We start from the raw sequence: 461,373 nt of genomic DNA, 5'->3' as shown, positions 1-461,373 counted from the left end.
AGCTCGACCTCACCAGCAAACAGACCAAGAAGTTGAGTGATAAGGAACTGCTTGAGCGAGATGGCAGTAATGGCGTTTTAAGTCAGAATAAACTTTTAAAGGCATACAATCTCAATGGCGATCTTTATGTACGCTATCTGGAATCCGGTGAAGTTCGCCAACTGACAAAGACACTTGAAAATGAAGGGACTCCAATTTTTATTGGAAATCAAAGTGTTGCATATCGCCAGGGCAATAGTTTTTACAGTATCAACCTCAATGATGGCCTGATTAGCCATTTGGTGGATGTTCGTCTGGAAGAAAATCCTGATAAAGAACAGGAAAAGAGTTTCCTTGATGAGCAGCAAACGCGTTATTTTGACTACATTCGTCAGCAGCAGGAGCAGCGCGAGCATGATAAAAAGCGCAAGCAACAAATTGCCGAAAGCTCTGAGCGCGACGCACCACAACCCTGGTATTTGGGCAAAGATAAAGAAATTCGCACACTGAGTCTGTCGCCCAATGGTCGTTATGTGATTGTTGGTACCTATGACAAGTCTGATAAAACCGGTAAGTCTGACAACATGCCGCGCTTTGTGACAGAAGATGGCTATGTTGAAAATCAAGAGGTGCGAGCGTTAGTAGGTACTTATGAACCTCGCCATGAGACTCTACATTTATTGGATTTGCAAACCCGTGAGCAATTCGAGCTGAGTTACGAGGACCTACCTTACATAGAAGATGATCCACTAGCGGATATTAAGCGAGACACCGCGCGTAGACAGGACAAGAAATACGAGGCTCATGAGGGTATCCGTAATGTTTCCATCTTTAACTGGGGTTCAGACCGCGGACTTCAGTGGTCGCCAGACGGGAATAATGCATTGTTTATGCTGTTTTCAGCTGACAACAAAGATCGCTGGATTGCGACTATCGACTTTGATGATAAAGAGTTGGAAAACCAGCACCATATGCGTGATAAAGCCTGGATCAATGACTGGAATTTCAATGATTTTGGCTGGATTAACAACAAATCGATTTATTACACCTCTGAAGAATCCGGCTTTAGTCACCTCTATACCAAAACGCTGAATCGTAGTGCTGATGCTTTGACCAAAGGTCGTTATGTGGTTGATTCAGTTAACTTATCGCCGGACAATAAATTCTTCTACTATCGAGCCAATAAAAAGCATCCTGGAATTTTCGAGGTCTATCGAGTAGCGGTAGATGGTGGTGAATCACAAGCCGTGACTAATTTAGGCGGCTTAAATGACTATACCTTATCACCTGATGGCTCTCAGCTGATCATTGAGCACTCTGAGGCGACCAGACCCGCCGATCTTTACTTGGTTTCTGCTAAGGGTGGGGAAGCAACTCAGTTAACCGATACCGTTTCCGATGAGTTCAAGTCGGTCAACTGGACGCAGCCAGAGTATGTAGAAATCCCTTCGCGCGATGTTGATATGCCAATTCATGCGCGTTTGTATAAGCCAGCAGATTTTGATGCCGAGCGAGCGGAGCAATATCCTGCTGTAATTTTCATTCATGGTGCTGGTTATTTGCAGAATGCACACCAGGGCTGGTCACTGTATTTCCGTGAGTTTATGTTCCACAGCTTCCTGACTCAACAGGGTTATGTGGTGCTGGATATTGATTATCGCGGATCAGCCAATTACGGTCGTGACTGGCGCACAGCCATTTATCGCCGAATGGGTACACCGGAAGTAGTGGATCTGCAGGATGGCGCTAACTGGATGGCCAGTAATGTAAACGTTGATCGCAGAAAAGTGGGAATCTATGGCGGTTCCTACGGTGGCTTTCTGACCTTTATGGGATTATTCACGGCCCCCGATGAGTTTGCTGCTGGTGCTTCGCTACGACCAGTGACAGATTGGGCGCATTATAACCATGGCTATACCTCTAATATCTTGAATACCCCAGAGGTTGACCCAGTTGCTTATGAGCGCAGTTCACCCATTGAGTTTGCCGAAGGTTTGAATAAGCCGTTGCTGATTGCTCATGGCATGGTTGACGACAATGTGTTCTTCAAAGACACAGTTCGTCTGGTTCAACGATTAATTGAACTGGAAAAGACTGAATACTTTGAAACTGCAATTTATCCAATCGAGCCACATGGTTTTACAGAACCATCAAGCTGGCTGGATGAATATAAACGTATTTACTACTTGTTTGAACGCCACTTGAAATAAAGTGGATACAAAAAAGGCTTCCACTCGGAAGCCTTTTTTTATGCCTTGAAAAACTACAGGGTATTTTGAGATTTCTTCACATCACCCAGATAAATTTCCCGATAAGACATATAACCAACACCGACCATGACAGGCATAAGCACAGCTGTTAGCAATGTACTCAATAACAAGTCTGCAGCAAGAGGCGGCAATATTGCTGATACCAGAGCTCCAACAATCATGGATATCAGGCCAACAGCAATACCCAGTCCAATCAATACCAGTACTAGTACTATCATCGGTAAAATGTTTTTAATACCGCCGATGAAGCTGTTTAGTAGTGCGGATAGTGGATTCTGTTCGGCGAAAAGAATCAGATTTGGTGCAAACCAGTTGGCTAGTGAAATGGCAACAAATGCCAGAAAGATCCAAAGCATATAGGGGCCAAATATATCAGCTAAAGCTTTCAACTCGGCTTCTACCGCTACCTGATTGCCGCCAGACTGTAACAGTGTCCAGTTAATCGACTGCAGAGTTTCGGTACCAATGGAGTTAACGAATAAAAACACGATCACTGTACCAACAAGTGCAAACAGACCACAGTAAATTAACAGGCCGAATTTGCGCGCATGGCTAAAGCCCTCAAAGAATTGCTGTGGCGTTACGTCACCAGCTTTTTGCTGAACTTTGTTTGCGCCCAGATATCCACCAGCAAGAAACATCGGATTCAAAATCAGAACCAGCATGGCGATGGCTGCTCCCAACATAGGCAGCACCGTGGTTACGATGCTATAGATCAGGCCTGCCAGAAACCATTTACCAAAATGGGGAACAAAAATTTCAGAAAGAGAACGCTCAACCCAATGGTAACCACGGCCAGGCGAAACCACCTGTGCCTGGCCACTATTCGGTTGTGGAGTCTGCTCCTCATCTACATGAATAAATTCGTCATTCTTATCCATTGCTTTTCCTTGTTATTTAAAATGCTCTAATTGTTATAGAATTTTGTTGGCTTCATCAAAGTCCAGGCGTGGGCTGCGTGGGAAGAGGTTTTCTTCGGTGCCATAACCTAAATTACACAGGAAGTTGGCTTTGATACTTGTACCTTCAAAGAATGTCTCATTCACCATTTTCTGGTTAAAGCCAGACATTGGACCGCAATCCAGACCAAGTGCACGCGCAGCTAGAATGAAGTAACCACCTTGCAGTGAGCTATTACGGAACGCTGTGGACTCAATGAATTTTTCTTTGCCGACAAACCAGCTTTTGGCATCAGTGTGGGGGAACAGTTTAGGCAGTTTTTCGTAGAACTCCATGTCCATACCGATAATTGCACAGACTGGAGCTGACATGGTTTTGTCCTGATTTCCTTCGCTTAGGCATGGTTTCAGCTTTTCTTTTGCCTCATCACTTTTCACGAAGATGACGCGCATCGGACAGCAGTTTGCAGACGTAGGACCCATCTTTACCAGATCGTGAAGTTTATGCAGAAGTTCATCGGAAACCTCTTTGTCCTGCCAGGCATTGTAGGTGCGGGCTTCTAAAAATAATGTATCTAAGGCTTCCTGGGAAAGTGGTTCGGTAATATTTCGTGACATAAAATCCTCTTGTTTTACTGTGTTTAGGGTGCATTTTACGCATAGTTTAACGATAATACAGTCCCTATTGCTTGTTAGGTGCTGATTTAGCCCTTATTAGCGTTATGCGTTTTGTTAATACTGCTCTATTGAGCAACTGCTGTGCATTGTAAATGACCCTGATGAAAAAACTGTCAAACTCTTATCAACTTGGCCTACTTGTTGGCTTGCTTGGACTGTTCGCTTTAATGCTGGCAGCATGCGGCGCATCGCCTGAAGATGTGAAGCGCTGTGAGCAGCATTATCATGCAAAAAGTTACAAGATTGCTGCAAAGTACTGCAAGAAAGGTGCTAAGTCTGGTGATGAATCGGCTCAATATCATTACGCCATGATGTTGTACCGCGGACTCGGGGTTGAGGTTGATAGTCAGGAAGCTTCTAAGTGGATGAAACGTTCCGCGCGTCAAGGTTACCAGAAAGCAGAATTCCATAACGCCATTTATTTTCTAACCACCAAGGATGACTCAGTTAGCCTCCAGCAAAAGCAGGATGCGCTTAAGACTATGCAAAACTTTGCTGAGCAAGGTGACAAAGTCGCTCAATACTGGATGGGCAATACTTTTTATTTTGGCTATATCGAAGGCCGTAAAAGTTTCAATGAGGCGGTTTACTGGTATCAGCTGGCGGTAGAGCAGGGCAGTTATCAGGCAATGAATAACCTTGCCTGGCTTAAGGTAGTCAGTCAGGGGACTGAGTTATTTGATCCAGAGCAGGGACTAGCGCTTGCCTTGCAGGTTATTGAGAAATATCCAGAAAGTCATGGCTATCTCGATACACTGGCTGCCGCCTATGCAGCAAATGGACAATTTGATAAAGCTACCGCTACCCAGTTGAAGGTTATAGAGCTGGCTTCGCATGATGACTGTGAGAAATGCGACAAGCTGGTTGATTATTATCAGGTGCGTTTGCAACTGTACCTTAATAAAAAGCCAGTCATAAAATCCCTCGAAAACTAGTCTGCATTAGTTGCCGCTAGAGTTTTAGTCCTTTTCAGGTGTGGCTAACTGAGTTAGTCTTAACTCATTCCATTTGCAAACAAGGTACCGCAAGGATCGAAGCCATACCATCATGAATTTGAACACTTCCCTAAAATTGCGCCTCTCGGCCATAAGTCTTGCTCTTCTTGTTAGTTCCTGTGCCAGTACTCCTGATGGTGAAGGCGTAAAGTCGGATGGTGAAGATCAATACTGGTATTGTGCTCCAGGAGATAAGAAAAGCTGGCGTTGCGCGGAGAATAAAGAGGTTTTGGGGCTTAGTTATTATCGATTCTGGAAAACGATTCCTGATCCAGAGGCTGAGGGCACTGATGAGTTACAGCTTGATCCACAAAAGCAAGTTGATACACCAGTATTGGTGCAAGGAGCAAAGCTAGGCTTGCTTACTGAAGAGGATACGATTGAGAAAAAAACTGAACAAGAGGTTGAACTAGAACAGGAAGCAGGTTCTGAAGCTGTTAAACCCGCCATAACAAAAGAACAGCCATCCCAAAAGAAATACCCTAAAGTCCTTCAATTGGCGGCCTATAACTCACAAGCTCAGGCTCAATCTTTTGCTGATACTCTTAATCATACTTTGTCACATCGAGCCAGTGTGGTTCGGACAAAAGTAAAGGGACAGCTATTTTATACTGTAGTGTTTGATCAATTGAAATCTAAACAGCAAGCCGAGCAACTGATAGCAGGACTGGCAAAGTCATTTCCTGATATACAGCCTTGGCTAAGAAGTCGCTCAGGCTTTGAAGCGATACGATTAAATTAAAATAAAGAGATTTAATGATTGGTGGTGGATAGTATCTTCACCAGATCGCTTGCCAGATCCTGCTCAGGCTTTTCTATGATTCTTCCTAACTCTTCTTGGTTTTGATAAACCACGATAGTCGGCGTGTAAAGAACTTCATTGGCTTTCGCTCTGCCCTGTGGTTCCTGCTTTCTCTTATCCAAAGAAATCAACTGATAGCTGATATTGGGGTTATTGATCTCTTCCAATAGCTGCATCAACTGAGGAACCTCTCGAATACTGTCATGACACCAGACCCCAAAGTAAACCGTTAGATGGGTGGGCTCAGAAATTGACTTTAGTTGCTCAATAGAAGCTGGGGATGCTTTTAGGTTGGAATTAGCAGCCAGGAAATAGGGATAAGTTTTTATTACATCCGTGTAGCTGATATCGCCCACCAGAATAGTTGGTTTTTGATTAGATTCAGATGGTGCAGTCTGGCAGCCGCTGATTGCCAGAACCGTCAAGGCGCAGAAGATTAATAGTTGAATGGTACGTGTCATACTTTTCTCTTTAATGAAGTCTAAGTATTAATTGGCAGGCTCAAAGTCCAGGCTCACTGAGTTTACGCAATAGCGCTGACCTGTTTCAGTTGGCCCATCCTCGAAAACATGCCCAAGGTGCGAGCCGCACTGCGCGCAGAGAATTTCAACGCGTTGCATATTATGGCTGTTATCCACTCGGTAGGCGATGGCTTTATTATTCTGAGCACGATCGAAACTAGGCCAACCGCAACCTGACTCAAATTTACCCTTATCATCGAATAGCACTGAGCCACAGCACACACACTTATAGCTTCCTTGTTCATGGTGCATGTTGTATTGACCAGTAAAAGGCCGTTCGGTGCCATGCTCCTGAGTGACATGGTAGGTGAGCTGATCAAACTCTTTAGACTTTTCCTCTGCCTGGTGCTTTAAAGGCGGATACAAAACATGAAACTGACTCCATAAAGCCCAGTGATGCGGGGCATGGAATTGTTTGTTTTCCATCTGATCCAGCAAATAGCCATTAATGGCATCAATTTCAGTCGTTCTTTCTGCAACAACATCCTGATACATGGAAGAATAATTGTTTGCAGTTTGCTTTATGACATCGAGAATGATGGCTTTTATATCTTCTGCAAAGCCGAATTTCATTTCCTTTGCGAACCGGCGGGTTTCATCAATGAGTGCAAGCAACTGAGGCTGGTATTGCTCATTTATAAGTTCACCGTTTTTACAGCGATGGATAGCGGTTAAGGGGTTGATAACGGCATTGATCAGTAGCTTACGCCAAAGTATGGGCCTTATGTCATTGACCCATTCAAATTCTAATCCGCTGTTGACCTCACTCAATTGATTAAACCATTTAGGTGGAGACTGTTGATTTAAGGCTCCTACAATAATTTGTCCTGCACCTGCATAAACCAGGTTTTGACTAGACTCTCGATAAGCACCATGAGTATTGCTGGCAAAGAATATATTCTGCTCAGATACAAAATGCTTGGCGATGTCTTCATGACCCATACCATTTTGGAACAAAACCAGCTGGCTATGGTCACTTAAACGATGCTTGATGGAGTCCAGAGCTTCTCTTAGTTGAGGCGTCTTAACGCAGACAAAAACAATTTCTAAAAGGGATGTTTCACTGGCGGACGAGCTGCTAAGTTGATTAACTCTGATATTCTTGTCGAGATCACAGAACTGCCAGTTCTGTGAGGAGTATTTATCAGTATCGCTGACAATAAGCTGGCATTCGACTGAGGCATCAGTTAGTTTATGAGCTAGCAGCTGGCCGATGGCGCCGGCCCCGAGAATAGAAATCATGCTAAATAGTGAATTAACCAAATAAAAACCATCTTATAGTGAAAAATAACACAATAAAACTTCAATCTTATGTGAAAGGCTTCGTTTACTTCCATCCGGAAGTTATCCGCATGCTGCTGCTCGGTTTTTCTGCCGGTTTACCCTTTTTATTGGTGATGGGGACATTTTCACTGCTACTAAAAGATGCTGGAATCACACGCAGCGATATTGGCTATGCATCATGGATTGGTCTGGCGTATTCCATCAAAGTGCTATGGGCTCCATTAGTTGATAATTTAAAAATTCCATTTCTGGATAAGCTGTTTGGGAAACGACGCAGCTGGCTGTTTGTGGCTCAGGTCGGTATCACAGCCTGCCTGTCGGCGATAGCGATTACCGATGCAGCGGTCAATACGGCAATGATTCTCGGTTTTGCAATCGTTACTGCATTCTTGTCAGCAACTCAGGATATCGTAATCGATGCCTTCCGGGTTGAAAGTGTCGATGATAAGAAGCAGGGTGCAGCGTCAGCCATGTATATTATGGGTTACCGCCTGGCAATGATAGCCGCCGGTGCTGGTGCATTGATTCTTGCCGACGCAGAAATTGGCGGCAACTGGGAAGTAAGCTATAAAATTATGGCGCTGTGCATGAGTATCGGGCTTATTGGCTGGTTATTGTCGCCGGAACCACCTCATGTTGAAAAAGCTATTGGCCACTCAGAGCTGGATCACCGAGTAACTAATCGTTTACTAAATATCGTTCCCGCAACCAGCACACGATTGAAAGATTTCATTCAGCATAGTAGTGTTTCTCAGCATATCATCCGAGCCATTATTTCACCTTTTGTCGATTTTATTATCCGGTTCAGGTGGTGGGGGCTGGTCATCATTGCCTTTATCATGGCTTTTCGAGTAAGCGATCTAGTCATGGGGGTCATGACCAATGTCTTCTATGACGATATGGGCTTCAGCAAAACCGAGATTGCTGAGATTTCGAAAGTTTATGGCTTAATAATGACCATTGTTGGAGCTTTTATTGGCGGGATAGCCGTTAATAGGGTCAGTATATTAAGGTGTCTTTATACCGGTGCATTACTGGTTATGATGACTAATTTACTGTTTGCCCATATGGCTACTTTGCCTAAAAGTAATGAGCTACTGATTGCCGTAATTAGTGCGGACAACTTGGCAGGAGGTTTCGCTCAAGGTGTTTTGATGGCCTATTTCGCGACATTAGTGAATAAAGAGTTTACCGCTACTCAATATGCTCTCTATACGTCATTGATGACATTGGTCGGTAAGATTCTTGGCGGATTCAGTGGCGCAGATATCGATCGCTGGGGTTATGAGCTTTTCTTTATTTACACTGCTTTCTTAGGGATTCCAGCCGTAATCCTGGTGATGGCGTTGATGTATCGAGAGAAGTTATTAAAGTCTAATGAAGAAGAGTAGGGGCGAATATGCACTCGCCCCAAACAGACTAGAAATGGAAATTCAAGCTGGCGTAGTAACCGTCGAAAGTGAAGTCTGTTGATAAGTCATCAAAGTTATCAAATTCTACCGTGAAGTTGCGGTAACCTACTTCAAAACCAAAGCCTGTCTCACCTTCATATCCAAAATACAAAGTATAGTCATTGATTTTATCATCAGTAGTTTGGCCGATGTTCATGGTGCTGCCTACATTAAAGCCAGTTAATGGTAAGTCAAACTGTGCTTTGCCGTATAGCATTGGCACTGTGCCTTTAAAATCAACTCTTGAAACTATTGGGCCTCCAGTTGTTACCTCAACGCCAACGTCTACAAAACCATCAAATTGCTTTCCCGTAATACCAAGATCGAGATTTACCCAGTTATCAAGAATTTCATAGTATAGAGTGTAATCGGTATTGCTGAAGTCATAGTTAGAAACTGTTGGTGTTCCTGCTAAAAACGGAACAGAGCCAAACGTATAGTTCTGACTGGCGGTACCACGGCCTTGACCCTCAAGATTGTTCTGCTGGATTTTGATATTAGGCAGAACTGGAATTGGATGCTCTAAAGCTACAAAGTAACTATTGTCGTCGCTATCGTCATAGCCTAAGTCATCATTAAAATCGATATTTTCGGAGCCAGTTCTTACATAACCATCGATATCATAGTTCCACTTTTGTGCACCTGCATAGACACCAATGACATCAGCTGAAGCAATGCTTGAAGTCGCTAAAATGGTGGTTGCCAGGAATAATTTATTAAATTTCATAGTTTACCCTCTAAACCTATGGTTGTTAGTTGTCGCTATTCTAAGCATTTTATTGTTAAAAACCCACTGCTAAGTCCTTCAGTGTGTTAACTAATCGACGCATCGCTTGCTATAATCGTGACATCTTTCTTAAAGCAAACCTTCTTGTGAATATTCGATTTGGCGGAATTGCCCGACTTTATGGGCAGAAAGCATTGGACAATTTTCAGCAATCTCATGTCTGTGTCATTGGCGTTGGTGGTGTCGGGTCATGGGCTGTTGAGTCGTTGGCGCGTTCAGGTATTGGAAAAATCACCATGATTGATCCAGATGAAGTTAGCGAGTCCAATATCAATCGCCAACTGGTGGCGCTGGAAAACACCATTGGTCAAGGAAAGGCCGAAGTATTGAAGGAACGAATCGAACAGATTAACCCAGATTGTAAGGTCACTATCATTGAAGATTTGCTCAAGCCTGATAATGTCAGGGATTATATTTCTACTGAATTTGATTACGTTGTTGATGCTATTGACAGTGCGCGCAGCAAGGCCGCACTGATCCGATTCTGTAAGCGTAACAAGATCCGTATTGTTTGTGTCGGTGGTGCTGGTGGACAAATCGATCCAACCCAAATCACTATTGCCGATTTGACGCGAACCCACAATGACCCATTGCTGGCTAAAACACGCTCCATTCTGCGCTATGACTATGGCTTTTCCAGCAATCCCAAGCGCAAATATCAAGTCCCCTGTGTTTACTCTACTGAACAACTCTCGTATCCATTGCCAGGCGGCGGTATTACTCAAGCCAAACCTGATTCAGATAGAGCCTTAAGAATGGCCTGTGATGTTGGAATGGGATCTGCTACCCACATCACAGCGACCTTCGGTAATTTTGCGGTAGGTTTGGTGTTACAAAAACTGGCAGAAAAGAAAAAATAAAAAATCACCTTGGCAAAGAAATATCTCAGATTCTCTCAGTGGTTAGGCTTACTGCTACTTATAAATCAATAAACGACATAAACCAGCTTGATTTGATACAAAACCAAGCTATACAAATACATTGAATCACTTTATTGTGGACAGGTTTTTATAATTCGAACAATGGCTAGAGGAACGTCATGAAACAGCTTTTTAATTTATTAATTACTCTGGCAGCCGCACTTTTTATAACAGGCGCCGCCCACTCAAAAATAATTCCCATCGAGGATTTCGCTAAAAAATCTCAGTTCAAAAGTGCAAAAGTATCGCCGGATGGTGAACATATTGCCTTTACCTACGAAGATGGTTCTGAAGTTAAATTGGCAGTAATGAATATTGCCGATAATAAAATTTTAACTTCATTTGATGTTGGTGATGAACGACAAGTAGACTTCTTTTTTTGGGTAAATAACGAGCGCGTACTAATGCGTGCTAGTAATATCACTGGATTATGGGATGGTGCTGATAAAGATTATCGGCTGGTCGCTGGTAATATTGATGGCACTAAACGCGTCCAACTATGGGATTTTCAGCGTTCTGGCATCAGATACATCAGCCGTTTAAAAGATGATGATGACAAAATTTTAATTGGTAAGTCTCATTGGACTGAAAAAGGTGGCATGAAACTCCACAGAATGGATGTCTACACTGGGCAATTATTTTATAACAGTGACTCTCCTAAGCCAGTAGGCGGCTCAGATGCAGTTATCCGCTCTATTAATGTGGATCTAAATGAAGTGCCAAGAGTTGCTGTTGAGTATGACCCTGTAAACAAAGATGATATCACCGATGATGTATCACGACTCCATATTAAGGATTTGCAGGGTAACTGGACAACCTTAAAGCTTCCTGTAAAGCATGAGGGAATTCCTGTTGTAGGTGGTATTGGTTTTAACCTGAAAAACGATAAATTTTACTTTGTTTCCAACCATGATCTTGACCATGAAGGCGTCACAGGGTTGTTTGAACTTGATTTAAGATCACGAAAAATTAAGTTCCTGCATCGCCATCCGGATGTAGATATAGGTGGCGGTTTATATGGCGCTCAAGGAGAGGTAATAGGTGTTACTTACGAGCCGGGATATCCTGAATATTTTTACTTGAGTGATGACTCAGTAGCTGGAGAGGTTGCATTCCATAAATCTTTGCGTGCCAGCTTTCAGGGGCAAGATATTATTATGACAGGCTATAGTGATGATAATAAGTTAGCCATGGTTGCAGTTTATAGTGATAAAAACCCTGGCGATTTTTTCCTATTTAATCGAGAAAATAATAAAGCAAAATACATTGCAAGTTCTATGCCGCATATCAAGCCAGAGCAAATGGCCTCGGTTGAACCATTTATAATGACATCTCGTGATGGTTTAAAAATGTATGGGCAGATTACCATTCCAAATGGATTAGCTCCAAAAAAGCTTCCAATGGTGGTGTACCCGCACGGTGGACCTTATTGGGTCAAGGATAGTTGGGGTTATGATTGGCGAGCACAACTACTAGCTAACCGCGGCTATCTTGTTCTACAGTTGAACTTCCGTGGCTCAGGCGGCTATGGTAAGGATTTTAGAGATCTAGGGGATGCAGAGTGGGGTGGTAAGATGCAAGATGACTTAACCGATGCAACTCTCTGGGCGATTGAGAAAGGTCTAGCCGACAAAGACCGTATTTGTATTCATGGTGGAAGTTATGGAGGTTATGCCTCAATGCAAGCAGTGGTTAAGGAGCCAGACCTGTATCAGTGTTCAATTCCAGAAGCTGGTATCTATGAAATGGATCTTCAGTGGACAAAAGCAGATTCCTTTAGAGGCAACTCTAAAGCAAGAGATAACTACATTACTCAAGTTATTGGTGAAAATACTAAAGAAAAAATTCGTGAGCGCTCGCCTGCTTATCATGTGGATAAACTTAAAGCTTCACTTTTAATAGTGCATGGAGAGGACGATGTAAGGGTTCCATTTGATAATGCACAGTTCTTGGAAGAAAAACTGAAGGAAGCTGGTAAAGAGTATGATACTTTCTACCGTGAAGATGGCCACGGTTTCCAGAAAGTTGAGTACCGTGTTGAGTCTTTTGAGAAAATTTTAGATTTCCTCGAAGAGCATATCGGCGAGTAACTTTAACCATCAAAACTTGATAGCCATCTTCGGGTGGCTATTTTTTTGTCTAATATTTTTAGTTGGTATCTTGAAATAATATAAGGCTATCCCCAAATAGGATCGTGAGCGCTAAGTCTCTGAGAGATTAGGGCTCATAAACATTAACAATATATTGCTTCTATTGGAGGATATGATTATGAATAGAATTGACTTAAGTCCATTGTACCGTAGTAGTGTTGGCTTCGATCGTATGGCATCTTTACTGGATAGCACATTGCGAGGCGAACAATCTTCTAACGGTTACCCACCCTATGACATCGAAGTTCTTGATGAAAATAAATACGCCGTAACCATAGCTGTTGCTGGTTTCGGTCGCCATGAACTGGACATCCAGGTTGAGAAAGGTGTTCTAACAGTTCGTGGACGTAAAGAAAAAACCGAAGAAGAACGCAAGTTCTTGCATCAAGGCATAGCTTATCGTGCCTTTGAACGTAAATTTAATTTAGCTGATCACGTAGAAGTCGTATCAGCTGATCTGAACAACGGTTTATTAACCATTAACCTGAAGCAGGAAATCCCTGAAGCCATGAAACCTCGTACCATCGAGATTGGTACTTCAGAAGCCAGTTCAGACAAAAAGTCGGACAGAGTCCTTGAGCATAAAAAGGAGTCTGAACAGGCAGCGTAATCAAAACAGTTCGCTTGCTGTATTGGTAAGCAGCAAACAGAATCAATAAACCGTTAGTCATAAAAAAAGCAGTAGTCGTTGGCTACTGCTTTTTTATTGGCTGTTAGCAAAAGAAGTTTAGCTGAGTGCCAGTTTTCCGTCATCGGTTTCCTGGCATAACTCCAATAAAGTTGCTAACAATAAGTTAGAGCCTTGCTCGACATCCTGCCAATGCGACCATTCATCCGGTGCGTGACTGACGCCGCCAACGCTGGGAATAAAAATAAGTCCAGTTGGAGTAATGTCAGTAAAGAACTGGATATCATGACCGGCGCCACTGGGCATTCGTAAATGGCTATAGCCCAACTCTTTTGCCTTTTCCTCTATCAAATTCACCAGTTTGGGACTGAAATATTTTGGTTCCAGCCAGCTCATCTGCTCGTACTCAAAGCGTAACTTATGCTTGCGGGCGATAGAGGAGAGCACCTTGCCACAGCTGTTAGCAACTTGCTGCATGACTTCTTCACTCATGTCACGACCGACCAATGTAAAGTGCGCTTCACCGGGAATGGTGTGTGCATAACCGGGCTTTAAATCTACACGGCCAATGGTCAGGCGGGTTTTATCGGTGCCTTCCTCATCAATGATGCGGCTGATCTCATGGGCAAAATCGGCGACACCCATAAAGGCATCACTGCGCATATCCATCGGTGCAGTACCGGCATGGTCGGCTTTACCTTTAAGTTTGACCAGCCATTTAAATACGCCGGATATGCCGTCAACAACGCCTATGGTTTTCTGTTGTTTTTCGAGCACGGGTCCCTGCTCGATATGCAACTCGAGAAAGGCCTTGATACTGCCGGGGTCGCGTCGACAATGCAGCGCATCATGAATATCCAGTCCACACTGTTGCATCGCATCTTTTAGAAACTCACCTTTGGGATCGCGAGCAGACTCCAGCCATTGAAAATTGAGATTACCACTTAAGGCCTGGGCACCCAGCATGCCGCCAAAGCGACCTTCTTCTTCACTGGTGCCTATGATTTCGATGGGATGCTTGGGTTCGATATTATTTTCCCTAAGTACGCGAATGCACTCCAAGCCTGCCATAACGCCCAGAGTACCATCAAACATACCACCTGCTGGTACTGAGTCGAGGTGCGAGGCAATGATAATGGCGGGTTTGTCGGGGTCACCTAATCGGCCACAAACATTGCCGACACCATCCATATGAGTTGTCAGGCCGTTAGCCTCGAACTGTTGCATGACCCAGCGACGAGCCTGCATGTCCACCTCGGTAAGACCTTGGCGGTAGATGCCTTTATCTTTTGGATTAAAACCAAAGTTGGCTAGCTCATATAAGTCTTTTTCAATTCGTTCAATATTTACGGAATAGATAAGCCATCCTCCTTTTGAATTATTGCTTATACCCTAGCAAATTACTGTAGGTTATTGTAAGTGATTAATCTTTAGTCAGCCAATTTGATTTGAATACAAAGCTTTGCTAAAGTGGCTTGTCTTTGCAAAGACAGCATAACTTTTATGGCCTTACACCTGATTGCGGTCATTTTTTCCATTGTTACATTCAGTAGCGCAGCAATTTCTTCGGGTTGCGAAGGAAGTGCTTGCGAGTTTGAGCTGATGCCACAAGAGCAAAGTTCTAACGCCGGTTACTTTAGTGTTGAATGGAATAGTTTGACTACAAATCAAAGTGAAGACGAGCAAGTCTTGACTGACTCTGCTTACCAAGCTCCCAAATATCTTCAATTGGCAACCAACGAAGGCTTTTCGCCTGAGTTGCAACGTCTGGATATTACCTATCAGAACAAGATTCATCTGACGGGGTACGATGATGGAACCTACTTCCTTCGTCTGCTGGATGAACAGCAGAACGTCTTAAGTAATGTAGCCACAGTTACCGTAGAGCACCATCCCCTTGAGCGCGTATGGTTGGTTTTTGGTATTGGCGCGGTGATGTTCGCCATTCTCATTGGTTACATGATTTCTAGAGCCTTTCGCACAAAAGAAACTTCAACAGAAGACTAACTCATGGACTTTAATCCTATTTCAATAACGATGGCAGCAAGCCTGTTGGTGGCTTTTGGTGTGATCTGGATCTTTTTCGGTTGGTGGTTAGGCCGAAAAAATAAAGACCTGGATGACTTCATGCTGGCCGGACGTAATGTGGGTTTCGCTTTTGCTTCGGCAACGGCAATGGCCACCTGGATCACCAGTAATACGACTTTAGTAGCACCACAGTTGACCTATCAGTTTGGTATCTGGGGCATGGTCGGTTATTCAATGGCTGCTCTGGGCTTGATCCTATTCGCGCCGATGGCGAAACGTATTAAAGAGCTGATGCCGCAGGGCTACACCTGTGGTGACTTCATTCGGGTGCGTTACGGTAAAGTCGCCTGGATCATCTTTCTCATCGTATCCTTTTGTTATGCCCTTGGCTGGCTGGTCAGTCTTGGCATGGCCGGTGGTGTTTTGCTATCCACCTTGAGTGGTCTTAGCTATCACCTCGGTATGACAGCGATATTAATCATCTGTGTCGGATACACCTTGCTGGGTGGACTCAGAGCGGTTATTGCCACTGACTATGTGCAAACTCTGATCATCCTATTTGGTGTATTGATCATTGGTTATGTCTGCTACCAAACGGTTGGCCTGGATACTGTTTATGAGTCAGCGAAAGAGGAACATCCGCAACTGCTGAACTTATTATTCCCTGCGGCCATCATGTTTTTGTTTAACAATATCTTCTTTGGTATTGGTGAGATTTTCCATTCAAATGTCTGGTGGTCTCGAGCCTTGGCTTTCCGTCAAGGAATCGGTAAACGCGCTTATCTGTTGGCCGGTTTATTATGGTTGCCTATTCCGATTGTCACAGGCTTCATTGCTTTGGCAGCTCCTGCGCTAGGCATTTATCCAGCAGAAGCGGATATGGTTGGGCCAATGGTGGCAGCGAAACTACTAGGTTCAGTCGGTGCAATTTTCGTGTTCATTGTGGTCTTTTCTGCGCTAGCTTCGAGCCTTGATTCTTTATTGGCTGCAACCAGCGACTTGATCACCAAAGATATCTACAAAGGATTTATCAACAAGCAGGCCGATAATAAAAAACTGGAAAAAGTCGGTCGTCACGTAATTTTGATGCTGGGTTTTGCAACATGGCTCATCTGTTTGCCAAGAGCAGGGACTTTAGGTGAAGTTCTGAATCTGGCAGGTGCATTTGTGGCAAGTGCTATCTGGCCGATTGTGTTAGGACTTTATCAGCAAAGACTGTCTGGTAAATTTGCCGGAGCAGCCATGGCATTAGGCACAACTTGTGGACTGATTGGCTATTTCAGCATTGGCTTTTACGTCGGTGCATTAATCAGTTGCTGTGTGTCATTTATTGTTTGTATGCTGGGACTGATGCTCAAAGACGATCAGTTTGACTGGAACCGTTTAGCAAATATGGAGAAGTAACATGCTAATGTCTTTTGATGCGCTCCAATTTTTAATTCTCGCGGCGATGGCAGTGACCTGTCTGTCGCCAATCATCCTCATAGTGTTACTCGTAAGAGACTGGTTAAAGGACCAATTATGGTAGACCAATTGAAAGATGAAGATCTGGTATTTTCCAGAGCAAAACCTGATGTCTTTGGTGATGCACACCCCAAAGCATTATTGAAAACGATTCAAGAAGATGGTGATGCGCTTGTTAAGTTAGCGAATCAACACATCATTAGCTGCGACCAATTTGATCGCCAAACTATTCTGCAACTGTTTCGTTTGGCCAGTAAATATGAAAGCAACCCGAAGCGCTTTAATACGCCATTAAAAGGTAAGATTTTAATCAGTGCTTTTTATGAGCCCAGTACGCGTACGCGTTTGTCTTTTGAAAGTGCCTGGCATCGCTTGGGTGGTGACATTATGTCCATCACTGACCGCTCAACTACCGGTATCGCTAAAGGCGAATCACTGGCTGACATTGGTGAGATGTTTAACAACTATGGCGACTGTGTGGTGCTACGTGAGTCAAATGAAGACTCGGTAAAAGAAATGACATCGACTTTACGCATTCCGATTATCAATGCCGGTAACGGAACCGATGAGCACCCAACTCAGGCCATGGCGGATCTATATACTATATTTAAATGGCGTCCTGAATTGTTGAAAGACAACCCACAGAAAATTCGTGTTGGTATTGTCGGTTTACCAAATTACATGAGAACAGTTCGAAGCCTGTTAAAAATCTTTTCATTGTTCCCTGAAATCTTTGAAGAAGTTGTCATTATTCATGACAAGACCGATGATGATATTTTCACAGAAGGACAAAGAGAACAGCTTGAAGAAGCAGGTTTAAATCTACGTTTAACCAATCGTTTAAACAAGGAATTGCCTGAACTGGATGTGGTTTATATTAACGCGATTGCATGGGTCGGTGATGACTTTGAATCGCATGGTGATAAGTTTGTATTAAACGCTCAATCACCTTTAAAAGAAGATGGCATCATTTTGCACCCATTGGCGCGAGGTGATGAGCTATCAACTGATTTAGATGAAACGCCTCACAACTGGTACTTTTCACAGGCGCGCGGTGCGGTATTCCTGCGCATGGCCTTGCTAACCTGCATGGTGGAAAGAACCGAAATGGTGATGGATGTTATATAGGTTAAATAGTCTCTAGCCACAACCTCATTGACTCAAGAATGAGGTTGTCCCACTAGAAAAAGCGTTTAAACCTGATTTCAAAAATTTTTTAGATAAGATTCCAAGGAGAATTTTTATATGTGCGGTATTGCCGGTGTAATTCATCGTGACAAAGATCGAACTATTGATGCACAAACACTCGTCAACATGGCGGCCATTCAATATCACCGAGGGCCTGATAACTTCGGTTATTACAATCCAGAAGGTGTTGGTGTAGGCCTGAGTCATGCGCGGCTGACCATTATCGATCTGGATGAAGAACGCGGGCGACAGCCTCTTGTCAGTGATGACCAGCGTTACATGATGGTGCATAACGGTGAGTTTTATGACTTCCAGCGTATTCGTGCCGATATGACGGCGCAGGGCGCACGTTATCAGACCAAAAGCGACTCTGAAATTGTGCTGCAAATGTATCCGCACTATGGCATCGAAAAAACCGTTGAGAACTTGCGCGGTGAGTTTGCCTTCTCGATTTATGATCGCGAAGAAGAAACCATGTATCTGGTGCGTGATCGTTTTGGTATTAAACCTTTGTACTGGACAGAAACAGAACATGGCGTGGTGTTTGGTTCTGAGTTAAAGGTGCTATTCGCACATCCTGAAGTTAAGCGTGAGATTGACTCGCAGGGTCTATACCACCAACTGATTCAGGTGATGATTCCTGGTTCAACGGCGTTTAAAGGCGTTAATCAGGTACCTCCGGGTCATTGGATTAAAATTCAACGTCGCAATGGAAAGCTGGAAATTTCTCAGCATAAATACTGGGACATTGATTTCCCACAAGCCGAAGCGCATCTGGATGTAAAAGATGAACAGGAATACATCGATGGCGTGCGTGAGAACTTGCTTGAAGCGGTTCAACACCGTCTCAATGCTGACGTTCCCGTTGGAGCCTATCTTTCAGGCGGTATCGATTCATGTTCGATTATTGGCTTGTCTGCGTCAGTGCGTCAGGATCCAGTTAAAGCCTTTACCATTGGCTTTGATGATGCCGATTATGATGAAACACCGATTGCCCGCGAAATGGCAGAAATGGTGGGCGCAGAGCAAATTATTCTGCCGCTTTCAGCAGAACATCTGTATGACCATTTCGAGCGAACCATTTGGCACACAGAACGAACCATCTACAACACTCTGGGTGTCGCAAAACTATTGATGAGTCAGAAGGTTCGTGAGCAGGGTTACAAGGTGGTATTGACGGGCGAGGGTAGTGATGAATTATTTGCTGGCTATCCTGCATTCCGTAATGACATGTTCCTGTACGGGCTGGATGACCTGCCAGAAAATCTGCGCAAAGAAATGCAATCAACTCTGGCCGAATCAAACAAGCTGTTCAAGGGCGCCATGTTACCGAGAGAAGCATTCCGCTCCGATGCGATTGATGCCAAAGTAGGCTTTACACCAACCTGTATTCAAAACTGGATGGGCTGTGATGGATTCGCGCGTCAATTAATGAGCAAAGATCATCAGGCCAATATCAGTGATTATGATCCGGGCACAGCGATGGCTGAACAGTTTGATGAAACTCAGTTAGAAGGTCGTCATCCTCTGGATAAAGCGCAATATGTCTGGATTAAAACCATGTTAGAAGGTCAAATTCTGACCTGGGGCGGGGACCGTGTGGATATGGCTAACTCTATGGAAGCGCGTCCACCATTCCTTGATCATCATCTGGCGGCATACGCGGTAAATATTCCACCACAAATGCGAATCAAAGGCCCGGTAGAGAAATACGTCCTAAAAGAAGCCATGAAAGGCCTACTACCAGAAACTTTATACAAACGCCAGAAGTTCGCTTTTATGGCACCACCAGCGCATACCGATAAGAAAAAATGGAATGCCCTGATGGAACTGATGGAAGAGTTCGCCAGCGAAGAAAAAGTCGCTGAAGCAGGCCTAATTGATTATGGTGCGCTACAGGATATGATCAGGAAAAATGATGATCCAAGCGTACCACGAGAGGATAAAGTACAGATGGATGCCATCCTTAACCACGTGCTTGGCGTGCAACTTCTGCATCACCACTTCATCGAAAATGATGTGCCTAAAATGGCCGCTGCAAAAGCCCATGAGTTAGGCTGGGTTGCCTAAAGGCGAAAAGAAATTGGTGAAATTTGAAAAAGGTAGCTTCTAAGCTGCCTTTTTTATTTTCTAACGTAAAAATTAAAGTACAGGAGAAATGGTTGGTTCAGAATAAATAGCTATTGGTGATAACCATTGTCTGGTAATCTTTGCTAAAAGTTAGTGGGTGTCCAAAACTTGTTTTTTTTCAAATTCAGAGGGAGATAAATGAACAAGAAGTCATAAGAATAAGCCTAATTTCTCCGTGGAGGTATTGATTTGATAAATAAATTTTTAAGAGTCTCTTTTATCGTAGTAATGTGTAGCACCATTCCTTTGTGCGTTTCACTTATACTTACACTTAATTGGCCGATATATAGTTTTGGGCCACCAGGATTACATTTGTCTAACTTTGGTTTATCGCTTGTACTTATATTGGCTACGTTACTTTACTTAAATATTTTTTTAAAACAAAATAATGGAGTCAGAGGGTTTAGAAATATATTCAATCATGCTGACACAAAGATTGGAGCAGTTTTGGCGATTATTTTTGGCCCTGCAGTTATACTTTTTTCTGTTGGATTTATGAGCGTGACTATCGACCACTGGCAACTAAGACTATTTGCTGATAATGAATCTTTCATTGAGGTCAGAGTTAATAAACTAGATAATAATAAGTTCAACTGGTCAACTTGGAAAGTTAGAGTTGAAAATCTGGAGACTTCAAAAGGTAATACATTGTTCCTTTCAAAAAGAATGATTTCCGACTCTGATATTGGTAAGTGCTTGAGATTAAGTGGTCGGGAAAATGAATATGGTCTTTATATTGAACAAAAGACATATATAAGCTGTGATGGATGAAAGTTCTTTGGGAAAGTATTGTGGAAACTAATGGGGTCAGAGTAAATAAACTTTAATCAGCAATTCAACTATTGCTCTATATTTGTCTGTGGCTCAATTTCCTGTGCATTCATCATGCTGGCGACGCGTTGAAAGGCGGCCAATAGTTGAGTTTGCTCCCAGTCTTCCAATCTATTAAATCGTTCGATGAAATAATCCTGCATTGGTGGTGGGGCTGATTCTAATAATACTTCGCCTTTTTCCGTAAGAGATAAATTAAAACGACGCTTGTCGGTTTGGCTTCTTATCCGTGTGACCAGATCGCGGTCCTGCATCCGGTCAATAATGCTGGTGATAGTGCCTTGGCTTAAGTTCAGTGTTTCTGCCAGCTCTTTTGGTGAAATGACTTTGGTGCGACTGATTTGTTTGAGGATCAGAAGTTGTGGGCCAGTAACACCTGCTTTTTTAGCAAGCTCTTTGGAATAGAGATCATTGGAGCGAATGATTTTACGCAGGGAGACAAGAAGGTCTTCGTATTTTTCCATAGAGCTTTTAGCGAATTGAGCTGACTGATAATAGATCCAACTGTAACCAAATATTCATATAAAATCCATGCCATCGCTAATCATCCTTAATCACTTACATTTATTTCACAGGTCAATGGTAAATTATGCTTTTAGTTAATAGTTATTATTTATGACCGAGCATGCAGCTTTCATTGCAATTATTGAGTACTGTTGTAAGGTTTGCTAATCAAATTGATTCATGAAGGAAAGTCTTATGTCGAACGAAGTGATTAAGTGTAAAGCCGCTGTGGCCTGGGAGGCGGGTAAGCCACTGTCAATTGAAGAAGTTGAAGTCCAGCCACCGCAAAAAGGCGAGGCTCGGGTTAAGATTGTGGCGACAGGTGTTTGCCATACAGATGCTTTTACTTTGTCAGGTGATGATCCTGAGGGCGTATTCCCCAGTATTCTAGGACATGAAGGCGGTGGCATAGTTGAGTCGGTTGGTGAGGGTGTGACCAGCGTTAAGCCGGGTGACCATGTGATTCCTTTGTACACGCCAGAATGCGGTGAGTGTAAATTCTGTTTGTCTGGCAAAACTAATCTGTGCCAGCAAATTCGCGAAACTCAAGGTAAAGGGTTGATGCCAGATGGCACAACGCGATTCTCAATTAATGGCAAGCCCATTTATCATTACATGGGCACATCGACTTTCTCCGAATATACTGTTCTACCTGAAATCTCTCTGGCCAAAGTTAATCCAAAAGCACCGCTTGAAGAAGTTTGTCTGCTTGGCTGTGGCGTCACAACGGGCATGGGCGCGGTGATGAACACCGCTAAAGTCGAAGAGGGAGCGACTGTTGCAATTTTTGGATTGGGCGGTATTGGTTTATCGGCAGTGATTGGTTCTGTGATGGCAAAAGCCAGTCGCATCATTGCCATTGATATTAATGAATCTAAATTTGAACTTGCTAAAAAGCTTGGTGCAACTGATTGCGTCAATCCAAAAGATTATGACAAGCCTATTCAGGAAGTGATTGTTGAGATGACCGATGGTGGCGTTGATTACTCATTCGAGTGTATCGGCAATGTTAATGTTATGCGTTCAGCGCTAGAGTGTTGTCACAAAGGTTGGGGCGAGTCTGTAATTATAGGTGTCGCTGGCGCAGGGCAAGAAATCTGTACTCGTCCATTCCAACTGGTAACTGGTCGTGTGTGGAAAGGAACCGCTTTTGGTGGCGTTAAAGGTCGTTCTGAACTTCCTGATTATGTTGAACGTTATCTTGCTGGTGAGTTTAAGCTGGATGACTTTATTACCCACACCATGCCACTTGAAAACATAAACGAAGCCTTTGACCTGATGCATGAAGGCAAAAGTATTCGCAGCGTGATTCATTACTAAGGGAGTAGTTATGAGTATTAATGAAATTTCAGCTAATAAAAGCTTTGAAGGTTGGCATAAACAATTTACTCACTCTTCATCGGTATTGAATTGTGAGATGCGTTTTGCAGTGTACTTACCTCCGCAGATGGAGCAAGGAAAGAAGGTCCCAGTTTTATATTGGCTCTCAGGGCTGACTTGCACTGATGAAAACTTTATGCAGAAAGCTGGGGCGCACCGCATGGCTGCAGAACTTGGCATGATGATCGTTGCGCCAGATACCAGTCCGCGTGGCGATGATGTTGCTGATGATGATGGATATGACCTGGGAAAAGGCGCGGGCTTTTATGTCAACGCCACTCAGGAGCCGTGGTCAAAGCACTATCAGATGTATGATTATGTTACGCGTGAACTACCACAGATCATTGAAGGCAACTTTTCAGTGAGCGATAAGAAAGCGATTGCTGGACACTCGATGGGTGGACATGGTGCACTGATGATTGCTTTGCGTAATCCGGAAATGTTTGTTTCAGCTTCGGCATTTAGCCCTATCGTTAATCCCATGAATTGCCCCTGGGGACAAAAAGCCTTCACTGCCTATTTAGGCGATGACAAAGATGAGTGGCAACAATACGATAGCTGTTACCTGTTGCAGCAAGCCGAACAAAAAACTCCTATGCTGATATCACAAGGCCAAGCGGATCAGTTTTTAGTGGAGCAACTTAAAACAGAAGCTTTGGAAGCGATTGCTCACGAAAAGTCAGCGCCGGTGACTATCGAAAGACATGATGGCTATGATCACAGCTATTACTTTATTGCCAGTTTCATTGAGCAGCACTTAAAGTTTCACGCTGAGTATTTATCGTAACCATTTCTATTAAATCTTAAATAAAAAAAGAGGTGCCTTTCGGCACCTCAATCGTTTCGGGGCAATGTTATGGTTTGTAATTTTGATTAAGCACCTTCTTTAACAGGTACGCCGATTGGTTGAGTACCTTCAGCTGGTTCACGCAACCCTTTAATCACTTGCCAGGTTACTGCTAGAGCACCGACGATGAAGACCACGTCACCGATAGTTCTAACCCAACGTAAGGTGTAAAGGATGTCGCTCTGCATGACTGCTTCGCTACGTGCATACCAGAAGCCTTCGCTGGCACTTGCGTAGAACTGAATCAAACCGACTGGCAACAAGCTGGTTAATAACATCATGACCAGACCTATGTTGAGCCACCAGAAACCAGTTTTCATCAACTTCTCATCAAACACCATGTGTGGACGGATGTAGCGCAGAATCAAGAGGACAAACCCTATCGCCAGGAATCCGTAGACACCGAACAGTGCTGCGTGAGCGTGAGTTGGAGTCATGTTCAAACCTTGCACATAGTATAGTGATACTGGTGGGTTAATCATGAAACCAAGTACACCGGCACCAAACATGTTCCAGAAGGCAACAGCGACGAAGCACATTAATGGCCAACGGATTCTGTCCATCCAGGCAGCGCGGTTTTTCAGGCGGTAGTTTTCCCACGCTTCATAACCGAGCACAATCAAAGGTACTACTTCAAGTGCAGAGAAGGTCGCGCCCACCGCCATCACAGGAGTTGTTGTGCCTGAGAAGTACAAGTGGTGGAAAGTACCAGGTACGCCGCCAAGCAAGAACAATGAAGCTGATGCTAAGCTGGCTGCTGTTGCAGTTGAGCGGTTCACCAATCCCATGCTGTGGAAGATAAAGGCCAATGATACTGTGGCGAATACTTCAAAGAAGCCTTCTACCCACAGGTGAACAATCCACCAGCGCCAGAATTCCATCACAGAGATGTGAGTTCTCTCACCGTAGAAGAAGCCTGCACCGTAGAACAAACCAATGGCAACCACTGAAGCGGTTAGTAGAACTAACAGGTTTTTATCACCGGCTTTTTTCAATGCTGGAGCAATACCACGTAACATCAGGAACAGCCAGAGGACGATACCGATGAACTTACCCCACTGCCAGAGACGGCCGAGATCAACATACTCATAGCCCTGATGTCCTAACCAGAAGTTGAGGTTTTCAGGCATGATTTGTGCAATTGCAAGGTAGTTACCAATGAAGGTACCAGCCACCACAGCTACCAATGCCCAGAACAGTACATTGACACCGAGTTTCTGATATTTTGGATCTTTACCGCCGTTGATGATAGGCACCAGGAATAGACCTGCAGCCAGGAAGCCAGTGGCAATCCAGAACATTGCTGCCTGAATATGCCAGGTACGAGCCAATGAGTAAGGAATCCACTTGGAAGTTTCCAGACCATAGAAACCCTGACCTTCAACTGTATAGTGAGCTGTTAGGCCACCCATAAATACTTGCAGGGTGAACAAAGCAACTACGACGAACAAGTATTTACCTAATGCTTTTTGCGAAGGAGTTAACTTGAAGGTAGTGATTGGATCCTGTGCTGGAGCAGGTGGTTCTTCTTCATCATGTTTACGCATGAATGCCCAACCCCAAACCAGACCACCAACGCCGGCAATTAACAGAATCACACTGATGATAGACCAAACAATATTTTCAGAAGTTGGCTTGTTATCAATCAATGGTTCGTGTGGCCAGTTGTTAGTGTAGGTTGCTTCACTACCAGGACGATTTGTTGCAGCAGCCCATGCGGTCCAGAAGAAGAACTGGTTCATGACTTCGCGACGCTCTGCTTTGGGCAAAGTATTTTCTTTCATCGCATAGTTATTACGACGTTCTCTGTACTCAGGGGCATCACTGAACAACTTGTGATAGTAAGCACCAACCTCGGCAATAGCTTTGGCTCGACGTTCTGAAACAGTTACTGTATCAGTGTCTTTATCGTAGGTATTAGTACGGTAGTCCTGCTTTAAGCGATACTGCAACGTTTGTTGCTGTTCACCACTAAGTTCAGCATATGGCGCACCGAAATCTTCGACTGCAGCCATTTCCAACCAGGCTTCCAACTCGCGGTGTAGCCAGTCAGCGGTCCAGTCAGGAGCTTGGTAAGCACCATGACCCCATATCGATCCTAATTGCATGCCGCCTATTGATTGCCAGGCAGTCTGACCATCAAGAATAGAATCATGAGTCATTAAGACGCGCCCGTCAGTAGTGACAAATTGCTCTGGGATAGGGGGCGCTTCGCGATACACTTCACGACCAAAATAGCCAAGGATAGTGAAGGTAACCGCTAAGATACCTATCAGGGTAAACCAGAGTTTGCGATATTTACCCATAGTTAGTGTCCTCCAAGGTAGTTATCAATACGTTCAAATAAAATATTGTTTTCGAGGTGAATATGGTTCATCAGATCTTCCTTGAAGGCGGCAAGGCCGATATAAAGCGCTTGCCAGGTATTACAGGCTTCTGCCGGTAACTGGAAATGGTTTACAAGTTCTTCTAGACGCGCCAGTGATTCCCCATGATCATCATGCTCCATGCGCATAACTGCGACAGGACTTTTCGCCAGACCACCCATGCCACGCTGAATCATAGGAAATAGAATCTGTTCTTCCTTCTGCATGTGCGCTTCCATTTCCTGCTCAACCTCACTTAAGAAACTGGCAAGGCCGGTAGGGCATTCAGGGTGGTTGCCATGTACCGACTCAACGCGTTGCGCCAGACGAATCAACTCCGGCAATTGTTCACGATGAACTTCATGGTAACGTTCAAGAATGTGATTAATCAGTTCATCGTTGGGTACAAATTTTTCACTAAAATCAGCTGACTCGGCTGGTGTCAATTGATTCAATTGAGTAAGAATTTTCTCTACATCAAGGTTTTTCTCCTGGATACAGGTAGCCAGGGCTTGATGTCCCTTACAGCAGAAGTTCATTCCGTAATTGAAGAACACTCTGCTTGCGCCGGGGAGGTCACGAGCAATCTCACCGAGCGACTTGTCTAATAGGTTAATATCAAATGCTGTCATGGCATTGACCTCGTTTGCTTTGAGTAACCACTGAAGCCGCATTCTTGATGTTAGGCACAGCTGCACCTGTTGATGCTTTTTTCAGTGATGGCTTTTTTGTAAAAATGTTGGTTTGTGTAGAAAGCATGAAGATAGTCAGTGCAATATATGCCGCTGACCAGGAAAGGGCCGAGAGCCATAACAAGTTAGGTCCTGTTAGACCAGGAGAGGAGTCAACTATGGCTCCGGCCAAAACTCTAAATAGGGTTGCTAGAAAAAGTAGGCCCAGAATATTCATGATCATAATTTTGGGCTGTGGTAAATGTTTGAACTGATGCAAACGGGATTTAAGGATAACCGATGCTGAAAGTGTTCCCAGGGCGCCTACGGTAATAAAGTGCAGCAATACGTAGGTTGCCATCTCAAAGAAAATAGCAAAGCCCAATGCGAAAGTACCAATTGCCAGCCAGCCGTAACCTATGCCCAGTCCAATCAGGTCAGCGCGGTCGCCACAGCGCCAGATTTGCCAACGAATCAGACGAATCGCAATGACGATCGCCACAATCATTGATAATACTCCTGCTACCTGCGAGGCACCTGGGATCAGGGCAGATATGGCGCCCGCAGGTAGAAGCAGAAGTATTAAAGCTTCAAGCTGTGGTTGAACACGAGCTTGTTGAGTAATGCCATGTTTTTGCATTTCACCGGCAACTGCTGGAGCAATTATCCGCCCTCCGATGAACGCCATTAACATGACCAATAAAAGAATCATGGCCTGCGATAACTGGCCTGGCGCCACTGGCCAGCCCATCTCACGCAAAATCAGCCAGGCTAATGGGACGCTACAGATTGCCATCAATAACGGACTAATCATGCGGTTGCGCCATTTTTTTGCGGCAAAGAAGCGTGGTACGATTTTCCAGGCCAATACCAAAGCGAATAGTGGACTTGACCACTGGCCAATAGCGCCCGCCGGATCCACCCAGTAACCGATACGGGCAAACAACCATAAACCGAATAGTATCCACAACCAGCGTGCTTCAATCTGGCCGAGGGTGTAGCCTGCGATTAACGCCAGAGCAAAGCCAAATAGCATTTCGTGAGCATGGCCCAACCCAACAAATGCGATTAACCATTCGGAACTGAACTGATAGGCAAGCACAGTTAAAACCGCGGTTATCGCTGCATGAATGCAGGCCGCGGGAAAGAAAAGATTCTGTGCGCTAACTTTGTTCACTGATTTGCCCTGATCGTGATTATTCTTAAAGATGTATTTTAAGTACATATTAAGATTTAAAAAATAAGACGTCAACCAAAAAATATATTGCAAATGCATCTTTAGATGGTCTGGACGTCTTTCTTGTCAGCCATATTACGTAAAAATACCAACAAAACCATGATCTAGATCAATAGGCTTGATATTTATTAAAAGATGTATGACAAATGTGTATTATATGATCTAGAATAAGAATATAGGATGTTAATAGGGAGCATCGGATATGAAATTTAATTTCACAACGACCAAACCTTTAATGGTACGTCTGCTTAATCGTCAGCTGTTCTTTAGAGCTTTGGCGATTATGGCGACAGGACTGGGTATGGTTGGTGTGGTATTACCTTTGCTGCCGACAACGCCATTCCTTATTGTTGCGGTCTGGGCTGCGGGTAAAAGTTCGCCGCGCCTGGAGTTGTGGCTACTGGAGCATCCTCAGTTTGGCCCACTTTTAAAAGGCTGGCGCGATAAAGGAGCAATCCCGGTCTTTGCCAAATACCTTGCAGGGCTTATGTTAACGTCAAGCTGGCTGGTTTTATGGTTGCTCAACATGAAAACTGAGGTATTAATCTTTTTAGCAGTGTTTTTCTCAGCGCTAATGGCCTATATAATCAGCCGACCTAATGCTTAGGACATGAGTCCTGGCAGAATACGGAGACAATAGATGCATATTACCCGTTATACCGACTACTCATTACGCGTTCTAATATTTCTGGGGCTGGAAAAGGGCCGATTGTGCACCATTCAGGAAATTTCAGACAGTTACAACATCTCCAGTAACCATTTGATGAAAGTGGTCCACGCTTTAAATAAGAAAGGCTATATCGAAACTGTACGTGGTAAAAATGGTGGTATGCGACTTCGCATGGAGCCAAACGAAATCCGAATTGGTGTACTGGTTCGTGAAATGGAGCCTGATATGAGTCTGGTGGAATGCTTTTCCCCGGATAACAAATGTGTCATCACGCCCGTCTGTGGGCTGAAAGCCGTGCTTGGAGAAGCATTGAAAAATTTCCTCAATACTCTGGACAAGTACACACTGGGCGATATGTTACCGCAGGAATATAAGCCTCAGTTGGCCCGCTTGCTTAAAATCGCGGAAGTCTCATAATTTAATTCGCACTCATCTAGGAAAGAATAGGACAGTTTTTGTCCTATTTTGGGCATGTACAATCCTGGTGGAAATACACAAGCTCTTCTTGGCTAATAGATAGTTTTAAAATTGAAGTTTTCTTGATTCGTCTCTTATCACAGCCATTGTTTATACCAGAGAATGTTAATAGTCAACGGCGCATATTCCTTAAATATCAATAACCTAAATCTCTATATTAGAAAAGATTAAATTTAACTTGACGAAATCCCATAATTTAGAAAAGATAGTAATTGATTACTATCTTATTGGTTTGGAGTTTAGACATGAAAGCTTCTTCGAAAAATTTAAAGGCAGATGAGCGCCGTGAAGTCACAGTTGAAACAGTAGTTGAGTTAGCGGGAGAGCAAAACCCTAGCGAGATTACTACTGCAGCGATTGCTAAGCGAATGGGGGTAACGCAAGGTGCCTTATTTCGTCACTTCCCCAATAAAGAAGCCATTCTGGAATCAGTTATGGAGTGGGTATCAAAGCGGTTATTGGCTCGTATTGACAAGGCAATTAGTAAACAATCATCACCCGAGCTAGCTCTAGAGGCCATGTTTATGGCCCATGTTGATTTCGTCTGTAAGCATCCGGGTGTTCCTCGAATGCTGTTTGGTGAATTGCAGGCTGCTAACGATAGTGCACCAAAGCGAATGGTCCAGCTAATGATCAAAGGTTATAGCGTAAAGTTAAAAGCGCTGCTGGACGAAGGCGTTAAAGCAGGTGATTTTGATCCTGAACTCGATACAGAGTCAGCGTCATTGCTTTTTATCGGCACCATTCAGGGTTTGGTCATGCAGTCCTTGCTGGCTGGCGATGTTAAGAAAATGCGCAAGGATGCACCGGGAGTCTTTGCCATCTATCAGCGCGGTATACGAGGTCAACAATGAAGCAGACATTTCTTAAGAGTATTCGGCTTAGTAAGCTATTTGAACACAAGCGCACAATCGCATTGGTAGCAATTATGCTGCCGCTAGCACTGCTATTCTTCTATGTGATTCTGCGCTCAGGTCCCCTTTCTCCGATTTTAGTCACCGAAACGAAAGTGACTCAGGCAAGCATTTCGCCGGCCTTATTCGGCATTGGCACTGTTGAAGCACGCTACCGTTATAAAGTTGGGCCAACGGTGCCAGGAAGAGTAAAAATGCTCGAAGTTGATATTGGTGAACAGGTATCAAAAGGGCAATTACTGGGTGTTATGGACCCGGTGGATTTAGAACAGCGGATGCAAGCCCAGCAATCGGCCTTGATGCGTTCAAAAGCTCAGTTAGCCGAGGCGCAGAGCCGGTATCAATTTGCTAATAATCAGTTTGAGCGATACCAGAAATTGCTGGCAAGTGACTCCATTAGTGAAGAACAGTTTGCGCTAAAAGAGCAAGAATTTCGGGTTGCAGAAGCAGGCCTTGCTGCCGCTAAGCAGGAGTTGTTGCGACAAGAAGCCGAGCAGGAAGCGATGAAGGCGCAGCAATATAATCTGGAACTGATTAGTCCGGTGGATGGATTTATAGTTAGCAGAGGTGCTGAACCTGGCACAACGGTAGTTGCTGGGCAGCCGGTTTTAGAAATCATTAACCCTTCGGATATCTGGTTGAATGTACGCTTTGATCAAATTCACGCAACAGGACTGAATACAGGGTTAAAAGCTCATATCAAGTTGCGCTCCAAATCCAATCAGGAATTGCTCGGTGAAATTTATCGAGTTGAACCTATTGCTGATGTTGTAACGGAAGAGTTCTTGGCCAAGATAACTTTTGACGATTTACCTGAACCATTGCCCCCAATCGGAGAGTTGGCGGAAGTAACCATTGAGATGGAGGCATTGCCTGCCAATGCAGTGATACCTAATGCGGCATTAAAACGAATTGATGGTGAGCTGGGTGTCTGGAAGATTGTTGATGGTGATCTTGAGTATGCTCCTGTTTCTATTGGAGCCACAGGTTTAGACGGCCTGGTGGAGATTAAAAGCGGACTGTCGGTGGGTGATTCTGTGGTGCTTTATAGCGAAAAAGCGCTGGCTGCCAATAGCCGTATCAAAATGGTCGAACAACTGGCTGGTGAAGCAAAATGATCAGTCTGGCTGGTCGTGACATTCTGCATTCCTGGGGCAAGTTTGTGTTCACAGGCTTTGGTCTTGGTCTGTTAATAGGGGTGACTCTAATTATGGCAGGCGTATATCGCGGCATGGTCGATGATGCCAAAGTATTGCTGGATAACAGTGGCGCTGATCTTTGGGTGGTACAAAAAAATACGCTCGGGCCCTATGCAGAATCATCCAGCATCTATGACGACGAATGGCGTGGCATTCAGAGTATGCCCGGAGTCGCGCGTACTGCCAATGTCACTTACCTGACGATGCAGGTCAGGCATGGTGATCGAGATGTGCGTAGCATGATTTCAGGTATTGCTGCAGGGCAGCCCGGTCAACCAGGTTGGCCGCCATATTTAATTGATGGTAGACAAATTACCCGCGGCCACTATGAAGCTGTAGCTGATATAGCAACAGGTTTTAAAGTGGGCGATACGCTACAGATCCGTCGTAATCAATATAAGGTTGTAGGCTTGACTCGCAGGATGGTGTCATCAAACGGTGACCCTATGGTCTTTATTCCCCTTAAAGATGCACAGGAAGCCCAGTTCTTAAAGGACAATGATGCCATCCTCGAGCAACGCCGCCGTAATGCACAAAACCCAGAATTTTCTCAGCCGGGTACGCCGGGATTACTGGAGGCTCTAAATAAATCACAGACCAATAATCCATACGTTAACTCGGTTCTGGTGCAGGTTAAAAATGGCTATTCACCCGAAGAGGTTGCTCAGGCAATCGAAAGGTGGAAGCGATTGACGGTTTATACGCGCGAGGATATGGAAGGCATTCTGATTGGCAAGATGATTGCTACATCGTCAAAACAGATTGGAATGTTTCTTGCGATTTTAGCAGTAGTAAGTGCGGCAATTGTAGCATTTATTATTTACACACTGACATTAGGAAAGATTCGTGAAATTGCAGTGTTGAAATTAATTGGCACCCGCAACCGAACCATTGCCGGCATGATATTACAGCAGGCCATTGCACTAGGAGTCATCGGGTTTGTCGTTGGGAAGATTTCAGCGACCTTTGGTGCACCGGCTTTTCCAAAATATGTGTTGCTGGAACCCATGGACTCGGCAGCAGGGTTTGTTGCTGTGGTCATCATTTGTATTTTATCGAGCATTATTGCCATTCGGGCCGCACTGAAAGTTGATCCGGCAGAAGCGGTGGGAGGTTAGGATGAGCGGTAAAGGTATTCGTATCGAAGGATTAAGAAAGCGATATGGTTCGGGAGACACGGCTGTTGATGCGCTAAAAGAGGTCGACATGGTCGTTGCGCCTGGCGAGGTGGTTGGATTAATTGGTCCATCCGGTTCAGGAAAAAGCACCTTGCTTAAATGTTTGGGAGCCGTGATTGAGCCTTCGGCAGGAACAATGATTCTGGGCGATGAAGTCATTTACGATGACGAATGGAAAGTGAGAGATATTCGAGCTTTGCGACGAGACAAAATCGGCTTTGTTTTTCAGGCACCGTATCTGATTCCTTTTCTGGATGTGACCGATAACGTCGCACTGCCACCAATGTTGGCAGGAGTGGCAAATAAGCAAGCTCGAAGTAGTGCTTTAGCATTGTTAGAAGCACTTGATGTTCAACATAGAGCGAAGGCCATGCCCTCACAACTATCCGGTGGCGAGCAACAAAGGGTTGCCATAGCCAGAGGTCTAGTTAATCGGCCCCCTGTAATTTTGGCGGATGAACCAACAGCACCGCTGGACAGTGAGCGAGCATTGGCTGTGATAAAAATTCTGAATGACATGGCAAAGAAATTTGAAACAGCCATTATTGTTGTAACCCATGATGAAAAAATCATTCCAACTTTTAAACGAATCTATCACATTCGTGATGGAGTAACATACGAAGAAAAAGGCGAGGGCAGAGCCTTTGATATATAAACGAAGAGGACAGTAATATGAATAAACTAAATTTAGCAATGAGCGTAAAAACACTGCTTATCAGTGCGGCTATTGGCCTATGTAGTCTTCCCTCGCAGTTGAGTGCAGTAGAAAAACAGGCTGTTGAGCAAAGTGACTCGGAGCCAATGGCATTGCGCTTAATTATGCAGGATTTAGAGCTTAATATGCAGCGTATTGCCAGCGCGATTATTCGCGAAGACCTGGCGACAGTTGCTGAGATTGCTCCCTTGGTTGCTGATCATGATGAGCCGCCTATGACTGAAAAAATGCGTATCTTATCTTTCATGGGCTCGGATGCTGGAGCATTTAAGAGTCTGGATGGTGTAACGCACGATACTGCAATGATGTTAAAAAAAGTTGCAGAAAAAAATGATGGTGATGCAGTAATAAAAACCTATGCAGATTTGTTGCAGTCCTGCGTCGCCTGCCACCAAAAATTCAAACAGCCTTTTGTGGATCACTTTTATAGGTAGCCGCTGATGAATATCCGCTTTCCTTTTGCTTTATTGTTACTATCAACGGCAGCTTCCTGCGCTGTGACTCCAGACTTTAAAGAGCCTGAACCGCCATCAATCTCTCAATACATAGCTAGTGATGATTCCTTTGTGGTAGGAAGCAACAAAGAATTGGCCACTGGCCAAACTTTGCAGTGGGTTGATGCAACTGGGCAGCAGTGGTGGAGCCAGTTTAATTCAGATTCTCTCAATCTTTTAGTCGAAAAAGTTTTAGCTCAAAACCCAAGTTTATTAGCCGCCAGCGCACAATTACGCAGTGCCGAAGAATTGTATCAGGCACGTGTTGGCACTACCCGTTACCCTAAAGTTGATGCCAATATCAGCGCACAAAGACAAAGATTTAATCCCGGAGTTTTTGGACAGCAGGCTTCGCCACAGGAATTTAGTATTTACAACGCTGGTGTAAATGTTAGCTATCAACTGGATTTGGCGAGTGGCAACAGTCGCGCCCTGGAAGCGCTGGCTTCTCGAGTGGATTATCAGCGTTATGAGCTGGAAGCAACGCAGTTGGCTTTGGTAGCAACGGTAATTAATACCGCAGTTAATCAGGCTAAATTAAGAAGTCAGCTGGAAGTTACTGAGCAGCTGGTGGCAAAGCAGGAGCAGCAGCTTGATATCGTTAAGCAGCAACTTGAATTAGGTCAGGTTTCAAAACATGAAGTGTTGATGTTGCAGTCTGAAGTTGAACTGACGCGTGCCAATATTCCAGTATTGCGCAATCAAATTCAAAAGACCGAGCATCTGTTAGCCACTATGGCTGGTGAAAACCCGGGCTCTGAAATTGCTGCTGAATTTACTCTACAGGATTTTAAATTGCCGGAAGGCTTGCCACTGATTGTGCCTTCAGAGCTGGTTCGCCAACGGCCTGATATTCAGGCTGCTGAATCACTTATGCAGGCAGCCAATGCCGAGTATGGCGTAGCCATTGCCAATATGTACCCAAGCATTAATTTGAATGGACAAATAGGTTCGCAGGCACTATCAACTGGTTTGCTGTTCAGCAGTGAATCTGCGGTGTGGTCTTTGATAGGACAATTAACACAACCTCTTTTCAACCCTGTATTGCCAGCTGAAAAGCGGGCGGCTTTAGCTGAATTTAAGGCGGCCACCAGTAATTACCAATATGTGGTTCTGGAGGCGTTGCGTGAAGTTGCAGACACCTTACGTCAGCTTGAGAACGATGCGCAAAAGTTGCAAATGTTAGCTCATTCCAGCCAGAGCTCAGAAGAGGCCATGCAGATTACAGCAAGACGTCATGAGCTCGGAGCGGCCAGTTATATTGAGCTGCTGTTAGCGCAACAACAATACTTATCGACAAAAATGCAGTTGATCGATGCTCAATCACAACAATTAATCAATAGTGTTTCACTTTACCTGGCAATGGGTGCCGAACCTGGTCTGTCGCAATCCGATACTCAGTGAACTTACAGGAACACTGAGCGAATCAGATAGGCTGTGTAACCGACATAGGCTGCCAGCAGTATTGCGCCCTCAATTCTATTGATGCGGCCTTCGCCTCTGAATCCATATCCGACAATGAAAAGTGATAAGGTCAAAATACCCATAAACATGGCGTCACGCCAAAGAACTTCTGGTTCAACTGCCAGAGGATGAATAGCTCCGGCAATACCGACAACAGCCAGAGTGTTAAACAGGTTAGAGCCAATTACATTACCGAGAGCAAGGTCATGTTCGTTTTTTCGAATGGCAATAATCGAGGAGGCTAGCTCTGGTAGTGAAGTACCTACTGCAATGATGGTCAGGCCGATGATGATATCGCTCACGCCAAAGGCTTGCGCGATTTCGACGGCTCCCCAGACTAGCAGTCGTGAGCTGGCAACCAATATGACCAAGCCAACCACTAGCCAGAATATAGCGGTTTTAAGCGGCATGGTGTGTTGGCTGACTTCCAATTCGACTTCCTTTGCCAAGGTATCATGCTTTTTCTGCATGCCTTGCCAGATAGACCAACCCATAAAACCGGCAAAACCTAACAGTAAGATGATAGCGTCCCAGCGCGAGATGTCGAGATCCCAGAGCAGGCCAATAACCAGAATGGTCATCAGCATTAGCAATGGCATTTCTTTGCGCAGGATCTTTGAGTGGACAGCGATTGGACTGATGACGGCCGTTAAACCAAGAATAAGTGCAATGTTAGTGATGTTAGAACCAAATGCATTACCGAGCGCAATGCCGGGATTGCCTTGGCCGGCGGCTAGAGCTGAAACCACCATTTCTGGCGCCGAAGTACCAAAGCCAACAATAACCATACCGATTAGCAAGGAAGGCATTCCAAAGTGACGAGCTGTGGAGGCGGCTCCGTCAACAAAGCGATCGGCACTCCAGACTAATAAGGCTAATCCAGCAATAACGGCAAGTATGGCAACAAGCATAGTGGTCCTATCAATGAGTATTGTTTATTGGCTCAGTCTGTTCTGAGCATGTAAATGCCGGCTATTGTAACGATTTCATGAAAAAATTCACAAAAGTTATTGTAAGTGGTTGTTGTTTGGTAGATGCTAGACTTGCTCCATATCAATAAAATCAGTACCTTGGCATAGAAGTAAATAACAATTTACTAAAGTCGGGTTGAAGGAGTTGCTGTTGAATCAAGACCAAATCAAACACAATGCTGTGAAGTTGGTTGCTTCCGGGTATATACGACTGTTACTCACCACTTTGGCACTTCTGCCAATCCTGCTGATACTTTATATCGATTCCGAAATTGCTCCTGACGATGTTTTTATAGCGCATACCTTCCACGTGATTGCCATAACTATGGCGGTGCTGGTTAGCGCCTTTTTGAGTTACATAACATGGCGTTGTTATGTGGCGACGGGTGAAGTGCTATTAAAGTGGCTGGTGTTTGGCTTTTGGGGGTTCACCATTGTTTATGCTCCACACGGTTTTCTAACTCATCATGGGGCTGACAACGTCTGGTTGTTTGTCCTCTTTGGCCCAGCCTCAAGACTTGTTCTATCCTTCTGTTTCCTGGTAGCAATGCTAAAATTTGGCGAAATGATAAAGCCCGAGCAAACCACTAGTAAAGGCTTGTGGGTTGCTACAGCAATTTTTGTAGTAATTAGTGTAGCTATCTATTGGGTGGCTAAATCAACATCATTAGATTTGAATTGGTGGCTGTTGTTAGCTGAATACGTTTCGTTAAGCATGTTTATCGGAAGTGTTCTTTGGATGCTGGTGCAGAGAATCCGAGGCTATATCCCCTTGCTTTACTCTATAGCGATGGTCTGGTTTGCACTGTCCTGCTGGTCATTCTCAATTGCTACTGTTTGGGATCATCAATGGTGGTTAGCACATATTATATTTGCGGCAGGCTTTTTATTGCTAAGCTATGGAGTTGTCCAAGCTTTTCTTACTACGGGTTCTTTTAAAACAATTTACAGCCAAAGTGATCTCTTTAAGCAAATTATTCAAGAGAAGAAAAAGACCGAAAGAGCCTTGCAAGAGTTACAGCAGGTTAATCAAAAGCTCGAACAATTAGCTGCCACTGATTCATTAACAGGAATCGCCAATCGGCGTGAGTTTATGAACCGCGCAGAAGAGGAAATTTCTCGCGCCAATCGTAATGGTACTGATTTAAGCATGATGGTCATCGACTTTGACCAGTTTAAGAACGTTAATGATGAATACGGACATCAGGCCGGCGATAAGGTTTTGAAGGAGTTTGTACGGCTGAGTAAAGAAATTATGCGCCCCTCAGACCTGTTAGGAAGAATTGGCGGAGAAGAGTTTGCACTTTTATTACCTGAAACTGAACTATCATCATCAATAAAAGTTGCGGAGCGTTTGCGGGAATATATAGAAGACAGCCCTGTTACTTATAATAATCAGACAATAAATTTAACAATCAGTATCGGGCTTGCTCAATATCAACCCAAAGTAGACACAGTTAAGAAGTGGCTACATAGAGCAGACCAACTACTTTATCAAGCTAAGGATAAAGGCCGAAATAGAGTTGAGGTCGAGCGCTCTGAGGGGGACGGAGAATAGTATGATCTATAAAGTCGTAATTAGCGCGGTTTTTGTTTGTCTATTAACCATTGCCATGATATTCCAATTTCAGGGCTCTGGTTCTGATGGTGGGCGTGAGGTTCGTGTCGGACTTTATCAAAACTCTCCTAAGATTTATCGAAATGCGGAAGACGAACCTGACGGACTTTTTATCAAACTGATTGAAGCTATAGCAGAAGAAGAGTCCTGGCAATTGAGTTATGTTGACTGTGAGTGGAGTGATTGTTTACCCATGCTTTCTAACAATGGCATTGACCTGATGCCTGACGTTGCCATCACAGAAAAGAGAGACCAGAATTATGATTTCCATACCCTACCCGTGACACATAGCTGGTCTGGTATCTGGGCGCGTAAAGACATTGAAATACTGGGTATCCCCGATTTGAGAGGAGTGCGAATTGCGGTGTTAAAGGACTCAGTGCAGGAAGCTGCCCTACAGAAAATGATGATGGGTTATGGGGTTGGGTTTAAACCGGTCGAAGTGAACACTTTTGACGAAGGCTTCCAGGCAGTTGTAAACGGAAGAGCGGATGCCGTGATAGTCAACGTCCATTATGCCAATATGCATGCAAGAGAGCTGGGCTTGCATGAAACTCCAATTATGCTTAATCCCGCCAGCTTATTTTATGTAACAGCAGCTGGAACCAATCGGGATTTGCTAAACGCTATTGATAAACATATTGAACAGTGGCGCTCGGAACCCGACTCTCCCTATTACGAGGCTCTTAAAAGTGCAATGGTTCCTACTCAGGAGCCCAGAATTCCAAAGCTAGTTTTGTGGGCATTGATCATTGGTGGTGCCATTATCGTGATTATGTTCGGTGTGGCTTCATTGCTGCGCTGGCAAGTTCAGAAGAGAACAAAAACACTGAGTCGCACAAACATTCGCTTTAACCATCTATTGAAAGCCAGTCCGGTTGTACTTTATCAATTAGTCATGGAAGAAGGTGGCTTCAGACCGGTGTGGGTCAGCGGCAATATCAAAAGAATATTTGGATACGATCCCGAAGAGCTATATGAATTGAATTGGTGGCAGGATGTACTGCATCAAGATGACCGTACTAATACCATTGAGCAGTTTGGTGGGATTTTTGACAGTGGTCATTTAGTACATGAATATCGGGTACATGATAAGGAGGGTAAGGTTCGTTATATTCGTGATGAACTACAGTTGCTAGGTAACAATAAAGAAGGGAAGGTTGAAATTGTTGGTTCCTGGAGTGATTTAACCGATATTTACGAAAAAGAAGACCGTTTGGTGTTTTTATCTCAGTATGACCCATTTACTCATCTACCTAACCGCCAGAAATTACAGGAACGAGTTGAAGAGGCTATTGAGCGTAGCAAGCAATTTCATGAAAGCTTTGCGATTCTGAGCATTGATATTGACCACTTCAAAAAGATTAACGAAACGCTCAGTTATCAGGTTGGTGATGCGGTGATTCTCCGTGTTGCAGAGCGTCTTAAGCATATTCTCAAGTTGGAAGATACTTTGGCTCGAATAGGTGGTGATGATTTTGTGCTCGTCATTAATGAAGATGTTGATGTAGAGAAAGTATCAAAAATTGCACGGAAGGTCATACAGCGATTTTCAGCTCCTTTAAGAGTGGATGAACATGAATTAATGATTACCGCCAGTATTGGAGTTGCGATCTATCCTGAGGATGGACGTGATCCTGATACTTTACTCAAGAATGCAGAAATCGCCCGTTATTCTGCGAAAAAAGCTGGTCGAAACCGCTTTGAATTTTTCAATGACAGGCTTGCTGAAGGAATGCATGAGAACCTTATGTTGGAAAGTGCATTGAGGGTCGCAGTTGAGCGTGATGAACTGGTTCTTCATTACCAGCCCTTAGTTTGCTTTTCTGATATTGGAATGGTTGGAGTCGAAGCTCTGGTCCGTTGGCAACATCCAACTATGGGACTGATACCACCTTATAAATTCATTCCATTGGCAGAAGAAACCGGGTTAATTGGTGATATTGGATTGTGGGTGTTGCGAGAAGCCTGTCAACAGGTGGTCAAGTGGGATAAAGCAGGGCTGAATATAGGTTGTGTTTCCGTCAATATATCTGTGCAGCAAATAGAAACTGGCCTGTTACCTAAGCAGGCAAAAGAAGTGTTTCAGGAAACTGGGCTAGCACCAAGTCGACTATTTCTAGAGCTCACCGAATCAACTATTATGCAGGATCCTGAGAAAGCGGCTAATGCTATGGCTGAATTTAAGGAGATGGGCGTTAAGCTGGCCGTTGACGACTTTGGAACGGGATACTCCAGTATGGCTTACTTAAAACGTCTCCCTCTGGATAGGCTTAAGATTGATCGTTCGTTTATTAAGGATATCGGACAGGATGCTAATGATGAGGCTATCTGCAAGGCAATTATTCAGCTGGCTAAATCATTGGGACTAGAGACAGTTGCTGAAGGAGTTGAAGAAGAATCTCATGCAGAGTTTCTCAAAGCGCTTGGTTGCGATGTAGCTCAAGGGTATCTATACAGCAAACCAGTTCCTGCGCTGGAACTGGCTGCTAAATGGCAAAAGAAATAAGCCGATCTCATCATATAAGATATGCCTAATATATTGGTTTGCACTTCTGCTTAAATGATAAGTTCAGGTTATGCTTAGCCTAACTTCAATAATTCAGTCTAGTTTGCTCAATATAACCCTACATCTATTAGGGTTTATCCTCATCCAGTGAGTTTGTTCACAGTTTTATCTGTAATTTTTCGTTAAAACAATCAATAGCTTAGGTTGTATTAAGGGACAAATGTCTAGTATGTCATTTTGCTTATAGGCTATGGAGATTCAATTTTTAAAGCATCGCTAATTATACTGATCCAGATCAAATTGCTAAATATCAATTACTTCATACTAACCTCAAAATAAGTATCTTTCATATTGGTTTAAAAGCGTTTCTAGGAGATTATTCCATGTTAAAAAATAAAGTGTTTAAGAAAACCTTATTAGGCTTAGCAACTATCGGCTTGATGAGCGGTGCAATGGCAAAAGATTTACCAACTGAGCAGGCAATTTTAACTTCACCTCCTGAGGTTCCACCTGCGATTGAGCGTGATCATAATGCCAAAGTGGTCGTTGAGCTGGAAACAGTAGAAAAGGTTGGCACCATGGCTGATGGTGTTGAATACGTCTACTGGTCTTTTGGCGGCACTGTTCCAGGTAGTTTCATTCGCGTAAAAGAAGGGGATGAGATTGAGTTTCACCTTTCTAACCATCCATCTTCTAAAATGCCACACAACATTGATTTACATGCTGTAACTGGCCCAGGTGGTGGTGCTACTTCATCTTTCACTGCACCAGGTCATACTTCTACCTTTGCATTTAAAGCATTGAATCCGGGCTTATACGTTTATCACTGTGCAACAGCTCCAGTAGGCATGCATATTGCTAACGGTATGTATGGATTAATCTTAGTTGAGCCAAAAGAAGGTCTGCCAAAAGTTGATCGTGAATACTATGTGATGCAGGGCGATTTCTATACTAAAGGTAAGTATGGTGAGCCAGGCTTGCAACCATTCGATATGGAAAAGGCGATTAATGAACATGCTGACTATGTGGTATTCAACGGTGCGGTTGGCAGCTTAACTGGTGATAAATCACTAAAAGCAGAAGTTGGTGAAACCGTTCGTCTGTATGTGGGTAACGGTGGTCCTAACCTGGTGTCTTCATTCCATGTGATTGGTGAAATTTTTGATAAAGTTTATGTAGAAGGTGGCAATCTGGTTAACGAAAACATTCAAACCACATTGGTTCCAGCTGGTGGCTCTGCGATTGTTGAGTTTAAGGTAGAGGTTCCTGGTAACCTGATCCTGGTTGATCACTCAATCTTCCGTGCCTTTAACAAAGGTGCCTTGGGCATGTTAAGTGTGAAAGGTAAAGAGGATAAAACCATCTACTCAGGCAAAATTGACGACAGAATTTACCTTCCTGAAGGTTCAGCGGTACAAAGCGTTGATAAAAAAGTTGAAGTTGTTAAAGCCAGCAATAAGAAAGAGAAAATTGAGTTTGGTAAACGTATCTATGATGCAAACTGCATGGCCTGTCACCAGCCAAATGGTCAAGGTATCCCAGGTGCATTCCCTCCTGTGGCTAAATCTGACTATCTGAATGCAGACCCAATTCGCGCTGTTGAAGCGATTGTTCACGGTCTTGAAGGTCCTATCAAAGTGAATGGTGAATCTTTCAACAGTGTGATGCCTGCAATGGATTTAACTGATGAGCAGATAGCCAATGTGGTCACTTATCTCTTGAACAGCTGGGATAACAAAGGTGGTGAGATTACTGCTGAGCAAGTGAAAAAAGTACGTGCCAACAAACCTCACTAACCACTGAAATTAATAGATACGACTATGAACATCAGTCATCTTAAACTTGTAGCGCTATCACTGATTCTTATCGGAGTCAGTGGTAGCTCTTCGTTAATGGCAAAAGCAAGTGAAGTCTCTTCGCCTGAAGGTATGCAGCTGGTGAAAGGGGGGGAGTATCGTCCTCTCTATATGAGTAAAGATAGTCCCATACAATCGGTGAATGACTTCTATCTTGATCAATATCCGGTTACTAACAAGGATTTTCAGGAATTTGTTAAAGGCAATCCCGGTTGGGCAAAATCAGAGGCTCCCAAAGTGTTTGTAGAAAAACAGTATCTACAACATTGGAGCAATGATGGATATCCGAAAGCATTGACTAACAGTCCAGTAACCAACGTGTCGTGGTTCGCAGCGGATGCTTATTGTAAGGCGCAGGGAAAACGTTTACCACGAGTCAGCGAGTGGGAGCTGGCGGCTTTAGCCAGTGAAACTCAAGCGGATGGAAGTGTTGAAAAAGACTACAAGCAAAAGATATTGATGTGGTACAGCCGTCCAAGTCAGAAACAGCTGTCAGCTGTTGGTCAGAATGAGCCCAATTACTGGGGTATTTATGACATGCATGGCTTAATCTGGGAGTGGACTGAGGATTTTAACTCGGCACTGGTCACTGGCGAATCCCGTGGCGATAGTACTATTGATACAAAACTATTTTGTGCAGGCGGTGCCAGTGGGGCAGTGGATCCGGGTGATTATGCCGCCTTTATGCGATATGGATTTAGAAGTAGTTTGGAAGCGAAATTTACTTTACCGAATTTGGGCTTCCGTTGCGCCCAAGATGCTGAACAGAATCAGTAAGCGAGGCAATTATGAAAAAATGGTTTCAATTGAGTTTAGCTACACTTTTAACTGCGTTTATAAGCGCCGCTAGTGCTAGCGATAAAGTGGAGATGTTACCAGAGGATTCAATCTATCACTTAAATAATGAATGGGTTACTCAGGATGAGCAAACTATTAATATCAAATCATTTGCTGGCAAACGTCAGCTAATTAGCTTGATCTACACACACTGCATGCATACCTGCCCAACCATTGTGGCAACCATGCAGAATATCGAAAAGCAATTGCCCGAAGATGTGTTAGCAAATACCGAGTTTGTTTTGGTGTCACTGACACCGAACAGTGATACGCCAAAAGTGCTAAAAGAATTTGCTGAAAAAAGAAAGCTCGATCCGAAGCGATGGACTCTACTAACAGGTGATAAACAAGATGTTAGAAGTCTGGCAATGGCACTCAATGTTCGCTACAAGAAGAGTGAAGATAACGAAGTTGCTCACTCCAATGTTTTTACCCTGCTTGATGAAAAAGGCCGAATCCTGTTTCAGGAAGTCGGCGATATCAATAAAGTTGATGAAACAGTAGAGAAGATTGTGAGCCGCTAGAATGACTCATGTTTTGATAATAAAAGGTTAATTGATAGAGGCGAACTAAGTTCGCCTTTTTTATACTCTAAAAATAGCTACGGTAATAGCTGCTTCAACGATACTGTTTCTAAGTAGGATGGGGTTACTCAGGGGGGCAGAGCCACCGGGGTGTAAAACATCATAGGGATTGGAAAGACGGCGGGAATTGCTCGGCTCATCCTTGAGCCTCGTCTTCGCTACGCTCAGACCAGCTAAAGCTCTCAAAAATTGTTCCTGACAATTTTTTGAAGCCGCTCCGTGCCTTCTCACTCCGTGATCTATGACCAATAAAAAACCCCAACTCTTGCGAGTTGAGGTTTTGTATTGGTGGGACGGCGGAACTAGAACAGAGCATTTAATTAACTGATTAACAATGGATTTTGTAATTTCACAAAGTGTTAATGTTACAAACAGTGTTACATTTGGTTCATGCTGGGTTCCTTTAAATGACTGGATCTAAGCATAGAAAAGCTTAATTATATGTTTGAAGCATAAATTTATTGAACTATAACCTTAGTGTAACCTTAGTATAAATTCTAAGGGTTGAATTGTTGGGAAATTGATTTTCAACCTTGCCGTAAACTTGCCGTATTTTACTGTATGAATAGCTACGCGCGTATTTGTCCAAAAAGTCTGTATATCTCTTGCCTCATTAATAAAAAGTCCAGCATTGATCATGAGCTTTGAGCATTAAGACTTTCAAAAATCAACTAAGTAAATGGCTAGAGTAATATCTTGTAGTAAGGTAATACAAACCCTAACCAGGCTAGTTAATTAAGCTGTCATATTTCGTAGCACATCAAGATAAACAATACCTATAGCATGATAAAAAAATGAACTATATATGGTATATATAAGGAGTACAGAATTTGTACTGATAAAAGGGTTGTTATGTTACAGATACTGTACCAACTTGACCCATTTTCTGTACCTTAATCCATGATATTTGGCGTTATCGGTACAGCATATGGGCTATTTCGGTACAATATTTGTATCAGGCTTTTTAATTTCTCGATAACGCATGGATGGTGTATTAGTAGCTCTCGCATCAAGTTTCCCATTGCAATCATCAATCTTTAAGAATGTAACTGCATAAAGACTACATACACCTGTATACCCTTTACGAGTTTCTTCAATCCAGCCCTTTGTAAGTAGTCCCTGCTTTGCTTTAAATAGCGTTGCCTTTGAATTCCAGCCCTTTTTTTTCATTACACTCCAGGCGCATGAAAAGTCTCCATTATTCTTACCGTTGTACTGCATATAAAGCTGATCAAGTAATAAGCGTTCTTGCGCAGTAAGCTGATAGATTAGAGGGTCATTAAATATATGCCTATGGAAAGGTACATAGGAGCTTTTATTTTTTGGCATGCTTCCCCCTTATCAATCGACAAGGGGGATATGGCAAAGAATAGTCACTCGCTCAGGGTGGAGCTTATAGAGCCTTTCCGTTGCTTTAATGGCTTGGGCTTGGCTAAAGGCTACAAGTCTTATCTGGCGCGTTTGTAGGGCTTTATCGGTAATTAAGTAAATCGCCATTACGCCACCGCCCTGTATTTACCAGTGAGTAAAACGTAACGTGCTACCCTATGATTACCCCCATGCGGATTTGCTTCAATTGTCCACTCTGTCCGAATGTTTTTGCCTAAGTTATGTCGTAGTTCATACACTCTGGCGGGTGCATGGATTATATCGAGTTCATGCCTGGCCTGAATGCTTGTAATTCCTTTAACTCCAGCTTGTTCTAATGCAGATAGTAGCCGTTGCTGTTGCGCCTTGGTGTGAGTAGAATAGCTTTTAACCTTTTGATGCCCGTGTTTAGATTTCTGAGCAAGGGTGTTTTTTTTGTTCATCGCTTCCCCCTTACGCGCTTTCTTTACTAGTTGGCAGGTTTTCAATCCACTCCATCACATCCTTTTCGAGCCATCCAACGGCTCTAGCTCCTAGTGAGCGAGATTGCGGAAATGTGCCGTGATTCATCTTTGCGTAAATGCTGGCGCGGGATAAGCCTGTAATAGCTATGACTTGTGAAAGTCTGAGAACGTTGTGCTTCATCTAAATATCTCCATTTGTGCGTATTAAATGCTCATTGGAGTTATTATGATTGTTGCTATGTTGTATTTATATTCTAAAAGCTAGCTTGTGTTATAGAAGCTAGTTTTTATTATTTGCTAAATAATAATTTACCCAGTTTGAGACTGTGCTATATGATTTTACTGGAAGTCCAAATTTTTCCAAAAGGGTCTTCTGTACACTTTTTATGACCTCATCCTTAGTTTTTGGTTGGCTTTTAGAATAATAAATTTTAATTAACCTTAGTCCCTCTAATCTATGTTCTTCACCTTTTTTCTTGCCAGAGTTAGATGCTCTTGTTTTCTTATAACTATCTAGTATGTTTTCATAGTTTTTATATAGTTGTGTACAAAGCTCTGCAAAAATAAGATCTCCCCATAACTCGAAAATAATGTAAGTATTATCTTCTTCTTTTCTCAAAACTGAGGTCGCATAATCTATTGTCAATAATAATGGGTAGTTCATTAAACATAAGGTTTCTAGGTCATAATTTGTTGATAAATTAATGAGTTCTGTTGATTTTCTTTTGTCTTTCAAATTGGGGTGTTTAAATAACTTGTGTGATATTGTTAAAAATTGTTGTCCATATCTATTGGTTAGTTTTGTTATCATGTGCAAACAGGAATTAAAAAATAACTTGTATTCATTTGGGAAGTTCGAATTGGCTTTTAGATTTTTATAGAAGTTTTTAGAGTAATCATTTAAAAATAACATTCTTCTAAGTGGTACTGCTTCCTTAAACATTAACTCAAATTTATTTTGTGTAGTAGGGCAGGCGCTCTTTCCTGTAATTACTTCCTCATACAATTCTGTCAGATACAGGGTTAACAAATCTATTGCATCTATTGATGATAATAATTTATCGATTTCATTTTTTTCCATAAGATGATTACTTCTTAAATTTATATGTTTTTAATTGTGGGCTTGAAATTTATTCAAATATTCCAATTTAAAACCTTGTATTTCCACTAATCAAATCTACTAACCTGGTCATGCCCCCAAAATCCTTGTATTTCTTTATCAATCATTGCATAAGGAATTGTGTCATAAATGCACTGCCAGTTATGAGCATTTTTCACAACACAGTTTTTCAAGTTCTTAGAACCATTCTTATGCCAAATAGCTACAGTTTGATTGTCCTTATTTACAATGAACACATTGATATAATATTCCGATTGGCTAGAGTTTATAGATTTGTATATATGGTAGGTTTCAACTTCCACAGTTTCGCTAAATATATTAAATGGGGAACTAATTTCAAATAACCAATTAATAAAATACATTATCCCAAAAATCAGTATGAGCGGAAACAAACACCCAGAAGAGTTATCTTGATTGTTCATATTAGTTCCTTATTCACGTAACGACTTTAAGTCTTGACTTTTTTGTTGTTAATAAGTGGTTTTGTGAAGTACTTTCAATATGCTCAGACCACCAAGTCATAACTTTAATGCGTTGCTCTAGGTAGGTTGAACGGTTATAGGCTTTTCGGACTTCATTTTTGTCGATATGGGCTAAACATGCCTCGATAACGTCACTATTAAAGCCTTGCTCATTAAGGGTGGTGCTGGCTAGTGCACGTAAGCCGTGTGATACTAGCACGCCTCTAAAGCCCATGCGTTTTAATGCTACGTTAGCTGTAGCGCTGTTCATTGGCTTTTTCGGGTTGATTCTACTGCTGAACACGTGTTGACGGTTTCCGTTGATTGACTTCATTATGTCGAGCAGGGCTAAGGCTTGTTCTGATAACGGTATTATGTGTTCAATTCTACTTTTCATTCGCTCTGCTGGAATAGTCCAAGTCTTTTGCTTGAAGTCGATTTCTGACCATTTAGTTCCAGAGGCTTCACTGGGGCGCGTTATGGTGTGCAGTTGCCATTCAATTAAACATCGTGTTTGTAATTGAATACTGGCTGTATTGAGTGCCTTCATCAAGTCTGGTAATTGCTCAGGTTTCAACGTTGGATAGTGCTTCTTCTTTGGTTTCTTGAATACTTCGCCAATGGCTTGAGCTGGGTTTACTTCAATCAGTCCATAATTGACTGCGTAATTCATAATATTATTAATTCGCTGAGATAGACGCTTAACGGTTTCTAATGAGCCTTTAGCCTCAATAGAACGAAGTAGGGTAATAAAGGAAGTAGCTTTTAATGTACTAATTGGCTTTTTGCCCAGGCTTGGGAATAAGTCTTTTTCTAAGGAGCGTTTTACTTGTTGGAAATGACCGCTGGTTATTGTGTCGCGTTTGCTTTCTAGCCACAAATTAGCAACGTGTTCAAAGGTATTAGTTAGAGCTTCCTTAGCTTGTGCTTCTTGTTCCTGTTTATAGTCTTTTGGATCAACATCGTTGGCTAATAATTCACGATACTTTAATCGAGTTTGTCTTGCTTGCTTTAAGCTAACCTCTGGGTAACTACCAACGCTAAGAACTGCCCGTTTCTTGGTGTATGGCCTTTGATAATTGAACAGCCAGAGTTTCGAACCATTGGGTTTAATTCTTAGTAACAGTCCTTTGCCATCACCTAAGTTATATTCTTTTTCCTTGGCTTTGGCTTGCCTGATTTCCGTATCGGTTAGAGGTGCTGTTTTGTTCGCCATTGTAACATCGCTTTGTTCAAAAACTCGCCAGTGTTACATTCAGTGTTACATTAAAAGCTAGATTTCGCAAGACAGCAAAACACGTCAAAATACGAAAATGGATTGTAACATATTGATATTTATTTGTTTTAGGCAAGAAAAAAGACGCCCTAAGACGTCTTTATTCAAGGTTTTGGTGGAGACGGCGGGAATTGAACCCGCGTCCGCGAATCCTCTGCTCGAGGCTCTACATGCTTAGGTCCATCTTTAATTTAATCTTTGACGTGCCGATGGGCAGGCATTCAAAGACGGTCTCGAGGAAAGTTTAACAGTTGGCTGCCGAGCACAGTTACCTGCGAGTCCCTGTATTGACTGTCTAGCTCCTACCAAGGACGCTCAGAGTAGACAGTTAGCCTTAAGCGGCTAAAGCGTAGTTGTCTTCGTTTGCAACTATTAAGTTTCAGCTTTGATTTTACGAGATTCGCTGACATCTCGGCATGCACCTGGAGGTTCGTAATCCACGTCGAATCCAAATCGTCCCCAGATTCTTTTCCATTATAGTGCATTATTGGGCCAAGTACATTAATATCAAGGGTATAGCTCAAGATATTTTGTGGCTTGGTTAACATTCATTTTTTGAGCAAACAGCTACACTCCATTGGAATAAGAGGAGGGGCAATGAGTAGTTTACAAACGTCCAAGATACAGTTCGCCATGCTGTCACATAAGGGGATGTCGCGGCAGAATAATGATGACAAGGTTTTTGCATCACCTGATTTGGGGCTATGGCTTTTGTCAGATGGTGTCGGTGGTCTTAAGCAAGGCGAACAAGCAAGTCAATATGCTATTGACGAGATTTCAAAGTCGATAAAAAAAGGCTTTAATCTGCATAGCGCAGTTCATTCCGCTCACTCTGTAATCAAGGCACATAATAAGCATGAGCAGGAAGACCGGGGTGCGACTGTAGTTGCAGTACATTCCAATGGTGCCGACTATGAAATCGCCTGGGTTGGCGATAGTCGCGCCTATTTGTGGAATCAGGAAACTGGTGAGTTAACTCAGCTGACTGAGGATCACACTTTGGTCCAGAAGCTGGTGAACGCTGGTTTATTAGAGCAACAGGAAGTAAAAAACCATCCTAAACGCCACGTCATCACGCAATGCTTAGGTATTGAGAATGAAACTCCATTAAGCATTGGTTCGTTAAATCGTGAATGGGGTTATGGTGAGTCTCTATTATTGGCGAGCGATGGTCTTTATGAGGAGCTTTCGAGACAAGAAATTATTGCAGCTTTGAAGCTTCCTCGTGATAATCAGGCAAAGGTTGAGTATCTGGTCGAATTGGCATGTAAGAATGGGGGTAGCGATAATATTTCTTTACTGCTAATTTCATCACCTGTTACTGAACCACAGCCGAAGAAGAAAGAAACGCCGATTGAGAAGTTTATAACAAAAATCAAAACAATCCTTAAACTAGGTTAATGTGAGGTAGGTATGTCTTCTGAGAAAAATCCTTCACAACATAAGTCTGAATTTCGTGAAGATAAAGCGGGGCCACAAGGAACACTGGTCTTCGATTCGAGTCAAGTAGAAAGGATGATCAAAGAGGAAATTCAAAAGCTGGAAGATGATGGAACTAAGGTTCCTGCACTGCTTGCAACCACAAAGCCACACGCTGGCCAAGCATTTTTACTGGAATATGGTAAGAATGTCATCGGACGGGGTAAGGGTAACAGCGTGACTCTTTATGACCCTGCGGCGTCCTCAACTCATGCCCAGATTACCTTCTCTGAAGGGCAGTGGCGTATCTTAAATTTGTTGTCTTCTAACGGCACTATTGTCAATGGTGAGAAAGTTTCTGAGCGTATTTTATCGTTTGGTGATAGGATTCAGATTGGTCACACTGAGTTTTTATTTACACTGGTGGACAGCAGTGAAGCTCAGCCACAGGAAGAAAAAGAAGAAATGAACTGGATGTTGATTGGTTCATTAGGTGTGGCAGCATTGATTCTGTTGGGAGTTCTTGCCTGGTTATTCCTTTAATTCTCAATGTCTCAGGATAACGAACTGCGCATTGGGCGCTATAAACTTGTCAAAGAAATTGGCCGTGGAGCTATGTCTGTGGTGTATCAGGCAGAAGATCCGGAGATCGGCCGTTCACTCGCGATAAAACTCTTAAAACACGAACTGGTGGAAAAAGAGGAATATCGCGAGCTTTTCTTGCGTGAAGCCAAAGCAGCAGGGCGACTGGGTCATCCGGGTATTGTCACTATCTATGATGTAGGTATTTGGCAAGAACGGCCATTTATTGCCATGGAGCTGTTAGAAGGAGAAAACCTTGATGATTACCTTCAGCAAAATGGCACCTTGAGCTTGGAGCAGGCAGCGGATCTTGCGAAGCAGCTAACTCTAGCGCTCGATTATGCGCATCAAAACGGAGTTATTCACCGCGATCTAAAGCCGGATAACATTTTGGTTCTTGATGGTGGTCGTCGTTTTAAAATTACCGATTTCGGTATCGCCCACGTAGAGCATCTCTTTCTTGAAGATGAAGGCGGTAAAACCAATGAAAAAATCATGGGTACACCAGCCTACATGTCGCCTGAACAGATTACCGGCCATGGTGTTGATTTTAAAACCGACCTTTATTCGCTAGGAGTAATTCTGTACCAGGTGACTAAAGGCGAACTACCTTTCCAGGCACCGAATTACGCAGCAATGATGCAGGCTGTCCTGCACATGAATCCTCAGCCGATTAATATCGTGTCTGAACAGGGGTTCATGTGGCAGAGTATTATTTTCCGGCTTCTACAGAAAAATCCTGATCATCGCTATGATTCCAGTGATGAGCTCCTGATAGAAATCGAAACTCTGGCTAAAGAGCTGACACAGAATAAGGAAGGCTTAGCTGGTATTCGTTTTGTTTCCATGCGTGCAAGGTGGGCAATTAGTTTATCAGCGGTGGTTTTGGTGGTAATGATTCTGGGGATGGTCTGGGTTTACAACAAGCAGAATCAGCTTATGAACCAACTAGTTTTCGACTACGGAAACTCAATGGTGCAGATTATTTCTTCAGAAACTGCAGAGTTATTGTTGCTTGATGAAGATGTTGCACTACAGGCGATAACGGTTGATATTGCCGATAACTCGCAGATTCAGCATTTGTCGATAAGAAATGGTCAGGATATTGTTCAAAGCAGCAGTCAGCCGGATCAGATTAATAAGCCATTTGAACTACCGAAGGCAAGTGAATTACAGCAGCAAAATAACGATGCGAAAATTTATTCGAATTTAACCGATTATAATCAGGAAGTTGTGTTATTTGATTCTCCAATTACTTATCAAGACAAGCAGATTGGTCATGCCTTTATCGCGATCAGTCGTAGTAATCTAAAAAGCGCTACTCAATCATCCTTGTTAGCAATGGTTATCTGGATGTTCTTGATAATGCTAGCTGTATTTTCAGGAGTTTATTGGCTGGCAAATCGATTTATTCAAAGGGTGAACCAGACGCGTCATGTTATTCGAGAGCTAAGAAATCATGGGCAGGCGGACATTCTTAAAGTAGATACTCATGATGAGGTTGGTCGTCTACAACAGGAAGTAAATGATCTTTCTCAAAAGTTGGCTGGTTTGACGCAAACTCAGTATATCAGTACAAACCCAGATCCAAGTCTATTGGAAACCATAACCGACATGGATAAGACGCTTATTATCTCTCAGGATGAGGCAGAGACTCCCGAAGAGAAGTAATTCAAGAGTCACGGATAATATTTATGTTCTTACAAACAAAAAAGGCTATCTTAAGATAGCCTTTTTGTGACTGAGTTTGCTAGAAATTTTAGTTAGCAACGCTTTAGAATGATTCGAGCTTTTCCTTAAGTGCTTTTACTCGATCTTTGTAAACCAGAGCCAGGTCATCGGAAGGATTAATGGCCAGTACACGGTCCCAGTAAACTAGAGCATCATCTAACTTTTGATTACGGTAAAGCCTGAGTGCCTGCTGGTGATAATGCTCGCTAACTTTATTGCGCGCTCCTGTAAATAGAGCATTGGACTCAAGTTCGGTTCCTGAAACCTGCCAGGCGCTTAATAAAATATTGTAAGACTTATCGAACTCCTGGCTATCGGCCAACTGTTTAGCTTCAACTAGATCCTGCTCTACATTTAACGCTGCCAGATTGGATTGCAGGATTTGCTGACTCGATTCTGATAGGCGCTCATCATCGATTAACAATTGTAGTAACTCCTCAGCTTCTCCTACAGAACCTTGTTGACGCAACTGTCTCACTTGATTTTGCGCTGCAATGATCAGTTTTTCCTGCAATTGATTATTATCTGCTAAATCTTCTTGCGCTCGGGCATACTCTATTGCCTCATAATAGCGTTGCTCAGAAAGCAGAGTGTCTATTTCTGAAGTTGATACAGTTGGCTGTTCTGTCGATTGCTCTTTTTGGTTCCGCACTTGCTGATTGCTTCTGGGTTTTACCAGAATTAACCCCTTGCTAGGGAGCTGGAGTTGTTGACCAACATAGATCGGAGCTTGTGGTTCAATGTTATTTAGCTCTGCTATTTCCAGGTATCTCTGTGCGTTACCCAACATTTTTTTTGCGATAGAGCCCAGGGTATCTCCTGAACGGACAGTATACTGAATCGTGTCTGATTGGACTGATTTGCCGGAGATATAGGAGCGAGTGCCATCGCTGACATCAATAATTTCGACTGGTTCTTCGCTTCGGTCTTCGACAAATGAACAACCGGATAGCGCTAACGCTAGAAATAGTGTGCTGTAAGCTTTCAAGAGATAGTACCTTTTCCTTAAAATGGCAGTGCTAATGTTGATATTATAAAGCCTTATAAATCAAGACCCTACCGGATAAATTGGATTATAACAAACGGTTTCTCATGACAGTGTGGTTTAGACCACACTTGGCAAGAACATCACTTTACACTGTTTCGAACTGAGTATGTATAGCAAATATCTGAGGCTAATGACGCTTCATGATCCGTTCTTTAGCCTTATTCCACTCCCGTTCTTTTTCTGTTGCCCGTTTGTCATGCATTTTTTTACCTTTAGCCAGACCAATTTCTAATTTTACCCGGTGTTGTTTCCAGTACATGGCCAGGGCAACGACGGTGTAACCCTGTTGCTCAACACCGCGGAAGAGCTGAGCTATCTCGCGGTTATGTAAAAGCAGTTTTCGAGTGCGGGTCGGATCGGCTACTACGTGGGTTGAAGCTGAAATCAGTGGGGTGATATGGCAACCAAATAGAAAGGCCTCCCCATCTTTGAGCAACACGTAACTCTCGGCTAGGTTTACCTTGCCTGCACGTATGCTTTTAACTTCCCAGCCCTGTAATACAAGACCTGCTTCGAAAGTTTCTTCTATAAAGTAGTCATGACGTGCGCGCTTGTTGAGCGCAATGGTATTGCCTGACGGCTTACCTTTTTTCTTAGCCAAGGTATTTCCTGTTTGGAATTATTGCAAAGTTAGACCGCAATTATAGGTGCCTGAGTGCTATTGCTCAATAGTTGGTATTTAAGGCGTCTGCAGTGTTACAATTGCGGCACTTTAAAACCTGAATAACTAGCTTTTTGCAATGAAAATCATTCGGCGACAAGCGCTTTTACCTTTTTCGGCAAAACAGATGTTCGACTTAGTGGATGATATAGAGAAATACCCTGAGTTTTTGCCTGGTTGCAACAATGCTAAGGTTCTTGAAAGAACCGAGGACACGGTTACGGCCACTTTATCTGTTGCAAAAGGTGGTTTCGCAAAAGAATTTACCACTCGCAACACTAATCAGCCTTATGAAAACATTGCAATGGAGCTGGTCATGGGACCTTTTAAACATTTAACGGGCCAGTGGACGTTCGATGCACTAAGTGAATCAGCCTGCAAGATAGAGCTAGTCGTAAAGTTTGAGTTTTCCAACCCACTGACAAACCTTGCTTTTGGGGCCGTTTTTAACCAGATGGCGGAGTCATTTGTGGACGCCTTCTCAAAAAGGGCGAGACAGGTGTACGCCTGATGAGTGTTCAGGACAAAATTAAAGTAGAAGTCTGCTATGCTTTACCGGAAAAGCAGACCTTGCTTTCGCTTGAGGTCAATTCTGGCGATACAATTGAAAGTATTATTCAGCAGTCTGGTATTTTGGAGCTGTACCCCGAAATTGATCTTGCAGAGAATAAGGTTGGGATTTTCAGTAAGCTTGCTAAACTGACGGACACATTGCATGCTGGTGACAGAATTGAGATTTATCGTCCTTTAATTGGCGATCCAAAAGAAGTCAGAAAGCAGAGAGCGCAGAAAAATAAAACATAAATGTTCCAAGACTTAAGTCAATAAGGAAGACGATCCGTTGTTACGTTATCTTTACACATTCTTATACATATTGGCGGCACCATTACTGTGTGTGCGCTGGGTTTATAAAAGCTTTAAACCACCGCAATACCGAGAGCCTCTTAGGGAGCGTTTTGGGATCGTCAGTAAAGAATCAAATGAGAGCATCTGGTTTCATGCTGTGTCCATGGGAGAATCTAACGCTGCAATTGCAATTATAAAGCGCTTATTAGCCAAGTCTCCTGACTTAAATATTATTGTCACCACTACGACCCCAACCGGAGCTAAACAAATTCATAATGGGCTGGGTGACAAAGTTAAACATCATTATTCGCCCTGTGATTTGCCCGGCACCATAAAACGCTTTATCCATCGTGCGCGACCTAAGTTATTGGTAATCATGGAAACTGAGCTTTGGCCAAATTGGCTGCATCATTTAAAATCCAGCAAAATACCGGTAATCCTGGCCAATGGACGTCTTTCGGAGCGATCTGCTCAGAAATATCAAAAAATTTCTTCGCTTTCCAAAGAAATGATGGGTGCATTCGTTAAGGTCTTAGCCGTAAACAATCAAGATGCCGAAAGATTTCAGAGGATCGGTCTAACTAGTGATAAGTCGATTGTTACTGGCAATATTAAATTTGATATCGATATCCCACAGTTTAGCGACCATGAATATTATCCAGTATGGAAGGGTAGACCAGTATGGATTGCAGCCAGTACGCATAAGGGAGAAGATGAGTTGGTTCTTAAAGCACACCAGCTTGTTTGCGAACAAGTGCCGGATGCACGTTTGATTCTGGTACCTCGTCATCCTGAGCGATTTGAATCGGTAGCACGATTAATTTCAGACACAGGACTTAGTATGGCACGCCGTTCACAGCCTGATAGTTGGGGTGAAAATGCTCAAGTATTGCTAGGTGATACCATGGGTGAAATGATGAAAGCATTTAATATTTCAGATATTACCTGGGTTGGCGGAAGCTTTGCCGAAGTCGGAGGACATAACCCGATTGAGCCAGCGGTTCTTGCAAAGCCTGTACTCACCGGCCCTTACATATTCAACTTTAATGAAATCTTCGGCGATCTAATTGCTGCTGGTGGAGCTCAGATGGTTCAAAATGAGGTTGAGCTTGCAGATAGGATTGTAAAACTTATGCAAACTCGAGATACAGCTCATGACATGGGCCAAAAAGCTTTACAGGTGATTGAGAGAAACCGTGGGGCTTTAGATAAAACAGTCAGTGTCATTGAACAATATCTTTGAGTTCAAATATCAATAACACTGACAGTAGAGTTCTGGTTAAAACTTCTCCAGAAGACTGTTCACTGCTTCAATGTCTTTTTCAGTTAAGGTACCGGCAGCAGCTTTTAACTGTAGACTGCTAATCAGGTAGTCATACTTGGCTCTTATCATGTTGCGCTGTGCAGAATATGCGCTACGAGTGGCGATCAATACATCCACAATATTACGCGTACCTGCCTGATAGCCTTCCTGAGTAGACTCTAAAGAGTTGATGCTCGATTCGTAAGCTCTTTTATTTGCTTCAAAGGATTTGATAGCAGTTTGAAGGTTGGTATAGGCCATACGCGCATTTTTTTGAACTTGTCTATCACTTTGATCCAGTTCATGAGTACTTCTCAAGTAGTTCTGTTTGGCCTGTTCTGTTTGAGCTGAAGTTCTGAAACCTGAAAATAATGGAATTGTGACAGTGATTCCTGCCTGATAGCCATCCTGCATGTTCAAAGTATTCTGGTCGATATTCTGAATGGGGAAGAATCGATCAGTTTCAGTTTCCTGATCAGAGTAGGTAACGTTAAGATCTGCAGTAGGGTAGTGTCCACTTTTATTGCGCTTAACTTCTTCGCGAGCTACCCTCACGTCAAATTGTTTAGCTTTGAGACTTAGATTGGCTTCACGCGCTGCACGCATCCAATCATCAATATTTGCTGGAGTTGGTGGTGTTAAAGTTACTTCGTTTCCTGCAGCTTCAAGTTCGGAATAGTACTGACCAGTGATTTCTCGAAGCGCCTCTACGGCGTTGGTGTATTCATTTTCAGCAACCAATTCGCTGACCTGTGCTTGGTCAAAGTTGGCCTGAGCATCAAGGAAGTCTGTAGCTGTTGAAAGCCCTGACTCGAATTGTTCACGAGTTAAGTCAAGTTGCTTTTGTAGGGCTTCTTTCTCCGAACGTGTGGCTTCTAGTATTTCTTTACGACTGAGTGTCTGAAAATAGGCCTGAGCAGTTCGTGTCATTAAATCCTGCAAGCTTGCTGCATGGCTTAACTCTGCAGCGCGAACTCGTAATTCAGACTGCTCCAGAGCTACCCAGCGGCTCCAGTCAAATAGTGATTGACTTAATTGAACTCGATAAGTCGTTGAGTCAACTTCGTTGCTAAAGGGATCGGAAGGGCTACCATCCAGGCCTTGTCCTGAGTAGTCATAGTCGCTCATACCTTTTGTCGCAGAGGCGCTGACTTGAGGCAGCAAACTGGATCGACTTATGCGAACATCTTGCTCAGTCGCTCTTAAATTAGCTTCACTAATTTTATACTGTGGGTCATTTTTTAATGCATCTTGGTAGACATCTACAAGGTCTGTGTTTGCCTGAGAGGAAAATCCACTCAAAGAAAGAACTGCAAGTGTGACTAGTTTAATCGTTGTTGTTGGTTTCATACCATATTCCAAAGTGGTTATTTCTAAGCGTGTATTCTTACAGTGGCTATAGAGCTCTAAAATTCAAATTGTTCAGCGCGTTTTGCGTTGATTAAGTAAGGCAAAACGGTTTCATATAAAACTTCTTCATGCCATTCATCATCACCTGTACGAGTAATTAGCTTGGCTTTCATTGCTGGTTCTTGGCCAACAATACAGAACAGGCGGCCACCAATCGGCAAATGACGTTTGTAGGCTTTAGGAAGTTTATAAAAGCTACCTGTGATTGCGATTACATCGTAAGGTTTGTAGTGAGGCCAGCCAGACGCCGCATCTCCTTCTTCAAACTCAATGTTATCGAGACCTAATTGCTGAGTTCGCTCTTTTGCCTGCTCAATAAATTCGCCGATGATATCGACGCTATATACTTTGTATGCCAGCTGAGCCATCAATGCAGTGCAGTATCCAGTTCCGGTGCCAATTTCCAGTACAACATCGCTCGGCTGAATACGAAGAGCCTGCAACATGCGGGCCTCTTCGCGAGGAGGCATCATGCACTGGCTATGCCCAATTGGGATCTGTGTATCAGCGTAAGCCAGTGATCGGTATTCATCTGGTACAAATCTGTCACGGGGCAGTCCCGAAATCAGATCCAGTAATTGATTATCCAGCACATTCCATGGGCGGATTTGCTGTTCAACCATGTTATGACGAGCCTGTTCCAAATCAAGCAATGGCTGTTCCATGGATACCTCTCTTGGTTGGCTAAAGCATAGTAATTATTGGTATTTCAAACAATACAGTAAGTGTAACAGATTATGAAGTGTTAACATCCAGCAAGGCCTGTGGCACGATAGGTTGGATTATTTATTAGCGCTTAACTTTAAAGCCGCTTCTAAAGGTTATAGTTAAGCAGGGATAACGTGAATAAAAGGTGACTCTTTGAAGAAGCAATTTGGAACTGATGATGTGGAAATTATCAGTCATGAACCCTTATATGAAGGTTTTTTTAAAATGGAAAAATATCGCTACCGACATAAGCAATATCAAGGTGGTTGGAGTCCTGTTGTAGAACGTGAAATCTTCGAGAGAGGCAATGCCGTCGGAGTTTTACTTTATGATCCCAGGCTGGATAGATTTGTGATGATAGAGCAATGTCGACCAGGTGCACTCAAAGATAAGCACTCACCTTGGCTGCTGGAAATTATCGCAGGGATGGTTGAAGAAGGAGAATATCCTCATGAGGTCGCATACCGTGAAGCACTAGAGGAGTCACATTGCAAGGTTTATAAGCTTATAGAGATGCTTGGTTATTGGGTAAGTCCAGGTGGCACCACTGAATACATCGATCTGTTTCTTGGTTTGGTTGATAGCTCAAACTTGGTAGAATATGCCGGTTTGGATGATGAGCATGAAGATATCAAGGTGTTAGCGCTCTCACGACATGAAATGTTGCAACTTTTGGCGAATGGCGGTATTAGTAATGCTATGGCATTGATTGCCTTCCAATGGTTTTTATTGAATGAGCAGCAACTGGATCTTGCTGGAAAGCAGTAGCACGGATAGTTTTATATAGATGGGTAATTATGCCTACAGCAAGAAAGTATATTCCAGATTTGAAAGAGTTTATGGCTCTGTGCGCCAGCAATTATCTGAAGTTGAATAAACTGATAGGTAGTGCGGGTAAATCACTGAGCCATGAATCTGATGCCATTTTGTTGAGTGTCGACAAACAGCCAGATATTGTTATTACCCTTGAGCAGTTGAGCCGTTATACCGTTACCTATCGTCTGCGTCAGTACTGTGATAGTAAGGCTCCCTACGCATCAGCCATTAATCGTGAGTTTCTGGTTCGTGTATATCATGATGCGCAGATGGCGGAAGTGCTGTCTGGGCTTAATGAGGGAATGCTGCCACCTGTTTATCAATACCCCAATTCTGAAATGAAGCAGCCGGATGAAAAGCTCCAGTTGAACCGTTTCTTGGGTGAATGGCTTAACTTTTGTCTACAATTTGGTCAATCTCACACTGCGAATACGACCCACTTAGCGTTTTTGCAATAGCTTATAAGCGATAATAACACTAACAAAATAGGAGATTGATTTGACTTACGACTGCAAACGCCTATTTATTGGGCGACCTGAAATGACTGTCTTACACCTTTCAGATCCGCATTTGTTCGCTGATGGAAAGGGTAGCCTGCTGGGCGTTAATACACAGGAAAGTTTTTGCGCGGTACTGGATGATGTGCGTGCAAAAGGCGTCGATCCTGATGTTATTATAGTCACAGGGGATATTTCGCAGGACTATTCAAAAGCCTCCTATCAATTCTTTGCTGAACAGATGGCTCAATTCGGTAAACCGGTTTTCACACTTGCCGGAAATCACGATGAAGTAGAGCATCTTTCCAGCCACCTTTCGAAAGCTCCGCTGTTTCCCCATAAGCAGATTTTGACCGAGCACTGGCAAATCCTGATGGTGACCAGCCATATTGAAGGCGAGGTTCATGGTCGAGTGAGCAAAACGGAGCTAGACTGGTTACAGAGATGCCTTGAAGAGAATTCTGATCTGCCAACCATGCTTTACATGCATCACCATCCTGTTCCAGTAGGTTGCGATTGGCTAGATGAAATCGGAATCATTAATCAGGATGAGGTATTGGAGCTTATTACCCAATACCCTCAGGTTAAACTGTGTGGCTTTGGTCATGTGCATCAGTTTTCGGAACACAAAATTGACAATACCCTTTATTGTTCCGTGCCATCGACCTGCGTTCAGTTCAAACGACACTCTGCTGATTTTGCCGCCAGCTCAGAAACACCTGGTTACGCGGTTTACCAATGTCAGGCGGACGGCTCTATAAAGAAGCATAATTATCGAGTTGATCACTATTTGCCCAAGGTGAATTTTGCCATTTCTGGCTATTAATCAGTGCCTTAAAGAGCTCTCTAGAAAAGCGCACGAATCTGTCAATAATTTTACTTGCACTTGCTGATCGGCCTTTATAGGATAAGAGCCGAATAACAAGATATTGAGTCATTTTGGCTCTCCTAACACAAAATCAATAATTTACTTATGGCGAATAACCAATATACAGCTGAATCCATTGAGGTTCTCAGCGGTCTTGATCCAGTTAAAAAACGTCCCGGTATGTATACCGATACCAGTCGTCCGAATCACCTTGGACAAGAGGTGATCGATAACAGTGTGGACGAGGCATTAGCCGGGCACGCAAAAACAATTAAAGTAACATTACACAAAGATGGAGCCCTCGAAGTAGAAGACGATGGGCGTGGTATGCCAGTAGACATTCACCCCGAAGAAGGTATACCAGGTGTCGAGCTTATCATGAGTAAGTTGCATGCCGGGGGTAAATTCTCCAATAAAAACTACCAGTTTTCAGGTGGCTTACACGGCGTTGGTATTTCGGTGGTTAACGCCTTATCCAAGCGTGTTGAAGTCACCGTAAAGCGCGACGGTAATCAGTACTTCATGGCTTTTGAAGACGGCTTCAAGGTTAAGGATCTCGAAGTCGTTGGTGAAGTCGGTAAGCGCAATACCGGAACCAGTGTTAAGTTCTGGCCCGATGGTCAATATTTCGATAGCGAAAAGTTCTCTGTTTCACGTCTTAAACACCTGCTCAAAGCTAAAGCAATCTTGTGCCCTGGTCTCAAAGTAGTTTTTGACAATAAGGCTGCGGGTGAGCAGGACGAATGGTTATATGAAGATGGCCTCACTGCTTACCTTCTTGAGCAAGCAGGTGGTTTTGAAAAGTTGCCTGATGAGCCATTTACCGGTTCTCTTCAGGGTGAGGCAGAAGCCGTTGATTGGGCGTTCATGTGGCTTCCCGAGGGTGGTGAGTGTCTAGCTGAAAGCTATGTAAACCTGATTCCTACTCCACAGGGCGGTACCCACGTTAACGGATTGCGAAATGGCCTGTTGGAAGCCATGCGTGAGTTCTGCGAGTTCAGAAATTTATTACCGCGGGGCGTCAAGCTCAGCGCGGAAGATGTGTGGGATAGAATCAGCTATGTGCTGTCGGTAAAGCTTGATGACCCTCAATTCTCAGGCCAGACAAAAGAGCGTCTGTCGTCACGTCAATGTGCGACTTTTGTTGCTGGTGTAGTAAAAGATGCCTTCAGCCTTTGGCTGAATCAGAACCCAGTTATTGGTGATGCGCTTGCTGAGCGAGCCATCAGCAATGCGCATAAACGAATGCGCGCCAGTAAAAAAGTGGTTCGAAAGAAAGTGACGCAGGGTCCTGCATTGCCGGGCAAACTGGCAGACTGTGCGGGTACTGACTCAATGAGTAGTGAATTGTTCCTTGTTGAGGGTGATTCTGCAGGTGGCTCAGCCAAGCAGGCTCGTGATAAAGAATATCAAGCGATCATGCCTTTGCGCGGAAAAATCCTGAATACCTGGGAGGTTGATTCCAATCAGATTCTGGCCTCACAGGAAGTGCATGACATTTCAGTCGCTATTGGCCTTGACCCAAATTCGGATGACTTAAGCAAACTGCGTTACGGCAAAATCTGTATTCTGGCGGATGCGGATTCGGATGGTTTGCATATCGCAACCCTTTTGTGCGCTTTGTTCGTTCGTCACTTCAGACCGCTGGTCCGTGCCGGCCATGTGTTTGTGGCGATGCCACCTCTATATCGTATTGATGTGGGTAAAGAAGTATTTTACGCACTCGATGAAGACGAAAAGCAGGGCCTGCTGGATCGCATTAAAGCCGAGAACAAGCGTGGCAAAATTCAGGTGCAGCGCTTTAAAGGTCTAGGTGAAATGAACCCTAAACAGTTACGTGAAACCACTATGGCTCGCGAAACTCGCCGACTGGTGCAGCTGACGCTTGATGGCGAAGGGCAGGCTGAGCAGATTATGGATATGTTGTTGTCGAAGAAAAGAGCATCTGATCGTAAAGACTGGTTAGAGCAGAAAGGCAATAAAGCAGAAATTTAAAACGAGAAGTGAACTGTCGTGGAAGAAATGAATTACGAAGGTATTGAGAAAAAGTCGCTGGCGGAATTTACCGAACAGGCTTATTTGAACTACTCCATGTATGTGATCATGGATCGTGCATTACCGCATATCGGCGATGGCTTGAAGCCTGTGCAGCGCCGAATTGTCTATGCAATGAGTGAGCTGGGGCTGAAAGCTACTGCAAAGTATAAGAAATCAGCACGTACCGTTGGTGACGTACTGGGTAAGTTTCACCCACATGGCGACTCAGCCTGTTATGAAGCTATGGTATTGATGGCGCAGCCATTTTCCTATCGCTATCCACTGGTAGACGGGCAAGGTAACTGGGGGGCGCCGGATGATCCTAAGTCATTCGCTGCCATGCGTTATACCGAGTCACGCCTGGCAGCCTATTCAGAAGTTCTATTGAGTGAACTAGGACAGGGCACCGTAAACTGGATTCCTAACTTTGATGGAACCATGGATGAGCCAGAAGTATTACCTGCGCGTATTCCTAATCTGTTACTTAACGGTACGACTGGTATTGCCGTTGGTATGGCGACAGACATACCGCCGCACAATCTTTCTGAAGTTGGCAAAGCCTGTATTCATTTGCTGGAAAACCCTAAGTCCGAAGTTGAGGATTTACTGGAGTTCATTCAGGGGCCCGACTTCCCAACGGATGCCGAAATTATTACTCCACGAAGTGAAATTCTTGAGGTCTATGAAAAAGGCCGTGGTTCGATCCGTATGCGCGCTCGCTTCGAGAAAGAAGAAGGCGACATCGTCATTACCGCGCTGCCACATCAAGTTTCAGGTGCCAAAGTTTTGGAGCAGATTGCTGCTCAGATGCAGGCCAAGAAATTACCTATGGTCAGCGACCTGCGTGATGAATCGGATCATGAAAACCCCACTCGCTTGGTAATTGAACCTCGTTCCAATCGCGTCGATGTAGAAGAGCTGATGCGTCACCTGTTTGCCACTACCGACCTTGAGCGTACCTATCGCGTTAACATGAATATGATTGGTATTGACGGTCGTCCGCAGGTTAAGAACCTAAGAGTGATGCTCAAAGAGTGGCTTGAGTTCCGTCATGAAACCGTTCGTCGCCGTTTACAGCATCGTCTGGACAAGGTGATGGACCGCTTGCATATCCTGGATGGCTTGTTGATTGCTTATTTAAATATTGACGAGGTAATCCACATTATCCGTACTGAAGATAAGCCAAAGCTGAAATTAATGGAGCGCTTTGATTTATCGGATCGTCAGGCTGAAGCGATTCTTGAATTAAAGTTGCGCCACTTGGCCAAGCTAGAAGAGATGAAAATCAAAGGTGAGCAGGCAGAGCTGGAAGACGAAGCAGACTGGCTGCAGTTGACGCTTGGCTCCAAGCAACGCATGAAGACCTTAATCAAGAAAGAAATTGAGGAAGTGATTGAGCAATTCGGCGACGAACGTCGCTCACCGATTGTTGAACGTAAAGAAGCCAAAGCTTTATCAGAAACTGAGTTATTACCGACAGAGCCAGTTACCGTGATTTTGTCTGAGAAAGGCTGGGTGCGCTGCGCTAAAGGTCATGATGTCGACGCGGTTGGCATGAATTACCGCTCAGGAGACAAGTATCTGGACTCTGCCAAAGGTAAAAGCAATCAGTACGCTGTATTCCTCGACTCTACAGGGCGAACTTTCTCATTGCTAGCTAATACCCTGCCTTCAGCTCGCGGATTGGGAGAGCCGGTAACTGGGCGGGTAAACCCGATTGCTGGCGCTGAGTTCATGGCCACCCTTATGGGTGAGGATGATGATAAGTTCCTGTTTGCAACCGATGCAGGCTATGGCTTTGTTGCTAAGTTCAGTGATCTGGTGACCAAGACCCGGAACGGTAAGGCTTTTCTGAGCCTACCTTCAGGCTCTAAAGTGGTTAAGCCGTCTTCTGTTCAGGATCCAGAGAAGCAGTTCTGCGTGGCTGTTTCCAATGAAGGACGAATGTTAGTTTTCCCATTGGCTGATCTCCCTGAGCTGGCAAAAGGTAAAGGCAACAAGATCATCAGCATCCCAACAGCCAGGTTAAAGCTTCGTGAAGAGTTTATGGTTGCGGTAACAGCCATTAATGATGATGACAGTTTAATCATTCATTCTGGAAAGCGCCACTTGACCTTAAAGGCAAAAGATCTCGAGCACTATAGAGGTGAACGAGGCCGGCGTGGTCATAAGCTACCAAGAGGATTCCAGCGAGTTGATACTATTGAGGTAGAGAGTAAGAATTAAGTATTTACACTAAGAGTGTAGAAAAGTGAAAGGCCATCTTATGATGGCCTTTTTTATAGGATTATTCACCAACCAGGAAGCGTGCCTGACGTTCAATTCCGCTGCGCTGTGAGGCTTCAACTTCAGACAAACGAATAAGCTTAACTTCACCAACAGACTCTATATCAAATTCAATACTATTATTACTTTCTAGCTGACTGACCTTTTGGACATCTGACTCAAGCCAAATCCCAGGCTCAATGACTTCAAAAAATGTTTCGTAAACATTGCGATCAAATTCCTGGTTATGTACCAGAATTGTTGGTTCAAGCTTGAGCTGTCGCATTGCACTGACCAATACCTGTAGCTGGGTTAAGGTATTTGATTCAATGGAGTCTGAGTCTTTACCTAGAATCAACAGTGACTGCTTAAAACTTAAAAAGTAGGTACCGTTCTTGGGAAGCCATCGGTTAAAGACCTTAAGTAACTGATTAGTATTCTGCTCATTAAGACGTGCCCAGTTAGCTTTAATTACGAGCAAGGTGGCTTTAGAGTCAGATTGGTGCTTCTTACCATTACTATGCTTGAGGAGTTGGCGAAGCAATTGATTTTGGCTTGGGGATTCTTTACTAATAGAGGAAACATCATCTTTAATCGGACGATTTTTCCACCATGAGCGGATTTTTTTAAATGATATAACAAACAATAAAAGTGCCCAGCTGAAGCCACTAATAATCCATATCATAAATGGCTCAGCGATTACCTGAGATATTGAAGTGGCTTGAGCATCAGGACTGAAGTAGAGGGTTAAATAGCCGTTTTTCTTTTCCTGAAAATAGATATCAGCAACCATGGAGCGCAGGTCTGAAGGTAACTCATCAGCTTCCAGCCTGGCCATTTCAGTGCCGTCGCGCTGATAAATGACTACCTTGAATACGCTATCATTTTCGTAAAGGCCTTTAGCAACAGCTTCTATTGAGTCATTATCCTGGGCATAGATAAAACTTCCAAGTTGGCTAGCTGAGGCCGTTGTCAGCATCTGTGTATAGCTATCGATATAGCTACGCTGCTGCTCCTGCTGCTGCTTGGTCAGCCACAGCTGTAGCAGACTGCTGGCGAATGCAAGTACGAGCGCAGAGTAGATGAGTGCTTTTGTGTTAGCACTTTTGATGAATGACGATTTAATACTGATATCCCTTTTCTATAAATTAAAATGGGCTTTTATTTGGGCTTAATATACCATAGTTTGTTCTTATGAATAGAACCACACAATAGCGCAGCTACCTCACAAACCATGGTCGATTACTTTTTATATCTATTTAATCAACAGAATACTGAATCTAAACTTAATCTTTTGTCCCTGTCTGCTTTGGCTGATATCAATCAGTTAGTATCTGACTTAGGTTCGAAAATTGAGCTTTTCTCTATTAAAACTGACGATGAGCAGGCCTTAAAATCTGCACTTTATGAGCAAAGTCTGGCTCAAGGATTTGACTACTGCCTGCTCCCAAAGCAAGAAAAATTTGGGCCCTTTAAATTAGTAGTCTTTGATATGGATTCAACTTTGATTCCTATTGAAGTAATAGATCAATTAGCAGTCGAAGCTGGTGTTGGACAGCAGGTTGCCAAAATTACTGAAGCCGCCATGCGAGGTGAGCTCGACTTTAATCAAAGCCTGGAGCGAAGAGTAAAACAGCTGAAGGGCTTGTCTATGGACTCCATACAAGTGGTTAAAGAGCAGTTAATATTCAATATGGGAGTTGAGACTTTTTGTCAGTTTATTGTGCAACAAGGTGGAGAAATTGCTATTGCATCGGGTGGGTTTATGCCTTTTGCGGAAGAGTTAGCAACGAGACTTCCTTTTACCCGCGTTCGCGCCAATCGCTTACTGGACGATGGGAAGCATTTAACTGGGGAAGTGCAGCATCCGATTGTTAATGCACAGGTTAAAGCTACCAGTTTAAAAGAATGGGCTATAGATGCAGGCCTATCCGAGCAACAGTGCATTGCTGTTGGTGATGGTGCCAATGATTTAAAAATGTTGCATCAGGCTGGTATTGGTGTTGCTTTTAAAGCAAAGCCGACTTTGGGAAAGTCGGCTGATTGCGTTCTTAACTTCGGCTATCTGGATTCGCTGCTCGAACTACTGCCACTGGTTGAACAGCAGCACAGCTCGAACCGGGCCAAGCAGAATTAGACAACTTTAGAAATCGTTGTCCGTAAAGTCATAATTTAGCTTAGACATCGGTTTTGAGATGTAATTACCGGTTACGAAATCTACGCCTAATGGCCAAATTTGAGCTAATGAAGATGCTTCTTCAAGGTTAGTAATAATCGCCTTGGCTTCAACATTATGAGCTGCCTGAATTAATGGTACGATTTTGTCAGTTCCCTGTTGCTTGAGAACCTCAATCATTTGTCCATCAAAGGCTACATAGTTAGGGCGAATCGACTGAATCAATTCAAGCTCATCGGCTTGCACGCCTGATAAACAGAACCTTATACCATCTTTATTGAAAATATCTCGTAACTCGATGGCTTTTTTCAGGTAAGTCGCTGCGAAGTGACTTTTTAGAGTCAGTATCAGGCTATTGCTGTCAATGCCGGCCTTTGCGATGCTTTGACGAACCCAGCGGCTGGCATCTTCACGAAGTAATGTATTTGGGTGAAGTGTCAGGAACAGCTTGGTTTGCTTACCTTCGGCTTTTTCTTTAGCTAGCATTTTTAAGCTGTGAGTAAAGGTAATTTTGTCGATATCGGCATCGATACCTACCTTTTCAAAAATCGGGAATATATTTTTACCTAAGCCCCACTTACCATCTTGCATTTTGTAGCGGAAGTAGCAGATGTACTGTTGAGCGGGGCTACCCTGTAAGCTCATCATGGGCTGGTAGAAGAGGGTCATGTGACCTTCATCTCTGGCCTGAACAAACTCATCGTAAAGCACTTTTTCTTCTTCAGTTAATAAACTGTCAATTGATGGGTTGAATAGCTCAAATCCATTACCACCTGCATCTTGAACCTTGTGACTAACAGCTGTTGCATGCAGTACCAGCTTGTCAGGGTCAAGGTCATTGTCATGACAGGTTACACCGCCGATGCTAAAACCGATATGCAGGGTCTGCTCGGAAACCTCAAATAGGTGGGAACCAATTTCTGCTAGTAGTTTTTTTGGTAATTCACTGGAAGACAGTCCTTTTTCCGAGAGAATAATGCCGAAACTACTATCACTAATTCTTGCTAATATCGCAGCACTGCTAACGTGTGATTTCATCCAGTCAGCAATATCTTTCAGCAGGTCATCACAGGCAGCAATACCATATTCGGAGCGGTATTTAGAGAACTTATCTATTTCTACCAGGTAGAGTACCGTATCTGTTTTGGTATCGCGTGATTTTTCGGTGATGGTTTTCAATCTGCCCATGAAGGCTGGTCGATTAAAGAGGCCTGTTACCTGATCAATTTCACTAACTTCTTTGAGTTTCTTCAGTAATTCAGTTTGATCACTGACTTCACGAACGACAAGCTGAACACAATGTTCGTCATCGTAAATTGCTGACGAAACAATAAACTCGGCTTCAAAGATTTCACCATTGGCATTTTTGCCCTTGAGAACCTGTTTAACTTCTTCACCGCTTTTGGCTTGCTCTTTGAGCAGTGATTTGATTTTGTCGGTGTCCTCAGAGTCAATCAAATCCATGATGGTCATGACTATAATGTCATCTTCTTCATAACCGAAGCGATCAAGGTACGTTGGGTTGGTATAGATATGCATACCATCATGAATGTAGGCGATTGCATCCTTTGAGCTTTCAAGCAGTAACTGATTTCGTTTAGAGGTTTCAGAAACCATCTTAGTTGACTCGGCAACTTTTTCTTCGGCGTTGACCAATAGTTGCTCACGTTTTATTAACAATGTCAGCAAATCTTTGGCACTACTTGGGATGCAGTCTTTAACGCCTTTTGCAATTGCGTCAAATCGTTGCTCTTCAGAGTAATTACTGCTTAGTAGAATAGCTGGCACTGATTGCTTCTGAGTTTTCAACAAAGTGAGAGCCTGCTGAATCGGCAGGTTATCAAGCTCGTCAATGAATATAGCTTGTTGCCATTGTTTGTCGTCAATGGCAGCCTTTAGCTGCTCACTGTTGGCAACAACCTGATGGCGAATAGGAAGTCCCTGATTTTTCAAATGGCTTGCAAGCTGCTCACTCTCATTGGCTGAGCTAGAGAAAATCAGGGTGTTTATTGGTGAATTATTGCTCTGTTTTTTCATCACAAATCGAGTTACCTTGAGGATCCCTTATGGTATCCGCTTTTTTTAGAAAATGATTTAACTGCCCCACAAATTTAACATTAACCTGGTTTGTTTCCCAAGCCCCATGGAAATCTATTTTGGGATGTGTGTTAGCTAAAGTTTTTGTCGATAATGAAACTGGATAAAATTATCCGTTTCAATCACTTTGCGTGTTAGCTCTACCTTATACTCTTCTTCGGGAGTCATAATAGCGACTGTCTGGCCTGAGCGATAGCCAAGAGGTGGCAAAATCAGGCTTGAATCAATACCTGCGTTTGGCATTTCAGGAAGCAGTAATCCGTTATGATGGTATGCTGGTTTGGCGTAATCCCAGTCGAGGGTTGCTCGAACAGGCGTTGCTTCCGGTGAAATCAGCTCTACTCCAATCAGAAACACGTCATGGCCCTGCCAGCGATTCCAACGGATTAGGCCCAGATTATACATTTCCTTACCGTTTTTGAAGTTCTTTACCGTCACCAGCTCATTAGTTTCTGCATACTGCGATGGTGCTTTTTCAAATGCCACACAGAATCCCGCCGGACTGACATCTTTGACGACACCGTTGATCCACTCAAATTTGGCCCGTGTCTTTAATTCTTTATATGGGTGATCTTCTTTTTCGAGCTTGCGCTGATCAAATGTACGCGGCTTATAAATTGAGGCGAAGGCATCTTCAGTTGTGCGCTTGTCTTGAATATCCATGCCTCTGGGACGAGACTGCTTCCAGACAAAACCGTGCTGGCTTTCTTCCTGCTGAAGTTGAAGAGACTCAACCTGAAAGGCCTTGGTTTTTTTCGTCGTTCCATAGAAACGATCATGAAGTGCCTTGCCGTCTCTTTCTACTAGAAAATGATGAGAGCCCGCTAAACCAACTGCCACTTGAGTACTTTCGTTTGAATTAATGCGGATGAAATTACGTGTTTTTACAGTATTCCAGCTTTCTAGAACCTGAGCTTTTAAGTCCTCATCCAGCGATATTTCAGCGGTTTTTTTGAATCTAGACAGGAAACCGCTTCTTTTTTCCATCATGCTGTTTTCAAGCACGGCAATGGCCTGAGTTAAATCAATGCCAAATTTTTGTTGTGATTCATTCTCGATGGCGTTTGCTGGTTGTGGGGGAATTTCAGTTTCGGGTAAGTAGGCAAACAGGGTATTGCTGTTGGTACCTGAGATCAGTTCGATATAGCTAGCTAAAACTTTCAATGACTCATAAACTGCACTGGCCTCGCCATGTTTCATTTGATAAGGGTTGCAGATTGATAGTGTCAAATTGATGAGTAATTGTTTTTTAACGCTAACTAATGGCGTTGATAATTTTTTAAGCCTGTGTTCAAGGAAGTCATTAGCAGTGGCTAACTTAAAAATTATATTTTGTTGACGCCAAATCTTGCCCCCGACTGATTTATAAAGTTGATAGCGCTGCAGTTGTATTTCACCCAGATAATGCAAAGCATTAGCGCAAGCTGCCGGAAGAATGGTCTTGTTGTATTTTTCCAGCATTTGTGGGTTTAAGTTAATGTCTTCAATTACTGCGTTGAAGCCAAACACCAGTTCAGAGGCCAAAGCATGTACCAGCTCTGAGGCAGATTGTAATTTCTGTGAATATTTAAGTGGGCTGTGAACATATATCTCTGACAGGGAGTCAATTAAGGTTTCACAGGTTGGAACAACGGCTTCAAGTATTTGTAGGCGTTCTTTAGGGGCTAAAGGTGATTGATTGAGGTCATACAGATAATGGAAAATTTTGGAAGCTGTTTCGCCCATGTCAGCAATAGGCAGATTTTCCAACCAATGTTCTGCCGCCTTCACGCTGGCAGGGATATCCGCCACCATGGAATCGTTTCTGACTCGTACTGTGAGCCCCAATTGTCCTTGAGTTAAGGCCACTCCATTCTCCTTAGCCTGATACTAGGCAAACTAGTATTATTATCTTTTGAAGTTATGGCTTTTATATTAGCGAATAGGTGCAACAAGCGCCAGTTTTATTTGGTACTAAGTCTTTGATTATTTAAAGCTAAAAACCGAGATCCAGAGGGGTTTTGCTGTTCTTTCCGGCTTCCTCGCGAACCAGAGTTGGAACAAGAAAGCCGGCAATCTTTTGATGCAATTGTTGCATAATGGATTTTGCCTGCTGATCCGATACCAGAAAATGATGTGCGCCACTGACTTTATCCAGCAGATGTAGATAATAGGGCAATATATGGCTAGCAAACAATTTTTCGCTAAGTTCGGCTAAAATGCGACTATCGTCGTTAACATCTTTTAAAAGTACGCTTTGGTTGAGAAGGCTGACTCCTGCTCTATGTAGTCTGGACAACGACTTGGAAAAAAGCTCATCAATTTCATTCGGGTGATTAATGTGTAAGACCACAACAGTTTGCAGGCGACTTTGAGTTACGGCGTCAACAAAGCCCTGCGTCACTCGTTGCGGAATGACCACTGGTAGCCGTGTATGAATTCTCAATCTGATAACAGAAGGTATTGCACTTAGTTGCTGGATAAAATCATTGAGGTAGGCATCACTGACCGCCAGAGGATCGCCCCCACTTAGAATAACCTCATTGATTTCAGGGTGATCTCGCAGGTAATCAAAAATCGCAGACCATCCGTCGCGCCCAGTCTGATGTTCCTGATAGGGAAACTCGCGGCGGAAGCAGTAGCGACAGTTAATAGCACAGGCCGTAGACAGCATGACCAGAACGCGTGAACGATATTTGTGTAGCAGACCTGGAATTTCAGATTCCTGTTCTTGCAAAGGGTCGGAAACAAACCCCTCCACAGTATTGTTTTCCTCACTCAATGCCAACACCTGACGTAAAAGAGGATCATTGGGGTTTCCAATTTCCATCCTATCAATGAAAGGAGCAGGGACCTTTTGAATAAAGCGATGCTTATCTAGAATGGAGTAGGGTAGCTGATCGGGAGACAGATTCAGTCGTGACAAGAGCTCAAAAGGTGAAGAAATCGCTCCGGCGAGCAACTTTTTCCACTCTCGCTCCTGCCAATATGAGTCATTTCGCGGTAGAATCTGCAAGTTTTGAATCATAAACCTAATTGAAATCCAGAGGAACACATGGGAACAATTACCACTAACGACTTACGTAATGGTACAAAAATTATGCTAGACGGCGAACCCTGTACGGTGGTCGACAACCAGTTCGTTCGTCCCGGTAAAGGCCAGGCCTTCAGTAAAACCAAAGTATTATACTTGCTAACCGGCCGCACCGTCGAAAAAACTTTTAAATCAGGTGAATCCATCGAAACAGCCGATGTCATGGATACGGATATGGAATACCTCTACAACGATGGCGAGTTCTGGTACTTCATGGATCCAAACACCTTCGAGCAGGTTTCAGCCGATAAAAATGCAGTAGGCGACAAAGCCGTATATTTAATTGAACAGGATAAATGCCTGATCACGCTTTGGAACGGTAACCCAATCGACGTCACGCCACCAAACTTTGTGGTACTAGAAGTAACCGATACTGACCCAGGTCTGCGCGGTGATACATCAAGCGGTGGCTCAAAGCCAGCAACCATGCACACAGGCGCTGTGGTAAAAGTACCTCTATTTGTGAATATTGGTGATAAGCTTAAGATCGATACGCGTACTGGCGATTACGTTTCTCGCGCCTAGCTTGTTAAATTCTCGCTATACTGCGTTACGCTTATTTTTAAAGAAGGTCGTTTAGTGGAGCTAAACTCCCCCCATTTAAAAATAAGCAAGCCTTGTCTAGCAAGAATTTCCCTGTGCTAGGTGTACAGGTTGATTTTGCGAACAATATTGATTTGCCGATGAGCCTAACAATTTTATTTCCGCTAGGTAGTATAGGGCTAGAGCTTCATAACTCCGCGTCCTCACATGCCAGGTGTTTAGCCTAAGAATATTTTTTCTGCGCTAGAGGGTGTTTAGAACGGTAGGGGCAGACCTATGTGTCTGCCCTGTATTTTGTTAAACCAAATAGTGCATCTTCGAATCAAGCCTATGACCCACTGGAAACCCTCCGCATCACTACAAAACCTTAAGGCCCGTGCTGAGTTACTGGCGACAGTCAGAGCATTCTTTGCTGAACGAGAGGTACTAGAGGTCGATACTCCTTCCCTATCGCATTACGGAGTTACTGATCGTTATATGCGTTCAATGATCGCTCAAGTTAGCTCCCAGGAGCAGGGGATCTTGCAGACCTCTCCTGAGTACGCCATGAAGCGCTTGCTAGCAGCAGGTTCCGGTTCAATCTATCAAATATGCAAAGCATTTCGCCAGGATGAGGTGGGGAGCAGGCACAACCCTGAGTTCACTATGTTGGAATGGTATCGTTTAGATTTTGACCATTTGCAGTTGATGGATGAGGTCTATGAACTTGTGTCTAAGGTGCTTGGGCCGAAGCAGCGACAGGATCTGAGCTATCAGCAGTCCTTTATTGAATTCCTTGGTATAGACCCCTTATCCATCAATGATGAGGAGCTTGAACAGTTTGCCCGCTCTAATCTTGGCTTGCTTCCCGATGAGTTGGAGCGAGATGATTATTTGAGCTTACTGTTTGAAGATAAGATTGAACCTCAGCTTGGGTTGAATGACTCAGTCTGTTTTATCTACGATTATCCAGCGAGCCAGGCTGCTCTAGCTCGTATCTCAGAGACAGACTCAAGAGTTGCTCATCGCTTTGAGCTTTATATTGAAGGTATTGAGCTGGCAAATGGCTTTTATGAACTTGCCGATTGTGACCAACAGTTAAAGCGATTTGAGGCTGATAACAGGTGGCGGGTACAAAATAATCTGCCAGAAATGGCTATCGACCAACACTTTATTGAAGCATTGGAACATGGGTTACCGGAGTGTTCCGGGGTGGCTTTAGGGCTCGATCGCCTGTTGATGATTAAGCTTGCAACCAACGATATTAGCGATGTTATCGCTTTTCCCTGGGATCGAGCCTAATAGATTTATGCTGCTGAAGGAGCTTTGGTTAAAGCTTCACTTTTATTGCCTTCGATACGCCTTGCCTGAATCATTTTGTCGAAGGTTCGGCTATCCGTGAGTCCGACAAAACGTCTTTTATCTTTGAGGCGCGCCATAAATAGAACATGATCCTGAGTCAAGTCTTCCAACATTCGCTCAGTTCGTTCGCCTACCCCAAGCATGGTAACCATTTGTCTATTAACACGGTTGAATGACTCAAGTTGATTAATATTAACAGTCTCGCAGAGGTAATGATTGCTGTCGCCTGGGAGGGTGAAATTACGAAATGAAAAGTGACCATTGCCGCTTGGGAAGTCACCAGCGAGGATCGTGATCTTAGACATAAGAACTCCTTGTTTCCTAAATCTTGCTGACTCTGTGGATTGAAGCTAAAGAATCAGCGGTTTCCTAAACATCCTGTATCTCCTTAAGTACAACTGTTTTATAAGCAACAGTTATAAGGATTGCTATTATTTCTACTTGAGAAATGGGGAGTCGTCAACAATTGTTTAAAAAATACACAGAAAAGTGTGCTAATTTTTGCAATTTCAAGGACTTATTGGCTACGCCAGTTTTCAACCAAAGCTCTGGAGATCGAGTAGCGATAGGGAAGTATAAGCTCGCCATTTGCTATCAAATCAATCAGTTGTTGTCGTGAGAACCAGTCCGCGTGCTCCAGCTCCTGGTCCTTTAAACGGATATTAGAATGGGTGGCGTCTGCAGTAAATCCAGTCATCAGCGATTGTGGAAAAGGCCAGGGTTGTGAGCTGAAATATTGGATATTGGTAACTTCCAGTCCAACTTCTTCATCAGCTTCTCGTGCTACTGCCTGCTCAAGGCTTTCGCCAGGTTCGACAAAGCCTGCAATAACTGAGTAGCGTTTTTCTGGCCAGCTGGCCTGACGCCCCAACAGAATCTTATCCTGAAAACTGATGGCACAAATTACCGCGGCATCGGTGCGAGGAAAATGTTCTTTAGCGCAGTTAGGGTTGCTGCACTGACGGACAAAGCCAGCCAGCTTGGAATAAGTTGCGTGGCCGCAATAGCCACAAAACTGGTGTGTGTTGTGCCAGTGTTCAATTCCAATGGCGACATTGGCCAGATAGGACTGAGTTTCATTGAGATCAGGAAATAACTCACGCAACCCTTTCAATCCCGCCTCTGGGAATGCTTGGATAAACTCCTCTGGTTTAGTCAAACGGTAACTGAAGTAATGTTGAGGGCGTCCCTCAATAGTTACCTTTCCAATGTAAATCAGGTGCTTATCTTGAACGGTTGAAACCTTGTTTTGCAAATTGTTCCAGCTAAGCCAAATGAGACCATTATCACCTGATAGTAATTTTTGGTGATAGACAGGAAGGATCAAGCTGTTCTTCTGCTGAGCCAGCTCTCTTAACTCAGAAGGGTTGGCCCTTAATTCGGCCTGTCGGTCGAGCTGATCAAATTGAAGTGCGAACATTCTATTTTTTCACCTGATATTGCTCATGGGTACCATTGGGACACAACGTACAACGAGCTTATGGAGACCGCAAGCCAAAGAATGATTCCCAGTAACATGGAGCGAAGCGGGATCGACTTAATGGCTGCTCGGTTTAGACTGGTGCCCATCCATAACAGGCTGAGTGCAAACAGGTTTTTGGACGCAGGCTTGATGTAAGTGCCTACTTGCGCCATAAGCTCCGGACTTAGTAAGAAACTGCTAATGGCACTGGCCAGCAGGAAGAACACAATAAATAAGGGTAGGCTGAATTTGATCTTGCCAGAGTGCTGCGAGATTGACGCAACAATTGCCAAAGGAATAATCCATAAGGCGCGTGATAATTTAGTAGTGGTCGCTACTTCCAGGGCTTCTTCGCCATAAACCGCCGCAGCACCAACTACGCTGCTGGTGTCATGTATCCCCAGCGCTGCCCACAGGCCAAATTGACTCTGTGACAACTCTAACCAATGACCTACCGCAGGAAATATAAACAGAGCCACAGCATTTAAGATAAAAACGATGGCAAGGGAAATAACCATATTGTGGCTATTGGCTTTTATGGAAGAACCGACAGCAGCAATGGCGCTTCCCCCACAAATCGCTGTCCCGGAACTGATAAGCCAGCCCTGTTGAGCGTCAAGTTTGAGTAACCTGGCGATGAGTAGTCCAAGCAATAGTGCACCAGCGATAACACTGACGGTTAGAACAAAGCTATCTCTTGCCGTTCCCCAAAGTTCTGCTAATGGTAGGCTAAATCCAAGCAAAACAATCGCTATCTTCAGTAGCAGACTGGCCCAGCTGGACAGTGGTAAAGCCTGCTGATCAGCAAAGAACCAACCCCATAACAGGCCGGCTGCCAAGGCATAACTCGCAGGTAATAAACTGAATATGCAAGCCAGACTAAGCACAAGCAACAGTATGTTGGCTGGTGTGAAAGGGAATAATTTTGAGTTCTGCACGTTGATAATTAACTGAAAAACATAAGGCAAGAGTTTACAGGCCTTTGTAAGTCAGTTCATTAGCTTTCTTTAATATGATGAGCTTCTTAGGAGCTGATACACACTTTGTTACAGCCTTTTTATAAAAAAATTGCAAAAAGTGTTTTACAGAGTCGGTGTTATATCTTAGTATAACACCATGTCAGCGAGACACTTAAAGTAATAAAAGCCGTCTTGCCTAGCTAAGATGTTGATTTTGATGGTTTTTAACTCAAAACAACAAAGGGTAACTGCCAACAGGTAGCTAAATATGCAAATACATTGGGATGACACACAGCCAATTTACCTGCAACTCCGCGATAAGGTCCTCAATATGATCCTTGATGGAAGCTTGCAGGAAGGTGATGCCTTGCCCTCGGTTCGGAACATTTCAGCAGAGTATCAGTTGAATCCGATCACCGTATCCAAGGCTTATCAATTATTGGTTGAAAGTGAATTAGCAGAAAAACGAAGGGGATTAGGCATGTTCGTAACTGAAGGTGCGAAAGAGAAGTTATTAAAGCAGGAGCGCGAGCAATTCTTGACTGTAGAGTGGCCAGCACTGTTGAAAAAAATCGAACGCTTGCAGATTTCATTGGATGATCTCTTCAATCGTACTAAAGCTGAGGAGAGCAATCATGAGTAATATCATTGAAGCCAAAGGATTGAATAAAAAATATGGCAACTTCAAAGCTCTTGATAACGTTAGCTTTGAGTTAGAGTCAGGACGTATTTTGGGTCTTATTGGCCCGAATGGTGCGGGAAAAACAACATTACTAAAATCACTGTTAGGTTTAACACCTTTCGAAGGCGAGCTTAATATTTTCGGTCTGGATCCGCATAAACAACGCGATGAGCTGATGAAACGCGTCTGTTTTATTGCTGATGTGGCCGTGTTACCTCGCTGGATTAAAGTAAGTCAGGCAATCGACTTTGTAGAGGGGGTACATCCTCGTTTCAGTCGTGAGCTGTGTGAGAAGTACTTGGAACAAACAAAAATAAAAAGGAATAGCCGGGTTAAGTCCTTATCCAAAGGAATGGTGGTGCAACTGCACCTGGCCTTAATCATGGCAATTGATGCGGACTTGTTGATTCTGGATGAGCCAACATTAGGACTGGATATCCTGTTCCGCAAATCATTCTACGAGCAACTGCTAAACGATTATTTTGATGATAATCGAACCATAATAATAACTACGCATCAGGTTGAGGAAATTGAGCACATATTAAGTGATTTGATTTTTATCCAGGACGGAAAAATCGTGCTTGATGATTCAATGGATGCCATTGCAGACTCGTATTTTGAAGTAATGGTTGAGAAGGAGTTTGAGGAAGCTGCCTTAGCGATGAAACCACTGAATGTCAGGGAAGTGTTTGGGCAAAAGGTATGCCTGTTCAGTGGTATCGCTAAGGAGCAACTTCAAGAATTAGGTAAGGTTCGCAAACCGAGCGTAGCCGATCTGTTTGTTGCCAAAATGAAAGGAGAGGCCGCATGAAAACGTTTCTGACCTTATTAAAAAGAGAATACTGGGAAAATAAGACCGGTCTTCAGTGGGTACCTTTGATTATTGGTGGAATAGCAGTATTCGGTGTCTTCCTGGGCGTCTTTGTTTTCAGCACCAGCAATGTGCAAATCAATGGTGTGGGTAGTCATGATCTAACTAGCTTGTTTAAGTTATATGACGTCAGTGTAGACCCAAGAGCAAAAGCAATCGGTGTTCAAATGGGCATGTATAGCGGCATCTTTAGCTTTGGCTTTGTATTGGCAATCGTTGGCTTCTTCTATTGTTTAGGTGCGCTATACGATGATCGTAAAGATCGTAGCATTCTGTTTTGGAAATCAATGCCTATATCGGACACCATGACGGTGGTATCGAAAGTAGTCACAGCTATGGTATTAGCACCGCTGTTCTTCTGGGTCATATTACAGATAACGACTTTGGCAATAATGATGTTAGCTACTATTTTTGCTTGGGTATCGGATGCCAGCGCCTGGAGTAATATTTGGCAGCCATCTAACTTATTTGTGATTGCTTTCTATCAGTTGCAGGCTTTTTATGTAGCGACCTTGTGGGCTGCGCCAATAATTGGTTACTTGTTGTTGGTATCGAGCTGGACTAAAAAGGTGCCATTCCTAGTTGCAACAGTCCCGGTAGTACTGGTGATTATTGCAGAAAGTATCGTCACTAATACAGCTCACGTTGCCTCATACATTGGCGAGCGCTTTGTGATGATTTGGGCAGCTTATATTACTCCGGTTGCCAATATTGCTGGTGACTTTAGCGATGTGATTGAAAGTGATGCTGCTGACTTCATCGAAGAGGACTGGATTCCTTTAAGCTTTGGTAAGCATCTTATGGATATGGATTTATGGTTAGGGATTGTTGTCGGTGCCGCATTTGTGGTCGGCGCGATTATGATTAGACGTTACCGTGATGAGGCTCTTTAAGAGCCTATCACGCAAAAAAGGAGATAGATTATGGTTTACAACAAAAAAAGCACTCAATGGTTGAGTAGAGCCTGTCTTTATATAGGCATGGGAGCACTGATAACGATTGTAGCCATTCAATGGAATCAGTCGGTACCAGAGATAGAAGTTCTAAACTCGCTTGAGACAGTGAATAAAATACACTTGAGTATCAAGAATTTCTTCAAGTAAGCGATATAAACGGACTTTAATTGAGCCAACTGAATAAATAAACAGGAAGGACTAGCTTGCTATCCTTCCTGTCATTGGTCAGTCATCAAAAAACTCACCTGTTCAAAAGTTGTACAATATAGGCGAGTTCTTTCCTGCTTATTCCTATAACTTGCTTGTTTATTGTGCAAAATACTGCCTAGCTACTAACTTGCACCTGCAAAAATTGTTGACAAATTACCATCGTTATATTGCTTGCTTATAAGTAGAAATTATTGATAGTATGCGATTTATAAGTGGTATGACGTCTTACCGTCTTCCGTTTACTTTTGTTTACAGCGAACAGTTAATTCCTATCGATGGGGGAAGGAATTGTATGAAAAATACAGGGTTAAACCATAAAAGCTCTCCAATGACGCGCTTATCTCAAATTGCAGCAGGTGTTGCATTAGCCGTGTCAGCTGCCAGCAGTCAGGCGGTCAATTGGGACACAGAAAATTACGATGTTAACTTTGATACTACTTTATCGGTAGGTGTCGGTGTGCGGGTCGAAGAGCGAGACCGTAACTTAGTAGGTAAGTCAAATCTCTATCAAATTGAGAATGGACAACCAATTTCAAATGCTTACCTTTCTGGCACTGTCCCGCCGGGAGCATGGTCTAACAACTCCGACGATGGCAATCTAAATTTTGATAAGGGTGATTTCTTTTCACAAGTGATCAAAGGCGTTCATGAGTTAGACATTCGTCACAAGGATGGCGATCAGGGCTTATTTGCTCGCGGCCTTTGGTACTATGACCGTATTTTGATGGACACTGAGCTTCCCTTCCGTAATCTAGATAGCTATGGCGGGCAAGATGGCAGAAATACTGCAAGAGAAGAGCAGGGTTACGATGCTCGTATGCTTGATATGTATGTTTGGAAAACATTTGAGTTCGACAGTGGCAACGTGATGCAGGTTCGTTTAGGTGAGCAGGTTGTTAGCTGGGGTGAAAGTACTTTTATCCAGCACAGTTTATCTGAGGCAAATCCCGTAGACCTGAGAACCTTAAGAAATCCTGGTGCCGAGCTTAAAGAGGCCTTTATTCCGACCAGTATGATCTGGACGTCTTTCGACTTGAATGAAAGCTGGAATATGGAAGCTTTCTATCAGTTTGAATTTGAAGAAGTTAAGTTTGATGAGCCGGGTACTTATTTTTCTACACGTGACTTCTTAGGCCTGAAAGGTGAAGAGGTTCACTTAGGTTTTGCACAGTACCCAGAAGGTCAACCAGGAACCGTTGCATTACGCGATGAAACACGTTTTGCAGACGATCAAGGCCAGTTCGGTGTCAAAGTAGGTTATTTCACCGAATATGGTACAGAGTTTGGTTTCTACTACATGAATTACCACAACCGTCGTCCAATTATTTCTGCTAATGCAGCTAATGCTGAGGGCGTTGTTACTGGTTTTCTTGAGTATCCAGAAGATATTCAGATGTACGGCTTAAGTTTTAATACTGCAACTGACAGTGGTTTATCTGTAGCGGGTGAGATTTCTTACCGTGTTGATGAGCCTTTGCAGGTTGATGATGTTGAATTGTTATTCGCGACTCTTGAGCCAATTGGTCAAATACCAAGCGGCACCAGTCAGGTTGCTAATGGCGTTGGCTTGGGAGAAGAAATTTCAGGTTATAGATTACTTGATACTGTACAGGCACAAATGACTATAACTTCATTATTAGGGCCTGTCTTTGGTTCTGACCAGACGGCTTTCTTAGTTGAAGTGGGCGCTAACCAAATTTTGGATATGCCAAGTCAAGATGAGCTACGATTTGAGTCTGAAGGTACTTTCCGTTCCGGCAACCCAGATCGTGCCATTGACTACAATGGTAACGGAACAATTGATGGCTTATTTGGTTTTGACCCAACAGGCACTTCGCCCTGTGGCTTTACAAATCCTACAACAGGTCAACGTATCCGAACTGAATGTGAAGGCATGACTGAGAACGGTTTTGCTGATGAGTTTTCTTGGGGTTACCGTATGGCAATGCGCTGGGATTACAACAATGTATTCAGTGGTTGGAATATGTCTCCACGTATCGTATTCCAGCATGACGTGAGCGGTAACACACCTGCACCTATCTCGAACTTCCTGGAAGGTCGTAAGTCATTATCAGCAGGGGTAAGTTTAAGTACCTTAAGTGCATGGAAGTGGGATTTTGCATATAACAGCTACTTCGGTGGTGGTTCAGCAAATCTTATTTCTGACCGAGATCACGTCTCGCTAGCATTAAGTTATTCGTTTTAATAAAAGGGTTGTATAAGATATGACTAAAATGATGAATAAATGGTTATTGGCAGGTGCAGTCGTTTCGGCTATGTGTACGAGCGTTGCATCCGCTAAAGTATCAGAAGAAAAGGCTGCGCAATTAGGCGGAGAAATCTATACACCCATGGGTTCTATTCGCGCAGGTAATGAAGATGGCTCTATTCCAGCCTGGACTGGCGGTATTACTGAAGACATGATACCTGAAGGTTACCAGGAGGGTGATCACCATCCTGATCCTTTCGCAGATGATGAAAAACTCTTCACGATTGATGCATCTAATTATCAGCAATACGCAGAACATCTTACGGTAGGTCAAATTGCTTTATTCAAGGCTTATCCAGACCGTTTCAAAATGCACATATATCCAACTCGTCGTAGTGCCTCATATCCTCAGCATGTTTTGGATGCTATCAAAGCAAACGCTACCCGTGCTGAGTTAATCCAGGAAGGTAACGGTATCAAAGGCGCAGCCATTGGTATCCCATTCCCGTTCCCGGAAAATGGCTTACAGCTAATTTGGAACTCGATTACACGTTATCGCGGTGTTTCTGTAGAGCGTGAAGTAGGTCAGGCGGCACCATTACCTGATGGTGATTATGTATTGGTCAAGCTGAAAGATGAGCTGCACCATATTTACAATGAGCCAGACATGACTCCAGAAAAACTGGAAGAAGGTAACGTATTGTTCTTGTTCCGTCAAAACGTAACTGCTCCAGCACGTCTGGCAGGTACCGCATTATTGGTTCACGAAACTATGGACCAGGTTAAAGAGCCTCGTAAAGCTTGGACTTATAACACTGGTCAGCGTCGTGTGCGTCGTGCTCCAAACGTTGCTTATGATGCCCCGGGTACTGCTTCTGATGGTCTAAGAACCACTGACGATTTCGATATGTTTAATGGTGCTCCTGACCGCTATAACTGGACTATTACAGGCAAGAAAGAAATCTATATTCCATACAACACATACAAGTTGCATTCTGATGAAGTAACTTATGATGAAATTATCCAGCCGGGCGTGATTAACTCTGACCTGGTTCGTTATGAAAAACATCGAGTATGGGTTTTAGAAGCAAACTTGAAAGAAGATACGCGTCATCAATATAAGAAACGCGTGTTCTATATTGATGAAGACAGCTGGCAGATTGCTGCTGAAGAAATGTATGATGAGCGTGGTGAGTTGTGGCGTGTAGCTATGGCTTATCTAGTCAACTACTATGACGTACCAACTTTGTGGTCAACGCTTGAAGCATATTACGATCTTCCATCAGGTCGTTACTTGGTAATCGGTTTAGATAACCAGGAAAATATGTATAACTTCAAAGTTGAGTTTAGTGATTCTCACTTCACTCCTTCAGCATTACGTCGCGCAGGCATACGCTAGTTAGACAATGCAAGCGGCCGTTTCTTCGGCCGCTTTTTTTACACTTTAATAATAACCAGAGAATACTGTTCTGTATGAAAGCAATCATTAAGTATGCATTTCCTTTGGTGCTATTGTTCACCGGAATACAGGTTTCCTCGAGTGCAGAAACCGAACCTGCCTTAATCGCTGATAAAGCCGTAAAATCCTTGCTGTTAGATATTGAAATGTTAGAGTCAGGCCGATTGGTCACAGTCGGTGAGCGTGGACATATTCTGCTGTCTGATGATCAGGGGATTGAATGGCGCCAAGTTCCTGTACCGACACGGGAACAACTAACTGCAGTTGACTTTCTGGATGACAAGCGCGGCATAGCGGTCGGTTTCAGCCAGACTATTCTAATGACAAATGACGGTGGGGAGAGCTGGCAATTGACTCATAATGAAGAATCATTTGAGCAGCCTGCGTTATTTGATGTTCAATTTATCACCAACGAAAAAATTGTTGCGGTCGGTTCATATGGTTTATACCTGGAGTCGAATGATGGTGGTGAAAACTGGGAGTCGCGTGAAATAGAAGGGCTGGCAGATTACTACGGATTTTTCAGTCATTTTTATTCAATACAAAAAATTACTGATGATTACTGGGTGATGGCTGGTGAGAAGTTTATTGACGGTGTTGATGAAGATGGTTTTGAAACCAGTTCGGCATTAGCTGCTGAAACACGAGATGGTGGTGAAACCTGGCAAAAATTACCTACCCCTTATGACGGCTCATTTTTTGGCATTGAGGTAGATGATAAAGGTTATCTGTATGTCTATGGTCTAAGAGGTAACTTATATATCTCCAAGGACGCAGGGCAGTCGTGGCAGGGACAGTTTCTAAGTACCGCATCTGGTTTTCATGATATGGCTATATTAGATGAGAATCGTTGGGTATTAGTTGGAACGGGTGGCGCATTGGTTTACAAAACACTGACTTCAACCGATATCAAAAAGCGTAAAGACTTAAAAGGCCGTGCAGCAGTTGTGGCGGTAGATGAAGATACATTAGTTGTAGTGGGTGATGGCGGCATTGAACGCTTGAACCTTTCACAACAATAATTCGCCAAAGTATTCTTTAAAGGTTATATAGAATGACAAAGAATAAATTAGAATCAATCGTCTCAAAGGTCTTTTTCTCGAAAAGAGCTCTGTGGATAGCCCTCTTTGCAGTATTTACGGCCGTAATGGTCTACTTTGTGACTCAACTGCGTGTGGATGCGAGTTTTGAGAAGAATATTCCACTGAAGCATGAATATATGCAGACCTACATTGAGTATCAGGATCAGTTTGGTGGCGCTAACAGAGTGTTGGTTGCCCTTGAAGATACTAGTGGTAATATTTTTAACGCGACTTTCTTCGAAGCGTTAAAAGAAACAACCAATCGAGTGGCGGGTATAGCAGGGGTTAATCAGCCTCAGGTAGAATCTTTATTTACGCCTAACACCCGTTATATTGAGGCCAGTGAACAAGGTCTTGAAGGTGGTCCAGTTATTCCTGCGCGCTTCGACGGCTCGGATAGAGCATTAAAGCAGGTTGAAGAGAATATTCTCAAGGCTGGTATTGTTGGACGTCTGGTGTCAAACGAATTTGAGTCAGCAATGGTCTCTGCTCAATTACTCTCAGAGTACAACCCGACGGATGTTGAAGTTACTGGTGAAAATGGCGAGCAAATGGTGCAGACCGACTTCGTACGTGTCGCCCATGATCTTGAACAGATTAGAACTGACATCGAAGAAAAGTACCCAAATGTAGAAGTCCATATTATTGGTTTCTCTAAAATGATTGGTGATGTCAGTGATGCAGCAGGTGGAGTAATTGTCTTCTTCTTGATTGCATTGGCTATTACTGCCCTACTTGTATATTGGTACTCTCGTTCCATTAAGCTAACTGCATTACCAATTTTTACTTCCATTATTGCAGTTGTCTGGCAGCTCGGATTATTGACTGCGCTTGGTTATGGCATTGACCCAATGTCAATCCTGGTGCCGTTCTTGATTTTCGCCATTGGCGTCAGTCATGGCGTACAGATGATCAATGGTGTTCAGCATAACGTTGCCCATGGCATGAAAACCTATAATGCAGCAATAGCAGCCTGTGCAGCTTTGATTGTACCGGGTGGCATCGCATTGCTGAGTGATACTGTAGGTTTCCTGACTTTACAACTGATTGAAATTGATATCATTCGTGAGTTGGCGGTTACTGCCAGTATTGGTGTTGCCGTTCTGATTCTGACCAACTTATTGCTACTGCCACTATTACTTTCTTATACCCATTTCTCAGACAAGTTCGTTCAAGGTGTACGAGATCGTGAGCATGCCCGTGAGAAGTGGTGGAAGAAAATTGCTGGTTTTGCCCGTAAGCCTGCATCGACGATTATCATCGTTGTAAGTCTTTTATTGGGTATTATCGGTTACTGGCAGTCGCTTAACATGAAAGTCGGAGATCTCCAGGCTGGTGCACCTGCATTGAGACAGGATTCCACGTATAACCTTGATAACAAATATATTACTGATACCTATGCAATTGGTACTGATGTAATTTATGTGTTGGCAAAAACTAAATCTGATGGCTGTACCTATTATGACATCATGAATAACATTGATCAGTTCCAGTGGGAGATGAACAATGTAAAAGGAGTTCAATCAACTATCAGCCTCCCTCAGGTTGCCAAAGTTGTTAATGGAATGCTGAGTGAAGGCAATCTCAAGTGGAAAATGTTACCTAAGGATGAAGCTGTTCTGGTTCAGTCCATTAGCCGTGTAGAGACCAGTACAGGCCTACTGAACTCTGACTGTAGCGTCATGCCGGTAATGATTTTCCTTGATGATCATAAAGCAGAAACCATCGAGCGACTGGTTTCAGCCGTTAAAGATTTCCGTGCCAATAAAGCGCACGAGGAAGTTGAATACCTGCTGGCAACTGGCCCAGTCGGCGTTATGGCTGCCACTAATGAGGCAGTTTCAGAAGCACAAATCCCGATGATGCTGTGGGTTTATTTGGCAGTGACGCTCCTTTGTTTGATTAGCTTCCGTTCGGTGCGTGGCACAATCTGTGTGATTTTGCCTCTGGTGGTGGTATCCTTCCTGGCGCAGGCACTTATGAGCTGGTTACACATTGGTCTAACCGTAGCAACATTGCCAGTAATTGCACTAGGTGTTGGTATCGGTGTTGACTATGGCATTTACATATTCTCAAGAATGGTTGGCTTTATCCGTTCCGGTATGAGTGTGGCGGATGCCTATTATGAAACGCTCAAGTTAACCGGTAATGCGGTACTCTTTACTGGCTTGACTCTTGCAATCGGTGTTAGCACCTGGTTGATGTCGGCACTGCAATTCCAAGCAGATATGGGGATTATGCTGACCTTTATGTTCCTGGTGAACATGTTAGGTGCAATCATCCTGCTACCTTCCTCTATCGTCGCTGATAAAAAATTAGTATTCGCGCTAACAGCGCGTACCAGTTAGAAATAATGGCATCTAAAGTGAAATTTAGGTGCCATTTTGCTTTCAAATGGCCTAGAATTGACACAATTTATTTTTGATTTTCTTCACCCAATTAAGCGGTTTTGGAAAGGACAATGGTCGGTTCAAACACTTCTTCCAAGTTGCTAAATGATGTTAAGCAACTAATCGAACAAAAAGCATCAAAACGTCAATCTGAGCTCGTTAAACAATTCGCTGAAATCATCTACAGCAGTGTTGCTGAAGATGAATTTATCGAGCGTAGTCCTGAGCAAATCTTTAATTCAATATTCAGCCTGTGGCAGTTTATTCAAGATTTTGATGGGACTTGCAAGTTACGTGTGCATAACCCAACAAGCGACAAAAATGGCTGGAAAAATAAGCATACCATTATTGAGTTAAATCATGCGGATATGCCATTCCTGGTTGACTCAATTCGCATGGAGCTTAATCGTCATGGAATTGATGTGCATTTACACATCCATGTTCCCATACAGGTTGCTCGTGATAAAAATGGCAAGGTTAAATCTGTCAATTTATGTGTCGATGATGAGTGCGAAAAGAACAAGAACATTGAAACGCCAATGTATATTGAAATTGACAAGCAGCTCGACGAAGACACCATTAAGCAGATAGAAGCTGATTTGTTGCGTATTTTAGGCGACGTTAGAGCAACAGTACGTGACTGGCATCCGATGCGCGATAAGCTTGCCAGTATCATTAATGAGCTTGAATCGACTCCACCGCCTTTGCGTAAAGATAGAATAGAAGAGGCACTTGATTTCCTTCGCTGGGTAAAAGCTAATCACTTCGTATTCATGGGCTCCCTCACTTATGATTTGAAAAAATCAAAAGATGATTTGTTATTAAAACCGGTTAAAGGCAGTGGACTTGGTACTTTAGCGGAACCTGCCAAACAAAAAGCCTACAGTTTATCGGAGTCACCAAAAGGTGCTCAGAAGCTGGCACTATCTAATGAACATATATTAGTCCTTACTAAAACCAGCACGGTCTCTTCAGTACACCGTCCGAGCCATATTGATTACATCGGTGTTAAGCGCTTTAACAAAGACGGAGAAGTTATTGGCGAATATCGCTTCTTCGGCCTCTTTACTTCTGCAGCCTATAACATGGATCCGCAGTTTATTCCTGTGCTGCGTAAGAAGATTCATAACGTTCTAGCTGAGTCAGGGCTTAAGCAGGGCGGTCATGACTATAAAGCTTTGAAGAATATTCTGGAAACTTACCCAAGAGATGAGCTATTCCAGATCCCTACTTTGAAGTTGTTGAATGTTGCGATGGGTATCCTGCACATTCAGGAGCGCCGCCAGGTTAGAGCCTTTGTACGTCGCGATCCATTTGGCCGTTATTTCTCGGTGCTTTGCTTTGTTCCTAGAGACACCTACAACACCAAGGTTCGTTTGCGTATGACAGAGATTCTGTCAGAAACTTTTGGTAGTAAGGGTGAAATTGAATTTAATACTCACTTCTCAGAATCAAATCTAGTGCGCACTCATTTCCGTGTGCCTGTAGAAAATGCTGAAGCGATTGACTACGACCTAACAAAGCTGCAGGCAGATTTACAGGAAGCAGCCTTAAGTTGGGAAGATGTTCTAGTTGATACAATTGCGCATCTTTATGAACCAGCTGAGGCGACCAAGTTACAGAAAAAATATGCTAATGCCTTCTCACCTGGTTATCAGAATCAGCAGAGTGTGTTGTCAGCCATCGCGGATATTAAGCATATTGAGCGTCTAAGCGAAGAGCGCCCATTTGATATGCTGCTTTACAAAAAGCAGATTGAGGGTGGTCTATTACGCTTTAAATTATTTAATCGTGAGCAACCTATACCACTTTCAGAGGTCTTGCCTCTGCTAGAAAATATGGGGCTGACCGTAATTGATGAAACACCTTATAAAATATCGTCCGAAGCGCTTGGAACCATGTGGATTATGGATTTCAGTGTGCGTTATGACAATGATATTGATGTTGACTCAGTGCGTGATAAGTTCCAGGAAGCATTCGCCAAGGCCTGGACAAATCAGGCGGAAAAAGATGGCTTCAATCGTTTAATCATTGCAACTGGCCTGGATTGGCGTCAGGTTGCCATGCTTCGTGCGTATGCCAAGTATATGTGGCAGATTGGCTTCACCTTCAGCCAGACCTATATCGAACAGACATTGTCTCAATATTCTGAGATTGCTCATGGCCTGGTTGAATTATTCGAACACCGATTTAACCCTCAGCAAGAGTTTAATGAGCGCAAGTACAATGCTCTAAAACGTGATCTAAAGAAGAAATTCGAGCAGGTCAGTAATCTTGATCAGGACAAAATCGTCAATAAATATTTGCAAGTCATTGACGCAACATTGCGCACCAATTTTTATCAGAAAGCCGAAGATGGCAAAGATAAGAGCTATATTTCCTTCAAGTTAAAGCCATCTATGATTACCGGTATTCCAAAACCGGTTCCAATGTTTGAGATATTTGTTTATTCACCACGTGTTGAGGGTGTTCACTTGCGTGGTGGTAAAGTAGCTCGTGGTGGTTTGCGCTGGTCAGATCGACGTGAAGACTTCCGTACTGAGGTCTTGGGTCTGGTTAAAGCTCAGCAGGTGAAAAACTCTGTAATTGTCCCGGTAGGTGCTAAAGGTGGTTTTGTCTGTAAGCAATTGCCAACTACGGGTGGTCGTGATGCATTCTTTGCCGAAGGCGTAGAGTGTTATAAAACCTTTATTCGTGCATTGTTGGATATTACTGATAATTACGTGGCTGATAAGCTGGTTCATCCTAACGATGTTGTGATTCACGATGAGCCTGATCCGTATTTGGTTGTTGCAGCAGATAAAGGTACTGCAACTTTCTCGGATATCGCCAACGGCATTTCGCTAGAGTATGGTCATTGGTTAGGTGATGCCTTTGCTTCTGGTGGTAGCAATGGCTACGACCATAAAGCGATGGGTATTACTGCGAAAGGTGCCTGGGAGTCGGTCAAACGTCACTTCCGCGAAATGGGTATTAATTGCCAGAGCGAAGACTTTACGGTTGTGGGCTGTGGTGACATGTCCGGTGACGTATTTGGTAACGGTATGTTGCTGTCAAAGCACATCCGCCTGCAAGTTGCCTTCAACCATATGCATATATTCGTCGATCCAAATCCGGATTCGGCTGCTTCCTATAAAGAACGTGAGCGTTTGTTTAACTTGCCGCGTTCTGGCTGGAATGATTACAACGCATCATTAATTTCTAAAGGCGGTGGCGTATTTGAACGTAGTGCCAAGTCCATTACTTTAACGCCTGAAATTCAGGAAATGTTGGGCGTTAAGGCAAAATCGCTATCACCGAATGAATTTATCAATGCAGCCTTGAAAATGAAGGTTGATCTATTCTGGAATGGCGGTATTGGTACTTACGTTAAATCCTCTAAAGAAACTCACGCTGACGTGGGTGACCGCGCAAATGATAGTGTTCGTGTTAATGGTAATGAGGTAAAAGCTCGCGTCATAGGTGAGGGCGGTAACTTGGGCTGTACCCAGCTGGGTCGAATTGAGTATATGCTCAATGGCGGCCGTGCCAACACAGATTTTATTGATAATGCTGGTGGCGTGAACTGTTCAGACAATGAGGTCAACATTAAGATCTTGCTGAATGGCATCATGGCTGAGCACAATATGACCGAAAAGCAGCGTAATACGCTGTTGGCTAAAATGACTGATGAAGTTTCGCAAATTGTTATCGAAGATAACTATCGCCAAATCCAGTCTATCAGTATTACCGAGTCGCGTGCGCCGAGTATGGTTAAGGAGCATATGCGCTTTATCCATGGTCTGGAAAAAGATGTTCAGCTTGATCGTGAGCTTGAATATCTGCCAACCGATGAAGAAATGCTCGAGCGTGAATCCAAAGGGCAGGGTTTAACCCGCGCCGAGCTATCAGTGCTATTAGCTTATGGCAAAATGCAGCTTAAGGATTCATTACGAATTCCTGAAGTCACAGAAGAAAAATATTTTGAGCGCTATCTGGTCGAATATTTCCCGAAACCATTACGTGCCAAATACTCTGAAGTGATGGCCAAGCACCCACTACGCGATGAAATTATAGCGATGAGTGTGGCTAATGAAATGGTCAACCTGATGGGAACTAACTTTGCATTCCGAGTGATTGATGAGGTTGGTGCTAATATTGGCGAAGTGGCGCAATGTTATGCCATGGCCAAAGAAACTTTTGGTATGCAAGGACTCTGGGATAGTATCGAAGAGCTGGATAATAAAGTCCCGGCTAATGTACAGATTCAGATGATGTTCCAGGCGCGTCGTATTGTACGCCGTGCTACTCGCTGGTTCGTGCGTAATCGTCGCAAGGATCAGTCCATTGCTGAAGTCGTCAGTTATTTCCGTGATGGCGTGGTTGAATTGCAACGCAATGTTCATAAAACATTGGAAGCAAAAGAAGCTCAGGGCATTGAGAAAGATGCACAGCAATTGATTGCGCAGGGTGTACCAGAGAAGCTAGCTCGCCAGGTTTCATTGCTGAGCACTATGTTCTCAGCAATGGATATCATTGAGCTGGCCAAACAGTATGATCTGCCAATTCTGTTGGTAGCAGAGGTTTACTACAAACTGGGTGCGGAAATTAACCTCCATTGGTTCCTGACTCAAATCATCGCACAACCTGTTCTCAATCATTGGCAGGCATTTGCTCGTGCCGCATTCCGCGAAGAGCTGGATTACCAGCAACGAAACTTGATTGAAGCGGTATTGCCTTTGACCAATAAGTACAAGTCAGCAGATACACGGATCAAGCACTTCCTGGCCGATCATGATGATTTGCTATCACGTTGGCGTGAAATGGTTACTGACTTCAGACAAACCAGTACCCATGAGTTCTCCAAGTTCTCAGTGGCGCTACGAGAGTTGCAGATTCTGGTGCAACGCAGTCATCGTCTGATAAAGTGATAATTATAATATAAACCTTAAAATACCCAGCTCGGCTGGGTATTTTTTTACTCTGATTAGGAGTAATATCGTATTTCAATAAGTTAAGAGAGTCATTGCCATAATTCGCCATAATTGGATCATATGGCTTTCAGAATTGGGTGCTGTAATGGAATCGTCAAATAAACAAAGAGGAAAAAGCCATGTGTACATTAGTATTATCAGAAGAGCTTAAAGAACCAGCCCGTTTTGCCAAGGAATTTGAGGCCTTTTGGAATTATCAGTCAAAAGACAAAGAGACATATATTAAGCAGGAACCTATTGATCAGCAGGAAATCAATGATGTGCTGAAAGAGAAAGCTCAGCTTGACGATAGCTTAGTAATTGCTGAAAGACGTCAGGACAGAAGTTTTCTGGATATGGTGAAGTATCAGCACCAGCCATGATGGTTGCTTTGCTGGTGCTGATTCTAGCATTACTGTAGTCGCGCCGCTGCGTCCAGACGAATAGTTGAGCCGTTAAGGTATTGATTCTCAACAACTTGCTGCACGGTCAAAGCAAACTCTGAAGGCTTGCCAAAGCGAGAAGGGTTAGGGATGCCGGCAGCGATCTGTTCGCAGATTTCTGGAGTGATTTTTTCCATCATAGGAGTTTCAAATACACCAGGTGCGATTGCCATGACACGAACATTGATGCGGGCAAACTCTCGAGCTAATGGTAAAACCATGCCCACGATTGCTGATTTAGTCGCTGAATAAGCTGTTTGACCAATCTGACCTTCATAAGCTGCGATTGAAGCTGTATGAATAATGACACCACGTTCGCCATCTACTGGCTCATTGTTCTGCATATGGCGTGATGCAGCACGGGTCAGAAGGAAAGTACCGACTAGATTGATATTGACGACGTTCTGGAAGTATTCGGCTGGCATTGGCCCTTTTTTACTGTGAATAAGACCTGCGCCTAAAACACCTGCACAACCTACCGCAAGATTGATACCACCCATAAATTCAGCAGCTTTGTCGGCTGCTGACTCAACATCACTTTCATTGCTGATGTCTGTCTTGATGAATAGAGCGTTTTGACCAAGCTCGCTTGCTGCTTTTTGACCTTGTTCTTCATTGATATCTAACAATACGGCTTTGCCACCCTGTTCAATAATATTTTTTGCAGTGGCAAATCCTAAACCAGAAGCTCCGCCACTGATAATGGCTTTCGATTGATTGAGTTGCATAAATGTTATCTCATGACCAAAAGAAGGCATTGTAGCAACAGTCGACCGGAGTGCCAATGATGGCACTGAGCCGGTCAGTTAATTAGAGGAGAATGGAGTAACTGTTATGAATACAGTTTAGGTAATCCCTGTTCATCCTTATCCGAGGAGGGTTTTGGCAAATGTTGAAGTGCATTGGCCAGCTCTTGGCCTTGCCATGGGCGCTCACGACCTGGTGAATAAAGCGATGCCTGCAAGTGCTCCAGTTGATTTGCCAGTTCTGTATTCTTAGCCATTTGTTTAAGTTGGCCAAGGTTCTGAATATGGTTTAAATGTGGTTGACTGCGACACCACTGAAGCAGGAGTTGATGTGCGGTTTTGGCATCATTATTTTTACAGGCACGTTCAATGTCGCTTAGGCTGGCTTTGAAGTTCTGGTCAAGTTGGTTCGAAGAGGATGTCATGACATTGTTATCAGAGCCATATTGTTTGGGTTTAGTAAACCGCCAGAGTATAAGTGTGAGCAACCAAAGTGCGGCCAGAATGATGCTGATAATTTGCCAGATATTTAAAGTTTCCTCAGTGGTTTTCACATTGTCTGCCTGAGCAGCTCCAGTTTCGTTGATTTTCTGTTCATTGTTAGTTTTATTGGATATTACCGGTTGAGTAGATGCCTCTTGACTGGTTTGAGCTTGAGGTTTTACCTCGATTGTCATAGGTGGGAGTACCGCATAGTCCTGTTTGTCTGTCACTGTGTTCCACCAGGGTATACGAACTTCAGGTATGCTTACTTCGCCAGACTGACTGGGCACTATTGCTAATTTTTCTATATGATGACTGGTAACGCCAAGACGGTTAATCAGCTGTTGGAATTCGGGAGTATCCCGATAGATTTTGACGCCATCAACCTCAGGAAAAGTAATGTTAGGTAGTTGAGTTTGCAGCAGGCCTGTGCCTTTAATTTTGAACTCTAAGGTGGCAGGGGTGCCAACTTCAAAAGTTTGATTGGCTGGAAGCCAGTTAGCTTCCAGCTTCAAGTTGGTCGCTGGTAGCCATGGCTCTTCGGCTGAGACAGGCTTGGGTTTTACAGTAACCTTGTATTGTGGCGTGCTTAGCGAAATAGGCTTGGTGCGGCTAAGTCCCCATGGGTTCGACGACTGATTTTCATCCAGAATGGTTGCCGTGTATGTCATTGGTTCAATCAGTAGCTCGCCACTTTGCTGAGGGAATATGGCAAATTGACGTTCAACTACTCGATAACTGGTATTGCCCTGAACCATTTCAAAGGTTCTATCATCACCCAGTTGCTCAAGCACTGCTCCGGTTGCTTTTGGGAGCGTCAAACTTTCGTGGCGGGTAACCACCGAGCGATAAATTCGTACGGTCAGGATAAGTTGTTGCTGGACATAAACTTCTTCAAGATTAAGAGCCGCGCGAAGTTTAACTTTAGCTGGGCTGTTGTCCTCCTTGAGCTCATCTATTGCGGGTAAAATTCGAATGGTAAAAGAATCAGCAGTTTCACTGCCAAACTTTGTAGCAGGTACAGTATAGGTTCCAGCCTGTCTTGCCAGAAGTTTAACTTCCCAGCCCATTTCACTATGAAACTTACCATCAATCATGGTGCTATTGTTAAACTGTTGCAGGCTCAGTCGCTCCAGTTCTTCTGGTAAAAAATCAAGCGTCAGAGCATTGGCCAGGGTTGATGGACTTTGTACAACTATCTTGAGTCGAAAAGTTTCATTCTCGCGAATCTCTCCACGGTCCAGAAAATACTGAACCTTGGCTTCCAGGACTTGAGTGAAAAACAGCCCAATGATTAACAAGCCGTACATGGATATTTGTCTAAGTATTTGCATCGTACATAAACCCGTTCAGATTGTGATTACCATGTCTCATCAACATGTTGTTTATGACCACGTTCGCGATATTCCTGATACATTTTTCGACGTAGTAAACCGCCTGGATCATCTGGTAAGCGTTTCAACCACTGATCCAGTTCCTGATCCTTTTCCTCTTCTTTAAATTGTTGCTGCAACTCTTCTTCAGTCAACTCAGGCTTTTGTTGTTGTTGATCACTAGGCTGTTGCTGCTGCTCGCTGGATTCATCACTTTGAGAGTTCTGATCCTGTTGTTGCTCCTGCTGCTGATCATTTTGTTCTCGTTCGGATTGGGACTCATCCTGTTGTTGGCTTTGTTGATTTTCTTGCTGTTGTTGCTTTAACAGGTCTTCAACTATTTTCTTATTGTACAGGGCATCCTGGTGATCCGGATTGAGTTGTAACGCTTCTTTATAGCTCGATACCGCTGCCTCAAGTTCACCGGCCAGAGCCTGTGCATTGGCTTTATTATATAACTTGTCAGCAGGGGAGAGTTGCTGACCATTCTCAAAATTATTTTCTGCTATTTGATAGTCGCCATTGCGATAAGCAGCTACAGCCTTCCACTCAGGATCTTCGAATGTCTTATAAGCCTCTTGATACTGCTCCTCATTCAGAAGCTTTTTAGCCTGCTGATCCTTATTGAGGAAAAGACTTTCTAGCGGGTTGGCTTGAGCCTGAGGGCTCGCAAAACTGCCAACGCTAATTACAAGCACTATCGCGAACATTGAGCGGTGTTTGAAACCTAGTAATAAAATTGGCAGTACTAAAAATAATAACCAGAAGCCTGCATCTTCCCAGCGGTCTGCCATAATGTCCTGTTTTTCCAACCTTTCATCCACCGTTAACTGCGGGCGTTGCAGTAAAAGTTCTATGTCCTCATTACCGGCTGTCATAGGAGTGAGAGTTGCTCCGATATCATCTGCAAAATTTGCCAATTCATTGTAATTCAATTTAGGAATGACAATGTTGCCTTTGTTGTCTTTGACGAAGCCAGATCCATTCGACATCGGAATGGGTGCTCCTTCCGCGGTACCGATAGCAAGAATATTGAGGTCGTAGGAGGTTTTGCTAATTAGTTCTTTTATTCTTGACAACTCTTCCTCATCTCCGCCATCTGTAATCCAGATGATATCACCTTCACCAGCGGCACCATTGTCTAGCAGCTCTATCGCTTTTTCGATGCCTTTGTCAGGCTTACTGCCAACTAATGGCATAAGGTTGGTAGAGAGAACCTCAACCATGTTATCAATTGTATCGGTGTCGCTGGTTAAAGGGCTGAGTATGAATCCGTCACCAGCATAAACGACAAAGCCTGTTAGGCCGTCTTTAATAGCTTTTAAAATGTCGGTTAATTTGAACTTGGCTCGAGCCAGGCGACTGGGTTTGACATCTTGTGCATCCATTGAAGAAGACAAATCCAGGACTATCACTCGTGATGCCAAATTAGAAAAAACAGGTTGTGGCAGCTTCTTCCAGCTGGGCCCCGATAGGGCAATGACCAAAAGAATCCACATTGTGAGCAATAAGTTTTTTTGCCACTTAATACTTTTACCTAATTGCGAGTTTGGCATCATCCAGCCTAGCAGGTGCTGATCAATTAGTTTGGCCCAGCCGCTGGCTTGCTGACCTTTGGTTCTGTATAGCCACCACAATAGGATGACTGGAATCAGCAACAACCACGCCCAGGGGCGGATAAAATGGAGTTGCGTAATTTCAGGAAGAAAATCAAACATGAGTTTCCTCCGGTTTTGCTGGTGCTTGGCGAACTACAGCTGTTCTATTGACGCGCCAACTCACCATGGTACGGATGATTATGGATAACAATGAAACCAATAATGCTAGCGCCAGTGGAATATAAAATAGTGCCTTAATCGGGCGATAGCTTTGATAGTCATCTTCCACAGGCTCAAGCTCATCAATAATTTTATAAATCTGTTCCATCTCTTGAGTGTCACGCGCTCGGAAATAACGGCCACCGGTTTTCTCCGCTACGGCTATTAAGGTTTCTTCATCAAGTTCCAGTGATGGGTTGATGCGTCTATTACCGAAGAATCGATTTTTAACGATCATTTCGTCAGCACCGACACCAATGGTATAGATAGTAATTCCGGCGTGTTCAGCAAGCTCTGCTGCCTGGAGAGGGTTCAATACGCCCGTGTTGTTTTGCCCATCGGTTAATAAGATAAGAACACGATTATTAGCATCACGTTCACGAAGCCGCTTTACTGCAAGGCCTATCCCATCGCCTATTGCGGTTCGAGAAGAACCGGCAAGACCGATGGTGGTTTCATCCAGCATGATCTGTACTGTTTCCAGATCAAATGTCAGTGGTGTTTGCAGATAGGCCTGCTCACCGAAAAGGATCAGGCCAATTCGGTCACCTTTGCGACGAGCAATAAAGTCCGTCAATAATGCTTTAACGGCAACCAGCCGATCAACTTCTTTATTGTCTATCACCATATCTGGCATTTCCATTGAGCCAGAGATGTCAATGCTGAGCATCAAGTCGCGTCCTGTCGCTGGTAATTCCATAGCTTCGCCAACCCACTGGGGACGTGACAGCGCTCCGATTATTAAGGTCCAGAGCAGAAAGGTAAGCCAAGGGAATCGCTTACTTGATTTTCCTTCCTGTTCTTGAATACTGCGCCAATACAAAAAGAGTGGTGCTCTTAATGCTTGCTGTTTACGCTTGCGTTCACTCAGCCACCAGACAATTAAAGGTAAGGGTAGTAGCAGCCAGACCCAGGGCCAGACAAATTCAAACATCTTCTGGACCTCCTTGAGCTGGATTTGTTGCAGAAGGTTCAAGTGCTGGTAGCTGTTTAATGTCCGGCAGTTGTGCTAGCCATAAACTGGCTTCGTGTAGAAATTGATGCTGGTGAGACGAGTCAATGGTATCAGGGTTACGGTAGATTCCTTCTTCGAGTAACTTCAAACTCTGTTGGCTCCAGATGTCACTACCGGTCTGGTATAGCAAAGTAACCCAGTGCCGGTTATCCATAACCGCGACCTGCGATTTGGGGAAATAACATAGACTGGCGCGACGCATAATGTGATGCGTTTGCATCAGCCAGTCGTTATCGGTATTGCGCTTTACTTGATCGAGCTCTATTAAGGCATAGCGCGCAAAGCGTTGACGTCTTTTGCTGACAATTGCTTTTGCGATTAGCAGCACAATAACAGTAAGGATAATTGCAATGACGATCCACCAGCCAATTGCCAGTGGCCACCAGCTAACACCTTCTGGAAGATGAATATCCCGTAACTGTTCGAGTAATTGAGCTTGTTGTGGATTCGCCATAACTATCTCGACAGTGTTTTCTTCACTGAGGTTGAACGGTTGCGATAAGGATTGATAGCAAAATCGCTCAGTTCCTGTGCGGTGCTGTATTCAACAAAACTACACTGTGCCTCCTGGAATAACTGCTGGGTTTTAACCAGCTTTTCATGGAACATCTCCTGATACCGATTTTTAAAACCGGGCCTTGCTGAATTCAAAGCAATTGTTTTATCACCATCTGTAATCATAAACTCGCCAGCTACTGGAATCGACTGTTCAAGTGGATCTGTCATCATGACCGCATGAATATCGTTATGTTGAGCGAGGTGTATCAAGTCCTGCTTACAGGCATCAGATAAATTGCTGAAGTCACTGAATATATAGATCAAGCTTCCGCCTTTTACTAAATGACGTAAACGGGATAAAGCATCACGGAGTGAATTACTATTGATGGTAAAAGCTTCCTGCTCTCTGTAGACAGAGTTTAATCGATTGTTATGCAGTTCCAGCATGTGCTGTAAAAGACGTAAGCCATTTTGCCGACGATTTGATGGTTTTAACTCTACGTGTTCGGTTGCAGTGCTCAACAGAGCGCCAACTCGGTTACCCGAGTTATGAGCCGTCCAGAAAACTCTGGCAGCTTGCAAACAGGCGAGAGTGGATTTAAATCGCTTGGTTGAACCAAAAAACATGGAGTCCTGCAAATCCAGCAATAAGAAGACAGGTCTTTCTCTTTCTTCCTGAAAAATTTTGGTATGAACTTCACCAGTACGAGCTGTCACTTTCCAGTCAATTGTTCGAATATCATCACCGGGCTGATATTGCCTTACCTCTGAAAACTCCATGCCACGTCCTTTGTAGGGCGACAGATGTCCGCCAACCAGATGTGCTTTTGATTTTTTGTTGGGCAATGGAATGCTGTCACGCGCCCAATATTGACAGGCAATTAGCTGCTCTAGACTTAACTCGATAGAGTTTGAGCCTGCGTGCTGTGAGGTAATGGTTTTTTGTGTCATTAATGATTCAGCAATTATGGTGTTGGAACTTGCTTGATTAACTCATCAATAATGGCATCCGCAGTAACGCCTTCAGCTTCCGCCTGGTAGCTTAGGATGATGCGGTGACGCAAGATGTCAAATAATACCGTTTGCACATCCCCAGGCGTAACGTAATCACGATTGTTCAGCCACGCGTTCGCGCGAGCACAACGATCCAAAGCTATGGTGGCACGAGGGCTTGCGCCATACTCTATATAACTGGATATCGAACCACCAAGTTTTTCTGGCTGACGGGTACTGATTATCAACTGTACAAGATATTGCTCAATTTCAGGTGCCATATAAGTTGAGAGCACTTCTTTGCGAGCATCGAACAAATCCTGCTGGCTTAATGGATTTGCTGGAGTTGACTCACCAGTTAATGCTTCCTGACGATTCAGTGCCAGAATCTCTGCTTCTGCTTCAGCTTCAGGGTAGTCAACGATGACCTGCATCAGGAAACGATCCAGCTGTGCTTCTGGAAGAGGATAGGTTCCTTCCTGTTCAATCGGGTTTTGAGTCGCCATTACCAGGAATAGCTGAGGCAATGGAAAACTATGACTGCCCACGGTAATTTGTCGCTCTGCCATGGCTTCTAATAAAGCTGACTGGACCTTTGCAGGAGCACGGTTAATCTCATCCGCCAGAATCATATTATGGAATAGTGGGCCTTTCTGAAAGTGGAAGCTGCCATCTTGCGGTCGATAGATTTCAGTTCCCGTTAGATCCGCCGGTAGTAAGTCCGGGGTAAACTGGATACGGTGAAAATTACCTTCAACGGCAGTAGACAGTTCTTTGATGGCGCGAGTTTTTGCAAGACCTGGCGCTCCTTCGACTAGCAAATGACCATCTGCCAGCAGGGCAATTAGCATTTTGTGTACTAAATCATGCTGACCAATTATTCGTGACTTAAGGAATTGTTCTAATTCAATAAATTGTTGTTTGATACTCATATAATGGGGTATCCAATTGTGGTAATGCTTTGTAAGCCGAACTGATGAATAGTTCAATGTATTAAAAAAGCTCCCTGAGTTGTATCAAAAATCACTTTAAAAATGCAACTAATTGTTTCTTAGGGACAAACTCCTGCTATGAAAAGTACGAGTAACCCAAGCCATTCAAACGTTTGTTTGAAAACTTGAGTCGTTCAGGTACAATCGAAGGAATAATCATATAAAAGACTCTTGATCAGGAGACCGGCATGAGTGAAACAGCAGCAGGAAAACGGGCGCGGGCAAAGCAGGACCGCGTAGCTATTATTTCTGGCTTGAGAACCCCGTTTGCTAAACAGGCGACCCATTTCCGAGGCATCAATGCTATTGAACTGGGTAAAATGGTGGTTAATGAGCTGATGGTTCGCAGCGAGCTTGACCCTAAATTGATAGAACGCGTTATTTTTGGACAGGTAGTCATTCTGCCCGAGGCGCCCAATATTGCGCGTGAGATCGTACTGGGGACACCTATGAATGTGCACACTGATGCCTATTCAGTTTCGCGAGCCTGTGCTACCAGTTTTCAGACCGTTGCCAGCCTTGCCGACTCAATCAGCTTAGGCGATGTTTCGATCGGTATCGCCGGTGGCGCCGACTCATCATCAGTTGTTCCAATTGGCGTAAGCCGCAAATTACAGCTGGCGTTGGTCGATTTGCAAAAAGCCAAAACCGTGGGGCAAAAACTGTCCATCATCAAAAGCTTACGATTTAAAGACTTACTGCCAGTTCCGCCGGCCATTAAAGAATACTCTACCGGTATGACGATGGGCGAGAATGCAGAGCAAATGGCACGGGACCGAGGCATTACCCGCGAAGAACAGGATGCATTGGCGCATCGTTCGCATACCCTTGCCGCACTGGCCTGGGAAGAGGGCAAACTGGATGATGAAGTGATGACTGCTTACGCTGAGCCTTACACAAAAGAGCCGCTGCATCGCGATAACATTGTACGGTTTGATTCTAGCCTTGAGGGCTATGCCAAGTTACGCCCTGCCTTTGATCGAAAATATGGCACATTAACTGCAGCGAATTCCACGCCATTGAGTGATGGTGCTTCAGCAGTATTAATGATGAGAGAATCGCAAGCCAAAGCACTAGGCTATGAGCCGCTGGGCTATATCAAAAGTTATGCATTCGCAGCGATTGAGGCGACCCATGACATGCTGATGGGGCCCTCCTATGCAACTCCAATGGCACTGAAAAAAGCCAAAATGCAACTTAAGGATTTAGACTTAATTGACATGCATGAAGCCTTTGCCGCGCAGACTATTTCAAACATTCAGGCTTTTGGCTCCACTGAATTCGCAAAAGAAAAGCTCGGTCAGCGCACCAAGATTGGTGATATTGATATGGATAAGTTCAATGTGCTGGGCGGCTCGCTGGCTTATGGCCATCCGTTTGCCGCAACAGGTACACGTATGATTACGCAAACATTGAGAGAACTGAAACGCCGTGGCGGAGGGGTTGGTTTGACGACTGCTTGTGCCGCTGGTGGTCTTGGTGCAGCAATGATCCTGGAGGTTGAATAATGTCTGAGTCAATTTTTGAACTGAACATGCAAGATGATGGCATTGCCGTCATTACAATCGATCTGCCAGGCGAAGCTCAGAATGTTTTGAAACCTGAGTTCGGCGAGCAGGTTGGAGAGATTCTTGAGAAGCTATCTGATGATATCAGTGTTAAAGGTGTCATCATTCGCAGCGGAAAAGCGGGTAGTTTTATTGCCGGAGCTGATATCACAGTACTCAATAGTGTTAATACAGCTGAAGAGGCTGAAGAGATCGCTAAAACAGGCCAGAGACTATTTACCCAACTGGAAAAGTTCAAGGTGCCGATTGTTGCAGCGATTGATGGTGCCTGTCTGGGCGGTGGTCTTGAGCTTGCTCTTGCTTGTCACGGCCGTGTGGCAAGTGACAGTCCCAAAACGAAACTGGGGCTGCCGGAAGTTCAGTTAGGCTTACTGCCAGGAAGCGGCGGCACTCAGCGTTTACCAAGACTTGTGGGTATTCCATCAGCTTTGGACATGATGCTAACAGGTAAGCAGCTTTTCCCTAAACAGGCTAAGAAGTTAGGTCTGGTTGATGAGATTGTGCCCGCTGCAAATTTAATGAAGGCAGCCACCAAGCGACTTCATGATTTACGCAAAGACCGCTCCAAGAAAAAACCATGGACTTATTATCTTTCTTTGGCCGGTATTAAAGAGTTATTACTGGAAGCTAATCCTCTAGGTCGAAACCTGGTGTTCAATCAGGCACGTAAAACCGTGGATAGTAAAACTAAAGGTAATTATCCAGCCCCTCATAAAATTATAGAGTGCGTTGAAAAGGGTTATAGCCAAGGCTTTGATGCAGGGCTTGCTATTGAAGCCAAGAACTTTGGCCAGCTGGTGGTGACACCTGAAGCCAAAGCGCTAATCAGCATTTTCTTTGCAACCACTGAGCTCAAGAAAGACAAGGGCGTTGACGCTGATGTTGAGGCAGTACAGGTTGATAAAGTTGGTGTCTTAGGCGGTGGCTTAATGGGTTCAGGGATCGCCTATGTTTCCGTAGACAAAGCAGGCAAGCAAGTACGCGTTAAGGATGTTAGTTCAAAAGGCATTAATGGTGCCCTCAACTACAGCTGGAAAATCATCAGCAAGAAAATGAAGCGTCGTATTATTTCACCCAGCGATGCACGAAATACTATGTCGTACCTGACCGGTTCAACGGATTACAAAGGATTTAAAGATTGCGACATGGTGATCGAGGCGGTATTTGAAGATTTAGAACTGAAACATCAGATGGTAAAAGATGTTGAGGAGAACTGCTCTGAGAAAACGATCTTTGCCACCAATACTTCTTCAATTCCAATCAGTAAAATCGCTGAGGGTGCCAAGCGTCCTGAGCAGGTAGTGGGATTACATTATTTTTCACCTGTAGAAAAAATGCCGTTGCTTGAAATCATTAAGACAGAAAAGACCGCGGACTGGGTGATAGCAACCTGTGTTGCCTTAGGTAAAGAACAGGGCAAGACGCCAATAGTGGTTAATGATGGTGCTGGTTTTTATGTTAATCGTATTTTGGCGCCTTATGTTAATGAAGCAGGTATTCTTCTGAGTGAAGGCGTAGCTATTGAAACGCTTGATAAAGCGATGGTTAAAGCTGGCTTCCCAGTTGGCCCAATAACCTTGCTGGATGAAGTTGGAATTGATGTGGCGACTAAAGTAGCTCCGATTCTGCAGGATGCATTTGGTGACCGCATGGAGCCTCCAAAAGCCTTCAGCAAATTGCTTGATGATGATCGAAAAGGCCGTAAGAACAATCGTGGCTTTTATCAATATCCAGCCAAAGGCAAAAAGAAACAGGTCGACGAATCCGTTTATCATGTACTTGGTGTGGAGCCAGGTAAAGAAGTTAGTTCAGCTGAAATAGCCGAACGAGGAATCTTGCTAATGGCCAATGAGGCTGCCCGCTGTCTGAATGAGGGTATCATTCGCAGTGCAAGAGATGGCGATGTTGGAGCTATTTTTGGTATTGGTTTCCCTCCCTTCCATGGTGGACCATTCCGTTACATGGATAAGCGTGGCGTAGCAACCATCGTTGACCGTTTGAAGCATTATCAGAACTTATATGGTGAGCGCTTCAAGCCGGCAGACGTACTGGTCAAGATGAAGGAAAATCAGGAATCTTTTTATTAAGGAATACTGTATGAAAAAGCCGGGCAACCAAGCTCGGTTTTTTTATGCCTGTTTTTTATTCATGAAGAGATGTAAAGAATATACGGGAAAAATAAAAGGCGACCGAGGCCGCCTTGAAAAACTACAGGGAGGAGTTACTCAAAGATTTTCTTTAACAAGGGTTTAGAAGCTATAGTCAGGGCCAATGCAACAAACAGTTCTTTGTTTTCAGCAAATAGCTGAGCAAAGTACGGAGTGTCTGCCAAAAACTTGATACCTGCTAAAGCAGCTACAATAACAAGTATATATTTCATCTTAATTTCCTACACATATGGTTTGTTTACATCGTATGGTGTGTATTTTAGGGAGTTTTCAAAAATGATCTGTGTGCTGATTCTCACTGAGTCGTGAGCTAGTGTGAAACAGTTTGCAAAAAATGTCAGAAATCTTTACAGGCTTATAATTATTAGGAATATCAAGGGCTAGAAAAGAGCCAAAGGCCCAGTGGACCAATGGCTCTAGTCAAAGTTTGGTGCTTAAGGCGTAAACCTTAAGTTTAGTCCAGATGTAAGGCCTGTTGCCTCTTCAGAAACTGCAATACCTACGGACCACAACTTAGAGAAGTAATAGCGAGTTTCTAAACCATAGACTGAATCGTTATCATCTTCATGGTTAACTTCGTCAACATAAGGAGAAAAATCAATATCACGATATCCGGCAAAAACTGTATACTCCCAATTGGCAGCAAATCTACTACGAATACCAATGTTGGCTAAGTAGCCATCTTCATCATTACCGTAGGTATCGCCTGGTATTATTCCTTCAGCGTCTTGCTTGAGATAGCCAACTTCAGCAAAGAAGTCTGTACTTCTCCCCATTGGTGTATGCCAACCTAAAGCAACGGAATATTCTTTGGCTGTGACTTCTCCTGCGACATTGTCTGTCCAGATATCAGCCGTTTGTTCTTGGGCTATATATCGCAGGTATGTAGACTCATTGAAACTACCAACCAGATCAATCTTAAACCCGGTTTTATCGCTAGTAAGTTCACCTTCACTGTGAATATAGCCAAACTGCCAGTAATCATAGCTAAGTTTGTCGTTGGCTTGCGCAGATAAGCCAATAGTGCTCATAAGTGCTAAGAATAATGCTTTTTTCATCGTTATCATTCCATATTCAAAAAATTCACCGGCCATCATACTATAACCAATTCCGGATGAGGAAATAAAAAGCCACTTAAAAGTAAGTGGCTTTTTAGGTCTATCTGATGGGGTTAGAAGCTGTAACGGAAGTTTACGCCGATATGTTCGTCAAGCTCATCATCGTTACCAAACTCTAGCGCAACCGACATGTTGCGATCAAAGTGATAACGACCTTCTACAGTAATGTCCGTTGAGTCAAGAACGTCTGAGTGGGTAGCATAGGCGCCTACTTCCAGATCGTTAGTAAACATGCTTCTGAAGCCGGCCATGACGTTATAACCGTTATCATCAAAACCAAAGTCAGCATCAAAATCTTCGTATCCCAACTCGGCGACGAAGTCAGTATTGTTTGTGATTTCCATATTGAAACCTGCGTTTATACGAAGGATGCTAATATCGAAACCACCATTTTCTAAGTCACTGTAGTCCACTTTACCGTAGAAGTTATCGGTAAAGCTTTTTGAGAATTTAAAGTTAACACCGTCAACTTCATCATAATCAATAAGACCACCTTGAACATAGTCATAACTGACGTTGTTCGCCATGGCTAGACCTGATGTAAGAGCGATCGTAGTTGCAACGAACAATTTCTTTAATGACATTATTATCTCCTCATGTATTCTTGTTAAATAATGCGAGGTCAATTATCCTCGTCAGTATCTGAACGATAACTGAACCCTGATTAATGAAACATTAATAGGTTCACAGAACTTATATCCGGTATATTTATGCATAAAAAGTTGAATCCTGTCCTTGACCAGCTTAACAAAGTCGTTTTAGGCAAGCCTCATCAAGTCAAACTGGCCGTTGCCTGCTTATTAGCCAAGGGGCACCTGCTGATTGAAGATTTGCCCGGCATGGGTAAGACAACACTGGGGCAGGCGATAGCTAGAGTTTTTGGTCTGGAGTTTCAACGGGTTCAGTTCACCAGTGATATTTTGCCCGGAGATATCGTAGGTGCCAATATTTATGATCGTGAGAAAGGTAGCTTTGAGTTTCATCCTGGACCAGTTTTCTCGCAGCTGGTTCTGGCAGATGAAATTAACCGGGCAACTCCTAAAGCTCAGAGTGCTTTACTGGAGGCCATGGAAGAACAGCAGGTTACGATTGAAGGAAAAACTTACCCATTACCACAGCCTTTCTTTGTGATTGCTACTCAGAATCCTTCCTATCAGATTGGCACTTACTCTTTACCTGAGTCGCAGCTGGATCGTTTCCTGTTTCGTATTCAACTGGGTTATCCAGAAGCGGGCTTTGAAAAAGTCTTGCTTCGTGGAGAATCAGGGCGAGTACAAATGAATAAGATTGAGACTCTGCTTGAACTTAATGAGCTGATGGAGATTCAGAAATCTGTTCAAACCATAACAATCAGTGATCACTTATTAAGTTATGTGATGGAGCTGATAAATGCTACTCGGCAAAGTCCTGACTTTGCGCACGGTCTTTCGCCTCGTGGAGGGCTTGCGCTGATTGGAGCTGCAAAGGCCTGGGCTTTTCTTGATGAAAGGGATTATGTTCTACCTGAAGATATACAGAAAGTTTTTGTGCCTACCGTTGCTCATCGCCTGCAGTCAGTGAAAACTTCCAGCGAGAAAATTGAAGTACTGGTTGAGCAAATAATTCAAGATACACCAGTACCAGCATAATCGAAACTTGATGAAAATTGTCAGTGCCATAGAACAGAAATTCTTTAGCTGGGTGGATAAGAGAAGCCCTGAGCAGCAGGAAGTTCATCTTCGCCAAAGAAACATCTATATTTTACCTACCCGTTACGGTTGGCTGATGTTGATGATTCTGATTCTGATATTGGTCGCCTCAACAAATTATCAGAACAACATGGGGTTTATGGCAGGCTTTATTCTGTTGGCGATCGGTATGCTGTCGGTTTTCTATACCTATAGGAATGTACGAGGCCTCAAGATTAGAGCCTTAAAACCGCAGTCGGTATATGTTGGACAGGAGTGCTCATTTCCTTTTGAGTTTAATAATCCATCTGAGAGTTACCGCTCTTCAATAGGTATTGGCCTAAGCAAGAAACAGGTTGAGTACTTTGACGTTGAGTCTCGTGCCAAGGCTGTCTTTCACATCAAAATCAAGGCCAATAAACGTGGGCTGTTAAAACCACAGCGATTCGTCTGTACCAGTATTTTTCCATTTGGAATCTTTCAGGTCTGGTCCTGGTTTAAACCGAATCATGTTGCATTAATTTATCCTAAACCCATCGAATGTCCGCAGATCCTGGCACCACAGTCACATGGACAGGAAGAGGGTGCCTTTGCCCAAAAAGGATCAGAGGACTTTCATAGTCTACGGGATTATCAATCAGGCGATCCAATCAAGCAGGTAATGTGGAAGGCGTTCGCCCGTGAGCGTGGTTTATTAACGAAGGAATTCGAAGAGCTTGTCGGTGAGCAGCACCTTCTGACCTGGGAAAGTGTCAGTCAATACGATAAAGAGTTAGCAATATCATATTTGACCGATGCGGTTATTAAAGCCGAGCAGGCAGGGAATTTGTATGGCCTGGAATTACCCAAAGTTAGAATTGAAAAAGGACAAGGTGCTGAACATTTGCATCAATGTCTAAGTGCTCTGGCTTTGATGGAGTAGGGGCAAAAATTAATGAACACTCAATCGCTACCATTAACCCGTCCGGGCATTATTCCTATTTTAATTATCGTGCAGGCGATTGTTCTTTCCCCCTTATGGTTTCATCTCCCTGCATGGATCTCAGCGTCGACAATTGCACTACTATTAACCCGTTTTGTAGTTTATAGAAAGGCCTTTAAAATTCCTTCCTGGATGATTTTGATTCTGGCCATTTGCGCACTCGTCGGTGTATTTCTTTACTTCAGAACTATAAGTGGTCGCGAAGCGGGCGTAGGACTTATTAGTTTGATGTATACCTTCAAACTACTTGAAGCCAAAAATTATCGCGATGGCGCGTTAATTTTATTTATTTCTTTTTTCATCCTGGTAACCGCATTTTTATACGACGAATCGATTTTAATGGGCGTATATTTGCTGATTGCAATGATGTCAATATTGATGGGGCTAATCGCACTGAACAGTACACAGGGCGTTGCTGGAATTAAAAATCTCGGCAAAATTTCTGGAGTGACTTTACTGCAGGCGCTTCCTATCATGCTTATCCTTTTTTTCCTGTTTCCAAGATTATCAGGACCATTATGGGCCATGCCCTCTAATAGTGAGGCAGGTATGGGGATTGACGATGAAATGAGCCCCGGGGTTATAAGTTCATTATATGGTTTTGATGAAATTGCATTTCGAGTAGATTTTGAAGGAGAAGCTCCCCCTATCAACCAAATGTATTGGCGCGGTCTCGCGCTATCCGAGTTTGATGGGATAGCTTGGAAGATAGGCGTTGAGTCTCCACTTCGTAGAGATAGTTATCCAAAGGGCTCACCAACTTATCAATATAGAGTTCAGCTTGAACCGCATAATCGTCGCTGGATCTTTGGTCTGGAAGATCTGATTGATCCACCTAAAGAAAAAGTCTATCTATTTAACAATTATACTTGGCGACAGTCTCAGCGAGTTACTCAAAGATTACTTTATTCTGCCCAGGCTTATCAGATTGATTACTCAGATATTGAGCTGTCGCAATGGCAAAGACAGCTAAATACTCAGTTGCCTGACGATGGTAATGAGCAAACAAGAGAGTGGGCAATTGAGGAGTTTCAGAAAGTCAATGACCCTGAAGAATTTGTCAGGTATGTATTAAGTTATATTCGCCAGCAAAATTATCATTACACACTAATACCCGAGGTCATCGAGCAGAATGTCATTGATGGATTCTGGCTTGGTAGCCGCGAGGGTTATTGTGAACATTACTCCAGTGCTTTTGTGTTTATTATGCGTGCTGCTGGAATCCCTGCAAGAGTGGTTACAGGCTATCAGGGGGGCGAGTATAACCCCTACGGTGATTACTATATCATTCGCCAAAAAGATGCTCATGCCTGGACAGAAGTCTGGTTGGAAGGTGAGGGCTGGCGTCGAGTCGATCCCACTGCAGCGATCCATCCGTCACGAGTTGATGATTCATTGTTAAATCAAACAAGCTCAAGAGATGACTGGTTTACTGACTTTGACAGTTTAACAACCACTGATAGTGAATTGGCCAGAAGCCTCTGGCAGCAGATTAGCCTGCGCTGGGATGCGATGCAAAGCTTCTGGAATGAGAGCCTGATGGGTTATGACAAGGATATGCAGTTCAACTGGTTGTCAAAAGTGGGTATTAACAATAACCAATGGCGCTATCTCGGTTACGCTTTGCTGGCTACCATATTGCTGGCTGGCGCAGGCTTTGGTCTGTGGATTTTAAGTCAGGCTAAAAGTAAGGATAAGATTGAACGTGCTTTCAGGCGGTTCCAGCGAGTATTAGAAAAGCAGGGAGTGGATATCAGGCTTAATGAAGGTCCTAAAGATTTACTACACAGGATTAAGCAACAACATCCCGAGCTTTACCCAAAAGCAGAGCGAGTTATTAAGCGATATATCTCTATTCGATATCAGAAGAGTAGAATTTCCGAAGCCAATCAGCAAAGTTTTATTAAAACAGCCAGAAGCTACCATTAGTATAGTTTGCTTTCTTACAACATTAAGCACATGGCGGTAACACTGACAATGTGAGGGCAAGCGGGTATAATGCGCTCACATTTGGCTACCAACAATGATCCCATGGCTGACATCACGCCAATCCATAATTTCTTACATTGCAAAACCCCTGTTGCCTGGCTTGAGAGAGCCACTCAGGAAATCGAAATCTTGCTGATTGATCATGCACACTGTGAAAAAAAAGCTGCTGCAACTGCGGTTAAGCTAATGTTTCGCTATCCTGATCGCATTGACCTCTTGAAGAAGCTTTCGCAACTGACTCGTGAAGAAGTGTTGCACTTCGAGCAGGTACTGGAGTTTATGGAGCAACGCGATATTCGTTATCGAGCCATCAAACCATCACGGTATGCTGCTGGTTTGCATAAGTATGCTAGCAAGGATGAGCCACAGCGCTTGATCGATGGATTGATCATTGGAGCCATTATTGAAGCTCGCTCCTGTGAGCGCTTTCATGCTTTGGCACCTTATTTCAAGGATAGTGAGCCAGATCTGTCAAAGTATTACCGCTTCTTATTAAAATCAGAATCACGTCACTTTGCGGATTACCTGGAGCTGGCTGAGAGTTACGCCAAAGAGGCCATTGATGAGCGCGTGCAGTTTTTTCTTAAGAAAGAAAAAGAGCTGATAGAAAGCCCCGATAAGCAGTTCCGTTTTCACTCTGGGGTGCCCGTATAATCTAATTCCAAATTGATGGAGAGACCTAAATGTCACAGACATCACAACAGAAACTATTACTATTGAGTGCTTCTCGAGAAGGGCAGACAGACTATCTTGAGCATGTACTGCCAATGATGGATGTTTTTTTACCATCAGAAGTTAAAGAAATTTTATTTATTCCGTACGCAGGATTTGCCATGGGTTATGATGCCTATGAAGCAAAAGTCAGTCAGGCCTTGCAGCCGATTAAGCGAAAAGTGGTATCGATTCATCAGTTCGACGATCCGGTAAAAGCAGTAGAGAATGCGCAGGCAATCGCTATCGGTGGTGGCAACACCTTTTATCTTTTGAAACAGCTCTATGACAATGAGCTAATCGATGCGATTCGTAAGAAAGTGAATGCAGGAACACCTTACATGGGCTGGAGCGCTGGTTCCAATATGGCAGGCTTAACCATTTGTACGACGAATGACATGCCAATTGTTCAGCCAAGAAGCTTCAATGCTCTGGCTTTAGTGCCATTTCAAATTAACCCGCATTACACCGATTATCAGCCGCCGAATCACAATGGTGAGACGCGTGCTGAGCGCATTTATGAATACACTCGCGCAAACCCTCATCGCTACGTGGTTGGCATTCCAGAAGGAACGGCACTCGAACGACAAGGCAATCAGTTATTCCTGCGTGGAGCAAAAGACGGTTTGATTTTCCGTGATGGTGAAGGCATTAAATCCATCAAAGCTGATAGCAACATTAGCTGGTTGTTATAAGTAAGCAATCCACAATGCACTTTTAATGCACTTTTAATGCAAGATTGACCAGAAATGATGGTCTGGTAAGACCAAATAATCTTTTCATATCAATTGGTTATTGAATGCTATAGGATTGAAGTTAGCCAAGGAAGGGTAACTTTTTAGATAATCATAAATTAAAGAATCCTCCTTGGTGTTAACCATATAGCATTAAGGAGATCTAACTATGAACAACTGTTTAAAGTTGTGTTCCTGGTTAGGAGGAGTTGTTCTGGCCAGTTCCATGGCCGTGCAAGCTTCCCCTGCCACGCAAGCTTCAAAGAAGCAGTCCCACGCTGATGAGTTACAGGGCAAAGTTCCCTTTTTAACCTCCACGGCACAAAATCTCGATTTGGCTGACTCACCCATTCACCCCTTTATCAATTCAGCACTACCCAATCCTCCAGAAGAAGTTTATTCAGGACCATTATTCCAATTGCGTCATGACTACCCCGGTCAAGTTCCTTCCGGACAAACTTATCCGTGGAAGCAGGTGACCAATAATGGTCTGATAACGCCGCAGAATTCCATGGCTTATGTTGAAGCATTGAAAGCCTATGTTTCGGATGACATGCGTAAACTGCTTTACAGTTATGACCAATGGGATCCGCAAAGCGAACCTTGGTGGCAGTCAATCTGGTTGGGCACTGAGCGAGAGCCCATTCATGGCTTTTATGTCGGCTCGGGCTTTCCCGCAGGTACTATGCCTGAGCAAACGCTTGACTTAACGACATACGTTTTGACCCTTTATGATGAAACCGCTGCGGTAACCCTGGGCAATATCTGGGGAACAACCGAAGAGCAGGCTTATAAACCGAACCTGACCAACCCGGGGGCACAATATGCTGAAGGCAGCGTTATCGTCAAGTTTGCATTTGTCACACCCTGTGGCGCAGACTGGGCACCAATGGAGGGAACGGTAGCTTGGCCGATTTACTCGACCTTAAACGAAAGTAATGGCTCAGGTAATAATCCCAGTATTTCAAAATGTCCTAACAATGGCTCCAATGGCACAACTGCGGATCCTACCTTAACCAATGTCTATCTGATGCAGTTCGACATTATTGTTAAGGATAGTCAGGCAGCACCGCAAACTGGCTGGGTATTCTCAACACTGATCTATGATAAAAATGCACCGGGTAATGACGCCTGGGATAAGATGATTCCATTGGGTGCTACATGGGGTGGTGATCCAGATATCATTAACACCGCAAGTACCGCTTTAACGCCACCGGTAACGGTCAATACCAACCTGAAACAGAACTGGATTAATCCTCAAGCACCTGCTTATGCAACGGCTACGCTGGGCTGGGATGGTCGCTTATCAGGACCAAACGATGGTGCGGTAGTTACTCCTGCTTGGGCTGGTAGTCATTACTATCCGAAAGGTCTGGCTTCAGCGGGTTGTCTGGGTTGTCACAGTAATGCCCAGTACCCACAAAAGTCATTCCTATTGCCAAGCACTACCTATCCTCCGCAAGTTACTAATGCCCCAGGCTCAAGTACTAAACAGGCTCTTGTCCTACATGAACCGGGTTCAACAGGTTGGATGAAGTGGTTCCAAAGCCGCTCTGGCACTGAACCGATGGATCCGGGCGATGGTCGCGTAGGTTTAGATTATGATATGGTCACAGCATTTAAAGCCATTCCGATGTGGCAAGCAGCCCTTGAGGCAATTCAAAAAGAGAATGCTGCTAAACCGTCATTAAAACGAAAGTAGTAAAGGATGTAATGTTACTATGAACTTAGATGATTTAACACGCGACGTGTTGGACTTCTGGTTCGGCGCGCCTGACTCAGCTGAGTTGGGCGCTGACCGCGCCATCTGGTTTCAATCTGATTCAGAATTTGACCAGGAAGTTCGCGATCGCTTTGGTGAAGCCCATCAGCTTGCTGCCGAAGGTCAATTGGATGATTTAATGCAGAGTCAAAAAGGTGCTTTGGCCTTAATCATTATCCTCGATCAGTTTTCTCGTAATATCTATCGAAATCAGGGACAAGCTTTTGCCACAGATAAGCAAGCTCAACAGTATGCTTTAACTGCGCTAAATAATGGATTTAATCAAGGCTTGTTGACGGTCGAGAGAAAGTTCTTCTATATGCCCTTCATGCATGCAGAAGATTTGGAACTTCAAGAAAAAAGTATCGAACTGTTTATTAATCTCGGCGATCCCAACACGCTAAAATTTGCATTGTGTCATCGCGACCAGGTTGTGCGCTTTGGCAGATTTCCCGGTCGCAATGAAGCCTTGGGTAGGAAAAGCACGCCAGCAGAAGAAGCTTTTTTAAAGAATCCTTTCTGTTAATTGGCGGGAAAGCGTGAAACTAAGTCACTAGCATCTACTTTAACTCTTATAACGTGATGCTGTGGATGGTGCTTGCGCCATTCCCACGTCTCATCTAAAAGCACAATATTTTTAAGTCCAAACTTTTGCATGTCATCGATGGAGTAGTCGTACCCTATTGTGCCTTTGAAGTAATGGTACAAAAAATTCCAGAAGGTGAATTCTTTATGGCCGTACTCAGCTAACATCGGGTCAGTTGTAATTTTTTTATAGAATGCATTTTCTGCATGTCTGTACTTTAGTGCGGACTCATCGCCATCCTGAACCATTTGGTCAATATCTTCCTGGTGAGAATTTCCATGCCATATGAGTGCAGAGTGCTTATTAAGATATTTTATCTTCCCAGCGGGAAATACATAGTTAGCACAGGATGAGGCGCACACTTTATCAACTATGACGTCTAACTTGTTATCGAAAACCCAGTTGCCTAGTCGAAGCCCCTCCATGACATTTCCACCTGGACTCGAAATTTTGAGCTTAGTGGGTTTTACTTTTGATTGATTGTAAAAATTGAATAAGTGTAAATTTGCATCCTCATTGATGCTGCCAACATAATTTAAAGTATTGTCTTGATCGATAAAGACCTTGGTATTTGGTTTTGCATCTGCCGAGTCTGTGTCTAGGGTTGCACAGCCCGAAATTAATAGTGCAATGAGTAGTATTAGGCTCAATAGCTTTTTCATTGTATATCCCTATAAAAATAGTTAATTACTCGAAATAATGACTATCGATCTCATAACCATTGATAGTCAGGTAATGGCCTTTGTCGCCCCAGTCACTTAATACGATGCGCTGACAGTGTTTGCCATCAACTTCAATGTCATGAAAGTCGGGTCGATGAGTGTGGCCATGAATCAGGATATCGGCCTGATGTTTTTGCAGAACTTCTTTGACGGCATCAGGGTGTACGTCGGTAATGGCGCTGGCTTTGTTAGCCTGAGCTTCGCGGCTTTTTTGACGAAGGTCGGCTGCAATTCCTCGGCGCACGGCTAAGGGTTGAGATAGCAGCTGTTGTTGCCACTCATCGGAGCGGACCATCTGACGGAACTGCATATATTCCTTATCGTCCCAGCACAGACTATCACCGTGCATCAGGATGGCTTCTTTATCATCAATGGTGATGGGATGAACTTCGCCAACAATGACACCGCCCGTTGCCTTGGCAAATTCTTCACCTAATAAAAAGTCGCGATTGCCATGCTGAAAATACAGTGGCTTGCCTGAATCAGAATAGGTTTTGAACTTGGCTATTATACTTTTAACAAATTCCGAGTCATCATCGTCACCAATCCAACTTTCAAATAAATCCCCCAGCACATACAGAGCATCTGATTCTGGAGCAATCTCTTCCATGTACTGATTGAAAAGGGCGGTCAGATCAGGGCGTTCTTCGCAAAGGTGTAAATCGGAAATGATATGAATCATAGAATTATCTTTTGTTGGATGATGAGTGTAATTGAATTCAATAGCTGTATCAGCGTGATGCCAATACAGCTAATTGGTTGGTTATAGATATTAGTCCTGATGAACTACTGCTTTTTCAATAATCACAGGTTCAACTGGAACATCTTGGTGAACACTGTAGCTGCCAGTTTCCACTTCTTTAATGGCGTCAACCACGTCCATACCTTCAAACACTTTACCAAATACACAGTAGCCCCAGCCTTGCATGGATTCCTGAGAGAAGTTCAAAAAGTCATTGTCTTTAACATTGATGAAGAACTGGCAGGTCGCCGAATGAGGGTCCATGGTACGAGCCATGGCAATGGTTCCGCGTGCGTTTGCCAGGCCATTATTAGCTTCGTTCTCGATTGGACTATCGGTTGGAAGCTGTTCCATGTCAGCGGTAAAACCACCGCCCTGAATCATGAAATTCGAAATTACGCGATGGAAAATAGTGCCGTCATATTGGCCTTTTTCTGCATAATTAATGAAATTTTGAACAGTATTCGGTGCTTTTCTCGCGTTAAGTTCAATTACGATATCACCGTGATTAGTGGTTAAAGTGACTTTTGGATGTGCGTTGCTCATGATTTATTTCCTGATTTTTGCTTATCGCTGATCAAATCCCGTACTGTGATAGTTCAAGACCCTAGCCTGTAGGCCTGATGATGGTTACAATATCGGGCTTCTAAGTTTGCGCATATGATAATGTTTTTTATTGCTAAAAGCTAAATCCAAAACCGAGAAAAGATACCTATGTTACAGATCTACAACAATTTGACCCGTCAAAAAGAACCTTTTAAGCCCATGGTAGAAGGCAAGGTTTCCATGTATGTGTGTGGTGTGACGACTTATGATCTGTGCCATATTGGCCATGCTCGAACCTATGCTGCTTTTGATGTGATTAATCGTTATTTGAAGTTTCGTGGCTATGACGTGACTTATGTACGCAATATTACGGATATTGATGACAAGATCATTAATCGTGCTAATGAAAACGGCGAAGAATTCAGTGAGTTGACTGAGCGTTTCATTCAGGAAATGTATCATGACTTTGATGCTATCGGTTTGCAACGTCCCGATATCGAGCCACGCGCTACGCGAACCATGGATGAGATTATTGAAATGACTCATACCCTGATTGAGAAGGGCGCAGCCTATGCAGCCGATAATGGTGACGTTTATTTTCACGTACCGGCCTTCAAGGACTACGGCAAACTCAGCAAGCAGGATTTAACTCAGCTTAATGCCGGTGAGCGAGTCGATGTTAACGATATCAAAAAAGACCCGATGGATTTTGCCTTGTGGAAATCGTCAAAGCCGGGCGAGCCTGCCTGGGACTCACCGTGGGGCAAAGGACGTCCTGGTTGGCATATTGAATGTTCGGCCATGAGTAAAAAGTGTCTGGGTGATACTTTCGATATTCATGGTGGTGGTTCAGATTTGCAGTTCCCTCATCATGAAAATGAAATCGCACAATCAGAGTGCGCTAATGGCTGCACTTTTGCCAATACCTGGATTCATACCGGAATGGTGCAGGTGGATAAAGAAAAAATGTCTAAATCCCTGGGCAACTTCTTTACCATTCGCGACGTGCTAAAGCAGTACCGTCCTGAATCAGTGCGTTACTTCCTGATGAGTGGTCATTACCGCAGTCAGCTCAGTTACTCTCAGGCTAACCTTGAATCCGCTGATGCCAGTCTTGAGCGCTTATATAATGCGCTCAGATGGGTAGACTTAAATCAGGCAACTGAAGAAAGAATGGATATTCTGGAGAAGGCCCAATCACGCTTTACGGAAGCCATGGATGATGACTTCAATGTGCCAGAAGCCATGCCAGTGTTGTTTGATCTGGCAAAAGAAGTAAATCGTTTGAAAGCTACTGACATGGCGGCTGCAGCCACCATTGCTGTAAAGCTAAAAGAACTAGCAGGCGTTTTAAGCTTGTTGCAACAGGATCCTGAGGCTTTCTTGAAATCAGGAGCTGCCGACAGCGATGTTTCAGATGAAGAAATCGACTCTTTGATTCAGCAACGTCTGCAAGCGCGTGCCGATAAAAACTGGGCACTAGCCGATGAGATCCGCGATAAGCTTCATGCCATGAATATTGAGCTGGAAGATGCAGCGGGTGGTACCAGCTGGCGTAGGAAGTAGTAAAGAAGTCGTATCAACATGGAAATGTTTTACCGTAAAACATCATTAATTATTACTACCGTTGTAATGGTACTTGTAATGTTATTGATGATTAACGGATTTGAGTTTGGCGAAAGACAGTATTTTAAAGCTAAAGTAGAAAGAAGTGACATTGTTGGGATGAGTTATAAGCGTAGCAATTTATACCTGCGTATTATAAACACTAAGGGTAAAGCTTTTTATACCAATGTGACCGGACCAGTTTTAAGAAAAGGGGAAGAAGTTATAGTTTCTTGTACAAAAAGGATAATTTCGGGTGGTTTAATATGTAGGCTTGAAATCTTTGAGCCCAAGCAATAGATTACTACTTGCTACCGACCGCTTAAAGCGGCTTTCTTCTTAATTCATTAAACACCGAAAGTTCCCAATTCCTTAAACCGACCACCAGGCTGGTGCCTTTTTTCTCCGCCAGCTCAAGATTCTTGTCTTCCCGCAATTGCTGACGATAGGCTATGCCCAGCTCATCAATCAGTTCCTGAATCTTCTGATTGGATTTATCGCTTAACATGCCGGAAATAAACAACACCTTTTCATTCTTTTCGGTAAAGCTGGAGCGGAAAAATTCGCTTTGAATATGTTCTGCAAAAAAGCTTTGTACAGGGCCTTTGGGATGCCATTTGAAGTGCGGACTGACGCGTTTGCGAATTCGATTACCGGGCAGTAACTCAATAAAATCTATTCGGTCCAGCTGCACCAGATATTTGATCAGCTGTGGTTCGGTAAAACTATAGCGCTCCAGCATTTCATCAAACTTCCAATCTGATAAACATAATTGAGCGACAAGTAACAGCCGCTGATCGCTAATCAGTTGATTTTCCTGCTCAAGAGTGAGTTGGGAAATTTGCTTACGTTGCTGATGAGCTGATTGAGCTAGCTGCAAAATATCCAGATGCAGTAAATCACAGATCTTTTCCAGCCGGTCAAGGCTGATTTTATTTTGGGAAAACATGCGCTTGATATTCGCTTCACTCATGTCGAGAGCCTTGCTGAGCGCCTTATAGGTGATTCCCTGTTTTCTAAGCTCCTGCTTCAGAGCCTCAAGAATTTCCAGTGTCTGATTGCTCATAGTCTATTATTTATATACCAAAAAGCCATGCATGCACGACTTTAGCATTAAAAGTAGATTAAAGGTAGCGCCTATGACAACTTAGCACCATCAAAACAACGATTCACAAGGAAACATCATGATTTCGGTCTATCAACTTAAACCAAAGTTTCAACAGCTGCTCAGACCCTTGGTTAACGGTCTTGCAAAAAAAGGTATTACTGCTAACGAAATAACGGTACTAGCTATGCTTCTAAGTGTTATCACGGGTACTGCGGTTGTTATCAGTAACAGTTTGATTGCGCTACTGGCCTTACCGATTGTTTTATTCATCCGAATGGCTCTTAACGCCATTGACGGAATGTTAGCCAGAGAGCACAAGCAGCAGTCCAAGCTGGGTGCCTTTCTCAACGAAATCGGTGATGTGATTTCCGACCTTTTCCTAATCATCCCTTTAATCATTATTCCTGACATCAGTCAGTGGCTCTTGGCTGCATTTGCTTTTACAGCTCTGCTAACCGAGTTCGCGGGCATTCTAGGCGTCATGGCGGGGGCTGAACGTCAGTATCAGGGGCCGATGGGAAAAAGTGATCGGGCCTTAGTTTTGGGACTGATTGGTCTATTGGTGCCGTTGTTTGCTGTGTCGTCGACTTATTTAAACGCTGCACTGAGTGTGTTTATTGCTCTGTCAGTATGGACTGTGATTAACCGAATTCGCGCCGCGCTGTAAGCGGCCTAATAACAAGAGGATATGGATATGTTTTTCGATTTAAGTAGTTTACAACCGGTTACGCAAGTGTTTGGTAGTTTGTTTGTGCTGCTATTAGTGGCGACTTTAGTGTCATTTATGCTCAGTCGCTCAAAGCCACAAACGGATTACAGTGAACTAACCCAGCGCATCAATTCCTGGTGGATCATGATGGGTGTGTTTGCACTATCACTCTACATGGGGCCTATGGTGACTATTCTGATGTTCGCCATGTTGAGTTTTATCGCGCTCAAAGAATACTTCTCTATGACGCCAACTCGACTGGTTGATCGTAGGGTATTGTTCTGGGCTTATCTCACCATTCCGTTGCAGTATTACTTTATCTCCATTGGTTGGTACGGCATGTTCATTATTTTTATCCCGGTCTATGCCTTCCTGTTTATCCCTTTTCGCATGGTACTGGCCGGTGAAACAAAAAATTATCTGCGCGCGGTGGGGAACATTCATTGGGGCTTGATGCTGACGGTCTTTACCTTGAGTCATCTTGCTTATCTGGTGGTGTTGCCGAACGAAGCCGAAGTGAAAAACCTGATGGTATCAGGCTCGGGCGCAGCACTCCTGTTATATCTGGTCTTACTGACCCAGTTGAATGACGTCAGTCAATACGTCTGGGGTAAACTGTTTGGCAAAAATAAAATTGCCCCAGCGATTAGCCCGAACAAGACACGCGAAGGATTGATCGGTGGTGTGTTAACAACCGGCTTATTGGCAATGGCACTGGCTGAAACCCTGACACCAATGCTGTGGTGGCATGGTCTGTTGGTTGGACTTGGTATTGGTATGGCAGGCTTTATTGGTGATGTCTCACTATCAGCAATCAAGCGTGATATCGGTATTAAAGATTGTGGTCAGCTGATCCCCGGACATGGCGGCATTCTCGATCGCCTCGATAGCCTGACCTTTACCGCACCACTATTTTTCCACGTCATCCGTTACTGCTATTACTAAGCCGAACGGGAGCCAAACCATGAACATGATTAATAGAGCGTTACGCTGGTTTTTTTTCGCCATCATCATCAAACCAATAGTGAAGTTGGTCATAGGTCTTCGCTATCAGAATAAGCCCATTCTTCCTGAGGATGGGCCAGCTCTGATCATCGCAAACCATAACAGCCATCTGGATACCATGGTGCTGATATCGCTGTTGCCTCTGAAGGTATTACATAAAGTACAACCGGTCGCAGCTGCAGACTACTTCCTGAAGAATAAATTCATCGCCTGGTTTGCACTAAATATCATCGGTATTTTACCGATTGAGCGTCAGTCTGAGCGACAAACTCGCAGCCCGGTTGAGCAGTGTGCCGAAGCTTTGAAAAAGGGAAAAATCTTAATCTTTTTCCCCGAAGGATCACGTGGCCATCCTGAAACCATGTCTGAGTTGAAATATGGTGTAGTAAAGCTGGCTGAACAATGCCCCCAGGTACCCATTTATCCGATCTATATGCATGGTCTCGGAAAAAGCCTACCCAAAGGCGATGCGCTATTGGTGCCTTTCTTCTGTGACGTTGTTTTCTCAGAGCCTATGCACTTCCAACCGAACTTATTTGAGCAGGTAAAAGCACGATTCGAGCAGATGCAGTCATCGGTCAAGCTGCCTAAGTGGGATTAGGTTAGCTGTAATAGTCATTCATTGGGGTAGAAAACTATGAGACGTTCAATATTGGCAGGAGCTTGGGGTTTTGCTGAAGCGACATTGTTTTTTATTCTGCCCGATGTGTTATTGAGTTACTACGCGCTCGACAAGAAGGGGCAGTTGATTCGGCTTTGTAGCATTACTCTGATTGGCGCTTTTTGGGTGGAACGCTGATGTATTACTGGGGACAGTATAATTATGCAGTGGCCTATGAGTGGGTGGAATCAGTCCCAGCGATAAATGACGAGCTGATGGCAAAGGTGAAAGATAAGATGCAGTCGTCTGGTATATGGTCAATTATGACTGGCCCACTACAAGGCTTACCCTATAAAACCTTTGCTACCCAGGCTTATGCTGCCGGTATATCCATAGAAGCCTTCTTGTTAATAAGTATTCCTGCGCGATTGTTACGGTTTCTGGTGATTGCCTATATGGCGCGTTGGATTGTTAGAGGTTTATTGAACAATCTACAGAGGAAGTCATTAATTGCGGTGTGGTGTGGGGTTTGGATTCTGGTCTATGGGTTGTATTTCTATCACTTCCCTTCATAGATATCTTCGGTGCCAGTAAACAAAAGCCATGCGTTATGGCATGGCTTTTAAAGTAGGACACTACTATTAAGATCTAGTCGTGCAGATGCTCGCAGGCAAATAAGGTGTTGCTCATCAGCATGGCAACGGTCATAGGGCCAACGCCACCTGGAACTGGAGTAATCCATGAGGCCTTTTCTTTTGCCACGTCAAATTCTACGTCACCGACCAGCTTGCCGCTTTCTAAACGGTTAATACCTACATCGATGACTATGGCTCCTGGCTTAATCCAGTCACCTTTGACCATTTCGGGGATACCAACGCCGGCAACGACAATATCAGCCTCTGAGACTTTTTTCGGTAAGTCTTTGGTTTTGCTGTGGCAAAAGGTCACGGTGCAGCGTTCCATCAATAGCTCTAACCCCATTGGACGACCGACGATATTCGAAACACCGATGACTACCGCATCTTTGCCGATCAGGTCGATACCGGTTTCCTTTAGCATAACCATAACCCCATAAGGTGTACATGGGCGCATAGTGGGCATTTTCTGTGCTAGACGGCCCATATTATAGGGATGGAAGCCATCCACATCTTTATCGGCCTTAATTCGCTCGAGGATGACGTTTGAGTCCAAATGCTCCGGTAAAGGAAGTTGTACCAGAATACCATCAATTTCAGGGTCAGCATTTAATAGGTCGATATGCTTTAATAGCTCTTCTTGAGTGGTGGTTGCATCAAGTACTATTTTTCTGGAAATAAAGCCAACCTTTTCACAGGCTTCTACCTTTTTGTTAACGTAGATCTGTGATGCTGGATCAACACCAACCAATATAACCGCTAGACCAGGCGCACGTAGGCCTTTATCGAGGCGTGCTTTGACTTTTTCGGCCAGTTGTAACTTAACTTTTTCGGAAATGGCTTTGCCATCAAGAATTTGAGCAGACATAAGATTCAATAAATTCAAATGAGCGTTTGAAAGGCGCTATTGTCGCAATATTTGGCTATTGGCTCAATGGTTTTATCAGAAGCAACTTTTTGTAAAAAAACAAAAGAAAAAGTGTTGACGGTAATGGGGGAAATCAGTAATATGCGCGTCTCGCAGGGGCAAGCCCTTGTGAAGTTCGGAGATTAGCGCAGTCTGGTAGCGCGCCTGCTTTGGGTGCAGGATGTCGGGGGTTCAAATCCCTCATCTCCGACCAATTTTTTCTCGCCTCGTACGTCTGGATTCACATGCGTCCGTAGCTCAGCTGGATAGAGCAACGGCCTTCTAAGCCGTGGGTCGCAGGTTCGAATCCTGCCGGACGCGCCATTTTAACGAATGGGCGACATGAGGAGAGAGTAGCGGTTGATGGTGGGCGTAGCTCAGTTGGTAGAGCCCCGGATTGTGATTCCGGTTGTCGTGGGTTCAAGTCCCATCGTCCACCCCAGATTCTAACTGCATAAGTATTATGATTCTAAGAATCAAGCAGTTAGAAGAAACAATATGGTACGATGAGGGCTCAGGGCCCGCATTCAAAAATGCGAAAGTGGTGGAATTGGTAGACACGCTGGATTTAGGTTCCAGTGCCGCGAGGCGTGAGAGTTCGAGTCTCTCCTTTCGCACCATTTTAATCTCGGTGCTTAGTAAAACGTTACATAGTAAGCATATATCGATATAGAGATTAAATGGTATTCCCTTCAAGTCTTCATCCAAAAGCCTTATCATATTCATTTTATGTAAAGAATAGCTATTGCTAACGATAGCCTATTGGAGATCAGCGAATGCAAGTTTCAGTTGAAACCACCAACGGTTTAGAAAGAAAGCTAATTATTGATGTTCCTGCTGAGAACATTGATGGCGCGGTAGAAAAGCGCCTACAAGACTTGGCACGTAACGTTAAAATGAACGGCTTTCGTCCAGGTAAAGTTCCATTCAGCGTAGTCAAGAAACGCTATGGCGCTTCGGTACGTCAAGAAGTACTTGGTGACGTTATGCAACGTCACTACTTTGAGGCAGTACAACAAGAGAAGTTGATGCCTGCTGGTTATCCTCAATTAGAGCTTATCGAAAATAACGATGGGGCAAACCTTAAGTTCTCTGCAACTTTTGAAGTTTATCCTGAAGTTAAATTAGCTGATCTAGATTCGATTGAAATCGAAAAAGCCACTTCTGAAGTATCTGATGAAGATTTGACCAAAATGATGGACACCCTGCGCGGTCAGCGTGCTAGCTGGGTTGAAGTTAAGCGTAAATCTAAAGATGGCGACCAGGTAGTTATTGATTTTAAAGGTTTCATCGATGGTGAAGCATTTAAAGGCGGCGAAGCGAAAGAATTCCCATTGGAGCTTGGCGCTGGCAACATGATTCCAGGCTTTGAAGAGCAACTAGTTGGTGTTTCTGCTGGTGATGATGTTGAAGTCAAAGTTACTTTCCCAGAAGACTATCATGTTGATGACTTGAAAGGTAAAGAAGCAACTTTCGAGACACATGTTCATGTAGTGAATAAGAAAGAACTTCCAACAGTAACCGAATTAGCTGAACAGTTAGGTGCTGATGACATCAACAGCTTGAAAGCTGATGTTAAGAAGAATATGGAACGTGAACTACGTAATGCCATTAAGTCTCGTGTTAAAGGCCAGGTGATGAATCAGTTGGTTGAGAAACATGAGGTTGAAGTTCCTAAAGCAATGCTGGATCAAGAAATCGAGCGTATGCGTCAGGAAATGGCACAGCAGATGCGTGCTCCAAAAGATCAAACTCCAGATCTTCCTGCTTCGTTGTTTGAAGAACAGGCCACTCGTCGTGTTAAGCTTGGTTTGGTAGTTTCAGAAATTATCAAAGCTGAAGGCCTAAAAGCTGACGAAGAGAAGGTTCGTGCACAGGTTGAAGATTTAGCTGGTGTTTATGAAGAACCACAAGAAGTTATTGATTGGTACTATGGTGACCCAAATCGCTTACGCGAAGTTGAGTCATTGGTATTGGAAGATACAGTAGTTGACTTGGTGCTGGAAAAAGCTAAAGTAACTGAGAAATCAGTAAGCTTCGATGAGCTTTTAAATCCTAACAAGAATCAGGATTAAAAGTAGCACGATAAACTATCGTTTATTCTAGAAAAGAAGCGGACTTGTTCCGCTTCTTTTATTTTCAGGCAAGGAAAATACAACATGAGTAAAATTATAGAAACTCAGGCATCTGGCCTTATCCCAATGGTAGTTGAGCAGACCTCACGCGGTGAGCGCTCATATGACATATATTCCAGACTATTAAAAGAACGCGTTATTTTCTGTGTCGGTCAGGTAGAAGATTACATGGCCAATTCAATTGTCGCTCAAATGTTATTCCTGGAGTCTGATAATCCAGACAAAGATATTCATTTATATATCAATTCGCCAGGTGGTGTCGTAACTGCTGGTTTGGCTATCTATGACACTATGCAGTTTATACGTCCTGATGTTTCAACGGTTTGTGTAGGGCAAGCGGCAAGTATGGGTGCTTTATTGTTGGCTGGTGGTGCAAAGGGTAAGCGTCATACCTTGCCAAATTCACGTATGATGATTCATCAACCATTAGGCGGCTTCCAAGGCCAGGCCTCAGATATTGCAATTCATGCCCAGGAAATTACTGAGTTGAAACATAGACTTAACTCCATCATGGCAGATCACTGCGGTAAAACAGTTGAAGAGGTTGAGAAGGATACTGATCGTGATAATTTCCTGACCGCTGATGAAGCCGTGAAATACGGTCTGGTAGACTCCATTATCAGTTCAAGAAAACAAAGTTAATGTTTCTAAGTTCGCTTATGCAAAAAAGCTCTTTCCTTTGGTAAGAGCTTTTTTATATCTTTTAATACTCCGCATAATAATCCAAATTTCATTTAATTCATTGCAGCTTTTAGTCGTTTTTATTGTCTAACCCTGATAGGTTGGGAAAAGTAGGTTGTCAGTCTGGCGTCAAGCTTGACTCAGTCATTAGGGAATCCCATAAACTGGGGCTTTTATGGATAACAAACAACAGGAATTCAGCTGGTTAGAGTCTCAACTCTCTAAAATTGTCACAATCCGTGCAGGAGAAGGCAAAAGCACAGCACTGCATTTTCTGACTCTTTTCATACTCATGTTTTCCTATTATCTGCTTAAAGTCATAAGGGATCCGCTGATCCTTTCCGAAAGTACTGCGGAAGTAAAAAGCTATTCAACTTCAATACAAGCTGGACTTTTGCTTTTACTGGCGCCTCTCTTCAGTAAATTTTATTTTGCCTATTCGAGAAATAATGACCATTCACGATTTATTAAAGCCGTGATGCTTTTTTTTAGTATGAACATCATTATCTTCGCTTCATTGAGTTATATAGGAGCTGCGATAGGCGTTATTTTTTATATCTGGTTAGGTGTATTCAGCGTGGTTGTGATCGCTCTTTATTGGGCATTTTGCGCTGATTGCTACAGCACTGAAGCGGGTAGTCGTTTATTTATTTTGATTGCAGTCGGTGGGGCTATCGGAGCATGGGTAGGATCCCGGTGTGCAGGTTGGAGCTATCAATTGATTGGGGTCACTGGTTTGATGGTGCTTTCAGCATTATTGTTGGTTATTGCAGCTCTTCTAACCACTTATTGTTTTAAAGCAGTACCTTCAGATTCCAGGTCTATGTCATCGGCAGAGCCGATACAGTCCCAGAAGTGGTATCTTGCAATTGTAAAACTTTTAAAAAAACCATACCTGGCTCTTATCGCAGCCTTTATTGTGCTGATTAATTTTATAAACTCTATGGGGGAATACATTTTAGCCAAGTTTGTTGTCGAATTTGCCTCAGGCCTTGAGCTGGTAGGTGATGACAGGCAGTTATATATGACAGAATTTTATGCTGGATATATTGCATGGATTACACTTTTTGGACTTCTGCTGCAGATTTTTCTCGTTGCGAAGATTTTCAAGTGGATTGGCGTAGGCGCATCTATATTAATCTTACCCACCTTGATGATGTTTAATTACACTTTGGTGTTATACCTACCGATATTTGCTTTGATTAAATGGACTCTAATCGTAGAAAACAGCGCCAATTATTCAATCCAGAATACCACCCGTCATGCCCTTTTTCTGCCCATATCGAGAGAAGATAAATATATTGGAAAGAACGTCATTGAAGGATTCTTCTATCGTTTTGGTGACTTATTGTATGGTGCAGTGGTTGCCATCGGCGTCACATTTTATGATGTAAATAAAATTGGTTTTATTATGCTTAATGCTTTACTAGCATTTTGCTGTTTCCTCATCGCTTTCAGGATTCGTAACCGTTATAGAGACATGGAAGACGAGATCGCATGGTCGGCAAAAAAACAGTAACAGCTAGTGATCGTACTTTTGCATAACTATTAATAATTATGGCCATAAAGCTGCAATATTTTATCTCTTCTTTTGAGCAGTGCCACTATCTGTTTATCATTCAACAGGATTCCTAATTCAGCTTTGAGCTTATCCTTAGATAGGGACTTTAACTGTTGCTCTAACTGAACAGATAGTTTTCTTACCGGAGGGAGATCGTATTCTGGTAATGTGTATAGATTACGGAAGCTTCTGGTATGGTCGATGAGCCATAAATAACCGGTATCTATGCTATAAAGTTTATTACCTGTATTTCTGTCGTCATTATGAATTAGCAAATCGAATATTTGCATTAACTCTTCTTCATCATCAGCAGAGCAGTAACCCTCAAGCTTTTGCTTACTTTGTATAAGTTCAGTTTTACTGATGGAGACTTCAATCCAATATTGAATGATGCCATCTTGATCTTTGTAGGAATAGGCTGCTGTATACGGAACCATGTATAAATTTAAGAGCCTATCCAGTTTGTAGGCTACTAAATCATATAAAAAACGATCGGCAAAATTATCCTGACGAGCATGCCTTTTTTTGCTTTCTAGTTTTGGATCACTATCCATATATTTGAATATTGCATTATGCTGTTGCCCCTGATGCTCAAAAGTTAGCTTTAAGGGTTTACTGTAAAAGTCTGACAACGGTTTTTCAGAGATTACTTCTGCCTTTGCGAAAAATTGTGATAAGTACTCATCACTCAATTGATTTGGGTACAAAGGCTTTCTCACTGGATCAGGTTGTGGCTCAGTGTTGCTTGGATCCTTCAGGTTGATTAAACGGAGTTGGTTATTTTCTATTACTGCAGCAGTGGGCTGGCCTTTATAATATGCCTGCAGCATGCCTGTATCTAGAAGAACCAGTTTTCCATCAAAACGAGATCGTGCAACCCGGCTATCATCCGGGGTATGGCCAACAAGAATTTGCTTAACTCCAAAGTGTTTTAATGCTTTTTCTATGGTGTGGCTTTCCATATATTCATGACAATAAATATTACCGCGATACCAAACTGGTCCCTGTGTGGTAATTAACAGGGACTGGGAGAGTTCTATAAACTCTTCAGCTTTCTTGAGTACGCTCCGCTTTGTAAATCTATCCTGTTTAATCTGACCAGCTAATAGTGCCTCCAGAACTTCGATTCTTTCACGTTTATTGAAATAATGTTTAAACAATCCCAGCTCTATAAATTCGTGATAGAGCTCAGCATAGGACTTAACAGTCTGGCGAATTTGACTATTCATCTGCTGCTCAGTTAAACCAAGGTCGAGCAGCTCTTCAGAGATACCAGCGTGTAGATAAAGTCGATCCCGATAAACTTTGACCGTATCCTTCTCAAGTAACCATTTGCCATATTTGCCTGAAGGGGAATAGGCCTTGACCAGACCAAAATAACCGGGTGGATATAGCTGATTAAAGCTTTTCAGACTTTCATCAGAATGTTCAAGCTTAGAATAATTGAGATAGTCCTCGTAGACTGATTCTCTGTAGCTGGCCGATTCTTCTGGTTTGAAAGCAAGAAACTCCTGATCAGAGACATAACGAAGATCAGCAATGATGTTCATAATTTCATGATTGCCAAGAAGAACTATGACATTGCCACCACTATTAGCGGCCTTATCTTCAAGTCTCATAAACAAGTCGATGACTTTGCGTGATTCTGCTCCTCGGTCCAGATTATCCCCCAGGCTTATCAAGGTAGCCGTACCACCACTCCATTCCAGTTCGTCGTTTACTATATCTGTAGTCTTAAGCAGACTGACCAACGAGGTATAGTCGCCATGCACATCTGTTAATACTACGGTTTTATTTTGAACCGGGTTTGCATTGAGCAATCCACTGGTTATCAAAGTGAATATCAGGAATACCTTAAATAGTGATGATTTGATACGGTCCATAAGTCTGTCTCTATGAAGTTCCTTGGTTCTGGTACTGAGCTCTATAATGTTAAGCATATTAACATAAGTAAATGTTGGTACTAACCTGGCTACAGCTGTTCTGGTTACTGTAGATTAGACAGTAAGTGAAGGGATTTGTGCTTTTGTTAGAGTAATTATTTTGATACTGTAATTAGTAGCGACAAATAAAATGAGTGCCAGACCTTGAGTTTCGGAGGTTTAGCCTCAATAAAGCGTGATAGAAACGCCTTTTGGCGGTGGAAATGTCTAACGGACTGTAATGACAGTCTTATGAGGTAACGATGAGTAGCGATAACTCAGACAACAAAACGTTATATTGCTCTTTCTGCGGCAAAAGCCAGCATGAAGTAAAGAAGCTCATTGCCGGTCCAAGAGTTTTTATATGCAATGAATGCGTAGATTTATGTAACGATATAATTATTGAAGAGATTCAGGAGGTTGCCGCAAAAGAATCGCGTAGCCACCTGCCTAAGCCAAAAGAAATAGCCGATTTTTTAGAGCAGTATGTTATTGGCCAGGAACGTGCCAAAAAGGTATTGTCTGTAGCTGTTTACAATCACTACAAACGATTAGAGAGTGAGCCTGCTTCCAGCGAACATAAAGATGTTGAACTGGGTAAAAGTAACATCCTTTTAATTGGTCCAACCGGTAGTGGTAAAACCCTGCTTGCTGAGACTTTGGCTCGCATGCTCGATGTGCCTTTTACTATGGCAGATGCGACAACCTTGACCGAAGCCGGTTATGTGGGTGAAGACGTCGAGAATATCATTCAGAAGTTGTTGCAGAAGTGTGATTATGATGTTGAGAAAGCTCAGCGCGGAATCGTTTACATTGACGAGATTGATAAGATTTCTCGTAAGTCCGATAACCCATCTATTACACGTGACGTTTCAGGTGAAGGTGTTCAGCAGGCTTTGCTTAAATTGATTGAAGGTACTGTTGCATCCGTACCACCGCAAGGCGGTCGCAAGCACCCGCAGCAGGAGTTCCTGCAGGTTGATACTGGAAATATCCTATTTGTTTGTGGTGGTGCTTTTGCCGGTCTTGAGAAGATCATTCAGGAACGCACCGAAAAAGGCGGTATTGGTTTCGGCGCTGACGTTAAGCAGGTCAAAGAAGGCAAGGCTATTGGCGAAATGCTCAAAGCTGTCGAGCCTGATGACTTAGTGAAGTTTGGACTAATCCCTGAGTTTATTGGCCGTTTACCAATTGTTACAACTTTGCAGGAGCTTGATGAAGATGCCTTAATCAGAATCCTGACAGAGCCCAAGAACGCACTAACTAAGCAGTATAGTAAATTGTTTTCATTGGAAAATGTGGATCTTGAGTTCCGCAAAGATGCGTTGTCTGCAATTGCTCATAAAGCTATGCAGCGTCGTACGGGGGCTCGTGGTTTACGCTCTATCCTTGAAGAAATTTTATTAGACACCATGTATAACTTACCTTCCCTCGAAGGCGTCAGCAAAGTATGCATTGATGCGGCTGTGGTAAAGGGTGAGGCTGAGCCTCTACTGATTTATGACAACCAACAACAAGCTGCTGCTGAGTAGCCTTCGTTATCAAGCTTAATAATGAGCTTGATGGTGAACATAGACTTAAGTAAAGGGGAGGAGGTTAACTTCGCCCCTTTTTTATTACTTATTCAGGATTAATGATTCATGCAAACAGAAACTACTACCAAACAACTTCCTCTGCTACCACTGCGAGATGTCGTAGTGTTCCCACATATGGTGATTCCACTGTTTGTTGGTCGCGAGAAGTCAATCCTGGCGCTTGAAGAGGCTACCAATGGCGACAAACAGGTCATGTTGGTTGCGCAACGTGAAGCCACTGAAGATATGCCAGATATAGAGCAGATCTATGATTATGGCTGTGTTGCAACTATTCTGCAGATGCTTAAATTGCCCGATGGTAATGTGAAAGTGTTAGTGGAAGGTGTACAACGAGCTAAAGTTAAAAAGTATGTCGATACCGATCCTATGTTTGTTGCTGAAGTTGAGCTTATTCCATCAGAAAGTGAGCACAACGATGAGGCTGACTCATTAGCTCGTGCGGCTTTAAGCAGCTTTGACAAATATGTGAAATTAAACAAGAAAGTTCCGGGTGAGATTCTGACAACCTTATCTGGTATTGAGAACCCAAGCCGTCTGGCTGATAGCATTGCTGCTCACATGTCTTTAAAAATTGAAGACAAACAGCAAATTCTGGAAATGGAAAGTGTTGCTGAGCGTCTTGAGCAGCTGATGGCAAAGATGGAAAGCGAGATGGATTTGCTTGAAGTCGAGAAGCGTATTCGTGGTCGTGTCAAAAACCAGATGGAAAAGAACCAGCGCGAATACTACCTGAATGAGCAGATTAAGGCGATTCAAAAAGAGCTTGGTGAAGGTGAAGAGACTGTATCCGAGCACGAAGAGCTGGCTCGCAAAATTGAAGAGTCAGGCATGACTAAAGAAGCTAAGGAGAAAGCTGAAGCTGAATTGAAAAAGCTTAAGATGATGTCTCCAATGTCTGCAGAAGCTACGGTTGTGCGAGGCTATATCGATTGGCTGTTGGGCATGCCCTGGAGCAAGCGAAGCCGCGTCAAGCATAATCTGAAGAACGCTGAAGAGACTTTGGATGCTGACCATTACGGACTAGAAAAAATTAAAGATCGTATTCTTGAATATCTGGCAGTACAACAGCGAGTGAAGAAACTCAAAGGGCCTGTATTATGTTTGGTAGGCCCTCCTGGTGTTGGTAAAACCTCTCTGGGACAATCTATCGCTAAGGCAACCGGTCGTAAGTATGTCCGTATGGCTTTGGGTGGGGTACGTGATGAGGCTGAAATTAGAGGCCATCGTCGGACTTATATTGGTGCAATGCCCGGTAAGCTAATGCAGAAGATGAGTAAGGTTGGTGTTAAAAATCCGCTATTCCTGCTTGATGAGATCGATAAAATGTCGATGGACATGCGCGGTGATCCGTCTTCAGCCTTATTAGAAGTCCTTGATCCTGAACAGAATCATACCTTCAATGATCACTATCTTGAAGTCGATTATGATTTGTCAGAGGTTATGTTTGTGGCAACCTCAAACTCTATGAATATTCCAGCTCCACTGTTAGACCGGATGGAAGTAATTAGAATTCCTGGCTACACCGAAGCTGAAAAACTAGAGATTGCAAAGCGCTACCTGGTGCCTAAACAGATGAAAAATGCTGGCCTGAAAAAAGGTGAGTTAGCACTTGAGGACTCCGCTATATTAGGAATTATTCGCTACTATACTCGTGAAGCTGGAGTGCGGAATCTAGAGAGGGAAATCTCGAAGATTTGTCGTAAAACAGTTAAGCAACAGCTGTTAGCTGATAAACCAGAAAAAACGGTAAAAGTTGATGATCAAAACTTGGATAATTATCTAGGAGTCAAGGTTTTCGATTATGGACGCGCTGGTGAGTCTAACAAAGTTGGCCAGGTCACAGGCCTTGCCTGGACATCAGTTGGTGGTGAATTGCTTACGATCGAGTCAGTAGTTGTAGATGGTAAAGGGAAAACTACCTATACCGGCCAGCTGGGCGATGTGATGAAAGAGTCCATTCAAGCAGCAATGACAGTGGTTAGAAGCCGTAGTCTTGCCCTTGGGATTGAAGCAGACTTCTACGAGAAGAAGGATATTCATATTCATGTCCCTGAAGGAGCAACTCCAAAAGATGGTCCAAGTGCGGGTATTGGTATGTGTACCGCACTCATTTCCAGTTTGACCGATATACCTGTCAGAAAGGATGTTGCCATGACCGGTGAAATTACACTTAGAGGTGAAGTATTACCCATCGGAGGCTTAAAAGAGAAGCTTCTGGCGGCACACCGTGGCGGCATTAAAACAGTCATTATTCCGAAGGAAAACGAAAGGAATTTAGCTGATATACCGGATAACATTAAAAAGGATTTAAAGATAGTTTGCGTAAAATGGATTGATGAAGTGATTGATATCGCACTGGAGAGACCTCCTGAGCCAATCACTAAACCAGTCGCTGAAGCGCCCGAGAGTGAAACAGGAAAAGTGGACGAGCAAGATAAGATACATGCTCATTAATGCACAAAAAGCCTGCAATTAGCAGGCTTTTTGTCTGTTTATCGGAAATTTTCTTGACACATAAAAGGCTCAGTTGATATAACAGCAGACCTTGAGTTGTGCAGTAGAACGCTAATAATTACTGCTTATTTTTTGTACTTCAGATTACTCTAAATAAAAGGGGAAAGTGAGTGAATAAATCAGAACTAATCGACGCTATCGCAGCTGGCGCGGATATCTCTAAAGCAGCTGCAGGTCGTGCACTAGACTCTATGTTAGGCGCAATTACAGATTCATTACAAAAAGGCGAACAAGTATCTCTAGTTGGTTTCGGTACTTTCGCAGTTAAAGAGCGTGCTGCTCGTACAGGTCGTAACCCAAAAACTGGTGAAACTATTCAGATCAAGGCTGCAAAAGTTCCTGGTTTTAAAGCTGGTAAAGCTCTTAAAGACGCGGTAAACTAGCCGCCGTTTTTACGGGTGGTTAGCTCAGTTGGGAGAGCATCGCCCTTACAAGGCGAGGGTCACTGGTTCGAGCCCAGTACCACCCACCATGCTTCTTAATTGCATGGCGTCCGTAAAACGACAATTTAGGAGCGGTAGTTCAGCTGGTTAGAATACCGGCCTGTCACGCCGGGGGTCGCGGGTTCGAGTCCCGTCCGCTCCGCCAGAAACTAAACGCGCCTACCAAGGCGCGTTTTTTTTATCCAGTAACCAAGTCTGCGTCCTGAGCTTTCAGGTTATCCTTTATATCGACTAAGTGATTAATAGTGAATTAATGCTGAGTAACTGGGTAGATTGAATTATAATTTAAAGTTTAATGTTCGGACTGAATAATTAACAAATAGGTAGTTTCAGCCATGATGTTGGAAAGAATACAGCAAAGCATGCAAGGACCAATAATGAAGGTGATTTTGTTTGTCATCATTATCTTCTTTATCTTTGCAGGCTATTTCACGGGTACCCTGTTTAGTGGTAACCCAGATAAAGTTGCAGAGGTTGAAGGCGCAGAGATTACAAATGCGCAGATTCAACAGAGGCTTGACCGTGTACGTCAACAGATGGGTCAACAGTTTGACCAGCAGTATGCAACTGAAGCCAGTCAAAAGTTGTTGCGTGAACAAATTAAGCAACAACTTATCAATGAGCAGGTAATTAAGGCTAACCTTAACAAAGCGGGCCTAACTGCTTCTGAAGAGCAAATCAAAACCTGGATCAGAGAATTTCCCCAATTCCAGATTGGCGGTGTCTATTCACCAGAACAGGCCAAGATGATTCTAGCTCAGATGGGTTGGTCAGAAGAGCAGCTTCGTCAGTACGCTCGCCAACAAATTGCCGAAGAGCAACTTAATCAAGGCATTGGCGCAACAAATTTTGCGTTAGGTTACGAAGTTGAGTCTTATTATCGTTTACAGGAGCAATCCCGTGATGTTCGATATGTTCGCATTACACAGGAGGACTTCGCTGACTCGATTGATGTGACTGAAGCCGAAATTGAAGATTATTATCAGCAGAACCAAGCTCAATTCGAGCAACCTGAAAAAGTGAATTTGCGTTATGTTCGCTTATCAACTGAGCAATTGGCAGAGAAGTTCAAAGATCAAATTGACGCTGCTCAAATCCAAGAGCTCTATGAAGCGAATAAAGCAAACTACCAGGACCCTGCAGAAATATTAGTAGCACATATCTTAATTGATAATTCCATTGAGGATGCTGAGTCAAAGGCTAGTGACCTATTAAATCAGCTTAAAGACGGTGCTGATTTTGCTGAATTAGCAAAGGAGCACTCAAGCGACACTTTTAGTGGTGAAAATGGTGGGCAGCTTGACTGGGTAGATGCAATTCCGGCGTCTGATGAGAACCCTTCAGGTACCGGCTGGGTGCCTGAGTTTGAAGCTGCAGCATTGGCTTTGAATAATGTGGGTGATATGACTGATGTTGTCGAAACTCAATATGGTTATCACATAATCAAACTGGTTGATAAAAAAGAAAGCCAAACGACACCTTTGGCTGAGGTTGAGAGTGATATTCGAGATACTCTTGCTAACGAAAAAGCCCAGGAAGAATTTTTCGCCAAACAATCAAAGTTGAATGAAAACTTATTTGAGTTTGGTGATGACCTTGATAAATTTGCTGAAGAGGTAGACCTCGAAGTTCAGGAAACCGGTTTGTTTAGCAAAAATTCTGCTACCGGCCTTACAGCAAATCCTGTATTCCTTGAGAAAGCTTTCTCAGCATCCGTTCTTGAGTCTACAGAAGTTAGTGACATGATCGAGCTGACCAACAATGACATCGTTTATGTAACGGTTAAAGAGTATCTGCCTGCTCAAGTACAGCCTCTGGATGAAGTTAAAGAAACAGTTGTTGCAACTTTGAAAGAAGAGAAAGTTCGCACAGCTGCTAAAGACTTTGCTGAACAGGTATTGGCCCGTCTTGGAGAAGGCGAAGATGCTGAATCTTTATTGAGTTTAGAAGGTTTAAGCTGGAGCGAAACCACAGACCTGAAGCGACGTGATACAGCTATTGGTTTTGATCTGACTAATGCAATATTTAAAGTTAAGGCTCCGGCTGAAGGTCAGGCAAGTCGTTCAGTAGAACAGCTGTTCAATGGTGACTATGTTGTAGTTGAAGTTAATGCTGTCAACTACCCTGATCCTGACACTATGGATGATGCGACGCGTCAGCAAATTGAGCAGAGGTTAGCTAATGCTAATGCTCAGGCAGAAATGCAAAGTCTGATGCAGAACTTTAGGGAGAAGTCAGAGGTTGCGCAATAATCTCTGATTAGAACCTGAATCGCATCAGGTGATTGAAGTTATTTAAAAAGCCACTCATTCATTGGGTGGCTTTTTTATTTCTCGATTGCTTTACGGTAGCTTGCTGAAGCGTTTAACAGTTCCAGAGTATATCTTGACTGGGGTTGGCTAAAGACCTCGCCAACACGGCCATATTCTTTCTGTTCGCCGTTATGCATGACTAGTACCTTGTCACTGAAGTGCTGTACTAATCCCAGATCATGTGAAATGAAGACATAGGCTAAGTCTAGCCTGTCCTGTAAATCGAGTAATAGATTAATAATTTGTGCCTGAACTGAAACATCCAGTGCGGAAACTGGCTCATCTGCGACAATGACCTTGGGATTAAGCATAAGTGCTCTTGCAATCGCAATACGCTGACGCTGGCCTCCAGAGAATGTATGTGGATAGCGATCAGCATATTCCGGCCTTAATCCTACTAGATCAAGCACCTCAGCGATTCTATCTTTGCGACTTTGACTATTGCCTGCTTTGGCATTGATCAGGGGTTCTTCCAGGCTCTGTCTAATGGTTGCTCTAGGGTTTAGTGAGGCCGAGGGATTCTGAAATATCATGCGGATATTACGATACCAGCTAAATGAGCTGCTTTTGATAATATTGCTGCCTTCAAATAAAAGCTCTCCACTGTCAGGCTGTTCTGCACCAACCAGAATTCTGGCAAGTGTAGACTTACCTGAGCCAGACTCACCAACAACCGCCAAGGTTTGTCCTGCATTTAAGCTAAAGCTTATGCCTTTAACCACTTCAAGATAGCGTTGCTTGAAAGGGTTGTTGGAAACCTTGTATGACTTACGGATCAGCTTGGCTGATAAGAGACTTGGCATCAGGAATCCTCCTCTTCAATCAGAGGGAAGTGGCAGCGAACTCTACGGCCTTTAATATTGAAAAGTTCCGGTGACTGAACACACTTTTTGGCTGCATAGGGACAACGAGGTCCAAGATAACAGCCGACAGGTAAGTGACTGATCGGTGGTGTTGTGCCGGGCAGATTAAATAAGCGGCGCCCCTTTTTATAGCGCATACCAAAGTGCGGAACGCTATCCAGCAAAGCTTTTGTATAGGGATGATATGGCTGGCTTAATAAATTATAGGTTCTGCCTGATTCAACAATTTGTCCGCAATACATGACATGTACTTTGGAAGTTGTTTCGGCCAGAATCGAAAAGTCATGAGTGATAAGCATCAGAGCCATGTCATGCTCTTCTTTCACTTTTAAGAGCAGATCAAGAATTTGGGACTGGACTGTAACATCAAGTGCTGTTGTAGGTTCGTCTGCAATCAACAGCTTGGGTTGGCAAGCCAGTGCTATAGCAATCATAACCCTTTGATTCAGCCCACCAGAAAGTTGGTGTGGATATTCTTTATAGCGTCTTTTGGCGTCCATGATGCCTACCTGTGACAAAAGCTCCAGTGCACGCTCTTTGCGCTGTTTTGGGGTACCACCCTCATGAAATCTTATGGTTTCATCCAGCTGATAGCCTATGGTTAGAGCTGGATTTAAGCTCGATGTTGGCTCTTGAAATATGATTGAGATATTGCTGGTGATGTGATTCTGTCTTTCTGCAGGACTCATTCGAGTGAGGTCATGACCATCCAGATTAAACAGATCCGCCTGCATTCTTGCCGCAGGAGAGAGTAGTCCTGCAATTGCCAGCGCCATTACGCTCTTACCTGACCCGGATTCGCCAATGACTCCAATCACCTGGCCGCTTTCTATGTTGAGTTTAACCTTGTCGACAGCTCTAACCAGACCATCGTCTGTCATAAAGTCCACATTCAGGTTTTCAATTTGCAGCAAACTCATACCATTACCTGTTCAAGCGCGGGTCAAAGGCATCTCGCAGCCCATCACCGACCAGATTAATAGACAGCACAGTTAAGAATATAGCCAATCCCGGCAAAGTCATAGTCCATGGCGCAAATTGGATAAAAGCGCGCGCTTCAGAAAGCATGGTTCCCCATTCTGCCATTGGCGGCTGAGCACCAAGCCCCAGGAACCCTAGCGCTGCGATATCCAATAGTGCGGTAGAAAAACTGAAGGTCAGCTGGACAATCAGTGCTGGAATGATGTTGGGCCAGACATGATGCAGCAGTAATCTTATATGGCCAGCTCCATCAAGCCTTGCAGCCATGACATAATCTTTGCCTAATTCTTCAGAAATGGCGCTTTGCGTCACTTTGACGAATTGAGGGATAAGGACAATCACCACCGCATAGACCGCATTCGGCAGTCCCGGCCCAATAATGGCAACGATCGCTATGGCTAGTAATAATGATGGCAGAGAGAGCAATAAGTCCATGAATCGCATGAGCAATGAGCGAAGGCCTGCATTCAGAAAAGCGGCTGCTGCACCAAGAAGAATGCCAATAAATGCCGCTGCAAAAACAACCATCAAAGTTAATTTCAATGATAATCGTGCGCCATGCAGAAGACGGGACAACATATCCCTTCCCAAGTCATCGGTTCCAAAGGGTGTCACAAAGTCACCGTTGTCGTACCAGAGTGGGGGGGTCAATATTTTATCGCTGAATTGTTGCGCCGGGTCATGAGGTGCAAACCATGGACCAACCAGACTCATTAGCAAAATTACTAACAGAATCAGACTGCCCGTCATGGCACTTTTATTATGGCTGAACACCTGCCAAGCTAACTTGGTGTTAGACAGTGTCATGACGGCCTCCTAAGTCGAGGGTTCATGTAACTTGCCAGTAAATCCAGCGCCAAGTTGAATGCTATCACCAGCAACGAAAGGGCAAGAATACCAGCTTGGATACTGGCAAAATCACGTCTAGAAACCGCCTCTAGCAGCCATTTACCCACTCCGGGCCACGCGAAAATGTATTCTGTGATAATCACCCCTGACATGATAATGCTGACCTGAACGCCACTGATAGTCAAAATAGGAATCAAAGCATTACGAAGCGCGTGAACCCAGATGATCCTCTGCTGACTAAGACCTTTAGAGCGAGCTGTTCTAATATATTCGGCCTTGAGAACGCCCAATAACGACGAGCGAGTCATCCTGGCTATGATAGCCATCGGAATGGTGCTAAGAGTTATTGCTGGCAGTATTAAATGGAGCAAGGCATTAAAAAATGCATCAAAGCCATACTGGTCCTGACTCAGTAAAGAGTCAATCAGCATAAATCGAGTGACTGGCGGGACGTCATATATGTAGTCAATCCTCCCGGCAACTGGCGTCCAGCCAAGCGTCAGAGAGAAGAGAAGGACTAACAACATTCCCCACCAATAGATTGGCATGGAGTAACCCGCAAGGGTAACTCCCATCAGGGTATTGTCGAGCCATTTACCCCGACGGTTGGCAGCCATAATGCCTAGCGTGAGGCCAAAAATAATGGCGAACAACAGGGCCAGCATCACCAGTTCAATGGTGGCCGGGAAGTGCTGTAGAAAGTCATAGAGTACAGGCCGATTATGAATGCTGGAATAACCCCAGTCACCCGCTAACAGATACTCCAGGTACTCGAGGTATTGCCCCATAAAGTGCTGGCTCTGATAAATATGAAGTGCACTGTCGCCTCGTTGACTAAGCACAAAGGTCAGTAAGGTCAAACCAAACAGGCTGATCAGCAAAGTGGTGCCATGTCTGATAAGTAACTTTAACATCAGTTTGTGTCCTCATCAGGGGTTGCTTTTCCTTTGTCGAACGAGACCTTATCAAATTCCACATTACCAACCGGAGAAATGACAAGGCCAGTCACATCTGGTTGCGTTAACAGGCTTTTGTTAGCGTGCGCAATTGTGAGCCATGGAGCCTGATCTTTAAAGAGAGCCTGAGCTTGAAGATAATACTCTTTTCGCTTCTCAATATCGGAAGATTGGCTAGCATTTAGAATTAGCTGGTCAAACGTTGGGTGACACCATTTTGCATAATTATTTCCGCTTCGTGCTGAAGCGCAACTGAGCAAAGGATTCAGGAAGTTGCTAGGGTCCCCGTTATCGGCATTCCACCCAAGAAGTACGCTATGGTGCAACCCCTGTGCAACGCGCGATAGAAACGTTCCCCATTCATAGCTGATGATTCTGGCTTTGACCCCAATTTTTTCCAAATCCTGCTGCATCATTTCAGCCATCTTGCGCGCGTTTGGATTATAGGTTCTCTGGATTGGCATGGCCCAGATATCAATGGTAAAGCCATTTTCATAGCCTGCTTCCGTTAATAACTGTTTTGCCTGCTGAGTATTATACCGAACACGAGAAACTTGCTTGTTATAGGCCCAGGAGGAAGGTGGAATGGGGCTGGTTGCTATCTGTGCCTGCCTGTCATAAACCGCTTTTAAAATAGCTTCCCGGTTAATCGCCATGGATAGTGCCTGTCGCACTTTGACATCGTGAAATGGTGGCTTTTCAACATTGAATGCCCAGTAAGCAACGTTAAAACCGGGTACTTCCAGTATGTTCAATTTGTTCTGGCGGGCAATCCGAAGATGGACTGGTAGAGGGTTACTCATGATGTCGCATTCACCAGCACTAAAACGTGCAAAGCGCATAGCTGCGTCTGGTGTAATAGAGTAAACCAGATCCTTTATCTTGGGGGCACCACCGAAGTAATTGGCAAATGCCTCGTAGCGTATATAAGAATCCGGCTCGTAGCGCTTGAACCGAAATGGGCCTGTACCAATGGGCTTGCTGTCTAACCACTCTAATTTATTGAGCGCCTGTAACACTTCTGCATACTCGGCGGAGAGTATTGAAGCGAATGGGGTCGCAAGAATGGCCAGAAAAGGACTCTCAGGTCGTGATAGGACAAATTCTACTTCTTTATCACTGATTTTGTTGATATCAAGAATAAGCTGATCGAGACCCTGGGAATAAAAATAAGGATACCGGCCGCCTGAAACTTCATGAAATGGGTGTGAGCTGAGCCTTTGGCGATTAAAGCTAAAGATAACATCATCAGCATTTAATGTACGAGTTGGGGTAAAGTCCTGATTGCCATGAAAATTGACGCCTTCTTTTAGCTTGAAGCGATAACGTGTGCCATCGTCGCTAATTTGCCAGGATTCGGCCAAAGCTGGGGCAATGTCTGTGGTTCCTGGATTATAGGTGACCAGCTGATTATAAATAGTATGGGCCGTTGCGTCGTAGGATGTGCCTGAACTGACTAATTGAGGGTTGAATGCATCTGGACTTCCTTCAGAACAGTAAACCAGCAGACTATCTCTCTGGTTTGATTCCATATCACCTTGGGGCTGACAAGACCAGCAAGCAAGGCCGCTCAGAAGTGCCGTAAGCAAGGTTCTAGTCAAAGGTTGTGAGCTCATTCAGCAAAATTGTTTTTATAAGAAGTCATCATCATACCAATGTTAATTTGGCATGAATAGCCGAGTCTGGGGATAAAGCCACAAAATACAGGCAGTTAGCATGGAAACTTGTGAGTTTTACCTAATTTTACAACTCTTATCATTGAAAGAAATCAGGCGTTTACCTATACTGAATGAATGCTAAAAGGGTTTGGTTCAGGAACTGTATTGGTTTCTAACTTCTTGAAAATCTGGGAAAAATCAACCCTTTTAAAAAATTACAAAGTGAATGTTCATTTATTAAGAGTCGTGCAGTGATGATAAAACCAATCTCAAAGCCATTCCGTGTGCCTGCAATCAGGGCGCTACTATTGGCATCGATGAGCTCAATAGCGCTTAGCAGCTATGCTGAGAGCATGGAGCAGGGTGGTTCATTCATGAATGATGAGTTGTTTATAATGGAGAGTCTTCCCGGAACACAGTTCTCGGGCTTTAATCCATTTGTAATCGATGATTCGAGTGTGCGAGTCACTGCCAATGATATAAGTGTAAGCTTATTGGCTAATAATCAGCTAAAAGACTTCGGCAGAGAACGTCTGAAAAGTGACCCCCTGTCTTTTAACATCAAAGATGAAGATCAGGGTGAGTGGTTGGTTTCGTTGGATTTGTCCGACTCTGGCAGCAAGAGACCAAATGCTAATTTATTCGCCGGCTACCAGATGCCTAATCAAAGTTCCCAGTTTTTCATAAACTATGGTAAACAGAGCCTACCTGTTTCGGTCAGCTTTGATGATTCAGTAAATAACCTACTTGAAGAGAAACACCTGAGGCAAAATGCTATGGCTTTAGGGTTTAATCAGGAAATAAGTGAAGGGTGGGATGTGACGATTAGTTATATGAAGTCTGATCTAGACCTTGTCACCACTGAGTCAACGCTAGCTGAAATGGGCAAGCAGGAAGCCGGGTATCGCTTTTATTATGATTTTGATATGGACGGTTCCCCTGAGGCCATTAACCTTAAATCAAATCTGGCTGGTATTGAGGGATTTCAGCAAAATCTAGAAGGTATTGAAATAAAGATTAGCCGGCAAGTCAGTGATGATCTAACGATAGGGGCTTCGGTTGAAACAGCCAAAGGTTTATATCACGAACAGTTTTTAGGTATTAGAGAGCAAGAAACACCCTTTGAGGCAAACGCTATTTCTCTGTATGGCGGAATGCGTTTTGCTGAAGACTGGACTTTTGCTGCTAATGTTAATAAGCAGGATAGTAAGCTAGCCCTTGATAGGGGGGAAGCGAGACTGCTTGAGTTTGAAGACACAACCCTAGATATTGGTCTTCAGTATCAGACCAAATGGAACAAAACCGGATTAGTTATACGAATTGATTTGATGAATCTGCTGGGTGCTGCGCACTTGAATGATTCGATGTCACAGTCAATGGATTTAGATGCCAGAGGCTTGGTTCCTTATACATTCCAAAGCCCAAAGTATATAAAGTTAAGCGGTAGCATCAACTTCTGATAACACACAGTTTTATAAGCAATTCGGACGCTTTACTGAGTTATAAGATAAAGTTATGTATTGCATAAAGAATTGTTAATTCCCCCGATACATTTGTTGACCCATACCGCCTTTCTCTTTATAGTTGGCCTCTTTGTCCACAAGTTTAGGCCGTAAGGCTGGCGTTAATGCTTTTAAAATTAAGGCTTTTTGCTGGACGATAAATCACTTGATTTTTTTGTCTGAAAGCTCTAGTTTTCAAAAGCATTGGCAATCAAAAGCAAAGATTTCTGAACAGAAATTTGGGTAAGTTTATGAAAAAACAACTATTTTTGAAAAAAACAGCTGCTGCCGTTCTGGCAACTGCTGTCATGGGCAGTTCATTTGCAGCTGGCCAATTTGAATCATCAATGAATATCGAGAAGCGGATTGACCGTGCTGCTGCCAGCACGCAAACCACGGTAAATAAGTTAGCTGAAGAAGCAACTGATTTATCTCTTGAATATCGAAATACTCTACAAAGAGTAGACAGCCTTCGTATCTATAATGCTCAACTTGAAAAGCAGATTGCTAGTCAGGAAAAGCAGATTGTTGATAGTGTCCAGGAAATGGAGAGTATCGATGAAACTGAGAAGGGTGTTTTACCTTTAATGGACGAAATGATCACAACTCTTGATGAGTTCGTTGAGTTGGATATCCCTTTCAACTTGGACGCACGTCAAACTCGTGTTCAAAATCTTTATGCTTTAATGGATGATGCGAACGTTTCAGTTTCAGAAAAGTATCGTAAAATTCTAGAAGCTTACCAAATTGAAATGCAATACGGTAACGCGGTATCTGTGGATACTGGTAGCATTGATGCTAACGGTGAGCCGCTTGAAGTTGAATTCTTACGTGTCGGCCGTTTGACTTACGTTTATTTGACGCTGGACGGTAAGCGTGGTGCCTACTGGAACAAGTTAGAGCGTAAGTGGGAAACACTACCTGAAGAGTATCTAGACTCTGTTAATAACGCGATTAAATTCTCTCGTGGTATTTCATCACCAGTTCTATTCAAAGTCCCAGTTCCTGTAGCGGAGGCAGCACAATGAGAAATATCCTAGCTATTACATTAGCTGGCGTCTTCGCGCTGGCATCTGTTGCTACTAATGCGGCAGAGAGTTTGTCACATGCAGATCTTTTGAAAAAAGTTCGTGACAAAGAACGCATTCAAGAACAGGTTAACGAGCAGCGTGTTCAACAGTTCAGATCACAGCGTAATCGTCAACAACAACTTTTAGCTGACGCAAAAGCACGTTTGGCTGCAGAAGAAGCTAAGAGTGAGCGATTAAAAGCACAGTTTGATGAAAACGAAAAACAGTTAACTCAGATTGCTGAAGACCTTCGAATCAAGCAAGGTAACTTGGGTGAGTTATTCGGTGTAGTTCGTCAGGCAGCAAATAGCATGACAGGCGATATCGGTACATCATTAGTAAGTGCTCAGTATCCAGGTCGTCAAGGCTTGTTGAATACTCTTACTGAAGCTGATGCTTTACCTAAGATGGAACAATTGCGTGCATTCTGGGTATTAATGCTTCAAGAGATGTCAGAGCAAGGCGAAACAACAACATTTACTGCAGATGTAGTGAATGAAGGTGGCCGTTCAGAACAGCAAACAGTTACACGTGTTGGTACATTCAATCTTATTTCTGGTGGCGAGTATTTGTTCTTTGATAAAGGTGTTATCAAAACATTGCAAGTACAACCTGACTCTCGTGTACTTAATCAAGTGGAAGAGTTCCAGTCTACTAACTCAGGTTACGCAGGCTTATTCCTGGATCCAAGTAAAGGCGCAATTCTTCAGCTAGAAAAGCAGAAAATGAGCCTTGTTGACCGTTTGTGGGAGTTTAGTGGCTTTGCTGGTAAAACAGTAATGGTACTTCTTGTAATTGGTCTATTGATCGCACTTGAAAGAATCTTCACTCTATACTTCGTTACTGGACCAAAAGTTCAATCTCAAAAGAAGTCTTCTACACCAGGAAACAACCCTCTTGGGCGTATCATGAAGGTTTACCAAGCGAATCGTAATGAGGACGTAGAGAACTTGGAACTTAAGTTGGACGAAGCTGTTCTTAAAGAAACGCCTAAAATTGAGCGTGGTATTAACTTAATTAAAGTTATTGCAGCACTTGGTCCTCTTCTAGGTCTATTGGGTACAGTTGTAGGTATGATTGAAGTGTTCCAGTCAATCACCCTATACGGTACAGGTGACCCGAAAACTATGGCTGACGGTATTTCTCAGGCGTTGGTAACAACAGTTTGGGGTCTATTAGCTGCGATTCCTTTGACTTTCTTACACGCTGTAGTTGCTGGCAAGAGCAAAAGTATTATTCATGTTCTTGAAGAGCAAAGCACTGGCTTAATGGCTCAGCACGAAGAAAGTAACGGATAGGTAATTCTTATGGAATTAATCTATACGATATTAGATTTTATTGATAAAGGTGGATGGGTCCTATGGTGGATAGGACTCGTTCTCTTCTTGATGTGGACATTTATTATCGAAAGGTATTGGTACATTTACAGCCAGTTCCCTAAAGAAGCCAGAATGATGGTTGCTCAATGGAACGCTCGTGAAGATACCAAGTCATGGCATGCACACAGAATTAGAGAAGCATGGGTATCCATTGCCCGAGAAGCACTCAACCAGAGAATGCTTCTAATAAAGACTCTAATTGCAATTTGTCCATTACTTGGCCTGTTAGGTACCGTGACCGGTATGATTGATGTGTTTGAGAGTATGTCTGGGCAAGGTTCCGGTAGTGCTCGTCAAATGGCTGGTGGTATTTTTAAAGCTACAATCCCAACAATGGCTGGTATGGTTTCAGCTCTGTCTGGTATTTTCTTTAGCAGCCGCCTTGAGCAAACAGCTTATATTAAGTCGCATCAGTTAGCTGATAATCTTCCACATCACTAGAATTTGGTGAACCTTAATGGCTATTGAGACTCAAAGAAAACAGGAAGATGTAGAAATTGATATGACACCGATGCTAGACATCGTGTTTATCATGCTTATCTTCTTTATCGTTACGACTGTATTTGTGAAACAGGCTGGCGTTGATGTAAGTAAACCTACTGCTGATTCAGCAGAAGAAAGAAAGAATGCTTATATTTTCGTAGCAATTGACGATAAGAATCAGATTTTTATCGACAAAGATATGCTGCAGCCTGCTGAAATCAAAGCTAAGATTCAGTCGCTAAGAACCGAGAACCTTGAAGGTGAAGTAGTGATCCAGGCCGATAAAAAGGCTCGAGCTGGGTTGGTGCTTGAGGTTTTAGATATTGCAAAGAGTTCCGGGGCTACTGTATCTGTTGCAACGGAAAAGGTTGAATAACATGGCAAGAGTATTACTAAGCGCATTACTGGCTATAGGTATCGTACTTGGCATTTTCTTATTGATGAATGCATTGATTGACACTGCAGGTAATCAAGAAAAAGAACGAGAAAATGTGAATGTGGATATTGGCTTTATTGAAGAGGAAAAGGATGTACAACGTAAAGAGCGTACACCTCCTAAAAAGCCGCCACCACCAAAAGAGCCACCTCCACCTCAGCAACAAGATGTTCCTGAGCAAAAGCAGGTTGTAACAGCATTAGTTGATATCAAAATTGATAATATTGACGCTACTATGGATGGCGGTGGAATATTTATCGGTGGATTGGGTACAACTGATTTCTCAGGTATGGGTGATGGTGAAGCTATTCCTTTGGTAACTGTTCCGCCAGAATACCCGCAGAAGGCTGCTCTTGAAGGAATTGAAGGGTATGTAATGTTTCAATTCGACATTGCTCCAGATGGTTCACCGTCAAACATTCGGGTAATTGACGAAAACCCTAGAGGTATGTTCCGAAGAGAGGCTCTAAGAGCAATTCGCAAATGGAAGTTTAAACCGCGTATTGTTAACGGCCAGCCAATCCATCAGCGTGATATGAAGTATAAATTAGACTTCCAGCTGGATAACTAACTCTGAGTAAAGTAAGAATTATGACTAAAATTTCATACATTGTTGGAGTCATTTCTTTGGCGTTTGGTTCTGTGGCAAATGCATTGCCAGAGACCAAATACACAAGTAGCTGTAGATTGCTTGCGCCAAAAGAAGGTGAGTATGACGAGGAAAAGGTTCCAACTATAACTTCTGAGTCTGCATACAAGAAAATTACTGCTGCTAACGAAGCTTATGCTGATGCGAAATACGCTGAGTCGATCGCGATTTTACAAGAATTGATTGCAAACTCTGGCGATAAAGCTGCAGTTGGCCGAGCAATATACTTACTCGGTTTAAACTATCGTGAGCAATCTCAATATGCAGCCGCAAAAAGAGAATTTATCCGAGCAATGGAAACAGGCGTTCTGGGTAAGCAAAACGAAGTCAATTTAAGGTTGGGGCTCGCTCAGATTGATGCATCACAAGACAATTATGATGCTGCATTGCGCTGGATGAAAGAGTATTTTGAAGAGGTTATAAACCCGCCTGCTACTTCTTATGCAACTTATGCGAGTTTGTTTTACCAAAACCAAGACTTTAGATCTGCTATATGTCCAGCCTACCTAGCAATTAAAGAGGGCAGTAAGTCTACAAAGCCTCTTTACAGCATGCTATTCGCTGCGCACATCGAATTGAAAGATTTGGCAGGAGCTGAGGTGATTGGTCGCGAAATGGTTGAATTGTTCCCTGCTGAAAAATCTATGTACAACAACCTTTTTGCTGTTTTAAGTCAGCGAGGCAAGTCAGCTGATATGCTTGCATTAGCTGAGCTTGCATATATGAACGGCATGTGGGATTCAGAGACAAATTACAAGCAACTCTCTGCACTGTACTCAAATAATCAAGTACCTTTGTTAGCTGCTGACCGACTTGAAGAAGGCGTTAATAAAGGTATTGTTGAAGCAGACGAAGATATTTGGCGTAATATTGCTAATAGCTACAAATATGCTAAGGCAAGTGCAAAAGCAATCAATGCATATAAGAAAGCTTCAAGCTTCACCAGTAGTGGTAAATACGACTATGAGATCGCTACCATTTACTTCGATGACGAAGAATATGCAAAGGCAATTGAATCTTTCAGGACTGCCATTAGAAAAGGTAACCTAAGAGATGGTGATGCAGGATACGCTTATTTACAAATGGGTGTTGCACATCAAAGAATGGGTCAACCGGATCAAGCAATAGCAGCGCTCGAAAGGGCAAAAAACTATAAGAATGTATCTAAGAATGCAAACGCTTACATTTCTTACATACAACAAATTGAAAGTATGAAGAAAGAGTTGGCATTAAACGATTAATGTTTTATAAAGGCCTCTACTGAGGCCTTTTTTCTATGCGTAAATTATTACTAATTACCTTCCTTATTCTATGCTTTCCTTTAAAAGCAGAAGACTTTTATACCTCTATTAAATCAAGTTTATCAGAGGGAATAGCAGATGGTTTTCAGATTCAGTTAATTGATGCAAATATTTCAAGCCACTATATATTATTACAAGCTAGCAGCTCAAATGAGTTAGTAGCGACTTTTTCATCGATAAAAAATGAATTATCTAACAGTGGGCTTAAAGTCAGTTATATCAATAGTAATGTTCATCAAAGCTTGATTGTAAAGCTTCCAAAAGAGCAATTAGACTCACAACTTGAAAATCTGTTGCAAAGGTTGTCATCTACTAAATTATCGTCAGTAGAGTTAATAGTCTTTGGTGGAATCAATCAACAGAGGCTTCTAGGGGTAATTAATCGTCAGTTTAATGCTAGCAACTTTGAGATTAATACTGATAATGCTGAAGTAGTGTTAAAGAATTTAATTGCTTTGCCATTATTTTCAGAAGATCCACTCAAGCCACAACAAAATGATTGGTTAATTGGCCTAACAGCAGGACTTTTTAACTGCTCTTATATAGAAAATGATCGTATTAATTTTTACTATTTCCAACAACAGTTCTGGTGTAAAGATTATTCGCCAAACCACTCTTTAACCGATAAGGAAGTTGCAGATCTTAAAGATAAACTTTATTCAGATATACAGTTAAGTCTAGATACTCCAGAGGGCTTTCTGAATTATATTGGTTCATTCAAATCGGAACGTAGAATAGAATTATCTCAATTATTTTTTAACCGGTTACCTTCTATATCGATTGATAATATTCTTAAATATCATTACAAAAAAATTCTTAATGTTCCGACAGTGTCTGATTCTTCGAGTGCGGGACTTGAACCTGCTTCAGTATATCAATTGCCCGCTAGTTATAAGGTAAAGACACAACTAGCATCCAATAACTCCAAAGTAGTTGAATTCGCTCTTGCAATTGATAATAACTTTACGTGCGTTCAGCTTAACTGTGCAAGTCTTGCTGGCCTTCCTTATATAAAATATTCGGTTTCTGACAATCTCCACTTATTCTCCATGCGATATCCTTCAGCTCACGAAACGACAGTTATTAATGAACTCAATAAAGTTTTGTTTATTCCTTTATCGACATCTAACAGGGTTGCCCAGGAAAACCTTCTAGTTTCATTGCAGGGAGGCTTTCTGTTGGAAGCATATGACGATAGTTTCAAGCTGATGTCTAAGTTACCTTTAGTTAACGTTGCCATGGAATCTCATGCCATTAAAACCTCAGAGAAAACTGCTTTAAGATTTAAGAGCAGTACTGATAATAAAAGTCGTATTTCTGTATATTTGAGTTCAGTACCAGGAGGGCAATACTGGGAAGAGTCAGAGCTAATGTATTTCATTCTTCTTAGTTGGAGCAAGGGAATAGATCATGAGTTTCTTGTGAACAAATCGAATACTCTTGTTAATACAGACCTTTACGATATTGTATATCTTGAGGTCGATAATTCACCGCTATTTATCGAGGTTGATAATAGCGACCCTGAGCAAACTGAACAGATTATACAGGAAGTAATTTATTTTCTCGGTGATTTCCCAAAGAAGCTATCACGTAACGACTTTGTAGAGTTTAAGAAAAGCATTATTACTAATCTTAGTTTGCTAGAAGCGGATAACAAGGCTTTACGGCACATATCTCACTTATTTGACTTGGAAAATCCAAGTGATTTGCTCATTCAGCGGTTAGAAAATCTTAGTTACGAGCAGTTTAAGGCATATCTAGCTCAAAATGCCGTATTCAATAAGATTCTAATTTCTACAACTTTTGAATTGAATGAGTCTTATAAACAGTTTATTGAACAGTTAGCGAACGATTTGTAGCTAAGCTTTTTCAGTGCCAAGCCTGCGCCACTAACTGCTACAGTTTTTGCCTGTTTTCTCCTAAGTAGCCAGAAATATCTGTTTACGATTCGATATAATGCCTAATCGTTTAGTGTTTTATAATGACTAAAAGTTAAATATGGTTAATGTATGAGTGACAAAAGCTCCATTAAAAGGCTGCTTTCTAAAGCTGAGCAACTTGTAGAGCGCGGAGTTGATAAAAGAATCAGGATAGCTGTCACCGGTTTAAGCGGTGCTGGTAAGACTGCATTTATCACTTCCTTCATGAATCAGCTCTTGCATATAGTGGACAATGATCAGCTACCTTTCCTTCGTGCTGCCAAAGAAGGGCGCATATTAGCGACAAAAGTTAGTTCCTATGATGAGCTTCATATCCCTGAGTTTAAATATAAGCAGTCTCTAGACGCTATTTTCGGAGCGCAACCAAAATGGCCGGCCTCAACTACAGGCGTATCACAGGCGCAACTTGATATTCGATACACCATAAAAAATGAATGGTTGCAGAAACTTCAGAAACACAGCCATTTAACAATAGACATTATCGACTATCCCGGTGAATGGCTATTAGACTTACCACTTTTAAGGCTATCTTTTAAAGACTGGTCTATGCAATGTCGTGAGCTACTGGAACAAAGTGGTGATGTCCTTGAAAGCAGTTGGAGAGAGCAATCGGCTCAGATGATTTATCAAAAGCCTCTACCCGATGAGGAGGTGGCCGAAGTATCGTCTGCATATAAATCCTTTATCAAGCAGCATTTTAGCCAGCAACAGACTTATAATTTATTACAACCTGGGCGGTTTATTCTTCCAGGCGAGCTTTCGGGAGCCCCGGTATTAGACTTTTTCCCAGTACTTGATATTGATATCTTAAGTTCTGACTGGAGTTCATTATCAGAAGAGAGTTTGATTCGAACGCTAGAGAAACGATTTAACTATTACAAAAAGCAAATTGTTGAGCCTTTCTTCAAAGAGTATTTTGAAAAAGTTGATCGTCAGATTTTATTGGTTGATTGTCTTGAAGTTCTGAATAACGGTTATCAAAATTACCGTAATATGCAGTTTACATTAAGTGAGCTATTAAAGAGTTTCCACTATGGTCACTCAAACTGGCTTAAAAGAATGTTCAGTCCTTCTATCGACAAACTACTTATTGCAGCAACCAAAGCTGATCATGTACCGCCAGAGCAGCATAGGGATTTGGAATCATTCCTCCAGAAAATGCTGCAAGACTCTCGAAACGATATTCAATACGAAGGTATTGAGCTGGAAACCTTAGCGATTAGTGCAATAAAAGTCACTGAGGCAGTAATGGCTGAACATCAGGGACAAAAACTGATGTGTGTAAAAGGGGTAGAGCTTTCATCAGGCGAAGAAATTATCAATTATCCCGGTAAGCTTTCATCGCAAGCATTATCAAAGGATGCATGGCAGGAGCAACAGTATGACTTTGTTGATTTTGCGATTCCAGGCAATTTAACAAGCAGTATTCTTCCGCATATCCGGATGGATAAAGTCTTGCAGTTTTTGATAGGAGACAAGTTTCGATGAAGGATAAGCCAGTAAAAATTAAAAGCAGGAACGCAGATATATCGGTTGAAAAAGTTAATGAAAAACTATTTGATGAAATTGCTGAGAAATCTTTGACTGATTCAAGTCAGCTTGGTAGACGCTCATTATCGACCACTATTAAACCAAAACTTTTGGATAAAAAATCAAATAAAGGAATTAGAAAACTATTTTGGCCAGCACTATTTACCTTTGTTGCTGGTGCGGCTGTCTATGAATCTTATTTATTTATTCAAAACCTTTTTTCCTTTAACAAAGTTTTGGGTATCGCTGCTACCGTTGTTGCTGGACTTGCAGTTGTTAGTGGGGCAATTGGTCTAGTAAAAGGCTGGTTAAGCAGGAGAAAACTCAGAAATAGAAAAAACAAGCAGGAGGCTTTCTCACAACTAATTTCTGAAAATACCTATGGTGAGAGCCAGAAGTTGATAGATGATGTTAATACCGAAATTGGCCAGCACCTTGATCTATCAGGTCCAATATCAATATATACTGGCCAAAAACAACAGGTTCATAATGACCGGGAACTCATTCAGCTCTACTCGCAAACTGTGCTCGAAGGCTTAGATGAGATTGCACTTGAAACCATTACAAAGCATGCAACTGAGTCGGCGATTATGGTTGCATTAAGCCCATTAGCAGCAGCGGATATGGCATTAGTTGCCTGGCGTAGCAGTAAAATGCTACAGGAGGTATCCCGTATTTATGGCTGCCCGCAAACAACACTGGGACGAATAGGACTTACCAGGCAGGTAATGACTAACATGATGTTGGCTGGTGCAAGTGATATGCTTGCTGATGCTGGAGCAGAGTTGTTAGGTAAAAGTTTAACTGCAACTGTCTCCACAAAAGTGGCGCAGGGTATTGGAGTAGGCCTACTTATAGCTCGCATGGGCATTCAGACCATGAAACTTTGTAGACCAGTAGAGTTTACAGATGACAACAAACCAAAACTTAGCTACATTCGAAAATCTTTGTATAACAAGATTACGACTATCTTAAAGAAAAGCGAACCATCAAAGGACGCTGTTAAAGTAAAAGGGGAGCAAGATGATAGAGATTAAAGATCTCGCAAAAACATTTGCCTACGATAAAAAGGAAGCAAAAAAGAAGAAAGGTAAGACGGTTAGTGACCCTCGAGAGGGTGAGGGTGTTTTCCACGCTGTAAAAAATGTGTCTTTCAGCTGCAACGCAGGAGAGGTTCTTGGTTTGTTAGGGCCTAATGGAGCTGGAAAGACAACAACATTACGTATGCTTTCAACTGCATTGGAGCCAACTGCAGGTCAGATTCTGATTAACGGGCATGATGTGACCAAAGAGCCTCGCTATGCACAAAAGCAAATTGGGTTCCTATCAGGTAAAACTGGACTCTACCACCGTTTGAGTGTTCGTGAAAATGTTGCCTATTTTGGTCGTATGCATGGGCTTTCACGCCAACAAATCGATGAGCGTATTGAGAAGATTTTTACGATGCTGGATATGCATTCATTTGCAGGGAAGCGTGCGGATGACCTTTCAACGGGTATGATGCAAAGAGCATCCATTGCTCGGGCGGTAATTCACGAGCCAAAAGTGTTGGTTTTTGATGAGCCAACCACAGGTCTTGATGTGATTTCAGCCAAGACGGTTCTCGATTTTATCCAAAGTTACAAAGGCAGTGAAATGTCGGTTATCTTTTCAACTCACCATTTGCATGAAGTTGAAAAGCTCTGTGATAGAGTCTGCCTGATTGACTTGGGAGAAACGAAATTCTTTGGGCCTACAGATGAGTTTGCAGCAAGCACTGCATCAGGCTCACTGTATGATGCTTTCCTTGCCAGTGTAAATAATAAGAAAGAGGTAGCTTAACATGTGGTTAGTTTACAAAAAGGAATTACTGGAAATTCTACGCGATAAAAAAACGCTAATATTTTCTATTTTGTTACCAACGCTTATTTTCCCCGTTTTGTTTTTTGCAATTGGTAAGTTTACCGCAAGCAAAACCGAAGAAGCAGAGAATAAAGAAATTAAAGTGGCATTCGTTAACAGCGTGATGCTACCTGGCTTTGAGGATTTGTTTACTCGGGAGAAAGGTTTTATTAACGTCGAACTTGAATCGGATGATTATAAAACTGCAATCATGGATAAAAAGGTCGATTATATTTTCGAAGTTCCCGATGGCGTTAGCTTACCTGCAGAGTCAAGAAAGCAGGAAGTCTTAAAAGTATATTCTAAAGAATCAACCAGACTGGATAATATTTTAGGTAAGCGGGTTGATGATGTGGTGGATGCTTTTAATAATACACAGAGAATGGAGTTGGGCCGCAACTTTAATTTAACCACCGACAACGTTAAAGCCTTTAATAAGCCTATCCTGATTGAAGAAAATAACTTCGCCTCTCAGCGTGAAAAAACGGGTGAGTTTGCAGGTCCATTGCTTGCCTATTTATTGATTGCATTGGCAGTTTCCGGAGCCATGTATCCAGCACTTGAATTAGGCGTCGGTGAAAAAGAACGTGGAACGCTGGAGACATTATTGCTGACACCTATGTCTAAAGGACAAATCGTAATGGCCAAGTTCGGCGTTATCTTTACTGCGAGTTTCTTTACGGTGGTGGTGACGTTGCTCAGTTACCTGTTCTGGGTTTGGATATTTAGCTTCTTTGCCATGGACTCATCAGTAGCTGCTGATCCTGATAGTTTGACAGGAAAGCAGTCCGGGGGAGGTCTGGATTTCCTTTCGAATATCTCGAGTCTTGATCTGTTGTTAGTTGCAGTTTTATTGGTGCCGTTAACCAGCATATTTGCCTCCATCATGCTTAGCGCATCAATTTATGCCAAGAACATGAAAGAGGCTCAGGCCTATATGTCGCCTATCTTTATGATTGGCTTTATGCCAGTAATTGTGGCATTTGTTCCGGGTATGGAGCTCAATGTTAAAACTGCCATGATTCCGGTAACCAATGTTGCACTGGCAATGAAAGACTTGATTAAGGGTACGGTTGATTACGGTTTGATTACCATTCTGTTGATATCAACTGCGGTATTAGCTGGTGGTTTGCTTTACTGGACAACGGTATTCTTCAAGAAGGAAAAGGTTCTATTTAGAAGTTAATAGAAACTGTTTCGGTGGATAATAAAAAAGGGGCTAGTAAGCCCCTTTTTTATATCTACCAGTCAATCTGTAATAACTCTTCTATAAGACTGCTTAACTATTTGCTGTAAATTGTCAGCGTCTGTCCTGGTTTGATTAATGATGCATTTTTTAAGCCATTCCACTTGGTTAAATCACTGACCTTGACGTTGAAGCGTCGAGCAATGGTGTATAACGAATCTCCACTTTTGACCTGGTATGAGCTTTTGTTTGATGCATAGTTGGCATAACCGCGAGGCCATACTTTTAACTTCTGCCCGATACGAATGGTGCTGTTTTGAGCAATACCATTCCAGTTAGCAAGTTGCCGGGTGCTAACGCCAAACTTTTTGGCAATAGTCCACAGACTATCACCGGAGCGGACGTTGTATACCTGGTAGCGACGACGCTGCTGGTTTTTGCTTAATGTTGCAAAGAAGTTTTTCTCATACTCAGTAGCATTGATAATGCCAGGCATTTTTAATTCTTGACCGATTTTAAGAAAATCCGACTTTAGGCCGTTCAGCTGCTTGATGGTTTTAACCGAAGTATTATGCCTCTTGGCAATGACGCTCAAGTTATCACCGGATTTGACCTTGTAGCTGACAGAAGCCATCAACTGTTTGGGATCTATCTCTAAAAGTCCCTGATTGAAATGATCGACCGTCTCAACCGGAACCAGAATAGTTGCCTTTTTATGGTGCTCAGGAACAAATAGACGGTTGTAGGCAGGGTTCAGACGATAAAAAGTATCTTTGTCTATTTGTGCAATTTTTGCCAGCTCCATTAAGTTTGCAGGAGCATCAACTTCTACCTCTACAAAGGCCGGCTGATTATCGATTAAGGGTAAATCTACCTGATATTTAGGTGCATTCAGGAAAATATCCGACAATGCCAACCACTTTGGTATATGGCGCATGGTTTCTTTTGGTAGTTTAAGAGACCAGTAGTCGGTTGGCTTGCCTTGGCGCTTATTGGCACGTATGGCTTTCATCACATTACCCGGGCCTACGTTGTAGGCGGCAACAGTCAGTAACCAGTCGCCATCAAACATTTTGTTTAGGTACTGATAGTAATCTAGTGCGGCATGGGTAGAGGCTACAATGTCACGGCGGCCGTCGTACCATTCATCGATTGTGATACCAAAGCCCTTCGCCGTTTTAGGCATAAACTGCCACATTCCAGCAGCCTGAACGACCGAGTGTGCCAGAGGATCGAAATTGCTTTCTACCATAGGGGTAAAAGCTAGCTCGACCGGCATATTTCGGTTTTCAAGCTCGGTAATGATGTAGTAGAGGTACGGCGCAGCTTTATCTGCGCGCTTCAGCAGCAGATGCGGGCTCTTAAGGTATTGTTCTCTAAAGGCATCAATTCGTGGGTGCTGGACATTGGCAAAACTTTGTTCGCCGGCCAGGTGTTCCCATAAGTTGGGAACAAAAGGTGGAACCTCTGAATCTGACAGTATTAATGGATTGTCGTTATCCAGCTCAGGAGCGGGCAACGGACTTCCATCCTCGGCCGTTTGAGGATTATTAAAACGAGGGTCATTGACTGTATCTTCTTGTTTTACAAGGGTACTACAGGCTGTTAAACCCAAACAACTTATCAATAGCAAGCGCTTCATAGGCATTTATATTTATTAAAAATTATCTTTTAGTTGTCTGATTGTAGCAAAAGTTTCCACAGGATCAGAGAGACTTTTAAGGGTTGCCTTTTCTGCGGCCTGTATCACAGTCGCTTGCGAGCAACGTAAAAAGGGGTTGGTATTCAGTTCACTTTCAATGGTAGACGGCAAGGTTTCCAGATTCTTTTCCCTTAATTGCACGCACTTTTCTTCAAGATTTAACAGCTCAGTGTTGTTTGGCTCCACGGTTTTGGCGAATGCAATATTGGCCAAAGTATATTCATGGGTACAGTAAACCAGAGTATTGGCAGGAAGCTTCGCCAGTTTCTGAAGAGTGTGGTAAAAAATCTCGGGAGTTCCCTCAAACATTCGGCCACAACCTGCTCTAAATAGAGTATCGCCACAAAATATCAGGTTCTGACCATCAAGATTTTGTCCATAGTAGCCGATATGCCCCATGGTATGGCCGGGTAGACGAAGGATGGAAAACTGATACGCATCACCAAACAAGCTGATATGGTCGCCTTCATCAAGCTCCGTATCGGTAAAGCTTAAATTATCATGTGTAGAGGCATATACATGGCAGTGATAGCGGTCTTTAAGTTTTTGAACACCGCCAATATGGTCATTATGATAGTGAGTGATGAGAATACTGTTGAGTTTGAGGTCGTTCTCTTCAAGAAACTCTATAACTGGGTGGCTATCTCCAGGGTCAACGACTGATACCTGTTTACCATCGGGAGAAAATATCACCCAGATATAGTTATCACTGAAGGCTTTCAAAGGAATAATACGCACTGGCTTGCTTGAGTCCATTTGTCGGGTTAGCATGACCTCTAATGTACATAACCGACCAGTGACTGGCAACTTGCCTTGTCCAGTCCTCATTAAAGATGAAATAACTATGACGATAAAACTGTCTGAACTCAGTTGGCCAGAATTACCTGCTGGTAATCGGATTCGTTACATCTGGCAGGAGTGGTTACAAAGTCATCTGGAAGAATATCATGGCGGTTATTTGTTAACCCTTGACAGTCTGACTCAATGCCTAAGTCTTCCTGATAATGTCTTTGAGCAGGAAATTAGACTGGGCAAAAGCCTTGAACATTGTGTCGAGGCTGACCCAGAACAATTGCCGTTTATGACTGACTCCCTGCAAAGTGTGGTTATCAGTCATGCGCTTGAGTACACCGAAAATCCAAGCGTTTTACTTGGGGAGATACATCGCAGCCTGGCTCCCCAAGGGTATTTATATGCTCTAATTTACGCTCCGGATAATCCTTGGTACTGGCAGGGTAGATTGCGACTGGCACATAAGCGACGTAACTTGCCGCTTCATCGATATACACTGAGTCGTTATACGGATTGGTTCAATTTGCTGGGTTTTAAAACAATAGAAGTCGAAACCATTGGCTGCCCATGGTGGAGAGGCTTTAAAAGTTTCCAACGCAAAAGCCAGATGAGTAAGGCCTGGATGTCCGCACCGATAGCTTATATGGTAAAGGTGCAGAAAAAGGTCTCTACAATGACACCTATCAGGCCGCTGGAAGAAAATCTGTCGGTAGCAATGGCTGGCAAATTGGCAAACATATCAACGAAACAACTTGATCAAGTAAACAACTAGAAGAACGAATTTGTGAAAAAAGTAGAAATTTATACAGACGGTGCCTGTAAGGGCAATCCCGGCCCTGGCGGATGGGGCGCCCTGTTGCGCTATGGTAAGCATGAGAAGCATCTGTTTGGTGGTGAGTTAAATACGACCAATAATCGAATGGAGCTGATGGCTGCAATTGAGGCTTTGAAGGCTTTAAAAGGTAAATGTCAGGTTGAACTGACTACCGACTCGGTCTATGTCAAAAATGGTATTAACCAGTGGCTGGAAAACTGGAAAGCCAAAGGTTGGAAGACTGCTAACAAAAAGCCGGTCAAGAATCAGGATTTATGGCAGGAACTGGATCAGCAGGTGGCACGACATCAGGTCAGCTGGCACTGGGTCAAAGGGCACAGTGGTCATGCAGAAAATGAAATTGCCGATGAGCTGGCCAATAAAGGCGTCGAAAAAGTACTGCGAACAGCAGGCGTATAATCGAGAAAATTACCGATATGAGACAGATCGTATTAGATACAGAAACAACGGGTCTTGAACCCTCAGATGGCCATCGAATTATTGAGATTGGTTGTGTCGAACTTGTTAACCGAAAATTTACTGGTAATCACTATCATCAATATCTACAGCCTGATCGAGAGATTGATGAAGGCGCCATTGAGGTTCATGGCATCACTAACGAATTCCTGGCTGATAAACCAAGGTTTGTTGATGTTGTTGATGAGTTTCTCGAGTTTATCGAAGGCGCTGAGCTGGTTATTCACAACGCTCCCTTTGACGTCGGTTTTTTGGATCATGAGCTAAATTTGCTTGATAGCAGCAAAGGGAAACTTTCCGATTATTGTACGGTGCTGGATACGTTGGTTTTAGCTAGACAAATGCATCCGGGCCAGCGAAACAGCCTGGATGCTCTGTGTAAGCGCTATGATATTGATAATAGTCATCGTGAGCTACACGGCGCATTGCTGGATTCTGAAATTCTGGCCGATGTTTATTTGAGAATGACCGGCGGTCAAACTAGCCTAACCTTGGGACGTCAGAGCGCAGCAAATCAACAAGCCACAGAAACAACCATTCGACGTATTTCCAGCAACCGACAGCCACTGAAAGTCATAAAAGCCAGCGAACAAGAAGCTGAGGCGCACTTGAAGAAACTGGAGTCACTTAATAATGCCATCTGGAATCAACAGGAAGGATAGAATGTCAGAATTTGTATCAAGCCATATTGAAAATAAAGTATTGCATATCGAGTTGAGCAGAACCGATAAAAAGAACGCCTTAACGTCAGATATGTATACGGCATTAACTAAAGAGTTTGCTGAAGCAAAGTCCAATTCAGATATCCATGTAGTGCTATTTAAAGGGGCTAAGGATTGTTTCTGTGCTGGTAATGACATTGCGGACTTCCTTGAACAACCGGTCCTCGATAGCGGCAGTCCGGTATTGTCGTTTCTAAAAGAACTTTACAGTTTTAACAAACCTATTGTAGCTGCAGTTTCTGGACCCGCAGTTGGCATTGGCACCACTTTCTTACTGCATTGTGATTTGGTCTATGCCACTGAACAGACGTATTTCAGTTTACCTTTTGTTGACCTAGGTCTGTGTCCTGAAGCTGGTTCCAGTTATTTGTTGCCACGTCAAATTGGTTATGTCAGAGCAGCGGAGTTACTATTACTCGCCGAACCGTTTGATGCTGCAAAAGCAAAAGAATTAGGTGTTATTAACGATATTGTCGAAGCAGAGAACTATTGGCAGTTTGCGCAGGAAAAAGCTGAAAAACTGGCAAGAAAACCAGCACATGCATTACAGGTCAGTCGCCAACTCATTCGTTCAAATGCTAGCATGGTAGGACAGGCCATTGAGCGAGAAGCCAGAAGTTTTTCTGAGTTATTGAAAAGTGACGAGGCCAAGGCTATTTTCAAAAAGTTTTTAGAGAAGTAGTTGCAAGGCGCGCATAAAAAAAACGGACTGCAAGTCCGTTTTTTTTTTGTGAATGACTAATGACCGACCAGGAAATAAACCACAAGGGTAATGATCCCTGCGCCAATCAGATTCAAAATAAAACCATTTCTAACCATCAGTTCGACACTGAGTTTGTTGCTGGAAAATATTACAGCATTGGGGCCTGTGGCAACGGGCAGCATAAAGGCACAACTGGCGCTAATTGCTGCTGGGAACATCAGGATTGCAGGGTCCATATCCGCTGCAACGCCTGCTGCGGCCAGTATCGGCATCAGTAATGCTGCAGTTGCTGTGTTGCTGGTCAGCTCGGTAATAAAGGTAACGATCAGGCAAATTGAGACTATCAATAAAAGAGGCGGTAAATTCGTCAGGAAGCCCATTGAGTTACCTATAATTTCGCTCAGTCCTGATGCAGTAAACGCGGATGCGATGGCAATTCCACCAGCAAATAGTAACAGCACTCCCCACGGAATCCTGTTGGCTGTCTCCCAGTCCAGAAGCTTGCAGCCTTTTCCATTAGGGATCATAAACATGGCTATAACCCCAAGCAGAGCAACTGAGGCATCGTTTGCGTGTTCAAGCCCAAGCAATTCGCTCCAACCACCAAATGGGCCGGTCCGTAAAATCCAAAGTAGGGCGACCACTGTAAACACTGCCATGGTACGCTTTTCTTCGGGACGCCACTTACCTACTGGTGGCAGATCATAGCTCTGATGTGCCTTTAGTTTACGAGTTAGCCATAACCACATAAGAGGCACAAACAAAATTACAATGGGCAGAGCCCACATCATCCAGTCGATAAAGCTGATGACTTCCCCGGTCGCTTGCGCGTAGAAGTTCATAAATAGCAGATTCGGTGGTGTGCCAATCGGAGTTCCAACACCGCCAATATTGGCGGCATAACCAAGACCGAGTAACAGGGCTATGGCAAATTTTCGGGTGTTCTCATTGTCAGGCCCACACTGGATGATGGCCATTGCAACGGGTAGTAGCATTAATGTGGTGGCGGTGTTTGAAATCCACATGCTTAAAGCAGCGCTGGCAACCATAAAGCCAAACACAATCCGTTTTTCCGAATGTGAGCCTACTAATCGGATCATGCCCAGCGCAAGCCTTTTATGAGTTCCGCTCTTTTCCAGAGCCGTTGATAAGATAAAACCACCCATCAATAACAGAATGAGCCAATGTCCATAGGCTTCAGCAACCTGTTTGGCACTGAGGACATCGAATGCGGGAAAGGCAGCGATAGGGATTAAGGACGTTGCCGGAATGGGGATAGGCTCAAAAATCCACCAGATTGCGCAGAGTGAAGCAATTGCTGCAGTAATTGAAGCTGGATGGGTAAAGCCAGAGCTACTCATTAAAAAGTAAACCAGAGCAGCGAGTGCCGGCCCGAAAAATAAAGCAATAGGTCGTAACTGTTGTTGCATTGCTTAACGCCCCCATTAAGTTAAGCGAGTTGACTGAGGTTTATTCTTTGTATTTTGTTTCAGTATTCTGTTCGTTGTTTGATGTTTTGGATTGATCAGTTAACTGAGGTGTTTCTTTTTGGTCGTCATTGCTTGAATCATCCTCATTCTTTTTGTCATCATTTTCCTGGCGGTCATTATCGTATGGCTGTGGTTTAACACCTTTCGGAACCTTCCAGTGACTGGCTGAGCGTTTCAGAGCTATGATGCCAGAAAACAGTATGGCAAAAATGATAAAGGTTACCGCTAATGCTTTTAACATCCTGTACCTCGCTTGGTTAGTTTTTTCTATACCTACTCGGCCTTGCAGATTTTCATAACATATTTACGCACCAGAGCATCAAGCTTGGGCATAATGAACTGTTTTCCACCTATGTCAGATTGTTCTAATGTCTGTCTTAAAAGCTCTAGGGGAAATTCTTCCAGTGCTTTATCAGCAATCGGCTGATAACTGATATGCCAAGGCTCGCAGGCTACACCGCCAATATCCTGTGCGTAAGGTTTGAAAAACTGGTACTCACTTAAATGGTCTTCGAGCCAATCGTTGAGACTCGCGCATGGCCCTTGCTTAGCAAACTCCTGTTCAGTAAGTTCGACGTCATGTCCCATGTCAATGGCACTTGCGTCAAACACATCAAAGTCAGTTCCCCAATGGTGTCGGCTGGCTCCAGGTAATGCTGAATAGTGAAGTATGGCGTTGACTCTTTCCTGCCCATCAAGATCCTGAGAGTTGACAGTGGAACCGTCGCGCAGATTCAGTGTTACTTCCTGATAATATTTTTTATTCCAGATAGTTAGCTGATGTTCGAACGAGCGATAGCTGCTAATGATACGCATAGGAATGCCATCCTGTTCGGAACGTCGAATGAGCTTTGCAATAGGCACTAAGGCTTCGTGATGACATTGAAACTTTTGGCCCAGCAATTCACTGTTGTCAGCGATATGCAGCAGATGATCCTGATTCAGACCGATAATCTGTTCTGCTGTCATCATAGAAGAGTGCATAAAGAACCTTGGTTTTGTTGATTATAAAGTCTTTGGCGTTGCCAATAACTCTACCAGAATTTGATAATAGACTTCAGTGAGTTTATCGAGGTCTTCAATCTTAACGCACTCGTTGATTTGATGAATGGTTTTATTGACCGGACCAATTTCTACAATTTCTGCACCGGTTTTGGCGATAAAGCGGCCATCAGAAGTGCCACCAGTTGTAAGTGGTGCGGTGTTGATTTGGCAAACTGCCCTGATAGCATTACGGGCTGCTGTTAGTAAATGGCCATGGTCAGTCAAAAAAGGTTCGCCATTGAGTTTCCAGGTAAGGTCGTACTCAAGGTTGTATTTATCCAGAAGAGCAGTGACTTTCTGTTGCAATTCTTGGTGAGTGGTTTCTGTAGAATAGCGGAAATTAAATTCGACGTATTTTTCGCCTGGAATCACATTACCAGCAGTACCGGCTTTTATAATGGCAATCTGGAAACTGGTTGCTGGGAAGAATTCGTTACCCTGATCCCACTCGGTATGTGCCAACTCATCCAGTGCCTTAAGCGACTTATGAATAGCATTATCTGCCAGATGGGGATAGGCCACATGACCTTGCGTGCCCTTGATGGTTAAGAATCCAGTTAATGAGCCACGCCGCCCGTTCTTTATGACATCACCAAACTGTTCGCTGCTGGACGGTTCACCCACCACGCAATAATCAAGCGGTTGATTGCGCTTCATCAGTTCTTCAATCACTCGAACCGTGCCATTAATAAAAGGGCCTTCTTCGTCACTGGTAATCAGAAAACCAATCGAACCATTGTGTTCTGGGTAATCCTTAACGAAACGTTTAGTTGCAACCAGCATGGCAGCCAAACTGGATTTCATATCAGAAGCACCACGCCCATACAGATAGCCTTCCTTTTCTGTGGCTTTAAAGGGAGGAGTGTGCCAGTTTTCTAATGGTCCAGCAGGAACTACATCGGTGTGACCAGCGAAAACAAAAACTGGGCCTTCTGTTTTGCCCTGTCGTAATGACCAGAAGTTACTGGTATCTTCAAAGTTCATAATTTCATTATTGAAATCGAGAGCTTCAAGATATTGCATCATCATTTGCTGACAACCAGCATCTTCCGGAGTCACCGAAGGTCGATTGATAAGATCTTTACTGAGTGTCAGCGTTTCGCTCATAAGACAATCTCTTTAGTTGAAAATCGCTTGATATTGTTCGGGTTTAAAACCCAGATGAACATCAAGTTTGTTACCATCTTTTAAGACCAGAACAGGACGCTTGATAAGAGTAACTTTATCCAGCATTAGCTCCAGAGCTGAGTCACGATCGATATTATCTTTCACTGGCTGCTCAAGAGGTTTCCAAGCGGTACTTCTCTTATTCAAAAAAGTCTCCCAACCAATGGCCTTATCCCAGCTCTCAATTTCTTTCCTCGGTAAAGGATTCTTACGATAGTCGATAAACTCATGGTTAATATCGTTAGCTTCAAGCCATTTAACCGCCTTACGCACAGTATCACAATTTGGGATGCCATAGATTTTGATTGTCTGACTCATAAGCTGGCCCCTTAAAATTTATCCATGCGTAAAAGGTCATTGATGCTGGTTTTAGCTCGAGTTTTGGCATCAACTTGCTTCACGATAACCGCGCAATTCAGATTATATTTTCCACAATCTGACGGTAGGCTGCCCGGTACAACAACAGAGCCAGCTGGAACGCGACCGTAAGTTACTTCATCGGTCAGGCGGTTATAGATTTTTGTACTTTGACCCAGGAAAACGCCCATAGAAAGTACAGAGCCTTCTTCAACAATAACGCCTTCGACAACTTCAGAGCGTGCGCCGATAAAGCAGTTATCTTCAATAATGGTAGGCCCAGCTTGCAATGGCTCTAAGACACCACCGATGCCAGCGCCTCCGGAAAGGTGTACGTTTTTACCAATTTGCGCGCAAGAACCTACTGTCGCCCAGGTGTCAATCATGGCGCCTTCATCGATGTAAGCACCAATGTTAGTATAGCTTGGCATCAAGACAACATTTTTAGCAATAAAAGAGCCATGACGTGCAATGGCATGCGGAACAACTCGCGTACCGCCGGCCTTGAATTCTTCTTCAGTCATATTCTGATATTTCATCGGAACCTTGTCATAGAACTGAGCAAGACCAGTATCAATCACTTTATTGTCATTCAAACGAAATGATAGGAGTACAGCTTTTTTTAGCCATTGATGAACAACCCAGTCGCCGTCAATCTTTTCAGCAACTCGAGCTTTACCTGAGTCGAGCAGGTTTAGTGCTTCGCCTACTGCATCTTTAATTTCATGTGGTGCTGAAGCTGGCGATAATTGATCGCGATTTTCAAAAGCTTGTTCAATAGTAGTTTGTAATGACATAGGATTTCTCTTTTACAATCTGAAGGTTTTAATCAATTAGCCGGCAATGGCTTCTAATATTTTTTGCTTAACTTGTTTGAGTTCAGCCTTATCTTTTAGAGGCTGATTATTACGACGACTCAAGGTAAAGGTATCTTCAACTCGTTCACCGAGGGTCACAATCTTGGCCGAGTGGACTTTTAACTCGCAGTCCATAAAGGCCTGCCCCAATTTTGCCAAAAGTGCAGGGCGATCCAAAGCGGTAATTTCCAATGTGGTCAAATTGGATTTTTCGTCATAACTAAAAGCTATACGAGTTTTGACATTGAAATGTTTCAGGCGGCTTGGAACAGCGCGAGTAACGTCGAGTTTACGGTGTTCGAGATCGGACAGACCATCAATTAGATTGTCTCGAATTTCCTGAATACGTCGCTCATAAGAAAGAGGATGACCTTGCTCATCAAGCACAATGAAAGTATCCAGGCATAACCCCTTGGGCGACGTGTATAAGGTTGCAGCTTGAATATTCAGGTGATTCTGACTAAGTAGGGCGGTAATTGCGGCAAACAGGTCTCGTTGATCCTCAATCGCGATAAATACTTCGGTGCCAGCCTGTGAACGGTGATTCTTAATTGCAACGTAAGGAAGTTCAGGTTGCGACATCAACTGTTCGGTTTGCCAGATAATTTGCTCAGGGTGGTAACGCAACAAATATTCATCACCAAGCTCTTCAAGCAACTCTCGAATTGGCTCAATGGAGTCGCCAACCTTACCAAACTGTTCCAGCACCTGCTGGCGAGTATCCTGTACCATTTCGCTTTGGTTGGCGCGAGGTGTGGATTGAGTCAGATACTGCTTGGTGGCTAAAAACAATTCTTTCAGCAATGACTCTTTCCAAGAGTTCCATAGTGTTGGGTTGGTTGCACGAATATCGGAAACCGTTAATACATAAAGCAATTCAAGATGCAGAATGGATGGTATCTGCTTGGCAAAGGTTTCGATAATGTTCGGATCGCTAATATCTTTGCGTTGAGCAACCAGTGACATAATTAGATGGTTTTTGACCAGCCATGACACCAGTTCGCAGATATGAGGCTCAAGGCCGATACTTTGTGTGTATTCGAGCGCATCAATGGCCCCAAGTTCAGAGTGATCGCCACCTCGACCTTTGCCAATATCATGAAAAATGGCGGCCAGATAAAGCGGTGTAGGATCGACCAAGGTTTTCATAATCTTACTGCACAGAGGAAATTCCTGCTGAAACTCTGGCTTGTTGTAGCGAATAATGTGGCGAAGTAGAAATAAAGTGTGCTCATCAACCGTGTAGGCATGAAACAGATCAAACTGCATCTGTCCTTCAATCTTGGCAAAAAGAGGAATCAGGGAGCCAAGAATATTGGTGCGCTTCATTAAAGCAAAACCACGACTGGTTAATTGCTTGGTTGATAAAAACTCTTTGAAGAAGCTGATGTTTATCGGATCGTTACGATATTGCTCATTAACGATTTGCTGACTGGAGCGAATGATCCGCAACGTACGAGCTTCGATTTCATGAATCTCAGGATGCAGTGAAATATGACGGAAAATTTTGATCAGGCAGTGAGGCTTCTTATAAAACAGGTCGGGATCGTTGGCCCCAATGCGACCTTTGTAGATATAAAAATCATCATCAAGATCAATGACTTTCTGACGCTCGTCTGGGCGCAAGTGTTCCTGTTCAAAAACCTGAATGAATAGTTCGTTCAAATTTCGAATCGACATAACAGCGCGATAATAACGCTGCATCATATGCTCAACCGCAAGCTTATGGTCATCATCTTCGTAACCAAGCCACTCTGCGACTTTTTTCTGATGCTCAAATAAAAGCCGATCTTCCCGCTTGTCACACAGTACGTGTAATGCAAATCGAACACGGTTTAAGTACTGCTGGTGATTAATCAGACTTTTATATTCGCGACGAGTGAAAATGCCATGTGCAATCAGGTCATGCAAACTGCTAGTTTTAAAATGTTTGAGCGTAATCCACTGCATCACCTGTAAATCACGCAGTCCACCCGGATTAGATTTGATATTCGGCTCAAGGTTAAAGGAAGTGTCCTTGAACTTAGCATGGCGAGCACGCTGCTCGCTGACCTTGGCTCTGAAAAATTGCTCCGAGGGCCAGAAAGTGTCTGATTTAACGACTCTTAGCAAATCTTTGAACAGATTATTTTCACCGCACAGGAATCGTGATTCAATCAAATTGGTTGCTACTGAGATATCGGTACGTGCAAGCTCTTCGCATTGGCTGACCGTTCTAACACTGTGACCCACTTCCAGGCCAATATCCCATAGAAACGCAAGCCATGACTCCAGTTCCTGAGTGTGTTCAGAATTAGAGTCTTCGCTTAATAGAACCAGGATGTCGAGATCCGAGTAGGGCTGTAATTCTTCTCGACCATAGCCACCTACCGCAACTAAAGCCGAATGGCCATTGACCTGAAACTGTTGCCAACTGGAAATCAGGATGTGATCGAGCAGAGCACTGCGAGCTTTCAAAAGCTGGTTAATACTGGTGCCTTTCTGGAATTGCCTAACCAGCGCATCAAGACCAGCCTGTAAGTAGCCTTTATAGCTTTTAAGGCGTGCTACTGGATCGCTGGCATCGCTTCCTTTAAATAGCTCTGCTGCTTTCGGTAGGTAATTGTATTTATCAGGACTGGCCACGATTTATTTGAAAGGCTCTTCGCTACGGCGAGTTAATACCTCAACTCCGTCAGCAGTAACCAATAAAGTATGTTCCCATTGCGCTGACAATGACTTGTCTTTGGTCATTACTGTCCAGCCATCTTTTTTATGGTGTTTAACGAATCGTTTGCCAGCATTTACCATTGGCTCAATGGTGAAGGTCATGCCTTCTTTTAGCTCAACGCCGGTACCAGGACGGCCGTAATGCGTGACCTGTGGTTCTTCATGGAAGGTAGCGCCAATGCCGTGTCCGCAATATTCTCGCACGATAGAATAGCCTTTTCCTTCGGCATACTTCTGAATCGCTGCACCTATATCGCCCAGTTTTACGCCAGGCTTGACCATGTCAATAGCCAGATAAAGAGCTTCCTGGGTGGTGTCGATTAATTTTTTTGCCTGCGGCGTAGGCTCGCCAACTACGAACATCTTGCTGGTATCGCCGTGGTAGCCATCTTTAATCACGGTCACGTCAATATTGACGATATCGCCATTACGCAGAGGTTTCTTACTCGGAATACCGTGGCAGACCACATCATTAACCGAAGTACAGACTGATTTAGGGAAACCACCATTGCGCACAGGAGCCGTTGGCTGGCCGTTTTCATCTAAAGTAACAGGGTAGGGTGAGCCACCGTAGTATAGGGGCGCAGGGTAACAGCCCTGCACCTTAACGATATGCTCATGACAGATGTCATTGAGTTCTTCGGTAGTCACGCCTTTCTTGACGTGCTCACCGATCATTTCCAGTACTTCCGCTGCCAGACGCCCGGCAACGCGCATTTTTTCAATTTCTTCAGGAGTTTTAATAGTAATCGTCATCTTCTGCCCAAATGATGCTCTCACAAAGCCTTACTATTCAAGGGGTTAGTGAAAGCTGAAACGGTAACTCGTAATTTGCGCTCTATTCTAACGAATTGTAGGAAACAAGGGAAACTGGATAGTAAAAACCGCCAGTTAATATTGGCGGTTTCTGCGGTGTGTCAAGTATAGAGAGGCCGAGACTTATCTTCAGATTCTACAGCTCCAGCAATACATCAAACCCACCGTAGATCATTCTTTTGCCATCAAATGGCATTGGGCTTTTTTCAGGGTCGAGGCGCGGGTCTTTCATTATAGCTTCCCAGCCTTTATCTCGAACTTCTTTCGAAGGCCAGGTAACCCAAGAAAAAATAACTCTTTCATCATCCTTGCATTTGACCGCCATTGGAAACGAAGTGATTTTGCCTTCAGGAACATCATCCGCCCAACACTCAACAATTTTCAACGCGCCATATTCTTTAAAAATGTTACCTGCGTATTCAGCATGCTCCTTGTAGGCCAGTCGATTGGCCTCCGGTACTGCTGCTACAAATCCATCTACGTACATCCTAGTCTCCTTAGAAAATTAAACTTAAGTATATGACAATAAGAACATTTAACCTTTTTTCTTCTTATCTATGGCAAGACCAACAACAAGACCAATTGCAATGCCAATCGGAATGCCAAGTGCAATATTGTCTAAGGCTACACCTAATGCTGCGCCAACACCGACCCCAACAGCCATAAAGGCACCAACGTAAGTTTGCGGTTCTTTCTTTTGATCATTCTGATCTGGTTGTTTGTTATCCATAGTGTTCTCTTATTAAGTTATGTGTTGAGTATTTACAGGTATATCAAATCAGCTTGAAGATGTCACAAATTCCTGTTTGTAGGATGCAAAAATAAGGCTACCGAATACAAGCTCAATTGCGCCGCCAGCAAATGCTCCGAACATAACAGGAGGGTTGAGGTAATACAGTCCGAAAGCTGCAGCAATTAACACGCCACCTAGAAACCAAAAGACTTTCATGCCGTAAAGCGTAGAAAAGGTCAAGTAACGGCCACCAATGACTAACAACATAGCAGGGAAGAACCACTCAACTTTATATAACGATGCCGCAAACGCAATCGGTATCGACAGTAACATCCAGAAAGTACCTTCCATCGCTAATGGTCCCAAGGGATTATTTTTATCGTGTTTGCCAGAAGCACCGAAAAGCTTACAAATCAGGATGGAGAGCGGGAAAATAAACATGCCGCCAATAATCAACGCAGCAATTCCGTATTTAGGTGTGCTATAAACTGTGACCGCTCCAGCTATTAGCCAAATCAAACCAGAAGACACCACACCTGGCGCACCGCCGTAGTATGAACGTCGCATGTTTTGTTGTGCATCAGTAAGCGTCATCATTTTTTTTCCTTCTTAGAGATTATATTGTGGCCTGTTACTTAATTGATGGCTCTTTGAACGATACCATAAATAATAAATACCGATAGCTGTTCCAATAGGGAACGTGATTAGCAGGCTTATTGCAGCTATAAGACTTAAATTGTGTTGGGTTGTTTTTTGTATGAATGAATAAACACCTGCAAAAAAAACGATAAGCGCATGAGAAATTATGGCTGATAGGAGTATAAGCTGGAACGGGCTTAACACCTCTTTTGAGTAAAGTGCAGTGTTTGTTTCAGCAAATCGCTCCATGATATGGGGTAACCCAAAAGTCAGTACGGCAACTGCAATAACCCCATAAAGTAAAAAAAGCCAAGTTAATCTATATTCGTGTTTGTTCATGTGTTGTTCTTTTCATTTATTCATAAGACGGGTTCCATCATGCGACTTTAATTCTAAAGTAATTTTTAGGGGCGTCATGGCTACCCCAGGATTTACTATACTTTTCTATTCTAGTGCATTACTCAGTTTCAGGGCAGTCGCCTAGACGTTTTGACTTCCAATGCATGCTCATTGTCATTTCCTGCCCCATTCCACTTAGTGCCAGTTCCATTTTACCGTTACCTTTGTCGCCATTAACTTCATATTCACCGTCTATAGAAGAAGTCATGCCAGCATCCTCACAGCGCATACCAAATGTGAGTTTGTTGCCACTTAATGCATTTTCAGTCAACTGGCAGCCTTGCATGTCCTTAGTCAGCTCCTCAGGGTCAAAATACCTTTCCTTGATGCATTCTTTTTGAGTGTCAGTGGTTTCCTGACCACTGAATGGGTCAGTTCGAGTCATAGTGGTTTCCCACAATCCTGGTTCTACTTCCAAACCTTTTGCAAGAGCTAGGGCAGGAAGAAGCAAAGAGCCGATTAAAAGTGCCTTGTATTTCATGATATGTATTCCTTTAAGTTAATTGCAGTACCTTACTTTAGTCGATTTGAAAGGCTATGTCAGGAATCAACGTCAAAGTTCAAATAGGTGTATATTAATACAAACCTGTTTGGCGTAACTCATGCATGTTCTCAAAATGCCTCAGACAGGTTTAGTCACCAAGCATGTATTTACGAAAGGCGTTTCAAGCTAATCAAGGCCCATAAGCCCTTCTAATTCTTATGCAAGGCCAATTAAGAAGATAAGCCAAAAGCGACAATATTAATTGCTTCAAACCCTTAAAAATGGTATAAAGCGCGCCGTGGCTGGCAAGTGCGTCTATTTTTGATGGATTTCTAGTCACTAAACTTAAACTACACACGCAAATCGGCACATTTGCCGGGGTGCTCAGCCAGAAATAGCTGGTCTGGGTCGGGAAATGGGATTTGCGGAGGCTTAACCCGAAATTCGGAGAATTTATTATGTCTAAAGTTAGTATGCGTGACATGCTACAGGCGGGCGTGCATTTTGGTCACAAAACCCGTTTCTGGAACCCTCAAATGCGTCCATATATCTTTGGTGCGCGTAACAAGATCCACATCATCAACCTTGAAGAAACAGTACCTATGTTCAACGATGCGTTGAATTACCTGGGTAAAATTGCTTCTAACAAAGGTAAAATTCTGTTTGTTGGCACTAAGCGTGCAGCTAGCGATATCGTAAAAGAAGAAGCGACTCGTTGTGGTCAGTTCTTCGTTGATAAGCGCTGGTTGGGCGGTATGTTGACTAACTACAAAACTATTCGTGGCTCTATTAACCGTTTGAAAGACTTAGAAAAACAGTCTGAAGACGGTACTTTCGAGCGTTTGACTAAGAAAGAAGCTTTGATGCGTCGTCGTGAGATGGAAAAATTAGAAGCTTCAATCGGTGGTATCAAGAACATGGGCGGTTTGCCTGACGTATTGTTCGTGATCGACGCTGACCACGAAAACATTGCTATCGCAGAAGCTAACAAAATGGGTATCCCAGTTGTTTCTGTTGTTGATACCAACTCAAGCCCTAAAGGCGTTGATTACATCATTCCTGGTAACGATGATGCGATTCGTGCCATTCGTCTATACTGCGCAGCGGTTGCTGATGCGGTTCTTGACGGCAAACAAAGCAGCGCGACTACTGCCGATCAAAGCGACGAGTTTGTTGAGGCTGAAGAAGCTTAATCAACGGGCTGACAATGCTTTTCTAAGGGGGCGATGCCCCCTTTTTTGAATTATTTACTGATATTCGTTGCAGGATTTAAGCAACGAAAGATATGCGGAGAGAAATCATGGCTATTACTGCAGCATTAGTTAAAGAATTACGTGAGCGCACTGGCGCTGGCATGATGGAGTGTAAAAAAGCTCTAGTTGAAGCTGACGGCGACATCGAGTTAGCGATTGATAACATGCGTAAATCAGGTCAGGCGAAAGCGGCTAAAAAAGCAGGCCGTATCGCTGCTGAAGGCGTTATCATGGCGAAATCAAACGGCGGTGTTGGTGTGTTGGTTGAAATCAACTCAGAAACTGACTTCGTTGCTCGTGATGAAAACTTCTTGAAGTTTGCTAACGCGGTTACTGATTTAGCACTAGAAAAAGGTATCGGCGATATCGAGACTCTAAACAGCACTGCAATGGAATCAGGCGAAACTGTTGAAGAAGCTCGCGCTAACCTGGTTGCTAAAATTGGTGAAAACATCACTGTTCGTCGTGTAACTAAAGTTGAAGGCGACAACCTGGGTGCTTATATCCACGGTGGTCGTATCGGCGTATTGGTTTCTGTAAACGGTGGTGACGAAGACTTAGCTAAAGACGTGGCTATGCACGTTGCAGCAAGTAACCCTCAGTTCAACAAAGCTGATGACGTTGCTCCAGAAGTTATTGAAAAAGAGAAAGAAATCATCAAAGCTCAACCTGATATGGAAGGCAAACCTGAAGAGATCGTTGAGAAAATGATGGTTGGCCGTATCAAGAAATTCGTTGGTGAAATCACTCTTGAAGGTCAAAACTTCGTTAAAGATCCATCAACAACTGTTGGTGCTTTAGTAAAATCTAAAGGCGCTGAAGTTGTTTCATTCACTCGTTTCGAAGTGGGTGAAGGTATCGAGAAGAAATCAGAAGATTTTGCTTCTGAAGTTGCCGCTCAAATGGGCAAAAAGTAAGCTAGGCTTAGCTTAAGGTAACCATTCTCGATAGACGCGATAGTTAAAGAGGAACCGCGCATGACAAACCCGGCTTACAAACGAATCTTGTTAAAATTAAGTGGTGAAGCACTGATGGGGCAGGAGGCGTTTGGAATCGACCCTTCGATTCTGGAGCGTATGGCAAAAGAAATTAAAGGGTTGAGTGAGCAGGGTATCCAAGTTGGCGTAGTTCTGGGAGGCGGTAATATTTACCGTGGCCAGAAGCTATCCGAAGCTGGCATGAACCGTGTGACAGGTGATCACATGGGCATGCTGGCTACTGTAATGAATTCGCTGGCTCTGCAAGATGCTTTTGAGCGTGTTGGACAGCCAGCGAAAGTTTTATCGGCAATGCCTATCGATGGGGTTTGCCAAGGCTTTTCACGTCGCGGAGCTATCAATGCTCTTGAGAAAGGCCGTGTTGTCATCTTCTGTGCCGGTACAGGCAACCCATTCTTTACTACAGATACAGCTGCCTGTTTGCGCGGTATTGAGATTGATGCTGATTTAATCTTGAAAGCGACCAAGGTTGATGGAGTTTATTCCGCAGACCCAGCTAAAGATAAGAATGCTGTTCGATATGAACAGTTAAGCTATAAAGAAGCTCTTGATAAAGAGCTCGCTGTTATGGATTTAACCGCATTCTGTCTAGCTCGTGACCATAATAAAAATATTCGTGTATTTGATATGACTAAAGCCGGCGCTTTAGAAAAAGCAGTTTTTGGTCATAATGAAGGGACATTGATTCATCCCTGATAGAACCATACGTCCGGAGAACTAACCGGCCGTTGATCCCAGCCCGAATTTGGGCATAATAGCCCTTGCTAATAAGAAACAAGCAAAATAGGAGAATATTCTGTGATTAACGACATTCAAAAAGACGCTGACCAGCGTATGGATAAGACCATTGACTCTTTTAAGAGTGACTTGGCAAAGGTTCGTACCGGTCGTGCCCACCCTAGTTTGCTTGAGCACATTATGGTGCCATATTATGGTGTTGATACACCGATCAATCAGGTCGCCAGCATCAGTGTGCAGGAAGGTCGTACTCTGTTATTGCAAATCTTTGATAAGGGTGCCATTGAAGCTACTGAAAAAGCGATTCTGAAATCAGATTTAGGCTTAACGCCAAGTGTAGCAGGGCAGGTACTTCGCATCACGCTTCCACCACTGACAGAAGAGCGTCGTAAAGAGTTTATTAAAGTGGTTAAAGGCGAAGCTGAAAACGCTAAAGTTGCTGTTCGCAATATTCGTCGTGATGCGAATAACTCATTGAAAGAATTAGAAAAAGAAAAGGAAATCTCTGAGGACGAATTGCGTCGTGCAGAGGACCTTATCCAGAAGTTGACAGACGCCAAGGTAGCGCGTATTGATGATATTTTGGCGGAGAAAGAAAAAGAATTGATGGAGATTTAATTTCCACAATGCTATTTCATGAACGCCGTGGGCTTATGCTTCGCGGCGTTCTTGTATTTAAGTCTTTGAAATTTAGGGTTGAACAGGGTGTCAGATAAGCAAAAAGCTACAACCGATAAGCTTCCCCAGCATATTGCCATTATAATGGATGGTAATGGACGCTGGGCACAGGCACGTGGCAAAAAACGCGTATTTGGCCATAAAGCTGGCATGGAAAGGGCACGCGAAATGGCTGAAGCCTGTGGTGAGTTAGGGGTTAAGTACCTCACGCTATTTGCTTTTAGTAGTGAAAATTGGAACCGCCCACCTGAAGAAGTCAGTTTTCTGATGGATTTATTTGCAACCAGTCTTAAGAACGAATCAAAAAAACTGAATAAAAATAATGTCCAGCTGAAAGTTATTGGCGACAAGGACGGTTTTGATAAAGGGTTGCAGAAAGCGATTGATAAGGCCGAAGCTCTGACTGCTGACAATGACGGGTTGGTTCTTAATATTGCCGCGAACTATGGTGGTCGTTGGGATATATTGCAGGCTGTTCAGAAGCTATTGAACAGCGGTCAAGAGGTCACCGAAGAAAACTTGAGCAAGTTATTGGCGACAGGTGACGCCCCGGAACCTGATTTGCTTATAAGAACCGGTGGTGAAAAGCGAATCAGCAACTTTTTATTATGGCAGGCTGCCTATTCCGAGCTCTACTTCAGTGATGCTCTGTGGCCTGATTTTGATAGTGAACACTTAAAGTTAGCATTAGCTGACTATGCACAAAGACAAAGACGCTTTGGCAAAACCGGTGAACAGGTAACAGGGTAAATTATGTTGAAACAAAGAATTATTACTGCGCTAGTGCTTCTACCATTGGCGATTGCACTGCTTTTCTACCCTGGGCTTAAGGTCTTTTCACTAATCCTCATCCCAATCTTCGGTATCATTGCCTGGGAATGGAGCCGCCTGTTACAAACAAATACTTTTGTTAAGACGCTATTTATAGTGATAGTTCTGGCGGCTCTTGGCGGGATTTATTATTGGTTAACTCAACGTGAGTTTTTTGAATACCCCACAATCCCCAACAACTGGACCGAAGTCCATCCTTTTAAACTGTTAATGGTTTCGATCATGGCCTGGGTCGTAGCGTTTGTGTTAATTCTTCTTTACCCAAAAGCCGGTCGAACGTGGTTGCGCGGACCATGGATACGTGCGCTATTTGGGGTGGTATTTTTAGCGGCAGCCTGGCTGGCTATCGTGCTGATTCGTAGCACCGACATACTGCAAAATCACTTCTATGGTGGTTGGTTACTGCTGTTGATGTTTGTCGTTATCTGGGGCGCTGACGTCGGTGCATATTTCTTCGGCAAAACAATGGGAAGACATAAACTGGCGCCGGTTGTCAGCCCGAATAAAACCTGGGAAGGTGCCATTGGCGGTCTGGTAACCGCAACGGTTCTGTCAACAATTGCTGCCTTCTTTATAGGCTTATCCTTTTCGTTGAGTTGGTTCGTCCTATTGGCAGTTATTTTGGTGGTGGTCTCAGTAATTGGTGATCTGTTTGAAAGCATGCTCAAACGACAGGCAGGTATTAAAGACAGCAGTCAGATCTTACCGGGACACGGCGGCTTACTGGACAGACTCGATAGCACTTTATCGGTAGCACCATTCTTTATTGTTGCGTTACTTATTTTTCAACACGGCTTTAGCCTTAGTTTGTGATTATGACTGTTCAACGTGAATCTATCTGCATACTTGGTGCGACTGGCTCCATTGGAACCAATACGCTCGATGTCATTAGACGCCATCCTGAGCGCTATCGGGTCTTTGCACTGACAGCAAATCAAAACATTGATTTGTTGTTTAAACAGTGTGTTGAGTTTGAGCCTGAGTATGCCGTGCTAACAAGTTCAGAGTATGCAGAGTCACTTCAAGTCAGGCTAGCCGAGCATAATGTTTCTAGCAAAGTTTTGGTCGGCAACGAGCAGCTTGCCTGGGTCGCAGGGCATGACAGCGTAGATACAGTAATGGCGGCAATCGTCGGTGCTGCAGGCCTGTTACCAACTTTGGCAGCGGTTAAAGCTGCTAAGAAAGTTTTATTGGCCAACAAAGAAGCACTGGTTATGTCCGGTGCTATTTTTATGCAGGCAGTAAAAGAGAGTGGGGCGACGTTATTGCCGATAGACAGTGAGCATAATGCGATATTTCAATGTCTACCGGAACATTTTGTTGCACGTGGTATCCAATCCTGCGGTATTCACAACATCGTTTTGACAGGCTCGGGTGGCCCGTTCTTAACGAAACCATTGGCTGAATTCTCTGTAATTAGTCCGGAAGAAGCCTGCGCGCATCCAAACTGGACTATGGGACGAAAAATCTCGGTGGATTCAGCCACCATGATGAATAAAGGGTTGGAATTAATAGAAGCCTGCTGGTTATTTGATGTCCAGCCTCAGCAGATAGAAGTGGTATTGCACCCGCAAAGTATTATTCATTCAATGGTTCGTTATCAGGATGGCTCTGTGTTAGCACAGATGGGCAATCCAGATATGCGTACGCCAATCGCCCATGCGCTGGCTTTCCCTGAAAGAATTAGCGCAGGTGTTGAGCCCCTTGATTTCATGCAGATAAGCCAGTTGACCTTTGAACAACCCAGTTATGAACGGTATCCCTGCTTGAAGCTAGCTAAAGAAGCTATGGAGCTTGGTGGCAATACTCCTGCTCGATTAAATGCAGCGAATGAGGTCGCGGTCGCCGCTTTTTTAGATGAAAAAATTAACTTTGACCAGATTGCGGTGGTCATTCAGCAGACATTAACAGAAACAGCGTATGCTGAAGTGATTGATTTAGAGTCAGTGCTGGCAGCAGATAAGCAGGCGAGAGAACGTGCACAGAATATTGCCGATGGGCTGGGTAAAAATTAAGGTGCTCGCATTGATTGGCAAAAGATTGAGAACTTATTACTAATGACGGATTTTTTATACAGTATTTTTGGTTTGTTGATCCTGCTTGGTGTTCTGGTCACTTTTCACGAGTGGGGTCACTATTGGGTTGCGAAAAAGCTTGGCGTAAAAGCGCTAAGGTTCTCAGTAGGATTTGGCAAACCAATTTGGGGGCGTACCAATAAACATGGTACTGAGTTTGTTGTTGCCCCCATTCCTTTAGGCGGTTATGTAAGATTTGTCGATGAGCGTGAAGGCGATGTAGCCGAAGAAGACTTGCCTTACGCATTTAACCGCCAGCCAGTCTGGAAACGAATCTTGATTGTTTTGGCAGGACCAATGGCCAATTTCCTATTAGCTATATTGGTTTATGCCGCTGTGTATATGATGGGCATAGCGGTTGGAAAGCCCTTTGTGACGGACGTTTTACCTAATACGGTTGCTGCTCAGGCAAACTTTCCGGAAAACAGTGAAATTCTCTCGGTTGATGGCGTACCAGTAAAAAGTCTGGAAGATGCGGTTTTTGCTTTTGTAGACCATATTGCTGATGACAAGACCATTGATGTAGAAGTGAAGCCACTCGGACAGGATCCTACAGTAGTTACTTTAGATGTGAGTCAATGGCAGGAACCTGATGAAGGTACAATCTTTGATAGCCTGGGGCTCGATTTTGGTCCCGTAAATGGTCCTCCTAAATTAGGCACAGTTGTGCAAAATTTGCCAGCCGATAAGGGTGGGTTAAAAGCACAGGATCAGATCCTGTCGGTCAATGGCCAAAACATCAGTCTGTGGAGTGAGCTCGTTGAGTTTATTGAGAATAACCCCAATAAAGCGCTGGAACTGGTGGTGTTAAGGAATGGAGTCCAGCAGGAGTTAACCGTTACTCCACAGCCAAATGAGCGAGATCCCAATATTGGGTTTGTAGGAATTAGCCCAGCTTTCCAAGGCTATAACGTTATCAACTATGGCTTTTTTGAGTCTATAGGCAAGGGCACCGAGCAGACCTGGGTGATGATCGAGCGGATAGGTAGTTTTCTCGGCAAGTTGGTGACCGGAAAACTCTCAATCAAAAATCTGGGTGGGCCCGTTGGTATTGCGCAGGGTGCAGGGCAGACTGCACAGGCTGGAATGGTTGCATTCTTGCTTTATCTCGCTATGATAAGCGTCAATTTAGGCTTCGTGAACCTTTTGCCAATCCCAATGTTGGATGGTGGTCATTTAATGTACTATCTCGTCGAACTTGTTCGTGGCAAGCCTGTCTCTGAAAAAATTATGGAACTTGGTATGAGAGTTGGCATCATACTAGTGCTGACAATCATGGCGATTGCGCTATTTTTCGATATAAACCGAATAAACCAATAGAGAACAATCAATGCGTTTGATAACAAAAACAGTTACGGCTTTAGTATTATCTGCACTTTTTTCCAAAGCAGGCGCAATCGAGCCCTTCGTTGTAGAAGACATTCAGGTTGAGGGATTACAAAGGGTAGAGTTAGGCTCATTCTTTACAGAGCTACCTATTCGTGTAGGTGAAACCCTTGATGATGCTCGTGCCCCTGGCATTATTCGAGCTATTCATCAGACCGGCAACTTTGATTTTGTAAAGCTAGAGAAAGAAGGCAATACACTTAAAATCATAGTAGTAGAACGTCCTGTTATCACAGATATTATTCTTAAAGGCAATAAGGTCTTAAAAACCGAGCAGTTGCTTGAGGGAATGGAAGGCGCTGGCATCTCTAAAGGTGAAGTACTCAACAGCTTTGTTCTAGAAAAAATTGAGCAGGAAATTGCTAACCAATATTATTCGAACGGACATTACCATATCAGCGTAGAAAAGAAGCTGGCAGAGTTATCTCGTAATCGTGTTCAACTTCATATCACAATCAAAGAAGGTGGCTCTGCTAAAATTAAAGAGTTCAATATTGTTGGGAATGATATTTTCCCAGATGAAAAGCTGCTATCACAATTTGAGCTAACAACAGGTGGTTTGTTTACTTTTATTACAGACGACAATAAATACAATAGTTTAACTTTGGAAAAGGATCTTGAGACACTAACATCTTATTATAAAGATCGCGGTTATCTAGAGTTCAAAATCACATCTACAGAAATTTCCCTTGCCAATAATGAAGAAGATATTTACATCACAATGGTTGTAGATGAAGGTGAAGTTTATACCGTTTCAGGTATTGATGTGATCGGTGACTTTAACTTTGATGTAGAAACAATCAAAAGCATGATTCCTCTGAGTGAGGGTGATACTTATTCAGCTGCCGCAATGACGTTTGCTGAAGAGCAAATTAAACAGTTTTTGGGGATTTATGGTTATGCCTTTGCGCAGGTCAGAACAATCCCTGAGGTTTCTAAAGACACACCCGAAGCAAAGTTAATTGTACTGGTTGAGCCGGGCGAAAGGCATTATGTTGATCGCATTAATTTTGAAGGTAATACATCAACAGACGAAAACGTCCTGCGCCGTGAAATTCGACTACAGGAAGGTGGCTCTCTTTCTTCAACATTAGTTGAGCGTTCTAAAATCCGTCTACAGAGACTTCCATACATAGAAGAAGTTAAAGTCGATACTGTAAAGAAAGAAGGAACTGCCGATCGTGCGGATGTAATGTTCACCGTGAAAGAACGTAGTGCCGCTCAAATCAGTGGCGGTCTTGGTTATAATGACTTTTATGGTATGTCCATCAACGGCGAGTTATCACACAGTAACTTCATGGGTACTGGTAACTCTGTTGGTTTGGCACTTAATACTAATAAGGCCATTAAAAGTGTTCGCTTAAATTATACTGACAACTACTTTACACAAGACGGCGTGGGTCTTTCTTCTAACATTGTGTATAGTGAAACTGATTACGGGAAATTAAATCTTATTGCGCAAAGCCTTGATACATTGGGTTTTGGCTCTACTGTTTATATCCCAACTGGTGAGTACTCAACTTTTAATATTGGTTTTAACGCTTCCCAAAATCAGCTGACTTCACCAATTACCAATTCTCAACGTGTTATCGATTTCTTTGATTTGCTAGGCTACGATGCAACTGTTGATTCGGAAGTTGAGTTTGATATTTTTTCTGTAAATTTTGGCTATAGTATTAACTCCTTGAATCGTGCCATTTTCCCCTCTAAAGGTACTCGTCACCGTTATGGTTTAGACGTCGGTACAGCCGTAGGTGATTTAGAATTTTACAAAGCCACTTATGATTATGACTATTATTTCCCAATTTCTAATGATGGATGGATTTTCTCTATCCGTGGTGGATTAGCGTTTGGTGATGGTTATGGCGATACAGAAGATTTACCATACTTCCAAAACTTTTATGGAGGTGGTAGTTCTTCACTAAGAGGGTTTGAAACCAATACTATCGGCCCAAGAGATATCCAAAGGGTTAGGACAACTCAAAGTGTTCCAAGCCCAATCCCTGGTGGTGGAAGTACCACGGTTATTTTACCTAGTGAGTACGATAGCTTATATATAGGTAGATACTCCGTAGGCGGTAATGCTCGATTCTTAAATTCATTTGAATTAATATTCCCAACTCCTTTCATTGAGGATACTTCTAATGTTAGAACAAGTTTCTTTGTTGATGTTGGAAACGTATGGGATACCAAATTTGACGCAGAGCGTTTTGAAGGTTTAAATATTGAGCCAAACAGTATTTTGTCCTTTGTGCCAGACTATAGTGATTACAAAGACTATAGGGCTTCATATGGGATTTCATTGCAATGGTATTCAGCTATGGGGCCGTTGCAGTTTAGCTTATCAAGACCACTGAAGAGTGAACCTTATGATGATACGGAAACTTTCACCTTCTCAATTGGTCGAACATTTTAATTAAAAGTTATTGGAGAAATATTTTGAAAAAACTATTAGCTGTATTTTTATTCGTTGTTTTGAGTGTGCCGATGTTGGCAAATGCAGAAACTAAAATTGGTATTATTAACTTTGGCGAAGTTATGGCTAAAGTCCCACAGAAAGATGCAATCAATCAAAAGTTGAAAAAAGAGTTTTCTGGACGTGAGAATGAATTGAAACGTTTGGGTGAAGAAATAGAAACTGCTCGTACTGAATATATAAACAACGTAGCAACTATGTCTGAGTCTCAAGCTACTGAAAAAAAACGTGCGATTCAGCAAAAAATGTCTGATTTCCAGTTAAAAGAAGCTGCTTTTAAGGAAGACGTTGAGAAGCGTAGCCGTGAAGAACAGATTAAATTGGGCAATCAAATCAGAGCTGCTGTTGAGTCTGTCGCTAAAAAAGGTGGTTTTAACATTTTATTAGATCGTCAATCAGCACCATACATTGATAGTTCTGTACCAGAAGTAACCGATCAGGTTCTTGCTGAGTTATCAAAATAAGCCAATAAAGCTTTAAAAATATTGCAACCTGTTGATAAGTGAGTAGTATTATTCTTTATAAAGGTCTATTCAGGTAGTCAAAGGTTTGCAAAAGACACTTCAAGAAATCGCTGAGCACATTGGCGCTGAGCTTAAAGGTGAACCGCAGTTAGCAATAACTGCGGTTTCGCCGTTAAATAAGGCGCAAAAAGGTGAGCTGAGCTTCATCAGCGACAAAAAATATTTAAATCATGTAGAGAGTAGCAATGCTTCGGCACTGATAGTTAATTCTGCTATTGCTGAGCAGTTAAGTGGTAATTTGCTAGTCATGAAAGATCCCTATCTTGGTTATGCAAAAGTCGCCCAGCTCTTTGATACAACCCCTCGTCCCAAGCAGGGGGTATCATCAAGTGCTACCATCGCCGAATCAGCTCAACTGGGTGCTAATGTGACCGTTGATGCTAATGCAGTGATTAAGGATGGAGCTCAGATTGGTGATAATGCCATTATCGGTGCTGGTGTGGTAGTGGGTGAAAAGGTCAAGATTGGAGCCAACACTTTAATCTATCCTAATACGGTTATTTATCATGCGGTTGAGATAGGTAAGGATTGTATTATTCACGCTAATGCAGTTATTGGGTCTGATGGTTTCGGATATGCCAATGACAAAGGCGTGTGGGTAAAGATTCCTCAGGTCGGTAGCGTCATCGTTGGCGACTCAGTCGAAATCGGTGCTCATACAGCCATTGATCGAGGTGCCCTTGAAAACACCATAATCGGAACAGGGGTTAAGCTCGATAACCATATTCATATTGCTCACAATGTTGTCATTGGTGACTACACAGCCATAGCTGGCTGTACTGCAATTGCTGGTAGTACAACTATTGGAAAGCACTGCACAATAGCTGGCAGAGTGAGTATAATTGGTCATCTCGAGATATGTGATAAAGCACATATCACAGCTACAACATTTGTGAATAAATCAATTACGGAGCCTGGAGCCTACTCTTCAGGTACAACATTCCAGTCTAACAAGGAATGGCATAAAAGCGCCGTACGGTTCAGGCAATTGGATGAGATGTGGCGTAAACTAAAACAGCTGGAAAAAGAGTTAGGACAGCTAAAAGACTCAAGAGAAGATAAAGATGAGTGATAATAATTTTACAGAAATGAATTCGATGGATATCTATGAAGTAATGAAGCATTTGCCTCATCGTTATCCTTTTTTGTTGGTTGACCGAGTGGTTGACTACAAAGCAGGGGAGTATTTGAAAGCGATCAAGAACGTTACGGTTAACGAGCCATTCTTTCCTGGACACTTCCCACACCGTCCAGTATTTCCAGGGGTTTTAATGCTTGAGGCAATGGCGCAGGCAAGTGGTATATTGGCATTTAAGACTACCGAAGATTTGCCAACAGATGACTCTTTGTTTTATTTTGTTGGTATTGATGACGCTCGCTTCAAAAAACCTGTTGAGCCAGGCGATCAGTTGGTGATGGAGGTTACTGTCTTGAAGCGCAAGCGCGATATGTGGAAATTCGCTGCAACCGCAACCGTTGACGGTAAAGTAGTGTGTTCCGCTGAACTCATGTGTGCAAAGAAGGATATTGTGTGATCCATCCAACCGCCATTATTGACCCATCAGCAAATATTGCTGAAGACGTAGAAATTGGCCCATACTCAATCATTGGTAAAGAGGTTTCAATTGATTCGGGGACTGTAGTTGGTCCTCATGTTGTTATTGGAAGCTATACCACGATTGGTAAAAATAACCGCTTCTTCCAGTTTTCCTCTATTGGTGAGGAAAATCAGGATAAGAAGTATGCGGGCGAGCCCACTCGAACCATTATTGGTGATGGAAATGTATTCCGTGAGTGCTGTACTGTGCATCGAGGTACAGTACAGGATAATTCTGAAACGCGTATCGGTAATAATGGCTGGTTTATGGCCTATACCCACATAGCACACGATTGTGTGCTGGGTGACAATATCATAATGTCTAATAACGCAACTCTGGCTGGTCATGTTCATGTCGGTGATCATGTGATTCTTTCCGGATTTGCCAAGATTCATCAGTTCTGTAAGATTGGCGCCCATGCCTTTATTGGTATGGACTGTGCAATCAGTAAAGATATCCCACCTTTTGTGCTGGTTGCCGAAAATGCACCCTATGGCCTTAATTCAGAAGGCCTTAAGCGTCGTGGCTTCTCTGCGGATAGTATCAGCGAGCTCAAGCGCGCCTATAGAACCATTTACCGTAAGTCCCTGAAGACCGAAGAAGCAATTGCTGAAATGTCGGAAAGTTCCGATCCGCATGTGCAACAAATGATAGAATTTTTGCAGAATGCGAACCGAGGTATTTTGCGTTAAGTTTTAAAAGCAAAGCTGTCGTAGATATCTGGTCTGCTTAAGTTAAAAATAATAAAGGGGTATAGCGATGCAAACATCGCCTTTTGCTGATAATACCGTAGCAGAATCAGTGACCAAGATTGCCATAATCGCCGGAGAATCATCTGGCGATATATTGGGTGCAGGCTTAATCAAACAGTTAAAAAAACACTTCCCTCATGCCGAGTTTGAAGGCATTGCCGGTGATTTGATGCAGGCCGAAGGCTGCAAATCCCTATATCCCATGGAATCTCTTGCAGTGATGGGGATTGTTCCAATCCTTAAAAGACTTCCAGAATTACTTAAAATGCGTCGTGAATTGGCTAAACGCTGGATAGAGTCTCCACCGGATATGTTTATCGGCATCGATGCGCCCGAGTTTAATATCGGGCTGGAAAAGAAGTTAAAAGCCAATAATATAAAAACCATTCATTATGTCAGCCCGTCGGTCTGGGCCTGGCGTCCTAAACGAATTTTTAAAATTCGAAAAGCTACTGATCTGATGTTATGCCTGTTTCCTTTTGAGCAGGATATTTATCAGCGGCATGCGATTGATAATTTCTGTGTGGGTCATCCATTGGCCGATCAGATCCCAATGGAGATGAATAAGTCAGAAGCCAGACAACGTCTAGGACTATCTTATTCGGCTGACAAGCGTGTTATCTGCATTATGCCGGGAAGTCGTGGCTCAGAAATGAAATTCCTTGGGCAGGACTTTATCGACACAGCTAAGTTGATTCAGGATTATTATCCAGGTACCCAATTTATCGCACCGATGGCTAATCAGGCTCGCCGACAACAATTTGAAGCTTTGTTGCAAGAAACTCGAGATGCGCCTGATATTCAATTATTTGATGGGCAATCGAGAGATTGTATGGCAGCAAGTGACTTGGTTGTAATGGCTTCAGGAACTGCAACGCTTGAAGCTATGCTGATAAAGCGTCCCACTGTAGTGGCATACAAAGTTGGTGGTTTCAGTTATCAGATATTTAAACGTTTACTGATCATTGATACATTCGCCATTCCAAACTTATTGGCTAAAAAACCTTTGATTCCGGAGTTAATACAGGAAGAATGTACTGCGGACAATATTTTTGCAGAAGTTCGGGCGTGGCTTGAAGATGATGGTCAACGCTGGCAGGAAACTAAGGTCGTATTTGAAGAATGGCACACCAAATTGCGTAAAGATGCAGATGTTTACGCTGCTAATTCGATTGCTCAGTGGTGGCTGAATAACGCACGCTAACCCTAATTCATAAATAAAAATTAATCTATGGAACAAACAATTCTAGTTGCAGGTGTTGATGAGGTAGGGCGAGGTCCTTTAGCGGGACCGGTAGTCGCGGCAGCGGTGATCCTTGATCCCGAAAACCCTATTGAAGGACTGGCTGATTCTAAAAAATTAACTGAGAAGCGTCGCGAAGCTCTTGTAGTTGAGATAAAAGAAAAGGCTCTGGCCTGGTCTATAGCTCGTGCGGAAGTTGAAGAAATTGATCGGATTAATATTTTACAGGCCAGCCTGCTGGCGATGAAGAGAGCAGTTGAAACGTTAAGCCATTCGCCTGAGTTGGCTCTGATTGATGGAAATCACTGCCCCGATCTGGACTGTCGAATGGAAGCTATCATTAAGGGTGACAGTAAGGAACCGGCAATCAGTGCCGCATCTATTTTGGCAAAGGTTGCACGAGACACTGAGATGGCTGAAATGGAACAGGTTTATCCGGGTTATGGATTTGCCAAGCATAAAGGCTACCCTACTAAGCAGCATCGTGACGCGATTTTAAAATTAGGTATCACTCCAATTCATCGTCGTTCCTATGCGCCAGTCCAGAAAATGCTCGAATTTTAGAATTCGACACTAACAATTTGAAATTATTAATAAAAATAACAAAGTAATTAAAACACTGGAAACAATTTCACTGGCTTTTATAATAAGTCAGTTCATATCAATAATTAATATCTTATAACGACAAGAGCCAACAGACGGAAGACTATGACGCCACGCTTTATTCACCTCAAAATGCATACCGAGTACTCTATGGTGGATAGTGTGGTGCGGGTTAAGCCACTGATTGCGCACTGCAAGGAACACAATATTCCGGCAATCGCCATGACCGATCAGATGAACATGTGTGGCCTGGTCAAATTCTATTCTCAGTCAGTATCCGCGGGCATAAAGCCGATAGCAGGCGCTGACTTATTAATTCAGAACCCCAATGATGAGGATGACTACTTTCGTGTCACTGCGTTGTGCATGAATAATACCGGTTACCTCAATCTCAAGTATCTTATTTCCCGCGCTTACCTTAAGAATCAGCACCGTGGCCTACCATTAGCCAAAAAAGAGTGGCTGCCAGAGTTTGCCGAAGGATTAATTATTCTGTCGGGTGGACGCCAAGGGGATGTGGGTAAGGCCTTGCTGGCTGGCAATATGGATCATGCGGCATCGAACCTGGGTTTCTGGAATCATCATTTTAAAGATCGCTTCTATCTTGAGCTGCAGCGAACTGGCCGCCCGCAAGAAAACGAATATATCCATCAGGTTATTGGGTTGGCACAGGGTGCCAGCACACCTGTTGTCGCTACTAACGATGTACGTTTCCTGCATAAAGAAGACTTTGATGCACACGAAGCTCGGGTTTGCATTAATCAGGGGCGAGTTCTTGCTGATCCGCGTCGTCCCCGAGATTACAGTGAGCAACAGTATTTGCGCAGCGAAGCCGAAATGGTGGAGCTGTTTCAGGATATCCCTGAAGCACTGGAAAACAGTGTGGAAATTGCTAAGCGCTGTAATCTGGATATGCGTCTTGGCGAGTATTTCTTGCCGGAGTTCCCGATTCCTGAAGGCATGACTATTGAACAGTACTTTGAGAAAGTCTCAAAAGACGGCCTTGAAGAACGACTTGATCAATTGTATGACCGTAATGCTGAGAACTTTGCCGAAATCCGCAAAGAGTATGATGAGCGTTTGCAGATCGAACTAGACGTTATCAACCAGATGGGTTTCCCGGGCTACTTCCTGATCGTTGCCGACTTTATTCAGTGGTCGAAAAACAACGGTGTTCCCGTTGGCCCTGGTCGTGGTTCTGGTGCCGGTTCTTTGGTGGCCTATGCCATGAAAATTACCGATCTGGACCCTCTTGAATATGACCTGCTTTTCGAGCGATTCCTCAATCCTGAGCGTGTTTCGATGCCTGACTTTGACGTCGACTTCTGTATGGAAGGGCGCGACCGCGTGATTGATTATGTTGCCGAACGTTATGGTCGTAACAGTGTGTCGCAGATTATTACCTTCGGTACCATGGCTGCAAAGGCTGTGATACGTGATGTTGGTCGTGTGCTGAGTCATCCCTATGGTTTCGTAGATAAGCTGGCCAAATTGATCCCTTTCGAAGTGGGAATGACGCTGGAAAAGGCGTTTGAGCAGGAGCCAGAATTACCTCGCTTATACGAGGAAGACGAAGATGTCCGTGAGATGTGGGACTTGGCCCGTAAACTGGAAGGTGTCACTCGAAATGCCGGTAAGCACGCCGGTGGTGTGGTAATAGCACCGAATGATCTTGAAGAGTTTGCACCGCTGTATTGTGATGAAACTGGCCACAATATTGTTACTCAATTTGATAAAGATGATGTGGAAAGTGCCGGTCTGGTGAAGTTTGACTTCTTGGGTTTGCGAACACTGACCATTATTGACTGGGCATTGGAAACAGCCAACGCCATTATCGCCAAGAAAGGCGAAGAACCTATTGATATTGCAACTATTGATACCGAAGATCCGCAGGTGTTCGATTTGCTGCAACGCGCTGATACTACTGCTGTATTTCAGCTCGAATCGCGAGGTATGAAGGATCTGATCAAGCGTCTTAAGCCAAACCGTTTTGAAGACATTATCGCACTGGTTGCGCTGTTCCGTCCGGGGCCATTGCAGTCAGGCATGGTTGATAACTTCATCAATCGTAAACACGGACGTGAGAAAGTTTCTTATCCTGATCCTCATTACCAACATGAATCTTTAAAAGAAATTCTTGAGCCAACCTACGGCATCATTCTCTATCAGGAGCAGGTGATGCAGATCGCTCAGGTGCTGGCAGGCTATACGCTTGGCGGCGCGGATATTTTGCGTCGTGCTATGGGTAAGAAGAAACCTGAGGAGATGGAGAAGCAGCGTAGTATCTTTAAAGAAGGCTCAATCAAGAATGGTGTAGATGGCGATCTGGCCATGAAGATTTTCGACTTGGTAGAGAAATTCGCTGGTTATGGTTTCAACAAGTCGCACTCGGCTGCCTATGCTCTGGTTGCCTACCAGACGGCATGGCTGAAAACACATCATCCAGCAGCCTTTATGGCCGCCGTGATGTCTTCCGATATGGATAATACCGACAAGGTTGTTACCTATGTTGAAGATGCGCAGAACAGCGGACTAACCATTACTCCGCCTGATGTGAACAAAGGTCAGTACCGCTTCTCGGTAGATGAAGAAGGTCGTATCGTCTATGGCATTGGTGCCATTAAAGGGGTGGGTGAAGGCGCGATTGAAAGTATCGTTAAAGAGCGAGAAGCCAATGGCCCGTACAAAGATCTATTCGACTTCTGTAGTCGTGTTGATTTAAAGAAAGCCAATCGTCGCACTTTGGAAGCCTTAATACGTGCTGGCGCTATGGACCGTATCGGTCCAAATCGAGCGACTCTCATGGCATCGCTTGATGAAGCCGTCAAGGCTGCTGAACAGTTCAATAAAAGCCAGGCTGCGGGGCAGGACGATTTATTTGGTAGCGTGGTTACAGCCACCGCCACTGAACAGCATCAGTATATTCGAGTGAAACCTTGGACCGATGAGCAGGTGCTTCAGGGCGAAAAAGAAACACTCGGTTTGTATCTGACGGGACATCCAATCGATCGTTATATACCCGAAATTAAGCAGATGAGCATCACTCGACTGCGCGATCTGCAACCGACTGGTCGTGGTAACTCAGCTCGAGTGGTTGGTTTGATTGTCGGCATGCGTGTCATGAACACCAAGCGTGGCGACAAGATGGCTATTTTGACGCTGGATGATAAATCTGGTCGTTGTGATGTTACTGTCTATGCTGAAACCTTTGAAACATACCGTCACCTTCTTAGCCGAGACAACGTGATTGTAGTCGACGGCGAAGCGCGCCATGACGATTATTCTGGCGGTACGAGTATAAGCGCCAACAGTGTGATGTCGTTTGAACAGGCGCGTGAGCAATATTGCAAAAAAATTGTTATCACCATATCGGACTCCATCATTGGGCCGGATACCCTGGTTGAACTAGAAGAGAAGATTAGCCACAACCGCGATGGTGCCTGTCCAGTTGTTATTAACTTCCAATACCAACAGGCTCAGGTAGCAGGTGATTTTGTCATGAGCGAAGACTGGTGTGTACAGCCAGTTGACGCTTTGGTCTTTAGCTTGAAGCATATTCCTGGCTGTGTTGATGCCAGAGTAGAGTACTAGATTTCATCTGCTGGGCTCACCCCAATACACCATAAATCAAAATACTCCCGAGCATTAAACAGCCAATCGCATACAAAGGAAGTAAACGTATCACCCAGGGATTAACCTTGTCTGCAAACTTTTTGTGCCATCGCCAGGGAATACCCAATAATCCTAAACTGGTTATAACGATAAGCCAGCCAAGTACAAGGTGAAAGTTCATTAGCTGCATCTGAGAAGCGTTAAGAACCAAAGAAATGCCAATAACAATGCGGATCAGCTGTTCGATGTAATGAGCTTTTGCGGAAGAGGCAAATTGTCGTAAGAAGTGTTTAGTTGCTTCTGGCTTAATAAAAGACACAAAGCAGAAGCCAATCAGGAAGTGACCGGTCAGAAGAATGATGAAGCTTAAAATCCAATTCATCTAAAGTGACCTTTAAAGTGGAGCAGACCTAGAGTCTGCTCAATTCCATGGCTAATTACAACTTTTTCTTTAAGCGCTTTTCCACCATCTTCTTTTCCCAGTTTATTTTGAAAAGATTGATAATTTCAAAGGCCTGCAATCCATGAATGGTAAGACCCAATGCCCAGGCTCCCCAAGGGATTAACATCTCAGAAATTTTCCCCGTAAAAATAAAAATAACAGTAAAAGTGACGAAGAAAAATAAGTGTCCATAAAAGTCCTTAATCCCTTTAACGTATTCCATGGCTTCTGCCTCTTCATTGCTCACTGTTTCAACAGCTGGTTTCGGTTTTGTAACTTGTTCAGCTTCTTGGGTTGTTTCATTGGAATTGGTGGTGTTCATATCAGGCTCTCCTGTGCTGTCCATAGCTATGGACGGTTCAAATGTTGCTATATCAACCTCAAACACAGCGGCTAATGACTTTTGAGTTTCAAGACTGGGCTTGGTCTGGCCACGTTCAATGCGCTGAATCGTACGAGTGCTAACACCCATCAACTCGGCTAAATGCTCTTGTGACCAACCTCTTTTCAATCTCAATTTTCTAACAATCATAATCAATCCGTTTGTGTGTTTAGTAAAAACGCTGGCTGATTCAGCGGTGAGCCTGAATTATGAAAACTCAATGCAAAGTATAACACGACATCTTCGCGAAGGATGAGCGACATTTAGGTGACATACAGGCGACAGGCCATTAATAATCAGTGGGTTAGGTAACAAATTGTCATTCTGAACAGTGACGACGGTAGAGCTCCCGAGAAATTCAGAATTTGTTCTAAAACATTTCACTAATACCAATGGTGGAAAATTGGTGAATATGCATGCTACCGAGTGGAATCGATACTTGTATAAAGAGAATAATGATAATAGAGTCTTACGAACTAATTCGGGTATTCAACTGCTATATTTTAAATGGAGGCGTTGTGCTTATAGATAAGTTGCAAATTATCCGAAGCCACCCATCGCATCTCGGTGTTGATGGTTGGTACTATAGATTGAAAGAGCTAACAAATTGTCACTAGCAATTTAAGGCTGCTAGTTTGTTTGGACTAACTCTAAGTTATGATGATTCTGATGAATTAGAGTTAATTGAAAGATGTAAAATTGACGTCATCGAATATAATCAAAAGCTTAGCTACCCATCAAAAAAACAATCGAAATTAAAAGCGAACTTGTATTTTTAAATTAGGACTTTTGTATTATGACTGAACTTGATAACAAGGATAATCTGCATGATGAAGCTCTTCGAAAAATTGGTCGGAACGTGGTCAACTTCCAAAAGATAGAAGCTTTATTAAAAGTTCTTGTTTTATACAGTAGTGTCGATTTTCAAACTAGAGATAATGAAGTTACTCATTCGCTTAATGAGAAGTCTATTCGGAATAGGTCGTTAGGTGAAGCTGCTTCTAAGTTTTTAAAAAATCTATTTAAAAATAGAGTTGCTGAAAATGAAGAGCTAGACTGTTCTGAGCTTCACATATCGATTCGATTTTATCTGGATATGGATGCTGAGGATGTGGCTAAAGAAAAAGTAGAGTTAGAAAGATTAGTGAGTGAGCGAAACCAACTAATTCACAAAGATCTAGCGAGTATTGATTTCAACTGTGTAAATAGCTGCCGCAAGCTGATTTTGAAGCTAGATGAACAGAACAGTAGAGTGTTAGATAAACTTAACCAGCTTAAAGATATATGGGAGACCTTTAATCAAATGCAAAAGGAATTGCTCACTTACTTCCAATCAGATGAGTTACTAGCTGCATTAATAGAGGCAAAAATTGGCACATAACAAATACATGCAGTCGGACACAGCAAACCTGTGCTTATACTTTTGCTGTCATATCAATTAATTTAAAGGATGACCTATGTCGAACTCAAACAACAGACAGATCTTATTAGCTTCGCGCCCTAAGGGTGCCCCTACAGATGATAATTTCCGTCTAGTGGAATCGGCTAAGCCAGAGCCAAAAGAGGGCGAAGTATTGCTAAAAACTATTTATTTGTCCTTAGACCCATACATGCGCGGTCGCATGAATGATGCCAAGTCATATGCCGATCCGGTCGAGTTAGACCAGGTGATGGTTGGCGGTACGGTGGCTCAGGTTGAAGCTTCCCACAATGATAAGTTTGAGGTGGGCGATTGGGTCTTGAGCCAGAATGGTTGGCAGGATTACAGCGTTTCGGATGGTAAAGACGTTATGTTACTGGGCAAGAAATTTTCTAAACCGTCTTATGCCTTAGGAATTATGGGAATGCCTGGGTTCACGGGGTATATGGGGCTGTTAGACATTGGTCAGCCTAAGAAGGGTGAGACTGTGGTGGTGGCAGCGGCTACTGGGCCTGTTGGCGCAACGGTTGGCCAAATTGCAAGGATTAAAGGCTGTAAGGCGATTGGTGTTGCCGGTGGTGAAGAAAAATGTCGCTTTGCGGTTGAGACATTAGGTTTTGATGCCTGTATTGATCATAAGGCCGATGATTTTGCCGAGCAATTAGCGAAGGCATGTTCCGATGGCATTGATGTTTATTATGAAAACGTTGGCGGAAAAGTGTTTGATGCGGTGTTGCCACTTCTAAACACCAAGGCAAGGGTTCCGCTGTGCGGTTTAGTTTCCCAGTATAACGCCACTGAACTACCTAGTGGGCCAGACAGAATGGGTATGTTGATGGGTACCTTGTTAGTCAAGCGTATCAAGATGCAGGGCTTTATTATTTTCGACGATTATGGAGACCGTTATCCTGAATTTGCTCAAGACATGGGGCAGTGGTTGAAGGAAGGAAAAATTCATTATCGTGAGCAGATGGTTGAAGGACTGGACAAGGCACCGCAAGCGTTCATGGGAATGCTCGAAGGCAAAAACTTTGGCAAGCTAGTGGTTAAAGTGAATGAGCCAATAAGCTAAAGACTGAATAAGGGCAATCATTCTATGAGGTCGAATATGACACACCAACTGCTTCTCTACCCAGTGGCTGCCCATATCGCATGGACGGCTTTTCTCTATGTTTTGCTGACGATTGCTCGTGCTCCGGCGGTTTGGGGTGTTATTAAGAGTAAAAAAGAAAACTGGGCGTCAATCGAACCGCGAATTAGTGCAAACCTCTCGAATCAATTCGAGTGGCCTTTATTTTTCCATATTACCTGTGTGCTATTAATCGTATTGGGTAATACTGATTCTCTTCAACTTTGGTTGGCCTGGATATTTGTGGCAGGCCGATTAATTCATAGTGCAGTGCAAATACTAATGAACAATATCCGCTTAAGAGGCCTGGTATTTACCATAAACTTTTTGGCGGTATTATTTATGTGGGTATTCTTACTGTAGAAGAATAAACCCAATTAAAATTTAATCAATAACACATAGTAAATAATAATGAGATAGGGACATGACAGATAATAACTCTCATACATTTAACCCATCAACTTCGGGTTTAAACATCATACCTTTTGCCTTTATGGCTGCAGGTTGGTTAGCACCGATGATTATGTTTTGGCTTTATGTTTTGGGGCCGATGAGGCCATATGACTATCCCCAAGGAAGCTTTCTGCCAGATTTATGGTTCGGATTGGTGATCATCGGGTGCATTTCACTCTGGTGGTTAATACCGGCGAGCTATTTTCGTGTTTTTAATTTTGAAAAAGATGGCAGAGTTTATCGATACTTTGGCGCTAAAGTTTTTCGTCAGTTTGTGCCTGATGGCGACTTGGCTAATCGATGGGAACGTCGTAAAAATCCCTCTCATAAAATGATTCGTAATAAATATTCGATAGAAGCCTTTATTGTGCGTACCGAGCAGAGTGAGAGCGGTCATATTGTTTTGCTTATGATAGGTATTGCTACTGCGGTACATGCCTGGAATATTGGTTGGCAGGGATGGGCTATTTTTCTCAGCGTCGGCAATGTAATTGTTAACTTTTATCCCATTTTGCTACAGCGATATACCAGAAGCCGACTGTATTCTGTATTGAAGCGATTCGGTGAATAATTTAGGAGTAATCATCAAAGGAACTATTGTGATTAGGGGGAAAGCCCCTTGATCACGACCGAAGGAGGTCCCCGAAGAGGAAAGCTATGCATTTTTGTTCGCTTAGGCTAACAGAGATACAAAACTAATTAGTAATACTCATTTTTTCCTTAAAGTCCAGGGTCAATTGTATGCATATCTTTTCTGCTTTATGCCTGTTAGGCAAAAATTAAATTTTACATTTTGAAATCACACGGCTGTATCTATGACTTATTTATATGAGTAGATTGAAATAATAACGAAGCTTAAAAAGCATAATAAGGAATTTTCAGTGAATAAATTACGGTTTATAGCGGGTTTATGCGTGGTATTGGTTTTGCTTTCAGGCTGTGGAATTACAAAGAACACAGCGCAGGGACAGAATAATCAAGAAAAAAAAACATTTGCTCTATACAACGTAAATGTCATACCAATGACCGTCGGTAATGAGGTCATCGAGAACACGACGGTTGTTATTGTCGACAACAAAATCTCAGCCATTGGTGGAAAAATACCAAACGATGTCATGATTATTGATGGTGAAGGAAAGTGGCTTATCCCTGGTCTGATAGACATGCACGTTCATAATCTAGTAGATGGCAGCCCTGGAAATAACTACCCAACCAAGGGTGCATCAATCTTCTTTGATAACCAGGACATTATGCTGCTTTACGTTGCTAATGGTGTTACCACCACATTTGAACTTAGCGGTAGAGTTGAGCACTTTGGGCAAAGAAACGAAATCATTAAAGGCGATATCATTGGTCCCAGGATTGCATTGGCAGCGTTAATTGGTGGAAGCAATGCGAGTAGGGTGGCAACTACTCCGTCGGAGGGGCGGCAGGCTGTTCGCATCGCAAAAGGAGATGGCTATGAATTTATCAAGGTTTACTCAAGGCTTAACATTGAAACCTATAAAGCCATTGTGGACGAAGCTTACAAACAAGAAATGAAGGTGGTGGGGCATATACCCAGTGCCTTTGAAGGTAAGACAGAAGAAGCCTTCGTTCCTCACTTTAGCTTAGTCGCTCATGCAGAGGAATTTTCAAAGCAAGCCAATGAGTTTACTGAAGAAGAAGCTTATAGGCTTGCAAGCTTGGCTAAAGAGAATGGCAGCTGGGTCACTCCTAATTTATCGAACCTGGTACGGATTGCAGCTCAGGCACGCTCATTGGATGCCGTAAGAGATTTACCTAGCTTTAAGTATGTTCATCCATTGATGCAAGACAAATGGATTACAGCTAATCAGTATAATCAGGGAACCAACCCCAAAACAATTACTTACTATGATGAGCTGGTTGAATTTCATGTATTGCTGGTTAAAGCATTAAAAGAGCTTGGCGTTCCCATGGTGGCGGGTACCGATGCAGGCACTTCGGGGATAGTTTGGGGTTATTCATTACATGACGAGTTGAACTTGTTGGTTGATGCTGGCTTAACCACAGAGGAAACCTTGGCCGCTGCGACAAGGTTGGCAGCTACATGGTTAGGAATTGATGATAGAGTCGGAACTGTTGAAGTTGGTAAGTTTGCCGACCTTGTTTTGCTTGATGAAAACCCTTTGTTAGATATTAATAACACCAGAAAGATATCAGGAGTTTTCTTTAATGGACGTTGGGTGGATAAAAATCAGATTGATATCATGCTTGAAAATCTAGCAAAGAAAAACTCGGAAAATATCGGTAAAGATGATTTTCTTTGGAGCAAGATAAGAGAGCGATGATTGTGGTAAATAGTAGCTTATCTATTAATTCTAAACTGAAACTCGAATCCACTTCGTTTCCACATCATCGCCGTTAAACCAAAAAAGAACGACATGTATAGAGCGAAGTGCCACTCGATTATGTTCTCTGATTGATCAACCCAGCTGACGCCAGTGGCTTTTATCACCACGTTGGCGATGCCCAATACCCAATAGATGGCAATCAAAACAAATTGAATTGAAAGGTAGCGTTTAATCTTTCGGTCTAAGGTGCCCTTTACTTTTTTCAGACTACGAATGCTTAGCATCTGCGCGAGAATTGTCATCGCGAAATAAAAAGTGATTCCATAGCGGCGCATAAATTCATAAAAGTCACCTTCAGTGCCGAGAAAGTCTGCATAGAGGACTAAAAAGACAGCACCAATATTTCCCAGTATGAACACTACCGGATGTGGCTTTTGTGTCATCTGTTTAAGCCAGATGCTTTGCAGATACCAGAAAATGATAAGGAAAGCGGCTGTTGGCATCATCAATCCACGAAATAAGAAAATAGCATCACCATTACGGGCAGCGCGGCTGATTGATGTGCATCCTTCAAAGTAGGGTACACACTCATTAGCAACTCCTTGCCAAAGGCCAATAAAAAACGCCCCATGCGCTGCAATGATAGGGATAAGACAAACTAGCCAGGCGATATGATGTGGACGCACAAAACCTCCTATGAATAAAGTCTGTTCTTAAACTTTATTTAATCAGATAATATATTATTGCGTTTAAGTTGTGTTAACTAATTACAAATAAGGCATTCTATGAAAAAAATAATATTTTTACTGATTACTTTATGTCTAATTATTGGGTGTACAGACTCACATAGACTTAATATTTCTGAAAGCGACAGCTCCGCTAAATTTCTCAGTACTGATACAGTACTAATTTCACTCTCAAAGGATGGTGGTTATGGTTCTACACAGTACACGGGATCTGCTGATGAATTAAGTAGAATTATTAAGGCAGCATTGATGTACAGATTAGTTAATGTAGAAATAGATACTAAACATAGGGATTTTCAGAGTTCTATTGAGTATGCAAGTAAAGGAAATTTTGATTATTTAGTTTATCCAGTTATTTTGCACTGGGAGGATAGGGCTACTGAATGGTCTGTTAAACCTGATAAAGTTAAAGTAAAGATTATTGTAGTTAGGCTTGAAGATAAAAAAATTATAAAGTCTGGAGTTATCGATGGAAAGAGCGGAATAGCTACTCTTGGAGGTGATAAACCTCAAGATTTGCTTCCAGAGCCGATAGAGCAGTTTATGAAAGGGCTTTATTAGTTTATTTAAATGGGCGATTTAATCGCCCTATACACATCTAAAAGTAATATTAAGCTATCGAATACTCACTATTGAGTATCCTCATTTGTTTTTCACACACTGCTCTGTATGATTATTTTATATCTTTAAATATAAACCCTAAGGAGCGATCAAATGAAAGTACTTTTTGTATTAACCTCGCATGATCAATTGGGTGATACGGGTGAAAAAACAGGTTTCTGGCTGGAGGAGTTTGCCAGCCCTTATTATCGTCTTAAAGATGCAGGCGCTGATATTACGCTTGCTTCGCCTCGTGGTGGTCAGCCACCACTCGATCCAAAAAGTCACGAGCCAGATGCACAAACAGAAGATACTAAGCGCTTTGAGAATGACCAGGAAGCTCGTAATCAATTAGCTAACACTGTCCGTTTGAGTGACGTGAATGCCGATGGTTATGATGCAGTTTTCTATCCGGGTGGTCATGGCCCATTATGGGATCTGCATAAGGATGAGCATTCAATAAAACTGATTGAAAACTTTATCAAAGCCGGCAAGCCTGTGGCAGCTGTTTGCCATGCTCCAGCAGTGTTACTGAAGGCTAAAAATGCTAGCGGTGAGCCATTGGTTAAAGGTAAAAAAGTCACTGGCTTTAGCAACTCCGAAGAATCTGCAGTTGGCCTCAAAGATGTTGTTCCATATCTCTTAGAGGATCAGCTTGTAGAAAAAGGCGGTGTCTATGAAAGAGTAGACGACTGGGGTTCATTAGCGGTTGTAGATGGTCAGTTGATAACCGGACAAAATCCTGCATCCTCTACGGCTGTTGCGGATAAGCTGATAAAAGCGCTAAGTTAATCCTGTGATGAGTTTGTCATTCAATTAATATAAAAAAGGTGCCTTATGGCACCTTTTTTTGATTGGTACTTATTATCGGCAGCTTGAAGAGATAAACCCATCTCCGTCGACGTCGAGATCACCAACTGTCGTTGCATCACAATCTTCATCTATCCCTTTTGAGTCACAAATCTCTTTGTTTCCTGGGTAGCGATTAGGATTATTGTCGTCACAATCATTACCACCACAGTGTATGGCTTCAAAACCGTCGCCGTCTTTATCCTCACAGGTTTTTTCGCACATCTTCTCACGCTCATAGCATCTTACGCCGTCACATGGACTGGTGCCGGGTCTACACTGGCCCGAGCGGCACATTTCTTTACCATTGCAGAATACCCCATCATCACAATCGGAATCACGACGACACTGGATTTCTGGCTCGGCATTGGCTGCGGCCTTAAGGTCAGCTTTCGATACACAGGCACAAACAGAGAGTCTTAAACCACCTCTGTCCCAACGTTCAACTTCCTTGGTGGTTCTACCGCATGGACATCGTTGCTGTTCGCAACGCACACCGGTTCGTCGCTCATACTCATTACAAAATTTAATCGCGTCTGAAACTGCATCTGCATAAACTGGAGAGGAACCTAGGATTGATGCTAAAAATAACGTAATCGAAGCTAATATTAGTGTCACTATCTTATTCATGTTCCCTCTCCTTATTGTTGTCCATCACAGTTTTCATCAATGCCATTATTGGGGGTGTCGCTTGCTCCGGGATAGATTTGTCTGCTTCTATCATTGCAGTCATTACCTCTTGTGGAGTAGCCGGGTTGTTGCCTGCAAGCTAGCCATGGCTGGTTGCTATCACCCCATCCGTCACCATCTGCATCAAGAAAATAGGTTCCTGTTACGCCTTCATCAACATCTCCATCACAATCATTATCGATACCATCGCACGCTTCTACCGCTCCCGGTCTGACCGAAGGATTTTTGTCATCACAGTCATATTGACCACGAAAGCGATTGTTTTGGCTAGCTATCCGAGTATTGGCCTGTGCCTGCGGTTTTACTGCGGTCGATTGAACCTTTATTTTGTGGGCTTTAAGCTTCTTTTGATATTCGGTATCACTTAACATTTTTACCTTTTGAATATCTTTTATAGCGTTGGTATTTATGGTCGTTGATGGCTTGATGGGTTTGATTGAAGTCTTTTTGATTTGCGTAGCACTTGCCGTGTTAATTGCCAGCGCAAAAAGGAGAGTCATGAACACTCCTATCCCCTTAGAAAAGTTAATAGTCATAGTTATATTCCTTCTTTATCCCTGTTTTAGTGTTTAAAACACTAAGAAACCTATCATATTCGTGTATATGCGGCTCGTATGGGCGTCACAATTACTAATTATCGACAACTTTCTTATTTCGGCGACAACGCTCGGAACAATATACAACTTCATCCCAGCAGTTTTGCCATTTTTTCCGCCAGGCAAAAGGCCTATTACATACAGGGCAGGTTTTGGTGGGTAGGTGGGGTTTCTTGTGCATGACTAATTAATAAGAATGGCGACGGGTTAAATAATAGATAAGTTAAGTCTGATGTTACTCTATTACCCCTTCATGTTTCAGTAACCATTCTTTAATCTTTAATCCTCCCGCATATCCGGTGAGGGTGCCGTTTGCTCCAATAACACGATGGCAGGGTATTATAATTGATATAGGGTTTTTACCATTGGCAGCGCCAACTGCTCGGCTGGCGTTTTTGTTGCCGATGGCCTGAGCCAGTTGGCCATAGTTCCAGGTTTTTCCAAAAGGGATTTTGCAAAGAGTCTTCCAGACGGTTTGTTGGAACTTTGTACCATCTGCATCAACAGGCAAATCAAATTCTTTTCTTTGGCCTTCAAAGTATTCATCAAGTTGCTGCTGAGTTTTCTCTATTACGGCATTACCTTTTACTTGTAGAGTATTACTCGAAATTTTTTCCCATGGTTCGAATAGAACTGCTTTTAGATGATGCTCGTCGGCATAAATGTGCAGTGTTCCAAATGGGCATGGGGATTGTTGATAATAGAGTGTGCTGGTCATAGAGTATTTCCATTAATTTTCAGAGACTGTGCCAAAGTTGTAAGGTTGCATAACTGCGCCAGGGTTGCCATGACTCACTGCTAGTGAGTTGATATTTTTCCATCGCTTTAATGACGCCTAAATCTTTATCTGGAAAGGCGTCGCTATCCATACCACTTCTTAATTTGATGTATTCATAAGTCCAGGAGCCTATGCCTTTAATGCTAAGAATTGACGATAAATCCTCGCCTTGGGTTTCTAGATACCACTGTGCAAAGTTATGCAGTGTCTGTTTGCGACTATTAGGCATTTTCAAAAAGCTTAAATCGCCATCAACGATTTGCTGTGCGGTTGGAAACACTTTGTACTGGTGATTGTAGTCGCTGCCCAATTGCTCAATGACGCTAGCAGTGTGTGTATAAGCCGCTTTGACTGAAACCTGCTGCCCTAGGATGGCTTTGACACCTGCTTCAAAGGTATCCCAGCAGGCAGGAAGCCGCAGACCTGATTTAATTAGAGGCTTTAACTTCTTATCTTGTGACAATGAGGTTTCAATAACTTCAAGGTCGCTGTTCAGATCCAGTACCCGACGAATATGATGTGTTACTTCTAAAAGTTTAGTCATGTCGTCCAACTCAATGGCAACCTGGAAGCAGGAATTATCAGAGTCGTGTTTTGCTGAAAAGAAACCACGAGCATTATCAATATTAAAGCTACGGCTGTATGTGGTCGTAGTAATCGTTTCTATTGCAGACAGTTCGCGCTGCTTCAAGAAATCGTGCATCAGTGACCAGTCATAAGGGGGCCTGTAATGAAGTTTAAGCTGAATGGCTTGTTGGTCTCTGTCCGTATTTTTACTGCTTAAGGATTTACGCAACTGGCTAGGACTGAGTTTCATGGTTGCCTTAAAACTATCGTTGAAGCGGCGTACACTGTTAAATCCTGCTATGAAGGCTATATCAGTAATAGGTAGCTGTGTTTGATGGAGCAATTGCTTGGCGAACATCAGGCGTAAATGATTGGCATAGGTGATCGGTGAGACGCCCAAGTGTTCCTGAAACAGTTTACGTAAATACCGATCAGTAATTCCCATTGATTCGCTGAAGTCCTGCAATGAGCACTGATTTAAGGCACCAGCCTGTATACGGGAGACGGCTTTTTTTAGGACTGCTTGATTTCCCAGCCAAGCAGATGACTGTGGCGCTGTTTCCGGGCGGCATCGTAAGCATGGGCGGTAACCTGCTTCCTGTGCTTGAACGGCGTTTTGAAAGTAGGTCACATTCTGCTCTTTCGGAGTTGGGGCAGGGCAGACGGGGCGACAATAGATTCCTGTGCTTTTAACAGCAACAAAGAAAGTTCCATCATAGCGTCGATCGCGCGCCAGACGTGCTTGTTGATAGGTTTTGATGGTTGCCGCTTTCAGCATTTAGAGTACTTAATGGTTCAATGTGCCACTATCTTAGCAGGATATTATGCACTGAATAGCCATATTCGGAACTGAATCATATTTAGGAATAGTTGGTCTATTTATGCTTTGATTGAGCAAAAATGCCTAATTATTAATGTTTTGCGTTAATAAAGGCTGACAGTTTAGACCAGTCAAGTTACCATTCATTATCAAAGCAAATAAGGGTAGAATATTGCCCCTTATACGCCACTAACTAACAGTTTTATAAGGCATGAGTTTGAATTTTCTAGACTTTGAGCGTCCTATCGCTGAATTAGAAGCGCAAATTGACGAATTGCGCATGATGGGCGAAGACAGCGAGATTAATATTAGCGAAGAGATTGAGCGCTTAAAAAAGAAGTCAAAAGACCTGACTAAGCAAATCTTTTCTGATCTTACGCCATGGCAGGTTGCGCAATTGGCGCGTCACCCGCAGCGTCCATATACCCGCGATTATATTGAGAACATTTTCACTGACTTTGATGAGTTGGCAGGCGACCGTGCCTATGCTGATGATGCATCGATTGTCGGTGGTGTTGCTCGTTTAAACGATAAGCCTGTGGTGGTTATTGGCCATCAGAAAGGACGTGATACCAAAGAGAAAATCAGACACAACTTTGGTATGTCCCGTCCGGAAGGCTATCGTAAAGCCAAGCGTATTATGGAGCTTGCTGAGCGCTTCTCACTGCCAGTATTCACATTTATCGATACTCCTGGGGCTTTCCCGGGCGTTGGCGCCGAAGAACGTGGTCAGAGTGAAGCGATTGCGCGTAATCTAAAGGTGATGTCCCGTCTTGAAGTACCGATCATCGCTACCGTTATTGGTGAAGGTGGTTCTGGCGGTGCATTGGCGATTGGTGTCGGTGATCGCGTTAACATGCTTCAGTACTCAACCTATTCTGTAATTTCGCCTGAAGGATGTGCTTCGATTCTTTGGAAGAGTGCCGAAAAAGCTGAAGAAGCGGCGCAAGCAATGGGTATCACTGCTGAACGTATCAAGAGTTTGGGCCTGATCGACAATATTGTTGCTGAGCCACTTGGTGGTGCGCACCGTGATTACTTAATGATGGGCAAAAGCCTAAAAGAGCGTCTGGTTAAAGACCTGGACGAGCTTGAAAAGTTAAGCGTTGAGCAGTTGTTGGCTAAGCGTTACAACAAGCTGATGTCGTTCGGTACAGTCAGCGAAGAATAATTATTCCGCATGTCAAAATTAGAGCCAGTTTCTCAAGCAATTGATGAGTTCCTGGCTCTTTGCATTTCTAAGTCTGTTAATTCTGTAGTGGTTGCACTCAGCGGTGGGGTGGATTCCTTATCATTGCTACATAGTTTGCATCACCGCATTAAACAATCTTCCCATACCATTTCTCTATCTGCCGTCTATATTGATCATCAGTTGCAGGCAGGTTCCGAACAATGGGCGGAACAAAACCGACAATTTTGTGAATCTCTGGAAGTAGCGTTTGAAGCTGTAAAGGTTGACGTCGATAAAAGCACTGCGAGTCTTGAGAAAGCTGCTCGTACAGCGCGTTATCAGGCCCTTTCTCATTTTATAGCTGACGAGTATACTTGCTTAGTGACTGGTCAGCATTTGAATGATCAGGCCGAGACGTTTTTATTGCAGTTGTTACGTGGAGCTGGGAGTAAAGGCTTGTCTGCCATGCCTGGCTGGACTGAGTTTTCAAAAGGGTTTCTGGCTAGGCCATTAATTGATATTCCCAGAGCTACACTTGAAGCCTATTGCCAATCTCATGGTCTTGAACCGATTGAAGATCCTACCAATTCTGATACCGATATTCGTCGTAATTTTATTCGCCATCAAGTATTGCCATTGATTGAAGAAAAATGGCCTCAGGCAGTTAAAACTATAGCTGCAGCCAGCGACATTCAGGCCGAGAATCAACAACTCCTTAATGAATTGGCGGCAATTGATTTTGAGAATTGTTTTGATGCTCGAATGGATGCTCTTTTATTGGATCCGATCAAGCAGTTAAGCCCAGGGCGAGTACGCAACCTGTTGCGCTATTGGCTAGATGCCTGTGGAGCAGACATGCCTAGTCAGGCTGTGTTAGAGCAAATCCAACTGCAAATGTTGGATGCAAAGGAAGATGCTAACCCAAAGATTGAATTAGCCAACGGCTCAATCAGGCGTTTTCGAGATGCTTTGTATTGGGTCAAAGACACTGTACAGGATTACTCAGAACTTAAATTGAAATGGCCAGCTAATTCGGATTTAACACTAAACAGCCAGCTGCTAATTCCTTTGCAGTGGTTAAAACAAAATTATCCACATTTGGTGGGTAAGGAATTAATGGTTAGAGGTCGTCAGGGAGGCGAGCGGATCAGGTTTGAAAAGAGTCAGCAAAGTATCTCATTAAAGAATTATCTTCAGGAGCAGGCTGTTCCACCCTGGTTTCGTGCTCAGGTTTTATTGCTAGAAGATGGTAATGAAATTTGTGCAGTCTACTGCGGGTCGTTTAAGTAAAGACTTTGATACCAATCTTTAGTTAAGTATTTTTTACTAACGAAATAGTCACATAATACTTCAAAGTTACTTGTTTCCTCTGGAATAATATAGCGACTTTTTACTTTTTCTAATTCAATAACAAGTTCGATTTGTTCATAGATGATTCCTTCCCTTTTTCTTGGTTTCACAGATTTTAATTGGTTCAGTTCTATTTCTTTTATTATGCGATTATTCTTTTTAATAACTAAAAGTCGCGAATATAAATTTATACTATATTTATCTCCTCCATGACGGAGTCGATACTTTATATCACTTAAGTAATTTCTAACTTTTGTTAGGACACTCATAATAGCTAAAAAATTGAGTTCAGTTTTTCTAGCGTCCAGCAATGATGCTTTGCCCAATCAGTTACTATGGCTTCATCTGTTGTCTTATCTAGTGCTCTAAATCCGGTTTTTTTATTATTCAAGGCATCATCAATGGCAATATTGTGGGCATAAAAAATTGGGTCAAGAAACTCCATCAGCGTCGGTTCCTTTAGAATAAAATTAACCGGTTTTTTGTCAGCAAGAACTTCGCTTGTTTCAAAAGCAAAACCGAACTCATCTTCAGCGCCTGCGTTGGCTAGTAGTTTGCTTTTGAATGCCTGAGGATGATAGTTATTACTGATGATATCTTTGAGCCCAGTAGCCGTTACAATCAGGTCACTTTTCTCGGCTGCTTTCTCAACTTCTTGAGAGTTCCTGGCGTTGACACTTTGATAACCCCGTTGCTCAATTAGCTTCAGCCTTTCATTATCCGCTTCAGCAACAATAATATTGGGTGTGATTTTTGAAAAGTAATAAGCTATGCCAATGCCAACTTTACCAAAGCCGAAAATAAGCACATTTCTGTTGGTTAAATCTGTATCAGCAATCTGCGTGATGGCACGATACACACCTTCTCCTGTTCCAAGACAGGTTTCCAGACACTTCAAACGAGTGTCATCGACGGACACAATAGGCACATGAAACTCTGTGTGTTGCTGGTAGCGCATGGCACCCGTTCGGGTCAGCTCCACTATGCCTTTGGTCGCATGGCAGTTTTCCACCAGCTCGGCACCACAATCAAGCAAGAAATCAAACTCACCTTTGACCAGCTCCAAGGGAACGTACGGGATCTGCTCATATTCTAGTACTTTGATAGTGTTCGAATCTTCCTGCATAAAGCTCGGGTTTGTTACCACGAGCTCGGCTCCTGCAGCTTTGAGGCAGGCAATTTTCATCAGGGTGGTTTGAGTTAGTGGGACATTATGAACAATTGAGAAACCTTTATAGGGCTGAGTTTCCTGATAATAAGCAAGCATCTTATGCATGAAAGGAGCCACGTCAGGAGTGTAGTGTCGAAATACATCGGCAAAGCTGTTCATTGGAGATTAGTCTTCCTGTGAAGATGGCTCGTAATCAAAAAAGTCCAGAATGTTGTGTTTCTGTTTCATGGCGTCTTCATAACCCATTTTGATCAAATGGCTGGTAAAGGACTTATCAAACAGCAGATAGCTCAAAATGCTTTCACCGTTTTGATCGTCAACGCCGATACGTTTGAAGAAGAATCGTAAACCGCGTGGAAGGTTTTTAAAATACTGTCCTGCTAACTCCATCGGATCAATGCTTGGAGAAATAATGAAGGTATCTACCTGCTTTAAAGTTAATTGCTCTCGCACAATGTCGCGCTCAGGGATATGCGCTAATAACTCATTAACCCGCATCATCCGTTCGATATCACTTTCTAGACTATCGATAAAAATACTGTCCAGAAGATGACCGCTGATATCGCCAATTGATGGGATTTTTATTTTATGATCAACTTCTCCACGTAATGGCTCAACGGTCACCACAAATAATTTGTTGGCGCCTAAATGTAGAGCTGGGCTTAGCGGTGTCAGAAAGCGCATTGAGCCATCGCCAAAGTGGGTGTCGTTAATTGGCTCAGATGGAAACACCATAGGGATAGCGATAGAGCCCATGAGATGTGACATGGTTAAGTCTTCCGCTCTGCCAAAACGTCGAAAGCGTTGCCATTCCACTAAATCTGGCAGTCCCTGAAAGAAGCTGACTGAATCACCAGTATTATAGTTATAGGCTGTAATACAGGCAGCATCCAGGTAGCCATTATTGATATTGTCACGGATATCATCGAAACGTATGGCCTTGGTTAATAATCCCCGTAAAGGTTCATTATCGAGAAGCGCCAGAGGCTTTTTAATCTGGCTGGCAGGTCGTAGGATATTCCATAGCCAGCGACATGCATTGCCGAGCAACTGAGATAATTTAGTGTGGTAAACCTGATCGGGAGTCAGGTTTACCCAGATTTGTTCTAGCCGCTTCAGGCCTTCATCAAAACGATGACTATGCTCTGCAACAGCACAGGAGTTGATGGCTCCAGCGGAAGTTCCGCTGACAATTCGAAAAGGGGATTGCTCGGGTTGCTCAAGAATTTCTGAAACAGCTTTAAGAACGCCAACCTGATAGGCAGCACGCGAACCACCGCCGCTTAGAATCAGTCCTGGAATTGAGATTTTATCAGTCATTGAATTTAGAGTGCCCAGCGATTGCGAAGAGCTGCGTACACCTTGTTCGGATATTTTGCACGACCTCTGGAGCCATTGTAGCGGCCTAAAGCATAGGTCAGATTGCCTTTCTCCATATCCAGATAGAGTTTTAGGATATAGCAGCCGTACCTGACATTCGTTTCCATATCAAACAGGGAGTCTTCAGGATGGCCTATTTCATCTTTCCAGAAGGGCATTATCTGCATTAAGCCACGAGCATTAGCTACTGATAGCGCATAGCGATCAAAATTACTTTCCACTTCCATGATGGCAAGAACTAATTGTGGATCGACGCCAGATGCATTGGCATAGCGATGGACGAGTGTGAGAATCTTTAGGCGCTCTTCTTCGGGTATATGGGGCGCACGACGTTTTAAGCGGCCCGACATATCCTTCATCCAGACCTCGGCATCATAACGATCAACAAAATGGTTTTCAGCTTCCATCAAGGCTTTTAATTCATCATAAAAAGCCTGATTGGGACGTTCCTGCGCCTGACTGATTTGAGTGAAACCAGCCAGCGCTACGAAACCCATAATAATGAAAACCCTTTTGAGTGTCATACTGCCTAATGCCATAGTACTTATTGTTGTAACAATCCCTGAATATAATCTACAACATTTTCCACACTGACGTCATCTTTGGCGGTATTCTGACGGTTCTTATATTCAATGGTGCCATTTTCCAGTCCGCGGTCACTGACCACCAGACGGTGTGGAATGCCAATTAACTCCATATCAGCAAACATCACGCCAGGGCGCTCTTTACGATCATCAAAAATCACATCGATACCAAGATTCTGCAGATCCTGATAAAGCTTTTCTGCGACCTGCTGAACCTGCTCTGAGCGATGCATGTTCATCGGAATTATGGCTATCTGGAACGGAGCGATAGACTGTGGCCAGATAATGCCATTGTCGTCATAATTTTGTTCAATGGCTGCGGCAACTATTCTCGAAACACCAACACCGTAGCAACCCATGGCCAGAGTTACTGCTTTGCCATTCTGATCAAGAACCTTGCAGTTCATTGCTTCAGAATATTTAGTGCCAAGCTGGAATATATGGCCCACTTCGATGCCTCGTTTGATTTCCAGTACGCCTTTGCCGTCTGGGCTTGCATCACCAGCGACTACATTACGTATATCCATCACTTCCGTTATTTGTGCATCACGGCCCCAGTTGAAACCAGTAAGGTGATAGCCTTCTTCGTTGGCACCACAGGCGAAGTCGCTCATAACCGCTGCATCTCGATCAACAATCACTGGAATATTCAAACCTTGTGGGCCACACGAGCCTGGTGTGCTTCCTGTAGTAGCGAGTACAACTTCATCACTCACTAACATGAGAGGCTCTGCGATTAATGGATGCTTACTTGCCTTGATTTCATTGAGCTCATGGTCACCGCGTAAACAAAGAGCTATTACTGGCTGTTCTTCGGTTTCACCTTGAACAAATAAAGTTTTTAAGACCTGGCTGGTTTCAATACCCATAGATTCCGCTGCCTGTTTAACTGTTCGGCAGTCAGGTGTTGCCACTTTTTGCAATTCTTGAGTTGGTGCGGCAGCCTCGAGTTTTGGCGCAAGGCTTTGTGCCTTTTCAATATTGGCTGCGTAATCACTTTCAGTACTGAAGGCAATCGCATCTTCACCGGATTCTGCAAGAACATGGAATTCATGTGAGTTGCTACCACCAATAGCACCGGTGTCGGCTAATACAGGACGGTAATCAAGACCAATTCTTTCGAAAATATTGCAGTAAGCCTGATGCATGACTTTATAAGTTTCGCCTAAAGACTCTTCATCAATATGAAAAGAGTAGGCGTCTTTCATCAAAAACTCGCGCGCACGCATCACGCCAAAACGTGGACGTACTTCATCGCGGAATTTGGTTTGAATCTGGTAGAAGTTGGCTGGTAGCTGTTTGTAGCTATTAATTTCATCACGAATAAGCGCAGTGATGATTTCTTCATGGGTTGGACCCAAACAGAAATCACGACCATGACGATCCTGAAAGCGTAATAATTCTGGGCCAAATTGATCCCAGCGCCCCGATTCCTCCCACAGCTCGGCAGGTTGGACACCGGGCATTAATACCTCAATGGCGCCGGCCTTATTCATCTCTTCGCGTACGATAGCTTCAACTTTACGCAGTACTCGTAAGCCGGTCGGCAACCAGGTGTACATGCCCGAAGCTATTTTGCGGATCATGCCCGCTCGAAGCATCAATTTGTGGCTAATTAGCTCGGCGTCGCTTGGGTCTTCTCTTTGTGTGGATAGTAAGTATTGGCTACTACGCATCAGTTACTCGTTGTTGTGATTATCAAAGTCATAGAGGGCGCCTATTGTAGCAAGCTTTAAAGTGCCTCAAAAGCGCCTTTGATAGATAAAGTGAATTGCGAATTGGTTAAAAAACGTACTATTATGGTGGTGAGTCTTTTACTTGGAGGCTTTTATGAAAATACTACCTTTAGCTCTAGCCGCGACTGCTTTTGCAGTATTGGCTACAGGGTGCAATTCTACCTCTTCTCGCTACGCTGCATCTTCCGATGATGATGAGTATGTCTATGTTATCGACTGGGAGAGGGTGTATCTGGTTGAAAAGGCTGCGCGCGAAGGCAATGCTAATGTGGATACTGTTTGGATTAACTATCCAAAGAAACGCGTTAAGAAGAGTGAGTTAGCCAGTAATTAAACATTTCTGGCTTGGTTAAATATCAATTGCGTGAGCTTCCTGCTCACGCAAGGTGTTATTTTACGCAAATTTATTATTTAGTTGAGGCGTTTACCGCCAACCCAGGTTTGCAGAACCTGCACATCATCAAGCTGTACAGCTTCAACACTAAAAATATCCTTATCAACAATAATAAAATCTGCTTTCTTTCCTGCTTCAAGACTGCCAATGTCATTTTCCCAGAAGCCAGAATAGGCTGCATCAATAGTAAAGGCTTTGAGGGTTTCAGCTCGATTGAGTTTTTCTCCAGGTAGCCAGCCGCCCTCAGGTTGATTATCGCTGTTCTGACGAGTCACGGCTGCGTGAATACCTAAGAAAGGGTTGGCCAGCTCAACCGGGAAGTCTGAACCCGCTGCAATCAGCACATTATGTTCGCGCATCTTGCGCCATGCATAGGCACCTTTTAATCTTTCATCTCCAAGACGGTCACCGGCCATATTCATATCACTGGTGGCATGAGTAGGCTGCATAGAAGCGATAATATTTAATTCAGCAAAGCGTGGAATATCTTCGAGTGAAACTACCTGAGCATGTTCAATACGATGGCGTAGCACATCAGCAGATTGCTCTTCAGGTAGCTTAGCGAAAGCATCCAGCACTAAACGATTTGCTGCATCGCCAATGGCATGCACGTTGGCCTGAAAACCGTATTCTGTAATCAGCTTCAAATCTTCAGAAAGCTTTTTTTCTGTGGTTAGTAATAATCCTTTGTTATCGGGATCATCGGAATAGGGTGCTAGCAGAGCGGCACCACGACTACCAAGAGCACCGTCGCTGTATAGTTTAACTGAGCGGAATTTTAAATAAGGAAGTTCAATCTTGCCCAATTTCAGCATGGTTTCAAGGCGAGGGTCGCTGCCGCTTAGCATGCCGTATAGGCGAACTGGAATTTGCTGTTGCTTTGCCATTTCCAGCATCAGTTTATAGGTGTCAAAATCAACACCTGCATCGTGTACGGAGGTGATGCCGAGTTTGAGCATGTGATCAAAAGCAAGCTCCAGTGCTGTGCGTCGTTCCATCTGATTAAGCTCTGGAATTTGGCTTTCCACCAGGTCCATAGCTGCATCAATCAAAACGCCTGTTGGTTCACCTTGTTCATCCCGAATGATTTTGCCACCGGCAGGATCAGTAGTGTCTTTAGTAATGCCAGCAAGTTCTAACGCTCTGCTGTTTGCCCAACCCGCATGACCATCAATACGGCTTAGCCACACTGGACGGTCACTGATAAAGCGATCCAGCATTTGCTTGGTCGGGAATTCTTTTTTGGCCCAAAGCACCTGATTCCAGCCACGCCCCTGAATCCAGCGTAATTCGGAATTGGCTTTGGCATATTCTTCGATGGTTTGCAGAGTTTGCTTTAGTGAATCAATACCGCGCAAATCAACACGCATTAAATTCAGACCAAGCCCTAGCACATGACCGTGGGCATCGGTGAGACCGGGCAACAGTGTTGCACCTTTCCCATCAATCGAGATGCTGGCCTTTGCCTGCTTTGCTAGCTCATCGTGAGAGCCGTAAGCGATAACCGTATCGTTTTCGAATAACAGGCTGTCGAACTCGATCAGCTCGCCATCAGCAAAGGTATAGCCCTTAACGTTATGGATAAGTGTTGGCAAAGCCTTAGCTTGAAGAGATAACAGGGCAAGGCAAATGGTAAGAATGATTTTTTTCACTGTGAGACTCCAAAGTTTTTTCATAATGTAACGGAAGTCAGTTTGAAGGGAAAGTTTCCATAGTGTTAATGGTTTTTTTAGAGTATCAATACGTCATGATTTTAATGCAGGAATGACTTGTAAGATTATGATTTCAATGCGTTTTTGCATTAATTCGGATATTGAAATGTAATATTTTAATTGGGTGTTCGTTAAGTTGTTGATACTGAGTTTGTGGCATTTGATTTTTTGCAAAAATGAAGAATATAGTGAAAGGCTAGCTCATGTAAATGCTATAGGAATTAGCCATTGAGCCGATGGAGTTCATACAAATTAGGGAGAAGTATTATGGAAAATCCTATCAATTTACCCTCACGTCTAAATAGACTCGATATTAAGTACCCCCGAACGTTCACAATCAAGGACGTTGTGTTAAACCCAAAAGATACTGGTAAGCCACGTGAAGAATCTTTTAGTGGCTTTGTCATCGTCCGATTATCTAAAGATTTTGCAGTCGCTGACGACAGCCAATGCGACTTGATGAAGTTTGCCAAAAGTCACAATGCCAAGGGACTTTTGAAAATATTGGACAGTTATAATCTGGAAAGTAGTGTGCCAGTGATTAAAGGTACCAAGCGCAGTCGAATTCTAGAGATGGAAAAGGCTGCAATGAAATCTGAACTACCTCCGATTAACAGTCTGACTCAATATTGGCGACTGGATCTACGTGACCAACCAGAGCTTGTCAGAGAATTAATTGGCAGGCTCAATGAATTGCCGGAAGTTGATTTGGCTTATCGTGAGCTTTCGGTCAGCGACCCATTGGTTGATGCTTCCGACGACCCATACAACGGTACCCAGAATTATCAGGATGCTGCACCAGATGGTATTGATGCACGCTGGGCATGGACACAGGCAAATGGTGAAGGAGCGGGTGTTGGGTTCGTTGATTTAGAGCAGGGGTGGTTTTTAGCCCATGAAGATTATGCCGTTAAGTTGCCAACATTACTGTACGGTGATAATAGAGATGGAATTGGTGGTTATGTAGGTAACCACGGGACTGCGGTATTGGGAGAAGTTGTTGCTGAAGACAACGCACTGGGGGTAGTTGGAATAGCCCCATCCTGCACCTCGGTTAATGTAACCAGTCACTATGATGACGCAACCAGCACCGCGCTACACGTTGCTGATGCGATCATTGGGGCTTTACCTAGTATGGATGCTGGGGATGTGTTACTGCTTGAGGTTCAGCGGGGTGGTGCTATCGCAACAGAGGTTGATGATGCAGACTTTGATGCGATTCGTTTGGCGACTGCAACAGGTGTCATCGTGGTGGAGGCCGCCGGTAATGGTAGCAATAACCTCGATACTTATACTAACGGTAGTGGCGATAATATTTTGAATCGCACCAGTCCAGATTTTAGAGAGTCTGGAGCCATTATTGTTGGCGCTGCTTCTTCGGCAGTGCCACATGAGCGGTTAAACTTTTCCAGCTTTGGTACACGCGTGGATTGTTTTGCCTGGGGGCAAAATGTAACAACCTGCGGCTATGGTGCGTTGGATGATGGTGGTGGTGATAATGATAAAACCTATACCAATGCTTTCAATGGGACTAGTAGTGCTTCGCCAATTGTCGCTGGTGCGGCAGTCGTTTTGCAGGGTATGTATGAGGCTAATAGTGGAACTCGACTGTCACCTTTGCAGATGCGTGCTCTTCTTTCGGACCCGGCAACCAATACTCCACAGGGCGTTGTCACGCCAGGTAATATCGGAGTGATGCCCGACCTGAGAGGCATTATTGAGAATACGTTAGGCATTGTGCCGGATGTGTATGTACGTGATGCGGTGACAGATGATGGCTCAATACCTTTTGCAGGAGGTATCAGCGCAAGTCCTGATATTATTACCCGTAAAGCAACGGTAGCTGATCCTAACGCCAGTTTTGGTCAGGGTAGCGGTAATGAAAACAGTAATACTCTTGGCTACGAAGTGGAAAGTGGTCAGGATAATTTCATTTACGTCAGAATGAAAAATCGTGGTGGAGGGGATGCAAATAATGTCACTGCGACCATCTACTGGAGTGAAGTATCAACGCTTGTAACGCCAGACATGTGGAACCTTATAGGAACTACCAGTCCGATAAATGTACCTGCAGGTGACGTACTTCGTGTAGCCGACCCATTAACCTGGGCAAGTGCTGATATCCCGGCCACAGGCCATTATTGTTACGTGGGCATTCTGGAACACGCACAAGATCCTGCACCACCATTGCCACCTGCGACCGACTGGAATGGTTTCCGTGACTTTATTCGTAACCACAACAATGTGACCTGGCGGAACTTTAACGTTGTCGATCTTGATCCGTCAGTAGGAGCTGATCCAGAGGTATTACCGTTTATGATTGCAGGAGCTCCGGATAAAGCACGCATTTTTAACCTGGAGATTTTGCAGTCATTAGCAAAAGGTAACCAAGTGTGGCTGGAAGTGCCTATGGAGCTTGGAAAAGCATTCCTTGAAGGTCGTCAGTTAAAGTATGAGATTGATCGTGAGAAAAAAGTGGTACGGATGTTATTGCCATCTATTCCGCGATTATTGATCCCTGAGGTGAGATTGAACCAACGTGGCCGCTATCGTTGCCACTTTATTATCAAAGGGGTTAAAAAGAACGTTGAAGAAGGAAATAAGTTAGCAATTCGTCAAATCTATGATGAGCAGGAAATGGGTCGAGTGTCCTGGGTATTCCATGATCGTAGACTTGATGAAAAACCTTGTGATTAAGAGTATTTACCTTTGCAAGCGGCAACCCGTCAGGTTGCCGTTTTTTTTAGCCCGATTTGCCCTACGAATATTAACAGCAAACTTGGATTAGCAAATAGTTCATAAAAATGACCCCATCCTGTCAACTTCATAGGATAAAAATGGGAGTGATAAAAAAGAGGTGAATTATGCTAAAGCAAGCAACAGTTATAAAAGATCCAGTGACCAATGAACACAGTAAGATCGAACTCAATTACCAGTCCATCATGCTGGAGCTAGCGCAAAATCTTATTCGTAAGCCATCGATTACTCCTTCTGATCAAGGATGTTGTGATCTGATTGGTGAGCGCTTGCAGGCTATTGGTTTCAAGTTGGAGTTCATGAACAAGAACCAGGTATCGAATCTCTGGGCAAAAAAAGGCGATGGCCATCCGGTGGTGGTATTTGCAGGGCATACCGATGTGGTTCCACCAGGGCAAAATGCCAAGTGGGAGACTCCAGCATTTATTCCGGTTATAAATGACGGCTTTTTGTATGGTCGAGGTGCGTCTGATATGAAAGGTAGTCTGGCCGCCATGGTGATGGCTGTTGAGCAGTTTGTTGCGCTGTACCCAGAACATCAGGGCTCCATTGGCTTTATGCTGACAAGTGACGAAGAAGGTATCGCCCTTGAAGGAACCAAGCATATTGTTGATAACTTACTGGCCCGCAATGAGTTGATAGACTGTGCGATTGTTGGCGAACCAACTACTGAGAAACTGCTGGGGGATGCGATTCGGATCGGACGTCGAGGTTCAATAAATTGCAAAATCACCCTGCACGGAAAACAAGGACATGTTGGCTATCCAGAGCAATTGATCAACCCGATTCATAAATCCTCTCGTTTGATTCATAAGCTTTCCAGCAAGCGTTGGGATATGCCCAGTCGCTATTTTCCATCAACCAGTTGTCAGTTGGTCAAAGTGCATTCGGAAAGTGGTGCCATGAATGTGACGCCTACGGATTTGGCTCTATGGTTTAATTTTCGCTATTCGCCCAGAAACAGTTTTTCGAGAATTAAAGCTTATGTTGAAAAGAAAATTATCAAGTATGGATTGAAAGCGGATATTGAGTGGGATCATGAAGCTGAGCCATATCTAACCAAGCGAGGTTCATTGCGAAAATGTGTTCAGTCAGTGATTCAAAAGCAGTGTGGAGTGAAACCTAAACTAACCACTGGTGGTGGCATTTCCGATGGTCGTTTTATTAAGCAAATTGCCAGGCAGGTCATAGAGCTCGGACCCAGTAATAAAACCATTCATCAGGCCAACGAAAGAGTCTGTATTGCAGAGCTTGATCAGTTGCGTCAGTTGTACTTCAAACTATTAGAAAACCTGCTGCTTAAATAGCAGCAGGAAGAGCTGGGTTACTGAACTAAGCGAACTGGATTAATCAATATAGCGTCTACGTTTCTTATCTTTCAATTTAAGCAAGTCAATCCAGACCACACTATCAATACAGTCTCCAAAAGCAGGGTCTGAACCAAAGTCATGAAACTCGACCCCGCCATCAATACAAAGGTCACTGTACTGCTTAAAGAGTGTTGGTACACTGCATCCTAGTTTTGCCAGTTCTGCTTTTAAAACCGTGAAGGACTCCTTTTCGTCTAGATGATTAAACAGCTTTTCTAGTTTTGCTTTCTGGACTGGCTTAATGCGGTAGGCATTAAAGGAGCGCGCCAACAATAATGGTGCACCATAAAATTTCTGATAAAAATAGAGGATCAGATCTTTGGCGGGAGTCGGATAATCATTGCTCAGGCTAATTGGGCCAAAAAGATATCGCACATGAGGGTTCTCACGTAAATAGGCGCCAATGCCAAACCACAAATAATCGAGACTTCGTTTGCCCCAGTAGCGGGGTTGTACAAAGCTTCTACCAAGCTCCATGGCCATTGGAAACTTCTGTCGCAGTTGATCTTCGTAACCAAACAAGGTTTCAGAATAAAGCTCCTGATCTTCTTCGAACTGGTTGATATCAGCGATTCGATAGCTTCCGACAATTTCTAAATCCTGCTCATCCCACAGCACGATGTGCTTGTAGTAATAATCAAATTTATCGATATCACGACGATTTCCCGTGCCTTCGCCAACTGCACGGAAAGCGACTTCTCTGAGCCTGCCAATTTCACGCAATAATACTGAATCGATAGTATTTTCAAGCAGATATATTTTTTTATTATCGTGAGTCTGGCCAATCAGACGACACCGGTTGAGTTCTTCTTTAAGGAGCTGTTTCTTCTCTGGGTGCGCGATTGATTGTTCTGTCTCAAACAGTTCGCTTTTGTTTTTTTTCAATCCATAAAGATGTTCCTTGAACCGCAAAATACTATCCTTACTGGCAGGTGACATGCCACTGAATGAGGCATAAGGAATCAGCTTGCCAACTTTGATGGGTAGCGTCAGCGAGACATTTTTGAACATTTCACGAACCAGCAGCAGAGCACTGACCGGTTTGGCTATCAGCGACAAACCGTAAAAGAACTTGGAATTTTTGCCACCTACATGAACGGGTAGAACTGGTGCTTTTGCATGCTTTGCTATGCGCAGAAAGCCAGAGTGCCACTTACCATCGCGCACACCTTTGAATGAAAGGCGCGAAACTTCACCCGCCGGAAAGAAAATTACTGCCTGCTCATCGTCCAGAGCCTGGTGAATCTGTTGGATTTTGTTTCGGCTGTTCTGGCCGGTAAGGTTGTTGACGCCTAAGAAGAAGGGGCGCAGTGGTATCATTGAACCTAACAGTTCGTTAACCACGATTTTCACATCCTTGCGAACCGAATGTACTAAAGCGAGTAACGCGAGCCCGTCCAATGAGCCCAACGGGTGGTTGGCAATGATCACCACGCGCCCGGACACGGGGATATTTTCTAATGATGAATTACTGACGGAATAACTTAGTCCCAGGTGTTCATTAACCTTTTCGAGGAAGTCGCTGTGGGACAGGTGTTGGTGTTGCTCAATGAAGCGATTGATTTCCTGTTGATGAAATAATTTAGCAATCAGGTTTGATATCCCCGACTTGATACGCGGAGATTTGTCCAGTTGGGGTAGCAATTGTTCGACCAGGTTTTTGCTGTCAATCATAAGTGTTCACTCCAGGATGACTTACTTGTGATGATGGTGCTGTTTGTATGTACTTTTTCATGTTGTCTATTTTTTCAGCATAAAGTGACAGCGGCATGGCAGAGATTAGAAACTTTTATGACAGACCAGTCCTTAGTCAGATGTCGCTAACTGGGTTAAAATTGAGTAATTCAGGGGCTTCCAGCTTGCTACTCGGCAAGCTGTGGCGTACCATACTGCGTTTTTTCGGGGTTTTTCCCTTCTTCAATAATTCAGGTTTCAGGCAGAAATACCTATGACAAGCAAAATGCGAAGCCATTACTGTGGCGAACTATCAAAAAACGAAGTAAATCAATCGGTTACATTGTCAGGCTGGGTGCATCGCCGTCGTGATCTTGGAGGGCTCATTTTCCTTCAGGTGCGTGACCGCAGCGGTTTGATACAGGTAGTGATTGATCCTGACTTTAAAGAGTTGTTTGCTACCGCAGAGCAGCTTCGTAATGAGTTTGTGATTCAGGTGAAAGGGCAGGTGCGTGCTCGTCCTGAGGAAATGGTCAACAGCAACATGACCACTGGCGAGATTGAGGTGTTAGCGCAGGAGCTAACCATCCTGAATAAGGCTCAACCACCAGCAATTCCAATTGATGAGAATCTGGAAGCCTCCGAAGAACAACGCCTGAAATACCGTTACCTTGATTTGCGTCGTCCTGAAATGGCGCAGAATCTAATCTTCCGTCACAAAGTGACCAGTGCAATGCGCCGCTACATGGATGAACATGGTTTCATAGATGTAGAAACACCGATCTTGACCAAAGCCACACCAGAAGGTGCGCGTGACTACCTAGTTCCAAGCCGTGTCCATAAAGGATCATTCTACGCATTACCGCAGTCGCCACAGCTGTTTAAACAGTTGTTGATGATGTCTGGCTTTGATCGTTACTACCAAATCGTTAAATGCTTCCGTGATGAAGACTTACGCGCTGACCGTCAGCCTGAGTTCACACAGCTGGATATCGAAACTTCGTTCCTCGATCAGGAAGAAGTGATGGAGTTGATGGAAGGCCTTATCCGTCACTTATTTAAAGAGCTCAAAAATATTGAGCTACCGACTTTCCCTCGTATGAGCTATGCCGAAGCGATGGAACGTTATGGTTCGGATAAGCCAGATCTACGTACTGATATGGAACTGGTCACAGTTGATGAGCTGGTTAAAGACGTAGAGTTTAAAGTGTTCGCGGGTCCTGCCAACGACGAGCAAAGCCGTGTCGCAGCATTAAGAGTACCAGGTGGCGCACAGCTGAGCCGTAAACAGATTGACGAATACACCAATTACGTGGGCATTTATGGCGCTAAAGGTTTGGCCTGGATGAAAGTCAATGGTCAAGGTGCTGAAAACCTGCAAAGCCCTATTCTGAAATTCCTGGGCGATGAAAAAGCAATGACCATCGTTGAAAAGGTTGGAGCGCAGGAAGGTGACATTATCTTCTTTGGCTCAGACAACAAGCGTGTGGTTGCTGACGCTATGGGTGCGTTGCGACTGAAAGTTGCCGCTGACCTTGAACTGATTCGTGACGAATGGAAACCACTATGGGTTGTGGACTTCCCAATGTTTGAAGAAATTGATGGTGAAATTCATGCCTTGCACCATCCGTTTACTGCTCCAAAAGAGAACGACGCTGCAGCGGTTAAAGCTAACCCAACAGAAACCTTGTCAAAAGCTTATGACATGGTTCTAAACGGTAGCGAAGTCGGCGGTGGTTCGATTCGTATTCACAACCAGGATATGCAGGAAACCGTTTTCGATATTCTAGGTATTGACGAGACCGAACAGAAAGAAAAATTCGGCTTCTTATTGGATGCACTGAAATTTGGCTGTCCTCCACATGGTGGTTTGGCCTTCGGTCTGGATCGTTTGGTTATGTTGATGGTTGGCGCAGACTCCATTCGCGATGTCATCGCCTTCCCGAAAACAACTACAGCAAGTTGTCCGTTAACCCAGGCGCCAAGCATCGTTGAAGAAAAACAGCTGGATGAGCTGGGTATCCAAGTTAAGAAGAAAGAACAGTAATTATTATAGTTTAGCTCAAGGTTGAGAACGCTTTGAGCTAAGCAATTTCAAGAAGTTTGTAAAAGATTAAAATTTGTAAAAGAAGGATTATACCCAAGGGGCAGACCCGACAAAGCTCAAATACGGCAAATTGAAATTTTATAGCGGAGCATTAAATTAGCTCTGAAGTTACAGAAAGATAAAGTATAGGCTTGAAGATAAGAGAACGCTTTGAGCTAAACAATTTCGCGGCATAAAGTTTGAAAGAGTGAGGCGTTTATACTTTATAAATAACGAACTCGATCAAACGTAAGAAAAAATTAAAGTTTAAATGTGTAAAAGAAGGATTATACCCAAGGGGGCAGACCCGACAAAGCTCTAACGCGGCAAATTGAAATTTTATAGCGGAGCGTAAAATTTTTGCTCCAAAGTTACAGAAATATAAAGTATAGGCTTGAAGATAAGAGAACGCTTTGAGCTAAACAATTTCGCGGCATAAAGTTTGAAAGAGTGAGGCGTTTATATTTCATAAATAACGAACTCGATCAAACTTTATAACAAAGAAATTGTGACGATCAAAAGTTCGAGAGGAGTGCATAATGGCTGGTCACAGTAAATGGGCAAACATCAAACACCGCAAAGCAGCACAAGATGCTAAGCGCGGCAAAATCTTTACCAAACTGATTCGTGAGCTGGTAGTAGCTGCGAAAGAAGGTGGTGGCGATCCCAATGATAACCCAAGACTGAGAACAGCTATTGATAAAGCGCTTGGCGCTAACATGAAAAAAGATACCATCGAGAAAGCGATTGATCGGGGTACTGGTAACGCTGAGGGCGATAACTACGAAGAGCTGACTTACGAAGGTTATGGTCCAGGTGGTGTTGCGATTCTTGTTGAGTGTATGACCGACAACAAAAATCGTACCGTTGGCGAAGTACGGCATGCCTTTACCAAGCATGGTGGCAACTTGGGTACCAATGGTTCGGTAGCCTACCTGTTTGAGAAAAAAGGTCAGTTCGTTTTTGGCGATAATGTAGAAGAAGAAGCTCTTATGGAAGCCGCGCTGGAAGCAGGCGCTGAAGACTTTATTGCACACGATGATGGCTCTTTTGAAATCCTGACGACTCCTGAAGATTTTATGGATATAAAAGACACACTAGTGAAAGCAGGCTTTGAGCCAGAAAGTGCAGAAGTATCCATGCTCCCATCAACTCAGGCCGAGCTTACCGTTGATGATGGTGCCAAAGTGATTCGTCTGGTGGATCGTTTGGAAGAATTAGACGATACCCAAAACGTTTATACGAATGCGGATATACCTTCTGAGTCCTACGACCTCGTCTAGAAATGTTTATACTTGGTGAGGCTTTGTTGAAAGCACATTAAAAGCTCGTTAGGGCCTACCCCATTGGGTATTCACTTTATGTGAACGCCTCACTTTTAGTGTGCTTTCGCCACGCCTCACCTGCATCTAAATCATTTCTTATTTTTTGCTCTTTCCTACGACTTCTAGTTTGTCAGAGCCTATGGGCGCATCCCCCATTCGTAAACCATGTCACTTTCCTATCGCCTTGACCATTGCCACCAGAAAAAGTCTAATAGGCGATTGAGTATAAGAATCTATTTATCGGTTTGGAGCATTAATGCCTATTATCCTTGGAATTGACCCGGGCTCACGCCTGACTGGCTTCGGTATTATCGAAGTGGGTGGTCAGATTCCTGCCAATCGCCCTCGATACATCACGAGTGGCTGTATTCGGATAAAGGATGAAACGCTCGATTTAAAGCTTAAGCAGATTTTTGATAGTGTGTGTGAGTTGATTCAGGAGTTTAAGCCTGATGAGTTCGCCATTGAGTCTGTCTTCCTATCCAAAAATGCTGATTCTGCATTAAAGCTTGGTCAGGCTCGTGGAGCTGCTATTGTGGCTGCCAGTCATTATGCCTTGCCAGTTTCCGAGTACCCAGCCAGAAAAGTCAAACAATCGGTGGTGGGCACGGGTGGCGCTGATAAAACTCAGGTTCAGCACATGGTCAAAACATTATTAAAACTCCCAACCAGCCCACAGGCCGATGCGGCCGATGCTTTGGCGGTGGCATTATGTCATGCCAACACCACTCAGGGGCTGGCTCAGTTGAAGGGGGTTAAAACGATAACCAGAGGACGTTTACGTTGATCGGTAGAATACGCGGTACATTAATCGAAAAAATCCCTCCTTTTGTCATCATCGAAACCAGTGCCGGTGTCGGTTATGAAATTCAGGTTCCAATGACAACCTTTTATCAGCTACCAGAAGAGGGCGAGCAGGTCATCCTTTCAACTCACATGTCGATCTCAGAAAATCTACATGCGCTTTATGGTTTCATCAGTACCAAAGACCGAGCATTATTTCGTGAGCTGATTAAAGTGAATGGTGTTGGACCAAAACTGGCCCTTGGCATTCTTTCTGGCATGGAAACTGACGAATTTGTGATGACGGTGCATGATGGCAATGTGGATAGGCTTGTTAAACTGCCTGGCGTGGGTAAGAAAACCGCTGAACGTCTTTTAATCGAAATGTCTGACCGCCTAAAAGATTGGTCAATCAGCTCAGGCCTTTCAAGCAGCAAACCATCTGAAACTAGCGCTCCTGTTGGCGCAAAGACCGATGCTTCTCAAGAAGCAGTCAGTGCTTTGATTGCGTTAGGTTATAAACCTCAAATCGCCAGCAAGGCTGTAGCCCAGGTAGCCCACGATGATGCCAAGAGCGAAGAGCTAATTCGCCTGGCACTGAGACAATTAGCGGGTTAGTGCTGATGCTATTGAGATTGCTTTTAGTTTCTTTCAGTCTTTTATTATCTGCAGTGATTGCTGCCGCAGAAGAAGACATGGTTCGGCTAAAAGTCGAACAACGCTATGAGCAATTTCAAGTAAGCGACTGGTTTGCAGACTCTGGCTTAGATTCCATGCTGTCACCATTGATGGAGGTCATCGGCCAGCAAAATATTCTCGAAGATGAGCAACAGTATTATCATGCCGCGGATCTATATGATGCGGGTCATAAACAGTTAGCGTTTTACTATATGCACCATTTAGCTCACCTTGGATACAGTGTGCCGCAATTTTATCTGGGCTATATGTATAACGTTGGTGAAGTGGTTGAGCAGAATTATGAAGAGGCTGCTTATTGGTATCTGCTGGCTTCTATGAACGGTGATGCAGATGCTCAGCGTAATTTGGGCTACATGTTCTACTATGGAGAAGGGCTTGCCGTTGATTATGACGAGGCCATTTATTGGCTTAGCCAGGCGTCTTTCAATGCCGATCCTGATGCACAGTTTGAACTGGCCTATATTTACGATATGGGTGAAGTGGTTGCTGAAGACAAATTCAAAGCCATCGAACTTTATAAAATGGCATCGCGCGCAGACCATGCTAAAGCAACACATTTCCTTGGATTGTCCTATCGAGATGGTGATGGTGTTGAAACCGATTATGCTACTGCTTTTCAGTATTTTAGTCAGGCTGCAGAGTTAGGCCATACAGCAGCCATGTCGGAGCTTGGGTATTTTTATCTCAATGGCTTTGGCACTGAAGAGAATTTCGATAAAGCATTTGAATGGTTTGAAAAAGCCAAAGCACAAAATGATATCAATGCTTACTACAATATCGCCTGGATGTATGAAAATGGTGTTGGCGTGCAGCAAGATTATGAAAAAGCATTGGAGCATTATTTAGTTGCCGCCAAAGCCAGCGATCCAGATGCATTGTTTCAGGTCGGTTATTTTTATGCAGAAGGCAAAGGAACTAAACAAGATATCCGCCAGGCTGTATATTGGTATGAAAGGGCGATTAGCCATAACAGTTTGTCTGCCATGAATAATCTGGCCAATATCAACTACAACGATACAGGCCAATGGAGAGATCACGCTCAAGCACTTGAGTTATGGGAAAAGGCTGCTAATGGAGGTCATCTACTGGCACAATATAACCTTGGGGCCTATTATGAAACAGTAGAGAATCCATCTAGAGATGCGCAGAAAGCTTTCGAGTGGTACTTAAAAGCTGCCAAACAGAATGACGGAGAGTCACAGTACAAAATTGCCCAAATGTACCTATCTGGGAATGGTACTGACCCTAATTTTGAACAGTATCAGTATTGGCTGAAACAGGCTTCTGATAATAACTATCAACCAGCAAAAGATGAGCTTGGAGATGAAGGCGAGACTCTTGACCCTTCAATCTTGGAGCAAATTCGAAAGATTATGGAAGAAGCAAACAAATAATTTATTAAGTGTTATTGCCTTTCTTTTTTGCGTTCACGTTTATTGGCAAACATTCGCTTATCTGCCAGCTCAAGTAATTCATCAACTGTATTTACATCATCAGGAAATATAGAGATACCAAAACTTGCCCCAAGGTGGAATTCCTGGCCATCATCTTTCATTGGTAAGTCCAGAGATTGAATTAAGTTTTGTACAACAGCTTTGGCTGAGTCCATCCCGTTTACAGGAGATAAGGTAATCGCAAATTCATCACCCCCGAAGCGTGAAACGGTATCAGAACTTCTGATAGTTTCTGAGAACCTATTAGCCAGTGTCTTTAACGCCTTGTCGCCGATATGATGACCGTGTGTATCATTCAGGACTTTAAGGTTATCCATATCAATGGCGATAAGCGCAACTTTACTGCCATCGCGCTTGGCGTGGGCAATATTTTGATGAAGGTGGTCCATGAATAGCGCGCGATTTGGAATACCGGTTAGCTCATCACGAGTTGCTCGGCGGAATAACTCATCCTGCGCGTAGTATTGGGCATGAAACATGGTGCTTGCTACCAGCTCTGACATGTAGGCAATGATCTTTAATTCCAGGATGGAAAAGAAATTGGGTTTGTTCGATAGTACTTTTAGCACGCCGACAACTTTTTTCTGATGAAATAACGGAAAAACCACCATAGAGCGATGACCAATAGCCGCTCTTGAGATCTGATCGACTCTTTCATCATTTTCGGTATCGTTGGCAATGAGTGCCTGCTGAGTTCTAATGGCAATCGCAGACATATTGTTGGCGCTATCTCTTCTCACGCCTAGATAATGTGAGGCAATACCTGTAGCAGCCCTGATGACCATCTCACTATCCTCAATCAACTCAATCACTGCACCAGCTGCATTGGTGAGTTTTTGCGACTGTTGACAGGCTTCATTGAGAATAGCTCCAAAGTTAATGCCTAGGCGAGCGATTGAAGTTTGCGCCTGGATAATTTCTTCAAGTTTTTTATGCGAGAGCAACGTATTCTCTATCGTCGCATCATTACATTGGAACTGCATCCCTGATCCTCTGAGTAATTACACAATCGACACTTAACACTATTAAACTAAGAGAGTACCAGTGTCAAATTAGCATCTTTTAATACAAAAACAGCCTACTAATTGCATAGTAACCCATGCCACTTTAGAATTTACGATTATTGACTTCATCAAAGGAAACATAGAGTGAAATACTTCGAAAAACAACTAATTATGCCTAAAAAACTCATGTTGGCGGTGACTATCCTGCTGGTGTTTTTATCGGCATTGTTTGGTTATTCTTTCTACGAACAGGAGTTTCTCGGTAAACCTGTTCCTGAAACAGGTATCGCCGGGCATTGGGCTTTACTTATTTGTGCTGTAACTGCCTTCGTAGCTTGGTATGTTTCTAAAATTGCGATCATAACCAAGGTCGAAGAAGGTACGCTTTATGTCAGTTTGGGGAAGTTTGGCAAAACTAGAGTTGAGCTTAAAGATATAGAGTCAGTAGAAGATAAAAAAGGCAATCCTGCTGCTGAATTCCTGGGTTATGGATACAGAGTAAAGCTTAAACAGCTGGGATATGTTGGCCGCGGGAAAGAGGCTATTGAGATTAAGATTAAAGGGCAGAAACGCTCCCTTGTCATAACAACTGACAATGCCTCTTCACTAAAAGAGGCACTCCAATCGTATGTAGAGACTACTGAAAGTCTTTAGCTTCTATTTTGCCCATCTGAACAATTCCGGATGGGCCATTTTTTATGCTCCATGTGCCATAGAGCACTCTTGAAGGTAAATCTGCTTCAAGGGAGTATTCGATAGTGGTTCCGCTGTTATATTTTTTGGTGAAGGTGAATTTCTTGCCGTTCACTTTCGGGTTGATGACTTCAGCAATCTGGGCATAAAACTGCGGGTTGAGGTCAGGCTCTAAAATAATCCCCGCGACACTTTGAGGAGTCTTTTCCATCACCATTGTAAAAGTATTCGCTGGTGGCGTATCAGCAGTACGGTTGTCATAGTCATACATACCAATCCAATGACCTGTCAGAAAATCATCTGGAATACCTGAGGATGCTTGTGGCTTGGAATTACCATCCAGCATCTGCTTGAGTTTATCCTTATTGGAATCAGCCGCTGTAGCCAATCCACACATCAGTAGCAAATAGCCAAGGAAAGCCAGCTTTATTGAGCTTTTATTTAAAACCATACAACCCCCAAATAGAATCTTTAATATTTAAGATATTTTGACTCAGTCTAGCACTGGATTGGGCATAGGGAAATAATCAGTTATAGTCAGAACTTATCGCTAACTGCGATAAGCTTAGACTTGGCTTACTCGGTTTCTTTCTTATCTTCTGCTTTTTTAACACGAATTTTATTGCCATCAACATTGCGACCATTCAGGTTCTTAACTGCTGCTTTAGCTTCACCAGGTTTAGGCATTTCAACAAAGCCAAATCCTTTGGAGCCACCAGTGGCTTTATCCATAATCAAATTGCACCACTGAACGGTACCGTACTCTTCAAATAGTGCTTTAACCTGGTCTTCGGTGGTGGTGCGGGCGAGATTTCGAACTAATAATTTCATGGGATGGCAATATTGGTGTGAATGTGCTGCATCATACCATTGCAAGCCTTAGGTTTACTATAACTATAGGTTGGCATCACCTAGACGCAGGCCCAGTAAAGTGTAACTCCAGCATAACTTAACCAAACGGAAATGATATTACTTAATGGAAAATTCCGACCGCTAACTCGGCCCAAACTAATAAGAATGCAACGACAACGGTGCCGATAAGTCCTAATCGATATCTTGGATTATGGGCAAAATGAAGCACCAGCTCAATCGCCAAGCCAGCAGCAAGCAACATAATGCCAAATACCAAAAAATCGAATTTAGTCCAGATAAATTGATTACTGAATTGATTGGCGGTCGCCGCGCTCAGCATCAGAAGGGCAGCGATAATCCAGTAGGTAGTTCTTATAGTATTGGTTTTCATGTCGTAACCTATTTCATGGGGTGTTTTGGAGGGTGGCTTTATTCATCGCTTTCTTTTCGCATCATAATTGTATTAACCTCAGGATCCGTGGAGAAAGCAAGGAGTGCATGACTTTCACTTGAACTTATTGCGAGAGCATTAATCGGTAAATCCTTCGACTGGAGACTCTGAGAGTACTCAATAACTTGCTCTTTTTTTACCCCCTCAATTTTTGCCAGACACATTTTAGGAGAGCACTGCAAATTATTGAGCTGTGCTTTGCCCTGAAGATGAAACGGACTGGTGTTAAAGAAATGTTGATACTTGACCTTGGTTTCATAACTGTACTCTGGCTCATAGTAAGACTCTTCCAATTTATATAGAGCCTGGTCGAAGGCTTTAGGAGCAGACATTAATTTAAATATTTCATTCGAATCAAGGGCTCCGTTTTTTTCGAGCGAGTCTATTAATTTAACAATGTCTTGGTCGGTATTTTGAGTAGGCTCTGAATTGGTAGTCTCAACCGTTGAGTCCTTTTTAGGGGCTTCTTCTGATTCCCTGGCTGAAGGTTCAGTCGTTTCGATATCATTTTGTAATACAGATTCTTTGATTTGGCTTTGTGTAACTTCAGCTTTAATTAACACCGTATCCTTTGGGTAGGTGTAAAAATAAGCGGCTGCAAGGGTAGTAATTATTAATATTATCCAAATTTTGGTTTTCATGTATTTATCCTTATCAAAACTCATTAACTCATCCTGACATAGTCACAACTAAATGAACTATAAGTTATTTTTAGAGTGCATTTTTATCAGTTATTGGGGTTGCATCTTTGCTTCCGTCTTCTACTCTTTGCAGGATCTCTCTTGCTTCAAGAATATATTTCTCTGGTATGTCTTTTTGTGATGCATTATCTATCGTTACAGTAGTCATTGTATTCCATTCGGGTATTCTAGAATCAGTTGACTCTGCCACTCCTAAATGCACGCCTCCTCCCCAGGGCATATTAAATTTTAGGTAGTAAGTTTTACCAGGTTTTAATTGACCTTTAGCAGCTCCCCAAGAACCTTGAACGTATACCATGAAGGTATGCTCACCGGGTTCTGCCTGATATTGCAAAAGATTACTAGCACTTAGGGTTCCAATAAACTTGTCTCCGTCCCATACTTCAACTTTGGCCCCATCCCCTAAAAAAACAGCCCTTCTAACAATGTTAACAGTAGATTTATCTGGACTTGAAGTTGTTTGGAACTCAACTTCCTTCATGCTCCCTAACCCAGCACATCCAATCAAACTGATCGAAACGAAGAAGATACTAATAACTCGGAATATTGGGTTCATTTCTTACCTCTAATATACAAAATAGTAATGAATGGGTTTCTTTAGGTTGCTTTGTTTTTTCGACAAGTTTTAACGCGCCGATAGCCCTATTGTCGGCTCTGCCTAAGAGATACTGGCCGGTATTATTCGACTGTACCGATACTAGCAAAACCTTTGCATCAAAGGAAATCAAAGCTTGAGCCGATATTGGTATCTTCGCCAATTCTGATTGTACTGCTTTTGCGAACCGATATAATGGCTGCACTTTTGACCAATCACTATTTCCATGCTGTTTTTCGAGAACATGGCGCTGCGCCGTGGCAAAAAAGTCTTATTTGAGAATGCCAGTTTCATCATTAATCCTCGCGACAAGGTGGGGGTGACGGGGGCTAACGGTACGGGTAAGTCGTCGCTGTTTGCTTTGATTCGTGGTGAGCTTGAGGAAGACGCCGGGAATTTCTCGATGGCGGGTGGCATTACCATTTCTAGCGTGCGCCAGGAAACACCGTCAGTGGAAACGCCTGCATTAGAATATGTGTTGCAGGGTGATGAGGAATTGTGCGCGATTGAAGCGGAGCTGACTCGTTTGGAAGAGAAGGCTGCCAAGGGTGACCATAATGATGCTGATGGCCAGCGTGTGGCAAAACTACATCAAAAGCTAGATGAGATTAATGGTTATTCGGCACGAGCTCGTGCCGGCGCTTTAATGCATGGTCTGGGTTTTAATGCCGAGCAGGAGCAATTGCCGGTGTCGAGCTTTTCTGGTGGCTGGCGGATGCGACTTAATTTGGCTCAGGCGCTGATGTGTCGCTCAAACCTGTTGTTGCTGGATGAGCCAACGAACCACCTGGACATGGAAGCGGTAATCTGGCTGGAAAACTGGCTCAAGGCCTATCAGGGCGCAGTCTTGCTGATTTCTCATGACCGTGACTTTCTTGACCGCACCATTAATCGAATTGCCCATATCGAGCAGGAAAAAGTCACTCTATACAGTGGTAATTACTCTGACTTTGAAATTCAACGTGCTGAGCAGCTGGCTCAACAGCAGGCGCAATTCGAACGTCAACAGAAAGAAATTTCACACATGCAATCCTTCGTTGATCGTTTTAAAGCTAAGGCCTCGAAGGCCAAGCAGGCGCAGAGCCGCTTAAAGGCTTTAGAACGAATGGAGAAGATTGCTCCAGCACATGTTGATTCACCGTTTCATTTTGAGTTCCCTGAGCTGGGTCATTTGCCGAGCCCTTTGCTACAACTGAAATCTGCCGACGCGGGTTATCAGATGGAAGAGGGCGTCAAAAAGGTGCTGTCCGGTGTTGGCTTTTCTTTGATGCCGGGCGATCGGATTGGTCTGCTGGGTAAAAATGGTGCCGGTAAATCGACTCTGATTAAAGTACTCGCTGGAGAGCTGGCGTTGCTGGCGGGTGAAAAGGTTTTGGCTAAGACGCTCAAGATAGGTTACTTCGCACAGCATCAGTTGGAGCAGTTGCATCCACAAATGTCACCTTTGCAACATTTGCAACGTGATTATCCTGATGCTACTGAACAGGAATTGCGTAACTTCCTCGGTGGATTTGACTTTAATGGAGACAAGGCGCTGGAGCCGGTGGCACCATTTTCAGGTGGTGAGAAAGCACGGCTGGTATTGGCCATGCTGGTTTATTCAAAACCCAATCTCTTGCTTCTGGATGAGCCGACCAACCATTTGGATCTCGAAATGCGTCTGGCAATGACCATGGCATTCCAGAGTTTTGAGGGAGCTATGGTGCTGGTTTCACACGATCGCCACATGCTTAGAACCGTCTGTGATGACCTCTATCTGGTAGCTGATGGCAAAGTTGAGCCTTTCAAAGGTGATCTGGATGATTATGCGCGCTGGTCTCTGGAAGATACTTTGCAACAGAAAAAAGCAGGGCAAGCTCAAACTATTCAGCAAGAAGTTGCTAGCTCTGATAGCTCAGACAACGAGCTATCGCGAAAAGAACAGCGCCGCATTGACGCTGAAAAACGTAAACAGTTACAACCTCTGAAGAACAAGTTGAAAAAACTGGAACAGCAGTTAGACGACCTACAAAAGCGCAAAGCTGAGCTGGATGACGTTATGGCTGACCAGAGTCTGTATGACGAAAGCAACAAATCAAAACTGGTAGAGTTGACTGCCGAATATTCGGAAGTGACAGCCAAGTTAGAGCAAACCGAAGAAGAGTGGCTGGAGCTGCAAGATCAGCTGGAGCAGGCGATTTAATTGAATTATGACCAATTATGGAAATCGCTTATGGCGTGGTTCCATAAATTACAGACACTTGGTAGACTAGCTTCACGTTATATATCCCTAGTGCCTTTGCACGAAATGCCATGATTGAGCATGACCGCATTATTACACCATCCGAGTTTGCTGACGAAGATCAGTTTGATCGTGCTATTCGTCCGACGACCTTAGACGAATACGTTGGACAGGAAAAAGTCCGCGAACAGATGGAAATTTTTCTTGGCGCTGCCAAAAAGCGTCAGGAAGCTTTGGACCATGTGCTCATCTTTGGCCCCCCCGGTTTAGGTAAAACAACGCTTTCCAATATTATCGCCAATGAAATGGGTGTGGGTATTAAACACACTTCTGGCCCCGTTTTGGAAAAAGCCGGTGATCTGGCAGCTATGCTGACCAATCTTGAGCCCAATGATGTGCTCTTCATTGATGAGATTCATCGCTTAAGTCCACACGTTGAAGAAGTGCTCTATCCGGCGATGGAAGACTATCAGCTGGATATTATGATTGGCGAAGGTCCTGCGGCACGCTCGATAAAGATTGATTTACCACCTTTTACTCTGGTTGGAGCTACCACTCGTGCAGGCCTTCTGACCTCGCCGCTGCGTGATCGTTTTGGCATTGTACAAAGGCTGGAATTTTATAACTTAAAAGATTTAACCCATATTGTGATGCGCTCTGCGCGCATTCTGGAATTGCCGATTGAAGAGAAGGGCGCGCTTGAAATTGCCCGTCGCTCTCGCGGTACGCCAAGGATTGCCAATCGTCTGTTAAGACGGGTTCGAGATTATGCAGAAATTAAATCCGATGGCGTGATTACCCAGCAGATTTCTGATCGCGCGCTGGATATGCTCGATGTTGACCATAAAGGTTTCGATATGATGGATCGTAAGTTATTACTAACCATCATCGAAAAGTTTGCCGGAGGTCCTGTTGGGTTGGATACGCTGGCTGCAGCCATTGGCGAAGAGCGTGATACGATTGATGAGGTGCTGGAGCCATTTTTGATTCAGCAGGGCTTTATTCAGCGAACACCTCGTGGCCGAATTGCCACCAAGCTTGCTTATCAGCATTTTGAGATTATCCCGCAAGATCCCGACTTGTTTGATTAATTTACCCAATAAATAAGGCAAACTTGCCAATGAGCCTGCAACTTTTTCGAGATCCTATTAACACTTTTTACAAATTCAATCGTTATAATACAGAGTCGCAAAACTGATGAGTGTGCGTGAATTTATTTGGCCCGTTAGAGTCTACTACGAAGACACTGATGTGGCGGGCGTAGTGTTTTACGCCAATTATTTAAGGTTTTATGAGCGTGGTCGTACTGAATGGCTTCGTTCTTTGGGGTGGGAACAGGATATCTTAATCGACAAGGGCTTAGCTTTTGCAGTTGCTCATGTGGATGCCAAATACCTCCTACCTGCACGTTTTAATGACAAGCTTCTGATCAAAACCAGAATCGCCAGTGTTCGCAGAACCAGTGTGATTTTTGAACAGGAAATTGTCACTGACGATGAACAACAATTATTAGTGAATAAAGCAACTATACGCGTGGCTTGCGTTGATATGAAAACCATGAAACCTGCTGCCATGCCTGACTATTTAAAAGAGGAGATAGCTCGTGACTGGTGCTGAAACAACGACTGCAGTTCTATCAACATCTGACGACCCGATGTCGATTGCTAATCTGTTTTTACATGCCAGTATTCCGGTACAGGCCATTATGGTTCTGTTGTTATTAATATCGGTTATTTCCTGGGCAATGATTTTCCAGCGCTCAAGCGTCCTGAATAGCGCCGCCCGAGAAAGTAAAAAATTCGAAGATCGTTTCTGGTCTGGCATTGATCTCAGCAAGCTATCCACTGACTTATCACAGCGTCAAAAGCCGGTATCCGGTCTGGAATCGTTATTTCAGGCGGGTTACCGTGAGTTTATGCGCTTGCGCCAGCAAAGTGGCGTCAGCCCAGAAGCTGTGATGGACGGAACTCATAGAGCCATGCGCGTAGCTCATAGCCGTGAGGTTGAAAAGCTTGAGCGCAACTTGGCGTTTTTGGCAACCGTTGGTTCGGTTACACCTTATATCGGTCTATTTGGTACTGTGTGGGGCATCATGAACTCTTTTATCGCCTTGGGTTCGGTCAAGCAGGCCACGTTGGCAATGGTTGCGCCAGGTATTGCGGAAGCTTTGATTGCAACGGCAATGGGCTTGTTTGCAGCAATTCCTGCGGTTATTGCTTACAACCGTTTTACTAACCGTTTGCAGCGTATTGAAACTCAGTATGAGAACTTCCTTGAGGAATTCTCGGGCGTATTACACCGTAAAGCGCACAGCTAGGAGTCATTATGAGTCAATTGGTTCGAAGAGAACGTCGACGTCCTAATGCTGAAATTAACGTCGTACCTTATATTGATGTAATGCTGGTGTTGTTGGTTATTTTCATGATTACTGCACCCCTGATAACAGCAGGTATTGATGTTGAGTTACCTAGTGCTCATGCAGAGCCAATTTCGCCAGATGAAACAACGCCATTTGTAGTTGGAGTCAAGGCAGACGAATCTTTTCACATGGATATTGGCTCAAGACAGTTTCGTGACATGACTCTTGAGGAGTTGATGAGTGTAATTGCCAAAGAACAGCAAAACTATCCTAACTCACCGATCATGATAAAAGGTGATAGGAATGTGCCTTACGGAACTATTGTTGAGCTTATGGATCAATTAAGACAACAGTTTGGTGTCGAGAATGTTGGCTTAATGACCAATCCACTTTAATGTCGAACAGGTATTGATTCGTGTCAGACAAAAAAAACATAGTACCAATAGTACTTTCCATTGCGGTTCATGTAATCGTCATTGGATTGTTGTTATTTAATTTTGCCTGGGATGATGAGGTCGACGTCAAGCATGAATATGTGGATGCGCCTATTAATGCACAGCTGGTAACTGCACCTGAGCGTCCAAAACCGGATGCCAACGCTATCAAGAAACAGCAGGAAGCTGAAAAAAAACGCAAGGAAGAAGAGCGTAAAAAACAGCTTGAAAAAGAGCAGGAACAAAAGCGACTTGAAGCTGAAAAACAGCGTCAAGAGCAGGGAAAGCTTGAACAACAAAAACAACAGAAGCTAGAAGAAGAAAAACAGAAGCAGCTAGCACTTGAACAACAGAAAAAGCTTGAGGAAGAAAAGAAGCAGAAAGAATTAGAAGAAAAGGAGCGTCAAGAAGCTGAAGAGAAGAAGCGCCTGGAAGAAGAAAAGCGCAAGAAAGAAGAAGCTGAGCGTAAGCGCAAAGAAGAAGAGGAGCGTAAACGTAAAGAAGCTGAAGCTGAGAGAAAGCGTCAGGAAGAGCTCAAAAAGCTTGAAGAAGAGATGGCTGCTCTTGATGATGAGTTCTTTGAAGCGCAGCGTGACACCGTGCGGCAAGGACAGATAATGTCTGAAGTTGAGAAGTTGACCGCATTAATTACCGCAAAAATTAAGCGTAATTGGTATCCTCCTAAGGCACCAGGTGCTTGTTCTATTCGAATTTCGATGGGGCCAGGTGGCGTAGTGCTACAAACGGAAGCTTTAGGCGGTGATTATGATTACTGTGAAACCGGTAAAGCCGCGATTACGCGTTCGTCACCTCTGCCATCATCAGATGATCCGGAAGTGATGAATGAGTTACGTGAAATGACCATTGTATTTGACCCAAGCTTTAAAGAATGAAGCTTAAGAGTAAAAGACATTAAAAAATTAAAGATTAAGGCTAAAGCATGAAACATATTTTAAAGTCGATAGTTATTATCAGCATCAGCCTTATGGCTTTGGCCAGCAAGGCTGAAATTCAGATTTACATCACCGAGGGCCGCTCCGATGCGCGCCCTGTTGCAGTTGTCCCATTCAAGTTTGAGTCAGAATCACAAGTTCAGGCTCAGCCTCCTTTTGACTTTGCAAGAATTATTGCAAGTGATTTGGAGCGAAGCGGCAAATTTAAGCCTGTTGAAGTATCAAAGCTACCGCAACATCCTTATTCAATAGAGGATGTAAAGCTTGAGCAGTGGCGTGAGCTGGGAGTTGACGGTGTTGTATACGGAACTGTGACGCAGACAGCTTCAGGTAACTACATGGTGTCTTATGATCTGATTGACCCGTTCAACGATAAGGCAATTTTTTCATCTGATATTGAAGCTGGAAGCTACCCGATTATTCCAACATCATCACACTTGATGGTTCTTAAAACCAAGATTGTAGATAATGACAATTTTCGTTGGGGAGCGCATATTGCTGCCGACGAAATTTATGAAGCATTGACCGGAGAGCGTGGCGCTTTTGCGACACAAATTGCCTATGTTGAAGTCAATCGTGCAGACCCAAGACCGCACCAGTTATTTGTTGCCGACAGTGATGGCTTTAATGCGAAACGTATTTTTGCATCAAGAAGCCCAATCATGTCACCAACCTGGTCACCCGATGCCACTCAATTAAGTTATGTAACTTTTGAGAATGGTCGCTCTGAAATTGTGGTGCAGGATATCGCTTCTGGACAACGTGAAATAGTAGCCAGTTATAAAGGCTTCAACAGTGCACCAGCCTGGTCACCAGATGGCTCAAAAATGGTGGTGGTTCTTTCAAAAGACGGTAATCCAGAACTTTATTTGCTCGATTTAACAACCAAAAGATTACAAAGACTTACCCGACATTACTCGATTGATACCGAGCCATCATGGGCTCCAGACGGAAAAAGTTTGATCTTTACCTCAGATCGAGGAGGTAGACCACAAATTTATCGTATTACACTTGCAGATAATAAGGTAGAAAGGGTAACCTTTGAGGGTATACATAACGCAGGTGCGGAGTTTGCACCAGATGGTAAGACTATTGTTATGGTTCATCAAAACAATGGTGCTTTCCATATCGCGGCTCAGGATTTAGCGACAGGTCAGCTGACAGTTTTAACTAAAACTACTCTTGACGAATCGCTATCACTTGCACCCAATGGCAGTATGATTATTTTCTCTACTGTTGATGGTGGGCAAAAAGTTCTCAGCGCGGTTTCAATGGATGGGCGTTTTAAAGCAAGGCTACCGGCTACTGTTGGGGAAGTTAAAGCACCAGCATGGTCGCCTTTTATTTTATAAAGTTAATAACAGTGACAACAATCCCGGAGGATAACAATGAAACGTTCGGTTCAATTACTACTAGCTCTTACAGCTGCTTTGACGTTGGCTGCTTGTAGCACTACTAAGCCAGAAGAAGAGCAAGTTGACACAAGCGCACAAGATGCAGCTGCACAAGCTGAAGCTGAAGCCTTGGCACGTCAACGCGCTGCTGAAGAAGCTGAAAGACAACGTATTGCTGCTTTGTTAGAAAACAATGTCGTTTACTTCGACTTTGATGATGACTCAATCCGCAGCGAGTATGTTGAACTTCTAGAAGCTCACGCTAAATACATCCAAAGCAGTGGTAAAAGTGTTGTACTAGAAGGCCATGCTGATGAGCGCGGTACTCCAGAGTACAACTTGGCATTGGGTGAGCGTCGTGCAAAATCAGTAGCTCAGTTAATGAGAACTTATGGTGTTTCTGATTCAAGCATTGAAGTGATCAGCTTTGGTGAAGAAGCTCCAGCTAACCCAGCTCATAACGAAGAAGCATGGCAAGAAAACCGCCGAGTAGAGATTAAATATCAGTAATGAAAAAAGTTGTATTTAATCTTATGAGTGCAACATTACTCACAGCTTCGGCTGTGAGTAATGCCGCTGCACCAGTTGTTGATGCCAGAGACATTACAGCAGTCCAACAACAGCAAACAAGTCAACAAAGTCAAATTATGGCTGAGTTGATCCTACAAGTGAATCAACTCCAGCAAGAAGTCCGCCAGTTACGTGGACAGGTTGAAGAGCAGGATTACCGAATTAAGCAGCTTACTAAACAGCAACGGGAACTCTATCTTGATCTTGACCGTCGTCTGCAAGGTGGCGCAGCGCTTTCCACTTCCGAAACTGACGAGCTAAGTTCTGGCTCGACTGAAAGTTCAGGAACTAACTCTAGTGAAAGGGCTCAACAGGCCTACAACCAGGCTTTTACCTTATTTAACGAAAAGAAGTATCCGCAAGCTAAAAGTGCGTTTAAATCTTTCGTTGCCGATTACTCAACAGACCCTCTTGCTTCGAATGCTCATTACCTATTGGGGCAATTACATTTTAGCGACAAAGAATACCCTGAGGCTGAAAAGCAATTTAAGTCTGTCTATGAGAAGTTTCCTGAAACCAGTATTAAAGATAAGGCAATGTTAAAGCTTGCCCAGGTTCAGGAGCTAAAAGGCGATAAAGCAGCAGCTAAAGCAACTTATCAGCAAGTCAGTAAGTTATTCCCAAATACTACTGCTGGCCGTTTAGCTAAAGCCAAACTGGATACTCTATAAAGTCCTAAATCAAAGCTAAAAGCTGTCTTTATAGGCAGCTTTTGCTACAATCCGCGCATATTTTCACCATTTCTATCCTCTAGCCAGAATTTTGAGCTGACTCCATGAGTAAATTACGCATTACCGAGATTTTCCACTCGTTACAGGGTGAGAGCCTAACCGTTGGCGTGCCGACAGTATTCGTTCGCCTGACAGGCTGCCCATTGCGTTGCGTCTATTGTGATACGGATTACGCCTTTGGTGGCGGGAAGTGGATGACTTTTGAGGAAATCCTGGCAGAGGTTAAACAATATGGTTGTGAGCATGTCTGTGTTACCGGTGGCGAACCGTTAGCTCAAAAAAGAGTGTTCGAATTTTTCAAGTTACTCTGTGATGAAGGGTTCAAAGTCTCAACAGAAACAGGTGGTGCGCATGACATCAGTGAACTCGACTCCCGAGTGATGATTGTCATGGATCTTAAAACCCCTGACTCACAAGAAATGGCACGTAACCTCTATTCCAACATAGAGCATCTAAAGCCCACTGACCAGGTTAAATTTGTCATTTGCAGCAGAAAGGATTATGAATGGTGCAAAATGACGGTCGAACAGTACGATATTACCAGTAAATGTGAAGTTCTATTCTCGCCCAGTTATGGGCAGGTTGAGTATGCTGACCTGGCTGAGTGGATATTGAAAGACCGTTTAAAGGTTCGGATGCAGGTTCAATTACATAAGCTTATCTGGGGTGAACGCACCGGCGTCTGATTGGAAGGACTAAAATACTTATCTGCTTTGTTATCCAATCTGTAAAAAGAAGTCACTTAGCTAAAGTAAGCTCCTTCTTTTTACAGATTAAATGCCGCGCATAGTGAGCATTTTCCCTCCTTCCAATCGGCATATGGGAAGGTAGAAATCTCGTAAGATTAATATGTGCTTAGTGGCTTCTTGATATGATAAGTTTTTAAATGGCTAACAGCGGGCACCAAAAGTCCCCTTTTGATTGAGCTGAGTAGTAGCCAAGACATAGCAATTCAAAACAGGATGTTTTGAATAGTAAAATTCGGGCCAGGGATGGAACGTATTTTACGGTGCGTTAAGTGGCTTGGCGGAGACGAAGGGAGTTGAGCGAAGCGAAACCTCAATCACGGGGTGGTCTTCTTTTGGTTACTTTTCTTGACCACTCAAGAAAAGTAACTCGCCGCGTGGCGAAACACAAACTATGAAACGAAATTTCGCCATATTAGATTTCAGTATTAGTTGATAAATAATTATGAACAAACGAGCAGTAGTATTACTTTCAGGTGGCTTAGATTCCACAACAGCGTTAGCGATTGCTAAATCGCAAGGCTATGACTGTTATGCGATGAGTTTTAATTATGGCCAACGCAGTTTGGCTGAGCTCAATGCTGCCAAGAAAGTTGCTGAATCAATGGATGCTAAAGAGCATATCGTTGTAAATCTCGATATGAGCCAAATTGGTGGCTCTGCTCTAACTGATCATTCTATTGACGTACCCACTGAAGGATTGGAAGAGGGGATTCCTGTAACCTATGTTCCAGCTCGTAATACTGTATTTTTATCAATTGCCTTGGGTTGGGCAGAAGTCCTAAAAGCTGATCATATCTTTATCGGAGTTAATGCGGTGGATTATTCCGGCTATCCCGATTGTCGCCCTGAGTTTATCAAGGCATTTGAGGCCATGGCTAATCTCGCCACTAAAGCTGGTGTTGAGGGACAGAAGCTCACCATAGAAGCTCCGCTTATCAATCTCACCAAAGCTCAAATCATTGCTGAAGGTATGAAGTTAGGTGTTGATTACAGTCAGACAGTTTCCTGCTACAAGGCCACCGATGATGGAAAGGCCTGTGGTGTTTGTGACTCCTGCCGTCTGCGCAAGCAGGGTTTTGTAGGGCAGGGGTTCGCAGATCCAACGCGATACGTCTAAGTAAAACTGGTGTCGACTTCATCATCCGGTAACCAAACTGAAAAAAGCTTATCAAATAAAATTCATCGCAGTTTCACACCATAAGTCACATCTGATTTGTCACAAATTATTCATTATTTTACAGCCGTATGACAAGCCTTTCTAACGTTTTGAAACTTAATAACTAATTGATATCTATTAAAAATATTGATTTGAAACTGTAGTTTTATTCATTTGTTGCTGTTCGTGTTTTGCTCAGAATGGAGTTGTTTTCAACCACCATTTAATTGTTAAAGGAGTAATATTATGAACACACAAAACAACATCATTAATGTATTTTTCGCAACTTCAATCATGGCTGTCAGCATGGCTAAAGCTACTGAACTGGATAGCTTTAATGATTATAAAGAATTCACTTCCAATCATGGTAAAAGCCAAACAATCGCGCTGTCGGAGCGTTTTAGCTCGCAGTGGAAGCAATTAAGTAATTATCTAGGAAAAGAGATGATGTGGCTTAAAACTACTGACACCTTCATTTCAGCACTTTCTGAACAGAGCCGTTCTGTGAAGTTGGTTAATTTTAATGATCCTGTTGGCACAAGGTACAGTGTGAATCTTGATTCATGTACTCAGTCCGCAATAGTAGCTGAAAAAAGTCAGTCGATGACCACTTTGGCTGCAACTTTTGGTTCGGTAGTACGAGTTGACTTCGATGGCTTCTGTAATGACGCAGGCTTGATATCGGCATGGTTCTCACAAGAGGCAGGTCTGATTAAGTGGTCGGAGCTAACCATTGCCGGTGAGGTGGACTATGAACTTGAGTATGCTAAGCTGGCTGGCATGAATTATCCTGCACATGAAGGCATTGAAGTTTCAGCGACTTTTCCGGCTGAAACAGTCATGCTTAACGAAGTTGATAGTGTCGAAGCATATATTACTTTGACCAATCAGACCTCAGAGCCAGTTGAACTGACTTTTAACAGTGGCCAGTTGTTCGATATTTATATTTATGACCGTAATGACCAGCTTGTGAGTCAGTGGTCGAGTGGCCGTATGTTCACTCAGGCATTTCGGACTATAAACCTGCAACCTGGTCAGAAGGAGCGTTTTGGTGGCAGTCTTGAGCTCAAGGACTTATCTGGCAGCCCACTGGATATAGGTACCTATAAAATAAAGATTGAAGTAAAAACTTCCACGAAAGCGTCAGACGAGCTGTTTCAGTTAATTCCATTTGAAGCAGAAGGCCAATTGCATATTGATGACATGATGCACCACCATTAGGCCCAAAAGCTCGACAAATCAAGCCTTGCGCATTGCCCAAATAATAGACATTCAGTATAATGCGCGCGATTTTAAGGGGTTAGTCAAAAGCCAAGTTGGCAAAGTGCTAGCCCCTTAACCTTTATTATGAATCCTTATTGTAATGCTGACTTATAGCTGAGGAAGCATTTGACTGAATATTTATGGAGTCCGAAATGGCTATCGAACGTACTTTTTCTATCGTAAAACCAGACGCAGTTGCAAAAAATGTTATTGGCGAAATCTACAGCCGTTTCGAGCGCGCTGGTCTTCGCATCGTTGCAGCAAAAATGATCCACCTTTCACGCGAGAAAGCTGAAGGCTTCTACGCAGAACACAAAGAGCGTCCTTTCTTTGGTGCTTTGGTTGACTTCATGACTTCTGGCCCAGTAATGGTTCAAGTTCTAGAAGGCGAGAACGCTATCAAAGCAAACCGTGAAATCATGGGTGCAACTAATCCTGCTGAAGCATTACGCGGTACCATTCGTGCAGATTACGCAGTATCTGTAGATGAAAACGCTGCCCACGGTTCAGATAGCCCAGAGTCTGCTGAGCGTGAAATCAACTATTTCTTCAGTGCTGACGAGATTTGCCCTCGCACTCGTTAAAAATTGCTATTTTGGTTCATTTCTTTGTTAAAGCCTTTCGCTCGAGTTTCATTAACGATTTGTTAACTCCAAGTCTCGCGAAAGGCTTCGCCGCGAACTGAATCAAAATATCTAATTTTTAATAGTTAGTAGCTTTTTTAATTTCTTTGTTGGCTGAGTGATTTTTTTCTTAACGATAAAGAGATTAGTAAGACAAATAGAAAAGGGATGATAATGTCATCCCTTTTTTAATAAGAGCTTTTGTTTAAAGGCGTGTCTTTGCTATTCATAGCAATTGCGCATAAAATGTACAAAATTTTGATTGTAGCTAGTCCCTTCTAGTTATTAATCGTGTAAAGGTGTCCTGTAATGAGTAATGAAAAAACCAATCTACTCAACCTGACGCGCGATGAAATGGTCGAGTTCTTCGTTGAACTTGGTGAAAAGCCATTCCGTGCCCAGCAGGTGATGAAGTGGGTTCATCAGTTCGGTGTCGAAGATTTCGATGAAATGACTAATATCAGCAAGGTGTGCCGTGAGCGCCTGAAAGAAGTTGCTGAAATCAAAGGTCCTGAAGTCCTTAGCGTACAAGAATCTAAAGACGGTACGGTCAAATGGGCTTTGAAAATACCTGGCGGCCAGGCTGTGGAAATGGTCTTTATTCCAGAGCGCCATCGTGGAACTTTGTGCGTTTCCTCTCAAGTCGGCTGCGCATTGGAGTGTACTTTCTGTTCTACAGGTTACCAGGGCTTCAACCGGAACCTTACTACCGCAGAAATCATTGGACAGGTCTGGCTGGCTGCCCGCTACCTGCATGGCAAGCATAAAAGCGATGACCGGGTAGTGACAAACGTCGTTATGATGGGGATGGGTGAGCCATTGGCAAACTTTGATCCTGTCGTTAAATCCATGCAAATCATGATGGATGATCTGGCTTATGGGCTATCCAAACGTCGCGTAACTCTAAGTACTTCAGGGATGGTACCGCAACTGGACCGCTTGATCGATGAAGTGGATGTAGCCTTGGCTATTTCACTGCATGCTCCTAATGACCCATTACGTGATGTGCTGGTGCCTATTAATAAGAAGTACCCGATTTCAGAGCTTATGGCCAGTGTCCATCGTTATCTGGAACGCTCCAATGCCGCACGCAAGGTGACGATTGAGTATGTGATGTTGAAAGATGTCAATGATACCTTGAAGCATGCTAAAGAATTGGCTGAGCTATTGAAGAATACGCCGTGTAAAATTAACCTGATTCCATTTAACCCATTCCCACAAGCCAATTATCAGACCTCGACGCAGGAAGCTATTGATTTATTTAGTGATTATTTAATCAAGAAAGGGTATGTTGTAGTGACTCGACGGACTCGGGGCGATGATATTGATGCAGCATGCGGTCAGTTGGCTGGCAAGATCAATGACAAAACCAAACGTCAGCAACGTCGTCAGCAATACCAAAAGGACATTGTTGTTGAAAATCTGGCTAATTAATTGTTAAAGGCGCTGAACTAAAGCGCCTTATACTGTGTCCAACTTCCTGATTTATTGAATAAATCAGCTCATAACGTGAAATTACCGAGTAAAACTTTTATTATAAATAGCAATAAAAAATTGATAGGAAGTAAGCAATGACAAAGCATGCCAAGTGGGTGATGGTTATTCTAGTAGTCATGTTGGCTGGGTGTCAGACTACAACCAGAGAAACAACTAGCGTGGCGACAAAGGATGGAGCTGAGCAACGTACTAAATATGAGCCAAAAGAGGCTGCAGCTAAGCGTTTATCTTTGGGCCTACAGTATTTGCAGGCTGGGCATATGGAATGGGCCAAACATAATCTGCTAAAAGCATACGAACATGCACCCGATATGCCGGATGTTTTATATGGCTTAGCTTATTACTATCAAACTGTTTATGAGTATGACAGAGCGGAAGAGTACTACAAAAAGGCAATTAAAGAATCTCCAAGAAATGCGGACTACCTCAATGCTTATGGCGTCTTTTTGTGTGATTCTCGCAAGAAGTACGATGAAGGAATTCGTTACTTTTTAAGAGCGGTTGAGCAGCCAAACTATACTTCAGTAGGGGCTGCCTATGAAAATGCAGGGTTCTGCGCTATACGTGCCGAGAAATTTGAGCCTGCCAAACAGTACTTTGAAAAAGCATTGTCATATAACCCTAATTTGGCTCGTTCATTATATGGCATGGCAGAAGTCAATTATGTTACTGAGAATCACCGCTTAGCAGAAGCCTATTTGTATCGTTTTGAGGCGAAGACAAAACCAACTGCGAAGTCTCTATTGTTGGGTTATAAGATAGCAAAAAGCCTGGATGCACGTGGCAACATGCGTGGGTATGGAGAGAAATTAATGGAGCTTTATCCGACTTCTGATGAAGCTCAAGAATATATTAGTATAAGATAATTAATGTCAGAAACTGATCAAACTCCAGACAACGAAATTCAATTTAGTCCTGGTAGCCTGTTAAAGCAGGCTAGAGAAGCTGCAGGAATTTCTATTGAAGAAGTTATGCAGCAGTTAAAACTGACCCGACAGACCGTCATTGCTATAGAAAGCGATGATTATTCTTCTGATCTTCCTGCAACCTTCTATCGCGGTTACTTACGTAACTATGCAGAGTTATTGAAGATGGACGACGATGATATTGTCGAAAACTTTGATAACTTCTGTAAGCGCAACAATTTGTTCACAAAAGCTGAGCAGTCGCTTGCGACTATAGAGCTTGAGAAACCAATCAACTCAAGCAACTGGCTGGTTAAAAGCTTTACCGCACTAATTGTTCTTATATTACTTTTCGGTGCTTACTATTTATTAGTTGAGAAAAAGGTGTGGCAGCAGCTCACCTCCTCTTTAAATAGCTCAGAAGGTCAGGTTGAATCAATATCGGAGGCTGGCGATAGCGAACTTTTATTACCTATTTCCGAGAATACTTCTGACTCAGCAGACGATAGCACGCAACCTATTGGTGAGCAGACCTCTGAGCTAATTAATGTTCAAGAAGATCAGAAGGTAAGCTTATCCGATAATGAATTGTCATCTGAAAGTTTAAATCTTAAGGAAGATGCTTCCAATGAAGCTCTTGCCAAAGATAGTGCTCAGCCTGAAATGGTGGCTTCCAATGGAAAGTTGGTGCTGGTATTTACAGATGACTGCTGGGTAAGAATTACTGATGCTAATGGTAAAGTACTTGCTCTTGGCATTAAAAAAGGTGGTACATCGATGACTTTGTCTGGTCCAACACCTTATGAACTAACACTTGGTAAGCCTTCTGCTGTACAATTGTCCTATCAAAATGAACCAGTTGATTTATCGAGCTATCCGGATACTCGTGCTGCTCGATTGACGCTGGGGAACTAATCTTTCGGTGTTTTGCCAGTAGATTCAACAACCTGTATGTGAAATATTATGAATGGTCGATCATGGATTAAGCGACGCAAATCGCGTCAAATAATGGTTGGTAATGTGCCAGTTGGTGGCGATGCCCCCATTGCTGTACAAAGTATGACCAATACCGATACCTGTGATGTAGATGCCACGGTAGCGCAAATTCGTGCTTTGGCAGATACGGGTGCAGATATCGTGCGGGTTTCGGTGCCCACCATGAAGGCTGCCGAGGCTTTCAAGCTGATCAAACAACAATCTCCAGTTCCATTGGTGGCGGATATTCATTTTGACTATCGCATCGCCCTCAAAGTAGCGGAGTATGGTGTTGATTGCTTAAGAATTAATCCAGGTAATATTGGCTCCGAAGAAAGAGTAAAAGCGGTAGTGGATGCGGCAAAAGCTCGTAATATCCCTATTCGTATCGGTGTTAACGCTGGCTCTCTTGAGAAAGATTTGCAGGAGAAATACGGTGAGCCGACCCCGGAAGCATTAGTTGAGTCAGCGTACCGTCATATTGATATTCTGGAACGTCATAATTTCAAGGACTATAAAATAAGCCTCAAAGCTTCTGATGTCTTTATGACTGTATCCGCTTACAGAATTCTGGCAAAAGAAATCGATAATCCATTACATTTAGGCATTACTGAAGCCGGTAGTTTCCGCTCAGGTGCAGTAAAGTCCGCTGTTGGACTGGGTATGCTACTGGCAGAAGGTATCGGTGACACCATACGGGTTTCTTTAGCCGCTGACCCAGTTGAAGAAGTCAAAGTTGGCTATGACATTTTAAAGAGTCTTGGCCTGCGTCAACGAGGAATTAACCTTATCGCCTGCCCATCTTGTTCTCGCCAGCAGTTTGATGTGATCAAGACAGTCAATGAGCTGGAGCAACGATTGGAAGACGTTAATGAGCACATTGATGTTGCAGTCATTGGATGTGTAGTTAATGGGCCAGGCGAAGCTAAGGAAGTTACTATCGGATTAACCGGAGGCTTCAAGAAAAGTATGCTTTATGAGAATGGCGAAAAAAGTCATAAAGTGGAAAATGAAGCACTGGTTGACGAGCTGGAGGCGCAGATTCGTCGCAAGTTGGCCGAAAAGCGCGAAAAGACCGAAGAAATCACCAAAGGTGCTGAACAGGTTCCTGTCACACAAGTTCGTTAAAATCACATTTCCATTAGAAGAGTTTGGCGGAAAAAGCTACTGTTTTTCGCCAAATTCGCTATAATCTCGCACTTTAATCCAATTTTTCAATTGACGGAACCAGGTTAGTTTTGGCGGAAAAAATACAAGCAGTCCGAGGCATGAATGATATCCTGCCTGACTCAACACCTCACTGGCAAAAATTAGAATCGGTATTAAGACAACTGATGGCTAGCTATGGCTACAGCGAAATTCGCATGCCAGTTGTTGAAAAGACTCATCTATTCAAACGATCAATCGGCGAAGTTACTGATATCGTTGAAAAAGAGATGTATACCTTTGAAGATCGCAATGGCGAAAGCCTGACTTTGCGTCCTGAGGGTACAGCCAGTTGTGTCCGCGCCGGTATTGAGCATGGTCTGCTTTATAATCAGGAGCAACGCCTATGGTACATGGGCCCCATGTTTCGCCACGAGAGACCACAAAAAGGCCGCTACCGTCAGTTTTATCAACTCGGGGTTGAAACCTTTGGTGTAGGAACTGCCGATGTAGATGCTGAATTAATTTTAATGACAGCTCGTCTATGGAAAAAAATTGGCATACATGATTCGGTGCGTCTCGAAATTAACTCTTTGGGCTCCAATGAAGCCCGAGCTAATTACAGAGATAAACTGGTTGAGTTTCTGTTACCAATAAAAGACCAGCTTGACGAAGATAGCCTGCGTCGTTTGCAAAGTAATCCTTTACGCATTCTGGATAGCAAAAATCCTGATGTGCAAAAACTGGTTAAAAATGCTCCAAAGTTGAGTGACCATCTGGATGATGAATCTAAACAACACTTTGAGCGTCTTTGTCAGATCTTGGATACTAATAATATACCTTATACTATTAATACCAACCTGGTTCGTGGCCTGGATTATTATAACCGTACCGTATTTGAGTGGATAACAGATAAGCTTGGCGCGCAAGGTACCATATGTGCTGGTGGGCGCTACGATGGTCTGACTGAACAGCTGGGTGGTCATGCTACACCAGCCAGTGGGTTTGCCATGGGCCTTGAAAGAATCGTTGCCTTGATTGAGGAAATGGAATCAGATGAAATTCCATTGGCTGATGTCTATATGGTAGCCCTGGGTGACCAAGCAGAACTAACTGCAACGCAACTAGCCGAACAGCTACGAGATCAATGGCCAGATATTAAAGTGCGCATGAACTGTGGTGCTGGTAATTTCAAAAAGCAATTTAAACGTGCTGATAAAAGTGGCGCAAAAATCGCACTTGTGATTGGTGAGCAGGAAGTTCAGGATGGCACCGTCGGTGTTAAATATCTACGTGAACATAAAGAGCAGTTGGTGATATCACAGCGTGATGTCTGTCAGCTACTTGACCAGTATCTTATATAAAAGAACGGGTCTAAACAGTTAATCTAAATTAGAGCAATTATTGAGGAGGCCGACAGTGGCTTACGAAACAGAAGAACAACAGGTCGAAGCGATCAAACAGTTTTGGAAGGAAAACGGCACAGCGATTATTTTAGGTGCCGTTATCGGTTTTGGTGTTTTGTTTGGATGGAACTATTATCAGGAACATCAAGCAAGGCAAGGCGAGCTGGCCTCCTTGGCTTATTCTGAAATTTTAACTCTAAGTGAGCAGGGCTCGTCAGATAACTCTGAGTTAGTCAGCAAAGTTGAAACTATCAGAGCTGAACATGCAGCCTCTAGTTATGCTTCATTGGCGGCTATGAAACTTGCAGAAACTTTTGCCAACGATAATAAATTTGAAGAAGCTGCGGAACAATTACAGTGGGTTGTTGACCAAAGTAACGATACTTTTGAGTCTATTGCACAGTTGCGATTAGCGCGAGTTCAGCTTCAATTAGAAAAGTTCAACGATGCGATTGCAACAGCAGACAGTATTGATGAGCCTGCTTTTAAAGCTAACGCCTTACTAGTCAAGGCTGAAGCTCTGATTGCCCAAGGTAAAAATGATGAAGCTAAAAGTGTCTTAATCGCAGCTCGTGATGCGGGTAATGGCGCAGTTAGTCCATTACTTCAGATGCGCATTAGCGAGTTTGGCATTGATAACTAATTGATACTAATAACGGGATAACTATATGATTTCTGGTTGGACACAACGAATAGTCACTTTATTGATTGCTATCAGTTTTTTGGTGGCTTGCTCCGATGAAGTGGTCAATCCACCTAAAGAGCTGGACGATATTGAAGAAAAGTTCTCAATTGAGTCAGCGTGGGTTGAAGTTATTGGAGATGGTGATGACGGTAAGTTCAACAGCTTAGTACCAGCAATCTGGGAAGATAAAGTTATTACGGCTGATGTTAAAGGTTTGATTTCAGCTTTTGATCTTAAAACTGGTGACCTGGTCTGGGAAACGCAACTAAAAGAACCTTTAGCCGGTGGTGTAACGGCAAATGCTGGCCTTGTAGCAGTTGGTACCAAAGATGCCAAGGTTCATGTATTAGATGTTAATGATGGCAAAAAGTTGTGGCACGTGGATGTGACTACTGAGGTGCTAGCAAAACCTGCCATTGATGATGGTCGTTTAGTGGTTCGCACGCCCGATGGCAGAATTTTTGCTTACTCGCTAGCCACCCAGAAACAAGAGTGGTTCTACGATCGTATTATCCCTAACTTAACCTTGCGAGGAACATCAGCACCTGTTGCAACCAGTGGCATTGTTATTAGCGGATTTGCCAATGGCAAAATGGCGGCCTTTAACATTCGCACTGGAGATCTATTATGGGAACAGCGTATTTCTGCACCTCGCGGCAGCTCTGAGATTTCTCGAATTGTTGATGTAGACTCAAGTCCAGTTATTTATTCCAGTTATCTTTATGCTGCTGGCTTTAATGGTTATGCAATCGCAATGGACTTAACTAATGGTCGCTACTTATGGCGCGAGGAAACTTCAGTTACTCAGGAGCTATTAGTAGATGCAACACGCGTTTATCTTGTAGAAACAACAGGTAAAATTGTTGCTCGTGATCGCATCAGCGGTGAACAGGTTTGGAGTCAGGAAGGGTTGCTATATCGCAAGCCAACAGGTGCCGCAGACAACGAAGATTATATTGTTGTTGGTGACTTTGAGGGTTATCTGCACTGGCTAGATAAAAGTACGGGTGAGTTTGTTGCCCGGACTCATCTGGATCGATATGGAATAGCTCACGCTCCAATCGTTACAGATGAACATATTATTGCTACAACTCGCTATGGTTATCTCCACGCACTGGAAAACCCTCTAGCTTCATCCTCTGAAGAGTAAAATTCATGCTACCAGTTATCGCTCTCGTTGGTCGCCCCAACGTTGGTAAATCTACATTATTCAATAGACTGACAAAGTCTCGCGATGCACTGGTAGCAAACCTGCCCGGCCTTACTCGTGACCGTCAATATGGCCAAGCCACTTTAAAAGGCCAGAAATTTATTGTCGTCGATACTGGTGGTATCGCAGGTGATGAAGAGGGTATTGATGGTTTGATGGCTGGCCAGTCATTACAGGCTATTAATGAAGCAAACATAGTTCTTTTCCTGGTAGATGCACGAACAGGCATGACTGCCGCAGATGAATTTGTTGCAAGCCACCTGAGACGCCAGAATAAACCGATCATTGTGCTGGTTAATAAAGTTGATGGTATTCATGCCGAGGCAGCTCTTTCAGATTATTATAGTTTAGGTTATCAAACTGTATTGCCGCTGGCCGCAGCCCATGGGCGAGGGGTTAATACGTTAGTTGATACCATCTTTGATGAACTGCATCTAGAATCTACAGACGATGAAGAGCTGATAGGCTACGAAAAAGCACAGGGCATGAAGCTTGCTATCGTAGGTCGTCCAAATGTTGGCAAGTCTACACTGGTAAACCGATTTCTGGGTGAAGAGAGAGTGGTTGTTTACGACATGCCCGGCACAACTCGCGACAGTATCTATATTGAAATGGAGCGTCGTGATAAAAAATACACTCTTATTGATACTGCGGGTGTCAGACGTCGTGGCAAAGTCAAAGAAACCGTAGAAAAATTCTCTGTTCTGAAAACCTTACAGGCAATTGATGACTCCAACGTGACCATCATGGTGATGGACGCTCGTGAGCCTATTACAGATCAGGATCTCAGCTTAATCAGTTACATTATCGATGCTGGTCGCTCAATGGTTATTGCAATTAATAAATGGGATGGCATGACCGAGGAGCAACGCGATAATGTTAAGCACGAAATTGATCGTCGCTTAGGCTTTATTGATTTCGCTCGTATACATTTTATTTCAGCGCTACATGGTTCAAACGTTGGCCACCTTTGGGAGTCAGTTGACGAAGCTTGGGCTAGTGCACAAGTGGAGATGAGTGCTTCGAAATTGACTCGACTGCTTGAAGAAGCTGCCGAAAAACATCAGCCACCAACAGTCCGTGGTCGTCGTATTAAACTGAGGTATGCTCACCCTGGCGGCCATAACCCGCCACTGATCGTCATTCACGGCAATCAGGTCAGTAAACTACCCGAAAGCTATAAACGTTTTCTGGTGAATTTCTTCCGCGATAAATTAAAGCTTATTGGTACGCCAATTCGTCTTGAGATGAAAGAAGGCGACAATCCATTTAAGGGCAAGAAAAACGAAATCACAAGACGTCAACGCTTAAAGCGCAAACGTGCGATTAAAAAATGGGGCGGTAGATAGAAATAAATGGCCAAGTTTTTAACTGCAACTTCTAGAAGATTTTATATTTTTGTTCTTTTATTTATGACTGGTTGCGCTGCAAGCGGCCCAGCATTTCAGCAGCAGACAGCAACAGATGGTAATCAAGGTACAGTATACTTTTACAGAATCTACAGCGCCTTAGGTTCCGCTGCTTCTCCATATATTTATATCGATGGGAAATACAAAGGAAAATTAAAACCCGGTGGGTATCTATATTTCCACTTGCCTGAGGGGAGCTATGAAATAACACTTGGCAGTATTGATGGTCCTGATAGCAATTGGAATTGGGCACCAGAGCCCTACGTGTTTAGTCTTAGTATTGTAGCTGGCGAGTCACAATTTTATAAGTTCATGATGCATACTGATGGTAGTGAAGCAACTGTTCAAGTCGTTGGTAATATTGCAGTTCCAGTCAAGACGGGAACTGCTGGTGTTAAATTAGAAGAAGTAGAAAGGACTCGAGCTTTAGAGGAAATAAAACATACAAAGCTTAGTCATTAGTTATTGATAACTTTGCTCTTAACCTCACCATCAGCAAAGCGGGTAGTGAGGTACTTGGCTTTATTGGCTTTTGCAGCCGATGTTATTGCCTTTCCTGTTTCATCTTCCGTTATCGTATAACCACGCTCAAGTGTTGCCAGTGGACTGATGTTATTCAATTTCTGCGCTTTGAGTGCCAGCGATTGTTGTTTCTGTTTAAGCAGATAATTCCATGATTGTTTGAGGTTTTTATTGGCCTGCTGCAATGATGTTTTGGCCTGATTGAGTTGTAACTTTGGGTTGTAACTGTGCAGTCGAGACTGCAAGTCCTTAAACTCACCTTGTTTGGTTTGCATCAGGTATTTCTGTGCATTAATCAGGCTTTTATTCAAGGAGTGCAATTCGATCTTATAATGATTAAGTTGCTGTTTTGGATGCACAATACGTGCGATCAGTGTATCGAGCTTAGATTGGGCAACTTGTATTTTATGTTCAAACTCCCCAATCAGGCGCCTCTCAAGTTGTATGAGTTTATGGCGTAAGTCGGCCTGATCGGGTACCAGTAACTCAGCAGCAGCCGATGGTGTCGGTGCACGTAAATCGGCAACCCAGTCACTAATAGAGGTATCAACTTCGTGGCCTACCGCTGAAACGACCGGTATTTTACTTTCACGAATTTTTCGAGCTAATGTTTCGTCATTGAAGCACCACATGTCTTCCAGTGAACCGCCACCTCGAGTAATCAGCAGCACATCACACTCAGCATGTTGGTTGGCAGCTTCTAGTTGCTCTATCAAGGTTTTGGCAGCTTTTTCGCCCTGAACCTGGCTTGGGTAGATAATGACAGGAATCTGTGGCATGCGTCTTTTTAGGACACTGAGAACATCCTTAATGGCCGCCCCGCTTGGTGAGGTAATTATCCCTATTTTTTTGGGGTATTTGGGAATGGGGCGCTTTAATTCTGGTGCGAATAAACCCTCTGCCTGTAGCTTTTCTTTCAGGCGGTTAAATGCAATTTGCAGGGCTCCTTCGCCAGCTGGCTCGACATACTCACCAATCAGCTGAATGTCGCCTCTAGGTTCATATAGACTGAGTTTAGCTCTAAGGAGTACCTGCTGACCGTCTTCTGGGGTAAAACGAGCACTACGGTTACGATTTTTGAAAATGGCGCAACGTAACTGGGCACCATTGTCTTTTAGAGTAAAGTACCAGTGGCCTGAAGCGGGGAGGGCGAGGTTTGAGATTTCCCCGGTGATCCAGATTTGTCCGATGACATCTTCAAGCTGTTTCCGAACCTTGAATGCCAATTCGCTCACAGAATAAATCTTACGTGTTTCGCCGGATTGTTGTGGTTCAAGAATTGGCTTAATCATAGACAAATCGAATCAAATAGTTATTTACCTTGCAAGGGGGAAGACGTTATAATAACGCGCTTCATCGAGCCAGCGCCTTTTGCGTTGGCGTAATAATACGTGGTACACAATATGCGCATTATAGAGGAAGCTCTTACCTTTGACGACGTTTTATTAGTGCCGGCACACTCCAAAGTATTGCCTGCTGACGCAGACCTGCGCACTAAGATTACCCGCGAATATAGCCTCAATATCCCACTTGTTTCTGCTGCAATGGACACGGTCACAGAATCGCGTTTAGCTATTGCATTAGCTCAAGAAGGCGGTATGGGATTTGTTCATAAGAACATGACTATTGAGCAACAGGCTGAGCATGTTCGTCGCGTTAAAAAGTTTGAGAGCGGAATTGTCAGTGATCCAATCACAATCACTCCTGATACTACCATTGGTCAAGTCAAACAAATGACTCGTGAGCATGGTATTTCAGGAATGCCTGTCGTTGATGGAAATCAACTTGTGGGTATTGTGACCAACCGTGACATTCGATTTGAAACTAGTCTTGATAAGCCTGTCTCTAAAGTCATGACGCCAAAAGAGCGTTTGGTGACGGTAAAAGAAGATGCCAGTCAGGAAGAAATCTACGACAAGTTGCATGAGTTTCGTATCGAAAAGCTATTAGTCGTTAACGATAATTTTGAACTTAAAGGTCTGATTACCGTTAAAGATATTAACAATGCAGAAACTATGCCAAACGCCTGTAAAGACCGTTATGGTCACCTGCGTGTTGGTGCAGCTGTCGGTACGGGTCCAGAAACTCCGGATCGCGTTGCAGCTATTGTTGCAGCGGGTGTTGATATTATTCTTGTCGATACTTCACACGGCCATTCGCAAGGCGTATTAGATCGTATCAAGTGGATTAAGCAGAATTACCCTGAAAAGCAGGTGATTGGTGGTAACGTTGCTACTGCTGCTGGTGCTCGTGCATTAGTAGATGCTGGAGCTGATGGCGTTAAGGTAGGTATTGGGCCTGGCTCAATCTGTACCACCCGTATCGTAACTGGTGTGGGTGTTCCGCAAATTTCTGCGGTATCTAGCGTAGCCAAAGAACTTGCGGGAACCGGCGTTCCATTTATTGCTGACGGTGGAATTCGCTTCTCAGGCGATATTTGCAAAGCGTTGGCAGCCGGTGCATACAGCGTTATGGTTGGCTCAATGCTTGCAGGAACCGAAGAAGCTCCAGGTGAAGTTGAGTTATATCAGGGCCGTTCATACAAGTCGTATCGTGGAATGGGTTCTTTAGGCGCCATGTCACAAAAGCAAGGCTCAAGTGATCGTTACTTCCAGAGCTCAAACGCTGCGGATAAATTGGTTCCAGAAGGTATCGAAGGTCGAGTACCTTATAAAGGTCCGGTGACGCAAATTATTCATCAAATGATGGGTGGCATTCGTTCCAGTATGGGACTGACTGGCTGCGCAACTATTGAAGAAATGCGCACCAAGGCAGAATTTGTGAGAGTAACCAATGCAGGCATGAATGAAAGCCATGTTCATGATGTTGCCATCACAAAAGAAGCTCCTAACTATCGTGTTAAGTAACTTATGCGCCAGTATCTAATACTGGCGTTAGAGCGAACAAGAAGACGGGTTATTTCGAAGCCGCAGTATCAGCCTGCGGCTTTTTGATTTTTTTAGATTTGTACCTAACTTGATAAAAGGTAATAGCAATGCAAGCAAACATTCATGAACATCGAATTCTGATACTGGATTTTGGTTCACAATACACTCAGTTGATTGCTCGTCGTGTACGCGAAATTGGCGTTTATTGTGAGTTGGTGCCATTCGATGTCGAAGAGGAATTCATTCGTGAGTTTAATCCAAAGGGTATTATTTTGTCCGGTGGGCCGGAATCGGTAACTGGCGAAAATACGCCACGGGCACCGCAGCTTGTGTTCGAGTTAGGAATTCCAGTATTGGGTATTTGCTATGGCATGCAGACCATGGCCCATCAATTCGGTGGCCGTGTTGGCGGTTCTGAAAAGCGTGAGTTTGGTTATGCAGAAGTTTTCACCAAGTCGCACAGTGCACTGTTCGAAGGCATTGAAGACCGCTTCAACACTGAGGGTCATCCGGTTCTAGATGTGTGGATGAGTCATGGCGACAAAGTACTATCGGTTCCAGAAGACTTTGTGGTTATCGCTTCCAGTGATAACGCGCCGATTGCAGCAATTGCTCATAAAGAAAAGCCTCTATACGGTATTCAATTTCACGCAGAAGTAACGCACACTAAGCAAGGTGGTCGAATTCTTGAGCGCTTTGTTGATGAAATCTGTGGTTGCGAAAAATTATGGACTGCCGAAAACATCATTGATGATGCAATTGAGCAGATTAAGCAACAGGTCGGTGATGATGAAGTAGTACTTGGCCTTTCAGGTGGTGTTGACTCATCAGTAACCGCAATGTTGTTACACCGCGCAATTGGCAAGCAGCTGACCTGCGTATTCGTTGACAATGGTCTGTTACGCTTGAATGAAGCTGACCAGGTGATGGCCATGTTTGGTGATAACTTTGGTCTAAACATCATTCGTATCGACGCAGAGGATCGATTCCTTTCTGAGTTGAAAGGAATTGATGAGCCAGAAGCTAAGCGTAAAATTATCGGTAAAGTATTCGTCGATATTTTTGACGAAGAATCGAAAAAGTTAGTCAATGCAAAATGGTTAGCTCAAGGTACCATTTATCCAGACGTCATTGAGTCTGCTGGTGCCAAAACGGGCAAAGCTCATGTGATTAAATCACACCATAATGTTGGTGGCTTGCCTGAAAAAATGGACCTGAAATTAGTAGAACCGCTACGTGAACTATTCAAAGATGAAGTTCGTAAAATCGGTTTAGAGCTTGGCCTTCCATACGACATGCTGTTCCGTCATCCTTTCCCAGGTCCGGGTTTAGGTGTTCGCATTTTAGGTGAAGTTAAGAAAGAGTATGCCGATCTACTTCGTCGCGCTGATGCCATCTTTATCGAAGAGTTGTATAAGCATGACCTATACGATAAAACCAGTCAGGCATTTACCGTATTCTTACCCGTTCGTTCCGTAGGTGTCATGGGCGATGGCCGTAAATATGATTACGTGGTGGCGCTACGAGCGGTAGAAACTATCGACTTTATGACAGCCCGTTGGGCACACTTGCCGTACGAATTTCTGGAACATGTGTCAGGTCGTATTATTAATGAAGTAGATGGGATTTCAAGGGTTACTTATGATATTTCAAGTAAGCCCCCAGCCACTATTGAATGGGAATAAATTTATCTTTTTGCTGATATGCTTTGTTAAAAAAGTGCTCGCTCGGTTATTTACTTGTTGTAAACTCCCGTCGCTGTGCGCTTTTTTGCCTCGCCTAACAGCAAAAATCTTAAATTTATGTTTAGCGGAATAAATAAGCCTCCTCCTTCTTGCAAATTTGAAAACAAGTAATTGTATGACTCTATAGGATGGGTTAGCTTGTAAAGCGTAACCCATCACTGTTAACGCCGCATGACTTCATAATCACTATCTATGACTGACTTTACCGATTTTGACCAACAATGTATGCATAGAGCTTTTGAATTGGCAGCTATAGCCGAGGAGAAGGGCGAAGTTCCTGTGGGTGCGGTATTGGCTAAAGACGGAGAGGTTATTGCTGAAGGCTTTAATCAACCCATATTAAGCCATGACCCAACGGCACATGCTGAGGTGGTTGCGTTACGGGCTGCTGGGGAGAAGATTGAGAATTATCGGCTGGTTAATACAACCCTATATGTAACATTAGAGCCGTGTGCTATGTGCGCTATGGCGATGGTCCATGCGCGTGTATCAAGGGTGGTATTTGCTACTTCGGATCCAAGAACAGGAGCGGCAGGCTCAGTTCTGAATATATTGCAAAATCCAAGTTTCAATCATCAGTGTGTTACTGAATCTGGCTTAATGCAGGAACAGTGTAGCGAACAGCTTAAAAGTTTCTTTCGCAATAAAAGAAATAGCTCGGACAAAAAATAACCATTTATTATTTGACTTTATTGTGAAATAACTTATATTCCGCAGTTATGAATATGACTATGACTTTCAAGAAACACAGCAAGAAGGCACTTAAAAAACGTGTCTCGATAGGTTGTGGGTGAAAGAATAGTTAAGAATTGATCAGTATTTCAAACCCGCACAGGACAACCTCTGCGGGTTTTTTTATGGCCTGAATATAAATTAAAGTAAACATTCGTGTTCTTTTGAAAGACGAAGGGAGAAAATGATGACAACAAATAATACTGCCTGGCATGTGATAAAGTTTGGCGGAACTAGCGTTTCAACGCGAAGTAACTGGGATACTATTGCTAAAATCGTCAAACGAAAACGTGCGAAGGGCTTCAATGTATTTGTTGTTCATTCAGCGGTCAGTACGGTCTCTAATCGCCTTGAGCAACTGATTCAGCTTGCTATCGCAGGCGAGCATGAGGTTGCTTTTAAGGAGCTGGTAGAGCTTCATCAACAACTGATAGAGCAGTTAGAGGTCAGTCAGAGTTTGTTAGATGACGAGTATCGTTATCTGAAGCGCCTTCTTGATGGCATCAATTTGCTGGGCGAAGTCAGTGACCGAATCCGCGCATTGATAATGGCGCAGGGAGAGTTATGGGCCACTAAAATTGGTGCGCAGTATTTATCCAGTCAGTTAGAAGATAAACTCCTCTGGGTCGATGCCAGAGAATATTTGTCTGCAAATCGCCAAAGTCAGAATGACTATCTGGCTGCCGGTTGTGACTGTGATCTGGATGAAAGCTTGTTACAGCATATTGGTAACAATCCCGTCATTATTACTCAAGGTTTTATTGCCAGTAATCAGGAAGGAGATACCGTATTACTAGGGCGTGGTGGTTCAGACACGTCTGCCGCATATTTCGCGGCAAAGACTGGTGCAGACCGGCTCGAAATTTGGACAGATGTTCCGGGTATTTTCACCGCCAATCCAAACCAGGTACAAAATGCCCGCCTGCTAAACCATCTTAATTATGATGAAGCTCAGGAAATGGCATCGGCTGGGGCAAAAGTACTTCATCCTCGCGCCATACGTCCAGCCCAATTATCTAACATCCCAATTTATATCCGTTCGACAATAGACTCTGAACTGGCCGGTACACAAATTCATCACTTCGATAATCGTTGGGGTATGGTTAAAGCGATTACTGCTAAGAATGGTATCACTTTAATATCTATGGAAAGTCAGGGAATGTGGCAACAAGCAGGTTTCTTGGCAGATATGTTCGCTGTTTTCAAAAAGCACCAAGTTTCCGTCGACCTGGTCTCAACATCTGAAACCAATGTTACAGTGAGTCTAGACAGTCTGACTCAGGTAGTCAGCGAACGCAGGCTTAAAAATCTGGTGGATGAGTTGTCGACCATTTGCCGAGTCAATGTCATGAAAAACTGTTCGGCCGTTTCTATTGTGGGTCAAAATGTGCGTGCCATTTTGCACAAGATTGCGCCAGCATTTTCTATTTTTGAAACCTATAAAGTGTATTTATTATCGCAGGCTGCTTCTGACCTGAATCTTACTTTTGTGATTGATGATGAGCACTGCGATAAAGTGATAGCTGCTCTTCATGAATTGTTGATTAGCAACAACCCTAACAGTGAAATTTTAGGACCAACTGCGAAAGAGCTTAAGAAGCCTCTAGAAAGAGAAGTCCTTAGTGAAAAGTGGTGGCAGAAACGCCGAGCTGATATTGAGCTTTGTCTTGAGAGTCGTGAAAACGCCTATATTTATAACCTGTCGGCAGTTAAAGATAACATCAGTGCATTAAAGTCGATAAGTGCTGTTGACCAGATATTTTTTGCCGTAAAAGCTAACAACCACCCACAAGTATTAACCACAGCTTTTCAGCAAGGAATTGGATTTGAAACTGTTTCTATTTATGAAGTAGAAACAGTTTTAGAAATGTTTCCCGACATCAGTAAAGAGCGAATCTTTTTTACACCAAATTTTGCCAGTCGAATTGAGTATGAAAAGGCTTTGGACTATGGGGTCATGCTTTCGCTTGATAGCAGTTACCCTCTTAAAAAATGGTCGGAAACTTTTGCTAACAAAAGTATATTCTTACGAGTTGACCCCAATATCGGTAAAGGTCATCACGAGAATGTACGAACTGCTGGTGCTACTTCTAAATTCGGAATTCCTATTCAGGAAATTGAGCAATTACTACCCATCATTAAAGAGAATAATATTAAGGTCGTGGGACTGCACGCGCATGCAGGAAGTGGAATTTTAACTAATGAACATTGGGCAGAACATGCAAAATTACTGGCTGAAGTGGCGAGTCAATTTTCTGAAGTTAAATTCCTAAACCTTGGTGGCGGATTCGGTATTAAGGAGCGAGCTCAGCAAACTGAACTTACCATGGAGCAAATAAACCAAAGCTTGCAGGCGGTAAAAGCTCAGTATCCACAGTATCAACTTTGGATTGAACCGGGCCGCTACATAGTCGCTAATACTGGTGTTCTGGTAGCTAAGGCCACTCAGGTTAAGCAAAAGCAGAATTACTACTATGTAGGAATCAACACAGGCATGAATTCGTTGATGCGTCCTGCTTTGTATGGTTCCTATCATCCGATTGTTAATTTTTCGCGGCTTTCTGAAACCAAGAAGCATCTGGCAACTGTGGTCGGGCCTATCTGTGAGAGTACTGACAAACTTGGAATCGAAATACCGTTTCCTGATACTTTCGAGGGCGATTTGATTCTTATTGAAAATGCAGGAGCTTACGGTCATGTAATGTCTACTCATTACAACATGAGAGCTCCAGCCGAGGAGGTTTGTATACCTTAAGGTAGGAGCTTGAAGTAACTCACTTTAAATTATTCGACTGAGGAGTATGATAAGTATATGTCATGAGAATAAGGAGGTGCATATGGCTCATTCTAAAGTAGGTATTTGGCTTGATCATAGAGAAGCAGCTTTAGTCGAAATAAGTGACAAAGGAATCAGTACGCGATTTATTCAATCTGGTGTCGAAGAGCATATTGATGAAAAGCGTGGCTCCCGATCAAAGACCCCATATGGTCCTCAAGGCGTCTTTGCAGAGGACAAGGCTGATCGTAGAAGCCAAAACCTGTTAAATCAGTATTACTCAGAAGTGGCTTCGGGGGTTAATAATGCTGAAAGACTTTATATATTTGGGCCTGCTGAAGCCAAGCAGGAATTTGCAAAGTATCTTGACCAGCACCAGAACCATAAGCCTGAAAAGGTCGAAGTAGAAAGTGCCGATAAAATGACGGAAACTCAGATTATCGAAACAGTCAAAAAACACTTTCGCTATAAACCGGATTTATTCTGATGCGAATGCAAGGCCACAACAAAAAAGGCGCTGATAATCAGTGCCTTTTTATTTTAGAAACTTCACTTCTAATGAATAAAGTATTCCATCTCAACAGCTGAATCGTTTTCCAGCCCGGTCCACATTAAGCAGTAGGTCTGATCAATTGGAGCTGTAAATGTTTTAGTAATTGCTTTTGTTTCATGCTCTTCTACCGGGTAAGTCACTTCACTTTCCTGATGGTAGTGAAAGTTAAACATAATCGGCTTATTACTTTTGATACTATAAGTCAGCTTTTGCCCCTCTTTTAATTCAGGACAAGCCTCACCAATTTGACCTTTAGAAAACTTAAAATAGCCATAGTGTTTCTGGGATTCATTGGCAACTGCCGTCAACCCTATAAAAAAGCCCATAATAATAATTAATAACTTCATAGTGCCTCCAGTTGCTTAATTTGCTCAGCGACTTTACCCAACGTTGACTCAACTTCTTCAAGCTTTTCCTTTTCTTTATTGACGACCGCTTCAGGAGCTTTATCAGTAAAGTTCTTGTTAGACAGTTTGCCGCTGATACGCTGTTGCTCTTTCTCAAGCTTTTCCTTTTCTTTGATTAAACGAGCCATCTCCTGTTCTACGTCTATAAGACCAGCCATTGGAATCAGGATTTCCATTTTTCCAGCTAAAGCAGTTGCAGACATTGGAGCTTCCTGACCTGCTTCCAGCCACTCAATAGATTCCAGTTTAGCCAGTTTGCTCAAGAAGGTGCGGTAGCTGTCGAGACGAGTCTTGTCTTGCTCGGAGCCATTGCGGAACAATACGTTAAGTGGCTTGCCTGGTGCGATATTCATTTCGCCACGAATGTTACGAACTCCAACAATAATAGTTTTTAACCATTCGATATCCTGCTCAGCCTGATCATCAATCAGTTCAACCTTAGAAATCGGGAAGGGTTGTAGCATGATGCTTGCATGCTTTTTTGTATTGATCCCGGTTAATGGTGCAACACGTTGCCAGATTTCTTCGGTGATAAACGGCATGAACGGATGCAGCAAACGCATTAGACTTTCGAGTACAGATACTAACGTATGACGAGTGCCACGCTTTTCAGCTTCACTATACTCGTCGCCATACAATATAGGTTTAGATAGCTCAAGGTACCAGTCACAGTAAGTATTCCAGGTGAACTCATAGAGTGCATTGGATGCTAAGTCAAAACGGTAATTGGCGACGGCTTTTTCGAACTCAGTAATGGTTTTCTGAAGTTCACTTTTGATCCAGCGGTCGGCAACACTCAATGTCATCTCGCCACCATTGATACCAGTATCCTGCTCTTCAGTGTTCATCAGCACGTAGCGCGCCGCATTCCAGATTTTATTACAGAAGTTGCGGTAACCTTCGACACGGTTCAGGTCAAAATTAATATCGCGGGAGGTTGAGGCCATTGCGCAGAAAGTAAAGCGCATAGCGTCAGTACCATAAGGTGCGATGCCTTCTGGGAATTCTTTACGAGTACGCTTGGAAATTTTTTCCGCATCTTTGGGGTTCATCATGCCGGTGGTACGCTTTTCCACCAGAGAATCTAAATCAATGCCGTCGATAATATCGATTGGATCCAGTACGTTACCTTTGGACTTCGACATTTTCTGGCCATGTTCATCGCGAATAAGGCCTGTGATGTAAATTTCCTTGAAAGGAACCTTGCCGGTGAACTTAAGCCCCATCATGATCATACGGGCAACCCAGAAGAAAATAATATCGAAACCAGTTACCAGTACACTGGTAGGCAGGAAGGTTTCTAACTCAGGCGTTTCTTCAGGCCAGCCAAGCGTTGCGAAGGGCCACAAGGCAGAGGAGAACCAGGTGTCCAGTACATCTTCATCCCGGCGCAGTTCAATATCGCCAAGATTATGCTTCTGGCGAACCTCTTCTTCACTGCGACCAACGTAGACATTACCATCATTGTCGTACCAGGCGGGGATTTGATGGCCCCACCAAAGCTGACGACTGATACACCAGTCCTGGATATTTTCCATCCAGTGATAGTAGGTGTTTGACCAGTTTTCGGGTACGAATTTAATATCACCATCTTTAACTGCTTTCAACGCTGGCTCTGCCAGTGGCGCGATTTTGACGTACCACTGATCAGTCAAATAAGGCTCAATGACGACGCCGCTACGATCGCCACGAGGAACTTTCAATTTATGCGGCTCAATTTTTTCCAACAGGCCTAACTGTTCAAAATCTTCAACGATCTTCTTACGGGCTTCGTAACGGTCTAAACCGCGGTAAGCCTCGGGTGCTTGATCGCTGATATGAGCTGTTGGAGTTAGGATGTTGATCATTTCAAGGTTGTGGCGCTGACCCATTTCATAATCGTTGAAGTCGTGAGCCGGAGTAATCTTCACGCAACCGGAACCAAAGTCTTTTTCCACATAATCATCGGCAATAATTGGAATTTCGCGATCAGTTAATGGCAGCTTGATGGTCTTACCAATCAGGTGCTGGTAACGCTCGTCATCAGGATGAACCGCTACCGCAGTATCGCCGAGCATGGTTTCTGGACGAGTAGTGGCGACCACTAAATGACCTGAACCATCAGCCAGAGGGTATTTAAGATGCCACAGATGACCATTTTCTTCGTGAGATTCAACTTCCAGATCAGATACGGCAGTTAACAGCTTGGGATCCCAGTTAACCAGGCGCTGACCACGGTAAATCAGACCTTCTTCGTAGAGGCGAACAAAAACTTCAAGCACTGCATCGGATAGATCATCATCCATGGTAAAGGCTTCGCGTGACCAGTCACAGGAGTCACCCAAACGACGCATTTGGCGGGTGATGGTTCCACCTGAGTGTTCTTTCCATTCCCAGACTTTATCAATAAAGGCATCACGGCCAAGGTCATGGCGGCTTTTACCTTCTTTATCCAGCAAACGTTCAACCACCATCTGAGTTGCAATACCGGCGTGATCAGAACCTGGTTGCCATAAGGTATTGTCACCTTTCATGCGGTGATAACGGGTGAGCGCGTCCATAATCGTGTGCTGGAAAGCGTGGCCCATGTGCAGACTGCCCGTGACATTGGGCGGAGGGATCATGATGCAGTAGCTATCATCACCGCCTTTTGGCGAGAAATAGTCATTATCTTCCCAGGTCTTGTACAAGTTTTGTTCTATCGATTTCGGGTCGTATGCTTTTTCCATGATTAGGTCTTAGCCAGTTGAACGTTATTCGTAGTGAAGCCCTGAATTATAGCGCCTATGGCTTAGATATCTAGGATTTGTTGAACTTTCATGCTGCTTTTGTGCTAACAAATCCTAGGCTTGAGAGGTTATTTTGCTGGTTTTGCGATATAGATGAACGAAGGAGGAATATTCAGTGCAATCCATTTGGATTTGGTTTCTGGAAAGTACTCCATGATCAGTCTACGATCCTTTGGTAAGTACTGGTATTGAACAAATAAACCATTCGGTGATAGAACCTGGTGAATTTGCTGTAATAGATCGCGTTTCATCTTTTCATCGAACAGGGCAATCGGCAAACAAGACAGTAAAAAATCAACACTACCAGGTTCAAAGTCGTTGGTAAGTTCTAATGCGGAGTGATTATTGATGCTGAAGCCTGGGTGCTTGATGCCCTCTAGTAGAGGCAGAAGCTGGTCGGAAAGCTCGTAAGCTGTCAATTTGGCATCATCATTCATAGTTGCAAGTAGATGGCGTGTGATCACACCATCTCCAGCGCCTAATTCAATTAAGGTTTTAGCTGTTGGTGGTATAGTTTTCGCTATCTTCTTAGCCAGAAAGCGTGAGCTTGGGGCAATGCTTCCTGTGCTCTTAAGGTTTTTAAGGGCGTATCGGGTAAACCCATTCATACAAAATGTCTCGTCTAAGCAATTAAAATTATTATAAGTTTTAGTTATATGTCTTGATATAAAAAAAGTTAATGTTTTTTATGTTGCAAAGGATAGCCGTGCCCTCGATAGAACTTATAGCGTTCACGAGCACTTTCTTTATGGTCTTCCTGATTTGGCACTATCTCATAGCATTTGAGAAAATAACTGAAAAAAGGTTGCACGTCACGCGAAAGATTGATCAGGCAGTCATGCTGCTCTTCAGGAGGTTGAGTAAAACCAATCTGCACAGGCGGGGCTTTTGCTGGACCTTCGCCAACCAGGTTATGAGGAATAAATTCGTTCAAATCTAATGCCCACAGGTACTCATCAACTGCATGAGCCTGTTCTTGATCATGTGCGTGTATATAGACTTTTCGCCCTTGTTTATAAAGGCTTTTTACACATTGGCCAATCAAGCGAAGATAAGCATCTTCGCCTGGCTGGCTTTCCAGAATGTGGAACTCGACCTGGGTCATAGTTACTTGATTCGGTTAAGAACAATTTGTGACAATAAAGGTACTGGTCTGCCTGTTGCACCCTTTTTGGCACCGCTGTTCCAAGCTGTGCCTGCGATATCAAGGTGAGCCCAACGGTACTTCTTGGTGAATTTAGCCAGGAAGCAAGCTGCAGTAATGGACCCTGCTGCACGACCACCGAGGTTAGTAAAGTCGGCTACATTACTCTTAAGCTGCTGATGATATTCTTCCCAGATTGGCAAGCGCCACACGCGATCATTGGTAATATCACTGGCAGATTCGATTTCATTAGCAAGACCGTTATGATTACTCATCATGCCTGATGCTTCGTGACCCAAGGCGATAATGATGGCGCCTGTTAAAGTGGCTATGTCGATAACGATATCCGGATCATAACGCTCGATATAGGTTAACGCGTCACACAACACCAAACGGCCTTCGGCATCAGTGTTCAAAATTTCGATTGTCTGGCCAGACAGAGATGTCACTACATCGCCCGGGCGAGTTGCGCGACCACTTGGCATATTTTCAGCTGCGGCAACCACACCAACCACATTGACTGGAAGGTTCATTTCGGCAATAGACTGCATCACACCGAATACAGATGCCGCACCACCCATATCAAATTTCATTTCATCCATCGATGCAGATGGCTTAATTGAAATGCCGCCGGTATCGAAAGTAATGCCTTTACCAACGAATACCACTGGCTTTTCATCTTTGCCGCCAGCCATGTATTCCATGCAGATTAACTTGCCCGGTTCATCGGAGCCCTGAGAAACGGAAACAAACGCGCCTGCGCCCATGTCGGCTAACTCTGACTCATCCAGAATGGTTGTCTTCATTGCGTCATAGTGCTTGGCTAACTCTTCAGCACGCTTGGCAAGATAGGTTGGATTACAGATATTGCCAGGCAGGTTTGCGAGATCTTTGGTTAATGATTGACCTTTACTGATTGCCTGGGCATGTAGAATGGCTTTTTCGCCTTCAGATAAATCCGCACGCGACTCAACGAATAAAGTCATTTTTTTCAGAGGACGTCGGGTTTCGGACTTTTTGCTCTTTAGCTCTTCGAACTGATAGAGGCTTTCATTGGCTGCTTCAACTGCGAAACGAACTTTCCAGTAGAGATCCTGTCCTTTAACATTAAGAAGAGGTAGGCAACTGATGGCATCAGTTGTGCCTGTTTCATGTAGAAACTTAATAATCTTGCTACAAAGTTTTTTGTACTGAGAGCCATCAAATTCGCGCTCTTTGCCACAGCCAACTAGCAATACACGCTCACAACTGGTATGCGGAACATTATGTAATAAAAGTGTTTGTCCAAATTTGCCTTCCATGTCGCCACGACGAACGATGGCACTAATATAGCCCTCGCTGATTTCGTCAATATGTTGAGCCTGAGCGGAAAGTTTACGTGACTCAAATACAGCAACAATCAGACAACCGGTTTTTTGTTTTTCCGGACTGCCACTTTTTACAAAGAATTCCATAGATCACCTGCAAATCGTTGATTTTGGTTTATAATGCGCCATAGTTTAACCGATATGAGAATTAATACCAGCACAGCAACTCGCTGTTTGACAGGGTATTAAAGCTTTGGCATAGCCAGTAAAACCAAGGAATTCCTTTGATTTTAAGTCGTTATTTAAATCGCGAAGTGTTAACCAGCACCACTGCAATTCTCGGGGTGCTCTTTGCTATTTTTATGAGTCAGCGCATTGTTAAATATCTGGCGCAGGCGGCGGCTGGAGATATTTCCGGGACTATGGTCTGGCAAATGGTTGGTTTATATAGCCCAGTTCTCATTGGATTCTTGCTTCCGCTGGCTTTCTTTCTAGGCTGTCTCTTAGCTTTTAGTCGTCTGTATGTTGATAGCGAGATGGCGGTATTGCGCTCAGTTGGTGTCAGTGAACGGTTCCTGATCAAAATGTTGATGCCTGCGGCATTGATTATTGCCTTAGTGGGCGGAGCCGTAACTTTATGGTTATCACCACAGGCCAATGAGTTGACCTATCAAATTCGAGATGAGCATGCCAGCAAGCTTGAACTTAGTATGCTGACTCCTGGCCACTTCCAGATGTTCCAGGAAGGCGAGGGCGTTGTCTATGCTGATTCCTCCGAACGTCCCACTCAGTTAGGTAACTTTTTCCTTGCGGAAATGCCTAGTGAGACCAATCCTAATACTCGCATTATCACAGCTGAGAGTGCTGAACGTTTTTATGACGAATCAATTGATAAGAACTTTTTGCAACTGAATGATGGCCATGTTTACGAGCTGGATGAAAATCAGCAGATTAGTAAGATCACACGCTTCGAGAGCTACTTTGCGCGACTTGATGCAGAGCGCAGCATCGTATCTCGTCGTAAAATTAGTGCCACATCAACTCCTGAACTTTGGAATACCGCAGATGGTGCCAGTTGGGCTGAGCTGCATTGGCGTCTGGCCGTTCCGATTTCGGTTCCATTATTTATGTTCTTGGCTATCCCGTTGAGTCGAGTGCGTCCCCGTGAAGGTAAGTTCGCTAAAATGCTGCCTGCGCTGATGGTTTATATTGGTTATATCGTTCTTATCGTTGTTTTCAGGCGTGCCCTGGAATCCGAGCAGATTCCTGGCTGGATAGGCTTCATACCGATTTATCTGGTGATGTCACTGTTAGTCGCTAGGCTTCTTTATTTGCATGGTCGAGCCAACACGGTAAAAAACAAAAAGCAGGCTACCGATAATGAGGAGGCTGGCTCATGAATATCCTTCGCTTCTATATTGGTAAAACCATCCTCGCTACTTCCATCATGACCTTGATTGTGTTGGCAGTCATTCGAGTACTGTTTACTTTAATAGATGAAAGCGGTGATTTTGGAAAAGGTAGCTATCAGTTTGTGGATGGCCTGTCTTATTCGCTGTTGCTTGCTCCTCAATACATCTACGAATTTTTCCCCATGGCAATCCTTATTGGATCGATTGCTGGCCTCGGTTTATTGGCTTCACGCAGTGAACTTACCGTTATGAGAGCTGCGGGCAAGACAACTATGCAGATTGTCGGCTCTGCATTGAGCTATGGTCTGATTTTAATCGCTTTTGCTATTTTCCTCGGTGAGTATGTGTCACCCAAAACCACCAGAATGGCTGAGGATATTCGTAACCGTGCAATCTTGGGCGACCAGCTGGTTAAGGGGGAGCAGGGTGTCTGGGTTAAAGATGGTGGCAAGATGGTGCATGTTAAGGACGTGATTGGTAACGAGCGTATGGAAGGTGTCTCAATCTACCAATTTGACCAAAGCCAAACCCTGGAGTCAGTTATTCATGCCTCTAGTGCCTTGCTGGATAATAACGTCTGGCAGCTTAAAAACGGTTATAAATCGATTATTACTCAGGATGGAATTGAGCGACAGCGCTTTGACGCTCTGGAGTGGCAAACCAATATCGAAATGGAGAATCTATCAGTACTGAGTGATGATCCTGAAACTCTGGATATCGTCAGTCTCTACAATTATCGACAGTATCTGGCTAATAATGGACTGGAAACCCAAAGTTATGATCTAGCATTCTGGCGCAAACTTATTCAGCCTATCAGTACCGCGATAATGATTATTCTGGCTGCTTCTTTTGTTTTTGGTCCTATGCGCAGTGTATCCATGGGGGCCAGAGTGTTGGTAGGTGTTCTAACTGGAATGGCTTATTTCTTTGCGGTACGGACTTTCGGGCCTGTCAGTCTGGTGTTTGGGATGCCTGCCATTTTTGGTGCCATTCTACCGCCAGCCATTTTTGCTGCTGGAGCATGGTATTTGTTGCGCAGAGCAGGCTAATCCTTCAAATTGATAAATTGAATAAACCACACTTTTTGTCGTTATTGTGCCTTTGATCGGTTAAAGTAAAGACTTTGGCACTGCCAGATCGGGTTAAGTTGTTAGCACAAGACTCCTTGTCGCAATGCTATGACGACTACCGAGACTCTCCTTTACTATGTCTTCCTTACGATTTCGTTACCAGACCATTGAATTTGGTGATACTGGTAATATGGATATCCATGTCCGCACACTGCGCGATAAGCAACAGTTTTCCGATACAAATCAAACAGCAGAGAATCTTGGTATCAGTTCTGCATCATGGCCGATTTTTGGAGTAGTCTGGGATTCGAGTCGAATTCTAGCCGATCTGATGCATGACTTTGATATAAAAGGTAAACGTATATTGGAAGTGGGCTGTGGTATAGGCTTGGCCAGCCTGGTGCTCAACAAGCGTCAAGCTGATATTACAGCAACCGACTATCATCCCGAAGTTGAAAAATTTCTTAACATCAATGCCTTATTAAATAATGACCAGGTGATTCCATTTGTTCGAACTGGTTGGGCTGATGATGATTGTGGTATCGGTGAGTTTGATCTCATCATTGGCAGCGATCTCTTGTATGAGTCGGAGCATGTTGAACTATTATCTGACTTTATTGATCAACATGCCAAACCGCAGTGTGAGGTGATTTTAATTGATCCGGGTCGTGGTCATCATGCCAAGTTCAGCCGAAAGATGATTGGACTCGGCTACGAGCATGCTCAAACTGCTGCAATTCCCAATGAAGCCATGGCTAAAGGCTATAAAGGACAAGTATTACGCTACGAAAGGACTTAATCGTCTTTTTGGTCGGGCAGAGCAACCACTCGTGTACCGCTTATCATGTCGTGCCAGCCCAGCTTCTTACTGTTGAACAGGCTGAATAACATACCTATGCCCAAAACGGCTGTTATGTCTCTAACCAAAGCCTGTCCCAAAGTTACAGGCTTACCGTTATTTTGTACCAGCATCAATTTCCATGAGCTCATACCGACGGTTTGACCGAAGCGGACGTGAGAGCCAACAAAGTAAAACAGTATTAGTAACGTGGGTAGAATCGAGTAAATTTTATAAGTAAGCGTGTCCTGCCAGCCGGTGTCCACTTGCATGTCTTCAACACCTAATAACCATCGAATCAATGGAAAAGTGAAGAGTCCCCACAAAAACCAGATGGCAATGCAGATTAGTGCATCGTAAAGCCATGCACCTAGCTTTTTAGCCAGTGGTGCAGGGGTGGTGACCAGTGGTTTAGGGGAAGTCGGTTTGGACATTGGCATTTATGTACTGGTGTTAAAGTGGCGCTAGTCTACCAAAAGCGCCACCATGACTCCATATGAAACATTCGGTAACAGCATATCAGCTGTTCAATTCCGTCTTAGCTTTATCAAGTTGTTAAATCTTGCTATAAAAGGCTCACGAACATTTCTTTGGTGATAATAATGAACTTTATCAAGACACTCTTTATTTCAAGCGTAATTTCCAGCGGCTTATTGATTGGTAGCCTGTCAGCTCAGGCCGGTGAAGATTACACCCAATGGCTACATGAGTTTTTTGACAAGGTTGAAGAGTACAACCTTAAACAGAACCCTATGTGGGCTGCCAGTCGTGGTGATGAATCAGCTAAAGGCAAGTTGCGCGATGTTAGTCCAGAGGCTTATCAGGCCCGCAAAGCAGAATTACAGAAGCTTATTAAGGAGCTGAAGTCGATCCAGAGAGAGGATCTTTCAGCGGAAGATCAGATTAGCTATGACATGATGAAGTCGCAGTTGGAACAGCAAGTAGCGGAGATCGATTTCAAGACCTATGAAATGCCACTTAACTCAGAGTGGGGTTTTCATGTTGAAGCGGCCGGTTTGGCGCAACGAGTCAGTTTCCGGACTGTAGAGGATTACGAAAATTACCTCACCTTGTTAACGCAAATTCCAGGATTCTTCCAGCAGAATATTAGTAATATGAAATCGGGCATGGCACGCGGATTCAGTGTACCGAAAGCTGTTCTAGAAGGTTATAGCGATGGTATCAAGGCCTATATCAAAGATAATGCCAGCGAAACTGCCTGGTTTGCGCCCTTTAATAATTTCCCAAAGCACTTTACTGAAGAGCAAAAAAATGACCTGGTGAAACGAGCTAAAACTATCATCGGCCAGGTAGTTATTCCAGAGTATCAGAACTACCTCAGGTTCTTTGAAGAGGAATACTATCCAAACTCCAAGGAAACCATTGCTGCTTATGACTTCCCGGACGGTAAGGCTTATTACCAGAATCAACTAAAGCTCTACACAACACTGGATATGTCGCCAGATGAGATTCATGAAATCGGCCTGTCTGAAGTTAAACGTATTCGTGCAGAAATGGAGCAGGTCATCAAAGACAGTGGCTTTGAGGGTAGTTTTGCCGAGTTTCTAGAGTTCCTGCGTACTGACCCTCAGTTTTACGCCAAAACACCTGAAGAGCTGATAAAAGAAGCATCCTATATTGCGAAGCGAATGGACCATAAGCTACCGCAATTCTTCGGAAAGCTGCCGCGCCAGCCCTATGGAGTTGTACCTGTACCAGAAGCAATTGCGCCAAAATACACTACTGGTCGATACTCAGGAGCGCCTTTGGACAGCACACGAGCAGGTGAATATTGGGTAAACACTTACGCACTGGATAAGCGCCCGCTTTACAATCTGGAAGCGCTCACTTTGCATGAAGCTGTGCCCGGCCATCACCTGCAAACAGCGTTAGCCAAAGAGTTAGAGCACTTACCTAACTTCCGCCAAAATACCTACATTTCAGCTTTCGGTGAAGGGTGGGGGCTATATAGTGAAAAGTTGGGCTTGGAAGCCGGTTTTTATCAGGATCCTTACAGCAACTTTGGCCGACTAACTTATGAAATGTGGCGAGCAATCCGCCTGGTTGTCGATACCGGTATGCATACCAAAGGGTGGACTCGTGAGCAGGCTATAAAAATGATGGAAGAGAATACAGCGCTTTCTACTCATAATGTGCGAACTGAAATTGATCGCTACATCAGCTGGCCGGCACAAGCCCTGTCATACAAACTCGGAGAGTTAAAAATACTTGAGTTAAGAGCAAAAGCCGAGAAAGAATTGGGACCAGATTTTGATATCCGTAAATTCCATGATGCAATATTAGCCAATGGTTCAATTCCACTAAGCGTACTCGAAGACCAGATTGAGCAGTTTATTAGTCAGGAAAAACAAAGGCTAGCAGACGAAAGCTAGTCTAAGCTATCCACTAAAAATGGCTCTGTAAACTCTTGCAAAAGCAGGTTATTGGTTTATAATGCGCCTCACTTTTGGGGCGTAGCGCCTCATAAAAAGTTTAAAGCCAGAGTGGTATTGGTATGACGACTAACAGGATGCTAGGAGTGCCCTCGGTACACACGGGAGTAGCGCGAAGCGCTACAAAGTGATTTAGGTTAACTCCTAAACTACAATCAGGTTTAATGCCAGAGTGGTGAAATTGGTAGACACACGGGATTCAAAATCCCGCGCCCTTAAAAGCGTGCCGGTTCGAGTCCGGCCTCTGGTACCAAATCAAAGCCGTTGTTATTACAACGGCTTTTTTTTGTTCAAAATTTAGTGACATCAATCACAAAATCATCAAATTACCAAGTCATAACTGACTTGAGTTTATACCTTTTTTCATGCCTAGCTCTACTAATGACTGCTTTTCTGTTTTCCGGCGTTTGATTTTTGCTTTGTGGGTTTTAAAGGTATGTTTGAAATGTCTCATAAAGTATTTTTTTATCAATGAGTTATCTTGGTATTTTTGTATGATTTTAGCGTTTGTTAATTGGCTTTACCGTTTAAAACTAGTGTTTTTTACAATTAGAAAAACTGATGCTATAACCTTCTTGCCTTATAAAAACTAATCAAGGCGATGAAGGAATGCTTGCAGGGTGATATCAAAATAACAACTTGCAAGTGAAGCATCAGCTTATAAAACCTAGGGGGTAAAAATGCTGAAGAAATCTTTCCTAAACAAGTTGTTGTTGGGGGCCTCGTTAATTGGTGGTTCCTTAATGGCAGCCACTGCGAGCGCTAATGTTGGTGTTGCATTTGTACATGGCACAGGCCAGCAAAGCGACGCCTACAATGATTACTGGACCGGCTCAATGATTCAGTCAGTAATTAAAGGCCTACCAAACACAAGTAACTATACCGTAATCAACTGTGATTTTACTCAGTACATGTGGGATAGTCGCGCGTCAGGTTGCCTTGCAGGGCAGTTGACCAACTTCATTAATAATAAAGGTATCACCCAGATGACCCTGATTACCCACTCAAACGGAGGTAATGTGGTGCGCTGGATCCTGTCAAATCCAACCTGGGACAGTCGTTTCCCAAATATCATCAATAAAACCAAAGAAGTGATTGCGTTGGCACCTTCAAGTGGCGGTACGCCATTAGCTGAAGCCGTGTTAAGCGGTAATGTTTTTGAGCAATCTCTAGGCTGGTTACTGGGTTATCAAAATGATGCAGTACGTCAACAGCAGGAGTCATGGATGGCGAGTTATAACGCTAACTGGCTGTATGGAACTTCTGGGCGTCCTAGTTTGCCGAAACCTTTTGTTAACGTGGTTGGTACCGATGTAGAGTCAGCAATTTGGGACGGTGACAGTTACTGTGGCGGTTATTCGCAGAATGTTGGTCTTGAGTTTACTCAAAACTGGTTAGACAGTTGTTCTGACGGTTTCCTGAATTGTAGTTCGCAAAGTGCAGCGGGATCTGTGTGGTTCTATGATAAATGGTACACCAAAGGTGGTGAGCCGCTCAGTCACGCACAAAGCCGTCGCAACTGTTTCTACCTAGACTCATACCTTCGTAACCGTATTTAAGGAGCCCATCATGAAGAATATCGTATTAATTACTTCTACTACGCTGGCTCTAGTTTTGAGTACAGCGGTTAACGCTAAAAACACTGATACTTCCAGTTATAGTTTCGCAATTCAGACAGATAATAAATTTGTTACCAGTCAAAGCGAGTTTGTTCCTGCAACGCAAAGCAGAGAATACAGCCTTGATGTTAATGGCCAGTCATTGCAACGCGGTGTGTCGCTAACCACAACGGAACCGGGAGCTTTGGTTCGCATTTCTGCAGCCGATGGTCGCTCAGCCGTTGAGCCACAAATGATGAACATCAGCCAGCAAGGCGGCAAAAGTTTCGCCAAAGGTAGTGGATTCGACATGCTGGTTGATAGCAACTCCATGCAGGCGCAGGGCATTGGCTTCCAGCGTGGAACTACTGGTTTTAAGATTGCCGATGAGTTGGGTAAAGGTGAATTCACTCTACAAACCAACCAAAAGATCAATCCGAATGGAAAGTATCGTATTAACGTATTTGAAAAAAATAGTGATACGGCCTTGTACTTGAAATCCCAGCGTGCAGGTTACTTTAAAGGTGATACTTTAAGCGTTGACGCACACGTATTTGATCAGGGACAGGCGCAAACTATCCGTAATATTAAAGGACAGCTAGTGTCGCCAACTGGTCAAAGTTATCCGGTGATTTTCAAAAAATCAGGTGATGGTTATCAAGTCAAAATGCCGATGAAAATGGCTACTGATAATACGCCAGGAGCTTTATGGGAACTTCATACTGAAGTTAAAGCCCATGTAAACGGCAAACTGGTTCAGCGTAATGGTCGTGTACCATTCTCTTATGATGAAATGACTGCATCAATGGGCGGCAATGTTCAGATTGTCGGTGGCGATAAAAACTTGAAAGCCATGGTTCCTGTAAACGTCAGTCAGGACAGTCGCTTCGAAGTTCGTGGTGTTTTGTATGGCACAGATCAGGCTGGCAACATGAAACCAATCATGATGACGCACACAGCGCAAAACCTTGGTCGAGGCGCGGGTCAAATCATGATGGAGTTTGATGCAAAAATCTTAGCCGACAGCGGACTTAGTGCTCCGTATGAGCTTAGGAATGTTGAGCTTCGTGACCAAAGCCAGATGGCAATCCTAAAATAATAACGTATTTTTTGATTAATTCAGGCAGCTTCGGCTGCCTTTTTTTATTTTTAAAAGAAAATCTGTATCACCGATACTGTTGTAGTAACAAACTGTCGGTAGATTTCGAGTATTGAATCAGATTATGTTTGCTGTTTTTTGGCACATTGCACCAGAGCTTTAAAGATTGATCTATGAGACTTCATATAAAGTAAAAACTCTGGGTGCCACTGTACTCCCAGCACAAAAGGCAGAGCTGGATCCTCAATGGTCTGAACAATTTCGTCAGCATCTCTGCCAGTCACTATTAGATCATCACCGACCCTGTCAATGCCTTGGTTGTGCAGACTGTTAATTTTAGTCGTTTTATTTCCTGTTAAAGAAACTAACAAGCTGTTACTTGCCTCTGACACTTTTGATTTATACAGAGTTTTCAATGGAAGGAACGTCCATCTATTAGAGGTTTTTTTTCGATGCAGACGAAGCTGTTGAAAAAGCGAGCCGCCTCGACAGACATTAAGTAATTGTGCTCCCCGACATATTCCCAACAAGGGTAGCTTTCTTTGAAGTGAATGATTAATTATTTTCATTTCAAAAGCGTCACGCGCACTATCATATTTTGGCTCGACTTCCGGCTCGGCGGCGTAGAGAACTGGCTCGACATCATGTCCGCCCGAGATAATGACACCATCATAATCGTATCCTTGATGCTCATCACCTGGGCGCAATTGCAATGGTTTCCCACCATAGAATCGAACTGCCCAGGAAATCAGCAATCGCGGACCAAAGGCACCCTTTGTAGGTCCCGTTATCGCAATTACGGGCTTATCCATTGTTCCTCCACCGCCTTATACCAATCACTGAATAATCGATTAAGAGGATTGTTTAAAAACTCTTCGTAAGCCTGACAACAAGCTTCCAACCGGCTTTCATCAGCAGCCAGTCGTTCAACTTCGACCCAATCATTCCAGGCAATGTATATACCCCAACTAGGGTTATCAATATCACAGTCGGGAAGTCGATAATGGAAAGTAGGTCGTGACTTAATCAGCTCATCATCAGTTGTATTTAACACGCGCTTTTCATCGAGAAATTTAAACAAAGGAAGCATATCGAGGGCACGATTACGGGTAGGGTTATCCTGAAGGTAGTCGTCAATTAACTCATCCAGCTCTGGCCAGTAATCCGTTTTGATGATCTTCCTGATATAGCTTGTGGGAAAAGGATCGACGTAGCTAGTGAAACGGCGAGTTAAATTGATGTCTGCGCGATGATATAGCCAGTCATACAGACACATAAACGCTTTTAAACAACAAAGAATGTGGTGAGCCTTGTGACTCGCTAATTCAGGATTAAGCTGCATGCCAAAAGCATTAACTGCGCTATCTGCTGTGCCTTTTGCGCCTTTGGTTCGCAAAAACTGAATCAGTTCCTCTACTTCATTCAATCTTTCCAGAGGCAAAGGCGGACTAATGATTTCTACCGGAACCAGCGCCTTGGCTGCCCAGGCTAGTAGCTCTTCTGATGATCGATTGACCTTGTCAGCAAAGGTTTTGTCGCCCAGTTCTTCCCGCCCCAGTTTTTTAATAAGGTCATAGTCCAGTTCAACAGTCCAATCTCCGGCATCATCACCTTTTAAAGTTCTAACATAGCGACCATCCTGAGAGATAGTCAGATCCAGTTGGCTAGCGACCAGAGATGCGAATCTATCGAGTTCGAGACCACTCATTTCAAGCTCGATACCCACGCGACGAGTATTGCCGTTGGCATTTTCAAGCCACGGTGGCTCCTTCAGTTTTGAGTCGGTATTGAGCATAAAACTACCTTTATCTAATATAAGTAATTGAAACAAAACAAATGAAATACCTATCAGCTGACTTTATACATATCATAAAGTGACAGGTATTCACAAACCGAAAGCTGATAATAACGCTTGAGTAAATGAAATCATTTAGCTATGTTGTAACGCTGTACGATATTACCTTGATGTACTAAACAATCGTTTAACGTTTAAGGAACATGGATGTGAATTACTTAATTGGGGCCTTAGTAGGCATATTGTTAGTGTTAGTTGTGCTTGGCGGCTTTACCTATCTGCATTACTTGGAAGTCGATTCAATAAAGCAGGAAATAGAGCATAACAGACAGCGTCAAAAGTCCAAGGCAATAGAAGAGCCTACTCAAAATACAGTTAGCCCTGTCAGTCAAAAAGCTATTGATAACAATCAACAAAGTCCTTCTATTCATAATCAAAAGCCTCTTACTCAACAAAAGCCAGTGATTTACACATGGACGGATACTAGCGGCAATAAAAGATTTTCGGAAACACCACCATCATCAGGCAATTATCAAATACAGGAATTATCAGGTGATGGATTCAGTGTCATTCCAATGGAGCGAGTTAAGCCCATTCAAAGAAGCACAACCACCGAACGCCAAACCAATAGCAGTTACCAAAATCCAACCATGATCAAGCAACAGCTCTTATCGAAAAACCATACTCACTGCCGCTGGGTCGTTGGTCGTGCCTATGAAACCTACCTGAAAATAGAACAGCACACAGGCCCGAATCGAAGCATTTACTGTGATGAATATCAAGAGCGATTGATTGAAATGCGGAAATTGGCTAGAGAAGGGGAAGCTTGTTATTACCCTTATGGGTATACGTCAAAGTGTTAAATAATCAGTGTGAGTCCGCTGCAAAATATGCCTACTCAGTGGTAATAAAAACGGGACAAAGGCGATTAATCGAATACTTTTTATCGCCAATCTTACGGCATAAACAAGAAAGTATAAAAGAGAGGTAGCATTTGTGAACGATAAGAAAAAAATATTCTATATGAGTTGGTGGGTGGTTGTCGGCTTATATTATTGTGCATCAGTAATATTTATTTCTCCTGAATCATTAAATAAAATGATTGACTTAATAGTTAAATTCATTCCATTTATTGCTGAATATTATAAAAGCTCCCCCTTTCCAGAGTATACAAAAGGAATTTTATTGATCAGTTTTGCTTTTATGATCATTTCTTTGTATATGACTTTTTTTACTAAAAAAAGAGTTATAAATTATAGAGGAACTTTTGATCAATATAAAACAGATATTATGAGAGCAAAGTTTGTGTTGCTATTGTATATCTTTGTATTTGTGTCTTTAGGGTATTCAGAGTTAATTTCACAAAAATATGAACAGCATTGGTTTGGAAGTGCTATTTCCGGAATTTCCAAAAACAAACTTTATCACTCCATATTATATACACTTTGTTTTATAGCATTTTGCTATATAGTCGATCTGGTTTATTACAATAAGACCCAATATGAGGACTGAATGATATGACGGAAAAATGTAGAGATGAAACTAATAAATATTTAGCACAAATTAGAAATAATTGGACACCCTCAAACTTCTCAATACTCCATAAAAAAAGGCCATCAGTGATGGCCTTCGGACTTTACAGGTTCGATTAAATCCCCCAGCGGGCTTTGGTGCCTCTGACGTCAACATGCACAAATGGGCCGCGCACGGCGTTTGGTTTATAAACGCCAATACCACCAACCAGATCATCACGATGATCGTGTGTCTCTGGGTTGTTAGCTAATTCATACAGGCGAAGGGCATCTTTTTCATTCACTTTGCCATCACCATTGATGTCGTCCATACGACCATTAGCTAAGGTATCAATAAAAATGTCTGATGCATCGCCGTAAACATGACGGCTGTTGGCGACGTTGCCAATAGCTTTGTTATATGCCGGAGTTCGATAGCCACTCATGATGACAAAGCTATCTGCACGAATACCTTTACGATTCACATCGGTTAGTAGGTTCTCTAAATTTTCCAGTAGATTTTGCTGAAGCACCATGTACTTTGGGAATCCGCTAGGTTGTTTGCATAGAAATTGACCCAGCGTAAAGTGTGGGGTGATTTTGGTATCCATGTTCTCTTTGGTCACTTCAATAAAGCCCTTTGGCGCGGCATAGCTTGGCAGGCCCTTTAACGGTTTAGGGTACTCGCCAATCTTGTAACCGTTGAGAACACCATTTTTCATTTCGGTAGCAGGGCGTAGGACGAATACCGATACTGAAATCTGATGACCAGTTTCTACATCAGTCGTTTCTAGCGTATATAGGCCCGGAGCTTTAGGTGCTTTCCATTTTAAACCGCCTTTGTTCCAGCTCAGTGTTTGCCACTGCTCATTAATCTGGATTCGACTGGATAATTGTTGTCGGCTTGATTTCAAATGTAACGATTGCTCCGGCATTACAGAATGAAAAAATATGTTGTAGGGAATACTTTTGCTGTTAATGGATAGATCAAACTGGGCCTTACCGCTTTGATAGTCCTTAACCTGGGTAACTGCCTGGCTTAGATTGGGGATTAAGATGCTAAGGGTAGCAATTAGTAATAGCGCTAACATCAATCGCCCTTTGTACAAGTCATTCAGTATAATCTTTGGCACATAAACTCCTTCACTGGTTACAGTGAACTAAAATTAAAACAAAATTATGCCCTGGACCGTCCTGTTGACCCTGAGAAGTTAAATCCTTTTGAGGTTAGCGCAAGAGGCTTCTTGCCGCTGGTTGTTGAAGTGCTTGATACAGCTTTGTATCTCTTTGATAAATGTCTGCTCTGAACTGAATCGTCTGATCCAGCCCCCAATAAGCGGTTCGATATTCCAGTCTTATTGGCACAGGCAGTTGTAAGCTTACCGTATTTGTATGTTTTTTGTTCAATTGATTTTCTATATCAGTATCGCTGAATCCATTAGCCCGCAAGATCCATTTTAGTAAATCCATGGGTTCCTGAACCCTGATACAACCTGAGCTGAAAGCCCTTATATCGTTTTTAAACAATGATTTAGCAGGTGTGTCATGGAGGTAGACTTCATAGGTGTTGGGGAACATGAATTTGACCTGGCCCAGCGCATTATCTGCTCCCGGTTCCTGTACCAATCGATATGGAAAACGTGATTTTGTGACTTGTTTCCAGTCAATTTGCATGGGATCTTCAATTTTAAAGTCGTTTAGATAGACGCTAAAACGGTTATCCAGCAAATACTGTGGGTTTTCCTGAATGAGAGGAAGCTTATCCTTGGTTGCCAGTTCCCAAGGTACGGTCCACGTGGGGTTCAGAACTAGGTATTGAATCCTATCTTCGAAAATCGGTGTCTTACGCTCGAGCTGACCTACGATAACAGGCATCCTCAGTCTATTTTCGCCGTTCTCGAAAGCTAATAACTCAAAGCTGGGGATATTCACCCTAATCAACCGGTTGGTTGGTTTAAGTTGATGCCAACGAATTTGTTCCAGATTAACTACCAATTGTTCGATGCGTTGTTGCGGGGTGATATTTAATGCCGCAATGGTCTTTTTGCCGAGAACCCCATCTGCTTCAAGACCATGTCGCAACTGAAATTGCTCAATGGCCTGAATTAAATCAGCTTCATAAACCATCGGTGAAGGAGCTAAATACGACCAGTCTGAAGGCAGATCTCCCCAGAACATCAGTCGTTCGGCAATGGCTTCAAGTCTAGGGTCGAGCATTTGAGGTTTTATGGAAGGCTGCAATTCAAGAGCTGGCCAGTCTGGTGGCTTTCTACTCCTGAGTTCAGTTAGGTATTTTCTAAGCTGGATGTAGTCCTGAGAGCTGGGCTCAATTTCTCTAAAGTATGCTAAAAGGCTGGGCATACTGGCTGCTCTGGAGAGCAGGTCAGAAAGACTAATGGTGGGTTTGCTGACTTCAGTATCTTTGAAAATAAGATTTGGATTCACTTTGCCAATTTGTAAGTGCTGAGACAGTGTTAGAATTGCATCACTTAGCAATAAATCGCACTCAGTTCTGGCCGCTGGAATAGGTAATTGGCAATGCTCTGCAAGAAGATGTTCGTGATAATCACTGGCTAACAGGCCATGTGACTTAACCTGACGAAGGTACTTCAACGATTCTTGTATTGGGTCTTGTTCCCGATAGAGGGGATTCCAAAGATGCCTGAAACCTCGTGCGCTATAAAACTCATAGAGAATGGAACTATTGGTGAGAGCAATTTCTAGATGAGGCAGATAACCATTTTGCTGATGGAATTCGAGATTGGCTTTTATCCCCATCTCTACACCGGAGTCGTCAAGCGCAGTAGTCTCAGGTTCTAATAATAGGTATGGAGGGACTTCAGCTGATAGCGTTTGGCAATAACTGGCGGCCACAAAAAGCACGGTTACTTTAAAGTAAAAGTAACAGCCTCTAATGCAATCCATCAGCCAAAACCACATAACAAAACTCCAGTGAACAATTAGCATCCTAGCTCAGATCAGTATAGATCCTTCCTGGTTGTTTTTCGAACGATCTGAGACAAAGCTTTGTAAATTTTCCATGTGGCTCTGATGGGAATTGGAAATGTAGAAAAATACCCACCATATTCCTATTGAAACCTTAATGACTCGTAGTTTGCTCAATAAAGGGCTAAACTGTGCGCCCAATGAACAAATCCCCCCTCCATGACCTTTTCCAAACTTAATTTAATACAGCCTTTGCTCAACGCTTTGCATAAAAGCGGCTATGAAACTCCGTCGCCGATACAGGAGAAGGTGATCCCTTTGATTCTAGTTGGTCGCGATGTTATGGCCGCTGCGCAAACTGGAACGGGTAAAACCGCAGGTTTTTCGTTACCGATGCTGCAAAGACTCTCTGAAGGGGACAGACCGTCTTCCAACTCTGCCCGTTGCCTGATTTTGACACCGACAAGGGAACTGGCGGAGCAGGTTCATCAAAGTGTACAAAAGTATGCGGCAAATCTGGCGTTAAATTCAGTGGTCGCTTACGGGGGCGTAAATATTAATCCACAGATGTTAAAACTGCGTCGTGGCACCGATGTTTTAGTAGCGACCCCCGGCAGGTTGTTAGATTTGTTCGAGAAAAACGCGGTGCGTTTCAACGAACTGGAGTTTCTTGTTTTGGATGAAGCCGACCGGATGCTGGATATGGGCTTTCTTCCGAGTATCAAACGCATCATCAGCAAGCTTCCCAAGCAACGTCAAACCCTGCTGTTTTCTGCAACTTTTTCAGACTCAATCAAAGCGTTAAGTCAGCAGTTTCTTTCCAATCCAATATTAGTCGAGACTGGGCCGACCAATAGGACAGCGACAACTATCGAGCAGTGGATTCATCCAGTAGACAAGAAACAGAAGCCAGCCTTACTGAGCTATCTTATTGGCCATAACCAATGGCAACAGCTGTTAATCTTCGTAAGAACGCGAAGAGGAGCCAATAAACTTAGCACTGAGCTTGAAAAAAGAGGCATAAAATCCACAGCCATACATGGTGGGAAAAGTCAGGGTGCGCGCAATAGAGCTCTTGCAGAATTTAAAGCAGGGCAAGTGACGACTTTAGTTGCTACCGACGTTGCTGCACGAGGACTGGATATTGAGCAGATGCCTTTGGTCATCAACTATGATTTGCCAGATGTTGCTGAAGATTATGTTCACCGTATTGGCCGAACAGGACGCGCAGGTGAAAAAGGTACGGCTATTTCTCTGGTTAGTGCAGATGAAGTCGATAACCTGAGTGCAATCCAGAACCTTATTCGGAAACAGCTGGAAAGGAAAGTTATAGACGATTTCGAGCCTCAGCATGCGTTACCACAAACCGCATTAAAACCGCTGAAAAAGAAAAAGCCGCATAAAAAGAAGTTGGCAAAAGCCAAACTCAAACAGCCTAAGTCTCAACCTAACTCTCAAGCTAGGGCTCAGGCGAATAAAGGTCAAAGTAAACCTAAATCTCGGAAAAAGAAGACCGGAGGTCGCAGTCCAAAACAGGATAAGACATAAATAACTTTGACCTCGCCACGATTGCGAAACTAGCGAGGTTTATATTGTGTGGGGCAATAAACTCGATCAATCTCGGGGTTACGCAGTTTTAAATGTTTGGTTTTTCGTCCAGATACACGTTTGCGCCAAAGTCTAAAACTGCTGGGTTTTAGTTCTTTTCTCATCAGTTCAATCACCTGTTGTTCAGATAATCCAAATAATTTATCTATCGCTTCAAACGGTGTGCGGTCTTCCCAGGCCATTTCGATGACACGTGAGGTATCGCTTTCATTCATGGTTTTGCCTTTGGCTCGAAGGATGTCGAGATAGGTTAGGGTGTAAAGCGTCAAGAAATGATGAAGAGGCGTGCCAATGAGAGGAAGGTATCCGTGGATTGATTAAGGCTGGGTATCAAGTCTCCCAGCCATCAATGAAGACAGTTATGACATGCCAATATAGTTGTCCAATGACTGTATTCGGTTGACCCAGGCCGAGATTGCAGGGTACTGGCCAAGATCGAAGCCGCCTTCATGGGCAACGTGTGTATAGCCATACAGGCTAATATCGGCGGTGGTTAATGAGTCACCAGTTAGATAAGGAGTGTCAGCCAGTTGTTTTTCCATAACCGATAAAGCTTTGTGACCGCCGGTCTGTTTCGCTTCATACTCCGCACGTCGATTGTCGGGTAAGCCCAAATACTTTGCGATAAAACGAGCAACTGCGATATAAGGCTCATGGCTGTATTGCTCGAAAAACTGCCACTGCTGTACTTTGGCCAGGGCAAATGTATCCGTAGGAAGAAGCTCGCTGCCAGCGGCCAGATAATTCAGAATGGCATTTGACTCAGATAAACAGCGCCCATCATCCAGCTCCAATAAAGGAATTTTGCCATTGGGGTTTTTTCCCAAAAACTCAGGGTTGGCTGTATCTCCTGCAAGAATATCCACGGGAACCCATTCATGCTTGATCTCTAGCAGAGAGCACAGCAGTTTGATTTTGTAGCAGTTTCCAGATTGTATATCGCCGTAGATTTTCATGGGTTTTCCTTCAGCTATTAATTTTAATATCAGTAGTTTGAGCTATTGCAAATCAGCGCCGATGAGTGTCGTACATTTTGAAAATTCAACATCATGCTCCCTTGCGATATTTCGTAAGGATTCAATTACAGTATCAATAGTGTCGTTTTCTCTAAGAGGCTGGTGTTTGTCTAATAAAAACTCTTTGTTACATCGCGGTTTAATATTGACCAGTGCTTTTTTCTCTAAAGTAGAAACTATGGTTTTGGCTTGGGTCTGTTCAAAGGAGCCCGCGAGGCGCAGGAGGTTGAAAGAAAACCTGTCTAAAATAGAGTTGTCTGAGTGAGAAGAAAGGTAATCCCAGTGCTCGTTGGCAAATCCAATACGGTTTTTACCAGTGACCACGCCTGTATCTTTGACGCGCTGTTCAGAATTATTGGCGAAGATGTCAATTAATGATCGCTGTAGATGAGGGTGGCTGACCTGTTTGAAAATGGTTTGCAGTTTTTTGGATGGGTTTTGCGATGCTCCAAATCCTACCCTGGAACCTCGAAGGGTAATGGTCTCAAGGTGTCTTAACCAGCGATCGGTAAGGATTTTCCCACCAATGGGTTGGTATTTACCTAAGTAAATCACTTCGTCATCAAATCGTATTAAGTATAGGCCAGGTCCTGATAGGTTCTGTTGTATATCTGAGGAAACTTTATGTAACCCAAACGAAAGATTGAGTGGCTCAGATAATGTGTTGACTGAGTTAACTTTGATGACTTCGTCAATGGGTACTGAAGTGACAATCATGACTTCCTCGAAAATATTAATGTATTTAGATTTGTGTTAAATGACCAAACGAATTATTGATCCTTACCGGATTTTGATTTTTTTTGAGCGCGCCATCTGGTTGAGCAAATCTTCAACCTGTTGTCTTGAACGACAAACATTCTCACAAGGAATGACGTCATTGTCACCATCTCTTTTTCCGAACTTGCCATCAGGATGATCGGCAATAACTTCCGCACATGAGCGGTAATACTTGCAATACTTGGCTTCACTTATTTCCGGTGTGAATAGCAGAACAATTACCAATAGAAGCATAAGGAGTTTTGTCATATTGTTCCTATTAACGTTAAATTTGAACTCAAGAATTCCGTGACTTTCTGAAGTAATTGGCTATTTTTAACGATTTCTACCTTCTAAAGTTGAGTATAGTACTGGTGTGTGTCTAAGGGTCACATTATGCGGTAAGTAAATAGTGAGACTCTTTATAACAAAGGCATGATGCATGAAAGTATATTCGTTGCTGATTAACTCTAATCTATTTCCTGATATGTCGTAATCGAAATTCAGTAATTCGTCAGCGATCTTCTTAGGCTTGGTTTGCTCACCATGGTAGCCCACGCTGTCCAATGTTGCCTCAACTTCAACCTTTATTTCTGTGACTTTGGTTCTTTTTGTTTTGATGTTATTCGAGCAGAAGCATGTAATGACAACTTCAGAAATCCCATTGGATGAAAACTTTTGAACAGATGAGCCGTCCACTGAATAGTCTTTGGCGTTCAAATCTTGACTGAGCATAAGAAATACTAAGATTATTAAAATTTTTTTCATGGGTTATCCTGTGAGTTTTACGCAAACCTTACTAGTTCTTGTTAGTGCCTCTAGCCCGCTTTGGTTTGCTACAAAATGAGCATAAAATTGTTATCCAATAATAAAGTCCGAATAAAAATACACTTGATATTATTATTAGCTCTAATGCATCTTTACCCAAGCTGGTTGGTAAAAACCATGCAGGCTTATCAATTAAGGCCCAGATAAGAACAATGCTGGTTACCAGAACGCCGCAACTTACAAGGGCAAAGTTTAATCTAGTTTTATAGTGTTCTTTGAATGAAATCAGCCAAAGTCCAATGGTACCCAAAATAGTGAACAATGAAATAGCTATGCCGAAAATACCTTCAATTGGGAATTGGTATGTACCAAACAACTTCTCTATACCAACAATCCCAAACGAAGCTGCAGGTACACATAGCATCGTAGCAGGTAATGCCGCAAAGATAACTGTAGCTATTTTTCTATACATGAACATTTAACGCTGTGGTTTGTACGCATGATTAGGGTACAAGCAAAATGAGTATTGTCATTTTTTTTCTCTGACCCCATCATTAATTTTTCTCATCTCACTATTTTCATTCAAAATAGGGCTCACCACTTGGGAAAAATATATCGTATTTTTTACTTATTCTCTTGAGCATTGGCTCGATATCTGATGCTAAATTCAGAGCTTGCAACGTATCTGCACCATAAGTTTCGCACACATTACTACCTTCGAATACATCATCTGGACTTGGGCCAATAATCTCAATGGTACAGCCTGCTGTTCCAGGTGAGAACTTGAAATCTACAATGCCGAGTTCTAATAGATAAGGAGCGCCAATTCTTACGACTAGATCACGAATCTCTTCTGATCCCTTGGGTACCGTGGTGGTTTGCAGTGGCTTGTGGAGTCAACCAGAAAAGACAAAGAGTTTAAAAGCCTAAGAGCAGATTCTGATTTTCATCAGAATGACATGCCTTGGGGATTTACTTTGGTGGTGGATTACAGGATAGGGTTTGAGGAACCGCTACGCTAATTCTGCCCTAAGGGTGCATCACCGACCTACAGATATATTAAATATAACGTATAATTGACAATATACATTTTAAAGCGTATAAAATGCTTTATGAGTACAAAAAATATACCAACAGTTGCGGTTATCACTGGTGACGTTATTAATTCCAGGGCCAAGAAGGACTCTAAGGATTGGCTTGAGCCTTTGAAAAAGGCGTTGGCCACGCTTGGAGAGTCGCCTCGTCAGTGGCAGATCTATCGTGGAGATAGTTTTCAGCTTCGACTGGATAAGCCTGAGTATGTGTTGGATATTGCAGTCTGGTTGAAGGCGGTGGTGCGTTCGACGAAGGGCTTGGATGTGCGTATGGCGGTTGGGATTGGCGATATGACGCATAAGGCGGATACGATTCTTGAGTCGAATGGTTCGGCCTTTGTGAATTCCGGTGATCTGTTCGACAGCCTTAAAAAACGGACCTTGGCGATTAAGACTCCTTGGGATGAGGTAGATGAGTTGTTAAATCTCAACCTCAAGCTGGCTTTATTGACGATGGATAGCTGGTCGGTGACTGTGGCTGAGGTGGTGCGGGCTAGTATGCAGATGCGGAAAGCGACGCAAACTGAAATTGCTGAAATGTTAGGTATTACTCAAAGTCGCGTGAGTGAGCGACAGAATCGGTCGGGGTTCGATGCTATTATGGAAATGTTGGCTTACAGCCAGAAGCTGATTAAGCGGCATCTATAATTACATCGATTCTAAGGATTTAGTGGGAAGCCTATGACATTACTTTTCTTAAAATTATTACTGGCACATCTGGTCGCTGATTTTGTCATTCAACCGTTAAAGTGGATAAAAGATAAGGAGCAGAGGGCGTTTGCTTCTACCGGCTTGATTTATCATGCCGGAGTCCATGCTCTGCTTTATGCCATCGCTTTTTCGTTTAATCCGGAATACTGGTTAGGCTTTGTTATTCTGGTGGTTTCTCATTACCTGATTGATGGGTTTAAGTGCATGGCAGGTCGCTATGCGGATAACTACAGCCGTCCTGACTCTTTGTTGAATCGGCGAACGTTCTTTGTGATTGATCAGGTTTTACATCTGGTGATTATTGCGTTTGTTGTATCGCTGTATTTCACAGGTCGCAGCGAGTGGGTCATTCCACAGGAAAAGGTCTTGGCGTTAGTCATTGCTGTGCTGCTTTTAACCCGTGTTTCTTCGATTATTATCAAAGTGGTTATTTCACGCTGGGCGCCATTGAATGTTTACGATGGTGATCATTCGCTAGCCAATGCTGGAAGTTTTATCGGAATGCTGGAGCGCTTGTTTATCTTTGTGTTTATTCTTTCAGGCAACTGGCATGGTATTGGCTTCCTGCTCGCCGCCAAATCGGTCTTCCGCTTTGGTGATTTAAAAGAAGCCCATGATCGCAAGCTGACAGAATATATTCTGATTGGTACTCTGATCAGTTTTGGTTTAGCGATTGCCGTTGGTTTGGGTTATATGATTTTTATTCAGTGAACCATTTAAAGTAATTCTAGTGTAGCGAATAGCAAAAGTATTGTGGGCGCACACATAGGTAGCGCCCCTACCTATAAGTATTAGTTTAGTGGTAACCGGACACTTTAATCATCAATCAAATCTTCAAAGTCTTCGCGGTAGTCTGCAATTTCTTCGAGCAAGTGGCGCTTCTGTTTAGCGCTTAGTGTTCGGAAGATTTTGAGTTGGTATTCTTTGTAGATTTCGCCATTGTGGTCTCTGATGGCATTCAGCTCTTCACCGCCAACCTGGTAGGGATCGAGGATCAGACTTTTGATCGCAGCTTGGCCAGATGATGTTTTACGCTCTGTTAGGGCGGTTCGGAAGGCGTCGCGCCATCTGGCTCTGTATTGGTAAGTCACTTCACCGGACGATTTTAATAGACCAGCCATTTCTTTAATAATCGATTTTTGTTCATCACTCAAACTGCCAATCCATTCACCAAAGCTTTCTTCTAGTCGTTCAAGGCGCTCTTCCTTTTTATCTTCTTCTTTGGTTTCTTTAAATTCTTCATATTGGTCTTTAGCTTCTTTATCAAGATTATCCATCAGCTGTTTGACCTGTTCATCGCTGAGGCTGGCAGTTTGTGCAACCAGATCATCACTCATCTCATTAAGCAGGGTGTTGTAGAAGCCGCGCATATCTCGGCGATAGCGGTCATAGGTTTGATGGATGGCTCCTGATTTGATATCGGCTTCCATGCGGTTGAGCATGGATACGTATTTAGGAAGTTCGTTGGAGCGGTGCCATTCTGTTTTCAGCTCGAGAAGCTTTTCCAGGGTGTCTTCCTGCTGGCTAGTCAGCTCAACATAATCATCAAGATACCAAGGCACGACCCAGTCAAGACGGTTATACCAGAATTTAATGCCGCACGCCTGAATAAAGAAAATACCTATCAATACGATGATAAATCGAGACTGTTTATTTTGGATGGTCATGCTTTTCCTTCGAGTTATTTTAACGACCATTTATACAATGGCGGTCATTGTTGTAATTACTATAAGCGATTCGAGTGAATAAACTGTCAATTAGTTCCCTGTTTCAGGACTTATACCAATGATATAGAATGTGCGGGTTTCAACATTTGGCTTTATCCAACAACATAACACAGATAACCAGAATATAGAGGGAATATCATGAAGCGTTTTCTTGGGGTTTTTATGGTAGCGAGTTCGCTACTTTTTATGAGTGCCTGTTCTGAGGACAAGCAGCAGACTGTAAAACCTGCGTCCAAGCCACTAGTTCAGGCCGCCTGGTTGCAGGCATCTCTTCCAGACAGTACTGTTGCCTATGTTCGCGTACCCACTGCTTGGTTCTTGTTCACAGGGCAGGACAATGGATTCAAATTAGCGCAAAACAACGAAGCGCATAATCAGCAAGTTCAAGCCATTCAAACTGCACTTAATCAAAATATCTTGAGTCATCTTGAAGCGCCGTCAGATGCTGTGGCGAAACTGTTTGTTGAGCATATGACATCACCGCTTGAGGTGGCTTTCATCCAGGAGTCAGCTGGCAAGCCAATGCCGATCATGGTTTATGCAACACGCTTTGATTTTGCTGATAATAAATCGTTTAACGATACGCTGGTAAGCTTAACTTCGGATTTAAAAGCTCAAGGTATTAACCATACGGCTAATGATGACGGTACTGGTTCTTTCGCGATGCCAGGGGCGATGGCGCGTTATCACTATGATGCAAATACTCAGCAATTTGTGATGGCTACTGGTTTTGCAACATCATTTACCGTACTTAGCAATGTCATGGACTCTTTGAAAGATAATTCAAAGCATGCCATGCATGATATTCAAAATCGTATTGATAGCAGCGGCAAGGGTTTATTTGCCTGGGTCAATACCAAACAGATTATGCCGATGTTGAGCATGAGTTTGCCACCTCAGCAGCTAAATGAACTTAAAGCTTTGGGGCTTGACCAGATGAATGCTGCTGGTTTTGGCTATGGTGTCAGCGACGGTAAAACACGCTTAACCATGCTGGTTGATATGCCGAAGGTTGGCATCCGTGATTTTATTCCTGCAGTTAATAATGACTTTGATATCAAAACGGTTGGTACGCCACGAACCATGGCGATGATATCGATTCCCACTTATGAAGAGCTGGTGCGTTTATTCAACAGCATTAATAAAGCCAAAGACGGTAGTGCAAGTCTGGAAGAACTGAACCAGCAAGTTGTTGAGAAACTGGGCTTTGACCTAGAGCAGTTGGCCAGTGTGTTTGGTCCTGAGTTGATTTATTTCAGAGATGATGTTGGTAGTTTTACCGCGACTAAAGTGAATGACCCAGAGTTGATGCAACAGATGATTGATAGCGTGATTAAAAATGCCGAAGGCAACTATCAGGTAGCCAAGCATCAGGGTAAAGAAATTCATGCCTTATCTTTCAAGGCCATGGCTAAAGAAGATCTGGCTGAGCTATCGTCTGCGACTCCTTTAAGCTTTGAGAAAACATTTTCTAAACTCAATACGCGCCTATATTGGACGATTGAAAATGGTTACTTGATCTACTCATCAGTGCCTCAGCCTCTGATTGAGAGAAGCAAGCGCAGACCAACCACATCCCTCGCAAAATGGGTAAATGATACCCAAGGCCAGGATGTTAGCCATTCAATCTTTTCGGCAACCACATCAGTGCGAGACCTGTCCCGTAATTCTTATCACTATTACTTGGAAGCTTTGTTGATGGTGGCTGATATCACCGAAGCTGACTTCGATATTATGGCGTTACCAACAGCTGATCAGATGGGCTTTTCTGAGTATGGAGCCGTGGGCTTTAAGTTGGACTCAAGCGATAAATACCTAGGTGTAGAGTTTACTTTTGAGCAAAGTGCCAGCGATATTCTATTTGCTGGTGGTGGCATGCAGGCCGTTGCAGTCACTGGTGTTCTTGCCGCTGTGGCAATTCCTGCTTATCAGGATTACACCAAGCGAGCCAAGCTGGCGCAGGCAACAGTTACAGCCAATACTCTTAAAAGTCAGGTTGCCTATGCGCAGGCGATGGGGGAGTCGTTTGAAGAGCTGGATTTAGGCAAGCACGGCATTGGAGCTGAGTTAACGACAACCGAAGTTATTGAGTATGTGGACGTTAATGATGGCGTGGTTACTGTTTATCTTGACCCTGCAACTTTCGGAAATGGTTATAGTGAAGTCTATGCTAAGTTTGAGCCAATTATAGAAGAAAAGGTTATCGTTGGCTGGAGTTGTACTTCGAATCTAGACTTCAAATTCCGCGAAAGAGTGTGTGGGTTTTGATGAACGGCTGTCATTGCGAGGAGCTGGGCGGATAACTCGCCCAGACGACGCGGCAATCTCTTGATGCTTGGTATTACTTCCTACTGATCGAGATTGCCACGAGTTCTGGGAACTCTCGCAATGACGAGCTATAAAAAAGCCCGCAGAACCTGATGGTCTTGCGGGCCTTTTTCTTTCTAGGAAGTATGAGCTTACAGTCGTTTATGAAACGATATCAAGTAACTCAATTTCGAATATCAATGCCTGGAATGGACCAATAGCACCACCGGCACCTTGTTCACCGTAGGCAAGGTTATATGGGATATATAGCTTCCACTTTGAACCAACAGGCATTAATTGTAGTGCTTCTGTCCAGCCTTTAATCACGCCGCCAACTGGGAATTCAGCCGGTTCACCACGCTTGTATGAACTGTCGAACTCCTGACCATTAACCAAAGTACCAGCGTAATGAGTACGAACAGTTGAGTCAGCTGTTGGCTTGTCGCCAGAACCTTCGGTGATAACTTCATACTGCAGACCACTTTCAAGAACAGTGACTTCGTCGCGCTTGGCGTTTTCAGCTAAGAATTCTTCGCCTTCTGCAGCATATTTTTTAGCCAGTTCAGCTTGCTGGGCCTGTAGGCGCTCCTGCATTTCCACAAATGCAGCATTAATGTCGTCGGCTGGAATCTGAGGGTTCTGACCAGCGAATGCATCTTGAATACCAGCAACAACTGCGTCGATTGAGATACCTTCGAAAGCACCTTTAACCTGCTGGCCCATTTGTAAGCCAATACCGTATGAGGCTTTGGCTTCGGTAGACGTGAAGTCTGGAGTAGACATATTAATTTCCTAAATAATGAATCAATTAGCTATGTGGGGATAGTTTGGCGAAATTAAAGGCTTTTCAGGGAATTTGTTGGACTACTTATTGATTTGAGGCAGTAATAGCTAAAATTTGGTCTGGTGAAGCTATGGCGGTTGAGCTGGAATTTCGCCATAATACGGACCCTAATTCTTACGCAGATATTGTCCTCATGTGGTTTCGTAATTGTCATATTTATCACCTCACAACACCATTTCAACACTCACCAGAAGAGCTTGCTGAATTACTGGAAAATCAACGATTTAGCTCAGTGGGTAGACAGGACACCGAAACCTTGGGCTGGATTTCACCGCTAAATCGTCAGTTTGAGCACCTGGTTCATGCAGCGAATGGCTGTATTTTACTGTGTATGCGAAAAGAGCAGAAAGTCATTCCAGCAAGCATGGTCAAAGAAACTCTGGAAGAGCGTGTTTCGACTATTGAAGCAGAAGAAGGTCGAAAAGTATTTGGCAAGGAAAAGTCCGCGCTTAAAGACGATATTCTAAGTCTGTTAAAACCTAAGGCCTTAAGTAAGTCGAGCCATACTTATGGCTATATCGATCCAAGAAACAATCTGCTGGTTATTAATGCCGGAAGTAATAGTGTTGCTGACAGTTTTATCCAGTTACTGATTGATAGCCTGGGAACTTTAGGGGCTATCCGACTGATGGGGGAAGAAAGCCCATCAGCGATCATGAACCGTTGGCTGAAAGACGGCTTGCCTCATGGATGGACCTTAACCGGCCAGTACGAATTTAAAGATCCACAGAATGACCGTGTAGCAAAATTCAAAGACAGCGAAGAATCCAATCCGCTGATTGATGATTTGTTGGAAGATGGATATTGGGTTGAAAAGCTGGGAATTCGTTTTAAAGATCAATTTAATGCAGTGATTCAGTCTGATATGCTGGTAAAAAGCATCAAGTTCGATGATGAATTGCTTAAAGAAAATGAAGATGTCGATGATGTTGAGCCCTATGCGCGACTGGATGCTGATCTGGTGTTGATGACTCAGACGTTTGCTGAGTTTATCGCAGAATTAAAAACCGAATTTAAAGTTATTACCGAGAAGGAATAAATTGTGGTTGAACACGATAAAACCTTAACGACCGAACAGAAAGCGCTGGCGGTTAATCTTAATCCTACTCAGTATGGAACAATTGTTGAAATTGGCGCCGGTCAAGAAGTGGCTCGCCAATTCTTCTCCGCAGGTGCTGCCGCAGGAACCATCGCCAAAACCATGTCTGCTTATGACATGCAGGTCAGTGATGATATTTATGGTAAGGCAGGGCGCTATGTAAGTCGTGAGCGGGTGGAGCAGATGCTGGTTCATGAATATGACCTACTCCATTCTCGACTTGATGAAGTTCGTTCTGAAGATACTCAATATTTTAGTTATGCAGCAACGGTAACTGCCCGCAGCTATACCCAGAAAAATGAGTGTCATGGTTGGATCGGCATTCGTATGCAGCTTGAACCCAAAGCGCCACCTAGCGAAATCGTTATGCACGTTCGGATGCTTGATGAAACCAATAAAGAGCAGTCGGAAGCGCTGGGTATTTTTGGCGTAAACGTGGTGTATGGTGCTTTTCATTACCATAAAGATCCTAAGGTTTTCATTGAGTCTTTACTGGATAATCTGGTCAATGATTTCGGGCAGAAGCGTATTGAAGTGGACTTGATTCATTTCGCTGGCCACACCTTTGAAAAAGTTGAAAATCGACTGATGAATTTACACCTGGTCCGCTCCTGGTGCTGTCGAGCAGTGATGTTTGATGCGCAGGGAGCTTCGGAAGTTCCGGGAACCATGTTGCGTAAAAAAGATGTGCTCGTTATTCGTGGTTCGTTCAAGCCGCCCACAAAAGTTCATGTGGACATGACCGAAGCTGCCATGAAGCAGTTTCTTGAAGAAGAGGGCGTACAGCGCGATAAAGTCTTTACCGTCGCTGAAATTACAATGGCGGAGCTTGCCAATGACGCCGAAACTGACGATGCAAGCTTCCTCGCGCGCGTCGACTTGCTGAATAAACTTGGTTACAACGTACTGATTTCCGATTACCTGCGTTTCTTCCGATTACGCTCATGGATGCGTCGCTACACTCAGAATCGGATAGGTATCGTGCTCAGCATTCTCGATTTTGATCAGTTATTTAATGAGTCTTATTACGATGGCCTCGAAGGTGGAATTCTTGAAGCTATGGGTAAATTATTCTCGGGCAACACCAACGTTTATGTTTATCCTACTCGCGTCGGCGAAAAGCTGGTCACTCTTGATAATGTCGAAGTGGCGGAGAACACCAAGTATTTATTAAAGCATTTGATCGAAAACAAACACCTCGTCGCTACCAAAACCTGGAACGACGAAAACCTGCACATATCCGCACGTAATATCGCCAAAGAAATTCCTCTGGGGCAGGGCGATTGGGAAAAGCAATTGCCGGACGCCATACGCGATGAAATTAAAGCGCGTTGTATGTTTGGTTACTGTGAGTTGCCGGAAGAGTAGGTGGGTTTACTGAAGCGAAAAGTTGCTTTATCGTAGGGTGCGTCGTGACGCACCTCTTTTAGTGCCAAATAGCTCAATGGTGCGTCACGACGCACCCTACGAAAAAGAAAGGAACTCCAATATTGTTATCTGAATTAAAATCCATAGTTGAGGAACATACCGGCACATTTAAATGCGTAGAAATTGGTAATGAAAACAATTGCAAAGAAGTACCTTTCAAACACTTAATCGGATCTTTAAAGGATTATAGTGACTTACCTAATGTTGGAGATATTCCTGACTTTTACCATACTTTTGGTAGTGCAACGCTTTACCATGATGAAGCCAGTGGTGACTCAGCGGTCTATATCGCAGAACCAGAATATTGGGCTGAACTTCATAACCATTTTTCTGATTGGGTTGAAGACTTAGATGATGATGAAAGGGCGGAGCTGGTGCCAAGATGGGTTGATAACTGTGTTGTCATTGGTGAAATACCGGCTTCGGGAAATTACATTTTGATACCAACAACTGGACAAAAAGCTGGTTATGTATTTTTGTTTGAACATGATGGATTTGAATTTATTGAATTAGCATCAAATATAGAGGCTTACATTCATAGGATGCTAAATTTAGATAGCAATATGCTGACTCAAATTGCTTCGCACATGAGGTTTGTCGAAAAAGATAGTTACAATCAGTGGTGGATAAAAGAACTGCGAGATAATAAAGGAAATCTAGTTAAAACTGATGATATCTAAATATAATGGAAATCTGCTTTGACCACTCTAAAAACACTCCTCGGCACAATCCGTCTTCCTTTCCTGCTTTTAACACCATCATGTGTTTCAGTAGGCATCGGTACTGCTTATTGGCAGTCAGGAACTCTTAACGGCTTTTATGTACTACTGATTATTATTGGAGCTTTGTCGGCTCACATTAGTGTCAATGTCTTCAATGAATATTATGATTCTAAAAGCGGTTTAGATTCTAAAACCAAGCGAACGCCTTTCAGTGGCGGTAGCGGTGCTTTGCAAGCTAATCCCAGTTTAGCGAAAGCGGCTTTAGGGCTTGCCTGGTCAACATTTGGGATCACTGCTTTAATCGGTATTTACTTTGTTACTGTTTTTGGCTGGCAGCTATTGCCTTTAGGTATTCTTGGTTTGCTTTTACTGGTTACTTATACGACATGGTGGGTATATAACACCTGGTTGTGTCTTGTTGCACCTGGTCTTGGTTTTGGCATTTTGATGATTATGGGAACGCATTTTGCTTTAACCGGCGAATACAGTATGACTGCATTTGTAGCATCTTTGCCTGCGACTTTTTTAGTGAGCGGTTTACTGCTACTCAATCAGTTTCCTGACGTAGAAGCGGATAAGTCTATTGGGCGAAAACATTTTCCCATAACCATTGGCTATGAAAAAAGTGCTTTAGTATTAGGTTGTTTCTATCTTTTGACTTATCTGGCTGTGATTTTTGGTGTGGCAGCGCAACAGCTGCCAATCTATGGCTTACTCGCATTAATAACAGTACCATTGGCGTTGAAAGCATTTCGTGCAGCTAAAGATTTCGACGGAGATGTTTCTCAATTAATTCCTGCAATGGGGATTAATGTTGCTGTGACGCTTTTAACACCTGTATTGCTGACTGTTGGCCTGTTTATTGGATAAATTTTATTTCACTGGTAAAGTGCTCTATTCTACTTTTTAGCTGAAACGGAATTTTGTATGCCCACGAAAACAACAGCCAATAAAAAAGTATCCGGTGGAGTGGTTCACGACATCCCAAAAGACTTATTGAGTGCTTTAGTGAATGATATTAAAGCACTTGAGTATTGGGAGGATATTACTGAACTTGCTCGAAATGAATGGATCTGCTGGGTGGAGGATGCTAAGAAGCCTGAAACTCGTCAGCGTAGAATAGAGCGGGTTGCAAGTGATCTTAAAAATGGCAAGCGTAGACCTTGCTGCTGGCCTGGCTGTCCACATCGTACAAAGACTGGTAAACCGTAAACTACCAAGAGTTTATATTTAGCATAACTTATGAATACTTGCCCCTGCCGCATTAAAGACAATATCAACCTTCTGGCTTACAGCGATTGCTGTGAGCCTTTCCATTTGGGCAATGCTTTGCCGGAAACTCCCGAGCAGTTAATGCGCTCTCGATACACTGCTTATTATCTGGGGCTGGGCCAATACATCTTTGATACTCACCACAGTAATTTCCGAGGAAACACCACTGTTGAAGAGTTTACTTATAGTGCACAAGCTACTCGTTGGTGTGGTCTTGAGGTGATACATGCCGAGCAGGATGGTGATAAAGGTCTGGTCGAATTTAAAGCTTATTTTCTGGATAAGGATAAGTTGCATTGTCTGCATGAGGCTTCTAACTTTGTTAGGGAGTCAGGCCGTTGGCTGTATACCGATGGTGAATTTAAGCCTAAATCTGTGGTTAAAATCTCAAGAAATGATCCATGCCCCTGTGGCAGTGGTAAAAAAGCAAAAAAATGTTGTCTAATGGATTAAACCTTTTTGGCTGTTTGTGCATCTAAAGGACGTTGCAACCATAATCAACAATAAAGTGATAATTAGGAGAAGGGATGATAGAAGTTAGGGGTATCTCTAAACGCTACGGCGATTTGCAGGCCGTAGACAATCTTTCGATTACCATCGAGAAAGGCCATATTTTTGGTTTGCTGGGGCCAAATGGCGCGGGCAAAAGTACCACTATTTCCATGATGTGTGGACTGATAAACCCTGACCAGGGGCAGGTTCTACTGAATGGCAATGCGCCAGGACTAAAAGAAACCAAACACAAAATTGGCCTTATTCCACAGTCGATTGCTCTATATGAAGAGTTGACTGCACTGGATAATTTAAGCTTTTTCGCAGACTTGTATGGCCTGCCTTCTGATCTGAAAGCTGAGCGTATGGAGTGGTCTTTACAGTTTGTAGGTTTGCAGGACCGCGCTAAAGATACGGTAGGCGAGTACTCTGGTGGTATGAAACGTCGCTTGAACTTAGCAGCTTCTTTATTGCATGACCCTGAATTTATTTTTATGGATGAACCTACAGCCGGTGTCGATCCTCAGTCGCGTAATAAACTTTTTGAAAGCGTATTTGAGTTAAAAGCTTTGGGCAAAACCATTATTTATACCACCCACTACATGGAAGAAGCCGAGAAATTGTGTGATCGCGTGGGAGTGGTTGATAAAGGACAATTATTGGCATTAGGAACTGTTGATGAATTGATAGAACAGCATGGTGGTGAATCCAGCGTTCATATACAGTCCGAGCAGGGTGCTGAAACTTTTATGACAGCTAATCCGGTTAATGATTTGATGACGCGTCTGAAAGGGCTGACAACAGTTGAGAACTTAAGTTTACAACGCCCCAATCTGGAAACCGTTTTCTTGAATCTAACTGGCAAGCAATTGAGGGATTAATCATGAAAGCCGTTATTGCATTAATGAAAAAAGATTTGAAGTTACTTTTTAAAGACAAAATGGCTGTCTTTTTTACCTTTATTTTCCCGCTTCTGTTTGCTTTCTTTTTTGGTTCAATCTTTTCCAGCAGCGGTGGCTCACAGGGCTTAAAAATAGCTGTTTCCGATCGAGACCAGACTGAAAAGTCACAGGCTTTTATTGAGCAACTCAAAGAAGCCAGCGAGTTTCGAGTAACAGAAACGAATGAAGCCAATGCCAAGGAGCTGGTACGTACTGGTAAACAGGTTGCGTTCATTATTTTGCCGGAAGGTTTTGGTGAAAATTATGGAGGTATTTTTAGTGGTCAGCCTCCAGAAATTCTGGTGGGAATTGACCCAGCCAGAAAAGCCGAAGCGGGCTATCTGGAAGGTTCATTGATGAAGCTTGGTATAAAGCGCTTCGAACTGGCTTTTTCTGACGCTAATGAAATGATAAAGCAGCTTGATTTTTCAATTGAGGATATTCAGCAAAGTGATGATATGCCTGCGGAGTGGAAATCGCTGCTTGGCGACTATCTGCCCAAGTTTAAGGAATTAACCGAGCAGGAAATTGCCAAACAGCCCGAAGGTTCGAGCTCTACAGGTCTCAGTTTTGGTTCTGATGGCGATAACCCTATGATGCCATTGAAAATTACCAAAGAGGAAATAACGGTTCAAAAAACAGGTCCTCGCAATTCATTTTCAATTACCATTCCACAGGGCGTTATCTGGGCCATCATGGGCTGTGTGATTGGTTTTGCTATCAGTCTGGTTCGTGAGAAAACACTGGGCACTTTGGACCGACTTGCTATTGCGCCTATCAGTCGTACTCAGATTTTGGCCGGAAAGGCTTTGGGTTGTTTTGCCGCACAAGCGATGGTGGTCACACTGTTATTTACCATTGCTTATTTTATGCTGGGTGTCCGATTTGATCCGATAAAGCTGGTGTTAGCAGTGTTGGCGGCGGGTGTCTGTTTTGTCGGCGTTATGATGTTCTTTGCATCAATTACCAAGACAGAACAGTCGGTAGCCGGTATGACTAATGCGTTTCTGATTATCATGGGTATGATTGGTGGTGCCATGATTCCTTTGTTTGCGATGCCAGGCTGGATGCAGTCAATTAGCCATATTAGTCCTGTGAAGTGGGCCATCTTGGCTTTTGAAGGTGCCATCTGGCGGGACTTCACTTACATAGAAATGATGATGCCGCTTACTATTTTAACCGCAATCGGTGTTGTCACCTTCTTTATCGGAACCCGTATGCTAAAATTGAAACAGGCGTAGCATTATTTAGTGGGGTGAACTTTGTTTTACCCCACAAAAACCTCCAGGTGTACTATGAGTTCCATCGAAGATTTACAAGAACAGATCCACGAGCTGCAATCCAAATTGGCATTTCAGGAAGACACTATAGAGCATTTAAACAAGATGGTGACCAAGCAAGATGACATCATTCGAATGCTAGAACGTCGCTTCATGCATCTTGGCGATAAGATTGATGATATTCGTTCACAGTTACCCGATAAACCTTTTAACCCTGCAGATGAAATCCCACCTCATTACTAATAACTCAAACTTAATTTGAGTTGAATCATCTGCCGGATGCCTGTTAAGTTGTAGTTATTATTGGATATAACAAAGAGGCAGTCATGGGTTTTCGAATTGAAAAAGACAGCATGGGTGAAGTTAAGGTTAAGGAAGATGCTTTATATGCCGCGCAAACGCAACGAGCTCTGGATAACTTCAAAATCAGTGATCTGAAAATGCCAATTGCTTTTATAGAAAGCATTTTGGATATCAAGCTGATTGCCGCAGAAACTAATCATGAATTAAAGCTTCTTCCTAGAAATAAATATCAGGCCATTACTAAAGCCATAAAAAAGATCCGTAAGGACAAATTAGTTAATCATCGAAATTTTCCTCTCGACGTTTTTCAAACAGGTTCCGGCACCAGCACTAACATGAATGTTAATGAAGTGGTCGCCCATCTAGCATCTAATTCGCGCGTGAAAGTTCATCCTAATGATGACGTTAATATGGGGCAAAGTAGTAATGATGTCATTCCTACTGCTGTTTCTGTTTCTGCAACACGTGCTTTAGTGCATGACCTAATTCCAGCATTATTGACGTTAAAGTCGACTATTGAAAATAAAGCAAAGTTACACAAAAAAGTCATTAAAACTGGGCGAACACATTTAATGGATGCCATGCCGCTGAGTTTGCAACAGGAATTGTCAGGGTGGGCTCAGCAAATCCAGATCAGTATTGATAACTGCCAAAAAATAATTCCAACTATTGCTCAATTGGCTCAGGGGGGAACAGCTATTGGTACTGGCATTAATAGCTCGGCAAAATTCCGAGGTCTGTTCGCACAAAAACTGAAAGCTCATAGCGGATTACCTTTTACTAAAAGCAAAAATACTTTTGCCAGTATTGCAGGGCAGGATGCCAGTGTTGCTCTTTCAGGTGTGTTGAACACGCTTGCGACAGCACTGATTAAAATCAGTAATGACTTACGCTGGATGAATAGTGGACCAGTCAGTGGTTTGGGCGAAATACAGCTCAAAGCCATTCAGCCGGGTAGCAGTATTATGCCGGGTAAAGTTAATCCAGTGATACCAGAAGCTGTGGCGATGGCTGCCGCACAGATAATTGGAAACCATTCAACCATCACTATAGGGGCTCAGTCTGGCAACTTTCAGCTCAATGTGATGTTGCCGGTCATTGCATACAATTTATTGCAATCCTTGCACCTTGCGACAACTTCGGCAGAACACTTGGCACGTACTATTGCTCACTTCGAAGTGAATAAAGAGTACTTAGAGTCGCAGCTGAGTAAAAATGCGATATTAGCGACAGCTCTGGCTCCAGAAATCGGATATGAAAAAGCTTCCGAAGTTGTTTACAAGGCTCGTAAAGAAGAGCGAAGTATATTAGAGGTTGCAGTTGAGCTCACCTCAATTTCTAAAGCCAAGTTAGAGAAAATTTTAGACCCTAAGAAGCTCACTTAAACTTGCCAGCACAATTGTGGTCTAACTCGGTAGTTGCTGTTGGTGCTTTGCTAGAGGTAGTGGTATGAGGTTTATAGCTAGAACATTTCTTGTAGGGGTAATTGCTCTATCCCTTTGTGCTGGAACAATAGCTGCTGAGCGAGGCCCCTTATTAATATCAGAGGTTCCCTCCAACCAGGTTTTTACTGAAGACGAAATCAGAACGGTTAAAAGCAAGGATATCAGCAGCTTAAAAAGCCAGCCAACGAATGCACTTGTCAGCGATTATATTTATTTTTTAACTGTAAGCGAAGTCAAGCCTGAAGTAGCAACACAAGCTGAACGTGATATTTTGCAGAGAGCTACTTCATATAAACCTAACGCCTATCGAGAACATTCAGAAGGGCCCATAGCAGTTCCTATCTTTGATATTGCTTCATTGGCAAAGCATAAACTAATGCAAATGGGTGCTTACGCCAAAAAGTCAGAGTTTTCATCTTTGCTGCAAGCCAATCCAGATCGGTTTGCCACATTGAGTACTAGTAATGGAGTTAATCTCCATTCAGCCAAGATGGCTCTTCATGATGCTGAAGGTCTCTCTCCAACAATTACAGACACTTTAATCGAAAAATATTCATCTCTGGGCGGGCACGAAAGTCTAGTTTTATTGAATGTGTTAGTTGGTACACAGAAAAGCTTTAAGGCAGCTGAGGCATTATTTGACTCTAATTTAAAGTCTCCACTAAAGCATCAATTGCTAAGAGCTCTCCCAAAACACTTTACTGATAGTCAGCAGGAAATGTTATTGGAGCGGTTGATTAAGAAGCGAGCAGAGCTAGCTTCTCAAGCTATTATCCAGTACAGCAGGCTACCCTCAAATAGAATTAACACAGATTTGTTCTATTCTTATTTGTCAGATGGAAAGCTGGGTGCCAGTAGCGCTTATGCATTATCTCGAGTTATCAACCGTGACGGCGATTACTCAAAACTGATCGATTATTTAAAGAGTAATCGTTCATCTCGCCTGGCCGTGGCCAATGGGATTTTAGCCTTGAAGTTTGTCGACACCCCAGAGTCGAAGGGGTATCTCAAAGAGCTCCTGGAAAATGATGAAATACTTTTTGAAGACATGAAAGCTGAGGTGGCATTATGGCTAAAATAAAAGCATGCATCCTGGCAACAGCTATTGTTTCTGCGGTGGGAATAACGCAGGCGGAAGTTCTGACCTATACAGAGAACACCAACTCCAGTAACCAATTAGCAATCGGTTACCCAGTTCCTATACCTGTGGACTCCCTCACTCCAGTTGATGGATTTAGAACTTACGATAGTCTTCATAGCCAACACCAATCCTTAGCTCTCACTCATCCTGAAATCAGAAGCAGTATTGTTGGTCAAACTCACAACAATCGAGATATCTACGCATACCGTTTTGGTGATACTGATAGCCAAACTATTGACGGTTTGCCTGAGCCTGCTTTTTTGATCAATGGCACTATCCATGCTCGGGAGTGGCAAAGCCCAGAAGTGGTTACTGAATTAATGGAGCAATTAGCAGAAGGTAAGAATGACCAAGGTGTTATTCAATATTTATTGGATAACACCAATGTTGTCATTCTTCCTGTCATGAATATTGATGGATTTTTACAGACACAACGTTTTCCCAATCAAGTGAATCAATCACCAGGAACCAACTCTAGTTCAACCCCCGCACAGAAATTTGCAGAGCCCCGCGATGGCAGAATGCGCCGTAAAAATATGCCCAATGTGGATGAACTGCTATCGACTGAGGCCGATCGTCTAAGAGGAGTTGACCTGAATAGAAATGGGCCTGTGTTCTTCGGTGTTCAGGCTGGAAATAATGATCCCAATAGTTTGATTTATGGGGGGGCTTCAGCACAGTCTGAAATTGAAACTCAAGCGTTATTATCTGCTGCAGCACTAGGGCCAAGAAATCGCCTCAGGTTCTACCAGGATACTCACTCTTTTTCCCGTGTTTTATTTATTCCGCAGCCAAACAATTCAAGACTGAATGACATAACCACCAGTTTAGCTAATAAGTTTCAAAGTGCCACTCAGGCCCAAGGTTCGAATTATTTCCCAATCTACAATCCGGTCGGAAGTGGTATACCGGCTACAGCAGAGTATTTTGCTTACACTGACCTGATTCCTGCCTGGACGTTGGAAATTGAACCACCACAGGGTTTTGATAATGAACCTGATGGTGGTGCATTTTATGGCGGAACAGGTGCTAGTCACTCTGGTTTTATTATGCCTGACAGCGAAATTGCACGCACTCGCGATGAGCTCGCTGTGGCACAGATTTTAATGCTCTATCACCAGGCCGGTCCCGCATATGTAAAATCAATTAGAGTGGTGAACAGTAACGGCAACGATGTATATTCCGCTAGCTGGTCGGGAGGGGCTAACAGAACACTTAATGTGACCGCGAACAATACTTTACTGGGAGGTGAAACCTATACACTGTATGTAAGTTTTAGTAAGCCCATGCGTGTTAGAAATTCTTCAGGTAATGTCATTCAATATACAGGTCAATCTATTGCTTTAAGTCCTTCCGTAACAATTACAGGAAACGGTGGTAGTGGTAACTTTACGCGTAATATAGGAGTTTCTCGATCTAACTGGTTAAATCAGGAGCTTGATGGCCTCAGCTTTAATCAATACATGGATGATGCTTTCAAAGTTTCTTTTCAGTTGCCGACGGATATACCCGTTAGCTCAACAACTGGAACTACAGACATTACTATTAACATTACTGCTGAAGATTTGGCGGGCATGGAACTCGATTCTAATCCTGCAACTGCGGTTGATTGGTCAAGAGGTGCCTGGACTAATTATGAAAGTTCAAATGGCCAGAGTGGTGATACAGGTGGTACAGATTCATCCTATAAACTGAGAGTGTCAAATCAAAATCTGACGCTCACTGAGCCTCAGTCTAGTGGTGGCGGTGGGGGTGCACTGCACTGGTTCTTATTGCTGTGGTTGGGTGTTTTTGGATTAGTACGAAGAACCAAAAAAGTAATATAAATGCAGCATCACTGATAAAGACTTAAAGGGCGGGTAATATCCGCCCTTAATACTATTACTGCTTTGCCCGGCACACTAATTTTGATCTGATTTTTAACTCACCCATCAGGGTTCTATGTACTGGGCATTTGTTGGCGATCTCGAGCATGCGCTCCTGTTGCTCACTATCTAAGTCACCGGTTACTTTTATCTGACGCTCAAAAATATCAACAAAGCCTTTTTCGGTTTCACAATCGTCGCAGTCTTCCGCTTTTATTTTCTTATGAATCATATCCACTTTGATCTGCTCAACCGGCCATTTTTTTCGAGTTGCGTACATATTCAGGGTCATGGCGGTGCAGGTGCCTAAGGCGGTGGCCAGATATAGATAAGGGTCGGGACCTTTATCATGGCCGCCAAGATCTTCAGGTTCATCAGCGACTAGCTTATGTCCCCCAGCATCAATATTGCAGAATAATCCATCCTCGAAATTATTGATGATGGTTGCTCTATGCACTTTGTCTTCAAGCATATTAGTTCCTTTATTTCTTCTTGATGTCTTCTCGGTTTATCACAAACACATTTCCCAGTCCAATGAGTAAAATGCCACCAGCGATAATCCAGGTCCAAACAAAGTCTTCGAAGAAGGTTGAGATAATTAACGCCACAGCAGGGAAAAGAACAACTGCGTAAGTCGCTTTATGTATACCAATGCGTCTGAGTAGGGTGAGGTAGGCACCAAAAGCCAATACTGAGCCAAATACCGAAAGGTAGATTAAGCTTATCGTATAACCAGCTGCCATGTCATAGACCAAAGCCTTGCCTTGCACCAGACCCACTAACAGGCTGAAAAGACTCCCATAACCCATGGCATAGGCATTCATCTGAATAACTGGCATATCGTACTTCTGAGTCTGAACTGAGACCATGTTACCGATTGAGGCGCAGAGAACGCCCAGTAAGGCAATGACCAGTCCATACAGCTTGGCATTTTCAAAGCTGAAGTCAGTCAGCTCATTCCAGAAAATCATGACCATGCCTAATAAACCCAATGCCGAACCTATAATGACTCTCGCGGTAATTTTGGTTTTAAAGAACAGCCATGAATTGAAAATGTTCACGATAAGAACCGCTGAGAAAATCACGGAGGCCATCGCTGAGGTCAGGTATTCTTGAGCCTCGTATACCATCAAATAATTCAGGCTGAAAAAGGTGATGCCCATTAATACCAGCCAGGCATGCTGTAATAGACCATAGCGCATTGGTAATTTTTTCAGCCAGCAATAGGCAAACAGTAGAATGGAAGCAAGACCAAAGCGGTAGAAAGAAGAGTATTCGTGGGGTACAACGCCAAGCTGGAATTCGATTGCAAACCAGGTGCTCCCCCAAATCAGTACGCACAGTGCATACAAAACCGGGGTGCTCATAATGAAAGCCATAACTATGTGTTACTTATCTGAAATTGATCCCGTGATCATGCCATAAGTGGTAAGATCCTGTCGCATGATTTTTGTAAATGCATATTATCGTTAGAATTCATAAGGCTGGGGAATGCAATCTAAAGACGTGATTATTATCGGCGCTGGCGCTGCCGGCTTGATGTGCGGTATTACCGCAGGTCAGCGTGGTCGTTCAGTAGCTATTCTGGATCATGCCAATAAAGTCGGTAAAAAAATTCTGATGTCAGGCGGTGGGCGTTGTAACTTCACCAATTATTATGCAGAGCCGACGAATTATTTATCGCATAACCCTCATTTCTGTAAGTCAGCTTTAAGTCGCTACACCCAGTGGGACTTTATTGCCTTGGTTGAAAAGCATGGCATTCCCTATCATGAGAAAAAGCTTGGACAGCTTTTTTGTGATAACAAGGCTAAAGATATCGTCAATATGTTACTTGATGAATGTGCCCAGGCTGGGGTGGATGTCCGCACCGATTGCTCGATTCAGCAGGTGGATAAAGTGGATGATGGCTTTATCATTCAGAGCAGCCAAGGCAAGTGGCACTGTCAGTCGCTAGTGATTGCTTCCGGTGGTTTGTCGATTCCAACCATGGGAGCGACAGGATTTGGCTATGACATTGCCAAGCAGTTTGGATTGAAGCTTTTTCCAACTTACGCTGCGCTGGTTCCTTTTACGCTTACCCCAAAGTTGTTGGAGCAGTTTGCAGGATTATCCGGCACTTCAGCCGATGCGTTAGTAAGCTGCAATGGCCAGTCATTCCGCGAAAACATATTATTTACGCACAGAGGTCTCAGCGGCCCATCCATTTTACAGATATCATCATACTGGCAACCGGGTGACGCTATATCAATCAATCTCTTTCCAGATTTGGATTTGTATGAACACTTAAAGCAATTGCAGCAGGAAAGACCAAAAGCTCACATTAATACGGTTCTGGCTGAACAGCTCACGAAAAAACTGGCTGATAGGTTGTGTGAGATTTGGTTCTCGGCTTATGTACAGAAGCCATTGACTGAATTATCCAATGAGGCATTGCAGACTATTGCTGAGCAATTGCAGAATTGGCAGCTTAAACCAACCGGCACCGAAGGCTACCGAACCGCTGAAGTCACCATGGGTGGCGTGGATACTGATGAGGTCTCCTCTAAAACCTTTGAAGCTAAGAAAGTACCGGGACTTTATTTTATTGGTGAAGTACTGGATGTCACTGGCCATTTAGGGGGCTTTAACTTCCAATGGGCCTGGGCTAGCGGATTTGCGGCTGGGCAATATGTTTAAAAAAAATAGTCCACATCAATAAGTCTATTCATGTGGACTATTTCTGCTGACTTTATTTACTGGCTTTTAGATCTTCAACCGGAATCATAATGTGAGCATAGGGAGTATCGCCCCACATCACATAGGGCCCACCCTCAGACGGATCATCAGTGATTCCTGACAGCATTTCTTTGGGAACGATGATCATCAAATGTGGACCAGTTTCCACATAGTCATCTGCATTTTTATGGTCATGGTGATGGGGATTGGAGTTGCTTACTCCAGAACCTTGATCACCCTGCAGCATATAAGAAATACCAACCTTATTGGCTGTGAAGTCCTCTTTTTTACCCATAGCCTGCATCATTTCCATCCAGACTGCATCAACGCAGATCGGTGCATTATCGCCCGGGAAGGTATCTGGCATGCATGTCCAGCCGTTATTTCCTTCGACCAGCACTTTATCACCATCAACAATGGTTGCGTCAGCGCTTACTGAAGGAGGTGCTGCAGAACGCGCTTGCTTGATGCGCTTCTGATCACTGGCTGTTGCTGCGTGACTGAGAATTAATAGAGTTGAACAGCATGTTAGGGTTAACGCTTTGTACATTCGAGATCGGATTTTCATAACATATCTCCCTGATATAAAAAGAAAAAAGTACCGATCTGGCAAGGAGGTGGTGAAGATTATAGAGGTTTCATTGACAGATTATAGGTACCTAATCTGTCAATTCTGTCGCGGGTAGAATTGTTGTACCGCAGGCAGGACCAGATCCTTGTCAGCCCAGCTTGCTAGTATAGCAAAATATTTAATATTTTGATTAAAAATTAACCAATCTGTTGATTGGTTACCATTCCGCAGGATCGAGGCAATAGTACTGTTTAAACTCTTGATAAAGCTCTGTGTGAAGCCTTTTCAGCTTCTGTGGCTTCTCAAAAAAGATTTCTGAAGCAACTGCGAAAAATTCAGCCGGGTTTGTTGCGCCATATTTATCCAGCAATGTTTCCTCGCCTGTAGATGCCTTACGTTGCAATTCCTTAAACTCATGGGACATGATTTTTGACCACTTATCATAACTTTGCTCACTGGAAAGTGGCGGTGCTCCATTCGTTACCCCGGACTCACCGTCCAGCTGATGTGCGAACTCATGAATCACCAGGTTGTGACCATCTTCAAAATCTGCGCCACCATTGGCTGAGTCAGTCCAGGATAATATAACCTGTCCACGGTTCCATGATTCACCTAGTAAAACTCGTGGTTCCTGACTTTGGATGCCTGACGCATCATAACGATTGTGACGGGTAATAAATGCTGCGGGGTAAACGATTATGCTCTTCAAAAATGGATAAAAATCGGTAGAACGGTTGAGCAAAAGCATGCAGGCCTGAGCGGCAATGGTGACTTTGACTTCATCAGTAATGTCTTGTCCTTTACGCCCGATAAAATCTTTTTCCGCTAGAAAGATCTGCATCTTGTCTTTGAGTTGGAGTTGCAAATCCGCGGGCATCTTATAGAAGAAGGGGAGATTGCTGCGAAGGATCTGGCGCCACTCTTTAGGGAAGGGCTGGCTCGCAATTTGCTGTCTCTTGCGCTTCTTTCGCTGGTTTGAGGTGAGTATCCATACGATGGCAAAAACTGAAATTGAGAGAACAATATAGAGGGCGGTCATAAGTCTTTATTCTTCATGGTGTTTTACCAAGATTGGGGTGATTGATTACTTTTCAAGCACAAGGTGGCCTTTTAAGACGCGGTGCGGGCTAAAACCGCTGATATGACCTGACTTTTCTTGAATATCCCTTGCTAGATAGGGTATAACTTTGCACTTGGCTTAATTTGAGGAAATGAGATGGATAATAATAACGGGGCTGCGCCAACTGGGGCTATTGCTCGATTTTTGAATGGTATCGAGCGAGTTGGTAACAAACTGCCCGATCCGGCAATGATTTTCTTATCAGCAATGCTGATAATTTGGGTACTTTCGTGGATGCTTTCCGGTATCAGCTTTGATGCTATCGACCCGCGTACTGGCGAAGCAATTATTGTTAACAACCTTTTAACAGGTGATGCTTTAGCGAGCTTCCTGTCGAATATGGTGGTGACCTTCACTAGTTTCGCACCCCTGGGTGTGGTGCTAGTAGCAATGCTTGGTGTCGGAGTGGCAGAGCATTCTGGCTATATCAATACCGGCATTAAGCTGATGTTGAAGAGAACACCGCAATTCCTGTTAACGCCTACCATCATATTAATCGCTATTGTAAGCCACACGGCAACCGATGCTGGTTATGTATTGGTAATTCCTTTGGCAGGTGTGATTTATTATGCAATGGGGCGTCATCCACTAGCGGGGATCGCAGCAGCATTTGCCGGCGTGAGCGGTGGCTTCAGCGCCAACTTCATCCCTTCAGGTATTGACCCGTTACTGCAAAGTTTCACACAGTCAGCTGCTCACATTATTGAGCCAGGCATGCAGGTTAATCCATTGAATAACTGGTTCTTTACCGGTATTTCTAGTGTATTCATCATTCTTCTAGGTTGGTTTATTACGGCACGAATCATTGAGCCACGTCTACAGAATACTAAAGTTGATGGGGATACTGATGACCTGCCAGAATTCCATGAGATCACTAAAAAAGAGAAAAAAGCATTCGTAATTGCAACTTTGGTGATGTTAGCGGGAATCTCAGTCTTAATTTACGCAGCTTTGGGTACAGACTCATCGTTACGTCACGAAGGTTCATTAACCTCATTCCAGGCACCTCTGATGAAATCGATTGTTCCTTTGATTTTCTTATTGTTCTGGGTTCCTGGTGCGGTTTACGGTTTCACTGCCGGAACTTTCAAGAAAACTAAAGACATGATTGATGCCATGAGTAAGGCGATGCACGGCATGGCTTACTACATAGTAATGGCTTTCTTCTGTGCCTTGTTTATTGCGGCTTTCTCACAGTCAAACCTTGGTGCCTTATTGGCTATCGAAGGTGCTCAGGTGCTTAAAGCTATGGCATTGCCAAGTGCGGTAACCATTGTAGGTATTATATTCCTGACAGCTTTCGTTAACCTGTTTGTGGGTTCTGCATCTGCAAAATGGGCATTACTTGCACCAATCTTCGTTCCAATGTTGATGCAATTAGGCATTTCTCCTGACTTAACTCAGGCAGCGTATCGTGTGGGTGATTCAAGCTCAAACATCATCACACCTTTAATGCCATACTTCCCATTGGTTGTGGTTTACTGCCAGAAGTACGTTAAAGACACCGGTATCGGTACTCTGGTAGCTATGATGTTGCCATTCTCGGTAGCATTCCTGATTGGTTGGAGTTTATTCCTGTTGGCTTACTGGTGGATTGGTATTCCGCTAGGCTTGCAGGCTAGTTACATTTATCCAGCTGGGTAATTGTTCCTGAGTTGATAAAAATGCCGCTATTTAGCGGCATTTTTTTTGTAAGTTTTGTAAAAAAGGGTTGTCTATGACGCCTTTAATTCAACAGCGGCCTTGATAATGTCATCCTTGCTGGGAAGAACGTATTGCCATGAGGTTCCAATTGGAATAAAGGTGTCATGGCCGGTAATGCGTTTGATTTGTGGTAGTTTCTCAAGGCGTTCAACCAGTCCGGTGATGACTTCTTCGCTGACAGAGCCTGTCTTACGACATTCGTCAACGATGAGTACCTTTTTGTACTGGCCTGCGATTTCGGCTATTGCTTGGTGATTCAACGGCGCCAGCCAACGTAAATCCATGATGGTGGCGTCCAGCTTGTGCTTTTCACTTAAATCCTTTTGAGCCTGCGCAGATAAGTAGTAGCCATTACCGTAGCTGATAATCAGCATGTCTTTGCTATCGACTGCTTTGCCTTTGCTGTTGACCGGTTTGCGTATGCCTGGCTGACCAAACTCAACCACTTCATTCGGCTCAGGATATTCAAATAACCAACCGTTGTCGCCGGCTTCGTGCAGATCCTTAGCATGATAAAGTGCAATTGGCTCTAGGAAGATGACTACTCGTTTTTGTTCATCAGCAAGGCGGAATGCTTCGCGCATCATTTTAGCAGCATCCTGACCATTAGATGGACAGGCTAGGATAACGCCGGGGATTTCACGAAGGAAACCGATACTGTTGTCATTATGGAAATGGCCACCAAAACCTTTCTGATAAGCAAGTCCTGCAACTCGAACCACCATCGGGTTGGTGAACTGGTTATTGGAGAAGAAAGAAAGCGTAGAAGCTTCGCCTCGGATCTGGTCGATGGCATTGTGCGTATAGGCCAGGAATTGAATTTCCGGCACTGGCAGATAACCAAGGTGCGCAGCACCAATCGCGGTTCCCAGAATACTGGTTTCATCAAGTAGCGTATCGAACACGCGATGTTCGCCAAAGCGATTCTGCAAATTGGTTGATACGCTGTAAACGCCGCCTTTTTTACCGACGTCTTCACCGAACATTATGGAGTTCGGATACTGCTCCATCAGATCTGTAAGTGCATAGTTGATGAGCTGCGCCATGCTTCTTGGTTTATCCAGAAACTTAAACTGGCGACCAATCTCAAACAGTTCCTGGCGGCGGGTGATTTTTGCAACTGGTGGTTTATCTTTGGCAGGTTGCTCAGGGGCAATCGAGGCGCAGACTTCTTCGGCCGTACTGATTTTAGGTAGCTTGATGGCTTGCTCTGCAGCTTTCTCGACTTTTTGGCGGGTGCTTTCATAAAGATCAAGCACGTCGCCAGTAGATAAGTAACCCGCTTCTATACAGATTCTGGCCGAATGCAATAAAGGATCCTGCGCTTCAGTTTGCTCAATCTTTTCAATGCTGTGGTAAATGCTTTCAGTGTCATTACCGGCATGCCCCATTAGGCGCACTGTTTTCATGTGCAGGAATACGGGGCGTCGCTCATAGCGTGCAATCTCTTCCGCTTCTTGTGCCGCAAGGTAGACATCAGGCAGGTGTAGGCCATTACACTGGATATATTCGATGCTGTGACGATTCCTGACGTTATTCTCCACCCAGTTCGGCGGTGTCGAGACCGAGATGCCGATGCCATTGTCTTCGCAGATATACACAAGAGGCAAAGGTTCACCTTTATAAGACAGGTACTGGGCAGTGTTGAAAGCTGACTGAGCCGTGGCATGGTTGAAGCTGGCATCACCGAAGTTACAGAGAATCACGCTGTCACCAGGGATGGTGGCATCGAAGTTGTTGCGCTCAGCTCGTCCTAATGACCAGGCTGCTCCCATCGCTTTTGGCAGATGCGAGGCAATGGTGCTGGTTTGTGGCGGCACAAACAATTGCGCGCTACCGAATACCTTATGGCGGCCTTGAGAAATCGGATCGTCTTTGGCTGCGACCAGCGAAAGCATCTGATCGCGAATCGGATCGATATTAGGTAACTGTCGCGAGCGCTGGGTCATCAATGCGCCAGAGCGGTAATGCAGAAAAGCCATATCGGTATGACGAAATACCTTACCCAACACCGCATTGCCTTCATGACCGCTACTGCCAATTGTGTAATAGCCAATACCCTGATCCTTGAGGATTCTGGCTCTTAAATCCAAGTGGCGACTAATGACTTGAGACTCGAATAATTCGACAAATTCGTTAGGGGAGAGCTGCGTCACTGACGCCTTGATATTGCTGACTTTTTCCGGGAACTTGGCTGTTTTGACAGCGATTTGGAAGTTCTTATCAATGACACTGGCACGATCTAACATTTTATAGCTTTTATATTGGTTAAAAATTGCCGGTTAGTATGCTTTATGGCTATAAGGATGTCACTGATGGAGCAACTGGTTGGATCTGATCAAATGGCTTCAAAGATCCCGCCAATATGATAAAGTAGCGTCCATTCTACAAATAACCGGTTGTTATAACCCAAACGCGAAGGTTTTATGAAGGTATACAGCAATATTCTTGAGATGATTGGCCACACGCCAATGGTAGAGTTCCAGAATCTGGATACGGGTAAATGTCGCTTGTTCGGCAAGATGGAATCCCAGAATCCCGGGGCTTCAATTAAAGATCGCATTGCGGTCAGCATGATTGAAGCAGCCGAGAAGGCAGGGCACATTAAGCCGGGCGATACGTTGATTGAAGCGACTGCCGGTAATACAGGTTTGGGTCTTGCATTGGTCGCATCTCAAAAAGGTTATACCCTAAAAATCGTAATGCCTGACAAGATGAGCATGGAAAAGGAATACAACTTGCGTGCTTTTGGCGCGGAAGTGATTCGTACCCGTTCTGATGTCGGTAAAGGTCATCCAGAATATTATCAGGATGTTGCAAAGCGCCTATCGGAAGAAAACGGCTGGTTCTTCATCAATCAATTCTCTAATGAAGCCAATATCCAGGCGCATTATGAAACCACTGCTCCAGAAATCTGGGAACAACTGGATGGCAAAGTTGATGCCGTGGTTCTTGGAGTGGGCTCTGGTGGCACTATCACTGGTATCGGTCGTTACATGAAGGAAAAGAATCCGAATGTCCAAATGGTATTGGCTGACCCTGAAGGCTCTATTTTGGCTGATTACCTGAAAACTGGCGATATCAAAGAAGCTGGTAGCTGGGTGGTTGAAGGTATTGGCGAAGATTTCATCCCAGATATCTGCGACATGAGCCTTTTTGATAAAGCTTATACCGTGAGTGATAAAGAAGGCCTGATGGCGGCACGCGACTTGATGCGTAAAGAAGCGGTAATGGGCGGATCTTCAACCGGTACTTTATTAGCTGCAGCTTTGCGCTATTGTCAGGAGCAAACCGAGCCAAAGAATGTAGTGACTTTAGTTTGTGATACCGGTAATCGTTATTTATCGAAAATGTATAACGATGAATGGATGAAAGAAAAAGGGTTTCTATAATGACTCAGCCTTCTGAACAAAAAGTACCACAGCCAGAAGTTTTCAAATTATCACCAATTGCTTTGTTACTGGACATTATCGGCATGGCACTAGTTGTGTTTGCCGGATATGAGATCTATATGAACAATGAACAGGGTGGTGGTTTGTTAGTTAATACCATCAGCTGGCCCTATTATCCATGGGTTATTATGGTGATTGGTGTATTGCTGATGATTCCATTCCACAAACAAATTTTTAAAGCCTACCGTATTGTTAAGCAATACAAGAAAGAGCAGGCTAAAGCTGACCGTCCTCGCTTTTAGAAAATCATTAAGGTTTAAAGGTAAAGAATTCTATGTCTGATAAGAAATTGAAATTTGGTAGCCGTGTGATTCACGCAGGTCAATCACCTGAGCCGATTACTGGCGCGGTTATGCCGCCAATCTTCACGACTTCAACTTATGCTCAGCCAAGCCCAGGTGAACACACTGGTTATGAGTACTCGCGAAGCCAGAATCCAACGCGTATGGCTTATGAGCGTTGCGTGGCTGATCTGGAAGACGGCAAGCAAGGTTATGCCTTTGCATCGGGCATGGCAGCGACCAGCACTATCCTTGAATTACTGGACGCGGGTTCGCATGTCATCGCCATGGATGATTTATATGGCGGTACCTTCCGTTTGTTCGACAAGGTTCGTAAGCGCACTGCAAATCTTGATTTCACTTTTGTTGATCTGTCTAACTTAAGTAATCTGGAAAAGGCGCTTAAGCCCAATACCAAAATGATCTGGGTCGAAAGTCCGACTAACCCCATGTTGAAAGTGGTCGACATGCAGGCGGTTGCCGATTTTGCCAAAAAGCATAACTTGATTGCGGTTGCCGATAACACGTTTGCTACGCCTTACAATCAACGCCCGTTGAACTATGGCTTCGACATTGTGATGCACTCAGCAACCAAATATCTCAACGGGCACTCGGATATTGTTGGCGGTATGGCAGTAGTAGGCGACAACGATGAGCTACGTGAGCAGATGGCCTTCTTACACAATTCTGTTGGTTCGATTCAGGGACCCTTCGACTCTTACCTGGCATTGCGTGGTGTTAAAACATTGGCCCTTCGTATGAAGCAACATAATGCCAGCGGTCAAATTATCGCTGAGCATTTAGCCAAGCATCCGCAGATTGACAAGGTTTATTATCCTGGCCTTGCTTCACACCCTCAGCATGAGCTAGCCAAGAAGCAGATGAAAGGGTTCGGTGGCATGATTTCCGTGCTGGTTAAAGGTGACACTGAAGAGCAGGCAGCCAAGAACTCTCGTACCTTTATGGAAAAGCTGAAATTATTTACTTTGGCGGAGAGTTTAGGTGGGGTTGAAAGTTTATCGAACCATCCTGCAATTATGACCCACGCGTCAGTTCCTTATGAAATTCGTCAGGAGATCGGTATTCTTGAGAATCTGGTACGTTTGTCAGTGGGTATCGAAGATGTTGAAGACTTGATTGCTGATATTGATCAGGCGTTGCAGTTTTAACTTCTTATGATTGTTTAATAAAAAAGGCGCCTTGGGCGCCTTTTTTATTTCATGAGTTCTATTACCAGATTTTATCTCTGTCGCCTTTACGTACAGTCCACGCTGCTATGTAAGCTGAAAAGAACAATGGTGAGGCTCCAATTAAAAAGCCTTTTGAGAAAAAGCCGGCTATCCAAAATCCTAAACCTAAGGCCACACAAATTTTTTCTGCGAAAATTAAGCTCTTGCGGTTCTGAATTCCCACCATGTTTAATCTAAACCACCAAGGCTGTGCTTTCCACTCTTCTGTTTTCTTGTCTATCACGATAATCTCCTTTTGCAATGTTTCAGTATCAGTTTCGAAAACTGCAGCTAAAGCCTTTAATGATTCCAAACTTGCGCGATTACCACTTTCTATCCGCTGGATTGTGCGGATACTGAGGCCACTAAGTGTTGCTAACTGTTCCTGTGACCATTGTTTATTTTCGCGTAGTTTTTTGATGACCATTAAATTGCTCCGTGTGCTGTGTTCTCGATTGGAGATTATCCAGAAAATGGTTACTGGCGGTGACGACAAACACCCGCCAGTAGGGTGACAGCATAAAATATAGACAAGTTGTGCTTATTATTTAAGCAAATTAGCCGGTGAATATTGATCGGTTAAGACTTCTGCTTCAGTATCCCAATTAACTTCATCACTGATCGCATCGAATAAAGCCAATGTATCCACGCCATAAATTAATAGTTCTCCTTTCAACTTATTAGCTTTTTGTAGCAACTGCCGCTTTTCAGGTAACGGTTTCTTACTAACAATAATCACGCGGTTAGTTTTCTTGTTTTTGAAGTTAATTTGGTACATGGGTCCAAAGACTTCAGCGTACGTGGCAGACTCATGATGAAATAAATCACTGGTGCTGAATGTGTTCGCCATGATGATTCCGTCATCTTTGGCCAATGCCTTAACTTCTTCCAGATACTCCTTGGTCATCATGTGTTCTGGAATGTAGTCGCTATTGAAGGCATCCAGTAAGATAAAGTCATACCGTTTATCGTCTTTCAAAGCGCGCTTTACAAACACACGACCATCGCGGACATGGGTCTCAAAATTAGGTTTGGAGTCATCGTAGTCGAAATATTTTTTGGCCATTTTGACTACAACCGGATCAATTTCGACCGAAGTAATGTGAGCATCTGGGTAAACTTCGCCAAAGGTGTTGGCTAAGACACCACCACCAAGACCGATGATTAGTATTTCCTTAGGGTCGTCTAGAAAGAAGGTTGCGCCCATCGCCTGCTTGTAATAGTCAAATACAAAGATTTCCGGGGCATCAAGAAATATGCATGACTGGCTGAGGTCATTCTTATTTTTCTTACGGAAGCGCATACAGTGCATGCCGTACTCTTCAACCATATATACATTCTGATAAAGAGAGCGTTCTTGCTCAATGATCTTGGCATTGGCCTGCTCGGGTGCTGCGATAAAAAGAGCGGATGCAGTCAGAGTGGCCAGAATCGTTTTGGCGATAAATGATTTCATAAACTTCCTATTCTATATGTTCATTTGAGTTAACGGCTGCGGACAGTGGCGGTTGCGGGAAGAAAAAGGCAATCAGGCCGAGTGTAAATAATATTAATGCAGAACCGTATAAAATATGATCAATCTTAAACCATAGTACTAGATAAAAAGACGTGGCTAAAGTTCCGCCCGCGCTGCCGAGAGTAGAAACGAAGTATAAAAAACCTGCGGTTTGTCCACTGCTATGAGCAGTTCTGACTAATAAGCGAACTGAATAGGGAGCAACCATGCCCAAAATAATACTAGGGATAAGAAAAAGAATGGTCGAAGCCAGTAATGAGCCATAGCGAGGGTCATCAGTAACATCGAACACCCACTCTGAAACAGCTTCATGGCCCATAGTTAAAGGTACGACGGATATCGCCGCGAGCATAAAAATGATGCCATATTTGCGTGTATTAGGATTGTTTAGCGATAACTTGCCACCAAATAAATAGCCAACGGAAAGGGCTAACATAAAGACAGTGATGATGCTCCCCCATACGTAAACACTGCCACCAAAGTAGGGCGACAAGATTTTACCGCCCAGTAGTTCTATGGTCATGATTAGAAAACCGCATAGAAAGGCGCAAGTAAGAATTAGTATTTGCATTGATGTAGTTTATTATTGGTTAAATGAACACTGATAATAAGGGAACGGCAGGGAATGTCAAAGCCAACCAGCTTGCAAATTTGAGGCCCTGATAGCTTGGCTCTATTGGGTCGTAGAATTGATCGTGTTAGAATGTATCCCCTTTACAGTGAGCGTAACAACTTATTTTGTAACCAATTTTTCAAACTAGGAGAGAAACATGGCAATTGAACTTCCTGCATTACCATATGACCGTGATGCGTTGGCGCCACACATTTCAGAAGAAACGATCAATTATCACTATGGCAAGCACCATCAAGCCTATGTGACTAATCTGAATAACATGATTGCCGGAACTGACTTCGAAGGTAAATCATTGGAAGATATCATCCGTACTTCTGAAGGTGGTGTTTTCAATAATGCTGCACAGGTATGGAACCACACATTCTACTGGAACAGTTTGAGCCCTAACGGTGGTGGTGAACCATCAGGTGCTTTGGCTGACGCAATCAATTCTGCATTTGGCTCTTTTGCTGACTTCAAAGAGAAGTTCACAGCAAGTGCTGCAGGTAACTTCGGTTCAGGCTGGACCTGGTTAGTGAAGAACTCTAGCGGTGCTTTGGAAATCGTTAACACCAGCAATGCTGGTACGCCAATCACTAATGCTGGTGTAACTCCGTTGTTAACAGTTGACGTTTGGGAGCATGCTTACTACGTAGATTACCGTAATGCTCGCCCAGAGTACTTAAAGCATTTCTGGGAATTGGTTAACTGGGACTTTGCTGCGAAAAACTTCGCGTAATCTCAGTAACACACGTATAAAAAAACCGGCATTTGCCGGTTTTTTTATGTCTATGCAAAGTACTCACTTAGGATGCGGTTTGATCCAATGTTTCTGCATCTCAATGTAAAGCAGAGATGCCGTCCAAGCAATAAAGACCAGTCCTATAACCGCTTCGATACCAGCCATAAATCGAATGGGGCCCTCTGGAACAATGTCACCAAAGCCTAAACTACTATACGAAGCAAAAGAAAAGTAGATACAGCTAAAAAAGTCATTAACGATTTGCCCATCCACATTAACCAAACGGTCAGGGCTTTCATGGTAATTGCCGAGCAGATAATAGGTAATACCAAATATCCAAATTTCTATGAAGTGGGCAATCAACGCCAGTAGTACCCCCAGCATTACCTTGTAGCGGCCAGCTGTTTTGATGCGCTCCAGAAATACTGAGATGCTATATAAGGCCTGATAGTGAACTCCTACAGTCAGCATGATCAATATAACCGTTACAACAAGGATAAATATCATGGTTAAAGCCTTTGTTTGTCAGAGACTTACAATACTTTAGCAGAAAAAATAGGCAATAGGCATCCGTTAATCTCAATGCTATAGTAATGGGCAATAAATAAACGGAATGGATATATGGAACCAAAGCAACTAACAAAAAAGCAAAAGCACTGGCTTCAATATGAGTCAGATGAGTGGGTAGAGCAGGGGGTTATAAATTCACAGCAGCAATCTCAAATCCTTGGCCGCTATTCAACCAGTTATGTTGAAAGTTTTTACTCCAGCTGGAGCAGTTTGTTGCTTATTTCTCTGGGAGCAATCTTAATTGGCGGCGGCATAGTTTTATTAATTGCCCATAACTGGGAAAGCTTTGGCAAGGGAACTCGAACCGTTTTATCTATTCTTCCTTTGCTATTGGCTCAGGCACTGACCTGGTATTCGGTCCGATATAAACCCCAGCTCACAGGTTTACGGGAAGCCTCCGGCATATTGTTATTTTTTGCCGTGGCAGCCAGTATTGCACTGATTAGTCAGACTTATCACATATATGGCGACCTGGAGCGCTTCCTGGTCACCTGGCTTCTGCTCGGCATTCCAACACTTTATCTGGTGGAATCTGCTGGTGTTCTGATGTTGGTGTGTGCCTTGATATTATGGCTTTGTGGCCTCGAGCGCGAACCCTACTGGCTCTATTATTTAACCCTGGTTCCTTATCTTTATAGTCTCTATAAACGACAGCGACTGGTGTTATTCCATTGGGCGCTCTGGTTTATTGTAATCGGAACCACTATCTCAATCATTTACAGTGTCGCCTGGAACTCGCCACTAGATGACTGGATGATTTACATAACACTGGCACTTTGCGGCTTTTATTATTCATTGGGCAAGTGGTTGTTTGGATTCAAGGAGCATGGATTCTGGGCAAACCCTCTTTGTTCAGCTGGTGTTCTCGGCATCCTCTTTATAAGTTTGCTACTAACTTGGGAAGACTTTTATTTTATAAGTTTGCTACTAACTTGGGAAGACTTTTATCGCTATAGTCGTTTGGATACTGAAGCCAACTGGGGCTTTAATGATTATTTGATTTTGTCAGTTTTTGCCATATCCATAGTATCAATAGTTAGTTTTCTGATTCATAAATTTAAGTCACTACAGATACACCAATGGTTATTGATAGGCAGCGTTCTTTTAGCAGGGCTGGGCATGGCTGGTTTCCAGCTAGGTTTATCAGAATTGGTTTACATCGTTTTGGTAAACGTATATGTGTTGGTCGCTTCTGTTGTTTTAATGTCACAAGGAATTCGACAACATCGGCTGATGTTATTGAACGGTGGCTTGCTTTGGTTTTCCTTCCTTGTGTTATTCCGTTTCTTTGACAGTGACATTCCTTTTGTTCTTAAAGGCGTTGTTTTTATCTTTATCGGCAGTGCGTTTATTGGAGTTAACATCTGGTACAACAAAAAACTCAAACAGCAAGCTGAGCAGCAGGAGGGTCAGGCATGAAGCTAAAAATAATTCTATTAATTGCACTGTTTGCCATCCAGCTTGCAATTCCAGGCTATATGATTTTTGAGCAAAATCAGATTCTGACAGAAGGCACAGCGTATAAGTTTAAGACTCGTCCGATAGACCCCTATGATCCATTTCGTGGCCGATATGTGACCCTGGCCTTTGAAGCCAATCAGGAAGTCATTCCAGTTGTTGATGGCGCTGATATTGAAAGTGAACAATGGGTATATGCGCTGCTGGGTGTTGATGAAGAGGGCTATGCAGTGCTTAGAGGACTTACCGATACAAAGCCTGATTCAGGACAGGATTACCTTTATCTGGAAACTTATTACCGTAGTTACGATGGTGGATATCACGTGAAATTACCTTTCAATCGCTATTACGCGTCAGAGAAAAGTGCCCCTAAAATTGAATCTGCAGTCTGGCGACGTCAAAGAGATGAAGTTGAAAATGTCTATGCTGTCATCAGAGTGTTAAATGGAAAGGGCTCAATTGAAGAGCTAATGGTTAATGATATGCCCATACATGAGTATATTGCTCATACCAGCGAATAATCACTCCCCCCCATAATTAAATGCAGGATATATCCATATCCTGCTTATATTTCAATAAGATACCTTCTTTCAGTAACGCTCTGGATTGATCTCAGTCAAAAAGGCGTAACTCTTTCAATAATCATAATAAGAATGATTTGCATTTAGATGTTTGTTCCTATATAGTGCGCACGTTTTCGAATAACCAACCATATTTTCAGGGGAACACGATGAAATTCAAACTTGCACTTGTAGCTGCAGCAATCATGTCTTGTGGTGTTGCTAATTCAGCGGAGCCAACCAATCAAGAATTGCTTGATTTAATTAAAAAACAGCAGCAAGAACTCAAAGAGTTAAGAGAGTCTGTTGAAGAAACCGACAAAAAATCTGAACAAACTATCAAAGCTGTAGAAGCCAACATGAGCGCATCAAACACTTCAAATGTAAGCTTAGGCGGTTATGGTGAACTTCACTACAACAACATTGAAGACAATGAAAGCATCGACTTCCACCGCTTTGTACTATTCATGGGTTATGAGTACAGTGATGACATTCGTTTCTTCTCTGAGCTTGAGGTTGAACACTCATTAGCTGGTGACGGTAAGCCAGGTGAAGTTGAGCTTGAACAGGCTTATGTTGAAATCGATTTGAATGATTCAACGTCTGTTAAATCAGGCTTGTTTCTGGTACCAGTGGGCATCCTTAACGAAACTCACGAGCCACCAACGTTCTACGGAGTAGAAAGAAACCCAATCGAAGGTAAGATTATTCCTTCAACCTGGTGGGAAGCAGGTGCATTAATCAATCACAAGTTTGCTGATGGTGTATCATTCGACTTTGCAATCAATTCAGGTCTAGAAGTTCCAAATGACGCGGGCGTTTATGATTTTAATATTCGTAGCGGTCGTCAAAAAGTAGCTAAAGCTAACGCTGACAGCCTGGCTTATACTGCGCGTTTGAAGTACACAGCGGTCCCAGGTCTAGAGTTGGCAGCATCGGTTCAGCACCAGACTGACTTGACTCAAGGTGTACTAAACGCTGATGCTAACCTTTACACTGCTCACGCTATTTATAACACTGGCGGTTTTGGTTTGAGAGCTTTATATGCTAACTGGTCAATTGATTCAGCAGAGGCAGAGGCGACCGGTCAAGACAAGCAGGATGGTTTCTTTGTAGAGCCAAGCTACCGTTTTACTGATAAGTTCGGTATATTTGCTCGTTATAGTGAGTGGGATAATCAAGCTGGCGACAGTTTTGATACAACCATGGAGCAAACTAATGTTGGTTTCAACTACTGGCCACACGAAGATGTTGTTTTCAAGTTTGACCTTGAGTCTCGCTCTGGCGCTCAAGATGGCGATGGATTCAATCTTGGTGTTGGTTACCAGTTCTAAGCTAACGCTTGTGTCATAAAATTACAAAGACAGGCTCTATGCCTGTCTTTGTGCGTTAAATATTATGATGAAAAACAAACGGCTTATCACAATTTTATTAGGACTTGCGGTATTCATCTCGATGACTGCAAATGCACAGGTATATATAACTCAGCAGGAGTTTCTAGCTCAGCGATTTAAGCATGTAAAGTCTGATCAAAAACCGAAAGTCGAAACACTTTGGCTGGATCAGTCGTTACAGGATTCTCTAACTGGTATTTTAGGTCATCCATATCCAAAGTTACGTTTACGCTATTGGAAATTGGATAATCAAACAGTGTGGTTTCTTGATGAGATCGGTAAAGAGCGGCCTATAACTTTTGGTGTCAGTGTCATTGATAATCGTATTGATAAAATTGAAGTTATCGAATTCCGTGAAAGTCGTGGATATGAAATCCATATGGAAACATTTTCTCGCCAATTCGATGACTTAAGTTTAACTGAGGATAATGATTTGAATGGGCACATAGACGGTATCACCGGGGCAACTATGTCAGTTAGTGCCATGAAGAAAATAGCTCGAGCAGGACTGCTTCTTCACCGGCTAACAACTGAGGGATGAAAATGAGCCGCAAAAATCCGGCTACACCTAATTCAAAATCTCGATATAAGATGCACTTTAGAAAATGGCATCGTCGCCTGGGCTTCCTGGCCGCAATCTTCCTTCTAAATCTTTCAATAACAGGGTTATTGTTAAATCATTACCAAGCCCTTTCTCTTCATAAAAATTTCGTGTCTGCTTCACTTTTGCTGAATTGGTATGGTGTAAAAGCGCCTAAGAGTGCAACGTGCCAGTCTCAGAAAGAATTAAAAGTTTGTCAGATAGGAGATCAGTACTTTATCAATGGTAGCTACTGGATGGAATCATCCAGTGATTCACTATTACTGGCAGAGTCACCTTTAGGAATAACTTTTGTTACCAACGATACTGTTTACTGGCTAACGGACTCAGGCCAACTGATCGATCAAGTATCAATCACCGATTCTATTGATTCTGCTGCAATCTCTGCAACCATTGAAGATGAACATTTACTAATAGAAACATTAAGCGGTTTATATTCCTTTGATGAGCAGGTTTTTGACTGGAAGGAGATAAACACTGAGGTTGATTTCCAAAGTCTAGAAAGGGTGGTACTGGAGAGGGATAAGCTATCGGATCTGCAGGATAAGTATCGTTCGCGTCAAATCACACAGTTAAAGCTTGTTCAAGATTTACATAGCGGCGCAATTTTTGGAGTTACAGGAACATTATTTACAGATATCACTGCATTGATACTGATTTGGCTAGTCATCAGTGGTTTCGTAACCTGGTATCGACGCCGAAGCAAAACAAGCACTTAAGGTATTGATATAAAACATGCTATATTGGCATTCATGTAGGTTTTAATAAGCTTGTTGTCGATAGATTGACAAAAATTAATGTTCATAAAACGATAACTCTAATTCTTCAAGCCATTCTTGTTGTTGAAATTCTATTGGCACTATGGAATGAACAGTGGTTTACCGCACTTATCACTGCTGGAATTATTATTATCACTCTGGCTCCACTTTTTATTGCAAAGTTCCTTCACGTCTACATCCCACATATCTTCTCGCTAATGGCCATAGCCTTTATTTTCGCCTCGTTATTTCTTGGTGAGATTCGTGACTACTATACGAAGTTTTGGTGGTGGGATATGGCTCTCCACACCACATCAGGTTTTTTGCTTGGCATCACAGGTTTTCTGATGGTGCATGTGCTGAATGAGACCGATGAGATTGGAATTCATATGAAGCCCGGTTTTGTTGCATTCTTTGCGTTTTTATTTGCGATAGGTATCGGCGTAATTTGGGAAATTTTTGAGTATTCAATGGATGCATTATTCGGAATGAATATGCAAAAGCCGATGCTAGGAGACCCCTCAGGGCTTACTGATACCATGTGGGATTTGATTGTTGACTCCATAGGCGCTTTAATAGTGTCAATGTTTGGATATATCTATATTAAAAGAGGTAAGAAACAATCATTTCTTGAGCGTTGGGTCACCGCCTTTATTACCAGTAACCCAAGGCTGTTCAAGAAAAGGGGAAGAAATGAAGGACAATAAGTCAGAAACAATGACTAAAAAAAAGCTATCGACCGCAGTTAGAGGAGCTTTGATTTATGCAGTCATAGGTGGTTTATGGATATTATTTTCTGATAAGGCCTTAGAATCTTTTACTCAAGATGTAGATTACATTAGTCTACTGCAAACTTATAAAGGCTGGTTTTATGTTTTCGTAACTTCAGCACTGCTCTTTATCTTACTTAAAAGGGCAATAGAGAATACGGAAAGGCTTCTTTCCCTAGACCCATTGACCCAATTGCCACGACACTATCAGTTCACCCGATTATTAGACAGGCTACTTAAAAATTCCAGCAGCGATAAAAAAGTTGTCCTTATTTATCTTGATCTGTGCAAATTTTCTCAAATTAATCAAGAGTTTGGACATCGTAAAGGCGATGTTGTTTTACAGAAATTGACGGGTGAGTTATGGGAATGCTTCCATGAAAATGGTGCGCTTGGTCGCTTAGGCTCTGATCAATTTGGTATAGCGGTTAAAGTAAAAAACAATGACAAGTTAGTTGAAGAACTGCCCGATATAGTATTTCGATTGACTCAACGGGTAGGTCTTGAATTAAAAATTCCACTAAAGGTATGCCAGGGTCTTGCTATAGCTCCCTATGATGGCAAAGACAGTAAATCCCTGCTGTCTGCTGCCAGTATTGCGCTCCATAACGCTAAAAAATCAGGTGATGATCAGTGCAGCTTTTTTAGTCATGAGTTATCTGAAATTGCACTGCATAGACAGAGACTAATTACAGAACTTAAAAGCTCTGAAGTGTTTAAATACTTTAAAACTGTTTACCAACCTCAGTTATCAATCGCTGATAATACAATTACTGGTGTGGAAGTACTGATTCGTTGGATTCACCCAGAACTAGGGTTTATTTCTCCAGAAGACTTTATCCCAATTGCAGAAGATATCGGTGCCATGCCTAATATATCGCGTTGGGTTATTACTAATGCAAAAAAAGAATTGAATGAAGCGAACTTAATTCCTGACACAATCAAACGAGTATCAATCAACATTTCTGCTCGTGAACTGAATATAGAAGAGCAGGCACAGAATTTGCATCAGGTTTTTAAAGAAAACCTAGACTTTGCAAGTATATGTCAGATCGAAATCACGGAAACTACTGCAATTTACGATATTTCGACCAGTCAGAAATTTATTGAGAGTCTTAAGGAGTTAGGTTTGAAATTCTCTATTGATGACTTCGGTACCGGATTTACTTCATTATCAAACCTTAAAAACTTACCTGTTGATGAGTTGAAAATTGACCGCTCATTTATTGACAAGATTGAAACTGAAAACAACTCGCAGATTATTGTAAAATCTGTAATCGATTTAGCAAATAACTTTGGTATTAACTCTATTGCTGAAGGCGTTGAAAATGAAAATCAGCTCGAATTTCTAAAAAACTATAATTGTGACGAGGCTCAGGGTTATTACTTTGCAAAGCCGATGGGGATAGATGACCTAAGAAAGTTTGTCGATGGTTAACGCTTACTTTTATTTAGGTTTCGTATATGTTGTTGGTTAGTTTTAAAGCCTCGCTCCAGTCTGTTGTCTTCAATCTGGCACCTTATTTGATAAATCTGTTGCTCAGTTAACACCACCTCATTAAATCCCTGCAAATACTTTTTAAGACTATGCTGCTTGATAACATTACTGGGCAAGTCAGTTTTAAACGTAGCATCACCAGCAAAAATAATCACTGAATGAAAAAGATTGAAGGGAAGCTGTGTGAGATCTTGAAGAGTTTTAATATGTTTGTAGTTTTGCCTAAGCGGATTTTGAAACTTTTTTTTATTTTTATAAATTACCTGTGTCCAATAACTGCTCTTTTCTGAGCTAAATATCCAGCCGGAATAGTTTTTGGTCTCAATAACAAAAGTGCCTTGGGTCGATATGATGATGTGATCTATTTGGGTGGTTCCGGTAGGTGTGGGTAAAGTAACATCGTGGAAAATAGTGTAGGAGTCTGGATCCAATTGCAGAGTAATATTTTTAACGCGCCTTTCTCCGGCCCAGCCTTTAAAAGTTGCAGACTTTAATATTCCCAGAACAAAGATAAGAAGCAATAGCCACCAATAGTTAGCAACTACATGCCACCAGAGTTGACTCATTTGATGTGCTGCATCCATAACAATTTCCTTATACATAAAAAAGCCTGACAATTTCTTGCCAGGCTCTTGGTAGAGGAGTTAGACGTCTCTAAGCTCCTCCGTTCCCCCAACCTTTGTAGTACTTGTTACTGTCATTTAAGAGCTACTTTTATTTAAATGCTTCTTAAAAAACGCATCGAGTTCATTTAAATAATCTAATGTTGTCGATACCTTCAATAGGCCATGCTTAGCTCCCGGATAGAAACGAAACTGGATATTGTCTTTGCCTAGTTGCTCTGAAACATACCTTAAACGAAAATAATGCTCCATATCAACAATTGCGTCGTTTCCTCCCTGAGAAACAAACACAGGAATCTCAATATTCTTTAATTGATACACAGGAGAGTGCTCTACTAGGTCCTTAATTTCTGTTTCTGGATTCCCGATATAGGAAATGAAGAACTCTTTTAAGTCTTCATCTACGTGGAAGGCATATTCACTGTATAGCAATGTGAGGTCGGTTACTCCCGCAAAAGATGCTGCACATTGATAGTCATCTTTATACTTTATCGCACTCATTAGTGCTGAATAGCCACCATAGCTGATTCCGAATATACAGGTGTTATCAGGAGCTAAGTCAAAAGTTTCAATTGCTTTAAGTTTTGCATAGTGAATATCTTCCTCAATCATCCTGCCCCATTGCTTTTGTCCTGCAACCAGGAAGTCCTTACCAAAACCTGAGGAACCTCGATAATTGGGTTGTAGAACATTATAGCCAAGCTGTGACAGTGCCTGTGCATACTTGTCGTAATATGTATAGTCTCTAACACCAATTGGGCCACCATGCGGCATCACTATTAATGGCGATGTTTGCACAGAGTGTGCTGAAGGTAGGAAGTAAGATTCTATTTCTAATCCATCAGAGGCCTTGGAGGTGATAATTCTTGCTGATTGAAAGTTTATGTCTTTTATATCTGGCTGACTATAGGCAAGAAACTGTACTTCGTTTTTGGTTTTATCAAAAAAGTAAAATGTTCCAGGGTCATTCGAGTTTAAGGTTACCAAGATAGACTTTTCGCCACTCAATATTTGATCAGTGATATAAAAGTTTTTGCTTCCTAACTGACGTTTAATTGATTCATACTCTTTTTTGCTAGCTGATTGCACAAACTCGAATAAGTGAGCGCCATCCACAACGTGGGCAACGGATATGATTTCCCCTGTATTTTGATTAAATTGAGCACTAGAAATATCTTTTGTTTTGAGCTGATATTCATAGTCAGTAAACTGTTCATCGTCCAGACTATACTGTCTGACATAATTTACTCCTTGAACGGATAGTATCAGATTCAAGTATTTCTCATCTGGAGATACTGATACGGGTATAAGCCTTTGTCCCACTTTGCTTTTCAGCAGCTCTTTCCATTTACCAAACTTCCTATAACTGACAATTACTTGATCATCTTCTTTTTGATAAGCAACAATGGGTTCTCCCTCTTTATCGAAAAGCCAGTCGGTGTAATCTTCTGCTCCACGATTTAAACGATACTTGGGTTTTAATTGTTTTGAGAAATATTCCTGCTTTATATTCGCCTTAAATATTAATGAGCCCCCTTTATCATACCTTTTTGCAAAGATAGCCTGATTTGGCACATGCCTTAATGGGTCTTCCACGTAGTAATCATTAGTGATTAAGTTTTCATCAATGACTATTTCCCCATCTTGGTTGCTAATGGTATAGCTGAACACTGATAAACCCATTGTTGGATTAACAAACTGAGCGATGACATCGTCACTATCTAACCAGTTTATTTCAAACATCCCATCGACAATCCATGGAGAGTCGACTTCTATAAACTGCTTTTCTTTCTCCGACTCTAAAAATTGAACATAGTAATAATATTTATGCCCATCAAATTTATAATAAAAGACTTTTGTTCCATCTGGACTTAGGCTGTAATTACCTTGCCCATTCGGTGAAAAAATATTTTTTAATGTTTCATTGGCAGATGACTCTTTTACAATTTCCTGTGTTTCTTCGTTTGTAAAACCGGTAAGTATACTCAATGACGCTATTAGTATTAGTAATTGCTTTATCATGGCCTGTCCTCATTCTTCGTCAGTGAGTCCATCTTTTCTAGATACTCAAAAAAATAATCTTTGCCATAGCCAGTATAAACTGCTGGGTACTTATCTAAGTAATCCTCATAATGTGTTTTTATGGTCTCATAGGCCCATGCTGAGCGGTTGATATACTCAAATTTAGCTTTCCCGTTGCCTTTATTGTAAATAATAAAGTCAGCCGAGTAGGAGATAGTGTTGGGCTCTACTTTTGAAACAAATGCCTCATCTTCAAGGGTGAAGTATTTGTCACCCCAAATAGTAACTCTTTCCCATTTGTACTCACCAGCTGGTAGCTTTACTAAATAATGGTTTTCACCGATGTTAATATTCTTAATATTGTATGTTTCAGGCCCCTCTAGTCTAATCCGTAAGATTCCTGAATCGCTTTCTGTAGTAATAAAAGGATTGTTGAAGATGACTCTTAATAGTAAATATCCCTCGTTTTGATCTAGGTTTGTATCTGTTGAAGAGTCTGAGAGTGAGGTTGGGTGATTAAAGACAATAAATAGGAATAAGGTTATTTGAATTATTATTTTCATGTTTCTCCCTCATTATTAAACAGAAAAGCGGCTATGGAGCCGCTTTTCTCAACTTTTTAGTATTAATCCCAAGATAGGGCACCACCAGTTTGGTATTCAATCACGCGGGTTTCGAAGAAGTTTTTCTCTTTCTTCAAATCCATGATCTCACTCATCCATGGGAATGGGTTCGATACGTTTTTGAACTGAGCTGGTAGGCCTAGCTGTGCAAGACGGCGGTTACAGATGAACTGTAAGTACTCTTCCATCATGCCAGCGTTCATGCCCAACACGCCACGAGGCATAGTGTCGCGTGCGTATTCGATTTCAAGCTGAGTACCTTCAAGAATCATTTGAATTACTTCTTGCTTGAACTCTTCAGTCCACAAGTGTGGGTTTTCCAGTTTGATCTGGTTGATAACGTCAACACCGAAGTTAAGGTGCATGGACTCGTCACGCAAGATGTACTGGAACTGCTCAGCAACACCGGTCATCTTGTTACGGCGACCCATAGATAGAATCTGAGTAAAGCCACAGTAGAAGAAGATACCTTCGGTAACACAGTAAAAGCCAATCAGGTTGCGCAGCAACTCCTGATCCGACTCTGGAGTACCTGTTTTGAAAGTAGGATTAGAGATACCTTGCGTATGCTTGATACTCCATGCCGCTTTTTTAGCGATGCTCGGTACTTCGCGGTACATGTTGAAGACTTCAGCTTCATCCATGCCCAATGACTCAACACAGTATTGGTAAGCGTGAGTATGAATCGCTTCTTCAAACGCCTGACGCAAAATGTACTGACGACATTCTGGATTAGTGATTAAGCGATAAATCGCAAGTACTAGGTTGTTCGCAACCAACGAATCTGCGGTTGAGAAATAACCCAAAGAACGCATCACGATTTTACGCTCGTCTTCGGTTAAACCATTAGGGTCTTTCCAGGTCGCAACGTCTTTAGTCATGTTAATTTCTTGTGGCATCCAGTGGTTGGCACAGCCATCAAGATATTTTTGCCATGCCCAGTCATACTTGAATGGCACAAGCTGATTCAAGTCAGCACGGCAGTTGATCATTTTCTTGTCATCAACTTCAATACGGGCCGCGCCCATTTCTAATTCTTCCAGACCAGGAGCAACATCAAGTTCATCCAGAGCAGCCTGTGCTTTGGCAACATTGTCCAGTGCTTCTGGTTCTACATATTCTTCTTGTGTCGCTTTTGGCTCAGCGGCAACTTGTGGCGCTGGTTGCTCTTGCTTCTCTTCGACTACTGGAGCAGGAGCAGGTTGTGCTTTTTTCGGCGCTTCGGCCTTGTCCTCTTTTTCGTACTCATCCCAGTTGAACATGTTTACCTCTCTTAAATTTTGTTGAGCTTTTCACCATTCGATTTATTTTCGGTGAAAAAAGGGGCGAACTTTCGTTGCGACCCCATTCCGTTGTCGTCACTTCTCTTTTTAGTTATTCACTAAAGCGAAAAGCTTGCCATTATTGGCAAGCCTCGCAATCTGGGTCATCAATGGAGCAGGCTTTTGGTGCGGCAGAGCCAACTGGTGCTGGACCAGAGGATACTGCGTTAAGCTTGCCATCACTGATGGTTGATTTCTCGGTGCTGGTTGCGCCAAGTGAACGCAAGTAGTAAGTGGTTTTCAAGCCTCGGAACCAGGCCATGCGATAGACCATATCCAGTTTTTTACCGGAAGGTTCGCTCATGTACAGGTTCAGTGATTGCGCCTGGTCGATCCATTTCTGGCGACGGCTGGCAGCTTCCACTAACCATTTTGGTTCTACTTCAAAAGCGGTTGAGAACAACTCTTTAACATCACTTGGGATACGGTCAATGTGCTGTAGGCTACCTTCGTAGTATTTCAGGTCATTAACCATAACTGTGTCCCACAACTTGCGAGCTTTAAGCTCTTTCACCATGTATGGGTTAACTACTGTGAACTCACCTGACAGGTTAGATTTCACATACAGGTTCTGATAAGTCGGTTCGATTGACTGTGAGACACCTGTAATGTTCGAAATAGTGGCTGTCGGTGCAATCGCCATAACGTTTGAGTTACGCATACCGATAGACTGAACACGTTCACGTAGCGTATCCCAGTCCATAGTTGAGCTGGTGTCGACTTCGATGAAGTCAGAACCACGCTCTTCAACCAGTTTCTGAATCGAATCGATTGGCAGAATGCCTTGCGACCACAATGAGCCAGCGAAAGACTCATAAGTGCCACGCTCTTCGGCTAGATCTGTTGATGCCTGAATCGCATAGTAGGAAATGGCTTCCATGGCGTTATCGGCGAACTCAACTGCTGCATCAGAGGTGTAAGGAATCTTCTGCAGATACAATGCATCCTGGAAGCCCATTAGACCAAGACCAACCGGACGGTGACGCATGTTTGATTTACGCGCCGTTTCTACTGGGTAGAAGTTAATATCGATAACGTTATCCAGCATGCGAACAGCTGTCTTAACTGTTTTCTCCAGTTGTTCAGTGTCCAACTTTCCGTCTTTCATGTGCTTAGGCAGGTTGACTGAACCCAGGTTACATACCGCAATCTCTTCACCGGCTTTGGTGTTCAGAGTAATTTCAGTACAAAGGTTCGAGCTGTGTACTACGCCAGCATGTTGCTGAGGTGAACGGATGTTACATGGGTCTTTGAACGTGATCCATGGATGACCGGTTTCGAACAACATCGAAAGCATTTTACGCCACAAGTCTTTAGCCTGAAGGGTCTTAGCTGTTTTCAGCTTGCCGTATTTGGCCATCTCTTCGTAATACTCGTAACGCTCTTCAAATTCTTTGCCATATAGGTCGTGTAAATCAGGCACTTCGTTTGGACTGAATAGAGTCCACTCGCCATCGGTGCTGACACGTTTCAGGAATAAGTCTGGCACCCAGTTGGCTGAGTTCATGTCGTGCGTACGACGACGGTCATCACCGGTGTTCTTACGAAGCTCCAGGAATTCCTCGATATCAATGTGCCAGGTTTCAAGGTATGCACAGACAGCGCCTTTACGCTTACCGCCCTGATTCACGGCCACAGCAGTATCGTTGGCCACTTTCAGGAAGGGTACAACACCTTGTGATTTACCGTTAGTGCCTTTGATGTATGCACCAAGGCCACGTACTGGAGTCCAGTCATTACCTAAACCACCGGCAAACTTCGACAATAGGGCGTTATCTTTAATCGCGCCATAGATACCGTCGAGGTCATCTGGAACATTGGTCAGATAACAGCTGGAAAGCTGCGGACGCAACGTACCCGAGTTAAATAGAGTAGGGGTTGAGCTCATGTAATGGAATGTTGATAACACATCATAGAACTCAATCGCACGCGCTTCGCGATCATCTTCGTTGATTGCAAGGCCCATGGCGACACGCATCCAGAACACCTGAGGCAGCTCAATGCGCACTTCATCTTTGTGGATGAAGTAGCGATCAAATAGCGTTTGAATGCCAAGGTAAGTGAACAGCATGTCACGCTCAGGTTTGATAGCATTCGCTAGCTTCTCAATATCAAAGCTCAGTAGTTCTGGACTTAATAATTCGTTTTCAACACCAACGCTTAAATAGGCTTTGAAGGCTTCAGGGTAAATGGCCGTCATTTCGCTTTGGGTGGCGCGTTTGGCAACGCCTAGCTCTCTAAGAGCTTCAGAGCGAATGCTGTCCAATAACAAGCGAGCCGTTACATAGCTGTAGTTTGGTTCCTGCTCAATCATAGTACGAGCAGTCATCACCAACGCTTGATAAACGTCTTTAATGGCAACACCGTCGTAAAGGTTACGCATGGTGTCTTTAAGAATCTGGTCAGGAGTGACGTCAGAGAGGTCTTTACAGGCCTCAACCACAACCGTATGCAAACGCTCAACGTCCAATGGACGCTTGCTACCGTCTTCAACGGTGACCATCACCTGGTTGTCGCCAACGATGGCATCCAACTTGGCTGAATCGCGGGCTGCGCGCTCGCGAGCACGCTCTTCACGGTACAACACGTATGAACGGGCAACTTTTTGCTCGCCATTACGCATCAAGGCCAGCTCTACCTGATCCTGAATGTCTTCGATGTGGATGATACCGCCACCCGGCATTCTGCGCTTGAACGCTTCAGTGATTTGCTTAGTTAATTGGCGCACCGTTTCATGCACACGGCTAGATGCTGCTGCCGCACCACCTTCAACCGCAAGAAACGCCTTGGTCATGGCAACTTCGATCTTGCTGTCGTCATAAGGCGTCACCTTTCCATTGCGGCGGATAACACGAATTTCACCCGGTTTAGTGGCTTCAACTTCGTGGCTGGATGGTGTGTTTGTTTTTGGGGTTTTGGCAGCTGATTGTTCAGGTTTGCTGACTTCGGTTTCCATTATTCCTCCACAGACCTCTTTGCATTATTTGTCGGTTGGCTGTTTTTTGTTCATTATTTGACTGAGATAACAGAGAATCAACAAGTTAGACGAACTTCTTGATTCACTATATATAGTTAGTTGCTCTCGCAATGGATACAAGATAGTGCGTTTTTTGCCGCTTGGCAAGAGCATATCTTGGGGAATTTTCTGTGGATAAATTGTTAAGAAATAGTGGGTAACTCGGGAAGCCTTATGGGGCTTGGGCTTGCGCTAGGTCAAGCGTTTTAAGTCATATTTGCATTTTTTTTAAAATTGGTTAAAAATTTTACAAAGAAATGTGATCTGGATACACGATCAAGTGCTTCACATCCAGGTCGAACCCTATATCTTGTGATAATGGATAATCGTGATGACTAGGGAAAATGGCCTTTAATTGCTCGTTATTGGACAATTCCAGCTCATATTCAATGATTGCACCCTTAAATACCTTATGGGTAACCTTGCCGCGCAGAGGCGAGTTCATATTGGGCTTAACATCATCGGGTCTCATCAGTACCAGAACGCTGTCGTTTGGGGTGAATTTTTTTCCATTGGCAATGGTGAAGTTTCCAAGCACCGTATTGACGTGCTGATGGTCTGAAATGGTGCCAGCAATAAAATGCCCTTCACCAATAAATGAGGCAATCTGAGCATCCACTGGTTTATGGTATAGGTTGTAGGGCGTATCCCACTGCAGTAATTTGCCCTGGTGCATAACACCAATGTAGTCTGCCATGGCGAACGCTTCCTGTTGATCATGGGTCACCAGCAGACTGGCAATGTTCTGCGCTTTCAGTAATTCTTTTAACTCTCGAGCCAGTGAGCGACGTAAATGGGTGTCCAGGCTGGAGAAGGGCTCATCCAATAGAATCAGTTCAGGACGCGGTGCAATGCTGCGTGCCAGCGCGACGCGTTGTTGCTGGCCACCCGATAATTGGTGCGGATAACGCTTTTCCATCGCTTCCAGCCCAACTAGTTCAAGACACTCCTTTACGCGCTCGCGGCGTTCTTTGCGTGGCAGATGGCGTAAACCAAAGGCTACGTTGTCGAAGATATTGAGGTGTGGGAAAAGCGCATGGTCCTGGAAAACCAGGCCTAGATGGCGCTTTTCAGGAGGCAGAGTAAAATCAGGCTTTGAGCAGAAGCGACCATGGATACTGATATAGCCTTCATAAATGGGCTCAAGTCCGGCAATGGCACGCAACAAGGTAGTTTTACCGCAACCACTAGGCCCAAGCAGGCAGGCACTGTCGCCAGCTTTTAGTTTGAAATCAATGTGGTTAACGATAATCTGTTCGCCATGACGACACTGAACATCGTTCAGTTGCAGGATAGGGTGGTCGCTAAATTCGCTCATAAAGGTGCGTTTTCTGCCCGTAAAAATTTGAAATCGGATTCTAATTGAAACTAATTCTCATTTAGTAACGCATTGTAGCGACAAGAATTCTGCTTGCATAGATGCAGATCAAGATTTCTTACGATTTACGGTGCTCATCGACCTTGAAAAGCGTTATAATCGCCGCCATCTGATATCGGGCAGGGCGCCTAATTAACAAATTTGAGGTCATACATGAGCGACACTATTGAGCAAATCAAACAACAGATTGCAGACAACAAAGTTTTAATTTACATGAAAGGTTCACCAAAACTGCCAATGTGTGGTTTTTCTGCTCAGGCGGTCCAGGCATTGATGCAGTGTGGTCATGAGTTTGCTTATGTAGATATCCTACAAAACCCAGACATTCGTGCTGAGCTTCCAAAATACGCTAACTGGCCAACATTCCCACAGCTATGGGTTGATGGTGAGTTGATTGGCGGTTGTGACATCATTCTTGAGATGTTCCAGCAAGGCGAACTTCAAGAAGTCTTGAACGAGTCTTATGGTAAGCAACCTGAGTAAAACGTCGTTTTACACAAACAGCTTATATGATTAAATGCCGCTATACGCGGCATTTTTTATGGATAAATTAAATGTTCTGGTTTGTATTAAGCTGGCTTCTAATTTTTATTCTTATCCCCTATTTGTTCCTCGTAAAGGAAAAAAAGGGAGATTACAGGCTATGGTATTTAACAATACCTTCATTGATTGGCTACTTCGTTTACTACTTGTTATGTATAGGAGTATTTACCCAATACAAGGGCCTGGAGCTATTCGAGCTAGAGCTTATTGATAATAACAAAGTTACTGCACTTGGTTATTTTTATTTCGCCTTAGAGTCACTAGTTGGTTCAATCCTGGGATTAATATTCGGATATTTATGGTGGAAACATTTGTTAACTAAAAGAGTAGTGAAATGAAAGTCATCGGCCATCGTGGTGCCATGGGACTGGCTCCCGAAAATACTCTTCTATCTTTTCGAACTGCTCTAGAGCTAGGGGTCGATGGTATTGAGTTCGATGTGCAAAACATTGATGGGAACTTGCTTGTTTTTCATGATGACACGCTAGAGCGAACCACGGATGGGGTAGGCCATATTCATCAGCATTCCGTTGAGTACTTACGAACACTGGATGCCGGTCAAGGTGAGCAGATACCTTTCCTACAGGAAGTGATTGCGCTAATAGGGACTAAGACCATGATCAATATCGAGCTTAAAGGAGTTCGGACTGCGAGTCTTGTGATGCATCTGGTCAAGTTGCTTGATAAAGATCACTACAACAAAGATAACTTTATTATCTCCTCCTATTTATTTTCCGAACTGTTTTTGATTCGCCAGCTCGATCCTGACATTAAGATCGGGGTGATTGCTGACGATCAGCCTGATGTTGCTCTAAGTTTTGCGCGAGATGTGAATGCTTATAGCTTTCATCCCAGTCTGGCTTTAGTAAACGAAGAGTTGGTCCAAGAGGTACATCGGGAAGGCATGTTGCTTTATGTTCATACCGTTAATGACCCTGATAATATTGCGAAAGTGAAAGCGATGGGGGTTGATGGGGTTTTTACGGATTATCCAGATAGGGTTAGGTAGCTTTAAGAGAAGCCGGTAAAGTAAGGTAGCGAGTTCTATAATGCTTTTTATTTAAACCGGTTTGCATAAAAATTAAGTATTGTCATTCACCACGGGCATTTCTGTTAGTCACCCACGAAAGCCGGCGACCGAAGGAAGTGCCTTTGGTAAATCCAAAAAAAATCATTAGTAATAAGAGAATAGATTCCCGCCTTCGCGGGAATGACATGAAGTTAAAGTGGTGCTTTAAGAAGCCTCATAAAAAAGGGTAGCTAGTGGCTACCCTTAGACTTTCTGAAGTACGACATAACGTTAAGCGTTTTAATTACCGCCTTCCTTCATTTTTTCAGCCAGGTAATTCTGAATACCAATCTTGTCTATTAAACTAAGCTGAGTTTCCAGCCAGTCGACATGCTCTTCTTCACTTTCCAGAATATCATTGAGAATATCGCGGCTGACATAATCACGAACTTCCTCACAGTATTTAATACCGTCACGTAGGTCGGGAATTGCATCAAGCTCTAACGCCAGGTCACACTCAAGCATTTCTTTAGTGTCTTCTCCGATGCGTAAGCGGCCTAAGTCCTGCAGATTCGGCAGTCCTTCAAGAAATAAAATGCGCTCAACCAATAGATCGGCATGTTTCATCTCATCGATTGACTCTTCATACTCATGATCAGCAAGCTCTTTCAGGCCCCAATCTTTATACATGCGAGCATGCAAAAAGTACTGATTGATTGCTACTAATTCATTGCCCAGTACCTTATTAAGTATTTCAATAACTTTTGCGTCGCCTTTCATTGTTTTGATCCAATTGTTAAGTATGTATTTGGTGATTGTACGACTTTGAAACCTTACAAGCAAGCTAACGCATTGCTAACTCATTGAATTTAAATGTAAATTAGAATGGTTGTTAAATGTGATGAGTTCTTGTTTGAGAGTGATTTTCGATAAATAACACTGGCATTGATCACATAAGAACAGAGCTTTCAAGCACAAAAAAAGCCGCTTTCTAAGCGGCTTTTTGAATGAGTTTCTGAGAGACAGTTTCTGCTAGAGCGCTTTACCCAAAGTTGCATCCACAAAGTTTGGAGTGGTTTGTGGGTCGAACTGAGTAACCTGACTCTTGTGCTCACGCAGAATTTGTTTGGCAGTCACTGCACATTTGCCACATTGGGTAGCAACCCCAAGGTCTTTATTCAGGCAACGCATGCTGGTTGCACCATTATAGGCAGCATCTTTAATTTGCTTATCTGTGATAGCTTTACAAAGGCAAACGTACATAGAAATAGAATAAAAAGTGTTCGATGGTGAGAATTATATCTAAATGAGAATGATTGTCAACTGCTCTTGCATTGGCATTTAGGGAAGATCAAATACTTAGAAGAGAGCCTTTTGTAATTTATTGAAAAGTAACAAATAAAAAAAATAGAAAATTAAAAAAAGGCCACACAAGGTGGCCATCAGGGGGGAGTGTTACAAAATAACTTCCTTGTTTCAGACGAGTCTTTCGACTATCGATTAAACAAACACAGTTGGGGAACTGATGTGTAAACCTTATACAACTCATTGTGAAACTGACGTGAAAACACTAAGTTTCAGTATAACTAATTGAATTTACTTGCTATTTCAGCAACACGAACACCCAGTAGCCGTGCAGTTTCGCGATCACTTTGCGGAGGGGCCACATCTGAACCCTGATCGGTGTTACTTTGTGCCATGGCACCAAGGTAACCACCAATACGGTTGATATCATCAGGTGAACCTTGAGTGCTATTGTTACCTGGCATCAAGCCTAGGCTGACCCATAGCATGCTTTGTTGTGCCGCAAATACTGACAGTTGAATCAAAGTGTTTAATTTATCACCGCTCATGGAGCCTGAATTAGTAAAACCGGCTGCCAGTTTGTCTTTCCAGCCTTGTTCAGCCCAAACCTTGGATGATTTATCCATAAAAGCTTTAAAGTCTGCACTAACGCTACCCATGTAGGTTGGGCTACCAAAAATAATGGCATCAGCTTTAGCTAAATCATCCCAGTGGTTATCGACATCTGATACCGGTACTAGTAAAGCTTCAGCCCCAGCGTCTTTCGCGCCTTGATGAACTTGTTCTGCAAGAACCTGGGTGTGGCCATAACCACTGTGGTAAACCACAGCTACCAATTTATTACTCATTGAAGTCTCCTGATTGAAACAATTAACTTGATGGCGCTACTCTAACGGGTTTATAGTTATGCATGAAATGCATTAAAGAGATATTAACTATGCAAACTGAGAATATTCGTTCCATGGATATGAATTTGCTGGTGCTGCTGGATGTTCTGCTTGAAGAAAAGCACATTTCAAATGCTGCTGATCGGCTTCATATGAGTCAGCCGGCGGTAAGCCGTTCCTTGCAAAGACTGCGAGAAATGCTGGCCGACCCTTTATTAGTCCGTGTTGGTAATGGCTATCAACTAACGGACAAAGCCGCTGAACTTCAGCCTAAACTTAAAAGCTGGTTAGCGGATTTCATGTGCATGATTCAGCCAGAAAAATTCGAACCGGCCAATGCCAAAGGTGAGATCAGTATCATGTCCATGGATTTGGAGATGAGCCTGTTTATGCCGAATCTATGGCAGGACCTGCAGGCACAGGCCCCCAATGTTGCGCTACGTTCCTTCAATATCCGTCCCGATGGCATATCCCTGTTAGAGCAGGGCGATATCGACTTTTTGGTTAGCGAGGAAGATAAGTCGCTAGAAAGCACTAAGTATCATAATTTCCACCTGATTCAACATGATTTTGTGCTCGTGATGTCAAAGAGCCATCACTTAGCTAAGAAGAAAGACATCGGGCTAGATGAGTATTTACAGCAAAGACATGGGCTGGTGACAGTCACAGGTAAAGGAAGGCCATTCATTGATCGTACTTTGGAAAAGCAGGGATACTCGAGAAAAATTGCACTGTATGTACCAACATTCCACTTAGCACTCGATATCTGTAGTCGCACTGATTTGATGTTCTCCATGCCGCGACTGGTCGCGGAAAAAGAAGGTGAGCGTTATGGCGTCGTCATGAAAGAAATGCCCTTGAAACTGCCAAAACTGGACATATATCTCTATTGGCATGAACGACAACACCAAACGGCGCTGCATAAGTGGTTCAGAACCCTGATGCGAGAAAGTTTTGAGCAAACCCGTAAAGGAATCAGCGCCCACTCAGTGATATCCCCCAGTAGCTGAGTTAAGTGTTGTCGTTCAAGTTTTTTTATAGCATTAAAAAAGACTTTAATCTTTTGTGAAAGGTCTTAAGAATTAATCGTATATCAGCGTATAATACGCACACCTAAAATTGAATAAACACACTCTTGGAGGAAATAATGGGAGTATTAGTAGGCCGTAAGGCACCAGACTTCACAGCAGCAGCAGTATTAGGCAATGGCGAAATCGTAGAAGACTTCAACTTCGCAGAAGCCACCAAAGGTAAGCCAACCGTCGTATTTTTCTATCCTCTAGACTTCACTTTCGTATGCCCATCAGAGCTAATCGCATTTGATCACCGTTTAGACGAGTTCAAAAAGCGTGGCGTAGAAGTGATTGGTGTTTCAATCGACTCTCACTTCACTCACAACGCATGGCGTAACACTGATATCAAAAATGGTGGTATCGGCCAAGTAGGTTACACACTAGTTGCTGATGTTAAGCACGAAATCTGCCAGGCATTCGACGTAGAGCATCCAGAGGCAGGCGTTGCATTCCGTGGTTCATTCCTAATCGATAAAGACGGTGTAGTACGTCATCAAGTAGTTAATGATCTTCCTCTAGGTCGTAACGTAGACGAAATGATTCGTATGGTTGACGCGCTTCAGTTCCACGAAGAGCACGGCGAAGTTTGCCCAGCAGGTTGGAACAAAGGTGATAAAGGTATGGATGCGACTCCTGAAGGTGTGGCGAAGTACTTGTCCGAATCAGCTGACAAACTATAAATTACTTGTTAGATTTTCCTTATACTTTGTTAAAACAGAATTTAAAACTGGTCATTTGCTTTTAGCAAACTCCCATCCCTAAATTCTGTTTTGCCTCGTCTAAGAAAAATCTTCCTGCGTAATTACATGTAAGAAAGCCTGGCAGTCTTGCTGGGCTTTTTTTGAGCTCAACGATCTAATCGGTCACCTCCGCTGAAAAATGATTAGCGGCCTCGAATGTGGACAATTTTCCTTCGTAATTAGGTTGATGAAAAGCTCAGCAGTTTTGTCAGGCTTTTTTATGTCTTGTGATACTAAGGATGGTTTGCAGATTTGGTTTTAGTTGCAAGTTTGTTTATGAATGACTCCTAACAATTTCTTAGGCTGCAGGACTTCAGTGTCTTCATTATTGGTTTTTACCTCAGCAATGATATCTACCAATAATGGCTGCCCTTGGTTATGACTTAGTGCGCTGTAGGTTGAGTGTAGTGCGTGTGTGTTATTGCTGATATCAACACGGAAACTTTTCCCAGTCTTACAATCTTTAAAAGTTCCTGTGTCATTGGCTTCAGAATAAAGACCAAGTTTTCGCACACCATTGGAACTGGTCTCCATGACAGGGTCATCCAGATAAGGTTGTAAAACTGCTATATCTTCATCGGATTGCTCTTTTGATGGTGACGAGTCTCGGCTTGATGTATGGTCATTGCAGGCGCTTAGCACTATGAATAATAAGAAAATAAGTGAAATGTTAACTTTCATAAGAACTCCTTTAACGCCTGCAAATAGTATTTAGTGTTCCTGATAGATTTCAATGGTGATGTTGCCATCAACATCTATGGAGCCACGGTACATCCCTGGAGTATTGAAGCTCATCATGATGTTGCCATCTTTATCTAATCCAATCACACCGCCATCACCACCCATGGTTTTCAGTTTCTCTTGAATAACGATGTCGGCAGCGCTCTGAATGCTTTCGCCTTTGTATTCAACCAGCGCACAAATATCATAAGCTACAGCTGCACGAATGAAGTATTCGCCATGACCTGTGGCTGAGATACCGCAATATTCATTGGCATAGGTGCCTGCACCTATAATCGGCGAGTCGCCAATACGTCCATACCGTTTATTGGTCATGCCACCAGTTGAAGTACCTGCAGTTATTACTCCATTCATATCAAGTGCTACCGCACCTACCGTACCAAACTTGGAATTCTTGGCTTCATCTTCGGACAACTGCATTTTGTCTGGGGTTTCTTTGAGGATCTTTTGCAGTTGATCCCAGCGGTTCTGGGTAAAGAAGTATTTAGGGTCAACCATGTCAAAGCCTTGCTCTTTGGCAAACGCTTCGGCGCCTTCGCGGGCCATCAGCACATGCTTGGAATCGGTACGAACTTTATCCGCCAGCAGAATGGGGTTCTTAATATGGCTGACACCAGCAACGGCACCAGCTGAGCGATCGCTGCTAACCATGATAGAGGCATCCAGTTCATTCTTACCTTCATGAGTAAATACTGCACCTTTACCGGCATTAAACAGGGGCGAGTCTTCCATGGTTACGATGGTCGCTTTTACTGCTTCTGTACTTGAGCCACCTTCTTTAAGAATCTGGTGACCGGTCTTGAGAGCATGAGTTAGAGCTTCAATATAAGCCTGCTCAATTTCTGGCGTCATTTTAGATTTCAATATGGTCCCGGCTCCGCCATGGATCACGATGGCTGTTTTAGACTTTGCTTTGTCTGAACTATCCATGGCATTAACTCCAGATGCTAATCCACCGATTAGAATAAGTGCGGTAAGCGTTTGTTTTATCATCGTAAATTAAAACCTGTTGTTGAAAAAGTAATCTCCTTAGCATAAGTCCAAATTCAATGGAATGCACCCCAAGCTGTGAACTTTTTAATAATAGAAGGAAATACCTATTGCAATTTATGCAAATGATAATTATTCTCATTTGTGAGTTGTAAATTATTTCTTTTGAATGAGAAGGATGTAGTGTGACATACATGATTAATGCCTGGTTGGATAAGCCCAGGCCAGAATTGCAATTAGTCGAGCGGACCTCCGGTGAAGTTGTTGCTTGTTGGAAAGGTCGACGTTTGAAAGAGTTATTTGAATCGGGATTAGTCAGTTACGAAGAACTCAGCTCGGTTACGCCTGAGAAACTCAAGCTTGTCGAGAAGGCATTAATTTTGCAGATGACCTGCGAAGAGTTATGCGGCCGCTGCTTATACAACGGCCGATAATTAAAAGGCTAAAATTGATTGGCGCGGTTAACCAGTAAGCAGAAAAGCTCAGCGGTTTTAGTGGCATCGTACAAAGCGGAATGGGCTTCTTTCTGACTGAACTCGATTCCGGCCAGATCACAGGCCTGTGCTAGAACTGTATGCCCGAGCATGAGTGCAGATAACGAAGCCGTATCAAAGCTGGTAAAAGGGTGGAAAGGATTACGCTTAATATTGGCGCGCTCACTGGCAGCATTTAAGAAGCTTAAGTCAAACCAGGAGTTATGACCGACCAGAACGCAACGATTACACTCGGCGTCTTTTTGCTCTGTCCTTAAATCTTTGAAGAGACTTTTCAGCGCTTTTTGTTCTGAAATTGCGCCACGTAACGGGTTGTCAGGGTCAATGCCAGTAAAGTCTAAGGCCTTCTGTTCTATATTGGCTCCTTCAAAGGGCTCAATATTAAAGTGATATTGATTGCTTATTTCGAGTTTGTCTTCTTCATTGAAAGTGGTGGTGACAGCCGCAAGCTCCAACAGCGCATCGGTTGTTGCGTTAAAGCCGCCTGTCTCCACATCGACAATGACTGGGAAGAAGCCTCGGAAACGCTCCTTCATGCTTAAGTTATGCATTGTCTTTGATTTTCCACTCGATAGTTTCACCGGCTCTGAATGGCACCAGAGTATCGTTTCCAAGGCACAGTTTTTTCGGCATTTTCCAAGATTCTTTTACCAAAGTAATGGTATCGGTATTGCGAGGAAGTCCGTAGAAGTCTGGACCATAGAAACTGGCAAAGGCTTCTAACTTATCAAGTGCATTGTGAGATTCGAACACTTCAGCATACAACTCAATGGCTGAATAGGCGGTATAAACCCCAGCACAGCCGCAGGCATTCTCTTTTTTGTCTTTTGAATGCGGAGCGCTATCAGTACCAAGGAAGAATTTTGGTGAGCCTGATATAGCTGCTGCTACTAGTGCAGCCTGATGCTCCTGGCGCTTCAGGATTGGCAGACAATATAGATGTGGGCGAATACCACCGACCAACATATCATTACGGTTTAGTAAGAGGTGGTGGACAGTAATGGTTGCAGCCACATTGGGTCCCTGAGAGCGAACAAATTCAACCGCATCTTTGGTGGTGATATGTTCCAGAACCACTTTGAGGTTAGGGAATTTCTCGATAACTGGACGCAACTTGGTATCAATGAAAACCTTTTCACGATCAAAAACATCAATGTCAGGAGAGGTCACTTCGCCATGAACCAATAGTGGAAGGCCCAGTTCAGCCATCTTCTCGAACACGGGATAGGCTTTTTCAATATCGGTAAGGCCAGAGTCAGAGTTTGTTGTTGCCCCAGCAGGATAAAGTTTACAAGCCTTAACAAAGTTGGAAGCTACCGCTTCTTCAATATCTTCCACCGAAGTATTATCGGTCAGATAAAGGGTCATTAAAGGCTCAAACTCAGCACTGTCACTTTTATAGCGTAAAATACAGTCGCGATAGTCTTTGGCCTGCTCAACGTTGGTCACCGGTGGTACCAGGTTGGGCATGACAATAGCGCGCGCAAATTGGCGGGCTGCATCTTTGACGGTATGTTGGAGGGCTGCGCCGGAACGCAGGTGAATGTGCCAGTCGTCTGGACGAGTGATCGTAATGCTTTGCATAAATTCGAGCCCTTTGAGGGCGCTTCACCATTTACTTGCTATAATGGCCGGCTATTATACGCAAGTCATGCTTGCAACTAAAGCGTAACTCAATAAATTAGTTTCGGAGGAATAATGAGAATTCTACATACCATGCTTCGCGTACGTGATCTGGACAAAGCACTGCATTTTTATACTGATGTGCTTGGCATGAAGCTGATTCGTAAACATGACTACGAATCCGGACGATTTACATTAGCTTTTGTGGGGTATGGCGAGGAAAAAGACAATACCGTACTGGAATTAACCCATAACTGGGATACTGACGATTATGAGATGGGCGATGCCTTCGGTCATATCGCCATCGCGGTAGAAGATGTCTATGAAGCGTGTGAGAAAATTCGTCAGGCGGGCGGCAAAGTGACACGCGAACCAGGACCTATGAAACACGGCACAACAGTTCTGGCATTCGTAGAAGATCCGGATGGATACAAAATAGAACTATTAGAAGATAGACATAACAAGTAGGCTCTATTTTCCAAATTCATTATTCATAAGACTATAAGGAAAGCTTCAATGATTTTAAGGTTAAGTTTAATTGGTCTAACTTCAGCATTATTTCTGGCAAGTTGTGCAAATGACACAGCGAAAACATCTAGTGTTGAGGATGCTACTGTAACAGAGCAACAACAAACCACCTCTCCTAAAGAGAGTCGGCCTATAAGCGAAATTTCTCAAGAGGAAGGCATTAAGCAACAAGATTGCGAAGATAAATTTAAAAATGAGCAGGGAATTTGCGAAGTACCAAATCCAGAATATCCAAAAGAACTAAGAAAGAAGAAAAATACAGACGGCGACCAGGGCGCTAACCCTTAGACAAGACTCCCTGTCAAGAAAGCCGACACATATCAAATAGTATCAATTAATAGACTACAAACAGCTACAGTTCTCTACAGTATGTCGTAGGGAACTGTGGTATAAAATTTGCGCTCTATAACCGCCGTGTTGTTATTCAATAAGGTGGACGGGAGGGAGCAAACAAATAATCATTAACAATCTATCCAAGTAAGGAGTTATTGTGTCTAAATCCAATAGTACCTTGGTAAGGTTATGCATAGCGGGTTTGTTAAGTACAACGGCTATGTTTGGGGGAAATAATATTGCCGAGGCAGCAGGAAGTGATTCTGTCAAGGTTGTATTATCAAAGCCTAAACTTAGTAAGCCGCTAACCACAGTTGCAAAACCATTGCCAGAAGTAACTAACGCTCGAAAATATAAACTACGTCAATCTGGGGAAAAGGTTCCAGGTTATGATTTGATTCGTGAAGTACCAAATCAAAACCATCCTTTTGCTGATGAACTTTTACTTCGTAACACGGATTTTGATAAAGACCCTGTGTTACAAAAAAGCCAGAAGCACGATAAGTTTTCACCGCTATTACCTTCTATAGGTACTGGATTTGACGGTATGGGTAACGTTACCGGTGCCGTACCACCGGACACTGTTGCTGACGTAGGCCCGAACCACGTTGTGCAAATGGTTAATACTGCTTTAGCCATTTGGGACAAAGAAGGCAACCAGTTGGCGGGTCCTATAGCTATCAACCAGCTTTGGTCTGGTTTTGGGGGCTTGTGTGAGTCAACTAACCGCGGTGATCCCATCGTTCTATACGATAGTGCCGCTGACCGCTGGATGTTAAGTCAATTTGCGTTTACCGATGGCTTTACAGATAACAGAGAATGTATAGCAATTTCGCAAACTAACGATCCTACAGGTGCTTACTATCTGTATGATTTTGCTTATAGCACAACGAAATTCAATGATTACCCACACTTTGGTGTTTGGACTGATGCTTACTACATGGGTGTAAATCAATTCCAAGCACCCAATTTGAATTATGCAGGCGCAGGTGTTGTTGCCTATGAAAGAGATAAAATGCTTGCAGGCCAACCAGCGCAGCAAGTCATTATAGATCTGCAAAATCTTTATCCAAATGCATTTACACCAATGCCAGCGGATATTGATGGTACTTATCTGCCGCCAGAAGGAATGCCAGGTTACTTTGTAACATCAGGCGCTACTCCAAATACTATGGATGTTTACACGTTTGACGTGGATTGGAATACCCCAGAAAACTCATCTTTTAGTTTGAAAAACTCCGTTCCTGTTGCTGAGTACAACGGCGGGATATGTAGTTATGCGCGTGATTGTATCACTCAGCCTAATGCACAAAAGCTTGATGCTATTGGTGAACGAATGATGTTCCGTTTGGCATATCGTTTACTGGATGGAACTGACCATAAATTGGTAGCAAATCATAATGTGGTTGGCTCTGATACTGACGATAACATTGCAGGCGTTCGCTGGTATGAGTTTGATCTTGATCCGGTAACGGGGCAAGCTTCGGTGGCAAATCAAGGTACGTTTAACTTAGCCGACGGGAACTCCCGCTGGATGGGTAGTGCTGCGATGGACGCTGCCGGTAATATCGGTGTTGCTTATAGTGTGTCAGGTCCTTCCACTAATCCTTCGATTAGATTTAGTGGTCGTTATGCAGATGATCCTGCAGATACTTTGACAGTACCTGAACAAGAGCTCAAAGCGGGCGGTGGAGCACAGGCTGGAGCTAACCGATGGGGTGACTATAGTAGCCTGAGCGTTGATCCGGAAGATGACTGTACTTTCTGGTATACCACTGAATATTACAAAGCTGAAAATGATAATAGTTCTGCTTGGTCAACTTATATTGGTAGCTTTAAATTTGATAACTGTGTTGCCGGACCAAAGGGCTACATTGAAGGTACGGTAACGGATAACTCAGGTAATCCTATCGCAGGTGCTAAAGTTTCGGCTGGTGCGGCGACAGTTGTTACTGATGAATCAGGTAATTACACCATGACGTTGCCTGCTGGTAGCATTTATGACCTAGGCTTTTCAAAATACGGTTATATTGCTGGTAGTGTTAACAACATCGATCTTGCTGAAGATGAAGTTGAGGATGTTGATATCGTACTGGACAATGCCGAAGCGATCACCATTAGCGGAACAGTGGCCGATGGCTCTGGCTTAGGTACGCCTCTCTACGCTGAAGTGATGATTAAGGCACCGGGTGCAACAATCACTACTTTCACAGATCCAGTAACCGGTCAGTACTCAATTGATGCTTATGAGGGTACTTTGGTTAAGATTCAGGCATCATCAATTGACCCTGGTTATCTTGAGCAAAGTTATGACATTTTACCTGAAAATACTCCAGTCCAGAACTTTGACTTGCAGATTGATTCAAATTGTACTGCTCAAGGTTATATCTGGAATACTTTCTTCGAAGGTTTTGATTCAGGAGTACCGCCAGCAGGTTGGACTGTAGAGGATATTTCTGGTTCAGGTATGCAGTGGCAAGCGGCATCGACAGCACCAAAAGGCAACTTGCTTAATGTTAGCGGCGAAGCTGCAGCAATTGACAGTGACGCGGCCGGAACTAACAATTTAGTGAGCTCTGTATTGGTATCACCAACTATTTATGTTGCTGATATTGAGTCAACTACATTGAATTTTGCCAGTCTGTTTAGAACATTCGGTTATTCCGATGTTTATACAGTTGACATTAGTGTCGATGGTGGTGAATGGACAGCAGTCCATACATTTAATCCAACCAATATGGTTGAAACTATCTCGGTTGATCTTTCTGCGCAACTTGCTGGAGCCACAAGCTTCAAAATCCGTTTTGCATATGAAGCAGACTATGAGTATTACGCCTACATTGATAACGTAACTTTTGGTACACCAAGCTGTATCGCTAGCTCTGGTTCCTATCAAAGTGGTTATGTTGTAGATGCTAATACACAGCTTCCTATCATCGGTGCGCAAGTAACGTCAGGTAATTCAACAGCAACAACAGTTGCTACCGTTGATAACGAACAGTTGGAAGATGGTTTCTTCAGAATCTTTATAGGTTCAGGAGGTACGGCTGAAGCTGAAGTTACGGCGAGTAACTATAAAACTGTGACTGTTGATCTAAGTGGTTATGGTCTGTCACAACCAATCGCACTGGATGCTGGCTTGCTTGAACTAGGTGCTGCTGATTTTGAAGTGGCCGAAGGTTTGGATCGCACAGTTACAGCGCAACTTGAAAACCTTGGCAATGCTGACGCTAACTATGAGCTTTCTCTTTACATTACTCGCGATGACTCTCCAGTGGCTAAGCCATATGGTATTTTCCATCAGGCAACGCGCAGATTTGGGCCAAAAGCACTACAGGAAATGGATACGAAAAAAATCCGTTACCGCTCAATGGCTCCAAGTGTTCCAGAGGTTGAGGTTGAATTCGTTTCTCAATTCCCAACAGAGCTAACTTTGGGTTGGGGTATTGGCTTTGATAAAACCACATCTGAAATTTGGGTTGGTGATGTTACGGCTGGTGGCGCTCCTTTAGATGCATTGCATAAATACGTTGATGGAATTAAAACTGGTCACTTCATTGATACCAGTGCTGTTACCGTTGGTTATGCTGCAGATTTAGCCTACAACGCTCGTACTAATACGTTCTGGCAGGTAGCTGTAACAGGCGATACTTGTATTCATGAAATTGATACAGTTGCTGGTACAGTTACAGGCAATAAAATCTGTCCAACTTTTGGTACTTCGCAACGTGGTCTGGCATACGATCCAATTTCAGGAACTTTCTATGCTGGTTCTTGGAACGATAGCGTAGTTCATCAGTTTGATGCTGAAGGTAATATTCTACGCTCAATCAATGTTGATCTAGCTGTTTCAGGACTTGCATTGAACCCAGTAACAAACCATCTATTTGTAATGTCAAATGATGCGGCTGGTAGTATAGAGCCCGATATCGTAGTACTAGATGCATCCACACCTGAACTAGATCCGATTGGCTTAATCTATGTTCCATCAGTTGATACAGATGGCGATGATGTAGCAGAAGACTTGATGGACGGTGGTCAGGCTGGTCTTGCGATAGATTGTGATGGCAATTTGTGGGCGGTTAACCAGTCTAGACAAACTGTCGTTGGCATTACCTCAGGAGAAACTGGAGTGTGCGATATTACGCCAACTTGGGTTGAACTTAAGGCTGACAGTGGTTCCATTGGTGCCAATCAAGCTGGCGAGCTCGAGCTTGATGTTTCAACCAAGAGTTTATCGGTAGGTAACTATAGTGCTCAGCTAATCATGACTAATGATACGCCATACGGTTCCATTGTTAAGCCAGTAAACTTAACAGTACGTGAGCCTCAGTATGGTCAATTAGGTGTTAGCGGAAACTCTGGTGCAATTCGTAACGGTGGTGATATTCAGGTTACTGTTTCTCGTGTTGACGGATCTGATTATCAGGTGTCTGTTGACTACACAACTGTTAATGGTACTGCTAATTCGGGAACCCACTATACTGCAGCTTCTGGTACGCTAACGTGGGCTGATGGTGATACTGAAGATAAGGTTATTACGATTAGTACAATTGATACTGATCAAAGTTCAGACCTGAACTTTAGTGTCGAGCTATCTAACCCGGAAAAAGCTCAGCTTGGTACTAGTCAAGTTAACTTAACGATCCAAAAAGACCCGCCAAAACGTGGCGGTGGTGGTAGTGCAGGATTTGCTATCCTTGCGTTATTGGCACTGGCAGGTCTAGCAAGACGTAGAAAATACCTTTCTTAATAGTATTTTCTAAACCCTAAAAGCACTGATGGTTTCCATCAGTGCTTTTTTCATTGTAAATGCCCATAGGTAAGTGTTGAAACAATACAACAGGTTAAAGATGAGAGTTGAAACGATATTTGGAGCTGTAGTGCTGAGCTGTGCAGTGAGTGTATCAGCAGCAGCGACTTCCATAGAGAATCCAGCACCAGAATGTAAGCAGGGTTGTGCTCCATTCAACCACAATCAGAGTAATAATGAGCAGGCTGGTTCAGAAACCAATGTGAAGAAAGTTACTGTTATTGCAGGTAGAACACCGAATCATTTTACTGATTTAAATTCTGCCAAAAGTCTAGTTTCTCCGACACGGCAGACCATTGAACCAGCTAATATATTAGACTTATTAACAAAAGTTCCGGGAGTTGCAGAGAATGGGCAAGCCGGACTATTTCAGGTTTATTCCATCAGAGGTTTGTCACGACACAGAGTGCTAACCTACATTTCTGATATACCGTTGAAAGCAGAGCGCCGTGCCGGCGTTGCCACTTCGTTTGTTCATCCTCTTCTTTTTGATTATGCCGAAGTATCCAGAGGGCCTGCCTCGACCCTATACCAATCTGGAAGCCTTGGTGGAGTCGTAAAACTATCTCCTGCATACTTTAATCATAATGTTCTATCAGTAGACTACCAGACACAGGGCAATCGTAATAACCAGATTTATGGAACCGGAGGTGACGATTGGTCAGTTGCCGTTGCAAGACAATTCTCAAACAAAAGTGAAGATCCGGTAGGAAATGAACTCAACAGCGGTTATGAACAGTATTCAGGTAGTTTTATAAAGCAATGGCGAATGGCGAGTGTTGATTATGAGTGGATGCTCATGATGAGCGAAGGTGATGATATAGGTCGCTCAAGTACACAATATCCTGACAGATTGGTTATAGTTCCGAATGAGGAGCATTTGCTGAGCCAGTTCAGTGCTAAGGGCGACGATTGGAGGGCTGCTGTGTACCTTCATCCCAATAAATTGAATACCCTGACCGTTAGACCTGAACAAAGAGAAAATGATGTCACGAATGAATCTAAAGATTATGGCTTTCATGTTGAAAATGCTTGGTTCGTTAACAAGCTAGAAGGATTGTGGGGCGTGGATGGTTTTATGCGTAGTAATATTAATGCCTACGAGACAGAGCTTTCCCTAATCGATAACTCACTGACTTCAACACAAAGTCTAAACGGTGCAACCGAAAGAGAGTTAGCGGTATTTGCAACTTTAAACAGCTACTGGGGTGATACTAAATGGCAGTTTGGAACGCGCCTACTAAACAATCGACAAACCAATCCTGGCTTTGCAGCTACGGAAGATGATGCCATTACTGGCTTTGTAGGCATATCAACCCCATTAAATCCTAATTGGATATTTACAGCTAATCTTGGTACTGGCATTCGTTTTGCTACGGTTAGTGAGCGTTATTTTGTGGGAACCACTGGGCGTGGTGAGGTCATTGGTAATCCAGATCTGGAAACAGAGCGTTCAGTAAGTATGGATTTTGGTGTTCGGTATGGTGATCAATCTAAACAGTTTATTTTTAACCTATACCGACAAAAGGTTAGTGATTATATTGAACGAATTGAGGTGTCGCCAGGAGTGTTGACTTACAACAATCTGACCGATGGATTAATCTATGGAGCAGAGTTTGATGCTGACTTTGCTCTCAATGACCAGTGGCGACTGGGCTTCGGAGGAATGTGGGTTAAAGGCCAGGATGATGATGAAAATACACTGTCAGATATTCCGGCCAATCGCATGCAAACCCGTATTCAGTATCAGATAGATGACTGGTCGATCGATGGTGCGGTTCAGTATCGGTTCTCTAAGGATAAGGTTGGCTCTGGAGAAAGGCAAACGCCGGCGGCATGGGTAGGCGAATTAGCGTTTAACAAGCAGTTAGGCAATGGCTTAAATATGTCGTTATTTGTCGATAATTTATTCGATGAGCAGTATTATTCATCCTCAGATGACATTGCGCCTTTGGCGGAAGGTCGAAGCTTCGGTGTTAAATTTACAAAAGTATGGTGAATAAGCAGTGCCTAAAAGTACCAAAATTGTATTGATGATCAATACAGCGATCATGTTGATAGCGCTATGGTCGCTTTATCGTCTGTATCTGCAGAGCAGCAGTGAGATGCTGATTGCGCTGGCTCACTGGACACTATTTGGCGGCATGCTAGTGAGTAACCTGATAATTTTATTTAAAGCTAAAGCCCTTTGGAAATTCATGCGTGCAATGTTGTATGTAGTTGCATTGTTGCAAGCGCTTAACTTAATGATTATCGCTAAAGATTTTTTAACCCTGAGCGGTTTCTTGGCAATGGTATATACCCTGATGGTCGTTATCTACCTGATTGGATTCCGCGGCTATCTGAATAGTCATACATTCTTTGAGTGGTTCATGGGTGCCTACATCAAGAAAGAGCAGGATTGAGCGTAGAGTTTTAATGGGTTACGCATTGGCTGTAACCCATTCATCACTCAATTATAATTTAATCCATACAAAAACTAATCGAAATTAATCTTTCCCATACTAAAAATCCTGCGAACAGCCTTGTATCCTAAGCCCTGCACGGTATGATGTTTTTAGCCTTGACCCAGGTCAATTCTCTCTTTAAATAAAGGAGGTTATTGATGGAGTTGCTCGATGCCGTGCTACTGGCGAGAATTCAATTCGCTTTTACCATCACGTTTCACATTATCTTTCCTGGCTTATCCATTGGTTTGGCCGCTTACCTTACTGTTCTTGAAGGCCTTTGGTTAAAAACTGGCAAACCGGTTTACCTCGCTACTTTCAAATATTGGCTCAAAATCTTCTCCATCATTTTTGGCATGGGAGTTGTGTCAGGTGTGGTTATGAGCTATCAGTTTGGCACTAACTGGAGCGTATTTTCTGATAAGACTGGGCCAGTGTTAGGTCCATTAATGGGCTATGAAGTCCTCTCTGCTTTTTTCCTTGAGGCAGGCTTTCTGGGAGTTATGCTGTTTGGCATGAACAAAGTTGGTAAGGGGCTACATTTCTTTGCCACATTGATGGTGGCACTGGGTACTTTGATGTCTGCTTTCTGGATTTTAAGCGTGAATAGCTGGATGCAAACACCAGCCGGTTATGACATCAATGAAGTTGGACAGTTTGTGGTGGCCAACTGGTTTGAAGTCATTTTCAACCCTTCGTTTCCATACCGGTTAGCCCACATGGTGACAGCAGCATTCTTGAGTACGGCATTTCTTGTGGGTGGCGTTGGTGCCTGGCATCTCTTCAAAGCCAGAAAGCAGGGCGAGCGCAATGAGGTTGCGCGACTGATGTTTTCGATGGCGATGTGGATGGCGGCTTTGGTTGCTCCAATCCAATTGTTGATAGGCGATTTGCATGGACTCAATACCTTGGAACATCAGCCTGCAAAAGTAGCCGCAATGGAAGGCAATTATCAAACTCAAAAGGGTGCCCCGCTGTATCTGTTTGGCATGCCTAACAGTGATACCGAAATGGTCGATTACGCCATCAAAATTCCCAAAGCAGCGAGCTTTATTTTGACTCATGATCCAGATGGAGAGCTGGTTGGGCTCGATCAATTCCCGAAAGATGAATGGCCGAATGTGCCGATTGTTTTCTGGAGTTTCAGAATTATGGTAGCCATAGGTATGGGAATGATTGCCATTGGTTTGTGGAGTCTGTATTTACGAGCGCGTAAAAAATTGTATGACACGCCATTACTGTTGCGAGTGGCTATTGTTTTCGCGCCAGCTGGAATCATTGCTACGGTTGCTGGCTGGTTCGTTACCGAAGTAGGGCGCCAACCCTATACCGTCTACGGACTCCTTAAAACCGTTGATTCGGCCTCGCCGCTGGATGCTCCTGCAGTTGCAGCGTCGCTGTTGGCATTTATTATCGTTTACCTGATAGTGTTTGGAACCGGTGTCTGGTACACCATGCGCCTGATGAGTAAGCGACCGTCTCCTGTGATTGAGGTTGATGATGATTCGCAAACCACAGTATTTTTATCAAATAGGGTAGCGACAACTTCCGAAGGTAAAATAAAGGAAGGTGACCAATGATTGAATCTATTGGCATAGATTATGCGATGATCTGGGCTGGCCTTATTGCTTTCGCAGTATTGGCTTACATTATTCTGGATGGCTTTGATTTAGGGATCGGCATTCTGTTTCCCTTCATCAAAAACAAAACTGATCAGGAAACGGCCATGAACTCAGTGGCACCGATCTGGGATGGCAACGAAACCTGGCTGGTGCTTGGTGGGGGAGGGCTTTTTGCTGTCTTTCCATTGGCCTATTCTGTCATCATGCCTGCTCTATACATGCCGATCATTTTGATGCTGCTCGGTTTGATTTTCCGTGGCGTTGCTTTTGAGTTCCACTGGCGTACTAAAAACTCGCAGGATTGGTGGGATCGTGGCTTCTTCCTTGGTTCGCTGGTCGCGACTTTATGCCAGGGCATCGCGCTCGGTGCATTAGTACAGGGCATTACTGTTGACGATCGTGCCTATGCAGGTGGTTGGTGGGATTGGCTGACCCCATTCAGTATCACAACCGGCATAGCTTTGGCGGTAGGTTATGTCTTATTGGGTTCGACCTGGCTAAACATGAAAACCACTGATGAATTGCAAAAGCAGTCGGTTCAGTTTGCAAAAATTGCAGCCTGGCTGACACTGTTCTTCATTGGCGTCATCAGTCTATGGATGCTATTTATCGAGCAACAATATTTACATCGCTGGTTTGATGCACCGAATGTTTATTATCTAATGGCTGTTCCTGTAGCGGTTCTATTCTGCGGCTTTAAATTGCTTTATGGCTTACACAAAGGCCGAGAAACAAGTCCTTTCATGTATGCCATTGCCTTGTTTGTGCTGAGCTATATCGGCTTGTTGATTAGCTTTTACCCGAATCTGGTGCCACCATCTATTAGCATCTGGCAGGCAGCTGCACCGGACGATAGTTTGAAATTCCTATTAATAGGAGCGTCTGCATTATTGCCCATTATCATTGCTTATACTGCCTACGCTTACTGGGTGTTCCGTGGCAAAGTTAAGGCTAATGAGGCTTATCACTAATGAATCAAAAGCCTGAAAGTAATAATAAAACAGGGTGGCAGAAAGCGCTCTGGTTTGTTGGTTTATGGTTGGCTGGCGTGCTAACTCTTGCCGTAATAGGTTTCGGCATCAGGCTGTTTCTCGGTTAGCCTAATAACAGGAATATATTATGAACCTTAATCAAGTCACACTACCTGTCAATGATATTCCTAAAGCGACTGAGTTCTATCGTCGCATGGGGTTCCTGCAAATTGTCGACTCGCCACACTACGCACGGTTTGAGTGTCCCGAGGGAAGTTCCACTTTTTCTTTGATGCTGGAGCCAGAGACCACAGGCTCGGGAGCAACCATATACTTTGAACATGAAGCACTGGATGAGTGGGTTGAGAAGTTGATTGGCAAAGGCTTTGAATTCGAGCAGCTGCCAACTGACATGAGTTATCTTTGGCGTGAGGCCATTTTGTATGATCCCAGTGGCAACAAAATCAAATTGTACTGGGCTGGCGAGAATCGCATTAATCCACCCTGGCGTGTGGAAATATAAACAACCAGTTACCTGCCCATAATAGTTTCGCTTCAGCTGATCTATATCAATAGTTATGATATTGAAAATACCCCCACAAAAGATATGTGTTAAAATTAATCAACTTCTGGTATAAAGCCAGCACCTCCCAGGGAACTGGGGTCTTAAGTAACAACTCGAATAAAGGCAATTGTGGATAAGTTGCCGTGGGTTAATTATGGACTTCAGGATGCTTCCTTCCTAAAGTCTGCACCTCGCTTACTAGACGAAGACACAAGTATGCCGCAAGACACAAATACGATTTCTCCAGAATTACTTGCCGAAGCACTGAAAGCTTCAGTGGATGGTATTGTTATTGCTGAGTGTGGGGAAAACGATTTTCCAATCATATTTGTTAATCCTGCATTCGAGAGAATGACCGGTTATAGTGCAGAAGAGGTGATAGGGAAAGATTGTCGTTTCCTCAATCAAAGGGATCGTGATCAGCAAGAGTTGGACGTCTTGCGTAAGGCCATACAAGCACAGGAATCCTGTTTAGTAACTTTGCTTAATCATAAGAAATCAGGTGAGCCATTCTGGAATGAGCTAAGCCTTTCACCAGTATTTGATGGTAATGGGAAGTTAACTCATTATATTGGTGTGCAAAAAGACGTTACAGAGCGAGTCGAAAAAGAACAAAATATTGAGGAAAGGCATCAGAGCTTACTGAGCAAGAAAGATGAGCTGGAGGAATTAGCTAATCGCGATCCATTAACCGGTCTGCATAACCGCCGCTACTTTGAGCAGGAACTAAGTCGTTTATGGGCGATCCATCAGCGGCTTGACGCGATTATGGCGGTAGCTTTCATCGATATCGATAGCTTTAAACTTTACAACGACCATTATGGTCACCTTGAAGGTGACAAAGCGCTAAAGGCCGTTGCCGATAAGATTTCAGAGAGTTTCTCTCGCAAGGCAGATTTAGTCGCGCGTTTCGGTGGTGAAGAGTTCGTTGTGGTTGCAACACTTGAAAATGGAGTCGATTGTTTTCTTCAACACTTGGAGCGTTTACGTCAGTCCATTCTTGACTTGAAAATCGAAAATAAACGCTCGGCTGTCAGTGATTACATCACTATCAGTACCGGCGTTTGTTATGGAGTGCCACCGCAAGGTGCCAGCTCATCTTTATTTACTCGAGATGCCGACGTTGCCATGTATCAGGCTAAGCGAACTGGACGTAACCGAATTGAAGTCGTCAGTTACGAACCAGACGAAGAAGCCATTCTTAAGCCCGCCTCCTGACTTGCCAATAAATCATGAGCTGATCCAAAATGACGTATGCTCAGACAAATTGAAACCACTATATATTGTCCCTACTGCGGAGAGCCGCAGACGATCCTTATTGATCCTTCCATTTATCAGCAGGCATACATTGAAGATTGCCAGGTCTGCTGTCGGCCAATTGAGTTTAAGGTTGAAGTCTCGGCTGATGGTGAAGATGTCAGCGTAATGACAATGACCGATAACGATTAGCTATAATCATTTCGCATAATCGATATTGACTTCTATGCGTTGCAGTTATCTCCACTAAATCCTAATCTAACTCCTGTAAACATTTTTAAGGAGTCTGTTATGTTGATTCGTCGAGCTAATGAGCGTGGAAATTTTAACTTTGGCTGGTTAGATACCTCGCACACATTCTCATTTGGCCATTACTATGATCCCAAGTTTATGGGTTACGAAAGTCTGCGCGTCATCAATGATGATAAAGTACGTGCTGGAGCAGGTTTCCAGACTCATGGGCATCAGGATATGGAAATTGTTTCTTATGTGCTTGAAGGCGCGTTAGCTCATAAAGACAGCATGGGTAATGATGGGGTCATTCGTCCCGGCGAGGTGCAGCGCATGTCGGCTGGAACTGGTGTCACTCATAGTGAGTTCAATCATGATCAGGAAAATACAACCCGATTCCTGCAGATTTGGTTTTTACCCGCAGAGAAGGGCACCAAGCCTGGTTATGAGCAGAAAGCTTTCAGTGATGATGATAAACGTGGCCAGTTGAAACTGGTTGCTTCGCAGCAAGGACGCCAAGACTCGATCACTATCGGGCAGGATGTCGATATTTATGCAGGGCTGTTCAATGGTGAAGAGTCAGCAACCCATCAGTTGAAGGAACAACGTAAAGCATGGTTGCATCTTGCTCGTGGCAATGTGAGAGTTAATGGTCAGGAGCTGAACGAAGGTGATGGAGCAGCTTTTGCAGCTGGTGATACCATAGAGATAAGCAATGGCCATAATGCAGAGGTGCTGGTTTTTGATATGGCCCCATTAAAATAGGCAATAGACAGGACAACCTTTGACTGAAGTCATTATTTACTGGAGCGTAGCGGCAATCGCTGTTCTCATCACTGGGATATCTAAATCAGGATTTGCCGGTGGTGCAGGCGCGGTTGCCGTTCCGTTATTGTCGCAGGTTATGCCACCTTTGCAGGCAATTGCGCTCATGTTGCCGCTGCTCATTATCATGGATGGCTTTAGCGTCAAACTGTGGTGGGGGCAATACAACCGCAAATTATTAGTCGCACTGATTCCCGCTTCTTTGATAGGCGTAGCAATTGGCTATGCTACCGCCGATCAATTATCCGAAAACTGGATTCGTCTGATATTGGGCGTAATCGCCATTGCATTTGTGTTAATACAGTTTTTACCAAGTGGTAAAAGCCATAATCAACAAAAGCCAAATGTTGTACTTGGAGCTATGGCCGGAGCCAGCGCCGGCTTTACCAGTTTCCTCGCCCACGCAGGGGGACCACCCCTTAATATGTATTTACTAAAACAAAAGCTCCAACGTTCAGAATTCCTCGCTACGGCAGTTTACTTCTTCGCAGCCATCAACCTGTTCAAACTTTATCCCTATATCGCCCTTGAACAATTTAATAAACAGGTACTATGGCAAGGTGCACTATTAATTCCAGTCGCCCTAATCGGCGTGGCACTCGGCAAATGGCTTCAGTCTCATTTATCCCAGAAAACCTTCCTCAATATTATTTACGTTCTGCTGTTTGGGCTAGGGTGTAAGTTGCTTTACTCAGCGTTGGTCGAATTGCTTTAGAATATTACCCATTCGACTGAATTTAGAAGAGCAGATCCTGAATCAAGTTCAGGATGACAAGCCTGTGTATTTGAGTGCTTTCGCTGATACCTTGTTCAACCTCATATACTTTTGTAATTTCAAGAATTCCTTCTGTAAATAATATTTACCTTAATCTTTTCTAATTAGCTAGGCATGAAACCAATCATCAATAAATAACAACCTACTAACCGACATGTCATCCTGAACTTGATTCAGGACCTGCTCTTTCTTTCAGGCTAGAGCATCGCTTTACTAAATACTAAGAAGCAATACTGCTCCACAAGTCCTCCCATTGAGGGTTTATTTTCTCAATAAGCTCCTTCTTCCACTGTCGCTTCCAGTTCTTTAACTGCTTCTCACGTTCTATACATGCTTTTATATCCGAAGATGACTCAAAATAAACTAATCGCTTAGTTTTATACTGCTTACTAAAACCCTCTACTAAACCTTCTCTATGTTGATGCACACGCTGTTTAAGATTTCCAGTTACCCCGACATAAAGAACGCCATCTCTTTTAGAAGCCATGATATAGACGTAATATTCCTTCATAGTAAATCCTTTTACCGCTGTATTTCTTGCGATGATTTTTGAAGTTTGAATCAGATAAGTTGAAATGAGTTCGAAGTGAAAAATTTCAACTCTCAATGTTATATGGTCAAAAGAAAAAAGCAGATCCTGAATCAAGTTCAGGATGACAAGCTGGTATAGTAGGGCTTTTTTACTGAGTGGACAGCACTTACATACGCGTTAAAATAATATTTTCTTGAGTAGTATCTAAAACACACTCGACTATAAAAAGAAAGCACTTACGCCAAAGTCATGTCATCCTGAACTTGATTCGGGATCTGCTCTTTGTACAAGAAATTCTCTTACTCCCTGGTATGTCATCCTGAATTTAATTCAGAATCTGCTCTTCGCTTTTCTACTTTCCCATGCAGCTGTCAACGATCAAGGGTAACTCTTCAAATCATCTTGCGACTTCTCAGGGCCTTGGTCTTCAAATTCTGAAACTACTTCATCGCCGGTCATCATTTTGGTCTTATTGGCGAAGTCATAGTAATGCGGCTTTTGCTCAACATAGATCTGTTCATCGAAATGAAACTTATCGCTGTCAGCAAACAGGCCCACTGGGATGTAATACTTGTCGCTATCCGTGAGGCGATAGAAGAGGTGAGTGCCACACACATTACAAAAGCCGCGCTCAGCCCATTCGGAGGATTTATAGACACTGATATGGGCATCATTTTCGAGTATCAGGCCATCGCCACCATCAACCGCCAGCAATGGGCCACCCGACCAGGTTCGGCACATAATACAATGACAGGCGGCGATACTTTCACCGAGATTGGGGGCGCTGATCCCTGTTTTTCCACACAGACATTGAGCAGTTGCATAACTCATGGCGGTAATTTCCTTTATTAGTCCGATAAAATACAAGAATATCCATAAAACCTAATGTTTTATAGGGCTTTTTGCTATATCCTATTGCATATAAACATCGGATTCCCCGATAATTTCACATTCAACACCTTAATCAGCCTCATAACCCAGGTTGACGGGTGTTTTTTGCGACTGTGATTTTGAACGATTTCAGTTGCTCATTAAATTAACAAACAGATTGAGTAATAGCCCATTCGTAGGGGCTATATTCGAAGAGAGAGTAAAATGCCTGTAATTACATTACCTGATGGAAGTAAGCGTGAATTCGACCACGCAGTTTCAGTTTATGACGTTGCAAACGACATAGGTCCCGGATTAGCCAAAGCTGCATTAGCTGGCAAAGTGAATGGTCAAATGGTAGACACCAGCTTTGTTATCGAAAACGATGCGGATTTAGCAATCATCACCGAACGCGATGAAGATGGCCTCGAGGTCATTCGACACTCAACCGCTCACTTGTTAGCTCAAGCTGTACAGCGTTTGTTTGATAACGTTCAGGTAACCATCGGGCCAGTAATTGATAATGGCTTCTACTACGATTTCGCAACGGACAAGCCATTTAGTGAAGATGACCTGCGTGCCATTGAAAAAGAAATGGAGAAGATCTCAAAAGAGAACTTAGAGGTTGAGCGCACTGAAATGGAGCGTGATGAGGCAGTTGCCTTCTTCCGCAACATGGGCGAAGAGTACAAGGCTGAAATTATCGAGTCGATTCCACAAAACGAAACGCTATCGTTATATCGCCAGGGCGAGTTCATCGACCTGTGCCGTGGCCCACACGTACCCTCGACTTCAAAACTGAAAGCATTCAAGTTGATGAAGGTTGCAGGCGCTTACTGGCGCGGCGACTCTAACAATGAAATGCTTCAGCGCATTTACGGTACGGCCTGGACTAACAAGAAAGATCTGAAAGCCTATTTACACCGCTTGGAAGAAGCGGAAAAGCGCGATCACCGTAAAATCGGAAAGGCTTTGGACCTGTTCCATATTCAGGAAGAAGCACCGGGCATGATCTTCTGGCACGACAAAGGCTGGACGATTTATAAAACCCTTGAGCAGTATATTCGCGAGCGCCTGAAAGAACACGACTATCAGGAAGTGAAAACACCTCAAATGGTGGATCGCTCATTGTGGGAAAAATCAGGACACTGGGATAAGTTCGGCGACGATATGTTTACGCTGAAATCAGACGAGCGTGATTATGCAATCAAGCCAATGAACTGCCCATGCCACGTACAGATTTTTAACGTTGGTCTAAAAAGTTATCGTGACCTGCCATTACGCATGGCTGAGTTTGGTTCTTGCCACCGTAATGAACCATCGGGTGCTTTGCACGGCATCATGCGTCTGCGCAACTTCGTGCAGGACGATGCGCACATTTTCTGTACTGAAAATCAAATTCAGTCGGAAGTGTCGAAGTTCATCGAAATGTTATATGACGTTTACGCTGACTTTGGTTTTACTGACGTTATCGTTAAGTTGTCTACTCGTCCTGAACAGCGTGTGGGTTCGGATGAAGTCTGGGACAAAGCCGAAGCAGCGTTAGCCGATGCTCTGAAAGCTAATAACATTGAATTTGAATACCAGCCAGGCGAGGGCGCCTTCTATGGCCCGAAACTTGAGTTCACCCTAAAAGACTGTCTCGAGCGACACTGGCAATGTGGTACCATTCAGGTTGATTTCTCAATGCCGGGCCGACTGGACGCAGAATATGTGGCCGAAAGCGGCGAGCGCGAAACGCCAGTGATGTTGCACCGCGCGATTTTGGGGTCACTTGAAAGATTCATCGGTATTTTGATTGAAGAATTCGCTGGAAAATTCCCTGCTTGGCTGGCTCCAACTCAGGCTGTTGTCATGAATATTACCGACAAACAGGCTGATTTTAGCCAAAAAGTGGTCGAATCCCTGAAAAATAAAGGATTTAGGGTGAATTCGGACTTGAGAAATGAGAAGATCGGCTTTAAAATTCGCGAGCAGACTCTAGCACGCGTGCCATTCTTGTTAGTGGTCGGTGATAGAGAAGTCGAAAATAACCATGTTGCAGTCCGTACTCGCGACGGCGAAGATTTAGGCAGCATGAGTATTGAAGCCTTTGCTGAGTTGCTAGAAGCAGAAGTTGCGAAGCGAGCCAGAAAGGCTGACTAGGCACTAATTAAAGAGGAAAATTACCATCAGAAAAGGTGATAAGCGCTCTGACAGACAGCGCATAAATGAAGATATCCGGGTGAAAGAAGTTCGCCTGATAGACGCCACCGGTGAAAATGTCGGTGTAGTAGGAATCAAAGAAGCCCTGGCGCAAGCTACTGAAGCTGGCCTGGACTTAGTGGAAGTTTCGCCAGATGCGAATCCTCCAGTCTGTAAAGTGATGGATTTCGGTAAGTTCCTTTTTGAGCAGAAGAAAGCGAAAGCTGCTGCTAAGAAAAAGCAAAAAGTAACTCACGTGAAAGAAATCAAGTTTCGCCCAGGGACGGACATAGGAGACTACCAGGTAAAACTACGCAACCTGATACGTTTCCTCGAAGACGGGGACAAGGCGAAAGTAACTGTTCGCTTCCGTGGTCGTGAGATGGCGCACCAAGAACTCGGAATGGAGTTGTTGAAGCGTGTCGAAAAAGACCTGGAAGAATACGGAGCAGTTGAACACCGCCCATCAATGGAAGGTCGTCAGATGACGATGGTGATTGGACCCAAAAAGAAGAAGTAAGTAAGAAGAGTCTCGCAAGAGCACTTACATTCTTCATAGGTTGGGCAGCACGGTTTAACCACTGAGCTGTCCGTTTTAGTAACTAGTCATGCGCTCAAACGATTGCATAATTTAAAGCAATGGCCATGACGGGTAACAATGCGAGTATATTACTATGCCAAAGATGAAAACTGACCGCGGTGCATCGAAGCGTTTCAAGAAAACTGCTTCTGGCCGTTACAAGCACAAACAATCACACTTGCGTCACATCCTGACCAAGAAATCTACTAAGCGTAAGCGTCATTTACGTCACGCAAAATTAGTTGATGCTGCTGACACACGTTCAATCGATCGTATGTTGCCAAACGGTTAAGGTGAGGATTAAGAGATGCCAAGAGTAAAACGTGGTGTGACTGCCCATGCGCGTCACAAGAAAATCTTAAAGCAGGCTAAAGGTTATTATGGTGCACGTAGTCGTGTATTCCGTGTAGCCAAACAAGCTGTTATCAAAGCGGGTCAATATGCATATCGTGACCGTCGTCAGCGTAAACGTCAATTCCGTGCTTTATGGATTGCTCGTATCAATGCTGAAGCTCGTGTACACGGTTTGTCTTATAGCCGTTTTATCAATGGTTTGAAAAAATCAAACATTGAAGTTGATCGTAAAATGCTAGCAGAATTAGCGGTTTTTGATAAAGTAGCATTTGCTGCTTTTGCAGACCAAGCTAAATCTGCCCTTGAAGCTTAATAAGCTGATAACTGTTCTTTAACGAGAAGAGTATTTTAGTCGCCCCCGGGTGACGAGCGATTGAAGTAAAAAGGAAGGGCAGAAATGCTCTTCCTTTTTTTATGCATTTTCAATTAGAGACTTTTTGAGTCACTTATAGACATAGCACTTAACAACGAGAATTCTCATGGTCGATACACAGGGTACGAGTCAACAGGACTCCAGTTTACAAGAGATTATTTCGCAGGCTGAACAAGAGATTTCAGCGGTTCAGAGCATTCCTGAGCTAGAGCAGGTCAAAGCCCGATTCGTGGGTAAAAAAGGCCTTATCACAGCACAGATGCAGCAAATGGCAAAACTTCCACCAGAAGAGAAGCCGAAGTTTGGTGCCCGTGTCAACGAAGCAAAAAAAGAAGTGTTCGCCATTATTGAGGCGAAGCACAAAGCGATTAAAGACGCTGAAATTGCCAAGAAACTGGCCAGCGAAACGATAGATGTGACATTGCCTGGTCGCAATATTCAGGACGGTGGTGTGCATCCGGTTAATCGCACCTTACACAGAATTGAATCCTATTTTGCTCAGATGGGCTTCTCAGTTGAAGAAGGTCCAGAAGTGGAAGACAACTTCCATAACTTCACCGCGTTGAATATCCCAGAGCATCACCCGGCGCGCGCCATGCACGATACCTTCTACATTGACGCCGAGCGTTTATTGCGTACGCATACCTCGCCAGTACAGATTCGTGTGATGGAAGAGCAAAAACCACCATTTAGAATCATCGCACCTGGCCGTGTATATCGTTGTGACTCAGACTTGACGCATACCCCAATGTTCCATCAGGTTGAAGGCCTATTAGTAGACGAAAGCACCACGTTCGTGGATTTAAAAGGTATTTTAGACGAATTTCTGAAGCACTTCTTCGAAAAAGATTTGGCTGTTAGATTCCGTCCCTCATACTTCCCATTCACTGAGCCATCGGCAGAAGTGGATATCCAATGTGTGATGTGTAATGGCGATGGTTGCCGTGTCTGTAGCCATACAGGCTGGCTGGAAATCCTTGGTTGCGGCATGGTCCATCCAAAAGTGTTGGAAGCCGTTGGAATCGATAGCGAAAAATATACCGGCTTTGCCTTTGGTATGGGCGTTGAGCGTCTGACCATGTTGCGTTACGGCGTGAACGATTTACGTTTGTTCTTTGAGAACGACTTGAATTTTTTGAAGCAGTTTAATTAATTGCACGGGCTTAGATTCATGTCATTCCCGTGAAGGCGGGAATCCATAAAAGCTCTTTAAAAGAATAGACTCCCGCCTTCGCGGGAGTGACGAAAATATAAGCGAATAGCAAAGCTACAAAGAGTAGCAAACTAGGTAAAGCATTATGAAATTCAGTGAAAAGTGGTTAAGAGAGTGGGTAAACCCTGAAATTTCTACTCAACAGCTGGTAGAAAAATTAACAATGGCTGGCCTGGAAGTTGATGGTTTCGAATACTTAGGCAATAAATTCTCAGGTGTTGTGGTTGGCGAGATTCTGGAAGCCGAGCAGCATCCAGATGCGGATAAACTGCGAGTCTGCAAAGTTTCTGTTGGTCCAGCCAGCGACGAAGAGCTACAAATTATCTGCGGTGCGCCGAATGCACGTGCTGGCATCAAAGTCGCGGTAGCCATGATTGGCGCGGTGTTACCGGGCGACTTCAAAATCAAGAAAGCCAAGCTTCGTGGCATTGAGTCGCAAGGCATGTTGTGCTCATCCACCGAGCTAGAAATTGGCGAAGATGGTGACGGTATTCTTGAGCTGGATAGTCAGGCGCCACTCGGTCAGGACATGAAAGACTACTTCGACCTCAATGATCACGTTATTGAAGTCGATCTAACACCAAACCGTGGTGATTGCCTAGGCATTCGTGGTATTGCCCGTGAAGTGGGAGTACTAACGCAAACTGCTGTTACCGAGCACAAGCCACAGGCTTTGACTCCTGAAATCAGCGATGTCTTACCTATTAAGCTTTCTGCACCACAGGCCTGTCCGCGTTATCTTGGTCGAGTTATTAAAGGCATAAACCCGCAGGCGAAAACACCAGACTGGATGGTTAAATACATCGAGCGCTCTGGCGTTCGTTCAATTGATCCGGTTGTAGATGTGACTAACTATGTATTGCTTGAGCTTGGTCACCCGATGCACGCGTTCGACCTTAAACAGATTGAAGGCGGCATTGATGTTCGTATGGCGAAACAGGGCGAGAAGCTGACTCTGCTAGACGGTCAGGAAGTTGAGCTAACTGACGATACCTTATTGATTGCAGATCATAACAAGCCACTAGCTATTGCCGGTGTAATGGGCGGTGAGCATTCAGGCATTAATAGCCAAACCGACAACATCTTCCTCGAAAGCGCTTACTTCGACCCTATTGCGATTGCCGGTCGTGCTCGCCAATATGGCCTGCATACAGATGCATCGCATCGTTATGAGCGCGGGGTAGACTTTGAATTGCAACGTACTGCTATGGAGCGTGCGACTGAGTTATTACTTGAAATTGTCGGTGGTCAGCCAGGCGACATCATCGAAGCCGTTGATCACGACGCCATGCCAAGCAAGCGCCACCTGCGTTTGCGTCGTCAGCGCATCGAACGCGTTGTCGGCTTCCCATTTGCCGATGATCAGGTGCAGGACATCTTAACGCGCCTCGGCCTTAAACTTACCGCCAACGCAGACGGTTGGGACGTCGTTGTGCCGAGCTTCCGTTTCGATATCGACAACGAAGAAAGCTTGATTGAAGAACTGGTTCGCGTCTATGGCTACAACAAGATCCCAAGCCGCAAGCCACAGGCCGAAATGGCCATGTTCGACCAGCCGGAAAACCGCGTCTGGAAAAACGACATGCGCGATGTACTGGTTAAACGCGGCTATCAAGAGGTCATTACCTACAGCTTCGTAGAACCTGAGTTCCAGTTGCAACTGCACCCAGGCATTGAGCCATTGTCGCTGATGAACCCGATTTCCAGCGAAATGGCGGTTATGCGCACTAACTTACTGCCGGGCCTGGTTAACACCGCGAAATTCAACATCAACCGCCAACAGAACCGTATCCGTATCTTCGAACTTGGCTTACGCTTCATTAACTCTGGCGATACCTTGCAGCAGATCCCGACCATTGCCGGTCTGGTCTGCGGCCTGCGTAACAAAGAAAGCTGGAACACCGATGGTGAGAAAGTGGATTTTTATGACCTGAAAGGCGACGTGGAAGCCTTGTTGCAGGCTACTAACAAGTCATACGACTTCGAAACTCTGCACATGGACATTCTTCACCCAGGCCAGGCTGCGGAAATTGTGGTAGACGGTCATGCCGTAGGTTATATCGGTAAAATCCACCCACAGGTTCAGCAGGAAATCGACCTGGATATCGACGCATTCGTGTTCCAGATGGACCTTGCACCGCTTTCTGAGCGTAAATTGCCCGAATTTAAGCCATTATCCAAGTTCCCATCCATTCGACGCGACCTTGCGCTAGTTGTAGAAGATTCTGTGAAGGCGGGCGAATTACTTGATTTTATTGTAAAAAATGGTGGGAAATTACTGACAGATGCCCATATTTTTGATATATACAAGGGTGAGCACTTGGAACCAGGCAAGAAAAGTATTGCATTGGCCATGACACTCCGTCATCCGGACAAGACGCTAGAAGACGCAGAAATCAATGCTGTGGTCGATAAGGTCGTGTCTGGACTTGCTGAGCAATATGGAGCGGTATTAAGAAACTAGCCGCTTCCACTGGAATCAAAGGGGATATATTATGGCACTGACAAAAGCTGACATGGCAGAACGTTTGTACGAAGAGCTGGGGCTCAACAAGCGTGAGTCGAAAGAAATCGTAGAAGCGTTTTTCGAGCAGATCCGTGATGCCCTGGAAGATGGATATAACGTCAAACTTTCCGGCTTCGGAAACTTTGAACTCAGGGACAAGGCACAAAGACCTGGGCGTAACCCTAAAACCGGAGAAGAAGTTCCAATCAGCGCGCGGCGCGTAGTGACCTTCAAGCCTGGACAAAAATTAAGAGGAAAAGTCGCCGACTATGTTGGAACCGAGCAACAATAACGAATTGCCGGCTATTCCCGGCAAACGCTACTTTACTATTGGGGAAGTAAGCGACCTTTGCGCAGTAAAACCACACGTCCTACGCTACTGGGAACAAGAGTTCGACCAACTGGATCCCGTGCGTCGTGGTAACCGTCGTTACTATCAACGCGATGACGTACTAATCGTTCGCCAAATCCGTTCATTATTGTATGAACACGGTTATACGATTGGCGGAGCCAGACAATGCCTGAGCGAGAGCAACGGCGAAGAAGCTCCGGTCAACAAGGCGCAAATCGATGAGTTAATTGAAGAACTTGAAAAGCTCAAGCAATTCTTAGCAGCCTAACCCCAGCTAAGAATAAGCAACAACAAATCATTGCAATATCAGGAAAATGCGGTACTATTGGCACCGCATTTTTTATTGCCTAATTGAAAATGCTAGTCGGAGCGTGGCGCAGCTTGGTAGCGCACTTGCATGGGGTGCAAGGGGTCGGAGGTTCAAATCCTCTCGCTCCGACCAATTCATAACCAGAATTCAGCCAGTTTAGATTAAATAGTAATCAAAACTGACCGGTTATGAAAAATAACAGAAAAAACAGCGATTTTTTTGCTAAAAAGGCTTCCATAAGGAAACTTCATACGGTATTATTTCGCGCAATTCGGAGAGGTGGCAGAGCGGCTGAATGCACCGGTCTTGAAAACCGGCGTGGGTTTGTAGCCCACCGTGGGTTCAAATCCCACCCTCTCCGCCATATCTTAAAAAGACGCTAACCAGCGTCTTTTTTTATGCCTGAAGTTCTTGGTTAGCTTATCCGAGCAAAGTCGATAACCATCTGTGGAACAAATCACCATATCCCCAAACAACAGTTCCAAGCACTAGCATAGTCTTAGCAATGATCTCGCCTACATCAATCCATCTCTCAAGTTTCTGGAGGTACATGGTTTCTATTAGCGACTTATTTTTCATAGTCAAACTGACCAGACCGATTTCCGCAAAGATTGCCAAAGCAACTGCAATTGAACCACTTCTCTGAAACCATACTTCAGCCAGCTCATCAGAGGGTTTTAGCAAGCCCGTCATTGAGGTTATTATGAAAAGTAAAGAGGTAATTAGCATGGCGTATATAATTATTAACTTTCTTTTGAATGTCTTTTCCATCAGGGTACGTTTTATTAATTACGGATATAAAATCTTATCACTAAGTTACGCTTTTAACAGATATGCTTTTAATGCATATTTGCATTAATTCAAAAGTTGAACGGGGTCACATTTAAAGCTAGTATCAATGGGCTACAAATTGATACATAAGATGAGTTTATTAAAGTCAGTCCTAAAATCAGCAACTACTAATAAATAAGCATAGTTTATTCAGTAAGCATATGTTGTTAATACAAAAGGAGTAATTAGTGTTACTTGATAATAAAAATAATGGCTATGTTGGCGAGGAGCTAAAAAAATATAACTTTCAATCTTCTAAGCTTTCGGTTTTATCTAGCATGTTTACTCTTTATGGATTTAATGCATTAAAAGAAGAGTTGAAAAAATTAAAGAGTGCAAGAGTTCTACTGACTTCCTGGGAAGACGTGTCTTTACAAACACTAATCGGTGGATGGCAAGAAGTTAGACTAATTAACCAACTAGACCAAAAAAGTATAGCAAAGGAGTTCGCAGCTTGGTTAGAGAATAAAGCAGAAGTTAAATTCTGTACTGAAGAGCAGGCTGGACAGAATTTAATAAGCTTAGAATCTGAAAGTGGTAGCTTTTCTATCCATGGAAGTGCCACTATAACCCCAACTGGTCTTGGGCTTGTCCGTGCAAATAACATCCAGATGAATACTGGCTTTTCAGACAGTGAAACGACCCAGCAACTTTTAAGTATGTTCGATGGAGTCTGGAACGATGAGGTAGCGACACAAGATATTAAGCAAGACCTTATAAAAAAAATTAATTTTATAGCTTCTCACCAACCAGCATATTTTGTTTACTATCTAACTCTATACAGTATCTTTAAAGACTTTCTTACAGATTTTGATGAAGAAAACATTATCCGGAGCAAGACGGGTATAAAAGACACTATTGTGTGGAATAAACTGTATAAGTTCCAAAAAGATGGTGTTTTAGGTGCTATTGATAAGCTTGAAAAGCATAATGGCTGTATTATTGCGGACAGTGTCGGTCTTGGTAAAACGTTTGAAGCACTTGCTGTTATAAAGTATTACGAACTACGCAATGACCGTGTGCTTGTTTTGTGTCCTAAAAAGTTGCGTGAAAACTGGACTGTCTACACCATTAATGACAAGCGTAATCTGCTTGCCTCTGATCGCTTCAACTTTGATGTTCTGAACCATACAGACTTAACCCGAGATAAGGGTTACTCAGGAGAAATCAACCTGGAAACCGTTAATTGGGGCAATTATGATCTTGTAGTTATTGATGAATCGCATAATTTCCGTAATAGTCCAAACAAAGCAGAAGGAAAAACACGCTATGAGCGGCTAATGAACGATATTATTCGCTCAGGGGTTAAGACTAAAGTGTTAATGCTTTCAGCAACGCCCGTTAATAATCGGATGAATGATTTAAAGAATCAAGTAGCATTTATTACAGAGGGACGAGACAACGCTTTTTATGATCTCGGTATCCAGAATATCGACTCAACGTTAAGATTAGCTCAAAAGCGATTTAATCAATGGTCTAGTGAGCCAGTTGAAAGCAGAACCACTGCTTCTCTTCTTGAAATCATGAACTTTGATTATTTTAAGCTACTAGATATTGTGACTATTGCCCGTTCAAGAAAGCATATTGAAAAATATTACGGTACAGAAGAAATGGGTGATTTTCCATATCGTTTACCACCCAGAAATATTTATGCCGATATAGACCTTTCCGGTGAATTCCCACCTCTTAAAGAGTTAAATAAAACCATTCGTATGCTTTCTTTAGCAGGTTATTCACCCTTAAAGTTTGTAAGGCACGCAAAAAAAGGAGAATATGCAAGGCGTTACGACCGAGCAGTAGGCGGTGGTAAAGGAGTATTTAAACAAATAGACCGTGAAGAAAGTTTGATTCACTTAATGAGGGTCAATCTTCTAAAGCGAATGGAGAGTTCAATCAGATCATTTAGACTTACCGTGGAGAAGCTAAATACCCAAATTGAACATCTTCTTCAAAAAATCGAGGAGCACGAGGACGGAAGTGTCGAAGAACTAAACATTGAAGAAATACATGATATAGAGCTAGATTCCCCTGAGTTGGAGCCTTTTCTAATCGGTAACAAAACGAAAGTATTGTTGCAAGATATGGATTTAATCAGATTTAAACAGGAACTGGAATCCGATCGACTATTCTTATCGAATATAGCTGGAGCTGCTAGAAAAGTGACTGTTGAGCGTGATGCTAAGTTAGAACAGCTTAAAGACACAATTTCAGAAAAAATCCTGTACCCCCTAAATCCCAATAACAAGAAAGTCATTGTTTTTACGGCTTTTGCTGATACAGCTCAGTACCTTTACAATCATTTATCGAGATGGATACAAAAAGAGCATGGCTTACATAGTGCATTAGTGACTGGATCAGGTACGAATAAAACGACCTTAACGGGGGTTGGGGGTGATTTAAACAATATTCTTACTGCATTTTCTCCAATATCGAAAGAAAGAGATAAGCTTGATCTGGGGCAAACTGCAGAAATTGATCTGTTAATAGCTACTGACTGTATAAGTGAAGGCCAGAACCTCCAGGATTGCGATACCCTGATTAACTATGATATTCATTGGAATCCAGTAAGAATCATTCAGCGATTTGGCCGAATTGATCGTCTTGGCTCAAAAAACAGCCAAATTCAGCTGATTAATTTTTGGCCAAACATGGAGCTTGATGAGTACATTAATCTAGAAGCAAGAGTTTCCGGGCGCATGGTATTACTTGATATATCAGCTACCGGAGAGGAAAACGTCATTGATGAAAGCGATAACGAGATGAATGATCTAGAGTATCGCCGAAAACAGCTACAGCAACTCAAAGACTCTGTTATCGACCTTGAAGATATGGCTGGCGGTGTTTCGATTACCGACTTAACCCTGAATGATTTCCGTATGGACCTCTCGGACTACATGAAACGGGACCGTGAGTCGCAAAAAGGGGCTGGTGTCGACAAGTTGCCAGATCTCGAAATGGCTCCATTAGGTTTGTTTTCTGTTGTTCCCCTTGATGAAGAGCTTAAAGACGATGGTTTCAAGCCCGGTGTTATTTTTTGCCTGAAAAACCTCAAGACTGGCAAGCAAGCGGTGCAGGTTGATAGCAATTATCCATTAGCACCTTATTTCTTTATCTATGTCACTGATGATGAGACGATTCAGCTTAACTTTACTCAGAGTAAGAAAATCCTCGATTTAATGAAAAGGCAGGCATTTACCTATAGTGATGTAGTAGAAGAGTCTACACAATGGTTTGATGACGTTACCAACAAGCAAAAAGACATGTCCCATTATCAGCGATTGCTTGCGGTGGCCATTGATAGTATTCAGGATAAAAGCGAAGAAAAGGGCGTAGAAAGCCTGTTTACCAAAGGGGGAACAGTCCTTTCCGCTTCCAGTGCACAGGGGATTGAAGACTTTATGGTTGTGTCCTATGTGGTGTTGACCGAGCATGCTTAAAAAAAGAGTCAATGAAAGAACTAGAAAAGCTTGTTAAATCTGAGGCTGAGTGAGACTTTGCAGATGAACAGTTTCCAAGAATTGCTAGATTATATGGCTTTCCCGGAGACTACACTGTTGGATAAGCCATTATACAAGAGGATGTTCCTGGAGCATGCCTCTTTAGATGCTGCGGATAAAAAAGCACTTAAAGAAACGATTGATAAAATACGCTGGATATACACTCTTAAACCCAGCACCATTAACATTGCGGCTTATTCCGATGACCAGTATGATTACTCGGAAATCGCAGTGTTACATGTTGAAACTCATAGTGTTAAGCAATATGAGCGAATTGGTGAGTTTATCAACAGGGCGATCCCGTATCCTTTGGTTGTTCTAATGTCTACAACAGTTGGCAACAGGGAGTATGTAAACCTGTGCCTGGCCGATAAAAGACAAAGTAAATCGGATAAAGACAAACAGGTTATTGAAGAGCTTTATTTCTCTGGCTGGATTGAGTTAGCTGTTTCTTACCCTGGACAGTCTAATCAGGGACAGTCCAACCAAAAGCAGTCTGAACCAGAACAAACTGAACAAGAAAGTCCAAATCAGGATTTTTTGGCAAGCCTAAAGGTCTCAGCATTGCCATTCACAGACTTTAGACGCTTTTACCAGGCGATGATAGACCGAGTGGTAGCTTTGAACTGGGCTGCAAAGACCGGGAACTTTGTGCTATTGACCAGCCAAGAGAGAAGCTTGGAGAAGAGAAAAGCCCTAAAGCAGTATCATGAATTAGAACTAAAGATTCAAAAATTACGCAAAGAATTAAAGCAGTCAGCTTTTAACCGCCAGGTTGAGCTGAATGCAACCATTAAAAAATATCAACAAGAGCTCAAACGGTTAGAACAGAGCTTGTCGTGAGAGGTGTGAACGTGGGTAAAGATTTAGAAAAAATGGACGGTAAAACATTAGATATAGTTACTGATAATATCAATAAATTAAAAGAACTGTTTCCTGAGGCTATTACCGAAGGAAAAGTTGATTTTGATGTCTTAAAAGAAGTGCTCGGTGAATACGTTGATGACCGAGAAGAGCGCTACAGCTTTACATGGAATGGCAAGAGCAAAGCTCGCCGATTGGCACAAATACCGAGCACCGGAACCTTGCGCCCATGCAAAGAAGAGTCGGTGGATTGGGATAACACCCAGAACCTATTTATCGAAGGCGATAACCTTGAGGTGCTCAAGCTCCTGCAGAAGAGCTATCACAAAAAAGTCAAAATGATCTATATCGATCCACCCTATAACACGGGTAAAGATTTCGTTTATAAAGATAACTTTAAAGACAACATTAAAAACTATAAGGAAATCACTAGGCAGGTTGATAGTCAGGGTAAAAACTTATCAAGCAATACAGAGACTAGCGGGCGTTACCATACTGACTGGTTAAATATGATGTATCCGCGTTTAAAGCTTGCCCGTAATCTGCTTGCGGATGATGGGGTAATCTTCATTAGCGCTGATGAAGAAATTACGAATCTAAAAAAAATGTGTGATGAGATTTTTGGTGAAGAGAACTTCGTAGAAAATATCACATGGAATAAACGAATCCCGAAGAATGACAAAGGAGTTGGCAATATACATGAATATGTTTTGCTTTATGCTAAAGACGCATCGCTCAAGCCTGAATTTAATATGCGTAAAGATGGTTTGGATGATATTTATGAGCTAGTTGAAAAGCTTAAGAAAAATAGGACCCCAATTTTAGAGGCAGAAGATGAGATAAAGAAACTATACAAGAAGAATGCATACGATAGAGGTATTACTTTATACAACTCTTTTGACCATGAATATCGTTTGTGGGGAAAAATTAATATGAGTTGGCCAAATGCTAATACATTTGGTCCTAACTATGAAGTGAAACACCCTAAAACTGGGCAGCCAGTAAAAATTCCTGATCGCGGCTGGCGCTGGACAGAAGATACTTTTAACGAAGCTGCTAAAAGAGTAAATGGCAATTACACAGAAATAACTGAACTTCCTGATGGTAGCTTCATGTGTGGGAAGATCTGGTTTTCGGCAAAAGAGAATCAGCAGCCTAGCTCGGTTACATATTTAGATGAAGTTAATACCTTTCTTCTGCGGTCTATTTTGTCTATGAAAAGTGATGGAGGAATGGAGGTGGAGAGACTGTTTTCTGGTAAAAGCTATTTCTCCTACCCTAAACCTACAAGTTTACTGAAAGTGTTGTTGTCATCATATACCAATGGCCAAAATGGATTGATTCTCGACTTCTTTGCAGGTTCTGCAACCACCGCTCATGCAGCCTTACAACTCAACGCCGAAGACGGCAGGAACCGCAAATTCATCATGGTTCAACTTCCCGAAGCCTGTGATGAGAAATCAGAGGCGTTCAAGGCAGGATACAAAAACATCGCGGAAATCAGTAAAGAACGCATCCGCCGCTCTGCTGCAAAGATCAAAGAAGAAAACCCTGAATACAATGATGACCTCGGCTTCAAGGTGTTCAAACTCGACTCCACCAATATCAAACCTTGGAAGCTGGACTTTGATATGACAGAACAAGATCTTCTGGATCAGGTTGAGAATATAAAGCCTGGCCGGACTGAAGACGACGTACTTTATGAGGTGTTACTTAAATATGGATTAGATTTGACACTGCCTATTGAAGAACATGCTATTGCTGGGCACAAGGTTTTTGATATTGGTGCTGGAGCATTGATTATTTGTCTATCAGACAATATCACTCTAGAAGTGGTTGAAGGTATTGCACAATTAAAAGAAAAGCTTAATCCTGAAATCATGCGTGTAGTTTTTAAAGATTCAGGCTTTAAAGACGATGTTGTTAAAACTAATACACTTCAAATTCTCAAGCAGGCTAATATTAAAGATATAAGGAGCCTGTAAGATGTCGAGTATGAAAATTCAGTTCGATCCCAATCTCGAATATCAACGCCAAGCTATTGAGTCAGTGGTTGATGTGTTTGAAGGTCAGGAGACCTGTCAGACCAACTTTACAGTAGCTCCACTACAATATGCAGAGCAGCAGTCGATACCAGGCATGGAGACCAATTTGGGTATCGGCAATCGTCTGATGCTGTTGGATGAGGATATCCATAACAATATTCGAAAAATACAGTTGCGTAATGGTTTGGCGCCGTCAGAGTCATTTAGTTCAAAAGACGGTATCCATTTAACGGTCGAGATGGAAACGGGCACAGGTAAAACCTATGTCTATTTACGGACCATCTTTGAGATGAACCGCAAATATGGCTTTACCAAGTTTATTATTGTGGTGCCTTCGGTTGCTATTAAGGAAGGGGTTCATAAGTCTTTACGAATGACCTCTACTCATTTCAAGGAGCTCTACGAAAATACTAACTTTGATTATTTTGTGTACGATTCCAGCAAGTTGTCTGATGTTCGTAATTTTGCCACTAGCCCCGATATTCAGATCATGGTGATTAATATTGATGCTTTTCGTAAGAGCTTTACGGATCCTTCTAAGGCCGACAAGGCTAATATTATACACCGAGCTCATGACCGTATGTCAGGCATCAAGCCTATTGAGTTTATTCAGGATACTAATCCCATTGTAATTGTCGATGAACCCCAAAGTGTGGATACTACTGACAAGAGTAAGGAAGCTATCGCCTCGCTTAACCCAATGTGCACCTTGCGTTATTCAGCCACTCATGTTGAAAAGCATCACATGTTGTATAAGCTTGATTCAGTAGATGCCTATGAGCAAAAGCTGGTGAAGCAGATTGAGGTAGCAGGTATCGAAGTCCAGGATGGACATAATAAGGCTTATATCAAGTTATTAAGTGTTAATAATAAAAAGAGTCCGATAACGGCTAAAGTAGAAATCGACTCAAGACTCAGGAGCGGCTCAATTAAGCGCAAAGCCATTACAGTTAAAAGTGGCGATGACTTGCTTGAAAAAAGTGGTGGTCGTGATATTTACGATGGCTACATTATTGATGATATCTATTGCGAAAAGGGCAATGAGTATATCAGCTTTACCAGCAAGTCAGATATCCTGAAAATTGGCCAGGCCGTTGGTGAAGTCGATCCAGATGAGTTTAAGCGTATTCAAATTCGGAAAACCATTGAAGAACACCTTGATAAAGAAATGCGACTGCGCCCGCTGGGTATTAAAGTCCTGAGTCTCTTCTTTATCGACAAGGTTGCTAACTACCGTTCGTATGACGAAAACGGTAACCCGCAAAAAGGTAAGTTCGCCCTGATGTTTGAGGAGGAGTACCAAAGAGCCATTAAAAAACCTAAGTATCAAAGCCTATTTGAGGGTGCCGATTTAGAGACGGTTGCCGAGGGCGTTCATAACGGATATTTTGCTGTCGATAAGAAAAAAGATGCCAAAGGAAACGAAATGATGAAGGATGCATCAGGTAAAACAGCGGCGGATGAAGGGGCTTATAATTTAATTATGAAAGATAAAGAAAGGCTTCTCAGTTTCGACTCTAAGCTAAAATTTATCTTTTCTCACTCAGCGCTCAAAGAAGGGTGGGACAACCCTAATGTTTTCCAGATCTGTACGCTCAATGAATCCAGTTCAGTTATTAAGAAGCGCCAAGAAATTGGGCGAGGCCTGAGAATATGCGTCAACCAGGAAGGCGAGCGTGTTCATGGCTTTGATGTTAATACTCTAACTGTCATGGCTAATGAATCTTATGAGGACTTTGCCGAAAAGTTACAGAAAGAGATTGAAGAAGAAGAGGGCATTAAGTTTGGCGTGGTTGAGGAGCACCTTTTTGCCAATATTGTTATTCCAGTCGATGAGCACAACAGCGAGTATCTCGGAGTAGAAGCCTCTCAAAAGTTATGGGAGCATTTTAACGCTGCTGGATATATCAATAAAAAAGGCAAGGTTCAGGATTTACTTAAAAATGACTTGCAAAGCGGCGAGCTCAATATACCTGATGAATTCAAGGCGCACACACCTCAAATCGCCGCAGTCCTTAAGAAGGTTGCTGGTAATCTCAATATCAAAAACCGAGATGATAAGAAGAAGGTTACACTAAATAAGGCAGTTTATTTAAGTCCAGAGTTTAAAGAGCTGTGGGAGCGTATCAAATACAAGACTACCTTTAGAGTGGATTTTAATGTTGATGCGTTAGTACAGAAGTGTGCTGATGAGATAAAAGCTAATTTGCAGGTTGGCAAAGCAAGGTTTATATACCGTAAAGCCAAAGCTGAAATTGATCGAGGCGGAGTTCATGCCGAGCAGGTTCAGGAAACCGCAAGTGTCTATGACTCACGAGCTTTTCAGCTACCTGATTTAATCACCTATCTGCAAAATGAAACCAATCTAACGCGCCGTACCATTGTTAGAATATTGAGTGATAGTGGGCGCCTTGAATCCTTTAAGAATAACCCGCAAAAGTTTATTGAGCAGGTCACAGCTATTATTCAAAAACAAATGCGCCTCTTTATCGTTAAGGGCATAAAATATCAAAAAATCGGCGACGAACATTATTATTCACAAGAGTTATTTGATGACAATGAACTCTTTGGGTATTTACACAAGAATATGTTAGCGACGCAGAAGTCAGTATTTGACCATGTGGTCTATGATTCCGATGTAGAGCTTGAGTTTGCTCGTTCATTTGAACAAAGCGATGATATTAAACTTTACGCAAAACTCCCTGATTGGTTCAAAATTGATACTCCTCTAGGGACTTATAACCCGGATTGGGCTGTTTTGATTGAGGTTGATGGTAAAGACAAGCTCTATTTTGTGGTAGAAACGAAAGGCTCATTATTTACTGATGCCCTACGCCCAATGGAAAAAGCAAAAATCGACTGTGGGAAGGCTCACTTCAAAGCCCTCGGTAACGATGTAGATTTTAAAGTTGCCAATGATTTTAATGAATTTTCAGGGGAGTATGTTTAATTATGGATATCATGCAGCATTCAAGTAAAGTTCATGATTTTACTCTTGGTGAGTGGTTTGACAATATTATTAATGGCCAAATTAAATTACCAAGATTTCAACGGCATGAGGCATGGGATAGAAAGCGTATTTGTAGCTTTTTTAACACTGTCATTCACAATTTGCCTCTAGGCGTTGTGTTAGTTCATGAGGTTGGCGATACAGAAAAATTTATATCCAGATATGTTAAGACTGCTGAAAATAATAAGGGGCATCGAGTTACTCAGCATTTGTTGGATGGTCAGCAACGTTTGACAGCAATGTGGAGAGTTCTGCATAACAACTATAAAGACTATACCTATTTTGTTCATATCAATGACTACGATGAATCCAAGGAACTAGATGAAGAATCTTCTATTTCAGTTTATTCCAGGACTCGTTATATCAGAAAAGATGGTAGGCGTTACCCGCTGTGGTGTGATGATCCAAAGGAGTGTTTAAAACGAGGCTCTATTCCCACTGACTTGCTAAAACCAACTGATATCAGTAAAGATTTGGACCAGTGGATTGATGAAGCTACAAATCACATGAATCCATCAGATGATGATGAGGATGCAATCAAAAAAGTTCGTCGGCATCTCGCTTTTAAAGAAAAGTTAAAAGAAGATATCAACCGCCTGAGGGACAGGGTTAAGCACTTTAATTTACCATATCTGTCACTACCGTCTTCCACTGAAAAAGATGTTGCTTTGCAAGTGTTTATTAATATGAACACAAATAGTAAACCGCTCTCACGGTATGACATTATTGTTGCGGAGGTTGAAAGCGCAACTGGTCAAAGCTTACATAATTTACAAAATAAACTCATTGAACAATACCCTAAAATAGCAAGATATTTTGATGTTTCGTTTTTGATTTTGGCAGCCTCAGCCTTGCTCCAGGATAGAATACCTAATGAAAGGGGTATGATTGAAATGGATAAGGCGCTAATGGTGGAAAACTGGTCTTTAATGGAGTCCTGCCTGGCAAAAGTGGCGGATTTTCTTGCAACGCAAGGAATTTATGACAAGCAAAGACTACCTACAAACGCTGTGTTAGGTGTTATTGCGGCTAGCTATCAGTATATTCCAGAAGATGGAGATTTTAGAAGCAAGGCAGAGAATCTATTGCAAAGATATTTATGGTCTGCATTTTTTACAGATAGATATGAAAACTCCGCCGCAAGCCGGGCACATGTAGATTATAGAGCTATAACCTCTTTACTGAAGAATAAAGATTTCACAGAAGAAGATCTCAAAGTAGTGCCAGTACTTGATAGGTCAGAGTATCCACTTGCGACGGCTGAAGAGTTAGAAACTGTTGACTGGCCAAAGAGAGAAAACATTAGGGCTCGAGGCATACTTGCTGTAACAACCTATTACGGTGCATATGATTTTGCAGATAATCAGCCAGCAAGTTATGAAAGTCTAAAGAAAAGAGAATACCACCACTTATATCCAGATGCATTGCTAAAAGATATTGATGTCAAAAGCTATCTTGCTCTGAACTGTGCTCTTATTACATGGAAAACAAATCGAGTCATTGGAAGGAAAGATCCAGTCCACTATCTTGGGGAAAGAATTGGCTGGTTTGATAAAGACATGATAGCAAACAGGCTTCAAACACACCTTATCGATTTTGATGACTTAGCTAAAAGTGAATATAAGAATCTAGAAGATGAGTCTGTTAAAGAAAAGCTTATGAATGACTATTTAACTTTTATCAAAAAGCGAGCAATTGTTATAGCAGAAGCGGCCAAGAAATTAGCAGATGGTAACTCTCTAAGGCCGAGTACAAATTAGCCTATTAGTTTTAATTTATCTCTTAACTGCGACAATTTGTCGCAGTGTTTTTTCCTTCCATATCTATACAATTAGCGCCGATTTGATTCTTTTCTGAGGGCGTTATGAATTTCTTTTCTTTTGATTCTTTTCGTGTGAGCGCGGTTGCTGTCGCTGTGTCTGGTTGTTTGTTTTCTGGGGTTGTTCTGGCTGAGGATGTTGAATCTGAGGATGAGCATATTGATGTGATTACGATCAGTGCGTCGCGTGCTTCGTCTGATGATTTGTCGGTGGCGGATGCGGATCCGGTTGAGTCGGATGTGGCGCAGTGGTTGAAGACGGTGCCTGGGGCGAATGTGAATAAGAATGGCCCGGTGACGGGGATTGCGCAGTATCGCGGGATGTTTGGTGATCGGGTTGGTGTTAGTTTGAATGGTCGTACGGTGATTGGTGCTGGTCCGAATGCGATGGATGCGCCTTTGACTTATGCCGTGCCGATGACGGTTGAGGCGATGACGGTGTATCGCGGGATTGCGCCAGTGACTGCCGGAATCGATACGATGGGCGGTGCGGTGGATGTGCATCTAAAGCAAGCGCGTACTTCTGAAGAACTGTCGGTCGAGGGCTCATTGAGCAGCTGGTATTCGGGGATTAACGATGGCAAGACCTATGCCGGGGATATTAATGTCAGCGCTAATGATTTTGGTGTGTATGCCTTTATCAGTGACCAGAGTGCCAATAATGCCGAAGATGCGCTGGGCCGTGACATCATCACGACTGTTTACGATAAGCAGCAGTCGGGCCTGGATATGGCTTATGAGTTTGGTGAAAGCCGCATTGGAGTGCGTTATGGTAAGACTGACACTGGCTTCTCGGGAACGCCTGCCTTGCCGATGGATATTAATTATGTGGATGGCGAGCAGTGGAGTCTTGATGGTCAGCATCAGTTTGAGGGTGCTGTGCTGGAGTGGCAGTTTGGCGCTTCGGATAATACGCATGGCATGGATAATTTTAGCCAGCGTGTGAATCTTGATCCTGCCGCGCATCGATATACTTATGCTGCGGCCAAGAGCTCCGATTATAAGTTTCAACTGACCGCTGGTGACTGGGTGTATGGATTGCAAGGGTATCTGTCTGAGCATGATGTGGATATCAGCAATCCCAATAATATGATGTTCGGCGTGATTAATTTTAATCAGGTTGAGGATGACCGTCATAGCGCTTATGTGCAGTGGGGCCAGCGCTCAGAATCGCGTAGCGATACTGTTGGACTTAGGGTTAAGTATAACCGAGCCAATGCGGGCGAGGTGGCACATTCGATGGCGATGATGAATCCTGCGATTGCCGGTTTGCAGAATGACTTTAATCAGGCGGATCGCAGCGTTAGCGATACGGCTTATGATGTGACCTATCATGGTAAGTCGGTTCTTAGCGAGAGTTTTGTCTGGAACTACAGCGCGGGTATCAAGCAACACGCGGCCAGTTATCAGCAGCGTTATCTGTGGATTCCGATGCAGTCAACCAGCGGCCTGGCCGATGGTAAAACCTACATTGGCGATATCAACCTTGACCCAGAAACCGCTTACCAGATTGATACCGGTTTTGATTACAGCAATGGCGGTTTTAAGGTATCACCACGGGTCTTTTATTCGCAGGTTAAGGATTATATTGAGGGAACGCCGAGTACCGATCCCAGAGCGATTATGGTGGCTGACATGATGGGCGATTCGGCGCCATTACAGTTCACCAATGTTGATGCCACTTTATGGGGCTTTGATGCCAACTGGCGCTATGACATGCCATCGGATTTCTTTATGTCCGGGGTGGTGAGTTATGTGCGTGGTGAGCGCGATGACAGTGATATTAATTTGTATCGGATTGCACCAATGAATACGCGATTTGTGTGGGGCTATCAGGGCGTTCAGTTCTCAACCCAGTTTGCCGCGCAGATATATGCGGATCAGGATCGGGTGTCGAGTATCAATAATGAAACTCAAACCGCTGGGTATATGGTTTGGGACTGGATGGCCGATTATATGTTTGATAATGGCCTGACAGTGCGTGCCGGTGTTGAGAACCTGTTCGATAAACAGTATGTGGAGCATCTGGGTGGCGTGAATCGAGCTGCTGGAAGTGGGATAGCCGTTGGCGAGCGCCTGCCAGCCAATGGGCGGAATGTTTATGTCGGGTTTGAGTTTAGGTTTTAGGAGGGTGTTGTTAGGGATAAGTCATAACTTGTCCGTGCATTGATGGGGGGGTAGGGACAACTCATGAGTTGTCCCTACGTCCGTACGAATTGCTCTTGTCCGTACGTTGGCGTGAGGTTGTTTGTAGGGGCGATTCATGAATACCCTATGGGGCAGACCCTCGCCTGTACTAATGGCGAGGGCTTGGTCCACCGATTCATATCTTTTTGAGTGACCACAGGTCAGCCTAGATCTTTCTTGCTATTTCTTGATAAGCTTTTTTACTTTTATAAAATGCAGCTCATGGGTTGAGTCACTTTTCTTGGTTCATGAATAATAGCAATAACTTGACGCACAATGAGATTGTGCATAGAATAATTAATATTGAGTAGTAGATTATGGCAATTACGTTCAGGGATGATTGGCTAGAAGCTTTTTATGAAGACGATATTTCCCACCGGAAAATCCCTAAAAATATTCAAAATGCTTTATATAGAAAGCTACAAATCATCGATGCAGCAACTGAAGAAGCGGATCTGAGAGTACCTCCTGGTAACTGTTTCGAACATTTAAAAGGTAAGTTAAAAGGTTGGTGCTCCATTCGAGTTAATAAGCAATATCGGCTTATTTTTAGATGGGTCGATGGAGCTGGAGAAAATACTTATCTAGACCCTCATGTATATAGGGGCTAGGGGAGATTAGGAGTTTATGAGAAATACAAAACGACGCCCAGTGACGGTTGGTCAAATGTTGGTGAGTGAGTTTATGGAGCCAATGGGTATTGAAATTAATGAATTGGCTGAGGCTATGGGTGTTCACCGTAATACTTTAAGTCGAATCGTTAATGATAAGGGTTCCTTGACTGCACCGATGGCGATTAAGCTGGCGGCCGCTTTAGGGAATACCCCTGAGTTCTGGCTCAATATTCAGCATTCCGTTGAGTTGTGGGATGTTCGCCATAAGGCTTATGCAGATGAAGCCAGAAATGTTAAAAGAGTAAAGTCCCATACCGAACCTCATCAAACTGTTTGTTAATTCTTGATTTATTTGAGATCTGCTCTTAGTTGATGGGTTACGCTCTATGAGCTAACCCATCCTATAGCACTGTGTGGTAGGGACAAGTCATGACTTGTCCGTACGAAGGGAGGGGGGGATTCCTTGATCAAAAAGGGCGACCAAATTGGGTCGCCCCTACCGAGCACTCGGATTTTATTCACCCGCTAAAGAAGGTTTGCTAGGGCACACCCAACGGTAAGAATGAAGCTATTATTCGACACGAATAACGCGGTAGCTTTTATTGCGGCCTTTAACGTTCATGTTGTAGCTGCCCATGAAGCCTTTTTCGATGGTTACTGTTGGGTTGGTGACTTTGTAGTAACCAGGGCGGAGGTCGGTGATTTCCCAGACTTGACCATTATCAAGTTGGATTTTCAGGCCTTTTTCCCATTCCGCAAATTCACCCAGCGCGGTGGCTGTAATCTTATCCAGAGTTTCCTCTTCTTTAATACGCTCGCTACCAAACTCATCAACTTTATCTTTTTTGCTGACAACTTCAGCTTTCGGGGCGGGTTTCTGAGCTTGCTCAGGCATGGCTGGTTTAGCTGGTTCGGCTGGCTTGGCAGGCTGTGCAGCTGGTTCTGGTTTGGCCGGTGCTGGTCTGTTTTTCAGAAACTGGTCATAGCAGGCGAGGCGTTTGGCGTCGTCGGTGATGGCTGCGCAATCTTCTGGTGTTGAGGCCGCTGTGGCGAAGTTGGCCCATGCGGTTATCCCAAATAAAATGCAGATGTGCTTTATATTCATATTAGTTCTCATTCCTGTTCTAACTGTGCTTGCTATATTAAAGCAATTTCATAATAATTGAACCGCTATTTTAATCAAAAATATAAAAGTGTTACTGAGGTTTACATGATAAAAGTTTTGCTGGTGGATGATCACGATTTGGTTCGCATGGGATTGGGCCGTTTACTATCCGATGCTGACGGGATTGAGGTCGTTGGCGAAGCTGAGTCTGGGGAAGAGGCGATAAAAAAGGTCAAGGAGTTGAACCCTCACGTAGTGATGATGGATGCCAATATGCCGGGCATCGGTGGTCTGGAAGCGACACGACGCATGTTGCGTTTTGAGCCAGATTTGAAAGTTATTGCTTTGACGGTGCATGGTTCCGAGCCTTATCCCAGCCAGTTTATTGCTGCTGGTGCCATGGGGTATTTAACCAAGGGCACTGATATCGATGAGATGGTGAAAGCCATTCATTCTGTTAATCGAGGTAAGCTTTACCTGGCTGCGGAAGTGGCGCAACAGATGGCTCTGAGCCAGTTCAATAAATCCGAAGACAATCCTTTCAGCACCTTGTCCGAGCGTGAAATGCAGATCATGCTGATGATTACGCGTGGTGAGAAAGTCCAGGCCATTTCTGACAAATTGCATTTAAGTCCGAAGACGGTGAACAGTTATCGCTATCGTTTATTTGAAAAGCTGGGTGTTGAGAATGATGTAAGCCTGACTCACATGGCGCTACGCTACAAAGTCATTGAAGCTCAATAGTTGGTGAGTAATAGAGAACCTGATGAGTCCAGTGGACGACAATACTTCCTCAATCAAGCCCCAAATCAAGAAAATCCTTGCTCACCTGAGTAAAAAGCCCGGTGTCTACCAGATGCTGGGCAAAGACGGCGAAACCCTATACGTCGGTAAAGCCAAGAACCTTTCCAATCGTGTTAAAAGTTATTTCGTAAAGCAGCATCAGTCGCCCAAGACTGAATTGCTGGTTACCTATATTGAAGATATTCATACCACGGTTACGGAAACTGAAACCGAAGCGTTGCTGCTCGAAAATAATCTGATAAAGAAATATAAGCCGCGCTTTAATGTTCTGTTTCGTGATGATAAGTCTTATCCTTTCGTCTTTTTATCGGCGGGAGACTTTCCGCGACTGGCCTATCATCGTGGTGCTAAAAAAGAGAAGGGCGATTACTTCGGACCTTTTCCCAGTACTAGCGCGGTGCGCCAGAGTTTGTCGCTGATTCAGAAAACCTTTCAGATCCGTCAATGCGAAGACAGTTATTTTGCCAATCGCTCACGCCCCTGCCTGCAATATCAGATTAAGCGCTGCACCGCGCCCTGCGTGGGCTATATCTCTAAGGAAGAGTACGCCAAGGATGTTGAGAACGTAAAGCTCTTCTATCAGGGCAAAAGCGAGCAGGTTATCAAGCGGTTGCAGAAAAAGATGGACGTTGCCAGCCAGAATTTAGAGTTTGAAATTGCGGCACGCTACCGCGACCAGATAAAACAGATGCGCCATGTCATGCAGCAGTCAGTGATCAGCGGCAATGCAACCGATATGGATGTGATAGGCGTGGCCTATGCTTCCGGTATCTGCTGCATCCTCTTGGTGTTTATCCGCCAGGGCATGATTGTTGGTAATAAAACTTATTTCCCCAAAGTGCCCAAGCATAGTGACCTACAGGAGATCGTATCGACTTTTCTGGGTTTCTATTATTTATCCGGTGCTGAAATCCCCAAGCAAGTTGTCATTGAGAATTTGCCCGATGATTTAGAAGCATTACAGGAGGCTTTCAGCCAGCAACGTGGTTCTAAGGTCACTCTTCGCCAGGCCAGCAGAGGGCAGGTTAAGGAGTGGCAGACCTTCGCTAATAAAAACGCTGACCATTCATTGCGCGCCAAACTTAACAGCAAGTCTAACTTTACTCAGCGACTGCTGGATCTGCAAAAGGTTTTACAGATGGGGCAGATGCCAAAGCATGTAGAGTGTTTTGATATCAGTCATACCCAAGGCAAGCAGACGGTCGCATCCTGTGTAGTGTTTGATGAGAATGGGCCCAAGAAAGCTGACTATCGGATTTTTAATATCTCAGGAATCACCGGTGGTGATGACTACGCTGCCATGCAGCAGGCGCTGACACGACGCTATAAGCGTCTTAGAGACGAACAACAGGCTCTGCCAGACTTGGTAATAGTTGATGGCGGTAAAGGCCAGCTGGGGAAAGCTGAAGAGGTCTTTAATGAGCTTGAATTGAAGTCCGTCAATTTAATCGGCGTTTCCAAGGGCAGTGACCGTAAGGTGGGCATGGAGCAGATCTGGTTTCCAGGACAACATCAGCCATTACTGCTTGAGGATGACTCGAAAGCGCTGCACTTTATTCAGCACATTCGGGATGAAGCGCATCGTTTCGCCATCACCAAGCACCGCCATCAGCGTAAGAAGTCCGCGACTAAGTCCATGCTGGAAGAAATACCGGGCGTTGGTGCCAAGCGCCGACAGGCGCTGCTGAGGCATTTTGGTGGCTGGCAGGAAGTGGAGGGGGCCAGTGTTAAGGAGATTGCGGGGGCGCCAGGAGTCAGTCTATCGCTGGCTCAAAAAATTTATGATTATTTGCATAGTTAGCGGTATTTCTGAAAAACAATCCGCTACAATGAGCCCGTCAATAACAATCAATCAGGAATCTAAATTAAGCCATGTGGAACTTGCCTAACGTATTAACTGCTTTCCGAATTTTGCTGGTCCCAATGTTCGTGATCTTTTTCTATATTGATGATCCTGTCGCACGTTGGATAACACTCGGCATTTTCTGTTTTGCAGCAGCTACTGATTGGTTGGATGGCTTTTTGGCGCGACGCATGAATATCGAATCGCCATTTGGGGCTTTTTTAGACCCAGTCGCTGATAAGCTAATGGTAGCAATCACCCTTATTCTACTGGTTGAGCGAGAGGGTAGTTTGTGGCTGGCCATCCCAGCAATGATTATTATCGGGCGTGAAATAACTATCTCTGCATTGCGCGAGTGGATGGCTGAAGTGGGCAACCGAGCTGTTGTTGGTGTTTCTTTTATTGGTAAAGCCAAAACGGTCTGTCAGATGTTCGCGATATTCCTATTTCTGCTGGCACCACAAAGCGTATTTGGTTTGCCGAAGACCTTTGGTTTCGTCTTTATCTGGTTAGCAGCACTATTAACATTGTGGTCAATGTACAGCTATTTAAAAGCTGCCTGGCCGTACTTGACAAGCTCGGAGAATGACGCATAATAACCAGCTCCTGACGCGGCACCAGGATTAAAGGCTAAAAAAACAACACATTGTTCAAGCCTTAATCAGCATCAGGAAGCGTGCTAAAAAAATTGATTTTTTGTGTTGACACATTAAGATTTCACAGTAAAATGCACGCCATCAAATGACGCGGGAATAGCTCAGCTGGTAGAGCACAACCTTGCCAAGGTTGGGGTCGCGAGTTCGAATCTCGTTTCCCGCTCCAAATTCAAAACCTCGGTGCTTCTAGGCCGAGGTTTTTTATATCAGCACCAGTAAAACTGATTTATGGCTGAGTGGTAGAGTGGCTATACAGCGGATTGCAAATCCGTGGACGTCGGTTCGACTCCGGCCTCAGCCTCCATAATCAGACCGAAGCTATAAAGCAAGGTGCGAGACAAGTCATCTGCCCAGGTGGCGAAATTGGTAGACGCAAGGGACTTAAAATCCCTCGGTGGCAACACCGTGCCGGTTCGACTCCGGCCCTGGGCACCATCATTTTCGAATTACACCATCCTTATTCTTTTTTTCTCATTTAGCCCTAACCCATAGTTTTACTCCAAAGTAATTTTAAATCTTTTGATAGATTCACCTGAAAATTAGTTTTTGATTGCCTATAATCATGCGAGAACTCACCGTCAGGATAATCAGCGTCCTTCATGATCCAATATCAGATCGTCCCCATAAATCCACACGCACATCTTTTTGAAGTTACATTAACTCTGGATAAGGTCTCTGGCCGAGAAGTCGAACTCTATCTTCCTAACTGGATTCCTGGAAGTTATATGATTCGTGATTTCGCCAAGCACATTCAGTGGCTAAAGGCTGAATCTGCAGGGCAGTCCCTCGCGGTTAAAAAGCTGGATAAAGCTCGTTGGCTGGTAGACAGTTGCGGGGGCGACGACAAACCCATTGAGGTACGTTATCAGGTCTATGCCTGGGACTTGTCAGTGCGTGGTGCGCACCTTGATCAGACGCATGGTTTTTTCAATGGTACTAGTGTCTTTTTAGCGGTTAAAGGTCAGGAAGAAGTACAGTATAAAGTTAATATTCAGCCGCCAGCTGGTGAAGCCTTCAAGAACTGGCGCGTGGCTACAGGATTGCAGCCTGTTGATGGCACCAAAGAATTTGGCTTTGGCTGGTATCAGGCTGAGAACTATGATGAGCTTATTGATTGTCCGGTTGAAATGTCCGACTTCAGACTTATCAGTTTTGATGCATGTGGGGTTCCACATTATATGGCGCTTACCGGACAGCACAAAGTTGATGAAGCTCGGCTAAAAAATGATCTGATTAAAATCTGCGAGCATCACATACGTTTCTTTGGCGAGCCGGCACCAGTTGAACGATATATTTTCATGACCTATGTGCTGGGCAAAGGTTTTGGTGGACTTGAGCACCGAAACTCAACCGCACTGCATTGCAGTCGTGAAGATTTACCGCTACCCAGTGATGATCCGGAAAAAGTAAAAGACTCGTATCAGACGTTTCTAGACCTTTGCTCGCATGAGTATTTCCACACCTGGAACGTAAAGCGCATAAAGCCTGCCGAGTTTTTGCCTTACGATACTCAAAATGAATCACACACAGAGTTGTTGTGGGCTTTTGAGGGTTTTACTTCCTACTACGATAACTTGGCTCTGGTACAGACTGGTATTATTCCCATCAAGCAATACTTATTGACCATTGCGAAGACGATAACTACGGTTCAGAGAGCCCGCGGGCGTTTAATTCAGTCAGTTACAGACTCAAGCTTTGATGCCTGGACCAAGTTCTACAAACAGGATGAGAATGCACCGAACGCGGTGGTCAGTTATTACAGTAAAGGTGCTTTAATTGCGCTTTGCATGGATTTGCTGATTCGTAAATTGACTGATAATCAGAAGTCGCTGAGAGATGTTATGGTGCGACTGTGGCAAGAGTTTGGACAGCCACAGATTGGGGTAAAGAACGATTCAATCCAAACTATCACCATAGAAGTTTGCGGCCAGCAACACCAGAAAGAGTTAGATGACTTTTTCCAGCTGGCACTGTATTCAACTGATGACCTACCTTTAGTTGAGTTATTGAAAACAGTTGATATGGAATTGGTTTTTCAGCCAAGAAATGATCGCAATGATAAAGGGCAGGTTAAAGATGAAATGCCCCATAATAAACCCAAACCCAGTTTAGGTATCGAATATCAGGGGGCGAACCTGGGAATAACTGTCAAATCGGTGTATTGGGACTCAGCTGCTTGTGAAGCAGGTATATCCGCAGGCGATCAGTTGATTAGTATGAATGATCTGAAAATTGATAATGATGAATTTGCAAAGCGCCTGGCAGAGTGTGAAATCGGTGAAACAGTGGTTATACGGGGTTTCCGCCGAGACGAACTAATGCGATTTGAAGTAACATTGAAGGCCAGCGTTGCCGATACTGCCTATTTAGTTTATTGCAATGACGAAAAAGACGAGTCATCTAAACTAAAGCAGTGGCTAACACATTAAATTATAAATTCATACTTAGAGAAATCTTAGTCAGTTGAAATTAAGTTAAATTAAGAACGGGATATTATGAAAATAGTAACTTTTAATATTAACAGTATACGTACACGAGTACATCAAATTGAAGCGCTGGTCGAAAAACATGATCCGGATATTATTTGTATTCAGGAAACAAAAGTTCACGATGATGCTTTCCCGTTTGAACTGTATGAGCATCTTGGCTATCACATAGAAATTCATGGTGGAAAGGCGCACTATGGAGTAGCAACTTTCAGCAAGCAGAAGCCTCTGGCTGTAGAGAAAGGATTCCCCACCGATCCAGACGATGCTCAACGTCGTATGATCATTACCAGCTTTCAATATGGGGATGAGGTGATTAAGGTTCTTAATGGTTACTTCCCGCAAGGTGAAAATCGTGATCATCCGGTGAAATTTCCCTACAAGCAAAAGTTTTATGCGGATTTATTAACTTATCTGCAAAATGATAAAGGTGATCATCGAACTATCGTATTGGGTGATATTAATATCTCACCTGAAGACATTGATATTGGCATTGGTGAACCGAATCGTAAACGATGGTTGCGTGATGGTAAATGCAGTTTCTTACCGGAAGAGCGCGAGTGGCTGCAAAAGATATTGGCAACGGGTTTACATGATACCTACCGCACCATCAATCCAGACGTCGCAGACAAGTTCAGCTGGTTTGATTATCGTAGCCGTGGTTTTGAGCGTGAGCCAAAACGCGGTCTTCGAATTGACTCTGTGTTCGCCTGCGACTGGCTAAATGATAGAGCCATTGCGTCTGATATTGACTATGAGATCCGCTCCATGGAGCGTCCATCCGACCATGCACCAGTGTGGACAGAGTTTGACTTAAATCGTTAGTAGCTGTTTTAATTTAAGCATTAATTTCTAATCGAAACAGGAAGCTTATGACCAAGTTATGGAAGTGGGGTAAGAGATTACTCTGGGTTTTGGCAGGATTGATTATTCTGCTGGTGATTTCTGTTTCGATAATTGTTTACCTTATCAATTCTGAGGCCTTTTTAGAAAGGCAGATTCAACAACGGTTGGGCATGAGCTCTCAGGTAGGAGAGCTCGATGTTTCGTTATTTTCTGGCACTATCAGTATCTCTAAAACTCGTATTGGTCCAGAAGACAATCCCGCAATTGCTTTTGAAAAACTGACTGCAGAGCTTTCTTATAGCGGCCTGTTTAGCAGTTTATTAATTGATAGTGTGGAACTGGATAAAGCTACGATACGTTATCCTTTTGATTATCAGTTAGCAGAAACAGCTGGTGAGAGTTCAAGCGAGGAAGAGCCATTCTTTTTTGAAAAGTTAAACGTTTCTGAAATTCGAATCATTGATTCAAGCTTTATATTTGACGATGACGTTTATCTTGAAGCCAATGGTATAAACCTGATAATTTCAGATTTGCCAGTCGCTCAAAGTAGCACTTTTCTTTTTGCCAAACTCAATGAATTTTTTACTCAAAGCAATACAACCATTGTTGCAGATATAAAACAGTTAAAGACCGACAAAAGCAGCTTGAATGGGGTGAATTTAAAAGCCAGTGTTCAAGACAGTAACGTCATAATTGAAGAACTTTCTTCACAATCTGCTGACATTAATATTGAGCTTGCTACTAATCAACCAGTCTCACCCAATATACCTGATCAGCAAACAAAGCTGGAACACTTACCTTTTGAAGACCTGTTTGTCGAAACGGTCAAATTAGGCAATACCAACATTAATATTGAAGGGAGTTATCAACTTGCAGTTAAAGACTTTACTGCTACCTTTAGTGAACTTATCCTGGTTGAAAGTAAGCGACCTTTATGGGATGACTGGGAAGCTTTTTATTCAGAACAAAATAGCCAATACTCTTTATCATCTCAGTCGTTAAGTTCGGATATACTTAGTTATGATCATCTTGAGCTCGAAGGGGGATTATCTAACAGTACCTTTGATGTTAAGCAGCTGTTAATTGAAAATCCATACGTTAATTATTCATCGTTACCTCAAGACAGTAATCCACAAGATGAATCCAATCCTGTGTCAGATGCATCCGCTGAAGCTGAACAGGTGGACATTCGATTCCCATTTGCGGGTGTACAGGTAAGTCAACTGACCATAACTGATGGACAGCTTAACCTCGAGCTTGGTGATGCTTATCAGGCACAGTCTATTAACGCCACTGTTAAGCAGCTACCGGTCATTCTAGAGCATAAGCTTGTTATTGCAGAACCAGGTAGTTGGCCCTCAAAGGTTTCTGCTAATGTTGAAGCTTCTGAGATAAAGGTGCCTCAAGGTGCTATGGCTACATTCGCTACGGAGTTGTCGAGTGACTCTGGCAATTTGACTGCCTCCACACTTCGATTAATTGGAGTCAATCTTGACCTTGATTTAAGTGATGCCGGTAAATCTGATGAAAGTACTCAGAATTCTGGACAAGCAGCAGCGATACCTTTCCAGTCGATACGCTTAGCAGATATAAACATCGATCAACTTTCCATGCTGGCTACCCTAAGCGATGACGAAGTTAAAGTGGATAATGCCAGGCTCGACGTTGGTGAGTTTCCATTGGTGCTTGAGCAATCACTCTTTACATTAGATGACGTCAGTAGTCTGAATACTAGTTTCAATATGGCTGCCGATAGTCTGCAGTCTAAGCAAGTTTCTATTCGAAATCTTTCAACTAGCGGTGCCATCAGTGAAAGTCGTTTAGTATTAGAGCGTCTTACTAATCAGTCAGGTAAGATTTCTTTGGACCTGACCGAGCAGTCAGGTGAGCAGGCTGATACTTTATCGGATAATAGTGAGTCTAAATTACCTTTAGAATCCGTATTGGTAAATAATCTTAATATCCGTAATTTTAATGGTGATATTTTACGCCTGGTTGAAAGGCTTGATGTTGATGGAAAACCTGTTACCAGCAAGGAGTCACTGGTGATTACAGATGTTGATCTGACCGCCGCTAATTTATCACTGGTAAAAAATGGGCAGTTAATTAGCCAGTGGTATGACTCGAAACTTCAAAATGCTTTCACTAATATAGAATTGAAAATTGCCAAAGCTCAGCAGGACGAAGATGTATTCTCTGACATTGATATAAAAGCTACCCAAAGAAATCAAAAAGTAACTGTGACTCCTCTTAAGGTTAGGGTTAATGATACTAACCTTGACGCTGACTGGGTGATTGATTTGTCGCAACCAGGTTATTTTTCTAACTTTAATTTTAACTTTGAGAATTTAGAGCTAAGCCAGCTTGTTCGACCCGATAGCGAGGAGTCTGTTGCTCTGCGAGGCAAGATTAATGGTCTTGCTGAACTGACTTTTACTGGTTTGGCTCCTGAGTCAATATTCGACAGTTTAAATGGCCAGGTGCTGCTCACCAATACCGAACCTGTTCAGTTAATTAATTTGAATGTGAATAAAGTATTAGAACGTTTCCTTGAGAGTCAGGAGTTTGGCTTATTGGACATTGGCGGTTTCGTTCTTGCCGGACCAGCTGGTCTATTGTTGTCTCAAGGTGTCAGTATGCAAGGTGTGCTGAGCAACCTTGGAGCAAATAAAGGTAATACCATGTTTGGTCAAATAAATATCGACATGGTTGTCGAGAATGGCGTATTAATAACTCGCGATGCGGCTGCTTCAACTCAATATTATCGTTTTGCTTTTGATGGCAATATCGACCTGTCCATAATGGCCTTCAATGATTTTGAGTTTATGATTCTCAATGAAGAGGGTTGCAAGGAATATAGTCAAACCTTAAATGGCAGCCTTAGCTCTCCTGAAATCGAGACTTTCCGTACCGCTTTTGATGCCGTTACAGGTTCTGTCGTTGGTTTACTCAAATCTGGTGTAGGTTTGTTGACTGGTGGTTATTGTGAAAGCGTTTATGATGGCAAGGTCACTCACCCTGAAGAAGGTGTTGAAATACCGCATCCAGAGATAAAACCAGAAGAGCCAGAGGTTATAGGTGAAGGCGAGGGTGAGGCCGAGGGTGAAAGCAAGCTTGATGTTGAAAGTGATGCTGAAACTGAGTCGGATGATGAACCGACTCAGTGATTGGTTGGTATTAACTTTTAACTAAATGCTATTGCACCTTTGTTAAAGCCTTCGAAGGCTCGAACTTCAATCTCGGATTTGGGATGCTTTTCTTTAAGTTGATCTGCAATGTGCTGTGCGATTAATTCAACTGTAGAGTCCTGCTCCATGATATGACATCGTTCAGCGGGAATAACTAAAGAAAACTCTCCTTGCTCACTTCGGTAGGCGAATTCAAAATATTGAATAGCGTCATCTTCAAAGTCTTTCTGTAAATCTTCAGCGGTACCAATATAAATATCGCGCCATAATTCACACCAATAGGCTTCGAGGTCTTTATTTCTCTGCCCATTCTCAAAAATATGAATCTGCGAGCGGTGTCCGTGAGCAATTCGTTGGCAATCACCTAAATGCTTTTTCAAGCCGTGTGCGTAATGATAATAATCACCAGAGATTTCCTCCGTGCGCAGATTAAGGAAAATCTTTTTTACATTATCCGGTACAACTTCAGAGCAGGCTTGGTGCAATAGAGGGAGTGCACTTTCTCGAGTAATAATTTCTGTGGGAATAAGAGCTACAGCTTGTCTGGGGGATTTATGTTGGTAAAAGCGGCCTTGCTTATCGCGCATATCGAGGGTTAGCTTGTCACCGTCTTCCGTAATCGACAGCTCGGCGTATTGACTTGGAACCGCAAACTTATGGTCAAGCGTGGAATCTATGGCTTGTTTGATTCGCTTTTTAACATCCCCGAAGTCAAAAACCATACCTTGATCATCAAGATCACCCTCAAGAACCAGGTCAACTATCCAGCTTTCACCGACTATCCCTCGGACTGGGTCAAAGAAAGCGAAATCAATAACGGTTAGCTGGTCAACAAATAATGCAGGCATAATGATTGGTTCTTAAAAGGCATTCAATAATGATCTGAATTATAGCATAATCCCTGCATCGCAAAATTAACTTTTATAAGCATTAGTATTTTATGAAGCAATATGATTTATATGCCCTTGGCAACGCGCTGGTTGATATTGAAATAGAAGTCAATGAACAGGAACTTGAGCGTCTTGGGGTCGAAAAGGGCGTTATGACCCTGGTTGATGAAGAGCGTCATGATTATCTGTTAAGCCATCTGCACGGTAATATTCACCAGCGTGCATCCGGCGGCTCTGCGGCCAATAGCGTGATTGCTCTTGCACAGTTAGGCGGTAAGGCTTTTCATTCATGTAAAGTCGGGCGCGATGAGGCCGGTGTCTTTTATGCATCAGACCTTAATTCAGCGGGTGTCGACAATGGTTTACATCAGCTGGAAGATAATCACGGTACCACAGGCAAGTGTCTGGTGATGGTGACTCCTGATGCTGACCGCACCATGAACACATTCCTGGGAATTAGCAGTGAGCTTAAAGAACAGGACATACACTTCGATGCACTGGCAGACAGTCAATATCTATACCTTGAAGGCTACCTGGTTAGTTCGCCTGAAGCGCATTTGGCAGCTTTAAGCGCTAAGAAACACGCTCAGGCTAATGGCGTAAAAGTTGCTACCACTTTATCTGATCCCAATATGGTGCGCTTTTTCAAACCTCAGATTGAGCAGATTCTTGAAGGTGGCGTCGACCTGTTGTTCTGTAATGATGATGAAGCGCTTGAGTTTACAGAGCAGTCTAATATTCATCAGGCTATGGATGTTTTGAAGCAGTCAGCTACGCAGGTTGCCATCACCCTTGGTAAAAAAGGTGCGCTCTTCTTTGATGGTAATGAATTACATACTATCGAAGCTCACCCGGTTAAAGCGGTTGATACCAATGGCGCTGGCGATATGTTTGCTGGGGCATTTCTTTATGGCCTAACTCAGGGATACTCATTTGCTGACTGTGGCAAACTTGCCAGCTTTGCCGCGGGGCACCTGGTGACACAATTTGGCCCTCGTCTTTACGGAGAGGCGATTGATGAGTTGAGAGCCTTTAATCAGCGGAATTTTGCGAAGTAATTGTTTGGACTTAGTTAAGGACAGATTCAATAAATTATGAAAGTATGGATTATGAGGCACGGTGATGCTCCTTATATTGATGGGGAGCGTCAACTGTCTGAATCGGGTAAGCAGGATGTTGCACAAATGTCACAACGGCTTGCAGATATATTAAAGCAACAGGAGTTGGAGCTTGAGCTGATGCTGGCCAGCCCTTATTTAAGAGCCCAGCAAACTGCTGATATCGTTGAGCAGGAACTGATGAATGCAAAAGTTCGTCCATTCTTAAGAGAGCAGGAACCGCTATTACGTTCTGAGTCAGATCCAGCTATGACCGCATCCTACGTTGAAGCTTTACCCCAATCCACCATCCTGTTGGTCAGTCATATGCCATTGGTTGCCAACCTGCTGGCCAGCTGGCTGCCGCACCAGGGACGCTATTTCCCAACTTCAGCCATAGCAGAGATAGATTTTGAAGGCGATAAACCAAATCTAAGCAGTTTCTATGAGCCACAGTAGCTTATTGCGAAAACAATAAGCTACAAGTTTATACTGGAAGTTCGGTTAAAAAGTGGCTAGCATTGCCACTTCATTGATGATTGACCAGCTAGCACCTTGAATTCTACAACTCAAACAGCATCGCAAACTGATAAACAGCCAAGACCAGCTGGTTTCCTGCGTGCCCTATGGGTAATCACCTACTCTATTGCGGCAACCGCTAAATACAGTCTTAAAACCCTCTATTTTGCTTTCTTCTCGAAAAAGGATTTGCGCACCAAGGTGGACAAGATCCTGGTTGACTGGTCAGGTCGGCTGATTCGAGCCGCACGTATAAATTGGCAGGTCGAAGGGGATTTGGAACAGCAGGTGCAGGAAGGGCGCCGAGTCATCATTATGTGCAATCATTCCAGCGCTTATGATATTCCATTGGCATTCACAGCTTTACCCGGCAGCATTCGTATGATTTCCAAAAAGGAACTGTTTAGTGTGCCATTGCTTTCAAGTGCTATGAAAGCTGCAGAAATTCTTTCCATTAACAGACAAAACCGTCAGCAGGCCATTGAAGATTTAAAAATTGCGCGTGAGAAAATGGAGAGTGGCATTCGCATCTGGATGTTTCCGGAAGGCACTCGATCTAAAAATGGTGAGCTGATACCGCTTAAAAAAGGTGGCATCCGACTGGCCATTGATACCAACGCATTGATTATTCCAGTCGTGATGCAGGATATCTATAAAGTCTTGCCTAACAAGAAGTGGTTAAAGATGCGTCTGCATCAACCTGTGAAGGTTAAGGTTGGCGAGGCCATTGATTGTCGTGAGTTTGATGTAGAACATCGCCATGAGCTGTCTGATTTGGTATATAATTCAATGAAAAGGATGCTGGAAGAGAGAAGCTCATGACGTTAAGCCCAATTTACCAAGAAGCAGAGCAGTCCTTAGAGACAGTTGCTGACTTCATTCGCTTTGCTGCAACGCAGTTTCACCAGTCTGACCTATACTTCGGCCATGGCACTGATAATGCCTGGGATGAGGCTGTTGCCATAGTGCTGCAAATGCTGGACCTTCCGCAAGATTATCCGCAAGGCATGTTAACCGCCAAACTTTTGGCGGATGAAAAGAAGCATCTGGTTCATGCCATCTTTGAGCGTGTTGAACATCGCAAGCCTTTGGCTTACATCACCAATAAAGCCTATTTTTGCGGACTAGAGTTTTATATTGATGAACGTGTGCTAGTTCCACGTTCGCCAATCGCCGAGTTGATAGAAAACGATTTTTATCCCTGGCTGGAAGCGGATAACCCTAGAATTCTTGATTTATGCTGTGGCAGTGGTTGTATCGGTTTAGCTATTGCTGCCTATATTGAAGATGCTGAAGTTGTTCTTTCCGATATTTCCGAGGATGCCATAACCGTTGCTGATATTAACAACGAACGCCTGGGACTCTATCCTAAAGCACAAACTGCCATTTCTGATCTATTCGAATCACTGACCGATGATCAGTTCGATTTGATTGTATCCAATCCACCTTATGTTGATTCAGAAGACTTATCCGATATGCCTGCCGAATATCAGCACGAACCTGAAATCGGTCTTGGTTCCGGTGAAGATGGTTTGGATATCACGCGTCGAATTCTTGAACAAGCTGCGGATCACTTAACCGAGCAGGGCTGTCTAATCGTCGAAGTGGGTAACAGCTGGCCGGCTCTGGAAGAAGCTTTCCCAGATGTGCCCTTTACTTGGATTGAGTTTGAAAAGGGCGGTGATGGAGTCTTCCTGTTAACTCGCCAGCAGCTTGTTGAGCACTTCTCATAACTCCTGATATTAGATGATATATAGCCAAGACTTCCACAAAGTTGAGGACCTGGTTGCACTCTTCAATAATGAGTTTGCTGACTGCAATACGCATCTGCAGTCGGGTGCTGAAGAGCCATTCTATCAGGCTTCCGTTGAAGGCAAGCCTGCTATCATTTATTCAACCCATGACTATTTTGCCAGTGCCTTACATGAGTGTGCCCACTGGTGTATCGCTGGTAAAGAGCGTCGCCGGCTTGATGATTATGGGTACTGGTACGCAGCAGACGGGCGTACTGCCGAACAGCAGCAAGAGTTTTTCAAAGTTGAGCAGAAACCACAGGCATTGGAGTGGGCATTTGCATTGGCTTCCAATTTGCCGTTCAGAGTGAGTTTGGATAACCTTAACAACCCATCCGGTGATGCAGAGGCGTTCAGAGAGCAAGTTTACGCACGCTTAATTGAATACTTTGAGTATGGTTTTCCAACTCGTGCTCTACGTATGATTCAGATACTTTGTCGCTATTATCGACAAGGTCAACCCATTCAAATTCCAGATATTTCATCATGTTCCATTTAGGTTTCATTATTAATCCATTCGCTGGTATAGGCGGTAAAGTTGGCCTTAAGGGCAGTGACGGCGAAGCCATTCGTGCAGAAGCCTTTGCCCGTGGCGCGGTGAGTCAATCGGCTAATCGTGCGCGCATTACTTTGGAAATTTTAAAGCCTTATAAAGATCAGCTGATTTTCTTCACAGCATCAGGTGACATGGGCGAAAACCTCCTGAAGGAATTGGGCTTCAACTATGAGTGTGTTTATTCCTACCAAGGAGCATCAACAGCACAGGACACAATAGAAGCAGCCAATAAAATCGTTGCAAAAAAAGCTAACCTGTTTCTCTTTGCTGGCGGCGATGGAACAGCCAGGAACATTTATGAAGCGGTCGGCGAAGAGCTTCCAGTGCTTGGTATTCCTGCGGGTGTTAAAATCCACTCTGGAGTTTATGCCGTGACACCAAAAGCAGCAGGTTTGGTCATTGAGCAGATGCTCAATAATGAGCTGGTTAGCCTGCTGGAAACCTCGGTCATGGATATTGACGAAGAAGCTTTCCGTAAAGGTAATGTTCGTGCCAAAAAGTATGGTGAGATGCAAGTTCCGGCTGAGCATCGCTACGTGCAGTCCACAAAATCAGGTGGCAAAGAAGTGGAAGCTTTGGTAGTCCAGGACATTGCAGACTATGTGGTGGAGCAAATGGAGGATGATATCCATTATCTGATCGGTTCAGGCACAACCTGCGCAGCTGTCATGGATTCGCTTGGTCTAGAAAACACTCTATTGGGTATTGATCATGTTTTTCAGCAGAGGCTGGTTCAGCAGGATGTCTATGAAAAGCATATCCTGGAGCTGCTGGATGCTCATCCTGAAAAGGTTAAGGCTGTGATAACTATCATCGGCGGGCAGGGACATATCATTGGTCGTGGTAATCAACAGTTAAGTGCCAAAGTTTTGCGTCAACTGGGCAGGGATAATCTGATTGTGATTGCCACCAAAACCAAATTACAGCAATTAAATGGTAAACCTCTAATTGTCGATAGCGACGATCTTGCTTTAAATGAAGAGTTTTCGGGTCCTATCAAGGTAATTACCGGTTACGAAGACTCGGTTTTATATCCTGTCGGCAGGATATAAATTTAGTACTTTGGGAGATTGTCTTGGATCTTTGTGCGAGATCTCTTACAAGCTTCTGGGAGATCGCTGAAAAGCCCCGGGTAAAACAGCCTTAAGAATACATGCATTAAGTTTAACTCATTGATTTTAAATGATATTAGCAGTATTGAATGTGATCTTGCTTTAAGAAATTTCAATTTTGACTTGTTGTGCAAAGCGATAACTTTGGTAAAGTAGCTCGCGTAGTCAGGGAGATTACACAATCTACAAATCGAGTCTGGAAGAATACAGGAACATGGAAACGAGTATATGGATATACCACCCAAGGTAGGGAATCAGGGGATCTAACGATTCACAGTTGAAAGCGGCTTCGGCCGCTTTTATTTTATCTATTACTTTTAGCTGTAATTTATATTTTATCCAATCTTGTGTAGACTCAGAGCATAGTCGGCCATTTCTGGCAACTTCAGGAAAAACTATGCAAAACAAGGTGTTAATCTTATTCGCTCATCCAGCATACGAACAATCGGTGGCAAACCGTGCTATGGTTTCCGCTCTGCGTGATCTGGAGGGAGTGACTTTTAACGACCTCTACGAAAAGTATCCAGACTTCTTTATTGATGTTGAAGAAGAGCAACGTCTGCTTAAAGAACATCAGATCATTATTTTCCAACACCCTTTTTATTGGTACAGCTCACCTTCCTTGCTTAAGGAATGGCAAGACGTCGTGCTTGACTTTGGATTTGCCTATGGTGATGGAGGTTATCAGTTGTCGGGAAAGTCTCTGATGAACGCTGTGACTATTGGTGGCAGTGAAAGTAGTTACGGATCAACAGGCTTTAATCATTACCCAGTTGAAGAGCTGCTAAAACCATTCGAGCAAACGGCAATTTTTTGTGGCATGCGTTATCTAAAGCCTTTTGTACTTTTCGATGCATTAGCGTTGTCAGATTCTGAGCTGGCAGATGAGGCTCACCGCTATGCGCAGCTGATACGATCATTAAGGGATGATGATTCACTGCAGTCAGGGGAGAATTTGTAATGGAAATGCAAGGAGCCTTATACCAGACATTTATCTTTTTGCTGGCAGCGGTAATCGGAGTAACACTTGCCAAGCGTATGGGACTGGGTTCAGTACTCGGTTACTTAGGTGCGGGAATTATTATTGGGCCTTTTGCTTTGGGCTTGGTCGGTAATGATGTTGCAGACGTTATGCATTTTGCCGAGTTTGGCGTTGTCATGATGTTGTTTTTGATTGGTCTGGAGCTTGAACCTAAAAAACTCTGGAAACTGAGGGTTCCGATTTTGGGACTGGGTGGGCTTCAGGTTGCGCTGACTACCTTATTAATTACTGCGATTTCTGTTTCAATCCTTGGCCTGCACTGGAAAATGTCTTTAGCTATCGGCATGATGCTGGCGTTATCTTCTACCGCCATCGTTCTGCAAACCCTTTCCGAAAAAGGCTTGCTCAGGACTCACGGCGGAAAGTCTGCATTTTCGGTATTGTTGTTCCAGGACGTTATTGTGATTCCTATGATTGCAGTAATGCCTCTCCTTTCGACATTGCAAGTGGATGCAGCAACGTCCGTTGGTCATGTTGAAGAGCTGGGTTTACAACAAACCTTTTTGATTTTGGGTTCAGTGCTGGGGATTATCCTGGTGGGTCGCTATCTGGTTTCTCCAATTTTTAACTGGATTGCTCGAACAGGTCTTAGAGAAATTTTTATTGCAACTTCGTTGCTACTGGTGATTACCATCACCCTGGTCATGCAGAAGGTTGGTCTATCACCGGCTCTTGGTGCTTTCCTGGCTGGTGTGGTTTTAGCAGAAAGCCAATATCGTCATGAGCTGGAGGTTGGGCTAGATACCTTTAAAAGTTTATTGTTGGGGCTATTTTTTATTACAGTTGGCGCCAGCATTAACCTTGATGTTTTGTCTGAGTTTGTCTGGGTTATCATTGGATTATTGGTATTGTTGTTAGTCGTCAAGATTGTGGTGTTAGGCGTATTGGCAGCACAGTTTAAAATGCCTTTGCTAGAAAACATTATCTTTACCTTTTCCTTGGCACAGGGTGGTGAGTTTGCCTTCGTTCTTTCAACTTATGCAGCACAAAATGGTGTGCTTGATCAGGACACCATTTCTATTCTGACGGTGGTAGTTACTCTGAGCATGTTGCTAACGCCATTATTGATTATTTTTGCCGAGCGGGTGTTGCAGCCGCGCCTGAAAAAAGATATTGAACACCGTGATTTCGATGAAATAGATGATGGAGAAACGCCGGTTATCGTGGCGGGTTATGGTCGATTTGGTCAGGTGGTTTCGCGTTTACTTCGGTCACAGGGTTTTAACACAACACTGCTAGAGTATGACGTGATGCAGATTGAGCTGGTTAAAAAGTTTGGCACAAAGGCATTTTACGGTGATGTCACTAATGTGGATATTCTCAAGGCTGCCGGTGCAGAGACAGCAAAACTAATGATTATTGCGGTGGACAATCAGGATAAGTGCTTAAAGGTCACCAGGTTGTGTAAGGAGCATTTCCCGCAGCTAAAAGTGTTAGCCAGGGCCAAAGGTCGCAGAGAAGCGCATGAACTCAGGAAAGCTGGTGCTGACTTCGTGGTTCGAGAGACTTTAGGTTCAGCTTTGCTCCTCGGGCAAGAAGCTTTAAGTGCGCTAGGGTTCAGGCATTATCAGGCCCATCGTGCAGCAAAAACTTTCCTTCATTATGATAACAAGCATCTTGAAGAGTTGTCTGACATCTGGGGTGATGACAAGCAATATATTCTTGAAGCCGCCGAAAAAGCAGAACTATTAGAAACTGTATTACGCGCGGATCAGGAAGCTAATAAAGTAGAGCAACGACAACCTTGGATGGCGGACTGGACATCTGAAGAAGGTGCTGAAGAAAGCAAAAAAAGTGAGGAAAGCTGACTTTGACTTTGCCTGATATTGGTTATCTTGAACTGTGTTACGTTCTTTTGCCGGTGGTGTTGGTTGGGATCATTTTTTATCGTTGGTCTATAGGATTGTCCGATTTGATCATTGCAACGGTACGAATGGTGGTGCAATTAATCGCTATTGGTTTTGTATTGGTCTATCTATTTACCAGCGAAAGTTGGCTACTTGGACTGGCTGTAATGTCTTTTATGCTATTGGTATCCGGCTGGATAGCAATGCGTCCTTTAAAGAATAAAAACAGTCAACACTTCATGCAGTTAGCGACTGCTTTGTTTTTCGGATGTGGATCGGTTCTCGCTCTGATAATTGTTGCTGTGTTACATTTAGAACCATGGTATCAGCCACGATATGTGATTCCTTTAGCTGGCATGTTGCTAGCAAATACGATGAATAGTTTGAGTCTGGCAGGGGAGCGTTTAGATAGCGAACTGTCAATTTCTCAGGCACAGGAGCAGGCGCGTAATAAAGCCTTTAATACTGCAATGATTCCGCAAATTAACAGTTTGTTAGCAGTGGGCCTTGTGGCATTACCGGGAATGATGACCGGACAAATTTTATCCGGAGTATCCCCTTTATTAGCAGTGCGTTACCAAATTGTCATTATGGCAACCATTTTGTGCTCTGCGGCATTTTCGGTAGCGATATACTTAAGTTTAAGACTCAAAACTCAGTTAACCAACCAACAGGATTAGATGGTTATCAAACGTGAGTAATTGATGCTTGTGACGTGATCTTCACAAGCAATGTTGAAAATAGATTGTGTAATACTCTGATTTGGAGACCTTATGAATTTACGCGGCATTTTAATGAAAGTGCGGGCCGTGGAACTCATGGAAGGTGGCGGCTTTAAAGTTCGACGTCCATTCCCTGGACAAATCCCCGACAGGATTGTTGATCCTTTCTTATTAATTGATGAAATGGGACCTGCTGTGTATGGCCCAGGCGAAGCCGTGGGTGCCCCAGATCATCCCCACCGTGGTTTTGAAACTGTCACCTATATGCTGGATGGTGTTTTTGAGCATAAAGATTCAGCAGGGCATAGTGGTCGAATTGCACCCGGTGATGTGCAGTGGATGACTGCCGGTAGTGGTGTTGTTCATTCTGAAATGCCTTCAAGCCTGATCATGGAAAAAGGCGGTCGTGTGCATGGCTTTCAAATCTGGGTCAATCTTCCGGCCAAGCATAAAATGGATCCCCCTCGATATCAGGAGATCCCTGATGAGTCGATTCCAACAGCTACAACCGAGGATGGCCGTGTCTCGGTAAAAATAATTGCTGGTGAAGCCATGGACAAGAAAGCAGTTATTGATACGCATACTCCTATTACTTTCCAGCATTGGATCATCAACCCTGGTAGCTCTTATACGCAAGAAGTTAAGTCAGGTCTTAATGCAATGCTATATGTATTTCATGGCAATGGGTTGAGAATTGATGGTCTGAAGGTGGATGATGGAGAAATGATCATTCTTCATGATGGTGATGGAGTAAAGTTCTCACTCGATGCAGATGCAGAAAGTCACGTTGAGTTTTTATTGCTGGCAGGTGAGCCAATTAAAGAACCGGTTGTTCGCCATGGTCCTTTTGTCATGAACACACCTCAGGAGATTAAACAGGCAATTCTTGATTTTCAAAGTGGCAAAATGGGTCGAATCGAATAATCGATGTAATTAATAAAAGCCTGTAAGTCACAGGCTTTTATTATAATCACCGTGGCTTTAAAGAAACATATTAATTATTTAAAACTTACTTAAAACTTCTAAAGCTATTTCATCAAACTTTGCAGTTATTTCTTCATCGGGAAGTCTGATACTCTGTGCTTCAACCATAACCGCCCCCTGCTCAAGAGGAATATAAAGTCGCTTTCTCTCTCTAAACACATTGTACTGCTCAAGTGTATCCGGTGTTCCATTTTTTGCAAAATGACTGCTCCAACGCTTAACACCATCTTTGCCTAAATAAGTCACAATGACGTAACCACGACGATTACTGCCATAAGTACACTCCACCCCATCTTCCTGTGGGCGTTCTTTCATTGATGGAGTGTGGTTTATTTCAATTCCGGGGATTGCCCAGGCAGTATCACCATCAAGTAACTGATAGGGTTTGGCTGGTTGGCTGGCCGCGCAGATATCAAGTGATGGTCCGCCGACAAGTTCGGCATTTGCCGATTGTGGTTGGGTGCTCTCTGATATTGAAGCGAGCCGAGATAGAACTTTCTCAGCAATCCAAATATTGGATTCCATCTCACTGCGCTCATTAAATGGAATTTGAGTGGTGACCATCAACAATCGATTTCCAGTCTTTACGATTAACTGATCTCTACCACTAAAAGTTCCTTTCCAGGAAACTTCACCCAGGCCGAAGCGCTCGTCATCTTGAGGCTTAACATCACCTTCGATATGTTGTACCTGAATCCAACCCACTGGCGTACCCTCATCAACTGAGCGCCATTTACAAGCTATAAAGGGAGTTATAGGGCTATGGTTTGGAATTTGTCGAGTTGAACCATATTGTGAATGATACTGATCCGTCGGCAGCCCAATAGTCGTTAGCTCATCGTTAGAAAGCAATTGGCAGGGATCAAGATTGATGGTATCAGGTAAGTTTGATAGTTTGATTAAAGCAGGTTGAATTTCTGTATTAGTCTGCGTTGTTTGTTCAAGCTGGTTAGATACCTGTGTTGGGCGTTGCACTGTGGTATCAGCTTGCTCATCGCTACAACTTATAGCGAGTAGAAGCGTTACTCCTGATGCAAGTAGCACTTGTAGGCGGTTTCCAAAAATCATGACTCTCTCCTTTATTGTCCTTTAGGCATCATGACAAAATTAATTGAGAATCTCAAAAGAGGGCTAATTAAATATCTCTAAATTGATAAGTAGCGCATGATTAGTTGGCAATTATTAGCTAAGAAACTTACGTATTTTGAGTTAGTTTTATTAACAATATATATTACGTTTTATAATAGGAAGACATCAAAAAACTCTTTAAATAACAAAAAGATATAACTCCTTCGATTTTAATTGACCCTCTGAAAATCATGCATTAGAATCCGCGCCGCACTTTATAAACACACGGAGACTAACAAAGTGAAAATTAAATTAATTACTGCAGCAGTGCTTCTTTCTTCAGCGGTTTCAGCTCAAGCAGAAGAGTACACGATCCTTTCTGATATTAACTGGAGCAAAGTTGAGATTGGTGGTAGCACTTATCACGCTGCTGGCTTGTCTGGTACTTACTTCTTCGACAATAAAGAAGCGCTTGGTCCATACAACGAATTTGAATATATCAACAAAGTAAGCAACGTTAATGCTAATTACTTAAATGTTGAGAGTGGCGAATACTATACTGCTGCTATCGGTGGTGAGTTATTTGTTGAGAACTTCCTGGTTGGTGCTGGTTATTCAGAAGATAAATTCGATAACGATGCTAGCCTATTTACTTTAGGTTACTTGTTTAATGATGACTTTTTAGTTCGTGTCGATGCAGTAGATGCTGATGGTGTTGATACTGTTTATAACATTTCTGCTGCCTACAACCACCAAATCAATGACACTGATTACATCGGTTTCACTTTGGCAACTGATGACAATACAGATTACGTGACTTTGTCTTCTAAGTACTTCACACACTTAGGTGGTGACCGTTACTTGACTGCTAACGTATCTTTCACTGACTTTGATGGTGACAACACTTGGTCTGTTGGTTCTAGCTACTATTTCACTAAAGCAACTTCTGTATTCGCTACTTTAGCTGAAGACGACCTGTATGAAATTGGTGCGCAGCATTTCTTCAACGAAAACATCGCTGTTTACGCTGAGTTTGCATCACAGGACGATATCATTGAAACTGAAACTTATACGATTGGTTTGAAAGCTCAGTTTTAATTGACGCTTGTTAAGCACGACTCATTTTCGAGTCTGTTAGTCATAGAGGCCGTGAATTCTTTCACGGCTTTTTTTTATTTTTGAGTACGCTGTGGGCTGATTCTTTGAAGAAGATATTTAGGAAGTGGGATTACCTCATTATTGATGGCGCTGGCAATAACTTCACCACACAGGACTGAGAGGCACAGGCCTCGAGTTCCCATACCATAGTTAGTCCAGACCATGGGGGATAAATCGTTATTATCCTTAAGGGGACCGCAGTAAGGAAAACGGTCGTAAGTTGTAGCACGAATCCCCACCCAGTCTGTACAGTTTTTCTGCTTTAATTGTAGCCCAAATCGCTCGTTAGCCTGCTCAATATTTTTCACTCTATCTTCCAAGTTGATAGTTTGATCCAGACTCATGTCAAAGGTCGCACCGACTATCAATTTGTTTTCATACTCAAACAGGTGGCCATCATAATTGATTGGGTAATCTAAACCCAGCCGTTTCCCTGGGTGCTGTTGCAGCTCGGTAAGTTGTCCTCTCAGTGGAGATAAACTCGGTTCATCATCGGCCAGTTTAAGTAACAGGTTGCCATGTCCAGTTGCCAAAACGATATGGTCAAACTCTTTTAACTCCTCAAGCGATTTAACTTCATGATTGAGATGTATTTGCTGTTTAGGGATAGATGCTACTAGCGCTTGGCAGAACTGGGAACCGTTAACTAAAATACCGGGCATCAAAAGCCCTCTATGGTCTTGATTCACGATCCTGGTCTTGGTCCACTGAAACAAATCCGGACTCCAATAGCGCTGACGGTAGGTTTCTACATAATGTTCTAGCTGATATTCTGAATATTTCTCGCTACCAAGCTGTAAACAGGTTTTGCTATAACTGAGCTGTGGGGAATCATTTTTATGCGTGTGTAAAAAATTCTCCAGCTGCGACATCCCTAAAAAGGTCAGCTGACTGAACGCATTATGGTCCAGTGAGATATTGGGAGTTGCCAATAGTGCTGGCATCTTGGAGGCGCCATTGGCTAAACTATTACCACTTTCAAATATATGAACCTCAATATCTCGCTGATGCAAACTATGAGCTGTGGCGCAGCCAGCCAGACCTGCCCCGATGACCGCGACTTTAGCCTGTTTTGGAGTTTTGCTTTTGAAGTAGCTATCAGCAAGTGTTGGATGTGGACTTGAAATAGTCTTTTCCTGGAAACTACCGACCAGCATCTCGCGCTTAAAGCCGAATCCTTTTTGCTTAGCAACCTCAAACCCATAATGACGCAGTTGCTTACGAATCATGGAAGCCGCAGTAAAAGTAGCAAAAGTGGTTTGGCGCTGTTCACTATTTACCCCATGTAGGGCCATAAAATGTAGCAAACCTTTGGACCACATCTCGGGATTTTTGCTCGGAGCGAAGCCATCAAGAAACCAGGCATCTATTTTAAACTCTGAACCAGCAGAAAATTCTTTAAGCGCTTTATCGATGGGGCAGAGTATTAAAGTCAACTTTATACGGTAGGGTAGCTGAATAGTATAGACCCCAGGCATTGCAGGAGGGTATTGTGTTAACAGCTCCTCGGTAAACTCTGATTCAACACCAAGTGCCAGATACATTTTCTGCAAGTCATCTGGAGAAATTGGATACTGCTCTATGCTGATAAAGTTAAGTATAGCTTTCGACTCTTGCTGAGTCTTCCGCCATAGTTCACAGGTACGTAACAAATTTAGTCCTGTGCCAAACCCTGTTTCAACAATGGTAAAGCTTCCTTCAGTTAATGCTGCGAAACGCTGTGGTAGTTTATTGCCATCAAGGAAAACATAATCCGTTTCTGATTTTCCATCACGGCTATCGAAATATATATCGTTGAATTGTTTTGAGTAAGGAACCAGAGGAGGGGATTCTGTTGAGCCCTCTCGAATTTTGGCCGGGCGCCATTCGATGTTTGCGGGCTCAACGCCTAAAAATGCATTATGCATTGCAGGGGTTATCGTTTATCGTTTATCGTTTTTCGATCAGGGTTAAGAATTCGTTGCGCGTGTTTTGTGAGGAGCGGAACTGACCAAGCATAGTTGAACTGGTCATAACAGAGTTCTGCTTTTCTACACCACGCATCATCATGCACATGTGCTTAGCTTCGACGATAACACCAACACCTGCTGCGCCTGTAACATCCTGAACGGCATGTGCAATCTGCTTGGTCAGATTTTCCTGAATCTGCAGACGTCGTGCGAACATATCAACTATTCGAGCAATTTTAGAAAGGCCAATCACTTTACCGGTTGGTAGATAGCCAACATGAACCTTGCCGATGAATGGCAATATGTGGTGTTCACACATGGAATAGAGTTCGATATCTTTAACAATAACCATGGCGTCATTGTCGGAATCGAAAATAGCGCCATTAACCACTTCATCTAAATCCTGCTCATAACCATGAGTCAGGAACTTCATTGCTTTAGCAGCACGCTTGGGGGTATCTAAAATACCATTTCGGGATATATCTTCGCCAATCTCTACCAGGATTTCGCGGTATAAGTTTTCTAGTTTATCGGACATTTATCTTACTCTGCGGTCGTTTCAGTCGTAATTCTAATAGATATCGCTACAATACCCAAATAATTATGAGTTTTGTGTGAAGGCCCTGCAGTTGAAATGAAAATTGTTGCTGATGAAAATATGCCTTTGGTACAAGAGCTGTTTGGCTCTTTTGCTACAGTAGTAACTGTGGCTGGACGAAAAATAAACAAAGAGCATTTACTGGACGCTGATGTTTTATTGGTTCGTTCGGTTACTCAGGTTAATCAGGATTTGTTGCAGGGCACCAAGGTTAGATTTGTCGGCAGTGCAACGATTGGGACTGATCATATCGACCAAGGTTATCTTTTAGAGCAGGGTATCGAGTTTGCCTATGCTCCAGGCTGTAATGCACAAGCGGTAGCTGAATATGTTCTGGCTGCAATTGCCTTTTGGGCCGATCACAAACAGAAAGACCTAAGACAGTGCACGGTGGGAATCATTGGCGCGGGGAATGTCGGCTCCAAAGTTGCACAGATTTTGGAGCTATTAGGTATTGAGTATCTATTGAATGACCCACCTCTGGAAGAGCAGGGTGACTCTCGTCAGTTTGTTCCGATACAGGCTATTCAGCAATGCGATATCGTGACCTGCCATGTCCCTTTGACGAATCGTGGGCTACATGCAAGTCATCATTTAATTGATGAGAAATTTCTTTCTGTTATGCAACCGGGCGGACTGTTGATTAACAGTTCACGTGGAGCTGTTGTGGATAACACAGCGGCACTGCACTGCAAACAGGCCGGTAAAGATATTGATTTTGTTCTTGATGTCTGGGAAAACGAACCTGATTTGAATGTGGAACTGTTCAAGCAGTCCTTGATTTCAACTCCTCATATCGCTGGCTACTCGCAGGAAGGAAAAATTCGTGGCACTTATCAACTGTACCAGTCAGTGTGTCAATGGCTGGGTATGGTGCCCAAATTTGCCCTGAGGGATTTATTGCCTGAAGCTCCGAAGTGGAATCCTCCTGTTAAGTTGAGTTCGGATACAGGCTTTCTGTATCAAAGCTTACGCAGTTTTTATGACATAAAAAGTGATGACCAGCAGATGCGTCAAAAACTGGAGGAAGTATTGAGACGAAGTGGGGCGACTATTGCTGAGGAGTTTGATAATCTGCGAAAAAACTACCCGCAACGACTAGAGTTCTTGGAGTTATCGTGAATCCAATCGAGTATATCATCACTAGCAGAATGCCTCGCGGCTGGAAAATCATAAGTTTAAGTTTCGCCATGTCGTTATTTATTGGGCTGCCACTGCTTTGGGGTTCTGCTTATTTGCCGGAAGGTGGCTTTCAGGTTTTTGCTGGTTTGGTTGCACTGTTTATCGTAATTGCTGGATTAATCAGTATGATAGGTGGCTTTATTGTCTTGCTGGTCGATATATATCGAAGTTGAAGTGTAACTATTTTTGAAATAAAAGCAGCATTTGAACGATATATGTTGACAATAGTTCAAACTACTATAAGCTGGCCACAGCTAGAAAGAATGACCTAAGTATTTATACACTCCAAATCGCAGTTTTATTCGTAGTACTCCGTTCTGTAGTTTCAAAATTCTCAGCCAGTATTTCACGCTATTCATGCCTCATGAAGGCACCATTATATCTGGGTAAAATACCCAATTTAAATTACAGGATATTTATTATGTCTAAAACAGTTAAAGGAACCGTTAAATGGTTCAACGAAGCTAAAGGTTTTGGTTTTATCGAGCAAGAAAACGGTCCAGACGTTTTTGCTCATTTCAGCGCTATTGCTAGCTCTGGATTCAAAACTTTGGCAGAAGGTCAACAAGTTGAGTTTACCTTGACTGACGGCCAGAAAGGCCCACAAGCTGAAAATATTACTGCTCTTTAATTCTGTTAAATAAACAGTCTTAAATCGTAATACAGAAAAGCAAGCACTTGGTGCTTGCTTTTTTTTTGCCTGACTTAAAGGTGTCAATAATTGGCTAAGGCATTAGCCGTTCGATGGTCCAGCCCGTTTCATTTTTTGTATAGACAAAGCGGTCATGTAGGCGATGTGCGCCTCCTTGCCAAAACTCAATGCTCAAAGGCTTCACTCTATAGCCACTCCAGAAATCAGGTAATGGCACTTCACCCTTAGCAAAACGAGCTTTCATCTTCTCAAACTGTTGTATTAATAGATCGCGACTCTTGATAGGGCGGCTTTGTTGTGATGCCCAGGCTGCAATCTGACTTTCACGTGGCCTCTTAGTAAAGTAAGCCAGTGTTTCCTTGATACCCAGTTTTTCCGCTGTGCCTTTAATTGAGATTTGGCGGTCCATTTTATGCCATGGGAAGTGCAGGCTAACATTCGGATTCTCTGTAATCTGTTGCGCCTTGTTGCTTTGGCTGTTGGTATAAAAAACAAATCCTTTATCACTGACATCTTTTAGCAGCACAATACGCTGGCTGGGGCAGTGATCTTTATCAACCGTGCTGAGAACCATTGCAGTAGGATCATTCAGATCGAACTCGATGGCCTGTTGTAACCAGAGTTGAAACTGTTCAATGGGGTTATCCGCCAAGTCCGAACGATGGAGTTTGGTTAGCAGGTATTCACGACGTAAATCATCTATTGCCATAAAACGTTCCAGAATCTATTCTATTCTTTAAGTCGCTCAGGACTTTTTCTTCATAGGCGATTCGCCTGCATCAACCATGACAGCACCGAATTTCTTTTTCGGTTTATTTGATTGGGCCGGAGCTGCTGATTTTTTGCCCTGTTTCTTTTCCAGTCGTTTCTTCTCACGAGCGGTTAATTTCTTTGCGCCATCTTTTTTCTTTTTAGTGCCAGCCGCTTTGCCGCTTGCTTTGAGTTTCTTAGGACCTTTGTATTTTCCCTGAAGCTCTTTGATGGTTTTTAACTGAAACTTACCACTAATGGCTTTTTCAATAGTAACCATCAAGTTCCATTCTCGATGACTGATTAAAGATATTGCTGTACCCGTCTCACCAGCTCGAGCCGTACGACCGATGCGGTGGATATAATCTTCTGCGTTGTGTGCCATATCGAAGTTAATTACAAGATCAATATCTTTAACATCAATCCCGCGAGCAGCAACATCAGAGGCGATTAATACCTTAATCTTACTGTCTCTGAATTGAGTCATTACATGGTTACGAACGCTTTGCGAAATATCGCCATGTAGCGTTCCGGCAGCAATTTTATGATAGCGGATCAATCCACCTAGACGATCAACCTGTTCTTTGGTATTACAGAAGACAATGGCCTTACGATACTCTTCGTTGGCCAATAACCATTGTGTGAGCTTTTCTTTATGGTTTAAGTCATCAGCAGTGATGATGAATTGCTCAATTGCGTCGTTCTTAGCTTCAAAGGAGTTCAGGACAATGGCTTCAGGCTCATCCATCAAATAATCCGTTAAATGCCTGATGCCTTTTGTTTTGAGTGTAGCCGAGAACAGCAGTGTTTGTCTTTCTGAGTTACAGTAGCCTGCTATTGCCTGTACATCGTCGGTGAAGCCCATTTCGAACATTTTATCTGCTTCATCAATGACCAGATATTCGAGATCATTCAGATCAGCGCTTTCTTTTTCACAATGCTCAAGCATACGGCCAGGTGTTGCGATAATGATTTCTGGATTGTCGCGGAAAATTGATTGCTGATATTTGTACTCAGCTCCACCGATGATTAAGCCGGTTTTTATTGAAGTAAATTGGGTGAGATCCTTGGCATGCTTGTTGATTTGGCGTGCTAGCTCGCGCGTCGGAGCTAAAATCAATACTCGTGTACTGGTGTGACGAGATGGTTTTTCTAATAATTTATGAATAATCGGGAGCAAGAAAGCGGCGGTTTTGCCTGAGCCCGTTTCGGCACTAACCATAACATCCTGCCCATCCAGAATGGGTTGAATGGACTGCTGTTGAACTTCAGTTGGAGTATGAAGCTTTAATTTTTCTAACGCTTTTTGAAGGCCAGAATGAAGGCTCTGGAATATTGATGTCTCAGACACTTGAATAACCGGTTGAAAATAACTGGCGCTATTTTAACACTGATTGTAATTAATAGTGGTAATTATTTGGCCTGTTTTGCTTTAAGTAAGGGCTTTAACATTCCTTCAAGTCCATTAAGTTTTACCTCATAAATCAGCGCTAATTGACGACCTAACTTGTTTTTTGGGAATCCTTCTTTGTGAAACCAGACCAGATAGGGTTCTGGTAGCTCAAGCAGGCGTCTACCCTGGTATTTGCCGAAGGGCATCACTTGATTAATGGCATCGATAAGCTCTTGCTGGGACTTCTGTGGGTGTTCTTCTAGGGGCATTTATCGCTCTGTAGATTGCATTCTGAATACGAGTGTTTATGATGCTATAAAGTTTTAAAGTCAAGCAAAGTATAGAGAGAGCCCATGAAAAAGACATTTCTGAGTACATTAGTCGTTGCGATTTCGTTGAGTGCTTTGACTGCATGCCAGCAGGAGGAGGCCGCTGAGCAGCCGGTAAAAACTGAGGTTGTTGCTGAGGTAGAAGTTGCTGAAAAGCCTGTTGATTATAGTGCTAAAGCAGAAGAAATTAGTAAAAAATACATCATTGCAGATACTCACATTGATGTACCTCATCGATTATTGGAAAAATATGATGATGTCAGTCAGGCAACAGAAGGCGGAGACTTTGACTATCCGCGTGCTGTTAGAGGCGGATTAGATGCACCATTCATGTCGATTTATACACCGGCTGATCTTGAAGAGAAGGGCGGTAGTAAAGAGCAGGCTGAACAACTGATCGATATGGTCGAAAAAATGGCTGTTGACTCCCCGGATAAATTTGCTCTGGCGATGTCTCCTGGTGACTTATTGCGCAATTTTAGACAGGGGTTGATTTCATTACCAATGGGTATGGAAAATGGTTCTCCGATAGAAGGCGATTTAGCCAATGTCGAATATTTCTTTGACAGAGGTATTCGCTACATAACCTTGGCGCATTCGTTGAGCAATCATTTATCAGATTCTTCTTATGATGAAGCACGTCCAAATGATGGCTTGAGTGATTTTGGTCGTGAAGTGGTCAAAGAAATGAATCGTCTTGGCATGATGGTCGATGTGTCTCATTTATCGGACAAAGCCTTCTATGACGTACTTGAAGTGTCAGAAGTCCCGGTCATTGCCAGTCATTCCTCAGCGCGCCATTATACGCCCGGTTTTGAGCGGAATATGAGCGACGAGATGATAAAGGCACTTGCAGATAACGGCGGTGTTATCTTCATTAACTTTGGCTCAACCTTCGTTTCGCAAGCTTCTCGAGATAACTATGATGCTTACAAAGAAGCCCGCCAACAATTTATGGAAGAAACGGGCGTAACCGCAGAACATGAAAGTGTGATGGAATTTACCAAGCAATACCGCGCAGAAAAACCATTTGAGTTTGCCGATCTTGAAGTTGTACTTGATCACTTCGACCACGTTATAAAACTGGTTGGTGTCGATTATGTCGGTATTGGCTCAGATTACGATGGCGTTGGTGACAGCCTGCCAACAGGCCTAAAAGACGTTGCTACCTATCCGAATTTAATAGAAGGTCTATTGGTTCGAGGCTATAGCGAGGAAGAGATTGCCAAGATTCTATCGGGTAATTTACTGCGCGTATGGACCCAGGTTGAGAACCACGCCCAGCAACAATAATTGCTTAGTTAATAAGTTTCATTATGATGGGTATTGGAAAAACGTTATTTATCAACACAAAAGGGGAAAACAATGAACAATAAAATTATTTCAGTGGTGGTTTTAGTTGCCGGTATTGCTCTATTTTTCTGGGGCTACAATATGACTCAAGGCGCTGAAGAGCAAATCCGCGAGGCTTGGACCGGCTCTTTCTCTGATAAAGCTACCTGGCTAATGATTGGTGGCGGTATTCTTGCCTTGGTTGGGTTGTTACAGTTAGTGTTTGGGAAGAAGTAAGACATAAATTAAAAAAAGCCCGCAGTGCGGGCTTTTTTTATTCGTTCAATAATTTGGATAAACTATCCACCTGTTGCTGCAAAACTCCGTTGACCGCTTTCGACCAGTCTTCTGTTTTCTGATTAACAAAACCTGTGACTCTGTAGGTTAGGGTGAGTGTGGTATTGCCATCTTCAGTGGACTCGAATTTCCAAAGCATATGCCCATTTACGGCCAAAGATTGCAAAGGCCCTAAGCCACCAGTCATTTGGATGCTTATCTCAGGATTGATATTGGAGACAGTCATATGAAGTGCTTGTTTATCACCATTCCGCTCGCAGAAACAGCCTCCCGCTTCAGGTTCAATGGACATTGCTGAGGCATCACCAAACCAGGTGTGGCTATCCTGCCACCAATCGCCGATGTGTAGGAACTGCTGATAGGCTTGCTCCTTGGGAGCCATTAAAGTAGTTTTTATTGATACGATGAAGTGTTGATCTGACACTTCCCTAACTTCGGCTTTGGCGATAAACGATGCCAATAATAGAATGATAAAGGCTGTTATTTTCATAAGTATTCCCTCTAGTGTTTGCTTACTAGATTACTGCTGCTGGTGTAATAAATCCACCAGTGCCTGTGCCGCATTGGAGAGCGTTTTATTGGTGCGGTAGATGATGCCCATGCTACGAACCGACAGGTTTCTTTCTTTGCTGATAACCGTTAATGGTTCACTGACCAGTCGCTCGGGGAGCAGAGTCCAGCCCATTTTGCAGGCGACCAATTTAGCGATGACTTCCAGGTAATTGGCCGTTTTCACTTTGCCAAGATGTACTCCTAATGCATCAAGCTGCTGCTCAAACAATTCTCGTGGAAAGGTATGGGCGGGCGGTAGAATGCAAGGATAGCGGCTGAGCTGGCTGGTGGGGTTGTCATGATTCAGCAGCTCATAATCTTTATGGCAGACCATTTGTAGGGCTTCTTGCCAGATAAGCTGATGATTGAGTCTTGGGTCTGCCTGATTGGGGAAGGTTAATAGCGCCAACTCGAGATCGCCTGTCAATACACGCTCATAAGCGAGCTCTGAGTCAATGAAGTCAATGTTGAGATCCACTTCGGGGTAGGTATCGATATAATGCTCAAGGTAATTGGGAAGCAGGTGCAGGCCAATATAATGGCTGGTTCCGATGTGCAGCTGGCCACTGACTTTGCCGGTAAGATCCCGTATTTCCTGAAGTGTGTTGTCAATGCCACCGAGAATAGCGGGTGCTTGTTGGCGTAACAGGCGACCGGCCTCGGTTTCAATAACATGATTGCCAACCCGGTCAAACAGGTTAGTGCCTACAATGGCTTCCAGCCTTTTGATGCGTTTGCTCAAAGCAGGTTGGGTCAATTGCAACTTTTTGGCAGCCAGTGTAAAAGAGCCAATGCTGGCAACGCTGAGAAAGGTTCGCAGTAGGTCCGTATCCATGCCATTCCTATAAGTTATCGATTTAATGAAAATAATGAATTTGAGTTATTATAGGCGAAGTTCTATCATGCTCAAGTGATAGTTGTTGCTGTCAGGACACTCTCATGCCTCTATTTGCTCTATCAAAGCAAAAACAGCAAGCCTGACTTCAACCATTAACCTAATCGATACTCTTTATCATAAATACTAGAGGTACCAAATGGCTGGTAAAACCCTTTATGACAAGTTATGGGATGACCATCTTGTCGCGCAAAATGACGACGGTTCAGCGCTAATCTATATTGACCGTCAACTTCTCCATGAAGTCACTTCGCCACAGGCTTTTGAAGGCCTCAAGCTAGCTGGCCGTAAGCCACGTCGTATCGACGCCAACCTGGCCACCCCTGATCACAATGTACCTACTACCGACAGAACAAAGGGCATAGAAGATCCGATTTCACGTATTCAGGTGCAGACGCTTGATGATAACTGTGATGAGTACGGTGTAACTGAATTTAAAATGGACGATATTCGTCAGGGTATTGTTCATGTGATAGGCCCAGAGCAGGGCTACACATTGCCGGGTATTACTATGGTTTGTGGTGACTCTCATACTGCTACTCACGGTGCATTTGGAGCCATGGCTTTCGGTGTGGGTACATCAGAAGTTGAGCATGTTTTGGCGACTCAGTGTTTACGGCAAAAGAAAATGAAGAACATGCTGATCAAGGTTGATGGCCAGCTTGGTCTTGGCGTAACTGCAAAAGATATCGTGTTGGCAGTGATCGGCGAAATTGGTACAGCCGGTGGTAATGGCCACGCGATGGAATTTGCTGGTAGCGCAATTGAAGCTTTATCCATGGAAGGTCGTATGACCATCTGTAATATGGCGATTGAAGCGGGTGCGCGTATTGGTCTGGTGGCTGTTGATGATAAGACCATCGAATATGTGAAAGGTCGTCCATTTGCACCGAAAGGTGAACATTGGGATATGGCTGTTAAAGCCTGGCGTGAACTGAAAAGTGATGCCGATGCACACTTCGATAAAGTGGTTGAGCTAAAAGCTGAAGATATCATCCCTCAGGTCACCTGGGGTACCTCACCAGAAATGGTTAAGCCTGTGACGGGTACCATTCCTAATCCAGCTAACGAATCAAATGCCGTTAAGAAAGAGGGTATTGAGCGTGCGCTTAAGTATATGGACTTAAAAGCAGACATGCCGATTACTCAAATCCCGGTCGATAAAGTCTTTATTGGTTCCTGTACCAATTCACGTATTGAAGATTTGCGTGAAGCAGCTGCAGTTGCCAAAGGTCGTAAAGTAGCAGCCAGCGTCAAATTGGCGATGGTGGTGCCGGGCTCTGGTTTGGTTAAACAACAGGCCGAAGCTGAAGGTCTGGATAAAATCTTTATCGAAGCAGGTTTCCAGTGGCGCGAACCTGGTTGCTCCATGTGTCTGGCCATGAATGCCGACCGTCTGGAGCCTGGTGAGCATTGTGCTTCAACTTCAAACCGTAACTTCGAAGGTCGTCAGGGCCAAGGTGGACGTACGCATCTAGTAAGCCCTGGAATGGCCGCAGCCGCAGCTGTTTATGGTCACTTCACGGATGTTCGTGAATTAGAATTACAACCGATTACTGGAGGTGCTAACTAATGGAAGCTTTTACTCAGCATACAGGTTTAACGGTGCCATTAGACCGTGCCAATGTGGATACTGATGCGATTATTCCAAAGCAGTTCTTGAAGTCCATTAAACGTAGCGGTTTTGGTCCAAACTTATTCGATGAATGGCGTTATCTTGATCATGGTGAGCCGGGTATGGATAACTCTAAGCGTCCGGTTAACCCTGATTTTGTTTTGAACTTCCCGCGCTATAAAGGGGCGTCAGTATTACTGGCTCGCGAAAACTTCGGTTGCGGTTCAAGCCGTGAGCATGCTCCCTGGGCTTTAGAGGATTATGGCATCAAGGCGGTAATTGCGCCGAGTTTTGCTGATATTTTCTTCAACAACTGCTTCAAAAACGGTATCTTACCGATCGTTTTAGATCATGATACGGTTGATTTGCTGTTTAAAGAAACTGAAGCAAACGAAGGCTATAAGCTGGATATCAATCTTGAGCAACAAACAATTACGCGCCCGAATGGTGAAGTGATTAATTTTGAGGTTGAATCTGATCGTAAGCACAGCCTGTTGAATGGACTTGATGATATTGGTATCACCCTGCAACAGGAAGCGGCGATTACAGCATATGAGAGTGAGCGTAAGAAACGCGCTCCATGGCTTTTTAACGGGTAAAATTACTCCAGTGCTTTGTTATTTAGAATTTTTTCTGGGTCATTGGCTAAAGTGCCAACTCCCCATTAAAAAAGTTCTAAATGCCTCGCCCTGAAGCAATTTTCCTCCGTTAAAATGAAAATGAATTGACAGTAGGGTGCGTCGCGACGCACCGTTTTACAAAACTCAAAGAGTAGAGTAACAAGATGACTAAGAAAATTTTGGTATTGCCGGGCGATGGTATTGGTCCGGAGATTGTGGGTCAGGCGACGCGTGTATTGGACGCGCTAATTGCTGACCATGGCTTGGATATGACTTATGAGTCTGCATTGGTGGGCGGTTCTTCTTTTGATGAACATGGCGTGCCTTTGACTGATGAAGTGCTTGAGAAAGCGCGTCAGGCAGATTCGGTTCTACTGGGCGCCGTTGGCGGTCCTAAGTGGGAACAATATGAAATCGCGGTTCGTCCAGAAAAAGCATTGTTAAAACTTCGTTCTGAACTGAAGTTGTTCGGTAATTTACGTCCAGCTATTTTGTACCCCCAACTGGCTAGCGCATCAAGTTTAAAACCTGAACTGGTTTCTGGACTGGATGTATTGATTGTTCGCGAATTAACCGGCGGTATCTATTTTGGTCAGCCACGTGGTATTCGTACAAACAATAATGGCGAGCGCGAAGGTTTTAATACTTACATCTATAGTGAGAGTGAAATTGAGCGTATCGCACACGTTGCATTCCGTGCAGCAATGTTGCGTGATAAGCGTTTATGTTCAGTGGACAAAGCAAACGTACTTGAAGTAACTGAACTATGGCGCGAAGTGATGACTCGTGTTGGTAAGGAGTATCCAGAAGTTGAGTTAACGCACATGTATGTGGATAACGCGGCTATGCAGTTGGTTAGAGCTCCTAAGCAATTTGATGTGATGGTTACTGGTAATATGTTTGGTGATATCTTGTCTGACTGTGCGGCAATGTTGACTGGTTCGATTGGTATGCTTCCTTCCGCTAGTTTGGATGCTAATGGTAAAGGCATGTATGAGCCAATCCACGGTAGCGCTCCTGATATTGCTGGCCAGAACAAAGCCAACCCGTTAGCGACTATCCTTTCTGTTTCAATGATGTTGCGTCACAGCTTTGGTGAAGAAGCTTTGGCAGACAAAATTGAAAATGCCGTTTCTACTGTCTTGGATCAAGGTTACCGCACCGGTGACATATATACTGACGGCATGAAACTGGTATCGACCAGTGAAATGGGCGATGCAGTATTGGCTGCTCTTAAATAAGGGGCACTAAAATAAGGATCACTATGACAAACAAAGGCTTATCAGCCTCTGATTTGACCATATCGCGTGCTGAGCACGTTTTGTTGGAAGGCGCTGAACTTGAGTTGGCGCCTTCAACTATTACTTATCTTTATGGTGAAAATGGTGCGGGTAAAACCAGCCTGATGCGTTGTCTGTCCGGCCTGTTACAGGCAGATAGCGGCAAAATTCACTGGAATGGCCAGCTCATCACCAGTCTAGATTCTGATTACTTTCAAGATCTTATCTTTCTGGCTCATGCCTTATCAATGAAGGCGGAACTGACCATTTTCGAAAACTTGAGCTTCTATGCTCGATTGAGAGGCGTTAAAGATCCAAAACCTCTGATTGATAAAGCAACAACTGAACTCGGAATTGGACAGCTACAGAATCGCCGTTTTGCAGAGTTGTCGGCTGGTCAGCAACACAAGGTTGCTCTTTGTCGCCTAGTGATTGAGCCAGCGAAAATCTGGATATTGGATGAACCCTTCGTCAATCTGGATAAGGGCACACGCCATTGGCTGGCTGAGCTGATTCAGCAGTTTGCCAGACAGGGTGGTACGGTTCTGTTTACATCACATCATGAGATTGAAGAATTGGCCATTGATCAACGGATAGGGATTGAGCACTAATGTTTAGCGCCTTATTGAAGAGAGAGTTGATGGTTGCGCGCCGTAACTGGATCGGTATCGTCATTCCTTTGTTTTTCTTCGTGATGGTCGTCAGCCTATTTCCGTTTGGGGTGAGTCCTGAAGCCCCGGTTTTACAAAAAATTGCTCCAGGTATTATCTGGGTTGCTGCATTGCTTTCAACTTTGCTGTCTCTTGAGCAATTTTACCGCAGTGATTATCAGGACGGCTCGCTTGAACAGACCTTGTTGATTGCTGGGCCAACTCAAGTTGCAAGCGCTAAAATTCTTGCGCATTGGCTATTAACAGGCCTGCCATTGGTAATTATTTCGCCTTTGCTGGGTATTTTGATGCAGATCAATCATGGCTTTGTCGAATCCAATCATACTTGGGTCCTGATGTTGAGCCTTCTGCTGGGAACGCCAACTCTGTGTCTAATTGGCGCAATTGGTATGAGTCTGGCTTTGGCCGCCAATCGTAACGGCATGTTGGTTGCCATTCTAGTGTTGCCTTTGTATGTACCGATTTTGATTTTTGGCACTTCAACAGTTACAGCATCGCTGGAAAATTTCAGTTATAATGGCCAACTTGCGATTTTGGCTGCACTTTTGATGATTGCGCTGGTAGTAAGTCCCTTTGCAGCGGGACGCGCATTGAAAATTTCGGTCAGCTAGCAGATTGTCGCTAGTGGCCAGCTAAATTAAAGACTGACTGACAATAGGTTTACAATTAATGGCTTCTCGTTGGCGTTGGTTTCATCAACTCGGTTCCCCTAAATGGTTCTTTGAAAAATCCTCCAAATGGCTTCCGTGGATCTGGGCAAGTACCCTGATTCTATTGGCGATTGGGCTTTATTATTCCTTGTGGGCTTCGCCAATTGAGGCTCGTCAGGGACAGGGGCATACCGTCCGTATTATGTATATCCATGTTCCGGCTGCAGCTCTTTCGATGGTTGGTTATGTGGTTATGGCAATTGCCTCAATCATTGGTCTGGTCTGGAAAATGAAGATGGCATTTGCTGCTTCTCGTGCCATTGCGCCAATTGGTGCCGCCATGACCTTCATTGCTCTATTCACCGGTGCGGTATGGGGTAAGCCTACCTGGGGCACCTGGTGGGAGTGGGATGCACGATTAACCTCAGAATTGCTATTGTTATTCCTATACTTAGGTTTTATCGCACTACATTCTTCTTTTGCCGAACGTGCCAAGGCCGACAAAGCCGCATCGGTACTGGCCATTGTTGGCGTTATCAACGTGCCCATCATCTATTTTTCTGTTAAATGGTGGAACACTCTGCATCAAGGCTATTCGGTGACTCAGAAAGGAGCCTTGGCGCCAGAATTTCAGGTGCCGTTATTTATCATGATAGGCGCTTTCTATCTATTATTCATAGGCTTAGTCATTATGCGCTTACGGGTAGAGGTTTTAATCCGCGAACAGAAATCTCGCTGGGTTTCGGACTGGGCTGCTTCTCATCCATCAAAGCAAATGCAGAAGGGAGGTTAAACAATGAATAGCTTCCACGAATTCATATTTATGGGTAAACATGGCGCTTATGTCTGGTCCAGCTATATCGTCACTTTTCTGGTGTTATTAGGTTTATTCTATTGGTTCCGATATTTATTGAAATCTCTGCGTAGCCAAGTAAAATCTGAGCTCAATTCAGGTGATTCTGATCGTAGTCAGGTTAAGGCTCGCAAGCTTAAAGTTGATAAAGCCGAATCACGAGATTAAAGATTTATGAAAGCACATCGTCGCAACAAACTTATTGCTATTCTGGCCGGTCTGGCTCTACTGTCTGGAGCTGTTGCTCTGATCCTGTTCGCTCTGAACGAGAATATTAATCACTTCTATGCTCCTACCGAAGTTAAAGAAGGCAAGGCACCACTCAATAAAACTATTCGTGTCGGTGGTTTGGTCGTTCCTGGCTCAATTGAGCGCTCAACAGAAAGTCTTTATGTAGAGTTTAAAATCACTGATAACCAAAGTCAGATGATTATCAGTTTCGATAATATTTTGCCTGACCTGTTTAAAGAGGGGCAGGGTGTTATTGCAGAAGGTCAGTTAGTTGAGCCAAATAAACTAGTGGCATCAAAGGTATTGGCAAAACATGACGAGACCTATATGCCACCAGAGGTAGAAGCCTCTCTGCAAAAGTATGGTCATCCAATGCAGCCACGTGATGGTGACGAATCTAAACAATCCTCAGACAAATATTAGTAGGTTTTCCCTTGATACCTGAACTCGGAAATTTCTTTCTAATCATGGCGTTTATTAACGCCATTTTATTAGGTACCTTGCCATTTTATGGTGCTCATACCAACCATAAGGGGTTGATTCAATTTGCCCATAAAGCATCGACCAGTTTATTTCTGTTGATGCTGGCCAGTTTTGCCTGCTTGACGATTTCCTTTATTCAGAATGATTTTTCAGTAGCTTACGTTGCCAATCATTCAAACACTCAGTTACCGCTTTATTATCGGATTTCCGCTGTTTGGGGCTCTCATGAAGGGTCCTTGTTACTTTGGGTATTGATATTAGCAGGATGGATATTTGCTGTTTCAAAGTTCAGCAAGTCTTTGCCAGACACTATGATTTCTCGCGTTTTGGGTGTTATGGGACTGATTGCTGTAGGTTTCGTATCTTTTACATTGTTTACGTCAAATCCTTTCGAGCGAGCATTACCTTTTATCCCAATTGATGGTGCGGATCTGAATCCTTTGCTACAGGACTTCGGTCTTATTGTTCACCCCCCAATGTTGTATATGGGTTATGTGGGTTTTTCTGTCGTGTTCGCCTTTGCTATAGCGGGACTGCTACAGGGCGAGCTGGATCATAAATGGGCAAAGTGGTCGCGTCCTTGGACGACGGTAGCATGGATTTTCATGACACTTGGTATAGCCCTGGGTAGCTGGTGGGCATACTATGAACTTGGCTGGGGTGGCTGGTGGTTCTGGGATCCGGTCGAAAATGCTTCCTTCTTACCATGGCTAGCGGGCACTGCACTGATACACTCTCTGGCAGCAACGGAAAAAAGAGCAGCCTTTAAGTCCTGGACTGTATTACTGGCGATTTTGACCTTCTCGCTAAGCTTACTGGGAACCTTCCTGGTTCGCTCTGGTGTTCTTACATCTGTTCACGCTTTTGCTAACGATCCTGTTCGCGGTAAGTTTATTTTGATGTTCCTTGCTATTGTGGTTGGCGCTTCTCTAATTTTATATGCCATTCAATCTAGTAAAGTTCGTTCTAAATCAGACTACACGCTGGTATCGCGTGAAATTGCATTGCTGTTTAACAACGCATTATTAGCGGTTTCAACTTTTGTGGTATTACTTGGAACCTTGCACCCATTGATGGTTGAAGCCTTTACCGATGGCAAGTCTTCAGTGGGCCCTCCGTATTTCAATCTAATGTTTTCGGTGTTCTTTATTCCTATTCTGCTGTTAATGCCTCTGGGGCAGCAAATCAGCTGGAAAAAAGATGACCTTCCTGCATTGTTGAAAAAGTATCTTTGGTGGTTCTTAAGTTGCATATTCCTAGGATTGCTACTTACTTTTGGCCTTAATGGCTTTACGTTTGCTGATATCGAACCGATGGCTATTCTCGGTACCATTCTTGGTCTTTGGGTCATTGCAGGCACAGTGAAGTATATTCAGCTTCAATCCTCTAAAAGTCAGTCGCGCTTGGCCGGTATGCGTAAAATTAGCCGCAGTTACTGGGGTATGATTCTAGCTCATATTGGTGTTGCCGTTACTACGCTCGGTGTAGTGCTCACTTCTTATTACAGCATCGAAAAAGATATTCGCATTGAAATTGGCGAAACCGTCGAAGTTGAAGGCCTGTCGGTACACTTTAAAGATTTCAAGAATATTCAAGGTCCAAACTACATTGCCTCCAAAGCGATTTTCGATGTCACAAAAGATGATGATTTTATTGCTCAATTGAAGCCTGAAAAGCGTCGCTACAATGCTTCACAAATGGTTATGACTGAGGCGGCCATTGACCCTGGTTTATTTAGAGATGTTTATATCGCCATGGGCGAACCGCTGGACAATTCTGCTTGGGCAATTCGCGTTTACTACAAGCCGTTTGTACGTTGGATTTGGTTAGGAGCTATTTTTATGGCACTGGGTGGTATTTTAGCGATGACGGATAAACGCTACCGGGAAAAAAAATTCAAGAAAAAAGCGTCTCAGGAGGCTATCACTAATGGCCAATAAAAAAGTTATTATCACCTCTATACCTATTGTGATTTTTACCGCTCTGGTGGTGGTGTTCTGGTTTTCTTTGGGAAATGATCCGACAGAATTGCCATCTCAGCGAATTGGTAAAGAGGTTCCTGAGTTTCGTCTGAGTAATCTGCACAACGCCGAAGAGTTCTTCACTAATCAGGATTTACCTAACAAGCCGTTTTTGCTTAATGTGTGGGCAACTTGGTGCGTCTCATGTCATGTTGAGCATCCATATCTGGTTAGGTTTGCCAATCAATATCCCATCCCAATCATTGGCTTGAATTATAAAGATGAGCGGGTGGATGCTTTGAAATACCTTCAAAAAGGCGGCGATCCATACTTATTTTCCATCGCAGATGAACAAGGCACCATGGGCATTGACCTTGGAGTTTACGGTGCTCCAGAAACCTTCCTAGTAGATGGTAATGGTGTAATCCATCACCGCTATGTTGGTGTGATAGACAATCGGGTCTGGAATACCATCATTTTGCCAAAGATGAAGGAGCTTGACCCTAATCTAGAGCAACTGGAGGCCGCCGAATGAAAAAGCTTATTCTGATAATTTGTGCCTTAATGATGGCTCAGCTTGCTCAGGCCGTCATTGAAACCTATGACTTTGATAGCGAAGAGCAAGAGCAACTGTATTACGAAATAATCAATGAACTACGTTGTCCTAAGTGTCAGAACCAAACCATTGCCGATTCAGATGCTCCTCTGTCTAGAGATTTACGTTTTATCGTTCAGCAAAAAATTAAAGCCGGCGAATCCAAGCGTCAGATTCTTGCCTATATGCAGGAGCGCTATGGGGACTTTGTACTGTATGACCCGCCATTGCAGCCAGCCAATTACATTTTATGGTTTTCGCCACTGATTATTTTTCTGGTGATATTAGCGGTAGTTGTTGCACGAGTTGGTCGCCGCAAAGTCACATTGGAAGACGAGTCTAATCGAGCTGACAAAGAGAAGGGTGAATAGTTAATGATAGCTTGGATTGTATTAACACTGATAGCCCTGGCCTGGGCTGCCTGGCTCTTTGGTGGCGTTTTTAAGAGTTCCAATAAAAAACTACTGTACAGCGGTATGTTGGTGATTAGCTCTGTTTTAAGTCTCTTTATTTACTTCAAAATGGGCGCTCATGCGGAACTTGAAGCTCTAAGTGAAAAACACCAATCCTTGGCTGGACTTTCGCTGGTTGAACTAGCTGAAAAAGCTCAAAGTGATGAAATATCAGCGCTCGAGTTTTTAACTGAACTTCGCTTAAGAAGTGAACAGGATCCAGATAATAAGGAAAAGTGGCTTCAGCTAGGTCAGATCTTCCTGAGATTTGGTGAAATTGATGAAGCTGATCAGGCATTCGTCCGCGCAATTGATCTTGAACCAACTGATGCAAGTAGACTGCAGGTTGCGCAAATTTTTCTTGAGTCTGATGACCAGGCGGCATTTCAACGAGCTGATCGTCATATAGGTCTGGTCTTAATGGAACAGCCAAATCATGAAGGTGCTTTACTGATGCAAGGCGTTAATCAGTTTAAGCAGAAAAATTATCAGGCTGCTATCGATTATTGGCAGCGTCTGTTGAATATGCGCGATCCTGACAGTCAATCTGCACAGTTGATGCGTGAGCAGATTGCTCGAGCCGAACATCAATTGAAATTAAAACAAACCAATAATATACGTGTTTTTGTTGCTAACCTTTCTGAACTTCCTCTTGAGAAGTTTAGCAAGGCCTTCGTGCTCGTTCGCTCATACGCAGGTGGTCCGCCAGTTGCAGTTCGTTCTGTTGCACTTTCCGAGCTTGAAGGTGGGGTATTACTGACTCCAGGAGATGTCATGCTGCCTGATGTTGAGTTATGGCAAGCTCAGGATGTTATTGTAGAGGTTCGTCTTTCTGTTGAAGGTATTGCTCAGCCTGGAAGTGGAGATCAGTTCGGTCAAACTGAGCCATTAAATAAACTGACGCCCGGTGAACAGTTTCACATTGAGATTAATCAAACTGTGAATTAGGTTCGATCCTCTCTTGTTTTGACGTGACTTTCACAGGGAATGGTGGAAATTTGTTGTTAAGCTATTAATTTTATGTAACAAATAGCGATTAGGTTGGTCTAAAACCTGAATATTAACTATTCATAATAGTTTTTTTACAACACGTTAGGAGTCAATTCATATGTTAAACAAAGATAAAACCAAGTTAGCCTTAGTAGTATCTGCTTCACTAGCTGCTTCTACAGCAATCGGCACAGCAACCGCTGGCGAAAACCCATTCACTTTAAATGACTTACAGTCTGGTTATAACCTTTCTATGTTTGATGGCCATGGTAAAGATGGCGAAGGCAAATGTGGTGAAGGTAAGTGCGGCGAAGAAAAAGCCGAGAAAGCTGAAGAAGGCAAATGCGGCGAAGGCAAATGCGGTGAAGGTAAGTGCGGCGAAGAAAAAGCCGAGAAAGCTGAAGAAGGCAAATGCGGCGAAGGCAAATGCGGTGAAGGCAAATGCGGTGAAGGCAAATGCGGCGAAGAAAAAGCTGAGAAAACCGAAGAAGGTAAATGTGGTGGCTTAAGCTAATCACAAATTACAAATCTTCTTAGTGGCGACTCCGGTCGCCACTTTCCCTTCAAATAACTCTTTCTGGAGCAATAGTGAAACAACAAAAACTGATTACAGGTGCAGGATTAGGACTTCGTCGAGATTTTCTTGGCGAGTATGACGCACTCGATCGATCAGTAGTTGACTTTATGGAGGTGGCTCCTGAAAACTGGATTCCTTATGGTGGTCGACTAAAGGACCAGTTTAAACGTTACGCAGAGCGGTTCCCTTTTGTTATCCATGGACTATCCCTATCTATCGGTGGACCAACCCCACTTGATACTGATTTTGTTAAGCAAGTAGCGGAATTCATTAAGACCTATGACATTCAGTGCTACAGCGAGCACTTAAGCTACTGTAGTGATGATGGTCATATGTATGACCTTATGCCAATTCCTTTTACTGAGGAAGCTGTTCATTACGTCGCCAAACGTATTCAACAGGTACAGGATATTATTGGTCAGCAAATTGCTATGGAAAATGTGTCTTACTATGCGGCTCCCGGTCAGGAAATGAGTGAGTTGGAGTTTCTACTCGCTGTACTGGAAGAGGCGGATTGCAAATTACTGTTAGACGTTAATAATATTTACGTAAACAGCATTAACCATAAGTACAACCCTGAACAGTTTCTCAAGGCTTTACCCAAAGAGCGGATTGCCTACGGCCATATTGCTGGTCATTATGATGAGGCTGAAGACCTTAAAGTTGATACTCATGGCTCAGATGTCAAACCTGAGGTTTGGAACCTGCTGGATTTAGCTTATCAACAGTTTGGTGTGTTCCCGACATTGTTAGAGCGTGATTTCAATATTCCTATTATGGCCAAGTTACTGAAGGAAGTTGAACAGATAAAAGCACTACAAAACAAATACCAACAAGTTACTGCTGCTATCGCTTAGGAGTTCATGATGAATAAACATTCTGAATTGCCTAAATTCCAACAGATTCAATATGAATTCGCGAAAAATCTTCGTAACCCTGCAAAATATCAGGCACCAGAGGGCATTGAAGCCCGAAGAATGAAGGTTTACCAGGACCTGTTTTATAACAATATCCAAAACTTTTGCGCAAACAGTTTCCCTATATTACGGTCATTAATTGCTGATGATAAATGGCACCGCATGGTGCGTAGCTTTTTCACTGAACACCGAGCGCATTCACCTTATTTTGCTGATATTTCCGCTGAGTTCCTAAATTATTTATCAAATGAGCGCGATCCTGAGCAAGATGACTATCCTTTCATGACAGAGCTAGCGCATTGGGAGTGGATGGAGGTTTCGCTTTTAGCCAATAACCAGGATATTTTGGCTATTCCACACGATAGAAATGGTGACCTGTTTAATCAGAACATTGTAATCTCGCCATTAGCTGTAGCAAATGCCTATGAGTTTCCTGTTCATCGAATTGGCAAGGCTTATATTCCAGAAGAAAAGCCGGAGCAGCCAACGTTTTTAATCATCTGTCGTGATAGGAAACATAAGATTGAGTTCATGGAGACTAATCTTTTTACCTTCCGTTTATTGCAGATTTTCCTTGAACATCTTGAGCAGGGTAGTCAAATAACTGGCCAGCAGGCATTACAGCAACTCGCTGTAGAAACTCAGTTTCCTAACCCTCAGCAGTTAATCGAGGGTGGCAAGCAAATGCTTGATAGCCTGCTACAGCGTGATGTGATTTTAGGTGTCAATTCTTGAATTAAGGCCTGCAAACTCCAATAACAGAACTGGCGCAAACCAATCGAAACCTTTATTATTGCGCCATAGAAATACCAAAGGACTAAATAATGAAGTTTAACCGATTATTATTGGTTTTAAGTGTTTTAACCTTATCTGCTTGTGCGACAACTGACTCATCAAATCCTAAAGACCCATATGAAGAATATAATCGTGGTGTCTGGGAATTCAACCGTGCCATTGATAAGGCAATTCTTAAGCCAACCGCCGAAGGCTATCAGGCAATAACCCCTGATCCCATTGAAAAGGGTATCTCTAACTTTTTCAGTAACCTGGGTGAAATTGAAACTATCATCAATGACTTACTTCAGGCCAAATTTGGTAAGGCGGGACGCGATACAGGTCGCTTCTTAATTAATAGTACATTAGGCTTGGCGGGTTTTCTTGATCCTGCGACAGAGATGGGGCTTGAGCAAGAAAAAGAAGACTTTGGTCAAACCCTTGCTACATGGGGTTTTGACTCAGGGCCATACTTGATGTTGCCTTTTATCGGTCCATCAACTGCTCGTGATGGTATAGGTTTTGCTGTCGATAAAGCTGCGTTATACAGTCCCTATGATGAGCTGAATGACTCACAAACTGAGTGGAGCTTAAGAGCGTTAGATTTAATTCAGACACGCGCCGAATTGTTGCCGCTAGAGGAACAGTTGGAGCAAGCATTGGATGAGTACTCTCTGGTTAGAGATGCTTATTTACAGCGCCGAGAGTTCTTAATCTACGATGGTCGTCCACCAATTGAGGATGATTGTGAGTTTGAAGAAGACTGTGAAGACTGGTAATTTAATAAAAGCTCTACATACGGGATAAAAACACCATGCCGATGGATTTTAAAGACACTTTGGTAATTGCCATATCGTCAACTGCCTTATTTGATTTGGCAGAAAGCCATCGAATTTACATGGAGAAAGGCGTAAACAGTTATGCCCAATACCAGATAGATCATGAGGATGAGCTACTCAAGCCTGGTGCTGCTTTTGGTCTGGTCCGGAAGCTTCTTGCATTAAATGATGGAGCTAAAGATAAACCACGCGTCGAAGTGATACTTCTTTCTCGCAACAGTGCCGATACCGGCTTGCGCGTGTTCAATTCCATTGAAAACCATCGGCTGCAAATTACCCGTGCGGCTTTCACTTCTGGCAATAGCCCTTATCTTTATGCTGAAGCATTTGGAGCACATTTATTTCTCTCAACTAACCCAGTTGACGTTACCCAAGCGATAGAAGCTGGAATCGCTGCAGCGACGATTGTTGCGCCAACTCAGGCGAGCAATGAAAGTGACATTATCAAGTTTGCATTTGATGGCGATGCGGTACTGTTTTCCGATGAGTCTGAGCAGATTTTCCAAAGCGGTGGGCTGGAAGAGTTCACCAAGCATGAAAAGGCTTCTGCTCAAAAGCCCCTGGAAGGCGGCCCATTTAAAAACTTCCTGGCAGCATTGCACAAATTGCAAAAAGAATTTGGGACAGAAGATTGCCCGATTCGTACGGCATTAGTAACCGCAAGGTCAGCGCCAGCTCATGAGAGAGTCATAAGAACATTACGTTACTGGGATATTCGTATCGACGAAGCCCTATTTTTAGGCGGTATGGATAAAACTCGGTTCCTTAAAGCCTTTGGTGCTGATGTCTTCTTTGATGATCAGGAAGGCCATATTGAACGTGCCAAAGAGCATATTGCCAGTGGACACGTGCCAAATGGCGTTATCAACAAGAAGAAAGCACAATAACTAGCTATTCAAACCAATTACCTTTTCGTTTCCCCAAACATAAAGTTCGTTACATCTACTGGCTTGCTATTTACTACTGATTCGGGCATCTTGCTGAATACTTTTTAATGAATAATCAGCAAGATAGAAGCGGGAAATCAGCATGAAACACATAATTTCAGCAGTCTTTCTTTTTATCAGTTTCAGCACAATTGCAGCAACCATTGATGCACCAGAACGCAAAGAAGGTGAAGGTCCGTTCAAACGGCTAATCCTTCGCGGCGGTATCATTATTAATGGTGAAGGTGCACCCCCAACTGGTCCGGTGGATATCATCATTGAAGGCAATACCATTAAGAGTATCCGTTCAGTTGGTGCTCCCGGAGTTGCCATTGATGAATCTAAGCGACCTAAAGCTGGACCTAATGACAAGGTGATGGATATCAGTGGTCATTATGTTCTACCGGGTTTTGTCGATATGCACGCTCATATTGCTGGTAGTGTTGACGGTTTGCCTGCTGAATATCCTTTTAAATTGTGGCTTGCCCATGGTATTACCACAATTCGTGAGCCAGGCAGCTTTAATGGCCTTGACTGGACTTTAAAGCATCAGAAACAGAGCCAGCAGAATAAGATTACCGCTCCTAGAATTGTTCCCTACATTGGTTTCGGAATGGGCTGGGATAAAGAAATAACTACACCACAAGAAGCTCGTAAATGGGTTAGACACGTTGCGGATGAGGGCGCTGCGGGGATTAAATTCTTCGGTTTGCCTAAGGAGATGATGGAGGCAGCCCTTGATGAGGCTGCTAAGCAGGGTCTGGGAACCATGATGCACCATGCTCAGCTCAATGTGTATGGCACCAATGCGCTGGATTCAGCGCGTTTGGGATTAACCTCTATGGAGCACTGGTACGGTCTACCAGAAGCATTATTTACTGATAAAACCATTCAGGATTACCCGCTCGACTATAACTATAATGATGAATCTCATCGCTTTACCGAAGCTGGTCGTCTCTGGCAACAGGCTGCTAAAAAAGGGAGTGACCGCTGGAATGCGGTTCGTGATGAATTAATCGAACTCGACTTTACCATCAATCCGACTTTGACTATCTATGAAGCCAGTCGCGATGTTATGCGTGAACGCGAAGCCGAGTGGCATGATGAATACACTCATCCAAAACTACTTGAGTTCTTTGAGCCAAATCGTCATTCGCATGGTTCCTATTTCTTTGACTGGACGACTCAGAACGAAATTGACTGGAAAGAAAACTATCGTATCTGGATGAGTTTTTTAAATGACTATAAAAATCATGGTGGGCGGGTAACTACGGGTTCAGATACCGGTTATATCTACAAAATATTTGGCTTTGGCCTGATTCGTGAGTTTGAATTGCTACAGGAAGCTGGCTTTCATCCGCTAGAAGTGATTCAAGCTGCGACTTTAAATGGCGCTGAAGCACTGGGTATGGATGATAAAGTTGGTTCATTACGCCCAGGTAAATATGCTGACTTAGTGATTATTGAAGAAAATCCTATCGCGAACTTTAAGGTGTTATATGGCACAGGCCATTATCGTCTAGGGCTTGATAATGTTCCGCAGCGAGTAGGTGGTGTGAAGTACACCATTAAAGACGGCATCATTTTTGATGCGCGCAAACTGAGAGAGGACGTCAGAGCGCTAGTAGAAAAAGCCAAAAATACTAAGCAATAATATGCTAAAGCCTCTGCCCAATGCAGGGGCTTTTTTATTTTAAGATCTGAGTTAGAGCCTGTTCCAATTCTGGATATTCAAACTCAAACCCTGACTCTTCCAGTTTTTTCGGAATCACTCTCTGACCTGTCAGTAATATTTTAGCCATTTCACCAACAGTAAGCTTCAAGGCGAATCCAGGAACTGTCATAAAAGTAGGGCGGTTTAGTACCTTACCAAGTGTTTTAGTTAAAACTTCGTTGGTAACAGGATTGGGTGCGGTCAGATTAAAAGAACCTTGTAAATCTTTATTGTGAATCAAGTGCATGAGTGCACGGACATGATCGTTAATATGAATCCAGGAGAAATACTGATTGCCTGAGCCTAGCTTGCCACCAAGCCCAAACTTAAACGGTAAGGCCATTTGAGGAAGTGCTCCCTCATCACCCAGTACAACACCAGTACGAATGCAACAAACACGAACACCAAAACCCTCCGCACGATAGGCTGCATCTTCCCATTGGCTGCAAAGCCTGACCTGAAATTCGGATGCGCTACCGGAGGTTGAGCTCTCATCTAATATGTCATTGCCGCGTGCGCCATAGAAACCAATGGCTGAGCCACTAATCAGTGTGTGGGGTTTCTGTTCCTGCCTAGAGAACCAGTCAATGAGGTCATGAGTGGTGTCTAGCCGACTGGTTACGATTTCTTGCTTGTATTGGTTGGTCCATCGCTTAGCGGATAGGTTGGCGCCTGCAAGGTTAATGACAATATCTGCATGTTCGACCTGACTAAAGTCCTTAACCAGTTCTACATGCTTAAAAAAGAAATCATTCTCATACTTAGAAGGGGTTCTACTGATAACAATGATTTTGTAATTGTCCTTCTGTAATAAAGGAATCAAATGACGACCAATAAAGCCGGTACCACCTGTAATCAAAACTGTTTGCATAAGCTCCCTCAATTGCCAATAAAAACATGTTCAGTATAGCAATCTGTTTGTGCAAAGAAAGTGAAGGGGTTAGTTATTTCTATTTAAGGAAGCATGGCAGGGAAGGTATGAGTGAGTGGGGCGATTCGTGAATCGCCCTATAACTAAACTAACACTCAATAATATGAACCGCTAAACCACCGCGAGCAGTTTCTTTATACTTATCACGCATATCCATGCCTGTATCCCACATGGTTTTGATCACTTTATCCAGAGATACTTTATGCTCTCCGTCGCCACGCAGCGCCAATCGGGCAGCGTTAATGGCTTTTACTGAGCCCATGGCGTTACGTTCAATGCAAGGAACCTGAACCAATCCTCCAACGGGATCGCAAGTTAAGCCAAGGTTATGCTCCATGCCTATTTCTGCAGCGTTTTCTACTTGCTGCGGGCTACCACCCATCACTTCGGTTAATGCACCAGCAGCCATTGAGCAGGCTACGCCCACTTCTCCCTGACAGCCAACTTCTGCACCAGAAATCGAAGCGTTGAGCTTATACAAAATACCAATCGCACCGGCAGTCAGCAGGAAGCGAATGACTGCTTTTTCATCGGCGTTCTGATGAAAACGCATGAAGTAAAAAAGAACGGCTGGGATAATTCCCGCAGCACCATTGGTGGGAGCGGTAACCACGCGCCCCCCAGCAGCATTTTCTTCGTTAACTGCCAGCGCGTATAGATCAACCCAGTCCATCGCGCGTAGCACATCGTTTTCATTTGAATCGGATTTTAATTTTCGATAAATACCGGGAGCTCGACGTTTAACTTTTAAACCACCTGGTAATATCCCTTCACGATTACAACCGCGTTTGATGCAGTCTTCCATAACGTGCCAGATTTCCAGAAGTTTAGATTTAACTTCTTCTTCACTACGCCAGGACTTTTCGTTTTCGAGCATCAATGTGGAAATACAAATGCCCTCATCTTTACAGGTCTGGATAAGTTCCGCTGCCGTTGTGAATGGATATTTAACCTTGGTATCGTCTTCCATAATTGGAGTGTCTGCATCAATATCTTCATTAACGACAAAGCCACCCCCTACCGAGTAATAAGTTTTCTTGGCAATCTCATTACCGTCTTTGTCAAAGGCTAAGAAAATCATCCCATTAGAGTGACGAGGTAATGATTTTCTGCGATGCATGACGAGATCTTTTTCTTCGTTGAACTTAAGTTCCGTTGTACCGTTCAACTTAATTTTCTTTTCGCTACGGATGGTTTCTAAACGAGCGGGAATAATATCTGGATCGACTTCTTCTGGCAGGTGACCCTCAAGACCAATCATAACGGCTTTATCTGAGCCGTGACCTTTACCGGTTGCGCCCAATGAACCATAAAGTTCTGCCTTAACTCGACCAATAGAATCTAGAAGGTTTTTCTCTGTTAAAAACTCAATAAAACGATGCGCTGCTCGCATTGGACCTACCGTGTGCGAACTGGATGGGCCGATACCAATGCTGAACATGTCAAAAACGCTAATTGCCAAGGTGAAACCTCAAAAAGATTATTACTAAATTAATAGTCCGATTGTACTCGCTCTGGCAGTCAGTTGCTATGGCTAGCTAATCAGACCAGATGCGGCTTTTAACAATTGGATATAAACGATAGCAGTGATAGATAAGATAGGATTTATAGAGTGCGTATCAGCTTAGAAAATTGCACGATAATATTGGCCGTAGCCCCCCAGATATTGCGATTCTCATAAGGTATTGAATAAATCGAGTAGCGCATACCTCCATATTCTCGATAGGAATGATTTTGATTGGCGGGATCTATAACAAAGTCCAGCGGAACTTCAAAAGCGTCTGCGACTTCGTCTTCACACAGACGCATCTCATAATGTTCCGCAACGTGTGCCACTATTGGCTGAATCATAAAGCCGGAAATCGTCGGTTGCAGCGGTAGTTTGCCCAGCACATTGATTAACTGATCGGGAATGCCTACTTCTTCATGAGTTTCGCGCAGGGCAGTGTGAATCAGGTCTTTATCAGTTTTATCCATGCGACCGCCAGGGAAGCTAATTTGGCCAGCATGGTGGCGCAGGTGATCGGTACGCTGGGTCAGTAAAAGCTGTAGTCCCTGTTCCCGTTCAACCACCGGCACCAGAACTGCGCTTGGTCTAAGCGTGGTTTCTTTGGGTGTAATTTCGTTAGCCCGAGCTAAGGCTTGTTCGATATCAATCAGCTTAATCATCTTTAAGAACAGGTAAAATTTTACTTAATTTATGCAGGGTTTCCTGATACTCATTTTCTGCCTCGGAATCTGCAACTAAACCTCCACCGCCCCAGGCATAAATCGAGTCATTTTCGGTGACCAGGGTGCGTATGGCGATGTTCGAATCCAGCATTCCTCTAAAGTCATAATACAGTACTGAGCCACAATAGATACTACGTCTGTGTGGTTCTAGCTCTTCTATGATTTCCATTGCTCGGACTTTCGGCGCGCCCGTAATAGAGCCGCCGGGGAAGCAGTATTTCAGAAGTTCAATGGCATCTTTGTCTTGAGCCAAATCTGCTTCAATAGTGCTAACCAGATGATGCACTGAGGTAAAAGTCTGTAATTCAAAGAGCTTGGTTACTTTAACTGACCCTGTTGCAGCGCTGCGGCCAATATCGTTACGAAGCAAATCTACAATCATCAAGTTTTCTGCACGATCTTTGATACTGTTTTGTAATTCATCCGATAGGCGTTCATCTTCTACCGGATCTTTTGAGCGTGGACGAGTACCTTTGATTGGCTGAGTAATGACATGGCTCTTATTTTTCTGCTTTTCAACCTGTATAAAACGCTCGGGTGACACCGAAAGTATCTGCTGATGCTCAAGATTCATGTATGCCGAGAAAGGAGCCTGATTGTGCTCGGTTAATTTAAGGTAAGCATTCCACGGATGGCCTGAATATGGCGCTTTGAAACGCTGGGCCAGATTAACCTGATAACAGTCTCCAGCGTGAATATAATCATGAATCTTCTGATAGCGCTCGATATAACCTTGTTGGCTCATGTTGGATTGCCAGTCATCGGAAAGCTGGAATGGCTCAAAGCTATCATTTGCGGTTTGCTCATAATAGTTTTCAAATTCACGAACAATGTCCTGCCAATAGCTATCGCAATAATCCGAATACTTGATCAGATAACACTTTTGCTGTTCGTGATCGCTGATAAAGCCCCACTCATACAGACCAAAGGCCATTTCAGGCAACTGGATATCTTTTTCTGCGACAGTTGGCAGCTTTTCCACATAACGACCTAGGTCATAGCTACAATAACCGGCAATGCCACCATGAAAAGGTAGGCGTGAAAGCTCTTTAGGTAAGGGCAGGTGGTCTGCCAGTCCCGCCTTATAAAATTGACGCAAGTCCTCAAATGGTTTGTGGCTTGGATTAATGCCTAACCCTGTAATCTCGGTATGCCCATCGCTAAAGCGAATCATGGCTCTTGGTCTGGCCAAAATCAGGTCAAATTTGGCTGCCTGATGGGTGGTTTTTCCGCTATCCAATAGTAACGCCCAGGGTTCGTCAGCGAACCATGAGAAAAGGTCTCGAAGGGCGGCAGGTTCTCGGTAGGGAAATTCAACAAACTGAGCTGTGTTTTGTGTGTTTTTCATGCAGATAGATTAAAAAAGAGTCAAATTGACGGCTAAATCTGAATAATTAGCGTCCAAAATTTGGGAAACGCCATTGCCAGCCTGTATAATGTTCTGCCGATTTTAGAGGTTTGTTTGCTTCTTGTATAGCGAAGCACAAATTTACTCATTCTGACTGAGCCGTCCACGGGAGAGACTTAATGGCCACCATTAAAGCAGAAGACTTTATTGCAAGTGTTGCTGATGCCTTTCAATACATTTCCTATTACCACCCCAAAGATTTTATCCAGGCGTTAACCGCAGCCTACGAAAAAGAAGAAAGCCCTGCGGCAAAAGATGCCATGAAACAGATTCTGGTCAATTCACGTATGTCCGCCATGGGCCACCGTCCTGTGTGTCAAGATACAGGGATTGCCTGTGCTTTTGTGAAAGTCGGTATGGATGCGCGCTTTGAAGGCGGCATGACCATTCAGGAAATGGTCGATGAAGGTGTTCGTCGTGCTTACTTAAACCCAGATAATCCATTACGTGCTTCTGTTCTAATGGACCCAGCAGGTAAACGTCTTAACTCTAAAGACAACACCCCAGCTGTGGTGCACGTTGAAATGGTTAAAGGCGACAAGGTTGAAGTGACCTGTGCCGCTAAAGGCGGTGGTTCTGAAAACAAATCTAAATTCGTGATGCTTAACCCAAGTGACTCGATTGTTGACTGGGTTGTTGAGACTGTACCTAAGATGGGCGCGGGCTGGTGCCCTCCGGGTATGCTTGGTATTGGTGTTGGCGGTACCGCTGAAAAGGCTATGGTACTGGCCAAAGAATCCTTGATGGATCCCATCGATATGCAGGAGCTATTGAAGCGTGGTCCAAGTAATCGCGTTGAAGAATTACGTATCGAAATTTATGAAGCCGTCAACAAGCTCGGTATCGGTGCGCAAGGTTTGGGCGGTGTAACGACTGTATTGGACGTCAAAATCAAAGACTGGCCAACTCATGCAGCATCAAAGCCGGTCGCCATGATTCCAAACTGTGCGGCAACGCGTCATATTCATTTCACATTAGATGGTAATGGGCCTGCTATCCTTACACCACCATCGATTGAAGATTGGCCGGACATGGAATATGAAGCCGCCGCAGATGCCAAGCGTGTAGACATGAATAACATCACGCCAGAAGAAGTTGCAAGCTGGAAACCTGGCCAAGTTCTATTGTTGAATGGCAAGATTTTAACCGGCCGCGATGCAGCCCATAAGAAAATTAAAGATTTGCTCGACTCAGGTGAAGGCCTGCCAGAAGGTCTCGACTTTACCAATCGTTTTATCTACTACGTAGGTCCAGTGGACGCTGTCCGTGATGAAGCAGTGGGACCAGCGGGCCCAACAACTGCCACACGCATGGATAAATTCACTGAAATGATGCTCGATAAAACTGGCTTGCTTGGCATGATCGGTAAAGCAGAGCGCGGTGATGAAGCGATTGAAGCCATTAAGAAGTACAAATCAGTTTATCTGATGGCCGTTGGCGGAGCTGCCTATCTGGTGTCTAAAGCGATTAAAGATTCAAAAGTCGTCGCCTTCCCTGAATTAGGAATGGAAGCGGTTTATGAGTTCGATGTTAAAGATATGCCAGTGACTGTCGCAGTGGATTCAGAAGGCGAATCGGTGCATAAAACTGGTCCGGCTGTTTGGAAAGTTAAGTTAGCGAGCTGAGCATGGCTAGTAGGTATAAAAGATATAGGTCACTACCATTAGAAAAAAAAGTTCGTAGTATTAAGAGAATGTTAATCTTTATGATTGCTTTCCCCGCGCCACTCTACTTTTTAATGGACTTTTTGTACGAGAAATATGACTGGGGTAGTGGTGATCCATATAACTGGTGGATTTGGTTTGTTTTTTTCATACTCGCAGTAACATGGGAAATATTTGAAAAGCTAAATATATTAAAGGATGAGCTTGCCCAGCCAAAGAAAGCTCCACTGGATAAATGACAAGAACGTAGGGTACCCGAGGGGGCAGGCACTGCGTCGCGACGCACCGGCTTCTAAGGCATGTCATTCTGAACTGGATTCAGAATCTGCTCTTAGAATGCTCTTAAAGTAAAAAAGTAAGGTGCTTGTCGAAGCACCACAAGAAACAATAAGGTTTATATTATGAGTGCAGGTTTAAAATTTCGTAAAGCGGTCGAAGAAAACCATCCGCTACAATTAATGGGAACCATCACAGCTTATACCGCGCGTATGGCTGAAAAAATTGGTCACAAAGCTATTTACCTTTCAGGCGGTGGCGTAGCCGCTAACTCGTTAGGCATGCCAGACCTTGGTATTTCAACCGCTGAAGACTTGCTGGTTGATATCCGTCGCATCACTGACGTCTGTTCATTACCGTTGATGGTTGATATCGACACAGGCTTTGGCGGTGCATTTAATATCGCTCGTACAACTCGCGCTTTAATCAAAGCGGGTGCCGCCGGTTTCCACATGGAAGACCAGGTTGCGACTAAGCGTTGTGGTCACCGTCCCAATAAAGAAATCGTCAGTCAGCAGGAAATGGTCGACCGCGTAAAATCAGCAGTCGATGCACGTACTGATGAGAATTTCGTTATCATGGCGCGTACCGATGCATTAGCGGTAGAAGGCATGCAGTCTGCGATTGACCGTGCCAATGCCTGTATTGAAGCGGGTGCTGACATGATTTTCCCAGAAGCGATGCGCTCATTGGAAGATTATGAAACCTTCCGCAAGCATGTGAATGTTCCTTTCTTGGCAAATATCACCGAGTTCGGTGCAACCCCACTGTTTTCATGTGAAGAGTTGGCAGGTGTTGGTGTTGATATCGTTTTATATTGCTGCGGTGCTTACCGTGCCATGAATAAAGGCGCTGAAACATTTTATAAAGATGTTTTAGCTAAAGGACATCAGCGTGATGTGATCGATATCATGCAAACTCGCGAAGAATTATACGATTATCTTGGCTATCACGAATACGAGCAAAAGCTCGACGAACTATTCGCGCAAGAAAAAGCCAAAAAGAAATAAAATAGACTAGGAGTTAACCATGTCAGATTTACCAAAACCAAAAAAATCCGTAGCACTGTCTGGTGTAGCGGCAGGAAATACCGCACTGTGTACTGTAGGCCGTACCGGTAATGACTTACATTACCGCGGTTACGACATTCTAGACTTGGCTGAAAACTGTGAGTTCGAAGAAGTTGCTCACTTATTGATTCACGGCAAATTACCCAACAAAGCAGAACTTGCTAACTATAAGCGCAAATTAAAAGCGCTTCGTGGCCTTCCAGCTTTAGTACAGGACGCATTAGAATTAATTCCAGCAAACGCACACCCAATGGATGTATTGCGTACTGGCTGTTCAATGTTGGGTACTGTGTTACCAGAGCGCGAAAGCCAGCCAATGAACGAAGCAAAAGATATTGCTGACCGTTTGTTAGCATCTTTTCCTTCAATGCTACTTTATTGGTACCACTTCTCGCACAATGGTGTAGCCATTGACCTGGAAACTGACGAAGAGTCAATTGCTGGTCATTTCCTACACTTGTTACACGGCGAGCCATGTCCAGACTCTTGGGTACGTGCGATGCAGATTTCATTGAACCTCTATGCAGAGCATGAGTTCAATGCCTCAACATTCACTAGCCGTGTTATCACGGGTACAGGTTCAGACATGTACTCAGCGATTTGCGGCGGTATCGGCGCATTACGTGGTCCAAAACATGGTGGTGCAAACGAAGTTGCGCTTGATATCCAAATGCGTTACGACAGTGCAGACCATGCTGAAACTGACATCAAAGAACGTTTAGCGCGTAAAGAAATTGTTATCGGTTTTGGTCATCCGGTTTACACCGTTTCAGATCCTCGTAACGAAGTGATTAAGAAGGTTGCTAAAGAATTGTCAGAAGAGCAGGGCGACATGAAGTTGTACGACGTTGCAGAGCGCCTCGAACAAGTCATGTGGGACGAAAAGAAAATGTTCCCTAACCTGGATTGGTTCTCAGCGGTCTCATACAACAAGATGGGCATCCCAACCGCAATGTTCACACCGATCTTCGTGATCTCGCGAATTACCGGTTGGTCAGCGCATGTGATGGAGCAGCGTGTTGATGGCAAGATTATTCGTCCGAGCGCGAATTATACGGGGCCGGAAAACAAAGAATTTACTCCAATCGACAAACGTTAAAATGTTTTTTAGCGCCAATAGCTGCGTTACGCAATCAATTTATTATCGTCGTTTACTGAATGTAAACTTCCTCAAATAAATTGATTGCAAGCCTTGCTCTTGCTGCTAAAAATTCATTTTATAGTGTAAGACATAACTAAAAGGCAAGTCATTCCCGCGAAGGCGGGAATCCATTTTCCTAATTTATAAATTCCTGCCTTCGCGGGAGACCCTCGGAAATGCCCTTGGGTAAAAGACAAGAAACTTTGAGTAATACAACTAGTTGTAACAAAACCAAATCCAACAAACACAATCGTGTGGAAACTTATGAACACAAACTACAGAAAGAAACTTGAAGGCTCTAACCTTGATTACTTTGACACGCGTGAAGCGGTTGAAGCCATCCAACCGGGTGCCTACGATAAACTTCCTTACACCTCAAAAGTACTTGCTGAAAACCTGGTGCGTCGTTGTGATCCTGAGTCACTGACTGACTCACTCAAGCAAATCATTGAGCGTAAGCGTGATCTGGATTTTCCTTGGTTTCCTGCGCGCGTTGTTTGCCATGATATTTTGGGCCAAACAGCGTTTGTAGATTTGGCGGGTTTGCGTGATGCAATCGCGGAGAAGGGCGGTGATCCTTCTAAAGTCAATCCAGTGGTTCCCACTCAGTTAATCGTTGACCATTCGTTAGCGGTTGAACATGCCGGTTATGAAAAAGATGCATTTGAGAAAAACCGCGCAATTGAAGAGCGTCGTAACGAAGATCGTTTCCACTTCATCAACTGGTGTAAAACCGCCTTTGAAAACGTCAATGTGGTTCCACCTGGCAACGGCATTATGCACCAGATTAATCTTGAGCGTATGTCGCCAGTGATTCAGTCTCGCGATGGTGTTGCATTCCCTGATACTTTGGTCGGTACTGACAGCCATACGCCAATGGTCGATGCTCTAGGTGTTATTGCTGTGGGTGTTGGTGGTCTGGAAGCTGAGAGCGTTATGCTAGGTCGAGCTTCATACATGCGTCTTCCTGACATCATCGGTGTTGAGTTAAAAGGTAAGCCTCAACCGGGCATTACCAGTACTGATATCGTTTTGGCGATTACTGAATTCTTGCGTAATGAACGTGTCGTATCTTCTTACTTAGAGTTCTTTGGTGAAGGCGCTTCCCATCTTACCTTAGGTGACCGTGCGACTATTTCCAACATGACCCCTGAGTTTGGCGCAACCGCAGCCATGTTCTATATCGATCAACAAACCATTGACTATTTAAAGCTGACTGGGCGTGACGATGATAACGTCAGGCTGGTGGAAACCTATGCCAAGCAAACAGGTTTGTGGGCTGACTGTCTGACTGAAGCTGAATACGAGCGTGTGCTGACTTTTGATCTTTCATCAGTGGTTCGTAATATCGCGGGTCCATCGAATCCGCATGCGCGTGTTTCTACAGCCGATTTGGCAACACGTGGTATTGCCAAACATGTTGAAACAGAAGAAGGCAAAATGCCTGATGGCGCCTGTATCATTGCTGCTATTACCAGTTGTACCAATACCAGTAACCCACGCAATATGATCGCGGCAGGTTTAATCGCGCGAAATGCCAACAAACTTGGATTAACGCGTAAACCTTGGGTGAAGACTTCGTTGGCCCCAGGCTCAAAAGCGGTAACTATGTATCTGGAAGAATCTAAGCTCCTACCTGAACTTGAAAACCTTGGTTTTGGTGTCGTTGGTTATGCCTGTACATCCTGTAACGGCATGAGCGGTGCACTGGATCCAAAAATTAAACAGGAAATTGAAGAGCGTGATTTGTATTCGACTGCGGTGTTGTCGGGCAACCGTAACTTTGATGGTCGAATTCATCCTCATGCTGATCAGGCGTTCCTGGCTTCGCCGCCATTGGTCGTAGCTTATGCCATTGCAGGTACGATTCGTTTCGATATTGAGAAAGATGTATTAGGTACTGACAAAGATGGCAACCCAGTTACCTTGAAAGACATTTGGCCAAGTGATGAAGAAGTGGATGCCATCATCAAAGAACACGTTAAGCCGGAGCAATTCCGCGCGGTTTACGAGCCAATGTTCAATGTTAAAGTGGACACTGGCGAGAAGAGTAGCCCATTGTATGATTGGCGCCCAATGAGTACCTATATCCGTCGTCCTCCTTATTGGGAAGGCGCATTGGCTGGTGAGCGTACCATGAAAGGTATGCGTCCATTGGCGGTATTAGGCGACAACATCACAACCGATCACCTGTCACCTTCAAACGCGATTCAAAAATCAAGCGCTGCTGGTGCTTATCTCGATAAAATGGGCTTGCCAGAAGAAGACTATAACTCTTATGCGACTCACCGTGGTGATCACTTAACTGCACAACGCGCGACATTCGCCAATCCAAAATTGTTGAATGAAATGGTGCGCAACGAGGATGGTTCAGTTAAGCAGGGTTCTTTGGCACGTCTTGAGCCAGAAGGAAAAGAAATGCGCATGTGGGAAACGATTGAAACCTACATGGAGCGCAAGCAGCCACTGATCATTATTGCCGGTGCTGACTATGGCCAGGGTTCATCGCGTGACTGGGCAGCAAAAGGTGTGCGTCTTGCTGGTGTCGAAGTAATTGTTGCGGAAGGCTTTGAGCGTATCCACCGTACAAACCTGATTGGTATGGGCGTATTGCCTGTTGAATTTGTAGACGGTAATACCCGTAAAACCTATGCCATCGACGGAACTGAAACTTTTGATGTGGAAGGCGAAATCAGCCCGGGTGCTAACTTAACGGTGATTATGCATCGCAAAGATGGTGAGCGCGTTGAGATCCCTGTGAAATGCCGCCTAGATACCGCTGAAGAAGTGTCCATTTACTCAGCCGGTGGTGTGTTACAGCGTTTCGCTCAAGATTTCCTGAGTGGTAACGCTTAAATAAGCATTATGTCATCCCGCGGCGCCCAAGGGCACTCCCTTCGGTCGTTTACCGCGGACAAAATCGTCAGGAGCGAATTTGAACAGCGAAGCTGGCCTCTGGTGAAATACAAGGACGTATTTCATAATCCAGTGACTTAAAAAGTAATTGGGCGTACACATAGGTACGCCCCTACCATGAGAAAAACAAACCTCGAAGACGCTTTTTGCTCCTTTGAGGTTACGACAGAACTAACAAGCCTGTCATCTGACCCACAAGGATGTGGGGAATGCAGTGGCAATTCCGGGAGAATTGCCTGCCTGAACTAGATTCAGAATCTGCTCTTTTGAAAATAATCGGGCGCACACACAGGTGACGCCCCTACCAAACTTATAAGATAAGGTGTCATGATGCCTAACAAGTTTCCTCCACAGATTAAAATCCCTGCCACCTATATGCGTGGCGGCACCAGTAAAGGTGTATTCTTTAACCTGACTGACTTACCCGAAGCCGCACAGGTTCCGGGTGAAGCGCGCGATAAATTATTGCTGCGTGTCGTTGGCAGCCCGGATCCTTACGGAAAACATACCGATGGTATGGGTGGCGCAACTTCAAGCACCAGTAAAACAGTTATTCTGTCGAAAAGCACCAAGGAAGACCACGATGTTGACTATCTATTTGGGCAGGTCTCAATCGATAAACCTTTTGTCGATTGGAGTGGAAACTGTGGCAACCTGACTGCAGCAGTAGGTTCCTTCGCGATCACCAGTGGACTAGTTGACCCAAGTCGAATTCCGGACAATGGTGTTGCGGTTGTTCGTATCTGGCAGGCCAACATTGAAAAAACAATCGTTGCCCATGTACCAATCACCAATGGTGAAGTTCAGGAAACGGGCGACTTTGAGTTGGATGGCGTTACTTTCCCTGCCGCAGAAGTCAAAGTCGAGTTTATGGACCCAGCCGATGGTGAAGGTTCGATGTTCCCAACAGGTAATCTGGTTGATGACCTGGAAGTTCCTGGATTAGGTACTTTCAAAGCGACCATGATTAACGCTGGCATCCCAACGATTTTCCTGAATGCTGACGAGATTGACTTTAATGGCACTACTTATAACGGTACTGAACTGCAAGAAGCCATAAATGGTGACGGACATGCACTAACCATGTTCGAGGTCATTCGTGCCCATGGTGCCGTAAAAATGGGCTTAATCAATGACATCGAAGAAGCCGCTAACCGTCAACATACTCCAAAGGTCGCGTTTGTAGCACCGCCTGCGGACTATGTATCTTCCAGTGGCAAGCAAATCAACGCCAACGACATCGATCTAAATGTTCGCGCTTTATCCATGGGCAAATTGCACCACGCCATGATGGGTACCGCTGCGGTAGCCATTGCAACCGCAGCAACCATTCCTGGGACGCTAGTCAATCTTGCAGCAGGTGGAGGAGAGCGTCAAGGAGTAACCTTTGGTCATCCTTCAGGTACTCTAAAAGTTGGCGCTGAAACTCAAAAACAAGGTAACGACTGGGTTGCCAAAAAAGTCATCATGAGCCGCAGCGCGCGCGTCTTAATGGAAGGCTGGGTGAGAGTTCCGGGCGACTGTTTTTAGGGGTATAAAATAATAACTAGTTGATTGGCAAGTCATATTTGCATTAAAGCCGCACTTAACATGCGGCTTTTTTTGTGCCATAGTTCACAAAAAAAGGAGAGTGATATGTCGCGCTGGATAGATATATTTAATAGTCATGAATTTAACAATAATTGGGATAGCCTCAAAAAAGAAGCTAATAATGTTAATTTAGATGATAATTCTATAAAGACTTCTGTGAACGAAATTGCGAGATTAAATAAAGTAATCTCATTCATGGATGAATTATTAGAAGGTATTGACCCTGAACTAGTCCCATTATCAACTTGGGATAGTTTTAACTCTCAAGCTATTGCAGCAAAAGATCAGCTCGCTTATTTCAACTCTAATAGAAATATTTCACATATCGCAAATGCAAATAATCATTTAGATAATATACTTACATATATTAGACCATACATGGTCCTACCGAAAAATGCTGCTTCAGCTATTACAAGGACAATTAATAAACAAAACAAATTATTCGGAAATTATATTAAAGAGTTAAATGATGAGTTAATTTCTTTGAAAGCAGAAGCAAAGGATAGCGTCTCAGAAATTAACACTTTAAGAGGTGATATAGACAAAGAAAAAATAGAGATAGACCAATTCTATGAACATATATTTGAAAATGAAGGACTTAAGGAAAAAATATCAGTTTATGTTGATGAATTAGAAGAACACAAACAATCTATTGAAAAGTATTATGAAGAACTTTTAGTGGGTACGGAAGAAGATATTTCGATTAAAGCGTCAATAGCTCGAACATCAGAAAGGATGGATGAGATTGAGGAAGATGCAACAATAAAATTTGATAAAGTCGAAAGTATTCTGAAGTCTCTCAAGTCTTTCTATGAAAAAGTCGAGGGAAGAGAAGATGATGAAGGAAAATTATCAGGTGGACTTAAACAAAAGCTTGATGATTTATTTTCTCATCTAAGCAAGTTTGAAGAAACTCAAAAGAGAAAAGCTAATGCTCTTAATGATAAAATTGAATCACTTCTGCCAGGAGCCACGAGTGCAGGCTTAGCCTATAAGTTTAGGGTCCTGAGACGTTCGTTTTCTAAGCCTATAAAAATTTACTCTAATTTATTCTACATTAGCGTGGCAACTTTATTTCTAGTATCTCTATTTTTTATAGTAGAAAAGATAGAGTTTTGGTCAATAACATTTGTTGACTTAAGTGACTATAAATTATTATTAAAAAATACGCTTTATAAATTACCACTCTTACTTCCTGTGCTTTGGTTAGCTTTATTTGCTTCTAAAAGAAGAAGTGAAGCACAAAGATTACAGCAAGAATACGCTCATAAAGAAGCGATTTCTGCATCATATCAAAGCTTTAAAAAACAAATTGAAGAGCTAAATGATGATGATCAGCTATTGATGAAAAGCTTGCTCAGTGCAGCTATTGAAGCAATGCAGTATAATGCTTCAGCTACTCTTGATAGTAAGCATGGCGATAAGCTGCCAGTGCAAGAATTAATCGAAACTTCTGTAAAGGCGTCTCTGGAAACTTTGAAACAAAAACAATAAGTTATTTTTTATTATTAAATCTCAACCATTATATGCCATTGAACCTATTGTAAGATAATGAAATAAGTGTTTTTGGAGCTGCGGAACTGTAGGTGTTTTAGTATACCAAACATCTCTTTGCTCTTTCCTGAACTTCCTCCAATAATGAACTCCTGTGTCTAACTCTAGGAGTTTATTTATTGCTTTCTTTTAAACCTCTCCAACAAACTTTCTCCCTGTAAAGCTCCAGCAGCTTTATCAATGGCTTCAAAAATATCAACACCGATCTCTTCAGAAATACTATCTACCAGATCAGCTGATTGCTTGAGGTATTCTTTTATCTTTTTGGTTTGCTGCTTGCCTTTGCTGGTTAATGAGTAAAGCGTCCGTCTTTTATCTTCTTTGTCTGAGTGTTGCTGTATCAGCCCCAGCTTTATGAGTTTCGGTAGTTTTTGTTTAACCAGCTGATGAGACTGACCAAGCTGTTTGGCTATATCCACCAATGATGCTTGTTTTAATTCGAGTAAGGTGAGTAGGGTGGAGCAGGATTTAATCGGGACTATAATTCCCAGGCTATCGAAGATAGGTTGGGTTTGCTGTTCTATAAGATTGCTGAGGTCTTCCGCTCTTTTTCCCAGCAATGCTTTCTGGTTGATGTTTTCTTCTATACTCATGACGTTTTGTTCGCTTGTGATTCGATTTCATCTTACAGCGTGCCAGTTTTAGCGCTGGTTAACATTCTGTTTCGATTTAGGCGTTGAGTTGAACTTGGATGAAATGTAACATGTTGCGCAATATGTTGCAATAATTTGCATGTGCGTACATTTAAGTCATCAAAGGAATAGAACAATGAATAGACGGTCGTTTATCAAGAACTCTGCTCTCGCTGCGGCAGCTGTAGGAATCAATCTTGGTTCAGGGGGCTTGTTAGCCTCTAACAAACCTATGAATATGATAACTCGACAACAATACAACGATTGGTTTGTGTTTGATGGCTTGGGTGTTCTGTATGACATCAATGATCCTACCGGCGGTATTCAGGATAACTGGCGCATGACTGAGCGGTTAAAGCGTGATCTGTTAGCCAGTGGCCTCGACTGTTACCGACAAACGACAGGAGCACCGTTTCCAGCCTATCCCGGTGATGATGTTTTTGAGACCAGCGTCAGTATTCTCAGCCAACACCACAAGCTTATTGATGCCAATTCCGATGTACTGGCTCTAGTTCGAACGTTCGATGATATTGTTCAGGCGAAAAAGGATAAAAAGATTGCTGTTACTTTGGGATTCCAGAATAGTCACACCATCGGAAATAATCTGGAGCATATTGAAACCTTTAAGCACCTTGGCGTGCTGACTATGCAGCTGACTTACAACGGGCAGAACCAAATTGGCGGTGGGGCGAATGTTAGTCCTCGATTACCGTTAACCGAGTTTGGACAAGAAGTGGTTGAGAAAATGAATGAACAGAACATTCTGATCGATTTAAGCCATAGTGGTGAGAGAACCTGCCTGCAAGCGATAAGGGCCAGTAAAGCGCCAGTTACTATCAGTCATAGCGGTTGTAGGACTCTTGCTGACTTCCCACGTAATAAAACGGATAAGGAGTTGCGTTTGTTGGCTGATAAAGGGGGATTGTTCGGTGTCTACTTTATGCCGTTCTTAGATCCGGACAGCAAAGCCAACTCAGATCACCTGGTCGCGCACATTGAGCATGCGATTAATGTTTGTGGTGAAGACCATGTGGCAATTGGTACAGACGGTGGCTATACCGGCATCGATGATTTGGACAAGGTTCGTCAAAGTACCGATAAGATGACACAACATCGCATTGATAATGGAGCCGCTGCCGCTGGTGAGAAAATTGGTAATTTAAACTTTATGCCTGATATCGTTGGGCCAAGCCAATTTTACTTATTGGCAAATAAGCTTGCCGAAAGAGGACATAGCGCTACCAGAATCGAAAAGATACTAGGTTTGAATGCTTTTAATCTGATGCGAGAAGTGTGGAAGTAACGGCTTTGTAATATTTTGTTAGTTTGCTACAGGCTTCTTTGCCAGACCAATCTTATCTACATATACTGAACTCCTGTGTCTAACTGCAGGAGTTCTTTATGTTTCACGCCTCTCTAAAGTTTCTTTTCTCTGCTTTTTTCCTTTTCGGGTTGATGCTCGTTTCTACGAATACTACTGCTAAGCCAGCTCCTTCATTACAGCTGCCGTCGTTGCTCGAGGTGACATCTTATGAAGTCGAGTGGAAGGGCAGGCCGCGCGATCCTTATGTCGCGCCGGACGGTATGGTGTGGTTCTGTGGGCAGGCCGCTAATTATATCGCACGACTTGATCCTCAGTCTGGAAAAATGACGAAGTTTGAGGTTCCTGAGGGTAGTCACCCGCATAATCTGATCATCGATAGTAAAGGCTTCGTCTGGTACGCTGGTAATCGCAATGGTCATATTGGTCGTATTAATCCTGAAACAGGGGATATCAAGCAATACCCAATGCCTGAAGGTGTTCAGGACCCACACACCTTGGTATTCGACTCGGATGAAAATATCTGGTTTACCGCCCAGCATTCGAATGTCATTGGTCATTTAAATGTTGAGACTGGTGATGTGAGACATGTCACCATGACCAAGAAACGATCGCGTCCTTATGGTATTAAAACTGATGCTAATGACAATGCGTGGTCGGTTTTACTAGGTACCAATAAGCTAGCTTTTGTCGATAAAGAAACTTTTGCATTAAACGAAGTCAGATTGCCACGTGATAATGCAAACCCTCGTCGCATGGAAATTACAGAGGATGGTAATGTCTGGTACGTGGACTTTTCGGGTGGATTCTTAGGCAGATATAACCCCGAAGAAAAGACCTTTGAAGAGTGGTTATTGCCTAGTGGCGAAAACAGTCGCCCATATGGTACTGCTCTGGATGATGATGGTGTTATCTGGATTGCAGAAACCGGACCCTATCCAAATGTCATGGTTGGATTTGATACCAAGAAAAGTAAGTTTATTAGCAGCACTGTGATAGACGAAGGCGGCTCCATTCGTCATATGTATTATGACCCAAATGCTGATTCCTTCTGGTTCGGAATTGATACTGGGTTTATTGCAAAAGGCGAATATATTCCAGCTGAATCAATCGAAGAAGACTCATCATCTGAGTAAGCTTTTTGCACCTTAATTGTACTGGTGTTATGGTAGTTTGCGTTTGATAAGTATTTAACTTACCAGAGGTTATGACGTCTCAATGATAGATTAACTTAGAATAATAAATAAACCTAAATAGGGTGATTATTACACCTGAGCTGAACAGGAAGTCGCTAACCCCTTTGCAATAGCGGGGGAGTTCATTCAAATATACATGAGGGAGTAAGTATGTCATTTTCAAAATCTTTGTTCTTAACACTGATACTAGTCAGCCTCACGTTGGCTTTAGCTGGTTGCGAGCAGGATACAAAGCCTGATGAGCAGAAGTTAGAAACTGAGGCAAAAGCCGAAGTTATCGACAAAGCCATCTCAAGAAAGCAAGCAGATGTTGAGAAGGTTCATCCTGGTGTAATCGACGTAACAACCACAGACTTTAGAATCGAGGCCCCATCTGAAATTAAAAAAGGTTGGACAACTTTCCGCTTTTCTAATGTGGGAAAGCAGGTTCATTTTGTGGCTATGTATCGACTTGTTGATGGCAAAACCATTGATGACCAGTTAGCCGAAGTGGCACCAGTGTTTGACCCTTTAATGAAGGGGTTGCGTAGTGGTGAGCTGACTAAGGCCGATATTGGTCCTTTCTTCGCGGAAAATGTTCCAGAGTGGGGATTGCAGATGACCTGGGTTGGTGGTGCTGGGCTATTGGCTCCAGGCAATACCACACAATCGAGTTTTTACATTGACCAAGCCGGCACATATCTTCTTGAGTGTTATGTAAAAGCTCCAGATGGTCAATGGCATACGCTAATGGGAATGTTACAACAGGTAAATGTGACTGACGAAATGAATGAGGCTAATGAGCCATCAGCAAATTACGAAGTAACCGTCTCAAATGTTGGGGTCGCAGCTCCAGAAACTGTTCCTGCTGGTAAGCATACTTTTCGAGTCATCATGCAAGAAGATCCACAAGGCTTTATGCCCTATGATTTAAATCTTGCTAGAATCGATGATTCAACGGATATGGACAAGCTGGCTTTTTGGATGGACTGGACTAACGTTGGTGGATTAAGAGCGCCAGCTCCAGTTGAGTTTTTAGGCGGGCTGGAACATATGAGAGCGACGAATCATGGCTACGTTACTGTGGATTTGACGCCCGGTAAATATGTCTGGATTTCAGAAATAAACGCTGCGAATACACAAAAAACATTCACAGTCGAGTAAGAACTAATCTTGATAAATCAACTGAGTAAGGCAACAACCTTACTCAGTTTTTTCCTTCATCCAATCTTTCAGTTCATACCACCAGTAACTAATCTGTGCAGCCATTGGGCCGAAAGGTCCTCCATTCCAGGGTAATCCCCAAGGCTGAAAGCTTTTATAAGTTTCATTTTGCTTAGTGATTGCTGCAGCCAGGATTTCACCAGCTGTGGTTGTGGGCGCGACACCATGACCACCAAAACCAATACCATACCAGACGTTAGGAGCGACTTCGCCAATTTGCGCCATCTGATGACGGGCATAGCCCATCCAGCCTTGCCAGTTATAATCAACTTTAACATCTTTCAATTCAGGGAAAACTTTGGCCAGATCGCGACGTAGGATATGGTCCAGGTCTTTAGGCTTGTTGGTATTGGCGTTAATACGACCACCCCATAGAATTCGAGTGTCTTTTAACGGACGGTAATAATCGAAGGCAAAGCGGGTATCGTAGACAGCGGCCTGGGTATTGATGTAGTTCTGCAGCTCATCGCCAAGCGGTTCGGTGGTCATGACATAAGTTGCAATTGGAAGAATTGAACGAGCCACTGGTTTGCATAAGTCACCAATATAGCCACCGCCGGACAACACCACGTTTTCCGCTTTAATATTGCCATTGACGGTTTTTACGACTTTAGTGGCGCTCTGATAGTCGATGTCAGTAACGGCACAATCTTCGTAAATTTGTCCACCCTGACTTTGAATCTGCTTTGCGATGCCTCGCGCGTAATTCAGGGGATGAAAGTGCATGGCGTTCGGTTCAAACAAAGCGCCATGATAGCGGTCAGTCTTCAGCTGTTCGCGCAGTGCTTCAGGCTCAATGTATTGCCACTCTGTGCCCATCTTGTCTCTCATGAAAGCCTGCTCATCAATTAGCACCGACTGATCCTTGAACCAGTTAGCCCACAGCACACCTTCATCCACCAGGTCGCAGTCGATGCTGTATTTTTTTACACGCTCACGGATTAGGTTGACGCCCATTATGGTTAAATCGTAAAGCTCTTTGGCTTTTGCTTCGCCAACCTGCTTAATCAGTTTTCTAGGGCCAAGCGAATAACCACCAAATACAAATCCGCCATTACGCCCAGAGCAGCCATAGCCAACCTTATGTTTCTCGATAACGGCAACATTAGTGTGACCACGCTCAATTAAACTCAGAGCCGTCATTAGGCCTGCATAACCACCGCCAATGATACAGGTCTCAACCTCAAGATTCTGAGGGAGTGGGTTGGTTTCAAACTTTGAATTTAAGGTTGCCGCGTAATAGCTATTAGGATAGTTGGCCATAGTGACTGAGATATCGAAATGTTGCGCCAAATCATAATGTATGGAGGGTAATAGTCAACCAAACTGGATGTCTATATGTGCAGGTAGGATGAGCCTTGATTAGCTATAACGATTAAGACTTTATCAACCTTTCATCAGAGCTAGACCTTAATCCATGTACAGGTTACTCTGTCTGCACTAATTGAATTTGGCTTTTAACTCAGATGAACCGCTTTCGACTATACCGATATCTCCTGGGAATTAACTTGCCGCCAATCCTTGGAGCGATCCTATTTTTTATTTATGCTGATTTTACAGATGATGGAACTATAACCCTCATTGACTCAGGCGATGACCCTTTTCTTCCTATCCGTGCATTGTTAGAAATTATAGGTTTTGCTTACATGTTTGTCGGTATTCAAGCGCTTATCGCTACTACTATTATGGAATTCCTAGCTTTAACAAAAGTAAAATCCATTGTCTTACAAATGGTTATTGCAGGCTTGCTGGGTTTAATAAGCGGTGGAGTTCTTGGTGAATGGCTATTTTTAGGGATTGGTCTTATTGTTGGGTTTTGTGCTGGTTATGGCTTAATTTGGTTTAAGCAAAAAGAAAACTCAATCTATCAAAAATAATTATTATGATTGGAATAATATTACTGACCATTACCTGGTTACTTTTACGATTTGAAGGGCGCTCGTTATCTGCAATTGGTTTTAACCAGCCCTTAAAAAGAACACAGGAATTCTTCGCTGGATTATGTATTGCAGCATCATTTGCGGTTGCTCAATTCACACTCGCTGCCGAAGTTGCTGATTTTTCATGGAAGATTAATTCTAATTTTGGCTTAAATGAGTTTGCTAACAGCTTCCGCTGGGTATTTAACTCGGTGATTTATGAAGAGCTCATCTTTAGAGGCTATTTGCTTTATAAGTTAATCCAATGGCTCGGTCCTAGAACTGGAGTCGCGCTATCTTCTATCAGTTTTGGTATATATCACTGGTTTTCATATGAGGTGTTTGGCCATTGGATGAGCATGATATTCGTATTTATCATGACTGCAACTTTTGGACTGATGCTAGCGTATGCTTTTTATAAAACCCGCTCAATTATTCTCCCTATAGCCTTACATCTGGGTTGGAATCTTGTTACTCTAACGGTGTTTTCAAATGGCTCTATTGGTAGTCAACTTCTGTATTCAGTTCCTGAAGAAGGGATAAAACTGTTGTCAGGTTATAGTGCTTTAATGATTAACCTGCTCCTTCCTTTATGCTTACCTGTACTAGTTTTGATAGCGTTGAAGACAATATACCTTAAGGGTAGAAAGAGTAGTTGATACATTGAGCCTATGAATATTCACATTTCCTCGACTTCCCTGATGCACAATACTGCAAGGCTAATTTCACTAGAGTCAGCAGTATGTTTATTGATAAAGAGCAGATCAACCACTTAGATCGGAAGTTTCGTCTAAACCTGATTAATAGTATTACTGGTATTAAGCCAGCCAATCTCATTGGCTCGCAGTCGCCAGATGGTTTAACGAACTTGGCCATTTTTAGCTCAGTGGTTCACCTTGGCAGTGATCCAGCACTGATTGGAATGATAGTTCGCCCCGACAGCGAGGTAGCCCGAAATACCTTTGATAATATCAAGGCGACGGGTTATTACACCATTAACCATGTTCCTCTGACTTTAACCCGCCAGGCTCATTATACTTCTGCTAAATTCCCTGCGGACATCTCAGAGTTTGATCGATGTGCAATCGATGAAGAGTATCTAAAAGGGTTTCCAGCACCATTTGTAAAAGATTCGTATATCAAATTTGGTCTAAAGCATGTTCAATCAATTCCAATTGAATTGAATGGAACCACTTTGGTTATTGGCGAAATCCAGCTTATGGTTGTTCCAGATTATGCAGTAAACGAGCTTGGTTATATTGATTTACAGGCTTGTGATACTACAGGGGTAGCTGGTCTGAACCAATACTACTGTTTGAGTAAAGAAGCAGAATATCCTTATGTAAGATTGGAAGAGGTGCCAGAGTTTTAATACAGCTTCTTAATTCTTAAGTTGTACTCCAAGCACATGACATAAGCGCTTGTCAGCGTTAGTATAAAACCTATTATCGTAAAACTAAGGAAAGCTAATGAGTGCCAATGTAGAATCCAATGTACGTCAGGAGCCGGATAAAGTTCTGGTTGATATTGCCAAATATGTTGCTGACTATGTGGTGAGTAGCGATGAAGCGATGGAAACTGCGCGTTACTGCCTGATGGATACTTTGGGCTGTGGCTTTCTCGCGATGCGCTATCCAGAATGCACCAAGCACCTGGGGCCAATCGTACCAGGAACAACGGTTCCCTTTGGTTCGCGTGTACCCGGTACTCAATTTGAGCTCGATCCTATCAAAGCTGCATTTGATATTGGCTGTATGGTGCGCTGGTTAGATTTTAATGATACCTGGCTGGCAGCGGAGTGGGGGCACCCGTCCGATAACCTTGGCGCCATATTGTCAGTCGCAGACTTTTTAAGTCGACAGGCAATTGCCGAAGGCTATTCGCCTATGACTATGAAGGATGTCCTCGAAGCCATGGTTAAAGCACATGAAGTACAAGGTGTATTGGCATTAGAAAATAGTTTTAATCGAGTTGGCCTTGACCACGTTATCCTTGTGAAAATAGCCTCCACCGCAGTGGTTACCCATATGCTTGGTGGCGAAAAGGAGGATATTATTGATGCCGTTTCGCAGGCTTTTGTTGATGGGCAGGCGCTGAGAACCTACCGGCACTCACCGAACACAGGCTCAAGAAAGTCATGGGCTGCAGGCGATGCGACCTCTCGGGCAGTTCGACTGGCCATGATTACCATGACCGGTGAAATGGGCTACCCCGGAGCATTAACCGCAAAGGGCTGGGGCTTTTATGATGTGTCATTTGGTGGGAATGCATTCCAGTTCCAACGCGATTACGGCTCTTATGTGATGGAAAACATCTTATTCAAAATTTCCTATCCCGCGGAGTTTCATGCTCAAACCGCGGTAGAGGCGGCCATTCAGTTACACGACCAGATAAAAAGTCGACTGGACAATATAGAAAAAATTGAGCTGACCACTCACGAATCTGCTATTCGTATTATTTCCAAAGAAGGTCCATTACATAATCCGGCCGATAGAGATCATTGTCTGCAATACATGGTAGCTTGTGGCTTATTGTTTGGAGACCTGGTGGCAGATTATTATGAAGATGATGTCGCCAATGATGAACGCATCGACGCTTTGCGCGATAAGATGACTGTTGAGGAAGACGAACACTATTCAAAAGATTATCACGATCCGGAAAAGCGAAGCATTGCCAACGCCATACAGATTTTCTTCAAGGATGGTAGCTCAACCGATAAAGTTGAAGTTGAATATCCATTGGGTCACCGCTTCCGTAGGGATGAAGGGATTCCAGTTCTGGTCGATAAATTTAAAAAGAATGTGTACACACGATTCCCTAAAAGGCATGGTCAGGAAATTATCGATCTGTGCCTTGATGAAGAGGCATTCCTAGAAACACCCGTGAATGAGTTTATGAACTTGCTTGTGATTTAATTAAGCTATTGATTTTGATAGCGTTAAAGTCAAACAAGCAATAATCTGTCAGAAAAATTTACGTTTTTTTACAAAAGGGCTTGCATTACTTTTAATGCAAAAGTAAAGTCTTAGGCGGTTTTTTGACCAGAAAATGGTCTATTGGATTTTATACTAAATAGGATATAACAATGAAAAAGGTCATTCCCTTTCTTGCTAGCGCATTAGCATTATTACCTCAATACGCAATTTCTCAAGACGCTGTTTTAGTTGATACTGGTGAAGTTTATGGTCATGGGCCGTATTACGGTGTCGAGTCTTATGGAAGTGCTTCATATGTAAATGATGCAAGCGACACGATTAAAGTATTTGATGTTTCAGATGCTTCAAATATAACTTTATCAGGTGAAGTAGATGTCGGTTGTACCGTAGATGATTTGGACTTAGATGGCTCTACCCTTGTAGCAAAATGTCCATTTGAAATTCATTTTTATGATTTAACGAACAATTTAGGTCCTGAATTAGTTGGCTCATACGATTCAACTGGCTATGCAGTAAATAGTGTGGAACTGTCTGGTGATCGTTTGTATATCGGTGGTGGTAATAGTGATATAGCTATTTTTGATGCTTCTGATTTATCAAATATCCAGGAAATTAATACTCAAAACTTCAATTCGATTAGTACCTGGGAATTGAAAAAGTCAGGTAATTACCTTTATACAGTCACTGACATCGATAAAGTTAAAATCTTTGATATTTCGAATGAAGAAAATATAGTTCTAGCTTCTGAAATTCTGGCCGTAGCTACTCTTTTCAAAGATGCTCTTATTATAGATACCACGCTATATGTAGCTGCAACCGAGGGCTTAAGAGTTTACGACATAAGCGATATTTCAAATCCAAGCCTGACCAGAACTATTAATTCTGGAAGTTTCTTTAATACTATTGATCTCTTATCAGCATTACATGTTGTTGGTGACAGTTTGTACGCGGGGAAAAATAATGCTTGGATATTTGAGTTTGATATATCGACACCTCAAGATCCAGTACTGTTAGATGAGTTTAGATACTCAACAGGAAATACCTATCAAATTAATGACAATGGAACCAATCTTTTTTTCGCATATGGCATTGATGGATTGGTTTCAGCAGATATGCAACCTAACGGTAAGCTTGATCACTTTATTGTTTCTATATTACCAAAAGACCTAAGCATGGATAATGGGCGGGTCTTAGCTACTGATGAAACAGGATTATTCCATGTCATCGATATTTCTGAGCAAAGTAATTTTAGCCCGCAGGCTAGACAGCCCTATACAACAATTACTAACTCAGGAGAGATTAAGGGTAATACTGCTTGGATTGCTGTTTACGATGAGCTACAAACACATGATTTTACAACTCTGAATCCTTCTGCTCTGATAGATCTTCAAGAACCAGCTACATCTGACGCGATTACAATTGTTAAGGTTATCGATAATACTCTCTACTTAGGAACAGATCGTGGGATGGTAGCTATGTATGACGTCTCTGCTAATATCCCATCACTTATTGCCTCAGTAACTTTCCCAGTTCATGCTGAAACGAATAGTTACCAATATATAACTGACATTGTTCCTTACAGCGACTATTTGCTTGCCTCTAGCCTTGAATCGGAACTGTTGGTGGCAGATTTTTCTAATTTAGCAAGTCCTGCTGTTATTGATGTTCCTGAGTTGTCAGAAGTTGCGGAAGCTAGTTTATTCGTAACGGGTGACAAACTACTTTCTGCAAGTAATTGGGGGGTATTCTTGATCGATATTTCGGATGTTGAAAATCCTTCTTACTATTCCAACAGCTTAAATGATCTTGGCTTAGTGACAGCTGCTACAAGGCTTGATGCTGATACTATTCTATTAAGTTCAACAGAGGGATTGCTAACTGTAAATATCGCAGATCCAGATAATGTAACAATAGTTTCTAAAATTGAAAATGCACCTGAGTTTTCGAACATTGTGACAGATGGAGTTCATGCTGTCGGTTCTGTTCGCTTTGCCAGTGAGTTAAAACTTTATAAATTCAATAAAGCACCTACAACTTCTGATTATCAATTTGCTGTTAATGAAGATAACTCGTTGGTGGAGAATGTTGAAGCAAGTGATCCAGAGGGCGACGATATTAGCTTCTCAATAATTGGACAACCTGCTAATGGTTCTGTAACCATTACTCCTGAAGGGCAGTTCACTTATCAGCCTGATGCGAACTACAATGGATCGGATTCCTTTACTTTCAAAGCAGAGGATAACTATGGTAGTAGTTCAGAGGGTACAGTGTCTATTACTGTAAATGCTGTAAATGATGCTCCGACAGCGGCCAATGTTTCATTAACAACCTCTGTTAATAGTTCTGTTTCAGGTTCTTTCAGTGCTTCTGATGTTGATGGCGATGAACTGTCTTACGAAAATACGAACCCATCTAATGGTACCTTGAGTGTATCGGGTACAGGTTTTACCTATACTCCAGTAGAAGGTTTTACCGGTCAGGATAGCTTCCAGTATACGGTTACTGACTCAAGTGGAGAGTCGTCAACCGCAACAGTTACTATTACTGTAAACCAAGCATCATCAGGTGGCGGTGGTGGTTCAAGTGATCTTTGGTTGCTTGCGTTGCTTCTTCTTGGGTTTACTTTCAGAAGACAATTTAAGTAATTCAAATTGATAAAAACTAAGCCACATTTCGATGTGGCTTTTTTTATGTTCGAAAAATGTTTCTAAATTAAAGGGATAATCTAGATTTACTCCTTAGTGGTAAGTTTTTTGTCGCTGTCCCGAGCTAGAGTTCTGGTTCTGGCGGTAAGTGTTTCTGGCTGGGTGGTCTGTTTGGGACAGTGGGAACAGCTAACCGATTACACAGAATTCTAATTAGAAAACCAATATACTCAAGCCACCAATAATAGGAATTTATAAGTTAGATGGATGTGAATATGCAATTACCAACTTTAATTCATCCCCTAAAGCATAGTTCGAAGCGGCGCTTTGCAAAGATGATGCTAGTTTTGTTAGGTACTATCTTAATAGTATCAACGGCCAATGCTGTTTGTCGGACGGAACCCCGTGGCAGTACTCCCAGCGGAGCTTGGGAGATGCTTATGAATGAGATTGCATCTATGGGAAGTTTTCCGGAAGCTAGTTTTGCAATAGGCGGGCAAAATGTTTATAGAATGCGTAAGTCAGAGGATGTGGGTATAAGTGACCGTTGGCTTGAACGCCTAAGAACACTTAAACCTGGTATTGAAGAATTACAAAGATTCTTTCCGACTGCTGCGGAACGAGATGCAGCAGAAAGACGAGAAAGGGAGGGTGATGAAGAGGAATTACTTTATACCCCAACTCCACCTGAGAGACCGGTTCTCATAATAGAAAGTGAAATCAACATTATTGAAAACCCTGCATTTACTCACTGTACAGCAAGAGATCAAATTCATGACCTGGCAAACTATTTGGGTGATGATCTGGATGAAGAATTGCTAAGAGGTTTATGCATAATTTTTATTCGCTCGCATGTGATTGAGGGTGAGGAGAAGAAGCGCTTCATACTTTCGCATGAGTGGATGCATACCATGCAACATGGTTCTTATAATATTGCTGAAATGGAACGGTTATGGTGGATTGAAGGTTCTGCTGATTGGGGCGCGCATAAGGTTGTCGAGGGCTTTACCGAGCGCGATCATAAGATTGAACAGTTCTTTGACCGACAGCCGGATTGCTCATTGACTCAGCATGACTATGATGCTCAAACTATTTTCTTCTGGGGTGAGCAAACGTTTGGAACTGATTGGGGCATATCACTCGGTATGGGTGGCCCAGAATATCTTGATGCTCCGCACCGGGCTGCACAAATCTTACCGCCCGAACAGTGGCTTGATTGGGCGATTTCTCAAGCTGATCATAAGATCACTATGCCCGATGGGCGTGATTTACCCTTCAATGCAAAGGTCGAACTGCTCGACTTAGCGCATTCTTGCAAAGCGGCAATTGAAGGGCCACCTTTGTCTGTACAATTACGGGAATTAAAATTTCCTGAAGACTCCGCATCATTACTAACGATTGATCCGCAAGGTGCGCAATTGGCTTACAGAGCGATTGATGCAGATGATATTGGTCGCCCAAGTTCGTGGACACCAATTACAGAGACAGTGGAAATAGAACCTAGTAGCGGAAATTTGCTGCTGGCGGCTATTATGCCTTCAGGAAATGATTTAAACGTTCAGCTCAAACTGGAAAGCAGTGACACTTCAAATTGTGCATGCCACATTGGTCGTTGGCAAGAGGTTGCTACTGCGGACTCTGAGGCTCAAGACACCTTCGAAGGGGCTCTGGAAGCGATAGAAATGGCTCGTGCATTCGTACCTCCTGAGGAATTGGAAGAGCTGGAAAAAGCCAAGCGCATGATCAGCTCGTCAGACACTAAGGATAGATTCCGTTTCAGAGGGGCTGCTGAGCAAATTTTTGAGTTGGGTGGCGAAGGCGACGTAACATATGCAAACGAAGGGCCAATCGTTACCTTTAAAGGAGGCGGGGAGTTTATCATCGAAGATCCCCACAGAATCTATGGGGATAAAACAGAAGTAAACTATTATACCTATATTCATTCAGGGCGCTGGGATATTGAGGACGGCAAACTAAAATTAGACCTGCAAAAATTCACCTATGAAGCGACCGTTGAAGGGCCTTCATCGGATGGACCACAAAATATTTCAGGGAGTAATAAACACACAAGTTATGTCGGTGGCGGTGGAGACTGGATAATGTCCTGTGAAGGCAGCGGGGTAACACTGATTCCAGCGGATATAAAAGAACGAGGCCCTGGGAAAGATGCCGTGTTAAAAGCTCACGAGTAAATATTAATCTTAAAAAAAAGCTCCCGGTGAGGGAGCTAAAAAGTGATATAAGATAGTTGGGTTAGGAGGGATATCTTATATCTAGGGTAAGAACCTTTCCTCAAAAGGTTATGACTAATCCGTTAGCGTAATCTTTCATTCTGTTTAGTGAGTGGTCTGCATGAAGTCGAAAGGAATGACCGTATCGATTTCATCACTCAATAATGTCAATTGTGGGTGATTCTGATGAATTGACCGTACAATCGCTTTTAAATCATTCTCTTTTATATCTATCAGCAACAAATATTTACCTTCATCAACCAAGTTGTAATATTTACGCAGTTTGTAGTTCTTACTTTCCAGTCCCAATAGACCACCTAACCAGGTGCCAAATCCACTGAGTAAGATAGTTGTAGCTACGAAGCCAAAGGTGCTGTACAGGCCGTCTAGAGCTTGCATGTTATAGAGGGTAGTGGCGACTAAAAGGCCGATAATCGTACCGACAATGAAACCTTTGAAACTGCCATTAAGAACGTTGGTTTTGTACCAGAAGTTTGCGGTGTTTAAACCTCGGCGCAGGACTTTGCCTTGCTTCTTAGCGATAACATGGAGATCGCTATCTGATATACCGTGTGCCTTTAAATCCTGATATGTGGCTTGAATATGTTTGAGTTTGTCTGACTCATATAGTAAACGACTCATAATTAAACTCCTGTAACACGAATTTAAGGTTAAGCTAACAGCAGGTATGTGAAAAATACGTAAATAGCGGGTATGAACCTTAATATTTATATTGATGCTTGAGGCTAATCCCTTAAAATGGCTGTTCAGTTTTTATATAACCCTTATATTTTTGTGCATCAAAAGATAATAATTATAGTTTAGGAGTTAATTGTGGAATTTGATTTTACTAATAAAACGAATAAGTTAGATGGGAATAACTCTCAAATTGATTATGGGCCGGAGTTTGAGGAATGCCGGATTAAAATGAGGCGCGGTTTTTGGGTGGTTGTTGCTATGGGGCTACTGAGCCTCGTACTTGCCATCGCCCAGAATATTCCCCAAGGCATCAATGCCGTTTTAACCTCAGGATTGTTTATTGATGCGGTAGTTATTGCCATTTTTGCGGTTGGTGTGTATAGGAAAAGTCGTGCCAGCATTACGCTTATCTTTCTTTATTATGTGGCGTCTAAGATTTTGATTTTTTATACGTCTGGAACAATTAATGGAGTATTGATTGTTATATTGATGACGCTTTTTTTAGGTCAGGCGACTTTTTCAACGTATAAATACCATAGCATAAGAAAACAGCATGAGCCTGATTATAAGCCTACTGGTAAGTTAACCTGGTGGGTAGCTACTCCGCTTTATGTCGTATTTTGTGCCACTGCAATCTATGGATTTTTATATGCCGGACTTGATTGGGGGCCCAAAGTAATTACTCGAGCGAGTCAGTTAAGCGCTGATTATAAAGATGAGTTACTTCAGAAAAATATCATCGACCCTTCTGAAAGAGTTGAGATCTTTTTCTCCGGTGGTATTTACTCTTTGTGGACTTTAGGAAGTGTCGTTACTTCGGACAAAGTTATCAGTTATGAGATGTCTGACGGTGAACTTTTTGTTGCTTCAACACCCTATGACAACATTGCATTTGTCGGTATCGAACAAAAGGGTACTGAAGAAAGCTATAGCCATATTTATATAGAGACTCTTGGGGGAGAGTACTTTTATTTAAATGCACCTTCGGAGAATCGTGTCGATGAGTTAATCGTTAATACTATCAAGACAAAAATGAAACTAGCACAGTCTAAGTCTTGATTCCAATTGGCTTCACCATTCTATAGTGGAGCCATCCCATGCAAAAAACTTACCATTATCTTCTAGAAATAGATTATCAATTATCTGAAACATTTTGCTGACAGAGTAATAAGCTGAGAAGAGCTTCTCTGGCTTTACATTTTGCTGAAATGGTTTTGATAGTTTTGTATCTGTTGTGCCTGGATGAAGTGCAATAACAGCAGTGTTTTTGTTGCGGCGTGCCACTTCGATTGAAAGTGTTTTCACAATCTGATTAAGCGCTGCTTTGCTGGCGCGATAACTGTACCAGCCTCCTAGTTGATTATCCCCAATACTTCCTACGCGCGCTGAAAGGCTGGCAAATACTGCTGGCATTGATTCAGACTTCTTGAGCAGTGAAATAAAATACTTGGCAATTAATGCTGTGGAGGCTGTATTGATTTGAAAGACTTTATTAAAGTTGTCCAGGTTAAAGTCTTCTATTTTTTTTTCGGGCTGTAGCCCATTAGGGTCGTGCAAAATACCTGTTGCGTTGACGATTAGATCGACATGTCCATATTGGTTGCTTATCTTATCGGCTAAATTCTTGAGATGGTCCTCATTGAGCACATCAATATCAACTAGCTGTAGGCCATTATCCATAGCCTTGATGTGGGGCAATGTTTTAGCATCTGATTGCTCTGATGGTCTTGAACAGGCATAAACTACAGCATGGCGCTCAAGAGCTTGTTTAACAAACTCCTGTCCAATACCACCATTAGCGCCGAATATGATTGCTATACTCATAGTGTTATTATTACTGTGAGCTGTGAACGACAAGTGAAGATAACAATAGGAACAAAGCCTCTATGCAACCGATTTCTATTAACAAGGCAAAAGAAGAAGACCTAACTGCAATTGCCAATTTAGCCGATATTATCTGGCGTGAGCATTACACACCAATCATCGGCCCCGAGCAGGTCGAGTACATGCTGCATAAACTCCAGTCAGCCTCGGCAATGTCGCAGCAGATTTCAGAGGGAGTTAGCTATTATACTTTATGGCTTGATGAGCTGTTGGTGGGATATCTTTCGTTTTACACAAAAGGAGAGGCGCTGTTCCTTAGTAAAATTTATGTCTTGTCGCAATTAAGAGGGCAGGGCATTGGTCAGCAGGCTATGGATTTCATCAAAGAGCAGACAAAACTAAAGGGCCTTAAGCGAATACAGCTGACGGTAAATAAACATAATACCGGAAGTATTACTGCTTATGAGCGAATGGGCTTTAAGAAGACTGATGAGGTTGTTATGGACATTGGGGGAGGCTTTGTCATGGATGATTATGTGATGGAACTTTTTTTAAATGACTCCTAATTATTGTTAGAAGCGGACTTTATTTTCAAGTAAGATGAGAGCTGCTTAAATAAGAGGGAAGCACTATGACAATTTTAATTCGTTCTATATTTGTACTATTTTTGGCTCTAACCTTAGCTGCGTGTAACAGCGAACCTACTTTTGATGCAACTAATGATCAAACCATGGAAGCTTCTATGGAAGAAATGACGAAAGACATGACTGAAGAAGAAAAAATGGAGTTGGGTCAGGCGGTGATGAGTATTGCAATGCAAGTTGGCTTCAGTTCAATGGGCGATGAAGAAAAAATCGAGAAAGAATTGAAAGAAAAGCTTCATGGCAAGACTGCTCAAGAGATTATTGACCAGGCAAATGGTAAATAAGAAGAAGCTTTAAGATAAAGAAACCGGCTAATGCCGGTTTTTTTATGCCTAACACTTTTAATTAGTGCTTTCTAATTTATTGATATTTCTCAGTGGCAATGCAAAAAAGACTTGATCTGATAATGGGAATTGTTATCATTTGCATCCTCATTAAACAGGGTTTGCATAATCATGAAACAATCAGTCATATCAATTGCTGTTCTAGCAGCTTTATCGAGCATTGCTCTACCGGGGAGCCTATATGCAGCAGAAGAGATGTCTTCTGCTGCTGAACAAGGCAAGAAGGATGCCGAAGTATTGACCATTATGGCGACTCGTGCGCCGCTTCCGGCCAGTTCGGTACCGGCGACTATTACTGTGATAGATGGAGACGAAATCCGTTTACAGCTTTCAGTAGCTAACTCACTTTCTGATATTTTGGGTAACCTGGTACCATCTTTTAGTCCATCGCGTCAGAAGCTAACCAGCTCAGGTGAAACGTTGCGCGGCAGAAAGCCACTATATTTGATTGATGGGGTGCCACAGTCTAATCCACTAAGGGATGGGGCACGTGCAGCAAACACAATTGATCCATTAATGATTGAGCGGGTAGAAATTATTCACGGTGCCAGTGCCATTCAGGGCATGGGAGCCAGTGGCGGTATCATAAATATTGTTACTAAATCTGCCAGTGGTACTTCGCAGGAAGTGAATGCAGGTTTCTCCAGCCAGCCAACCGATTCTTCAGACAGCCTAAGTTATCATGCCGGTTATCTTTGGAGTCATGGTGAAGATAATTACGAAATTATGCTTGGCGCTCATTTAAGAGAGTCAGGTTTGTATTTTGATGGCAACGGTAATGCCATTGGTGTTGATACCACTCAGGGTGACACCATGGATTCTTCAAGCCAGGATTTGTTCGGTAAATTAGTCTATCGATTAAATGACGAGCAAGAAATTCGTGTCATGCTAAATCACTATCAACTGTCTTCTAACGGGGATTACACCACTGTTACCGGTGACAGGGCAGCTGGTATTCCGGCTATATCAGAGCGAGGTTTACTGGAAGGTGACCCTGCTGAAAATGAAATCACTACCGCAAGCTTTGAATTGCGCGATAGTAACTTTTTGGGCGGCGCCTTGAATTGGCAGCTATTCTCACAGGATTTTTCTGCACTGTACGGTGGCGGCAATTTTGCAACTTTTCAGGATCCTGCCTATGGTACTGATATTTTTGATCAGTCGCGCAATGACTCCAACAAATTAGGTTCACGCGTAACATTAAACTGGCAACAAATTGCTGACATGCCACTGGATATGACTGCTGGTGTGGATTTCCTGGAAGATACAACTTATCAGGAGTTGGCTCAGACAGGTCGTAAATGGGTGCCTGAAACCAGCTTTGAGAACTGGGCTCCTTATGTGCAGGCCCGTTATATGAATAATGGCCTGACGTTAAGTGCTGGCTTGCGT

At 43.4% G+C, this 461,373-nt stretch carries 428 protein-coding genes, 12 tRNA genes, 1 other RNA gene and 1 pseudogene (2 of these 442 only partly in view); 293 read left to right on the top strand and 149 right to left on the bottom strand.

Annotated elements, in window-relative coordinates; translation table 11 throughout:
- Positions 1 to 2,189, top strand: the 3' portion of a protein-coding gene (locus CW740_RS09720) for a S9 family peptidase (protein ID WP_106647313.1). Its footprint begins 244 nt before the window's first position; 2,189 of the gene's 2,433 nt are visible here — the last part of the coding sequence; its start codon lies beyond the left edge, outside the window; its stop codon occupies positions 2,187 to 2,189.
- A gap of 53 nt (positions 2,190 to 2,242) precedes the next feature.
- Here the strand turns inward: CW740_RS09720 and CW740_RS09715 are convergent, their stop codons facing one another.
- Entirely contained in the window at positions 2,243 to 3,130 is an 888-nt protein-coding gene (locus tag CW740_RS09715; RefSeq protein ID WP_106647312.1) for a BPSS1780 family membrane protein, read from the bottom strand.
- A gap of 33 nt (positions 3,131 to 3,163) precedes the next feature.
- The gene (locus tag CW740_RS09710; RefSeq protein WP_188459677.1) at positions 3,164 to 3,766 is read right to left on the bottom strand and encodes a malonic semialdehyde reductase; all 603 of its coding nucleotides are present in this window, start codon (positions 3,764 to 3,766) and stop codon (positions 3,164 to 3,166) included.
- Positions 3,767 to 3,927: 161 nt separating this feature from the next.
- On the opposite strand from CW740_RS09710, the gene CW740_RS09705 reads away from it, so the two are divergent.
- Both CW740_RS09705 and CW740_RS09700 read left to right on the top strand, forming a co-directional pair.
- On the top strand, positions 3,928 to 4,761 hold the full coding sequence (locus CW740_RS09705) for a tetratricopeptide repeat protein (RefSeq protein ID WP_106648142.1): 834 nt from the start codon (positions 3,928 to 3,930) through the stop codon (positions 4,759 to 4,761).
- Between the two features lie 112 nt (positions 4,762 to 4,873).
- Positions 4,874 to 5,563, top strand: a complete 690-nt coding sequence (locus CW740_RS09700; protein ID WP_106647311.1) for an SPOR domain-containing protein — start codon at positions 4,874 to 4,876, stop codon at positions 5,561 to 5,563.
- A gap of 11 nt (positions 5,564 to 5,574) precedes the next feature.
- Here CW740_RS09700 and CW740_RS09695 read toward each other — a convergent pair whose 3' ends face one another.
- The 3 genes and pseudogenes from CW740_RS09695 to CW740_RS09690 form a co-directional block, all read right to left on the bottom strand.
- Positions 5,575 to 6,084 carry a thioredoxin family protein gene (locus tag CW740_RS09695; RefSeq protein ID WP_106647310.1) on the bottom strand — a complete coding sequence of 170 codons (510 nt, stop codon included), beginning with the start codon at positions 6,082 to 6,084 and terminating at the stop codon, positions 5,575 to 5,577.
- 27 nt (positions 6,085 to 6,111) lie between these two features.
- A complete protein-coding gene (gene msrB / locus CW740_RS12680; RefSeq protein WP_227523910.1) occupies positions 6,112 to 6,510 on the bottom strand; it encodes a peptide-methionine (R)-S-oxide reductase MsrB in 399 nt (132 codons plus the stop codon).
- Positions 6,511 to 6,525: 15 nt separating this feature from the next.
- Positions 6,526 to 7,386 (bottom strand): annotated as a pseudogene (locus tag CW740_RS09690) (ketopantoate reductase family protein); the annotation flags it as partial.
- A 38-nt stretch (positions 7,387 to 7,424) separates the two neighbouring features.
- On the opposite strand from CW740_RS09690, the gene CW740_RS09685 reads away from it, so the two are divergent.
- The gene (locus CW740_RS09685; protein WP_157826413.1) at positions 7,425 to 8,819 is read left to right on the top strand and encodes an AmpG family muropeptide MFS transporter; all 1,395 of its coding nucleotides are present in this window, start codon (positions 7,425 to 7,427) and stop codon (positions 8,817 to 8,819) included.
- Between the two features lie 28 nt (positions 8,820 to 8,847).
- On the opposite strand, the gene CW740_RS09680 is transcribed toward CW740_RS09685, so the two are convergent.
- Positions 8,848 to 9,606 (bottom strand): TIGR04219 family outer membrane beta-barrel protein, encoded by a 759-nt coding sequence (locus tag CW740_RS09680; protein ID WP_106647307.1) that lies wholly within the window; start codon positions 9,604 to 9,606, stop codon positions 8,848 to 8,850.
- A gap of 101 nt (positions 9,607 to 9,707) precedes the next feature.
- On the opposite strand from CW740_RS09680, the gene tcdA reads away from it, so the two are divergent.
- The 3 genes from tcdA (at position 9,708) to CW740_RS09665 (ending at position 13,346) form a co-directional block, all read left to right on the top strand.
- Entirely contained in the window at positions 9,708 to 10,526 is an 819-nt protein-coding gene (gene tcdA / locus CW740_RS09675; protein WP_373286461.1) for a tRNA cyclic N6-threonylcarbamoyladenosine(37) synthase TcdA, read from the top strand.
- Between the two features lie 179 nt (positions 10,527 to 10,705).
- The gene (locus tag CW740_RS09670; RefSeq protein ID WP_106647305.1) at positions 10,706 to 12,676 is read left to right on the top strand and encodes an alpha/beta hydrolase family protein; all 1,971 of its coding nucleotides are present in this window, start codon (positions 10,706 to 10,708) and stop codon (positions 12,674 to 12,676) included.
- A 178-nt stretch (positions 12,677 to 12,854) separates the two neighbouring features.
- On the top strand, positions 12,855 to 13,346 hold the full coding sequence (locus CW740_RS09665) for an Hsp20 family protein (RefSeq protein ID WP_106647304.1): 492 nt from the start codon (positions 12,855 to 12,857) through the stop codon (positions 13,344 to 13,346).
- A gap of 117 nt (positions 13,347 to 13,463) precedes the next feature.
- Here CW740_RS09665 and CW740_RS09660 read toward each other — a convergent pair whose 3' ends face one another.
- Complete coding sequence (locus tag CW740_RS09660) at positions 13,464 to 14,723, bottom strand: Zn-dependent hydrolase (RefSeq protein ID WP_106647303.1); 1,260 nt, start codon at positions 14,721 to 14,723, stop codon at positions 13,464 to 13,466.
- Positions 14,724 to 14,867: 144 nt separating this feature from the next.
- On the opposite strand from CW740_RS09660, the gene CW740_RS09655 reads away from it, so the two are divergent.
- From CW740_RS09655 to CW740_RS09635, 5 genes are all read left to right on the top strand, one after another.
- Positions 14,868 to 15,371 (top strand): hypothetical protein, encoded by a 504-nt coding sequence (locus tag CW740_RS09655; protein ID WP_106647302.1) that lies wholly within the window; start codon positions 14,868 to 14,870, stop codon positions 15,369 to 15,371.
- 3 nt (positions 15,372 to 15,374) lie between these two features.
- Positions 15,375 to 16,796, top strand: coding sequence for a sodium:solute symporter family protein (locus tag CW740_RS09650; RefSeq protein ID WP_106647301.1), 1,422 nt, complete (start codon positions 15,375 to 15,377; stop codon positions 16,794 to 16,796).
- A 117-nt stretch (positions 16,797 to 16,913) separates the two neighbouring features.
- Positions 16,914 to 17,984: an aspartate/ornithine carbamoyltransferase family protein gene (locus CW740_RS09645; protein ID WP_106647300.1), complete on the top strand. Its 1,071-nt coding sequence runs from the start codon at positions 16,914 to 16,916 to the stop codon at positions 17,982 to 17,984.
- A 117-nt stretch (positions 17,985 to 18,101) separates the two neighbouring features.
- The gene (asnB, locus tag CW740_RS09640) at positions 18,102 to 20,114 is read left to right on the top strand and encodes an asparagine synthase (glutamine-hydrolyzing) (protein WP_106647299.1); all 2,013 of its coding nucleotides are present in this window, start codon (positions 18,102 to 18,104) and stop codon (positions 20,112 to 20,114) included.
- A gap of 372 nt (positions 20,115 to 20,486) precedes the next feature.
- Positions 20,487 to 20,945, top strand: coding sequence for a hypothetical protein (locus CW740_RS09635; RefSeq protein ID WP_106647298.1), 459 nt, complete (start codon positions 20,487 to 20,489; stop codon positions 20,943 to 20,945).
- A gap of 68 nt (positions 20,946 to 21,013) precedes the next feature.
- Here the strand turns inward: CW740_RS09635 and CW740_RS09630 are convergent, their stop codons facing one another.
- Positions 21,014 to 21,469 carry a MarR family winged helix-turn-helix transcriptional regulator gene (locus CW740_RS09630; RefSeq protein WP_106647297.1) on the bottom strand — a complete coding sequence of 152 codons (456 nt, stop codon included), beginning with the start codon at positions 21,467 to 21,469 and terminating at the stop codon, positions 21,014 to 21,016.
- 235 nt (positions 21,470 to 21,704) lie between these two features.
- Here CW740_RS09630 and CW740_RS09625 point away from each other — a divergent pair, with 235 nt between their 5' ends.
- Positions 21,705 to 22,829, top strand: a complete 1,125-nt coding sequence (locus CW740_RS09625; RefSeq protein ID WP_106647296.1) for an S-(hydroxymethyl)glutathione dehydrogenase/class III alcohol dehydrogenase — start codon at positions 21,705 to 21,707, stop codon at positions 22,827 to 22,829.
- 10 nt (positions 22,830 to 22,839) lie between these two features.
- A complete protein-coding gene (gene fghA / locus CW740_RS09620; protein ID WP_106647295.1) occupies positions 22,840 to 23,676 on the top strand; it encodes an S-formylglutathione hydrolase in 837 nt (278 codons plus the stop codon).
- 86 nt (positions 23,677 to 23,762) lie between these two features.
- On the opposite strand, the gene CW740_RS09615 is transcribed toward fghA, so the two are convergent.
- The 3 genes from CW740_RS09615 to CW740_RS09605 are packed head-to-tail and all read right to left on the bottom strand — an operon-like array spanning position 23,763 to position 27,950.
- Positions 23,763 to 26,042: a nitric-oxide reductase large subunit gene (locus CW740_RS09615; protein WP_106647294.1), complete on the bottom strand. Its 2,280-nt coding sequence runs from the start codon at positions 26,040 to 26,042 to the stop codon at positions 23,763 to 23,765.
- A 2-nt stretch (positions 26,043 to 26,044) separates the two neighbouring features.
- Positions 26,045 to 26,734, bottom strand: coding sequence for an iron-sulfur cluster repair protein YtfE (ytfE, locus tag CW740_RS09610; protein WP_106647293.1), 690 nt, complete (start codon positions 26,732 to 26,734; stop codon positions 26,045 to 26,047).
- On the bottom strand, positions 26,721 to 27,950 hold the full coding sequence (locus tag CW740_RS09605; RefSeq protein ID WP_227523842.1) for an NnrS family protein: 1,230 nt from the start codon (positions 27,948 to 27,950) through the stop codon (positions 26,721 to 26,723). The genes ytfE and CW740_RS09605 overlap by 14 nt, the downstream gene beginning before the upstream one ends.
- 262 nt (positions 27,951 to 28,212) lie before the next feature.
- Between CW740_RS09605 and CW740_RS09600 the strand changes: the two genes are divergently transcribed.
- The 8 genes from CW740_RS09600 (at position 28,213) to CW740_RS09565 (ending at position 35,061) form a co-directional block, all read left to right on the top strand.
- A complete protein-coding gene (locus CW740_RS09600; protein WP_106647292.1) occupies positions 28,213 to 28,617 on the top strand; it encodes a YbaN family protein in 405 nt (134 codons plus the stop codon).
- Positions 28,618 to 28,650: 33 nt separating this feature from the next.
- Positions 28,651 to 29,097, top strand: a complete 447-nt coding sequence (locus CW740_RS09595; protein ID WP_106647291.1) for an Rrf2 family transcriptional regulator — start codon at positions 28,651 to 28,653, stop codon at positions 29,095 to 29,097.
- Between the two features lie 305 nt (positions 29,098 to 29,402).
- Positions 29,403 to 30,011, top strand: a complete 609-nt coding sequence (locus CW740_RS09590; protein ID WP_106647290.1) for a TetR/AcrR family transcriptional regulator — start codon at positions 29,403 to 29,405, stop codon at positions 30,009 to 30,011.
- Complete coding sequence (locus CW740_RS09585) at positions 30,008 to 31,189, top strand: efflux RND transporter periplasmic adaptor subunit (RefSeq protein WP_106647289.1); 1,182 nt, start codon at positions 30,008 to 30,010, stop codon at positions 31,187 to 31,189. The genes CW740_RS09590 and CW740_RS09585 overlap by 4 nt, the downstream gene beginning before the upstream one ends.
- Positions 31,186 to 32,388: an ABC transporter permease gene (locus CW740_RS09580; RefSeq protein ID WP_106647288.1), complete on the top strand. Its 1,203-nt coding sequence runs from the start codon at positions 31,186 to 31,188 to the stop codon at positions 32,386 to 32,388. Before CW740_RS09585 ends, CW740_RS09580 begins: the two co-directional genes overlap by 4 nt.
- 1 nt (position 32,389) lies before the next feature.
- Positions 32,390 to 33,103: an ABC transporter ATP-binding protein gene (locus CW740_RS09575; RefSeq protein WP_106647287.1), complete on the top strand. Its 714-nt coding sequence runs from the start codon at positions 32,390 to 32,392 to the stop codon at positions 33,101 to 33,103.
- A gap of 17 nt (positions 33,104 to 33,120) precedes the next feature.
- Entirely contained in the window at positions 33,121 to 33,597 is a 477-nt protein-coding gene (locus CW740_RS09570) for a cytochrome c (RefSeq protein WP_106647286.1), read from the top strand.
- Between the two features lie 6 nt (positions 33,598 to 33,603).
- Positions 33,604 to 35,061: an efflux transporter outer membrane subunit gene (locus CW740_RS09565; protein WP_106647285.1), complete on the top strand. Its 1,458-nt coding sequence runs from the start codon at positions 33,604 to 33,606 to the stop codon at positions 35,059 to 35,061.
- Between the two features lie 2 nt (positions 35,062 to 35,063).
- Here the strand turns inward: CW740_RS09565 and CW740_RS09560 are convergent, their stop codons facing one another.
- Complete coding sequence (locus CW740_RS09560; RefSeq protein WP_106647284.1) at positions 35,064 to 36,032, bottom strand: calcium/sodium antiporter; 969 nt, start codon at positions 36,030 to 36,032, stop codon at positions 35,064 to 35,066.
- Between the two features lie 211 nt (positions 36,033 to 36,243).
- Here CW740_RS09560 and CW740_RS09555 point away from each other — a divergent pair, with 211 nt between their 5' ends.
- The 5 genes from CW740_RS09555 (at position 36,244) to CW740_RS09535 (ending at position 43,436) form a co-directional block, all read left to right on the top strand.
- Positions 36,244 to 37,650, top strand: a complete 1,407-nt coding sequence (locus CW740_RS09555) for a sensor domain-containing diguanylate cyclase (RefSeq protein ID WP_106647283.1) — start codon at positions 36,244 to 36,246, stop codon at positions 37,648 to 37,650.
- Position 37,651: 1 nt separating this feature from the next.
- Positions 37,652 to 40,219: an EAL domain-containing protein gene (locus CW740_RS09550; RefSeq protein WP_106647282.1), complete on the top strand. Its 2,568-nt coding sequence runs from the start codon at positions 37,652 to 37,654 to the stop codon at positions 40,217 to 40,219.
- Positions 40,220 to 40,659: 440 nt separating this feature from the next.
- Complete coding sequence (nirK, locus tag CW740_RS09545; RefSeq protein ID WP_227523909.1) at positions 40,660 to 42,015, top strand: copper-containing nitrite reductase; 1,356 nt, start codon at positions 40,660 to 40,662, stop codon at positions 42,013 to 42,015.
- A gap of 24 nt (positions 42,016 to 42,039) precedes the next feature.
- Positions 42,040 to 42,852 (top strand): formylglycine-generating enzyme family protein, encoded by an 813-nt coding sequence (locus CW740_RS09540; protein WP_106647280.1) that lies wholly within the window; start codon positions 42,040 to 42,042, stop codon positions 42,850 to 42,852.
- 11 nt (positions 42,853 to 42,863) lie between these two features.
- Positions 42,864 to 43,436 (top strand): SCO family protein, encoded by a 573-nt coding sequence (locus CW740_RS09535; RefSeq protein WP_106647279.1) that lies wholly within the window; start codon positions 42,864 to 42,866, stop codon positions 43,434 to 43,436.
- A 993-nt stretch (positions 43,437 to 44,429) separates the two neighbouring features.
- On the opposite strand, the gene CW740_RS09530 is transcribed toward CW740_RS09535, so the two are convergent.
- The 7 genes from CW740_RS09530 to ssrA form a co-directional block, all read right to left on the bottom strand.
- On the bottom strand, positions 44,430 to 44,825 hold the full coding sequence (locus tag CW740_RS09530; protein WP_106647278.1) for a hypothetical protein: 396 nt from the start codon (positions 44,823 to 44,825) through the stop codon (positions 44,430 to 44,432).
- 167 nt (positions 44,826 to 44,992) lie between these two features.
- On the bottom strand, positions 44,993 to 45,307 hold the full coding sequence (locus CW740_RS09525; RefSeq protein WP_106647277.1) for a helix-turn-helix domain-containing protein: 315 nt from the start codon (positions 45,305 to 45,307) through the stop codon (positions 44,993 to 44,995).
- 10 nt (positions 45,308 to 45,317) lie between these two features.
- A complete protein-coding gene (locus tag CW740_RS09520) occupies positions 45,318 to 45,509 on the bottom strand; it encodes an AlpA family transcriptional regulator (protein ID WP_106647276.1) in 192 nt (63 codons plus the stop codon).
- Positions 45,510 to 45,608: 99 nt separating this feature from the next.
- Complete coding sequence (locus CW740_RS09515) at positions 45,609 to 46,409, bottom strand: hypothetical protein (protein WP_106647275.1); 801 nt, start codon at positions 46,407 to 46,409, stop codon at positions 45,609 to 45,611.
- 86 nt (positions 46,410 to 46,495) lie between these two features.
- Complete coding sequence (locus CW740_RS09510; protein WP_106647274.1) at positions 46,496 to 46,870, bottom strand: hypothetical protein; 375 nt, start codon at positions 46,868 to 46,870, stop codon at positions 46,496 to 46,498.
- 13 nt (positions 46,871 to 46,883) lie between these two features.
- Positions 46,884 to 48,125, bottom strand: coding sequence for an integrase domain-containing protein (locus CW740_RS09505; RefSeq protein WP_106647273.1), 1,242 nt, complete (start codon positions 48,123 to 48,125; stop codon positions 46,884 to 46,886).
- A 173-nt stretch (positions 48,126 to 48,298) separates the two neighbouring features.
- Positions 48,299 to 48,646: a transfer-messenger RNA gene (ssrA, locus tag CW740_RS09500) on the bottom strand.
- 136 nt (positions 48,647 to 48,782) lie between these two features.
- On the opposite strand from ssrA, the gene CW740_RS09495 reads away from it, so the two are divergent.
- Genes CW740_RS09495 through CW740_RS09485 form a run of 3 tightly spaced genes read left to right on the top strand, consistent with a single transcriptional unit; the run spans position 48,783 to position 51,857 of the window.
- Positions 48,783 to 49,586, top strand: coding sequence for a PP2C family protein-serine/threonine phosphatase (locus tag CW740_RS09495; RefSeq protein ID WP_106647272.1), 804 nt, complete (start codon positions 48,783 to 48,785; stop codon positions 49,584 to 49,586).
- A 12-nt stretch (positions 49,587 to 49,598) separates the two neighbouring features.
- Positions 49,599 to 50,147, top strand: a complete 549-nt coding sequence (locus CW740_RS09490; RefSeq protein WP_106647271.1) for an FHA domain-containing protein — start codon at positions 49,599 to 49,601, stop codon at positions 50,145 to 50,147.
- 6 nt (positions 50,148 to 50,153) lie between these two features.
- Entirely contained in the window at positions 50,154 to 51,857 is a 1,704-nt protein-coding gene (locus tag CW740_RS09485; RefSeq protein ID WP_106647270.1) for a serine/threonine-protein kinase, read from the top strand.
- Positions 51,858 to 51,960: 103 nt separating this feature from the next.
- Here the strand turns inward: CW740_RS09485 and CW740_RS09480 are convergent, their stop codons facing one another.
- Both CW740_RS09480 and smpB read right to left on the bottom strand, forming a co-directional pair.
- Positions 51,961 to 52,905, bottom strand: a complete 945-nt coding sequence (locus CW740_RS09480; RefSeq protein WP_106647269.1) for a LysM peptidoglycan-binding domain-containing protein — start codon at positions 52,903 to 52,905, stop codon at positions 51,961 to 51,963.
- A 187-nt stretch (positions 52,906 to 53,092) separates the two neighbouring features.
- Complete coding sequence (smpB, locus tag CW740_RS09475; RefSeq protein ID WP_018624237.1) at positions 53,093 to 53,566, bottom strand: SsrA-binding protein SmpB; 474 nt, start codon at positions 53,564 to 53,566, stop codon at positions 53,093 to 53,095.
- A 139-nt stretch (positions 53,567 to 53,705) separates the two neighbouring features.
- Here smpB and CW740_RS09470 point away from each other — a divergent pair, with 139 nt between their 5' ends.
- From CW740_RS09470 to waaA, 3 genes are read left to right on the top strand one after another with little or no spacing between them, the layout of a single operon-like run.
- Positions 53,706 to 54,137, top strand: coding sequence for a type II toxin-antitoxin system RatA family toxin (locus tag CW740_RS09470; RefSeq protein WP_106647268.1), 432 nt, complete (start codon positions 53,706 to 53,708; stop codon positions 54,135 to 54,137).
- Positions 54,137 to 54,430 (top strand): RnfH family protein, encoded by a 294-nt coding sequence (locus tag CW740_RS09465; RefSeq protein WP_106647267.1) that lies wholly within the window; start codon positions 54,137 to 54,139, stop codon positions 54,428 to 54,430. The genes CW740_RS09470 and CW740_RS09465 overlap by 1 nt, the downstream gene beginning before the upstream one ends.
- 37 nt (positions 54,431 to 54,467) lie before the next feature.
- Complete coding sequence (gene waaA, locus CW740_RS09460; RefSeq protein WP_106647266.1) at positions 54,468 to 55,715, top strand: lipid IV(A) 3-deoxy-D-manno-octulosonic acid transferase; 1,248 nt, start codon at positions 54,468 to 54,470, stop codon at positions 55,713 to 55,715.
- A 36-nt stretch (positions 55,716 to 55,751) separates the two neighbouring features.
- Here waaA and CW740_RS09455 read toward each other — a convergent pair whose 3' ends face one another.
- Positions 55,752 to 57,125, bottom strand: a complete 1,374-nt coding sequence (locus tag CW740_RS09455) for a TolC family outer membrane protein (protein WP_106647265.1) — start codon at positions 57,123 to 57,125, stop codon at positions 55,752 to 55,754.
- A 56-nt stretch (positions 57,126 to 57,181) separates the two neighbouring features.
- Entirely contained in the window at positions 57,182 to 57,850 is a 669-nt protein-coding gene (locus CW740_RS09450; RefSeq protein ID WP_106647264.1) for a protein-L-isoaspartate O-methyltransferase family protein, read from the bottom strand.
- A gap of 196 nt (positions 57,851 to 58,046) precedes the next feature.
- Between CW740_RS09450 and CW740_RS09445 the strand changes: the two genes are divergently transcribed.
- The 5 genes from CW740_RS09445 (at position 58,047) to parC (ending at position 64,337) form a co-directional block, all read left to right on the top strand.
- The gene (locus CW740_RS09445; RefSeq protein ID WP_106647263.1) at positions 58,047 to 58,661 is read left to right on the top strand and encodes an NUDIX domain-containing protein; all 615 of its coding nucleotides are present in this window, start codon (positions 58,047 to 58,049) and stop codon (positions 58,659 to 58,661) included.
- A 29-nt stretch (positions 58,662 to 58,690) separates the two neighbouring features.
- Positions 58,691 to 59,167, top strand: coding sequence for a DUF1249 domain-containing protein (locus CW740_RS09440; protein ID WP_106647262.1), 477 nt, complete (start codon positions 58,691 to 58,693; stop codon positions 59,165 to 59,167).
- A gap of 82 nt (positions 59,168 to 59,249) precedes the next feature.
- Positions 59,250 to 60,032 carry a 3',5'-cyclic-AMP phosphodiesterase gene (gene cpdA / locus CW740_RS09435; RefSeq protein WP_227523841.1) on the top strand — a complete coding sequence of 261 codons (783 nt, stop codon included), beginning with the start codon at positions 59,250 to 59,252 and terminating at the stop codon, positions 60,030 to 60,032.
- A gap of 147 nt (positions 60,033 to 60,179) precedes the next feature.
- Positions 60,180 to 62,069, top strand: a complete 1,890-nt coding sequence (parE, locus tag CW740_RS09430; RefSeq protein WP_106647260.1) for a DNA topoisomerase IV subunit B — start codon at positions 60,180 to 60,182, stop codon at positions 62,067 to 62,069.
- 27 nt (positions 62,070 to 62,096) lie between these two features.
- A complete protein-coding gene (parC, locus tag CW740_RS09425; protein ID WP_106647259.1) occupies positions 62,097 to 64,337 on the top strand; it encodes a DNA topoisomerase IV subunit A in 2,241 nt (746 codons plus the stop codon).
- Between the two features lie 61 nt (positions 64,338 to 64,398).
- Here the strand turns inward: parC and CW740_RS09420 are convergent, their stop codons facing one another.
- The gene (locus CW740_RS09420; protein WP_106647258.1) at positions 64,399 to 65,355 is read right to left on the bottom strand and encodes a hypothetical protein; all 957 of its coding nucleotides are present in this window, start codon (positions 65,353 to 65,355) and stop codon (positions 64,399 to 64,401) included.
- Between the two features lie 255 nt (positions 65,356 to 65,610).
- Between CW740_RS09420 and serB the strand changes: the two genes are divergently transcribed.
- On the top strand, positions 65,611 to 66,513 hold the full coding sequence (serB, locus tag CW740_RS09415) for a phosphoserine phosphatase SerB (protein WP_106647257.1): 903 nt from the start codon (positions 65,611 to 65,613) through the stop codon (positions 66,511 to 66,513).
- Between the two features lie 6 nt (positions 66,514 to 66,519).
- Here serB and CW740_RS09410 read toward each other — a convergent pair whose 3' ends face one another.
- The 3 genes from CW740_RS09410 to epmB all read right to left on the bottom strand — a co-directional run bounded on the left by CW740_RS09410 (position 66,520) and on the right by epmB (position 71,656).
- Positions 66,520 to 68,589, bottom strand: coding sequence for an EAL domain-containing protein (locus CW740_RS09410; RefSeq protein ID WP_106647256.1), 2,070 nt, complete (start codon positions 68,587 to 68,589; stop codon positions 66,520 to 66,522).
- Between the two features lie 135 nt (positions 68,590 to 68,724).
- Positions 68,725 to 70,497 carry a hypothetical protein gene (locus CW740_RS09405; RefSeq protein ID WP_227523840.1) on the bottom strand — a complete coding sequence of 591 codons (1,773 nt, stop codon included), beginning with the start codon at positions 70,495 to 70,497 and terminating at the stop codon, positions 68,725 to 68,727.
- A gap of 127 nt (positions 70,498 to 70,624) precedes the next feature.
- On the bottom strand, positions 70,625 to 71,656 hold the full coding sequence (epmB, locus tag CW740_RS09400) for an EF-P beta-lysylation protein EpmB (protein ID WP_106647254.1): 1,032 nt from the start codon (positions 71,654 to 71,656) through the stop codon (positions 70,625 to 70,627).
- 27 nt (positions 71,657 to 71,683) lie between these two features.
- Here epmB and efp point away from each other — a divergent pair, with 27 nt between their 5' ends.
- Together efp and epmA are read left to right on the top strand one after the other, a co-directional pair.
- On the top strand, positions 71,684 to 72,247 hold the full coding sequence (gene efp, locus CW740_RS09395; RefSeq protein ID WP_018624253.1) for an elongation factor P: 564 nt from the start codon (positions 71,684 to 71,686) through the stop codon (positions 72,245 to 72,247).
- A gap of 348 nt (positions 72,248 to 72,595) precedes the next feature.
- Positions 72,596 to 73,546, top strand: coding sequence for an elongation factor P--(R)-beta-lysine ligase (gene epmA / locus CW740_RS09390; RefSeq protein ID WP_106648137.1), 951 nt, complete (start codon positions 72,596 to 72,598; stop codon positions 73,544 to 73,546).
- A 5-nt stretch (positions 73,547 to 73,551) separates the two neighbouring features.
- Here epmA and CW740_RS09385 read toward each other — a convergent pair whose 3' ends face one another.
- From CW740_RS09385 to CW740_RS09375, 3 genes are all read right to left on the bottom strand, one after another.
- Positions 73,552 to 73,911, bottom strand: a complete 360-nt coding sequence (locus CW740_RS09385; RefSeq protein WP_106647253.1) for a hypothetical protein — start codon at positions 73,909 to 73,911, stop codon at positions 73,552 to 73,554.
- 212 nt (positions 73,912 to 74,123) lie between these two features.
- Positions 74,124 to 75,026 carry an NAD(+) diphosphatase gene (nudC, locus tag CW740_RS09380; protein ID WP_106647252.1) on the bottom strand — a complete coding sequence of 301 codons (903 nt, stop codon included), beginning with the start codon at positions 75,024 to 75,026 and terminating at the stop codon, positions 74,124 to 74,126.
- 23 nt (positions 75,027 to 75,049) lie between these two features.
- On the bottom strand, positions 75,050 to 76,006 hold the full coding sequence (locus CW740_RS09375; protein ID WP_227523839.1) for a YeiH family protein: 957 nt from the start codon (positions 76,004 to 76,006) through the stop codon (positions 75,050 to 75,052).
- Between the two features lie 289 nt (positions 76,007 to 76,295).
- Between CW740_RS09375 and CW740_RS09370 the strand changes: the two genes are divergently transcribed.
- The 10 genes from CW740_RS09370 (at position 76,296) to CW740_RS09325 (ending at position 91,221) form a co-directional block, all read left to right on the top strand.
- Positions 76,296 to 76,670: a GntR family transcriptional regulator gene (locus CW740_RS09370; protein ID WP_106647250.1), complete on the top strand. Its 375-nt coding sequence runs from the start codon at positions 76,296 to 76,298 to the stop codon at positions 76,668 to 76,670.
- The gene (locus CW740_RS09365) at positions 76,663 to 77,520 is read left to right on the top strand and encodes an ABC transporter ATP-binding protein (protein ID WP_106647249.1); all 858 of its coding nucleotides are present in this window, start codon (positions 76,663 to 76,665) and stop codon (positions 77,518 to 77,520) included. The genes CW740_RS09370 and CW740_RS09365 overlap by 8 nt, the downstream gene beginning before the upstream one ends.
- On the top strand, positions 77,517 to 78,473 hold the full coding sequence (locus tag CW740_RS09360) for a hypothetical protein (protein WP_106647248.1): 957 nt from the start codon (positions 77,517 to 77,519) through the stop codon (positions 78,471 to 78,473). Before CW740_RS09365 ends, CW740_RS09360 begins: the two co-directional genes overlap by 4 nt.
- A 30-nt stretch (positions 78,474 to 78,503) precedes the next feature.
- Positions 78,504 to 78,683: a hypothetical protein gene (locus CW740_RS09355; RefSeq protein WP_018624261.1), complete on the top strand. Its 180-nt coding sequence runs from the start codon at positions 78,504 to 78,506 to the stop codon at positions 78,681 to 78,683.
- A gap of 355 nt (positions 78,684 to 79,038) precedes the next feature.
- Positions 79,039 to 80,952 carry a DUF1302 domain-containing protein gene (locus CW740_RS09350; protein ID WP_106647247.1) on the top strand — a complete coding sequence of 638 codons (1,914 nt, stop codon included), beginning with the start codon at positions 79,039 to 79,041 and terminating at the stop codon, positions 80,950 to 80,952.
- Between the two features lie 19 nt (positions 80,953 to 80,971).
- Positions 80,972 to 82,354 carry a DUF1329 domain-containing protein gene (locus CW740_RS09345; RefSeq protein ID WP_198555358.1) on the top strand — a complete coding sequence of 461 codons (1,383 nt, stop codon included), beginning with the start codon at positions 80,972 to 80,974 and terminating at the stop codon, positions 82,352 to 82,354.
- 74 nt (positions 82,355 to 82,428) lie between these two features.
- On the top strand, positions 82,429 to 83,436 hold the full coding sequence (locus CW740_RS09340) for a WD40/YVTN/BNR-like repeat-containing protein (RefSeq protein ID WP_106647246.1): 1,008 nt from the start codon (positions 82,429 to 82,431) through the stop codon (positions 83,434 to 83,436).
- Positions 83,437 to 83,468: 32 nt separating this feature from the next.
- Positions 83,469 to 85,844, top strand: a complete 2,376-nt coding sequence (locus tag CW740_RS09335; protein WP_106647245.1) for an efflux RND transporter permease subunit — start codon at positions 83,469 to 83,471, stop codon at positions 85,842 to 85,844.
- Positions 85,845 to 85,957: 113 nt separating this feature from the next.
- Positions 85,958 to 90,796 carry an NAD-glutamate dehydrogenase gene (locus CW740_RS09330; RefSeq protein ID WP_106647244.1) on the top strand — a complete coding sequence of 1,613 codons (4,839 nt, stop codon included), beginning with the start codon at positions 85,958 to 85,960 and terminating at the stop codon, positions 90,794 to 90,796.
- Positions 90,797 to 90,978: 182 nt separating this feature from the next.
- Positions 90,979 to 91,221 (top strand): hypothetical protein, encoded by a 243-nt coding sequence (locus tag CW740_RS09325; RefSeq protein ID WP_106647243.1) that lies wholly within the window; start codon positions 90,979 to 90,981, stop codon positions 91,219 to 91,221.
- Between the two features lie 29 nt (positions 91,222 to 91,250).
- Here CW740_RS09325 and CW740_RS09320 read toward each other — a convergent pair whose 3' ends face one another.
- The 7 genes from CW740_RS09320 to CW740_RS09290 all read right to left on the bottom strand — a co-directional run bounded on the left by CW740_RS09320 (position 91,251) and on the right by CW740_RS09290 (position 99,138).
- Complete coding sequence (locus tag CW740_RS09320; RefSeq protein ID WP_106648131.1) at positions 91,251 to 92,009, bottom strand: SDR family NAD(P)-dependent oxidoreductase; 759 nt, start codon at positions 92,007 to 92,009, stop codon at positions 91,251 to 91,253.
- 104 nt (positions 92,010 to 92,113) lie between these two features.
- Entirely contained in the window at positions 92,114 to 93,844 is a 1,731-nt protein-coding gene (locus CW740_RS09315; RefSeq protein WP_227523838.1) for a BatD family protein, read from the bottom strand.
- A gap of 26 nt (positions 93,845 to 93,870) precedes the next feature.
- Positions 93,871 to 95,601 (bottom strand): VWA domain-containing protein, encoded by a 1,731-nt coding sequence (locus CW740_RS09310; RefSeq protein WP_106647241.1) that lies wholly within the window; start codon positions 95,599 to 95,601, stop codon positions 93,871 to 93,873.
- Positions 95,594 to 96,634: a vWA domain-containing protein gene (locus CW740_RS09305; protein ID WP_106647240.1), complete on the bottom strand. Its 1,041-nt coding sequence runs from the start codon at positions 96,632 to 96,634 to the stop codon at positions 95,594 to 95,596. Before CW740_RS09305 ends, CW740_RS09310 begins: the two co-directional genes overlap by 8 nt.
- A complete protein-coding gene (locus CW740_RS09300; protein ID WP_106647239.1) occupies positions 96,627 to 97,169 on the bottom strand; it encodes a DUF4381 domain-containing protein in 543 nt (180 codons plus the stop codon). The genes CW740_RS09305 and CW740_RS09300 overlap by 8 nt, the downstream gene beginning before the upstream one ends.
- A 2-nt stretch (positions 97,170 to 97,171) precedes the next feature.
- Entirely contained in the window at positions 97,172 to 98,164 is a 993-nt protein-coding gene (locus CW740_RS09295) for a DUF58 domain-containing protein (RefSeq protein ID WP_106647238.1), read from the bottom strand.
- Positions 98,165 to 98,178: 14 nt separating this feature from the next.
- A complete protein-coding gene (locus CW740_RS09290; RefSeq protein ID WP_106647237.1) occupies positions 98,179 to 99,138 on the bottom strand; it encodes an AAA family ATPase in 960 nt (319 codons plus the stop codon).
- 248 nt (positions 99,139 to 99,386) lie between these two features.
- Between CW740_RS09290 and fadI the strand changes: the two genes are divergently transcribed.
- Together fadI and fadJ are read left to right on the top strand one after the other, a co-directional pair.
- Entirely contained in the window at positions 99,387 to 100,706 is a 1,320-nt protein-coding gene (gene fadI / locus CW740_RS09285; RefSeq protein ID WP_106647236.1) for an acetyl-CoA C-acyltransferase FadI, read from the top strand.
- On the top strand, positions 100,706 to 102,853 hold the full coding sequence (gene fadJ, locus CW740_RS09280; protein WP_106647235.1) for a fatty acid oxidation complex subunit alpha FadJ: 2,148 nt from the start codon (positions 100,706 to 100,708) through the stop codon (positions 102,851 to 102,853). Before fadI ends, fadJ begins: the two co-directional genes overlap by 1 nt.
- Positions 102,854 to 102,987: 134 nt before the next feature.
- On the opposite strand, the gene CW740_RS12540 is transcribed toward fadJ, so the two are convergent.
- From CW740_RS12540 to CW740_RS09270, 3 genes are all read right to left on the bottom strand, one after another.
- Entirely contained in the window at positions 102,988 to 103,146 is a 159-nt protein-coding gene (locus CW740_RS12540) for a hypothetical protein (protein ID WP_188459678.1), read from the bottom strand.
- Between the two features lie 222 nt (positions 103,147 to 103,368).
- A complete protein-coding gene (locus CW740_RS09275; RefSeq protein WP_227523837.1) occupies positions 103,369 to 103,992 on the bottom strand; it encodes a porin family protein in 624 nt (207 codons plus the stop codon).
- A gap of 113 nt (positions 103,993 to 104,105) precedes the next feature.
- On the bottom strand, positions 104,106 to 104,636 hold the full coding sequence (locus CW740_RS09270) for a hypothetical protein (protein WP_106647233.1): 531 nt from the start codon (positions 104,634 to 104,636) through the stop codon (positions 104,106 to 104,108).
- Positions 104,637 to 104,762: 126 nt separating this feature from the next.
- Here CW740_RS09270 and CW740_RS09265 point away from each other — a divergent pair, with 126 nt between their 5' ends.
- From CW740_RS09265 to CW740_RS09235, 7 genes are all read left to right on the top strand, one after another.
- Complete coding sequence (locus CW740_RS09265) at positions 104,763 to 105,680, top strand: AAA family ATPase (RefSeq protein WP_106647232.1); 918 nt, start codon at positions 104,763 to 104,765, stop codon at positions 105,678 to 105,680.
- Between the two features lie 10 nt (positions 105,681 to 105,690).
- Complete coding sequence (locus tag CW740_RS09260; protein WP_106647231.1) at positions 105,691 to 106,641, top strand: DUF58 domain-containing protein; 951 nt, start codon at positions 105,691 to 105,693, stop codon at positions 106,639 to 106,641.
- Between the two features lie 12 nt (positions 106,642 to 106,653).
- On the top strand, positions 106,654 to 108,630 hold the full coding sequence (locus tag CW740_RS09255; RefSeq protein ID WP_106647230.1) for a transglutaminase TgpA family protein: 1,977 nt from the start codon (positions 106,654 to 106,656) through the stop codon (positions 108,628 to 108,630).
- A 69-nt stretch (positions 108,631 to 108,699) separates the two neighbouring features.
- Entirely contained in the window at positions 108,700 to 109,344 is a 645-nt protein-coding gene (gene miaE / locus CW740_RS09250) for a tRNA-(ms[2]io[6]A)-hydroxylase (RefSeq protein ID WP_106647229.1), read from the top strand.
- Positions 109,345 to 109,373: 29 nt separating this feature from the next.
- Positions 109,374 to 110,096 (top strand): dipeptidase PepE, encoded by a 723-nt coding sequence (gene pepE, locus CW740_RS09245; RefSeq protein WP_106647228.1) that lies wholly within the window; start codon positions 109,374 to 109,376, stop codon positions 110,094 to 110,096.
- Between the two features lie 208 nt (positions 110,097 to 110,304).
- A complete protein-coding gene (locus tag CW740_RS09240) occupies positions 110,305 to 111,837 on the top strand; it encodes a hypothetical protein (RefSeq protein ID WP_106647227.1) in 1,533 nt (510 codons plus the stop codon).
- A gap of 19 nt (positions 111,838 to 111,856) precedes the next feature.
- Positions 111,857 to 112,423: a DUF924 family protein gene (locus CW740_RS09235; protein WP_106647226.1), complete on the top strand. Its 567-nt coding sequence runs from the start codon at positions 111,857 to 111,859 to the stop codon at positions 112,421 to 112,423.
- Here CW740_RS09235 and CW740_RS09230 read toward each other — a convergent pair.
- The 3 genes from CW740_RS09230 to CW740_RS09220 all read right to left on the bottom strand — a co-directional run bounded on the left by CW740_RS09230 (position 112,420) and on the right by CW740_RS09220 (position 114,493).
- Positions 112,420 to 113,145, bottom strand: coding sequence for a hypothetical protein (locus CW740_RS09230; RefSeq protein ID WP_106647225.1), 726 nt, complete (start codon positions 113,143 to 113,145; stop codon positions 112,420 to 112,422). The two genes, CW740_RS09235 and CW740_RS09230, sit on opposite strands and share 4 nt — an antisense overlap.
- A 25-nt stretch (positions 113,146 to 113,170) precedes the next feature.
- Positions 113,171 to 113,887 carry a UDP-2,3-diacylglucosamine diphosphatase gene (locus tag CW740_RS09225; RefSeq protein ID WP_106647224.1) on the bottom strand — a complete coding sequence of 239 codons (717 nt, stop codon included), beginning with the start codon at positions 113,885 to 113,887 and terminating at the stop codon, positions 113,171 to 113,173.
- 90 nt (positions 113,888 to 113,977) lie between these two features.
- The gene (locus tag CW740_RS09220) at positions 113,978 to 114,493 is read right to left on the bottom strand and encodes a peptidylprolyl isomerase (protein ID WP_106647223.1); all 516 of its coding nucleotides are present in this window, start codon (positions 114,491 to 114,493) and stop codon (positions 113,978 to 113,980) included.
- A 168-nt stretch (positions 114,494 to 114,661) separates the two neighbouring features.
- Between CW740_RS09220 and cysS the strand changes: the two genes are divergently transcribed.
- A complete protein-coding gene (cysS, locus tag CW740_RS09215; RefSeq protein ID WP_106647222.1) occupies positions 114,662 to 116,059 on the top strand; it encodes a cysteine--tRNA ligase in 1,398 nt (465 codons plus the stop codon).
- A gap of 18 nt (positions 116,060 to 116,077) precedes the next feature.
- Complete coding sequence (locus CW740_RS09210; protein WP_106647221.1) at positions 116,078 to 116,398, top strand: hypothetical protein; 321 nt, start codon at positions 116,078 to 116,080, stop codon at positions 116,396 to 116,398.
- Between the two features lie 22 nt (positions 116,399 to 116,420).
- On the opposite strand, the gene CW740_RS09205 is transcribed toward CW740_RS09210, so the two are convergent.
- Positions 116,421 to 117,164 (bottom strand): helix-turn-helix domain-containing protein, encoded by a 744-nt coding sequence (locus CW740_RS09205; RefSeq protein WP_106647220.1) that lies wholly within the window; start codon positions 117,162 to 117,164, stop codon positions 116,421 to 116,423.
- A gap of 118 nt (positions 117,165 to 117,282) precedes the next feature.
- Here CW740_RS09205 and CW740_RS09200 point away from each other — a divergent pair, with 118 nt between their 5' ends.
- From CW740_RS09200 to CW740_RS09185, 5 genes are read left to right on the top strand one after another with little or no spacing between them, the layout of a single operon-like run.
- Positions 117,283 to 117,873 carry a CDP-alcohol phosphatidyltransferase family protein gene (locus CW740_RS09200; protein ID WP_106647219.1) on the top strand — a complete coding sequence of 197 codons (591 nt, stop codon included), beginning with the start codon at positions 117,283 to 117,285 and terminating at the stop codon, positions 117,871 to 117,873.
- A 27-nt stretch (positions 117,874 to 117,900) separates the two neighbouring features.
- A complete protein-coding gene (locus CW740_RS09195; RefSeq protein WP_106647218.1) occupies positions 117,901 to 118,860 on the top strand; it encodes a phosphatidate cytidylyltransferase in 960 nt (319 codons plus the stop codon).
- Between the two features lie 19 nt (positions 118,861 to 118,879).
- The gene (locus CW740_RS09190; protein ID WP_106647217.1) at positions 118,880 to 119,521 is read left to right on the top strand and encodes a lysophospholipid acyltransferase family protein; all 642 of its coding nucleotides are present in this window, start codon (positions 118,880 to 118,882) and stop codon (positions 119,519 to 119,521) included.
- Between the two features lie 36 nt (positions 119,522 to 119,557).
- Positions 119,558 to 119,719: a hypothetical protein gene (locus tag CW740_RS12580; protein ID WP_227523836.1), complete on the top strand. Its 162-nt coding sequence runs from the start codon at positions 119,558 to 119,560 to the stop codon at positions 119,717 to 119,719.
- Entirely contained in the window at positions 119,719 to 120,096 is a 378-nt protein-coding gene (locus CW740_RS09185; RefSeq protein WP_227523835.1) for a hypothetical protein, read from the top strand. The genes CW740_RS12580 and CW740_RS09185 overlap by 1 nt, the downstream gene beginning before the upstream one ends.
- Before the next feature lie 73 nt (positions 120,097 to 120,169).
- Here the strand turns inward: CW740_RS09185 and folD are convergent, their stop codons facing one another.
- Complete coding sequence (folD, locus tag CW740_RS09180) at positions 120,170 to 121,024, bottom strand: bifunctional methylenetetrahydrofolate dehydrogenase/methenyltetrahydrofolate cyclohydrolase FolD (RefSeq protein WP_106647216.1); 855 nt, start codon at positions 121,022 to 121,024, stop codon at positions 120,170 to 120,172.
- 176 nt (positions 121,025 to 121,200) lie between these two features.
- Between folD and CW740_RS09175 the strand changes: the two genes are divergently transcribed.
- From CW740_RS09175 to CW740_RS09145, 7 genes are all read left to right on the top strand, one after another.
- Positions 121,201 to 121,277: transfer RNA gene (locus tag CW740_RS09175), tRNA-Pro, on the top strand.
- 33 nt (positions 121,278 to 121,310) lie between these two features.
- Positions 121,311 to 121,387: transfer RNA gene (locus CW740_RS09170), tRNA-Arg, on the top strand.
- A gap of 42 nt (positions 121,388 to 121,429) precedes the next feature.
- A tRNA-His gene (locus tag CW740_RS09165) sits at positions 121,430 to 121,505 on the top strand.
- A gap of 93 nt (positions 121,506 to 121,598) precedes the next feature.
- Positions 121,599 to 121,683: transfer RNA gene (locus CW740_RS09160), tRNA-Leu, on the top strand.
- Positions 121,684 to 121,839: 156 nt separating this feature from the next.
- Entirely contained in the window at positions 121,840 to 123,138 is a 1,299-nt protein-coding gene (gene tig, locus CW740_RS09155) for a trigger factor (RefSeq protein WP_106647215.1), read from the top strand.
- An 84-nt stretch (positions 123,139 to 123,222) separates the two neighbouring features.
- Positions 123,223 to 123,840 (top strand): ATP-dependent Clp endopeptidase proteolytic subunit ClpP, encoded by a 618-nt coding sequence (clpP, locus tag CW740_RS09150; protein ID WP_018624298.1) that lies wholly within the window; start codon positions 123,223 to 123,225, stop codon positions 123,838 to 123,840.
- Positions 123,841 to 124,054: 214 nt separating this feature from the next.
- A complete protein-coding gene (locus tag CW740_RS09145) occupies positions 124,055 to 125,398 on the top strand; it encodes an NTP/NDP exchange transporter (protein ID WP_106647214.1) in 1,344 nt (447 codons plus the stop codon).
- 29 nt (positions 125,399 to 125,427) lie between these two features.
- Here CW740_RS09145 and CW740_RS09140 read toward each other — a convergent pair whose 3' ends face one another.
- A complete protein-coding gene (locus tag CW740_RS09140) occupies positions 125,428 to 127,323 on the bottom strand; it encodes a metallophosphoesterase (RefSeq protein ID WP_106647213.1) in 1,896 nt (631 codons plus the stop codon).
- A 302-nt stretch (positions 127,324 to 127,625) separates the two neighbouring features.
- On the opposite strand from CW740_RS09140, the gene clpX reads away from it, so the two are divergent.
- The 6 genes from clpX (at position 127,626) to CW740_RS09110 (ending at position 134,166) form a co-directional block, all read left to right on the top strand.
- The gene (clpX, locus tag CW740_RS09135; protein ID WP_106647212.1) at positions 127,626 to 128,894 is read left to right on the top strand and encodes an ATP-dependent Clp protease ATP-binding subunit ClpX; all 1,269 of its coding nucleotides are present in this window, start codon (positions 127,626 to 127,628) and stop codon (positions 128,892 to 128,894) included.
- Positions 128,895 to 129,002: 108 nt separating this feature from the next.
- Positions 129,003 to 131,411 carry an endopeptidase La gene (gene lon, locus CW740_RS09130; protein ID WP_106647211.1) on the top strand — a complete coding sequence of 803 codons (2,409 nt, stop codon included), beginning with the start codon at positions 129,003 to 129,005 and terminating at the stop codon, positions 131,409 to 131,411.
- Between the two features lie 170 nt (positions 131,412 to 131,581).
- On the top strand, positions 131,582 to 131,854 hold the full coding sequence (locus CW740_RS09125; RefSeq protein WP_015780967.1) for an HU family DNA-binding protein: 273 nt from the start codon (positions 131,582 to 131,584) through the stop codon (positions 131,852 to 131,854).
- A gap of 13 nt (positions 131,855 to 131,867) precedes the next feature.
- Positions 131,868 to 131,943, top strand: a tRNA-Val gene (locus CW740_RS09120).
- A gap of 39 nt (positions 131,944 to 131,982) precedes the next feature.
- Positions 131,983 to 132,059: transfer RNA gene (locus CW740_RS09115), tRNA-Asp, on the top strand.
- 190 nt (positions 132,060 to 132,249) lie between these two features.
- On the top strand, positions 132,250 to 134,166 hold the full coding sequence (locus tag CW740_RS09110) for a SurA N-terminal domain-containing protein (protein WP_106647210.1): 1,917 nt from the start codon (positions 132,250 to 132,252) through the stop codon (positions 134,164 to 134,166).
- Positions 134,167 to 134,240: 74 nt separating this feature from the next.
- Here CW740_RS09110 and CW740_RS09105 read toward each other — a convergent pair whose 3' ends face one another.
- The 5 genes from CW740_RS09105 to CW740_RS09085 are packed head-to-tail and all read right to left on the bottom strand — an operon-like array spanning position 134,241 to position 139,407.
- Entirely contained in the window at positions 134,241 to 135,029 is a 789-nt protein-coding gene (locus tag CW740_RS09105) for an ATP-binding cassette domain-containing protein (protein WP_106647209.1), read from the bottom strand.
- Positions 135,029 to 136,009, bottom strand: a complete 981-nt coding sequence (locus CW740_RS09100; protein WP_106647208.1) for an ABC transporter ATP-binding protein — start codon at positions 136,007 to 136,009, stop codon at positions 135,029 to 135,031. The genes CW740_RS09105 and CW740_RS09100 overlap by 1 nt, the downstream gene beginning before the upstream one ends.
- A gap of 4 nt (positions 136,010 to 136,013) precedes the next feature.
- Positions 136,014 to 136,877 (bottom strand): ABC transporter permease subunit, encoded by an 864-nt coding sequence (locus CW740_RS09095; RefSeq protein WP_106647207.1) that lies wholly within the window; start codon positions 136,875 to 136,877, stop codon positions 136,014 to 136,016.
- The gene (locus tag CW740_RS09090) at positions 136,874 to 137,833 is read right to left on the bottom strand and encodes an ABC transporter permease (RefSeq protein WP_106647206.1); all 960 of its coding nucleotides are present in this window, start codon (positions 137,831 to 137,833) and stop codon (positions 136,874 to 136,876) included. Before CW740_RS09090 ends, CW740_RS09095 begins: the two co-directional genes overlap by 4 nt.
- Positions 137,833 to 139,407, bottom strand: coding sequence for an ABC transporter substrate-binding protein (locus CW740_RS09085; protein ID WP_227523834.1), 1,575 nt, complete (start codon positions 139,405 to 139,407; stop codon positions 137,833 to 137,835). Before CW740_RS09085 ends, CW740_RS09090 begins: the two co-directional genes overlap by 1 nt.
- Before the next feature lie 380 nt (positions 139,408 to 139,787).
- Between CW740_RS09085 and CW740_RS09080 the strand changes: the two genes are divergently transcribed.
- The 12 genes from CW740_RS09080 to CW740_RS09025 all read left to right on the top strand — a co-directional run bounded on the left by CW740_RS09080 (position 139,788) and on the right by CW740_RS09025 (position 152,890).
- Positions 139,788 to 140,993 (top strand): hypothetical protein, encoded by a 1,206-nt coding sequence (locus CW740_RS09080; RefSeq protein ID WP_227523833.1) that lies wholly within the window; start codon positions 139,788 to 139,790, stop codon positions 140,991 to 140,993.
- A 293-nt stretch (positions 140,994 to 141,286) separates the two neighbouring features.
- Positions 141,287 to 142,063 (top strand): DUF3450 domain-containing protein, encoded by a 777-nt coding sequence (locus CW740_RS09075; protein ID WP_018624310.1) that lies wholly within the window; start codon positions 141,287 to 141,289, stop codon positions 142,061 to 142,063.
- Complete coding sequence (locus tag CW740_RS09070; protein ID WP_106647204.1) at positions 142,060 to 143,403, top strand: MotA/TolQ/ExbB proton channel family protein; 1,344 nt, start codon at positions 142,060 to 142,062, stop codon at positions 143,401 to 143,403. Before CW740_RS09075 ends, CW740_RS09070 begins: the two co-directional genes overlap by 4 nt.
- Before the next feature lie 9 nt (positions 143,404 to 143,412).
- Positions 143,413 to 143,925, top strand: a complete 513-nt coding sequence (locus CW740_RS09065) for a MotA/TolQ/ExbB proton channel family protein (protein WP_106647203.1) — start codon at positions 143,413 to 143,415, stop codon at positions 143,923 to 143,925.
- 16 nt (positions 143,926 to 143,941) lie between these two features.
- The gene (locus tag CW740_RS09060; RefSeq protein ID WP_106647202.1) at positions 143,942 to 144,343 is read left to right on the top strand and encodes an ExbD/TolR family protein; all 402 of its coding nucleotides are present in this window, start codon (positions 143,942 to 143,944) and stop codon (positions 144,341 to 144,343) included.
- Between the two features lies 1 nt (position 144,344).
- A complete protein-coding gene (locus CW740_RS09055) occupies positions 144,345 to 144,974 on the top strand; it encodes an energy transducer TonB (RefSeq protein WP_106647201.1) in 630 nt (209 codons plus the stop codon).
- 20 nt (positions 144,975 to 144,994) lie between these two features.
- Positions 144,995 to 146,293 (top strand): tetratricopeptide repeat protein, encoded by a 1,299-nt coding sequence (locus CW740_RS09050; RefSeq protein ID WP_106647200.1) that lies wholly within the window; start codon positions 144,995 to 144,997, stop codon positions 146,291 to 146,293.
- A 35-nt stretch (positions 146,294 to 146,328) separates the two neighbouring features.
- Entirely contained in the window at positions 146,329 to 148,212 is a 1,884-nt protein-coding gene (locus tag CW740_RS09045) for a hypothetical protein (protein WP_106647199.1), read from the top strand.
- Between the two features lie 150 nt (positions 148,213 to 148,362).
- A complete protein-coding gene (locus CW740_RS09040; RefSeq protein WP_106647198.1) occupies positions 148,363 to 149,781 on the top strand; it encodes a YcjX family GTP-binding protein in 1,419 nt (472 codons plus the stop codon).
- Complete coding sequence (locus CW740_RS09035) at positions 149,778 to 150,860, top strand: YcjF family protein (protein WP_106647197.1); 1,083 nt, start codon at positions 149,778 to 149,780, stop codon at positions 150,858 to 150,860. The genes CW740_RS09040 and CW740_RS09035 overlap by 4 nt, the downstream gene beginning before the upstream one ends.
- Entirely contained in the window at positions 150,847 to 151,644 is a 798-nt protein-coding gene (locus tag CW740_RS09030; protein WP_018624323.1) for an ABC transporter ATP-binding protein, read from the top strand. The genes CW740_RS09035 and CW740_RS09030 overlap by 14 nt, the downstream gene beginning before the upstream one ends.
- A 1-nt stretch (position 151,645) precedes the next feature.
- Entirely contained in the window at positions 151,646 to 152,890 is a 1,245-nt protein-coding gene (locus tag CW740_RS09025; RefSeq protein WP_106647196.1) for an ABC transporter permease, read from the top strand.
- 97 nt (positions 152,891 to 152,987) lie between these two features.
- Here CW740_RS09025 and CW740_RS09020 read toward each other — a convergent pair whose 3' ends face one another.
- Together CW740_RS09020 and gloB are read right to left on the bottom strand one after the other, a co-directional pair.
- Positions 152,988 to 154,538: a lytic transglycosylase gene (locus CW740_RS09020; RefSeq protein ID WP_188459679.1), complete on the bottom strand. Its 1,551-nt coding sequence runs from the start codon at positions 154,536 to 154,538 to the stop codon at positions 152,988 to 152,990.
- Between the two features lie 9 nt (positions 154,539 to 154,547).
- Positions 154,548 to 155,363 carry a hydroxyacylglutathione hydrolase gene (gloB, locus tag CW740_RS09015; RefSeq protein WP_227523832.1) on the bottom strand — a complete coding sequence of 272 codons (816 nt, stop codon included), beginning with the start codon at positions 155,361 to 155,363 and terminating at the stop codon, positions 154,548 to 154,550.
- A 73-nt stretch (positions 155,364 to 155,436) separates the two neighbouring features.
- On the opposite strand from gloB, the gene CW740_RS09010 reads away from it, so the two are divergent.
- From CW740_RS09010 to CW740_RS08995, 4 genes are read left to right on the top strand one after another with little or no spacing between them, the layout of a single operon-like run.
- Positions 155,437 to 156,156, top strand: coding sequence for a methyltransferase domain-containing protein (locus CW740_RS09010; protein ID WP_106648123.1), 720 nt, complete (start codon positions 155,437 to 155,439; stop codon positions 156,154 to 156,156).
- Positions 156,157 to 156,168: 12 nt separating this feature from the next.
- Positions 156,169 to 156,618, top strand: a complete 450-nt coding sequence (gene rnhA / locus CW740_RS09005; RefSeq protein ID WP_106647194.1) for a ribonuclease HI — start codon at positions 156,169 to 156,171, stop codon at positions 156,616 to 156,618.
- Between the two features lie 17 nt (positions 156,619 to 156,635).
- Positions 156,636 to 157,337 carry a DNA polymerase III subunit epsilon gene (dnaQ, locus tag CW740_RS09000; RefSeq protein WP_106647193.1) on the top strand — a complete coding sequence of 234 codons (702 nt, stop codon included), beginning with the start codon at positions 156,636 to 156,638 and terminating at the stop codon, positions 157,335 to 157,337.
- A 1-nt stretch (position 157,338) separates the two neighbouring features.
- Positions 157,339 to 158,079, top strand: coding sequence for an enoyl-CoA hydratase (locus CW740_RS08995; protein WP_106647192.1), 741 nt, complete (start codon positions 157,339 to 157,341; stop codon positions 158,077 to 158,079).
- A gap of 56 nt (positions 158,080 to 158,135) precedes the next feature.
- Here the strand turns inward: CW740_RS08995 and CW740_RS08990 are convergent, their stop codons facing one another.
- The 13 genes from CW740_RS08990 to CW740_RS08930 all read right to left on the bottom strand — a co-directional run bounded on the left by CW740_RS08990 (position 158,136) and on the right by CW740_RS08930 (position 168,792).
- The gene (locus tag CW740_RS08990; protein ID WP_106647191.1) at positions 158,136 to 159,530 is read right to left on the bottom strand and encodes an SLC13 family permease; all 1,395 of its coding nucleotides are present in this window, start codon (positions 159,528 to 159,530) and stop codon (positions 158,136 to 158,138) included.
- A 40-nt stretch (positions 159,531 to 159,570) separates the two neighbouring features.
- The gene (locus CW740_RS08985) at positions 159,571 to 159,831 is read right to left on the bottom strand and encodes a hypothetical protein (RefSeq protein ID WP_106647190.1); all 261 of its coding nucleotides are present in this window, start codon (positions 159,829 to 159,831) and stop codon (positions 159,571 to 159,573) included.
- 32 nt (positions 159,832 to 159,863) lie between these two features.
- Positions 159,864 to 160,562 (bottom strand): M15 family metallopeptidase, encoded by a 699-nt coding sequence (locus tag CW740_RS08980; RefSeq protein ID WP_106648121.1) that lies wholly within the window; start codon positions 160,560 to 160,562, stop codon positions 159,864 to 159,866.
- 33 nt (positions 160,563 to 160,595) lie between these two features.
- The gene (dapE, locus tag CW740_RS08975; RefSeq protein ID WP_106647189.1) at positions 160,596 to 161,741 is read right to left on the bottom strand and encodes a succinyl-diaminopimelate desuccinylase; all 1,146 of its coding nucleotides are present in this window, start codon (positions 161,739 to 161,741) and stop codon (positions 160,596 to 160,598) included.
- A gap of 12 nt (positions 161,742 to 161,753) precedes the next feature.
- Positions 161,754 to 162,119: a Spx/MgsR family RNA polymerase-binding regulatory protein gene (locus CW740_RS08970; RefSeq protein ID WP_106647188.1), complete on the bottom strand. Its 366-nt coding sequence runs from the start codon at positions 162,117 to 162,119 to the stop codon at positions 161,754 to 161,756.
- An 11-nt stretch (positions 162,120 to 162,130) separates the two neighbouring features.
- Positions 162,131 to 162,955 (bottom strand): 2,3,4,5-tetrahydropyridine-2,6-dicarboxylate N-succinyltransferase, encoded by an 825-nt coding sequence (gene dapD / locus CW740_RS08965; RefSeq protein WP_106647187.1) that lies wholly within the window; start codon positions 162,953 to 162,955, stop codon positions 162,131 to 162,133.
- A gap of 36 nt (positions 162,956 to 162,991) precedes the next feature.
- Positions 162,992 to 165,640, bottom strand: a complete 2,649-nt coding sequence (glnD, locus tag CW740_RS08960) for a [protein-PII] uridylyltransferase (protein ID WP_106647186.1) — start codon at positions 165,638 to 165,640, stop codon at positions 162,992 to 162,994.
- A gap of 3 nt (positions 165,641 to 165,643) precedes the next feature.
- Positions 165,644 to 166,480 (bottom strand): type I methionyl aminopeptidase, encoded by an 837-nt coding sequence (gene map / locus CW740_RS08955; protein ID WP_106647185.1) that lies wholly within the window; start codon positions 166,478 to 166,480, stop codon positions 165,644 to 165,646.
- Positions 166,481 to 166,676: 196 nt separating this feature from the next.
- Complete coding sequence (locus CW740_RS08950) at positions 166,677 to 167,027, bottom strand: DUF1428 domain-containing protein (protein WP_106647184.1); 351 nt, start codon at positions 167,025 to 167,027, stop codon at positions 166,677 to 166,679.
- 48 nt (positions 167,028 to 167,075) lie between these two features.
- On the bottom strand, positions 167,076 to 167,270 hold the full coding sequence (locus tag CW740_RS08945; RefSeq protein ID WP_106647183.1) for an AtpZ/AtpI family protein: 195 nt from the start codon (positions 167,268 to 167,270) through the stop codon (positions 167,076 to 167,078).
- A gap of 48 nt (positions 167,271 to 167,318) precedes the next feature.
- Entirely contained in the window at positions 167,319 to 167,870 is a 552-nt protein-coding gene (locus tag CW740_RS08940) for a DUF7010 family protein (RefSeq protein ID WP_106647182.1), read from the bottom strand.
- A gap of 12 nt (positions 167,871 to 167,882) precedes the next feature.
- Entirely contained in the window at positions 167,883 to 168,251 is a 369-nt protein-coding gene (locus CW740_RS08935; protein ID WP_106647181.1) for a hypothetical protein, read from the bottom strand.
- 118 nt (positions 168,252 to 168,369) lie between these two features.
- On the bottom strand, positions 168,370 to 168,792 hold the full coding sequence (locus tag CW740_RS08930; protein WP_106647180.1) for a DUF3617 domain-containing protein: 423 nt from the start codon (positions 168,790 to 168,792) through the stop codon (positions 168,370 to 168,372).
- Between the two features lie 461 nt (positions 168,793 to 169,253).
- Here CW740_RS08930 and rpsB point away from each other — a divergent pair, with 461 nt between their 5' ends.
- The 16 genes from rpsB (at position 169,254) to dnaE (ending at position 187,541) form a co-directional block, all read left to right on the top strand.
- Positions 169,254 to 169,988: a 30S ribosomal protein S2 gene (gene rpsB, locus CW740_RS08925; protein ID WP_106647179.1), complete on the top strand. Its 735-nt coding sequence runs from the start codon at positions 169,254 to 169,256 to the stop codon at positions 169,986 to 169,988.
- A gap of 107 nt (positions 169,989 to 170,095) precedes the next feature.
- Positions 170,096 to 170,965, top strand: a complete 870-nt coding sequence (gene tsf, locus CW740_RS08920) for a translation elongation factor Ts (RefSeq protein WP_018624345.1) — start codon at positions 170,096 to 170,098, stop codon at positions 170,963 to 170,965.
- A 60-nt stretch (positions 170,966 to 171,025) separates the two neighbouring features.
- Positions 171,026 to 171,742 (top strand): UMP kinase, encoded by a 717-nt coding sequence (gene pyrH, locus CW740_RS08915; RefSeq protein WP_106647178.1) that lies wholly within the window; start codon positions 171,026 to 171,028, stop codon positions 171,740 to 171,742.
- 102 nt (positions 171,743 to 171,844) lie between these two features.
- Entirely contained in the window at positions 171,845 to 172,402 is a 558-nt protein-coding gene (gene frr, locus CW740_RS08910; protein WP_106647177.1) for a ribosome recycling factor, read from the top strand.
- Between the two features lie 87 nt (positions 172,403 to 172,489).
- Positions 172,490 to 173,212, top strand: a complete 723-nt coding sequence (locus tag CW740_RS08905; RefSeq protein ID WP_106647176.1) for an isoprenyl transferase — start codon at positions 172,490 to 172,492, stop codon at positions 173,210 to 173,212.
- A gap of 3 nt (positions 173,213 to 173,215) precedes the next feature.
- Complete coding sequence (locus CW740_RS08900) at positions 173,216 to 174,106, top strand: phosphatidate cytidylyltransferase (protein ID WP_106647175.1); 891 nt, start codon at positions 173,216 to 173,218, stop codon at positions 174,104 to 174,106.
- Positions 174,106 to 175,308 (top strand): 1-deoxy-D-xylulose-5-phosphate reductoisomerase, encoded by a 1,203-nt coding sequence (gene ispC, locus CW740_RS08895; protein ID WP_188459712.1) that lies wholly within the window; start codon positions 174,106 to 174,108, stop codon positions 175,306 to 175,308. Before CW740_RS08900 ends, ispC begins: the two co-directional genes overlap by 1 nt.
- A 42-nt stretch (positions 175,309 to 175,350) precedes the next feature.
- Positions 175,351 to 176,688, top strand: a complete 1,338-nt coding sequence (rseP, locus tag CW740_RS08890) for an RIP metalloprotease RseP (protein ID WP_106647173.1) — start codon at positions 175,351 to 175,353, stop codon at positions 176,686 to 176,688.
- A 10-nt stretch (positions 176,689 to 176,698) separates the two neighbouring features.
- On the top strand, positions 176,699 to 179,170 hold the full coding sequence (gene bamA / locus CW740_RS08885) for an outer membrane protein assembly factor BamA (RefSeq protein WP_106647172.1): 2,472 nt from the start codon (positions 176,699 to 176,701) through the stop codon (positions 179,168 to 179,170).
- A 23-nt stretch (positions 179,171 to 179,193) separates the two neighbouring features.
- Complete coding sequence (locus tag CW740_RS08880) at positions 179,194 to 179,694, top strand: OmpH family outer membrane protein (protein ID WP_106647171.1); 501 nt, start codon at positions 179,194 to 179,196, stop codon at positions 179,692 to 179,694.
- Positions 179,695 to 179,779: 85 nt separating this feature from the next.
- Positions 179,780 to 180,826 (top strand): UDP-3-O-(3-hydroxymyristoyl)glucosamine N-acyltransferase, encoded by a 1,047-nt coding sequence (lpxD, locus tag CW740_RS08875; protein WP_106647170.1) that lies wholly within the window; start codon positions 179,780 to 179,782, stop codon positions 180,824 to 180,826.
- Positions 180,819 to 181,289 carry a 3-hydroxyacyl-ACP dehydratase FabZ gene (gene fabZ / locus CW740_RS08870; protein ID WP_157826412.1) on the top strand — a complete coding sequence of 157 codons (471 nt, stop codon included), beginning with the start codon at positions 180,819 to 180,821 and terminating at the stop codon, positions 181,287 to 181,289. The genes lpxD and fabZ overlap by 8 nt, the downstream gene beginning before the upstream one ends.
- Complete coding sequence (gene lpxA / locus CW740_RS08865) at positions 181,286 to 182,044, top strand: acyl-ACP--UDP-N-acetylglucosamine O-acyltransferase (protein WP_106647169.1); 759 nt, start codon at positions 181,286 to 181,288, stop codon at positions 182,042 to 182,044. The genes fabZ and lpxA overlap by 4 nt, the downstream gene beginning before the upstream one ends.
- Before the next feature lie 67 nt (positions 182,045 to 182,111).
- Positions 182,112 to 183,308, top strand: coding sequence for a lipid-A-disaccharide synthase (gene lpxB / locus CW740_RS08860; RefSeq protein ID WP_106647168.1), 1,197 nt, complete (start codon positions 182,112 to 182,114; stop codon positions 183,306 to 183,308).
- A 27-nt stretch (positions 183,309 to 183,335) separates the two neighbouring features.
- On the top strand, positions 183,336 to 183,911 hold the full coding sequence (rnhB, locus tag CW740_RS08855; RefSeq protein ID WP_106647167.1) for a ribonuclease HII: 576 nt from the start codon (positions 183,336 to 183,338) through the stop codon (positions 183,909 to 183,911).
- A gap of 144 nt (positions 183,912 to 184,055) precedes the next feature.
- The gene (gene dnaE, locus CW740_RS08850) at positions 184,056 to 187,541 is read left to right on the top strand and encodes a DNA polymerase III subunit alpha (RefSeq protein WP_106647166.1); all 3,486 of its coding nucleotides are present in this window, start codon (positions 184,056 to 184,058) and stop codon (positions 187,539 to 187,541) included.
- A 16-nt stretch (positions 187,542 to 187,557) separates the two neighbouring features.
- Here the strand turns inward: dnaE and CW740_RS08845 are convergent, their stop codons facing one another.
- Together CW740_RS08845 and CW740_RS08840 are read right to left on the bottom strand one after the other, a co-directional pair.
- Complete coding sequence (locus CW740_RS08845) at positions 187,558 to 187,944, bottom strand: hypothetical protein (RefSeq protein ID WP_106647165.1); 387 nt, start codon at positions 187,942 to 187,944, stop codon at positions 187,558 to 187,560.
- A 55-nt stretch (positions 187,945 to 187,999) separates the two neighbouring features.
- The gene (locus CW740_RS08840) at positions 188,000 to 188,536 is read right to left on the bottom strand and encodes a helix-turn-helix domain-containing protein (protein WP_106647164.1); all 537 of its coding nucleotides are present in this window, start codon (positions 188,534 to 188,536) and stop codon (positions 188,000 to 188,002) included.
- 646 nt (positions 188,537 to 189,182) lie between these two features.
- Here CW740_RS08840 and CW740_RS08835 point away from each other — a divergent pair.
- From CW740_RS08835 to CW740_RS08815, 5 genes are all read left to right on the top strand, one after another.
- On the top strand, positions 189,183 to 189,767 hold the full coding sequence (locus CW740_RS08835; RefSeq protein WP_106647163.1) for a hypothetical protein: 585 nt from the start codon (positions 189,183 to 189,185) through the stop codon (positions 189,765 to 189,767).
- Between the two features lie 76 nt (positions 189,768 to 189,843).
- The gene (locus CW740_RS08830) at positions 189,844 to 190,878 is read left to right on the top strand and encodes an NADP-dependent oxidoreductase (protein WP_106647162.1); all 1,035 of its coding nucleotides are present in this window, start codon (positions 189,844 to 189,846) and stop codon (positions 190,876 to 190,878) included.
- A 36-nt stretch (positions 190,879 to 190,914) separates the two neighbouring features.
- Complete coding sequence (locus CW740_RS08825; protein WP_106648115.1) at positions 190,915 to 191,298, top strand: MAPEG family protein; 384 nt, start codon at positions 190,915 to 190,917, stop codon at positions 191,296 to 191,298.
- Between the two features lie 61 nt (positions 191,299 to 191,359).
- The gene (locus CW740_RS08820) at positions 191,360 to 191,959 is read left to right on the top strand and encodes a glycosyl-4,4'-diaponeurosporenoate acyltransferase CrtO family protein (protein WP_106647161.1); all 600 of its coding nucleotides are present in this window, start codon (positions 191,360 to 191,362) and stop codon (positions 191,957 to 191,959) included.
- A gap of 310 nt (positions 191,960 to 192,269) precedes the next feature.
- Positions 192,270 to 193,700, top strand: a complete 1,431-nt coding sequence (locus CW740_RS08815; protein ID WP_227523831.1) for an amidohydrolase family protein — start codon at positions 192,270 to 192,272, stop codon at positions 193,698 to 193,700.
- 17 nt (positions 193,701 to 193,717) lie between these two features.
- Here CW740_RS08815 and CW740_RS08810 read toward each other — a convergent pair whose 3' ends face one another.
- On the bottom strand, positions 193,718 to 194,389 hold the full coding sequence (locus tag CW740_RS08810; RefSeq protein ID WP_227523830.1) for a hypothetical protein: 672 nt from the start codon (positions 194,387 to 194,389) through the stop codon (positions 193,718 to 193,720).
- A 99-nt stretch (positions 194,390 to 194,488) separates the two neighbouring features.
- Here CW740_RS08810 and CW740_RS08805 point away from each other — a divergent pair, with 99 nt between their 5' ends.
- Both CW740_RS08805 and CW740_RS08800 read left to right on the top strand, forming a co-directional pair.
- Positions 194,489 to 195,010: a DUF4823 domain-containing protein gene (locus CW740_RS08805; RefSeq protein ID WP_106647159.1), complete on the top strand. Its 522-nt coding sequence runs from the start codon at positions 194,489 to 194,491 to the stop codon at positions 195,008 to 195,010.
- A 153-nt stretch (positions 195,011 to 195,163) separates the two neighbouring features.
- On the top strand, positions 195,164 to 195,841 hold the full coding sequence (locus CW740_RS08800; protein ID WP_106647158.1) for a type 1 glutamine amidotransferase domain-containing protein: 678 nt from the start codon (positions 195,164 to 195,166) through the stop codon (positions 195,839 to 195,841).
- A 72-nt stretch (positions 195,842 to 195,913) separates the two neighbouring features.
- On the opposite strand, the gene CW740_RS08795 is transcribed toward CW740_RS08800, so the two are convergent.
- The 5 genes from CW740_RS08795 to CW740_RS08775 all read right to left on the bottom strand — a co-directional run bounded on the left by CW740_RS08795 (position 195,914) and on the right by CW740_RS08775 (position 199,307).
- Complete coding sequence (locus CW740_RS08795) at positions 195,914 to 196,528, bottom strand: putative metal-binding motif-containing protein (protein ID WP_106647157.1); 615 nt, start codon at positions 196,526 to 196,528, stop codon at positions 195,914 to 195,916.
- Between the two features lie 11 nt (positions 196,529 to 196,539).
- Positions 196,540 to 197,088 carry a putative metal-binding motif-containing protein gene (locus CW740_RS08790; RefSeq protein ID WP_227523829.1) on the bottom strand — a complete coding sequence of 183 codons (549 nt, stop codon included), beginning with the start codon at positions 197,086 to 197,088 and terminating at the stop codon, positions 196,540 to 196,542.
- 130 nt (positions 197,089 to 197,218) lie between these two features.
- On the bottom strand, positions 197,219 to 197,365 hold the full coding sequence (locus CW740_RS12675) for a DUF2256 domain-containing protein (RefSeq protein ID WP_106647155.1): 147 nt from the start codon (positions 197,363 to 197,365) through the stop codon (positions 197,219 to 197,221).
- A gap of 54 nt (positions 197,366 to 197,419) precedes the next feature.
- On the bottom strand, positions 197,420 to 197,902 hold the full coding sequence (locus CW740_RS08780) for a methylated-DNA--[protein]-cysteine S-methyltransferase (protein ID WP_106647154.1): 483 nt from the start codon (positions 197,900 to 197,902) through the stop codon (positions 197,420 to 197,422).
- Between the two features lie 19 nt (positions 197,903 to 197,921).
- The gene (locus CW740_RS08775; RefSeq protein WP_106647153.1) at positions 197,922 to 199,307 is read right to left on the bottom strand and encodes a DNA-3-methyladenine glycosylase 2 family protein; all 1,386 of its coding nucleotides are present in this window, start codon (positions 199,305 to 199,307) and stop codon (positions 197,922 to 197,924) included.
- A 253-nt stretch (positions 199,308 to 199,560) separates the two neighbouring features.
- Here CW740_RS08775 and accA point away from each other — a divergent pair, with 253 nt between their 5' ends.
- The gene (gene accA, locus CW740_RS08770) at positions 199,561 to 200,520 is read left to right on the top strand and encodes an acetyl-CoA carboxylase carboxyl transferase subunit alpha (RefSeq protein ID WP_106647152.1); all 960 of its coding nucleotides are present in this window, start codon (positions 199,561 to 199,563) and stop codon (positions 200,518 to 200,520) included.
- A gap of 9 nt (positions 200,521 to 200,529) precedes the next feature.
- Complete coding sequence (gene tilS / locus CW740_RS08765) at positions 200,530 to 201,810, top strand: tRNA lysidine(34) synthetase TilS (RefSeq protein ID WP_106647151.1); 1,281 nt, start codon at positions 200,530 to 200,532, stop codon at positions 201,808 to 201,810.
- Here tilS and CW740_RS08760 read toward each other — a convergent pair.
- The 5 genes from CW740_RS08760 to CW740_RS08740 are packed head-to-tail and all read right to left on the bottom strand — an operon-like array spanning position 201,789 to position 206,681.
- The gene (locus CW740_RS08760; RefSeq protein WP_157826411.1) at positions 201,789 to 202,196 is read right to left on the bottom strand and encodes a hypothetical protein; all 408 of its coding nucleotides are present in this window, start codon (positions 202,194 to 202,196) and stop codon (positions 201,789 to 201,791) included. The genes tilS and CW740_RS08760 overlap by 22 nt on opposite strands.
- Positions 202,145 to 203,200 carry a Rossmann-fold NAD(P)-binding domain-containing protein gene (locus CW740_RS08755; RefSeq protein ID WP_106647149.1) on the bottom strand — a complete coding sequence of 352 codons (1,056 nt, stop codon included), beginning with the start codon at positions 203,198 to 203,200 and terminating at the stop codon, positions 202,145 to 202,147. The genes CW740_RS08760 and CW740_RS08755 overlap by 52 nt, the downstream gene beginning before the upstream one ends.
- Before the next feature lie 6 nt (positions 203,201 to 203,206).
- Positions 203,207 to 204,361, bottom strand: a complete 1,155-nt coding sequence (locus CW740_RS08750; RefSeq protein WP_106647148.1) for a patatin-like phospholipase family protein — start codon at positions 204,359 to 204,361, stop codon at positions 203,207 to 203,209.
- Between the two features lie 5 nt (positions 204,362 to 204,366).
- A complete protein-coding gene (locus CW740_RS08745; protein WP_227523828.1) occupies positions 204,367 to 204,918 on the bottom strand; it encodes a transglycosylase SLT domain-containing protein in 552 nt (183 codons plus the stop codon).
- A gap of 47 nt (positions 204,919 to 204,965) precedes the next feature.
- Positions 204,966 to 206,681: a proline--tRNA ligase gene (locus tag CW740_RS08740; protein ID WP_106647146.1), complete on the bottom strand. Its 1,716-nt coding sequence runs from the start codon at positions 206,679 to 206,681 to the stop codon at positions 204,966 to 204,968.
- Positions 206,682 to 206,835: 154 nt separating this feature from the next.
- Here CW740_RS08740 and CW740_RS08735 point away from each other — a divergent pair, with 154 nt between their 5' ends.
- Complete coding sequence (locus tag CW740_RS08735; RefSeq protein WP_106647145.1) at positions 206,836 to 207,075, top strand: hypothetical protein; 240 nt, start codon at positions 206,836 to 206,838, stop codon at positions 207,073 to 207,075.
- Between the two features lie 77 nt (positions 207,076 to 207,152).
- Here CW740_RS08735 and CW740_RS08730 read toward each other — a convergent pair whose 3' ends face one another.
- Entirely contained in the window at positions 207,153 to 208,811 is a 1,659-nt protein-coding gene (locus tag CW740_RS08730) for an amidohydrolase (RefSeq protein ID WP_106647144.1), read from the bottom strand.
- Positions 208,812 to 209,114: 303 nt separating this feature from the next.
- On the opposite strand from CW740_RS08730, the gene CW740_RS08725 reads away from it, so the two are divergent.
- Both CW740_RS08725 and dapE (CW740_RS08720) read left to right on the top strand, forming a co-directional pair.
- Positions 209,115 to 211,544, top strand: a complete 2,430-nt coding sequence (locus CW740_RS08725) for a S8 family peptidase (protein ID WP_106647143.1) — start codon at positions 209,115 to 209,117, stop codon at positions 211,542 to 211,544.
- 167 nt (positions 211,545 to 211,711) lie between these two features.
- Positions 211,712 to 212,911 (top strand): succinyl-diaminopimelate desuccinylase, encoded by a 1,200-nt coding sequence (dapE, locus tag CW740_RS08720; protein WP_106647142.1) that lies wholly within the window; start codon positions 211,712 to 211,714, stop codon positions 212,909 to 212,911.
- A 39-nt stretch (positions 212,912 to 212,950) separates the two neighbouring features.
- On the opposite strand, the gene CW740_RS08715 is transcribed toward dapE (CW740_RS08720), so the two are convergent.
- A complete protein-coding gene (locus CW740_RS08715; RefSeq protein WP_106647141.1) occupies positions 212,951 to 214,648 on the bottom strand; it encodes a lysophospholipid acyltransferase family protein in 1,698 nt (565 codons plus the stop codon).
- Positions 214,649 to 214,934: 286 nt separating this feature from the next.
- On the opposite strand from CW740_RS08715, the gene aspS reads away from it, so the two are divergent.
- From aspS to CW740_RS08690, 5 genes are all read left to right on the top strand, one after another.
- Complete coding sequence (gene aspS, locus CW740_RS08710) at positions 214,935 to 216,695, top strand: aspartate--tRNA ligase (RefSeq protein ID WP_157826427.1); 1,761 nt, start codon at positions 214,935 to 214,937, stop codon at positions 216,693 to 216,695.
- 578 nt (positions 216,696 to 217,273) lie between these two features.
- A complete protein-coding gene (locus CW740_RS08705; RefSeq protein WP_106647139.1) occupies positions 217,274 to 218,017 on the top strand; it encodes a YebC/PmpR family DNA-binding transcriptional regulator in 744 nt (247 codons plus the stop codon).
- Positions 218,018 to 218,315: 298 nt separating this feature from the next.
- Entirely contained in the window at positions 218,316 to 218,846 is a 531-nt protein-coding gene (gene ruvC / locus CW740_RS08700; protein ID WP_018624389.1) for a crossover junction endodeoxyribonuclease RuvC, read from the top strand.
- Positions 218,843 to 219,460: a Holliday junction branch migration protein RuvA gene (gene ruvA / locus CW740_RS08695; RefSeq protein ID WP_106647138.1), complete on the top strand. Its 618-nt coding sequence runs from the start codon at positions 218,843 to 218,845 to the stop codon at positions 219,458 to 219,460. The genes ruvC and ruvA overlap by 4 nt, the downstream gene beginning before the upstream one ends.
- 5 nt (positions 219,461 to 219,465) lie before the next feature.
- On the top strand, positions 219,466 to 220,935 hold the full coding sequence (locus tag CW740_RS08690) for a tetratricopeptide repeat protein (protein ID WP_106647137.1): 1,470 nt from the start codon (positions 219,466 to 219,468) through the stop codon (positions 220,933 to 220,935).
- An 11-nt stretch (positions 220,936 to 220,946) separates the two neighbouring features.
- Here CW740_RS08690 and CW740_RS08685 read toward each other — a convergent pair whose 3' ends face one another.
- A complete protein-coding gene (locus CW740_RS08685) occupies positions 220,947 to 221,978 on the bottom strand; it encodes a sensor domain-containing diguanylate cyclase (protein WP_106647136.1) in 1,032 nt (343 codons plus the stop codon).
- A gap of 165 nt (positions 221,979 to 222,143) precedes the next feature.
- Between CW740_RS08685 and CW740_RS08680 the strand changes: the two genes are divergently transcribed.
- Positions 222,144 to 222,653 (top strand): hypothetical protein, encoded by a 510-nt coding sequence (locus CW740_RS08680; protein WP_106647135.1) that lies wholly within the window; start codon positions 222,144 to 222,146, stop codon positions 222,651 to 222,653.
- On the opposite strand, the gene CW740_RS08675 is transcribed toward CW740_RS08680, so the two are convergent.
- The 5 genes from CW740_RS08675 to CW740_RS08655 form a co-directional block, all read right to left on the bottom strand.
- Positions 222,637 to 223,143, bottom strand: coding sequence for a hypothetical protein (locus CW740_RS08675; protein ID WP_106647134.1), 507 nt, complete (start codon positions 223,141 to 223,143; stop codon positions 222,637 to 222,639). The two genes, CW740_RS08680 and CW740_RS08675, sit on opposite strands and share 17 nt — an antisense overlap.
- Before the next feature lie 125 nt (positions 223,144 to 223,268).
- Entirely contained in the window at positions 223,269 to 223,523 is a 255-nt protein-coding gene (locus CW740_RS08670) for an RNA recognition motif domain-containing protein (RefSeq protein WP_106647133.1), read from the bottom strand.
- A 142-nt stretch (positions 223,524 to 223,665) separates the two neighbouring features.
- Positions 223,666 to 223,935: a hypothetical protein gene (locus tag CW740_RS08665; protein WP_106647132.1), complete on the bottom strand. Its 270-nt coding sequence runs from the start codon at positions 223,933 to 223,935 to the stop codon at positions 223,666 to 223,668.
- A gap of 38 nt (positions 223,936 to 223,973) precedes the next feature.
- Entirely contained in the window at positions 223,974 to 224,660 is a 687-nt protein-coding gene (locus tag CW740_RS08660) for a hypothetical protein (protein WP_227523827.1), read from the bottom strand.
- 46 nt (positions 224,661 to 224,706) lie between these two features.
- Positions 224,707 to 225,177, bottom strand: a complete 471-nt coding sequence (locus tag CW740_RS08655; RefSeq protein WP_227523826.1) for a hypothetical protein — start codon at positions 225,175 to 225,177, stop codon at positions 224,707 to 224,709.
- 340 nt (positions 225,178 to 225,517) lie between these two features.
- On the opposite strand from CW740_RS08655, the gene CW740_RS08650 reads away from it, so the two are divergent.
- The 22 genes from CW740_RS08650 to CW740_RS08545 all read left to right on the top strand — a co-directional run bounded on the left by CW740_RS08650 (position 225,518) and on the right by CW740_RS08545 (position 247,439).
- On the top strand, positions 225,518 to 227,473 hold the full coding sequence (locus tag CW740_RS08650) for an ATP-binding cassette domain-containing protein (RefSeq protein WP_106647130.1): 1,956 nt from the start codon (positions 225,518 to 225,520) through the stop codon (positions 227,471 to 227,473).
- A gap of 110 nt (positions 227,474 to 227,583) precedes the next feature.
- Entirely contained in the window at positions 227,584 to 228,603 is a 1,020-nt protein-coding gene (ruvB, locus tag CW740_RS08645; protein WP_106647129.1) for a Holliday junction branch migration DNA helicase RuvB, read from the top strand.
- 106 nt (positions 228,604 to 228,709) lie between these two features.
- Positions 228,710 to 229,129, top strand: a complete 420-nt coding sequence (ybgC, locus tag CW740_RS08640) for a tol-pal system-associated acyl-CoA thioesterase (protein WP_106647128.1) — start codon at positions 228,710 to 228,712, stop codon at positions 229,127 to 229,129.
- The gene (gene tolQ, locus CW740_RS08635; RefSeq protein WP_106647127.1) at positions 229,116 to 229,829 is read left to right on the top strand and encodes a protein TolQ; all 714 of its coding nucleotides are present in this window, start codon (positions 229,116 to 229,118) and stop codon (positions 229,827 to 229,829) included. The genes ybgC and tolQ overlap by 14 nt, the downstream gene beginning before the upstream one ends.
- Positions 229,830 to 229,837: 8 nt before the next feature.
- On the top strand, positions 229,838 to 230,266 hold the full coding sequence (gene tolR, locus CW740_RS08630) for a protein TolR (RefSeq protein WP_106647126.1): 429 nt from the start codon (positions 229,838 to 229,840) through the stop codon (positions 230,264 to 230,266).
- Positions 230,267 to 230,286: 20 nt separating this feature from the next.
- Positions 230,287 to 231,198, top strand: coding sequence for a cell envelope integrity protein TolA (gene tolA, locus CW740_RS08625; protein ID WP_106647125.1), 912 nt, complete (start codon positions 230,287 to 230,289; stop codon positions 231,196 to 231,198).
- Positions 231,199 to 231,245: 47 nt separating this feature from the next.
- Positions 231,246 to 232,610 (top strand): Tol-Pal system beta propeller repeat protein TolB, encoded by a 1,365-nt coding sequence (gene tolB, locus CW740_RS08620; protein WP_106647124.1) that lies wholly within the window; start codon positions 231,246 to 231,248, stop codon positions 232,608 to 232,610.
- Between the two features lie 36 nt (positions 232,611 to 232,646).
- Positions 232,647 to 233,162 (top strand): peptidoglycan-associated lipoprotein Pal, encoded by a 516-nt coding sequence (gene pal, locus CW740_RS08615; RefSeq protein WP_106647123.1) that lies wholly within the window; start codon positions 232,647 to 232,649, stop codon positions 233,160 to 233,162.
- Positions 233,162 to 233,893, top strand: coding sequence for a tol-pal system protein YbgF (ybgF, locus tag CW740_RS08610; RefSeq protein WP_106647122.1), 732 nt, complete (start codon positions 233,162 to 233,164; stop codon positions 233,891 to 233,893). The genes pal and ybgF overlap by 1 nt, the downstream gene beginning before the upstream one ends.
- Before the next feature lie 104 nt (positions 233,894 to 233,997).
- Positions 233,998 to 234,639 carry a 7-carboxy-7-deazaguanine synthase QueE gene (queE, locus tag CW740_RS08605; RefSeq protein WP_106647121.1) on the top strand — a complete coding sequence of 214 codons (642 nt, stop codon included), beginning with the start codon at positions 233,998 to 234,000 and terminating at the stop codon, positions 234,637 to 234,639.
- Between the two features lie 505 nt (positions 234,640 to 235,144).
- Positions 235,145 to 235,819: a 7-cyano-7-deazaguanine synthase QueC gene (queC, locus tag CW740_RS08600; protein ID WP_106647120.1), complete on the top strand. Its 675-nt coding sequence runs from the start codon at positions 235,145 to 235,147 to the stop codon at positions 235,817 to 235,819.
- Positions 235,820 to 236,104: 285 nt separating this feature from the next.
- Positions 236,105 to 237,079, top strand: coding sequence for a BsuPI-related putative proteinase inhibitor (locus tag CW740_RS08595; RefSeq protein WP_106647119.1), 975 nt, complete (start codon positions 236,105 to 236,107; stop codon positions 237,077 to 237,079).
- Between the two features lie 194 nt (positions 237,080 to 237,273).
- Positions 237,274 to 237,705, top strand: coding sequence for a nucleoside-diphosphate kinase (ndk, locus tag CW740_RS08590; RefSeq protein WP_106647118.1), 432 nt, complete (start codon positions 237,274 to 237,276; stop codon positions 237,703 to 237,705).
- Positions 237,706 to 238,053: 348 nt separating this feature from the next.
- A complete protein-coding gene (gene rlmN, locus CW740_RS08585) occupies positions 238,054 to 239,178 on the top strand; it encodes a 23S rRNA (adenine(2503)-C(2))-methyltransferase RlmN (RefSeq protein ID WP_106647117.1) in 1,125 nt (374 codons plus the stop codon).
- A gap of 137 nt (positions 239,179 to 239,315) precedes the next feature.
- Entirely contained in the window at positions 239,316 to 240,107 is a 792-nt protein-coding gene (gene pilW, locus CW740_RS08580) for a type IV pilus biogenesis/stability protein PilW (protein ID WP_106647116.1), read from the top strand.
- A gap of 3 nt (positions 240,108 to 240,110) precedes the next feature.
- On the top strand, positions 240,111 to 241,061 hold the full coding sequence (locus tag CW740_RS08575; protein WP_106647115.1) for a RodZ domain-containing protein: 951 nt from the start codon (positions 240,111 to 240,113) through the stop codon (positions 241,059 to 241,061).
- Positions 241,062 to 241,109: 48 nt separating this feature from the next.
- Positions 241,110 to 242,249 carry a flavodoxin-dependent (E)-4-hydroxy-3-methylbut-2-enyl-diphosphate synthase gene (gene ispG, locus CW740_RS08570; protein ID WP_026309265.1) on the top strand — a complete coding sequence of 380 codons (1,140 nt, stop codon included), beginning with the start codon at positions 241,110 to 241,112 and terminating at the stop codon, positions 242,247 to 242,249.
- A gap of 110 nt (positions 242,250 to 242,359) precedes the next feature.
- Entirely contained in the window at positions 242,360 to 243,631 is a 1,272-nt protein-coding gene (hisS, locus tag CW740_RS08565) for a histidine--tRNA ligase (protein ID WP_106647114.1), read from the top strand.
- 55 nt (positions 243,632 to 243,686) lie between these two features.
- Positions 243,687 to 244,316 carry a YfgM family protein gene (locus CW740_RS08560; RefSeq protein ID WP_106647113.1) on the top strand — a complete coding sequence of 210 codons (630 nt, stop codon included), beginning with the start codon at positions 243,687 to 243,689 and terminating at the stop codon, positions 244,314 to 244,316.
- 25 nt (positions 244,317 to 244,341) lie between these two features.
- Complete coding sequence (gene bamB, locus CW740_RS08555; protein ID WP_106647112.1) at positions 244,342 to 245,508, top strand: outer membrane protein assembly factor BamB; 1,167 nt, start codon at positions 244,342 to 244,344, stop codon at positions 245,506 to 245,508.
- Positions 245,509 to 245,513: 5 nt separating this feature from the next.
- On the top strand, positions 245,514 to 246,917 hold the full coding sequence (gene der / locus CW740_RS08550; protein ID WP_106647111.1) for a ribosome biogenesis GTPase Der: 1,404 nt from the start codon (positions 245,514 to 245,516) through the stop codon (positions 246,915 to 246,917).
- A 6-nt stretch (positions 246,918 to 246,923) separates the two neighbouring features.
- Positions 246,924 to 247,439, top strand: a complete 516-nt coding sequence (locus tag CW740_RS08545; protein ID WP_106647110.1) for a DUF2846 domain-containing protein — start codon at positions 246,924 to 246,926, stop codon at positions 247,437 to 247,439.
- Here the strand turns inward: CW740_RS08545 and xseA are convergent.
- Positions 247,436 to 248,791: an exodeoxyribonuclease VII large subunit gene (gene xseA, locus CW740_RS08540; RefSeq protein ID WP_106647109.1), complete on the bottom strand. Its 1,356-nt coding sequence runs from the start codon at positions 248,789 to 248,791 to the stop codon at positions 247,436 to 247,438. The genes CW740_RS08545 and xseA overlap by 4 nt on opposite strands.
- Positions 248,792 to 248,902: 111 nt before the next feature.
- Between xseA and guaB the strand changes: the two genes are divergently transcribed.
- The 5 genes from guaB to CW740_RS08515 all read left to right on the top strand — a co-directional run bounded on the left by guaB (position 248,903) and on the right by CW740_RS08515 (position 256,127).
- A complete protein-coding gene (gene guaB / locus CW740_RS08535; protein ID WP_018624422.1) occupies positions 248,903 to 250,366 on the top strand; it encodes an IMP dehydrogenase in 1,464 nt (487 codons plus the stop codon).
- A gap of 128 nt (positions 250,367 to 250,494) precedes the next feature.
- Positions 250,495 to 252,072 carry a glutamine-hydrolyzing GMP synthase gene (guaA, locus tag CW740_RS08530; protein ID WP_106647108.1) on the top strand — a complete coding sequence of 526 codons (1,578 nt, stop codon included), beginning with the start codon at positions 250,495 to 250,497 and terminating at the stop codon, positions 252,070 to 252,072.
- Between the two features lie 252 nt (positions 252,073 to 252,324).
- Entirely contained in the window at positions 252,325 to 252,804 is a 480-nt protein-coding gene (gene tadA, locus CW740_RS08525; RefSeq protein WP_106647107.1) for a tRNA adenosine(34) deaminase TadA, read from the top strand.
- A gap of 244 nt (positions 252,805 to 253,048) precedes the next feature.
- Entirely contained in the window at positions 253,049 to 255,619 is a 2,571-nt protein-coding gene (locus CW740_RS08520; protein WP_227523825.1) for a bifunctional aspartate kinase/diaminopimelate decarboxylase, read from the top strand.
- A gap of 82 nt (positions 255,620 to 255,701) precedes the next feature.
- Entirely contained in the window at positions 255,702 to 256,127 is a 426-nt protein-coding gene (locus CW740_RS08515) for a hypothetical protein (RefSeq protein ID WP_106647106.1), read from the top strand.
- A gap of 68 nt (positions 256,128 to 256,195) precedes the next feature.
- Here CW740_RS08515 and CW740_RS08510 read toward each other — a convergent pair whose 3' ends face one another.
- The 5 genes from CW740_RS08510 to CW740_RS08490 form a co-directional block, all read right to left on the bottom strand.
- Positions 256,196 to 256,540: a hypothetical protein gene (locus tag CW740_RS08510; RefSeq protein ID WP_106647105.1), complete on the bottom strand. Its 345-nt coding sequence runs from the start codon at positions 256,538 to 256,540 to the stop codon at positions 256,196 to 256,198.
- Positions 256,537 to 259,308 (bottom strand): valine--tRNA ligase, encoded by a 2,772-nt coding sequence (locus tag CW740_RS08505; RefSeq protein ID WP_106647104.1) that lies wholly within the window; start codon positions 259,306 to 259,308, stop codon positions 256,537 to 256,539. The genes CW740_RS08510 and CW740_RS08505 overlap by 4 nt, the downstream gene beginning before the upstream one ends.
- 128 nt (positions 259,309 to 259,436) lie before the next feature.
- Positions 259,437 to 259,976, bottom strand: coding sequence for a class I SAM-dependent methyltransferase (locus CW740_RS08500; RefSeq protein WP_106647103.1), 540 nt, complete (start codon positions 259,974 to 259,976; stop codon positions 259,437 to 259,439).
- A 68-nt stretch (positions 259,977 to 260,044) separates the two neighbouring features.
- Entirely contained in the window at positions 260,045 to 260,473 is a 429-nt protein-coding gene (locus CW740_RS08495) for a DNA polymerase III subunit chi (RefSeq protein WP_106647102.1), read from the bottom strand.
- A gap of 2 nt (positions 260,474 to 260,475) precedes the next feature.
- Positions 260,476 to 261,966: a leucyl aminopeptidase gene (locus CW740_RS08490; protein WP_106647101.1), complete on the bottom strand. Its 1,491-nt coding sequence runs from the start codon at positions 261,964 to 261,966 to the stop codon at positions 260,476 to 260,478.
- Positions 261,967 to 262,103: 137 nt separating this feature from the next.
- Between CW740_RS08490 and lptF the strand changes: the two genes are divergently transcribed.
- From lptF to CW740_RS08475, 3 genes are all read left to right on the top strand, one after another.
- Positions 262,104 to 263,219 (top strand): LPS export ABC transporter permease LptF, encoded by a 1,116-nt coding sequence (lptF, locus tag CW740_RS08485; protein ID WP_106647100.1) that lies wholly within the window; start codon positions 262,104 to 262,106, stop codon positions 263,217 to 263,219.
- Positions 263,216 to 264,280: an LPS export ABC transporter permease LptG gene (lptG, locus tag CW740_RS08480; RefSeq protein WP_106647099.1), complete on the top strand. Its 1,065-nt coding sequence runs from the start codon at positions 263,216 to 263,218 to the stop codon at positions 264,278 to 264,280. Before lptF ends, lptG begins: the two co-directional genes overlap by 4 nt.
- Positions 264,281 to 264,437: 157 nt before the next feature.
- On the top strand, positions 264,438 to 265,100 hold the full coding sequence (locus CW740_RS08475; protein WP_106647098.1) for a class I SAM-dependent methyltransferase: 663 nt from the start codon (positions 264,438 to 264,440) through the stop codon (positions 265,098 to 265,100).
- Here CW740_RS08475 and CW740_RS08470 read toward each other — a convergent pair.
- Entirely contained in the window at positions 265,097 to 265,573 is a 477-nt protein-coding gene (locus tag CW740_RS08470) for an RDD family protein (RefSeq protein WP_227523824.1), read from the bottom strand. The two genes, CW740_RS08475 and CW740_RS08470, sit on opposite strands and share 4 nt — an antisense overlap.
- Before the next feature lie 168 nt (positions 265,574 to 265,741).
- Here CW740_RS08470 and CW740_RS08465 point away from each other — a divergent pair, with 168 nt between their 5' ends.
- The 4 genes from CW740_RS08465 (at position 265,742) to CW740_RS08450 (ending at position 270,289) form a co-directional block, all read left to right on the top strand.
- The gene (locus CW740_RS08465; protein WP_106647096.1) at positions 265,742 to 267,532 is read left to right on the top strand and encodes a DUF885 domain-containing protein; all 1,791 of its coding nucleotides are present in this window, start codon (positions 265,742 to 265,744) and stop codon (positions 267,530 to 267,532) included.
- Positions 267,533 to 267,758: 226 nt separating this feature from the next.
- Positions 267,759 to 267,845: transfer RNA gene (locus tag CW740_RS08460), tRNA-Leu, on the top strand.
- Positions 267,846 to 268,335: 490 nt separating this feature from the next.
- Positions 268,336 to 269,151: a lipase family protein gene (locus CW740_RS08455; protein ID WP_227523908.1), complete on the top strand. Its 816-nt coding sequence runs from the start codon at positions 268,336 to 268,338 to the stop codon at positions 269,149 to 269,151.
- Between the two features lie 10 nt (positions 269,152 to 269,161).
- The gene (locus tag CW740_RS08450; RefSeq protein ID WP_106647094.1) at positions 269,162 to 270,289 is read left to right on the top strand and encodes a DUF4785 domain-containing protein; all 1,128 of its coding nucleotides are present in this window, start codon (positions 269,162 to 269,164) and stop codon (positions 270,287 to 270,289) included.
- 122 nt (positions 270,290 to 270,411) lie between these two features.
- Here CW740_RS08450 and CW740_RS08445 read toward each other — a convergent pair whose 3' ends face one another.
- Positions 270,412 to 271,101, bottom strand: a complete 690-nt coding sequence (locus tag CW740_RS08445) for a gamma-glutamyl-gamma-aminobutyrate hydrolase family protein (RefSeq protein WP_106647093.1) — start codon at positions 271,099 to 271,101, stop codon at positions 270,412 to 270,414.
- Positions 271,086 to 272,084 (bottom strand): amidoligase family protein, encoded by a 999-nt coding sequence (locus tag CW740_RS08440; protein WP_106647092.1) that lies wholly within the window; start codon positions 272,082 to 272,084, stop codon positions 271,086 to 271,088. Before CW740_RS08440 ends, CW740_RS08445 begins: the two co-directional genes overlap by 16 nt.
- A 209-nt stretch (positions 272,085 to 272,293) precedes the next feature.
- On the opposite strand from CW740_RS08440, the gene CW740_RS08435 reads away from it, so the two are divergent.
- Together CW740_RS08435 and CW740_RS08425 are read left to right on the top strand one after the other, a co-directional pair.
- Complete coding sequence (locus tag CW740_RS08435) at positions 272,294 to 272,947, top strand: hypothetical protein (RefSeq protein WP_157826410.1); 654 nt, start codon at positions 272,294 to 272,296, stop codon at positions 272,945 to 272,947.
- A gap of 133 nt (positions 272,948 to 273,080) precedes the next feature.
- A complete protein-coding gene (locus CW740_RS08425) occupies positions 273,081 to 273,596 on the top strand; it encodes a hypothetical protein (protein WP_106647090.1) in 516 nt (171 codons plus the stop codon).
- Between the two features lie 136 nt (positions 273,597 to 273,732).
- On the opposite strand, the gene CW740_RS08420 is transcribed toward CW740_RS08425, so the two are convergent.
- Entirely contained in the window at positions 273,733 to 274,728 is a 996-nt protein-coding gene (locus tag CW740_RS08420; RefSeq protein ID WP_106647089.1) for a D-Ala-D-Ala carboxypeptidase family metallohydrolase, read from the bottom strand.
- 94 nt (positions 274,729 to 274,822) lie between these two features.
- Positions 274,823 to 276,535, bottom strand: coding sequence for a L,D-transpeptidase family protein (locus CW740_RS08415; RefSeq protein WP_106647088.1), 1,713 nt, complete (start codon positions 276,533 to 276,535; stop codon positions 274,823 to 274,825).
- Positions 276,536 to 276,760: 225 nt separating this feature from the next.
- Here CW740_RS08415 and CW740_RS08410 point away from each other — a divergent pair, with 225 nt between their 5' ends.
- A complete protein-coding gene (locus tag CW740_RS08410) occupies positions 276,761 to 278,089 on the top strand; it encodes a DEAD/DEAH box helicase (RefSeq protein ID WP_106647087.1) in 1,329 nt (442 codons plus the stop codon).
- 29 nt (positions 278,090 to 278,118) lie between these two features.
- Here the strand turns inward: CW740_RS08410 and CW740_RS08405 are convergent, their stop codons facing one another.
- The 6 genes from CW740_RS08405 to CW740_RS08380 form a co-directional block, all read right to left on the bottom strand.
- Positions 278,119 to 278,364: a TIGR03643 family protein gene (locus CW740_RS08405; protein WP_106647086.1), complete on the bottom strand. Its 246-nt coding sequence runs from the start codon at positions 278,362 to 278,364 to the stop codon at positions 278,119 to 278,121.
- A 144-nt stretch (positions 278,365 to 278,508) separates the two neighbouring features.
- Positions 278,509 to 279,105, bottom strand: a complete 597-nt coding sequence (locus CW740_RS08400) for a glutathione S-transferase family protein (RefSeq protein WP_106647085.1) — start codon at positions 279,103 to 279,105, stop codon at positions 278,509 to 278,511.
- Positions 279,106 to 279,147: 42 nt separating this feature from the next.
- Entirely contained in the window at positions 279,148 to 279,882 is a 735-nt protein-coding gene (locus CW740_RS08395; RefSeq protein WP_106647084.1) for a hypothetical protein, read from the bottom strand.
- Between the two features lie 63 nt (positions 279,883 to 279,945).
- Positions 279,946 to 280,191 carry a hypothetical protein gene (locus CW740_RS08390; protein ID WP_227523823.1) on the bottom strand — a complete coding sequence of 82 codons (246 nt, stop codon included), beginning with the start codon at positions 280,189 to 280,191 and terminating at the stop codon, positions 279,946 to 279,948.
- A 66-nt stretch (positions 280,192 to 280,257) separates the two neighbouring features.
- Positions 280,258 to 280,689 carry a hypothetical protein gene (locus tag CW740_RS08385; protein WP_106647083.1) on the bottom strand — a complete coding sequence of 144 codons (432 nt, stop codon included), beginning with the start codon at positions 280,687 to 280,689 and terminating at the stop codon, positions 280,258 to 280,260.
- Between the two features lie 31 nt (positions 280,690 to 280,720).
- Positions 280,721 to 281,161: a hypothetical protein gene (locus CW740_RS08380; protein WP_106647082.1), complete on the bottom strand. Its 441-nt coding sequence runs from the start codon at positions 281,159 to 281,161 to the stop codon at positions 280,721 to 280,723.
- Positions 281,162 to 281,801: 640 nt separating this feature from the next.
- Between CW740_RS08380 and CW740_RS08375 the strand changes: the two genes are divergently transcribed.
- Positions 281,802 to 282,431 (top strand): SatD family protein, encoded by a 630-nt coding sequence (locus CW740_RS08375; protein ID WP_106647081.1) that lies wholly within the window; start codon positions 281,802 to 281,804, stop codon positions 282,429 to 282,431.
- Positions 282,432 to 282,464: 33 nt separating this feature from the next.
- Complete coding sequence (locus tag CW740_RS08370) at positions 282,465 to 283,205, top strand: DUF3307 domain-containing protein (protein ID WP_106647080.1); 741 nt, start codon at positions 282,465 to 282,467, stop codon at positions 283,203 to 283,205.
- 104 nt (positions 283,206 to 283,309) lie between these two features.
- On the opposite strand, the gene CW740_RS08365 is transcribed toward CW740_RS08370, so the two are convergent.
- Positions 283,310 to 284,161 carry a DUF6279 family lipoprotein gene (locus tag CW740_RS08365; RefSeq protein ID WP_106647079.1) on the bottom strand — a complete coding sequence of 284 codons (852 nt, stop codon included), beginning with the start codon at positions 284,159 to 284,161 and terminating at the stop codon, positions 283,310 to 283,312.
- A 198-nt stretch (positions 284,162 to 284,359) separates the two neighbouring features.
- Here CW740_RS08365 and CW740_RS08360 point away from each other — a divergent pair, with 198 nt between their 5' ends.
- Positions 284,360 to 286,489: a pilin gene (locus CW740_RS08360; RefSeq protein WP_106647078.1), complete on the top strand. Its 2,130-nt coding sequence runs from the start codon at positions 284,360 to 284,362 to the stop codon at positions 286,487 to 286,489.
- 201 nt (positions 286,490 to 286,690) lie between these two features.
- On the opposite strand, the gene CW740_RS08355 is transcribed toward CW740_RS08360, so the two are convergent.
- Positions 286,691 to 287,311 carry an FKBP-type peptidyl-prolyl cis-trans isomerase gene (locus CW740_RS08355; protein ID WP_106647077.1) on the bottom strand — a complete coding sequence of 207 codons (621 nt, stop codon included), beginning with the start codon at positions 287,309 to 287,311 and terminating at the stop codon, positions 286,691 to 286,693.
- 194 nt (positions 287,312 to 287,505) lie between these two features.
- Here CW740_RS08355 and CW740_RS08350 point away from each other — a divergent pair, with 194 nt between their 5' ends.
- The 12 genes from CW740_RS08350 (at position 287,506) to CW740_RS08295 (ending at position 299,321) form a co-directional block, all read left to right on the top strand.
- Positions 287,506 to 288,411: a recombination-associated protein RdgC gene (locus CW740_RS08350; RefSeq protein ID WP_227523822.1), complete on the top strand. Its 906-nt coding sequence runs from the start codon at positions 287,506 to 287,508 to the stop codon at positions 288,409 to 288,411.
- A gap of 3 nt (positions 288,412 to 288,414) precedes the next feature.
- Positions 288,415 to 289,839, top strand: a complete 1,425-nt coding sequence (locus CW740_RS08345; protein WP_106647075.1) for a nicotinate-nucleotide adenylyltransferase — start codon at positions 288,415 to 288,417, stop codon at positions 289,837 to 289,839.
- 122 nt (positions 289,840 to 289,961) lie between these two features.
- Positions 289,962 to 290,579, top strand: a complete 618-nt coding sequence (locus CW740_RS08340) for an SMI1/KNR4 family protein (RefSeq protein ID WP_106647074.1) — start codon at positions 289,962 to 289,964, stop codon at positions 290,577 to 290,579.
- 18 nt (positions 290,580 to 290,597) lie between these two features.
- A complete protein-coding gene (locus tag CW740_RS08335) occupies positions 290,598 to 291,491 on the top strand; it encodes a prenyltransferase (RefSeq protein ID WP_227523821.1) in 894 nt (297 codons plus the stop codon).
- Between the two features lie 57 nt (positions 291,492 to 291,548).
- The gene (locus CW740_RS08330) at positions 291,549 to 291,833 is read left to right on the top strand and encodes a YdeI/OmpD-associated family protein (RefSeq protein WP_106647073.1); all 285 of its coding nucleotides are present in this window, start codon (positions 291,549 to 291,551) and stop codon (positions 291,831 to 291,833) included.
- Positions 291,834 to 291,863: 30 nt separating this feature from the next.
- On the top strand, positions 291,864 to 292,346 hold the full coding sequence (locus tag CW740_RS08325; RefSeq protein ID WP_157826409.1) for a YchJ family protein: 483 nt from the start codon (positions 291,864 to 291,866) through the stop codon (positions 292,344 to 292,346).
- A gap of 74 nt (positions 292,347 to 292,420) precedes the next feature.
- Positions 292,421 to 293,266, top strand: a complete 846-nt coding sequence (locus CW740_RS08320; protein ID WP_106647072.1) for an ABC transporter ATP-binding protein — start codon at positions 292,421 to 292,423, stop codon at positions 293,264 to 293,266.
- A 2-nt stretch (positions 293,267 to 293,268) separates the two neighbouring features.
- On the top strand, positions 293,269 to 294,567 hold the full coding sequence (locus CW740_RS08315; RefSeq protein ID WP_227523820.1) for an ABC transporter permease: 1,299 nt from the start codon (positions 293,269 to 293,271) through the stop codon (positions 294,565 to 294,567).
- A gap of 54 nt (positions 294,568 to 294,621) precedes the next feature.
- Positions 294,622 to 294,849: a SlyX family protein gene (locus CW740_RS08310; protein ID WP_018624462.1), complete on the top strand. Its 228-nt coding sequence runs from the start codon at positions 294,622 to 294,624 to the stop codon at positions 294,847 to 294,849.
- 83 nt (positions 294,850 to 294,932) lie between these two features.
- Positions 294,933 to 296,294, top strand: coding sequence for a class II fumarate hydratase (locus tag CW740_RS08305; RefSeq protein WP_106647070.1), 1,362 nt, complete (start codon positions 294,933 to 294,935; stop codon positions 296,292 to 296,294).
- Positions 296,295 to 296,358: 64 nt separating this feature from the next.
- Positions 296,359 to 297,435, top strand: a complete 1,077-nt coding sequence (locus tag CW740_RS08300; RefSeq protein ID WP_106647069.1) for a hypothetical protein — start codon at positions 296,359 to 296,361, stop codon at positions 297,433 to 297,435.
- Positions 297,423 to 299,321, top strand: coding sequence for a M14 family zinc carboxypeptidase (locus tag CW740_RS08295; RefSeq protein ID WP_106647068.1), 1,899 nt, complete (start codon positions 297,423 to 297,425; stop codon positions 299,319 to 299,321). Before CW740_RS08300 ends, CW740_RS08295 begins: the two co-directional genes overlap by 13 nt.
- A gap of 55 nt (positions 299,322 to 299,376) precedes the next feature.
- Here the strand turns inward: CW740_RS08295 and CW740_RS08290 are convergent, their stop codons facing one another.
- Both CW740_RS08290 and CW740_RS08285 read right to left on the bottom strand, forming a co-directional pair.
- Entirely contained in the window at positions 299,377 to 299,832 is a 456-nt protein-coding gene (locus CW740_RS08290) for an OsmC family protein (protein ID WP_106647067.1), read from the bottom strand.
- 10 nt (positions 299,833 to 299,842) lie between these two features.
- The gene (locus CW740_RS08285; RefSeq protein WP_227523819.1) at positions 299,843 to 300,727 is read right to left on the bottom strand and encodes a DMT family transporter; all 885 of its coding nucleotides are present in this window, start codon (positions 300,725 to 300,727) and stop codon (positions 299,843 to 299,845) included.
- Positions 300,728 to 300,851: 124 nt separating this feature from the next.
- Between CW740_RS08285 and CW740_RS08280 the strand changes: the two genes are divergently transcribed.
- Entirely contained in the window at positions 300,852 to 302,039 is a 1,188-nt protein-coding gene (locus CW740_RS08280) for a BaiN/RdsA family NAD(P)/FAD-dependent oxidoreductase (protein WP_106647065.1), read from the top strand.
- Between the two features lie 52 nt (positions 302,040 to 302,091).
- On the opposite strand, the gene CW740_RS08275 is transcribed toward CW740_RS08280, so the two are convergent.
- Together CW740_RS08275 and CW740_RS08270 are read right to left on the bottom strand one after the other, a co-directional pair.
- Positions 302,092 to 302,646 carry a hypothetical protein gene (locus tag CW740_RS08275; protein ID WP_198555356.1) on the bottom strand — a complete coding sequence of 185 codons (555 nt, stop codon included), beginning with the start codon at positions 302,644 to 302,646 and terminating at the stop codon, positions 302,092 to 302,094.
- A 220-nt stretch (positions 302,647 to 302,866) separates the two neighbouring features.
- Positions 302,867 to 303,688 (bottom strand): M90 family metallopeptidase, encoded by an 822-nt coding sequence (locus tag CW740_RS08270; RefSeq protein WP_106647063.1) that lies wholly within the window; start codon positions 303,686 to 303,688, stop codon positions 302,867 to 302,869.
- Positions 303,689 to 303,865: 177 nt separating this feature from the next.
- On the opposite strand from CW740_RS08270, the gene CW740_RS08265 reads away from it, so the two are divergent.
- A complete protein-coding gene (locus tag CW740_RS08265; RefSeq protein WP_106647062.1) occupies positions 303,866 to 305,413 on the top strand; it encodes an AbgT family transporter in 1,548 nt (515 codons plus the stop codon).
- A gap of 71 nt (positions 305,414 to 305,484) precedes the next feature.
- Here CW740_RS08265 and CW740_RS08260 read toward each other — a convergent pair whose 3' ends face one another.
- Entirely contained in the window at positions 305,485 to 307,722 is a 2,238-nt protein-coding gene (locus CW740_RS08260; RefSeq protein WP_106647061.1) for a thiamine pyrophosphate-dependent enzyme, read from the bottom strand.
- 177 nt (positions 307,723 to 307,899) lie between these two features.
- On the opposite strand from CW740_RS08260, the gene CW740_RS08255 reads away from it, so the two are divergent.
- From CW740_RS08255 to CW740_RS08245, 3 genes are read left to right on the top strand one after another with little or no spacing between them, the layout of a single operon-like run.
- On the top strand, positions 307,900 to 308,865 hold the full coding sequence (locus CW740_RS08255) for a PLP-dependent cysteine synthase family protein (RefSeq protein WP_106647060.1): 966 nt from the start codon (positions 307,900 to 307,902) through the stop codon (positions 308,863 to 308,865).
- Positions 308,865 to 309,167, top strand: a complete 303-nt coding sequence (locus CW740_RS08250; RefSeq protein ID WP_106647059.1) for a hypothetical protein — start codon at positions 308,865 to 308,867, stop codon at positions 309,165 to 309,167. Before CW740_RS08255 ends, CW740_RS08250 begins: the two co-directional genes overlap by 1 nt.
- A 32-nt stretch (positions 309,168 to 309,199) precedes the next feature.
- Positions 309,200 to 310,375 carry a trans-sulfuration enzyme family protein gene (locus CW740_RS08245; RefSeq protein WP_106647058.1) on the top strand — a complete coding sequence of 392 codons (1,176 nt, stop codon included), beginning with the start codon at positions 309,200 to 309,202 and terminating at the stop codon, positions 310,373 to 310,375.
- Between the two features lie 61 nt (positions 310,376 to 310,436).
- On the opposite strand, the gene CW740_RS08240 is transcribed toward CW740_RS08245, so the two are convergent.
- The 3 genes from CW740_RS08240 to CW740_RS08230 all read right to left on the bottom strand — a co-directional run bounded on the left by CW740_RS08240 (position 310,437) and on the right by CW740_RS08230 (position 312,474).
- Positions 310,437 to 310,862: a helix-turn-helix domain-containing protein gene (locus CW740_RS08240; RefSeq protein WP_106647057.1), complete on the bottom strand. Its 426-nt coding sequence runs from the start codon at positions 310,860 to 310,862 to the stop codon at positions 310,437 to 310,439.
- 117 nt (positions 310,863 to 310,979) lie between these two features.
- Positions 310,980 to 311,891 carry a spermidine synthase gene (locus tag CW740_RS08235; RefSeq protein WP_106647056.1) on the bottom strand — a complete coding sequence of 304 codons (912 nt, stop codon included), beginning with the start codon at positions 311,889 to 311,891 and terminating at the stop codon, positions 310,980 to 310,982.
- Between the two features lie 7 nt (positions 311,892 to 311,898).
- The gene (locus CW740_RS08230) at positions 311,899 to 312,474 is read right to left on the bottom strand and encodes a fused MFS/spermidine synthase (protein WP_227523818.1); all 576 of its coding nucleotides are present in this window, start codon (positions 312,472 to 312,474) and stop codon (positions 311,899 to 311,901) included.
- Between the two features lie 247 nt (positions 312,475 to 312,721).
- On the opposite strand from CW740_RS08230, the gene sodB reads away from it, so the two are divergent.
- Entirely contained in the window at positions 312,722 to 313,303 is a 582-nt protein-coding gene (sodB, locus tag CW740_RS08225; protein ID WP_106647054.1) for a superoxide dismutase [Fe], read from the top strand.
- A 63-nt stretch (positions 313,304 to 313,366) separates the two neighbouring features.
- On the opposite strand, the gene CW740_RS08220 is transcribed toward sodB, so the two are convergent.
- Entirely contained in the window at positions 313,367 to 313,813 is a 447-nt protein-coding gene (locus tag CW740_RS08220) for a potassium channel family protein (RefSeq protein ID WP_106647053.1), read from the bottom strand.
- Between the two features lie 114 nt (positions 313,814 to 313,927).
- Between CW740_RS08220 and CW740_RS08215 the strand changes: the two genes are divergently transcribed.
- From CW740_RS08215 to CW740_RS08185, 7 genes are all read left to right on the top strand, one after another.
- Positions 313,928 to 315,295: a DUF2157 domain-containing protein gene (locus CW740_RS08215; RefSeq protein ID WP_106647052.1), complete on the top strand. Its 1,368-nt coding sequence runs from the start codon at positions 313,928 to 313,930 to the stop codon at positions 315,293 to 315,295.
- Positions 315,292 to 315,855, top strand: a complete 564-nt coding sequence (locus CW740_RS08210; protein WP_106647051.1) for a GDYXXLXY domain-containing protein — start codon at positions 315,292 to 315,294, stop codon at positions 315,853 to 315,855. Before CW740_RS08215 ends, CW740_RS08210 begins: the two co-directional genes overlap by 4 nt.
- A 209-nt stretch (positions 315,856 to 316,064) precedes the next feature.
- On the top strand, positions 316,065 to 317,228 hold the full coding sequence (locus tag CW740_RS08205; protein WP_106647050.1) for a porin: 1,164 nt from the start codon (positions 316,065 to 316,067) through the stop codon (positions 317,226 to 317,228).
- Between the two features lie 121 nt (positions 317,229 to 317,349).
- The gene (locus tag CW740_RS08200; protein WP_188459681.1) at positions 317,350 to 317,829 is read left to right on the top strand and encodes an FMN-binding protein; all 480 of its coding nucleotides are present in this window, start codon (positions 317,350 to 317,352) and stop codon (positions 317,827 to 317,829) included.
- A gap of 2 nt (positions 317,830 to 317,831) precedes the next feature.
- Positions 317,832 to 318,608, top strand: a complete 777-nt coding sequence (locus CW740_RS08195) for a PepSY-associated TM helix domain-containing protein (RefSeq protein WP_157826408.1) — start codon at positions 317,832 to 317,834, stop codon at positions 318,606 to 318,608.
- A gap of 65 nt (positions 318,609 to 318,673) precedes the next feature.
- The gene (locus CW740_RS08190; protein WP_106647047.1) at positions 318,674 to 319,354 is read left to right on the top strand and encodes a hypothetical protein; all 681 of its coding nucleotides are present in this window, start codon (positions 318,674 to 318,676) and stop codon (positions 319,352 to 319,354) included.
- Complete coding sequence (locus CW740_RS08185) at positions 319,341 to 320,855, top strand: putative bifunctional diguanylate cyclase/phosphodiesterase (RefSeq protein ID WP_106647046.1); 1,515 nt, start codon at positions 319,341 to 319,343, stop codon at positions 320,853 to 320,855. The genes CW740_RS08190 and CW740_RS08185 overlap by 14 nt, the downstream gene beginning before the upstream one ends.
- Here the strand turns inward: CW740_RS08185 and CW740_RS08180 are convergent.
- The 6 genes from CW740_RS08180 to CW740_RS08155 form a co-directional block, all read right to left on the bottom strand.
- Positions 320,852 to 321,499: a nuclease-related domain-containing protein gene (locus CW740_RS08180; RefSeq protein WP_106648102.1), complete on the bottom strand. Its 648-nt coding sequence runs from the start codon at positions 321,497 to 321,499 to the stop codon at positions 320,852 to 320,854. The two genes, CW740_RS08185 and CW740_RS08180, sit on opposite strands and share 4 nt — an antisense overlap.
- Before the next feature lie 117 nt (positions 321,500 to 321,616).
- Complete coding sequence (locus CW740_RS08175) at positions 321,617 to 323,560, bottom strand: alpha/beta hydrolase family protein (RefSeq protein ID WP_106647045.1); 1,944 nt, start codon at positions 323,558 to 323,560, stop codon at positions 321,617 to 321,619.
- Positions 323,557 to 324,123 (bottom strand): hypothetical protein, encoded by a 567-nt coding sequence (locus CW740_RS08170; protein WP_106647044.1) that lies wholly within the window; start codon positions 324,121 to 324,123, stop codon positions 323,557 to 323,559. The genes CW740_RS08175 and CW740_RS08170 overlap by 4 nt, the downstream gene beginning before the upstream one ends.
- 62 nt (positions 324,124 to 324,185) lie before the next feature.
- Positions 324,186 to 325,445 (bottom strand): ribonucleotide-diphosphate reductase subunit beta, encoded by a 1,260-nt coding sequence (locus CW740_RS08165; RefSeq protein WP_106647043.1) that lies wholly within the window; start codon positions 325,443 to 325,445, stop codon positions 324,186 to 324,188.
- 139 nt (positions 325,446 to 325,584) lie between these two features.
- Positions 325,585 to 328,461 carry a ribonucleoside-diphosphate reductase subunit alpha gene (locus CW740_RS08160; RefSeq protein ID WP_106647042.1) on the bottom strand — a complete coding sequence of 959 codons (2,877 nt, stop codon included), beginning with the start codon at positions 328,459 to 328,461 and terminating at the stop codon, positions 325,585 to 325,587.
- Between the two features lie 307 nt (positions 328,462 to 328,768).
- A complete protein-coding gene (locus tag CW740_RS08155; protein WP_106647041.1) occupies positions 328,769 to 329,839 on the bottom strand; it encodes an ABC transporter ATP-binding protein in 1,071 nt (356 codons plus the stop codon).
- A 213-nt stretch (positions 329,840 to 330,052) separates the two neighbouring features.
- Here CW740_RS08155 and grxD point away from each other — a divergent pair, with 213 nt between their 5' ends.
- Together grxD and CW740_RS08140 are read left to right on the top strand one after the other, a co-directional pair.
- Positions 330,053 to 330,382 carry a Grx4 family monothiol glutaredoxin gene (gene grxD, locus CW740_RS08150; protein ID WP_018624490.1) on the top strand — a complete coding sequence of 110 codons (330 nt, stop codon included), beginning with the start codon at positions 330,053 to 330,055 and terminating at the stop codon, positions 330,380 to 330,382.
- Positions 330,383 to 330,776: 394 nt separating this feature from the next.
- Positions 330,777 to 331,451: a glycerophosphodiester phosphodiesterase gene (locus tag CW740_RS08140; RefSeq protein WP_106647039.1), complete on the top strand. Its 675-nt coding sequence runs from the start codon at positions 330,777 to 330,779 to the stop codon at positions 331,449 to 331,451.
- Between the two features lie 300 nt (positions 331,452 to 331,751).
- Here CW740_RS08140 and bfr read toward each other — a convergent pair whose 3' ends face one another.
- The 3 genes from bfr to CW740_RS08125 form a co-directional block, all read right to left on the bottom strand.
- Positions 331,752 to 332,231: a bacterioferritin gene (bfr, locus tag CW740_RS08135; protein ID WP_106647038.1), complete on the bottom strand. Its 480-nt coding sequence runs from the start codon at positions 332,229 to 332,231 to the stop codon at positions 331,752 to 331,754.
- Between the two features lie 252 nt (positions 332,232 to 332,483).
- Complete coding sequence (locus CW740_RS08130) at positions 332,484 to 332,714, bottom strand: bacterioferritin-associated ferredoxin (protein ID WP_018624494.1); 231 nt, start codon at positions 332,712 to 332,714, stop codon at positions 332,484 to 332,486.
- Positions 332,715 to 333,037: 323 nt separating this feature from the next.
- Positions 333,038 to 333,604 (bottom strand): flavodoxin family protein, encoded by a 567-nt coding sequence (locus CW740_RS08125; protein WP_106647037.1) that lies wholly within the window; start codon positions 333,602 to 333,604, stop codon positions 333,038 to 333,040.
- A gap of 89 nt (positions 333,605 to 333,693) precedes the next feature.
- On the opposite strand from CW740_RS08125, the gene CW740_RS08120 reads away from it, so the two are divergent.
- Both CW740_RS08120 and CW740_RS08115 read left to right on the top strand, forming a co-directional pair.
- Positions 333,694 to 334,653, top strand: coding sequence for a LysR family transcriptional regulator (locus CW740_RS08120; RefSeq protein ID WP_106647036.1), 960 nt, complete (start codon positions 333,694 to 333,696; stop codon positions 334,651 to 334,653).
- A gap of 137 nt (positions 334,654 to 334,790) precedes the next feature.
- A complete protein-coding gene (locus CW740_RS08115) occupies positions 334,791 to 335,396 on the top strand; it encodes a peroxiredoxin (protein WP_018624497.1) in 606 nt (201 codons plus the stop codon).
- Positions 335,397 to 335,714: 318 nt separating this feature from the next.
- On the opposite strand, the gene CW740_RS08110 is transcribed toward CW740_RS08115, so the two are convergent.
- Together CW740_RS08110 and CW740_RS08105 are read right to left on the bottom strand one after the other, a co-directional pair.
- On the bottom strand, positions 335,715 to 336,137 hold the full coding sequence (locus tag CW740_RS08110; RefSeq protein ID WP_106647035.1) for a hypothetical protein: 423 nt from the start codon (positions 336,135 to 336,137) through the stop codon (positions 335,715 to 335,717).
- Between the two features lie 30 nt (positions 336,138 to 336,167).
- Positions 336,168 to 337,190: an isoaspartyl peptidase/L-asparaginase family protein gene (locus CW740_RS08105; RefSeq protein ID WP_106647034.1), complete on the bottom strand. Its 1,023-nt coding sequence runs from the start codon at positions 337,188 to 337,190 to the stop codon at positions 336,168 to 336,170.
- Between the two features lie 191 nt (positions 337,191 to 337,381).
- Between CW740_RS08105 and CW740_RS08100 the strand changes: the two genes are divergently transcribed.
- Complete coding sequence (locus CW740_RS08100; protein WP_106647033.1) at positions 337,382 to 337,621, top strand: hypothetical protein; 240 nt, start codon at positions 337,382 to 337,384, stop codon at positions 337,619 to 337,621.
- A gap of 8 nt (positions 337,622 to 337,629) precedes the next feature.
- Here CW740_RS08100 and rnt read toward each other — a convergent pair whose 3' ends face one another.
- Positions 337,630 to 338,232 carry a ribonuclease T gene (gene rnt / locus CW740_RS08095; protein ID WP_106647032.1) on the bottom strand — a complete coding sequence of 201 codons (603 nt, stop codon included), beginning with the start codon at positions 338,230 to 338,232 and terminating at the stop codon, positions 337,630 to 337,632.
- Positions 338,225 to 339,265 (bottom strand): dihydroorotase, encoded by a 1,041-nt coding sequence (gene pyrC, locus CW740_RS08090; protein ID WP_106647031.1) that lies wholly within the window; start codon positions 339,263 to 339,265, stop codon positions 338,225 to 338,227. Before pyrC ends, rnt begins: the two co-directional genes overlap by 8 nt.
- Before the next feature lie 114 nt (positions 339,266 to 339,379).
- Here pyrC and gloA point away from each other — a divergent pair, with 114 nt between their 5' ends.
- The 13 genes from gloA to CW740_RS08025 all read left to right on the top strand — a co-directional run bounded on the left by gloA (position 339,380) and on the right by CW740_RS08025 (position 353,611).
- Positions 339,380 to 339,772 (top strand): lactoylglutathione lyase, encoded by a 393-nt coding sequence (gene gloA, locus CW740_RS08085; protein ID WP_106647030.1) that lies wholly within the window; start codon positions 339,380 to 339,382, stop codon positions 339,770 to 339,772.
- Positions 339,773 to 339,820: 48 nt separating this feature from the next.
- Positions 339,821 to 340,120 carry a hypothetical protein gene (locus CW740_RS08080; RefSeq protein WP_106647029.1) on the top strand — a complete coding sequence of 100 codons (300 nt, stop codon included), beginning with the start codon at positions 339,821 to 339,823 and terminating at the stop codon, positions 340,118 to 340,120.
- A gap of 202 nt (positions 340,121 to 340,322) precedes the next feature.
- Positions 340,323 to 344,918 (top strand): carboxypeptidase regulatory-like domain-containing protein, encoded by a 4,596-nt coding sequence (locus tag CW740_RS08075; RefSeq protein ID WP_227523817.1) that lies wholly within the window; start codon positions 340,323 to 340,325, stop codon positions 344,916 to 344,918.
- A gap of 145 nt (positions 344,919 to 345,063) precedes the next feature.
- Positions 345,064 to 346,977, top strand: coding sequence for a TonB-dependent receptor (locus tag CW740_RS08070; protein WP_227523816.1), 1,914 nt, complete (start codon positions 345,064 to 345,066; stop codon positions 346,975 to 346,977).
- A 7-nt stretch (positions 346,978 to 346,984) separates the two neighbouring features.
- On the top strand, positions 346,985 to 347,383 hold the full coding sequence (locus CW740_RS08065; RefSeq protein WP_227523815.1) for a hypothetical protein: 399 nt from the start codon (positions 346,985 to 346,987) through the stop codon (positions 347,381 to 347,383).
- 197 nt (positions 347,384 to 347,580) lie between these two features.
- Entirely contained in the window at positions 347,581 to 349,005 is a 1,425-nt protein-coding gene (locus tag CW740_RS08060) for a cytochrome ubiquinol oxidase subunit I (RefSeq protein ID WP_373286457.1), read from the top strand.
- Positions 349,002 to 350,018, top strand: a complete 1,017-nt coding sequence (gene cydB / locus CW740_RS08055) for a cytochrome d ubiquinol oxidase subunit II (RefSeq protein ID WP_106647025.1) — start codon at positions 349,002 to 349,004, stop codon at positions 350,016 to 350,018. The genes CW740_RS08060 and cydB overlap by 4 nt, the downstream gene beginning before the upstream one ends.
- The gene (locus CW740_RS12670) at positions 350,018 to 350,146 is read left to right on the top strand and encodes a DUF2474 family protein (RefSeq protein ID WP_106647024.1); all 129 of its coding nucleotides are present in this window, start codon (positions 350,018 to 350,020) and stop codon (positions 350,144 to 350,146) included. Before cydB ends, CW740_RS12670 begins: the two co-directional genes overlap by 1 nt.
- A gap of 20 nt (positions 350,147 to 350,166) precedes the next feature.
- Positions 350,167 to 350,541, top strand: a complete 375-nt coding sequence (locus CW740_RS08045; RefSeq protein ID WP_106647023.1) for a VOC family protein — start codon at positions 350,167 to 350,169, stop codon at positions 350,539 to 350,541.
- Positions 350,542 to 350,712: 171 nt separating this feature from the next.
- Positions 350,713 to 351,801, top strand: coding sequence for a diguanylate cyclase (locus CW740_RS08040; RefSeq protein WP_227523814.1), 1,089 nt, complete (start codon positions 350,713 to 350,715; stop codon positions 351,799 to 351,801).
- Positions 351,802 to 351,837: 36 nt separating this feature from the next.
- On the top strand, positions 351,838 to 352,032 hold the full coding sequence (locus CW740_RS08035; protein WP_106647022.1) for a CPXCG motif-containing cysteine-rich protein: 195 nt from the start codon (positions 351,838 to 351,840) through the stop codon (positions 352,030 to 352,032).
- A gap of 99 nt (positions 352,033 to 352,131) precedes the next feature.
- Complete coding sequence (locus CW740_RS08030; protein ID WP_106647021.1) at positions 352,132 to 352,836, top strand: pirin family protein; 705 nt, start codon at positions 352,132 to 352,134, stop codon at positions 352,834 to 352,836.
- Between the two features lie 19 nt (positions 352,837 to 352,855).
- On the top strand, positions 352,856 to 353,611 hold the full coding sequence (locus CW740_RS08025; RefSeq protein WP_106647020.1) for a sulfite exporter TauE/SafE family protein: 756 nt from the start codon (positions 352,856 to 352,858) through the stop codon (positions 353,609 to 353,611).
- Positions 353,612 to 353,891: 280 nt separating this feature from the next.
- Here CW740_RS08025 and CW740_RS08020 read toward each other — a convergent pair whose 3' ends face one another.
- On the bottom strand, positions 353,892 to 354,182 hold the full coding sequence (locus CW740_RS08020) for a GIY-YIG nuclease family protein (protein ID WP_106647019.1): 291 nt from the start codon (positions 354,180 to 354,182) through the stop codon (positions 353,892 to 353,894).
- A 399-nt stretch (positions 354,183 to 354,581) separates the two neighbouring features.
- Complete coding sequence (locus tag CW740_RS08015; protein WP_106647018.1) at positions 354,582 to 355,034, bottom strand: GFA family protein; 453 nt, start codon at positions 355,032 to 355,034, stop codon at positions 354,582 to 354,584.
- Between the two features lie 264 nt (positions 355,035 to 355,298).
- Between CW740_RS08015 and thrS the strand changes: the two genes are divergently transcribed.
- From thrS to CW740_RS07965, 10 genes are all read left to right on the top strand, one after another.
- The gene (thrS, locus tag CW740_RS08010; RefSeq protein ID WP_106647017.1) at positions 355,299 to 357,218 is read left to right on the top strand and encodes a threonine--tRNA ligase; all 1,920 of its coding nucleotides are present in this window, start codon (positions 355,299 to 355,301) and stop codon (positions 357,216 to 357,218) included.
- A gap of 25 nt (positions 357,219 to 357,243) precedes the next feature.
- Positions 357,244 to 357,777, top strand: coding sequence for a translation initiation factor IF-3 (infC, locus tag CW740_RS08005; RefSeq protein WP_198555390.1), 534 nt, complete (start codon positions 357,244 to 357,246; stop codon positions 357,775 to 357,777).
- A gap of 154 nt (positions 357,778 to 357,931) precedes the next feature.
- Positions 357,932 to 358,129, top strand: coding sequence for a 50S ribosomal protein L35 (gene rpmI, locus CW740_RS08000; RefSeq protein ID WP_015780731.1), 198 nt, complete (start codon positions 357,932 to 357,934; stop codon positions 358,127 to 358,129).
- A gap of 15 nt (positions 358,130 to 358,144) precedes the next feature.
- Positions 358,145 to 358,504, top strand: coding sequence for a 50S ribosomal protein L20 (rplT, locus tag CW740_RS07995; RefSeq protein ID WP_018624520.1), 360 nt, complete (start codon positions 358,145 to 358,147; stop codon positions 358,502 to 358,504).
- Positions 358,505 to 358,670: 166 nt separating this feature from the next.
- The gene (gene pheS, locus CW740_RS07990) at positions 358,671 to 359,717 is read left to right on the top strand and encodes a phenylalanine--tRNA ligase subunit alpha (RefSeq protein ID WP_018624521.1); all 1,047 of its coding nucleotides are present in this window, start codon (positions 358,671 to 358,673) and stop codon (positions 359,715 to 359,717) included.
- Positions 359,718 to 359,862: 145 nt separating this feature from the next.
- Positions 359,863 to 362,241, top strand: coding sequence for a phenylalanine--tRNA ligase subunit beta (pheT, locus tag CW740_RS07985; RefSeq protein WP_106647015.1), 2,379 nt, complete (start codon positions 359,863 to 359,865; stop codon positions 362,239 to 362,241).
- Positions 362,242 to 362,272: 31 nt separating this feature from the next.
- Entirely contained in the window at positions 362,273 to 362,575 is a 303-nt protein-coding gene (locus tag CW740_RS07980; protein ID WP_015780727.1) for an integration host factor subunit alpha, read from the top strand.
- Positions 362,553 to 362,903: a MerR family transcriptional regulator gene (locus tag CW740_RS07975; RefSeq protein WP_015780726.1), complete on the top strand. Its 351-nt coding sequence runs from the start codon at positions 362,553 to 362,555 to the stop codon at positions 362,901 to 362,903. The genes CW740_RS07980 and CW740_RS07975 overlap by 23 nt, the downstream gene beginning before the upstream one ends.
- Positions 362,904 to 363,000: 97 nt before the next feature.
- Positions 363,001 to 363,077, top strand: a tRNA-Pro gene (locus CW740_RS07970).
- 141 nt (positions 363,078 to 363,218) lie between these two features.
- Positions 363,219 to 363,309, top strand: a tRNA-Ser gene (locus CW740_RS07965).
- A 56-nt stretch (positions 363,310 to 363,365) separates the two neighbouring features.
- On the opposite strand, the gene CW740_RS07960 is transcribed toward CW740_RS07965, so the two are convergent.
- A complete protein-coding gene (locus CW740_RS07960) occupies positions 363,366 to 363,638 on the bottom strand; it encodes a hypothetical protein (protein ID WP_157826407.1) in 273 nt (90 codons plus the stop codon).
- Positions 363,639 to 363,964: 326 nt separating this feature from the next.
- On the opposite strand from CW740_RS07960, the gene CW740_RS07955 reads away from it, so the two are divergent.
- From CW740_RS07955 to CW740_RS07920, 8 genes are all read left to right on the top strand, one after another.
- Entirely contained in the window at positions 363,965 to 367,213 is a 3,249-nt protein-coding gene (locus tag CW740_RS07955; protein WP_106647013.1) for a helicase-related protein, read from the top strand.
- 63 nt (positions 367,214 to 367,276) lie between these two features.
- The gene (locus CW740_RS07950; RefSeq protein ID WP_106647012.1) at positions 367,277 to 368,116 is read left to right on the top strand and encodes a DUF4391 domain-containing protein; all 840 of its coding nucleotides are present in this window, start codon (positions 367,277 to 367,279) and stop codon (positions 368,114 to 368,116) included.
- Positions 368,117 to 368,148: 32 nt separating this feature from the next.
- Positions 368,149 to 370,122 carry a site-specific DNA-methyltransferase gene (locus tag CW740_RS07945; RefSeq protein ID WP_106648093.1) on the top strand — a complete coding sequence of 658 codons (1,974 nt, stop codon included), beginning with the start codon at positions 368,149 to 368,151 and terminating at the stop codon, positions 370,120 to 370,122.
- A 10-nt stretch (positions 370,123 to 370,132) separates the two neighbouring features.
- A complete protein-coding gene (locus tag CW740_RS07940) occupies positions 370,133 to 373,132 on the top strand; it encodes a type III restriction-modification system endonuclease (protein WP_106648091.1) in 3,000 nt (999 codons plus the stop codon).
- 2 nt (positions 373,133 to 373,134) lie between these two features.
- Positions 373,135 to 374,952 (top strand): DUF262 domain-containing protein, encoded by a 1,818-nt coding sequence (locus CW740_RS07935; protein WP_106647011.1) that lies wholly within the window; start codon positions 373,135 to 373,137, stop codon positions 374,950 to 374,952.
- 104 nt (positions 374,953 to 375,056) lie between these two features.
- Complete coding sequence (locus tag CW740_RS07930) at positions 375,057 to 377,138, top strand: TonB-dependent receptor domain-containing protein (protein WP_106647010.1); 2,082 nt, start codon at positions 375,057 to 375,059, stop codon at positions 377,136 to 377,138.
- Positions 377,139 to 377,515: 377 nt separating this feature from the next.
- Entirely contained in the window at positions 377,516 to 377,809 is a 294-nt protein-coding gene (locus CW740_RS07925) for a type II toxin-antitoxin system RelE/ParE family toxin (protein ID WP_106647009.1), read from the top strand.
- 16 nt (positions 377,810 to 377,825) lie between these two features.
- Complete coding sequence (locus CW740_RS07920) at positions 377,826 to 378,152, top strand: HigA family addiction module antitoxin (RefSeq protein ID WP_106647008.1); 327 nt, start codon at positions 377,826 to 377,828, stop codon at positions 378,150 to 378,152.
- Positions 378,153 to 378,383: 231 nt separating this feature from the next.
- Here CW740_RS07920 and CW740_RS07915 read toward each other — a convergent pair whose 3' ends face one another.
- Entirely contained in the window at positions 378,384 to 378,917 is a 534-nt protein-coding gene (locus tag CW740_RS07915) for a hypothetical protein (protein WP_106647007.1), read from the bottom strand.
- Between the two features lie 105 nt (positions 378,918 to 379,022).
- Here CW740_RS07915 and uvrY point away from each other — a divergent pair, with 105 nt between their 5' ends.
- The 9 genes from uvrY (at position 379,023) to CW740_RS07870 (ending at position 388,719) form a co-directional block, all read left to right on the top strand.
- On the top strand, positions 379,023 to 379,661 hold the full coding sequence (gene uvrY / locus CW740_RS07910) for a UvrY/SirA/GacA family response regulator transcription factor (RefSeq protein WP_106648088.1): 639 nt from the start codon (positions 379,023 to 379,025) through the stop codon (positions 379,659 to 379,661).
- A 22-nt stretch (positions 379,662 to 379,683) separates the two neighbouring features.
- A complete protein-coding gene (uvrC, locus tag CW740_RS07905; RefSeq protein WP_106647006.1) occupies positions 379,684 to 381,522 on the top strand; it encodes an excinuclease ABC subunit UvrC in 1,839 nt (612 codons plus the stop codon).
- Positions 381,523 to 381,593: 71 nt separating this feature from the next.
- Positions 381,594 to 382,160 (top strand): CDP-diacylglycerol--glycerol-3-phosphate 3-phosphatidyltransferase, encoded by a 567-nt coding sequence (gene pgsA, locus CW740_RS07900; RefSeq protein ID WP_106647005.1) that lies wholly within the window; start codon positions 381,594 to 381,596, stop codon positions 382,158 to 382,160.
- A gap of 150 nt (positions 382,161 to 382,310) precedes the next feature.
- Positions 382,311 to 382,386, top strand: a tRNA-Gly gene (locus CW740_RS07895).
- A 64-nt stretch (positions 382,387 to 382,450) separates the two neighbouring features.
- Positions 382,451 to 382,524 (top strand) — tRNA-Cys (locus tag CW740_RS07890).
- Between the two features lie 44 nt (positions 382,525 to 382,568).
- Positions 382,569 to 382,655: transfer RNA gene (locus CW740_RS07885), tRNA-Leu, on the top strand.
- Positions 382,656 to 382,819: 164 nt separating this feature from the next.
- Positions 382,820 to 384,649 (top strand): M61 family metallopeptidase, encoded by a 1,830-nt coding sequence (locus CW740_RS07880; protein WP_106647004.1) that lies wholly within the window; start codon positions 382,820 to 382,822, stop codon positions 384,647 to 384,649.
- A gap of 66 nt (positions 384,650 to 384,715) precedes the next feature.
- Positions 384,716 to 385,531: an exodeoxyribonuclease III gene (gene xthA, locus CW740_RS07875; protein ID WP_106647003.1), complete on the top strand. Its 816-nt coding sequence runs from the start codon at positions 384,716 to 384,718 to the stop codon at positions 385,529 to 385,531.
- 47 nt (positions 385,532 to 385,578) lie between these two features.
- Complete coding sequence (locus tag CW740_RS07870) at positions 385,579 to 388,719, top strand: AsmA family protein (RefSeq protein ID WP_106647002.1); 3,141 nt, start codon at positions 385,579 to 385,581, stop codon at positions 388,717 to 388,719.
- Between the two features lie 17 nt (positions 388,720 to 388,736).
- Here the strand turns inward: CW740_RS07870 and CW740_RS07865 are convergent, their stop codons facing one another.
- Complete coding sequence (locus CW740_RS07865) at positions 388,737 to 389,588, bottom strand: 6-pyruvoyl trahydropterin synthase family protein (RefSeq protein ID WP_106647001.1); 852 nt, start codon at positions 389,586 to 389,588, stop codon at positions 388,737 to 388,739.
- Positions 389,589 to 389,680: 92 nt separating this feature from the next.
- Between CW740_RS07865 and CW740_RS07860 the strand changes: the two genes are divergently transcribed.
- The 10 genes from CW740_RS07860 to CW740_RS07815 all read left to right on the top strand — a co-directional run bounded on the left by CW740_RS07860 (position 389,681) and on the right by CW740_RS07815 (position 399,242).
- Complete coding sequence (locus tag CW740_RS07860) at positions 389,681 to 390,688, top strand: adenosine kinase (protein ID WP_106647000.1); 1,008 nt, start codon at positions 389,681 to 389,683, stop codon at positions 390,686 to 390,688.
- A 36-nt stretch (positions 390,689 to 390,724) separates the two neighbouring features.
- A complete protein-coding gene (gene sixA, locus CW740_RS07855; protein ID WP_106646999.1) occupies positions 390,725 to 391,186 on the top strand; it encodes a phosphohistidine phosphatase SixA in 462 nt (153 codons plus the stop codon).
- 96 nt (positions 391,187 to 391,282) lie between these two features.
- Positions 391,283 to 392,068, top strand: a complete 786-nt coding sequence (locus CW740_RS07850) for a lysophospholipid acyltransferase family protein (protein WP_106646998.1) — start codon at positions 391,283 to 391,285, stop codon at positions 392,066 to 392,068.
- A complete protein-coding gene (gene prmB / locus CW740_RS07845; protein WP_106646997.1) occupies positions 392,065 to 392,979 on the top strand; it encodes a 50S ribosomal protein L3 N(5)-glutamine methyltransferase in 915 nt (304 codons plus the stop codon). The genes CW740_RS07850 and prmB overlap by 4 nt, the downstream gene beginning before the upstream one ends.
- Before the next feature lie 13 nt (positions 392,980 to 392,992).
- Positions 392,993 to 393,538, top strand: a complete 546-nt coding sequence (locus tag CW740_RS07840) for an elongation factor P hydroxylase (protein WP_106646996.1) — start codon at positions 392,993 to 392,995, stop codon at positions 393,536 to 393,538.
- Positions 393,523 to 394,647 carry an ATP-NAD kinase family protein gene (locus CW740_RS07835; protein WP_188459721.1) on the top strand — a complete coding sequence of 375 codons (1,125 nt, stop codon included), beginning with the start codon at positions 393,523 to 393,525 and terminating at the stop codon, positions 394,645 to 394,647. Before CW740_RS07840 ends, CW740_RS07835 begins: the two co-directional genes overlap by 16 nt.
- Before the next feature lie 457 nt (positions 394,648 to 395,104).
- A complete protein-coding gene (locus CW740_RS07830; protein ID WP_106646994.1) occupies positions 395,105 to 395,668 on the top strand; it encodes an NAD(P)H-dependent oxidoreductase in 564 nt (187 codons plus the stop codon).
- Entirely contained in the window at positions 395,668 to 397,557 is a 1,890-nt protein-coding gene (locus CW740_RS07825; RefSeq protein ID WP_106646993.1) for a monovalent cation:proton antiporter-2 (CPA2) family protein, read from the top strand. The genes CW740_RS07830 and CW740_RS07825 overlap by 1 nt, the downstream gene beginning before the upstream one ends.
- A 2-nt stretch (positions 397,558 to 397,559) precedes the next feature.
- The gene (locus CW740_RS07820) at positions 397,560 to 398,276 is read left to right on the top strand and encodes an ABC transporter permease (protein WP_106646992.1); all 717 of its coding nucleotides are present in this window, start codon (positions 397,560 to 397,562) and stop codon (positions 398,274 to 398,276) included.
- Between the two features lie 93 nt (positions 398,277 to 398,369).
- A complete protein-coding gene (locus CW740_RS07815; RefSeq protein ID WP_106646991.1) occupies positions 398,370 to 399,242 on the top strand; it encodes a pirin family protein in 873 nt (290 codons plus the stop codon).
- 78 nt (positions 399,243 to 399,320) lie between these two features.
- On the opposite strand, the gene CW740_RS07810 is transcribed toward CW740_RS07815, so the two are convergent.
- Complete coding sequence (locus tag CW740_RS07810) at positions 399,321 to 400,370, bottom strand: hypothetical protein (protein ID WP_106646990.1); 1,050 nt, start codon at positions 400,368 to 400,370, stop codon at positions 399,321 to 399,323.
- A gap of 300 nt (positions 400,371 to 400,670) precedes the next feature.
- Here CW740_RS07810 and CW740_RS07805 point away from each other — a divergent pair, with 300 nt between their 5' ends.
- Positions 400,671 to 401,468: a putative porin gene (locus tag CW740_RS07805; protein ID WP_106646989.1), complete on the top strand. Its 798-nt coding sequence runs from the start codon at positions 400,671 to 400,673 to the stop codon at positions 401,466 to 401,468.
- A gap of 74 nt (positions 401,469 to 401,542) precedes the next feature.
- Here CW740_RS07805 and mnmD read toward each other — a convergent pair whose 3' ends face one another.
- Together mnmD and folE are read right to left on the bottom strand one after the other, a co-directional pair.
- Entirely contained in the window at positions 401,543 to 403,435 is a 1,893-nt protein-coding gene (gene mnmD / locus CW740_RS07800) for a tRNA (5-methylaminomethyl-2-thiouridine)(34)-methyltransferase MnmD (RefSeq protein WP_106646988.1), read from the bottom strand.
- A 22-nt stretch (positions 403,436 to 403,457) separates the two neighbouring features.
- Positions 403,458 to 404,015: a GTP cyclohydrolase I FolE gene (folE, locus tag CW740_RS07795; RefSeq protein WP_106646987.1), complete on the bottom strand. Its 558-nt coding sequence runs from the start codon at positions 404,013 to 404,015 to the stop codon at positions 403,458 to 403,460.
- Between the two features lie 96 nt (positions 404,016 to 404,111).
- On the opposite strand from folE, the gene CW740_RS07790 reads away from it, so the two are divergent.
- The 3 genes from CW740_RS07790 (at position 404,112) to CW740_RS07780 (ending at position 405,888) form a co-directional block, all read left to right on the top strand.
- The gene (locus tag CW740_RS07790) at positions 404,112 to 405,197 is read left to right on the top strand and encodes a 4-phosphoerythronate dehydrogenase (protein WP_106646986.1); all 1,086 of its coding nucleotides are present in this window, start codon (positions 404,112 to 404,114) and stop codon (positions 405,195 to 405,197) included.
- Positions 405,194 to 405,430, top strand: coding sequence for a hypothetical protein (locus CW740_RS07785; protein WP_106646985.1), 237 nt, complete (start codon positions 405,194 to 405,196; stop codon positions 405,428 to 405,430). The genes CW740_RS07790 and CW740_RS07785 overlap by 4 nt, the downstream gene beginning before the upstream one ends.
- 248 nt (positions 405,431 to 405,678) lie before the next feature.
- Complete coding sequence (locus CW740_RS07780; protein ID WP_012800902.1) at positions 405,679 to 405,888, top strand: cold-shock protein; 210 nt, start codon at positions 405,679 to 405,681, stop codon at positions 405,886 to 405,888.
- A 94-nt stretch (positions 405,889 to 405,982) separates the two neighbouring features.
- On the opposite strand, the gene pdxH is transcribed toward CW740_RS07780, so the two are convergent.
- The 3 genes from pdxH to CW740_RS07765 form a co-directional block, all read right to left on the bottom strand.
- Positions 405,983 to 406,618 carry a pyridoxamine 5'-phosphate oxidase gene (gene pdxH / locus CW740_RS07775; RefSeq protein ID WP_106646984.1) on the bottom strand — a complete coding sequence of 212 codons (636 nt, stop codon included), beginning with the start codon at positions 406,616 to 406,618 and terminating at the stop codon, positions 405,983 to 405,985.
- 36 nt (positions 406,619 to 406,654) lie between these two features.
- Positions 406,655 to 408,010, bottom strand: a complete 1,356-nt coding sequence (locus tag CW740_RS07770) for a DEAD/DEAH box helicase (RefSeq protein WP_106646983.1) — start codon at positions 408,008 to 408,010, stop codon at positions 406,655 to 406,657.
- A gap of 62 nt (positions 408,011 to 408,072) precedes the next feature.
- A complete protein-coding gene (locus CW740_RS07765; RefSeq protein ID WP_106646982.1) occupies positions 408,073 to 408,321 on the bottom strand; it encodes a DUF3820 family protein in 249 nt (82 codons plus the stop codon).
- Positions 408,322 to 408,405: 84 nt separating this feature from the next.
- On the opposite strand from CW740_RS07765, the gene CW740_RS07760 reads away from it, so the two are divergent.
- Positions 408,406 to 409,674, top strand: a complete 1,269-nt coding sequence (locus tag CW740_RS07760; RefSeq protein ID WP_106646981.1) for a dipeptidase — start codon at positions 408,406 to 408,408, stop codon at positions 409,672 to 409,674.
- Between the two features lie 72 nt (positions 409,675 to 409,746).
- Positions 409,747 to 409,950: a DUF3185 family protein gene (locus CW740_RS07755; RefSeq protein WP_106646980.1), complete on the top strand. Its 204-nt coding sequence runs from the start codon at positions 409,747 to 409,749 to the stop codon at positions 409,948 to 409,950.
- 37 nt (positions 409,951 to 409,987) lie between these two features.
- Here CW740_RS07755 and CW740_RS07750 read toward each other — a convergent pair whose 3' ends face one another.
- Together CW740_RS07750 and CW740_RS07745 are read right to left on the bottom strand one after the other, a co-directional pair.
- On the bottom strand, positions 409,988 to 410,500 hold the full coding sequence (locus tag CW740_RS07750; RefSeq protein WP_106646979.1) for an SRPBCC family protein: 513 nt from the start codon (positions 410,498 to 410,500) through the stop codon (positions 409,988 to 409,990).
- 30 nt (positions 410,501 to 410,530) lie between these two features.
- Positions 410,531 to 411,397 (bottom strand): LysR family transcriptional regulator, encoded by an 867-nt coding sequence (locus CW740_RS07745; RefSeq protein ID WP_106646978.1) that lies wholly within the window; start codon positions 411,395 to 411,397, stop codon positions 410,531 to 410,533.
- Positions 411,398 to 411,596: 199 nt separating this feature from the next.
- Between CW740_RS07745 and leuC the strand changes: the two genes are divergently transcribed.
- The 18 genes from leuC (at position 411,597) to CW740_RS07655 (ending at position 427,545) form a co-directional block, all read left to right on the top strand.
- Positions 411,597 to 413,030, top strand: coding sequence for a 3-isopropylmalate dehydratase large subunit (gene leuC / locus CW740_RS07740; protein ID WP_106646977.1), 1,434 nt, complete (start codon positions 411,597 to 411,599; stop codon positions 413,028 to 413,030).
- Complete coding sequence (gene leuD, locus CW740_RS07735) at positions 413,030 to 413,671, top strand: 3-isopropylmalate dehydratase small subunit (RefSeq protein ID WP_106646976.1); 642 nt, start codon at positions 413,030 to 413,032, stop codon at positions 413,669 to 413,671. The genes leuC and leuD overlap by 1 nt, the downstream gene beginning before the upstream one ends.
- 185 nt (positions 413,672 to 413,856) lie before the next feature.
- A complete protein-coding gene (gene leuB, locus CW740_RS07730) occupies positions 413,857 to 414,933 on the top strand; it encodes a 3-isopropylmalate dehydrogenase (protein ID WP_106646975.1) in 1,077 nt (358 codons plus the stop codon).
- A 23-nt stretch (positions 414,934 to 414,956) separates the two neighbouring features.
- A complete protein-coding gene (gene ccmA, locus CW740_RS07725) occupies positions 414,957 to 415,583 on the top strand; it encodes a heme ABC exporter ATP-binding protein CcmA (RefSeq protein WP_106646974.1) in 627 nt (208 codons plus the stop codon).
- Positions 415,583 to 416,254, top strand: coding sequence for a heme exporter protein CcmB (gene ccmB, locus CW740_RS07720; protein WP_106646973.1), 672 nt, complete (start codon positions 415,583 to 415,585; stop codon positions 416,252 to 416,254). Before ccmA ends, ccmB begins: the two co-directional genes overlap by 1 nt.
- A 58-nt stretch (positions 416,255 to 416,312) precedes the next feature.
- A complete protein-coding gene (ccmC, locus tag CW740_RS07715; protein ID WP_106646972.1) occupies positions 416,313 to 417,086 on the top strand; it encodes a heme ABC transporter permease CcmC in 774 nt (257 codons plus the stop codon).
- 3 nt (positions 417,087 to 417,089) lie between these two features.
- Positions 417,090 to 417,314 (top strand): heme exporter protein CcmD, encoded by a 225-nt coding sequence (ccmD, locus tag CW740_RS07710; protein ID WP_106646971.1) that lies wholly within the window; start codon positions 417,090 to 417,092, stop codon positions 417,312 to 417,314.
- Positions 417,315 to 417,320: 6 nt separating this feature from the next.
- Entirely contained in the window at positions 417,321 to 417,800 is a 480-nt protein-coding gene (gene ccmE / locus CW740_RS07705) for a cytochrome c maturation protein CcmE (RefSeq protein WP_106646970.1), read from the top strand.
- A gap of 11 nt (positions 417,801 to 417,811) precedes the next feature.
- Positions 417,812 to 419,800 (top strand): heme lyase CcmF/NrfE family subunit, encoded by a 1,989-nt coding sequence (locus tag CW740_RS07700; protein ID WP_106646969.1) that lies wholly within the window; start codon positions 417,812 to 417,814, stop codon positions 419,798 to 419,800.
- A complete protein-coding gene (locus CW740_RS07695; RefSeq protein WP_106646968.1) occupies positions 419,790 to 420,356 on the top strand; it encodes a DsbE family thiol:disulfide interchange protein in 567 nt (188 codons plus the stop codon). Before CW740_RS07700 ends, CW740_RS07695 begins: the two co-directional genes overlap by 11 nt.
- On the top strand, positions 420,353 to 420,787 hold the full coding sequence (locus CW740_RS07690) for a cytochrome c-type biogenesis protein (protein ID WP_106646967.1): 435 nt from the start codon (positions 420,353 to 420,355) through the stop codon (positions 420,785 to 420,787). The genes CW740_RS07695 and CW740_RS07690 overlap by 4 nt, the downstream gene beginning before the upstream one ends.
- Positions 420,788 to 420,790: 3 nt before the next feature.
- Positions 420,791 to 421,816 carry a tetratricopeptide repeat protein gene (locus CW740_RS07685; RefSeq protein WP_106646966.1) on the top strand — a complete coding sequence of 342 codons (1,026 nt, stop codon included), beginning with the start codon at positions 420,791 to 420,793 and terminating at the stop codon, positions 421,814 to 421,816.
- Positions 421,817 to 421,976: 160 nt separating this feature from the next.
- Positions 421,977 to 422,372, top strand: a complete 396-nt coding sequence (locus tag CW740_RS07680) for an HvfA family oxazolone/thioamide-modified RiPP metallophore (protein WP_106646965.1) — start codon at positions 421,977 to 421,979, stop codon at positions 422,370 to 422,372.
- A 74-nt stretch (positions 422,373 to 422,446) separates the two neighbouring features.
- Positions 422,447 to 423,292: an HvfB family MNIO-type RiPP peptide maturase gene (locus tag CW740_RS07675; protein ID WP_106646964.1), complete on the top strand. Its 846-nt coding sequence runs from the start codon at positions 422,447 to 422,449 to the stop codon at positions 423,290 to 423,292.
- Positions 423,293 to 423,301: 9 nt separating this feature from the next.
- Positions 423,302 to 424,087 (top strand): HvfC family RiPP maturation protein, encoded by a 786-nt coding sequence (locus tag CW740_RS07670; protein WP_106646963.1) that lies wholly within the window; start codon positions 423,302 to 423,304, stop codon positions 424,085 to 424,087.
- 89 nt (positions 424,088 to 424,176) lie between these two features.
- Complete coding sequence (locus tag CW740_RS07665; RefSeq protein WP_106646962.1) at positions 424,177 to 424,905, top strand: MlaA family lipoprotein; 729 nt, start codon at positions 424,177 to 424,179, stop codon at positions 424,903 to 424,905.
- 35 nt (positions 424,906 to 424,940) lie between these two features.
- The gene (locus tag CW740_RS07660) at positions 424,941 to 425,852 is read left to right on the top strand and encodes a 5'-nucleotidase (RefSeq protein WP_106646961.1); all 912 of its coding nucleotides are present in this window, start codon (positions 424,941 to 424,943) and stop codon (positions 425,850 to 425,852) included.
- A 142-nt stretch (positions 425,853 to 425,994) separates the two neighbouring features.
- Complete coding sequence (locus CW740_RS07655; RefSeq protein WP_106646960.1) at positions 425,995 to 427,545, top strand: amidohydrolase family protein; 1,551 nt, start codon at positions 425,995 to 425,997, stop codon at positions 427,543 to 427,545.
- A gap of 34 nt (positions 427,546 to 427,579) precedes the next feature.
- Here the strand turns inward: CW740_RS07655 and CW740_RS07650 are convergent, their stop codons facing one another.
- From CW740_RS07650 to pabB, 4 genes are all read right to left on the bottom strand, one after another.
- Entirely contained in the window at positions 427,580 to 428,476 is an 897-nt protein-coding gene (locus CW740_RS07650; RefSeq protein ID WP_106646959.1) for a TIGR01777 family oxidoreductase, read from the bottom strand.
- 148 nt (positions 428,477 to 428,624) lie between these two features.
- Complete coding sequence (locus CW740_RS07645) at positions 428,625 to 429,998, bottom strand: L-serine ammonia-lyase (protein WP_106646958.1); 1,374 nt, start codon at positions 429,996 to 429,998, stop codon at positions 428,625 to 428,627.
- Positions 429,999 to 430,141: 143 nt separating this feature from the next.
- Positions 430,142 to 430,705, bottom strand: a complete 564-nt coding sequence (locus CW740_RS07640) for a CoA pyrophosphatase (RefSeq protein WP_106646957.1) — start codon at positions 430,703 to 430,705, stop codon at positions 430,142 to 430,144.
- Entirely contained in the window at positions 430,698 to 432,116 is a 1,419-nt protein-coding gene (pabB, locus tag CW740_RS07635) for an aminodeoxychorismate synthase component I (protein ID WP_106646956.1), read from the bottom strand. Before pabB ends, CW740_RS07640 begins: the two co-directional genes overlap by 8 nt.
- Before the next feature lie 179 nt (positions 432,117 to 432,295).
- Here pabB and CW740_RS07630 point away from each other — a divergent pair, with 179 nt between their 5' ends.
- From CW740_RS07630 to CW740_RS07600, 6 genes are all read left to right on the top strand, one after another.
- Positions 432,296 to 433,801: a fumarate hydratase gene (locus tag CW740_RS07630; RefSeq protein ID WP_106646955.1), complete on the top strand. Its 1,506-nt coding sequence runs from the start codon at positions 432,296 to 432,298 to the stop codon at positions 433,799 to 433,801.
- Between the two features lie 440 nt (positions 433,802 to 434,241).
- Entirely contained in the window at positions 434,242 to 435,126 is an 885-nt protein-coding gene (gene prpB, locus CW740_RS07620; protein WP_106646953.1) for a methylisocitrate lyase, read from the top strand.
- 19 nt (positions 435,127 to 435,145) lie between these two features.
- Positions 435,146 to 436,285: a bifunctional 2-methylcitrate synthase/citrate synthase gene (gene prpC, locus CW740_RS07615; RefSeq protein ID WP_106646952.1), complete on the top strand. Its 1,140-nt coding sequence runs from the start codon at positions 435,146 to 435,148 to the stop codon at positions 436,283 to 436,285.
- Between the two features lie 306 nt (positions 436,286 to 436,591).
- Positions 436,592 to 439,183 (top strand): Fe/S-dependent 2-methylisocitrate dehydratase AcnD, encoded by a 2,592-nt coding sequence (acnD, locus tag CW740_RS07610; protein WP_106646951.1) that lies wholly within the window; start codon positions 436,592 to 436,594, stop codon positions 439,181 to 439,183.
- Between the two features lie 390 nt (positions 439,184 to 439,573).
- Positions 439,574 to 440,773, top strand: coding sequence for a 2-methylaconitate cis-trans isomerase PrpF (prpF, locus tag CW740_RS07605; RefSeq protein WP_106646950.1), 1,200 nt, complete (start codon positions 439,574 to 439,576; stop codon positions 440,771 to 440,773).
- 105 nt (positions 440,774 to 440,878) lie between these two features.
- Positions 440,879 to 442,327 (top strand): coiled-coil domain-containing protein, encoded by a 1,449-nt coding sequence (locus CW740_RS07600; protein WP_106646949.1) that lies wholly within the window; start codon positions 440,879 to 440,881, stop codon positions 442,325 to 442,327.
- A gap of 176 nt (positions 442,328 to 442,503) precedes the next feature.
- On the opposite strand, the gene CW740_RS07595 is transcribed toward CW740_RS07600, so the two are convergent.
- Complete coding sequence (locus tag CW740_RS07595; RefSeq protein ID WP_227523813.1) at positions 442,504 to 442,980, bottom strand: MarR family winged helix-turn-helix transcriptional regulator; 477 nt, start codon at positions 442,978 to 442,980, stop codon at positions 442,504 to 442,506.
- Between the two features lie 175 nt (positions 442,981 to 443,155).
- Here CW740_RS07595 and CW740_RS07590 point away from each other — a divergent pair, with 175 nt between their 5' ends.
- From CW740_RS07590 to CW740_RS07580, 3 genes are all read left to right on the top strand, one after another.
- Complete coding sequence (locus CW740_RS07590) at positions 443,156 to 444,322, top strand: dipeptidase (protein ID WP_106646948.1); 1,167 nt, start codon at positions 443,156 to 443,158, stop codon at positions 444,320 to 444,322.
- A 98-nt stretch (positions 444,323 to 444,420) separates the two neighbouring features.
- Positions 444,421 to 445,476, top strand: coding sequence for a Vgb family protein (locus tag CW740_RS07585; RefSeq protein ID WP_106646947.1), 1,056 nt, complete (start codon positions 444,421 to 444,423; stop codon positions 445,474 to 445,476).
- A gap of 210 nt (positions 445,477 to 445,686) precedes the next feature.
- On the top strand, positions 445,687 to 446,679 hold the full coding sequence (locus CW740_RS07580; protein ID WP_106646946.1) for a hypothetical protein: 993 nt from the start codon (positions 445,687 to 445,689) through the stop codon (positions 446,677 to 446,679).
- 39 nt (positions 446,680 to 446,718) lie between these two features.
- On the opposite strand, the gene CW740_RS07575 is transcribed toward CW740_RS07580, so the two are convergent.
- Positions 446,719 to 448,002, bottom strand: a complete 1,284-nt coding sequence (locus tag CW740_RS07575) for an NAD(P)/FAD-dependent oxidoreductase (protein WP_106646945.1) — start codon at positions 448,000 to 448,002, stop codon at positions 446,719 to 446,721.
- A gap of 245 nt (positions 448,003 to 448,247) precedes the next feature.
- On the opposite strand from CW740_RS07575, the gene CW740_RS07570 reads away from it, so the two are divergent.
- The 6 genes from CW740_RS07570 (at position 448,248) to CW740_RS07545 (ending at position 456,431) form a co-directional block, all read left to right on the top strand.
- Positions 448,248 to 448,616 (top strand): hypothetical protein, encoded by a 369-nt coding sequence (locus tag CW740_RS07570; RefSeq protein ID WP_106646944.1) that lies wholly within the window; start codon positions 448,248 to 448,250, stop codon positions 448,614 to 448,616.
- 5 nt (positions 448,617 to 448,621) lie between these two features.
- A complete protein-coding gene (locus tag CW740_RS07565; protein ID WP_106646943.1) occupies positions 448,622 to 449,317 on the top strand; it encodes a CPBP family intramembrane glutamic endopeptidase in 696 nt (231 codons plus the stop codon).
- 83 nt (positions 449,318 to 449,400) lie between these two features.
- Positions 449,401 to 450,030, top strand: coding sequence for a flavin reductase family protein (locus tag CW740_RS07560; RefSeq protein ID WP_106646942.1), 630 nt, complete (start codon positions 449,401 to 449,403; stop codon positions 450,028 to 450,030).
- 97 nt (positions 450,031 to 450,127) lie between these two features.
- Positions 450,128 to 451,573 (top strand): bifunctional 2-methylcitrate dehydratase/aconitate hydratase, encoded by a 1,446-nt coding sequence (locus tag CW740_RS07555; RefSeq protein ID WP_106646941.1) that lies wholly within the window; start codon positions 450,128 to 450,130, stop codon positions 451,571 to 451,573.
- A gap of 170 nt (positions 451,574 to 451,743) precedes the next feature.
- Positions 451,744 to 454,239, top strand: coding sequence for an Ig-like domain-containing protein (locus CW740_RS07550; protein ID WP_106646940.1), 2,496 nt, complete (start codon positions 451,744 to 451,746; stop codon positions 454,237 to 454,239).
- Positions 454,240 to 454,679: 440 nt separating this feature from the next.
- Positions 454,680 to 456,431 (top strand): hypothetical protein, encoded by a 1,752-nt coding sequence (locus tag CW740_RS07545; protein WP_227523811.1) that lies wholly within the window; start codon positions 454,680 to 454,682, stop codon positions 456,429 to 456,431.
- Positions 456,432 to 456,575: 144 nt separating this feature from the next.
- Here the strand turns inward: CW740_RS07545 and CW740_RS07540 are convergent, their stop codons facing one another.
- A complete protein-coding gene (locus CW740_RS07540; protein WP_106646939.1) occupies positions 456,576 to 457,112 on the bottom strand; it encodes a hypothetical protein in 537 nt (178 codons plus the stop codon).
- 192 nt (positions 457,113 to 457,304) lie between these two features.
- On the opposite strand from CW740_RS07540, the gene CW740_RS07535 reads away from it, so the two are divergent.
- Positions 457,305 to 458,228: a hypothetical protein gene (locus CW740_RS07535; protein ID WP_106646938.1), complete on the top strand. Its 924-nt coding sequence runs from the start codon at positions 457,305 to 457,307 to the stop codon at positions 458,226 to 458,228.
- 12 nt (positions 458,229 to 458,240) lie between these two features.
- Here the strand turns inward: CW740_RS07535 and CW740_RS07530 are convergent, their stop codons facing one another.
- Positions 458,241 to 458,993, bottom strand: coding sequence for an SDR family NAD(P)-dependent oxidoreductase (locus tag CW740_RS07530; RefSeq protein WP_106646937.1), 753 nt, complete (start codon positions 458,991 to 458,993; stop codon positions 458,241 to 458,243).
- A gap of 62 nt (positions 458,994 to 459,055) precedes the next feature.
- On the opposite strand from CW740_RS07530, the gene CW740_RS07525 reads away from it, so the two are divergent.
- The 3 genes from CW740_RS07525 to CW740_RS07515 all read left to right on the top strand — a co-directional run.
- Positions 459,056 to 459,559, top strand: coding sequence for a GNAT family N-acetyltransferase (locus CW740_RS07525; RefSeq protein WP_106646936.1), 504 nt, complete (start codon positions 459,056 to 459,058; stop codon positions 459,557 to 459,559).
- A 65-nt stretch (positions 459,560 to 459,624) separates the two neighbouring features.
- Entirely contained in the window at positions 459,625 to 459,921 is a 297-nt protein-coding gene (locus CW740_RS07520) for a DUF6694 family lipoprotein (protein WP_106646935.1), read from the top strand.
- 171 nt (positions 459,922 to 460,092) lie between these two features.
- On the top strand, positions 460,093 to 461,373 hold the 5' portion of the coding sequence (locus CW740_RS07515) for a TonB-dependent receptor (RefSeq protein WP_106646934.1). 849 nt of this gene lie beyond the right edge of the window; the window shows 1,281 of its 2,130 coding nt (coding positions 1–1,281); its start codon is at positions 460,093 to 460,095; the stop codon falls past the right edge of the window.

This window comes from Kangiella profundi (assembly GCF_002838765.1).
GTDB classification, from domain to species: Bacteria; Pseudomonadota; Gammaproteobacteria; order Enterobacterales; family Kangiellaceae; genus Kangiella; species Kangiella profundi.
The sequence above is the reverse complement of the archived record's forward strand: the minus strand, read 5'-3'. Positions and strand labels throughout refer to the sequence as shown.

Coding starts and splice junctions, on each gene's coding strand:
- CW740_RS09715 (WP_106647312.1), bottom strand. CDS start 3,130: ATGGATAAGAATGACGAATTTATTCATGTAGATGAGGAGCAGACTCCA.
- CW740_RS09710 (WP_188459677.1), bottom strand. CDS start 3,766: ATGTCACGAAATATTACCGAACCACTTTCCCAGGAAGCCTTAGATACA.
- CW740_RS09705 (WP_106648142.1), top strand. CDS start 3,928: ATGAAAAAACTGTCAAACTCTTATCAACTTGGCCTACTTGTTGGCTTG.
- CW740_RS09700 (WP_106647311.1), top strand. CDS start 4,874: ATGAATTTGAACACTTCCCTAAAATTGCGCCTCTCGGCCATAAGTCTT.
- CW740_RS09695 (WP_106647310.1), bottom strand. CDS start 6,084: ATGACACGTACCATTCAACTATTAATCTTCTGCGCCTTGACGGTTCTG.
- CW740_RS09680 (WP_106647307.1), bottom strand. CDS start 9,606: ATGAAATTTAATAAATTATTCCTGGCAACCACCATTTTAGCGACTTCA.
- CW740_RS09670 (WP_106647305.1), top strand. CDS start 10,706: ATGAAACAGCTTTTTAATTTATTAATTACTCTGGCAGCCGCACTTTTT.
- CW740_RS09665 (WP_106647304.1), top strand. CDS start 12,855: ATGAATAGAATTGACTTAAGTCCATTGTACCGTAGTAGTGTTGGCTTC.
- CW740_RS09655 (WP_106647302.1), top strand. CDS start 14,868: ATGGCCTTACACCTGATTGCGGTCATTTTTTCCATTGTTACATTCAGT.
- CW740_RS09650 (WP_106647301.1), top strand. CDS start 15,375: ATGGACTTTAATCCTATTTCAATAACGATGGCAGCAAGCCTGTTGGTG.
- CW740_RS09645 (WP_106647300.1), top strand. CDS start 16,914: ATGGTAGACCAATTGAAAGATGAAGATCTGGTATTTTCCAGAGCAAAA.
- asnB (WP_106647299.1), top strand. CDS start 18,102: ATGTGCGGTATTGCCGGTGTAATTCATCGTGACAAAGATCGAACTATT.
- CW740_RS09630 (WP_106647297.1), bottom strand. CDS start 21,469: ATGGAAAAATACGAAGACCTTCTTGTCTCCCTGCGTAAAATCATTCGC.
- CW740_RS09625 (WP_106647296.1), top strand. CDS start 21,705: ATGTCGAACGAAGTGATTAAGTGTAAAGCCGCTGTGGCCTGGGAGGCG.
- fghA (WP_106647295.1), top strand. CDS start 22,840: ATGAGTATTAATGAAATTTCAGCTAATAAAAGCTTTGAAGGTTGGCAT.
- CW740_RS09615 (WP_106647294.1), bottom strand. CDS start 26,042: ATGGGTAAATATCGCAAACTCTGGTTTACCCTGATAGGTATCTTAGCG.
- ytfE (WP_106647293.1), bottom strand. CDS start 26,734: ATGACAGCATTTGATATTAACCTATTAGACAAGTCGCTCGGTGAGATT.
- CW740_RS09600 (WP_106647292.1), top strand. CDS start 28,213: ATGAAATTTAATTTCACAACGACCAAACCTTTAATGGTACGTCTGCTT.
- CW740_RS09595 (WP_106647291.1), top strand. CDS start 28,651: ATGCATATTACCCGTTATACCGACTACTCATTACGCGTTCTAATATTT.
- CW740_RS09590 (WP_106647290.1), top strand. CDS start 29,403: ATGAAAGCTTCTTCGAAAAATTTAAAGGCAGATGAGCGCCGTGAAGTC.
- CW740_RS09585 (WP_106647289.1), top strand. CDS start 30,008: ATGAAGCAGACATTTCTTAAGAGTATTCGGCTTAGTAAGCTATTTGAA.
- CW740_RS09580 (WP_106647288.1), top strand. CDS start 31,186: ATGATCAGTCTGGCTGGTCGTGACATTCTGCATTCCTGGGGCAAGTTT.
- CW740_RS09575 (WP_106647287.1), top strand. CDS start 32,390: ATGAGCGGTAAAGGTATTCGTATCGAAGGATTAAGAAAGCGATATGGT.
- CW740_RS09570 (WP_106647286.1), top strand. CDS start 33,121: ATGAATAAACTAAATTTAGCAATGAGCGTAAAAACACTGCTTATCAGT.
- CW740_RS09565 (WP_106647285.1), top strand. CDS start 33,604: ATGAATATCCGCTTTCCTTTTGCTTTATTGTTACTATCAACGGCAGCT.
- CW740_RS09560 (WP_106647284.1), bottom strand. CDS start 36,032: ATGCTTGTTGCCATACTTGCCGTTATTGCTGGATTAGCCTTATTAGTC.
- CW740_RS09550 (WP_106647282.1), top strand. CDS start 37,652: ATGATCTATAAAGTCGTAATTAGCGCGGTTTTTGTTTGTCTATTAACC.
- nirK (WP_227523909.1), top strand. CDS start 40,660: ATGAGCGGTGCAATGGCAAAAGATTTACCAACTGAGCAGGCAATTTTA.
- CW740_RS09540 (WP_106647280.1), top strand. CDS start 42,040: ATGAACATCAGTCATCTTAAACTTGTAGCGCTATCACTGATTCTTATC.
- CW740_RS09535 (WP_106647279.1), top strand. CDS start 42,864: ATGAAAAAATGGTTTCAATTGAGTTTAGCTACACTTTTAACTGCGTTT.
- CW740_RS09530 (WP_106647278.1), bottom strand. CDS start 44,825: ATGCCAAAAAATAAAAGCTCCTATGTACCTTTCCATAGGCATATATTT.
- CW740_RS09525 (WP_106647277.1), bottom strand. CDS start 45,307: ATGAACAAAAAAAACACCCTTGCTCAGAAATCTAAACACGGGCATCAA.
- CW740_RS09520 (WP_106647276.1), bottom strand. CDS start 45,509: ATGAAGCACAACGTTCTCAGACTTTCACAAGTCATAGCTATTACAGGC.
- CW740_RS09515 (WP_106647275.1), bottom strand. CDS start 46,409: ATGGAAAAAAATGAAATCGATAAATTATTATCATCAATAGATGCAATA.
- CW740_RS09510 (WP_106647274.1), bottom strand. CDS start 46,870: ATGAACAATCAAGATAACTCTTCTGGGTGTTTGTTTCCGCTCATACTG.
- CW740_RS09505 (WP_106647273.1), bottom strand. CDS start 48,125: ATGGCGAACAAAACAGCACCTCTAACCGATACGGAAATCAGGCAAGCC.
- CW740_RS09495 (WP_106647272.1), top strand. CDS start 48,783: ATGAGTAGTTTACAAACGTCCAAGATACAGTTCGCCATGCTGTCACAT.
- CW740_RS09490 (WP_106647271.1), top strand. CDS start 49,599: ATGTCTTCTGAGAAAAATCCTTCACAACATAAGTCTGAATTTCGTGAA.
- CW740_RS09485 (WP_106647270.1), top strand. CDS start 50,154: ATGTCTCAGGATAACGAACTGCGCATTGGGCGCTATAAACTTGTCAAA.
- CW740_RS09470 (WP_106647268.1), top strand. CDS start 53,706: ATGAAAATCATTCGGCGACAAGCGCTTTTACCTTTTTCGGCAAAACAG.
- CW740_RS09465 (WP_106647267.1), top strand. CDS start 54,137: ATGAGTGTTCAGGACAAAATTAAAGTAGAAGTCTGCTATGCTTTACCG.
- CW740_RS09455 (WP_106647265.1), bottom strand. CDS start 57,125: ATGAAACCAACAACAACGATTAAACTAGTCACACTTGCAGTTCTTTCT.
- CW740_RS09450 (WP_106647264.1), bottom strand. CDS start 57,850: ATGGAACAGCCATTGCTTGATTTGGAACAGGCTCGTCATAACATGGTT.
- CW740_RS09440 (WP_106647262.1), top strand. CDS start 58,691: ATGCCTACAGCAAGAAAGTATATTCCAGATTTGAAAGAGTTTATGGCT.
- cpdA (WP_227523841.1), top strand. CDS start 59,250: ATGACTGTCTTACACCTTTCAGATCCGCATTTGTTCGCTGATGGAAAG.
- parE (WP_106647260.1), top strand. CDS start 60,180: ATGGCGAATAACCAATATACAGCTGAATCCATTGAGGTTCTCAGCGGT.
- parC (WP_106647259.1), top strand. CDS start 62,097: ATGAATTACGAAGGTATTGAGAAAAAGTCGCTGGCGGAATTTACCGAA.
- CW740_RS09420 (WP_106647258.1), bottom strand. CDS start 65,355: ATGCTGACAACGGCCTCAGCTAGCCAACTTGGAAGTTTTATCTATGCC.
- serB (WP_106647257.1), top strand. CDS start 65,611: ATGGTCGATTACTTTTTATATCTATTTAATCAACAGAATACTGAATCT.
- CW740_RS09410 (WP_106647256.1), bottom strand. CDS start 68,589: ATGAAAAAACAGAGCAATAATTCACCAATAAACACCCTGATTTTCTCT.
- epmB (WP_106647254.1), bottom strand. CDS start 71,656: ATGATTCAAAACTTGCAGATTCTACCGCGAAATGACTCATATTGGCAG.
- efp (WP_018624253.1), top strand. CDS start 71,684: ATGGGAACAATTACCACTAACGACTTACGTAATGGTACAAAAATTATG.
- epmA (WP_106648137.1), top strand. CDS start 72,596: ATGACCCACTGGAAACCCTCCGCATCACTACAAAACCTTAAGGCCCGT.
- CW740_RS09385 (WP_106647253.1), bottom strand. CDS start 73,911: ATGTCTAAGATCACGATCCTCGCTGGTGACTTCCCAAGCGGCAATGGT.
- nudC (WP_106647252.1), bottom strand. CDS start 75,026: ATGTTCGCACTTCAATTTGATCAGCTCGACCGACAGGCCGAATTAAGG.
- CW740_RS09370 (WP_106647250.1), top strand. CDS start 76,296: ATGCAAATACATTGGGATGACACACAGCCAATTTACCTGCAACTCCGC.
- CW740_RS09365 (WP_106647249.1), top strand. CDS start 76,663: ATGAGTAATATCATTGAAGCCAAAGGATTGAATAAAAAATATGGCAAC.
- CW740_RS09360 (WP_106647248.1), top strand. CDS start 77,517: ATGAAAACGTTTCTGACCTTATTAAAAAGAGAATACTGGGAAAATAAG.
- CW740_RS09355 (WP_018624261.1), top strand. CDS start 78,504: ATGGTTTACAACAAAAAAAGCACTCAATGGTTGAGTAGAGCCTGTCTT.
- CW740_RS09350 (WP_106647247.1), top strand. CDS start 79,039: ATGAAAAATACAGGGTTAAACCATAAAAGCTCTCCAATGACGCGCTTA.
- CW740_RS09345 (WP_198555358.1), top strand. CDS start 80,972: ATGACTAAAATGATGAATAAATGGTTATTGGCAGGTGCAGTCGTTTCG.
- CW740_RS09340 (WP_106647246.1), top strand. CDS start 82,429: ATGAAAGCAATCATTAAGTATGCATTTCCTTTGGTGCTATTGTTCACC.
- CW740_RS09335 (WP_106647245.1), top strand. CDS start 83,469: ATGACAAAGAATAAATTAGAATCAATCGTCTCAAAGGTCTTTTTCTCG.
- CW740_RS09330 (WP_106647244.1), top strand. CDS start 85,958: ATGGTCGGTTCAAACACTTCTTCCAAGTTGCTAAATGATGTTAAGCAA.
- CW740_RS09325 (WP_106647243.1), top strand. CDS start 90,979: ATGTGTACATTAGTATTATCAGAAGAGCTTAAAGAACCAGCCCGTTTT.
- CW740_RS09320 (WP_106648131.1), bottom strand. CDS start 92,009: ATGCAACTCAATCAATCGAAAGCCATTATCAGTGGCGGAGCTTCTGGT.
- CW740_RS09315 (WP_227523838.1), bottom strand. CDS start 93,844: ATGCAAATACTTAGACAAATATCCATGTACGGCTTGTTAATCATTGGG.
- CW740_RS09310 (WP_106647241.1), bottom strand. CDS start 95,601: ATGTTTGATTTTCTTCCTGAAATTACGCAACTCCATTTTATCCGCCCC.
- CW740_RS09305 (WP_106647240.1), bottom strand. CDS start 96,634: ATGTTTGAATTTGTCTGGCCCTGGGTCTGGCTGCTACTACCCTTACCT.
- CW740_RS09300 (WP_106647239.1), bottom strand. CDS start 97,169: ATGGCGAATCCACAACAAGCTCAATTACTCGAACAGTTACGGGATATT.
- CW740_RS09295 (WP_106647238.1), bottom strand. CDS start 98,164: ATGACACAAAAAACCATTACCTCACAGCACGCAGGCTCAAACTCTATC.
- CW740_RS09290 (WP_106647237.1), bottom strand. CDS start 99,138: ATGAGTATCAAACAACAATTTATTGAATTAGAACAATTCCTTAAGTCA.
- fadI (WP_106647236.1), top strand. CDS start 99,387: ATGAGTGAAACAGCAGCAGGAAAACGGGCGCGGGCAAAGCAGGACCGC.
- fadJ (WP_106647235.1), top strand. CDS start 100,706: ATGTCTGAGTCAATTTTTGAACTGAACATGCAAGATGATGGCATTGCC.
- CW740_RS12540 (WP_188459678.1), bottom strand. CDS start 103,146: ATGAAATATATACTTGTTATTGTAGCTGCTTTAGCAGGTATCAAGTTT.
- CW740_RS09275 (WP_227523837.1), bottom strand. CDS start 103,992: ATGAAAAAAGCATTATTCTTAGCACTTATGAGCACTATTGGCTTATCT.
- CW740_RS09270 (WP_106647233.1), bottom strand. CDS start 104,636: ATGTCATTAAAGAAATTGTTCGTTGCAACTACGATCGCTCTTACATCA.
- CW740_RS09265 (WP_106647232.1), top strand. CDS start 104,763: ATGCATAAAAAGTTGAATCCTGTCCTTGACCAGCTTAACAAAGTCGTT.
- CW740_RS09260 (WP_106647231.1), top strand. CDS start 105,691: ATGAAAATTGTCAGTGCCATAGAACAGAAATTCTTTAGCTGGGTGGAT.
- CW740_RS09255 (WP_106647230.1), top strand. CDS start 106,654: ATGAACACTCAATCGCTACCATTAACCCGTCCGGGCATTATTCCTATT.
- miaE (WP_106647229.1), top strand. CDS start 108,700: ATGCGCTCACATTTGGCTACCAACAATGATCCCATGGCTGACATCACG.
- pepE (WP_106647228.1), top strand. CDS start 109,374: ATGTCACAGACATCACAACAGAAACTATTACTATTGAGTGCTTCTCGA.
- CW740_RS09240 (WP_106647227.1), top strand. CDS start 110,305: ATGAACAACTGTTTAAAGTTGTGTTCCTGGTTAGGAGGAGTTGTTCTG.
- CW740_RS09235 (WP_106647226.1), top strand. CDS start 111,857: ATGAACTTAGATGATTTAACACGCGACGTGTTGGACTTCTGGTTCGGC.
- CW740_RS09230 (WP_106647225.1), bottom strand. CDS start 113,145: ATGAAAAAGCTATTGAGCCTAATACTACTCATTGCACTATTAATTTCG.
- CW740_RS09225 (WP_106647224.1), bottom strand. CDS start 113,887: ATGATTCATATCATTTCCGATTTACACCTTTGCGAAGAACGCCCTGAT.
- CW740_RS09220 (WP_106647223.1), bottom strand. CDS start 114,493: ATGAGCAACGCACATCCAAAAGTCACTTTAACCACTAATCACGGTGAT.
- cysS (WP_106647222.1), top strand. CDS start 114,662: ATGTTACAGATCTACAACAATTTGACCCGTCAAAAAGAACCTTTTAAG.
- CW740_RS09210 (WP_106647221.1), top strand. CDS start 116,078: ATGGAAATGTTTTACCGTAAAACATCATTAATTATTACTACCGTTGTA.
- CW740_RS09205 (WP_106647220.1), bottom strand. CDS start 117,164: ATGAGCAATCAGACACTGGAAATTCTTGAGGCTCTGAAGCAGGAGCTT.
- CW740_RS09200 (WP_106647219.1), top strand. CDS start 117,283: ATGATTTCGGTCTATCAACTTAAACCAAAGTTTCAACAGCTGCTCAGA.
- CW740_RS09195 (WP_106647218.1), top strand. CDS start 117,901: ATGTTTTTCGATTTAAGTAGTTTACAACCGGTTACGCAAGTGTTTGGT.
- CW740_RS09190 (WP_106647217.1), top strand. CDS start 118,880: ATGAACATGATTAATAGAGCGTTACGCTGGTTTTTTTTCGCCATCATC.
- CW740_RS12580 (WP_227523836.1), top strand. CDS start 119,558: ATGAGACGTTCAATATTGGCAGGAGCTTGGGGTTTTGCTGAAGCGACA.
- CW740_RS09185 (WP_227523835.1), top strand. CDS start 119,719: ATGTATTACTGGGGACAGTATAATTATGCAGTGGCCTATGAGTGGGTG.
- folD (WP_106647216.1), bottom strand. CDS start 121,024: ATGTCTGCTCAAATTCTTGATGGCAAAGCCATTTCCGAAAAAGTTAAG.
- tig (WP_106647215.1), top strand. CDS start 121,840: ATGCAAGTTTCAGTTGAAACCACCAACGGTTTAGAAAGAAAGCTAATT.
- clpP (WP_018624298.1), top strand. CDS start 123,223: ATGAGTAAAATTATAGAAACTCAGGCATCTGGCCTTATCCCAATGGTA.
- CW740_RS09145 (WP_106647214.1), top strand. CDS start 124,055: ATGGATAACAAACAACAGGAATTCAGCTGGTTAGAGTCTCAACTCTCT.
- CW740_RS09140 (WP_106647213.1), bottom strand. CDS start 127,323: ATGGACCGTATCAAATCATCACTATTTAAGGTATTCCTGATATTCACT.
- clpX (WP_106647212.1), top strand. CDS start 127,626: ATGAGTAGCGATAACTCAGACAACAAAACGTTATATTGCTCTTTCTGC.
- lon (WP_106647211.1), top strand. CDS start 129,003: ATGCAAACAGAAACTACTACCAAACAACTTCCTCTGCTACCACTGCGA.
- CW740_RS09110 (WP_106647210.1), top strand. CDS start 132,250: ATGATGTTGGAAAGAATACAGCAAAGCATGCAAGGACCAATAATGAAG.
- CW740_RS09105 (WP_106647209.1), bottom strand. CDS start 135,029: ATGCCAAGTCTCTTATCAGCCAAGCTGATCCGTAAGTCATACAAGGTT.
- CW740_RS09100 (WP_106647208.1), bottom strand. CDS start 136,009: ATGAGTTTGCTGCAAATTGAAAACCTGAATGTGGACTTTATGACAGAC.
- CW740_RS09095 (WP_106647207.1), bottom strand. CDS start 136,877: ATGACACTGTCTAACACCAAGTTAGCTTGGCAGGTGTTCAGCCATAAT.
- CW740_RS09090 (WP_106647206.1), bottom strand. CDS start 137,833: ATGTTAAAGTTACTTATCAGACATGGCACCACTTTGCTGATCAGCCTG.
- CW740_RS09085 (WP_227523834.1), bottom strand. CDS start 139,407: ATGGAATCAAACCAGAGAGATAGTCTGCTGGTTTACTGTTCTGAAGGA.
- CW740_RS09080 (WP_227523833.1), top strand. CDS start 139,788: ATGATAAAACCAATCTCAAAGCCATTCCGTGTGCCTGCAATCAGGGCG.
- CW740_RS09075 (WP_018624310.1), top strand. CDS start 141,287: ATGAAAAAACAACTATTTTTGAAAAAAACAGCTGCTGCCGTTCTGGCA.
- CW740_RS09070 (WP_106647204.1), top strand. CDS start 142,060: ATGAGAAATATCCTAGCTATTACATTAGCTGGCGTCTTCGCGCTGGCA.
- CW740_RS09065 (WP_106647203.1), top strand. CDS start 143,413: ATGGAATTAATCTATACGATATTAGATTTTATTGATAAAGGTGGATGG.
- CW740_RS09060 (WP_106647202.1), top strand. CDS start 143,942: ATGGCTATTGAGACTCAAAGAAAACAGGAAGATGTAGAAATTGATATG.
- CW740_RS09055 (WP_106647201.1), top strand. CDS start 144,345: ATGGCAAGAGTATTACTAAGCGCATTACTGGCTATAGGTATCGTACTT.
- CW740_RS09050 (WP_106647200.1), top strand. CDS start 144,995: ATGACTAAAATTTCATACATTGTTGGAGTCATTTCTTTGGCGTTTGGT.
- CW740_RS09045 (WP_106647199.1), top strand. CDS start 146,329: ATGCGTAAATTATTACTAATTACCTTCCTTATTCTATGCTTTCCTTTA.
- CW740_RS09040 (WP_106647198.1), top strand. CDS start 148,363: ATGAGTGACAAAAGCTCCATTAAAAGGCTGCTTTCTAAAGCTGAGCAA.
- CW740_RS09035 (WP_106647197.1), top strand. CDS start 149,778: ATGAAGGATAAGCCAGTAAAAATTAAAAGCAGGAACGCAGATATATCG.
- CW740_RS09030 (WP_018624323.1), top strand. CDS start 150,847: ATGATAGAGATTAAAGATCTCGCAAAAACATTTGCCTACGATAAAAAG.
- CW740_RS09025 (WP_106647196.1), top strand. CDS start 151,646: ATGTGGTTAGTTTACAAAAAGGAATTACTGGAAATTCTACGCGATAAA.
- CW740_RS09020 (WP_188459679.1), bottom strand. CDS start 154,538: ATGCCTATGAAGCGCTTGCTATTGATAAGTTGTTTGGGTTTAACAGCC.
- gloB (WP_227523832.1), bottom strand. CDS start 155,363: ATGCTAACCCGACAAATGGACTCAAGCAAGCCAGTGCGTATTATTCCT.
- CW740_RS09010 (WP_106648123.1), top strand. CDS start 155,437: ATGACGATAAAACTGTCTGAACTCAGTTGGCCAGAATTACCTGCTGGT.
- dnaQ (WP_106647193.1), top strand. CDS start 156,636: ATGAGACAGATCGTATTAGATACAGAAACAACGGGTCTTGAACCCTCA.
- CW740_RS08995 (WP_106647192.1), top strand. CDS start 157,339: ATGTCAGAATTTGTATCAAGCCATATTGAAAATAAAGTATTGCATATC.
- CW740_RS08990 (WP_106647191.1), bottom strand. CDS start 159,530: ATGCAACAACAGTTACGACCTATTGCTTTATTTTTCGGGCCGGCACTC.
- CW740_RS08985 (WP_106647190.1), bottom strand. CDS start 159,831: ATGTTAAAAGCATTAGCGGTAACCTTTATCATTTTTGCCATACTGTTT.
- CW740_RS08980 (WP_106648121.1), bottom strand. CDS start 160,562: ATGATGACAGCAGAACAGATTATCGGTCTGAATCAGGATCATCTGCTG.
- dapE (WP_106647189.1), bottom strand. CDS start 161,741: ATGAGCGAAACGCTGACACTCAGTAAAGATCTTATCAATCGACCTTCG.
- CW740_RS08970 (WP_106647188.1), bottom strand. CDS start 162,119: ATGAGTCAGACAATCAAAATCTATGGCATCCCAAATTGTGATACTGTG.
- dapD (WP_106647187.1), bottom strand. CDS start 162,955: ATGTCATTACAAACTACTATTGAACAAGCTTTTGAAAATCGCGATCAA.
- map (WP_106647185.1), bottom strand. CDS start 166,480: ATGACGATTACTATTAAAACTCCTGAAGAAATTGAAAAAATGCGCGTT.
- CW740_RS08950 (WP_106647184.1), bottom strand. CDS start 167,027: ATGTACGTAGATGGATTTGTAGCAGCAGTACCGGAGGCCAATCGACTG.
- CW740_RS08945 (WP_106647183.1), bottom strand. CDS start 167,270: ATGGATAACAAACAACCAGATCAGAATGATCAAAAGAAAGAACCGCAA.
- CW740_RS08940 (WP_106647182.1), bottom strand. CDS start 167,870: ATGATGACGCTTACTGATGCACAACAAAACATGCGACGTTCATACTAC.
- CW740_RS08935 (WP_106647181.1), bottom strand. CDS start 168,251: ATGAACAAACACGAATATAGATTAACTTGGCTTTTTTTACTTTATGGG.
- CW740_RS08930 (WP_106647180.1), bottom strand. CDS start 168,792: ATGAAATACAAGGCACTTTTAATCGGCTCTTTGCTTCTTCCTGCCCTA.
- rpsB (WP_106647179.1), top strand. CDS start 169,254: ATGTCTAAAGTTAGTATGCGTGACATGCTACAGGCGGGCGTGCATTTT.
- tsf (WP_018624345.1), top strand. CDS start 170,096: ATGGCTATTACTGCAGCATTAGTTAAAGAATTACGTGAGCGCACTGGC.
- pyrH (WP_106647178.1), top strand. CDS start 171,026: ATGACAAACCCGGCTTACAAACGAATCTTGTTAAAATTAAGTGGTGAA.
- CW740_RS08900 (WP_106647175.1), top strand. CDS start 173,216: ATGTTGAAACAAAGAATTATTACTGCGCTAGTGCTTCTACCATTGGCG.
- rseP (WP_106647173.1), top strand. CDS start 175,351: ATGACGGATTTTTTATACAGTATTTTTGGTTTGTTGATCCTGCTTGGT.
- bamA (WP_106647172.1), top strand. CDS start 176,699: ATGCGTTTGATAACAAAAACAGTTACGGCTTTAGTATTATCTGCACTT.
- fabZ (WP_157826412.1), top strand. CDS start 180,819: ATGAGTGATAATAATTTTACAGAAATGAATTCGATGGATATCTATGAA.
- lpxB (WP_106647168.1), top strand. CDS start 182,112: ATGCAAACATCGCCTTTTGCTGATAATACCGTAGCAGAATCAGTGACC.
- rnhB (WP_106647167.1), top strand. CDS start 183,336: ATGGAACAAACAATTCTAGTTGCAGGTGTTGATGAGGTAGGGCGAGGT.
- dnaE (WP_106647166.1), top strand. CDS start 184,056: ATGACGCCACGCTTTATTCACCTCAAAATGCATACCGAGTACTCTATG.
- CW740_RS08845 (WP_106647165.1), bottom strand. CDS start 187,944: ATGAATTGGATTTTAAGCTTCATCATTCTTCTGACCGGTCACTTCCTG.
- CW740_RS08840 (WP_106647164.1), bottom strand. CDS start 188,536: ATGATTGTTAGAAAATTGAGATTGAAAAGAGGTTGGTCACAAGAGCAT.
- CW740_RS08835 (WP_106647163.1), top strand. CDS start 189,183: ATGACTGAACTTGATAACAAGGATAATCTGCATGATGAAGCTCTTCGA.
- CW740_RS08830 (WP_106647162.1), top strand. CDS start 189,844: ATGTCGAACTCAAACAACAGACAGATCTTATTAGCTTCGCGCCCTAAG.
- CW740_RS08825 (WP_106648115.1), top strand. CDS start 190,915: ATGACACACCAACTGCTTCTCTACCCAGTGGCTGCCCATATCGCATGG.
- CW740_RS08820 (WP_106647161.1), top strand. CDS start 191,360: ATGACAGATAATAACTCTCATACATTTAACCCATCAACTTCGGGTTTA.
- CW740_RS08805 (WP_106647159.1), top strand. CDS start 194,489: ATGAAAAAAATAATATTTTTACTGATTACTTTATGTCTAATTATTGGG.
- CW740_RS08800 (WP_106647158.1), top strand. CDS start 195,164: ATGAAAGTACTTTTTGTATTAACCTCGCATGATCAATTGGGTGATACG.
- CW740_RS08795 (WP_106647157.1), bottom strand. CDS start 196,528: ATGAATAAGATAGTGACACTAATATTAGCTTCGATTACGTTATTTTTA.
- CW740_RS08790 (WP_227523829.1), bottom strand. CDS start 197,088: ATGACTCTCCTTTTTGCGCTGGCAATTAACACGGCAAGTGCTACGCAA.
- CW740_RS12675 (WP_106647155.1), bottom strand. CDS start 197,365: ATGCACAAGAAACCCCACCTACCCACCAAAACCTGCCCTGTATGTAAT.
- CW740_RS08780 (WP_106647154.1), bottom strand. CDS start 197,902: ATGACCAGCACACTCTATTATCAACAATCCCCATGCCCATTTGGAACA.
- CW740_RS08775 (WP_106647153.1), bottom strand. CDS start 199,307: ATGCTGAAAGCGGCAACCATCAAAACCTATCAACAAGCACGTCTGGCG.
- accA (WP_106647152.1), top strand. CDS start 199,561: ATGAGTTTGAATTTTCTAGACTTTGAGCGTCCTATCGCTGAATTAGAA.
- tilS (WP_106647151.1), top strand. CDS start 200,530: ATGTCAAAATTAGAGCCAGTTTCTCAAGCAATTGATGAGTTCCTGGCT.
- CW740_RS08755 (WP_106647149.1), bottom strand. CDS start 203,200: ATGAACAGCTTTGCCGATGTATTTCGACACTACACTCCTGACGTGGCT.
- CW740_RS08750 (WP_106647148.1), bottom strand. CDS start 204,361: ATGACTGATAAAATCTCAATTCCAGGACTGATTCTAAGCGGCGGTGGT.
- CW740_RS08745 (WP_227523828.1), bottom strand. CDS start 204,918: ATGGGTTTCGTAGCGCTGGCTGGTTTCACTCAAATCAGTCAGGCGCAG.
- CW740_RS08740 (WP_106647146.1), bottom strand. CDS start 206,681: ATGCGTAGTAGCCAATACTTACTATCCACACAAAGAGAAGACCCAAGC.
- CW740_RS08735 (WP_106647145.1), top strand. CDS start 206,836: ATGAAAATACTACCTTTAGCTCTAGCCGCGACTGCTTTTGCAGTATTG.
- CW740_RS08730 (WP_106647144.1), bottom strand. CDS start 208,811: ATGAAAAAACTTTGGAGTCTCACAGTGAAAAAAATCATTCTTACCATT.
- CW740_RS08725 (WP_106647143.1), top strand. CDS start 209,115: ATGGAAAATCCTATCAATTTACCCTCACGTCTAAATAGACTCGATATT.
- dapE (WP_106647142.1), top strand. CDS start 211,712: ATGCTAAAGCAAGCAACAGTTATAAAAGATCCAGTGACCAATGAACAC.
- CW740_RS08715 (WP_106647141.1), bottom strand. CDS start 214,648: ATGATTGACAGCAAAAACCTGGTCGAACAATTGCTACCCCAACTGGAC.
- aspS (WP_157826427.1), top strand. CDS start 214,935: ATGCGAAGCCATTACTGTGGCGAACTATCAAAAAACGAAGTAAATCAA.
- CW740_RS08705 (WP_106647139.1), top strand. CDS start 217,274: ATGGCTGGTCACAGTAAATGGGCAAACATCAAACACCGCAAAGCAGCA.
- ruvC (WP_018624389.1), top strand. CDS start 218,316: ATGCCTATTATCCTTGGAATTGACCCGGGCTCACGCCTGACTGGCTTC.
- CW740_RS08690 (WP_106647137.1), top strand. CDS start 219,466: ATGCTATTGAGATTGCTTTTAGTTTCTTTCAGTCTTTTATTATCTGCA.
- CW740_RS08685 (WP_106647136.1), bottom strand. CDS start 221,978: ATGCAGTTCCAATGTAATGATGCGACGATAGAGAATACGTTGCTCTCG.
- CW740_RS08675 (WP_106647134.1), bottom strand. CDS start 223,143: ATGGTTTTAAATAAAAGCTCAATAAAGCTGGCTTTCCTTGGCTATTTG.
- CW740_RS08670 (WP_106647133.1), bottom strand. CDS start 223,523: ATGAAATTATTAGTTCGAAATCTCGCCCGCACCACCACCGAAGACCAG.
- CW740_RS08665 (WP_106647132.1), bottom strand. CDS start 223,935: ATGAAAACCAATACTATAAGAACTACCTACTGGATTATCGCTGCCCTT.
- CW740_RS08660 (WP_227523827.1), bottom strand. CDS start 224,660: ATGAGTTTTGATAAGGATAAATACATGAAAACCAAAATTTGGATAATA.
- CW740_RS08655 (WP_227523826.1), bottom strand. CDS start 225,177: ATGAAGGAAGTTGAGTTCCAAACAACTTCAAGTCCAGATAAATCTACT.
- CW740_RS08650 (WP_106647130.1), top strand. CDS start 225,518: ATGCTGTTTTTCGAGAACATGGCGCTGCGCCGTGGCAAAAAAGTCTTA.
- ruvB (WP_106647129.1), top strand. CDS start 227,584: ATGATTGAGCATGACCGCATTATTACACCATCCGAGTTTGCTGACGAA.
- ybgC (WP_106647128.1), top strand. CDS start 228,710: ATGAGTGTGCGTGAATTTATTTGGCCCGTTAGAGTCTACTACGAAGAC.
- tolR (WP_106647126.1), top strand. CDS start 229,838: ATGAGTCAATTGGTTCGAAGAGAACGTCGACGTCCTAATGCTGAAATT.
- tolB (WP_106647124.1), top strand. CDS start 231,246: ATGAAACATATTTTAAAGTCGATAGTTATTATCAGCATCAGCCTTATG.
- pal (WP_106647123.1), top strand. CDS start 232,647: ATGAAACGTTCGGTTCAATTACTACTAGCTCTTACAGCTGCTTTGACG.
- ybgF (WP_106647122.1), top strand. CDS start 233,162: ATGAAAAAAGTTGTATTTAATCTTATGAGTGCAACATTACTCACAGCT.
- queE (WP_106647121.1), top strand. CDS start 233,998: ATGAGTAAATTACGCATTACCGAGATTTTCCACTCGTTACAGGGTGAG.
- queC (WP_106647120.1), top strand. CDS start 235,145: ATGAACAAACGAGCAGTAGTATTACTTTCAGGTGGCTTAGATTCCACA.
- CW740_RS08595 (WP_106647119.1), top strand. CDS start 236,105: ATGAACACACAAAACAACATCATTAATGTATTTTTCGCAACTTCAATC.
- ndk (WP_106647118.1), top strand. CDS start 237,274: ATGGCTATCGAACGTACTTTTTCTATCGTAAAACCAGACGCAGTTGCA.
- rlmN (WP_106647117.1), top strand. CDS start 238,054: ATGAGTAATGAAAAAACCAATCTACTCAACCTGACGCGCGATGAAATG.
- pilW (WP_106647116.1), top strand. CDS start 239,316: ATGACAAAGCATGCCAAGTGGGTGATGGTTATTCTAGTAGTCATGTTG.
- CW740_RS08575 (WP_106647115.1), top strand. CDS start 240,111: ATGTCAGAAACTGATCAAACTCCAGACAACGAAATTCAATTTAGTCCT.
- ispG (WP_026309265.1), top strand. CDS start 241,110: ATGAATGGTCGATCATGGATTAAGCGACGCAAATCGCGTCAAATAATG.
- bamB (WP_106647112.1), top strand. CDS start 244,342: ATGATTTCTGGTTGGACACAACGAATAGTCACTTTATTGATTGCTATC.
- der (WP_106647111.1), top strand. CDS start 245,514: ATGCTACCAGTTATCGCTCTCGTTGGTCGCCCCAACGTTGGTAAATCT.
- CW740_RS08545 (WP_106647110.1), top strand. CDS start 246,924: ATGGCCAAGTTTTTAACTGCAACTTCTAGAAGATTTTATATTTTTGTT.
- xseA (WP_106647109.1), bottom strand. CDS start 248,791: ATGATTAAGCCAATTCTTGAACCACAACAATCCGGCGAAACACGTAAG.
- guaB (WP_018624422.1), top strand. CDS start 248,903: ATGCGCATTATAGAGGAAGCTCTTACCTTTGACGACGTTTTATTAGTG.
- guaA (WP_106647108.1), top strand. CDS start 250,495: ATGCAAGCAAACATTCATGAACATCGAATTCTGATACTGGATTTTGGT.
- tadA (WP_106647107.1), top strand. CDS start 252,325: ATGACTGACTTTACCGATTTTGACCAACAATGTATGCATAGAGCTTTT.
- CW740_RS08520 (WP_227523825.1), top strand. CDS start 253,049: ATGATGACAACAAATAATACTGCCTGGCATGTGATAAAGTTTGGCGGA.
- CW740_RS08515 (WP_106647106.1), top strand. CDS start 255,702: ATGGCTCATTCTAAAGTAGGTATTTGGCTTGATCATAGAGAAGCAGCT.
- CW740_RS08510 (WP_106647105.1), bottom strand. CDS start 256,540: ATGAAGTTATTAATTATTATTATGGGCTTTTTTATAGGGTTGACGGCA.
- CW740_RS08505 (WP_106647104.1), bottom strand. CDS start 259,308: ATGGAAAAAGCATACGACCCGAAATCGATAGAACAAAACTTGTACAAG.
- CW740_RS08500 (WP_106647103.1), bottom strand. CDS start 259,976: ATGAATGGGTTTACCCGATACGCCCTTAAAAACCTTAAGAGCACAGGA.
- CW740_RS08495 (WP_106647102.1), bottom strand. CDS start 260,473: ATGACCCAGGTCGAGTTCCACATTCTGGAAAGCCAGCCAGGCGAAGAT.
- CW740_RS08490 (WP_106647101.1), bottom strand. CDS start 261,966: ATGGAATTCTTTGTAAAAAGTGGCAGTCCGGAAAAACAAAAAACCGGT.
- lptG (WP_106647099.1), top strand. CDS start 263,216: ATGAATATCCTTCGCTTCTATATTGGTAAAACCATCCTCGCTACTTCC.
- CW740_RS08475 (WP_106647098.1), top strand. CDS start 264,438: ATGTCTTCCTTACGATTTCGTTACCAGACCATTGAATTTGGTGATACT.
- CW740_RS08470 (WP_227523824.1), bottom strand. CDS start 265,573: ATGTCCAAACCGACTTCCCCTAAACCACTGGTCACCACCCCTGCACCA.
- CW740_RS08465 (WP_106647096.1), top strand. CDS start 265,742: ATGAACTTTATCAAGACACTCTTTATTTCAAGCGTAATTTCCAGCGGC.
- CW740_RS08455 (WP_227523908.1), top strand. CDS start 268,336: ATGGCAGCCACTGCGAGCGCTAATGTTGGTGTTGCATTTGTACATGGC.
- CW740_RS08450 (WP_106647094.1), top strand. CDS start 269,162: ATGAAGAATATCGTATTAATTACTTCTACTACGCTGGCTCTAGTTTTG.
- CW740_RS08445 (WP_106647093.1), bottom strand. CDS start 271,101: ATGGATAAGCCCGTAATTGCGATAACGGGACCTACAAAGGGTGCCTTT.
- CW740_RS08440 (WP_106647092.1), bottom strand. CDS start 272,084: ATGCTCAATACCGACTCAAAACTGAAGGAGCCACCGTGGCTTGAAAAT.
- CW740_RS08415 (WP_106647088.1), bottom strand. CDS start 276,535: ATGTGGTTTTGGCTGATGGATTGCATTAGAGGCTGTTACTTTTACTTT.
- CW740_RS08410 (WP_106647087.1), top strand. CDS start 276,761: ATGACCTTTTCCAAACTTAATTTAATACAGCCTTTGCTCAACGCTTTG.
- CW740_RS08405 (WP_106647086.1), bottom strand. CDS start 278,364: ATGAATGAAAGCGATACCTCACGTGTCATCGAAATGGCCTGGGAAGAC.
- CW740_RS08400 (WP_106647085.1), bottom strand. CDS start 279,105: ATGAAAATCTACGGCGATATACAATCTGGAAACTGCTACAAAATCAAA.
- CW740_RS08395 (WP_106647084.1), bottom strand. CDS start 279,882: ATGATTGTCACTTCAGTACCCATTGACGAAGTCATCAAAGTTAACTCA.
- CW740_RS08390 (WP_227523823.1), bottom strand. CDS start 280,191: ATGACAAAACTCCTTATGCTTCTATTGGTAATTGTTCTGCTATTCACA.
- CW740_RS08385 (WP_106647083.1), bottom strand. CDS start 280,689: ATGAAAAAAATTTTAATAATCTTAGTATTTCTTATGCTCAGTCAAGAT.
- CW740_RS08380 (WP_106647082.1), bottom strand. CDS start 281,161: ATGTATAGAAAAATAGCTACAGTTATCTTTGCGGCATTACCTGCTACG.
- CW740_RS08375 (WP_106647081.1), top strand. CDS start 281,802: ATGAGTACAAAAAATATACCAACAGTTGCGGTTATCACTGGTGACGTT.
- CW740_RS08370 (WP_106647080.1), top strand. CDS start 282,465: ATGACATTACTTTTCTTAAAATTATTACTGGCACATCTGGTCGCTGAT.
- CW740_RS08365 (WP_106647079.1), bottom strand. CDS start 284,161: ATGACCATCCAAAATAAACAGTCTCGATTTATCATCGTATTGATAGGT.
- CW740_RS08360 (WP_106647078.1), top strand. CDS start 284,360: ATGAAGCGTTTTCTTGGGGTTTTTATGGTAGCGAGTTCGCTACTTTTT.
- CW740_RS08355 (WP_106647077.1), bottom strand. CDS start 287,311: ATGTCTACTCCAGACTTCACGTCTACCGAAGCCAAAGCCTCATACGGT.
- CW740_RS08350 (WP_227523822.1), top strand. CDS start 287,506: ATGTGGTTTCGTAATTGTCATATTTATCACCTCACAACACCATTTCAA.
- CW740_RS08330 (WP_106647073.1), top strand. CDS start 291,549: ATGCCCACGAAAACAACAGCCAATAAAAAAGTATCCGGTGGAGTGGTT.
- CW740_RS08325 (WP_157826409.1), top strand. CDS start 291,864: ATGAATACTTGCCCCTGCCGCATTAAAGACAATATCAACCTTCTGGCT.
- CW740_RS08320 (WP_106647072.1), top strand. CDS start 292,421: ATGATAGAAGTTAGGGGTATCTCTAAACGCTACGGCGATTTGCAGGCC.
- CW740_RS08315 (WP_227523820.1), top strand. CDS start 293,269: ATGAAAGCCGTTATTGCATTAATGAAAAAAGATTTGAAGTTACTTTTT.
- CW740_RS08310 (WP_018624462.1), top strand. CDS start 294,622: ATGAGTTCCATCGAAGATTTACAAGAACAGATCCACGAGCTGCAATCC.
- CW740_RS08305 (WP_106647070.1), top strand. CDS start 294,933: ATGGGTTTTCGAATTGAAAAAGACAGCATGGGTGAAGTTAAGGTTAAG.
- CW740_RS08300 (WP_106647069.1), top strand. CDS start 296,359: ATGAGGTTTATAGCTAGAACATTTCTTGTAGGGGTAATTGCTCTATCC.
- CW740_RS08295 (WP_106647068.1), top strand. CDS start 297,423: ATGGCTAAAATAAAAGCATGCATCCTGGCAACAGCTATTGTTTCTGCG.
- CW740_RS08290 (WP_106647067.1), bottom strand. CDS start 299,832: ATGCTTGAAGACAAAGTGCATAGAGCAACCATCATCAATAATTTCGAG.
- CW740_RS08285 (WP_227523819.1), bottom strand. CDS start 300,727: ATGAGCACCCCGGTTTTGTATGCACTGTGCGTACTGATTTGGGGGAGC.
- CW740_RS08280 (WP_106647065.1), top strand. CDS start 300,852: ATGCAATCTAAAGACGTGATTATTATCGGCGCTGGCGCTGCCGGCTTG.
- CW740_RS08275 (WP_198555356.1), bottom strand. CDS start 302,646: ATGAAAATCCGATCTCGAATGTACAAAGCGTTAACCCTAACATGCTGT.
- CW740_RS08270 (WP_106647063.1), bottom strand. CDS start 303,688: ATGACCGCCCTCTATATTGTTCTCTCAATTTCAGTTTTTGCCATCGTA.
- CW740_RS08265 (WP_106647062.1), top strand. CDS start 303,866: ATGGATAATAATAACGGGGCTGCGCCAACTGGGGCTATTGCTCGATTT.
- CW740_RS08260 (WP_106647061.1), bottom strand. CDS start 307,722: ATGTTAGATCGTGCCAGTGTCATTGATAAGAACTTCCAAATCGCTGTC.
- CW740_RS08255 (WP_106647060.1), top strand. CDS start 307,900: ATGAAGGTATACAGCAATATTCTTGAGATGATTGGCCACACGCCAATG.
- CW740_RS08250 (WP_106647059.1), top strand. CDS start 308,865: ATGACTCAGCCTTCTGAACAAAAAGTACCACAGCCAGAAGTTTTCAAA.
- CW740_RS08245 (WP_106647058.1), top strand. CDS start 309,200: ATGTCTGATAAGAAATTGAAATTTGGTAGCCGTGTGATTCACGCAGGT.
- CW740_RS08240 (WP_106647057.1), bottom strand. CDS start 310,862: ATGGTCATCAAAAAACTACGCGAAAATAAACAATGGTCACAGGAACAG.
- CW740_RS08235 (WP_106647056.1), bottom strand. CDS start 311,891: ATGAAATCATTTATCGCCAAAACGATTCTGGCCACTCTGACTGCATCC.
- CW740_RS08230 (WP_227523818.1), bottom strand. CDS start 312,474: ATGACCATAGAACTACTGGGCGGTAAAATCTTGTCGCCCTACTTTGGT.
- sodB (WP_106647054.1), top strand. CDS start 312,722: ATGGCAATTGAACTTCCTGCATTACCATATGACCGTGATGCGTTGGCG.
- CW740_RS08220 (WP_106647053.1), bottom strand. CDS start 313,813: ATGATATTTATCCTTGTTGTAACGGTTATATTGATCATGCTGACTGTA.
- CW740_RS08215 (WP_106647052.1), top strand. CDS start 313,928: ATGGAACCAAAGCAACTAACAAAAAAGCAAAAGCACTGGCTTCAATAT.
- CW740_RS08210 (WP_106647051.1), top strand. CDS start 315,292: ATGAAGCTAAAAATAATTCTATTAATTGCACTGTTTGCCATCCAGCTT.
- CW740_RS08205 (WP_106647050.1), top strand. CDS start 316,065: ATGAAATTCAAACTTGCACTTGTAGCTGCAGCAATCATGTCTTGTGGT.
- CW740_RS08200 (WP_188459681.1), top strand. CDS start 317,350: ATGACTGCAAATGCACAGGTATATATAACTCAGCAGGAGTTTCTAGCT.
- CW740_RS08195 (WP_157826408.1), top strand. CDS start 317,832: ATGAGCCGCAAAAATCCGGCTACACCTAATTCAAAATCTCGATATAAG.
- CW740_RS08185 (WP_106647046.1), top strand. CDS start 319,341: ATGAAGGACAATAAGTCAGAAACAATGACTAAAAAAAAGCTATCGACC.
- CW740_RS08180 (WP_106648102.1), bottom strand. CDS start 321,499: ATGGATGCAGCACATCAAATGAGTCAACTCTGGTGGCATGTAGTTGCT.
- CW740_RS08175 (WP_106647045.1), bottom strand. CDS start 323,560: ATGATAAAGCAATTACTAATACTAATAGCGTCATTGAGTATACTTACC.
- CW740_RS08170 (WP_106647044.1), bottom strand. CDS start 324,123: ATGAAAATAATAATTCAAATAACCTTATTCCTATTTATTGTCTTTAAT.
- CW740_RS08165 (WP_106647043.1), bottom strand. CDS start 325,445: ATGTTCAACTGGGATGAGTACGAAAAAGAGGACAAGGCCGAAGCGCCG.
- CW740_RS08160 (WP_106647042.1), bottom strand. CDS start 328,461: ATGGAAACCGAAGTCAGCAAACCTGAACAATCAGCTGCCAAAACCCCA.
- CW740_RS08155 (WP_106647041.1), bottom strand. CDS start 329,839: ATGAGCGAATTTAGCGACCACCCTATCCTGCAACTGAACGATGTTCAG.
- grxD (WP_018624490.1), top strand. CDS start 330,053: ATGAGCGACACTATTGAGCAAATCAAACAACAGATTGCAGACAACAAA.
- CW740_RS08140 (WP_106647039.1), top strand. CDS start 330,777: ATGAAAGTCATCGGCCATCGTGGTGCCATGGGACTGGCTCCCGAAAAT.
- bfr (WP_106647038.1), bottom strand. CDS start 332,231: ATGAAAGGCGACGCAAAAGTTATTGAAATACTTAATAAGGTACTGGGC.
- CW740_RS08130 (WP_018624494.1), bottom strand. CDS start 332,714: ATGTACGTTTGCCTTTGTAAAGCTATCACAGATAAGCAAATTAAAGAT.
- CW740_RS08125 (WP_106647037.1), bottom strand. CDS start 333,604: ATGAGTAATAAATTGGTAGCTGTGGTTTACCACAGTGGTTATGGCCAC.
- CW740_RS08120 (WP_106647036.1), top strand. CDS start 333,694: ATGCAAACTGAGAATATTCGTTCCATGGATATGAATTTGCTGGTGCTG.
- CW740_RS08115 (WP_018624497.1), top strand. CDS start 334,791: ATGGGAGTATTAGTAGGCCGTAAGGCACCAGACTTCACAGCAGCAGCA.
- CW740_RS08110 (WP_106647035.1), bottom strand. CDS start 336,137: ATGAAAGTTAACATTTCACTTATTTTCTTATTATTCATAGTGCTAAGC.
- CW740_RS08105 (WP_106647034.1), bottom strand. CDS start 337,190: ATGATAAAACAAACGCTTACCGCACTTATTCTAATCGGTGGATTAGCA.
- CW740_RS08100 (WP_106647033.1), top strand. CDS start 337,382: ATGATTAATGCCTGGTTGGATAAGCCCAGGCCAGAATTGCAATTAGTC.
- rnt (WP_106647032.1), bottom strand. CDS start 338,232: ATGCATAACTTAAGCATGAAGGAGCGTTTCCGAGGCTTCTTCCCAGTC.
- pyrC (WP_106647031.1), bottom strand. CDS start 339,265: ATGCAAAGCATTACGATCACTCGTCCAGACGACTGGCACATTCACCTG.
- gloA (WP_106647030.1), top strand. CDS start 339,380: ATGAGAATTCTACATACCATGCTTCGCGTACGTGATCTGGACAAAGCA.
- CW740_RS08080 (WP_106647029.1), top strand. CDS start 339,821: ATGATTTTAAGGTTAAGTTTAATTGGTCTAACTTCAGCATTATTTCTG.
- cydB (WP_106647025.1), top strand. CDS start 349,002: ATGATTGAATCTATTGGCATAGATTATGCGATGATCTGGGCTGGCCTT.
- CW740_RS12670 (WP_106647024.1), top strand. CDS start 350,018: ATGAATCAAAAGCCTGAAAGTAATAATAAAACAGGGTGGCAGAAAGCG.
- CW740_RS08045 (WP_106647023.1), top strand. CDS start 350,167: ATGAACCTTAATCAAGTCACACTACCTGTCAATGATATTCCTAAAGCG.
- CW740_RS08035 (WP_106647022.1), top strand. CDS start 351,838: ATGCTCAGACAAATTGAAACCACTATATATTGTCCCTACTGCGGAGAG.
- CW740_RS08030 (WP_106647021.1), top strand. CDS start 352,132: ATGTTGATTCGTCGAGCTAATGAGCGTGGAAATTTTAACTTTGGCTGG.
- CW740_RS08020 (WP_106647019.1), bottom strand. CDS start 354,182: ATGAAGGAATATTACGTCTATATCATGGCTTCTAAAAGAGATGGCGTT.
- CW740_RS08015 (WP_106647018.1), bottom strand. CDS start 355,034: ATGAGTTATGCAACTGCTCAATGTCTGTGTGGAAAAACAGGGATCAGC.
- thrS (WP_106647017.1), top strand. CDS start 355,299: ATGCCTGTAATTACATTACCTGATGGAAGTAAGCGTGAATTCGACCAC.
- rpmI (WP_015780731.1), top strand. CDS start 357,932: ATGCCAAAGATGAAAACTGACCGCGGTGCATCGAAGCGTTTCAAGAAA.
- rplT (WP_018624520.1), top strand. CDS start 358,145: ATGCCAAGAGTAAAACGTGGTGTGACTGCCCATGCGCGTCACAAGAAA.
- pheS (WP_018624521.1), top strand. CDS start 358,671: ATGGTCGATACACAGGGTACGAGTCAACAGGACTCCAGTTTACAAGAG.
- pheT (WP_106647015.1), top strand. CDS start 359,863: ATGAAATTCAGTGAAAAGTGGTTAAGAGAGTGGGTAAACCCTGAAATT.
- CW740_RS07980 (WP_015780727.1), top strand. CDS start 362,273: ATGGCACTGACAAAAGCTGACATGGCAGAACGTTTGTACGAAGAGCTG.
- CW740_RS07975 (WP_015780726.1), top strand. CDS start 362,553: ATGTTGGAACCGAGCAACAATAACGAATTGCCGGCTATTCCCGGCAAA.
- CW740_RS07960 (WP_157826407.1), bottom strand. CDS start 363,638: ATGACGGGCTTGCTAAAACCCTCTGATGAGCTGGCTGAAGTATGGTTT.
- CW740_RS07950 (WP_106647012.1), top strand. CDS start 367,277: ATGAACAGTTTCCAAGAATTGCTAGATTATATGGCTTTCCCGGAGACT.
- CW740_RS07945 (WP_106648093.1), top strand. CDS start 368,149: ATGGACGGTAAAACATTAGATATAGTTACTGATAATATCAATAAATTA.
- CW740_RS07940 (WP_106648091.1), top strand. CDS start 370,133: ATGAAAATTCAGTTCGATCCCAATCTCGAATATCAACGCCAAGCTATT.
- CW740_RS07935 (WP_106647011.1), top strand. CDS start 373,135: ATGGATATCATGCAGCATTCAAGTAAAGTTCATGATTTTACTCTTGGT.
- CW740_RS07930 (WP_106647010.1), top strand. CDS start 375,057: ATGAATTTCTTTTCTTTTGATTCTTTTCGTGTGAGCGCGGTTGCTGTC.
- CW740_RS07925 (WP_106647009.1), top strand. CDS start 377,516: ATGGCAATTACGTTCAGGGATGATTGGCTAGAAGCTTTTTATGAAGAC.
- CW740_RS07920 (WP_106647008.1), top strand. CDS start 377,826: ATGAGAAATACAAAACGACGCCCAGTGACGGTTGGTCAAATGTTGGTG.
- CW740_RS07915 (WP_106647007.1), bottom strand. CDS start 378,917: ATGAATATAAAGCACATCTGCATTTTATTTGGGATAACCGCATGGGCC.
- uvrY (WP_106648088.1), top strand. CDS start 379,023: ATGATAAAAGTTTTGCTGGTGGATGATCACGATTTGGTTCGCATGGGA.
- uvrC (WP_106647006.1), top strand. CDS start 379,684: ATGAGTCCAGTGGACGACAATACTTCCTCAATCAAGCCCCAAATCAAG.
- pgsA (WP_106647005.1), top strand. CDS start 381,594: ATGTGGAACTTGCCTAACGTATTAACTGCTTTCCGAATTTTGCTGGTC.
- CW740_RS07880 (WP_106647004.1), top strand. CDS start 382,820: ATGATCCAATATCAGATCGTCCCCATAAATCCACACGCACATCTTTTT.
- xthA (WP_106647003.1), top strand. CDS start 384,716: ATGAAAATAGTAACTTTTAATATTAACAGTATACGTACACGAGTACAT.
- CW740_RS07870 (WP_106647002.1), top strand. CDS start 385,579: ATGACCAAGTTATGGAAGTGGGGTAAGAGATTACTCTGGGTTTTGGCA.
- CW740_RS07865 (WP_106647001.1), bottom strand. CDS start 389,588: ATGCCTGCATTATTTGTTGACCAGCTAACCGTTATTGATTTCGCTTTC.
- CW740_RS07860 (WP_106647000.1), top strand. CDS start 389,681: ATGAAGCAATATGATTTATATGCCCTTGGCAACGCGCTGGTTGATATT.
- sixA (WP_106646999.1), top strand. CDS start 390,725: ATGAAAGTATGGATTATGAGGCACGGTGATGCTCCTTATATTGATGGG.
- prmB (WP_106646997.1), top strand. CDS start 392,065: ATGACGTTAAGCCCAATTTACCAAGAAGCAGAGCAGTCCTTAGAGACA.
- CW740_RS07840 (WP_106646996.1), top strand. CDS start 392,993: ATGATATATAGCCAAGACTTCCACAAAGTTGAGGACCTGGTTGCACTC.
- CW740_RS07830 (WP_106646994.1), top strand. CDS start 395,105: ATGCAAAACAAGGTGTTAATCTTATTCGCTCATCCAGCATACGAACAA.
- CW740_RS07825 (WP_106646993.1), top strand. CDS start 395,668: ATGGAAATGCAAGGAGCCTTATACCAGACATTTATCTTTTTGCTGGCA.
- CW740_RS07815 (WP_106646991.1), top strand. CDS start 398,370: ATGAATTTACGCGGCATTTTAATGAAAGTGCGGGCCGTGGAACTCATG.
- CW740_RS07810 (WP_106646990.1), bottom strand. CDS start 400,370: ATGATTTTTGGAAACCGCCTACAAGTGCTACTTGCATCAGGAGTAACG.
- mnmD (WP_106646988.1), bottom strand. CDS start 403,435: ATGCATAATGCATTTTTAGGCGTTGAGCCCGCAAACATCGAATGGCGC.
- folE (WP_106646987.1), bottom strand. CDS start 404,015: ATGTCCGATAAACTAGAAAACTTATACCGCGAAATCCTGGTAGAGATT.
- CW740_RS07790 (WP_106646986.1), top strand. CDS start 404,112: ATGAAAATTGTTGCTGATGAAAATATGCCTTTGGTACAAGAGCTGTTT.
- CW740_RS07780 (WP_012800902.1), top strand. CDS start 405,679: ATGTCTAAAACAGTTAAAGGAACCGTTAAATGGTTCAACGAAGCTAAA.
- pdxH (WP_106646984.1), bottom strand. CDS start 406,618: ATGGCAATAGATGATTTACGTCGTGAATACCTGCTAACCAAACTCCAT.
- CW740_RS07765 (WP_106646982.1), bottom strand. CDS start 408,321: ATGCCCCTAGAAGAACACCCACAGAAGTCCCAGCAAGAGCTTATCGAT.
- CW740_RS07760 (WP_106646981.1), top strand. CDS start 408,406: ATGAAAAAGACATTTCTGAGTACATTAGTCGTTGCGATTTCGTTGAGT.
- CW740_RS07755 (WP_106646980.1), top strand. CDS start 409,747: ATGAACAATAAAATTATTTCAGTGGTGGTTTTAGTTGCCGGTATTGCT.
- CW740_RS07750 (WP_106646979.1), bottom strand. CDS start 410,500: ATGAAAATAACAGCCTTTATCATTCTATTATTGGCATCGTTTATCGCC.
- CW740_RS07745 (WP_106646978.1), bottom strand. CDS start 411,397: ATGGATACGGACCTACTGCGAACCTTTCTCAGCGTTGCCAGCATTGGC.
- leuC (WP_106646977.1), top strand. CDS start 411,597: ATGGCTGGTAAAACCCTTTATGACAAGTTATGGGATGACCATCTTGTC.
- leuD (WP_106646976.1), top strand. CDS start 413,030: ATGGAAGCTTTTACTCAGCATACAGGTTTAACGGTGCCATTAGACCGT.
- leuB (WP_106646975.1), top strand. CDS start 413,857: ATGACTAAGAAAATTTTGGTATTGCCGGGCGATGGTATTGGTCCGGAG.
- ccmA (WP_106646974.1), top strand. CDS start 414,957: ATGACAAACAAAGGCTTATCAGCCTCTGATTTGACCATATCGCGTGCT.
- ccmB (WP_106646973.1), top strand. CDS start 415,583: ATGTTTAGCGCCTTATTGAAGAGAGAGTTGATGGTTGCGCGCCGTAAC.
- ccmC (WP_106646972.1), top strand. CDS start 416,313: ATGGCTTCTCGTTGGCGTTGGTTTCATCAACTCGGTTCCCCTAAATGG.
- ccmD (WP_106646971.1), top strand. CDS start 417,090: ATGAATAGCTTCCACGAATTCATATTTATGGGTAAACATGGCGCTTAT.
- ccmE (WP_106646970.1), top strand. CDS start 417,321: ATGAAAGCACATCGTCGCAACAAACTTATTGCTATTCTGGCCGGTCTG.
- CW740_RS07695 (WP_106646968.1), top strand. CDS start 419,790: ATGGCCAATAAAAAAGTTATTATCACCTCTATACCTATTGTGATTTTT.
- CW740_RS07690 (WP_106646967.1), top strand. CDS start 420,353: ATGAAAAAGCTTATTCTGATAATTTGTGCCTTAATGATGGCTCAGCTT.
- CW740_RS07685 (WP_106646966.1), top strand. CDS start 420,791: ATGATAGCTTGGATTGTATTAACACTGATAGCCCTGGCCTGGGCTGCC.
- CW740_RS07680 (WP_106646965.1), top strand. CDS start 421,977: ATGTTAAACAAAGATAAAACCAAGTTAGCCTTAGTAGTATCTGCTTCA.
- CW740_RS07670 (WP_106646963.1), top strand. CDS start 423,302: ATGAATAAACATTCTGAATTGCCTAAATTCCAACAGATTCAATATGAA.
- CW740_RS07665 (WP_106646962.1), top strand. CDS start 424,177: ATGAAGTTTAACCGATTATTATTGGTTTTAAGTGTTTTAACCTTATCT.
- CW740_RS07660 (WP_106646961.1), top strand. CDS start 424,941: ATGCCGATGGATTTTAAAGACACTTTGGTAATTGCCATATCGTCAACT.
- CW740_RS07655 (WP_106646960.1), top strand. CDS start 425,995: ATGAAACACATAATTTCAGCAGTCTTTCTTTTTATCAGTTTCAGCACA.
- CW740_RS07650 (WP_106646959.1), bottom strand. CDS start 428,476: ATGCAAACAGTTTTGATTACAGGTGGTACCGGCTTTATTGGTCGTCAT.
- CW740_RS07640 (WP_106646957.1), bottom strand. CDS start 430,705: ATGATTAAGCTGATTGATATCGAACAAGCCTTAGCTCGGGCTAACGAA.
- pabB (WP_106646956.1), bottom strand. CDS start 432,116: ATGAAAAACACACAAAACACAGCTCAGTTTGTTGAATTTCCCTACCGA.
- CW740_RS07630 (WP_106646955.1), top strand. CDS start 432,296: ATGGCCACCATTAAAGCAGAAGACTTTATTGCAAGTGTTGCTGATGCC.
- prpB (WP_106646953.1), top strand. CDS start 434,242: ATGAGTGCAGGTTTAAAATTTCGTAAAGCGGTCGAAGAAAACCATCCG.
- prpC (WP_106646952.1), top strand. CDS start 435,146: ATGTCAGATTTACCAAAACCAAAAAAATCCGTAGCACTGTCTGGTGTA.
- acnD (WP_106646951.1), top strand. CDS start 436,592: ATGAACACAAACTACAGAAAGAAACTTGAAGGCTCTAACCTTGATTAC.
- prpF (WP_106646950.1), top strand. CDS start 439,574: ATGCCTAACAAGTTTCCTCCACAGATTAAAATCCCTGCCACCTATATG.
- CW740_RS07600 (WP_106646949.1), top strand. CDS start 440,879: ATGTCGCGCTGGATAGATATATTTAATAGTCATGAATTTAACAATAAT.
- CW740_RS07595 (WP_227523813.1), bottom strand. CDS start 442,980: ATGAGTATAGAAGAAAACATCAACCAGAAAGCATTGCTGGGAAAAAGA.
- CW740_RS07590 (WP_106646948.1), top strand. CDS start 443,156: ATGAATAGACGGTCGTTTATCAAGAACTCTGCTCTCGCTGCGGCAGCT.
- CW740_RS07585 (WP_106646947.1), top strand. CDS start 444,421: ATGTTTCACGCCTCTCTAAAGTTTCTTTTCTCTGCTTTTTTCCTTTTC.
- CW740_RS07580 (WP_106646946.1), top strand. CDS start 445,687: ATGTCATTTTCAAAATCTTTGTTCTTAACACTGATACTAGTCAGCCTC.
- CW740_RS07575 (WP_106646945.1), bottom strand. CDS start 448,002: ATGGCCAACTATCCTAATAGCTATTACGCGGCAACCTTAAATTCAAAG.
- CW740_RS07565 (WP_106646943.1), top strand. CDS start 448,622: ATGATTGGAATAATATTACTGACCATTACCTGGTTACTTTTACGATTT.
- CW740_RS07560 (WP_106646942.1), top strand. CDS start 449,401: ATGTTTATTGATAAAGAGCAGATCAACCACTTAGATCGGAAGTTTCGT.
- CW740_RS07555 (WP_106646941.1), top strand. CDS start 450,128: ATGAGTGCCAATGTAGAATCCAATGTACGTCAGGAGCCGGATAAAGTT.
- CW740_RS07550 (WP_106646940.1), top strand. CDS start 451,744: ATGAAAAAGGTCATTCCCTTTCTTGCTAGCGCATTAGCATTATTACCT.
- CW740_RS07545 (WP_227523811.1), top strand. CDS start 454,680: ATGAATGAGATTGCATCTATGGGAAGTTTTCCGGAAGCTAGTTTTGCA.
- CW740_RS07540 (WP_106646939.1), bottom strand. CDS start 457,112: ATGAGTCGTTTACTATATGAGTCAGACAAACTCAAACATATTCAAGCC.
- CW740_RS07530 (WP_106646937.1), bottom strand. CDS start 458,993: ATGAGTATAGCAATCATATTCGGCGCTAATGGTGGTATTGGACAGGAG.
- CW740_RS07525 (WP_106646936.1), top strand. CDS start 459,056: ATGCAACCGATTTCTATTAACAAGGCAAAAGAAGAAGACCTAACTGCA.
- CW740_RS07520 (WP_106646935.1), top strand. CDS start 459,625: ATGACAATTTTAATTCGTTCTATATTTGTACTATTTTTGGCTCTAACC.